Source organism: Pseudarthrobacter sp. LT1, from assembly GCF_035621795.1.
Classification (GTDB): Bacteria; Actinomycetota; Actinomycetes; order Actinomycetales; family Micrococcaceae; genus Arthrobacter.
Window position 1 is genome coordinate 1,642,482 of sequence record NZ_CP141830.1, and the last position, 456,195, is coordinate 2,098,676.

The 456,195-nt window shown below is 65.1% G+C and carries 409 protein-coding genes, 8 tRNA genes, 3 rRNA genes, 7 pseudogenes and 1 riboswitch (1 of these 428 cut by a window edge); of the genes and pseudogenes, 272 read left to right on the forward strand and 155 right to left on the reverse strand.

Annotation, left to right across the window (positions count from 1 at the left end; genetic code table 11):
- The 3 genes from VIK36_RS07720 to moaA form a co-directional block, all read right to left on the reverse strand.
- A protein-coding gene (locus VIK36_RS07720; protein WP_324644689.1) for a DUF222 domain-containing protein crosses the window boundary here: on the reverse strand, nt 1-680 show its beginning. The gene continues 895 nt to the left of window position 1, outside the view; 680 of the gene's 1,575 nt are visible here — the first part of the coding sequence; the start codon lies at nt 678-680; the stop codon falls past the left edge of the window.
- A gap of 91 nt (nt 681-771) precedes the next feature.
- Nucleotides 772-1,038 carry a MoaD/ThiS family protein gene (locus VIK36_RS07725; protein ID WP_255175038.1) on the reverse strand — a complete coding sequence of 89 codons (267 nt, stop codon included), beginning with the start codon at nt 1,036-1,038 and terminating at the stop codon, nt 772-774.
- A 5-nt stretch (nt 1,039-1,043) separates the two neighbouring features.
- Complete coding sequence (gene moaA, locus VIK36_RS07730) at nt 1,044-2,183, reverse strand: GTP 3',8-cyclase MoaA (RefSeq protein WP_324644690.1); 1,140 nt, start codon at nt 2,181-2,183, stop codon at nt 1,044-1,046.
- A 132-nt stretch (nt 2,184-2,315) separates the two neighbouring features.
- Here moaA and VIK36_RS07735 point away from each other — a divergent pair, with 132 nt between their 5' ends.
- The 8 genes from VIK36_RS07735 (at nt 2,316) to VIK36_RS07770 (ending at nt 9,397) form a co-directional block, all read left to right on the forward strand.
- Nucleotides 2,316-3,968: a molybdopterin-dependent oxidoreductase gene (locus VIK36_RS07735; protein WP_324644691.1), complete on the forward strand. Its 1,653-nt coding sequence runs from the start codon at nt 2,316-2,318 to the stop codon at nt 3,966-3,968.
- A gap of 23 nt (nt 3,969-3,991) precedes the next feature.
- Complete coding sequence (gene glp / locus VIK36_RS07740; RefSeq protein WP_324644692.1) at nt 3,992-5,245, forward strand: gephyrin-like molybdotransferase Glp; 1,254 nt, start codon at nt 3,992-3,994, stop codon at nt 5,243-5,245.
- A complete protein-coding gene (moaC, locus tag VIK36_RS07745; RefSeq protein ID WP_324644693.1) occupies nt 5,233-5,724 on the forward strand; it encodes a cyclic pyranopterin monophosphate synthase MoaC in 492 nt (163 codons plus the stop codon). The genes glp and moaC overlap by 13 nt, the downstream gene beginning before the upstream one ends.
- On the forward strand, nt 5,721-6,251 hold the full coding sequence (locus tag VIK36_RS07750; protein WP_255175042.1) for a MogA/MoaB family molybdenum cofactor biosynthesis protein: 531 nt from the start codon (nt 5,721-5,723) through the stop codon (nt 6,249-6,251). The genes moaC and VIK36_RS07750 overlap by 4 nt, the downstream gene beginning before the upstream one ends.
- Nucleotides 6,241-6,705, forward strand: a complete 465-nt coding sequence (locus VIK36_RS07755; protein WP_255175043.1) for a molybdenum cofactor biosynthesis protein MoaE — start codon at nt 6,241-6,243, stop codon at nt 6,703-6,705. The genes VIK36_RS07750 and VIK36_RS07755 overlap by 11 nt, the downstream gene beginning before the upstream one ends.
- Nucleotides 6,706-6,793: 88 nt before the next feature.
- The gene (gene dapB / locus VIK36_RS07760; protein WP_255175044.1) at nt 6,794-7,564 is read left to right on the forward strand and encodes a 4-hydroxy-tetrahydrodipicolinate reductase; all 771 of its coding nucleotides are present in this window, start codon (nt 6,794-6,796) and stop codon (nt 7,562-7,564) included.
- Between the two features lie 3 nt (nt 7,565-7,567).
- On the forward strand, nt 7,568-8,041 hold the full coding sequence (locus VIK36_RS07765) for a hypothetical protein (RefSeq protein ID WP_255175045.1): 474 nt from the start codon (nt 7,568-7,570) through the stop codon (nt 8,039-8,041).
- 366 nt (nt 8,042-8,407) lie between these two features.
- Nucleotides 8,408-9,397: a TM2 domain-containing protein gene (locus VIK36_RS07770; RefSeq protein WP_255175046.1), complete on the forward strand. Its 990-nt coding sequence runs from the start codon at nt 8,408-8,410 to the stop codon at nt 9,395-9,397.
- Between the two features lie 83 nt (nt 9,398-9,480).
- On the opposite strand, the gene VIK36_RS07775 is transcribed toward VIK36_RS07770, so the two are convergent.
- On the reverse strand, nt 9,481-10,716 hold the full coding sequence (locus tag VIK36_RS07775) for a heparan-alpha-glucosaminide N-acetyltransferase domain-containing protein (protein ID WP_324644694.1): 1,236 nt from the start codon (nt 10,714-10,716) through the stop codon (nt 9,481-9,483).
- Between the two features lie 185 nt (nt 10,717-10,901).
- Here VIK36_RS07775 and VIK36_RS07780 point away from each other — a divergent pair, with 185 nt between their 5' ends.
- From VIK36_RS07780 to VIK36_RS07810, 7 genes are all read left to right on the forward strand, one after another.
- A complete protein-coding gene (locus tag VIK36_RS07780) occupies nt 10,902-11,453 on the forward strand; it encodes a hypothetical protein (protein WP_324644695.1) in 552 nt (183 codons plus the stop codon).
- Nucleotides 11,454-11,511: 58 nt separating this feature from the next.
- Nucleotides 11,512-12,420, forward strand: coding sequence for a 4-hydroxy-tetrahydrodipicolinate synthase (gene dapA / locus VIK36_RS07785; protein WP_141940780.1), 909 nt, complete (start codon nt 11,512-11,514; stop codon nt 12,418-12,420).
- A gap of 40 nt (nt 12,421-12,460) precedes the next feature.
- A complete protein-coding gene (locus tag VIK36_RS07790) occupies nt 12,461-14,152 on the forward strand; it encodes a ribonuclease J (protein ID WP_324644696.1) in 1,692 nt (563 codons plus the stop codon).
- A gap of 160 nt (nt 14,153-14,312) precedes the next feature.
- A complete protein-coding gene (locus VIK36_RS07795; protein WP_324644697.1) occupies nt 14,313-17,201 on the forward strand; it encodes an FtsK/SpoIIIE family DNA translocase in 2,889 nt (962 codons plus the stop codon).
- Nucleotides 17,202-17,218: 17 nt separating this feature from the next.
- Nucleotides 17,219-17,863 (forward strand): CDP-diacylglycerol--glycerol-3-phosphate 3-phosphatidyltransferase, encoded by a 645-nt coding sequence (gene pgsA / locus VIK36_RS07800; RefSeq protein ID WP_255175051.1) that lies wholly within the window; start codon nt 17,219-17,221, stop codon nt 17,861-17,863.
- Nucleotides 17,860-18,339, forward strand: a complete 480-nt coding sequence (locus VIK36_RS07805; RefSeq protein ID WP_324644698.1) for a CinA family protein — start codon at nt 17,860-17,862, stop codon at nt 18,337-18,339. Before pgsA ends, VIK36_RS07805 begins: the two co-directional genes overlap by 4 nt.
- A gap of 168 nt (nt 18,340-18,507) precedes the next feature.
- On the forward strand, nt 18,508-18,960 hold the full coding sequence (locus tag VIK36_RS07810) for a helix-turn-helix domain-containing protein (protein ID WP_018771597.1): 453 nt from the start codon (nt 18,508-18,510) through the stop codon (nt 18,958-18,960).
- 75 nt (nt 18,961-19,035) lie between these two features.
- On the opposite strand, the gene VIK36_RS07815 is transcribed toward VIK36_RS07810, so the two are convergent.
- Nucleotides 19,036-19,578, reverse strand: a complete 543-nt coding sequence (locus tag VIK36_RS07815) for a MarR family winged helix-turn-helix transcriptional regulator (protein WP_255175052.1) — start codon at nt 19,576-19,578, stop codon at nt 19,036-19,038.
- A gap of 41 nt (nt 19,579-19,619) precedes the next feature.
- Between VIK36_RS07815 and VIK36_RS07820 the strand changes: the two genes are divergently transcribed.
- The 6 genes from VIK36_RS07820 (at nt 19,620) to dapF (ending at nt 25,196) form a co-directional block, all read left to right on the forward strand.
- Nucleotides 19,620-19,844 (forward strand): DUF3046 domain-containing protein, encoded by a 225-nt coding sequence (locus VIK36_RS07820; protein ID WP_255175053.1) that lies wholly within the window; start codon nt 19,620-19,622, stop codon nt 19,842-19,844.
- 226 nt (nt 19,845-20,070) lie between these two features.
- Entirely contained in the window at nt 20,071-21,126 is a 1,056-nt protein-coding gene (recA, locus tag VIK36_RS07825) for a recombinase RecA (protein WP_043455230.1), read from the forward strand.
- Nucleotides 21,127-21,129: 3 nt separating this feature from the next.
- A complete protein-coding gene (locus VIK36_RS07830) occupies nt 21,130-21,747 on the forward strand; it encodes a regulatory protein RecX (RefSeq protein ID WP_324644699.1) in 618 nt (205 codons plus the stop codon).
- Between the two features lie 3 nt (nt 21,748-21,750).
- Nucleotides 21,751-23,307 carry a tRNA (N6-isopentenyl adenosine(37)-C2)-methylthiotransferase MiaB gene (miaB, locus tag VIK36_RS07835; protein ID WP_420716259.1) on the forward strand — a complete coding sequence of 519 codons (1,557 nt, stop codon included), beginning with the start codon at nt 21,751-21,753 and terminating at the stop codon, nt 23,305-23,307.
- Nucleotides 23,308-23,310: 3 nt separating this feature from the next.
- A complete protein-coding gene (gene miaA, locus VIK36_RS07840; RefSeq protein WP_324644701.1) occupies nt 23,311-24,207 on the forward strand; it encodes a tRNA (adenosine(37)-N6)-dimethylallyltransferase MiaA in 897 nt (298 codons plus the stop codon).
- A 44-nt stretch (nt 24,208-24,251) separates the two neighbouring features.
- Entirely contained in the window at nt 24,252-25,196 is a 945-nt protein-coding gene (gene dapF, locus VIK36_RS07845; RefSeq protein WP_324644702.1) for a diaminopimelate epimerase, read from the forward strand.
- Here dapF and VIK36_RS07850 read toward each other — a convergent pair.
- Nucleotides 25,168-25,791, reverse strand: coding sequence for a class I SAM-dependent methyltransferase (locus tag VIK36_RS07850; RefSeq protein WP_324644703.1), 624 nt, complete (start codon nt 25,789-25,791; stop codon nt 25,168-25,170). The genes dapF and VIK36_RS07850 overlap by 29 nt on opposite strands.
- A gap of 437 nt (nt 25,792-26,228) precedes the next feature.
- Here VIK36_RS07850 and hflX point away from each other — a divergent pair, with 437 nt between their 5' ends.
- On the forward strand, nt 26,229-27,806 hold the full coding sequence (gene hflX, locus VIK36_RS07855) for a GTPase HflX (protein WP_324644704.1): 1,578 nt from the start codon (nt 26,229-26,231) through the stop codon (nt 27,804-27,806).
- Nucleotides 27,799-29,856, forward strand: a complete 2,058-nt coding sequence (locus VIK36_RS07860; protein WP_324644705.1) for an ATP-dependent DNA helicase — start codon at nt 27,799-27,801, stop codon at nt 29,854-29,856. The genes hflX and VIK36_RS07860 overlap by 8 nt, the downstream gene beginning before the upstream one ends.
- Nucleotides 29,857-29,904: 48 nt before the next feature.
- Here VIK36_RS07860 and lexA read toward each other — a convergent pair whose 3' ends face one another.
- Nucleotides 29,905-30,639, reverse strand: a complete 735-nt coding sequence (lexA, locus tag VIK36_RS07865) for a transcriptional repressor LexA (RefSeq protein ID WP_255175060.1) — start codon at nt 30,637-30,639, stop codon at nt 29,905-29,907.
- A 354-nt stretch (nt 30,640-30,993) separates the two neighbouring features.
- Between lexA and VIK36_RS07870 the strand changes: the two genes are divergently transcribed.
- The 8 genes from VIK36_RS07870 (at nt 30,994) to VIK36_RS07905 (ending at nt 37,316) form a co-directional block, all read left to right on the forward strand.
- Nucleotides 30,994-31,344 (forward strand): LysM peptidoglycan-binding domain-containing protein, encoded by a 351-nt coding sequence (locus VIK36_RS07870; RefSeq protein ID WP_159632320.1) that lies wholly within the window; start codon nt 30,994-30,996, stop codon nt 31,342-31,344.
- Nucleotides 31,345-31,499: 155 nt separating this feature from the next.
- Complete coding sequence (locus VIK36_RS07875) at nt 31,500-32,618, forward strand: histidinol-phosphate transaminase (protein WP_324644706.1); 1,119 nt, start codon at nt 31,500-31,502, stop codon at nt 32,616-32,618.
- Nucleotides 32,619-32,679: 61 nt separating this feature from the next.
- Nucleotides 32,680-33,306, forward strand: coding sequence for an imidazoleglycerol-phosphate dehydratase HisB (gene hisB / locus VIK36_RS07880; RefSeq protein ID WP_224025616.1), 627 nt, complete (start codon nt 32,680-32,682; stop codon nt 33,304-33,306).
- Complete coding sequence (gene hisH, locus VIK36_RS07885) at nt 33,303-34,064, forward strand: imidazole glycerol phosphate synthase subunit HisH (RefSeq protein ID WP_255175063.1); 762 nt, start codon at nt 33,303-33,305, stop codon at nt 34,062-34,064. The genes hisB and hisH overlap by 4 nt, the downstream gene beginning before the upstream one ends.
- Nucleotides 34,065-34,223 (forward strand): hypothetical protein, encoded by a 159-nt coding sequence (locus VIK36_RS07890; RefSeq protein ID WP_224025617.1) that lies wholly within the window; start codon nt 34,065-34,067, stop codon nt 34,221-34,223.
- Nucleotides 34,224-34,307: 84 nt separating this feature from the next.
- Nucleotides 34,308-35,054: a bifunctional 1-(5-phosphoribosyl)-5-((5-phosphoribosylamino)methylideneamino)imidazole-4-carboxamide isomerase/phosphoribosylanthranilate isomerase PriA gene (priA, locus tag VIK36_RS07895; protein WP_159632316.1), complete on the forward strand. Its 747-nt coding sequence runs from the start codon at nt 34,308-34,310 to the stop codon at nt 35,052-35,054.
- 21 nt (nt 35,055-35,075) lie between these two features.
- Nucleotides 35,076-35,960: an SseB family protein gene (locus tag VIK36_RS07900; protein WP_255175065.1), complete on the forward strand. Its 885-nt coding sequence runs from the start codon at nt 35,076-35,078 to the stop codon at nt 35,958-35,960.
- A 57-nt stretch (nt 35,961-36,017) separates the two neighbouring features.
- Nucleotides 36,018-37,316, forward strand: a complete 1,299-nt coding sequence (locus VIK36_RS07905; RefSeq protein ID WP_324644707.1) for an MFS transporter — start codon at nt 36,018-36,020, stop codon at nt 37,314-37,316.
- A 92-nt stretch (nt 37,317-37,408) separates the two neighbouring features.
- Here the strand turns inward: VIK36_RS07905 and VIK36_RS07910 are convergent, their stop codons facing one another.
- Nucleotides 37,409-37,795 (reverse strand): DUF1844 domain-containing protein, encoded by a 387-nt coding sequence (locus VIK36_RS07910; protein ID WP_159632313.1) that lies wholly within the window; start codon nt 37,793-37,795, stop codon nt 37,409-37,411.
- A gap of 399 nt (nt 37,796-38,194) precedes the next feature.
- On the opposite strand from VIK36_RS07910, the gene infC reads away from it, so the two are divergent.
- From infC to VIK36_RS07930, 4 genes are all read left to right on the forward strand, one after another.
- The gene (infC, locus tag VIK36_RS07915) at nt 38,195-39,217 is read left to right on the forward strand and encodes a translation initiation factor IF-3 (protein ID WP_255175068.1); all 1,023 of its coding nucleotides are present in this window, start codon (nt 38,195-38,197) and stop codon (nt 39,215-39,217) included.
- A gap of 118 nt (nt 39,218-39,335) precedes the next feature.
- Nucleotides 39,336-39,530 carry a 50S ribosomal protein L35 gene (gene rpmI, locus VIK36_RS07920; RefSeq protein WP_009358635.1) on the forward strand — a complete coding sequence of 65 codons (195 nt, stop codon included), beginning with the start codon at nt 39,336-39,338 and terminating at the stop codon, nt 39,528-39,530.
- Between the two features lie 118 nt (nt 39,531-39,648).
- Nucleotides 39,649-40,038 carry a 50S ribosomal protein L20 gene (gene rplT / locus VIK36_RS07925; RefSeq protein WP_018763610.1) on the forward strand — a complete coding sequence of 130 codons (390 nt, stop codon included), beginning with the start codon at nt 39,649-39,651 and terminating at the stop codon, nt 40,036-40,038.
- Between the two features lie 69 nt (nt 40,039-40,107).
- Nucleotides 40,108-41,034 (forward strand): RNA methyltransferase, encoded by a 927-nt coding sequence (locus VIK36_RS07930; protein ID WP_324644708.1) that lies wholly within the window; start codon nt 40,108-40,110, stop codon nt 41,032-41,034.
- Between the two features lie 139 nt (nt 41,035-41,173).
- On the opposite strand, the gene VIK36_RS07935 is transcribed toward VIK36_RS07930, so the two are convergent.
- Both VIK36_RS07935 and VIK36_RS07940 read right to left on the reverse strand, forming a co-directional pair.
- On the reverse strand, nt 41,174-41,449 hold the full coding sequence (locus tag VIK36_RS07935; protein WP_159632311.1) for a GlsB/YeaQ/YmgE family stress response membrane protein: 276 nt from the start codon (nt 41,447-41,449) through the stop codon (nt 41,174-41,176).
- Between the two features lie 167 nt (nt 41,450-41,616).
- Nucleotides 41,617-42,825, reverse strand: a complete 1,209-nt coding sequence (locus VIK36_RS07940; RefSeq protein WP_324644709.1) for an MFS transporter — start codon at nt 42,823-42,825, stop codon at nt 41,617-41,619.
- Between the two features lie 178 nt (nt 42,826-43,003).
- On the opposite strand from VIK36_RS07940, the gene VIK36_RS07945 reads away from it, so the two are divergent.
- Entirely contained in the window at nt 43,004-43,459 is a 456-nt protein-coding gene (locus tag VIK36_RS07945; RefSeq protein ID WP_324644710.1) for a (deoxy)nucleoside triphosphate pyrophosphohydrolase, read from the forward strand.
- 43 nt (nt 43,460-43,502) lie between these two features.
- Here the strand turns inward: VIK36_RS07945 and VIK36_RS07950 are convergent, their stop codons facing one another.
- The 3 genes from VIK36_RS07950 to VIK36_RS07960 all read right to left on the reverse strand — a co-directional run bounded on the left by VIK36_RS07950 (nt 43,503) and on the right by VIK36_RS07960 (nt 45,866).
- The gene (locus VIK36_RS07950; RefSeq protein WP_324644711.1) at nt 43,503-44,651 is read right to left on the reverse strand and encodes an Rv2578c family radical SAM protein; all 1,149 of its coding nucleotides are present in this window, start codon (nt 44,649-44,651) and stop codon (nt 43,503-43,505) included.
- Between the two features lie 106 nt (nt 44,652-44,757).
- The gene (locus tag VIK36_RS07955) at nt 44,758-45,414 is read right to left on the reverse strand and encodes an SIMPL domain-containing protein (protein WP_324644712.1); all 657 of its coding nucleotides are present in this window, start codon (nt 45,412-45,414) and stop codon (nt 44,758-44,760) included.
- The gene (locus VIK36_RS07960) at nt 45,414-45,866 is read right to left on the reverse strand and encodes a hypothetical protein (RefSeq protein WP_324644713.1); all 453 of its coding nucleotides are present in this window, start codon (nt 45,864-45,866) and stop codon (nt 45,414-45,416) included. Before VIK36_RS07960 ends, VIK36_RS07955 begins: the two co-directional genes overlap by 1 nt.
- A 201-nt stretch (nt 45,867-46,067) precedes the next feature.
- Here VIK36_RS07960 and pheS point away from each other — a divergent pair, with 201 nt between their 5' ends.
- Together pheS and pheT are read left to right on the forward strand one after the other, a co-directional pair.
- Nucleotides 46,068-47,129 (forward strand): phenylalanine--tRNA ligase subunit alpha, encoded by a 1,062-nt coding sequence (gene pheS, locus VIK36_RS07965; protein WP_324644714.1) that lies wholly within the window; start codon nt 46,068-46,070, stop codon nt 47,127-47,129.
- Between the two features lie 2 nt (nt 47,130-47,131).
- Nucleotides 47,132-49,675: a phenylalanine--tRNA ligase subunit beta gene (gene pheT / locus VIK36_RS07970; RefSeq protein WP_324644715.1), complete on the forward strand. Its 2,544-nt coding sequence runs from the start codon at nt 47,132-47,134 to the stop codon at nt 49,673-49,675.
- Nucleotides 49,676-49,754: 79 nt separating this feature from the next.
- Here pheT and VIK36_RS07975 read toward each other — a convergent pair whose 3' ends face one another.
- The gene (locus VIK36_RS07975) at nt 49,755-50,720 is read right to left on the reverse strand and encodes a quinone oxidoreductase (protein WP_324644716.1); all 966 of its coding nucleotides are present in this window, start codon (nt 50,718-50,720) and stop codon (nt 49,755-49,757) included.
- Nucleotides 50,721-50,875: 155 nt separating this feature from the next.
- Here VIK36_RS07975 and argC point away from each other — a divergent pair, with 155 nt between their 5' ends.
- The 10 genes from argC to VIK36_RS08025 all read left to right on the forward strand — a co-directional run bounded on the left by argC (nt 50,876) and on the right by VIK36_RS08025 (nt 60,925).
- Nucleotides 50,876-51,907, forward strand: coding sequence for an N-acetyl-gamma-glutamyl-phosphate reductase (argC, locus tag VIK36_RS07980; protein WP_324644717.1), 1,032 nt, complete (start codon nt 50,876-50,878; stop codon nt 51,905-51,907).
- On the forward strand, nt 51,904-53,070 hold the full coding sequence (gene argJ / locus VIK36_RS07985; protein WP_255175078.1) for a bifunctional glutamate N-acetyltransferase/amino-acid acetyltransferase ArgJ: 1,167 nt from the start codon (nt 51,904-51,906) through the stop codon (nt 53,068-53,070). Before argC ends, argJ begins: the two co-directional genes overlap by 4 nt.
- A gap of 54 nt (nt 53,071-53,124) precedes the next feature.
- Entirely contained in the window at nt 53,125-54,084 is a 960-nt protein-coding gene (gene argB / locus VIK36_RS07990; protein ID WP_324644718.1) for an acetylglutamate kinase, read from the forward strand.
- Nucleotides 54,081-55,334 (forward strand): acetylornithine transaminase, encoded by a 1,254-nt coding sequence (locus tag VIK36_RS07995; RefSeq protein ID WP_255175080.1) that lies wholly within the window; start codon nt 54,081-54,083, stop codon nt 55,332-55,334. Before argB ends, VIK36_RS07995 begins: the two co-directional genes overlap by 4 nt.
- Nucleotides 55,331-56,332, forward strand: coding sequence for an ornithine carbamoyltransferase (argF, locus tag VIK36_RS08000; protein ID WP_255175081.1), 1,002 nt, complete (start codon nt 55,331-55,333; stop codon nt 56,330-56,332). The genes VIK36_RS07995 and argF overlap by 4 nt, the downstream gene beginning before the upstream one ends.
- On the forward strand, nt 56,332-56,862 hold the full coding sequence (locus VIK36_RS08005; protein ID WP_159632296.1) for an arginine repressor: 531 nt from the start codon (nt 56,332-56,334) through the stop codon (nt 56,860-56,862). The genes argF and VIK36_RS08005 overlap by 1 nt, the downstream gene beginning before the upstream one ends.
- A gap of 46 nt (nt 56,863-56,908) precedes the next feature.
- Nucleotides 56,909-58,114, forward strand: a complete 1,206-nt coding sequence (locus VIK36_RS08010; protein ID WP_056338239.1) for an argininosuccinate synthase — start codon at nt 56,909-56,911, stop codon at nt 58,112-58,114.
- 5 nt (nt 58,115-58,119) lie between these two features.
- On the forward strand, nt 58,120-59,547 hold the full coding sequence (gene argH / locus VIK36_RS08015) for an argininosuccinate lyase (RefSeq protein WP_324644719.1): 1,428 nt from the start codon (nt 58,120-58,122) through the stop codon (nt 59,545-59,547).
- Between the two features lie 70 nt (nt 59,548-59,617).
- Nucleotides 59,618-60,166 carry a pyridoxine/pyridoxamine 5'-phosphate oxidase gene (locus VIK36_RS08020; RefSeq protein ID WP_324644720.1) on the forward strand — a complete coding sequence of 183 codons (549 nt, stop codon included), beginning with the start codon at nt 59,618-59,620 and terminating at the stop codon, nt 60,164-60,166.
- Between the two features lie 21 nt (nt 60,167-60,187).
- Nucleotides 60,188-60,925, forward strand: coding sequence for a maleylpyruvate isomerase family mycothiol-dependent enzyme (locus tag VIK36_RS08025; RefSeq protein WP_324644721.1), 738 nt, complete (start codon nt 60,188-60,190; stop codon nt 60,923-60,925).
- A gap of 88 nt (nt 60,926-61,013) precedes the next feature.
- Here VIK36_RS08025 and VIK36_RS08030 read toward each other — a convergent pair whose 3' ends face one another.
- The gene (locus VIK36_RS08030) at nt 61,014-61,508 is read right to left on the reverse strand and encodes a methylated-DNA--[protein]-cysteine S-methyltransferase (protein ID WP_324644722.1); all 495 of its coding nucleotides are present in this window, start codon (nt 61,506-61,508) and stop codon (nt 61,014-61,016) included.
- Nucleotides 61,505-62,983 (reverse strand): AlkA N-terminal domain-containing protein, encoded by a 1,479-nt coding sequence (locus tag VIK36_RS08035; RefSeq protein ID WP_324644723.1) that lies wholly within the window; start codon nt 62,981-62,983, stop codon nt 61,505-61,507. The genes VIK36_RS08030 and VIK36_RS08035 overlap by 4 nt, the downstream gene beginning before the upstream one ends.
- 129 nt (nt 62,984-63,112) lie before the next feature.
- Here VIK36_RS08035 and VIK36_RS08040 point away from each other — a divergent pair, with 129 nt between their 5' ends.
- From VIK36_RS08040 to VIK36_RS08125, 18 genes are all read left to right on the forward strand, one after another.
- On the forward strand, nt 63,113-63,802 hold the full coding sequence (locus tag VIK36_RS08040; protein WP_324644724.1) for a DNA-3-methyladenine glycosylase: 690 nt from the start codon (nt 63,113-63,115) through the stop codon (nt 63,800-63,802).
- Nucleotides 63,803-63,853: 51 nt separating this feature from the next.
- Nucleotides 63,854-66,082: a HelD family protein gene (locus tag VIK36_RS08045; RefSeq protein WP_324644725.1), complete on the forward strand. Its 2,229-nt coding sequence runs from the start codon at nt 63,854-63,856 to the stop codon at nt 66,080-66,082.
- Nucleotides 66,083-66,116: 34 nt separating this feature from the next.
- The gene (gene tyrS / locus VIK36_RS08050; RefSeq protein WP_255175087.1) at nt 66,117-67,430 is read left to right on the forward strand and encodes a tyrosine--tRNA ligase; all 1,314 of its coding nucleotides are present in this window, start codon (nt 66,117-66,119) and stop codon (nt 67,428-67,430) included.
- Nucleotides 67,431-67,933: 503 nt separating this feature from the next.
- Nucleotides 67,934-69,455 (forward strand): 16S ribosomal RNA (locus VIK36_RS08055).
- Nucleotides 69,456-69,969: 514 nt separating this feature from the next.
- Nucleotides 69,970-73,098: ribosomal RNA gene (locus tag VIK36_RS08060) — 23S ribosomal RNA — on the forward strand.
- Nucleotides 73,099-73,281: 183 nt separating this feature from the next.
- A 5S ribosomal RNA gene (gene rrf, locus VIK36_RS08065) occupies nt 73,282-73,398 on the forward strand.
- The 16S, 23S and 5S rRNA genes sit together here, the layout of an rRNA operon.
- A gap of 328 nt (nt 73,399-73,726) precedes the next feature.
- Complete coding sequence (locus tag VIK36_RS08070) at nt 73,727-75,661, forward strand: hypothetical protein (protein ID WP_324644726.1); 1,935 nt, start codon at nt 73,727-73,729, stop codon at nt 75,659-75,661.
- Between the two features lie 6 nt (nt 75,662-75,667).
- Nucleotides 75,668-76,657 carry an HAD-IIA family hydrolase gene (locus tag VIK36_RS08075; RefSeq protein ID WP_324644727.1) on the forward strand — a complete coding sequence of 330 codons (990 nt, stop codon included), beginning with the start codon at nt 75,668-75,670 and terminating at the stop codon, nt 76,655-76,657.
- 9 nt (nt 76,658-76,666) lie between these two features.
- Nucleotides 76,667-76,918 carry a hypothetical protein gene (locus VIK36_RS08080; RefSeq protein WP_324644728.1) on the forward strand — a complete coding sequence of 84 codons (252 nt, stop codon included), beginning with the start codon at nt 76,667-76,669 and terminating at the stop codon, nt 76,916-76,918.
- On the forward strand, nt 76,918-77,733 hold the full coding sequence (locus VIK36_RS08085; protein ID WP_324644729.1) for a TlyA family RNA methyltransferase: 816 nt from the start codon (nt 76,918-76,920) through the stop codon (nt 77,731-77,733). The genes VIK36_RS08080 and VIK36_RS08085 overlap by 1 nt, the downstream gene beginning before the upstream one ends.
- Nucleotides 77,734-77,746: 13 nt before the next feature.
- On the forward strand, nt 77,747-78,772 hold the full coding sequence (locus VIK36_RS08090; protein WP_159632284.1) for an NAD kinase: 1,026 nt from the start codon (nt 77,747-77,749) through the stop codon (nt 78,770-78,772).
- Between the two features lie 4 nt (nt 78,773-78,776).
- Complete coding sequence (gene recN, locus VIK36_RS08095) at nt 78,777-80,516, forward strand: DNA repair protein RecN (protein WP_324644730.1); 1,740 nt, start codon at nt 78,777-78,779, stop codon at nt 80,514-80,516.
- 134 nt (nt 80,517-80,650) lie between these two features.
- Nucleotides 80,651-82,441, forward strand: coding sequence for a CTP synthase (locus VIK36_RS08100; RefSeq protein ID WP_324644731.1), 1,791 nt, complete (start codon nt 80,651-80,653; stop codon nt 82,439-82,441).
- A gap of 25 nt (nt 82,442-82,466) precedes the next feature.
- Nucleotides 82,467-83,126 carry an NUDIX domain-containing protein gene (locus VIK36_RS08105; protein ID WP_159632281.1) on the forward strand — a complete coding sequence of 220 codons (660 nt, stop codon included), beginning with the start codon at nt 82,467-82,469 and terminating at the stop codon, nt 83,124-83,126.
- Nucleotides 83,126-84,178, forward strand: coding sequence for a site-specific tyrosine recombinase XerD (xerD, locus tag VIK36_RS08110; protein ID WP_324644732.1), 1,053 nt, complete (start codon nt 83,126-83,128; stop codon nt 84,176-84,178). Before VIK36_RS08105 ends, xerD begins: the two co-directional genes overlap by 1 nt.
- A 123-nt stretch (nt 84,179-84,301) precedes the next feature.
- A complete protein-coding gene (locus tag VIK36_RS08115) occupies nt 84,302-84,805 on the forward strand; it encodes a sigma-70 family RNA polymerase sigma factor (protein WP_324644733.1) in 504 nt (167 codons plus the stop codon).
- Nucleotides 84,806-84,807: 2 nt separating this feature from the next.
- Complete coding sequence (locus VIK36_RS08120) at nt 84,808-85,599, forward strand: hypothetical protein (RefSeq protein WP_324644734.1); 792 nt, start codon at nt 84,808-84,810, stop codon at nt 85,597-85,599.
- Nucleotides 85,600-85,634: 35 nt separating this feature from the next.
- Entirely contained in the window at nt 85,635-86,117 is a 483-nt protein-coding gene (locus tag VIK36_RS08125; protein WP_324644735.1) for an 8-oxo-dGTP diphosphatase, read from the forward strand.
- Between the two features lie 82 nt (nt 86,118-86,199).
- Here the strand turns inward: VIK36_RS08125 and VIK36_RS08130 are convergent, their stop codons facing one another.
- The 4 genes from VIK36_RS08130 to VIK36_RS08145 all read right to left on the reverse strand — a co-directional run bounded on the left by VIK36_RS08130 (nt 86,200) and on the right by VIK36_RS08145 (nt 90,526).
- Nucleotides 86,200-87,339, reverse strand: a complete 1,140-nt coding sequence (locus VIK36_RS08130; RefSeq protein ID WP_324644736.1) for a bifunctional 2-methylcitrate synthase/citrate synthase — start codon at nt 87,337-87,339, stop codon at nt 86,200-86,202.
- 115 nt (nt 87,340-87,454) lie between these two features.
- Nucleotides 87,455-88,357 (reverse strand): methylisocitrate lyase, encoded by a 903-nt coding sequence (gene prpB / locus VIK36_RS08135; RefSeq protein WP_255175099.1) that lies wholly within the window; start codon nt 88,355-88,357, stop codon nt 87,455-87,457.
- The gene (locus VIK36_RS08140) at nt 88,357-89,877 is read right to left on the reverse strand and encodes an MmgE/PrpD family protein (RefSeq protein WP_255175100.1); all 1,521 of its coding nucleotides are present in this window, start codon (nt 89,875-89,877) and stop codon (nt 88,357-88,359) included. Before VIK36_RS08140 ends, prpB begins: the two co-directional genes overlap by 1 nt.
- Nucleotides 89,870-90,526, reverse strand: a complete 657-nt coding sequence (locus VIK36_RS08145; protein WP_255175101.1) for a GntR family transcriptional regulator — start codon at nt 90,524-90,526, stop codon at nt 89,870-89,872. Before VIK36_RS08145 ends, VIK36_RS08140 begins: the two co-directional genes overlap by 8 nt.
- 173 nt (nt 90,527-90,699) lie before the next feature.
- Between VIK36_RS08145 and VIK36_RS08150 the strand changes: the two genes are divergently transcribed.
- Nucleotides 90,700-92,604 (forward strand): propionyl-CoA synthetase, encoded by a 1,905-nt coding sequence (locus VIK36_RS08150; RefSeq protein WP_324645252.1) that lies wholly within the window; start codon nt 90,700-90,702, stop codon nt 92,602-92,604.
- A 61-nt stretch (nt 92,605-92,665) separates the two neighbouring features.
- On the opposite strand, the gene VIK36_RS08155 is transcribed toward VIK36_RS08150, so the two are convergent.
- Both VIK36_RS08155 and VIK36_RS08160 read right to left on the reverse strand, forming a co-directional pair.
- Complete coding sequence (locus VIK36_RS08155; RefSeq protein WP_255175102.1) at nt 92,666-93,379, reverse strand: response regulator; 714 nt, start codon at nt 93,377-93,379, stop codon at nt 92,666-92,668.
- Complete coding sequence (locus VIK36_RS08160) at nt 93,376-95,010, reverse strand: sensor histidine kinase (protein ID WP_324644737.1); 1,635 nt, start codon at nt 95,008-95,010, stop codon at nt 93,376-93,378. The genes VIK36_RS08155 and VIK36_RS08160 overlap by 4 nt, the downstream gene beginning before the upstream one ends.
- 159 nt (nt 95,011-95,169) lie before the next feature.
- Between VIK36_RS08160 and VIK36_RS08165 the strand changes: the two genes are divergently transcribed.
- From VIK36_RS08165 to VIK36_RS08210, 10 genes and pseudogenes are all read left to right on the forward strand, one after another.
- Nucleotides 95,170-96,513 carry a cation:dicarboxylate symporter family transporter gene (locus VIK36_RS08165; RefSeq protein ID WP_255175104.1) on the forward strand — a complete coding sequence of 448 codons (1,344 nt, stop codon included), beginning with the start codon at nt 95,170-95,172 and terminating at the stop codon, nt 96,511-96,513.
- 231 nt (nt 96,514-96,744) lie between these two features.
- Nucleotides 96,745-97,644, forward strand: coding sequence for a ParA family protein (locus VIK36_RS08170; protein ID WP_079597205.1), 900 nt, complete (start codon nt 96,745-96,747; stop codon nt 97,642-97,644).
- A gap of 7 nt (nt 97,645-97,651) precedes the next feature.
- Nucleotides 97,652-98,467, forward strand: a complete 816-nt coding sequence (locus VIK36_RS08175; protein ID WP_255175106.1) for a segregation and condensation protein A — start codon at nt 97,652-97,654, stop codon at nt 98,465-98,467.
- Complete coding sequence (gene scpB, locus VIK36_RS08180; protein ID WP_255175107.1) at nt 98,464-99,150, forward strand: SMC-Scp complex subunit ScpB; 687 nt, start codon at nt 98,464-98,466, stop codon at nt 99,148-99,150. The genes VIK36_RS08175 and scpB overlap by 4 nt, the downstream gene beginning before the upstream one ends.
- Nucleotides 99,151-99,277: 127 nt before the next feature.
- On the forward strand, nt 99,278-100,486 hold the full coding sequence (locus tag VIK36_RS08185) for a pseudouridine synthase (protein ID WP_324644738.1): 1,209 nt from the start codon (nt 99,278-99,280) through the stop codon (nt 100,484-100,486).
- Between the two features lie 3 nt (nt 100,487-100,489).
- Nucleotides 100,490-101,599, forward strand: a complete 1,110-nt coding sequence (locus tag VIK36_RS08190; RefSeq protein ID WP_324644739.1) for a prephenate dehydrogenase — start codon at nt 100,490-100,492, stop codon at nt 101,597-101,599.
- Nucleotides 101,599-102,312, forward strand: coding sequence for a (d)CMP kinase (gene cmk / locus VIK36_RS08195; protein ID WP_324644740.1), 714 nt, complete (start codon nt 101,599-101,601; stop codon nt 102,310-102,312). The genes VIK36_RS08190 and cmk overlap by 1 nt, the downstream gene beginning before the upstream one ends.
- Nucleotides 102,305-103,022 (forward strand): annotated as a pseudogene (locus VIK36_RS08200) (lysophospholipid acyltransferase family protein). The gene cmk and the pseudogene VIK36_RS08200 overlap by 8 nt, the downstream one beginning before the upstream one ends.
- A 10-nt stretch (nt 103,023-103,032) precedes the next feature.
- The gene (der, locus tag VIK36_RS08205; RefSeq protein WP_255175112.1) at nt 103,033-104,580 is read left to right on the forward strand and encodes a ribosome biogenesis GTPase Der; all 1,548 of its coding nucleotides are present in this window, start codon (nt 103,033-103,035) and stop codon (nt 104,578-104,580) included.
- Nucleotides 104,581-104,716: 136 nt separating this feature from the next.
- Nucleotides 104,717-104,793 (forward strand) — tRNA-Pro (locus VIK36_RS08210).
- 159 nt (nt 104,794-104,952) lie between these two features.
- Here VIK36_RS08210 and VIK36_RS08215 read toward each other — a convergent pair.
- Together VIK36_RS08215 and VIK36_RS08220 are read right to left on the reverse strand one after the other, a co-directional pair.
- Nucleotides 104,953-106,722 carry a polysaccharide deacetylase family protein gene (locus VIK36_RS08215; RefSeq protein WP_324644742.1) on the reverse strand — a complete coding sequence of 590 codons (1,770 nt, stop codon included), beginning with the start codon at nt 106,720-106,722 and terminating at the stop codon, nt 104,953-104,955.
- Nucleotides 106,723-106,855: 133 nt separating this feature from the next.
- Nucleotides 106,856-107,725 carry an Fpg/Nei family DNA glycosylase gene (locus VIK36_RS08220; RefSeq protein WP_324644743.1) on the reverse strand — a complete coding sequence of 290 codons (870 nt, stop codon included), beginning with the start codon at nt 107,723-107,725 and terminating at the stop codon, nt 106,856-106,858.
- Between the two features lie 167 nt (nt 107,726-107,892).
- Here VIK36_RS08220 and gcvH point away from each other — a divergent pair, with 167 nt between their 5' ends.
- The 5 genes from gcvH (at nt 107,893) to VIK36_RS08245 (ending at nt 110,983) form a co-directional block, all read left to right on the forward strand.
- The gene (gene gcvH, locus VIK36_RS08225; RefSeq protein WP_255175126.1) at nt 107,893-108,279 is read left to right on the forward strand and encodes a glycine cleavage system protein GcvH; all 387 of its coding nucleotides are present in this window, start codon (nt 107,893-107,895) and stop codon (nt 108,277-108,279) included.
- Between the two features lie 157 nt (nt 108,280-108,436).
- Complete coding sequence (locus tag VIK36_RS08230; RefSeq protein ID WP_159632263.1) at nt 108,437-108,913, forward strand: FHA domain-containing protein; 477 nt, start codon at nt 108,437-108,439, stop codon at nt 108,911-108,913.
- A 23-nt stretch (nt 108,914-108,936) separates the two neighbouring features.
- On the forward strand, nt 108,937-109,653 hold the full coding sequence (locus tag VIK36_RS08235; RefSeq protein ID WP_018763526.1) for a MerR family transcriptional regulator: 717 nt from the start codon (nt 108,937-108,939) through the stop codon (nt 109,651-109,653).
- On the forward strand, nt 109,653-110,156 hold the full coding sequence (locus tag VIK36_RS08240; RefSeq protein ID WP_056331728.1) for a bifunctional nuclease family protein: 504 nt from the start codon (nt 109,653-109,655) through the stop codon (nt 110,154-110,156). Before VIK36_RS08235 ends, VIK36_RS08240 begins: the two co-directional genes overlap by 1 nt.
- Before the next feature lie 233 nt (nt 110,157-110,389).
- Complete coding sequence (locus VIK36_RS08245) at nt 110,390-110,983, forward strand: MerR family transcriptional regulator (RefSeq protein WP_018763528.1); 594 nt, start codon at nt 110,390-110,392, stop codon at nt 110,981-110,983.
- Nucleotides 110,984-111,083: 100 nt separating this feature from the next.
- On the opposite strand, the gene VIK36_RS08250 is transcribed toward VIK36_RS08245, so the two are convergent.
- The gene (locus VIK36_RS08250; protein WP_324644744.1) at nt 111,084-111,902 is read right to left on the reverse strand and encodes a ParA family protein; all 819 of its coding nucleotides are present in this window, start codon (nt 111,900-111,902) and stop codon (nt 111,084-111,086) included.
- Nucleotides 111,903-112,203: 301 nt separating this feature from the next.
- Between VIK36_RS08250 and VIK36_RS08255 the strand changes: the two genes are divergently transcribed.
- On the forward strand, nt 112,204-115,602 hold the full coding sequence (locus VIK36_RS08255) for a pyruvate carboxylase (RefSeq protein WP_324644745.1): 3,399 nt from the start codon (nt 112,204-112,206) through the stop codon (nt 115,600-115,602).
- Nucleotides 115,603-115,755: 153 nt separating this feature from the next.
- Here VIK36_RS08255 and VIK36_RS08260 read toward each other — a convergent pair whose 3' ends face one another.
- Both VIK36_RS08260 and VIK36_RS08265 read right to left on the reverse strand, forming a co-directional pair.
- Nucleotides 115,756-116,793, reverse strand: a complete 1,038-nt coding sequence (locus VIK36_RS08260; RefSeq protein WP_324644746.1) for an AAA family ATPase — start codon at nt 116,791-116,793, stop codon at nt 115,756-115,758.
- A 93-nt stretch (nt 116,794-116,886) separates the two neighbouring features.
- Nucleotides 116,887-118,695 carry an AMP-dependent synthetase/ligase gene (locus tag VIK36_RS08265; protein ID WP_324644747.1) on the reverse strand — a complete coding sequence of 603 codons (1,809 nt, stop codon included), beginning with the start codon at nt 118,693-118,695 and terminating at the stop codon, nt 116,887-116,889.
- Between the two features lie 169 nt (nt 118,696-118,864).
- On the opposite strand from VIK36_RS08265, the gene VIK36_RS08270 reads away from it, so the two are divergent.
- On the forward strand, nt 118,865-119,953 hold the full coding sequence (locus VIK36_RS08270) for an ROK family glucokinase (RefSeq protein ID WP_324644748.1): 1,089 nt from the start codon (nt 118,865-118,867) through the stop codon (nt 119,951-119,953).
- Between the two features lie 28 nt (nt 119,954-119,981).
- Here the strand turns inward: VIK36_RS08270 and VIK36_RS08275 are convergent, their stop codons facing one another.
- Genes VIK36_RS08275 through VIK36_RS08285 form a run of 3 tightly spaced genes read right to left on the reverse strand, consistent with a single transcriptional unit; the run spans nt 119,982 to nt 122,117 of the window.
- Entirely contained in the window at nt 119,982-120,539 is a 558-nt protein-coding gene (locus VIK36_RS08275; RefSeq protein WP_324644749.1) for a hypothetical protein, read from the reverse strand.
- Nucleotides 120,526-121,332: an alpha/beta hydrolase gene (locus tag VIK36_RS08280; RefSeq protein ID WP_255175132.1), complete on the reverse strand. Its 807-nt coding sequence runs from the start codon at nt 121,330-121,332 to the stop codon at nt 120,526-120,528. The genes VIK36_RS08275 and VIK36_RS08280 overlap by 14 nt, the downstream gene beginning before the upstream one ends.
- Entirely contained in the window at nt 121,329-122,117 is a 789-nt protein-coding gene (locus tag VIK36_RS08285) for an alpha/beta hydrolase (RefSeq protein WP_324644750.1), read from the reverse strand. The genes VIK36_RS08280 and VIK36_RS08285 overlap by 4 nt, the downstream gene beginning before the upstream one ends.
- 110 nt (nt 122,118-122,227) lie before the next feature.
- Here VIK36_RS08285 and VIK36_RS08290 point away from each other — a divergent pair, with 110 nt between their 5' ends.
- Nucleotides 122,228-123,082, forward strand: a complete 855-nt coding sequence (locus VIK36_RS08290) for a lysophospholipid acyltransferase family protein (protein WP_324644751.1) — start codon at nt 122,228-122,230, stop codon at nt 123,080-123,082.
- Between the two features lie 65 nt (nt 123,083-123,147).
- Nucleotides 123,148-124,539, forward strand: a complete 1,392-nt coding sequence (locus tag VIK36_RS08295; RefSeq protein ID WP_159632253.1) for a class II 3-deoxy-7-phosphoheptulonate synthase — start codon at nt 123,148-123,150, stop codon at nt 124,537-124,539.
- A gap of 51 nt (nt 124,540-124,590) precedes the next feature.
- On the opposite strand, the gene pknB is transcribed toward VIK36_RS08295, so the two are convergent.
- Together pknB and VIK36_RS08305 are read right to left on the reverse strand one after the other, a co-directional pair.
- The gene (gene pknB / locus VIK36_RS08300) at nt 124,591-126,699 is read right to left on the reverse strand and encodes a Stk1 family PASTA domain-containing Ser/Thr kinase (protein ID WP_324644752.1); all 2,109 of its coding nucleotides are present in this window, start codon (nt 126,697-126,699) and stop codon (nt 124,591-124,593) included.
- A gap of 102 nt (nt 126,700-126,801) precedes the next feature.
- On the reverse strand, nt 126,802-128,202 hold the full coding sequence (locus VIK36_RS08305) for a LysM peptidoglycan-binding domain-containing protein (protein WP_324644753.1): 1,401 nt from the start codon (nt 128,200-128,202) through the stop codon (nt 126,802-126,804).
- A gap of 249 nt (nt 128,203-128,451) precedes the next feature.
- Here VIK36_RS08305 and VIK36_RS08310 point away from each other — a divergent pair, with 249 nt between their 5' ends.
- Nucleotides 128,452-128,805, forward strand: coding sequence for an Rv2175c family DNA-binding protein (locus VIK36_RS08310; RefSeq protein ID WP_324644755.1), 354 nt, complete (start codon nt 128,452-128,454; stop codon nt 128,803-128,805).
- A gap of 9 nt (nt 128,806-128,814) precedes the next feature.
- On the opposite strand, the gene VIK36_RS08315 is transcribed toward VIK36_RS08310, so the two are convergent.
- Nucleotides 128,815-129,909, reverse strand: a complete 1,095-nt coding sequence (locus tag VIK36_RS08315; RefSeq protein WP_224025668.1) for a polyprenyl synthetase family protein — start codon at nt 129,907-129,909, stop codon at nt 128,815-128,817.
- Nucleotides 129,906-130,430 carry a hypothetical protein gene (locus VIK36_RS08320; protein WP_255175138.1) on the reverse strand — a complete coding sequence of 175 codons (525 nt, stop codon included), beginning with the start codon at nt 130,428-130,430 and terminating at the stop codon, nt 129,906-129,908. Before VIK36_RS08320 ends, VIK36_RS08315 begins: the two co-directional genes overlap by 4 nt.
- Before the next feature lie 100 nt (nt 130,431-130,530).
- Between VIK36_RS08320 and dinB the strand changes: the two genes are divergently transcribed.
- From dinB to dnaE, 23 genes are all read left to right on the forward strand, one after another.
- On the forward strand, nt 130,531-131,787 hold the full coding sequence (gene dinB, locus VIK36_RS08325) for a DNA polymerase IV (RefSeq protein WP_420716260.1): 1,257 nt from the start codon (nt 130,531-130,533) through the stop codon (nt 131,785-131,787).
- Nucleotides 131,788-132,039: 252 nt separating this feature from the next.
- The gene (locus VIK36_RS08330) at nt 132,040-132,411 is read left to right on the forward strand and encodes a DUF3040 domain-containing protein (protein WP_159632249.1); all 372 of its coding nucleotides are present in this window, start codon (nt 132,040-132,042) and stop codon (nt 132,409-132,411) included.
- Nucleotides 132,412-132,775: 364 nt separating this feature from the next.
- Nucleotides 132,776-133,204, forward strand: coding sequence for a division/cell wall cluster transcriptional repressor MraZ (gene mraZ, locus VIK36_RS08335; RefSeq protein WP_018763545.1), 429 nt, complete (start codon nt 132,776-132,778; stop codon nt 133,202-133,204).
- A gap of 167 nt (nt 133,205-133,371) precedes the next feature.
- Complete coding sequence (gene rsmH / locus VIK36_RS08340; protein ID WP_324644756.1) at nt 133,372-134,364, forward strand: 16S rRNA (cytosine(1402)-N(4))-methyltransferase RsmH; 993 nt, start codon at nt 133,372-133,374, stop codon at nt 134,362-134,364.
- Nucleotides 134,361-135,059: a hypothetical protein gene (locus tag VIK36_RS08345; protein ID WP_324644757.1), complete on the forward strand. Its 699-nt coding sequence runs from the start codon at nt 134,361-134,363 to the stop codon at nt 135,057-135,059. The genes rsmH and VIK36_RS08345 overlap by 4 nt, the downstream gene beginning before the upstream one ends.
- 48 nt (nt 135,060-135,107) lie before the next feature.
- A complete protein-coding gene (locus VIK36_RS08350; RefSeq protein ID WP_324644758.1) occupies nt 135,108-136,910 on the forward strand; it encodes a penicillin-binding protein 2 in 1,803 nt (600 codons plus the stop codon).
- Between the two features lie 96 nt (nt 136,911-137,006).
- Nucleotides 137,007-138,638 carry a UDP-N-acetylmuramoyl-L-alanyl-D-glutamate--2,6-diaminopimelate ligase gene (locus VIK36_RS08355; protein WP_324644759.1) on the forward strand — a complete coding sequence of 544 codons (1,632 nt, stop codon included), beginning with the start codon at nt 137,007-137,009 and terminating at the stop codon, nt 138,636-138,638.
- Between the two features lie 6 nt (nt 138,639-138,644).
- Nucleotides 138,645-140,108: a UDP-N-acetylmuramoyl-tripeptide--D-alanyl-D-alanine ligase gene (locus tag VIK36_RS08360; RefSeq protein WP_324644760.1), complete on the forward strand. Its 1,464-nt coding sequence runs from the start codon at nt 138,645-138,647 to the stop codon at nt 140,106-140,108.
- Nucleotides 140,105-141,214: a phospho-N-acetylmuramoyl-pentapeptide-transferase gene (mraY, locus tag VIK36_RS08365; protein ID WP_324644761.1), complete on the forward strand. Its 1,110-nt coding sequence runs from the start codon at nt 140,105-140,107 to the stop codon at nt 141,212-141,214. The genes VIK36_RS08360 and mraY overlap by 4 nt, the downstream gene beginning before the upstream one ends.
- Nucleotides 141,196-142,773 (forward strand): UDP-N-acetylmuramoyl-L-alanine--D-glutamate ligase, encoded by a 1,578-nt coding sequence (gene murD / locus VIK36_RS08370; RefSeq protein WP_324644762.1) that lies wholly within the window; start codon nt 141,196-141,198, stop codon nt 142,771-142,773. Before mraY ends, murD begins: the two co-directional genes overlap by 19 nt.
- A gap of 2 nt (nt 142,774-142,775) precedes the next feature.
- On the forward strand, nt 142,776-144,110 hold the full coding sequence (gene ftsW / locus VIK36_RS08375) for a putative lipid II flippase FtsW (protein WP_324644763.1): 1,335 nt from the start codon (nt 142,776-142,778) through the stop codon (nt 144,108-144,110).
- A 6-nt stretch (nt 144,111-144,116) separates the two neighbouring features.
- On the forward strand, nt 144,117-145,217 hold the full coding sequence (murG, locus tag VIK36_RS08380) for an undecaprenyldiphospho-muramoylpentapeptide beta-N-acetylglucosaminyltransferase (RefSeq protein WP_324644764.1): 1,101 nt from the start codon (nt 144,117-144,119) through the stop codon (nt 145,215-145,217).
- Nucleotides 145,214-146,590, forward strand: coding sequence for a UDP-N-acetylmuramate--L-alanine ligase (murC, locus tag VIK36_RS08385; RefSeq protein ID WP_324644765.1), 1,377 nt, complete (start codon nt 145,214-145,216; stop codon nt 146,588-146,590). The genes murG and murC overlap by 4 nt, the downstream gene beginning before the upstream one ends.
- A complete protein-coding gene (locus tag VIK36_RS08390) occupies nt 146,583-147,509 on the forward strand; it encodes a cell division protein FtsQ/DivIB (RefSeq protein ID WP_255175147.1) in 927 nt (308 codons plus the stop codon). Before murC ends, VIK36_RS08390 begins: the two co-directional genes overlap by 8 nt.
- A gap of 185 nt (nt 147,510-147,694) precedes the next feature.
- The gene (gene ftsZ, locus VIK36_RS08395) at nt 147,695-148,948 is read left to right on the forward strand and encodes a cell division protein FtsZ (protein WP_324644766.1); all 1,254 of its coding nucleotides are present in this window, start codon (nt 147,695-147,697) and stop codon (nt 148,946-148,948) included.
- Nucleotides 148,949-148,956: 8 nt separating this feature from the next.
- A complete protein-coding gene (locus tag VIK36_RS08400) occupies nt 148,957-149,646 on the forward strand; it encodes a polyphenol oxidase family protein (protein WP_324644767.1) in 690 nt (229 codons plus the stop codon).
- A complete protein-coding gene (locus VIK36_RS08405; protein WP_324644768.1) occupies nt 149,639-150,400 on the forward strand; it encodes a YggS family pyridoxal phosphate-dependent enzyme in 762 nt (253 codons plus the stop codon). The genes VIK36_RS08400 and VIK36_RS08405 overlap by 8 nt, the downstream gene beginning before the upstream one ends.
- 90 nt (nt 150,401-150,490) lie before the next feature.
- A complete protein-coding gene (locus tag VIK36_RS08410; protein WP_175318304.1) occupies nt 150,491-151,021 on the forward strand; it encodes a cell division protein SepF in 531 nt (176 codons plus the stop codon).
- Nucleotides 151,022-151,156: 135 nt separating this feature from the next.
- Nucleotides 151,157-151,444 (forward strand): YggT family protein, encoded by a 288-nt coding sequence (locus VIK36_RS08415; RefSeq protein WP_043453045.1) that lies wholly within the window; start codon nt 151,157-151,159, stop codon nt 151,442-151,444.
- 177 nt (nt 151,445-151,621) lie between these two features.
- Nucleotides 151,622-152,308, forward strand: a complete 687-nt coding sequence (locus VIK36_RS08420) for a DivIVA domain-containing protein (protein WP_255175152.1) — start codon at nt 151,622-151,624, stop codon at nt 152,306-152,308.
- A 93-nt stretch (nt 152,309-152,401) separates the two neighbouring features.
- Complete coding sequence (lspA, locus tag VIK36_RS08425) at nt 152,402-152,974, forward strand: signal peptidase II (protein WP_324644769.1); 573 nt, start codon at nt 152,402-152,404, stop codon at nt 152,972-152,974.
- A complete protein-coding gene (locus VIK36_RS08430) occupies nt 152,967-153,893 on the forward strand; it encodes an RluA family pseudouridine synthase (RefSeq protein WP_324644770.1) in 927 nt (308 codons plus the stop codon). The genes lspA and VIK36_RS08430 overlap by 8 nt, the downstream gene beginning before the upstream one ends.
- Nucleotides 153,894-153,942: 49 nt before the next feature.
- On the forward strand, nt 153,943-157,503 hold the full coding sequence (gene dnaE / locus VIK36_RS08435) for a DNA polymerase III subunit alpha (RefSeq protein ID WP_324644771.1): 3,561 nt from the start codon (nt 153,943-153,945) through the stop codon (nt 157,501-157,503).
- 74 nt (nt 157,504-157,577) lie between these two features.
- Here the strand turns inward: dnaE and VIK36_RS08440 are convergent, their stop codons facing one another.
- Nucleotides 157,578-158,078, reverse strand: a complete 501-nt coding sequence (locus VIK36_RS08440) for a flavin reductase family protein (protein WP_255175155.1) — start codon at nt 158,076-158,078, stop codon at nt 157,578-157,580.
- A gap of 127 nt (nt 158,079-158,205) precedes the next feature.
- Here VIK36_RS08440 and VIK36_RS08445 point away from each other — a divergent pair, with 127 nt between their 5' ends.
- From VIK36_RS08445 to nrdR, 3 genes are all read left to right on the forward strand, one after another.
- Complete coding sequence (locus VIK36_RS08445; RefSeq protein WP_324644772.1) at nt 158,206-158,739, forward strand: hypothetical protein; 534 nt, start codon at nt 158,206-158,208, stop codon at nt 158,737-158,739.
- Nucleotides 158,740-158,743: 4 nt separating this feature from the next.
- Nucleotides 158,744-160,117, forward strand: a complete 1,374-nt coding sequence (gene hisD / locus VIK36_RS08450; RefSeq protein ID WP_324644773.1) for a histidinol dehydrogenase — start codon at nt 158,744-158,746, stop codon at nt 160,115-160,117.
- A gap of 137 nt (nt 160,118-160,254) precedes the next feature.
- The gene (gene nrdR, locus VIK36_RS08455; protein WP_224025681.1) at nt 160,255-160,749 is read left to right on the forward strand and encodes a transcriptional regulator NrdR; all 495 of its coding nucleotides are present in this window, start codon (nt 160,255-160,257) and stop codon (nt 160,747-160,749) included.
- Between the two features lie 53 nt (nt 160,750-160,802).
- Here nrdR and ppgK read toward each other — a convergent pair whose 3' ends face one another.
- A complete protein-coding gene (gene ppgK, locus VIK36_RS08460) occupies nt 160,803-161,606 on the reverse strand; it encodes a polyphosphate--glucose phosphotransferase (protein WP_255175158.1) in 804 nt (267 codons plus the stop codon).
- Nucleotides 161,607-161,715: 109 nt separating this feature from the next.
- Complete coding sequence (gene map, locus VIK36_RS08465) at nt 161,716-162,594, reverse strand: type I methionyl aminopeptidase (RefSeq protein WP_324644774.1); 879 nt, start codon at nt 162,592-162,594, stop codon at nt 161,716-161,718.
- 120 nt (nt 162,595-162,714) lie between these two features.
- Here map and VIK36_RS08470 point away from each other — a divergent pair, with 120 nt between their 5' ends.
- Nucleotides 162,715-162,879 (forward strand): SPOR domain-containing protein, encoded by a 165-nt coding sequence (locus VIK36_RS08470; RefSeq protein WP_255175160.1) that lies wholly within the window; start codon nt 162,715-162,717, stop codon nt 162,877-162,879.
- A 15-nt stretch (nt 162,880-162,894) separates the two neighbouring features.
- Here VIK36_RS08470 and panB read toward each other — a convergent pair whose 3' ends face one another.
- On the reverse strand, nt 162,895-163,782 hold the full coding sequence (gene panB / locus VIK36_RS08475; RefSeq protein WP_324644775.1) for a 3-methyl-2-oxobutanoate hydroxymethyltransferase: 888 nt from the start codon (nt 163,780-163,782) through the stop codon (nt 162,895-162,897).
- Between the two features lie 277 nt (nt 163,783-164,059).
- Between panB and glnA (VIK36_RS08480) the strand changes: the two genes are divergently transcribed.
- From glnA (VIK36_RS08480) to VIK36_RS08490, 3 genes are read left to right on the forward strand one after another with little or no spacing between them, the layout of a single operon-like run.
- Nucleotides 164,060-165,400: a type I glutamate--ammonia ligase gene (gene glnA / locus VIK36_RS08480; RefSeq protein ID WP_141160830.1), complete on the forward strand. Its 1,341-nt coding sequence runs from the start codon at nt 164,060-164,062 to the stop codon at nt 165,398-165,400.
- Nucleotides 165,401-165,409: 9 nt separating this feature from the next.
- Nucleotides 165,410-168,421, forward strand: coding sequence for a bifunctional [glutamine synthetase] adenylyltransferase/[glutamine synthetase]-adenylyl-L-tyrosine phosphorylase (locus tag VIK36_RS08485; RefSeq protein WP_324644776.1), 3,012 nt, complete (start codon nt 165,410-165,412; stop codon nt 168,419-168,421).
- Nucleotides 168,411-168,947, forward strand: coding sequence for a GNAT family N-acetyltransferase (locus VIK36_RS08490; RefSeq protein ID WP_324644777.1), 537 nt, complete (start codon nt 168,411-168,413; stop codon nt 168,945-168,947). Before VIK36_RS08485 ends, VIK36_RS08490 begins: the two co-directional genes overlap by 11 nt.
- A 275-nt stretch (nt 168,948-169,222) precedes the next feature.
- Here VIK36_RS08490 and glnA (VIK36_RS08495) read toward each other — a convergent pair whose 3' ends face one another.
- A complete protein-coding gene (gene glnA / locus VIK36_RS08495; RefSeq protein ID WP_159632210.1) occupies nt 169,223-170,647 on the reverse strand; it encodes a type I glutamate--ammonia ligase in 1,425 nt (474 codons plus the stop codon).
- Between the two features lie 284 nt (nt 170,648-170,931).
- Here glnA (VIK36_RS08495) and VIK36_RS08500 point away from each other — a divergent pair, with 284 nt between their 5' ends.
- A complete protein-coding gene (locus tag VIK36_RS08500; RefSeq protein WP_141160826.1) occupies nt 170,932-171,369 on the forward strand; it encodes an RDD family protein in 438 nt (145 codons plus the stop codon).
- Nucleotides 171,370-171,462: 93 nt separating this feature from the next.
- Here VIK36_RS08500 and VIK36_RS08505 read toward each other — a convergent pair whose 3' ends face one another.
- The 5 genes from VIK36_RS08505 to lipB all read right to left on the reverse strand — a co-directional run bounded on the left by VIK36_RS08505 (nt 171,463) and on the right by lipB (nt 175,462).
- On the reverse strand, nt 171,463-172,434 hold the full coding sequence (locus VIK36_RS08505) for a DMT family transporter (protein WP_324644778.1): 972 nt from the start codon (nt 172,432-172,434) through the stop codon (nt 171,463-171,465).
- A gap of 18 nt (nt 172,435-172,452) precedes the next feature.
- Nucleotides 172,453-172,803, reverse strand: coding sequence for a DUF3817 domain-containing protein (locus tag VIK36_RS08510; protein WP_324644779.1), 351 nt, complete (start codon nt 172,801-172,803; stop codon nt 172,453-172,455).
- Nucleotides 172,804-172,927: 124 nt separating this feature from the next.
- Nucleotides 172,928-173,680 (reverse strand): DUF4191 domain-containing protein, encoded by a 753-nt coding sequence (locus VIK36_RS08515; protein ID WP_255175166.1) that lies wholly within the window; start codon nt 173,678-173,680, stop codon nt 172,928-172,930.
- A gap of 88 nt (nt 173,681-173,768) precedes the next feature.
- Nucleotides 173,769-174,788, reverse strand: coding sequence for a lipoyl synthase (gene lipA / locus VIK36_RS08520; protein ID WP_324644780.1), 1,020 nt, complete (start codon nt 174,786-174,788; stop codon nt 173,769-173,771).
- A complete protein-coding gene (lipB, locus tag VIK36_RS08525) occupies nt 174,785-175,462 on the reverse strand; it encodes a lipoyl(octanoyl) transferase LipB (RefSeq protein ID WP_263422201.1) in 678 nt (225 codons plus the stop codon). Before lipB ends, lipA begins: the two co-directional genes overlap by 4 nt.
- Before the next feature lie 127 nt (nt 175,463-175,589).
- Between lipB and VIK36_RS08530 the strand changes: the two genes are divergently transcribed.
- Complete coding sequence (locus VIK36_RS08530; protein ID WP_324644781.1) at nt 175,590-177,338, forward strand: serine/threonine-protein kinase; 1,749 nt, start codon at nt 175,590-175,592, stop codon at nt 177,336-177,338.
- A 32-nt stretch (nt 177,339-177,370) separates the two neighbouring features.
- On the opposite strand, the gene VIK36_RS08535 is transcribed toward VIK36_RS08530, so the two are convergent.
- Nucleotides 177,371-178,273 carry a TIGR01777 family oxidoreductase gene (locus tag VIK36_RS08535; RefSeq protein ID WP_324645254.1) on the reverse strand — a complete coding sequence of 301 codons (903 nt, stop codon included), beginning with the start codon at nt 178,271-178,273 and terminating at the stop codon, nt 177,371-177,373.
- Nucleotides 178,274-178,345: 72 nt separating this feature from the next.
- Here VIK36_RS08535 and VIK36_RS08540 point away from each other — a divergent pair, with 72 nt between their 5' ends.
- On the forward strand, nt 178,346-181,867 hold the full coding sequence (locus VIK36_RS08540) for a S41 family peptidase (protein WP_324644782.1): 3,522 nt from the start codon (nt 178,346-178,348) through the stop codon (nt 181,865-181,867).
- Between the two features lie 81 nt (nt 181,868-181,948).
- On the opposite strand, the gene VIK36_RS08545 is transcribed toward VIK36_RS08540, so the two are convergent.
- The 5 genes from VIK36_RS08545 to VIK36_RS08565 all read right to left on the reverse strand — a co-directional run bounded on the left by VIK36_RS08545 (nt 181,949) and on the right by VIK36_RS08565 (nt 188,040).
- Nucleotides 181,949-182,377 (reverse strand): OsmC family protein, encoded by a 429-nt coding sequence (locus VIK36_RS08545; protein ID WP_175319382.1) that lies wholly within the window; start codon nt 182,375-182,377, stop codon nt 181,949-181,951.
- 139 nt (nt 182,378-182,516) lie between these two features.
- Nucleotides 182,517-182,870 (reverse strand): hypothetical protein, encoded by a 354-nt coding sequence (locus tag VIK36_RS08550; protein ID WP_255175169.1) that lies wholly within the window; start codon nt 182,868-182,870, stop codon nt 182,517-182,519.
- A gap of 147 nt (nt 182,871-183,017) precedes the next feature.
- Nucleotides 183,018-184,766, reverse strand: a complete 1,749-nt coding sequence (gene sucB / locus VIK36_RS08555; RefSeq protein WP_324644783.1) for a 2-oxoglutarate dehydrogenase, E2 component, dihydrolipoamide succinyltransferase — start codon at nt 184,764-184,766, stop codon at nt 183,018-183,020.
- 114 nt (nt 184,767-184,880) lie between these two features.
- Nucleotides 184,881-186,263 carry a dihydrolipoyl dehydrogenase gene (gene lpdA, locus VIK36_RS08560; protein ID WP_324644784.1) on the reverse strand — a complete coding sequence of 461 codons (1,383 nt, stop codon included), beginning with the start codon at nt 186,261-186,263 and terminating at the stop codon, nt 184,881-184,883.
- A gap of 253 nt (nt 186,264-186,516) precedes the next feature.
- Nucleotides 186,517-188,040, reverse strand: coding sequence for a leucyl aminopeptidase (locus tag VIK36_RS08565; protein WP_324644785.1), 1,524 nt, complete (start codon nt 188,038-188,040; stop codon nt 186,517-186,519).
- Nucleotides 188,041-188,296: 256 nt separating this feature from the next.
- On the opposite strand from VIK36_RS08565, the gene VIK36_RS08570 reads away from it, so the two are divergent.
- From VIK36_RS08570 to VIK36_RS08585, 4 genes are all read left to right on the forward strand, one after another.
- Nucleotides 188,297-189,235 (forward strand): proteasome assembly chaperone family protein, encoded by a 939-nt coding sequence (locus VIK36_RS08570; protein WP_224025697.1) that lies wholly within the window; start codon nt 188,297-188,299, stop codon nt 189,233-189,235.
- Between the two features lie 51 nt (nt 189,236-189,286).
- Nucleotides 189,287-190,633: an MFS transporter gene (locus VIK36_RS08575; protein WP_324644786.1), complete on the forward strand. Its 1,347-nt coding sequence runs from the start codon at nt 189,287-189,289 to the stop codon at nt 190,631-190,633.
- A gap of 103 nt (nt 190,634-190,736) precedes the next feature.
- The gene (locus VIK36_RS08580) at nt 190,737-192,080 is read left to right on the forward strand and encodes a DUF4192 family protein (RefSeq protein WP_324644787.1); all 1,344 of its coding nucleotides are present in this window, start codon (nt 190,737-190,739) and stop codon (nt 192,078-192,080) included.
- A gap of 244 nt (nt 192,081-192,324) precedes the next feature.
- Nucleotides 192,325-193,638 carry an RNA polymerase sigma factor gene (locus VIK36_RS08585; protein WP_255175175.1) on the forward strand — a complete coding sequence of 438 codons (1,314 nt, stop codon included), beginning with the start codon at nt 192,325-192,327 and terminating at the stop codon, nt 193,636-193,638.
- 210 nt (nt 193,639-193,848) lie between these two features.
- Here the strand turns inward: VIK36_RS08585 and VIK36_RS08590 are convergent, their stop codons facing one another.
- Nucleotides 193,849-194,070 (reverse strand): DUF7455 domain-containing protein, encoded by a 222-nt coding sequence (locus VIK36_RS08590; protein WP_013600696.1) that lies wholly within the window; start codon nt 194,068-194,070, stop codon nt 193,849-193,851.
- Nucleotides 194,071-194,326: 256 nt separating this feature from the next.
- Between VIK36_RS08590 and VIK36_RS08595 the strand changes: the two genes are divergently transcribed.
- On the forward strand, nt 194,327-196,435 hold the full coding sequence (locus VIK36_RS08595) for a DNA gyrase/topoisomerase IV subunit B (protein WP_255175176.1): 2,109 nt from the start codon (nt 194,327-194,329) through the stop codon (nt 196,433-196,435).
- A 50-nt stretch (nt 196,436-196,485) separates the two neighbouring features.
- Here VIK36_RS08595 and VIK36_RS08600 read toward each other — a convergent pair whose 3' ends face one another.
- Both VIK36_RS08600 and VIK36_RS08605 read right to left on the reverse strand, forming a co-directional pair.
- Complete coding sequence (locus tag VIK36_RS08600) at nt 196,486-197,478, reverse strand: M56 family metallopeptidase (protein WP_324644788.1); 993 nt, start codon at nt 197,476-197,478, stop codon at nt 196,486-196,488.
- Between the two features lie 6 nt (nt 197,479-197,484).
- Nucleotides 197,485-197,868: a BlaI/MecI/CopY family transcriptional regulator gene (locus VIK36_RS08605; RefSeq protein ID WP_018769682.1), complete on the reverse strand. Its 384-nt coding sequence runs from the start codon at nt 197,866-197,868 to the stop codon at nt 197,485-197,487.
- Between the two features lie 261 nt (nt 197,869-198,129).
- Here VIK36_RS08605 and VIK36_RS08610 point away from each other — a divergent pair, with 261 nt between their 5' ends.
- Genes VIK36_RS08610 through cydD form a run of 3 tightly spaced genes read left to right on the forward strand, consistent with a single transcriptional unit; the run spans nt 198,130 to nt 204,307 of the window.
- A complete protein-coding gene (locus tag VIK36_RS08610) occupies nt 198,130-199,734 on the forward strand; it encodes a cytochrome ubiquinol oxidase subunit I (RefSeq protein ID WP_324644789.1) in 1,605 nt (534 codons plus the stop codon).
- 39 nt (nt 199,735-199,773) lie between these two features.
- Nucleotides 199,774-200,823 (forward strand): cytochrome d ubiquinol oxidase subunit II, encoded by a 1,050-nt coding sequence (gene cydB / locus VIK36_RS08615; protein ID WP_255175178.1) that lies wholly within the window; start codon nt 199,774-199,776, stop codon nt 200,821-200,823.
- 1 nt (nt 200,824) lies between these two features.
- Entirely contained in the window at nt 200,825-204,307 is a 3,483-nt protein-coding gene (gene cydD / locus VIK36_RS08620; protein ID WP_324644790.1) for a thiol reductant ABC exporter subunit CydD, read from the forward strand.
- A gap of 60 nt (nt 204,308-204,367) precedes the next feature.
- On the opposite strand, the gene VIK36_RS08625 is transcribed toward cydD, so the two are convergent.
- On the reverse strand, nt 204,368-204,886 hold the full coding sequence (locus VIK36_RS08625; RefSeq protein ID WP_255175179.1) for a DinB family protein: 519 nt from the start codon (nt 204,884-204,886) through the stop codon (nt 204,368-204,370).
- A 69-nt stretch (nt 204,887-204,955) separates the two neighbouring features.
- Between VIK36_RS08625 and VIK36_RS08630 the strand changes: the two genes are divergently transcribed.
- On the forward strand, nt 204,956-205,936 hold the full coding sequence (locus VIK36_RS08630) for an ABC transporter ATP-binding protein (RefSeq protein WP_255175180.1): 981 nt from the start codon (nt 204,956-204,958) through the stop codon (nt 205,934-205,936).
- Nucleotides 205,926-206,726, forward strand: coding sequence for an ABC transporter permease subunit (locus VIK36_RS08635; RefSeq protein WP_255175181.1), 801 nt, complete (start codon nt 205,926-205,928; stop codon nt 206,724-206,726). Before VIK36_RS08630 ends, VIK36_RS08635 begins: the two co-directional genes overlap by 11 nt.
- Nucleotides 206,727-206,745: 19 nt before the next feature.
- Here VIK36_RS08635 and VIK36_RS08640 read toward each other — a convergent pair whose 3' ends face one another.
- Nucleotides 206,746-209,268 carry a DNA topoisomerase IV subunit A gene (locus VIK36_RS08640; protein ID WP_324644791.1) on the reverse strand — a complete coding sequence of 841 codons (2,523 nt, stop codon included), beginning with the start codon at nt 209,266-209,268 and terminating at the stop codon, nt 206,746-206,748.
- Nucleotides 209,269-209,344: 76 nt separating this feature from the next.
- Between VIK36_RS08640 and VIK36_RS08645 the strand changes: the two genes are divergently transcribed.
- The 5 genes from VIK36_RS08645 (at nt 209,345) to VIK36_RS08665 (ending at nt 216,388) form a co-directional block, all read left to right on the forward strand.
- Complete coding sequence (locus VIK36_RS08645) at nt 209,345-212,029, forward strand: GNAT family N-acetyltransferase (RefSeq protein WP_255175183.1); 2,685 nt, start codon at nt 209,345-209,347, stop codon at nt 212,027-212,029.
- Nucleotides 212,030-212,070: 41 nt separating this feature from the next.
- The gene (locus VIK36_RS08650) at nt 212,071-212,814 is read left to right on the forward strand and encodes a DUF5998 family protein (protein ID WP_142134246.1); all 744 of its coding nucleotides are present in this window, start codon (nt 212,071-212,073) and stop codon (nt 212,812-212,814) included.
- Nucleotides 212,814-214,040 carry an alkaline phosphatase family protein gene (locus VIK36_RS08655; RefSeq protein ID WP_255175184.1) on the forward strand — a complete coding sequence of 409 codons (1,227 nt, stop codon included), beginning with the start codon at nt 212,814-212,816 and terminating at the stop codon, nt 214,038-214,040. Before VIK36_RS08650 ends, VIK36_RS08655 begins: the two co-directional genes overlap by 1 nt.
- Nucleotides 214,033-214,773 carry a thymidine kinase gene (locus tag VIK36_RS08660; protein WP_324644792.1) on the forward strand — a complete coding sequence of 247 codons (741 nt, stop codon included), beginning with the start codon at nt 214,033-214,035 and terminating at the stop codon, nt 214,771-214,773. The genes VIK36_RS08655 and VIK36_RS08660 overlap by 8 nt, the downstream gene beginning before the upstream one ends.
- Nucleotides 214,774-214,885: 112 nt before the next feature.
- Nucleotides 214,886-216,388, forward strand: coding sequence for an HNH endonuclease signature motif containing protein (locus tag VIK36_RS08665; RefSeq protein WP_324644793.1), 1,503 nt, complete (start codon nt 214,886-214,888; stop codon nt 216,386-216,388).
- A gap of 44 nt (nt 216,389-216,432) precedes the next feature.
- On the opposite strand, the gene VIK36_RS08670 is transcribed toward VIK36_RS08665, so the two are convergent.
- The 3 genes from VIK36_RS08670 to VIK36_RS08680 form a co-directional block, all read right to left on the reverse strand.
- Nucleotides 216,433-217,020 carry a dihydrofolate reductase family protein gene (locus VIK36_RS08670; protein ID WP_255175187.1) on the reverse strand — a complete coding sequence of 196 codons (588 nt, stop codon included), beginning with the start codon at nt 217,018-217,020 and terminating at the stop codon, nt 216,433-216,435.
- A gap of 124 nt (nt 217,021-217,144) precedes the next feature.
- Complete coding sequence (gene sepH / locus VIK36_RS08675) at nt 217,145-218,476, reverse strand: septation protein SepH (RefSeq protein ID WP_255175188.1); 1,332 nt, start codon at nt 218,474-218,476, stop codon at nt 217,145-217,147.
- 129 nt (nt 218,477-218,605) lie between these two features.
- Nucleotides 218,606-219,094 carry a DUF3093 domain-containing protein gene (locus VIK36_RS08680; protein ID WP_224025711.1) on the reverse strand — a complete coding sequence of 163 codons (489 nt, stop codon included), beginning with the start codon at nt 219,092-219,094 and terminating at the stop codon, nt 218,606-218,608.
- Nucleotides 219,095-219,210: 116 nt separating this feature from the next.
- On the opposite strand from VIK36_RS08680, the gene dut reads away from it, so the two are divergent.
- The 4 genes from dut to VIK36_RS08700 all read left to right on the forward strand — a co-directional run bounded on the left by dut (nt 219,211) and on the right by VIK36_RS08700 (nt 221,672).
- Nucleotides 219,211-219,729 (forward strand): dUTP diphosphatase, encoded by a 519-nt coding sequence (gene dut / locus VIK36_RS08685; protein ID WP_324644794.1) that lies wholly within the window; start codon nt 219,211-219,213, stop codon nt 219,727-219,729.
- 107 nt (nt 219,730-219,836) lie between these two features.
- Nucleotides 219,837-220,550, forward strand: a complete 714-nt coding sequence (locus tag VIK36_RS08690; protein WP_224025713.1) for a DUF3710 domain-containing protein — start codon at nt 219,837-219,839, stop codon at nt 220,548-220,550.
- A gap of 100 nt (nt 220,551-220,650) precedes the next feature.
- Nucleotides 220,651-220,902 (forward strand): hypothetical protein, encoded by a 252-nt coding sequence (locus VIK36_RS08695; RefSeq protein ID WP_324644795.1) that lies wholly within the window; start codon nt 220,651-220,653, stop codon nt 220,900-220,902.
- A complete protein-coding gene (locus VIK36_RS08700; protein ID WP_324644796.1) occupies nt 220,899-221,672 on the forward strand; it encodes a DUF3159 domain-containing protein in 774 nt (257 codons plus the stop codon). Before VIK36_RS08695 ends, VIK36_RS08700 begins: the two co-directional genes overlap by 4 nt.
- A 24-nt stretch (nt 221,673-221,696) precedes the next feature.
- Here the strand turns inward: VIK36_RS08700 and VIK36_RS08705 are convergent, their stop codons facing one another.
- Together VIK36_RS08705 and VIK36_RS08710 are read right to left on the reverse strand one after the other, a co-directional pair.
- The gene (locus VIK36_RS08705) at nt 221,697-222,455 is read right to left on the reverse strand and encodes a potassium channel family protein (protein WP_324644797.1); all 759 of its coding nucleotides are present in this window, start codon (nt 222,453-222,455) and stop codon (nt 221,697-221,699) included.
- Entirely contained in the window at nt 222,452-223,126 is a 675-nt protein-coding gene (locus tag VIK36_RS08710) for a potassium channel family protein (protein ID WP_141160783.1), read from the reverse strand. The genes VIK36_RS08705 and VIK36_RS08710 overlap by 4 nt, the downstream gene beginning before the upstream one ends.
- A gap of 118 nt (nt 223,127-223,244) precedes the next feature.
- Between VIK36_RS08710 and VIK36_RS08715 the strand changes: the two genes are divergently transcribed.
- From VIK36_RS08715 to VIK36_RS08765, 11 genes are all read left to right on the forward strand, one after another.
- On the forward strand, nt 223,245-225,221 hold the full coding sequence (locus tag VIK36_RS08715) for an APC family permease (protein ID WP_324644798.1): 1,977 nt from the start codon (nt 223,245-223,247) through the stop codon (nt 225,219-225,221).
- Nucleotides 225,222-225,262: 41 nt separating this feature from the next.
- A complete protein-coding gene (locus VIK36_RS08720) occupies nt 225,263-226,624 on the forward strand; it encodes a class I SAM-dependent RNA methyltransferase (protein ID WP_324645255.1) in 1,362 nt (453 codons plus the stop codon).
- A 166-nt stretch (nt 226,625-226,790) separates the two neighbouring features.
- Nucleotides 226,791-229,616 carry an aconitate hydratase gene (locus tag VIK36_RS08725; RefSeq protein WP_324644799.1) on the forward strand — a complete coding sequence of 942 codons (2,826 nt, stop codon included), beginning with the start codon at nt 226,791-226,793 and terminating at the stop codon, nt 229,614-229,616.
- A gap of 143 nt (nt 229,617-229,759) precedes the next feature.
- Nucleotides 229,760-231,733 carry a 1-deoxy-D-xylulose-5-phosphate synthase gene (gene dxs / locus VIK36_RS08730; RefSeq protein ID WP_255175196.1) on the forward strand — a complete coding sequence of 658 codons (1,974 nt, stop codon included), beginning with the start codon at nt 229,760-229,762 and terminating at the stop codon, nt 231,731-231,733.
- Complete coding sequence (locus VIK36_RS08735) at nt 231,730-232,350, forward strand: DUF402 domain-containing protein (RefSeq protein WP_324644800.1); 621 nt, start codon at nt 231,730-231,732, stop codon at nt 232,348-232,350. The genes dxs and VIK36_RS08735 overlap by 4 nt, the downstream gene beginning before the upstream one ends.
- On the forward strand, nt 232,347-232,907 hold the full coding sequence (locus VIK36_RS08740) for a hypothetical protein (protein ID WP_324644801.1): 561 nt from the start codon (nt 232,347-232,349) through the stop codon (nt 232,905-232,907). Before VIK36_RS08735 ends, VIK36_RS08740 begins: the two co-directional genes overlap by 4 nt.
- A gap of 10 nt (nt 232,908-232,917) precedes the next feature.
- The gene (locus VIK36_RS08745) at nt 232,918-233,895 is read left to right on the forward strand and encodes an aldo/keto reductase (protein WP_324644802.1); all 978 of its coding nucleotides are present in this window, start codon (nt 232,918-232,920) and stop codon (nt 233,893-233,895) included.
- A 6-nt stretch (nt 233,896-233,901) separates the two neighbouring features.
- Entirely contained in the window at nt 233,902-234,927 is a 1,026-nt protein-coding gene (locus tag VIK36_RS08750) for a nucleoside hydrolase (RefSeq protein ID WP_324644803.1), read from the forward strand.
- Between the two features lie 186 nt (nt 234,928-235,113).
- On the forward strand, nt 235,114-236,010 hold the full coding sequence (locus tag VIK36_RS08755) for an ECF transporter S component (protein WP_324644804.1): 897 nt from the start codon (nt 235,114-235,116) through the stop codon (nt 236,008-236,010).
- Between the two features lie 10 nt (nt 236,011-236,020).
- Nucleotides 236,021-236,803, forward strand: coding sequence for an energy-coupling factor transporter transmembrane component T (locus VIK36_RS08760; protein ID WP_324644805.1), 783 nt, complete (start codon nt 236,021-236,023; stop codon nt 236,801-236,803).
- A gap of 4 nt (nt 236,804-236,807) precedes the next feature.
- A complete protein-coding gene (locus tag VIK36_RS08765) occupies nt 236,808-238,376 on the forward strand; it encodes an ABC transporter ATP-binding protein (protein ID WP_324645256.1) in 1,569 nt (522 codons plus the stop codon).
- Between the two features lie 12 nt (nt 238,377-238,388).
- Here VIK36_RS08765 and VIK36_RS08770 read toward each other — a convergent pair whose 3' ends face one another.
- The 9 genes from VIK36_RS08770 to VIK36_RS08810 all read right to left on the reverse strand — a co-directional run bounded on the left by VIK36_RS08770 (nt 238,389) and on the right by VIK36_RS08810 (nt 248,532).
- Nucleotides 238,389-240,554, reverse strand: a complete 2,166-nt coding sequence (locus VIK36_RS08770; RefSeq protein ID WP_324644806.1) for a 3-hydroxyacyl-CoA dehydrogenase NAD-binding domain-containing protein — start codon at nt 240,552-240,554, stop codon at nt 238,389-238,391.
- Nucleotides 240,551-241,828, reverse strand: a complete 1,278-nt coding sequence (locus VIK36_RS08775) for an acetyl-CoA C-acyltransferase (RefSeq protein WP_324644807.1) — start codon at nt 241,826-241,828, stop codon at nt 240,551-240,553. Before VIK36_RS08775 ends, VIK36_RS08770 begins: the two co-directional genes overlap by 4 nt.
- Nucleotides 241,829-241,950: 122 nt before the next feature.
- Entirely contained in the window at nt 241,951-243,285 is a 1,335-nt protein-coding gene (locus tag VIK36_RS08780; RefSeq protein WP_324644808.1) for an HRDC domain-containing protein, read from the reverse strand.
- 12 nt (nt 243,286-243,297) lie between these two features.
- Nucleotides 243,298-243,990 (reverse strand): DUF3000 domain-containing protein, encoded by a 693-nt coding sequence (locus VIK36_RS08785; RefSeq protein WP_324644809.1) that lies wholly within the window; start codon nt 243,988-243,990, stop codon nt 243,298-243,300.
- 58 nt (nt 243,991-244,048) lie between these two features.
- Nucleotides 244,049-245,146: a low specificity L-threonine aldolase gene (locus VIK36_RS08790; RefSeq protein ID WP_324645257.1), complete on the reverse strand. Its 1,098-nt coding sequence runs from the start codon at nt 245,144-245,146 to the stop codon at nt 244,049-244,051.
- A gap of 43 nt (nt 245,147-245,189) precedes the next feature.
- The gene (locus tag VIK36_RS08795; protein WP_324644810.1) at nt 245,190-245,939 is read right to left on the reverse strand and encodes an SDR family NAD(P)-dependent oxidoreductase; all 750 of its coding nucleotides are present in this window, start codon (nt 245,937-245,939) and stop codon (nt 245,190-245,192) included.
- A complete protein-coding gene (locus VIK36_RS08800) occupies nt 245,936-247,303 on the reverse strand; it encodes a DUF6421 family protein (protein WP_420716261.1) in 1,368 nt (455 codons plus the stop codon). Before VIK36_RS08800 ends, VIK36_RS08795 begins: the two co-directional genes overlap by 4 nt.
- A gap of 204 nt (nt 247,304-247,507) precedes the next feature.
- Nucleotides 247,508-248,026, reverse strand: coding sequence for a peptide-methionine (R)-S-oxide reductase MsrB (gene msrB / locus VIK36_RS08805; RefSeq protein WP_324644811.1), 519 nt, complete (start codon nt 248,024-248,026; stop codon nt 247,508-247,510).
- Between the two features lie 14 nt (nt 248,027-248,040).
- Nucleotides 248,041-248,532, reverse strand: coding sequence for a hypothetical protein (locus VIK36_RS08810; protein WP_255175207.1), 492 nt, complete (start codon nt 248,530-248,532; stop codon nt 248,041-248,043).
- Between the two features lie 237 nt (nt 248,533-248,769).
- Between VIK36_RS08810 and VIK36_RS08815 the strand changes: the two genes are divergently transcribed.
- Genes VIK36_RS08815 through VIK36_RS08830 form a run of 4 tightly spaced genes read left to right on the forward strand, consistent with a single transcriptional unit; the run spans nt 248,770 to nt 254,404 of the window.
- Nucleotides 248,770-250,059 carry an alpha/beta hydrolase family protein gene (locus VIK36_RS08815; protein WP_324644812.1) on the forward strand — a complete coding sequence of 430 codons (1,290 nt, stop codon included), beginning with the start codon at nt 248,770-248,772 and terminating at the stop codon, nt 250,057-250,059.
- A gap of 1 nt (nt 250,060) precedes the next feature.
- Complete coding sequence (locus VIK36_RS08820; protein ID WP_324644813.1) at nt 250,061-251,635, forward strand: succinic semialdehyde dehydrogenase; 1,575 nt, start codon at nt 250,061-250,063, stop codon at nt 251,633-251,635.
- A gap of 36 nt (nt 251,636-251,671) precedes the next feature.
- Complete coding sequence (locus VIK36_RS08825; RefSeq protein WP_324644814.1) at nt 251,672-252,556, forward strand: SDR family oxidoreductase; 885 nt, start codon at nt 251,672-251,674, stop codon at nt 252,554-252,556.
- A gap of 60 nt (nt 252,557-252,616) precedes the next feature.
- Entirely contained in the window at nt 252,617-254,404 is a 1,788-nt protein-coding gene (locus VIK36_RS08830) for a multicopper oxidase family protein (RefSeq protein WP_324644815.1), read from the forward strand.
- Nucleotides 254,405-254,428: 24 nt separating this feature from the next.
- Here VIK36_RS08830 and ybaK read toward each other — a convergent pair whose 3' ends face one another.
- From ybaK to VIK36_RS08845, 3 genes are read right to left on the reverse strand one after another with little or no spacing between them, the layout of a single operon-like run.
- Nucleotides 254,429-254,941 carry a Cys-tRNA(Pro) deacylase gene (gene ybaK, locus VIK36_RS08835; RefSeq protein WP_324644816.1) on the reverse strand — a complete coding sequence of 171 codons (513 nt, stop codon included), beginning with the start codon at nt 254,939-254,941 and terminating at the stop codon, nt 254,429-254,431.
- A 10-nt stretch (nt 254,942-254,951) separates the two neighbouring features.
- Entirely contained in the window at nt 254,952-255,404 is a 453-nt protein-coding gene (locus VIK36_RS08840) for a SufE family protein (RefSeq protein ID WP_324644818.1), read from the reverse strand.
- A gap of 28 nt (nt 255,405-255,432) precedes the next feature.
- On the reverse strand, nt 255,433-256,359 hold the full coding sequence (locus tag VIK36_RS08845; protein ID WP_324644819.1) for a sulfurtransferase: 927 nt from the start codon (nt 256,357-256,359) through the stop codon (nt 255,433-255,435).
- 215 nt (nt 256,360-256,574) lie between these two features.
- Between VIK36_RS08845 and zapE the strand changes: the two genes are divergently transcribed.
- Nucleotides 256,575-257,612 (forward strand): cell division protein ZapE, encoded by a 1,038-nt coding sequence (zapE, locus tag VIK36_RS08850; protein WP_224025730.1) that lies wholly within the window; start codon nt 256,575-256,577, stop codon nt 257,610-257,612.
- Here the strand turns inward: zapE and VIK36_RS08855 are convergent.
- The 7 genes from VIK36_RS08855 to VIK36_RS08885 form a co-directional block, all read right to left on the reverse strand.
- Nucleotides 257,609-258,835 carry a benzoate/H(+) symporter BenE family transporter gene (locus VIK36_RS08855; protein WP_324644820.1) on the reverse strand — a complete coding sequence of 409 codons (1,227 nt, stop codon included), beginning with the start codon at nt 258,833-258,835 and terminating at the stop codon, nt 257,609-257,611. The genes zapE and VIK36_RS08855 overlap by 4 nt on opposite strands.
- Nucleotides 258,836-258,975: 140 nt before the next feature.
- Nucleotides 258,976-259,239, reverse strand: a complete 264-nt coding sequence (locus VIK36_RS08860) for an antitoxin (protein ID WP_255175213.1) — start codon at nt 259,237-259,239, stop codon at nt 258,976-258,978.
- A 148-nt stretch (nt 259,240-259,387) separates the two neighbouring features.
- Nucleotides 259,388-259,459, reverse strand: a tRNA-Val gene (locus tag VIK36_RS08865).
- 33 nt (nt 259,460-259,492) lie between these two features.
- Nucleotides 259,493-259,565: transfer RNA gene (locus VIK36_RS08870), tRNA-Gly, on the reverse strand.
- 57 nt (nt 259,566-259,622) lie between these two features.
- Nucleotides 259,623-259,694, reverse strand: a tRNA-Val gene (locus VIK36_RS08875).
- Between the two features lie 37 nt (nt 259,695-259,731).
- Nucleotides 259,732-259,802: transfer RNA gene (locus VIK36_RS08880), tRNA-Cys, on the reverse strand.
- A 47-nt stretch (nt 259,803-259,849) separates the two neighbouring features.
- Nucleotides 259,850-259,922 (reverse strand) — tRNA-Gly (locus VIK36_RS08885).
- Between the two features lie 338 nt (nt 259,923-260,260).
- On the opposite strand from VIK36_RS08885, the gene VIK36_RS08890 reads away from it, so the two are divergent.
- The 14 genes from VIK36_RS08890 (at nt 260,261) to hisF (ending at nt 271,566) form a co-directional block, all read left to right on the forward strand.
- A tRNA-Val gene (locus VIK36_RS08890) sits at nt 260,261-260,332 on the forward strand.
- 104 nt (nt 260,333-260,436) lie between these two features.
- Nucleotides 260,437-261,291, forward strand: coding sequence for a cytochrome (locus VIK36_RS08895; protein WP_224025732.1), 855 nt, complete (start codon nt 260,437-260,439; stop codon nt 261,289-261,291).
- A gap of 77 nt (nt 261,292-261,368) precedes the next feature.
- Nucleotides 261,369-261,971: a peptide deformylase gene (gene def, locus VIK36_RS08900; RefSeq protein WP_324644821.1), complete on the forward strand. Its 603-nt coding sequence runs from the start codon at nt 261,369-261,371 to the stop codon at nt 261,969-261,971.
- Nucleotides 261,968-262,888 (forward strand): methionyl-tRNA formyltransferase, encoded by a 921-nt coding sequence (fmt, locus tag VIK36_RS08905; RefSeq protein ID WP_324644822.1) that lies wholly within the window; start codon nt 261,968-261,970, stop codon nt 262,886-262,888. Before def ends, fmt begins: the two co-directional genes overlap by 4 nt.
- Complete coding sequence (locus tag VIK36_RS08910; protein WP_324644823.1) at nt 262,885-264,516, forward strand: RsmB/NOP family class I SAM-dependent RNA methyltransferase; 1,632 nt, start codon at nt 262,885-262,887, stop codon at nt 264,514-264,516. The genes fmt and VIK36_RS08910 overlap by 4 nt, the downstream gene beginning before the upstream one ends.
- A gap of 49 nt (nt 264,517-264,565) precedes the next feature.
- Nucleotides 264,566-265,243, forward strand: a complete 678-nt coding sequence (rpe, locus tag VIK36_RS08915; RefSeq protein WP_255175218.1) for a ribulose-phosphate 3-epimerase — start codon at nt 264,566-264,568, stop codon at nt 265,241-265,243.
- Between the two features lie 39 nt (nt 265,244-265,282).
- Nucleotides 265,283-265,431, forward strand: a riboswitch (FMN riboswitch).
- A gap of 171 nt (nt 265,432-265,602) precedes the next feature.
- Entirely contained in the window at nt 265,603-266,742 is a 1,140-nt protein-coding gene (ribD, locus tag VIK36_RS08920; RefSeq protein WP_324645258.1) for a bifunctional diaminohydroxyphosphoribosylaminopyrimidine deaminase/5-amino-6-(5-phosphoribosylamino)uracil reductase RibD, read from the forward strand.
- Complete coding sequence (locus tag VIK36_RS08925; RefSeq protein WP_324644824.1) at nt 266,742-267,404, forward strand: riboflavin synthase; 663 nt, start codon at nt 266,742-266,744, stop codon at nt 267,402-267,404. Before ribD ends, VIK36_RS08925 begins: the two co-directional genes overlap by 1 nt.
- A gap of 83 nt (nt 267,405-267,487) precedes the next feature.
- Nucleotides 267,488-268,186 carry a 3,4-dihydroxy-2-butanone-4-phosphate synthase gene (ribB, locus tag VIK36_RS08930; RefSeq protein ID WP_324645259.1) on the forward strand — a complete coding sequence of 233 codons (699 nt, stop codon included), beginning with the start codon at nt 267,488-267,490 and terminating at the stop codon, nt 268,184-268,186.
- Nucleotides 268,183-268,917, forward strand: a complete 735-nt coding sequence (ribA, locus tag VIK36_RS08935) for a GTP cyclohydrolase II (RefSeq protein ID WP_324644825.1) — start codon at nt 268,183-268,185, stop codon at nt 268,915-268,917. Before ribB ends, ribA begins: the two co-directional genes overlap by 4 nt.
- Before the next feature lie 33 nt (nt 268,918-268,950).
- Complete coding sequence (ribH, locus tag VIK36_RS08940; protein ID WP_224025738.1) at nt 268,951-269,439, forward strand: 6,7-dimethyl-8-ribityllumazine synthase; 489 nt, start codon at nt 268,951-268,953, stop codon at nt 269,437-269,439.
- 104 nt (nt 269,440-269,543) lie between these two features.
- Nucleotides 269,544-269,807 carry a phosphoribosyl-ATP diphosphatase gene (locus tag VIK36_RS08945; RefSeq protein ID WP_009358176.1) on the forward strand — a complete coding sequence of 88 codons (264 nt, stop codon included), beginning with the start codon at nt 269,544-269,546 and terminating at the stop codon, nt 269,805-269,807.
- An 81-nt stretch (nt 269,808-269,888) separates the two neighbouring features.
- The gene (gene hisG, locus VIK36_RS08950; protein WP_159632138.1) at nt 269,889-270,749 is read left to right on the forward strand and encodes an ATP phosphoribosyltransferase; all 861 of its coding nucleotides are present in this window, start codon (nt 269,889-269,891) and stop codon (nt 270,747-270,749) included.
- Between the two features lie 40 nt (nt 270,750-270,789).
- On the forward strand, nt 270,790-271,566 hold the full coding sequence (gene hisF, locus VIK36_RS08955) for an imidazole glycerol phosphate synthase subunit HisF (RefSeq protein WP_255175221.1): 777 nt from the start codon (nt 270,790-270,792) through the stop codon (nt 271,564-271,566).
- Nucleotides 271,567-271,712: 146 nt separating this feature from the next.
- Here hisF and VIK36_RS08960 read toward each other — a convergent pair whose 3' ends face one another.
- Nucleotides 271,713-272,357, reverse strand: a complete 645-nt coding sequence (locus VIK36_RS08960) for a TIGR03085 family metal-binding protein (protein ID WP_110544633.1) — start codon at nt 272,355-272,357, stop codon at nt 271,713-271,715.
- Between the two features lie 112 nt (nt 272,358-272,469).
- On the opposite strand from VIK36_RS08960, the gene hisI reads away from it, so the two are divergent.
- From hisI to pyk, 11 genes are all read left to right on the forward strand, one after another.
- Nucleotides 272,470-272,925: a phosphoribosyl-AMP cyclohydrolase gene (gene hisI, locus VIK36_RS08965; protein WP_324644826.1), complete on the forward strand. Its 456-nt coding sequence runs from the start codon at nt 272,470-272,472 to the stop codon at nt 272,923-272,925.
- A 114-nt stretch (nt 272,926-273,039) separates the two neighbouring features.
- Nucleotides 273,040-274,602, forward strand: coding sequence for an anthranilate synthase component I (locus tag VIK36_RS08970; protein WP_324644827.1), 1,563 nt, complete (start codon nt 273,040-273,042; stop codon nt 274,600-274,602).
- Entirely contained in the window at nt 274,602-275,255 is a 654-nt protein-coding gene (locus VIK36_RS08975; RefSeq protein ID WP_324644828.1) for a Trp biosynthesis-associated membrane protein, read from the forward strand. The genes VIK36_RS08970 and VIK36_RS08975 overlap by 1 nt, the downstream gene beginning before the upstream one ends.
- 105 nt (nt 275,256-275,360) lie before the next feature.
- A complete protein-coding gene (locus VIK36_RS08980; protein WP_141160741.1) occupies nt 275,361-275,648 on the forward strand; it encodes an HGxxPAAW family protein in 288 nt (95 codons plus the stop codon).
- Entirely contained in the window at nt 275,648-276,469 is an 822-nt protein-coding gene (trpC, locus tag VIK36_RS08985; RefSeq protein WP_324644829.1) for an indole-3-glycerol phosphate synthase TrpC, read from the forward strand. Before VIK36_RS08980 ends, trpC begins: the two co-directional genes overlap by 1 nt.
- 121 nt (nt 276,470-276,590) lie before the next feature.
- Nucleotides 276,591-277,910 (forward strand): tryptophan synthase subunit beta, encoded by a 1,320-nt coding sequence (trpB, locus tag VIK36_RS08990; protein WP_324644830.1) that lies wholly within the window; start codon nt 276,591-276,593, stop codon nt 277,908-277,910.
- The gene (gene trpA, locus VIK36_RS08995; RefSeq protein ID WP_324644831.1) at nt 277,907-278,755 is read left to right on the forward strand and encodes a tryptophan synthase subunit alpha; all 849 of its coding nucleotides are present in this window, start codon (nt 277,907-277,909) and stop codon (nt 278,753-278,755) included. Before trpB ends, trpA begins: the two co-directional genes overlap by 4 nt.
- A gap of 2 nt (nt 278,756-278,757) precedes the next feature.
- Nucleotides 278,758-279,924, forward strand: a complete 1,167-nt coding sequence (gene lgt / locus VIK36_RS09000) for a prolipoprotein diacylglyceryl transferase (protein ID WP_324644832.1) — start codon at nt 278,758-278,760, stop codon at nt 279,922-279,924.
- Between the two features lie 261 nt (nt 279,925-280,185).
- A complete protein-coding gene (gltB, locus tag VIK36_RS09005) occupies nt 280,186-284,799 on the forward strand; it encodes a glutamate synthase large subunit (RefSeq protein ID WP_324644833.1) in 4,614 nt (1,537 codons plus the stop codon).
- Complete coding sequence (locus VIK36_RS09010; protein WP_159632128.1) at nt 284,792-286,249, forward strand: glutamate synthase subunit beta; 1,458 nt, start codon at nt 284,792-284,794, stop codon at nt 286,247-286,249. The genes gltB and VIK36_RS09010 overlap by 8 nt, the downstream gene beginning before the upstream one ends.
- Before the next feature lie 77 nt (nt 286,250-286,326).
- Nucleotides 286,327-287,835: a pyruvate kinase gene (gene pyk / locus VIK36_RS09015; protein ID WP_255175230.1), complete on the forward strand. Its 1,509-nt coding sequence runs from the start codon at nt 286,327-286,329 to the stop codon at nt 287,833-287,835.
- 122 nt (nt 287,836-287,957) lie between these two features.
- On the opposite strand, the gene VIK36_RS09020 is transcribed toward pyk, so the two are convergent.
- Entirely contained in the window at nt 287,958-288,563 is a 606-nt protein-coding gene (locus VIK36_RS09020; protein ID WP_009358190.1) for an ANTAR domain-containing response regulator, read from the reverse strand.
- 201 nt (nt 288,564-288,764) lie between these two features.
- Here VIK36_RS09020 and VIK36_RS09025 point away from each other — a divergent pair.
- The 6 genes from VIK36_RS09025 (at nt 288,765) to VIK36_RS09050 (ending at nt 292,158) form a co-directional block, all read left to right on the forward strand.
- Nucleotides 288,765-288,846 (forward strand) — tRNA-Leu (locus tag VIK36_RS09025).
- 87 nt (nt 288,847-288,933) lie between these two features.
- Nucleotides 288,934-290,067, forward strand: coding sequence for a tyrosine-type recombinase/integrase (locus VIK36_RS09030; RefSeq protein ID WP_324644834.1), 1,134 nt, complete (start codon nt 288,934-288,936; stop codon nt 290,065-290,067).
- 115 nt (nt 290,068-290,182) lie between these two features.
- Nucleotides 290,183-290,455: a hypothetical protein gene (locus tag VIK36_RS09035; RefSeq protein WP_324644835.1), complete on the forward strand. Its 273-nt coding sequence runs from the start codon at nt 290,183-290,185 to the stop codon at nt 290,453-290,455.
- A gap of 325 nt (nt 290,456-290,780) precedes the next feature.
- Complete coding sequence (locus tag VIK36_RS09040) at nt 290,781-291,308, forward strand: HNH endonuclease family protein (RefSeq protein ID WP_324645260.1); 528 nt, start codon at nt 290,781-290,783, stop codon at nt 291,306-291,308.
- A gap of 251 nt (nt 291,309-291,559) precedes the next feature.
- Complete coding sequence (locus VIK36_RS09045) at nt 291,560-291,799, forward strand: hypothetical protein (protein WP_324644836.1); 240 nt, start codon at nt 291,560-291,562, stop codon at nt 291,797-291,799.
- Nucleotides 291,800-291,837: 38 nt separating this feature from the next.
- A complete protein-coding gene (locus tag VIK36_RS09050) occupies nt 291,838-292,158 on the forward strand; it encodes a hypothetical protein (RefSeq protein ID WP_324644837.1) in 321 nt (106 codons plus the stop codon).
- Between the two features lie 54 nt (nt 292,159-292,212).
- Here VIK36_RS09050 and VIK36_RS22065 read toward each other — a convergent pair whose 3' ends face one another.
- Nucleotides 292,213-292,479: a hypothetical protein gene (locus VIK36_RS22065; RefSeq protein ID WP_420716269.1), complete on the reverse strand. Its 267-nt coding sequence runs from the start codon at nt 292,477-292,479 to the stop codon at nt 292,213-292,215.
- A gap of 35 nt (nt 292,480-292,514) precedes the next feature.
- Nucleotides 292,515-293,387: pseudogene (locus VIK36_RS09055) on the reverse strand (IS3 family transposase); the annotation flags it as partial.
- Between the two features lie 254 nt (nt 293,388-293,641).
- Here VIK36_RS09055 and VIK36_RS09060 point away from each other — a divergent pair.
- Nucleotides 293,642-294,691 carry an IS110 family transposase gene (locus VIK36_RS09060; RefSeq protein ID WP_324644838.1) on the forward strand — a complete coding sequence of 350 codons (1,050 nt, stop codon included), beginning with the start codon at nt 293,642-293,644 and terminating at the stop codon, nt 294,689-294,691.
- Nucleotides 294,692-294,711: 20 nt separating this feature from the next.
- Here VIK36_RS09060 and VIK36_RS09065 read toward each other — a convergent pair.
- A pseudogene (locus VIK36_RS09065) lies at nt 294,712-294,990 on the reverse strand (transposase); the annotation flags it as partial.
- Between the two features lie 83 nt (nt 294,991-295,073).
- Between VIK36_RS09065 and VIK36_RS09070 the strand changes: the two are divergent.
- From VIK36_RS09070 to VIK36_RS09080, 3 genes are read left to right on the forward strand one after another with little or no spacing between them, the layout of a single operon-like run.
- Nucleotides 295,074-295,289 (forward strand): helix-turn-helix domain-containing protein, encoded by a 216-nt coding sequence (locus tag VIK36_RS09070; RefSeq protein ID WP_324644839.1) that lies wholly within the window; start codon nt 295,074-295,076, stop codon nt 295,287-295,289.
- Complete coding sequence (locus tag VIK36_RS09075) at nt 295,270-295,803, forward strand: hypothetical protein (RefSeq protein WP_324644840.1); 534 nt, start codon at nt 295,270-295,272, stop codon at nt 295,801-295,803. Before VIK36_RS09070 ends, VIK36_RS09075 begins: the two co-directional genes overlap by 20 nt.
- A 58-nt stretch (nt 295,804-295,861) precedes the next feature.
- Nucleotides 295,862-296,107, forward strand: a complete 246-nt coding sequence (locus VIK36_RS09080; protein WP_324644841.1) for a hypothetical protein — start codon at nt 295,862-295,864, stop codon at nt 296,105-296,107.
- A gap of 572 nt (nt 296,108-296,679) precedes the next feature.
- Here the strand turns inward: VIK36_RS09080 and VIK36_RS09085 are convergent.
- Complete coding sequence (locus VIK36_RS09085; RefSeq protein WP_324644842.1) at nt 296,680-297,291, reverse strand: hypothetical protein; 612 nt, start codon at nt 297,289-297,291, stop codon at nt 296,680-296,682.
- Nucleotides 297,292-297,572: 281 nt separating this feature from the next.
- Here VIK36_RS09085 and VIK36_RS09090 point away from each other — a divergent pair, with 281 nt between their 5' ends.
- The 7 genes and pseudogenes from VIK36_RS09090 (at nt 297,573) to VIK36_RS09120 (ending at nt 301,669) form a co-directional block, all read left to right on the forward strand.
- Nucleotides 297,573-297,788 carry a hypothetical protein gene (locus VIK36_RS09090; RefSeq protein WP_324644843.1) on the forward strand — a complete coding sequence of 72 codons (216 nt, stop codon included), beginning with the start codon at nt 297,573-297,575 and terminating at the stop codon, nt 297,786-297,788.
- A gap of 115 nt (nt 297,789-297,903) precedes the next feature.
- A pseudogene (locus VIK36_RS09095) lies at nt 297,904-298,439 on the forward strand (type II secretion system F family protein); the annotation flags it as partial.
- Nucleotides 298,439-299,303: pseudogene (locus VIK36_RS09100) on the forward strand (type II secretion system F family protein); the annotation flags it as partial. The pseudogenes VIK36_RS09095 and VIK36_RS09100, both read left to right, overlap by 1 nt.
- A 20-nt stretch (nt 299,304-299,323) precedes the next feature.
- Nucleotides 299,324-300,061 carry a hypothetical protein gene (locus VIK36_RS09105; protein WP_324645354.1) on the forward strand — a complete coding sequence of 246 codons (738 nt, stop codon included), beginning with the start codon at nt 299,324-299,326 and terminating at the stop codon, nt 300,059-300,061.
- 255 nt (nt 300,062-300,316) lie between these two features.
- Nucleotides 300,317-300,757 carry a hypothetical protein gene (locus VIK36_RS09110; RefSeq protein ID WP_324644844.1) on the forward strand — a complete coding sequence of 147 codons (441 nt, stop codon included), beginning with the start codon at nt 300,317-300,319 and terminating at the stop codon, nt 300,755-300,757.
- Nucleotides 300,754-301,170 (forward strand): hypothetical protein, encoded by a 417-nt coding sequence (locus VIK36_RS09115; protein WP_324644845.1) that lies wholly within the window; start codon nt 300,754-300,756, stop codon nt 301,168-301,170. Before VIK36_RS09110 ends, VIK36_RS09115 begins: the two co-directional genes overlap by 4 nt.
- Entirely contained in the window at nt 301,160-301,669 is a 510-nt protein-coding gene (locus tag VIK36_RS09120) for a hypothetical protein (protein ID WP_324644846.1), read from the forward strand. The genes VIK36_RS09115 and VIK36_RS09120 overlap by 11 nt, the downstream gene beginning before the upstream one ends.
- An 86-nt stretch (nt 301,670-301,755) precedes the next feature.
- Here the strand turns inward: VIK36_RS09120 and VIK36_RS09125 are convergent, their stop codons facing one another.
- Both VIK36_RS09125 and VIK36_RS09130 read right to left on the reverse strand, forming a co-directional pair.
- On the reverse strand, nt 301,756-302,511 hold the full coding sequence (locus VIK36_RS09125; RefSeq protein ID WP_324644847.1) for an HIRAN domain-containing protein: 756 nt from the start codon (nt 302,509-302,511) through the stop codon (nt 301,756-301,758).
- A gap of 116 nt (nt 302,512-302,627) precedes the next feature.
- Nucleotides 302,628-303,542 carry a phage major capsid protein gene (locus VIK36_RS09130; RefSeq protein ID WP_324644848.1) on the reverse strand — a complete coding sequence of 305 codons (915 nt, stop codon included), beginning with the start codon at nt 303,540-303,542 and terminating at the stop codon, nt 302,628-302,630.
- A 173-nt stretch (nt 303,543-303,715) separates the two neighbouring features.
- Between VIK36_RS09130 and VIK36_RS09135 the strand changes: the two genes are divergently transcribed.
- The 3 genes from VIK36_RS09135 (at nt 303,716) to VIK36_RS09145 (ending at nt 304,933) form a co-directional block, all read left to right on the forward strand.
- A complete protein-coding gene (locus VIK36_RS09135; protein WP_324644849.1) occupies nt 303,716-303,970 on the forward strand; it encodes a helix-turn-helix domain-containing protein in 255 nt (84 codons plus the stop codon).
- A 32-nt stretch (nt 303,971-304,002) separates the two neighbouring features.
- Nucleotides 304,003-304,551 carry a hypothetical protein gene (locus VIK36_RS09140; protein WP_324644850.1) on the forward strand — a complete coding sequence of 183 codons (549 nt, stop codon included), beginning with the start codon at nt 304,003-304,005 and terminating at the stop codon, nt 304,549-304,551.
- A gap of 64 nt (nt 304,552-304,615) precedes the next feature.
- Entirely contained in the window at nt 304,616-304,933 is a 318-nt protein-coding gene (locus VIK36_RS09145; RefSeq protein WP_324644851.1) for a hypothetical protein, read from the forward strand.
- A gap of 429 nt (nt 304,934-305,362) precedes the next feature.
- Here the strand turns inward: VIK36_RS09145 and VIK36_RS09150 are convergent, their stop codons facing one another.
- From VIK36_RS09150 to VIK36_RS22075, 5 genes and pseudogenes are all read right to left on the reverse strand, one after another.
- Nucleotides 305,363-305,497 (reverse strand): hypothetical protein, encoded by a 135-nt coding sequence (locus tag VIK36_RS09150; protein ID WP_324644852.1) that lies wholly within the window; start codon nt 305,495-305,497, stop codon nt 305,363-305,365.
- 204 nt (nt 305,498-305,701) lie between these two features.
- Nucleotides 305,702-305,959 carry a hypothetical protein gene (locus VIK36_RS09155; RefSeq protein WP_324644853.1) on the reverse strand — a complete coding sequence of 86 codons (258 nt, stop codon included), beginning with the start codon at nt 305,957-305,959 and terminating at the stop codon, nt 305,702-305,704.
- 83 nt (nt 305,960-306,042) lie between these two features.
- Nucleotides 306,043-307,518, reverse strand: a complete 1,476-nt coding sequence (locus tag VIK36_RS09160; protein WP_324644854.1) for a zinc-ribbon domain-containing protein — start codon at nt 307,516-307,518, stop codon at nt 306,043-306,045.
- Nucleotides 307,519-307,551: 33 nt separating this feature from the next.
- Nucleotides 307,552-308,877, reverse strand: a pseudogene (locus VIK36_RS22070) (zinc-ribbon domain-containing protein); the annotation flags it as partial.
- A 604-nt stretch (nt 308,878-309,481) separates the two neighbouring features.
- The gene (locus VIK36_RS22075) at nt 309,482-309,805 is read right to left on the reverse strand and encodes an ArsR/SmtB family transcription factor (protein WP_420716270.1); all 324 of its coding nucleotides are present in this window, start codon (nt 309,803-309,805) and stop codon (nt 309,482-309,484) included.
- 203 nt (nt 309,806-310,008) lie between these two features.
- Between VIK36_RS22075 and VIK36_RS09165 the strand changes: the two genes are divergently transcribed.
- Entirely contained in the window at nt 310,009-310,503 is a 495-nt protein-coding gene (locus tag VIK36_RS09165) for a hypothetical protein (RefSeq protein WP_324644855.1), read from the forward strand.
- A 35-nt stretch (nt 310,504-310,538) separates the two neighbouring features.
- Here the strand turns inward: VIK36_RS09165 and VIK36_RS09170 are convergent, their stop codons facing one another.
- The gene (locus tag VIK36_RS09170) at nt 310,539-310,862 is read right to left on the reverse strand and encodes a helix-turn-helix transcriptional regulator (RefSeq protein WP_324644856.1); all 324 of its coding nucleotides are present in this window, start codon (nt 310,860-310,862) and stop codon (nt 310,539-310,541) included.
- 99 nt (nt 310,863-310,961) lie between these two features.
- On the opposite strand from VIK36_RS09170, the gene VIK36_RS09175 reads away from it, so the two are divergent.
- The 4 genes from VIK36_RS09175 (at nt 310,962) to VIK36_RS09190 (ending at nt 314,567) form a co-directional block, all read left to right on the forward strand.
- Nucleotides 310,962-311,945 carry a hypothetical protein gene (locus VIK36_RS09175; RefSeq protein WP_324644857.1) on the forward strand — a complete coding sequence of 328 codons (984 nt, stop codon included), beginning with the start codon at nt 310,962-310,964 and terminating at the stop codon, nt 311,943-311,945.
- Between the two features lie 600 nt (nt 311,946-312,545).
- Nucleotides 312,546-312,695 (forward strand): hypothetical protein, encoded by a 150-nt coding sequence (locus tag VIK36_RS09180; RefSeq protein ID WP_324644859.1) that lies wholly within the window; start codon nt 312,546-312,548, stop codon nt 312,693-312,695.
- Between the two features lie 68 nt (nt 312,696-312,763).
- A complete protein-coding gene (locus tag VIK36_RS09185) occupies nt 312,764-313,816 on the forward strand; it encodes a C40 family peptidase (protein ID WP_324644860.1) in 1,053 nt (350 codons plus the stop codon).
- Nucleotides 313,817-313,934: 118 nt separating this feature from the next.
- Nucleotides 313,935-314,567: a hypothetical protein gene (locus tag VIK36_RS09190; protein WP_324644863.1), complete on the forward strand. Its 633-nt coding sequence runs from the start codon at nt 313,935-313,937 to the stop codon at nt 314,565-314,567.
- 18 nt (nt 314,568-314,585) lie between these two features.
- On the opposite strand, the gene VIK36_RS09195 is transcribed toward VIK36_RS09190, so the two are convergent.
- Together VIK36_RS09195 and VIK36_RS09200 are read right to left on the reverse strand one after the other, a co-directional pair.
- The gene (locus VIK36_RS09195; RefSeq protein ID WP_324644865.1) at nt 314,586-314,981 is read right to left on the reverse strand and encodes a hypothetical protein; all 396 of its coding nucleotides are present in this window, start codon (nt 314,979-314,981) and stop codon (nt 314,586-314,588) included.
- Between the two features lie 67 nt (nt 314,982-315,048).
- The gene (locus VIK36_RS09200; protein WP_324644866.1) at nt 315,049-315,375 is read right to left on the reverse strand and encodes a DUF6572 domain-containing protein; all 327 of its coding nucleotides are present in this window, start codon (nt 315,373-315,375) and stop codon (nt 315,049-315,051) included.
- A 345-nt stretch (nt 315,376-315,720) separates the two neighbouring features.
- Here VIK36_RS09200 and VIK36_RS09205 point away from each other — a divergent pair, with 345 nt between their 5' ends.
- The 5 genes from VIK36_RS09205 to VIK36_RS09225 all read left to right on the forward strand — a co-directional run bounded on the left by VIK36_RS09205 (nt 315,721) and on the right by VIK36_RS09225 (nt 319,357).
- Nucleotides 315,721-315,909: a hypothetical protein gene (locus VIK36_RS09205; protein WP_324644867.1), complete on the forward strand. Its 189-nt coding sequence runs from the start codon at nt 315,721-315,723 to the stop codon at nt 315,907-315,909.
- The gene (locus tag VIK36_RS09210) at nt 315,878-316,438 is read left to right on the forward strand and encodes a hypothetical protein (RefSeq protein ID WP_324644868.1); all 561 of its coding nucleotides are present in this window, start codon (nt 315,878-315,880) and stop codon (nt 316,436-316,438) included. The genes VIK36_RS09205 and VIK36_RS09210 overlap by 32 nt, the downstream gene beginning before the upstream one ends.
- Before the next feature lie 107 nt (nt 316,439-316,545).
- Entirely contained in the window at nt 316,546-316,845 is a 300-nt protein-coding gene (locus VIK36_RS09215) for a DUF4193 domain-containing protein (RefSeq protein ID WP_324644869.1), read from the forward strand.
- 76 nt (nt 316,846-316,921) lie between these two features.
- On the forward strand, nt 316,922-317,224 hold the full coding sequence (locus VIK36_RS09220) for a hypothetical protein (RefSeq protein WP_324644871.1): 303 nt from the start codon (nt 316,922-316,924) through the stop codon (nt 317,222-317,224).
- A gap of 783 nt (nt 317,225-318,007) precedes the next feature.
- Nucleotides 318,008-319,357: a hypothetical protein gene (locus VIK36_RS09225; RefSeq protein ID WP_324644873.1), complete on the forward strand. Its 1,350-nt coding sequence runs from the start codon at nt 318,008-318,010 to the stop codon at nt 319,355-319,357.
- Between the two features lie 16 nt (nt 319,358-319,373).
- On the opposite strand, the gene VIK36_RS09230 is transcribed toward VIK36_RS09225, so the two are convergent.
- The gene (locus tag VIK36_RS09230) at nt 319,374-319,772 is read right to left on the reverse strand and encodes a hypothetical protein (protein ID WP_324644875.1); all 399 of its coding nucleotides are present in this window, start codon (nt 319,770-319,772) and stop codon (nt 319,374-319,376) included.
- A 520-nt stretch (nt 319,773-320,292) separates the two neighbouring features.
- Between VIK36_RS09230 and VIK36_RS09235 the strand changes: the two genes are divergently transcribed.
- On the forward strand, nt 320,293-321,150 hold the full coding sequence (locus VIK36_RS09235) for a hypothetical protein (RefSeq protein ID WP_324644877.1): 858 nt from the start codon (nt 320,293-320,295) through the stop codon (nt 321,148-321,150).
- Between the two features lie 346 nt (nt 321,151-321,496).
- Here VIK36_RS09235 and VIK36_RS09240 read toward each other — a convergent pair whose 3' ends face one another.
- Nucleotides 321,497-322,114, reverse strand: coding sequence for a DUF7255 family protein (locus VIK36_RS09240; protein WP_324644879.1), 618 nt, complete (start codon nt 322,112-322,114; stop codon nt 321,497-321,499).
- A 191-nt stretch (nt 322,115-322,305) separates the two neighbouring features.
- Between VIK36_RS09240 and VIK36_RS09245 the strand changes: the two genes are divergently transcribed.
- Nucleotides 322,306-322,914, forward strand: coding sequence for a hypothetical protein (locus tag VIK36_RS09245; RefSeq protein WP_324644880.1), 609 nt, complete (start codon nt 322,306-322,308; stop codon nt 322,912-322,914).
- A 150-nt stretch (nt 322,915-323,064) separates the two neighbouring features.
- Nucleotides 323,065-324,438 (forward strand): hypothetical protein, encoded by a 1,374-nt coding sequence (locus VIK36_RS09250; RefSeq protein ID WP_324644882.1) that lies wholly within the window; start codon nt 323,065-323,067, stop codon nt 324,436-324,438.
- A gap of 27 nt (nt 324,439-324,465) precedes the next feature.
- Here VIK36_RS09250 and VIK36_RS09255 read toward each other — a convergent pair whose 3' ends face one another.
- Together VIK36_RS09255 and VIK36_RS09260 are read right to left on the reverse strand one after the other, a co-directional pair.
- The gene (locus VIK36_RS09255) at nt 324,466-324,828 is read right to left on the reverse strand and encodes a helix-turn-helix domain-containing protein (protein WP_324644884.1); all 363 of its coding nucleotides are present in this window, start codon (nt 324,826-324,828) and stop codon (nt 324,466-324,468) included.
- Between the two features lie 50 nt (nt 324,829-324,878).
- Complete coding sequence (locus VIK36_RS09260; RefSeq protein ID WP_324644886.1) at nt 324,879-325,571, reverse strand: hypothetical protein; 693 nt, start codon at nt 325,569-325,571, stop codon at nt 324,879-324,881.
- Between the two features lie 484 nt (nt 325,572-326,055).
- Between VIK36_RS09260 and VIK36_RS09265 the strand changes: the two genes are divergently transcribed.
- The 8 genes from VIK36_RS09265 to VIK36_RS09300 all read left to right on the forward strand — a co-directional run bounded on the left by VIK36_RS09265 (nt 326,056) and on the right by VIK36_RS09300 (nt 334,735).
- Nucleotides 326,056-326,343 (forward strand): hypothetical protein, encoded by a 288-nt coding sequence (locus tag VIK36_RS09265; protein WP_109864358.1) that lies wholly within the window; start codon nt 326,056-326,058, stop codon nt 326,341-326,343.
- Nucleotides 326,344-326,406: 63 nt separating this feature from the next.
- Nucleotides 326,407-327,702 (forward strand): type IV secretion system protein, encoded by a 1,296-nt coding sequence (locus VIK36_RS09270; protein ID WP_324644890.1) that lies wholly within the window; start codon nt 326,407-326,409, stop codon nt 327,700-327,702.
- Nucleotides 327,695-329,194: an SCO6880 family protein gene (locus VIK36_RS09275; RefSeq protein WP_324644893.1), complete on the forward strand. Its 1,500-nt coding sequence runs from the start codon at nt 327,695-327,697 to the stop codon at nt 329,192-329,194. Before VIK36_RS09270 ends, VIK36_RS09275 begins: the two co-directional genes overlap by 8 nt.
- Nucleotides 329,195-329,418: 224 nt before the next feature.
- A complete protein-coding gene (locus VIK36_RS09280; protein WP_324644895.1) occupies nt 329,419-330,633 on the forward strand; it encodes an ATP-binding protein in 1,215 nt (404 codons plus the stop codon).
- An 8-nt stretch (nt 330,634-330,641) separates the two neighbouring features.
- Nucleotides 330,642-332,447, forward strand: coding sequence for a type IV secretory system conjugative DNA transfer family protein (locus VIK36_RS09285; protein ID WP_324644897.1), 1,806 nt, complete (start codon nt 330,642-330,644; stop codon nt 332,445-332,447).
- Nucleotides 332,440-332,952, forward strand: coding sequence for a hypothetical protein (locus VIK36_RS09290; RefSeq protein WP_324644899.1), 513 nt, complete (start codon nt 332,440-332,442; stop codon nt 332,950-332,952). Before VIK36_RS09285 ends, VIK36_RS09290 begins: the two co-directional genes overlap by 8 nt.
- A 153-nt stretch (nt 332,953-333,105) precedes the next feature.
- Nucleotides 333,106-334,185: an ArdC-like ssDNA-binding domain-containing protein gene (locus tag VIK36_RS09295; protein ID WP_324644900.1), complete on the forward strand. Its 1,080-nt coding sequence runs from the start codon at nt 333,106-333,108 to the stop codon at nt 334,183-334,185.
- Nucleotides 334,186-334,243: 58 nt separating this feature from the next.
- Nucleotides 334,244-334,735, forward strand: a complete 492-nt coding sequence (locus VIK36_RS09300) for a single-stranded DNA-binding protein (protein WP_188571302.1) — start codon at nt 334,244-334,246, stop codon at nt 334,733-334,735.
- 120 nt (nt 334,736-334,855) lie between these two features.
- Here the strand turns inward: VIK36_RS09300 and VIK36_RS09305 are convergent, their stop codons facing one another.
- The 10 genes from VIK36_RS09305 to VIK36_RS09350 all read right to left on the reverse strand — a co-directional run bounded on the left by VIK36_RS09305 (nt 334,856) and on the right by VIK36_RS09350 (nt 346,672).
- Nucleotides 334,856-335,140, reverse strand: a complete 285-nt coding sequence (locus tag VIK36_RS09305; protein ID WP_324644901.1) for a hypothetical protein — start codon at nt 335,138-335,140, stop codon at nt 334,856-334,858.
- Nucleotides 335,141-335,798: 658 nt separating this feature from the next.
- Entirely contained in the window at nt 335,799-339,347 is a 3,549-nt protein-coding gene (gene mobF, locus VIK36_RS09310) for a MobF family relaxase (protein WP_324644902.1), read from the reverse strand.
- A 607-nt stretch (nt 339,348-339,954) separates the two neighbouring features.
- On the reverse strand, nt 339,955-340,959 hold the full coding sequence (locus tag VIK36_RS09315) for a hypothetical protein (RefSeq protein WP_324644903.1): 1,005 nt from the start codon (nt 340,957-340,959) through the stop codon (nt 339,955-339,957).
- Nucleotides 340,959-341,441 (reverse strand): hypothetical protein, encoded by a 483-nt coding sequence (locus tag VIK36_RS09320; RefSeq protein WP_324644905.1) that lies wholly within the window; start codon nt 341,439-341,441, stop codon nt 340,959-340,961. Before VIK36_RS09320 ends, VIK36_RS09315 begins: the two co-directional genes overlap by 1 nt.
- Nucleotides 341,428-342,354 carry an oxygenase MpaB family protein gene (locus tag VIK36_RS09325; protein ID WP_324644907.1) on the reverse strand — a complete coding sequence of 309 codons (927 nt, stop codon included), beginning with the start codon at nt 342,352-342,354 and terminating at the stop codon, nt 341,428-341,430. Before VIK36_RS09325 ends, VIK36_RS09320 begins: the two co-directional genes overlap by 14 nt.
- A gap of 95 nt (nt 342,355-342,449) precedes the next feature.
- Complete coding sequence (locus tag VIK36_RS09330; RefSeq protein ID WP_255175260.1) at nt 342,450-342,962, reverse strand: SRPBCC family protein; 513 nt, start codon at nt 342,960-342,962, stop codon at nt 342,450-342,452.
- A 273-nt stretch (nt 342,963-343,235) separates the two neighbouring features.
- Nucleotides 343,236-343,904, reverse strand: a complete 669-nt coding sequence (locus VIK36_RS09335) for a 3-oxoacid CoA-transferase subunit B (RefSeq protein ID WP_255175261.1) — start codon at nt 343,902-343,904, stop codon at nt 343,236-343,238.
- A 1-nt stretch (nt 343,905) separates the two neighbouring features.
- Nucleotides 343,906-344,595 carry a 3-oxoacid CoA-transferase subunit A gene (locus VIK36_RS09340; RefSeq protein WP_018762905.1) on the reverse strand — a complete coding sequence of 230 codons (690 nt, stop codon included), beginning with the start codon at nt 344,593-344,595 and terminating at the stop codon, nt 343,906-343,908.
- Nucleotides 344,595-345,794, reverse strand: coding sequence for a thiolase family protein (locus tag VIK36_RS09345; protein ID WP_324644912.1), 1,200 nt, complete (start codon nt 345,792-345,794; stop codon nt 344,595-344,597). The genes VIK36_RS09340 and VIK36_RS09345 overlap by 1 nt, the downstream gene beginning before the upstream one ends.
- 167 nt (nt 345,795-345,961) lie before the next feature.
- Complete coding sequence (locus VIK36_RS09350) at nt 345,962-346,672, reverse strand: SDR family oxidoreductase (protein WP_255175264.1); 711 nt, start codon at nt 346,670-346,672, stop codon at nt 345,962-345,964.
- A gap of 148 nt (nt 346,673-346,820) precedes the next feature.
- On the opposite strand from VIK36_RS09350, the gene VIK36_RS09355 reads away from it, so the two are divergent.
- The 8 genes from VIK36_RS09355 to VIK36_RS09390 all read left to right on the forward strand — a co-directional run bounded on the left by VIK36_RS09355 (nt 346,821) and on the right by VIK36_RS09390 (nt 355,268).
- The gene (locus VIK36_RS09355) at nt 346,821-347,765 is read left to right on the forward strand and encodes a LysR substrate-binding domain-containing protein (RefSeq protein WP_255175265.1); all 945 of its coding nucleotides are present in this window, start codon (nt 346,821-346,823) and stop codon (nt 347,763-347,765) included.
- A 252-nt stretch (nt 347,766-348,017) separates the two neighbouring features.
- A complete protein-coding gene (locus VIK36_RS09360; protein ID WP_324644914.1) occupies nt 348,018-349,073 on the forward strand; it encodes a zinc-dependent alcohol dehydrogenase in 1,056 nt (351 codons plus the stop codon).
- Nucleotides 349,074-349,454: 381 nt separating this feature from the next.
- Nucleotides 349,455-350,816: an MFS transporter gene (locus VIK36_RS09365; protein WP_255175267.1), complete on the forward strand. Its 1,362-nt coding sequence runs from the start codon at nt 349,455-349,457 to the stop codon at nt 350,814-350,816.
- A 24-nt stretch (nt 350,817-350,840) separates the two neighbouring features.
- A complete protein-coding gene (locus VIK36_RS09370) occupies nt 350,841-352,010 on the forward strand; it encodes a mandelate racemase/muconate lactonizing enzyme family protein (RefSeq protein WP_255175268.1) in 1,170 nt (389 codons plus the stop codon).
- A 53-nt stretch (nt 352,011-352,063) separates the two neighbouring features.
- Nucleotides 352,064-352,522 (forward strand): VOC family protein, encoded by a 459-nt coding sequence (locus VIK36_RS09375; RefSeq protein ID WP_255175269.1) that lies wholly within the window; start codon nt 352,064-352,066, stop codon nt 352,520-352,522.
- Nucleotides 352,523-352,529: 7 nt separating this feature from the next.
- Nucleotides 352,530-353,546: a cyclase family protein gene (locus tag VIK36_RS09380; protein ID WP_324644915.1), complete on the forward strand. Its 1,017-nt coding sequence runs from the start codon at nt 352,530-352,532 to the stop codon at nt 353,544-353,546.
- A 25-nt stretch (nt 353,547-353,571) separates the two neighbouring features.
- Entirely contained in the window at nt 353,572-354,327 is a 756-nt protein-coding gene (locus VIK36_RS09385; protein ID WP_324644916.1) for an SDR family NAD(P)-dependent oxidoreductase, read from the forward strand.
- A gap of 131 nt (nt 354,328-354,458) precedes the next feature.
- Nucleotides 354,459-355,268, forward strand: coding sequence for an alpha/beta hydrolase (locus VIK36_RS09390; RefSeq protein ID WP_324644918.1), 810 nt, complete (start codon nt 354,459-354,461; stop codon nt 355,266-355,268).
- Between the two features lie 43 nt (nt 355,269-355,311).
- Here VIK36_RS09390 and VIK36_RS09395 read toward each other — a convergent pair whose 3' ends face one another.
- Nucleotides 355,312-355,950, reverse strand: a complete 639-nt coding sequence (locus VIK36_RS09395) for a TetR/AcrR family transcriptional regulator (RefSeq protein WP_324644919.1) — start codon at nt 355,948-355,950, stop codon at nt 355,312-355,314.
- Between the two features lie 201 nt (nt 355,951-356,151).
- On the opposite strand from VIK36_RS09395, the gene VIK36_RS09400 reads away from it, so the two are divergent.
- The 7 genes from VIK36_RS09400 (at nt 356,152) to VIK36_RS09430 (ending at nt 366,095) form a co-directional block, all read left to right on the forward strand.
- Nucleotides 356,152-357,651, forward strand: a complete 1,500-nt coding sequence (locus VIK36_RS09400) for an ABC transporter substrate-binding protein (RefSeq protein WP_255175275.1) — start codon at nt 356,152-356,154, stop codon at nt 357,649-357,651.
- Nucleotides 357,652-357,720: 69 nt separating this feature from the next.
- Complete coding sequence (locus VIK36_RS09405) at nt 357,721-358,662, forward strand: ABC transporter permease (RefSeq protein WP_324644920.1); 942 nt, start codon at nt 357,721-357,723, stop codon at nt 358,660-358,662.
- Nucleotides 358,659-360,506, forward strand: a complete 1,848-nt coding sequence (locus VIK36_RS09410) for a dipeptide/oligopeptide/nickel ABC transporter permease/ATP-binding protein (protein ID WP_324644922.1) — start codon at nt 358,659-358,661, stop codon at nt 360,504-360,506. The genes VIK36_RS09405 and VIK36_RS09410 overlap by 4 nt, the downstream gene beginning before the upstream one ends.
- Nucleotides 360,503-361,363, forward strand: a complete 861-nt coding sequence (locus VIK36_RS09415; RefSeq protein ID WP_255175279.1) for an ATP-binding cassette domain-containing protein — start codon at nt 360,503-360,505, stop codon at nt 361,361-361,363. The genes VIK36_RS09410 and VIK36_RS09415 overlap by 4 nt, the downstream gene beginning before the upstream one ends.
- Before the next feature lie 44 nt (nt 361,364-361,407).
- Nucleotides 361,408-363,888 (forward strand): beta-glucosidase family protein, encoded by a 2,481-nt coding sequence (locus VIK36_RS09420; RefSeq protein WP_324644925.1) that lies wholly within the window; start codon nt 361,408-361,410, stop codon nt 363,886-363,888.
- Between the two features lie 65 nt (nt 363,889-363,953).
- Nucleotides 363,954-364,904 (forward strand): alpha/beta hydrolase, encoded by a 951-nt coding sequence (locus VIK36_RS09425; RefSeq protein WP_324644926.1) that lies wholly within the window; start codon nt 363,954-363,956, stop codon nt 364,902-364,904.
- A gap of 24 nt (nt 364,905-364,928) precedes the next feature.
- The gene (locus VIK36_RS09430) at nt 364,929-366,095 is read left to right on the forward strand and encodes a serine hydrolase domain-containing protein (RefSeq protein WP_324644927.1); all 1,167 of its coding nucleotides are present in this window, start codon (nt 364,929-364,931) and stop codon (nt 366,093-366,095) included.
- Between the two features lie 45 nt (nt 366,096-366,140).
- Here VIK36_RS09430 and VIK36_RS09435 read toward each other — a convergent pair whose 3' ends face one another.
- The 3 genes from VIK36_RS09435 to VIK36_RS09445 all read right to left on the reverse strand — a co-directional run bounded on the left by VIK36_RS09435 (nt 366,141) and on the right by VIK36_RS09445 (nt 368,513).
- Nucleotides 366,141-367,304, reverse strand: a complete 1,164-nt coding sequence (locus tag VIK36_RS09435; RefSeq protein WP_324644929.1) for a luciferase family protein — start codon at nt 367,302-367,304, stop codon at nt 366,141-366,143.
- Nucleotides 367,301-367,825 (reverse strand): VOC family protein, encoded by a 525-nt coding sequence (locus VIK36_RS09440; RefSeq protein WP_255175285.1) that lies wholly within the window; start codon nt 367,823-367,825, stop codon nt 367,301-367,303. The genes VIK36_RS09435 and VIK36_RS09440 overlap by 4 nt, the downstream gene beginning before the upstream one ends.
- Before the next feature lie 112 nt (nt 367,826-367,937).
- Complete coding sequence (locus VIK36_RS09445) at nt 367,938-368,513, reverse strand: NADPH-dependent F420 reductase (RefSeq protein ID WP_255175286.1); 576 nt, start codon at nt 368,511-368,513, stop codon at nt 367,938-367,940.
- A gap of 102 nt (nt 368,514-368,615) precedes the next feature.
- On the opposite strand from VIK36_RS09445, the gene VIK36_RS09450 reads away from it, so the two are divergent.
- Both VIK36_RS09450 and VIK36_RS09455 read left to right on the forward strand, forming a co-directional pair.
- Nucleotides 368,616-369,113 carry a MarR family winged helix-turn-helix transcriptional regulator gene (locus VIK36_RS09450; RefSeq protein ID WP_255175287.1) on the forward strand — a complete coding sequence of 166 codons (498 nt, stop codon included), beginning with the start codon at nt 368,616-368,618 and terminating at the stop codon, nt 369,111-369,113.
- Nucleotides 369,114-369,264: 151 nt separating this feature from the next.
- Complete coding sequence (locus VIK36_RS09455) at nt 369,265-369,717, forward strand: DoxX family protein (RefSeq protein WP_324644932.1); 453 nt, start codon at nt 369,265-369,267, stop codon at nt 369,715-369,717.
- A 75-nt stretch (nt 369,718-369,792) separates the two neighbouring features.
- Here the strand turns inward: VIK36_RS09455 and VIK36_RS09460 are convergent, their stop codons facing one another.
- The 8 genes from VIK36_RS09460 to VIK36_RS09495 all read right to left on the reverse strand — a co-directional run bounded on the left by VIK36_RS09460 (nt 369,793) and on the right by VIK36_RS09495 (nt 379,306).
- Nucleotides 369,793-370,362, reverse strand: coding sequence for an adenylate kinase (locus tag VIK36_RS09460; protein ID WP_255175571.1), 570 nt, complete (start codon nt 370,360-370,362; stop codon nt 369,793-369,795).
- Nucleotides 370,363-370,388: 26 nt separating this feature from the next.
- Complete coding sequence (locus VIK36_RS09465; protein WP_255175289.1) at nt 370,389-371,138, reverse strand: maleylpyruvate isomerase family mycothiol-dependent enzyme; 750 nt, start codon at nt 371,136-371,138, stop codon at nt 370,389-370,391.
- Nucleotides 371,138-371,962 (reverse strand): fumarylacetoacetate hydrolase family protein, encoded by an 825-nt coding sequence (locus tag VIK36_RS09470; protein ID WP_324644933.1) that lies wholly within the window; start codon nt 371,960-371,962, stop codon nt 371,138-371,140. Before VIK36_RS09470 ends, VIK36_RS09465 begins: the two co-directional genes overlap by 1 nt.
- Nucleotides 371,962-373,083, reverse strand: coding sequence for a cupin domain-containing protein (locus VIK36_RS09475; protein WP_324644934.1), 1,122 nt, complete (start codon nt 373,081-373,083; stop codon nt 371,962-371,964). Before VIK36_RS09475 ends, VIK36_RS09470 begins: the two co-directional genes overlap by 1 nt.
- A 9-nt stretch (nt 373,084-373,092) precedes the next feature.
- Nucleotides 373,093-374,766 carry a (2,3-dihydroxybenzoyl)adenylate synthase gene (locus tag VIK36_RS09480; protein ID WP_255175292.1) on the reverse strand — a complete coding sequence of 558 codons (1,674 nt, stop codon included), beginning with the start codon at nt 374,764-374,766 and terminating at the stop codon, nt 373,093-373,095.
- Nucleotides 374,763-376,799: an acetate--CoA ligase family protein gene (locus VIK36_RS09485; RefSeq protein ID WP_324644936.1), complete on the reverse strand. Its 2,037-nt coding sequence runs from the start codon at nt 376,797-376,799 to the stop codon at nt 374,763-374,765. Before VIK36_RS09485 ends, VIK36_RS09480 begins: the two co-directional genes overlap by 4 nt.
- Complete coding sequence (locus tag VIK36_RS09490; protein WP_324644938.1) at nt 376,792-378,366, reverse strand: FAD-dependent monooxygenase; 1,575 nt, start codon at nt 378,364-378,366, stop codon at nt 376,792-376,794. Before VIK36_RS09490 ends, VIK36_RS09485 begins: the two co-directional genes overlap by 8 nt.
- 88 nt (nt 378,367-378,454) lie before the next feature.
- Complete coding sequence (locus VIK36_RS09495; protein WP_255175295.1) at nt 378,455-379,306, reverse strand: PaaX family transcriptional regulator C-terminal domain-containing protein; 852 nt, start codon at nt 379,304-379,306, stop codon at nt 378,455-378,457.
- Between the two features lie 250 nt (nt 379,307-379,556).
- Between VIK36_RS09495 and VIK36_RS09500 the strand changes: the two genes are divergently transcribed.
- The 3 genes from VIK36_RS09500 to VIK36_RS09510 are packed head-to-tail and all read left to right on the forward strand — an operon-like array spanning nt 379,557 to nt 383,556.
- Nucleotides 379,557-380,906, forward strand: coding sequence for an aromatic acid/H+ symport family MFS transporter (locus VIK36_RS09500; RefSeq protein ID WP_324644940.1), 1,350 nt, complete (start codon nt 379,557-379,559; stop codon nt 380,904-380,906).
- A 59-nt stretch (nt 380,907-380,965) separates the two neighbouring features.
- Nucleotides 380,966-382,417, forward strand: coding sequence for an aldehyde dehydrogenase (locus VIK36_RS09505; RefSeq protein WP_324644942.1), 1,452 nt, complete (start codon nt 380,966-380,968; stop codon nt 382,415-382,417).
- A gap of 32 nt (nt 382,418-382,449) precedes the next feature.
- Nucleotides 382,450-383,556, forward strand: a complete 1,107-nt coding sequence (locus VIK36_RS09510) for an NAD(P)-dependent alcohol dehydrogenase (RefSeq protein WP_324644944.1) — start codon at nt 382,450-382,452, stop codon at nt 383,554-383,556.
- A 117-nt stretch (nt 383,557-383,673) separates the two neighbouring features.
- Here the strand turns inward: VIK36_RS09510 and VIK36_RS09515 are convergent, their stop codons facing one another.
- Nucleotides 383,674-384,252 (reverse strand): TetR/AcrR family transcriptional regulator, encoded by a 579-nt coding sequence (locus VIK36_RS09515; protein WP_324644945.1) that lies wholly within the window; start codon nt 384,250-384,252, stop codon nt 383,674-383,676.
- Nucleotides 384,253-384,335: 83 nt separating this feature from the next.
- Here VIK36_RS09515 and VIK36_RS09520 point away from each other — a divergent pair, with 83 nt between their 5' ends.
- Nucleotides 384,336-384,644, forward strand: coding sequence for a hypothetical protein (locus VIK36_RS09520; RefSeq protein WP_324644946.1), 309 nt, complete (start codon nt 384,336-384,338; stop codon nt 384,642-384,644).
- A 55-nt stretch (nt 384,645-384,699) separates the two neighbouring features.
- Complete coding sequence (locus VIK36_RS09525) at nt 384,700-385,800, forward strand: NAD(P)-dependent alcohol dehydrogenase (RefSeq protein ID WP_324644947.1); 1,101 nt, start codon at nt 384,700-384,702, stop codon at nt 385,798-385,800.
- A gap of 69 nt (nt 385,801-385,869) precedes the next feature.
- On the opposite strand, the gene VIK36_RS09530 is transcribed toward VIK36_RS09525, so the two are convergent.
- The 6 genes from VIK36_RS09530 to VIK36_RS09555 all read right to left on the reverse strand — a co-directional run bounded on the left by VIK36_RS09530 (nt 385,870) and on the right by VIK36_RS09555 (nt 393,221).
- Complete coding sequence (locus VIK36_RS09530; protein WP_324644949.1) at nt 385,870-386,529, reverse strand: TetR/AcrR family transcriptional regulator; 660 nt, start codon at nt 386,527-386,529, stop codon at nt 385,870-385,872.
- A gap of 180 nt (nt 386,530-386,709) precedes the next feature.
- Nucleotides 386,710-388,020, reverse strand: coding sequence for an MFS transporter (locus VIK36_RS09535; protein ID WP_324644950.1), 1,311 nt, complete (start codon nt 388,018-388,020; stop codon nt 386,710-386,712).
- A 279-nt stretch (nt 388,021-388,299) separates the two neighbouring features.
- The gene (locus VIK36_RS09540) at nt 388,300-388,908 is read right to left on the reverse strand and encodes a cysteine hydrolase family protein (RefSeq protein WP_255175303.1); all 609 of its coding nucleotides are present in this window, start codon (nt 388,906-388,908) and stop codon (nt 388,300-388,302) included.
- Between the two features lie 155 nt (nt 388,909-389,063).
- The gene (locus tag VIK36_RS09545; RefSeq protein WP_324644951.1) at nt 389,064-390,113 is read right to left on the reverse strand and encodes a 2,3-butanediol dehydrogenase; all 1,050 of its coding nucleotides are present in this window, start codon (nt 390,111-390,113) and stop codon (nt 389,064-389,066) included.
- A 28-nt stretch (nt 390,114-390,141) separates the two neighbouring features.
- Nucleotides 390,142-391,512, reverse strand: a complete 1,371-nt coding sequence (locus VIK36_RS09550; RefSeq protein ID WP_324644953.1) for an NAD-dependent succinate-semialdehyde dehydrogenase — start codon at nt 391,510-391,512, stop codon at nt 390,142-390,144.
- Between the two features lie 77 nt (nt 391,513-391,589).
- On the reverse strand, nt 391,590-393,221 hold the full coding sequence (locus VIK36_RS09555) for a flavin-containing monooxygenase (protein ID WP_255175306.1): 1,632 nt from the start codon (nt 393,219-393,221) through the stop codon (nt 391,590-391,592).
- Between the two features lie 197 nt (nt 393,222-393,418).
- Between VIK36_RS09555 and VIK36_RS09560 the strand changes: the two genes are divergently transcribed.
- Nucleotides 393,419-395,158, forward strand: coding sequence for a helix-turn-helix domain-containing protein (locus VIK36_RS09560; protein ID WP_255175307.1), 1,740 nt, complete (start codon nt 393,419-393,421; stop codon nt 395,156-395,158).
- On the opposite strand, the gene VIK36_RS09565 is transcribed toward VIK36_RS09560, so the two are convergent.
- The 8 genes from VIK36_RS09565 to VIK36_RS09600 form a co-directional block, all read right to left on the reverse strand.
- Nucleotides 395,138-396,082: a LysR family transcriptional regulator gene (locus tag VIK36_RS09565; RefSeq protein ID WP_324644955.1), complete on the reverse strand. Its 945-nt coding sequence runs from the start codon at nt 396,080-396,082 to the stop codon at nt 395,138-395,140. The genes VIK36_RS09560 and VIK36_RS09565 overlap by 21 nt on opposite strands.
- An 89-nt stretch (nt 396,083-396,171) precedes the next feature.
- A complete protein-coding gene (locus tag VIK36_RS09570) occupies nt 396,172-397,038 on the reverse strand; it encodes a 3-hydroxyacyl-CoA dehydrogenase family protein (protein WP_324644957.1) in 867 nt (288 codons plus the stop codon).
- 2 nt (nt 397,039-397,040) lie between these two features.
- Nucleotides 397,041-397,847: an enoyl-CoA hydratase/isomerase family protein gene (locus VIK36_RS09575; protein WP_324644958.1), complete on the reverse strand. Its 807-nt coding sequence runs from the start codon at nt 397,845-397,847 to the stop codon at nt 397,041-397,043.
- Nucleotides 397,847-399,070, reverse strand: coding sequence for an acetyl-CoA C-acyltransferase (locus VIK36_RS09580; protein WP_324644960.1), 1,224 nt, complete (start codon nt 399,068-399,070; stop codon nt 397,847-397,849). The genes VIK36_RS09575 and VIK36_RS09580 overlap by 1 nt, the downstream gene beginning before the upstream one ends.
- Before the next feature lie 49 nt (nt 399,071-399,119).
- Entirely contained in the window at nt 399,120-400,322 is a 1,203-nt protein-coding gene (locus VIK36_RS09585) for an acyl-CoA dehydrogenase family protein (RefSeq protein ID WP_255175312.1), read from the reverse strand.
- A complete protein-coding gene (locus VIK36_RS09590; RefSeq protein WP_255175313.1) occupies nt 400,319-401,614 on the reverse strand; it encodes a CaiB/BaiF CoA transferase family protein in 1,296 nt (431 codons plus the stop codon). The genes VIK36_RS09585 and VIK36_RS09590 overlap by 4 nt, the downstream gene beginning before the upstream one ends.
- A gap of 188 nt (nt 401,615-401,802) precedes the next feature.
- On the reverse strand, nt 401,803-402,591 hold the full coding sequence (locus VIK36_RS09595) for an SDR family oxidoreductase (RefSeq protein ID WP_324644961.1): 789 nt from the start codon (nt 402,589-402,591) through the stop codon (nt 401,803-401,805).
- A 289-nt stretch (nt 402,592-402,880) separates the two neighbouring features.
- On the reverse strand, nt 402,881-403,402 hold the full coding sequence (locus VIK36_RS09600) for a PadR family transcriptional regulator (RefSeq protein ID WP_255175315.1): 522 nt from the start codon (nt 403,400-403,402) through the stop codon (nt 402,881-402,883).
- A 105-nt stretch (nt 403,403-403,507) separates the two neighbouring features.
- On the opposite strand from VIK36_RS09600, the gene VIK36_RS09605 reads away from it, so the two are divergent.
- The 11 genes from VIK36_RS09605 to VIK36_RS09655 all read left to right on the forward strand — a co-directional run bounded on the left by VIK36_RS09605 (nt 403,508) and on the right by VIK36_RS09655 (nt 415,321).
- Nucleotides 403,508-404,863: an MFS transporter gene (locus VIK36_RS09605; RefSeq protein ID WP_324644962.1), complete on the forward strand. Its 1,356-nt coding sequence runs from the start codon at nt 403,508-403,510 to the stop codon at nt 404,861-404,863.
- A complete protein-coding gene (locus VIK36_RS09610; RefSeq protein WP_324644963.1) occupies nt 404,856-405,854 on the forward strand; it encodes a zinc-binding alcohol dehydrogenase family protein in 999 nt (332 codons plus the stop codon). The genes VIK36_RS09605 and VIK36_RS09610 overlap by 8 nt, the downstream gene beginning before the upstream one ends.
- Nucleotides 405,847-406,509 (forward strand): family 16 glycoside hydrolase, encoded by a 663-nt coding sequence (locus VIK36_RS09615; RefSeq protein WP_255175319.1) that lies wholly within the window; start codon nt 405,847-405,849, stop codon nt 406,507-406,509. The genes VIK36_RS09610 and VIK36_RS09615 overlap by 8 nt, the downstream gene beginning before the upstream one ends.
- A 237-nt stretch (nt 406,510-406,746) precedes the next feature.
- On the forward strand, nt 406,747-407,595 hold the full coding sequence (gene catA / locus VIK36_RS09620) for a catechol 1,2-dioxygenase (RefSeq protein ID WP_324644965.1): 849 nt from the start codon (nt 406,747-406,749) through the stop codon (nt 407,593-407,595).
- 118 nt (nt 407,596-407,713) lie between these two features.
- On the forward strand, nt 407,714-408,730 hold the full coding sequence (locus tag VIK36_RS09625; protein ID WP_324644967.1) for a helix-turn-helix domain-containing protein: 1,017 nt from the start codon (nt 407,714-407,716) through the stop codon (nt 408,728-408,730).
- A 14-nt stretch (nt 408,731-408,744) separates the two neighbouring features.
- Nucleotides 408,745-410,625 carry an FAD-dependent oxidoreductase gene (locus tag VIK36_RS09630; RefSeq protein ID WP_324644968.1) on the forward strand — a complete coding sequence of 627 codons (1,881 nt, stop codon included), beginning with the start codon at nt 408,745-408,747 and terminating at the stop codon, nt 410,623-410,625.
- Between the two features lie 11 nt (nt 410,626-410,636).
- A complete protein-coding gene (locus tag VIK36_RS09635; protein ID WP_324644970.1) occupies nt 410,637-411,170 on the forward strand; it encodes a VOC family protein in 534 nt (177 codons plus the stop codon).
- A 342-nt stretch (nt 411,171-411,512) separates the two neighbouring features.
- Complete coding sequence (locus VIK36_RS09640; RefSeq protein ID WP_324645261.1) at nt 411,513-412,199, forward strand: DUF5058 family protein; 687 nt, start codon at nt 411,513-411,515, stop codon at nt 412,197-412,199.
- Between the two features lie 25 nt (nt 412,200-412,224).
- Nucleotides 412,225-412,977 carry a hypothetical protein gene (locus VIK36_RS09645; protein ID WP_324644972.1) on the forward strand — a complete coding sequence of 251 codons (753 nt, stop codon included), beginning with the start codon at nt 412,225-412,227 and terminating at the stop codon, nt 412,975-412,977.
- 13 nt (nt 412,978-412,990) lie between these two features.
- Nucleotides 412,991-414,238, forward strand: coding sequence for an amidohydrolase (locus tag VIK36_RS09650; protein WP_324644973.1), 1,248 nt, complete (start codon nt 412,991-412,993; stop codon nt 414,236-414,238).
- Between the two features lie 96 nt (nt 414,239-414,334).
- The gene (locus VIK36_RS09655) at nt 414,335-415,321 is read left to right on the forward strand and encodes an Lrp/AsnC family transcriptional regulator (protein ID WP_324644974.1); all 987 of its coding nucleotides are present in this window, start codon (nt 414,335-414,337) and stop codon (nt 415,319-415,321) included.
- Between the two features lie 44 nt (nt 415,322-415,365).
- Here VIK36_RS09655 and VIK36_RS09660 read toward each other — a convergent pair whose 3' ends face one another.
- From VIK36_RS09660 to VIK36_RS09690, 7 genes are all read right to left on the reverse strand, one after another.
- Nucleotides 415,366-415,614, reverse strand: coding sequence for a hypothetical protein (locus VIK36_RS09660; RefSeq protein ID WP_324644975.1), 249 nt, complete (start codon nt 415,612-415,614; stop codon nt 415,366-415,368).
- Between the two features lie 14 nt (nt 415,615-415,628).
- Complete coding sequence (locus VIK36_RS09665) at nt 415,629-417,869, reverse strand: beta-glucosidase family protein (protein ID WP_324644976.1); 2,241 nt, start codon at nt 417,867-417,869, stop codon at nt 415,629-415,631.
- Nucleotides 417,870-418,018: 149 nt separating this feature from the next.
- A complete protein-coding gene (locus VIK36_RS09670; protein WP_324644977.1) occupies nt 418,019-419,512 on the reverse strand; it encodes a carboxylesterase/lipase family protein in 1,494 nt (497 codons plus the stop codon).
- Nucleotides 419,509-420,366 carry an ATP-binding cassette domain-containing protein gene (locus VIK36_RS09675; protein ID WP_324644978.1) on the reverse strand — a complete coding sequence of 286 codons (858 nt, stop codon included), beginning with the start codon at nt 420,364-420,366 and terminating at the stop codon, nt 419,509-419,511. The genes VIK36_RS09670 and VIK36_RS09675 overlap by 4 nt, the downstream gene beginning before the upstream one ends.
- Nucleotides 420,363-422,186, reverse strand: coding sequence for a dipeptide/oligopeptide/nickel ABC transporter permease/ATP-binding protein (locus VIK36_RS09680; RefSeq protein ID WP_324644979.1), 1,824 nt, complete (start codon nt 422,184-422,186; stop codon nt 420,363-420,365). The genes VIK36_RS09675 and VIK36_RS09680 overlap by 4 nt, the downstream gene beginning before the upstream one ends.
- On the reverse strand, nt 422,183-423,124 hold the full coding sequence (locus tag VIK36_RS09685; RefSeq protein ID WP_324644980.1) for an ABC transporter permease: 942 nt from the start codon (nt 423,122-423,124) through the stop codon (nt 422,183-422,185). Before VIK36_RS09685 ends, VIK36_RS09680 begins: the two co-directional genes overlap by 4 nt.
- A 58-nt stretch (nt 423,125-423,182) precedes the next feature.
- Nucleotides 423,183-424,709, reverse strand: a complete 1,527-nt coding sequence (locus VIK36_RS09690) for an ABC transporter substrate-binding protein (RefSeq protein WP_324644981.1) — start codon at nt 424,707-424,709, stop codon at nt 423,183-423,185.
- A gap of 223 nt (nt 424,710-424,932) precedes the next feature.
- Here VIK36_RS09690 and VIK36_RS09695 point away from each other — a divergent pair, with 223 nt between their 5' ends.
- The gene (locus VIK36_RS09695) at nt 424,933-425,565 is read left to right on the forward strand and encodes a TetR/AcrR family transcriptional regulator (protein WP_324644982.1); all 633 of its coding nucleotides are present in this window, start codon (nt 424,933-424,935) and stop codon (nt 425,563-425,565) included.
- A gap of 111 nt (nt 425,566-425,676) precedes the next feature.
- Here VIK36_RS09695 and VIK36_RS09700 read toward each other — a convergent pair whose 3' ends face one another.
- Nucleotides 425,677-426,705 (reverse strand): DUF4192 domain-containing protein, encoded by a 1,029-nt coding sequence (locus tag VIK36_RS09700; protein ID WP_324644983.1) that lies wholly within the window; start codon nt 426,703-426,705, stop codon nt 425,677-425,679.
- A gap of 392 nt (nt 426,706-427,097) precedes the next feature.
- Here VIK36_RS09700 and VIK36_RS22080 point away from each other — a divergent pair.
- A pseudogene (locus VIK36_RS22080) lies at nt 427,098-427,316 on the forward strand (DUF4236 domain-containing protein); the annotation flags it as partial.
- A 174-nt stretch (nt 427,317-427,490) separates the two neighbouring features.
- Nucleotides 427,491-428,789 (forward strand): HIRAN domain-containing protein, encoded by a 1,299-nt coding sequence (locus VIK36_RS09705; protein WP_324644984.1) that lies wholly within the window; start codon nt 427,491-427,493, stop codon nt 428,787-428,789.
- An 881-nt stretch (nt 428,790-429,670) separates the two neighbouring features.
- Here the strand turns inward: VIK36_RS09705 and VIK36_RS09710 are convergent.
- The 4 genes from VIK36_RS09710 to VIK36_RS09725 form a co-directional block, all read right to left on the reverse strand.
- The gene (locus VIK36_RS09710; RefSeq protein WP_255175324.1) at nt 429,671-430,294 is read right to left on the reverse strand and encodes a YoaK family protein; all 624 of its coding nucleotides are present in this window, start codon (nt 430,292-430,294) and stop codon (nt 429,671-429,673) included.
- A gap of 265 nt (nt 430,295-430,559) precedes the next feature.
- The gene (locus VIK36_RS09715) at nt 430,560-431,132 is read right to left on the reverse strand and encodes a flavin reductase family protein (protein ID WP_255175325.1); all 573 of its coding nucleotides are present in this window, start codon (nt 431,130-431,132) and stop codon (nt 430,560-430,562) included.
- Between the two features lie 2 nt (nt 431,133-431,134).
- A complete protein-coding gene (locus VIK36_RS09720; RefSeq protein ID WP_255175326.1) occupies nt 431,135-432,181 on the reverse strand; it encodes a methionine synthase in 1,047 nt (348 codons plus the stop codon).
- A gap of 20 nt (nt 432,182-432,201) precedes the next feature.
- A complete protein-coding gene (locus VIK36_RS09725; RefSeq protein WP_255175327.1) occupies nt 432,202-433,194 on the reverse strand; it encodes a DUF1852 domain-containing protein in 993 nt (330 codons plus the stop codon).
- A 123-nt stretch (nt 433,195-433,317) separates the two neighbouring features.
- Here VIK36_RS09725 and VIK36_RS09730 point away from each other — a divergent pair, with 123 nt between their 5' ends.
- The 6 genes from VIK36_RS09730 to VIK36_RS09755 all read left to right on the forward strand — a co-directional run bounded on the left by VIK36_RS09730 (nt 433,318) and on the right by VIK36_RS09755 (nt 440,559).
- Complete coding sequence (locus VIK36_RS09730) at nt 433,318-434,259, forward strand: LysR family transcriptional regulator (RefSeq protein WP_255175328.1); 942 nt, start codon at nt 433,318-433,320, stop codon at nt 434,257-434,259.
- Nucleotides 434,260-435,331: 1,072 nt separating this feature from the next.
- Nucleotides 435,332-436,372: an ABC transporter substrate-binding protein gene (locus tag VIK36_RS09735; protein WP_324644987.1), complete on the forward strand. Its 1,041-nt coding sequence runs from the start codon at nt 435,332-435,334 to the stop codon at nt 436,370-436,372.
- Nucleotides 436,369-437,271, forward strand: a complete 903-nt coding sequence (locus tag VIK36_RS09740) for an ABC transporter ATP-binding protein (RefSeq protein WP_324644989.1) — start codon at nt 436,369-436,371, stop codon at nt 437,269-437,271. The genes VIK36_RS09735 and VIK36_RS09740 overlap by 4 nt, the downstream gene beginning before the upstream one ends.
- The gene (locus VIK36_RS09745; protein WP_255175331.1) at nt 437,271-438,179 is read left to right on the forward strand and encodes an ABC transporter permease; all 909 of its coding nucleotides are present in this window, start codon (nt 437,271-437,273) and stop codon (nt 438,177-438,179) included. The genes VIK36_RS09740 and VIK36_RS09745 overlap by 1 nt, the downstream gene beginning before the upstream one ends.
- Nucleotides 438,180-438,268: 89 nt before the next feature.
- On the forward strand, nt 438,269-439,219 hold the full coding sequence (locus tag VIK36_RS09750) for a TauD/TfdA family dioxygenase (protein WP_324644991.1): 951 nt from the start codon (nt 438,269-438,271) through the stop codon (nt 439,217-439,219).
- Complete coding sequence (locus VIK36_RS09755) at nt 439,216-440,559, forward strand: LLM class flavin-dependent oxidoreductase (protein WP_324644992.1); 1,344 nt, start codon at nt 439,216-439,218, stop codon at nt 440,557-440,559. Before VIK36_RS09750 ends, VIK36_RS09755 begins: the two co-directional genes overlap by 4 nt.
- A gap of 1,744 nt (nt 440,560-442,303) precedes the next feature.
- Here VIK36_RS09755 and VIK36_RS09760 read toward each other — a convergent pair.
- The 3 genes from VIK36_RS09760 to VIK36_RS09770 form a co-directional block, all read right to left on the reverse strand.
- Complete coding sequence (locus VIK36_RS09760) at nt 442,304-442,882, reverse strand: GNAT family N-acetyltransferase (RefSeq protein ID WP_324644993.1); 579 nt, start codon at nt 442,880-442,882, stop codon at nt 442,304-442,306.
- A gap of 26 nt (nt 442,883-442,908) precedes the next feature.
- A complete protein-coding gene (locus tag VIK36_RS09765) occupies nt 442,909-444,270 on the reverse strand; it encodes an LLM class flavin-dependent oxidoreductase (protein ID WP_324644995.1) in 1,362 nt (453 codons plus the stop codon).
- 73 nt (nt 444,271-444,343) lie between these two features.
- Complete coding sequence (locus VIK36_RS09770) at nt 444,344-445,228, reverse strand: MetQ/NlpA family ABC transporter substrate-binding protein (protein ID WP_324644997.1); 885 nt, start codon at nt 445,226-445,228, stop codon at nt 444,344-444,346.
- Between the two features lie 248 nt (nt 445,229-445,476).
- Here VIK36_RS09770 and VIK36_RS09775 point away from each other — a divergent pair, with 248 nt between their 5' ends.
- The 6 genes from VIK36_RS09775 to VIK36_RS09800 all read left to right on the forward strand — a co-directional run bounded on the left by VIK36_RS09775 (nt 445,477) and on the right by VIK36_RS09800 (nt 449,804).
- The gene (locus VIK36_RS09775) at nt 445,477-446,568 is read left to right on the forward strand and encodes a methionine ABC transporter ATP-binding protein (RefSeq protein WP_324644999.1); all 1,092 of its coding nucleotides are present in this window, start codon (nt 445,477-445,479) and stop codon (nt 446,566-446,568) included.
- Nucleotides 446,565-447,227 carry a methionine ABC transporter permease gene (locus tag VIK36_RS09780; protein ID WP_324645000.1) on the forward strand — a complete coding sequence of 221 codons (663 nt, stop codon included), beginning with the start codon at nt 446,565-446,567 and terminating at the stop codon, nt 447,225-447,227. The genes VIK36_RS09775 and VIK36_RS09780 overlap by 4 nt, the downstream gene beginning before the upstream one ends.
- Nucleotides 447,228-447,255: 28 nt before the next feature.
- Nucleotides 447,256-448,428: an LLM class flavin-dependent oxidoreductase gene (locus VIK36_RS09785; protein WP_255175338.1), complete on the forward strand. Its 1,173-nt coding sequence runs from the start codon at nt 447,256-447,258 to the stop codon at nt 448,426-448,428.
- A gap of 130 nt (nt 448,429-448,558) precedes the next feature.
- Entirely contained in the window at nt 448,559-449,077 is a 519-nt protein-coding gene (locus VIK36_RS09790) for a flavin reductase family protein (RefSeq protein WP_255175339.1), read from the forward strand.
- The gene (locus tag VIK36_RS09795; RefSeq protein WP_255175340.1) at nt 449,074-449,361 is read left to right on the forward strand and encodes a hypothetical protein; all 288 of its coding nucleotides are present in this window, start codon (nt 449,074-449,076) and stop codon (nt 449,359-449,361) included. Before VIK36_RS09790 ends, VIK36_RS09795 begins: the two co-directional genes overlap by 4 nt.
- 5 nt (nt 449,362-449,366) lie before the next feature.
- Nucleotides 449,367-449,804 carry a hypothetical protein gene (locus tag VIK36_RS09800; protein ID WP_324645003.1) on the forward strand — a complete coding sequence of 146 codons (438 nt, stop codon included), beginning with the start codon at nt 449,367-449,369 and terminating at the stop codon, nt 449,802-449,804.
- Here VIK36_RS09800 and VIK36_RS09805 read toward each other — a convergent pair.
- Both VIK36_RS09805 and VIK36_RS09810 read right to left on the reverse strand, forming a co-directional pair.
- Nucleotides 449,771-450,451 carry a pyridoxal-phosphate dependent enzyme gene (locus VIK36_RS09805; RefSeq protein WP_324645004.1) on the reverse strand — a complete coding sequence of 227 codons (681 nt, stop codon included), beginning with the start codon at nt 450,449-450,451 and terminating at the stop codon, nt 449,771-449,773. The two genes, VIK36_RS09800 and VIK36_RS09805, sit on opposite strands and share 34 nt — an antisense overlap.
- The gene (locus VIK36_RS09810) at nt 450,373-451,191 is read right to left on the reverse strand and encodes a cysteine synthase family protein (RefSeq protein WP_324645005.1); all 819 of its coding nucleotides are present in this window, start codon (nt 451,189-451,191) and stop codon (nt 450,373-450,375) included. Before VIK36_RS09810 ends, VIK36_RS09805 begins: the two co-directional genes overlap by 79 nt.
- A gap of 212 nt (nt 451,192-451,403) precedes the next feature.
- On the opposite strand from VIK36_RS09810, the gene VIK36_RS09815 reads away from it, so the two are divergent.
- Nucleotides 451,404-452,993 (forward strand): MFS transporter, encoded by a 1,590-nt coding sequence (locus tag VIK36_RS09815; protein WP_324645006.1) that lies wholly within the window; start codon nt 451,404-451,406, stop codon nt 452,991-452,993.
- Nucleotides 452,990-454,006: an LLM class flavin-dependent oxidoreductase gene (locus VIK36_RS09820; protein WP_255175344.1), complete on the forward strand. Its 1,017-nt coding sequence runs from the start codon at nt 452,990-452,992 to the stop codon at nt 454,004-454,006. Before VIK36_RS09815 ends, VIK36_RS09820 begins: the two co-directional genes overlap by 4 nt.
- Before the next feature lie 257 nt (nt 454,007-454,263).
- Here VIK36_RS09820 and VIK36_RS09825 read toward each other — a convergent pair whose 3' ends face one another.
- Nucleotides 454,264-455,658, reverse strand: coding sequence for an IS1380 family transposase (locus VIK36_RS09825; protein WP_324645007.1), 1,395 nt, complete (start codon nt 455,656-455,658; stop codon nt 454,264-454,266).
- Nucleotides 455,659-455,780: 122 nt separating this feature from the next.
- A complete protein-coding gene (locus tag VIK36_RS09830; RefSeq protein ID WP_255175345.1) occupies nt 455,781-456,164 on the reverse strand; it encodes a rhodanese-like domain-containing protein in 384 nt (127 codons plus the stop codon).
- Between the last annotated feature and the right edge of the window lie 31 nt (nt 456,165-456,195).

Consider the following 456,195-nt stretch of genomic DNA (forward strand, 5'->3'; position numbering starts at 1 on the left):
TCCCGGTCTGGGGTGTATTCCATCCGCCGGTCAGCCACTCCCTTTGCGTGGCGCTTCTCGATCGACTCGGGGTGGTGGCGTTCCCGCCACCCACGGACCTTCGCCCGAAACCGTGACGGGACAATTTCACCGGGGGCGGCACCGCGGGCGGGGTGGGGTGTGTCGGGGTCGAAGAAGTGCGCCACCAGCGACGCCGCGCCCTCGGCGGTGAGGCCTTCGGTTTCGTCGGCAACGATTCGGGCGTGCTGCCAGGACATCGCGCCCGCGGCCAAGGCGTTCATAACGGGCGGCAGGGAGCAGACCCGCCGTGACTGCTCCACGAACGCCCCAGCTGCGGCAGAGCTGAGGGTCAGGACCCCGGCGATCTCCTCCACGACCGACATCTGCGCGTAGGTCCGGTCCTGAACCGAGGCGTCCGGCGGCGTCATCGCCTGCTGGAACTCAACGGCCCGGGCAACCTGCCGCGACTTTACCGCCGCGAGCTGTGCTTCCAGCCGGGCCGTAAGCTCCAACCCTTCCAGGCACAGCTCGTACCGGTGCTGCAGCACGTCAATATCTCCAGCCGCAGCAGTCAGCGCAGAATGTTCGAGGTTCCGGTCTTCAAGAGCGAGAGCATCAAGGGCTGCAACAGAGGTATGAACACCCTCCAACACCGCCCCAAAACCACCGCTGATTCCCATACCCACATCATCCAGCGTGGGTCTGACAATCAAGCCCCTACCGCGAAACCCCGACAGTCAAAACCGCCATGGCTCCAGCTGCCCTAAGCGATTAGCCCCCGGCGAACGGCGGCAGAACATCCACGACGTCGTCGGGGCCAAGAATGGTTGCGTGGTCCCGCACGGCCACCTCATTGAGCAGGAAGCTGCTCCGCGAAAGAAGCCGGGGAAGCGGAGGAGTGCCCGCCGGAGGCTCGGCGCGCTCCACGGCGGCGATGGCTGCCAGCAGGTCCGCCACCGTGGCGTCCTCGGGCAGCTGGAACTTTTCTTCCTCGAAACCTGCTGCAGCGCGCGCGGCAGCAAAATAGCGTACAAGCATCTGTGTCAGCCCCCGATGGCGCTCATGCTGCGGTCCGGCTGGACGAAGTCCGGAGCGTCCAGTCCCACATGGTCCATGCCGTGGGCCTTTGGTTTGATCCACATGGCGTCCTGCCACCGCTGCGCCAGTTCCGCATCGCCGGCGCCCGCCCGCAGCAGGCCCAGCAGGTCGAACTCCTCGCGTGAGAACAGGCAGCTCATGATCTTGCCCTCGGCAGTAATCCTGGTGCGCCGGCAGTCAGCGCAGAACGGCTCGGTGACGGAGGCGATGATTCCCACCGTCCCAAGGACGGGACCGTCAGCGGAGCCGGCGCCGTCCCCCGGGTCTGCCACCCGCCGTCGTACTTCAAACCGCTCCGCGGGAGCGCCATCGCGTGCCCGGGGATCGGGGGTGAGCACGTAGTCACGGGACAGCAGTGCGCGGATTTCGGCGGCGGTGATCATGTTGCGGCGGGTCCAGCCATGGTCGGCGTCGAGCGGCATCTGTTCGATGAACCGCAGTTCGTACCCGCGCTCCAGCGCCCATGCCAGCAGCTGTGGCGACTCGGCGTCGTTGATGCCCCGCATCAGGACCGCGTTCAGTTTGACCGGGCCCAAGCCGGCAGCCCAAGCAGCGTCGACCCCGGCCAGGACCTGGTTGAGGAACGGGCGCCGGGTCAGCTTGGTGAACGTCTCTTCATGCAGTGAATCCAGCGACACGTTGATGCGGGTCAGCCCGGCGTCCTTGAGAGCCGCCGCCTTCTTTGCCAGGCCGACGCCGTTGGTGGTCATGGAGATCGGCAGGTCCGGGTGGTTGGCCCGCAGGGCCGCGATGATGTCCACCAGGTCATGACGGACCAGCGGCTCACCGCCGGTCAGCCGCAACTCCCGGACCCCCAGCTGCTCCACGCCGACCTTGACGATCCGCACGATTTCCCCGGCCGACATCACTGCCTGCTTGGCGAGCCATTCCAGGCCTTCCGCCGGCATGCAGTAGGTGCAGCGGAGGTTGCACTTGTCCGTCAGGGACAGCCTCATGTCCGTGGCGCGGCGGCCATACCTGTCCGCCAGCCCCGCCGGTGCATCCGCGGGCCGGCGTGCGGGGACGCCGGGCAGCGCCGATGCTGCTTCCTCCCGCGGCTGCGGCATGCCTAGCTGGACACTCATGAATTCAGGCTACGCCACGTTGCGCCGCACATCACACCTGTGACCGGGTGGCGGAAGCACCCGTCCATCCGGGGACGTCATCCACACGGGGACTGCCGCACGGGGACTGCCGCCGAACCTATGCTGGAAGTTATGAGGAGTTCCCGGCAAGAGCACGGGGCGGTCGACGACGCCGCCGGCCTTGGGGAGCGTGCGGAGAGTCCCGTCCGGCACCAGGCAGTCCTGCGCACCGGGCCCCGGTGGGCTGCGGCTGCCGGAATAAGTGCAGCCGCCGGCGGCGTCGCAGCGGGGGAGCTGTTGGCGGGTTTTGCCAGCCCCTCCCTTTCGCCGCTGACCGCTGTGGGCGGGGCTGTCATCGATGCCGTCCCGCCCGGTGTCAAGGACTGGGCCATCGCCCTCTTCGGCACGGCGGACAAGGCTGCGCTCCTGGCGGGCATGGCGCTGGCCATTGCCGCGCTGGCCGCAGTTGCCGGCGTCCTTGAGCGCCGCCAGCGGTTCGCCGGTGCCGCCGTGATGGGCATCTTCGGGCTGGCCGGCGTGGCAGCGGTCCTGACACGGTCCCAGGCGACCCCGGCGGCCCTGATGCTTCCGCTCCTGGCCGCGGCCGTCGCCGTCGTGCTGTTGCGGTTCCTGGCCCGGAGGCTGCAGGCGTGGGAGGACCTGGAACCGGGAGACGCAGGCCCCGGAGGGGGAGGGCCTGCCGGAACCGCAGCCGCTGCCCGCCGCGGTTTCCTTCGATCCCTTGCCGCCACTGCCGCGGCGACCGCCCTGATCGGAGTGGTTGCCGGTGTCTGGCGCGGCGCCGCCGCCGCGGTCAGTGAAGCCAGGGCACGCATTTCCCTTCCCGTGCCGGCGTCACCGGCACCTCCCATTCCGGCCGCCGCAGAGCCGGGCGTGGCCGGCATGACGCCGCTGGTGACCCCTAACCCGGATTTTTACCGGATCGACACAGCCTTGGCCGTCCCCGCCGTCAACCCGGAGACATGGGGCCTCAAAGTCACCGGAATGGTGGCCCGGGAAGTCCAGCTCTCCTTCGCCGACCTCCTGGCAAAGCCCCTGGTTGAACGCCATGTCACCATTGCCTGCGTTTCCAATGAGGTGGGCGGGGACCTGATCGGCAACGCCCGCTGGCTCGGCTGGCCGGTGCGCGAACTGCTGGCCCTGGCCGGTCCCCAGCCGGGGGCGGACATGGTCCTCTCCCGAAGTGCCGATGGCTGGACTGCCGGAACGCCGCTGGACGTCCTCACCGACGGCAGGGACGCGCTGCTTGCCGTTGGCATGAACGGTGAACCGCTGCCGCTGGAGCACGGCTTCCCGGTCCGCCTGGTGGTCCCCGGCCTCTACGGCTATGTTTCGGCCACGAAGTGGGTTACGGAACTCAAAGTCACCAGGTTCGCCGACGACGCCGGGTACTGGACACCGCGGGGCTGGTCCGCCCGCGGGCCCATCAAGACGTCGTCCCGCATCGACGTTCCCCGCAGCGGGCGTCGGGTCAGCGCAGGAACAGTGGTGCTGGCGGGAGTTGCCTGGGCCCAGCACACCGGCATCCGGAAAGTGGAACTGCGGATCAACCGGGGACCGTGGCGGGAAGCCGAGCTTGCCCCGGGCATCTCGGTGGACACGTGGTACCAGTGGAAGCTGGCCGTCGACCTCACCCCGGGGCAGTACGAGGTCCAGGTCCGCGCCACGAACCTGTTGGGTGAACCCCAGGACGAAACGGCGCGGCCGCCGGCGCCGGACGGAGCAACGGGATTCCACACGGTTAGAGTGGACGTGAAATCCTGACGGCCGCGACCAAAGGCGTACCCATGACCAGCCACCCCCACGGCAAGGCCGAACATGCGCGGAGCGTCGCTGGTCATGCCGCCGCCGTCGCGGAACTCCTCCAGCCGCTCCGCTCGCTTGAGCGCACGGAAACCCTGCCGCTCACCCAGGCACTGGGCCGCGGCCTGGTGGACCATGTCACCGCGCCGATCAGCCTTCCCCCGTTCGCCAACTCGCAGATGGACGGGTACGCCGTCCGCTCCGGCGACCTGTCCGGCGCCGGCGCTGACCTGAGCATCGTGCCCCCGGTTCCCGCCGGGTCCAGCCCGCAGCCGCTCGCGCCCGGTACGGCCGCCCCCATCATGACCGGTGCCATGATCCCGGAGGGGGCTGACGCCGTCGTACCCATTGAAAAAGCGGAGCCGGACCGCTTCCCGGAGCCCGGCCCGGACGGCGCAGTGAACTGGAACGGCGCAGTGAAACTGCCTGCCACCGCCCCGGGAACCTACGTCCGCGCCGCCGGCAGCGACATCGCTGCGGGGGAGCGGGCACTGGCTGCCGGTACCTGCCTGGGACCGGCCCAGTTGGGGCTGCTCGCCGCGCTGGGCATCCCGGAAGTGACGGTGTACAAGGCCGCCACCGTCCTGCTCGTCACTACCGGTGACGAGGTGGTGGATCCCGGCCGGGACCTTCCGCCGGGCAAGATCTACGACTCCAACGGAACCCTCCTGGAAGCCGCCATGAAGCAGGCCGGGCTGACTGTCCGGCGCACCGCCATTTCCACCGACAACCCCGCGGAACTGCTGGCTCTGCTGCGCGCCGGGAGCCGGCGTGCAGACCTGATCGTGACCACGGGCGGGGTGAGCAAGGGCGCCTACGAGGTGGTGCGCCAGGCGATGGCCGACCAGCCTGTGGAGTTCCTGCATGTGGCCATGCAGCCCGGTGGCCCCCAGGGAATCGGCACGTTCGACGGCGTTCCCTTCCTTGGGTTCCCGGGCAATCCGGTCAGCTGCCTGGTGTCATTTGAAATGTTCCTCCGTCCCGCCCTGTCAGCATTCCTGGGGGCGCCGGCACCCAGGCTGCCCCTGCGTGCCCGCCTGGACCAGCCCCTGGCGTCCCCCGCCCACAAGCACCAGATCCGGCGTGGAAGCCTGCAACCGGACGGGACCGTGAAGCTGGAGGGCGGCGAGGGCTCGCACCTGATGCACGCGCTCGCCGGTTCCAACGTCCTGGTCCACGTCCCCGCCGGCGTAACGGAGCTCGCCGCCGGCGACGAGGTGGAAGTATGGATGCTGTGAACGCAGAACAAACCCCCGCACTGACGCACCTGCGCCAGGACGGCAGCGCCCAGATGGTGGATGTTTCCGCCAAGGCAGAAACAACCCGCGAGGCCACGGCCACCGCCACGGTCCGGACCACCCCGGAGGTGATGCGGCTCCTGGGCACCGGCGGGCTTCCCAAGGGGGACGCGCTGGCCGTCGCCCGTGTGGCCGGCATCATGGCGGCCAAGAAGACTCCGGAGCTGATTCCGCTCTGCCATCCGCTGCCCCTCGCCAAAGTCACGGTCGATTTCGACCTCGGCGAGGATGCCGTCGCCATCAGCTCCACTGTCAAGACCCGGGGCGTCACCGGAGTGGAAATGGAGGCCCTGACCGCCGCGTCGGTGGCAGCCCTCAGCGTCTACGACATGATCAAGGCCGTGGACAAACATGCCGTCCTGACAGACATCAAGGTGCTGGCCAAAAGTGGCGGCAAGAGCGGAGACTGGGCCCTGTGACCACCCCCAACATCCTGGACGTCCCCGAACCGCACCGGCACGGCGACGTGCAGGGGCGGAAGGCCGGCGTCGTCATCGCCTCCACCCGGGCCGCCGCGGGCATCTACGACGACGAGACCGGACCGGTCATCACCGACTGGCTCACTGAGCATGGCTTTGACGTCTTCCCGGCCATGGTGGTCCCGGACGGCGATCCCGCGGGCGCCGCCATCCGCGCGCTCCTCACCCAGCACCCCGCCATCATCATCACCAGCGGCGGCACCGGCCTCAGCCCGGACGACCGGACACCGGACGTCACCCTGCCGCTGCTGGACCGGGAAATCCCCGGCATCATGGAGGCGATTCGCCGCGCCGGCGCTGCCAAGACCCCGCTGGCGGCCCTCAGCCGGGGCTATGCCGGCGCCGCGGGGCGCACCTTCATCGTGAACCTGCCCGGGTCGCCCAAGGGCGTCATGGACGGGTTGACCGTCCTGGACCCGGTGATCGGGCATCTTTGTGACCAGCTGGAAGGCGGACATGGGCACTGAAGCATTCGAAGTAGTGAGCGCGGTCCTGAGCGCGGAGCCCATCTCCGTGGACCAGGCAATTGCGGCAGTGGAAAGTGACACGGCGGGCGCCGTGGTCAGCTTCAGCGGTGTGGTGCGCAACCACGACGGCGGCAAGGCCGTTGAGCGCCTCAGCTACAGTGCGCACCCCACGGCGCACCAGGTGATGGCCGACGTCGTCGCGGGCCTGGTTGCCGAACAGAACGCCGAAGCAGGTGCCGGCCCCGGACAGCCCGTCCGGATCTGGGCGGCTCACCGGATCGGGATGCTGGAGATCGGGGAGCCCGCCCTGGTGTGCGCGGTGTCCGCCGCGCACCGAGGGCAGGCATTCGCGGTCTGCTCCGATCTGGTGGACCGCATCAAGGAACAGGTTCCCATCTGGAAGGAACAGTTCTTCTCGGACGGCACCGTGGAATGGGTCGGCGCAGGCAGCTGACGCTGCTGCCCGCACGGCGCCCCGAGTGCGAGGTAACGCACGCCGTCCGGTTCCTGCCCGCACCCGTCCCGCCGGTAGGGTTAATGCCATGACCGAACAACACTCCGTTCCCAAGCTGGTGGCCGTCCTTGGTGCCAATGGACGCATGGGCGCCGAGGCCGTCAAGGCCATTGACGCCGCGCCCGACATGAAGCTCGTTGCAGCCCTGGGACGGGGTGACTCGCTGGAGCAGCTGGCAGCCTCAGGTGCCCGCTACGTGGTGGACCTGACGGTTCCCGAAAGCACCGAAGCGAACGTCCGCTTCGCCGTCGAGCACGGCATCCACGCCGTGGTGGGCACCACCGGCTGGGACGCGGGGCGGCTGTCCGCCCTGGAATCCCTGCTGGCAGCGCACCCGGAGACCGGCGTTCTCATCGCCCCCAACTTCGCCCTGGGCTCGGTGCTGGCCTCTGCCTTCGCCGCGAAGGCGTCCAAATACTTCGAATCGGTGGAGATCATCGAGCTGCACCATCCGGACAAGGTGGACGCCCCTTCCGGCACCGCAGTCCGCACCGCTGAGCTGATCGCCGCCGAACGCCGGGCAGCGCAGGTGCCGCCCAGCCCGGATGCCACCACCAGTGAACGTGCCGGCGCCCGAGGCTGCGACGTGGACGGCGTCCGGGTCCACAGTGTCCGGCTTCGCGGCCTCGTGGCACACCAGGAAGTCCTGCTGGGCGGCCCGGGCGAACAGCTGACCCTCCGCCACGATTCCTTCGACCGCGCCTCGTTCATGCCCGGCGTGCTCCTGGGCCTGCGCAACGTTGCCGCACACCCGGGGCTGACCTTCGGCCTGGACGGCTACCTGGACCTGGGGCTCTAAGCCGTGAACGGGCTCCTTGCCGGCTTCCGGAAGAACCGCACCAAGATCTGGGTGGGCGCGGTGACGCTGCTGCTGGTCTTCTACCTGGTGGTGTCGCTCCAACGCTCAGTCCTGCTCCTGACGGACAGCAACCTCACGGCCAAGGCCATCGGCGCCGCCTACCTGGTACTGCCTGTGGTTGGTGCCTGGGCCCTGATCCGCGAGCTGATGTTCGGTGCCCGCACCGAGCAGATGGCCAAGGTCTTGGAAGCCGAAGGCGGGCTGCCCGTCGATGAGCTTCCGCGCACGCCGGGCGGCCGGATCGTCCGGGCCGCGGCGGACGCTGAATTCGAAAAGTACCGGGCCGAAGCCGAGGCCGCTCCCGATGACTGGCGTTCCTGGTTCCGGCTGAGCTGCGCCTATGACGCTGCCGGCGACCGCAAACGGGCGCGGGCATCCATGCGTGACGCCGTGCGGCTCTTTTCCGCCGCGTCCTGATACCGGCCGGCGCCGGCCCTGCTCCAGCAGGCCCCGCGCTCCGCGGCCTCCTGCACCGTTTACTGCGATGGGCATTTCTGCCCATCGCAGTACGCTGCCGTCCGCGGTAGGTTTATTTAGTAAAGACGCTTTAGCTTTGGGGGAAAGCATGAGGTTGGCCATGTCCATGCCACGGGCGTGGTCCAGCTGCACCCCAGGCCCCTCCCCGGGCAACCGCACCCATCCCTGCCACGCACCAGCGCTCCCTTGCCGCGTGCCGGGAAGCCGGAGGCTGCCTGACGCTGCACGCAACCCAACCCTTGAACCCGCCCGCACACCTGCACCCGTGCACCCAAGAACCCGCACCTTTGGACAGAAGGACCATCCATGAGCCACCCGAATTTCCCCAACCCATCCCAGAGCGGACCGTCCGCTCCGCCCATTCCGCCGGCCCCGTCCACCTTCGGGGGACATTCCACGTTTGAGGGGCAGTACCCTGGAGCTCCGCAGGGGGAATACCAGCCGGGGCCGCTGGGCAGCGGTCCCTACGCGGACGGTCCGCGGAAGTCGTTCATGACAACCTGGATCCTTTCGCTGCTGCTGGGTACCTTCGGCGCGGACCGCTTCTACCTTGGCAAGACCGGCTCGGGTATCGCCAAGCTGCTGACGGCCGGTGGCCTCGGCATCTGGGCCATCGTGGACCTGATCATCACCTTGACCGGAAACACCAGGGACAAGGATGGCCGCCCGCTTGAGGGCTACCCGGAGAACAAGAAGAAGGCCTGGATCATCACCGGCGTCGTCTGGCTTATCAGCATCATCACCGGCATCCTGCTGGCCATCATGTCCGTCGCCATGATCGGGGCTGCCCTGGACAACCGGAAGCTCCCCGTATCTCCCGAGCTTCCGTCGGCCTCGCAGGCTGCGCCCAACCCGTCACGTGGAACAACTCCGTCGAACGGAGCCGCCCCGACCAGTGGCGCCGCCGCCGGCGCAAACTCCTTCGTGGCCACCGTGTCCGAAGGCAACACCGTAAAGATCAGCGTCCTCGATTCCATCTACACGGCCGAAATCCCGGGCATGACCTACATGCAGCCGAAGAACGGCGGTTTCCTGGCGGTCAAGGTTTCCTGGGAGACGCTGACCGGAAGCAGCTTCTCCAGCCCCTCGAATTTCAAGGTCTATGACGCCGAGGGCAACGAGGGCGAACTGGTCTACCTCGACGATGGAATGGGTGCCCTGCCGACCGACGAGGTCGGTGCCGGCGATGTCCGCCAGGGCGTCATTGCGTTTGATGTGAAGAAGGGCCCCACCCAGGTTGTCGTCAACGATGACTTCGGCGACAAGACGGCCACCTTCACCCTGACCCCGCAGTAGCAGCCGACGCACCCGCGCCCGGTTTTAGAACGGGACCCGCGGCCCCACCCTTCGGTGGGGCCGCGGGTTCTTTTCATTTCAGCTCAGGAGAGGGCCTTGAAGCCGCCCCGGCCCACCACGGCCGCCGCATGGCCCGCCCATTCCAGCGGGCCGCGCCAGGACAGGCGCGCAAAGACAATGCCCACAGTGATGGCAGTGGCCGCCTGGGCAAAGTACATCCCGTCCTCGGTCCAGCCGGCGGGCAGGGGTTTCAGGTAGAAGCTGGAAACCACCCAAACGTGGACTGTGTACAGGGTCAGGGTCATGGCGCCGGCCCCGCGCAGCGGCAGCAGCAGGTCCAGGTCCACCCACTCTGCGAGGCGCCCCAGCAGCAGGCAGGCCCCAATCACTGCCGCCGCCACTGCCGAGGTGTGCAGCAGATCAAGCGGAGTTCCCGAATGCGGTGCGGCCGATGCCAGCCACCACCATGAGCCCTCCTGGGAAATGCCCGTCAGGTTGACCTGCAGCACGCTGTCCAGCGGGTACCCCGGGGAATTGACGACCTTTTCCAGCGCTTCCAGGCCGCCCCAGTCCTCCATGGCCGCTGCCCCCACGGCCTTGGCTGCCACGGCCACTATGGTTCCGGCCGTCAGCAACAGTATGGGGACCAGTGCCTTGGTGAGAACCAGGCGGCCGATCACCAGTCCCACCAGCAGGTAGGACAGCCACTGGAACACAGGGTAGTAGCCGGTGAAGAACACATCCGCGAGCAGCCTGGAAGGTGTTCCGAGGTCTTCCCAGCCAGGGTTGTGGCCCAGCTTCAGGGGTGGTTCGGGGGCAAGGAGCCAGGGCCGCATAAGGTATGCCAGCACCGGCGAGGCAAGGATCCAGCCGCCGGCCCAGGCGCAAAGCGGCTTCACGCCAAGCCCCAGGAAGGGGAGGATGCACAGGAACAGCACGGCGTAGTGGACCAGGATGATGGCCACGTTCACGTCCAGGCCGCCCAGGGTAAGTCCGACGGCGGCAATCACCAGGGCGCGCAGCGCCACGCCGCGCCGGGCGGCGGAGAGTCCGGGGCCCTCCAGCGGCTTGTCCTTCCCGGTGGACAGGGCAAGTCCAACGCCGGCCAGCACAGCGAAGAGGGCGGCGGCGCGTCCCGAGAAGGTGAGGCCAATCCAGGTTGGCGTGAGGTTTGCATTCGATTCGAACGTCGGCAGCAGGTGGGTGGCCATCATGCCCAGCAACGCCACGCCGCGGGCGGCGTCGATGCCCCGGAGGCGCCCCGGTTGTTGCCTGCCTGGGGCCTTGCGGGACCGGGTGGCCGGGCTTCGGGACGTCATGACCAGATCGTCTCACATGCTGCTCCCGGGTCGCTTGTCACAGCCGGGGGCGGTCATCAGGGCTCCGGGGCGCCTGTGCCTCCGTCCATCCTGTGCCTCCATCCTTGCCTCCGTCCCACCGGTACCGGTGCCGGGAGTACCGGGATGCCTTGTATTCGAATATATGTTCGAATAGCATGTCGGGTATGGAAATGACGTCGTCCGGAGCATCCGGATCCAGGGGAGGAGCGGCCGGGGGAGGCACCCCTGAAACCAGGGGGCAGGGGCGCCGGCAGCCCGGGCCCGCCTCGGGCAGTCTGCAGGCGGGGCCCGTGCGGGAGGGCCATGTTCAGGCAGGCCCCGCGCCGGAGGGCCATGTGCAGTCCGGGAGCCTGCCGCGCCGGTACACCCCGGACGCCCTTGCGCCCGGGGATCCTGGCGCCGCGGACGGGCCGCTGAAGGCAATGAGTCCCGGAGTGGTGGACTACTTGTTCCGCCAGCTTGTCTCGGGGCGGCCCGCCGAGGACGTCGCGTGGGAAAAGGAAGGTGTCAGCCTTGCGGCCCAGCCGGAGGGGGCCGAGCTGGCCCGCAGGCTTGCTGAAACGGATCTTGATGCCCTGACGCCCATGGAGTTGTTCCATTACGTGCGGGCGGCACAGCGGCTCGCCTCCTGGGCAGAGGGCCTCCGGCAGTCGGCCGTTGGCCGTTATTGCCACGCGGGGACGGACGCGCCACGGCCGGGGCGGCACCGTATTTGACGTTCGTCACGCCCGTGGCATTGTCCTAACCAGCCGGGGACAGGGTAACGTTTTTTCCATGGCTGACTCTTCCGCGCACATCCCTGCCCTCGGTACCCTCCTGACCGCCATGGTCACGCCGTTCACCAAGGACGGCGCAGTGGATTACGACCAGGCGGCAGCGCTGGCCAGCAAGCTGGTCGACGACGGCTGTGACGGCCTGGTGGTCACCGGTACCACCGGTGAGACCTCCACGCTGACAGACGAAGAGAACCTCGGCATGTTCCGCGCCGTGAAGGACGCCGTGGGCGGCCGGGCGGCCATCATTGCCGGGACCGGCACCAATGACACCGCGCACTCGGTCCACCTCTCCCAGCAGGCTGCTGCCCTCGGCGTCGACGGCCTCCTCCTGGTGACCCCTTACTACAACAAGCCCAGCCAGGCCGGTGTCCGCGCCCACTTCGAGACCATCGCCTCCGCCGTCGACGTTCCGGTCATGCTGTACGACATTCCCGGCCGGTCCTCGATCCCGATCGAACCCGACACCATGATCCGATTGGCGCAGCACCCCAACATCGTCGCCGTCAAGGACGCCAAGGCAGACCTCACCGCAGCCACCCGCGTCATGGCGGAAACCGACCTCCTGTTTTACTCGGGCGACGACGGGCTGACCCTTCCCTGGATGGCGCTGGGCGCCGTCGGCCTGGTGGGTGTCACTACCCACGTCGCCACCCGCCGCTTCCGCGAACTCATCGACGCCGTCAACGCCAATGACCTTGGGACTGCCCGCAAGATCAACTTCGAGCTGCAGCCCGTGGTCCGCGCAACCATGACCCGTGTCCAGGGGGCCGTGGCGGCCAAACAGATTCTTAAATGGCAGGGAGTCCTGCCCAACTCGATTGTCCGTTTGCCCCTCGTGGAGCCGGACGAAACCGAGATCGAAACCATCCGCGGGGATTTGGCGGAAGCGGGGCTGGTCTTCTCCTGAGGCTAAGACCGGCACCCTTCCGCCTGGAAAGAAGTGCACTATGACCCAAACTGCCCTTACCGGCCTCGTTACCCCACCGCGCCTGCCCCAAGGCACGCTGCGGATCGTCCCGCTTGGCGGGCTCGGGGAGATCGGCCGGAACATGGCCGTGTTCGAAATCGACGGCAAACTGCTGATCGTAGACTGCGGCGTCCTCTTTCCTGAGGAAACCCAGCCCGGCGTTGACCTGATCCTGCCGGACTTCTCGTACATCGAGGACCGGCTGGACGACGTCGTGGCCGTGATCCTCACGCATGGCCACGAGGACCACATCGGCGCCGTGCCGTACCTGCTGCGCCTGCGCAACGACATCCCGCTGGTGGGCTCCCAGCTGACGCTGGCCCTGATCGAAGCGAAGCTGCAGGAGCACCGCATCCGGCCCTACACGCTGACCGTTGAGGAAGGCCAGGTGGAGAAATTCGGGCCGTTCGAATGCGAGTTCGTCGCCGTCAACCACTCCATCCCGGATGCCCTTGCCGTGTTCATCCGCACTGCCGGCGGAACGGTCCTGCACACCGGTGACTTCAAGATGGACCAGCTGCCGCTGGACGGACGCATCACCGACCTGCGCCACTTCGCCAAGCTGGGCGAGGAGGGCGTTGACCTCTTCATGTCCGACTCCACCAACGCCGACGTGCCCGGATTCACCACGGCCGAGAAGGAAATCGGCCCCACGCTGGAGCGGCTTTTCGGCCAGGCCACCAAGCGCATCATCGTGGCGTCCTTCTCCTCCCACGTCCACCGCGTGCAGCAGGTCCTTGACGCCGCTGCCAAGCACAACCGCAAGGTGGCCTTTGTGGGCCGCTCCATGGTCCGCAACATGGCCATCGCGGAGAAGCTGGGCTACCTGGACGTCCCTTCCGGGCTGATCGTCGACATCAAGAACATCGACAACCTGCCGGACAACCGCGTGGTCCTCATGTCCACCGGCTCCCAGGGCGAGCCCATGGCGGCCCTGTCCCGGATGGCAAACGGCGACCACCGCGTGGTGGTGGGCGACGGCGATACCGTCATCCTGGCCTCCAGCCTCATCCCGGGCAATGAAAATGCGGTGTTCCGGATTATCAACGGCCTCCTCAAACTCGGCGCCGACGTGATCCACAAGGGCAACGTCAAGGTCCACGTGTCCGGCCACGCAGCAGCCGGCGAACTGCTCTACTGCTACAACATCCTCGAGCCGCTCAACGCGATGCCTGTGCACGGCGAAACCCGGCACCTGATCGCCAACGGCAAGATCGCCATCGAATCCGGTGTACCGGATGCCAGCGTCATCCTTGCCGACAATGGCACCGTCATCGACCTGCGCGACCACCAGGCGGACATCGTGGGCCAGGTGGAGGTTGGATTTGTCTACGTTGACGGCTCCAGCGTGGGCGAAATCACCGACGCGGACCTCAAGGACCGCCGCATCCTGGGCGACGAAGGCTTTATCTCGATCATCACGGTCATCCACCGGGCCACCGGCAAGGTAGTGTCCGGGCCCGAGATCCACGCCCGGGGCGTTGCCGAGGACGATTCAGTCTTCGACGACATCATCCCCAAGATCAACGCGGCACTGGAAGAAGCAGTCCAGAACCACGCAGACCACACCAGCCACCAGCTCCAGCAGGTGGTGCGCCGCGTTGTGGGCACGTGGGTCAACCGCAAGCTGCGCCGCAAGCCCATGATCATCCCGGTGGTGCTCGAGGCCTGAGATTACCTCCGCTGCCGTAGGGCAGGTTCGGAAGGCCCCGGTTCACCGTGAACCGGGGCCTTCCGCGTGTCCGGGCGGTGCGGCCGGTGCCCCCAACCGATGCGCTCCCCGGGCCCCGATATCCCCGGAATCACAGCATGCTTCCGGTACCGTGGCTACTATGGCCACACGTACTACTTCCGCGCCCAAAGGTACCGGCAGGGGCAGCTCCGGCAGCAAATCCGGGAGCTCCACAGCCCGCGGAACCGGCTCCACTGCCAGCAAGGCAGGGCGCGGCGGCTCATCCAGCACCGCACGCACCCGCCAGCTTCCCGCCGTCGAACACCACCAGCCGTGGCTGCTGCGCGTCGTAGGCGGAGCATGGCTGGGCATGGGCCATCTGGTGGGCGGGGGAGTGCGCCGCATCGGCCATGACGTCAGTGACCTTCCCGCCGAGGACCGCCGCGACGGCGCCGCGCTGTTCAACCTGGCGCTGGGCGTCTTCATCGCAACCTTCGCCTGGTGGGGCCTGACGGGCTGGTTCCCGGACGCCGTCTACGCCGTGGTCAACGGCACCTTCGGCTGGATTTCGCTGCTGCTCCCGCTCATGCTTTTTGTCTGCGCCTTCCGGTTGTTCCGGCAGCCCTCCGACGGCCGGGGCAACAACAGGGTGGGCATCGGCTTCCTGATCATGACGTTCGCCGGCTGCGGCCTGGCGCACATCCTGGGCGGCCAGCCCACCGTGGCCGACGGCTTCGACGGCCTCCGCAAAGCCGGTGGCATGCTCGGCTTCCTGGCCGCCACGCCGCTGGCCGCCATCCACCCCGCCGTGCCTGTGGCCCTCTACGGCCTGCTCGCTTTCGTGTCCCTGCTGATTATCACGGCCACCCCGTTCACGGCCATTCCGCGCCGCATCCGCGGGGCCTACGAGCACCTCATGGGCGTGGACCTGATGGACCAGGAACGCCCCGACGTCCACGACCGCAGCTACCTGGAACGGACGGCCCCCGCCGCACCCCGGAAGAAGAAGCGCAAGCTCTTTGGGAAGGACCAGGAGACCGAGGCAGGCCTTGAGGGCTACGTGGGCGACGAAGCCTTTGAACACGCCGTCATTGACGACGACGAGCAGGAACCTGCCCGGCCTGCGCCGGGTGTGCGCCGGCCCACCCAGGCGGAGATCGCCGTCGAAAAGATCAAGGCAGCCCAGGGCCTGGGTGCCGCCTCCCAGGCGTCACCGCCGGAAAATGCCACCGAGGCCATTCCACTGGTCATCCCGGGGGCTGCTGCTCCCAGCAAGCCCGCTGCGGCGCCAACCGTGCCCTCCAACCCCGTGGCCCCGGCCCCGCCGCCCGTCCCCATCCCGCAGCGGACCGAGCAACTTTCACTCGCCGGCGACGTCACGTACACCCTCCCGGCCTCGGACTTCCTCACACCCGGATCCATCCCCAAGGAGCGCACCGAAGCCAACGACGCCGTCGTCGCCGCCCTCACGGATACGCTGACCCAGTTCAACGTTGATGCCACGGTCACCGGGTTCAGCCGCGGTCCCACCGTCACCCGGTACGAGATCGAACTCTCGCCCGGCACCAAGGTGGAGCGCGTCACCGCCCTGTCCAAGAACATCTCCTACGCTGTTGCCTCCAGCGATGTCCGCATCCTCAGCCCCATCCCGGGCAAGTCCGCCATCGGCATCGAGATCCCCAACACGGACCGCGAAACCGTCTCCCTGGGCGATGTCCTCCGCAGCCAGAACGCACGCCGTACGGACCACCCGATGGTCATGGGCGTGGGCAAAGACGTGGAAGGTGGCTACGTGGTGGCCAACCTGGCCAAGATGCCGCACCTCCTGGTGGCCGGTGCCACCGGTGCCGGTAAGTCGTCCTTCGTGAACTCGATGATCACGTCCATCCTGATGCGCGCCACCCCGGACGAGGTCCGCATGGTCATGGTGGACCCCAAACGTGTGGAACTGACCGCCTACGAGGGCGTCCCGCACCTGATCACGCCCATCATCACCAATCCCAAGAAGGCCGCCGAAGCGCTGCAGTGGGTGGTGCGGGAAATGGACGCCCGCTACGACGACCTCGCCAACTACGGCTTCAAGCACATCGACGACTTCAACAAGGCCGTGCGCGCCGGCAAGGTCCAGCCGCCGGTCGACTCCAAGCGCGTCATCCGGCCCTACCCGTACCTGCTGGTGATCGTGGACGAACTTGCCGACCTGATGATGGTCGCTCCGCGCGACGTCGAAGACTCGATCGTGCGCATCACCCAGCTTGCCCGTGCCGCCGGCATCCACCTGGTGCTGGCCACCCAGCGGCCCTCGGTCGACGTGGTCACGGGCCTCATCAAAGCCAACGTGCCCTCGCGCATGGCCTTCGCCACCTCCTCCGTCACGGACTCCAGGGTGGTCCTGGACCAGCCGGGCGCCGAAAAGCTCATCGGCCAGGGCGACGCGCTCTTCCTGCCCATGGGCGCCTCCAAGGCAATGCGCGTCCAGGGCGCCTGGGTCACGGAGTCGGAAATCCACAAGGTGGTGGAGCACGTCAAGGGGCAGCTGCAGGCTGTCTACCGTGACGACGTCGCCCCTGAAGCGGAAAAGAAGCAGATCGACGACGACATCGGGGACGACCTCGAGGTGCTGCTGCAGGCCACCGAACTGGTGGTCACCACCCAGTTCGGCTCCACCTCCATGCTGCAGCGCAAGCTCCGGGTCGGGTTCGCCAAGGCCGGCCGGCTGATGGACCTCCTCGAATCCAGGGGAGTGGTGGGCCCCTCGGAGGGTTCCAAGGCGCGTGACGTCCTGGTGAAGCCGGACGACCTCGCCGCCGTCCTCGCCGCCATGAAGGGCCAGGAAGCCCCTGCGGCGCCTGACTCGCAGACCGCCGCACTCAGCGACAATGCCAACGCCAACATCGCCCAGGGCGGCTACGCCGAAGACCTGGTCGCTGCAGACCTGGACCAGAGGAAGCAGAACGTCGAATACTACGACGGCTCGGACTCCGCTCCGGGAGGCTATGGCGATGACGACGACGGCTCCGAAGACGCCTGGTCCCTCACCGGGCGCTAGGCCGGTAGCCTAGAACCGTGACTAGCACTGATGCAACCGCCGCCGGCCAGGGCCGTGCCGGGGTCTGGAACCTTCCCAATGTCCTGACCATGATCCGCATCGCGCTGGTCCCGTTCTTTGTGTGGTTCCTCGTGGCCGATGCGCCCGGGCTGCACAGCACCTCCAGTCCGTGGCGCTGGGCGGCAGTGGCCGCGTTTGCTGTGGCCATCTACACGGACAAGCTCGACGGCGACATCGCCAGGAGCCGGAACCTCGTCACCGACTTCGGCAAGATTGCCGACCCCATCGCCGACAAGCTCCTCATCGGCTCCGCGCTGGTGATGCTGTCCCTGCTGGGCGAACTGCCCTGGTGGGCAACCCTGGTGATCCTGGTCCGGGAATGGGGCGTCACTGCGCTGCGCTTCTTCGTGATCCGCTACGGCGTCATCCCCGCTTCCCGCGGCGGCAAGCTCAAAACCGTCGTGCAGACCGCGGCAATCTTCCTGTACCTGCTGCCGTTCGGGGCGTTCGCGCCGTGGATGTCCTGGGTGGCGTTCGCCGTCATGATGGCCGCCGTGGCGATCACGCTGTGGACCGGCGTTGAATACGTGATTGAAGCCCTGCGCCTCCGTGCGAAGGGCAAGCGGCAGGCAGGGACCGTGGAAGGGCAGGAACAGGCATGAGCAACCTTCACCAGCTGGCCGCGCAGGCCGTCAGGCAGGCGCTCGAGTCAGGACGGACCGTTGCCACCGCGGAATCTTTGACGGCCGGGATGGTGTCTGCGGTCCTGGCCGATACGCCCGGAGCCTCCGGCATGCTCCAGGGCGGGGTGGTGGCCTACCAGAACTCCGTGAAGGACGCGGTGCTGCACGTGCCCGCCGACCTGCTGGCCCGAGCCGGCTCTGTCGACCCCGACGTCGCCCGTGCCATGGCCGCCGGGGCGCGCACTGTCCTGGGCGCCGACGTCGGGCTTTCCACCACCGGCGTCGCCGGTCCCGAGGCCCACGACGGCAAGCCCGTAGGCCGGGTTTACATTGGCATTGCCACGGCTGCCGGCACCGCCGGTTTCGAATACACCTTTACCGGCAGCAGGCCGGACATTCGCGCCGCTGCGTGCGGCGCCGCCCTGGAAAGACTGCTTGAGGCCCTGGCCGGCTGACCCTCGCAGGCTGTGAAGTTACCGGGCGTAAAGTTGCCGGGAACAAAAGCCGGTACCGATTAGTTATTACATTGTGTCGCTTCCGGAGAGCGGAGGCGCCTAGGATGAAATGACCAAGACGGGTTCGCCGGCGGCGGACCTGACCAATGAGGGAGCAAGGCGATACAGATGGTAAAGCAGCCCGTATCCGTAAACGGCGTTGTCCGCTGGAAGGATGTGGGCCTCGCCGAACAGGCTAAGAGCGAACAGAAGGAGCGCAAGATGGTAGTACTTCGTCACGAAATCGGTGATGTCCTGCGCGATGTCCGCCAGCGTCAGGGGCGCACGCTCCGTGAAGTTTCGCACAGTGCCCGTGTCTCCCTGGGATACCTCAGCGAAGTGGAGCGCGGCCAGAAGGAAGCATCATCAGAGCTTCTGTCCTCGATCTGCTCGGCACTGGATGTTCCGTTGTCAAGCATGCTCCGCGAGGTCAGTGACCGCGTGGCAGTAGCCGAAGGCGTCGCAGTTCCGGACACCGTTCCGCAGGAATTTTCCCAGCGTTACGGCCGTGACCTCGAACGCGACCTCAACACTGAACTGAACGACGAACTCTCCACGGGCCTCCTCTCCGGCGCCCGGTAAAAGCAGCCCCACCCCAGGGTGGGACCAGGAAACATAAGGAAGCCCCCGGCCGTGCCGGGGGCTTTCTGCTGTCGCTTAGTTGTCGGGGGCGTCTTCCTGTGCGGTTGATGCGTCCGCTGTTTCTCTGGCGAACCCGTCACGCTCATAGGTGGAGTTCAGCTTGGCCATGCACCGGGCCAGTTCCTGCAGGTCCTCCACCGGCCACTCGCGCAACCGTTCCTGGAAGACCTGGCGCCGCGCGTCCTGGACCTGGTGCATCTTCTCTTCGCCCTTCGGCGTCAGCCGGATGGACTGCGCCCGGCGGTCCAGGGGGTCCGCCTCCTTGGACACCAGGCCCAGGCTTTCCAGGAAGGCAATCTGCCGGCTGACAGACGGCTTGCCCACCCCGATGTTCATGGCAAGATCGGTGAGCCGGATGGGTCCTTCCCTGCGGATAACCGTCAGGAGCCCATACGCGGCAGGCTCCATGTCCGGATGGACCTCGCGCGAGAGCTGGTTGGAGATGGCCCGGGCCCGCCGCCAAAAGAGGCTGATCTGGTGTTCGACATTCTGCAGCGCGGCGTCGGCGGCGTCGTTGCCTTTGTCCTGCCGCGGCGGGAGATCCGGGGAGTTGCTCATGGCAACAATTCTAGGGTCCGCAATCATGAGAGGATTTACCGATGCGAATCAGCGAGTACTGGCGTCTCATGGATGACGAGTTCGGTGCGGGGTACTCCCGCATGCTGAGCAGTACCCTGGTCCTTGCCGGCGTAGGCGGGCGCACCGCTGACCAGGCCCTGGCCGCGGGCATTGAACCGCGGAGGGTATGGCTTGCTGTCTGCGACGTCCAGGACGTCCCGGCGGAACGGCGGCTCGGGCGCGACATCGCCCCGCGCCGCGATTGATGGCGGGGCCGGCCTTGACGAGGGCGGCCGGGATCCTTCCTCCTGACACGCCGCAGGAACTCCACTCTTCGAATACCTGTTCGGATAAGGCTATGCTTTTTCCATCGGGTTTATCCACATAACCGTCGTCCTCCGGCCGGAATGTCAGTGGGTCCCCCTAGCGTCAGAGATGACCAATAAAACGGCCGCGTAGGCCACCATCGAGAAAGCATTAGAGGTGTCAACCATGGCGGCAGCCCCGGATCGTGCAAAAGCGCTGGAAGCAGCGCTGGCCCAGATTGACAAGCAGTTCGGCAAGGGCTCGGTCATGCGCCTGGGCGACGAAGTCCGTGCCCCGATCGAAACCATCCCCACGGGCTCCATCGCCCTGGACGTGGCCCTCGGCATTGGCGGGCTCCCGCGCGGCCGCGTCATCGAAATCTACGGTCCGGAATCCTCGGGTAAAACCACCGTTGCCCTGCACGCCGTGGCGAACGCCCAGCGCGCCGGCGGGATCGCAGCCTTCATCGACGCCGAGCACGCCCTGGACCCCGACTACGCCGCCAAGCTGGGCGTGGACACGGATGCCCTCCTGGTCTCGCAGCCGGATACCGGTGAGCAGGCCTTGGAGATCATGGACATGCTGGTCGGCTCCGGCTCGCTGGACGTCATCGTCATCGACTCCGTGGCCGCCTTGGTGCCGCGCGCTGAAATCGAAGGCGACATGGGTGACAGCCACGTCGGCCTCCAAGCACGGCTCATGAGCCAGGCACTGCGTAAGATCACCGGCCGCCTGAGCCAGACCAAGACCACCGCCATCTTCATCAACCAGCTCCGCGAAAAGATCGGCGTGTTCTTCGGTTCCCCGGAAACCACCACCGGTGGTAAGGCGCTGAAGTTCTACGCGTCGGTCCGCATCGACGTCCGGCGGATCCAGACCCTCAAGGAAGGCGCCGATTCCGTCGGCAACCGGACCAAGGCGAAGATCGTCAAGAACAAGATGGCTCCGCCTTTCAAGGTCGCTGAGTTCGACATCATCTACGGCCAGGGCATCTCCCGTGAAGGTGGCATCATCGACATGGGCGTGGAGCACGGCATCATCAAGAAGTCCGGCTCCTGGTTCACCTACGACGGTGACCAGCTGGGCCAGGGCATGGAGAACTCGCGCCGGTTCCTCCGCGACAACCCCGAGCTGGCTGCCGAGCTGGAGCGCCTCATCAAGGAGAAGCTCGGTGTCGGGGTCAAGCCGGCGGAGGATGAGTCCAAGGACGCTCCGAAGCTGAAAGCTGTCGACGGGTTCTAGCCCTTGACCGGACCACGAACACGGCGCCCCCGTTCCGGCACCTCCTCAACAGGGGTGCCGGACGGGTATGCAGTCCCTGAAGACCCGCAGGCCGCGGACGCCGAACCGGACCCGTTCACGGCTGCGCAGGCCATCGTGTACCGGCAGCTGACGGCGGCGCCCAAGAGCAGGCTGCAGCTTGCCCGGAAACTGGCCGAACGGAACATCCCGGAGCACGTCGCGGAGGCGGTGCTGGACAAATTCCAGGAAGTCCGGCTGATCAACGACGCAGAATTCGCTGACATGTGGGTCAGGAGCCGCGCCCAGTCCCGCAAGCTGGCCAAAGGCGCCCTGAGGCGTGAGCTCGCTGAAAAGGGCATCGACCAGGAGACAGCGGCGTCAGCGCTGGAACAACTGACTGACGCCGATGAGGAGGCCGCCGCGCGCGCCCTGGTTGAGCGCAAGCTCCGGCCCGGAACAGACCTGTCCGGTCCCGTCGAACGGGACAAGGCGGTGCGGCGCCTGGCGTCCATGCTGGCAAGAAAGGGTTACCAGCCCTCGCAGGCGTTCCGGATCGTCAACGATGTCCTCGATACCCAGCAGAACCCCGACAGCAGGGGCCTCCAAAGCCGGTACCCTTAACGGGTGAGTTTGACCATTCCTTCCCCCCGACCCGGCGCCACCCCTTCCGTCGAAGCAGGGGCCGTGCCGCAAACCGGAGCCCTGCCCCGCACCTACCAGGTGCGCACCTTCGGCTGCCAGATGAACGTCCACGACTCGGAACGGATGTCCGGCCTGCTCGAGGCCGCGGGCTACGTCCCGGCCGAGGGCGAGCATGCCGACGTCGTGGTCTTCAACACGTGCGCGGTCCGGGAAAACGCGGACAACAAGCTCTACGGCAACCTGGGCATTCTGGCCCCCGTGAAGGCGGCCAACCCCGGCATGCAGATCGCCGTGGGCGGCTGCCTGGCGCAAAAGGACCGCGAGACGATCCTGAAGAAGGCGCCATGGGTGGACGCAGTCTTCGGTACCCACAACGTCGGTGCCCTCCCCGCCCTCCTGGACCGGGCACGACACAATAATGAAGCGCAGCTGGAGATCCTGGAATCCCTGGACGTCTTCCCGTCAACGCTGCCAACCAAACGTGACTCCGTTTACTCGGGCTGGGTGTCCATCTCCGTGGGTTGCAACAACACCTGCACCTTCTGCATCGTGCCCGCCCTCCGCGGCAAGGAAAAGGACCGCCGGCCCGGAGAGATCCTCGCCGAGATCCAGGCACTCGTGGACGACGGCGCCATCGAAGTCACCCTGCTCGGCCAGAACGTCAACTCCTACGGGGTGGAATTCGGGGACCGGCAGGCATTCTCCAAGCTCCTGCGTGCCTGCGGAGAGATCGAGGGGCTCGAACGCGTCCGGTTCACCAGCCCGCACCCTGCCGCCTTCACGGATGACGTCATCGACGCCATGGCAGAGACGCCGAACGTGATGCCGCAGCTGCACATGCCGCTGCAGTCCGGATCGGACAGCATCCTCCGGGCCATGAAGCGTTCCTACCGGTCCACCAAGTTCCTGGGCATCCTGGACAAGGTCCGCGAAAGGATCCCGCACGCCGCCATTTCCACCGACATCATCGTCGGCTTCCCGGGCGAAACGGAAGAGGACTTCCAGGCCACCCTGGACGTGGTGGAAAAGTCCCGCTTCGCCACCGCCTTCACCTTCCAATATTCAAAGCGTCCCGGCACGCCCGCGGCCGACCTGCCCGACCAGCTCCCCAAGGCCGTGGTCCAGAAACGCTTCGAACGCCTCACCGCCCTGCAGGACCGCATCGCCGCGGAGGAAAACCGGAAGCAGCTAGGCCGCCGGCTCGAAATCATGGTGACCGCACAGTCCGGGCGGAAGTCGGAGGAAACCCACCGGCTGTCCGGCCGGTCGCAGGACCAGCGCCTGGTTCATTTCTCGGTCCCGGAGGGCGCACCTGCCCCCAGGCCCGGGGACCTCGTCACTGTCACCATTACCGAGGCCGCGGCTTTCCACCTGGTCTCCGACCCGACGCCTGAGGACTACAGCCTTCGCCGTTCACGGGCAGGGGACGCGTGGGACAGGTCCCAGGCCGACTCCTGCGGAGCGCCGGTCCCCGGTTCCGGAGAGGCACGAAAGGGCGTCTCCCTCGGCATGCCCTCACTGCCGCTGCGCACCCGCTGACAGGTGGCTGCCCCGCCCGTCATCGCCGTCGTCGGTCCCACCGGCTCCGGAAAGTCCGACCTCGCCGTCAACCTTGCCCTCGAACTGGACGGCGAGGTCATCAATGCCGATGCCATGCAGTTCTACCGCGGCATGGACATCGGCACCGCCAAGATCACGGTGGCCGAGCGCAGGGGAGTGCCGCACCACCTCCTGGACATCCTGGACGTGACCCAGGAAGCCAGTGTTTCCGACTTCCAGGCCCAGGCGCGCGAAACCATCGACGACATCCATGGGCGCGGCAAGCGCGCCATTCTGGCAGGGGGCTCCGGGCTGTACGTCCGGGCCGCCCTGGACGTCCTGGAATTCCCGGGGACCGACCCTGCGCTGCGTGCCCGGCTTGAGGCGGAGCACGCGGAACTCGGCACAGGCGAACTCCTGGGCAGGCTCCGGAGGGTGGATCCCACCTCCGCCTCCCGGGTCTCCGATGCCCGGCGCATCATCCGCGCGCTGGAGGTCCACGAACTCACCGGGCGCCCCTTCAGCTCCTACATGCCGCGGAGGGAGTACCACCAGCCCGCCGTCCAGGTGGGCCTCGGCGTGGACCGCGGGGTTTTGCGGGACCGGCTGGCAGCGCGCGTGCACCGGATGGTGGACGCCGGCCTGCTGGAGGAGGTCCGGATGCTCGATGCCAAAGGCCTGCGCCGCGGCAAAACCGCATCCCGCGCCCTGGGCTATGCACAGTTCCTGCGGGTCCTCGACGGCGCATCCACCGTTGAGGCTGCCGCGGAAGAAACCATCGTGGCCACCCGGCAGTTTGCCCGGCGGCAGTTGACCTGGTTCCGCGCCGATCCCCGCATCACGTGGCTGGACTGGCAGGATCCGGAGCTCGTGGGCAAGGCAGCGGAGTTGTGCCGGTAGCTGCGGTTTCAGGACCGGCAGCACCCGCCGCTACGCTTGGGATCATGAATGCTACCCCCGCAGAAACCACCGGCCCCGCCCTGCGCACACTGAGCGGGCTCCGCTTTTCCAAGGGGCACGGCACCGGCAACGACTTCGTCCTGGTGGCGGACCCCGAGGGGGCGCACGTAATCGGCGCCGACCAGGCCGCCGCCCTGTGTGACCGCCACCGTGGGATCGGGGCCGACGGCCTGATCAGGGCCATCCCGTCCCGCTTCCTGCCGGAGGGCCGGGAACTGCTCGCCGGCACTCCGGACGCGGAATGGTTCATGGATTACCGCAACGCCGACGGCTCCCTGTCCGAGATGTGCGGCAACGGGGTCAGGGTCTTCGTCCACTTCCTGCGGACGCAGGGCCTGATCGACCTGCCCGACGGCGGATCGCTCACCATCGGCACCCGGGGCGGCGTCAAGACCGTGGTCCGGACCGGAGACGGCTACGCGGTGGACATGGGACCCTGGGAGTTCATTTTCCCCGGTGAAGCCGGCGCCAAGGCCATGGACTCCCTTGTCACCGCCGACGGGCTGGAGGTCCCCCGGCCGGCACTCTCCGTGAGCATGGGCAACCCGCACACCGTGGTGGCCCTCGCTGAACTTGCGGAGCTCACGGGCACACGGCTGTTCACCGCCCCGAAGGTCGACCCGGTACCCGCGAACGGGACCAACGTGGAATTCGTGGTGCCGGCAGAACCGCTGGTCCATGACGGCGTCGGATCCGTAACCATGCGCGTGCACGAGCGTGGCGTGGGGGAGACCCAGTCCTGCGGGACGGGCGCCTGTGCTGCCGCCGTCGCCATCAGGCACTGGGCCGGGGCGGAAGCCCCCGACGCCTGGCAGGTCCACGTACCGGGAGGAACGGTGGGCGTGAAGTTCTTCGCCGGCCCCGGCGGCCACGAGCATGTGGAGCTCAGCGGCCCCGCAGTCATTGTGGCGAGTGGGACGCTTTCTTGACCTTCAGGATCCGGAAGGACTTGGACGTCGATTCGCGGGTCACGGTGAAGGAACTGTCCAGTTCGGCGGCCAGCCAGCGCTGAAGGGAATCAGAGCCAAGGTTCTTCTGCACCACCAGCCATGCGGTGCCGCCCTCTGCCAGGCGCGGCAGCCACAGTTTGAGCAGGGCATGCAGTTCATCCTTGCCGATCCTGATCGGCGGGTTGGACCAGATCGTGTCGAAGCGGATGCCTGGATCCACGGCCTGGGGCGTGCTGGCGACGACGTTGGACAGTCCCAGCACGGCGGCGTTCTCGTTGGTCAGGGTGATGCAGCGTTCGTTGACATCCACGGCGTAGACGTTTGATTCGGGGGCCAGCAGCGCCATAGTGAGCGCCACCGGACCCCAGCCGCACCCGATATCCAGGAGATTGCCCTTTGGATGCGGGGCCGGAACTTCGGCGAGGAGCACCGCGGTGCCCTTGTCGATTCCGTCGGGGCTGAAGATGCCCGTGGAGGTCTGGAGCCGTCGTGTCTGACCGGCCAATTCCACCGTCAAAGGCTTCCGGGTAAAGGGGCCGGCAGGGGACGTGCTGAAATAGTGTGCGGACTCCATAACTGGCCAGAGTAGTTCCCCCTGCAGCGTAATGGGAAACCGGCCTGAAGGCCCTCTGCTACGCTGGAAGGCATGTTCCTGATCTTCGAGTAGCCGGTACGGGCCATGCCCGTCCCGCAGCCTGTCCTCCAGCGACAGTCCGTCCCGCAGCGACGCAGGTTTCCATGCCTTCCGCTGGGGTGCACTGGCCAGACCCTTCCGTCTGAGCCGGCCGCCGGACAATACTCGAAAGTCAGCCTGCTGCTGCACTTCCTGCCATTCTCCGGCCTTTCCAGCCCTGCCGCCGTCCTGACGCGGCATTCGAGCCCCGGCATCGCAGCCGGCGGCGAAACAACTAGGAGAACTGCATGACCGCAGGCCGTCAGCCCAGCGCGAATACTTTCCAACTTCCACCCAATCAGCACTATTCTGGAACTGCCGAATCTTCAAAGGAGACCATGACCAGCCAGCCCAATACCGGTTCCGAACCAGCCTCCCAGGACATGAGTCCGCAGGAGATCCAGGCTGTCATCGACCGGATCCTCGCCAAGGACGGACCGGCCAGAAACGTCAGCACGCCCGGTGGTGAAGGCGGCAGTGGAAAAGCGGTGCTTGGCAAGGCGCAGGCCATTTCCCGCCTTGACGAAGAACACTCAACCTACGATGGCGACCAGCAGGACCTCGAGGAACGGCGCGCGCTGCGCCGGCGGGCAGGCCTGTCCACCGAACTCGAAGACGTCACCGAGGTCGAATACCGGCAGCTGCGCCTGGAACGCGTCGTCCTCGCCGGGCTCTGGTCCGAAGGAACGCTTGCCGACGCCGAAAACTCGCTGCGTGAGCTCGCGGCCCTCGCCGAGACCGCCGGTTCGGAGGTCCTCGACGGGTTGGTGCAGCGCCGCGACAAACCAGACCCCGGGACTTTCCTGGGGTCCGGCAAGGCCCAGGAGCTGAAGGACATCGTCATGTCCACCGGCGCGGACACCGTGGTGGTGGACGCCGAACTGGCACCTTCCCAGCGCCGCGGCCTTGAAGACATCGTCAAGGTCAAGGTCATCGACCGCACGGCCCTGATCCTGGACATCTTCGCCCAGCATGCCAAGAGCCGCGAGGGCAAAGCCCAAGTGGAACTGGCACAGCTGGAATACCTGCTTCCCCGCCTGCGCGGCTGGGGCGAGTCGATGTCCCGCCAGGCTGGTGGCCAGGTGGGCGGCGCTGCTGCCGGCATGGGCTCCCGTGGCCCCGGTGAGACCAAGATCGAACTGGACCGGCGCCGGATCCGTACCCGCATGGCAAAGCTGCGGCGCGAAATTGCCGCCATGAAGCCCGCTCGGGAGACCAAACGGGCCAACCGCCGTCGTAACGAAGTGCCCTCGGTGGCAATCGCCGGGTACACCAACGCCGGCAAATCCTCGCTGCTCAACCGGCTCACGGACGCAGGTGTCCTCGTGGAAAACGCGCTGTTCGCCACGCTGGATCCCACTGTCCGCAAGGCCGAAACCGCCGACGGCCTGGGGTACACCCTGGCCGACACCGTCGGATTCGTCCGGTCGCTGCCCACACAGTTGGTGGAAGCCTTCCGTTCCACCCTCGAAGAGGTCGCCGACTCGGACCTGATCCTGCACGTGGTGGACGTTTCGCATCCCGACCCCGAAGGGCAGATCGCAGCGGTCCGGAAAGTCTTCAGCGAAGTCGATGCCCGCAAGGTGCCCGAAATCATCGTCCTGAACAAGGCCGATGCAGCCGACCCCTTCGTGGTGGAGCGGCTGAAGCAGCGCGAGCCGCGGCACGTGGTGGTCTCCGCCCGGACGGGGGAGGGCATTCCGGAGCTGCTGAAGGCCATCAGTGAGTCCATTCCCCGGCCATCCGTCAAGATGGAGCTGCTCATTCCGTACGACCGCGGGGACCTGCTCAGCAAGCTCCACGAGTCCGACGCCGAAATCCTCAGCCTGGACCACGTTGAGGCAGGCACCAGGGCTGCCGTGATGGTCCGTGAGGGCCTCGCGTCTGAACTGGAACCATTCGTCGTCAATGACTGACCCTGCTGCCGGCGAAGCTGCGCAGACGGCGGGCGAGCAGTTCGTTATTGAACTGCTCGACCGCGCCGTCGCCGGCATGGGCGGACAAAGCCGCACCGGACAACACGAAATGGCCCGCCAGGTGGCCCGGGCCATCGAAACCGGCAACCACCTGTTGGTCCAGGCAGGCACCGGCACCGGCAAATCGCTCGCCTACCTGGTACCGCTTATCGCCCATGCCCTGGAAAGCAACAAGCCGGCCCTGGTGTCCACGGCCACGCTGGCACTCCAGACCCAGATTGTGGGCAGGGACCTGCCCAGGCTCCTGAAGAACATCACGCCGGCACTGGACCGGCCGGTCAAGGTTGCCTTGGTCAAGGGGCGGTCCAACTACGTTTGCCGCCACAAGCTTGAAGGCGGTTTCCCGTCAGAGGAACCATCGGAAGGGCAGCTCTTCTCCCTGGGAGAGGACACCAGCGTTCCACATTTCGCTGCTTCGGTGGGCGGACCATCGTCGCAGCTCGGCAAGGAAGTGGTACGGCTCCGCGAATGGGCCGAAAAGACAACCACCGGCGACAGGGACGAGCTCCTGCCCGGCGTGACCGACCGCGCCTGGCGCCAGGTTTCCGTGACGTCGATGGAATGCCTGGGGGCACAGAAATGCCCGATGGCCGCCGAATGCTTCAGCGAACTCGCCCGGCAAGACGCAGCCGAGGCCGATGTGGTGGTCACCAACCACGCCATGCTGGCCGTCAGCGCGTTCGAGGGACTTGCCGTCCTGCCCGAATACGACGTCGTGGTGGTGGACGAAGCGCACGAACTGCAGGACCGGGTCACTGGCGCCGTGTCCGGACAGTTGTCCGTGGCTATGGTCCACGCTGCCGCTTCGGGTGCCCGGAAACATACCGCCATCACCGTTGACGCCCTGAACGCCGCAGCTGCCAACCTGGAACTGGCCCTTGCCGGCGCACCGAACGGTCTGCTTCCCAACGGGCTGAACGATGACCAGCTCGACTGCGTGGACCAGTTGCGTGAAGCGTGCCGGGCCGCGTTGTCCGATTCCAAAGGGGACAGCAACACCACAGCCGACGGCGGGCGGCAGCTGGCGCGTTCCCGGCTGATGCTCATCCTGGAACTCTGCGAAAGGCTCATTGCTGCACGCGAGAACCGCGAAGTGGTGTGGTTCTCCCGCGCCAGCACCTTCGATCCCGGCCAGGGATACTCACAGCCCGATGACAGTGCGCCGGTGCTGATCAACATAGCCCCACTGTCCGTCGCCGGCAGGCTGCGGGAGGGACTCTTCGCACACCACACCGTCGTGCTGACCTCTGCCACCCTGGCCATCGGCTCCGCCTTTGAACCGGCGGCCGGGGGACTGGGCCTGGTAGGCGACGGGGCCCCCAGCTGGACGGGCGTGGATGTTGGCTCGCCCTTCGACTATCCCAAGCAGGGCATCCTCTACGTCGCCGGCCACCTGCCCAAGCCCGGCCGCGGCGTGTCACAGGAAGCGCTGTCAGAACTCGAAGCACTCATCAAGGCATCAGGCGGGGGCGCCCTGTGCCTGTTCTCCTCGCGGCGGGCCGCAGAAGAGGCCGCCGACGCCCTCCGGCCAAAGCTCAATATGACTGTTCTCTGCCAGGGCGAGTCGACCATGACCGCCTTGGTCAAGCAATTCGCCGACGAACCGGACACCTGCCTCTTCGGCACTATGTCCCTGTGGCAGGGCGTCGACGTTCCCGGAGGATCCTGCCGGCTGGTGGTAATAGACCGCATACCCTTCCCACGGCCGGACGATCCCCTGGTGACGGCGCGTTCGCGTGCCGTGGCGCAGGCAGGGGGAAACGGCTTCATGTCCGTTTCCGCCACCCACGCAGCCATCCGGCTCGCCCAGGGTGCCGGGCGCCTGATCAGGTCTACCGGGGACAAAGGCGTGGTGGCCGTCCTGGACTCACGGCTGGCCACCGAACGCTATGCAGGATTCCTGCGCGGTGCGCTGCCCCCGTTCTGGGCCACCACCGACCGCGCCAAGGCGCTGGCCGCGCTCAACCGGCTTGGTGCCGACGCTTCCTGACGGACTGCCGGACAACGCCTGCGCGGATGCCGCGCAGGCGTGCGCAGGCTAGAGGGAACGCAGGACCGAGACGACCTTGCCCATGATGGTGGCGTGGTCGCCCAGGATAGGTTCGTACTGCGTGTTCTGGGGGAGCAGCCACGTGTGGCCGTCGCGCTGGCGGAACGTCTTCACGGTCGCCTCGTCGTCCAGCAGGGCAGCAACAATGTCCCCATTGGCCGCGTCAGCCTGGCGCCTCACCACCACCCAGTCACCATCGCAAATGGCGGCGTCCACCATGGAGTCGCCAGCCACTTTGAGCATGAAAAGTTCGCCCTGGCCCACCAGCTGGCGGGGCAGCGGCATGACATCCTCCACGAGCTGTTCGGCGAGGATGGGCCCGCCGGCGGCAATCCGGCCCACCAAAGGAACCATGGCCGTATCCAGTGCGGTAGGCAGTTCGGTGACCGTGGCGCCCCCGCCCGCAGCCTGCGGCGCAGGAGACGCACCGGCGCCTTTGCCCCCGCCGTCCAGCGTGAGCGGCATCAGCACTTCCATGGCGCGCGGCCGCTTGGGGTCGCGGCGCAGGTAACCCAGCTTCTCCAACTGGGAAAGCTGGTGGGTCACGCTGGACAGGCTCGCAAGGCCGACGGTATCGCCGATCTCGCGCATGGAGGGCGGATACCCGTTCTCATTGACCGAGCGCTGGATGGTCTCGAGGATCTTTTTCTGCCGAGGGGTCAGGCCCTTGGCTGTCCTCTTGGATTGCGGGGCGGTCCTGCCCCCGGCGGCTGCTGCTGCCATATTCGCCAATGCCTTTCGCTTGCCGCCGGATCTTCCGTGTGCCGCTGTTCCACAGTGCCGCCGGAAGGACTCCCACTGTCATTGTCAGACCCTGCTGTTCAACTTCAGTGGTGGTTGTTCTGTGGTTTCAAAACTAGGCCAGCCACATTGCTTTTTCAAACATTTGTTCTAGCGAGTCTCGACATTGTTCGTTGATAGGTGCTAAAACTTAACAAGCAAAGTTCGAACATGTGTTCTAACCAGCAGGTGCGCCATTCGAATACGCGGCCGGGAGAAGTCCCGGCGCGATATGAACGGCAAGGCAGCAGCGGGCGGACACCCGGGCAGCACGGCAAGTCCAGGAGGGCTTAGTTCATGTCAGCTTTATCTCTTCACCAGGTTTCACCTTCGTCCGCGCCCCTGCGGCTGACCCGCCGGGGGAGGATTGTCCTGATCGGAGTTCCGCTCGTGCTCCTGGCTGTACTCCTGCTGTCGCTTTCGGGCCTCTTCCACTCCCCGGCCAAGGCGTCGGACTCGGCCGCCGACCTTGCGGTGACGCCCACCGTCACGGTGACCGTGCAGTCCGGCCAGTCGCTGTGGGCCATTGCGGGCGCCGTCGCTCCGGACCGGGACGCCCGGGACGTCGTGGCGGACATCGTCCAGCTCAACAACCTTGCCGCGGGCACCGTTCTTCCGGGCCAGCAGCTCTTCGTCCCCACCCACTGATTGTCCGCAGCCGCCGGATCTGCCGCCTCCGCCGGCTGCCAGGGCCCGCTGCCTGCGCTGGCGCCTCACGTGAAGCGGGCGGCCGCGGGACATGCCGAGGGCGAACAGGAACCGTCACATTTTCCGGTCGTTGCCGCGGCAACTAAACTGTTCAGGTGAACGACCAGCTAGAACGTCTGAACCGGCTTCCCCTCCGCAGCAACCTCCGCGGCCTGACCCCATACGGGGCGCCCCAACTGGACGTCCCCATCCTGCTGAACGTCAATGAAAACACCCATGGTGTTCCCGCGGACGTGCGCGCCGCCATCAGTGCCGCTGTGACGGAGGCCGCTGCGGGCCTGAACCGTTATCCGGACCGTGAGTTCACCGCGCTCCGGAAGGCCCTGGCCGAATACCTCGGGCATGGGCTCGATGAAACCAACCTGTGGGCCGCCAATGGTTCCAATGAAGTCCTCCAGCAGATCCTCCAGGCCTTTGGCGGTCCGGGCCGCACCGCACTCGGTTTCCCGCCCACGTACTCCATGTACCCCCTGCTGGCCAGCGGAACAGACACGCAGTACATCACCGGGGAACGCGCGGAGGGCTATGACCTCAGCGCGGAGTCGGCCGCCCGCCAGGTCAAGGAACTGCAGCCGAACATCGTGTTCCTCTGCTCGCCCAACAACCCCACCGGGACAGGACTTGGGCTGGACGTCGTGGAGGCCGTCTATGACGCCGGTGCAGACAGCCAGGCCATCGTCATCGTCGATGAGGCGTACCACGAGTTCGCGCATGACGGAACTCCCAGTGCCCTGACGCTCCTGCCCGGCCGTGAGCGGCTCATCGTGTCCCGCACCATGAGCAAGGCGTTCGCCCTGGCGGGTGCCCGGCTCGGCTACATGGCCGCTGCACCCGAGGTCACCGATGCCCTGCGGCTGGTCCGCCTGCCGTACCACCTGTCCGCCATCACCCAGGCCACCGCCCTGGCAGCGCTCGAACACCGGGAAGCGCTCATGGCCGACGTCGAAGACATCAAGAAGCAGCGGGACCGCATCGTGGCCGAACTGACCAGGATGGGCCTCAAGCCCGCCGCGTCGGACTCCAACTACGTGTTCTTTGGCGGCCTGGAAAATCCGCACCAGGTCTGGCAGGAACTGCTGGACGCGGGCGTGCTCATCAGGGACGTGGGCATCCCCGGCCACCTCCGGGTCACCGCAGGCACTGAGGCGGAAACCACAGCCTTCCTCACGTCCCTGGAACGCATCCTTGCCGGCCACGCCGCGCTTCACGCCTAGACTTGATACTGCGGCGCTGGTCGCCTTGAACCACTCCTTCTCGCACTAAGGATCCTTCACCATGAGTCCAACCGGATCGAATACGGCTGCTGCCCGGACCGCCCGCATGGAGCGTGCCACCAGCGAGTCCTCCGTACTCGTGGAGATCAACCTCGATGGAACGGGCGTATCGGACATCGATACCTCGGTGCCGTTCTACGACCACATGCTGACCGCCCTGTGCAAGCACTCGCTGATCGACATGACGGTCAAGGCCACCGGAGATACCCACATCGACGTCCACCACACCGTGGAGGACGTCGCCATCACCTTCGGCGAGGTCCTGCGGACTGCCCTGGGCAACAAGGCAGGAATCCGACGGTTCGGTGAGGCCACCGTGCCGCTGGATGAGGCCCTTGCCAATGCTGTGGTGGACGTGTCCGGCCGCCCGTACCTGGTGCACGGGGGTGAGCCGGCGGGCCAGGAATACCACCTGATCGGCGGCCACTTCACAGGGTCCCTGACCCGTCACGTTTTCGAGGCCATCACCCTGCACGCCGGCATCTGCCTGCACATGAACGTGATCGCCGGCCGGGACCCGCACCACATCGTCGAGGCACAGTTCAAGGCCTTTGCCCGTGCCCTGCGCGCCGCCGTTGAACCGGATCCGCGGGTTGAAGGCATCCCGTCCACCAAGGGTGCGCTGTGAGCGGGCAGGTCCTGAAGGACGGGGCAGTCATCGACCCGTCGGTGTCGCGCAGGCTGCCGTCGCCGGAAGGTAAGCCCACGGTCACGGTGCTGGACTACGGGTCCGGGAACGTCCGGTCGGCCGTGCGCGCCCTGGAACGTGCCGGCGCGGAAGTGATCCTGAGCTCGAAGCCGGAAGATGTGCTGAACGCGGACGGCCTGGTGGTGCCAGGCGTCGGCGCGTTCGAGACCGTGATGCGCGAACTCAAGGCCGTGGACGGCATCCGGCTCATCGGCCGGCGCGTGGCGGGCGGCCGCCCGGTCCTTGGTATCTGCGTGGGCCTGCAGGTCCTGTTCGAGGCCGGGGTTGAACACGGTACCGAAGCCCAGGGCATCGGCGAATGGCCCGGCAAGGTGGAGGCCCTCCCCGCCGAAGTTGTTCCGCACATGGGCTGGAACACCGTCAAGGTCCCCGAAGGCTCGAAACTCTTTGCCGGCGTCGAAAACGAACGGTTCTACTTCGTGCACTCCTACGGCGTGCAGGAATGGAACTTCGACGTCATCCAGCCCCGGATGGCGCCGCCCCTGGTTACCTGGTCCGAGCACGGCGGACCGTTCATCGCCGCCGTTGAAAACGGCCCGCTCTGCGCCACCCAGTTCCACCCCGAAAAGTCCGGCGATGCCGGCGCGCGGCTCCTGCGCAACTGGGTCGAAGGCCTGCGCAAGCCGGCCGCCGCTGACTCTGGCGCCCCGGCGGCCGACGCCGGCAGTGACGCCTAGATGTGGCCCGTACTCCTGACGGGCCTCGCCGGCCTGCTGATTGGCGGCGGCATCTCGTTCCGGCAGCAGCGCAAGCCCCTCTGGACCCAGGTGGCCTTTTATGTCCTGGCCGCCATGTCGCTGGTCGCCGCCTACCTGCTCACGCTGCCGGCCGGCTGATCCAGGGGCTCTGCGGCCCTGCCTGAACGCGCCGAATTCCAACCGCCTTTGCCCGAAACCGAAGAACCAACACCGAGGATGAGTATGACCACCGCACATGACCTGCCGGTACTTGAACTGCTGCCTGCCGTCGACGTCGTCAACGGCCAGGCCGTCCGGCTGGTCCAGGGCGAGGCGGGCAGCGAAACCAGCTACGGAACCCCCCTCGAAGCGGCACTGAACTGGCAGCAGCAGGGTGCCGAGTGGGTTCACCTGGTGGACCTTGACGCAGCGTTTGGGCGCGGCTCCAACGCCGACCTGCTCCGCGAGGTGGTGGGCCGGCTGGACATCAAGGTGGAGCTCTCGGGCGGACTCCGCGATGACGAGACGCTGGAAGCAGCCCTCGATTTGGGCGTCGCACGCGTCAACCTCGGGACCGCAGCACTCGAAAACCCGGAGTGGACTGCCCGGGCCATCGAGCGCTTCGGCGACAAGATCGCCGTCGGCCTCGACGTCCGGGGGACCACCCTGGCCGGCCGTGGCTGGACGAAGGAGGGTGGAGACCTGTGGGACGTGCTGGGCCGCCTCGAAGAGGCCGGCTGCGCCCGCTACGTGGTGACCGATGTGACCAAGGACGGCACCCTGCAGGGCCCGAACGTTGAACTCCTGCGCCAGATGGTGGAGAAGACCGGCAAGCCCGTGGTGGCCTCCGGCGGCATCTCCAGCCTGGACGACCTCAAGGTCCTCCGCTCGTTGGTTCCCCTGGGCGTCGAAGGCGCCATTGTGGGCAAGGCCCTCTACGCCGGAGCCTTCACGCTGCCCGAGGCCCTCGACGTCGCCGGCCGCCGCTAGGCGCGGGGAAGCAGCCCCGCCATGCCCAGCTCCGAAGAACCGGTAAGCCCTCCCGCCCGCCACCTGCCCGGACACATCGCGGCGGCGCTTGCCGGCGCCGGTGGTGCCACGGATTCCGCGGGACAACCATGGGCCGGCCGCAGCCTCGCCGGTGAGGACGCGAAGATCCATAACTTCGAGGACGACGACGGAACGGCCGACGCCGGCTACCTCGCCGCCATTGCCGCGCTCCGCGAGGGGCGGGGCGATGAGGCGGATGTCGTCGCGTCACTGGCCACGGTCCGGGTCTTCATTCCCATCGTGGCGCAGCTGGCTGAAGAGGCAGAAACAGAGCACGGGCTGCACGCCGACAAACAGGCGGACATGGCGCTGGTGACGCTGAAGGCTGCGGACGGACGGACTGCGCTGCCGGCCTTCACGTCGGCAGCCGCATTGTCCGCATGGCATCCCGAGGCCCGGCCGGTGGCCGTCTATGCCGCGCGGGCGGCGCTCTCGGCCGTCGCCGAAGGGGCAGAACTCCTGGTCCTGGATCCGGGTGCCGACGTGACGTTCGTGGTGCGCAGGCCCGGTGTCTGGGCCCTCGCCAAGCAGCATGGCTGGACCCCTTCCTACAGTGACCAGGAGCTGGCCGCCGAGATGGGCAACGTTGCCACCGGCTTCGCGGCTGTCCGCGGCATGGAGCTGCTGCCTGGCAGGGGAGTGGCCGCCAGGGCCGCCGACGGCTCTGTGGTTCCAGGCGGCGGTGCCGGGCCGGAGCTGCAAGTGGTGCTGTACCTTGAAGACGGCCTCGACGCTGCCGGTGTGCAGGGGCTCGTGGCCGGCCTGCAGTCGGAGTGGTCGCGGAATGTATTGTTTGGGGAGCGCGTCGACTCGCTGGAAATCAAACTGAGGCGCGCTCCCGATTAACCGCTGCAGGATGGGTGATCCCCGCCGGTACAGCGGAATACCCTGAAGGACCGCTTCGTGAATTTCGCTCTCTACCGGGAGTTGCTCGCCATCCGGCCGATTCGGCGGCTGCTGCTGGTGGGCATGGTTGCCCGCATCCCGCATTCAGCCGCAGGGGTCCTGCTGACCCTGCACATCGTCCTCACCCTGGGCCAGGGCTACGCCGCAGCCGGCGCTGCAGCGGCCGTCATGACCATCGGGATTGCCCTGGGGGCGCCGTGGCGGGGGAGGCGCGTGGATACCGTGGGGTTGCGGACCGCCCTCATCCCGTCGGTCATCTCAGAGACCGTGATCTGGTCCATCGTGCCCCATGTGTCGTACCAGTGGCTCCTGCCGCTGGTCTTCGTGGGCGGCCTGCTCACACTGCCCATCTTCAGCGTGGTGCGGCAATCCCTGGGTGTCCTGGCCGAGGGTGACCAGCGGCGCACGGCGTTCGCCCTGGATGCCATCACCACGGAATTCGTGTTCATGATCGGCCCGGCCGCCGGCGCCGTCGTAGCCATCAGCGGCCACACTATTGCAGGCCTGACAGTGGTGGGCGTGGCTACATCCCTCGCCGGGCTGTTCCTCATGTGGTTCAACCCGCCCACCCGCAGCCCGGACCAAACAGTCGAGTGCATGGAAGATGAACAGCACGCTGCGGAAGTCGCCGTCGTCTCCACGGCCCCGGCGCATGTCCAGGAAGCAGCCGCGGAGCTGGCCCCTGCCGGCGCGGCCACCAGCGCGGCACAAAGCGGCCTGCGGGGAAGACTGGCCGGCGGCTTCGCCTGGTTCACCGCCACGGTCGCGGCACTCTTCGCCGTTGCCGCCGGCGCGGGCATGGTCCTCAGCGGCACCGACGTCGGCATTGTCGCGGCCCTGGAAACCGGCGGCCACCAGAGCGAAATCGGGATCGTCTTTGTCTTCTGGTGCGCTGCCTCCGTGCTGGGCGGCCTGATATACGGCGCCATGCACCGGCCCATTCCATCTGTCATCCTGCTGCTGGGCATGGCCGCGCTGACCCTGCCCATGGCCTTCGCCCACGACACCTGGACGCTTGCCTTGGTCTCCGTCCTCCCCGGCCTGCTCTGCGCCCCCGTCCTGTCCGCGGCCTCCGAGAAGGTCGCGGACCTGGTATCGGAGGAACGGCGCGGGGAGGCCATGGGCTGGTACGGCTCAGCGCTGACCGCCGGCGTTGCGCTCGGTTCGCCCCTCGCCGGGGTCTTCATCGACATCATGGGTCCCTCCGGCGGCTTCGTGTCCGTCGGCGCCGCCGGCGTGCTGCTCTGCCTGGTGGGCCTGGCGCTCCAGCAGCGCCGCCGCCGCGCCGCCGCCTGAGCGGGCCCGTCCAGTGGGGAGTTAAAGCACGACGGCGGGACGACCTGTGAAGGCCGTCCCGCCGTCGGAGGCTGCTTGGGGGAAGCTGCTCCCTAGTTCACGGCTCCGGTGTACTTTTCACCCGGGCCCTTGCCCGGTGCGTCCGGAATCAGCGACTCTTCCCGGAAAGCCAGCTGCAGGGACCGCAGGCCGTCGCGCAAGGGCCCTGCGTGCTGGGAACCGATCTCCGGGGCCGCCGCGGTCACCAGGCCGGCCAGTGCGGTGATCAGCTTCCGGGCCTCGTCGAGGTCCTTGAGTTCGGCTGCGTTGTCCTCTGCGGCCAGGCCAAGCTTTACCGCGGCCGCGCTCATCAGGTGCACGGCGGCCGTGGTGATGACCTCGATGGCGGGAACTTCGGAGATGTCGCGGATCTGTTGTGAAACGTCTGCGCCTGCTTCGCCGGGCTCGAAGACGTACGAATTACTGTCTGAGGTGCTCATACTGGTAAGCTTGACACAGACCGACTGGATGTCGTTATTTCAGGGATCGTCCCAAACGATCAGGTTCCCAACAGTGCTTCGCGGCGTTGACGGGAATTTTTTCTGTAGTATGGCTTCCAGTTTGCAAGCGGAGTTCTCTCCCACCCGCGTCAGCCGTTGTCCCGCCCGTTCCTTTGGAACCTGCAGGGGCGCAAGGTTGCCGGGTACCTGGTTGGGCATGGGCCGGCATTTGCCGTCATCGTGCGCGTGCAGTCCTTTACGGGTTGCCGGTCCAACCTCTTTGAGGCCTTCGATTGCTCCGGCAATTGGGGGCCTTCTTCATTTGCCGGACTCAACAACAAACACAGGAGCTTTAACATTAGCGAGCCAAGAATCAATGAGCGTATCCGCGTCCCCGAGGTGCGGCTGGTCGGACCTGCAGGTGAACAGGTAGGAATCGTCCGTATTGAGGATGCCCTGCGCCTGGCTGCCGAGTCCGACCTTGATCTCGTTGAAGTTGCACCTCAGGCAAAGCCTCCGGTGTGCAAGCTGATGGACTTCGGCAAGTACAAGTACGAGGCCGCGGTCAAGGCACGTGAGGCCCGGAAGAACCAGACGAACACGGTTCTGAAGGAAATCCGCTTCCGCCTGAAGATCGACACCCACGACTACGAGACCAAGCGCGGCCACGCCCTGCGCTTCCTCGGCGCCGGGGACAAGGTCAAGGCGATGATCCAGTTCCGTGGCCGTGAGCAGCAGCGTCCGGAGATGGGCATCCGCCTGCTCCAGCGCTTCGCCGACGACGTCGCCGAAGTCGGCGTGGTGGAGTCCAGCCCCCGCATCGACGGCCGCAACATGGTCATGGTGGTTGGCCCGCTGAAGAACAAGGCTGAGGCCAAGGCGGAAGCACGCCGGGCAACCCAGCGCGCCGAAGCGAAGGCACAGAACGAAGCCAAAGCCGAAGGACGCGTTGACACCTCCGGCAAGGACCAGACCCCCATGACCCAGTCACTGGCGGACCTCCTGCCGGAAGGCTTCACCGTTTCCACCGAACCGGAGGCAACGGCCGCGGACAGCACCCCGGCTGAAGCGCCTGCTGCCGCTCCTGAGCAGGAAGCCCCCAAGGCCCCCGCATCGAAGCAGGAAGCTCCGAAGCAGGAAGCCCCGAAGGCTGAAGCCGCCAAAGCTCCCGCTCCGAAGCAGGAAGCTCCGAAGCAGGAGGCCCCGAAGGCTGCCGCTCCCAAGGCTGCTGCGCCGAAGGCGGCCGCTCCGGCGCCTAAGCCTGCAGCTGCCGCCAAGCCGGAAGCCGCCGCACCGGCGGCGCCGAAGCCGGCTGGTGTGCCTGCGCCGCCGAAGCCGGTGGCCAGGCCTGCTGCACCGAAGCCTGCTGCCCGCCCTGCCCCCAAGGCAGTGCCGAAGCCGGCCGGTAAGAAGACCAACTAGTTCACAGCTGCCGGGGCGTGTCCCCGGCAGTCAGCAACCAGCATGCTGCCCGCAGGGGTGGCTGCGCGATAGAACTGCCGGCCCCCGGGTCCGCAGAAACGTAAGGAGATCGGTTCCCATGCCGAAGATGAAGACCCACAGTGGTGCTAAGAAGCGCTTCAAGCTGACCGGCAGCGGCAAGCTGCGCCGCCAGCAGGCCAACCGCCGCCACTACCTGGAGCACAAGTCCAGCCGCCTGACCCGCCGCCTTGCCGGCGACAAGATCGTCTTCAAGGGCGACGCCAAGGTCATCCGGAAGATGCTCGGCATCTAGTTTCCAAGTTTATTGATGGACCGCTTACCGGTGGTCCGTCACCTGCCAAACAGCCTTCTCAGGCCGCCGGAACACCGGCAACAGATGCTTGGGATCAGATTTTCGAAGGAGTACGCACGTGGCACGTGTGAAGAGGGCGGTCAACGCCCACAAGAAGCGCCGGGTTGTTCTTGAACGGGCGAAGGGTTACCGCGGACAGCGTTCGCGCCTGTACCGCAAGGCCAAGGAACAGCTGCTGCACTCGTTTGTGTACAGCTACGGTGACCGCAAGAAGAAGAAGGGCGACTTCCGCCGCCTGTGGATCCAGCGCATCAACGCTGCGTCCCGCGCCAACGGCCTCACCTACAACCGCCTCATCCAGGGCCTGAAGGCCGCTGAGGTCGAGGTTGACCGCCGCATGCTGGCCGAGCTTGCCGTTTCTGACGCCAACGCCTTCGCCGCACTGGTCCAGGTGGCCAAGGACTCCCTGCCGGCAGACACCTCCGCCAAGAAGGTTGCCGCAGCCTAGCAGTCGCTGCCGCCCCTCGCCTGAGGGGCCAGTTCAGGAACTGGAAGCGTCAGCTACTACAGTTCTTGTATGAACGAAACCGGGCGCCCGCAAGATCTTCCACTGTCCAACCCCCGAGCCGATCGGGTCAGGGACGTGGCAAAGCTTGCAGGGCGCCCGGCCCGTTTAAAGCGCGGCCAGTTCCTTGCCGAGGGGCCGCAGGCGGTCCGGGAAGCCCTCAAGCTCCACCAGCAGCGCCTCTCGGCGGGAGCGCCCGGAGTGGTTACCGAGGTATTCGCCAGCGAAAGCTGCCTGGACCGCTTCCCCGAATTCGAAGAGCTCGCCGAAGGCACCAACGCCCGGCTGGCCACCGACGAGGTCCTGGCGGCCATGGCGGACACCGTCAACCCGCAGGGAATCGTGGCCGTCTGCAGGTTCGTGGACGTCGCCTTGGCGGACGTGCTCGACGCCGGCCCGCGCCTGCTTGCCGTGCTGTGCCAGGTCCGGGACCCGGGGAATGCAGGCACCGTGTTGCGTGCGGCCGATTCGGCCGGCGCCGACGCCGTCATTTTCACGGCGTCCAGCGTAGATATCTACAACCCCAAGGCGGTCCGCTCCACCGCGGGGTCGCTGTTCCATCTTCCGGTCGTCCTGGCCGCGGATCCCGCGGAACTGGCTGCCGCCTGCAAGGCCCGGGGCATCGGCGTCCTCGCTGCCGACGGTTACGGGCAGCTGGACCTGGATGTCCTGCAGGACGAGAACGCGCGCCGCAGGCTCACCGGTGAAGGCCCTGCATCCGCCTTTGACCTCGCTGCACCGACCGCCTGGTTCTTTGGGAATGAGGCCCAGGGGCTCTCGGCTGAGGAGCTTGAACTTGCGGACCACCGGGTTGCGGTTCCGGTCTACGGTGCGGCCGAAAGCCTCAATCTTGGAACGGCGGCCACTGTGTGCCTCTACGCCAGCGCCCGTTCCCAGCGCCGCCCCGATACTGCCGCCGGGCAGGTCCGCGCCGGGTAGGGGCGCACAACGGCGGTTGGCGGCCTGCGCCCCGCGGGATTCCCGGGCGCCCATGTTCACCTGCGGGGCAGCATTATTGCGGGCCACAAAGAAAGGCCCCGGAAATCCGGGGCCCGATGGTTGTTGCTGGACAGAGTTATCAGGGAGCGCGGCTGGCTTTTCCGCGTCCGGTGACGGCTCCGTAGATGCCGGCGACAACCAGGCCGCCGACGATAGCGAGAATCCAGGTGCCGAGGTCGAAGAAGGCAAGATCGCCCTTGTTGAACAGGAGGCTGCCAATCCAGCCGCCAACGATGGCTCCAACGACACCCAGGATGAGGCTGGTAACCCAGCCGCCGCCGACCCGTCCGGGCATAACGGCTTTAACGATGGCCCCGACAATCAGGCCCAGAATAATCCAAGCAAGAAAACCCATGTCTCCTCCTCATTGTGACCGGGATTAATAGTCCCGATGAGCCTCAAGCTAACATAAGCACCCCGCAAAGTCAGTAGCCCCAAAAAGGGCGTTGCCGCATCGTTAGGAGCCTCACGCGGTCGGGAGTTGGAGGGGCCGTGACGGCGGGGCACGCGGCGGTCGGCAGCCTAGCCCGCCAGCGGCCTCTTGCGTTCCAGCAAGCCGCTGAGGAGGGCGACGCCGGAACCGAGGACGGCCAGGACGGCGCCGACGAGTGCCGGCGCAACAAAGCCCCAGCCGAGGGCGATGACCACTCCACCGAGGAACGCGCCGAGTGCGTTGGCGACGTTGAGGGCGGCATGGTTGAGGGAAGATGCCAGCGACGGTGCATCCGGCGAGGCGTCGAGGAGGCGGGTCTGCAGGGCGGGGATCAGCATGGAACCGGAAGCTCCCACCACGAACACCATCACCATGGCGCTCCACTGCCAGTGGGCTGCCACCGCGTAAACCACCAGGGCAACGGCAATAGTCGGGAGGACGCGGTAGAGGGTGCCCATCACCGATTTATCGGCCAGCCTGCCCCCGACAATGTTTCCGGCCACCATGCCCAGCCCGTAGAGCGCCACCACTAGGGGGAGCAGCCCCGACGGGATGCCGGCCACAGCCGTCATGGTGTGCGCGATGTAGGTGTAGGTGGCGAAGAAGCCGCCGAAGCCCACGATGCCCACCAGGAGGGCCAGCCAGACCTGGAGCCGCTTGAGGGCGCCAAGTTCGCGACGGATGCTGGCATCGGGGTGGGCGTGCTGGAACGGGACGAATTTCCACACCATGGCCAGGGCCAGCAGGCCGATGGCGCCCACCAGCACAAACAGCAGGCGCCACCCGAAGGTTTGGCCCAGCCACGTGGCGAACGGGACGCCCACCACGTTGGAGACACTGAGCCCGGCCATGACCATGGAGATGGCCCAGCCCCGCCGGGTGGGGGGAACCAGGGATGCAGCGATGACGGCTGCAACTCCGAAGAACGCACCGTGGGGCAGCCCGGCGGCAAAGCGGGAAACGAGCATCGACCCGTAGTCAGGGGCCATGAACGAGGTCAGGTTGGCCACGGTGAAGAACAGCAGGAGGCCCAGTGCCAGTTTCTTGCGGGGCAGCCTGGCGCCAACGGCGGCAAGGAGCGGAGCACCTACCACTACTCCCAGCGCGTAGGCGGAGATCAGGTGCCCGGCCTCTGGAGTACTGATCCCCAGGCCCTGTTCCACTTCCTTGAGCAGGCCCATTATGGTGAACTCGGTGACGCCGATGCCCACCCCGCCCATGGCCAGGGCAAAGATGGCCATGCCGACGTTGGGGGTCTTGGTGCGGGCTGCCGTGGACGGGGAAATAACGCTGCTCATATGCCTGCTTCTCGTCAAGTGTGGATCTGGAACGGGGACGGATGCCACGGCAGTGGGGCGGGACGGTCCGGACAGTCTGGCAAACCCCTGGCAGGCAGGAGCTATTCCCGGCGCTTCGGCCGGACGAAGGCAAACTGACGTTCCTGGACCTTCCCATTGTGGCCCATAGAATGGGCCGGTGACTGGACTGATTCAGGTAGTGGGCGGAGCCGTGGTGGACTCGCTGGCCAATCCAACGGCACTGCTGGTGGCGAGGCGGAGCGCTCCGGAGCACCTCGCCGGGCTGTGGGAGTTCCCCGGAGGCAAGGTGGAACACGGCGAGGCTGCCGAAGCGGCGCTGGTACGGGAGCTGGCCGAGGAGCTGGGAATCGGAGTGCGGTTGGGAGCAGAACTGCCGGCGGAAACACCGGCCGGCTGGCCCCTCAACGACCGGGCCAGCATGAGGGTGTGGTTCGCCGAGGTGACCCGTGGCGAACCTGCACCCCTGGAAGACCATGACGAACTGCGCTGGATCCGGCTGCAGGACAGCGAAGCAGTCCTTGGGCTGCCGTGGATTCCGGCCGATTACCCGATTGTCCGTGCCCTCCTGGAGTCAGTGGCGGCACTGGTGCCCGGGTCCCCGGCGCAGGGTTAGACCCGGAGAGAACCACCCAGCGGACGCTTAGACCTGCGAACGGTTAAAAGAGCGATTCCTGCACCGCGGGGCGGGATGCCGAAGAGGACGCTGCCGGGGAGCCGGCTGGGGATGTTCCGGTAACCGCGGTGGGAATGATCCCCGCCGGGTACTCCGCTTCCTCGGCGCGTGGATCATCCACGTCCCGGTTGTCGAGGTCCCTGTTGTTGAGGTCCCGGTGGCTGAAACCGGAGGAATGCGAAAAGCCGTGGCGTGCTTTGAAATAGCGGACCTTGCCCGCAAGCCACGACCGGTATTCCTTGGACGCGTAGGAGCCGGTCCCGTAGAGCCGCCGGTAGCGGCCGGCCAGTTCGGGATGGTTGGCGGCGATCCACTTCATGAACCATTCCCTGGTGCCCGGCTTCAGGTACAGCGCGCCCGCGCTGACTCCGGTCGCGCCGGCGGCGGCCAGGGAACCGAACAGCGCATCCAGGGCTTCATCGCTGTCGGAGAGCCACGGCAGGATGGGCATCGCCATGACGCCGCAGGGCAGCCCGGCCTCACGCAGCCGGGACACCAGTTTGAGCCGGGCCCTGGGACCCGGGGTGCCGGGCTCGATGGCCTCGGAGAGGGCTTCGTCGGTCATGGCCAGGGAAATCCCAAGCCCTACCGGCACCTGTGCGGCAGCACTCTTGAGCAGCGGGATGTCCCGTGCCAGCAGGGTCCCTTTGGTGAGGATGGACAGGGGAGTGCCGGACTCCGCCAGGGCATTGATGATGCCAGGCATAAGCCGGTACCTGCCCTCGGCCCGCTGGTAGGGGTCGGTGTTGGTGCCCAGCGCCACCTGCTGGCGCGTCCATGAGGCCTTGTTCAGTTCCTTCCGGAGGACCTCCGCGGCGTTGACCTTCACCACCACCTGGCTATCGAAGTCCATGCCGGCGTCGAAGTCCAGGTAGGTGTGGCTCTTGCGGGCAAAGCAGTAAACGCAGGCGTGGCTGCAGCCGCGGTAGGGATTCACTGTCCACTCGAAAGGCATCTTCGATCCCGCCGGGACCCTGTTGAGCACCGATTTTGCGGTGACCTCGTGGAACGTGATCCCGGCGAACTCGGGGGTGGTGACGGAGCGGACCAGCCCGGCCAGCGGAAGCAACGCGGGGCCGGGTCCTCCTGCGTTGGCCGGCGTGGGCACCAGTGCTTGCGCTTCCCATCTCATGGGACCATTCGAAAACATGTTCGAATTTAAGTCAAGGCGCCACGCAGTCCAATGCAGTGGAAACAACGCCTCGACGATGCGGACACGGCTGCAGGTGCCAAGGGGGCTAGGGCCGCAGTTCCCATGTGACGGTGACGGCTGCCTCCACCCGGTTCAGGCCCGGTTCAACCTGTGGACCTTCCGTGGCGGATGCACGCTGCAGCCCGGCAAGCGGCACTGGTCCCGGCGCCGGGCGCTGGTCGGTGACGGACAGGACACTGCCCAGGCCGGCCGAGGCCAATGCGGCATACTGCGCAGCGGAACTGAGCGCGTCCTGCCACGCCGCGTCACGGGCCTGTGCCCGGACCACTGAGTCGTCCGAAAGGACCAGCTGCAGGCTGTTGAGGCGGATATTGTCCCCGGCAGTGTGGACGGCTGCGGAAACAGTGCCGGCCGCGCTGCCGAGGTCCCGCAGCCTGACCGCGAGGCTGCTGGAGGCGATGTAGCCCACAAGCCGCTGGCCCTCACCGTCCCGCCAGGCGAGGTCGGCGCGGACGGCCAGCCCGGCCGAGCGGATATCGTCCGGGGCAACGCCCCGGCCGCGGAGGGCCGAGGCAACTGCCGCCAGGTCCTTGCCCGCGGCCGCGTAGGCTTCCCCCACCGACTCGGCGCGGCACTCCACGCCTATGGAGACAAGCATCAGGTCCGGCACGGCTTCTGCCCATCCAGTCCCGGTGGCGGTGATGGTCCCAGGATCCCGGCGGACCTGCGGGTCCTGGCCCATCACGGCTGCCTCGCCGCCCGGAGCGGGTAGCCGCCGGCGGCCAGGCCTGCCCGCCGCTCGAAGATGTTCGCTGTCCCTGGATTGCCGGTGCGCAGCACGGACCAGCCGGCCGCTGCCAGGTACAAGGGGATGAAGGGCAGCCCCAGGCACCACGCGTACTGGCTGCAATGCCGTTCCTCGTGCCCCAGGAGCGCAGGCCGGGACAGCAGGTCCGCAGCCGTGCTGCGGCACAGCACCACGTTGCCCAGGGTGTAGGCGCCGGCGAAAGGCAGCCGCCAGCGGTAGCCGGCGCCAATGATCAGCCCGCGCGGCCCCCGGCTGATCCGGGTCCGGGCGGCCAGGGCGACGGCGAGCCCGGCCAGGGTGCTCCCGTTGAGGAGGTTTGCTGCCCGCCTGAGCCGCTGGGCCGTCGTCGGGCCATTCACCGAACCCGCGCGCTGCCGCAAAGTCATGAGGCCATGGTAACCGGAGGGTTCTACTAGACTGGAGGGCAGTGGCCGCCGGTCCTGCCGGCGAGCCCTGACCTGGTCATTGAATGACACTGACGTTCAGCGCATTCATCCATGACCTGCCAGCGACGGAGGCACCGGGCGGGAAACCGCGCAGGGCTGCCCCGGCCGCAGGCAGCCACGACTCGTAGCTAAGAACAGTAGATGACTGAAACTTTGCCGGGCGCCGCCATCCCGAACCCCACGGATGAGGCCGCCATCAACGCCGCTGTAGACCAGGCCATCACCGCCATCGCCGGTGCGGCCACCCTTGACGAGCTGAAGGCGGTGCGGCTCGCCCACAGCGGCGAGAAATCCCCGCTCAGCCTGGCGAACCGGGAAATCGGCCGCCTGCCCAAGGACCAGAAGGCGCTCGCCGGAAAGCTGATGGGTGCTTCCCGCGGCCGGGTCAACAAGGCGCTCGCCGAGCGGACCGCGGTGCTCGAAGCCGAGAATGACGCCCGGATCCTGGTGGAGGAGACCGTGGACGTCACCGCTGCCCCCCGCCGCCGCCGCGCCGGTGCGCGGCACCCGCTGTCCACCCTGCAGGACCGCGTGGCGGACATCTTCGTGGGGATGGGCTGGGAGATCGCGGAGGGCCCCGAGGTGGAATCCGAGTGGTTCAACTTCGATGCCCTGAACTTCAAGCCGGACCACCCTGCCCGCGAAATGCAGGACACGTTCTTCGTGGAGCCGCCCGAAGCCCATCTGCTGATGCGCACCCACACCTCCCCGGTACAGGTCCGTTCCATGCTGGAGCGCGAGGTGCCCATTTACGTGCTGTGCCCCGGCAAGGTGTTCCGCACCGATGAGCTGGATGCCACCCACACTCCGGTGTTCCACCAGTTCGAAGGCCTGGCCATCGACAAGGGTCTGTCCATGGCGGACCTGCTGGGCACCCTGGAGCACTTCACCCGCCAGATGTTCGGCGAGGAGGCGAAGGTCCGCCTGCGCCCCAACTACTTCCCGTTCACCGAGCCGTCCGCCGAACTGGACATCTTCCACCCCGGCGCCAAGGGCGGTCCGCGCTGGATCGAGTGGGGCGGCTGCGGCATGGTCAACCCCAACGTCCTGCGCGCTGCGGGCATCGACCCTGACGTCTATTCAGGTTTTGCCTTCGGCATGGGCATCGAGCGTGCCCTCATGTTCCGCAACGAGGTTGCCGACATGCACGACATGATCGAAGGCGATGTACGGTTCAGCGAGCACTTCGGGATGGAGATCTAACAGTGCGTATCCCACTTTCCTGGCTGCGGGAATTCGCAGCAGTACCGGCCGGAGCAACGGCCGAAGACGTCATGGAAGAACTGGTCAAGGTCGGCTTTGAAGAAGAGGCCGTCCACCGTCCCACGGACACCCTCCAGGGCCCCGTGGTGGTGGGCCAGGTCCTGAGCCTGGTCAAGGAACCGCAGACCAACGGCAAGACCATCAACTGGTGCCAGGTCCGCGTTGTCCCCGAAGGCAAGGAACAGACCCTCACCGGGGACGGCATCGACCCGTCCGGCGTCCAGGGCATCATCTGCGGCGCGCACAACTTCTTTGAGGGCGACAAAGTGGTGGTCACGCTTCCGGGCGCCGTGCTGCCCGGCGACTTCCGCATCTCCGCCCGCAAGACGTACGGCCACCTGTCCGCCGGCATGATTGCCTCGGTCCGCGAACTGGGCATTGGCGAGGACCATGACGGCATCCTGGTGCTGTCCCGCATCGGGCTGGACCCCGAGGTGGGCACCGACGCCATGGAGCTCCTGGGCCTGTACGACCAGGCAGCCGAAATCAACGTCACCCCGGACCGCGGCTACGCCTTCTCCATCCGCGGCGTGGCCCGCGAATACGCGCACGCCACCGGGACCGCCTTCACGGATCCGGCATCCAGGGTCCAGGCACCGGCCGAACTTTCCGGCGGCTACGGCGTCAAGCTCAACGACGACGCCCCCATCTACGGCAAGGCCGGCTGCGACCGGTTCGTGGCCCGCACCGTCAGGGGCGTGGACGCCACCCGGCCCACTCCGCCATGGATGGTCTCCCGGCTCCGGCTCGCCGGCATCCGCTCCATCTCGCTGCCGGTGGACATCTCCAACTACGTCATGCTCGAACTGGGCCAGCCCACGCACTGCTATGACCTGGACAAGCTCTCCGGCGACATCGTGGTGCGCCGCGCCTCCGTAGGGGAGAAGATCACCACCCTGGACGGCAAGGAACGCACCCTTGACGCCGAGGACCTGCTCATCACCGACAACTCCGGTGCCATCGGCATCGCAGGTGTCATGGGCGGTGCGGCCACCGAGGTGAGCGACTCGACGTCGAACATCCTGGTTGAGGCGGCGCACTTTGACGACGTGTCCATCGGCCGCTCCCGGCGCAGGCACAAGCTGCCGTCCGAGGCGTCCAAGCGCTTCGAACGGGGCGTGGACTGGCAGGTGGCAGGCGTCGCCGCCCAACGCGTGGTTGACCTCCTGGTGGAACTGGCCGGCGGCACCGCTGACGAAGCGGGAACCGACGTCGGGACCGCCCCGGACACCGTCACCATCGACTTGCCGGCGGGCTTCGCCGCCGCACGGATCGGCATCGACTTCACCGAGCCGCAGATCGTCACCTCCCTTGAGGACCTGGGCGCCGTGGTGGTAAAGCACGACGCCGGGTGGACGGTTACGCCGCCGAGCTGGCGGAGCGACCTGGAGACCAAGGAAGACCTGACCGAGGAAATCGCCCGGCTGGTGGGCTACGACAAGATCCCCGCCACCCTGCCGGTCGCCCCTCCGGGCCGTGGACTGACGCGCGTCCAGCAGCAGCGCCGCCGCCTGATCCAGGCCCTGGCGGACGCCGGACTCACCGAGGTCCTCTCCTACCCCTTCGTGTCCAAGGCGGCCAACGACACGTTCGGCGTGGCTGATGAAGGAGGGGCGCGGACCGCCCTCAAGCTGGCCAACCCGATCAGCGAGGAGCACGGCTACCTGCGCACGTCCATCCTGCCCGGCCTGATCGAGGTGGCCAAGCGCAACCACTCCCGTGGCTTCCGGGACCTGGCCCTGTTCGAATCCGGCCTGGTGTTCCTGCCCGAGGGGACAGTGGGCACGGCCTCCATCCCGCCGCTGGGCGCCAAGCCTGCCGATGAGGTTCTTGACGCACTGTACGACGGCGTCCCGAACCAGCCATTCCACATTGCGGCAGTCTTCACCGGCCACGATTCCCCGGCAGCCGCGTCCCATACGCCCCGTGCGTGGGACTGGGCCGACGCACTGGACGTGGCCCGGCTTGCCGGCTACGTGCTGGGCGTTGACCTGGTGGTCAGCCAGGGCAGCCACCAGGCGTTCCACCCCGGCCGCACCGCCCGGCTGGCGCTGCGCACGGGGGAGACCGTTGGCTACGCCGGCGAACTGCACCCCAAGCTGCTGGCCGCCTCGGACATGCCCGCCCGTTCGGTGGCACTGGAACTTGACGCCGATGCCCTGTTCGAAGCCGCACCGGACGTGATTGTGGCGCGCCACATTTCCACGTTCCCGGTGGCCACCCAGGACGTGGCGCTCGTGGTCCCCGCCGACGTGCCGGCAGACGAGGTCCTTGCCGCCCTGCGTGAAGGCGCCGGAGAACTGCTGGAAGACGTGGCCCTGTTCGACGTTTACGCCGGCAAAGGCATCGAAGAAGGCAAGAAGTCGCTGGCCTTCGGGCTCCGCTTCCGGGCCGCCGACCGCACCCTGACCGCTGACGAGGCCTCGGCGGCGCGTGAAAGCGCAGTTGCCCTGGCCGCCGAACGCTTCGGAGCTGTCCAGCGGTAGCTGGGCGCTTCCGGAAGCCAAAAGTCCCCGCAACCTGGAATGGTTGCGGGGACTTTCTTTGTTGGCTGGCGACCCTGCGTCAGGGAACCAGGAGAACCTTCCCCGTGGTCTTGCGGCCCTCGAGGTCGCGGTGCGCCTGCCCGGCCTGGCTGAGCGGGTAGCGCGCACCGATGCGGACCTTGAGGTTGCCATCGGCCGCGGCGGCGAACACCTCGTCCGAGCGCCAGCGCCGCTCCGCCGCGTCCCGCAGGTAGTGGCCCATGGTGGGGCGCGTCAGGAACAGCGAGCCCGCGGCGTTGAGGCGCTGCGGGTCAAACGGCGGGACGGGCCCGGAGGCCGCCCCGAACAGCACCAGCATCCCCCGGACACGCAAAGCGGACAACGAGCCGTCGAACGTATCCTTCCCCACGCCGTCGTAGACAACGTCGACGCCGGTTCCGCTGGTGATGTCCCTGACCCGCTCCGCGAAGCCGTCGTAGCGCAGCACGTGGTCCGCGCCGGCGTCGAGCGCAAGCTGTTCCTTTTCGTCGGTGGAGACGGTGGTGATGACTTCCGCGCCCCGTGCCTTGAGCAGCTGGATCAGCAGCAGCCCCACGCCGCCGGCGCCCGCGTGCAGCAGGACCTTGTGGCCGGGCTCCACCTTGAAGGTGGAATTCATCAGGTAGTGGGCGGTGACGCCCTGCAGGGGGAGCGCTGCCGCAGTGAAAACATCCAGGCCTTTCGGTACCGGCAGTGCGGCATCCTCATCCACCAGCGCGTAGTCCGCGTAGCAGCTGATGCCTTCAGCGGTAGCTACCCGGCTGCCCACGGCGAAGCCGGTCACGCCCTCGCCCACTGCCTCCACCGTGCCCGCGGCCTCCGAACCGGGAGTGAAGGGGTAGGAGACTTTGTACGTGCCGCTGCGCTTGTACGTGTCAATGAAGTTGACGCCGGCCGCCCCGACCTTGACCAGCAGCTGCCCCGGGCCCGGAACGGGGGGTTCCGCCTCCGTGTACTCAAGGACTTCCGGTCCGCCTGCCTGCCGTGCGACGATTGCGTGCGTCATGGCTCTCCTTTCGCGGGTCCCGGCGTCTCCGGCCCCGGCTGCCGAAACCATCCTAGGGACTCTCCCGGGCGGCACGACAAGTGCCGCGTTGCCTGGACGCGCTCGAATGCATAAATATCAGTACCAATGCATAACTATTGCTGTATAGTCGGAGCATGACTATTTCTGTTGCGGTTTCGGGAGCCAGCGGCTACGCCGGGGGAGAAGTCCTCCGCCTCCTTGCCGGGCACCCCGGTGTGACCATCGGCGCCATCACAGCCCACAGTAACGCCGGTTCCCGCCTCGGTGAACTCCAGCCCCACCTGCACGGGCTGGCCAGCCGCATCCTCGAGGACACCACGGTGGAAAACCTCTCCGGACACGACGTCGTGTTCCTCGCGCTGCCCCATGGTGCCTCCGCCGGGATCGCCGCCCAACTGCCGGAAGGGACCGTGGTCATCGACGCCGGAGCCGACCACCGGCTCGAAGATCCCGCCGCCTGGGAAAGGTTCTACGGCTCCGCCCACGCCGGCACCTGGCCCTACGGACTTCCCGAGCTCCCCGGCCAGCGCGAGGCCCTCAAGGGAGCCAAGCGCATCGCCGTTCCCGGCTGCTACCCAACGTCCGCCCTGCTGGCCCTGACCCCCGGATTCGCCGCGCACCTGCTGGAGCCCGACGACGTCGTGATCGTTTCCGCGTCGGGGACCTCAGGCGCGGGCAAGGCCGCCAAAGTCAACCTGATCGGTTCGGAGGTCATGGGCTCCATGAGCCCCTACGGCGTAGGCGGCGGCCACCGGCACACCCCTGAAATCGAGCAGGGCCTGTCCAACGCGGCGGGGGAGCAGGTCACCGTATCCTTCACGCCCACCCTTGCGCCGATGAGCCGCGGCATCCTCACCACCGCCACGGCCAAGGTCAAGGCCGGCACCACGGCCGCGGAGCTGCGCCTGGCCTGGGCCGAGGCGTACGAAGACGAGCCGTTCGTCCACCTGCTTCCGGAAGGCCAATGGCCCACGACCAAATCGGTCCAGAGCTCCAACCATGCCGCCATGCAGCTGGTTTTCGACGCCCACGCCGGCCGGGTCATCGTCACCTGCGTCATCGACAACCTCACCAAGGGCACTGCCGGCGGCGCCGTGCAGTCCATGAACATCGCACTCGGCCTGCCGGAAACCGCCGGCCTCAACCTGCAGGGAGTAGCCCCGTGACCATCACCGCACCCCAGGGATTCCGGGCCGCCGGCGTCACTGCCGGACTCAAGGCGTCCGGCAATCCAGACCTCGCCCTGGTCGTCAATGACGGCCCCTCCAAGGCCGCAGCCGCCGTGTTCACCAGCAACCGGGTGGCAGCCGCCCCCGTGCACTGGTCCCGCCAGGTGGTCTCCGACGGCCGGGTGGACGCCGTCATCCTCAACTCCGGCGGCGCCAACGCCTGCACCGGCCCCACCGGGTTCCAGAACACCCACAGCACAGCGGAAAAAGTGGCGAAGGTTCTGGGGATCTCGGCCACCGACGTCTTCGTTTGCTCCACAGGCCTGATCGGCGAGCAGCTGCCCATGGACAAGATCCTGCCGGGGGTGGAGGCTGCCGCGGCGGCGCTGAGCACGGACGGCGGCCCGGCCGCCGGCACCGCCATCATGACCACGGACAGCGTGCCTAAGTCGGCGCTCTTCATCGGCACCGACGCCGACGGCCAGGAGTTCAGCATTGGCGGCATAGCCAAGGGAGCCGGCATGCTGGCCCCGGGCCTGGCCACCATGCTTGTGGTGCTCACCACGGACGCCGACGTGCAGCCCGAAATGCTCGACGTCGTCCTCCGCGATGCCACCCGCGTCACCTTTGACCGCGCCGACTCGGACGGCTGCATGTCCACCAACGACACCGTGGTCCTGCTCGCCTCGGGAGCCTCCGGTGCGGTGCCCACAGCGGAAGCGTTTGGTGCCGGGCTGACGCAGGTCTGCGCCGAGCTGGCACGCAAACTGATCGCTGATGCCGAGGGCGCCAGCCACGACATCGCCATCCGGACCTTCAACGCGGCCAGTGAAGCCGACGCCGAGACGGTCAGCCGCTCCGTGGCCCGCTCCAACCTCTTCAAGGCCGCCATCTTCGGCAAGGACCCGAACTGGGGCCGGGTGCTCTCCGCCGTGGGCACCACCGACGCCGCTTTCGAGCCGGACAAACTCAACGTGGCCATGAACGGCATCCAGATCTGCCGGAACGGCAGCATCGGCGATGACCGCTCCCTGGTGGACCTTGAACCCCGCGAAGTGCTGGTGGAGATCGACCTGCAGGCAGGCGACGCCGAAGCCACCATTTGGACCAACGACCTCACCCACGACTACGTGCACGAAAACAGCGCCTACTCCAGCTAGGAGCCCCGGCCACGGCAAAACCGCCGGGCACAAGCCGCTGTGGAAAGTGACAACATGAACACCCAGACGCGTGAAACCACCAGCATGTCCGCTGCCCAGGACAAGGCAGAAACCCTGATCGAGGCACTGCCCTGGATCCAGCGGTTCGCCGGCACCACCATGGTGATCAAATACGGCGGCAACGCCATGGTCAATGACGAACTCCGGCGTGCCTTCGCCGAGGACATCGTCTTCCTCCACCACGTGGGCATCCACCCCGTGGTGGTGCACGGCGGCGGCCCGCAGATCAACTCCATGCTGGGCCGGCTGGGCATCGAATCCGAATTCAAGGGCGGCCTGCGGGTCACCACCCCTGAGGCGATGGACGTGGTCCGCATGGTCCTCACCGGCCAGGTGGGACGCGAACTGGTGGGCCTGATCAACTCCCACGGCCCCTACGCCGTCGGCATGTCCGGCGAAGACGGCGGCCTCCTCCGCGCCGTCCGCACCGGGACCGTGGTGGACGGCGAAGAAGTGGACCTCGGGCTGGTGGGCGAGGTGGTAGGCGTTGACCCCGCCGGCATCATGGACATCCTCGCCGCGGGCCGCATACCCGTGATTTCCACGGTGGCCCCGGAAATCGTCGACGGCGGTGAGGGCGTGCCGGGGACCGCACGGTTCCAGCCCACCGGCCAGGTCCTGAACGTCAATGCCGACACCGCGGCGGCCGCGGTCGCCTCGGCGCTTGGCGCTTCCAAGCTGGTGATCCTGACCGACGTTGAAGGCCTCTACGCCAACTGGCCGGACAAGTCCTCGCTGATTTCCTCGCTCACAGCGTCGGAGCTGCGGGCCATGCTGCCCCGCCTCGAGTCAGGGATGATCCCCAAGATGGCCGCGTGCCTCAAGGCCGTCGACGAAGGCGTGGAACAGGCACACATCGTGGACGGGCGCCTGCCCCACTCCATGCTTCTTGAAACATTTACGACGGCGGGCATCGGCACCCAGGTAGTCCCGGACGAGGAGATCAACGGATGAACACCGTGGAAAAATCATCAGTGAATGAGTTGGTGGAAACCACCGGCCACGCCGGCTCCGAGTGGCTGTCCCGCTACTCCAGCTCGCTGATGAACGTGTTCGGCACGCCCCAGCGGGTCCTGGTCCGCGGCGCCGGCTGCCTGGTCTGGGACGCCGACGGCAAGGAATACCTGGACCTCCTCGGCGGTATCGCCGTGAACGCCCTGGGCCACGCCCACCCGTTCGTGACGTCGGTCATTGCCAGCCAGCTGGCCACCCTGGGGCACGTCTCCAACTTCTTCACCAGCCCCACCCAGGTGGCGCTGGCTGAGAAACTCCTGGAACTGGCCCACGCGCCGGCCGGTTCCAAGGTGTTCTTCAGCAACTCCGGCACCGAAGCCAACGAGGCAGCGTTCAAGCTGGCGCGCCGCAACACCGGCGACGGACCGGTCAAGCGGACCCGGATCATTGCCCTCGAAGGTGCCTTCCACGGGCGGACCATGGGGGCCCTGGCGCTGACTGCCAAGGAAGCCTACCGTGCACCCTTCGAGCCGCTGCCCGGCGGCGTGGTGCACATCCCGTTCGGTGACATCGCCGCGCTGGAGGCAGCAGTGGACGACACCGTCGCCGCCGTGTTCCTGGAGCCCATCCAGGGCGAGGCAGGCGTCCGTCCGCTGCCGCCCGGATACCTGAAGGCGGCGCGGGAGGCCACCAGCAAAGTGGGCGCCCTCCTCATCCTGGACGAGGTCCAGACCGGCATCGGCCGGACCGGCAAATGGTTCGCCAGCGAGGACGCGGGCATCGTCCCCGATGCCATCACCCTGGCCAAGGGGCTGGGCGGGGGCTTCCCCATCGGCGCCCTGCTCACCTTTGGTGAGCAGACGTCGTCGTTGCTCTCCGCAGGCCAGCACGGCACCACCTTTGGCGGAAATCCCGTGGCTACTGCGGCGGCCCTGGCCACCCTCCACGCCCTGGAAAGCCAGAACGTGCTGGCCAACGCGGCGGCGGTGGGGGAGCACCTGCGCTCCGCGCTGGCGGCCATCCCCGGCGTCACCGAAGTCCGCGGCGAAGGACTGCTGATCGGCTTCGACCTGGACGCCGACGTCGCGCCGGCCGTGGTGCAGGCGGCCCTCGACGCCGGCTTCATCGTCAACAGCCCGGGTCCGCGCACCATCCGCCTGGCCCCGCCGCTGATCCTCACCACGGCACAGGCCGATGCCTTCCTCTCCGCTTTCCCGGCAATCCTCCAAGCAGCTAAGGACGCCCAGTGACAACCGCAACCCGGCACTTCCTCAAGGACACCGACCTCAGCCCCGCCGAGCAGGCGGAGGTGCTGGAACTTGCCGCCCGCATGAAGGCGGCCCCCTACAGCGTGCAGCCCTACGCCGCGGAAGGCAGCGGCCGCAAGACCGTGGCCGTGATTTTCGACAAGACCTCCACCCGGACCCGCGTGTCCTTCGCCACCGGCGTTGCCGACATGGGTGGCAACGCCTTGGTCATCAACCCGGGTGAAGCCCAGATCGGGCACAAGGAATCCGTGGAGGACACCGCCAAGGTCCTCGAACGCATGGTATCCACCATCGTGTGGCGCACCGGCGCGCACGCAGGCCTGGTGGCCATGGCGGAGAACTCCAGGGTCCCGGTCATCAACGCCCTGTGCGACGACTACCACCCGTGCCAGCTCCTTGCGGACCTGCTCGCCGTCAAGGAACACAAGGGCGAACTCAGTGGTCTCACCATGAGCTACTTGGGCGACGCCGCGAACAACATGGCCAACTCCTACCTGCTGGCCGGAGTCACGGCCGGAATGCACGTCCGGATCGCCGGGCCGGAGGGCTACCTGCCCGCGGAGGGCATCGTCGCGGCAGCCCAGGAGCGCGCGGCAGAAACCGGCGGCTCCGTGCTCATCACCACCGACGCCAAGGAAGCGCTGCAGGGCGCAGACGTCGTAGCCACCGACACCTGGGTGTCCATGGGCCAGGAGGCCGAAAAGGAAGCCCGGATGCAGCTGTTCCGGGACTACTCCGTGGACGCGGACGCCATGGCACTCGCCGCGGATGACGCCGTCGTGCTTCACTGCCTGCCCGCCTACCGCGGCTACGAAATTTCCGCCGACGTCATCGACGGCCCGCAGTCCATCGTCTGGGACGAAGCCGAAAACCGGCTGCACGCCCAGAAGGCGCTGATGGCCTGGCTGATGCACCGCTCAGGCCTTGCCTTCGTGGACGGACTTTCCCCCGTCGAGGGCACTGGGGAGAGCACGTTCTAGTGTCAGCCCAGCCGTCCTCCCCGGGCACCAGCCCCGCCACCAAGACCGCCCGGCAGGCGCGCATCACCGCCATCCTCACTGGGCAGTCCGTGCGTTCCCAGGCGGAGCTTGCGGCGCTGCTGGCGGACGACGGCGTCCAGGTCACCCAGGCCACGCTGTCCCGCGACCTCGTGGAACTGGGGGCCGTCCGGGTCCGCGGGAAGGAGGGCGTCCTGGTGTACGCCGTCCCCGGCGAGGGCGGCGAACGGGGCGCCAAGAGCGGTGTCACCCAGGAGATCCTGGATGCCCGGCTCGCCCGGCTGTGCAGCGAACTGCTGGTCACCGCCGAAGCGTCCGCCAACATCGCAGTGCTCCGGACGCCGCCCGGAGCTGCGAACTTCCTGGCCCTGGCCATCGACCACTCGGTGATGCCGTCCATCCTGGGCACCATCGCCGGTGACGATACCGTCCTGCTGGTCTCCCGCGACCCGCTGGGTGGCCCGGACCTCGCCGCCCGCTTCCTGCAACTGGCTGAGGAAGCCGGGCAATAAGCTTGAAGACAACGAATCAACCAACCCCCAACAAGGAGCATTTAAAGTGACTGAACGCATTGTGCTGGCCTACTCCGGCGGCCTGGACACGTCCGTCGCCATCGGCTGGATCGGTGAAGCCACCGGTGCCGAGGTCATCGCCGTGGCGGTCGACGTCGGACAGGGCGGCGAATCGCTGGAAACCATCCGCCAGCGCGCCCTGGGCTGCGGCGCCGTGGAGGCCTACGTGGCCGACGCGTCGGACGAGTTCGCCAACGAATACTGCGTCCCCACGCTGAAGGCCAACGCCCTGTACCAGGGCCACTACCCGTTGGTGTCCGCCATCTCCCGCCCGGTCATCGTCAAGCACCTGGTCAAGGCTGCCCGCGAATTCGGTGCCACCACCGTGGCGCACGGCTGCACCGGCAAGGGCAACGACCAGGTCCGCTTCGAAGTAGGCATCCAGACCCTCGGCCCGGACCTGAAGTGCATCGCACCGGTCCGCGACCTCGCCCTGACCCGCGACAAGGCCATCGCCTTCGCCGAGGAAAAGGGACTGCCGATCGAGACCACCAAGAAGAACCCGTACTCCATCGACCAGAACGTCTGGGGACGCGCCGTCGAAACCGGCTACCTCGAGGACATCTGGAACGCCCCCACCAAGGACATCTACGACTACACCGCCACCCCGGAGTTCCCGCCGGCACCGGATGAAGTCACCATCTCCTTTGAAGCCGGCGTGCCCGTTGCGATCGACGGCGTCAAGGTCACCCCGCTGCAGGCCATCAAGGAACTGAACCGCCGCGCCGGTGCACAGGGCGTCGGCCGCATCGACGTCGTCGAGGACCGCCTGGTGGGCATCAAGTCCCGCGAAATCTACGAAGCCCCCGGCGCCATGGCGCTGATCACCGCCCACAAGCACCTCGAGGACATCACCGTCGAGCGCGAGCAGGCCCGCTTCAAGGCCACCGTTGGCCAGCGCTGGGCCGAGCTGGTTTACGACGGCCAGTGGTTCTCCCCGCTGAAGCGCTCACTGGACGCCTTCATCGAGGACACCCAGAAGTACGTCTCCGGCGACATCCGCATGACCCTGCACGGCGGCCAGGCCATCGTCAACGGCCGCCGCTCCGACACCTCGCTGTACGACTTCTCGCTGGCCACCTACGACACCGGTGACACCTTCGACCAGTCCCAGGCCAAGGGCTTCATCGAGCTGTGGGGCATGTCCGCCAAGGTTGCTTCCGGCCGCGACATCCGCGTCGCAGGGAAGTAGCCCGCGTGGCTGAGCAAAAAACGGAGGCAACCAACGCAGGTGCACTGTGGGGCGGCCGGTTCGCCGGCGGCCCCGCGGACGCCCTCGCGGCGTTGAGCAAGTCCACGCACTTCGACTGGCGGCTGGCCCGCTACGACATCGCCGGTTCCAAGGCGCATGCCCGCGTGCTGCACAAAGCCGGCCTGTTGGACGACGCGGAGCTGGAAGGCATGCTCGTGGCCCTGTCGCAGCTGGACGAGGACGTGGCGTCCGGCGCCTACCTGCCGGCAGAGTCCGATGAGGACGTGCACGGTTCGCTGGAACGCGGGCTGATCGAGCGCGCCGGTGCCCAGCTGGGCGGCAAGCTCCGTGCAGGCCGGTCCCGCAACGACCAGGTGGCAACCCTGGGCCGGATGTTCCTGCGCGACCACGCCCGGATCATCGCCCGCGGTGTCCTGGCCACCGTGGACGCGCTGGTGGCGCAGGCCAAGGCGCATCATGGCGTTGCTATGCCGGGCCGCACCCACCTGCAGCACGCCCAGCCGGTCCTGCTCAGCCACCACCTCCTGGCCCACGCCTGGGCCCTGCTGCGCGACGTGCAGCGGCTCCAGGACTGGGACAAGCGGGCCGGTGTTTCGCCCTACGGTTCCGGCGCGCTGGCCGGTTCCTCGCTGGGCCTGGACCCGGAAGCAGTGGCTGCGGACCTCGGGTTCTTCTCCGCCGTGCACAACTCGATCGACGGCACCGCCTCCCGCGATGTCTTCGCCGAGTTCGCGTGGGTCTGCTCGATGATCGGCGTGGACCTGTCCCGGATCTCCGAGGAAGTCATCTTCTGGGCCACCAAGGAGTTCTCCTTCGTCACGCTGGATGATTCGTACTCCACGGGGTCCTCGATCATGCCGCAGAAGAAGAACCCGGATGTGGCCGAGCTTGCCCGCGGCAAGGCAGGGCGTTTGATCGGCAACCTCACCGGGCTGCTGGCCACGCTCAAGGGCCTGCCGCTGGCGTACAACCGCGACCTGCAGGAGGACAAGGAGCCGGTGTTCGACGCCGCCGACACCCTGGAGCTGCTGCTCCCGGCCGTGTCCGGCATGATCGCCACCCTGACGTTCAACACGGAACGGATGAAATCGCTCGCTCCGCAGGGATTCGCGCTGGCCACGGACATCGCCGAATGGCTGGTCCGCCAGGGCGTGCCGTTCCGCGAGGCCCACGAGCTGTCCGGTGCCGCCGTGAAGCAGGCCGAGTCCCGCGGCGTTGAGCTGTGGGACCTGACGGACGAAGAGTACGCCGCGATCTCGGAGCACCTTACCCCCGAGGTCCGGACCGTGCTGTCCACCGAGGGTTCGCTCAACAGCCGGAACTCCCAGGGCGGAACGGCGCCGGCCGCCGTCGAACGCCAGCTGGCCGCGCTGGAAAGCGAGCTTGCCGGCGTGCGGGAGTACGTCGGGTAGGAAACATTGTTGGCAGGGCCCCGGGGCATGTTCCCCCGGGGCCCTTGGCGTCTGTGGCTAGGCTGGGGCCATGAGCGAAACCTTCCGCAAGTTCCTTCGCACCCTGCCCGACTTCCCGTCCGACCTGCCCGGCTTCGACCCGGCCAACGCGCCGCAGGACCCGGCGTTGCTCTTCAAACAGTGGCTTGACGAGGCACTGGATGCGGGGGAGCAGCAGCCGCACGCCTTCAGCCTGGCCACGGTAGCTGCGGGGGACGGGGACGCCCCGCAGCCTTCTTCGCGGATGCTCATCCTGAAGAACATTGACGACGACGGCTGGCACTTCGCCACGTCCCGCACCTCCCGCAAGGGCCGCGAGCTGTCGGAGTCACCGCGCGCGGCGATGAATTTCTATTGGCCGGGCCTGGGCCGTCAGGTCCGCGTGGTGGGCACCGTGGTTGAGCTTTCCGCCGAAGCCTCCGCCGTCGACTGGCACGAGCGGCCCCGGGCCGACGGCAGCGACAACCCGGACTGGCAGCTCTACGCCCTCCAGCCGGCCGAAATCGAGTTCTGGCAGGCCGGCAACGACCGCCGGCACGTCCGCCACCGTGTCGGGCGGGACGGAAGCCCGCTGGACTGACTGCTCCGCTAGGCTGGCCGCATGACCTCACCTTCCCCTGCCGCCCTCCTCGCTGAACTGCACAAGGCCGCGGACGCGATGACCGCTGCGGTGGACCGGATTCCGGCCGGCGGCGAAAGGGATCCGTCCACTCTTCCCGGCTGGAGCCGCGGCCATCTCCTGGCCCACATCGCCGGCATCTGCGGCGCGCTGGCCCGACAGGTGGAATACGGGCGGTCCGGCAGGACGGTGGAGCTGTACGACGGCGGCGTGGACGGCCGCAACCGGGCCATCGAGCTTGCCGCCGGCCACAGCCTGGAGGAGCACCGGGAAGACGTGGCGGCCGCGGTGCAGCGGGCACTGGCGGCCTTCGATGGGCTGGGGGAGGACGAATGGCAGACGCGCATCGCCTTCCGCGACGGCGTGATCTTCGACGCCGGTTTGGCGCTCTGGCGCGAGCTGGTCATCCACACCGCGGACCTGGACACCGGCGCGGGACCCGAGACCTGGAACAGGGCATTCTGCTCCCACCTCTTCGACTTCCTCGCCGCCCGCGTGCCGGCGGAAACCCGGCTGGTCCTGCAGCCCGTGGCACTTCCGCCGCTGACCCTCGGAACCGGCGGCAGCACCGTCGTCGTCAGCGGGATGGTGACGGACATCGCCGCGTGGCTTGCAGGCCGGGAGCCGTCGCTGGACAGCCTGCGGGCCACTGCCGCCGGGGACGGCACCGACCTGCCCGGCCTGCTGCCCTGGCCGTCGGCCATGCCCGACCCGAAGTAGCCATTCGTGCTCCATCACCTTTGGTCCCTAAACCGGGGTTTTAGGGACCAAAGGTGATGGAGCAACCCGGGGGCAGGGGAGGGAGTGGTCAGGCGGCCTCGCGGGCCAGGAGGCTCTCCTTGACTCGCAGGCCCCAGCGGAAACCGCCCAATGAGCCGTCGGTCCGGATGACGCGGTGGCAGGGCACGAACAGGGCAGCCGCGTTGAACGCGCAGGCACTGGCGGCGGCCCGCACGGCGCGCGGGTTGCCGGCCAGGGCGGCGTACTCCGAGTAGGTGACGGGTGAGCCCGGCTTGACCTGCCGCAGCACATCCCAGGCGTGGGCACGGAACGGTCCGGACTGCTGGCGGACCGGCACCGCCATGGCCGGGGCCGGGTCACCGGCATAGAAGGCCTCCACGGCGGAGGAGATCCCGGCAAGATCCGTTACCTCTTCCACGGCGTCGGGCCGCAGCGCTGGATGGACCTGGCCGGTCAGTTCGGCCAGGCCGGCCGTCCAGCCGGACGCAAGGACCACGCCATCCTGGGCAAGGACAGTAAACGGACCGTCCGGCGTGGACAGCTGCAGCAGTTGGGCTTTCATGGCGTCCCTTTCGCGGGAATGGTGGTTCTTGCGGCGGGCCGGGCGGCAGCGCGCCAGAGATGCATGGTGGCGTAGGAGCGCCACGGGCTGGTCTCCCGGAAGTCCGGGCTCAGGTGGTTGGTTCCATTATCGAGGGCACGGATCCCGTTCCGCACGGCGGCGTCGTTGGCAAGGAAAATGTCCGGGGCGCCCAGGACCCGCATGGCGACGTACCCCACCGTCCAGGGCCCGACGCCGGGGAGCGGCAAAAGTGCCGCGGTGAGGCTTGGGAGGTCGTCGCCGTAGCCGAAGTCCAGGCGGCCGCCGGCCATGGCCTCCGCAGCATGCAGCAGCGACTCGGTCCGGCGCTTTGGTCCGCGAAGCAGGTGTCCTGCAGCTGCGACTTCCGCCGGAGTGGGAAACAGGCGGTCCAGGCCGTCGCCGGGTGCACTGGCGTGACTGCCCGCCGCGGACAGCTGGGTCAAGGCTGTCCTGGCGGCCGCCACCGTGATCTGCTGGCCCACCATGGCCCGGATCAGCAGTTCCTGCGGGTCCACCGCGCCCGGCAGGCGCATCCCCGGTGCGGCGTCAACGGAGCCGGCAAGCCTGGGATCGGCGGCGAGCGTGCCGTCGATCGCTTCCGGGTCCGCATCCAGGTCGAACAGCCTGCGGACACGGCTGAGCAGCGCCGGAAGGTCGCGAAGGTCCACCGCGCCGATGGTGAGGGTCAACGGCCGTTCCCGGGCCCCGTCGTCGTACTCCACCCTGAAGCGCGCGTCGCCGTGGGGGAGCCGCAGCGTCCGGGCATAGGAAGTGGGCGTGCCGTCCTCGACTCCGGGGATGGCGCGGACCGCCAGGAAGGAGAAGATGCCCGGATCGAAAGGCGGCCGGTAGGGCAGGCCCAGGGTCAGGGCTGTGGCGCCGGTGACGGGCGCAGACTGGCGGACGGTCCTCCTGAGCGCCGTGGGCGTCATATCGAACACCTCGGCGATGGTCTCGTTGAACTGCCTGACGCTGCTGAAGCCTGCCGCAAAGGCGACGTCGGCGAGTTTCATCGATGTTGAAACCAGCAGGGTGCGGGCCGTCTGGGCCCTGGCGGCGCGGGCCAATGACAGGGGACCGGCGCCAAGCTCCTGGCCGAGGATCCGGTTCAGCTGGCGCGGCGAATATCCCAGCCGGGCGGCCAGGCCCGCCACGCCGTCGCGGTTGATCACGCCATCGTTGATCAGGCGCATCGCGCGCCCCGCGATGTCCTGCCGCACGTTCCAGGCCGGGGTGCCTGGGACCGCCTCCGGCAGGCAGCGCTTGCAGGCGCGGTAGCCTGCCTCGTGCGCTGCGGCGGACGTCTCGTAGAACGTGACGTTGGATGCCTTGGGGGTCCGGGCGGGGCAGGAGGGCCGGCAGTAGATCCCGGTGGTGCGGACGGCCGTGAAGAACTGGCCGTCGAACCGGGTATCACGGGCATCGATTGCCCGGTAGCGCTGCCAGAAGTCCATGCCTCCATCCTGCCAGCCGCCGGCCACTGCTTCTAGCGGAAATCGGACATGGCCGTGGTCGCACAGAACCACCCCGGACCCCTTTTCCGGTGGCGGATGAAACCTGCGGGATCTGGGTAAGGTCACGTCATGAACCAAAGCGCTGGGGCAATGGCACTGCTGCGGGAATTCCTGTCCGCGGACGCCCGGGAACTCGCACCAAAGCTGCTCGGTGCCGTGCTGACCCATGAGTCCCGCGACGGTGCCGTCTCCGTCCGGCTCACCGAGTTGGAGGCCTATATGGGCCCCGAGGACTCCCTGCACCCCGACCCCGGCTCCCACACCTACCGCGGCCCCACGCCCCGCAACGCCCCCATGTTCGGCCCCGCCGGCCACCTCTACGTCTACTTCACCTATGGAATGCACCACTGCACCAACATCGTGTGCGGTCCGGCCGGCGTCGCGTCCGCCCTGCTGCTCCGGGCAGGGGAAGTGGTGGACGGGCTGGAGCTGGCCCGGCTGCGCCGTCCGACGTCCAAAACTCCTGCGGACCTTGCCAGCGGGCCGGCACGCCTTGCCAAAGCGCTGGGATTGACGACGGCGGACAGCGGCCGGGATGCGCTGGCTCCGCCGTTCCGGCTGGAACTTCCGTCCGCTCCCGCCGGCGCGGTCAGTTCCGGTCCCCGGGTGGGGGTGGCCGGCGCCGGAGGCACGGACGAATACGCCTGGCGGTACTGGCTCACCGGCGACCCCACCGTGTCCAGATACAAGGCAGCGAAGCCGCGGACCCGGAAGCAGGCAGCGGAACACCGGCCGGATGCAACGTTTCACCTGCGTTAACGGAAATGGTTGTAGAATGGACGGTCTGTCTTTTGCGATAGGGGAACGTTAATGCTTGACGCCGAATTGGCCCACGAACGGGAGTACGTAGCCGGCCTGTACGCCCGGCTGGAGGAACTCCGGGAGGAAAAGCGCCGCCAGCTGGCGCAGGTCCGTCGTGCCGGAGCCGTGGGCACCATGCAGAACGTTTCGGAGCGGGACGCTTTCGCCGCACTGTATGAGGACCGCCTGGCGCAGCTGGACGCCGTGGATGACCGGCTGGTTTTTGGCCGCCTGGACCTGGACTCCGGCGAAGCGCAGTACATCGGCCGCATTGGCCTCACCACCGAGGACCTGCAGCGTCTCATGGTGGACTGGCGCGCCCCCGAGGCCGGGCACTTCTACCAGGCCACGGCCTTTGACCGGCAGGGCGTCCGCCGCCGCCGGCACCTGATCCTGCAGGGACGCGAGGTCAAGGCCATCGAGGACGATGTCCTGGACGCCGGGATGCTCACGGACGACGAGTCGCTCCAGGGCGAAGGTGCCCTGCTGGCTGCCCTGAACTCCAAGCGGACCGGCCGCATGTCGGACATCGTCAGCACCATCCAGTCGGAGCAGGACCGGATCATCCGCTCCTCCATCTCCGGCGCCGTCGTGGTCCAGGGCGGCCCCGGCACGGGCAAGACCGCCGTGGCCCTGCACCGCGCCGCCTACCTGCTCTATACCCACCGTGACCGCCTCAAAAGTGCCGGCGTGCTGCTGGTGGGGCCGTCGTCGTCGTTCATGAAATACATCGAACGCGTGCTGCCCTCGCTGGGCGAGACCGGCGTGGTCATGGCCAGCCTTGGCCGCCTGATGCCCGGCATCCACGCCGTCCCGGAAACAGATGCTGACGTCGCCGCCATCAAGGGGCGCCTGGACATGGCCGCCATAGTGGCCAACGCCGTTTCCAACCGCATGCGCGTCCCCGCCCAGAACCGGATCCTCGAAGTGGACGGCCGCAAGCTCACCCTCACGCCCCGGCAGGTGCGCCGCGCGCGCGAACGTGCCCGCGCCACCGGCAAGCCGTACAACGAGGCCCGCGTGACGTTTGTGAAGATCCTGCTGCGCGAACTGACGGAACAGATGACCGAACTCGTCGAAGCCGGAAACATCGGCAACAACGCGGACCGCTCGTACCTTGCCGAGGACGTCCGGACCGCCCGCGACGTCCGGATCGCCCTGAACCTGTGCTGGATGCCCATGACGCCGGAGAAGCTGATTTCCGACCTCTTCAGCAGGCCGGAGGTGCTGGAATTCTGCACCCCGAACCTGACCCCGGCCGAGCGGGCGCTGCTGCAGCGCCCGGCCGATGCGCCGTGGACCGAGTCCGACGTCCCGCTCCTGGATGAGGCCGCCGAGCTGCTCGGTGAGCTGGACCCGGCGGCAGGCCGCGGATTGGCCCAGCAGGAGCACGACCGTGCCCGGGACCTCGCCAACGCAAAGCAGACCCTGGTCAACATGGAGGCCGCCGGCGTCGATCCATTGATGTCCGCTGAAGAACTGGCGGAGCAGAACCGGGAGCAGGAGGCCCGGCAGACGGCGGCCGAACGCGCAACGAGCGACCGCACGTGGGCCTTCGGGCACATCGTGGTGGATGAGGCCCAGGAACTTTCGCCCATGCAGTGGCGTCTGCTGGTGCGCCGCTGCCCGCTGAAGTCCTTCACCATCGTGGGCGATATTGCCCAGACCAGTTCCGTTGCCGGGGCCAATTCCTGGCAGGGGGCGCTGGCCCCGATGTTCGGCGACCGCTGGCAGCTGGAGGAGCTGACCGTCAACTACCGCACCCCGACCCAGATCGCCGAGGCTGCCGTCAGGATGGCCAACGCCGCGGGCCTGGTGGTCTCCGCACCCAAGGCTGTCCGGGAGGGCCGCTGGGCCCCCATCATCGACGAAGTGTCCGCCGGCGGCATCGTGGACCGGCTGGTGGAGGTCCTTCCGGAGGAGCTTGCGGCGCTCGACGGCGGCCTGCTCGCCGTGATTGCCGACGGTGACCTCCTGCCCCAGGCAACGGCGGCCCTCCGCGCCGTATACGGCCGCAGGATCGGCTCCGGGGCCGGCAGCTATGAGCAGGACATCGTGGTCATCAGCCCGCGTGAGGCAAAGGGCCTGGAGTTCGACGGCGTCGTGGTCCTGGAACCGTCCGTGATGCTCAACCACGAGCACGGCAAAGTGGGGGACCTCTACGTGGCCATGACCCGCGCCACGCAACGGCTGCGGCTGATTGCGGCGCAACCCGTGCCCGCCGGTATTGCCGGCTGACGGGGCCGTCGGCGTTACTGCTAACTTAGGAAGCGTGCCAGAACTGAACAACCTCGAACCGCAGCGCAACGACCCCACTTTCGCCAACATTTGGCAGGAACTGAAGTGGCGTGGGCTGGTCCATGTCTCCACCGATGAAGCGGAGCTCGAAAAGCTCCTCGCCAACGGGCCGGTCACGTACTATTGCGGCTTCGACCCCACCGCGCCGAGCCTGCACCTGGGCAACCTGGTCCAGCTCCTGGTCATGCGGCGGCTTCAGCTTGCAGGGCACAGGCCGCTCGGCCTGGTGGGTGGGTCCACCGGCATGATCGGGGACCCGCGTCCGACGGCGGAACGCACCTTGAACACCAAGGACACGGTGGCGGAGTGGGTTGGCTACCTCCAGGCTCAGGTGCAGCGCTTCCTCAGCTTCGAGGGGGACAACGCTGCCAGGATGGTGAACAACCTGGACTGGACGGCGCCGCTGAGCGCCATCGACTTCCTGCGCGAAGTGGGCAAGCACTTCCGCGTGGGCACCATGCTGCGCAAGGACGCCGTGGCATCCCGGCTGAACTCGGATGAAGGCATCAGCTACACCGAGTTCAGCTACCAGATCCTGCAGGGCATGGACTACCTGCAGCTTTACCGCGACTACGGCTGCGTCCTGCAGACCGGCGGCTCGGACCAGTGGGGCAACCTCACCAGCGGCACGGAACTGATCCGGAAGGTGGAGGGCAAGAGCGTCCACGCGCTGGGGACCCCGCTCATCACCAACTCTGACGGAACCAAGTTCGGCAAGAGCGAGGGCAACGCCATCTGGCTCGATGCCGGCATGTGCAGCCCGTATGCGTTCTACCAGTTCTGGCTCAACACTGCGGACGCGGACGTGGTGGACCGGCTCAAGGTGTTCACGTTCCTGACCCGCGCCGAGATCGAAGAGATTGCCGTTTCAGTGGCGGAACGTCCGTTCGCGCGGGAGGGGCAGCGGAAGCTTGCCTTTGAAGTGACCTCATTGGTGCACGGCGTTGACGCCACCGAAAAGGTCATCGCAGCTTCGGCGGCGCTCTTTGGCAACGGTGATTTGGCTGCCCTGGATAAGGCAACCCTGCAGGCTGCAACCTCCGAACTTCCTTCCACCACGGTGCAGGTGGATGAGATGGGGATTGTGGACCTGCTGGTGGCGTCCGGTCTTTCCGAAAGCAAGTCCGCCGCGCGCCGGACCGTGGGTGAAGGCGGAGCCTACGTGAACAACGAGAAAGTCTCGGATCCTGAAGCTGTGATCTCCGAGTCGGAGCTCCTGCATGGCCAGTACCTGCTCCTGCGCAGGGGCAAGAAGAACCTTGCCACCGTGGAGGTACTCGTCCCGTAACCCCGGGAGCGCAACCTACCACCTGCACGCCCCTCAGCGGCCGATTTGCGCGGCCGCGGAGGGGCGTGTATTGTTTTCTGAGTCGCCGCCGCTGAGTGGTGACAAACCCCCAACTGATATTGAGAAGCGATTCTCGGCCATGCGGTGCATGGAACGAAGAATGCTTCTCATTCTGCTGGGCGGATTCATTCCCCTGAGTGAATTCCGGGAAAACAACCGGATTTGCAAAAGCGAATATGAATGAAATAAGATAAAAACATCGCAGCGAAGAAATACGGAAAAGAAATTCTCTTTTGAATTTGTTCCGGGAATATTCGAATGTGTCTGTTGTTTGAGAACTCAATAGTGTGCCAAGTTTGTTGATACCGATTATGTATGTAATTGGTTGAATTTGCCGAATCGTGCCGCCCCTGTGGTGTGGTTTGGTGTTTTTAGCTGGTTTCAAATTTTGTGCAGCCTTTGTCGCCGTTATTTCCGGTGGTTTTGGTTGTGTCTGTTTGTTTTCAACGGAGAGTTTGATCCTGGCTCAGGATGAACGCTGGCGGCGTGCTTAACACATGCAAGTCGAACGATGATGCCAGCTTGCTGGTGGATTAGTGGCGAACGGGTGAGTAACACGTGAGTAACCTGCCCTTGACTCTGGGATAAGCCTGGGAAACTGGGTCTAATACCGGATATGACTGATCATCGCATGGTGGTTGGTGGAAAGCTTTTGTGGTTTTGGATGGACTCGCGGCCTATCAGCTTGTTGGTGGGGTAATGGCCTACCAAGGCGACGACGGGTAGCCGGCCTGAGAGGGTGACCGGCCACACTGGGACTGAGACACGGCCCAGACTCCTACGGGAGGCAGCAGTGGGGAATATTGCACAATGGGCGCAAGCCTGATGCAGCGACGCCGCGTGAGGGATGACGGCCTTCGGGTTGTAAACCTCTTTCAGTAGGGAAGAAGCGAAAGTGACGGTACCTGCAGAAGAAGCGCCGGCTAACTACGTGCCAGCAGCCGCGGTAATACGTAGGGCGCAAGCGTTATCCGGAATTATTGGGCGTAAAGAGCTCGTAGGCGGTTTGTCGCGTCTGCCGTGAAAGTCCGGGGCTCAACTCCGGATCTGCGGTGGGTACGGGCAGACTAGAGTGATGTAGGGGAGACTGGAATTCCTGGTGTAGCGGTGAAATGCGCAGATATCAGGAGGAACACCGATGGCGAAGGCAGGTCTCTGGGCATTAACTGACGCTGAGGAGCGAAAGCATGGGGAGCGAACAGGATTAGATACCCTGGTAGTCCATGCCGTAAACGTTGGGCACTAGGTGTGGGGGACATTCCACGTTTTCCGCGCCGTAGCTAACGCATTAAGTGCCCCGCCTGGGGAGTACGGCCGCAAGGCTAAAACTCAAAGGAATTGACGGGGGCCCGCACAAGCGGCGGAGCATGCGGATTAATTCGATGCAACGCGAAGAACCTTACCAAGGCTTGACATGAACCGGAAAGACCTGGAAACAGGTCCCCCACTTGTGGTCGGTTTACAGGTGGTGCATGGTTGTCGTCAGCTCGTGTCGTGAGATGTTGGGTTAAGTCCCGCAACGAGCGCAACCCTCGTTCTATGTTGCCAGCACGTGATGGTGGGGACTCATAGGAGACTGCCGGGGTCAACTCGGAGGAAGGTGGGGACGACGTCAAATCATCATGCCCCTTATGTCTTGGGCTTCACGCATGCTACAATGGCCGGTACAAAGGGTTGCGATACTGTGAGGTGGAGCTAATCCCAAAAAGCCGGTCTCAGTTCGGATTGGGGTCTGCAACTCGACCCCATGAAGTCGGAGTCGCTAGTAATCGCAGATCAGCAACGCTGCGGTGAATACGTTCCCGGGCCTTGTACACACCGCCCGTCAAGTCACGAAAGTTGGTAACACCCGAAGCCGGTGGCCTAACCCCTTGTGGGAGGGAGCTGTCGAAGGTGGGACTGGCGATTGGGACTAAGTCGTAACAAGGTAGCCGTACCGGAAGGTGCGGCTGGATCACCTCCTTTCTAAGGAGCGCCTACAACACCTGTCCTGGATGTATGTCCGGGTGTGGGGGTTGTCAGGAAGCAAGCCCGTTGCGCAGGCGATTGTCCTGCGGCGGGTGCTCATGGGTGGAATATCAACAAATAGCGGCCGTTGTGTTGTCGTGTCCTTCTCTAGTACGAATCCCACCTGGTGGTGGTTCTGGAACGGTGGGCGTGGTGATGTGGTGGTTTTCGTGTTTGGCACACTGTTGGGTCCTGAGGCAACAGGACCACGGGTTCGCTGTCTTCGCCTTTCGGGGTGTGGGTGGTGTTCTGGTGGGAGTGTTTGTTTCTGGTTTCCCTGCCATGACGGTCCATGCACGTGTGTGTGGGGTGTGTGGTGTGGGGTTGTTGTTTGAGAACTACATAGTGGACGCGAGCATCTTGTATAAGAAGCAATTTCCAAGATAAATGAACCTGGATCTGGTTCGTGTGCCTTTGGGTGCGCGGGACAGTTTTCATGGTTCTCTCGAGTGAGCTTGTTTTTGATCTTTGTGGTCAAGTTTTTAAGAGCACACGGTGGATGCCTTGGCATTAGGAGCCGAAGAAGGACGTAGGAATCTGCGATAAGCCTGGGGGAGTCGATAACCGGACTGTGATCCCAGGGTGTCCGAATGGGGAAACCCCGCCAAGCGCGCGAGTGACTTGGTGACCCGTACCTGAACACATAGGGTGCGTGGGGGGAACGCGGGGAAGTGAAACATCTCAGTACCCGCAGGAAGAGAAAACAATAGTGATTCCGTTAGTAGTGGCGAGCGAACGCGGATCAGGCTAAACCGTTCCATGTGTGATAGCCGGCGGGCGTTGCATGGTCGGGGTTGTGGGACTTTCCATACCAGTTCTGCCGGGCTGGTGGGGTGTGATGTGCGCGCATAGGTGAACGGTTTTGAAAGGCCGGCCAGAGAGGGTGTTAGTCCCGTAACCGTAATGTGTTTGTACCGCCTGTGAGAGTATCCCAAGTAGTACGGGGCCCGAGAAATCCCGTGCGAATCTGTCAGGACCACCTGATAAGCCTAAATACTCCCTAATGACCGATAGCGGACCAGTACCGTGAGGGAAAGGTGAAAAGTACCCCGGGAGGGAGTGAAACAGTACCTGAAACCGTGTGCTTACAATCCGTCGGAGCCAGTCTGATTCTGGTGACGGCGTGCCTTTTGAAGAATGAGCCTGCGAGTTAGTGTTACGTCGCGAGGTTAACCCGTGTGGGGCAGCCGTAGCGAAAGCGAGTCTGAATAGGGCGTGTGAGTGGCGTGATCTAGACCCGAAGCGAAGTGATCTACCCATGGCCAGGTTGAAGCGACGGTAAGACGTCGTGGAGGACCGAACCCACTTCAGTTGAAAATGGAGGGGATGAGCTGTGGGTAGGGGTGAAAGGCCAATCAAACTTCGTGATAGCTGGTTCTCCCCGAAATGCATTTAGGTGCAGCGTTGCGTGTTTCTTGCTGGAGGTAGAGCTACTGGATGGCTAATGGGCCCTACAAGGTTACTGACGTCAGCCAAACTCCGAATGCCGGTAAGTGAGAGCGCAGCAGTGAGACTGTGGGGGATAAGCTTCATAGTCGAGAGGGAAACAGCCCAGACCACCAACTAAGGCCCCTAAGCGTGTGCTAAGTGGGAAAGGATGTGGAGTTGCCCAGACAACCAGGAGGTTGGCTTAGAAGCAGCCACCCTTAAAAGAGTGCGTAATAGCTCACTGGTCAAGTGATTCCGCGCCGACAATGTAGCGGGGCTCAAGTACACCGCCGAAGTTGTGGCATTCAGATATTTAGCTAAGCCCTTGTGGTTCAGGCGTCTGGATGGGTAGGGGAGCGTCGTGTGGGCGGTGAAGTCGCGGTGTAAACCAGCGGTGGAGCCTACACGAGTGAGAATGCAGGCATGAGTAGCGAAAGACGGGTGAGAAACCCGTCCGCCGAATGATCAAGGGTTCCAGGGTCAAGCTAATCTGCCCTGGGTAAGTCGGGACCTAAGGCGAGGCCGACAGGCGTAGTCGATGGACAACGGGTTGATATTCCCGTACCGGCGAAAAACCGTCCATGTTGAACAGGGGATACTAACCGCCCGAGACCTGCCCGACACCCCTTGTGGGTGAAGGGTTTTGGTGGAGCGCGGGACCTGATCCTGGGAGGCAAGCGTATTAACAGGTGTGACGCAGGAAGGTAGCCGAGCCGGGCGATGGTTGTCCCGGTCTAAGGATGTAGGGCGAGTGGTAGGCAAATCCGCCACTCATATGGCCTGAGATCTGATGGGACCCCCGTTTGGGGGGATTTGGTGATCCTATGCTGCCGAGAAAAGCATCGACGCGAGGTTTTAGCCGCCCGTACCCCAAACCGACACAGGTGATCAGGTAGAGAATACTAAGGCGATCGAGAGAATTATGGTTAAGGAACTCGGCAAAATGCCCCCGTAACTTCGGGAGAAGGGGGGCCCCAACCTTGATCGGACTTCGCGTCCGGGAGGGGATCGGGGCCGCAGAGACCAGGGGGAAGCGACTGTTTACTAAAAACACAGGTCCGTGCGAAGTCGCAAGACGATGTATACGGACTGACTCCTGCCCGGTGCTGGAAGGTTAAGAGGACCGGTTAGCCTCACGGCGAAGCTGAGAATTTAAGCCCCAGTAAACGGCGGTGGTAACTATAACCATCCTAAGGTAGCGAAATTCCTTGTCGGGTAAGTTCCGACCTGCACGAATGGAGTAACGACTTCCCCGCTGTCTCAACCATAAACTCGGCGAAATTGCAGTACGAGTAAAGATGCTCGTTACGCGCAGCAGGACGGAAAGACCCCGAGACCTTTACTATAGTTTGGTATTGGTGTTCGGAGTGGCTTGTGTAGGATAGGTGGGAGACGTTGAAGCCCGGACGCCAGTTCGGGTGGAGTCATCGTTGAAATACCACTCTGGTCACTTTGGACATCTAACTTCGGCCCGTAATCCGGGTCAGGGACAGTGCCTGATGGGTAGTTTAACTGGGGCGGTTGCCTCCTAAAAAGTAACGGAGGCGCCCAAAGGTTCCCTCAGCCTGGTTGGCAATCAGGTGTCGAGTGTAAGTGCACAAGGGAGCTTGACTGTGAGAGAGACATCTCGAGCAGGGACGAAAGTCGGGACTAGTGATCCGGCGGTACATTGTGGAATGGCCGTCGCTCAACGGATAAAAGGTACCTCGGGGATAACAGGCTGATCTTGCCCAAGAGTCCATATCGACGGCATGGTTTGGCACCTCGATGTCGGCTCGTCGCATCCTGGGGCTGGAGTAGGTCCCAAGGGTTGGGCTGTTCGCCCATTAAAGCGGTACGCGAGCTGGGTTTAGAACGTCGTGAGACAGTTCGGTCCCTATCCGCTGCGCGCGCAGGAAATTTGAGAAGGGCTGTCCTTAGTACGAGAGGACCGGGACGGACGAACCTCTGGTGTGTCAGTTGTACTGCCAAGTGCACCGCTGATTAGCTACGTTCGGATGGGATAACCGCTGAAAGCATCTAAGCGGGAAGCTCGCTTCAAGATGAGATTTCCATACACATTATTGTGTGAGAGGCCCCCAGCCAGACCACTGGGTTGATAGGCCGGATGTGGAAGCGAGGACTAACGACTCGTGAAGCTGACCGGTACTAATAGGCCAATAACTTACACCACACAGATACATACAAAATTCTGCTTGCGTCCACTATGTGGTTCCCAACCAACAACCCCCCAACACGGGCACGGTAGGAACCAACACAACTACATACAACACCACAACGCTGTCCCTGGACAGCGAGTTGTAACCACAGATTTCCCACACCACCCCCCACACGGGTTGGTGACGGGTAGAAGGGTTACGGCGGTCATAGCGTGGGGGAAACGCCCGGTCCCATTCCGAACCCGGAAGCTAAGACCCACAGCGCCGATGGTACTGCACCCGGGAGGGTGTGGGAGAGTAGGTCACCGCCGGAACATCATTCATGGTCGAGGCCCCAACCACACACGGTTGGGGCCTCCCACATTTAACCCGAAAAACCAGCAGGAGTTGCCAGCGACGTCCGGCGGCGAAGCTCATGCCTGCGGCTCGGTTGCAGCGCGCAGCGGCTGCCGCATGCTGTCCCCGTTGTGAAGATGGCCACGATACCGGTCCCAGGGCCCGCACTGTCCGGGGGGATTTGGTGGCTCCACTAGAATTGATGAAGATGTACGGACTTCGAAGCGCTTGATTTCGGGTTGCGTAGGAAACGAAACGAGCGGCTGCAGTTGTGCCAGTGGTCGGCTCACAACAGGAGGAATCCACATGGCCGAGCATAACGGTGGCAACCGAGGCAACGACCGGGGCGCGTTCCGCGGCAACAACAACTCCGGCGGTGAGCCCCGCGGATTCCGGTCCCGGTCCGACCGCGATGGCAACAACTTCTCCCGCGGCGGCTCTGCCGGCGGTGGCGAGCGTAAACCTTTTGGTGATCGTGACCGCAAGCCGTTTGGTGACCGTCCCCGCCGCGATGGCGAGGGCGACCGCCGCGGTTTTAGCGGCGGTGCCGGCGGTGGCGAGCGGAAGCCGTTCGGTGACCGTGACCGTAAGCCGTTTGGTGACCGTCCGCGCCGCGACGGTGAAGGCGACCGTCGCCAGTTTGGTGATCGTGACCGTAAGCCTTTCGGTGACCGTCCCCGTCGCGAAGGCGAGGGTGACCGCCGTGGTTTTGCGGGCGGTGACCGTGACCGCAAGCCCTTTGGTGACCGTCCCCGTCGCGATGGTGAAGGCGACCGTCGCGGTTTTGGCGGTGCCGGCGGTGGCGAGCGGAAGCCTTTTGGCGATCGTGACCGCAAGCCTTTCGGTGACCGCGACCGCAAGCCGTTTAATGACCGTCCGCGCCGCGACGGCGAAGGCGACCGCCGTGGTTTTGCAGGCGGTGACCGTGACCGCAAGCCGTTTAATGACCGTCCGCGCCGCGACGGTGAAGGCGACCGTCGCCAGTTCGGTGACCGTGACCGTAAGCCGTTTGGCGACCGTCCGCGCCGCGACGGTGAAGGCGACCGCCGTGGTTTTGGTGGCGGCGATAACCGCAAGCCGTTCGGGGACCGGCAGGACCGGGCACCCCGCAGCTTCGACCGCGGTGACTCCCGCGCCGAGTCCGGCCGTGGCGCCGGCCCCCGCAGCTTTGGCCGCGACCGCCAGGAAGACCGTCCTGTCCGCGTGCCCAACGCCGCTGACCTCCGCAGCGCCAACCGCCCGGACCGGGAACGCTCACCCGAAATCGATGAAGACGTTACGGGTAAAGAACTGGACCGCGCCACCCAGCACCAAATCAAGACCCTCGAAGCCAAGAGCTCGGAATGGGTGGCCCGCCACCTGGTGATGGCCGGCCGCCTCATCGATGACGAGCCGGAGCTTGCCTTCCAGCACGCCCTGGCAGCCAGTCGCCGCGGCGGCCGGCTCGCCGCTGTCCGTGAAGCCGTTGGCCTGACTGCCTACGCCGCCGGGCACTACGGTGAGGCGCTGCGCGAGTTCCGCACCTTCCGCCGTATCAGTGGTTCCAACGTCCACCTCCCCATCATGGCGGACTGCGAGCGTGGCCTGGGACGCCCCGACCGCGCCCTGGATGTGGCCCGCTCGGAGGAAGCCCAGGACCTGGATGCCCCCGGCAAGGTGGAACTGGCAATCGTCGCGGCCGGTGCACGCACCGACCTGGGCCAGCTGGATGCGGCAGTAGCCGAACTTGAAATCCCGCAGCTGGACATGAACCGCGCGTTCTCATACAGCCCGCGCCTCTTCCGCGCCTACGCCGACGCGCTGGCTGCGGTGGGACGCGAAGACGAGTCGCAGAAGTGGAGCCGGCAGGCCGTCGTGGCAGAAAATGCCCTGGGCCTGGGCGCCGACGAGGAACCCGAAATCATCGACCTCGGCTGGGACGAGGAAGAGGAAGCCCGGGAAGAGGCAGAACGCCGCCGGATGCTGGACCGCGCCTCCACGGGCGCTGGGGCCGAAACGCCCGCAGCAGGTCCCACGGAGGCAACTGCCGGGAGCGCCCGCGCAGCCGAGGCGAAGTCCTCGCAGGACAGCAGCATCGACGACCAGGATGCCGACTACTTCGTTTCTGACGACGCAGAATCGGACCAGGACTCGGTGGAACACGACGAGCTCGACTCCGTGGCCGCCGACGACGCCGATGCTGCCGATGCCTACGCGGACAACGCAGGCATCGAGCACGACGAAGACCGCCGGGAAGACTGAACACAGATGAGCGATGTTTCCCTGGTTTCCCGCTTCGACGCACTCCTCGCCGACCTGGACGGGGTGGTCTACGCCGGGCCCCACGCCATTCCCGGAGCTGTTGAGTCGCTGAAGCAGCTTTCCGGGCTGGGCATTGGCCTGGGCTATGTCACCAACAACGCCTCCCGATCACCGGCGGAAGTGGCAGCGCATCTCCGTGAGCTTGGAGCGCCGGCGGAGGACAACCAGGTGGTCAGTTCGTCCCAGGCGGCGGCCGAGCTGCTCGCCTCGATGCTGGCGCCGGGGTCAAGGATCCTCATCACCGGCAGCCCGGCCCTCGCCCGCGAAATTGAGCTGGCAGGCCTGGTGCCGGTGGCCGGCCAGGACGAGGATCCGGTCGCCGTGGTCCAGGGGTTCAGCCCGGCCATTGGCTGGAAGGACCTGGCGGAAGCCACCTACGTGGTGAACGCCGGTGCTCTCTGGGTGGCCACAAACACAGACATGTCCATTCCCCAGGCGCGCGGCATCGCCCCCGGAAACGGCACCCTGGTGGCTGCAGTCGCTGCGGCCACCGGGCAGCAGCCGAAAGTCGCGGGTAAGCCGGAAGCGCCGCTTTTCCATTCGGCTGCCAAGCGGCTTGGCGCCGGGCGCCCCCTGGTGGTGGGCGACCGGCTGGACACGGACATCCTGGGCGGCAATAATGCCGGGTTCGCCACCGTGGCTGTCCTGACCGGCGTCGACACGCGCGAGACCATCCTGGCGGCCCGCGCCCCGGAACGTCCCGCTTACATCATCGAAAACCTTACGGACCTGCACCGGCCGTACCCGGAGATAACGCACGACGACGGCACCTACACGTGCGGGCAGTCGACAGCGCGCGTGGCGAACGGAGCAGTGGGCATCATCGGCAGCCAGGACGACCTCAACTCCTGGCGCGCGGCATGCGCGGCATGGTGGGCCATGACGCCTGACGCCGCAGCCCCGCAGGCGCCCAAGCTGGTGTGGCTGGATCACTAGACTGGTTCAATGACCGAGCTGACCGAACCGGACCATCCGACAGCCCAGCCGGCCCCGGAGTGGCCGCAGGCCCGCGGGCAGGACATCAGGGATCCGCAGGTGGCACAGGCCACCGCCAGGCTTTTCGACCTGCCCGGGATGCCGGCAGCGGAGCACGAAGCCGTGTACAACGTGCTGCACGATGAACTGCTGGCCGCCCTCAACAGCGAACCGACAGACAGCGAACCCACAGGCAGCGAAAAAGCCGGCGGGGCCGCCTGATGCCGGTCCGCCTCGACCAGGCATTGGTGGCCCGCGGACTGGCCAGGTCGCGGACGCACGCAGCCTCGCTGATCGCCGAGGGCAAGGTCAGTTCCGGCGGCCAGGTCCTTTCCAAGGCCTCCCTGCAGGTTGATGACAGCCGGGACCTGGCCGTCGAACATGATGACCGGGACACCTACGCCAGCCGTGCGGGGCACAAGCTGGCCGGCGCTCTGGACGCGTTCCCGGACGTATCGGCCCAAGGCAAAAGGTGCCTCGACGCCGGTGCCTCCACCGGCGGCTTCACGGACGTCCTGCTGAGGCGGGGGGCCGCACACGTGGTGGCGGTCGACGTCGGGCACGGCCAACTGGTGCCGCACCTCCGGGACGACCCCCGCGTGGAGGTCCACGAGGGCATGAACGTCCGGTTCATGGCGCCCGCGGACATCGGCGGCCCGGCCGCCCTGACGGTCGCCGACCTCTCCTTCATCTCCCTCACCCTCGTGGTGCAGCCGCTGGCTGACTGCACCGAGCCCGGTGGCGACCTGGTGCTGATGGTCAAGCCACAGTTCGAGATCGGCAAGGACCGCCTGGGCCGCACCGGCGTCGTCACGTCGGAGCGCGAGCGGCGGATGGCGGTGGAGAAGGTGGCCAGGGCAGCGCTCGACGCCGGCCTGGACCTGTGCGGCCTGGCGGCCAGTCCGCTGCCCGGACAGGACGGAAACGTCGAATACTTCCTGTGGATAAAACGCAGGATCACCCAAGACTTGCCTAAGATCGAAGAGCGTGAGGCAGCAGCTGCTGCTTTGCTCGGACAAATCTGGCCGAACCACTAGAGAGCGGAACCTGATGAGCAGGCGTGTACTGGTCCTTGCCCACACCGGCCGCGAGGAGTCACTGAAGGCCGCATGGGAAGCCTGCGCCCTGCTGCATGCTTCGGGCATGGTCCCCGTGATGCAGGAGTCCGAACTGGGCGACATGGAACGCTTCTTCGGGCACCTGGCCCAGCCGGTGGAGGTGCTCCACGACCATGTCCAGCTGCCCGATGTGGAACTGGTCATGGTCCTTGGCGGCGACGGAACCATCCTCCGGGCCGCTGAGCTGGTCCGCGAGGTGGACGTGCCGCTGCTGGGCGTGAACCTGGGCCATGTGGGCTTCCTGGCAGAAAGCGAGCGGGCGGACCTTGCCCAGACGGTGGAGTGGATCGCCAGCCGCGAGTACACCGTTGAAGAGCGGATGACCATCGATGTCCAGGTCTGGGTCCGCGGCCAAAAGATTTGGCACACCTGGGCTTTAAACGAGGCCGCCATCGAGAAAGCCAACCGCGAACGGATGCTGGAAGTCGTGACCGAGGTGGACGAGCGCCCGCTGACGTCCTTCGGCTCCGACGGCATCGTGCTGGCCACCCCCACGGGCTCCACGGCCTACGCATTCTCCGCCGGTGGCCCCGTGGTGTGGCCGGAGGTGGAGGCGCTGGTGATCGTGCCCATCAGCGCGCATGCGCTCTTCGCCAAGCCCCTGGTCGTATCGCCCCGGTCCAGGCTCGCTGTTGAGGTGCTGGGGCGGACCGACGCCCAGGGGGTCCTGTGGTGCGATGGCCGGCGCTCGGTGGACCTGCCGCCCGGCGCCCGCGTGGAAGTCACCAAATCGGCCACCCCGGTCCGCCTGGCCCGTACCCACCAGACGCCCTTCTCGGCCCGCCTGGTCCGCAAGTTCGAGCTGCCCATCCACGGCTGGCGCGGCCCGGTGCCCAAGTCCGATGCCGTGCACACCGGTCCCATCCCCATCGTGCGGACGCCACGGCCCATGCCGCCGCTGCCGGTACCGCATGCGGAGAACCCTGGCAGCGATCCCGATCCGTCGACTGCGAAGTGAAGCCATGCTTGAAGAACTGAGAATCCGCGATCTGGGCGTCATCACCGACGCAACGCTGCCGCTCGGCCCTGGACTGAGCGTGGTAACCGGTGAAACCGGTGCGGGCAAGACCATGGTGGTCACCGCCGTCGGACTGCTGCTGGGAGCGCGTTCGGATGCCGGTGCAGTCCGTAGCGGGGCGAAAAGTGCCACCGCGGAAGCGGTGCTCAAGCTTGACGCCGGACATCCGGCCATCGCCCGTGCGCTTGATGCCGGTGCCGAAGCCGAGGAGTTCGACGGCGGCGCTGAGCTCATCCTGGCCCGCCGACTGGGTGCGGACGGCCGAAGCCGTGCGTTCCTCGGTGGGCGGGCTGCGCCGGTGGGCGTCCTGGCCGAGATCGGCGAGTCGCTGGTGGTGGTGCACGGTCAGTCGGACCAGATCAGGCTCAAAAGCGCCACGGCCCAGCGGGAAGCCCTGGACAAGTTCGCCGGGGACAGCCTGGCCGGACCGCTGTCCGCGTACCAGGAGCTGTACAGCAGGTGGAAGGCCAGCCAGGCAGAACTGGACAGCCTGCAGAGCGCCGCACGGGACCGGCTCCGCGAAGCCGAATCCCTGGAGGCGGCCCTGGCCGAAATCGACGAGGTGGATCCGCAGCCGGGGGAGGACGAGCTTTTGAAGGCCGAGGCCGTCAAGCTCGCCAACGTGGAGGAACTGCGGATTGCCGCCAGCACGGCACACCAGGCCCTCATCGCCGAGGACTTCGGCGAGACCGGTGACGCCACCACCCTGGTGGATTCCGCCAAACGCACCCTGGAGCATGTGGCCGAGCACGACGCCGAACTCGGTTCCGCCGCCGCGCGGCTGGCGGAAGTGGGCTTCCTGCTCAATGACATCGCCACCGAACTGGCCAGTTACCAGGCCGGCCTGGACTCGGAGGGCCCGGAACGGCTCGCCGAGATCGAGGACCGGCGGGCAGCCCTGGCCAAGCTGGTCCGCAAATACGCCCCAACCATCGACGAAGTGCTGGAGTGGGCCGAAAAGGCCCGCGCCCGGTACGACGAGCTGCAGGACGACTCCTCCCGCATCGAAGCCCTCGACGCGGAGGTGGTCCGCGCCGAAGCAGAACTGACCAAGCAGTCGGCGGCCATCAGCAAGATCCGGGCCAAGGCCGCCAAGGACCTCTCTGCCCGGGTAAGCGCCGAACTGAAGGCCCTGGCCATGGCCGACGCCACCTTGGTGATCAACCTCGAGCCCTCCGGGCAACTGGGCCTCCACGGCCCGGACGAAATCACCTTCCTGCTGCAGCCGCACTCCGGTGCCCCGGCCCGGCCCCTGGGCAAGGGCGCGTCCGGTGGTGAATTGTCCCGGGTGATGCTTGCCATCGAGGTGGTGCTCGCCGCCGTCGACCCCGTTCCCACGTTTGTGTTCGACGAGGTCGACGCCGGTGTGGGCGGACGTGCCGCCGTCGAGATCGGCCGCCGGCTGGCCATGCTGGCACGCCACGTCCAGGTGCTCGTAGTCACGCACCTTCCCCAGGTGGCCGCCTTTGCCGACCAGCACATCACCGTGACCAAAACGTCCGTCAGGGGAGCCGACGGCGGCACGGCCACCGGCTTCACCTCCAGTGACGTCCGCCTCCTTGACGGGCCGGAACGCGTGCGTGAGCTCGCCCGCATGCTGGCCGGCCAGGAGGACTCCGAGTCCGCCCAGGCCCACGCCCAGGAACTGCTGGACGACGCCAAACTCCTGCCACAGCGGGCCTGACGCGGCACAAAGCGGGGGAGCGGGCGGGCTGGCTTTGGACTATCCGGATGGACGCCTCTTGATTCAGTGGCCCCATCCCAGCAGACTGGAACGCTTGGGTGCAGGTTCGGCCCGATCCGTGGAAGGCTCAATTGATGATAGGCTCGAATTCCGTGGTGCAGCTATCAAATTCCCGTGTAAATTCCCGGTTCCCGGGCTCCTCCAAGATGACCAAGCACATCTTCGTCACCGGCGGTGTGGCGTCCTCACTCGGTAAGGGACTGACGGCCTCCAGCCTCGGTCACCTGCTCCGGGCACGCGGCCTGTCCGTCACGATGCAGAAGCTCGATCCTTACCTGAACGTGGATCCGGGCACGATGAACCCCTTCCAGCACGGTGAGGTATTCGTCACCGACGACGGCGCCGAAACAGACCTGGACATCGGGCACTACGAGCGCTTCCTCGACGAGAACCTTGAAGGTTCCGCGAACGTGACCACCGGCCAGGTGTACTCCACCGTGATCGCCAAGGAACGGCGTGGCGAATACCTGGGTGACACCGTCCAGGTCATCCCGCACATCACGGACGAGATCAAGCGCCGCATGCGGCTGCCTGCTGAAGGCAAGAACGCCCCCGACGTCATCATCACCGAAATCGGCGGCACGGTTGGCGACATCGAATCCCAGCCGTTCCTCGAATCGGCCCGCCAGGTCCGCCAGGACGTGGGCCGCGGCAACGTCTTTTTCGTCCACGTGTCACTGGTCCCGTACATCGGACCCTCTCAGGAACTGAAGACCAAGCCCACCCAGCACTCGGTAGCGGCCCTGCGCTCCATCGGTATCCAGCCCGAAGCCATCGTCATCCGCTCCGACCGCGAGATCCCCGAAGCCATGCGCGCCAAGATCGGCCGCATGTGCGACGTCGACCTCGAAGCCGTCATCGGCTGCCCGGACGCCCCCAGCATTTACGACATCCCCAAGACCCTGCACGCCCAGGGCCTGGACTCCTACATCGTCCGTGCCCTGGACCTGCCGTTCAAGGACGTGGACTGGACCAGCTGGGACCGTCTCCTGGAAGCCGTCCACAACCCCAAGCACCAGGTCGAAATCGCCCTGGTGGGCAAGTACATCGACCTTCCGGACGCCTACCTCTCGGTGACCGAAGCCCTGCGTGCCGGCGGCTTCGCCAACGAGACCAAGGTCAAGATCCGTTGGGTCCCCTCGGATGAGTGCGAGACCCGTGAGGGTGCCATCAAGGCGCTCGACGGCGTGGACGCCATCTGCGTGCCGGGCGGTTTCGGTATCCGTGGCCTTGAAGGCAAGCTGGGCGCCCTCAAGTTCGCCCGCGAGACCAAGCTTCCCGTGCTGGGCCTGTGCCTTGGCCTGCAGTGCATGGTCATCGAATACGCCCGCAACGTGGTGGGCCTGGAAGGTGCCTCCTCCAGCGAGTTCGAGCCGGATTCCAAGTACCCGGTCATCGCCACCATGGAGGAGCAGCTGGAGTTCGTTGAAGGCCGCGGCGACCTGGGCGGCACCATGCGCCTTGGCCTCTACGAAGCCAAGCTGGACGAGGGCTCGGTCATCGCCGGTACCTACGGCAAGACCACGGTCAGCGAACGCCACCGGCACCGCTACGAGGTCAACAACAAGTACCGCCAGCAGATTGCCGAGAAGGGCCTGGTCTTCTCCGGCACCTCCCCGGACGGCAAGCTCGTCGAATTCGTTGAGCTGCCCGCCGACGTCCACCCGTACTATGTGGCGACTCAGGCGCACCCCGAACTGAGCTCGCGACCCACCCGCCCGCACCCGCTGTTCGCCGGACTGGTCAAGGCTGCCCTTGACCACCAGGGTGCAGGCCACCAGGGTGCCGGCCATGAGGGCGCTGCCGACACGGCTGCGCCCGCGGCGGGGGAGCCTGCAGCATCAGGTACCGTTACCGCTAAGTAGTCAATAGAACAAAGAGGACGGCGCGATGCCTGGTACACCTGAAGCCACCCCTGCCAAACAGGTTTCGGATGCACCAAGCCCGCGCCGTCTTTTGTCTACGGAGAAGGTCTACCAGGGCCGGATCTGGGACGTTGTCAGTGACACCTTCCAGCTCTCCGAGTCCGGGGACGCCCTCACCCGTGACTACATCGACCACCCGGGCGCTGTCGCCGTCCTGCCCATGAACGGCGAAGGCCAGATCCTGCTGCTGAAGCAGTACCGGCACCCCGTGGGCATGGACCTTTGGGAAGTCCCCGCGGGCCTGCTGGACGTCGAAGGCGAAGACTTCGTGGTGGGGGCGGCGCGGGAACTCGCTGAGGAAGCGGACTTGGCAGCCGGGACATGGAACGTCCTGGCCGATGTCTTCAATTCCCCCGGATCTTCCAGCGAGGCCATCCGGATCTACCTGGCCCGTGACCTCACCGAGGTGCCTCACCACGAGCGCCACGAGCGGACGGACGAGGAAGCGGAGATCGAGTTCCACTGGATCAGCCTGGACGATGCCGTGGCCTCTGTCCTGGCAGGCCGCCTGCACAACCCGTCCGCCGTCGTCGGGATCCTTGCCGCCGCCGCGGCCCGGGCCGGCAACTATGAAGGACTCCGTCCCGCCGACGCCCCCTGGCCTGCACACCCCAGCCAGCGCTGATGGTTCCGGGTCCCTCGGCTGAAGCGGCTCCGGAGGTCGAACCGGCTCCGAACCCCGGCACTGCGAACGGTGGAGCGGCCGGAGCTGCCTTGGCCGGTGCTGTCCCGGCCGGAATACCGGCCGCGATCGACCGCGGAATCACCGACTATCTCCAGCACGTGGGCGTGGAACGGGGCCTGGCCGTGAACACGCTGGCAGCCTACCGGCGGGACCTCGCCCGCTACGCCCGGTACCTCGCCGCCGCCGGCTGTACCCGTCCCGGCGATATCACCCGGCACCACGTGACGGGATACGTCCGTGCCCTCTCGGACGGATCCGACGGCGGCTCCACCCTGGGCGTGCGCTCCGCGGCGCGGACGGTGGTGGCTGTCCGGGGCCTGCACAAGTTCTGGGCCCTGGAGGGGTACACGCCCACGGATCCGGCCAGCGAAGTTCACCCGCCGATGGCCGGGAAGAGGCTGCCCAAAGCCATCAGCGTTGACGAGGTGACCCGCATCCTCGAAGCCGCGGGAACTGACACCGCAACGGGACTTCGGGACCGCGCCCTGCTGGAATTCCTCTATTCCACCGGCGCCAGGATCAGCGAAGCGGTGGGCCTGGACGTTGACGATATCTCCCTGGCCGCGCCGGAATCAGGGCCCGCCATTGTCCGCCTGTTCGGCAAGGGGTCGAAGGAACGGCTGGTGCCGCTGGGCTCGTACGGGGCCCGGGCTTTGGATGCCTACCTGGTCCGCGGGCGCCCGTTGCTGGCCGCCAAGGGAAAGGGAACGCCCGCGCTGTTCCTCAATGCCCGGGGCGGCAGGATCAGCAGGCAGAGTGCCTGGACCATCCTGAAGGCGGCAGCGGAGAAGGCCAACATCACCCGCGATGTTTCGCCGCACACTCTGCGGCATTCATTCGCCACCCACCTGCTCGAAGGCGGCGCCGACGTCCGCGTGGTGCAGGAGCTGCTGGGCCATGCGTCGGTGACCACCACCCAGGTGTACACGCTGGTCACTGCCGACACACTCCGCGAGATCTACGCCGCGGCACATCCACGGGCGCTGGGCTAGCCGGGTCCTGCCCTGACGGTCGCATCGATCCGCACAACGAATTTTCCCGCTGCTGTAAGAACCAGCCCCGCCCGGGACACTTAGTCTTCAAGAAGAAGTCACCAGTGTCCGGGGGGAAATACTATGTTGGCAGCGGAAGAGCAGGCATTCATCGATCTGCATTCCCAGCATTCGGGGCGGGTCTACCGGTATATCGCGTGCCGCATCAGCGACACGGGCCGGGCCGAGGAGTTGGCGGCCGATGTGTTCCGTATTGCCTGGCAGAAACAACTTCCGGAGCCGCCCGGCATCGGCTGGCTGCTCGCCACGGCCCGGCATGTGCTCGGTAATGAATACAGGGGCCGTCGCCGCCGCCAGGAACTTCTTGACCGGCTGCAGGACGAGGCACGCGGCAACGTCCTGCAGGAGGAAACCGGGGAACAGGCCGCAGTAGCAGAGGTACTTGGCCGCCTTCGGGAACGGGACCGCGAGATCCTGATGCTCAGCTACTGGGATGACCTGACTCTCCCCGAACTCGGCCAGGCCCTTGAATGTTCTCCCTCAACTGCTGCCGTACGGCTGCACCGTGCACGCCGGGCTTTCGCCAAGGCGGCACCGGCACATCTTATGACCGAACGGAAGGACTAGCCATGGACCGCATTGAGCAGTTGATGAAGGCCGCCAAACCCCGGCCGGCGGCACCGAACAAGCTGCCCGCAGGTGATACGGCCCAGGCCTTGGCCGCTTTTGGGGAAACCGAAGTCATCCGTCCGGCGGCGCGGGTACCGGAACGCGGCAACCAGCGGGGACGGACAGCCGTCCGGACAACTGCTGCGACCGTGCTGGCAGCCGCAGCGGTGGCTGGTGCGGTGTACGTGGGCGGGGCCATGACACAGCGGCCCATGCCCGGGCCCGGCGTGGCGCCCCCGGAGGCAACCGGAAACCCTGCACCGGCCGGCCCGTCCGCCACACCGTCTGCCAGTGAACAACCCACTGCCACCGCGTCATCTTCGGCGGCTCCATCCGGGAGCACTGCGGCCGGTGGCTTGAGCACCGGCGGTGTGCCCTGCACCATGGACAACGTGGACCTGCAGCGAAGCGACCAGCAGCGCATCATCTTTCCGATTCCCGCAGACCAACAGCATCTCTACACCGTCCTGGGTTGTGCCGGCGGTTGGCTGGCCTTCTCCATCTCGGATGAGGGAGCCAAAGCCCTCCAGCTCGATGGCGGCAACGCCTGGTACCAGATCGCGAAGCTGCAGGACGGCCGGTTCCTGTGCGATTTCCGCCAGCAGACCGCCAGCGTCCTGAACTGGGAGTTCCAGGCACTGAACAATCAAGGCCTCACGCCCCAGGAAGCGATGGACCGCGACTTTGCCTCCAAAGGGCTTCCGGTGGAACTCCGGCAGCAACTGGTTGGCGACGGCCCGGCCGCCGGATAGCTTCAGGGGCCGCCGGCAGCTATAGGGTTGTGCACATGGAATCCTCCCAGGTCACCCTCTGTTTCCTGCTCCGTGACGGGGACAACGGGGACGAAGTCCTCCTGGGACTCAAGCAAACCGGGTTCGGCAAAGGCAAAATCGTTGGCATCGGCGGCCATGTGGAACCGGGAGAGACCGACGCGGAGGCCGTGATCAGGGAAGTCCTTGAAGAGACCGGGGTGGTGCTGCAGGTGGAGGACCTGGCAGATGCCGGATCGGTCCACTTCGTTTTTCCCGCCCGCCCGGAATGGAACATGAAGACCACGCTGTTCACCGCCCGTACCTGGGAGGGCGAACCGGAACCCAGCGACGAAATCCTGCCCGAGTGGTTCCGGGTGGACACCCTGCCGGTGGACCGCATGTGGCAGGACGCGGACCACTGGCTGCCCGTGGTGCTGGAGGGCCGCAGGGTGAACGTGGTGGTCACCATGCACACCGACAACGAGACCGTCGCGTCATCCCATAGCCTCCTGGGCTGATGAGGCAGACTCCTGGTTGTTAAAAACCGACGGCGGGTCAGGCACCGCAGTGCCCCCCGCCGTCGCACGTTCCTGCCAAACGCTAGGGCAGGTGCCGTTCCTCCACCCCGTTGTATTCGCTCAGGGGCCGGATCAGCGAGTTGGCGTCCAGCTGCTCCATGATGTGCGCAGTCCAGCCAGTGATCCGGCTGGCCACGAACAGGGGCGTGAACGTGGGCGTATCGAAGCCCATCAGGTGGTACGTGGGCCCGGCAGGGTAGTCCAGGTTCGGCTTGATGGCCTTCGCCTCGTCCATCGCCGTTTCCAGGCCGTTGTAGAGTCCCAGCAGCTCGGGACGGCCGTAGTGGGCGATCATCTTGTCCAGGGCCGCCTTCATGGTGGGAACCCGGGAATCGCCGTGCTTGTAGACGCGGTGGCCGAACCCCATGACCTTCTTCTTCTGCGCCAGGGCGTCCTCCATCCAGGCCTTCGCCCGTGCCGCTGCTTCCTCGAGGGACTCTTCCTGCCGGATGCCGATCTCGTCGAAGGTGTGCATCACGGCTTCGTTCGCGCCGCCATGCAATGGACCCTTGAGTGCGCCAATCGCTCCGGTCACTGCCGAATGCAGGTCCGACAGCGTCGAGGTGATCACCCGGGCCGTGAAGGTGGACGCGTTGAAGGAGTGCTCGGCATAGAGGATCATCGAGACGTTGAAGGCCTCCACCACCTCGGGCACCTGTTCCTCCCCGAAGGCCATCCACAGGAAGTTCGCCGAATAGCCCAGGTCCTCACGAGGCTCAATGACGTCCTGGCCGTGGCGGCGGCGCTGGTCATAGGCCACGACGGCCGGCATGGCGGCGAACAGGTCCACGGCCTTGGCCATGTTGGCCTGCCGCGAGGAGTCCTCGGCCAACGGGTGCCTGGCACCCATCACGGAGGCCGCCGTCCGGCAGACATCCATCGGGTGCGAGGTCACCGGCAAGGCGTCAATGACCTGCTTGACCACCGGGTCAAGGGCACGTCCGGCGCGTTCCCGCGCGGTGAACTCCGCCAGCTGCTCTTTGGTGGGCAGTTCGCCGTTCCAGAGCAGGTAGGCCACTTCCTCAAAGCTGCACCGGGCGGCCAGTTCCTGGACGGGGTAGCCGCGGTAGAGCAGGGAGTTGGTGTCAGGGTTGACCTTGGAGACGGCGGTGTAGTCCACCACGACGCCGGCGAGGCCCTTTTTGATCTCATTTTCAGCCATGCTGAAACTCCTTTGTTCCTAAAGCCTGTGTTCCTGAAGCCGGTGTTCCCAAGGCCTTGCTCCAAAGGCACTGTCCGGCAGATGCCGGCGTCCGGCGTGGTGTGCGGGCGGGATGTCAGCTTCCGGGGATCCGGAAATTGAACACCCCGGTGTCAAAGTGGTTGTAGGCCTCATAGTCAACGAGGTCGTAGAGCCGGGCACGGGTCAGCATGCTTGGAACCTGTGCCTCCTGGGTGCCGTCGGATTTGATCGATTCCAGAGTACGCTCAGCAGCGCCCATGGCACTACGGAGCAGCGTCACCGGGTAGATGACCATGTTGACGCCCACGCCCGCCAGTTCATCCACGGTGAAGAGTGCGCTCTTGCCGAACTCGGTCATGTTGGCCAGGATCGGCACGTCCACCGCGTCCCGGATGGCCTTGAACTCGCCCAGGTCCTTCATGGCCTCGGGGAAGATTGCATCCGCGCCGGCTTCAACCAGGGCTTTGGCTCGCTGCTGCGCCGCCTCCAGCCCATCGGTGGCCCGGATGTCGGTGCGGGCCATGATGAGGAAGTTTGGGTCGCGGCGGGCGTCGGCGGCGGCCCTGATCCGCTTGGTGGCGGTGTCCAGGTCGACCACGTTCTTGCCGTCCAGATGGCCGCAGCGCTTGGGGTTGAACTGGTCTTCGATGTGGCATCCGGCCAGGCCGGCGTTCTCCAGCTCCTGCACGGTGCGGGCCACGTTCATCGGTTCACCGAAGCCGGTGTCGGCGTCGACGATCGAGGGCAGGTCCGTCATGCGGGCGATCTGCCCCGCCCGGGTGGCCACCTCGGTCAGCGTGGTCAGGCCGATGTCCGGCAGGCCCAGGTCGTTCGCCAGGACGGCGCCGGAGATGTAGACGCCGGCGAAACCCTTCTCCTCGATCAGCCGGGCGGACAGCGGGTTGAATGCGCCCGGGAACTGCTGGATGGTCCCGGAAGACAGCAGCTCCCGGAACCGGATCCGCTTCTGCTCCGGGGTGGTCTTCGAATACAGCATCAGAAGAGTCCCTTCGGTGCCGCCGCCAGGTCGATGACGCCGGGGGCGGCGGTGATGTTGAGCTGGTCCAGCTCACCGGCGGCGAGCTCGGGGAGGCGTTCGACGGCGGCCAGGAACCTTTCGATCTCGGCTTCCTCCACCAGCCCCGCGGCGAGGGTGCGGAACTTGTTGACGTACTGCTCGCGGGCGAACGGCCGGGCGCCGAGGGGGTGGGCGTCGGCGACGGCGATCTGGTCGGTGATGACGGTACCGTCCTTGAGCGTGATCTCCACCGAGCCGCCGAAAGCCTTCTCGGCAATGTCGAGGGAGTGGTAGCGGCGGGTCCATTCCGGATCCTCCACCGTGGTGACCTTGTGCCACAGCTCCACGGTGTCCGGGCGTGCGGCGCGGGCCGGGGCGTAGGAGTCCACGTGGTGCCAGGCGCCGTCCTGCAGGGCGACCGTGAAGATGTAGGGGATGGAGTGGTCCAGGGTTTCCCGGCTGGCGGTGGGGCTGTACTTTTGGGGGTCGTTGGCGCCGGAGCCGATCACGTAGTGGGTGTGGTGGCTGGTCTTGATCAGCACGGATTCGACGTTGGCCGGGTCGGTCACCTCGGGGTGTTCCCGGTGGAGCTTGCGGGCCAGGTCGATCCAGGCCTGCGCCTGGTATTCGGCGGAGTGTTCCTTGGTGTATGTGTCCAGGATGGCACGCTTGGCTTCGCCCGGAGTGGGGAGCGGGACCATGTAGGACGCATCCGGACCGTCAAGCATCCAGGCGATGACGCCGTCTTCGCCTTCGTAGATCGGCACGGGTGAGGTCTGGCCGCGCATGGCCCGGTCCGCGGACTCGATGGCCATCTTGCCGGCAAACGCCGGGGCATGGGCCTTCCAGGTGGAGATCTCGCCCTTGCGGGACTGCCGGGTTGCGGTGGTGGTGTGCAGTGCCTGCCCGACCGACTGGAAAATGGTCTCGACGTCGAGGCCCAGCAGGGTGCCGATGCCGGCGGCGGCCGAGGGACCCAAGTGGGCTACGTGGTCGATCTTGTGCTTGTGCAGGCAGATGGCCTTGACCAGGTTGACCTGGATCTCATAGCCGGTGGCGATGCCGCGGATGAGGGCGTGCCCGCTGGCCCCAACGTGCTGGGCCACGGCGAGGATCGGGGGAATGTTGTCACCGGGGTGGGAGTAGTCGGCGGCGAGGAACGTGTCGTGGTAGTCGAGTTCCCGTACAGCCACGCCGTTGGCCCAGGCAGCCCATTCCGGTGCAACCCGTTCCTCGATGCCGAAGACCTTGGAGCCCTTGCCGCCGGTGCTGGGGCCATGGGTGAGCGCCTGGGCCCGGGCTGCGACGATCGGGGCGCGGTTAAGGGAAGCAATGGCCACCGAGGCGTTGTCGATGACGCGGTTGATGACCATGTCAGTGACTTCGTCGGAGACGGCCACGGGATCGGCGGCGACCTGGGCGATCTTGTAGGCGAGCTGGTCCTCGCGGGGCAGGTTCTCTTCGCTCTTGTAGACGCGGACGTGGTGTTCCTTAACCATGGTGCTCCTTCGGATGGGATGCGTGGATTGCTTTGACGTGGGAGAGGCTTCGGTGCAGGTGGACGATCGTCGCCGCCTCGGCGAGCTTCGGGTTGCCTGCCGCGATGGCCTCGGCGATGGCGGCGTGTTCGGCTGCTGCGGCGGTGAGGCGGCGGGCGTCGTCCGCTGCGAGCCGGCGGATCCGGACCAGGTGCACGCGCAGGCTTCGCATGGCCTGGGCCAGGTAGGAGTTGGAGATGGCGGCGTCGATGGCTGTGTCCAGCCTGCCCACCAGTTCGTAATAGTCATGCAGGGCGGGGTCCCCGCCGCTGATCAGCGCGGGGGCATTGAGCAGTTCGCGCTGCAGGTGCTCGAACGTGGCAGCGTCACCGCGCCGGGCGGCCAGGGCGGCGGCCTTGCCCTCAAGGGTTTCGCGCAGTTCGAACAGTTCGTCGATGTCCTCGAGGGAGATGTCGGTGACCACGACGCCGCGGCCGCCCGCCGTCGTCAGCCCTTCCGCCGTCAGGCGGCCAAGTGCTTCGCGGAGGGGCGTGCGCGACACACCAAGGCGTTCGGACTGTTCCACCTCGGCCAGGACGGTACCGGGAGCGAGGCGCCATTCGATGATGTCGTCCCGCAGGGCCGCGTAGGCCTTGTCGCTGGCGCGCATGCTGCTCTCCTTCCTCGGTGACAGCATCAGTGTATACACAAGCGGCAGCAGATAACAGCAAAACGGGCAAATCTTTGGACTCGAGCAAAAGTTTGTATACACAGCCCTTGTGGCTGGCACACTCTGCCCGCTACCATGAGCTGCATCACAACGTCGTGGACGGGATACCCCTCATGGTCACCAAAAGCTACCGGGACAGCTACCAGCGCAGCCTCGAACAGCCCGAAGATTTTTGGCTGGAGGCAGCGCAAAAGATTTCCTGGACCTCTCCGCCAGGCCGGGCCCTGGACTCCAGCCGGGCACCGCTTTACAGCTGGTTCCCCGACGGCGCCCTGAATACCTGCTACAACGCGCTGGACCGGCACGTCGCCGAGGGCCGCGGAGGGCAGGATGCCCTCATCCATGACTCCGCCATGCTGGGTACACAGCAGCGCTACACCTACGCGGAACTGACGGACCTCGTGGCCCGCTTTGCCGGCGTGCTGCGGCGCCACGGCGTTGGCAAGGGCGACCGCGTGGTGATCTACATGCCCATGATCCCGGAAGCCGCCATCGCCATGCTGGCCACTGCCCGGCTGGGCGCGGTCCACTCGGTGGTCTTTGGCGGCTTCGCGCCCAAGGAGCTCGCCGCGCGCATCCGCGATGCCGCCCCCGCCGCCGTGGTCACAGCCTCCGGCGGGATCGAGCCGGCCCGGCGCATCGAATACCTGCCGGCGGTCGCGGAGGCCCTCGGGCTGGCCGGCGCGCCCGGCATTCCCGTGGTGGTCAAGGCGCGCGACGGCTTCGCGTCGGCGGCCGGGGACCATGCTGGGTGGCTGGACTGGGATTCGGCCATGGCTTCGGCCGACCCCGTGGCCCCTGTCGCCGTGCAGGCCACGGACCCGCTGTATATCCTCTACACCTCCGGAACAACGGGCGCGCCCAAGGGCGTGGTGCGGGACAACGGAGGGCACGCCGTCGCCCTGCGCTGGACGCTGGAAAACATTTACGGCATCGGCCCCGGCGACGTGATGTGGACGGCGTCCGACGTTGGCTGGGTGGTGGGGCACTCATACATCGTTTATGGTCCGTTGCTGGCCGGAGCCACCACCGTGATGTACGAGGGCAAACCGGTGGGCACTCCCGACGCCGGGGCGTTCTGGCGCGTGGTCCAGGACCATAAGGTCAACGTGCTGTTCACCGCTCCCACGGCACTGCGGGCCATCCGCAAGGCCGATCCGGAGGCATCGTTGCTGCAAAACTACGACGTCTCCAGCCTGCGGACGCTGTTCGCCGCCGGCGAGCGGCTGGACACGGACACGTTCCATTGGGCATCCCGGGTTTTGGGCGTGCCCGTGGTGGACCACTGGTGGCAGACCGAGACAGGTTGGGCCATTTGCGCCAATCCGCGTGGACTGGAGCCATTGCCCATCAAAGCCGGCTCCCCGAGCGTTCCGATGCCCGGGTTCCGGCTGCGGATCCTCGACGGCGCGGGCGGGGAAGTGGAGCCCGGCACCGAAGGCAACATCGTCCTGGAGCTGCCGTTGCCGCCGGGCACCCTCACCACCCTGTGGGGAAACGATGAACGCTTCATCTCGTCCTACCTGCAAGCCTTCGAGGGGTGCTACGCAACGGGCGATTCGGGCTACCGCGACGAGGACGGGTACCTGTTCGTCATGGGCCGCACCGACGACATCATCAATGTTGCCGGACACCGGCTGTCCACCGGCGCCATGGAGCAGGTGATCGGCCAGCACCCGGCGGTTGCCGAGTGCGCCGTGATCGGCCTCGCCGACCCCCTCAAGGGCCAGCGCCCCAGCGGCTACGTGGTGCTCAAATCCGGCGTCGACATCCCCGAAGACGTCCTGGCCAAGGATCTTGTGGCACTGGTCCGGCGGGACATTGGTGCGGTTGCGGACTTCAAGCATGTGACGGTGGTGGACGCGCTGCCCAAGACCCGGTCGGGGAAGATCCTCCGCAAGACCATGCGCCAGATCGCAGACGGCGAGGAGTACACGGTGCCCTCCACCATTGAGGATCCCGGGGTCATTGACCAGCTGATCGGCGCCCTTCGGGTGGGCGGGGCAGAAGCGCGCTGACGGTCAGGGCGGGGCGTCCAGCCTTCGCACGTACAACCCCCGCACGTTCGACCCCGGCGCGTCAGCGCGCGTTCCAGCGGTACTCGTTCTCCGGCCTCCCCGGGGTGCCGTAGCGGGCGGTCCGGGAAACGGTGCCGGCGTCGGCAAGGTATTCCAGATAGCGCCGCGCAGTTACCCGGGACATGCCCAGGGCATCCATGACCTCGGTGGCGGACACTGCCTCGGGCTGCCGGCGCAGGAACTCCTGGACCGAGCCGAGCGTCGAGGTGGACAGGCCCTTGGGAAGCGGAAGTTCGGACGGTGCACGGAGGCTAGCAAAAGCCTGGTCCACCTCGCTTTGTGAGGCACCCCCCTTGCCCGGACCGCCGTGGGAACCCGCCAGCTGCTGCCGGAACTGGCGGTAGTTTTCCAGCTTGTCCGAGAACGTAGCGAACGTGAAGGGCTTGATCAGGTACTGGACCACGCCGATGGCGACGGCGCTGCGGACGATTGCCAGCTCGCGCACGGCGGTGATCGCGATGATGTCCGCGAGGATCCCGGCGGAGCGCATCCGCCGGGCGATGTCCAGGCCGTGCAGGTCGGGCAGGTTCATATCCAGCAGGACCAGTTCCACCGGCTCTCCCGCAGCCACGAATTCATTGAGGAGCCGCAGGGCGGACTGGCCATCGGGTGCAGTCCCCGCGAGCTCAAACCCTTCCAGCCGCCCCACGTACGCGGCATGGGCTGCGGAAGCGATGGCCTCGTCTTCGACGACGAGGACCCGGATGTTGCTCACTGTCTGTGCTCCTTATCCGCGGACAACGCCGCAGGCAGGAATACTTCGAACTTGGCGCCGCGCCGGCCGTTAATGGCCAGCGTACCGCCCAAACGCTGCACAGCCTGCCGGACCAGCGCCAGTCCAATGCCCCGGCCCCCCATCCCCGCGGGCTTGGTGCTGAATCCATGCCGGAAGATCTTTTCCGAGTCCGCAGGGTCGATGGCCGCCCCGGAATCGTTGACGGCCATGTCCAGTCCTTCCTCGTCCGCCTCCAGCGTCAGCACCACCCGCCGCGGAGGCGGTGCGTCGGCAGCAGCATCAATCGCGTTGTCCAGCAGGTTGCCCAGGATAGTCACCAGGTCCTGGACGGCCACCCCGGGTGCGGCGCCGGATCCGAGGGTGGAAACATCCAGTTGGACGCCGCGCTCGTGGGCCTCGGCCACCTTGCCCATGACCAGCGCGCCCACCACTGGTTCATCAATCGAGCTCACCATGTCGTCCGTCAGTTGCTGGCTCAGGGCCAGGTCCTGGGTGGCGAAATCGAGGGCTTCGCCTGTCCGGCCAAGCTCCAGGAGCGAGACCATGGTGTGGAGCCGGTTGGCGTGTTCGTGGGTCTGGGCCCGCAGCGCGTCCGAAAGGGTCCGCATGGTCTGCAGTTCGTTGCCCAGTGCCTCGATTTCCGTCCGGTCCCTGAGCGTGGCCACTGTTCCGTACACGGGGACCTTCCCTCGCGACCCGGGGGACTCGGGGCCCCGGGCCGGCCCCTGGTTGACCACCAGCACGCGGGAGCCGGTCAGCACCATCTCGTCCTTGGTGGTGCGCCCCGAATCGAACAGGCTGCGCAGCTCGCTGTCCAAGGGGAGGTCTGCCAGGGATGGGGGCCGCGTGGGATCGTTGCTGCCTGTTTCGGCCAGGCCCAGCAGCTCGGCAGCCTGGTCGTTGTACATCACCACGCGCTTTTTGGCATCGATAAGGATCAGCCCTTCGCGCACCGAGTGCAGGACTGATTCGTAGTAGGTAAACAATTGCGCCAGTTGTTCGGGCCCCCAGCCGCGCGTCACCCGTCGCAGATACCTGCCAAGCAGCCACGACGCAAGGGATCCGCCCACCAGCAGGGCGATGCCGACGGCGAGCAGGACCGGCAGGCGGCCGGTGAAGGCCACGTCCACGCTGCGGACGGTTACACCCGCCGCCACCAGCGCCTTCACGGTCCCTTGGGCGTCCTTGACAGGAACGATGGTCCGGACCGAGGGGCCCAGGGTGCCGGCGGTGACTTCGGTGAAGGCCCGGCCCTGCAATGCAGCGTCGATGGAGCCGATGTACGGGCGGCCCAGTTCCTCGTCCCGCGGATGCGTCCAACGGGTCCGGTCAGGAGCCATGATGGTGATGAAATCGATGTGGGCAGCGCTGGTGACGTCCTTGGCGTAAGGCTGCAGAAGGGCGGACGGGTCCGGCGTGGCAGCGGCCTGGAGCACCAGGGGATTGGCGGCGATGGAGGCAGCCACTCCTTCCATGCGGCGCCCCGCTTCGTCATACGTACGGTCCCGGGCGTCCACGTAGGCCGCAGTCCCCACAATGGCGATGAAGGATACGACGATCAGCAGGTTCGCCAGGAAGAGCCGGCGGGCGATACTCCAGCGGTGGATCATGCCTGCCTCCTTCAGAACCCCGGGGGTGCCGCGACCAATATGAACGCAACGGTGAGCTGGATCACGGGGTGCCCAATGATGGATATCACATTGCACGGACGTGTTGAGCCCAGAGACTGCGCCGCAGCGTCTATCAGAATATCCACAAGGAGACACATCATGGCTTCTCAACGAGGAGAGTCGCTCGAGACCGCGACGCCGCGGCGCAAGGGACTGGACAAGTCCCACTACCTTTACATTGCCGTTATCGCCGCCGTCGTCCTCGGCGCGGTGGTTGGCCTGCTCTTCCCGGAGGTGGGCAAGTCCCTCAAGCCCCTGGGAGACGGGTTCGTCAAGCTCATCAAGATGATGATCGCACCGGTCATCTTCTGCACCATCGTCCTGGGCATCGGATCCATCGCCAAGGCAGCCACCGTCGGCAAGGTGGGCGGCCTCGCGCTGGGCTACTTCATCATCATGTCCACCTTCGCGCTGGCCATCGGCCTGGTGGTGGGCAACATCATCCACCCCGGCGAAGGCCTGAAGCTGACGCCCTACGACCCCAACAAGAAGGCCGCCACTGACAGCACCGTGGACTTCCTGATGGGCATCATCCCGGGTGACATCCCTGTCCTGCCCACCCTGCTGGCCGCCATCCTGGTGGGCTTCGCCCTGCAGAAGATGGGCACGCAGGGGACCCCCATCCTCAAGGCCATCGGACACGCCCAGGGCCTCGTCTTCCGCATCCTCATCATGATCATGTGGCTCGCTCCGATTGGTGCCTTCGGCGCCATCGCCGCCGTCGTCGGTGCAACCGGCGTCCAGGCCATCGTGAGCATGTTCACCCTGATGATCGCCTTCTACATCACCTGCGCACTGTTCATCGTGGTCATCCTGGGCGGCCTCCTCCAGGTCGTTGCCGGCGTGAACATCTTCAAGCTGATGAAGTACCTGGCCCGCGAGTACCTCATCATCTTCTCCACCTCCTCCTCGGAAGCGGCACTGCCCCGCCTGATCGCCAAGATGGAACACCTCGGCGTTTCCAAGCCGGTTGTGGGCGTCACCGTTCCCACGGGCTACTCCTTCAACCTGGACGGAACGGCCATCTACCTGACCATGGCGTCCCTCTTCGTGGCCAACGCCATGGGGACCCCGCTGGACCTCGGCGCCCAGATCTCCCTGCTGGTCTTCATGATCATCGCCTCCAAGGGTGCCGCCGGCGTGACCGGCGCCGGCCTGGCAACCCTCGCAGCAGGCCTGCAGGCACACCGTCCCGAGCTGCTGGGCGGCGTGGGCATGATTGTGGGAATCGACCGGTTCATGTCCGAGGCCCGCGCCCTGACCAACTTCACCGGCAACGCCGTGGCCACGGTCCTGGTGGGCACCTGGGTCAAGGAGATCGACGGCGGCCAGGTTGCCCGCGTCCTCTCCGGCGAAGTCCCCTTCGACGAGCAGACCATGATCGCCGGCCACGGCGAGATGGCACCCAAGGAAGAAGGCGCACGCGAGGCCGCCAAGGCCTAGCTTCTGTCCCAAAGGATACGTAAAACCGCCCCTGCAGCCCTGCTGCGGGGGCGGTTTTGCGTTGCCCTGCAGCTCAACCTTCGACCTCAGCTAGAGGGTCAAGGCTCAACATTCGCGGAAAGTCAAGTTCCGTCGAATACCGTGTCGGGCGCTGTAACCTAGGGAGCAGAACGAACGGCGCTGGTCAGCCAGCGGCAGGAAATCACCGTCATCGAAAGTGTGGACAGATACGTGAGCAGCGAACAGGGTTCAGCAACTCTGGAGGGCACGGAATTCGACCTGGAAAACGCGGTGATGGGCCCCACGGGTCGCCCATACCGCGAGTTCCCGGAACCCGCGCCGCTGTCCTCCCACGGTCCGGCCCGCGTCATCGCCATGGTCAACCAGAAGGGCGGCGTCGGGAAGACCACCTCCACCATTAACCTGGCTGCGGCACTCGCCGAATACGGCCGGCGTGTCCTGCTGGTGGACTTCGACCCCCAGGGTGCGCTGTCGGCGGGCCTGGGCGTGAACCCGCACGAACTCGACCTCACCGTGTACAACGTCCTGATGGACCGCAAGGTGGACATCCGCGACGCCATCCACCAGACCGGCGTCGAGAACGTCGACCTGCTGCCGGCCAACATCGACCTCTCCGCGGCGGAAGTGCAGCTGGTGAACGAGGTGGCGCGCGAACAGGTCCTGGACCGTGCGCTGAAGAAGGTCGAAGACGACTACGACGTCGTCCTCATCGACTGCCAGCCGTCCCTGGGCCTCCTGACCGTCAACGCCCTCACCGCGGCCCATGGCGTCATCATCCCGCTCATCTGCGAGTTCTTCGCGCTCCGCGCCGTGGCCCTCCTCGTTGAAACCATCGACAAGGTCCAGGACAGGCTGAACCCGCGGCTGCAGGTGGACGGCGTGCTGGCCACCATGTACGACGCACGCACGCTGCACAGCCGCGAAGTGATCACCCGGCTGGTGGAGGCGTTCGGGGACAAGGTCTTTGAAACCGTGATCAAGCGCTCCATCAAGTTCGCGGATGCCACCGTGGCTGCGGAGCCCATCACCAGCTACGCCGGAAACCATGTGGGTGCTGACGCCTACCGCCGGCTCGCCAAGGAGCTGATCTCCCGCGGCGGCGCACCCTAACCACGCCGTGGCCGAATCCAAACCCGGCTTCGAGGTGCGGCTGGCCAACTTCACGGGTCCGTTCGACCTCCTCCTGGGACTGATCGCCAAGCACCAGCTGGACATCACCGAAGTTGCCATCGCCACGGTCACTGATGAGTTCATCAAGTACATCCGCAGGCTGCAGGAGCTCGGTGAAGAATGGGCCCTGGACGAGGCCAGCGAGTTCCTGGTGATTGCCGCCACCCTGCTTGACCTCAAGGCAGCGCGGCTCCTCCCGGCCGGTGAAGTCGAGGACGACGAGGACATCGCCCTGCTGGAGGCGCGGGACCTCCTGTTTGCCCGGCTGCTACAGTACAAGGCCTTCAAGCAGGTGGCAGGCATCATGGGTGAAACCCTCCACCAGGAGGGCCGCCGCTTTCCACGGCAGGTGGCGCTCGAGGAACATTTCGCAGCCATGCTTCCCGAGCTCGTCTGGAAACATACGCCCCGGCAGTTCGCTGCACTGGCAGAAGCCGCGCTTCGGCCGAAGGTGCCGGCGCAGCCACCGCAGGTTGCCCTCGGCCACCTGCACGGCGGCAATGTCAGCGTCAAGGAGCAGGCCGAAGTGCTGGGCCTCAGGCTCCAGCAGGAGTCACCGCTGACCTTCCGTTCACTGATTGCCGACGCGGAGTCCACGCTGGTGGTGGTGGCCCGGTTCCTGGCCCTGCTGGAGTTGTTCCGGGACCGCGCTGTCTCGTTCGACCAGCTCTCCCCGCTGGCGGACCTTGCCGTCCACTGGACGGCCGACCGCCGGGACTGGTCGGCGGAAAACCTAAGCGAAGAATTCGAGGAGCAACTGTGAACCCGTCGCAGGAAACGCATCAACAGCAGGCCCAACGGGAGGACGTCGCCGAGCACGGTTCCGAATTCGCAGACCTTCCCGGTGGCGCCAAGGCTGCCCTGGAAGCCGTCCTCATGGTCTTGGACGAGCCGGCAACGGAAGAAGAGCTGGCGGCAGGGGTGGGGCTGACGGTGGACTCGGTCCGCGCCCTGCTGGCAGAACTGCAGCGCGATTATAACGGCTATACTGTTAAAGCCCCGGAGGTGGAGAGTGCCAGCAGCGCTGGCATCGGTTCCAGTCCCCGGGGTTTTGAATTGCGGAACATCGCCGGTGGCTGGCGCATCTACTCCCGCACGGAATTTGCCGACATTGTGGGCAAATACGTGCTTGAGGGGCAGACTGCCAGGCTTACCCAGGCGGCGTTGGAAACACTGGCGGTCATCGCGTACCGCCAGCCCGTTTCCCGGGCGCGCGTGTCTGCAATTCGCGGGGTCAATGTTGACTCTGTCGTACGGACGCTGGCCCAGCGCGGGCTGATCGAGGACGCGGGAACAGATCCCGAGTCCGGCGCAATCCTTTACCGGACTACCTCGTATTTCCTCGAACGGATGGGAATCAGTTCAGTGGAGGACCTGCCCCAACTGTCGCCGCACCTTCCGGGGCTCGACGGGATCGCAGAGTTCTACGACGCCGGGACGATGTAGGCAGGACACCCCTGCCCGCAACAGTCCATCCAGCACGGTTATTAATCAGGGCAGACGAAGTCTGCGCGGCTGGCTAAGGTTGTCCTTGGACATCTCAGCCGGCCAAAACACATTTGAAGGACGGGTCATGACACAGGCGGGACGCCAGGGTTCACCACGTAACGGTTCGGGACGCGGCGGGAACGAACGCAACAGTTCACAGCGCAACCCGGCACAGGGCGGCAGCTTCAGCGGGGGCTCCCGCGGGGGAGCAGGCAAGCGTGCCTCGGGATTCGGCGGGGACCGCCCGCACCGTGCCCCCAAGCCGCGCGAAGAGCGCTTCATTGACCCCGATCTCGCAGGGGACCAGCAGGGACGCGGAGCCGAGGCCGCCAGGGGTGCCAAGCCGTCGTCGCGCAAGCCCGCGGCCCGCAAGCCCGGTGCCGGGAAAGCTCCCGGAACTCCCGGTGCGCTCAAGCCAAAGCCGCGTACGGGCGCTCCCGGAGCAGCCGCTTCCCGTGCTTTTGGCAGCGAACGCTTTGGCCAGAACCTGGGGCCGGTCCGCAAGCCCGCACGGAAGAAGGGTCCCCGGGGCAACGTTCCCCAGTCCGAACTCCACGATGCCGACGGCGTGCGCCTCCAGAAGGTGATGGCCTCCGCAGGAGTCGCCTCCCGGCGCGTTTGCGAAGAGATGATCGCCGAGGGCCGCGTCGAAGTTGACGGCCAGGTAGTCACCGAACTGGGTGTCCGCGTAGACCCCAAGACTGCCGTGATCCACGTTGACGGGCTGCGGATCCAGCTGGACGAAAACCTGGTCTACATGGTGTTCAACAAGCCCAAGGGCGTGGTGTCCACCATGGAGGACCCCGAGGGCCGGCCCTGCATCAGCGACTTCCTGAAGAACAACAAGAACACCGGGGAACGCCTCTTCCACGTTGGCCGGCTCGACGTCGCCACCGAAGGCCTGCTGCTGCTGACCAACGACGGCGAACTCGCCAACCGGCTCACCCACCCGTCCTACGAGGTTCCCAAGACCTACTTGGTGCAGGTGCGCGGACCGTTCCCGCAGGGCGTCGGCGCCCAGTTGAAGGCCGGCGTCGAGCTGGAGGACGGCTTCGCTTCCGTTGACTCCTTCCGCCTGGTGGACTCCACCCCGGGCCACGTGCTGATTGAGGTTGTGCTCCACTCCGGCAAGAACCGGATTGTCCGGCGCCTCTTCGACGCTGTTGGCTTCCCGGTCCAGCGGCTGGTCCGCGTCAAGGTGGGCCCCATCGGGCTCGGCGACCAGCGCCAGGGCAGTATCCGCAACCTGGGCAAGCAGGAAGTCGGCCACCTGCTGGCATCCGTAGGGCTCTGAGGCATGTCCGCGTTCAAAAGCCAGGGCCGCGGCCACCTGGATGGCCCGGTGGTGGTCATCGGCACCGGGTTGCTGGGCACCAGCATTGGGCTGGGCCTGCGGGGGCGCGGCGTACCCGTGTTCCTTTCGGACCCGTCGCCCACCAACCAGGCGGTGGCCGTGGACATCGGTGCCGGCCGCCCGCTGCCGGAACTGGGCGATACAGCGCCGCAGCTGGTGGTGGTGGCCGCTCCGCCGGACGTCACGGCCGACGTCGTCCTTGCCGCGCTGTCCAGCTACCCTGACGCTGTGGTCATCGATATCGCCAGCGTGAAGGCGGACATCCTGGCCCGGCTGCGGGAATCGGGCGTCGACCTGTCCCGCTACGTGGGGACCCACCCCATGGCGGGCCGCGAAAAGTCCGGCCCGGTGGCGGCGCGCGGTGAGCTTTTCACCTCCATGCCCTGGGTGCTCTGCCCCTCGGAGGAGACGTCCGGCGCCGCCCTGCAGGTGGCCCGCTCGCTCGCCTCGGACCTGGGGGCCGTTGTCTCGCAGTTCACGGCGGACGAACACGATGAAGCGGTGGCACTGGTCTCGCACCTGCCCCAGGTGATGTCCTCGCTGCTGGCCAGCCGGCTGCAGGGAACTCCGCTGCATGCGCTGTCCCTGGCAGGCAACGGACTGCGCGACGTCACCAGGATCGCGGCCAGCGACCCCACCCTGTGGGTCCAGATCCTCGGGGGCAACGCGGACAAGGTGGTGGAGATCCTCTACGGTGTCCGGGAAGACCTGAACCGGCTGATTGGAACCCTGGAGAACCCCACCGCACCCGGGGCCCGGCTGGACCTCGCGCAGCTGATCAGCGAGGGCAACGCCGGCCAGGCGCGGATCCCCGGGAAACACGGCGGTCCGCCGCAGGCTTACGCGTGGCTTACCGTCCTGGTGGATGACAAGCCTGGCCAGATCGCCCGGCTGCTCACCGAGATCGGGGAGATTGGTGTCAACCTGGAGGACATGCGGCTTGACCACTCGTCGGGCCAAAACGTGGGTATGGTGGAAATCTCCGTGTTGCCGAACAAGCACGACCACTTGATCGAAGCTCTCAACGACCGCGGATGGCGGGTACTTCAGTAATGACACAGGAACTCCTCGAATCCATGCGCGCCCTGCGCATCGGCCGGCCGCTGGTGGTTGCCATCGACGGGCCTTCAGGCTCCGGAAAGTCGAGCGTGAGCAAGGAAGTTGCCCGCAGGCTCCGGCTGGCCTACCTGGACACCGGCGCCATGTACCGTGCCCTGACCTGGTACTGCGTGACCGAGGGCATCGATCTTGAGGACGGCGCGGCGGTGGAGCAGGCATCCAGGGACTTCGTCCTGGAACTGAGCACCAGCCCCCTGGAGGAATATGTCCGGGTGGGCGGCGTGGACGTCACGGACGCCATCCGTGAGCCGGCCATCTCTTCCGCCGTCAGTGCCGTCGCCACCACCCTGGGCGCCCGGACCGAACTGATCCGGCGGCAGCGGGACCTCATCGAAAAGCACCACCGCCGGATGGTGGTGGAAGGCAGGGACATCACCACCGTCGTCGCGCCCGGAGCCGAGGTGCGCATGCTCCTCACTGCCAGCGAGGAAGCCCGCCTGCGCCGGCGCGGCATCCAGCTGGGCGGAACGCAGAACGCCGAGCAACTGGCAACCCAGGTCACGCACCGCGATGCCAAGGACTCCACCGTGGTGAACTTCACCCAGGCCGCTTCCGGGGTGGTGACGCTGGACTCCTCGGACCTCGACTTCGAACAGACCGTGGATGCCGCCCTCGTGATCGTTACCAAGGTCCTGAACCGTGACTGACGCCGGGGCCGGCCTGCCGTCCGGGCTGACCACGGCATGGAGCAGGCCGGTGGGCTGGATCCTTGACCACCTGGTCTACCGGACCACCGTGACCGGCAGGACGAATGTCCCCACCGGCGGACCGGTGATCTTCGCAGGGAACCACATCAGCTTCCTTGACGGGCCGGTGATGTTTGGCGCCGCGCCGCGGCCGATGCACATCCTGGTGAAGCAGGAGATGTTCAAGGGTTTCCTTGGCCGCGTGCTCACCGCGTCCGGGCAGCTGCCCGTGGACCGCCGCGGTGACCGCGCAGCGCTCCAGCGCTGCAAGGACGTGCTCGACGCCGGGCGCTGCGTTGGGATTCTTCCGGAAGGGACGCGGGGGAGCGGCGCAGCAGCGGATATCAACGGTGGGGTGGCCTGGCTGGCGCTGAATTCCGGAGCCCCCGTGGTGCCGGTAGCCATCCTGGGCACCCGCCGGGGCGATGAGCACCTGGACTTCGTTCCACGGCCCGGGCGGCGCTTCCATGTCAGCTTCGGATCAGCCCTGACCCTGGCCCGCCGGGCCGGTGAAACCGGCCGTGCTTCAATGGACAGGGCCGCGCAGGACATACGTGCAGCGCTGGCAGGGCACGTCCAGGACACCATCCAACTCAGCGGGCAGCCCCTGCCCTTCGCTGACCATAAAGACTTGACAGCAGTAGCCGGGGACGCCGGCAGATGACCACTAAGGACAGTGCAATGAGCGACACCACCCAGGCTTCCGGGCACCCCGGCGCCGACGACGAATACACCCCCACCGGCACCGACCAGGTTGCAGAGCGCCTGGCGGCGATCGGCGACGACGAAGCCGAGCTCCGCGCCGCCTCCCTCCGGGCCGGCCTGGAGGACTACGAGCTGGACGAGGACGACGCCGCCCTGCTGAGCGGCGAATACGGCGACGAGGACCTCGAAGGTCCCCTCAAGCTGGACCCCGTCCTGGCCATTATCGGACGTCCGAACGTGGGCAAGTCCACCCTGGTGAACCGTATCCTGGGCCGCCGCGAAGCGGTGGTGGAGGATACTCCGGGCGTGACCCGCGACCGCGTGATGTACTCCGCGAACTGGAACGGACGCAACTTCACCCTGGTGGACACCGGGGGATGGGAGCACGACGCCCGCGGTATCCACGCCAGGGTCGCTGAGCAGGCCGAGATGGCCGTGGAACTCGCCGACGCCGTCCTCTTCGTGGTGGACTCCGCCGTCGGTGCCACCGCCACGGACGAAGGCGTCATGAAGATGCTGCGCCGCAGCAAGAAGCCGGTCATCATGGTGGCCAACAAAGTGGACGACTTTGCCCAGGAAGCCGACAGCGCAGCACTGTGGGGCCTTGGCTTCGGTGAGCCCTACCCGGTGTCCGCCCTGCACGGACGCGGCGTGGCCGACCTCCTGGACCACGTCATGGATGTCCTGCCCGAGTTCTCCACCGTTGAAGGCGTGGAACGCTCCGGCGGTCCGCGGCGTATCGCCCTGATCGGCCGCCCGAACGTGGGCAAGTCCTCGCTGCTGAACAAGCTCGCCGGATCCGAGCGCGTGGTGGTGGACAACACCGCCGGCACCACCCGTGATCCCGTGGACGAATTCATCGAACTCGGCGGCCGCACCTGGCGCTTCGTGGACACCGCCGGCATCCGTCGCCGCCAGCACATGGCACAGGGCGCGGACTACTACGCCTCACTCCGGACGCAGGCCGCGCTCGAAAAGGCGGAGGTCGCCGTCGTGCTCCTCGCCGTGGACGAGGTCCTCAGCGAACAGGACGTCCGCATCCTCCAGCTGGCCATCGAGTCCGGCCGCGCCCTTGTCCTGGCCTTCAACAAGTGGGACCTGCTCGACGACGAACGCCGCCGCTACCTCGAGCGCGAAATCGAACAGGACCTGGCACACGTTGACTGGGCGCCGCGGGTCAACATCTCGGCAAAGACCGGCTGGCACAAGGACCGCCTGGTCCCGGCCCTGGACCTGGCACTGGAGAACTGGGACCGGCGCATCCCGACCGGGCGCCTCAACGCCTTCCTGGGCGAGCTGGTCGCCGCACACCCGCACCCGGTCCGCGGCGGCAAGCAGCCCCGTATCCTCTTCGGCACCCAGGCCTCCAGCCGGCCGCCGAAGTTCGTGCTGTTCACCACCGGGTTCCTGGATCCCGGGTACCGCCGGTTCATTACGCGGCGCCTGCGCGAGACCTTCGGATTCGAGGGCACGCCCATCGAGGTGAGCATGCGCGTCCGCGAGAAGCGTGGCCGGAAGCGTTAATTGCGACACACCTTGGGCCGATCACCGGAAAGTGTCACTGGCACCCCTCCGGATCGTGTAAGCTCTTCTAGGTGGTTCGGCCGGACTGCTGATGAAAATCTTCGGGTTTGAGTTCAGCGGAGAACGGCGGAACCAGCGGGCTGTAGCGCAGCTTGGTAGCGCACTTGACTGGGGGTCAAGGGGTCGCAGGTTCAAATCCTGTCAGCCCGACCAAAAAGCGGAAAGCGCCGGAGAATTTCTCCGGCGCTTTCCGCTTTTTTGGGTTCGTGGTGTTTCCTGGCCGCGCACCAACATTCGGACAACCCACCCCGGGAGCCGGAGGTGATTTGTCCGGTTGGGGATGTCCTGGGCGGCGCCGGGCACAGCGGCCAGTCAGCCGAGGGCGGCGTCGAGGGTGACGAAGCCGTAGCCTGCAGCCCGGAGCTGGGAGATCACTTGGGGGAGGGCCGCGGCGTCGAGCGTTGAGCCGTCGTCCGGGTTCGAGCCGAGGTGCATCAGGACGATCTCACCGGGCTGCGCGGAAGCCATGACGCGCTGGACGATAAAGTCCGGGCCTCGCGTTCCGTTCATAGTGCCTTGCCAGCCAAGGGTGTCGACGGTCCACCGGACCGCCGCGTAGCCGGCGCCGTTGACGTCGGCGGTCGTGCGCGAATCGCGGGCGCCGAACGGGAAGCGGAAGAACGGGAGCGGGTCGCCTCCTGCGGCCTCGATGGCCCTCTGCGCGCCGCCGATCTCGGCCGCGATCTGGGCGTCGGTCAGGGTGGTGAAGTCCGGGTGGGTCATGGAGTGGTTGCCGATTCGATTCCCCGCGTTGTAGATCAGGGCCGGGTCGGAGGGGAACTGGTTGACCCAGTTTCCGGTGAGGAAAAATGTGCCTGGGACCCCGTTGGCCGTGAGGGTGCTGAGGATCGATCGCAGGCCGGCGTCGTTGGCGCCGGCGTCGAACGTGAGTGCGACAACCTTCTGCGTAGTCGGAATGCGCTCGAGGTCCACGCCCAGAAGTGCCGCCGGGATAGTGGCATGGATGACCTCAATCCTGCTGCTGGCCTCATGCCACAGGATCGAACCGTGCTGGAAGTCGCTGCGTCGTCCGCCCGTGATGCCATACTCGTCGCTGGTCGGGTAGCCGAGCCTGCTGTGCTCCCAACCGAGGGCCGCCCACTGGGCCCGGATGGCTCCATGCACCTCGTGGGCTCCGGTGGCGGGGCTCCAGTAGATCGAGCCCCCGGCGAAGTGATTGAACCTGCCAACGCCGTCGGGGGTTCCGGTCTCGTCGGTGAGGGGGAAGCCGAGGAATCCGGCGGGGCCGCCTAGCTCCAGGTAGTGTCCGCGGATTGAGCCGTGTACTTCGTGGGCTCCGGTGGCGGGGCTCCAGTAGATGGACCCTCCGGCGAAGTTGTTGTAGCGGCCGGCGGCGCCCGGGGTGCCGGTTTCGTCGGTGAGGGGGAAGCCGAGGAATCCGGCTGGGCCGCCGAGCTCCAGGTAGTGTCCGCGGATCGAGCCGTGTACTTCGTGGGCTCCGGTGGCGGGGCTCCAGTAGATGGACCCTCCGGCGAAGTTGTTGTAGCGGCCGGCGGCGCCCGGGGTGCCGGTCTCGTCCGTGAGGGGGAAGCCGAGGAATCCGGCGGGGCCACCGAGCTCGGCATAGTGCCCGCCGATTGAGCCGTGTACTTCGTGGGCACCGGTGGCGGGGCTCCAGTACATCGTCCCTCCGGCGAAGTTGTTGTAACGGCCGGCGGCGCCCGGGGTGCCGGTCTCGTCCGTGAGGGGGAAACCGAGGAATCCTGAGGGGCCGCCGAGCTCCAGGTAGTGTCCGCGGATTGAGCCGTGTACTTCGTGGGCTCCGGTGGCGGGGCTCCAGTAGATCGTTCCGCCGGTGTAGTCCTGGGCGCGGCCCCCGGCGATGTCGTAGGGGCTGCCGACGGGCGTGCCGAGGAACGATGCGGCGCCGCCCAGCTGCGCATAGTGCTGGATGATCGCGTCGTCGCCAACCTGTTCGACCACCATCGACGCCGGAACGCTCCGCGGCGCGGCTACCGCTGACGCCGTGGCCGCGGGCGGCCCCAGAGCTGTACCCCAGAGGCCACCGCCGAGGGCGAGGGCCAAAGCCATTCCGAGGACGGCGGGTCGGGACCGGCGCATTGTGACCCCTTCGGACTGATCGAGACATGCGAGCCTTGACCAAGACGCTACGCTCCGGGGACGTGCCCCGGCAGGACCGGAAGTCCCGAATCTTGCCGGGCAGGCAGCGCGACGCCCCGGGTGCCGGATGTTCCTACTTCAGGAACTTCGAGGTCCGCCGGTCAGCCAGGATCTTGCCCTTGGTCTGGCATGTGGGGCAGTACTGCAGGGCGGTGTCCGCAAACGACACTTCGCGGACGGTGTCACCGCAGACCGGGCAGGGCTGGCCGGCCCGGGCGTGGACCCGCATATGGCTGCGTTTGACGTCCTTGAGATCCTTTGGCGGCTTGCCGGCCGCCTCCGCGAGGGCTTCGCCCAGCACGCTGTGGATGGCGTCGTACAGAACCTGCACAGTCTCCCGGTCCAGGGATTTCGCGATGGCGAACGGCGAGATGCGGGCCGCGTGCAGGATCTCGTCGCTGTAAGCGTTGCCGATCCCCGCGATAACGCTCTGGCTGCGCAGGAGGCCCTTGATCTGTTGCGAACTGCCGGCGAGGATCTCAGCCAACATGCCGGCGTCGAACGCCTGCGTGAAAGGGTCCGGGCCCAGCGCGGCGATGCCTGGCACCTGCTGCGGATCACGCACTACGTAGACAGCCAGGCTCTTTTTGGTGCCCGCTTCCGTCAGGTCCAGTCCGCGCGGGCCATCCGGCCCGGAGAATGCGCTCCGGACCGCGATGAGGCCCTTGCCCATCCGGAGCTGGCTGTCGGCGGGAGAATCGGTGAAACGCACCCACCCGGCCCGTGCCAGGTGGAAAACCAGGGAAATGCCGTCGGTGTCGATGCTGATGAACTTCCCGAACCGCCGGACGCCGGACACGGTGCGGCCCTCGATGGCGTTATAGGGAGGATCGGCCGTCTTGAGCACGGCGAAGGAGACAACCTGCAGCTTGGTGACCACACAGCCGCGCAGCTGTTCATCAAGGAACGCGGCCAGGCCTGCGACTTCCGGCAGTTCCGGCATGACCTACCCGACCTTCCCCAAGGATGCTGCACCGGTGCTTGCACTCATGGGTTCCATCTTGTCAGAAAGGCCCGCGCCGGCCCCGGCAGTTATGCCTATACTTTCAGCGGCGGCCCGATTTTCGGGCCCCTTGTGACATTGGCGCGTACCCCGATGAAAGGCCCCCCATGAGCAACATTCCCGAAGACCTGTCCTACACCGCCGAACACGAGTGGGTCACCGCCCCGAATACCGACGGCGTGGTCCGCGTGGGAATCACGGATTTTGCCCAGGACGCGCTCGGAGACGTCGTCTACGCCCAGATGCCCGAGGTCGGCACGAAGATTACGGCAAACGAAGTGGTGGGTGAGGTCGAGTCCACCAAGAGCGTGAGCGACATTTACGCACCGGTTTCCGGCGAAGTGGTGGCCCGCAACGACTCCCTGGACAGCGATTCGGCCCTGATCAACACCGATCCCTACGGCGACGGCTGGCTCATCGAGATCAAACTGGCCGAACCTGACGCCGTTGAGTCTTTGCTCAGTGCATCGGAGTACGAACAACAGGTAGGCTAAAGCTAACCGGTATTTCCGGTCCGGCCCCGGGTCGCGGGCATGGCGTCTGCGCACGTCAGAGCCCGGATCGGGAGCCGGCGCCGGACCTGCCGGACAGGACCGGCGAGTAACCGTTGGTTGCGGGTTGAATGCCCGCAACGTCTAAGAGGAGGAATCCATGGCTGGCCACAGACACAACCCTGCCGATGGGGAATACGGCACGGGTGCGGCTAGGTCGTCGGAGACCACCTCGATCCATCTCACCCCCGTCACTGACGAACCCATAATCGCCCCCAAGCTGTCCTCGGAAGAGCGCAACTCGGTGGAGGCCTTGCCTGCCGGCTCGGCGCTGCTCGTTGCCCACAGCGGCCCGAACGCCGGTGCCCGGTTCCTGCTGGATTCGGATGTGACCACCGCGGGGCGCCACCCGGACGCCGACATCTTCCTGGACGACGTCACGGTATCGCGGCGCCACGTGGAGTTCCGGCGCACCGCCCGCAGCTTCGAAGTGGTGGACAAGAACAGCCTCAATGGCACGTACGTCAACCATGACCGCGTGGACAGCGTGGAGCTGAAGTCCGGCAGCGAAGTCCAGATCGGCAAGTTCCGCCTCACCTTCTACCTGAGCCCTGCCACGGCTGCAGGCCGCAGCTGAACCGGGGACCGCTGCCTGTGGCAATGGCACAACCGGAACGCCGGGGCCCCCAGGTCCTGAACATTGGTGAAGTCCTCGCCCAGCTGAGCGCCGACTTCCCGGGCATGACCGCGTCGAAGATCCGCTTCCTGGAGGAAAAGGGACTGATCAACCCGCGGCGCACCCCTGCCGGCTACCGGCAGTATTCCGACGGCGACGTGGAGCGGCTGCGGTTCGTGCTGGCCCTGCAGCGGGACCAGTACTTGCCCCTGAAAGTGATCAAGGACTACCTTGACGCCATCGACAGGGGAGAGCGGCCGGAAAACCTGCCGCCCGGCGTCGTGGTTTCCCCCCGCATCGTCTCCGATGAACTGGCTGCCGAGCTGCAGAACCGTGGCCGCAAGCTGAGCGAGGAGCAGCTCCGTACCGAGTCCGGCGCCAGCGTACCCCTGCTGCAGTCCCTGCTGAGCTTCGGCCTCATCAGCCACAGCAACGGCCAGTTCGACGAGCACGCCCTCCAGGTGGCCCGCGCCTGCGTCCAGCTGGAAAGCCACGGCCTGGAACCACGCCACCTGAGGCCCTTCCAGGCAGCAGCCGAACGGGAATTCGGCCTGGTGGAACGCGCTGTCGCGCCCCTTGCCTCACGCAAGGACTCGGCATCCCAGGCACGCGCGGCAGAGGCGGCCCGCGAGATCAGCGATCTTTGCCTCACCCTGCACCGGGCCCTGGTGCAGGACCACATCTCACGCATGGACATCTGATGATCGAAGTCGAGATTGTAGGCGTTCGCATCGAACTGCCTTCCAACCAGCCGCTGGTCCTGCTCAAAGAGATGCACGGCGAACGCCACGTCCCCATCTGGATCGGCACCCCGGAAGCCAGCGCCATCGCCCTGGCCCAGCAGGGCGTGGTCCCGCCCCGGCCCATGACCCACGATCTCCTGGTGGACGTGGTGGAGTCGCTGGGCCACTCCGTGGTCAGCGTCAACATTGTTGCCGTGGAGGACAACATCTTCTACGGGCAGCTGCAGTTCGAGAACGGCACCACCGTGAGCTCCCGCGCCTCGGACGCGCTTGCGGTCGCGCTGCGCGCCAAGTGCCGGATCTGGTGTGCCGATTCCGTGATGGACGAGGCAGGCGTCCGCATCACGGAGCACGACGAGGGAGAAGACGCCGAGCCGGGACCCACCGTGGACGAGGAGCGCGAACTGCGGCGCTTCCGTGAATTCCTGGATGACGTGGAACCAGAGGACTTCGACGGCTAAGGTCACGTTAAGGTTAAAGTTAAGGCTGAAAGTTTCGACACGCCTCTTTGAAGCCCCCTAGGTCTTTGACCTCGGGACCCGCCGGGCCTAACGTCGAAGTATCAAGTTCCCTTGCTTACGGCAGCCGCGCAAGTCACACTGGAAAGTGCGCCCCGCGGAGAAATTACACCCATGGTCTTCATGCCAAGGCTGCTGTATCAGTTCCGGGGGAGCGTAAGACAAGGAGGATCCAGGTGAGTCCCAAAGGCGAAGCAGGCGGGCTTAAACAGCCCACGGCTGGTGTTGCTGTGCCCGTGAGCGGTGCCCAAGGCCTCCTGTTCACCGAAGACCTGCCGGTACTGGACGAAGACGCCGGCTACCGGGGCCCCACTGCCTGCAAGGCCGCAGGCATCACCTACCGCCAGCTCGATTACTGGGCCCGCACCGGCCTTGTTGAACCGGCCGTCCGCGGCGCGGCCGGCTCAGGCTCGCAGCGGCTCTACGGATTCCGCGACATCCTGGTCCTCAAGGTGGTCAAACGGCTCCTGGACACCGGAGTTTCCCTCCAGCAGATCCGCACCGCCGTGGAACACCTGCGGGAGCGCGGCGTTGAGGACCTGGCACAGATTACGCTCATGAGCGACGGCGCCAGCGTCTACGAGTGCACGTCCGCCGATGAGGTCATTGACCTGGTGCAGGGCGGCCAGGGCGTGTTCGGCATCGCAGTGGGACGCGTATGGCGCGAGGTCGAGGGCAGCCTCGCATCGCTGCCCAGCGAGCACGCCGCCGAACAGTCCTTTCCGGACGACGAACTGAGCAAGCGCCGGGCAGCGCGGAAGATCAGCTGACCCGCCCGCATCCATACGAATCAGGGGCCGCCCTCCAGCTGGAGGGCGGCCCCTGATTCGTTTAAGCGCAGTGGTTCCCGCGCCCTGCAGAGCGTCCCGGTCAGCGGGCGCGGCTGCGGAGCCCGCTGCCGGCCGCCATCAGGCTGGACAGCAGGTCGTCAAACAAGCCTGCCGCGGACTTCGCCGAATCACCCGGCCAATGGTGGACGGGGTGGGCTGCGCCCTGGATCTGCTGCCAGTTGGCCTGCTCGGGAATACGCGGGCTCAGCAGGAGTTCGCCGAACATGGACTCCATCTCCGCAAGCCGGTAGGTGTGCTCGGAGGAGCCGCTCCGGACCCGGTTGGCCACGATTCCCGCCGGTGAAAGATTGGGCGCAAACTCCTGCTTGAACAGCTGGATGGCCCGCATGGTGCGTTCGGTGCCGGCAACCGAGAACAGGCCCGGCTCGGCAACCAGGGCCACCTTGTTACTCGCCGCCCAGGCCATGCGCGTCAGGCCATTGAGGGAGGGCGGGCAGTCGACCAGGACCAGCTGGTAGTCCGCAGCTCCGGCAAGCACGGCGGAAAGCCGCCGGAGATCGCGCCGGCCAAGGTCCGGCCGGTCGTAGATACCGGTGTAGGCAGAGCCGACGGCGACATCCAGGACCGCGGGCCCGGAACCGTTGGAAGGGGCCCGGTCAGCCCAACTGCTCCGCACCACGTTCTCAGCCAGTTTCGCCCTGCGCGGGCTCTTCAGCATCCTGCCGATATCCAGCTGGTCACCCGGCTGTACGCCAAGGGCCGTGGTGGCGTCGGCGTGCGGATCCAGGTCCACCACCAGCGTGCGCACTCCTGCGGCCAGCGCCGCAGACGCCAATCCTGTGGTGACGGAAGTCTTGCCGACTCCACCCTTGAGGCTGCTGATGCTGACTACTTGCACTTGAGAGACCAAAACCTAACGCCGGATGCCGTGTTGGGGGTAATGTTTGCCTCGGCAGAGCCGAAGCCGGACGGTCCTGCCGCCCTACTCATCATATGTTGATGCGTCGGCGAATCCTGCTTTATCGGGCGTCGGCATGGCACCGACTGTGCTGCCGGGGCGGTTTCTGCCAGCCTGGCTGAAAGCGTTCGGGACATGACGGGAAAATCTGTGACCGTGGCCACAAAGATTTGTGTTTGTCCTTGCAGGTCCTAGACACTGTGACCACTCATCGATCCACCCGCAATGATGCAGGAGAAGTATGTTTTCCAAAGTTCTGGTGGCCAACCGCGGCGAAATCGCGATCAGGGCCTTCCGCGCCGGCTACGAGCTGGGCGCTAAGACCGTTGCTGTTTTTCCCCAAGAGGACCGTAACTCGATCCACCGCCAGAAAGCGGACGAGGCCTACCTGATTGGCGAGGAAGGACACCCCGTCCGGGCATACCTGGACGTAGCGGAGGTGGTGCGCGTCGCGAAGGAGTCCGGCGCTGACGCCATCTACCCGGGCTACGGTTTCCTCTCCGAGAACCCGGAACTGGCACGTGCAGCGAAGGAAGCCGGCATCACTTTCGTGGGTCCGCCCGCCGAAGTCCTGGAGCTTGCCGGCAACAAGGTGGCGGCCCTGAAGGCCGCCCGCGAGGCCGGTGTGCCGGTCCTGAAGTCCAGCGAGCCGTCCAAAGACCTGGACGAGCTCCTGGCTGCGGCCGATGAGATCGGGTTCCCCATTTTCGCCAAGGCCGTGGCCGGTGGCGGCGGGCGCGGCATGCGGCGGGTGGACACCCGCGAGGCCCTCCCGGAAGCCCTGAAGTCTGCCATGCGCGAAGCCGACGCTGCGTTCGGTGATCCCACCATGTTCCTGGAGCAGGCGGTCCTTCGCCCGCGGCACATCGAAGTGCAGATCCTCGCGGACGCCGAGGGCAACGTCATGCACCTCTTCGAGCGTGACTGCTCCATCCAGCGGCGGCACCAGAAAGTCATCGAGATCGCTCCTGCCCCCAACCTGGACGACACCATCCGCCAGGCCCTGTACCGGGATGCCGTGAAGTTCGCGCAGGCACTGAAGTATGTCAACGCCGGTACTGTCGAGTTCCTCGTTGACACCGAGGGCGAGCGGGCTGGCCAGCACGTCTTCATCGAAATGAACCCGCGCATCCAGGTGGAGCACACGGTCACCGAGGAAGTCACGGACGTGGACCTGGTCCAGGCCCAGATGCGGATTGCCTCCGGAGAGACGCTGGCCGATCTTGGCCTCTCCCAGGACACCGTCAGGCTTCGCGGCGCCGCCCTCCAGAGCCGCATCACCACCGAAGACCCCGCCAACGGGTTCCGCCCCGACGTCGGAAAGATCACCGGGTACCGTTCGGCAGGCGGCGCCGGTGTCCGCCTGGACGGCGGCACGGTCTACTCCGGTGCCGAAATCAGCCCCCACTTCGACTCCATGCTGGTCAAGCTCACGTGCCGCGGCAGGGATTACCCCGCCGCGGTTGCCCGCGCCCGCCGCGCACTTGCGGAGTTCCGCATCCGCGGCGTCTCCACAAACATCCCCTTCCTCCAGGCTGTGCTGGATGACCCGGACTTCATCGCCGGGGATGTGGCCACGAACTTCATCGACCAGCGCCCGGAGCTGCTCAAGGCCCGCGTCTCGGCCGACCGCGGCACCAAACTCTTGACCTGGCTGGCCGACGTTACCGTCAACAAGCCCAACGGCGACCTGACCGTGCATTCGGACCCGGCCCACAAGCTGCCCGACGTCAAGGACGTGCAGGCAGGACCCGGTTCACGCCAGAAGCTTCTTGAGCTGGGCCCGGAAGGCTTCGCGAAGGCACTGCGCGAGCAGAATGCCGTTGCCGTTACCGACACCACCTTCCGTGACGCGCACCAGTCCCTGCTGGCCACGCGTGTCCGCACCCGCGACCTCGTCGCGGCCGGCCCCGCCGTTACGGCCCTCATGCCGCAGCTGCTGTCCGTCGAGGCCTGGGGCGGCGCCACCTATGACGTGGCACTGCGCTTCCTCGGCGAGGACCCCTGGGACCGGCTCGCCGCCCTGCGCAAGGCCATGCCCAATGTCTGCATCCAGATGCTGCTGCGCGGCCGCAACACCGTGGGCTACACCCCTTACCCCGAGGAAGTCACGGAAGCTTTCGTCAACGAGGCTGCCGCCACGGGCATTGACATCTTCCGCATCTTCGACGCCCTGAACGACGTCAACCAGATGGCTCCTGCCATCCGCGCAGTCCGGGCCACCGGAACCGCCGTCGCAGAGGTTGCGCTCTGCTACACCGGCGACATGCTGGACCCGGAAGAGACGCTCTACACCCTGGACTACTACCTGGGGCTGGCGCAGAAGATTGTCGACGCCGGAGCCCACATCCTGGCGATCAAGGACATGGCCGGGCTGCTTCGTCCCGCTGCCGCCGCCAAGCTCGTCGCGGCGCTGCGTGAACGCTTTGACCTGCCCGTCCACCTGCACACCCACGACACCGCCGGTGGCCAGCTGGCTACGCTCCTGGCGGCTGTTGACGCCGGCGTGGATGCCGTGGACGTGGCCTCCGCATCCCTGGCCGGCACCACAAGCCAGCCCTCGGCGTCGGCCCTTGTTGCCGCCCTGGCCCACACTCCGCGGGACACGGGCCTCAGCCTGGACGCGGTCAGCTCGCTTGAGCCGTACTGGGAGGCCGTCCGCCGCGTCTACGCGCCGTTCGAGTCCGGCCTGCCCGGCCCCACAGGCCGCGTGTACAAGCACGAGATCCCCGGCGGACAGCTCTCCAACCTGCGCCAGCAGGCCATGGCCCTGGGCCTGGGGGAGCGCTTCGAAGCCATCGAGGACATGTACACGGCAGCGGACCGGATCCTTGGCCACCTGGTCAAGGTGACGCCGTCCTCCAAGGTGGTGGGCGACCTCGCCCTGCACCTCGTGGGACTCAACGCGGACCCCGCTGACTTTGAGGCGAACCCGCAGAACTATGACATCCCCGACTCCGTGATCGGGTTCCTGTCCGGCGAGCTGGGTGATCCTCCCGGAGGCTGGCCGGAGCCCTTCCGCACCAAGGCCCTGCAGGGCAGGAGCGTCAAGGTCCGCGACGTCGAGCTCAGCGCCGAGGACAGCGCAGCGCTCAAGTCCGACTCCAAGACCCGGCAGCACACGCTGAACCGGCTGCTTTTCGACGGGCCTACCAAGGACTACCTGAAGAGCGTGGAGACGTACGGCAACATCTCGGTGCTGGATACCCGTGATTACCTCTACGGCCTTCAGCGCGGCACCGAGCACGAAATCCAGCTGGAACGCGGCGTGAGGTTGATTGCCTCCCTGGAAGCCGTGTCGGAGCCGGACGAGAAAGGTATGCGTACCGTCATGTGCACCCTGAACGGCCAATCCCGTCCCGTGGTGGTGCGCGACCGTTCCGTGGTGAGCAACGTCAAGGCCGCTGAGAAGGCCGATCCCGCCCAGCCCGGGCAGGTGGCCGCCCCCTTCGCCGGTGCCGTCACGGTGACGGTCAAGCCAGGGGAGACGGTCAAGGCCGGAGACACCGTGGCCACCATCGAGGCAATGAAGATGGAAGCGTCCATTACGACGCCGGTAGCCGGCAAGGTGTCCCGCCTCGCCATCTCCGCCGTGGAACAGGTCCAGGGCGGGGACCTGCTGCTGGTCATCGACCAGTAGCCTTCACCGGAGACGGCGAAAGGGTCCTCCCGTTCGTGAACTGCTCCCCGGAAGTTGGACTGAAGAATTCAGGTCCGGCCTTCGGGGAGCAGTTTTTGCGTGGATACGGAAAGTCCGCCATCCTTGGAACAGTGCGAAGCGGCAGTGGTCCGGTCAGGCCAGCCAGCGCCACCAGCGTGGCTGCTCCGGTTCCGGCGCCGGTTCAGGCTCCGGCTCCTCGCCGAGGGCCAGGGCGGCCTCGACGACATCGTCCGCGGTGAGGGTCATGACGGCTTCGCGATCGAGCGCGTCGAGGCTTTGTTCCTCATCGAGCGAGAGCCGCAGCGCCTGGCGGTTGAGTGCCTGCTCGAACAGCGTACGGGCGAACCGCGCGTTGCCGGAGTCCTCGCCCGCGTGGAGCCCGGTGAAGATGCGGCGCAGCATCTGGTCCGCACCCGGCTCCAACATGTACTCGTGCTGGGCCAGCATCTGGTGGAAGATCGTCTGGAGCGCGTCCACCGAGTAATCGGGGAAGGTGATCTCACGGGCGAACCGGGAGCGCAGCCCGGGGTTGGAGAGCAGGAAGGACTCCATCAGCGCCGGATACCCTGCCACAATCACCACCAGGCGGTGGCGGTGGTCCTCCATCCGCTTGAGCAGGACCTCGATTGCCTCCGGGCCGAAGTCCATCCGGCCGTCCTCCGGGGCCAGCGCGTAGGCCTCATCGATGAACAGGACACCATCCAGCGCGCGCCGGATCACCCGGTCCGTCTTGATGGCGGTCTGCCCGACGTACTGGCCCACCAGGCCCGAACGGTCCACCTCGACCAGGTGGCCTTTCTGCAGCAGGCCGACCGCGCGGTACATCTCGGCCAGGAGCCGCGCCACGGTGGTTTTGCCCGTGCCCGGGTTTCCCAGGAACACCAGGTGCTGTGATGTGGCCACCTCAGGCAGGCCGTGCGCCTTGCGGCGTGCCTGGACCTGGAGCAGTGCGACGAGGGCCCGCACCTGTTCCTTCACGGTCTCCAGTCCGACCAGCGCGTCGAGTTCGGCCTGCACCTCGGACAGCGGCCGGGCCGGCCCGGGCCTCGCGCCCATGAGATCGCCCACGAGGTCGTCGACGCGCTCCGAACCGCCGGGCAGCTTGAGCTGATCGGCGAGGTGGCCGATGGTTTCGCGCAGGTCATCGAGCGGTTTCCGGCTGGCAGCCATGCAACCACTGTAGTACCCGATGCCCGGCCAGGGGTGGTCATTCGAACAGGAAAGGGTCCTCCCGCCATGGGAGGACCCTTCCAGTTACCGGCTTCAGGAGCGCGGGGCGGAGTACATTTCCTCGATAACGCTTTCGAAGTCCTTCATGACCTGTGACCTTTTGACCTTCATTGACGGCGTGAGGTGCCCGGAGGCTTCCGTGAAGTCGGCCGGGACAATGCGGAAGGACTTGATGGCCTCGGCCTGGGAGACGGACGAGTTTGCCGCGGTAATGAGGTCCTGCACTGCTGCCTTCACCACTGGATTGGCCGCTGCCTGCTCCAGGGTGGTGTCGGCCGGAAGGCCGTGGCGCTGGAGCCAGCCCGGCAGGGCTTCCTGGTCCAGGGTTACCAGGGCCCCGATGAAGGGCCTGTTGTCGCCCACCACGAGAACCTGCGACACCAGGGCGTCGGCACGGATCTGGTCCTCCAGCAGGGCCGGGATGACGTTCTTGCCGCCGGCAGTGACGATGATTTCCTTCTTGCGGCCGGTGATCCAGACGAAACCGTCGTCATCCAGCTTGCCGATGTCCCCGGTATGGAACCAGCCATCCGTGAACGCTTCCGCCGTGAGGTCGTCCCGCCCGTAGTAGCCGCGCATGACGCAGACTCCCTTGGCCAGGATCTCGCCGTCGTCGGCAATCTTGACGGAGTTCCCCGGGAGGGGCTTGCCCACGGAGCCGATCTTGATCCGGGACGGGGTGTTGACCGTAATGGGGGCCGTGGTCTCGGTGAGCCCGTAACCCTCCAGCACCTGCAGGCCGATGCCCTGGAAGAAGTGGCCCAGCCGCTCGCCCAGGGGGCCGCCGCCGGACACGGCATGGGCAACGTGTCCACCCATGGCAGCCCGGAGCTTGCCGTAGACCAGCTTGTCGAACAACGCGTGCCGCAGCTTCAGGCCCAGTCCCACCCGCCCGTCCTGCCGCGCCTTCGAGAAGGCGATGGCAGTTTCGGCGGCCCGGTGGAAGATGGCGCCCTTGCCGCCGTCCTCGGCCTTGGTCAGCGCGGAATTGTAGACCTTCTCGAAGACCCTGGGCACCGCCAGGATGAACGTCGGTTCGTAGCTCTGCAGGTCCGCCAGGAGGTTCTTGATGTCCGGGGTGTGGGCCACCGTGGTTCCGGCTGCCATCGCCAGCACCGAGATGTACCGGGCAAACACGTGGGCCAGCGGCAGGAACATGATGGTCTTGGCATGCTCGTGGACAATTTCGCCGATGATGCCCAGGGCATTGTCCGAGAGTTCCACGAAGTTGCCGTGCGTCAGCTCACAGCCCTTGGGGCGTCCCGTGGTTCCGGAGGTGTAGATGATGGTGGCAATGTCCTGCAGTCCCGCTGCGCTGCGGCGGGACTCGAGTTCCTCGTCGCTGACGCCGCGGCCTACTTCCCGGAGGCTGTCCAGGCCCTGGCCCTCAAGCTGCCACACGTGCTGCACTTCCGTCAGGCCTTCGGCGGTGACGGCCTGGCGGATAACGTTCTCGTGCTGGGCGGACTCGCCGAACGCGGCCACCGCGCCGGAGTCACCCAGGTTCCAGGCCACCTGGGAAGGGGAGGAGGTTTCATAAATGGGGACCGAGACCGCTCCTGCGAACCAGATGGAAAAGTCCACGAGAGACCACTCGTAGCGGGTGCGGGACATGATGCCGACGCGGTCACCGGCGCCGACTCCACTCGCGATGAGCCCCTTGGCCAAAGCCTTGACGTCGGCCAGGAATTCGGTGGCGGACACGTTGCGCCACGCACCCGAGGCGTCCAGGCGGGAAAACAGTGCCGGGTTGCTGGGCTTGGCCGCCTGCCGCAGCACCAGGTCGGTGATGTTGGTTTCGGGCGGGACAACAACCAGGGGCGGAACACTGAATTCGCGCACTTTAGCTCCTTTGATAACTGAAGTCCCGCGCAGGGGATTTGCCTAAAGACTAATACCCCGGACGGAACCGTGCAGTACACAAACCTACTGGCGAGTAACTTAGTCGTCAATGTGTGGCGTGCAGGGCTATGTCAAGACAAATTTATCCGCCCGCCTAGAATGGTGGACTATGTACGGACCGTTGCCCGGCGATCAGGCCGGCCCCCTGAAAAGACCAGCTCCGTGGCGCCGCCGTCCCGCCACCCACCGTGCCGGACAGCTTCATGGCGGCACGGGCGGGCACCTCCGCCTGGGCCGCAAGGGACTGGCCATTGGAATCGACATTGGGGGAACCAAGGTCGCCGCCGGCGTGGTGGACGCCGAAGGGCGGATCCTCAGCGAGGCCCGCCGCTCCACCCCCGGAACGGATCCGCGGGCAGTGGAGCAGGTCATCGTCGAACTGGTGGAGGAACTCGGCCGGGGGCACCGCATCTGGTCAGTGGGCATCGGCGCGGCCGGCTGGATGGACCTGGCCGGTGGGACCGTCCTTTTCAGCCCGCACCTGGCCTGGCGCAATGAGCCGCTGCGTGAAAACCTCCAGCGGCTCCTCCGCCGGCCGGTGCTCCTGACCAACGACGCGGATGCCGCAGCATGGGCTGAGTGGCGCTTCGGCGCCGGCCAGGGGGAAGACAGGCTGGTCTGCATCACGCTGGGCACCGGCATCGGCGGCGCCATGGTGATGGACGGCAGGGTGGAACGCGGCCGCTTTGGCGTGGCAGGGGAGTTTGGCCACCAGATCATCATGCCGGGCGGCCACCGCTGCGAATGCGGCAACCGCGGCTGCTGGGAACAGTACGCTTCGGGCAACGCCCTGGGACGGGAAGCCAGGCTCCTGGCCCGGTCCAACTCACCGATGGCCCAGGACCTGCTGGCAGCCGTGGGGGGACACCCTGAAGCAATCACCGGAGCCATCGTGACCGAACTGGCGCTGGCCGGCGACCCCGCTTCGCGGGAGCTGATCGAGGAGGTCGGCGAATGGCTGGGCCTCGGGCTGGCCAATCTGGCAGCGGCCCTGGACCCGGGGCTGTTCGTCATTGGCGGCGGCCTGTGCTCAGCGGGTGACCTGCTGGTGGAACCGGCCCGCAAGGCCTTCGCGCGGAACCTGACGGGGCGCGGATTCCGCCCGGCCGCAGGGATCGAGTTGGCGGCCCTGGGCCCCAACGCGGGGCTCATTGGAGCGGCCGACCTTTCCCGCGTCAGCAGCCGCGTCCGCAGTTGACGACGACGGCGGGCCGGCTGGCGGGGAGCTAGACCCTGGCGCCGTCGTCGTCGCCGTTCTTTTCCTGGGGCAGCTTCATGATCAGGAACACCGTGGCCAGCACGAACACCGCAACTATGCCCACGATGGCCAGCAGGGGTGCTGACCGCCAGAACATGGCTGACAGCAGCAGTGCGACGGGTCCGCCGACGGCTCCGAGCCAGGCGAGCATGGTCAGGGGGTCGGTGCCGGCCAGGCTGGGTGGTTCCTCCGGCACGAACTCTTCGCCGTCGTCGTCCACGTCATAGTCCCTGGGACCCTCGCCGGACCCGTCCGCGCCATTCCCGGGCCGCGCCTGGCGTTCGGCCGCGGACATTTCGGCGGGCGGACTTCCCGCCAGTCCCAGGGGATCGAAGTCGCGGAACGTGGGTTGCGCGGGGGGTTCCGGCGCAGCAGCCACCGGACCGGTGGGCAAGTGTTCCCCGGGGGCGGGGGAATCGGGGCGAACCGCGACGGTGTCCGATTCCAGCCTTGCCACCAGGTCCAGCCAGACGGCGTCGTCCTGGTTGGCGCCCTGGTCCGGCTGGTCGGAGTCAGGCCTGTTCACTGCGGACCTCCTGTCCCGGCCGCGCCGGGCCGGCCTGCTCATCCTGCAGGACTCGCCGGATGAAATCTACAGACCCCTCGAAGATGCGGTCGGCGTCGTTGTCCAGGGTTGCGACGTGGTAGCTGTTCTCCAGCCGCACCACTTCCAGCGGAGCGTGTGTCAGTCCGCGCCGGAGGGCGTTCATGCTGGCATCCGACACCACGTGGTCCACGGTGGAGCGGTAGACCTGCACGGGTGCGGTGACCCGTGGCAGGAGCCGGACGGTGTCCCTGAACATCTTGTTCAGTTCGTGGGCGGCGGCCACGGGCGTGCGCGCATAAGCACCCTCATCCATCCCTGCCTTCAGGATGTCATTGCCGATGGACGGGGTGCTTTTGAGCACCAGCTTCAGGATTCCCGCCAAGGGCGCGCGGGGATCGTCAATCACCAGGCCGGGGTTCACCAGGATCACCCCCGCGACGGGCCGGGTGGCCGCAATGCGCAGGGCCAGCGCCCCGCCCATGCTCAGGCCGGCTGCGAATACCTGGTCGCACTCGGCGTCCAGCTCCAGGAAGGCGTCATCCAGGGCACCGTGCCACTGCTGCCAGCGGGTACGGGCCAGATCCTGCCACGTGGTCCCGTGGCCGGGCAGCAGCGGCATGCGGACGGCGAAACCGGCTGCGGCAAACGCTGTGGCCCAGGCGCGCAGGCCATGGGGGCTTCCCGTGAAGCCGTGGGACAGGACCACCCCCGTGCGGGATCCTTCGCCGCTGAAGGGGCTGGTGAACGGGCTGTGGTCCGGACCGGAGGTCATGGCGTCTCCAAGGGACTGGTACGGCGGGCGTGGGCGGCGACGAATTCTCCGGACCTGGCGAAGATCGCGGGCGCGTCAACGTCCAGAGTAGCCACATGGCCGCTGCCGGCAAGGTCCACCACGTCGGTGAGGTTCGGGCCCAACCCCTTCCGCAGCAGGGCCAGCGACGTGGGTGGGACCACGGCGTCGGTACGCGACTTGAAGACCTGGACCGGGGCGTCGACACCGGGCAGCGCCCGCACGGTTGCACCGAACAGTTTCTTGAGCTCATGCACTGCCGCGAGCGGCGTCAGGGAGTAATCGCCATCGTTCGTCGCCGGCGCCCCGGTCTGCTCCTCCTGGATGGGGACCGTGGTCCGCTGGAAGTATTTGAGGAGGCCGATGATCCGTACCCGGCGGTCATAGAAGCTGAGGCCCGGGTTAACCACGCTCACCCCTGCCACCTGGTGGCGCGATGCTGCGAGGAGGGCAATCGCACCTCCCATCGACAGGCCCGCCGTAAAACAGGAATCCGTCCGGGCCGCCAGATCGAGGAGGGTCTTTTCGTAGCTGCGGTACCAGTCCTGCCAGCCGGTCAGCGCGAGCTGGCGCCAGTCTGTTCCGTGCCCCGGCAGAAGTGGGACGGAGACGGCGTATCCCAGGTCCGCGAGGTGCTGTGCCCACGGCATGACGCTCAGGGGACTGCCCGTGAAACCGTGGCAAATGGCCACCCCGGTGCGGGCGTTGGCGCCGTGGCCCGGATAACTGAAAGCGGCCGGACGGGACGGGGGGCTGCTTTCAGTCATGACTCCATCGTGTCACTGTTCCAGCCAAATCTCACTAGAGTAGGGTTGCATTGAATCGCTGGCCAGGCCCGACGCAGGGCCTGGGGCTGCCTTCCGGAGAGGTTCACCACGTGTTCTATTGGGTCATGAAAAGGATCTTCCTCGGTCCGGTGATCAAGCTGCTCTTCAGGCCATGGGTCAAGGGCCTGGACAACATTCCGGCGCAGGGGGCCGCCATCATCGCCTCCAACCATCTGTCGTTCTCCGACTCCATTTTCATGCCGCTCATGGTGCGGCGCCCCGTGGTCTTCCTCGCCAAGTCGGAGTACTTCACGGGAACCGGCATCAAGGGCAGGCTCACGGCCGCGTTCTTCCGCCTCACCAACCAACTGCCCATGGACCGCTCCGGGGGCGCTGCCTCTGCCGCGTCCCTGAACGCAGGGATGGAAGTACTCAACGCCGGCGGACTGCTGGGCATCTACCCGGAGGGCACACGAAGCCCCGACGGACGGTTGTACCGCGGCAAGGTAGGCGTGGCACGACTGGCGCTCCAGGCCGGGGTCCCCGTGATCCCCGTTGCCATGATCGGCACCGACAAGGTCCAGCCCATCGGCAAGCGGCTGCCCAACATCCGCAGGATCGGCATGATCTTCGGCGAACCGCTGGACTTCAGCGAGTACCGGGACCAGGCAGACGACAGGATTGTCCAGCGCAAGGTCACCGACGACATCATGGCCCGGCTGATGCGCCTCTCCGGACAGGAATACGTGGACGAATACGCGGCGGTGGTGAAGCTTCGGCTTGCCGGGAAGCCGGACGAACCGCAGGCCGCCGCGGAACCCCTTGCCGCCCCGGCACCCTCCGGAGACGGATTCGTCCCGGACTCCGGGTCCGGCCCGGCGCCGGCCCACCCCGGTGTGGAGGACGACGCCGGCACAAAGGCCACGGGACAGCAGAACCTTCCGGGGGTCCCACGGCAGTTGTGACGGGGGCAGCGGGCAGCGTGACGGTCCGGTGCCCGGCGCTGCCGCCCTGCCGCTAGTCTTAGAGGGTGACTGAGCTATCTGCAAAACCAGCCTTTTCTCTGTCCAGCACCGCCCAGAGCGGAGCGGCCAACTATCCCGGACTGGACCACTGGCGGGACCTTCCCATCTCCCAGCAGCCCAGCTGGCAGGACCGGGATGTCTTCGAGGCCTCAGTGAAGGAACTGTCGGTCCTGCCGCCGCTGGTGTTTGCAGGCGAAGTGGACGTCCTTCGCGAGCGGCTGGCTGCCGCTGCCCAGGGCAAGGCGTTCCTGCTGCAGGGTGGCGACTGCGCCGAGACCTTCGAGGCTGCCACGGCGGACAAGATCAGTGCCCGTGTCAAAACCATCCTCCAGATGGCCGTGGTGCTCACCTACGGGGCCGCAATGCCGGTCATCAAGATGGGCCGCATGGCTGGCCAGTTCGCCAAGCCGCGCTCCTCCAATGACGAAACACGTGACGGTGTGACCCTGCCCGCCTACCGCGGCGACATCGTCAACGGGTACGACTTCACCCCCGAGTCGCGCGGCCACGACGCCGCGCGCATGCTGCGGGCCTACCACACGTCGGCCTCCACCCTTAACCTCATCCGCGCCTTCACGCAGGGCGGTTTCGCGGACCTGCGCTCCGTGCACCAGTGGAACAAGGGGTTCACCGAGAACCCGGCCCACGCCCGTTACGAATCACTGGCCCGCGACATTGACCGTGCCATCAAGTTCATGGACTCCTGCGGCGCCGACTTCGAAGCCCTTAAGCGGGTGGAGTTCTTCGCAAGCCATGAAGCACTGCTGCTGGATTACGAACGTGCGCTGACCCGTATCGACTCCCGCACCGGCTTCCCGTACGACACCTCGGCCCACTTCCTGTGGATCGGCGAGCGTACCCGGGAACTGGACCATGCCCACGTCGACTTCCTCTCGCGGGTACGCAACCCCATTGGCGTGAAGCTGGGCCCGTCCACTACCGGTGACGATGCCCTGCGCCTGATTGACAAGCTCGACCCGGACCGCGAGCCCGGCCGCCTCACCTTCATCACGCGCATGGGCGCCGGCAACATCCGCGAAAAGCTGCCGGCCGTCGTAGAGAAGGTCACCGCCTCCGGGGCGCAGGTCCTGTGGGTCACCGACCCCATGCACGGCAACACCGTCACCTCGCCCAACGGGTACAAGACGCGGAACTTCGACGACGTCATCGACGAAGTGCGCGGGTTCTTCGAGGTGCACCACGGACTGGGGACGGTACCGGGCGGCCTGCACGTGGAGATGACGGGCGACGACGTCGCCGAATGCCTGGGCGGCGCCGACCCGATCGACCAGGATGCGTTCCTGGACCGCTACGAGTCTGTCTGCGATCCCCGCCTGAACCACATGCAGTCACTCGAAATGGCCTTCCTGGTGGCCGGCGCGCTCGCCAAGCACTAGGAACGAAGCCACACGGTTCCGGGTGGGCAGGCTCATGCCTGCCCACCTGGACTACACCACCGTGATGGTGACGACGGAGCCTTCCGGGACCTCCCGGTCTACAGGCGACTGGTCCCGCACGGTGCCGAAGAAGCCGCCCAGGATGTTGTTCACCCGGACCTGGAAGCCCAGGGCCTCGAGCGCCTTGCGCGCCTCCGATGCCTGCTTGCCGATGAAGCTGGGGACAGACACCATCTTCGGGCCCTTGGAAATGGTCAGGGTCACCGTGCCGCCCCTGGTCAGCGTCCCGTTGGCCGGGGACTGGCTGGCGACCGCGCCCTCTGGAACGTTCCGGTCGAACACCTCGTCGGGGGCTACCTCGGCAGTGAGGCCTGCTGCCTCAACCGCAGCGACGGCGTCGTCCTCGGGCTTTCCCACGACCGACGGAACGGCAATGGGCTGCGGTCCCTTGGACACCGTCAGTCCTACGGGAGTACCGTGCCGGGCAGGGGTACCGGCAGCGGGATCCTGGGACAGGACGGTACCGGCGGCTGCTTCCTCATCGAATTTCTCGGTGACCGTCCCCAGCGCCATCTCCGCCGCGTTCAGGTCGCTCTTTGCTGCATCCAGACTCCTGCCGGTGAGTGGTGGCAACGGGAAAAGCTGCGGCCCCTTTGACACCAGCAATGAGACGGGCTGGAACTTCCGGATTTCTGTCCCCGCGGCGGGCTCGCTGCCCACTACGAGTCCGGTGGGCACGTCGTCGTCGAAGACGTCGCTCGTAGTGGAGCGGAAGCCCACCCCGTTGAGCAGTTGCTGGGCCTGTGCCACTGTCTTGTTGGCCACTGCAGGCACGGCAGCGGCGGCACCGGGACCCATGCCGAAGAACCAGCCCGCGCCCGTCGCCAGCAGGGCCGCGAGGATGAGGACCACCACCCAGATGAAGCCGCGTCGGCGCGGATTTCCCTCCCGCAGGGTACGCACCGGAGTGGCGGCGGCCAGCGCGCGGAGCTTCTCGCTTTCCCGGTCCGCTTTCCGCTGCGCCCGCTTGCCCAGCCGCGGCGGCGGGGGAGACCAACCGCTGTCCGCATCGTCGTCGTCGGGCAGCGTAAGTCCGGGCCGCTGATGGTAGGCCACGTGCTCCGTTGGGGCTCCGCCTGCCGGGTTGTCCTGCGGCACCGGGTAGTGGGCTTTCGGGTATTGCCCCGGCGGGTAGGCCGGTGCCGTTGGCCGGGAAGGAGGCATCAGCGTAGTCGGATTGCTGGCGCGGCCCAGGACCTCGGTCTGGTGCTGGGCCGCAGCGGCCGCTGCTGCCGGCGGCTGCAGGTCCAGCTCCGCATCGGTGAGGTTGGTCCGGATGTGGCGCAGCTCCTGGAGCAGCGCGTTGCCGTCCACCGGCCGGTTCTCGGGATCGTTGGCGGTACACCACTGCACCAGTTCATCCACTTCGCCGGCCAGCCGGGGGACCAGGTCCGACGGCGGCCCGACCATCCCGTTGACGTGCTGGTAGGCCACCTGGATGGGTACTTCGCCCTCGAACGGCTGCCGCCCGGTCAGCATTTCATACAGCATGATGCCCACCGAGTAGACGTCGCTGCGCGCGTCCGCCGGCTTGCCGAGGACCAGCTCCGGCGAGATGTAGGCCACGGTCCCGATCAGGGCGCCGGTGCTGGTTGAGCTGGTCACGGCACGGGCGAGGCCAAAGTCGCCGATCTTGATCCGGCCGTCGTCGGCGATCAGGACGTTTTCCGGCTTCACGTCGCGGTGGATAAAACCGGCTGCGTGTGCCGCCCCCAGCCCCTCCACCACCGGATCAATCAGTGCCAGCGCCAGCCTGGGTGGCAGGGCACCACGGTCCCGGAGGACGTCCCTGAGCGTGTGGCCCTTGATGTATTCCATGACCAGGTAGGCGGTGTTGCCGTCGTTGCCCTGGTCCAAAACACCCACCACGTGCGGATGGGACAGGCGGGCGGCGGCCTTGGCTTCACGGCCCAGCCTGCCCAGGAAGTTTTCATCGGCTGCGAGGTGGGGATGCAGCACCTTGAGGGCCACCTCACGGTCCAGTCTCTGGTCCACGGCCAGGTAGACGGTGGACATCCCGCCACGGGCGATCCTGGAAGTGACGGCATAGCGGTTGTCCACCAGCGTCCCTACAACTGGGTCTGACACGTGTTCCTGCACCTTACGATCCTAATCCCGCAGCAAAACGCGTCTGAAATGAAAACGGGTCCGAACCGGTAACGGTTCGGACCCGCAAACAAGAAATTGGTCAGCGGCCGGAGCTCAGCTGAAGTTCTTCTGGTGCGCCTTGATGGCCGCCAGGTACGCCTTGGTGTCGTCGTACATACCGTACTTGCTCACCGAGTACTGGCCCTGGTAGTAACCGGCGATGGCGGTGTCCTGGTCCTTGCTGGTGGCCAGCAGCTGCCGGATGATGGCCACCCCGGCCGTGGCGTTGTCGTACGGGTCAAGCAGGTTCAGCTTCCGTCCAACCAGGTCCGAGGCCCACTGCCCGGAGCTCGGAATGACCTGCATGGTGCCGATCGCGTTGGCGGGCGACACGGCTCGCTGGTTGAAGCCGGATTCCTGGAAAGCGAAAGCCAAAGCCAGGGAGGGGTCCACCCCCATGCGGCGTGCCGTGTCCGCAACGATGTTCTTCATTTCGTCCCGCGAGGGAACGGGTGAGGCATTCAGCAGGGCCTTGTTTTCATTGGCGGAGCTGACAACAGCGGCCGGGTAGCTGAACCCCAGGAAGGAACTGGGCACCAGGGGAGCGGCTGCAGGCTGGGGTGCTGCTGCGGGCTGTGCTGCCTGGCCGGAGGCGCCGGGAATCACCAGCTTGCTGCCCGGGTAGATGACCGTGGTCATACCCAGCTTGTTCGCGGCGAGCAGGTCCGACAGCTTGACGCCGTGGCGGGACGCGATGGCGGAGAGCGTGTCGCCGGCCTTGATGGTGTACGAGCCCGTTGCCGGTGCCGCGGTGTTTGCCAGGGGTGCAGGTGCAGGTGCAGGTGCGGCGGGAGCAGGGGCTGCGGGGGCGGGTGCGGAATCGCCGCCGCCCACCTTGACCTTCTGTCCCGGGTAGATGATGGAGCGCATGGAGAGGTTGTTCCAGGCGAAGACGTCCGAGAGGGACACGTTGTGCCTGGCAGCGATGGCACCAAGGGTGTCGCCGGGCTTTACCGTGTAGGTCGCGCCGCCCGCGGGCGCCGGGGCTGCGGGAGCCGGAGCTGCGGGAGCAGCGGCGGGTGCAGGAGCCGCAGGCTCCGCGGAGCCGGACAGCTTGAGCTTCTGGCCCGGGTAGATGATCGTGTTGGCCTGCAGGTTGTTCAGCTTCAGGATGTCCCCGGTGTTCAGGCCGAACCGGCCGGCGATCCCGCTGACGGTATCACCACGGACGATCGTGTACTCCGCGGGTGCTGCCGGCTGTGCGGGCTGGAAGGCTGCGGGAATGGTGGTGGAGACGACCGCAGCGGGGATTACGGTGCCTGCCGCTTTCGCTGCAGCCTGGGCCTTCATTGCTGCTGCAAGGCTGCTGGGAATGTTCCGGACGGGCTGCTGGGCGGCCGCCGGCTGGGCGAGGGCCAAAGATGACAATACGACCGCTGGCAGCGCCGCAGTGGTGGCGGCAATCATCGGCAGACTCGGCTTGGGGGGCTGCTTGGGCGAGCGGGACATCGTCATCGGAAAGAATCCTCTTCTCAACTGCGGGTGCGGACGCGGGCGGGGATGCCGCTGTCAATCTTGATACTACTGTGACTCAAGTTATTAGTGTTACAACTGTGATGTGAGTGAATCTCTCATGAATTTGCGGATAGCACAAGAATTTCGGGAATTCGGGTAATGGCTTCTTTTTGGGAGTGTCCGCAGGCCAGGGGTGGAATGAAATGCGCCGACTAGGCGCCGGGGTGGGCGGCGTGGCAACCTTGATCCGTGAGTAATGTAGAAAACTTGGTGGGCCAGTGGTTGCCGCTGCCCGACGTCGCCCGTTTGCTGGATGTTTCAATCACCAAGGTGCACAGCCTTATTGACGAGCGTTCCCTGGCGGCTTTGCGCGTGGGGGACCGGAAAATCCGCTCGGTACCCGCGGAGTTCATTCAGGACGGCCAGGTAGTGGACAGCCTTAAGGGAACCATCGTGGTGCTGGCGGACGCCGGCTATTCAGACGAGGACCTTATTGTGTGGCTGTTTACCGAAGACGAGTCACTGCGTGGCCGCCCCATCGACGCCCTGCGTGAGGGCCGCAAGACGGAAATCAGGCGCAGGGCCCAGACCCTGGCCTGGTAACAGCCCGCTTCAGGAGGCTCGGCTGACCGTCGCTTCGGCCAGCCTCCGGAGGGCGGTTTTGGGCAACTCTTCCAGTTCAAGCCCGTCAAGGGCATCGAAGGCTGCCGAGCCGAATTCATTGATGAGGACTTCGGTGGCCTGGAGCGCTCCTGAGTCCTCGATGATCCGCCGGATCTCCAGGATGTCAGCGTCTGAAAGATCCGGGCTGCCCAGGCTGGCATCGATGAATGCCGACTCTTCCGGCGACGCCTGGTCCAGGGCGAGTGCCACCAAAACTGTCCGCTTTCCTTCGCGCAGGTCGTCGCCGGCCGGCTTCCCGGTGGTCAGCGGATCACCAAAGACGCCCAGGACGTCATCGCGGAGCTGGAACGCTTCGCCCAGCGGAAGGGCAAATGCCGAGTAACCCCGGAGCAATTCATTGGTGGCTCCGGCCAAGGCCCCGCCCAGGGCCAGGGGGTGTTCGGTGGAGTACTTGGCACTCTTGAACCGGATGATCGACTGAGCCCTGCCGACGGCACCGGCCCGGTCCCGGACGGGGCCCGCTACTTCTTCCAGGATGTCCAGGTACTGGCCAGCCATGACCTCTGCCCGCATGAGGTTGAAGATGAGCCTGGCCCGGCTGCCCGACGCAGCCCGTTCGCCGATGTCAGTGAACGCCTCTTCGCTGAAGGAGAGGCAAAGGTCGCCGGCAAGGATGGCAGCGGCCTGGCCAAACCGTTCGCTGTCCAGTGCCCAGCCCTGCGCGGTGTGGAGCTGGCTGAAGCGGCGGTGCACGCTGGGACCGCCCCGCCGCGTATCCGAACGGTCGATGATGTCATCGTGGATCAGGGCGGCCGCCTGGAACAGTTCAAGTGCGGCACCGGCCGTGACGACCTGGCTGGCCCCTGCCTCGCCGCCTGCGCCCCGCCAGCCCCAGTAGCACATCAGCGCACGGAGGCGCTTGCCGCCGGTGACCAAATTGGAGATCGACCCCATGATGGGTTCGATGTCAGGGGAGATGCCGGACATGACGGACTGGCGCGCCGTCAGGAAGCCTGTGAGCTCACCGGCCACCCCTGCTACAAAGTCGGCCTGTTCATTCCTCAACTGCTCCGCGGCGGTCACTTTACCGACTCAGCAGCCACGTTGGCACCGATGGTGAAAGTGGAGACGCCGGCAGCCTCAACGACGGAGAGATTAACAGTCTCGTTGTCACCGCGGACGAAATCTTTAGAGGCCACCCCGCCTACGTTGTCGCCGGGAACGGCCTTGAAACCCTGGCCCTCCAGGGCCTTGCTGTAGAAGTCGATGACGGAGGCGGTGGGGGCTTTGACGGTTCCCACGAGTGCCGCTGTGGAAGGCGAAGACGCCTTGTCGAAGCTGCTTGACACCACCGTGGCACCGGTCATCAGCGGGAGGAGCTGCTGCGGAAAGCCTTCCACTACGGCGCCAACGGTTGCCGAGGTATTGGGTGACGCCGAGGGGCTCGGCGAGGCTGTCAGGGAGGACTGAGTGGCGGCAACGGAAGCGGACTGGGATGGCTCGGCTTGTCCGGACGGTGTCTGGCTGCAGGCAGCCAGGACCAGCGCTCCAGCGGCGGCAAGCGCGGCCAGGCCAGCCGGCTTAAAGTATCCAATAGCCGTCACGAAGACTTTCCTCCTGGTGTTGTGGGCGGAACCAGCCTCCAGTTTAGCCAGCCTGCGGTGCTCTCCCGACAAACCAGGACAGCCCGCACAAACCGATAGGATGACAGCCGTGGGGCCCGCAGGTATGAACCAGGCATCCGCCGCGCGCCTTCCGGGCCGGCGGCGCACGTGCATCATGCACGTAGACATGGACGCCTTCTTTGTCTCCGTGGAGCTGCGCACGCGCCCCGAACTTCGCGGCAAGCCCGTCATTGTCGGCTTCCCGGGGGAGCGTTCCGTGGTTCTCTCGGGGTCCTACGAGGCCCGGGCGTTTGGCGTCAAATCCGCAATGCCCATGGCCGTGGCCATGCGGATGTGTCCGCAGGCAGTAGTGATCGAACCCCGGCACAAGCTCTACTACGAGGTGTCCGGGCAGCTGATGGCCATCTTTGAATCCATCACGGGACTCGTGGAGCCGCTCAGTGTGGATGAAGCCTTCCTGGACGTTACAGGAGCCCTGCGGCGGCTGGGGCCGCCGAGGGGAATTGGCGAGCTGATCCGGCGCCGGGTCGCAGCGGAACTTGGCATCACCGCATCGGTAGGGATTGCCGAGACCAAGTTCGTTGCCAAGATCGCGTCCACCCGGTGCAAGCCAGACGGCCTGCTGCTCATCGGACCGGACCAGACCGTGCCTTATCTGCACAGTTTGCCCGTGGGTGCGCTCTGGGGTGTGGGCGCCAAGACCAAAGAGGTCCTGGCAAAGATGGGAATCAGCACCGTGGCGGACGTCGCCGCAACCCCGGTGTCGTCGCTGAAGAAGGTCCTGGGCGCGACGGGGGAGCACGTTCACCAGCTCGCCTGGGGCATCGATCCCCGTCCGGTCACGCCGATGCGGCTGGAAAAGAGCATCGGAGCGGAAGAGACCTTTGCCACGGATACCGACGACGACGCCCTCCTCCGGCGGGAACTGCTGCGGCTTTCGCACCGGACCGCGGGCCGTCTGCGGAGTTCCGGGATGGTGGCCCGGACCGTGGCACTGAAGCTGCGGTTCGCCGACTTTTCCACGATTACCCGCAGCAGAACCGTCCAGACACCGGTGGACAGCGCCCAATTGATCTATGCGGTGGCACTCCAGCTCCTGGAGTCGGTCGGCACCAGGGCCATGGCCGTCCGGCTGGTGGGGGTCAGGGCCGAGCAGCTTGAGGAAGCGGCCCGGACCTCGCTCCAGCTGAGCATTGACCGCAGGGATGACAACTGGCGCGCGGCCGAGCAGGCACTGGACGAGGTAGCGCGCAAATTCGGCAACAAATCGGTCCTTCCTGCCCGCCTGATGGAGCCGGAAAACCGGCCGGGGGACAGCACGCAACGGCCCGCCTGACGGGGTCCGCCGAAGTCATTGCCGTCTTTCAGATCAGCCCTCAACAATCTATCCTTAGAGGTACATAGTTTCGAGTGAATGGACTTACTGCCGGACCCTCTTGGACATGCTTCCGCTCCCGCGACTGCATGCTGGGTTCCCGTTTTGGCAATGGCTGGCCAAGCGGGAACTTTCCAGCAGCAGCACGCGTTCATCCGAGTAGAAGTTATGGCTGGGATCAGCCCGGACGTTGGCCTACAAAAGGAGGTCGTGATGCCGCTGTCGGAGCACGAACAGAAGCTGCTTGAGCAGCTTGAAAAGCAGCTTCACGAGGACGACCCGAAATTTGCGAACTCTATGGGTTCGGACCCGGGGCGTTCATGGTCAACCAGGCATGTGGTCATTGGGGTTCTCGGCGCGCTGGCCGGCGTCTTCCTGCTTCTGGTCGGGGTCACCCTCCAGAACATCTTTGTGGGAGTGCTGGGCTTCGTGGTCATGGGCGGCGGCGTTTACTTCGCCACCATGCGCAGCTCCCGTGGCAAAGCCGGGTCCAAGGCCGGCGGGGGAAAGCCCGGCAAGCAAAGGAGTTCGTTTATGAGCAGCCTTGAAGAGCGGTGGGACGAGCGCCGCAGGGGTGAACCCTAGGCACCAAGGAAGCCCGGCCGCCATCCGGCTCCAGGCTCCTCCATTTCGCTCCCCCCGCAACAGGGGGCCGCAGGAAAAGACCCGCTCCGGCGGGTCTTTTCCTATTTAATCGGCAATTTGCCGCAAATTCCGGGGCTCCCTCCGGCCGACGGAATTCAGGCGACGGGCGCGGGTGGGAAATTTCCTCCACTTCCCACCACGGCATCCAATCCGCGGCATTTCAAGGGACTATTCCCATATTTGGGCCCCGCGCCGGGCCGTTTTGCGTTGACTGTGGTGGAAAGTGGAGTAATGTGGAGGACATAAGAGGGTGGTTGCAACATAGGGGATGTGCAGTTCCTGACGGCGGACAGGCGGTGGGCCAGTGTTTCTGGGCACTCACTCGCCGCGTCTGGACGAAAAGGGACGGATCATTCTCCCCGCTAAGTTCCGCGAGGAGCTTGCCAGCGGCCTGGTGCTCACAAGGGGCCAGGAGCGTTGCATCTACGTCTTCAGCGAGAAGGAATTTGCGCGGGTCCACGAGCAGATGCGGGAGGCTCCAATCTCCTCCAAGCAGGCACGTGACTACATCCGCGTCTTTCTCTCTGGAGCCTCTGACGAGGTACCTGACAAGCAGGGGCGCGTGACCATTCCACCGGCGCTCCGGGAGTATGCAGGACTCGGAAGGGAACTTGCCGTCATCGGCGCCGGAACCCGCGCCGAGATCTGGGACGCCCAGGCTTGGAATGAATACCTCGCGGAGAAGGAAACGGCCTTTTCCGAAACTGACGATCCCATTCCGGGCATTCTCTGAATTCCGGAACGGGGTGGCAGGGGTTTCTTGGATGAGATCTCCAGCCGGCCCATCGGCTGCCAACCTGGCTCACCTTCCCCGGAGCCAGGCGGGCGGAACGGTAGGCGCGGATGGGGATCTGATCCCAGAAGCATCAAGGGGACAACGACGGCGGGAAAGGACCAGGCATGACCGATCAACCCAAGCCCACGTCCGAACGCCATGTGCCGGTCCTTCGCGACCGGTGCATCAATTTGTTGGCACCGGGATTCGAAGCGGCAAGGCTGCGTGGCGAGACCCCCGTTGCCGTCGACACCACCCTGGGCATGGGCGGACACTCCGAGGCCATGCTGCAGAGGTTTCCCGACCTCCACCTCATCGGCATCGACCGGGACGAGGAAGCGCTGGTTCTCGCGGGGGAACGGCTTGCTCCGTTCGCCGCCCGGACTGACCTGGTACACGCCGTGTACGACGAGATCCAGGACGTCCTGGCAGACCTCGGTGTGGCCGAAGCCCACGGAATCCTCATGGACCTGGGCGTCTCGTCGCTGCAGCTGGACGAGCGTGAACGCGGATTCGCCTACTCTTTCGACGCGCCGCTGGACATGCGCATGGATACCAGCCGGGGCCAAACCGCCGCGGACGTAGTCAATACGTACAGCGAAGAGGACCTTGTCCGGATCATCCGCAAGTGGGGAGAGGAAAAGTTCGCCGGGCGGATCGCCAACAGGATCGTCTCAGCGCGGGCGGCCAAGCCCTTCACCACCACAGGCGAACTGGTGGAGCAGATCCGTTCCGTGGTTCCGGCGTCCGCTGCGAAGTCCGGTGGACATCCCGCCAAACGGACCTTCCAGGCTTTGCGGATCGAGGTCAACGAAGAGCTCGACGTCCTGGAACGGGCAGTTCCCGCCGCCGTCGATTCACTGGCCCTCGGCGGCCGCATCGTGGTCATGTCCTACCACTCACTGGAGGACAAGATCGTCAAAGGTGTTTTCCAGTCCCGCTCCAAGTCTTCGGCTCCCCTTGGTTTCCCGGTGGAGCTGGAAGAACACAAGCCCGAACTCAAGACCCTGACCAAAGGCACTGAGGTGCCCACCGCCGTCGAAATCGCTGAAAACCCGCGCGCCGCCTCCGCCAGGCTCCGCGCGGCAGAACGAATCAGAGCCAGGAGAGCTGCATGAGCACCGCCGCCGTCAAGAACTTTCCCGTTGTTTCCGGCAGCTCGGCGCCCGATACCAGGCCTGCAGCTAAACCTGGCGGGGGACAAAAAGCGCGCACACCGCTCTCCGTGGTCCGCTCCGCCCCGCGGAAGCGGCGTGCCCCTTTCGTTGTGCTGTGCTTTGCGATGCTCGCAGTGGCGCTGGTTGCGGTGCTGGTCCTGAACATCTCGGTGTCCACCGCGCAGTACCAGCTGGTGGAGCTGCGTGCCAAGCAGAGCTCGCTGACCAAGGCAAACCAGGACCTCACCCAGCAGGTGCAGAGCTACGAGGCCCCGCAGAACCTCGCGGCCAAGGCCACCGAGCTGGGCATGGTGGCATCGACCGTAAAGGGCCAGATCGACCTGTCAACTCTGTCAGTAACAGGAAAGGCCACCCCCGCGGTCAAGGGCGCGGCAACAGGAGCAGTCATTCCGTCGCCTGCCGTGGCAGGGCAGCTGATCGTGCCGCCGGCGAAGAGCGCGGATGCCAAGGGGGCAACCGGTGACAAGGCCGCCGCGCCGGCCGCTGGCAACGCTGCTGCCGCGGCTCCCTCCGCCGATGCCGCCGCAGCCCAGGCGGCTGCAGCAGCGCAGGCCGCAGCAGCTGCGGCGAAGCCGGCCCCCGAACTTCACGGCGGCTCCGTCCCGGCGCCGCAGCAGAAGGTCCCCGGACAGTAGGCCGGCACGCAGGTAAGGCAGCAGCGTCGAGCAGCAAGGAAATACACGGTGGCGAAGACGACCGGCACGGCAGGAAAAAGCAAGGTACCCAACGCCACGAAGCGCTTGCGGCTGGGGCTGGGCATCATGCTCACACTCCTGCTCGTGGTGGGTGGGAAGCTGTTCCTGGTCCAGGGGCTGGACGTCGGCGGCATGGCGGAAGCGGCACTGAACAGCCGGATGACGTCGGCCATCCTGCCGGCGGAGCGGGGCAGCATTCTGGACTCGCGCGGCACTGTCCTGGCCAACAGTGTGATCCGCTACAACATCGTGGTTGACCAGCGCGTCAACACTAAAACCGACTCCTACAAGCGGCTGGAGCAAACCGACGGCCACGAAAAGCTGGTGGACGTCAGCCGCGACCAGGCAATCTCCGAACTCGCCTCGGCCCTCGGCATGGACACCAACGCCGTCAGGGACGCTGTCACCGGGCAGCAGCCGTATTACATCGTGGCCAAGGACGTGAAGCCCGATGTTGAGGACCGCATCTCCAAGCTCCAGGTTCCGGGCATCGTGGCCGAAGGCGTCAGCAAGCGCGTCTACCCGAACGGTGCGGTCGCAGGGGGAGTGGTGGGATTCCTCCAGGACGGGACCACCGGGCAGGCCGGCATTGAGCAGACACAGGACGACAAGCTGAAGGGAACGGACGGCAAGCGCCTGTTCGAGATCGGCGCGGACGGGCTCCGCATTCCCGTGGGCCTTGACGAGCTGACCCCGCCCCAGAACGGCAAGGACGTCAAACTCACCCTCAACTCTGACCTGCAGTACTTTGCCCAGCAGGCCATCCAGAGCCAGGCGGACAAACTGAGCGCCGAATGGGGCGTCATCATCGTCATGGACGCCAAGACCGGCAACCTGCTTGCCCTGGCCGACACCAACTCCCCGGATCCCAACAACCCCGGGCTGGTGGCAGCGAAGGACCGCGGCGTCCGCTCCGTGACCGCAGCGTATGAGCCCGGCTCGGTGGAGAAGATGATGACGGCCGCGGCTGTGATCGATGAAGGCCTTGCCAAGCCACTGGATACCTTCACCATTCCGCCCACCTACACCGTGGACGGCCAGACGTTCAGCGACGCGTTTACGCACGGCACCGAGGAACGGACGCTGGCGGGAATCATCGGTTACTCCATGAACACCGGAACCGTGATGGCCGGCCAGCGGCTGAGCAAGGAACAGCGTTACGACTGGTTGAAGAAGTTCGGCATTGGCGAGGCACCGGACATCGGACTTCCAGCAACGGCATCCGGCATCCTCTCGCCCCCGGACCAGTGGGACGGGCGCCAGCAGTACACCGTCCTGTTCGGGCAGGGCGTTTCGCAGTCCACGCTCCAGACGGTCCGGGCATACCAAAGCATCGCGAACAACGGCGTCATGCTGCAGCCACGGCTGATCGACTCGTACATTTCGCCCGACGGGACTGAGGAAAAGGTCCCGGCGCAGCCGTCCCGGCAGGTCGTCTCGGACAGCACGGCCCAGCAGGTCCAGGACATCCTGGAAAGCGCCGTCACCGAGGGCGAAATCAAGGATGCGGGCATCGACGGCTACCGGGTGGGAGCCAAGACGGGTACGTCCGAATCGCCCTGCGACGACGGCAAGTCCGGCTACTGCGGCTACACCGCCTCCATCGTGGGAATGGCGCCGATGGATGATCCGCGGTTTATTGTGGAGGTGGTGCTCCAGCGGCCGAAGGGCAGCATCTACGGCATCACCAACGGACCGGTGTTCCGCTCCGTTATGAGCCAGACGCTGCGGACCTACAACGTCCAGCCTTCAACCGGCGAGCCGGCCAGGATGCCCCAGTACGCCAATTAGCGGCTGTTCCAGGCCGGAAGTACCAGCAGCATCCAGCGCATCACAGTGCCCGGGCCGAACCATGCCGGGCACGCACTAGCACCATCGGAGATTCCCTTGTCAGAGTTCACCACGCCCGGCAGCGATACTGCCCGGGATGAAAGCGCAGGCCGCTTCCGGCCTGAAGCCGTTGCGCCCGTCCCGCTGGCCGCCGTCGGGCAGGCCCTTGGCGTAGCGGTGCCCGCTCCTGCTGCTGACGTGGAAATCACAGGCATATCCCTCAACTCCCGCACCGTGGAGGCCGGCGACCTGTATGTGGCTTTGCCGGGCGCCAGCAGGCACGGCGCTGACTTTGCCAGCGACGCCATCGGCGCCGGGGCGGCGGCCGTTCTGACGGACGACGCCGGTGCACGCCTGCTTGCCCTGTCCGCGGACACGCCGGTGCCCGTGCTCGTCGTCGCGAAGCCGCGCAACGAGGTGGGACCCCTCTCTTCCATGATCTACCGCAGCCAGTCAGCGGACGGCCGCCCGCTGCAGCTTTTCGGTGTCACGGGTACCAACGGGAAGACCACCACCACCTACTTCATCACCTCACTGCTGCGTGCCCTGGGCCGGCAGACCGGGCTGATCGGGACCATCGAGATCCTGGCCGGCGGGAAGGCGATTCCCAGCCTCCTCACCACTCCGGAATCACCCGAGGTCCACGGCCTCATCGCCCTCATGCACGAACGAGGGCTCGACGCCGCGGCCATGGAAGTGTCCTCGCATGCCATCTCCTACCAGCGGGTGGACGGACTTGTCTTCGACGTGGCCGGGTTCACCAACCTGACCCAGGACCACCTGGACCTGCACAACACCATGGAGGAGTACTTCGCCACCAAGGCAGAGCTTTTCACTCCAGGGCGTGCCCGGCAGGCAGTAGTAACGGTCGACGACGAGTGGGGCCGGCGGCTGGCCGGCAGCGCCCAGGTGCCGGTCACCACGCTCAGCACCAGTGGCTCGGGCCCGGCGGACTGGACCGTTACCTCGGCCTCGCCGCGTGGCCTCGGGACCAGCTTCACCCTTACGGGTCCGGACGGCGCCGTCCTGGACGTCCACACCGGACTGCCCGGCAGCTTCAACGTCGCGAACGCTGCCCTGGCCGTGCTCATGGTGCTGGCGTCCGGCGTCGGACTCTCTGACCTGCAGGCGGCCCTGGACAATGCCGACCCGTTCACTGTCGCCGTGCCCGGGCGCATGCAGCTGATCTCCGACCGGCCTGCTGCCGTGGTGGACTTTGCGCACAACACCGACGCCCTGGCCAGGGCCTTGGAAGCTGTCAGGTCCCCGGAACCGGACTCGCGCCTGATCGTCGTTTTCGGCGCCACAGGGCAGCGGGACCAGGGCAAACGCCCCGCAATGGGTGCCATCGCGGCCCGGCTCGCAGACACCGTGATCATTACCGACGACGACCCGCACGACGAGGACGCGGCAGCGATCCGCGCCGATGTGCTGGCCGGGGCACGTGTTGCCCTGGAGACGGAGTCCCTGGGCGCCGACGTGCTGGAGGTCTTCCCGCGGGAGGAGGCCATCCGGCATGCCGTGGCCCTTGCACGCCCCCAGGACAGCATTCTCGTCGCGGGCCGCGGCCACGAGGTATGGCAGGAAGTGAAGGGCGTTAACCTCGCCCTGGACGACAGGGTTGAACTGCGCACCGCCTTGACAGCCAGGGGATTCAACGTTCTCCAAGACGACCGGATAGAGTCCTAGACCGAGATGATTGCATTTACTGCGGCGGAAATCGCCGAAATCACCAGCGGGCGCCTGGACGCCGATCCCGGAATTACGCCCCTCTCGGTGGTGACGGATTCACGCGAAGCCATCCAGGGTTCGCTTTACGTCGCGAAGCCGGGCGAGCACGCCGACGGCCACGACTTCATTGACGCAGCTTTCGCTGCCGGTGCGGTCCTGGCACTTGTCGAGCGCCCCGTACCCGGCCCCGACGGCACCGCCTACCCCTCCATCGTGGTTCCCGACGCCGTCCTGGCGATGGGATCACTCGCCGCCGAAGCCGTCCGCCGCATCCGTGCCGCCCGTGCAGAAGCCGGCAGCCAGCTGACGGTGGTGGGCATCACCGGTTCCGCCGGCAAGACCACCACCAAGGACCTGCTGGCCGGAATCCTGGCAACGCAGGGCAACACCGTGGCGCCCCAGGGCTCCTACAACGGCGAGGTGGGCGTCCCGCTCACGGTCTTCCGGGCGGGCACCGATACCCGCTACCTGGTCATTGAAATGGGAGCCACCGGCATTGGCCACATCCGCTACCTCGCGGAGATGGTCAAGCCGGACATCGGAGTTGTCCTGGCAGTGGGCACCGCACACGCCGGCGAGTTCGGGGGAGTCGGGAACATTGCGCTGGCCAAGGGCGAAATGGTTGAAGGCCTTACCGCCCAGGGAACGGCCATCATCAACCTCGACGACGAACGCGTCGCGGCCATGCGCAGCCGCACCCAGGCCACGGTCCTCGGTTTTTCCGCGGAAGGCCGCCAGGACGCCCAGGTGCAGGCCCTGAATGCCGATACCAACGCCGGGGGCAGCCCCGAATTCGATCTCCAACTTCCCGACGGCGCCGCTCCCCGCCACGTGAGCAGCAGGCTCATCGGAGCCCATCACATGGGAAACCTCCTGGCAGCCGCCGCGGCAGCCTGGGCTGCAGGCGTGCCCGGAGACCACATCGCGGAGTCACTGAGCATCCAGGCAGCCGCCAGCCGCTGGCGCATGGAGCGTACCGAGCGGCACGACGGCGTCACCATCATCAACGATGCCTACAACGCCAACCCCGAATCAATGCGGGCCGCCCTTCGCACCCTGGCCGACCTTGGCCGGGGACGTCGCACCTGGGCGGTGCTGGGGGCCATGCTGGAACTCGGCGAGGACTCCATCCGCGAGCACACTGCCGTCGGCACCCAGGTTGTCCGCCTCAACATCTCACGGCTGCTGGTCGTGGGCCGGGAAGCGAGGGCCCTCTACGTCTCCGCCGTGCAGGAGGGATCCTGGGGCGATGAATGCCTCTTCGCGGAGACGCTTGATGAGGCCTACGACGTCCTGGACGCAGAACTCGAGCCGGGCGACCTGGTGCTGTTCAAGTCCTCCAACAGCGTAGGACTTCGCCATTTGGGCGATCGGATAGCATTACCCCCAGCCCCCACCCCTGCCGACGAAAGGAGCACTCTGCTGTGATTGCTCTATTGTTCGGCGCAGGCCTGGCCCTGCTCTTTGCCCTGGTGGGCACCCCGCTGTTCATCCGCCTGCTGGTGCACCGCGGCTACGGCCAGTTCATCCGTGACGACGGCCCCACATCCCACCACACCAAGCGCGGGACGCCCACCATGGGCGGCACCGTAGTGGTGGCCGCAGTATTGCTGAGTTACGGACTCACCCACCTCATCATGCTGATGATGAACCCGGACTCACCCGGCCCCTCGGCCTCAGCCCTCATCCTGCTGTTCCTCATGGTGGGCATGGGCCTGGTGGGATTCCTGGACGACTTCATCAAGATCTCCCGGCAGCGGAGCCTGGGCCTGAACGCCAAAGCCAAGCTCATCCTCCAGGCGGCCGTCGGCATCGTCTTCGCCATCCTGGCATTGAACTTCCCCAACAGCGCCGGGCTGACGCCTGCGTCAACAAAGATTTCCCTGGTCCGCGACCTGCCCTGGCTGGACCTCGCCTTTGGCGGCACCGTCCTCGGCGCGGTCCTGTTCGTCATCTGGTCCAACCTGATCGTCACCGCCGCCACCAACGGCGTGAACCTGACCGACGGACTGGACGGCCTTGCCGCCGGAGCCGCCATCATGGTCTTCGGGGCCTACACCCTCATGGGCATCTGGCAGAGCAACCAGGCCTGCGGTTCCCCCCGGCAAGCGGGCAGCGGCTGCTACTCCGTCCGGGATCCGCTGGACCTGGCACTCCTGGCGGCCATCCTCAGCGCCGCCCTGGTGGGCTTCCTTTGGTGGAACACCTCTCCGGCGAAGATCTTCATGGGCGACACCGGGTCGCTGGCCATTGGCGGAGCCGTGGCCGGATTCGCCATCCTGTCCCGCACTGAACTGCTGCTGGGCATCGTGGGCGGCCTCTTCGTGCTCATCACGCTGTCCGTCATCATCCAGGTGGGCTACTTCAAGGCAACCGGCGGCAAACGTGTGTTCAAAATGGCGCCGCTGCAGCACCACTTTGAATTGAAGGGCTGGGCCGAGGTGACCGTCGTTGTCCGGTTCTGGATCCTTGGCGGACTCTTCGTCGCCGTTGGACTGGGCATCTTCTACGCTGAATGGGTTGTACTGCTGTGACCGTTTCCCCCTGCCTGGCAAACCTTGTCTCCTGGGACTCCGACTGGGCCGGCCTGCGCGTAGCCGTGACTGGCATCGGCGTCTCCGGGTTCGCAGCCGCGGACACCCTGATTGAGCTCGGTGCCCGCGTGGTGGTGGTGGATGCTGCCACCAGCGACACCGCGCGCGCACACGCCGATACCCTGAAAATCGTCGGCGCCGCCGATGTGCTGCTGGGCCCCGACGCGGTGACCCACCTTCCGCGGATCGACGGCGAACTGCCGGATCTGATCGTGACCTCGCCGGGCTGGCGTCCGGACCAGGCACTGCTGGCCGCAGCGGCAAGGGCACACATCCCGGTGTGGGGCGACGTCGAACTCGCCTGGCGCGTGCGGATCAGGGAAGGCCGTAAGACTGCCGACTGGCTGGCGATCACCGGGACCAACGGGAAGACCACGACGGTGGGACTCACGGAATCGATGCTGCGGGCCGCAGGACTCAAAGCCATTGCTGTGGGCAACGTGGGCACCCCTATCCTTGATGCCCTTCGGGATCCCGTGGAGTACGACGTCTTTGCGGTGGAACTTTCCAGCTTCCAGCTGCACTGGGCGGAATCGGTGTCGCCTGTTGCCAGCGTTTGCCTCAACGTGGCCGAAGACCATGTCGACTGGCACGGCTCCTATGATTCCTACCTGGCCGACAAGGCGAAGGTCTACGAGCGCACCCAAAAAGCCTGCATCTACAACGCCGAGCAGGTGGAAACCGAACGCATGGTGGAGAACGCCGACGTGGTGGAGGGCTGCCGCGCCGTTGGCTTCACCACACTGACGCCGGCCGTCAGCATGCTCGGAGTGGTGGAGGGGCTGCTGGTGGACCGGGCGTTCATCGAAGAACGCAGGAACAGCGCAGCCGAACTCGCCTCCATGGCCGACCTTGGACCGCTGGCCCCACGCCACATGGTGGCCAACGCCCTTGCCGCCGCCGGCCTGGTGCGCGCCTACGGCGTGGAGCCCAAGGCTGTGCGCCAGGGCATCCTGGACTACGTGCCCGGCGACCACCGGATCCAGCCTGTGGCCCGCATGAACGGGGTCCTATGGGTCAACGACTCCAAAGCCACCAATCCCCACGCCGCGGCGGCATCCCTGTCGGCCTTCAGCAACGTGGTCTGGATTGCCGGCGGGCTCTCAAAAGGCGTGAGCTATGACGACCTGGTGCGGGACCACGCAGCGCGGCTCAAGGCCGTGGTCCTGATCGGAACAGACACGTCCCACCTCCGGGAAGCCCTCCAGCGACACGCGCCCGATGTCCCGGTGATCGAACCGGGGGCAGGTGACACTGAAGGAGTGGAGACTGCTTCGGCGCCCGGCGGCACCACTGCCGGTACCCCCGGCAATGGAGAACAGGTGATGGCCTGGGCCGTTGCGTCTGCGGCCCGGCTCGCCAAATCCGGCGATACCGTGCTCATGGCTCCGGCAGCTGCTTCCATGGATCAGTTCTCTTCCTACGCTCACCGTGGTGGTACTTTCATCGACGCTGTCCGCGAGCTGGTGGAAGGGCAGGCCCAGACCGGCGAGGAGTAACAATGGTCAGCACGCGCACCCGGCAGCAGGGTGTTAAGCCGACGGGTGGCAAACCCCGTCCCGGCTCAACCGCCATCCGGCGGCCCGCCGCAGCCGGGGCAAAACTGCGCACCGTGTACCGCCGGTTCTGGTCCGCGCTGGAGGGCACGGGCAAGTCCCGGAACGGCTCCACCTACTACCTCATCCTTGGTGCCACCCTGGCCCTGACCGCCATCGGCATCATGATGGTCCTCTCGGCCTCAAGCGTTGAATCAATCGCCGCCGGCAAGTCCCCTTACGGCGACGCGCTCAAGCAGGGGGTCTTCGCCGCGATCGGCATCTTCACCATGTTCGTGCTCTCACGCATCAACGTTGTCTGGCTGAAGCGCCTCGCATGGCCCGCCGTGGGGGTGGCCGTCCTGCTCCTGGGCCTGGTCCAAGTGGTGGGCACCGAGATCAACGGCAACCGGAACTGGATCGACCTTGGCGGCATCACGTTCCAGCCTTCCGAGGCAGCCAAACTGGCCCTTGCCCTCTGGCTGGCCACCGTGCTGGCCCGGAAGGGCAAGCTGCTGGGCAAGTGGCAGCACGTGCTGGTACCCGCCATACCCATGGCAGCCATCGTCATCGTCCTGATCCTGGTGGGCAACGACCTGGGGACCGCCATGATCATCATGATGATCATGGCGGCGGCCCTGTTCTTCGCCGGCGTTCCGCTCTACCTGTTCGGCATCGCGGGCATCATCGCCGCCGCCGGCACCGCAGTCATGGCCGTCACCAGTTCAAACCGCATGTGCCGCATCACCTCCTGGTGGACCGGCCAGTCCTGCGCGGACGGGATTGACGCCAACTACCAGGCCACCAACGGCATGTATGGCCTGGCATCCGGAGGCTGGCTGGGCGTGGGCCTGGGGCAGAGCCGGCAAAAGTACAGCTGGATTCCCGAAGCCCACAACGACTTCATCTTCGCCATCATCGGGGAGGAACTCGGCCTGGTGGGCACCGTCGTCGTCCTGGTCCTCTTCGCCATCCTCGGCGCGGCCATTTACCGCGTGGTGGTGGCACAGGAGGACATGTTCCACCGGGTCCTCGCCGGCACGATCATGGTCTGGCTGCTGGGCCAGGCCACCGTGAACATGTCCGTGGTCACCGGCCTCATGCCCGTCATCGGTGTTCCGCTGCCGTTCATCTCCTACGGCGGTTCGGCCCTGCTGATGTCGCTGTGTGCGGTGGGGGTGGTCCTCTCCCTGGCCCGGGAGCAGATGGCTCCTGCCATTCGCCCCAAGCGGATGCTGAAGTTCAAGCTCCGGCCGGGGCGGGACAAGAACCAACCAAAGAATTCCAGAAAGCGTGCCTAACCCCAGATGACTCCGACACAACCTTCCATCGTCCTGGCCGGTGGCGGAACAGCCGGCCATATCAGCCCGTTGCTCGCCATCGCGGCGGCCCTGCGCAGCGAAGCCCCCGATGCTTCAATCCTGGCGGTCGGAACGCCGTCGGGAATGGAAACCCGGCTGGTTCCCGCCGCCGGCGTCCAGCTGGCGACGATCGACCGGGTGCCGTTTCCCCGCAGGCCATCCGCGGACCTGCTTCGCCTGCCGGCCCGGCTCGCCGGTGCCGTCCGGCAGGCCGGCGCCATCCTGGACCGGGCGCAGGCCGACGTGCTGGTGGGCGTAGGCGGATACGTCTGCACGCCCATGTACCTGGCGGCGCGGAAGCGCGGCATACCCCTGGTGATCCATGAGGCGAACGCCCGGCCGGGACTGGCCAACCGGGTGGGGGCCTTCCTCAAAGGCCGGGTTGCCGTGGCTTTCGAGGGCACCCCGCTGCGCAATGCGGTGCACGTCGGCATGCCCATGCGCAAGGAGATTTCCGGCCTGGACCGGAAGACTGCCCGCACCGCCGCCCGCGAGGCCCTTGGACTGGATCCCCACCGGCCCACCCTGATCGTCACCGGCGGGTCCTCCGGCGCACAGAGCATCAACCGGACCATCGCAGCCTCCGTGGCCCTTCTTGCGGAGGCCGGTATCCAGACCCTCCACGTCACCGGCCGCGGAAAAACCGTCCTGGACCAGACCGGACAGCCCCTTGCCGCGAAGGGTTACCGGCAGGTGGAGTACGTCGACGGCATGGAACGTGCCTACGCCGCGGCCGACCTCCTGGTGGCCCGGTCCGGGGCTGCCACGGTCTGTGAAGTCGCTGCCGTCGGAGTTCCGGCGGTCCTGGTGCCCCTGCCCATCGGCAACGGGGAGCAGGCACTGAACGCAGCGGGGCTGGTTGCCGCAGGTGGCGCAGTACTGGTGGCCGACCGCGACTTCACCCCGGAATGGGTTGCGCACGAACTGGTTCCGCTGATCACCGATAAAGCACGGCTTGCCGCCATGGAAGCGAAGTCCTACCGGCTCGGCATCCGAAACGCCGACCAGCGCATGGCTGGTCTTGTCCTGGAAGCGGTATCTGCATGAACGCCCACAACACCCCCAGCCTGGAATCCCTTGGCAAGGTGCACTTCATCGGCATTGGGGGAGTAGGAATGTCCGCCGTGGCCCGCATCATGGTGGCGCGCGGCGTCCCGGTCAGCGGCTCCGACGCCAAGGACCTGCCCGTGATGGCGGACCTCGCCGCGGCCGGTGCGCGCATCGCCGTCGGTTACGCCGCCGGCAACCTGGCGGACGCGCAGACCGTGGTGGCCGGCTCGGCAATCCGTGAAGACAATCCCGAACTGGCGGCAGCCCGCAAGGCGGGCCTGCCCGTCCTGCACCGGTCCCAGGCGCTGGCAGCCACCATGGGTGGTGACACCGTGGTCACGGTGGCCGGAACGCACGGCAAGTCGACCACCACGTCCATGGTCACCGTGCTGCTGCAGGCAGCGGGCCTGGACCCGTCGTTTGCGGTCGGCGCCAACATCCCCGCGCTTGGCGTCAACGCCGCGCACGGCACGTCCGGCATTTTCGTGGCCGAGGCCGACGAATCTGACGGGTCCTTCCTGAACTACCGGCCCCGCATCGCCGTCGTCACCAACGTGGAGCCCGACCACCTTGACTACTACGGCACGCCCGAAGCCGTGTACGAGTCCTTCGACCGCTTCACGGCGCTGCTGCCGGTGGACGGCCTCCTGGTGGCCTGCGCGGACGACGCCGGGGCGCTGGCGCTGGCGGACCGCACCAGGGCCAGGGGCAACACCCGGGTGGTCCTGTACGGCACCAGCGAGGTTGCGGACGTCCGGCTGCACGACGACGGCCCGGGCCACGTCGCGGTGTCGGCACACGGCGCCAGGTACGGGCTGTCACTGCAGGTCCCCGGACGCCACAACGCACTGAACGCGGCCGCCGCCTTCGCTGTCGCCCTTGAACTCGGAGTGGACCCGGCGGCTGCCGCCGCCGGCCTGGCCCACTTCGCCGGCGCCTCGCGACGTTTCGAACTGAAAGGGTCGGTACGGGGCGTCCGGGTCTTTGATGACTACGCCCACCACCCCACGGAGGTCCGTGCCGCCCTCACCGCCGCGCGTTCGGTGGCAGGCGGCCACATGGTCCACGTCCTGTTCCAGCCGCACCTGTTTTCCCGCACCCGGGAGTTTGCGGCCCAGTTCGCAGACGCCCTCAACCTTGCCGATACCGCCCTGGTCCTGGACATCTATCCCGCCAGGGAGGATCCCATTCCGGGCGTCACCAGCCAGCTCATTGCCGACCACCTCACAGCGGGCGGAAGGCTGGCAGGCGGGGCGGACGCCGTCGAAACCCTGGCAAAGGCCGCCGCGGACGGGGACGTCGTCCTCACCGTCGGCGCCGGTGATGTCACGGCCTACGGCCCGCGGATTGTGGAGGCGCTGCGTGCCTAGCTCCCGCCGTCCCACCTACGCCCCGCCCCGGCGGAATGGCCGCCCCGGCGCAGCGCCCGCGGACAGCGCGGAGAAAGAGCCCCGATCATCCGGGACGCCGGGCGCCTCCACGGGTGGCGATGTAATCACAGCATCCCGCAGCATCCCGGACCAGGCGCCGGCGCTCAAGGCGGCGAAGGCGGAGAAACCTTCCGGGGCAACGGTGCTGGCGTTCCCCGAGCCCAAAGGCCGGCGCCGCAGGAAGAAAGTCCTGGCAGCTGCCGGAACAGTGCTTGCGCTGGTGGTGGGGCTGCTGGCAGCCGCCATCTATTCGCCGGTCCTGGCCCTGCAGACCATCTCGGTTACGGGCACCCACTTCGTCACGCCCGCCCAGGTGCAGACGGTGCTGGAGCCACTCCGCGGCAAGCCGCTGCCCCAGATCAGCGACGACGACGTACGCGGGCTCCTCGGCTCCCTGGTCCAGGTCAAATCCGTGTCCGTCGAGGCACGGCCGCCGTCCACCCTCGCCGTTGCCGTGCATGAGCGGGTGCCTGTGGCGCTCGTCAAGCAGGGGGAGCAGTACCAGCTGGTGGACGTCGACGGCGTGCAGCTGGCCACCACCGACGATCCGGCGACGGCATCACTGCCGGTCATCGACGGCGGTGCCGGTGCGATCGGGCAGGACCTGTTCCGCGCCACTGCCGCAGTGCTGGGTGCCCTGCCGGCCGACGTCCTGGCGAAGCTCTCCAACGCGTCCGCACAGTCCGTGGATGCCGTGGAACTCAAGCTCGTCGACGGCCAGACCATCGTGTGGGGCAACGCCTCGGAGAAGGAACTCAAGGCCAAGGTCCTGGCCGCCCTCCTCAAGGCTCCGGCCGACCCCAAGAACCCGGTCAGGGTCTACGATGTCAGTGTGCCCCGGCACCCCGTGACGCGCTGAGCGCTTTCTTTCCCCGGTATTAATCCGACACGCGGACCCGGTTATTGAATGTCGGAACCAGAGGAAATACCGTCACAGACAAGAGTTACTTGACATAACTCTAACCTTCAACCGGAGGGTTAGGGTTGAGGGTTTCAAGCTCACCATCAGTTTTCGCAATAAGACACGAACAAGGGACACGTAACGTGGCAGCTCCGCAGAATTACTTGGCCGTCATCAAAGTCGTCGGCATCGGCGGCGGTGGCGTGAACGCAGTCAACCGCATGATCGAGGTCGGCCTCAGGGGTGTTGAATTCATCGCCATCAACACCGACGCCCAGGCCCTGCTCATGAGCGACGCCGACGTGAAGCTCGACGTCGGGCGCGAGCTGACCCGTGGCCTCGGTGCAGGCGCCAACCCCGAGGTAGGCAAGCAGGCCGCCGAGGACCACGCGGACGAGATCGAGGAAGTCCTCCGTGGCGCCGACATGGTCTTCGTCACCGCCGGTGAGGGCGGCGGCACGGGCACCGGCGGCGCACCCGTCGTCGCCCGGATCGCACGTTCGCTCGGCGCCCTGACCATTGGCGTGGTCACCCGTCCCTTCACCTTCGAAGGCCGCCGCCGCGCCGGTTCGGCCGAGGCAGGCATCGACGCCCTGCGCGACGAGGTGGATACCCTCATCGTGATCCCCAACGACCGCCTGCTGTCCATCAGCGACCGCAACGTGTCCGTCCTTGACGCGTTCCGCTCCGCCGACCAGGTCCTGCTGTCCGGTGTTCAGGGCATCACCGACCTCATCACCACCCCCGGCCTGATCAACCTCGACTTCGCGGACGTCAAGTCAGTTATGCAGGGTGCCGGCTCGGCCCTCATGGGCATTGGCTCGGCCCGCGGTGAAGACCGCGCCGTCAAGGCGGCCGAACTGGCCATCGCCTCGCCGCTGCTGGAAGCATCAATCGACGGCGCCCACGGCGTGCTGCTGTCCATCCAGGGTGGCTCCGACCTGGGCCTGTTTGAAATCAACGAGGCCGCCCGCCTGGTCCAGGAAGTGGCCCACCCCGAGGCGAACATCATTTTCGGTGCCGTCATCGACGACGCCCTTGGTGATGAAGCACGCGTCACCGTGATTGCCGCAGGCTTTGACGACGTCAAGGCCACCTCGCCCTCCATGGACCAGTCCCAGCCGCAGGCCGCGCCCCAGCGGCCGGCCGCCCCTGCTGCTGCTCCGGCTTCGGCGCACCCGCAAAGCGGAAGCCACCAGGGGAACGGGAATCACCAGCAGAACGTCCAGCCGATCCACGCAGGCGTCGGCGCTGCGGGACTCAGCAACTGGGGTCAGCAGCGCCCGCAGGCCGTTCCGGCGGACTCCGGCTTCGACGTCGACCTGCCGTCCGTGGTGGAGCCGGACATGACCGGCACCCACCCGGATGACCTGGATGTTCCCGACTTCCTGAAGTAGGCAGCGGCTTGTTCCATTGGCGCGCCGACATCCTCCCCGGGGTGTCGGCCGCATTCACCGATGCGGGGGCGGGAAACCTCGCCCTGCACGTGGGGGACGATCCCGCCGCGGTCCAGGAGCGCCGGTCGCGCCTGGAAGAGTCCATCGCCGCGGCGCCCGGCTCGCTGCGCTTCATGAACCAGGTCCACGGCAACACCGTGGCGATCATGGAGGCCGGGTCACCTGCCCCTGAGGCCGATGCCATGGTGTCCCGTGGTCTGCCCCTGGCGGTCATGGTGGCGGACTGCATTCCGGTGCTGCTGGCGGGGGAGTCCGCACACGGGCCCGTCCTTGCCGCCGTGCATGCCGGGCGCCCCGGCATCGCAAGCGGTGTCCTCCCGTCCGCCGTGGACAGCATGAAGTCCCTTGGCGCGTCCGGGATCCGTGCCTGGCTGGGCCCATCGATCTGCGGGGCCTGCTACGAGGTCCCCGCAGCCCTGCGCGACGAGGTGTCGGCCCTGGTTCCGGAAACGCGGAGCACCACCACCTGGGGAACGCCGGCGCTGGACCTGCCCGCCGGCGCACGCGCCCAGCTTGCGGCTTCCGGCGTCGGGGTGGAGTACGCCGGCGCGTGCACTCTGGAGACGGAAACGCTCTATTCGTACCGCCGTGACCGGAACACGGGCCGCTTCGCCGGCCTGGTCTGGTGCCATGGCTGAGCGGCCGGCCAACGGGCAGGGGAATGATCCCCGCAGCGCGGAACTCGCCGAAAGGCTCGCCGTGGTGCGAAAGCGGATCGCCGCTGCGGCCGGCGCCGCCGGCCGCAGTGACCGTCCGCCCTCGCTGATCGTGGTCACCAAGTTCCACCCGGCAGAGGACATCCGGCGCCTGGCCGCCCTCGGGATCACTGACGTCGGCGAGAACCGGGACCAGGAGGCTGCCGCCAAGGCGCTGGAACTCGCCGATCTGGACCTGAACTGGCACTTTGTTGGCCAGCTGCAGACAAAGAAGGCCAAATCCGTGGCGCGCTACGCGGCCGCCGTCCACTCGGTGGACCGGCCGCAGCTTGTGGATGCGCTGGCAAAGGCTGTGCGGAACGAGATGGACTCCAACGGCCGGTCCCCGCTGGACTGCTTCATCCAGGTCAGCCTTGAGGAAAGAGAACACGACGGCGACGACGGCACGCACCGCGGCGGGGCAGCCCCCGCCGACGTGCCCCTCCTGGCAGAGCGGATCTCCGCGGCTGACAGCCTGAACCTGGCCGGTGTCATGGCAGTTGCGCCGCTGGGAGCACCGCCTGAACCGGCGTTCGAAAAGCTCGCCGGGGTTTCCGCCCGGCTGGTGGCAGCGTACCCAGCTGCCTCCGGTATCTCCGCAGGCATGAGCCAGGACCTGGAGGCCGCCATCAGGTTCGGGGCGACACACCTGCGAATCGGTTCCGATATTCTCGGTTCCCGTCCTGCCGTGGGGTAGCGTCGGACCTATTGGAAGTGATGGGCGGGGGACTCCAGTGCTGTCAAATCATTGGGCGGCCCGCTTACGGGACACGATTAGGAGTCGACCATGGCCGGCGCTCTGCGCAAGACAATGATCTATCTTGGGCTCGCCGACGGCGATGAGCATTACGAGTCCGAGCAACAGACCACACATAAGGATGAGGACGAACCGATGGAAGTTGACCGCGAGGAACGCCGTGCTCCGGCGCCGGTCCGCGAAGTCAGCCGCGAGGCGTCCTACGCCCCTGAAGAGGAATACCGCGCCCCTGTGACCCCCATTAAGCGTGCGGCCTCGAGCCGCGAAGAGAACACCGGTCTGCGCCAGATCACCACCATCCACCCCCGCTCCTACAACGATGCCAAGCTCATCGGCGAGAGCTTCCGGGACGGCATCCCGGTGATCATGAACGTCACGGACATGGGCGAGGCCGATGCCAAGCGCCTGGTGGACTTCTCGGCAGGGCTCGTCTTTGGCCTGCGGGGAAGCATTGAACGGGTCACCAACAAGGTGTTCCTGCTCTCACCGTCCTACGTCGAAGTGATCGGTGACGACAAGAAGGCCAGCGACACGCAGGCCAGCTTCTTCAACCAGAGCTAAGCGCCATCGGCTGCGCGGAGATGCCAGGCAGGGACACCTGCCTGGCATCTGTGCTGAAATAGACAAGACAACAGCAGTACGGCAGCGGCCGCCACAATGGACGGGCCGCACGAATATGGAGATATGAAATAAGTCATGGGAATTGTTTTCGGACTTCTCTATCTCGCCCTGCTGCTGTTCTTTGTGGCCCTCATCATCCGCCTGGTCTTCGACTGGGTACAGATGTTTGCGCGGGAATGGCGGCCGCGGGGTGCGGCCCTGGTGGTGGCACACGCCGTCTACTCCATCACGGACCCCCCATTAAAGGGGCTGCGGCGGCTGATTCCGCCACTCCGCCTCGGCGGCGTCTCCCTGGACCTGGGCTTCCTGATCCTGTTCATCGGCGTCAGTATCGCGATGAGCGTCACCAGGGGACTGGCCTGATTTTTCCCCGCCGGACCCCGCAATGCAGTGTGTTCCTTCCCGGAACGGCTACTGTAAAGCGAAGAAACCTCCCGTTTGACACCGCAGTGTTGAATTAGAGTAAGCAGACCAAATTTAGGTACCTTAGTTTTGACGGCCGGAAGGCCTACTGACTAACCAGACCAGTGAGGTGACCAGATGGCTTTGACGCCAGAAGACGTTGTCAACAAGCGCTTTCAGCCCACCAAGTTCCGCGAGGGCTATGACCAGGACGAGGTTGACGACTTCCTGGACGAAATCGTCGTTGAACTCCGCCGCCTGAACCAGGAAAACGACGAGCTCCGCAAGAAGCTCGCCGAAGCAGGTTCCAGCGTTCCGGCAAGCTCCGCTGCCGCCCCCGTGGTGGAAAAGGTCCCCGCGCCGGTCAAGGCCGACAAGGACGAAGCCCGCGAGAAGGCAGAAGCCGACGCGAAGGCTGCCGAAGCCAGCAAGAAGAAGGACGTCCAGCCGGCCGCTCCGGCCGCCGCCGCTCCCGTTGCACAGGCTCCCGCCGCTACTGCTTCCGCCGAGTCCGCTGCTGGCCTGCTGGCCATGGCACAGCAGATGCACGACCGCCACGTCGCCGACGGCCAGGCCCAGAAGGACAAGATCATCGCCGAGGCGCAGATCGAAGCCAGCAGCCTCGTCAACGATGCCCAGGAAAAGTCCCGCAAGATCCTCGGCGCCCTGGAGCAGCAGCGCTCCGTCCTGGAACGCAAGGTAGAGCAGCTCCGCGGCTTCGAACGCGACTACCGCTCACGCCTGAAGGCCTACATCGAGGGCCAGCTCCGCGACCTGGATGCCCGCGGCTCCGTCGCGACGCCGGAAGTCAGCGAAGCCAACTAAGCCTGGCAGCACGTATTCTGAAAGCCGGTGGCTGAGGATTCCTCGGCCACCGGCTTTTGGCATTGACACCCAGTTCCACGAATTGAAAGCACCATGACTGACGAACTTGCCGCCGACGCGGCACGCCCTGTCCCATCCTCGCCGCGCCCCCGCCGGGCGGTGCTGCTGTCCCTTTTCGCGGGGTTCGCGGTCTTCGCCTACGTCCTGGACCAGCTGACCAAGCTGTGGGTCACCTCCACCATGGTGGAAGGCGAACGGATCCCGGTGCTGCCGCCCCTGCTCCACTGGTACTTCATCCGGAACTCCGGCGCCGCGTTCTCCATCGGCGAGAACGTCACTTGGGTGTTTTCCATCATCATGGCCGGCGTGGCCGTCGCCATCCTTTTCCAAATCCGCCGGCTGGGCTCCGCCTGGTGGTCCCTTGCCCTGGGCCTGCTGCTCGGCGGGGCGCTGGGGAACCTCACGGACCGGCTCTTCCGTGAACCGTCCTTCGGCATGGGACACGTGGTGGACTTCATCCAGTTTCCCAATTTCGCCATTTTCAACATCGCGGACTCCGCGGTGGTGTCCGCCGTCGCCATCATCTGCATCCTGACCATCCGCGGGATCGCCCTGGACGGTACACGGCTGGGGAGCGCACACAAGGACAAGCCGGGCCATGACTGACCGCATTGTCGTCGCCGAAGAATACGCCGGGGCGCGGGCGGACGCCGGCCTGGCTGGCCTCCTGGGGGTGTCCCGTTCCGTCGCCGCATCCCTTCTCGCGGACGGCCACGTCCTCAACCGGGGCAAGGCCCTGGGCAAGTCGGCAAAACTTGTGGCCGGGGACACCCTCGAGGTCACCGTCCCGGAACGGCGGGACCCGCTTGAAGTCGTGGAGGAAGTTGTGGAAGGCCTGAACATCCTGCTCGACGACGATGATTTCGTCGTCGTCGACAAACCCGTCGGCGTGGCCGCCCATCCCTCACCGGGCTGGGTGGGGCCCACTGTGGTGGGCGGCCTTGCCGCTGCCGGCTACCGGATCTCCACTTCAGGCGCCCCCGAACGGGCAGGCATCGTCCATCGGCTCGACGTCGGTACCTCCGGCGTGATGGTGGTGGCCAAATCCGAGCGCGCCTACACCGCCCTTAAGCGCGCCTTCAAGGAGCGCACGGTGGACAAGGTCTACCACGCGGTGGTGCAGGGCCTTCCGGACCCCCTGACGGGAACCATCGATGCCCCCATCGGCCGCCACCCCGGGCACGACTGGCGTTTCGCCGTCATCGAGGACGGGCGGCCCTCCGTAACCCACTACGAGGTGTTGGAGGCGTTCGGCAAGGCCAGCCTGGTGGAAGTCCACCTTGAGACCGGCCGCACGCACCAGATCCGGGTGCATTTCTCCGCGCTCCGCCACCCCTGCGCAGGTGACCTCACCTACGGCGCCGATCCCCGCCTGGCCGCCACCCTGGGGCTCACGCGGCAGTGGCTGCACGCCCGCCAACTGGCCTTTGACCACCCTGTGACGGGGGAGCGCGTGACGGTCACCAGCGAGTACCCGCAGGACCTTTCCTACGCCCTGGAAGTGCTGGAGTCGGGCCAGGCCTGACACGGCCGGCCTGGCAGGACTGTCCGGGGGCAGCGCTTAGAATAGTGCGGTGAGTTCCAGCAATGATTCGTTTGTCCACCTGCACACCCACACCGAATATTCCATGCTGGATGGAGCTGCCCGCCTGGGGGAGCTGTTCGATGAGACCGAGCGCCTGGGCATGCCGGCCCTCGCCACCACGGACCACGGCTACTTGTTCGGAGCGTTCGACTTCTGGCGCAAAGCCACGGACAAGGGCATCAAGCCGATCATCGGTGTCGAAGCGTATGTGACGCCCGGTACTGCCCGGACGGACAAGGAACGCGTGCGCTGGGGCGATGAATCCCAGCGCAAGGACGACGTCTCCGGCGGTGGGTCCTACACCCACATGACCCTCCTGAGCTACAACAACGTGGGCATGCGGAACCTCTTCCGGGCCTCCTCCATCGCCTCCCTTGACTCTGTCTTCGGCAAGTGGCCCCGGCTGGACCGGGAACTGCTCAACACGTACTCAGAGGGACTCATCGCCACCACGGGCTGCCCCTCCGGCGAGGTCCAGACCCGGCTCCGGCTCGGCCAGTACCGCGAAGCACTCGAGGCCGCAGCCGAGTTCCGGGACATCTTCGGTGCGGAGAACTATTTCTGCGAACTGATGGACCACGGGCTGGACATCGAGCGGCGGGTCACCGGCGACCTGCTGAGGCTGGCCAAGGACCTGAACCTGCCGCTGGTGGCCACCAACGACCTCCACTACACGCACGAGCACGACGCCAAGGCGCACGAGGCCCTGCTGGCCATCCAGTCCGGCTCCACGCTGCTGGAACCCACCTATGACAACGGCGGCTCCCGGTTCGCGTTCTCCGGCAGCGGTTACTACCTGAAGTCCCCGCAGGAAATGCGGGAGCTCTTCCGCGACCACCCGGAGGCGTGCGACAACACCCTGCTCATCGCCGAACGCTGTGAAGTGTCCTTCAACACCGACGCCAACTTCATGCCGCGGTTCCCCTGCCCGCCCGGCGAGGACGAGACCTCCTGGCTGGTCAAGGAAGTGGACAAGGGCCTGCAGTACCGCTATCCCGGCGGCATCCCGGACGAGGTCCGCAAGCAGGCCGACTACGAGCTCGGCGTCATCACCTCCATGGGTTTCCCCGGCTACTTCCTGGTGGTTGCCGACTTCATCAACTGGGCCAAGAACAACGGCATCCGGGTGGGCCCCGGGCGTGGTTCGGGTGCAGGCTCCATGGTGGCCTACGCCATGCGCATCACCGACCTCGACCCCCTGCGTCACGGGCTGATCTTCGAACGGTTCCTCAACCCGGACCGCGTCTCCATGCCCGACTTCGACGTCGACTTCGATGACCGGCGCCGCTCCGAGGTCATCGACTACGTCACCCGCAAGTACGGTGACGAGCGCGTCGCGATGATCGTCACCTACGGCACCATCAAGACCAAGCAGGCACTCAAGGACTCCTCCCGCGTCCTGGGCTACCCGTTCAGCATGGGCGAGACGCTGACCAAGGCCCTGCCGCCGGCCGTGATGGCCAAGGACATTCCCCTGGCGGACATCCAGAATCCGGAGTCCAAGCGCTACAGCGAGGCAGGGGACTTCCGGCAGCTGATCGCCACCGATCCCGAAGCCGCCAAGGTCTTCGAAACGGCCCTGGGCATCGAAGGCCTGAAGCGCCAGTGGGGCGTGCACGCCGCCGGCGTCATCATGTCCTCGGACCCCATCATCGACGTCATCCCCATCATGCGCCGCTTCCAGGACGGCCAGGTGATCACCCAGTTCGACTACCCGACGTCCGAGGGCCTTGGCCTGATCAAGATGGACTTCCTGGGCCTGCGGAACCTGACGATCATTTCCGATGCCCTCGAGAACATCAAGATGAACCGCGGCATCGACCTGGACCTGGAAAACCTTGAGCTGGACGATGCCCCGTCCTACGAGCTCCTGGCCCGCGGCGACACCCTGGGCGTGTTCCAGCTCGACGGCGGTCCCATGCGGTCGCTGCTCAAGCTCATGAAGCCTGACAACTTCGAAGACATCTCCGCCGTTCTGGCGCTCTACCGTCCGGGCCCCATGGGCGCCAACGCCCACACCGACTATGCCCTGCGCAAAAACGGGATCCAGGAGGTCATCCCCATCCACCCGGAGCTGGAGGAGCCCCTCAAGGAGATCCTCGGCGGGACCTATGGCCTGATCGTGTACCAGGAGCAGGTCATGGCCGTGGCGCAGAAGCTCGCCGGCTACTCGCTGGGACAGGCCGACATCCTCCGCCGCGCGATGGGCAAGAAGAAGAAATCCGAGCTGGACAAGCAGTTTGCCGGCTTCTCCCAGGGCATGCAGGACAACGGCTACTCCATGGAGGCCGTCAAGACCCTCTGGGACATCCTGCTGCCCTTCTCCGACTACGCCTTCAACAAAGCCCACTCGGCCGCCTATGGCGTGATCTCCTACTGGACCGCGTACCTCAAGGCCCATTATGCGCCGGAGTACATGGCGGCGCTGCTGACATCGGTGGGCGATGACAAGGACAAGTCGGCCATCTACCTCAACGAGTGCCGGCGCATGGGCATCACCGTGCTTCCGCCGGACGTCAATGAGTCCGCCCTGAACTTCACCCCGGTGGGCAACGACATCCGCTTCGGCATGGGCGCCATCCGCAACGTGGGCGTCAACGCCGTGGAAGCCATGGTGGCAGCCCGCGAAAGCGAGGGCGCGTTCACCTCCTTCAAGGACTACCTGATGAAGGTCCCGGCCGTGGTCTGCAACAAGCGGACCATCGAGTCCCTGATCAAATCCGGCGCCTTCGACTCGCTGGGCCACCACCGCCGCGCCCTGGCGATGATCCATGAAGAGGCCATCGACTCCGTCATCACCCTCAAGCGCAACGAGGCCATCGGCCAGTTCGACCTCTTCGCCGGCTTCGAAGACGCCGGGGCGGAATCGTCCTCCCTGAGCATCGAGATCCCGGACCTGCCCGAGTGGGAAAAGAAGGACAAGCTCTCCTTCGAACGGGACATGCTGGGCCTGTACGTCTCGGACCATCCGCTGCAGGGCCTGGAGGGCCTCCTGGCCCAGCATGCAGAGATGAGCATTACCTCCATCATCGGCGAGGACGGGCCACAGGACGGAGCGATCATCACCATCGCCGGCATGATCACGTCACTGAGCCGCCGCATCGCGAAAGCCAGCGGCAATGCCTATGCCCGGGCCGAGGTGGAGGACCTGGGCGGCTCGATCGAGGTCATGTTCTTCGGGCAGGTATATGGGCCGATCGCCTCCGTGCTGGCCGAGGACCTGATCGTGGTGGTCAAGGGCCGGCTGCAGAAGCGCGACGACGGCGCCATCACGCTGAACTGCATGGAGCTGTCCGTTCCGGACCTGAGCGAAGGGCTGAACGGGCCCCTGGTCATCACCATGCCCACCCACAAGGCCACCGAGGCCGTGGTCACGGAACTCGGCGACGTCCTGCGCACCCACCGGGGCAACTCGGAGGTGCGGCTGCACCTGCAGGGCGACACCCGGACCGAAATCATGGGCCTGCCCGTCCACCTGCGGGTGAACCCCAGCCCGTCGCTGTTCGGCGACCTGAAGGTCCTGCTGGGCCCGGCCTGCCTCGACGCTTGACAAACAGGCGGCCGACGGCGGGAATCACCTCCCGCCGTCGGCCGCCTGTTTTGTGCCGCGCCGGTCCGTGGGCGTCAGATCTCGTAATCCAGCGGCACCGGCTGCCCGTAGGCGCCGCCGTGGTACAGCAACGGCGATCCTTCGCCGCCCACCTGGCCGTCCACCACCTGGACAACCACCACGGCGTTGTTCTCGAAGGAGAGCCGCATCTGGATCTCGCCGATCAGCCAGCCGGCAACATCCTTGAGGATGGGCACCCCGTGCGGACCGATTTCCCAGTGGTTGCCTTCGAAGCGGTTGCCGGGGCGGGCAAAGCGGGCCGCCAGCTCCTGGTTCTCCAGGCCCAGCATGTGCACCCCCAGGTACTGGGTGTTGGCCACCGCGGGCCAGGACCTGGAGCTGCGCGCCATGTTGAACGTGAAGCGCGGCGGTTTCGCTGACAGGGACGCCACGGAGGTTGCCGTGAAGCCGTAGGGCTCATCCTGGTAGTTCACGGTGATGATGGCGACGCCCGCGGCATGGCGGCGGAACATCTCCTTGAACGTCTGCTCGAACGGCTCGCTGTTGTCGGTCACCGGAACTCCTGAACTAAGTGGCGTAACTCTTTCCCCAAGCGTATTGGCCCACGGTCACGGCGGGAAAACAGGCGCGGGCAGCACCGCCGCGGATGGCCTTGCAGGAACCTTTGTTAAGGTGTGTTGCATGACGAACTTCGCCCGCCCCGCCAGGCGGCTGCTGCCATGGTCCCTGCTGCTGGTCCCGGCGGCCGCGGGCATTCCGGCGGGAATCCTCTGGTGGGTACTTGCACCGGGCGGATTAAACCTGATCACCCGCGACCCAGCCCTGGGGGCCGGCAACGTGCCCCTGGTCTGGCTGCCGCGCGATCTCACGCTCGCAGGCATCCTGGTGCTCGCCGGCTGCCTGCTGGCCGTATTCCTGGCGGACGGCAAGCGCCCGGACCCGCAGGCGGCACTGCTCACCGGCCTGGCCGGGGCGTTCGCAGGCAGCGCCGTGGCATGGGGGACAGGTGTCCTCGCGGGACGGCTGTGGGGTCCGGCCGTCGACACGTCGGCAAACGCCAGCATCGCCTTCTCCCTGCGGGCGTGGCCGGTCCTGCTGCTCTGGCCCGCCGCCACGGCCGTGTCGGTCTTCATCCTGGAACTGGTGGGCGCCACGGGCAGAAAGACTGATCCCGCCGGCGCGGAAACAGCGGGCATGCACAGCCCCGTAAAATAGAGCGGTGACCACATCCCCGGAGTTTCCCGCCCCCGTGACAGCCGCCGTCGACTTCCGCACCATTGACCTTCGGGGCCGCCACCTCAGTCTCCCGGCACTGCGCGCCGCGGTGCCCCGCGCCAAGGGACAGACCGTGGCGGACGCCGAGGAAAAGGTCCTGCAGATCATTTCCGCCGTCCGGGAGCGCGGCTTCGCGGCGCTGGCCGAGCTGGCCGAACGGTTCGACGGCGTGGCGCAGGAGCACCCGCTGGTCCCCGGGGAGGCAATCGCCGCAGCGCTGGACCAGCTGGATCCCGCCGTCCGGGCTGCCCTGGAGGAATCCATCAGCCGGGCACGGAAGTTCGCGGACGGCCAGCGCCCCCGCAATGTCGACGTCGAACTGGGCGACGGCGCAGTGGTCAGCCAGAACTGGGTTCCGGTGGCCCGCGTGGGGCTGTACGTTCCCGGCGGCCTTGCCGTGTACCCGTCATCGGTAATCATGAACGTCGTACCCGCACTGGCGGCGGGCGTGGAGTCCATCGCCCTGGCCTCGCCGCCCCAGAAGGAGTTCGGCGGCCTGCCGCACCCCACCATCCTGGCGGCAGCGGCGCTGCTGGGCATCACTGAGGTCTACGCCATCGGCGGGGCCCAGGCCATTGCCGCCTTCGCCTACGGCGTCGAAGCAACGGAGGCAGGCCCGGCCCTGGAGCCCGTGGACGTGGTCACCGGCCCCGGCAACATCTTCGTGGCCACGGCCAAACGCCTGGTCAAGGGCGTCGTCGGCATTGATTCCGAGGCCGGAACCACCGAGATCGCTATCCTGGCGGACGACTCCGCCCAGCCCGCGCTGGTTGCCGCCGACCTGCTCAGCCAGGCGGAGCACGATCCGAAAGCAGCCTCGGTCCTCATTACCGATTCCGAGGACCTGGCCGCCGCCGTGCGCGCTGAACTGGCACTGCAGGCCGCCGCCACCAAGCACTCGGCCAGGGTGCAGGAGGCGCTGTCCGGTCCCCAGTCCGGCGTCGTGCTGGTGGACGGCCTCGAGCAGGGAATCGCTGCCTGTGACGCCTACGCAGCGGAGCACCTGGAAATCATGACCCGGGACGCTGCCGCCGTGGCCGCACGCATCCGGAACGCGGGCGCGATCTTCGTGGGCGACTACAGCCCCGTCAGCCTTGGCGACTACTGCGCCGGCTCCAACCACGTGCTGCCCACCAGCGGTACGGCAGCTTTTTCCTCCGGGCTGAACGTGACCACTTTCCTGCGCGCCATCCAGGTGGTCAACTACAGCCGGGAAGCCCTGGCCGAGGTCAGCGGGCACATCGTGAGCCTGTCCCGGGCCGAGGATCTTCCGGCCCACGGGGACGCGGTGACGGCCCGGTTCCCGGGCGATCGGTGATACCACTACATGTAGTAATTACAGGATTGTTATTACCCCACATCTGCCCGTAAACTGGGTACGCCACGGCATCGCCCCCCGGCGGTGCCGGTGGCGTCCAACGCCGTTGCACACCACAAGCGAAAAGGGGGAACGCCATGTACTGCCCGTTCTGCCGCAACCCTGATTCCCGCGTGGTGGACAGCCGGATGGCTGACGACGGCTCGGCCATCCGAAGGCGCCGGCAATGCCCTGAATGCGGCCGCCGGTTCACCACGGTGGAAACCACCAGCCTGTCCGTGATCAAGCGGTCCGGCGTGGGCGAGCCCTTCAGCCGCAGCAAGGTGATCAACGGCGTGCGCAAGGCGTGCCAGGGGCGCCCCGTGAGCGAGGATGACCTCGCCATGCTGGCCCAGGAAGTCGAAGAGCAAATCCGTGCATCGGGCGCCGCTGAAATCGATGCGCACGAGGTTGGCCTGGTGATCCTCGGGCCGCTGCAGAAACTCGACGAGGTAGCGTACCTTCGCTTCGCCAGCGTGTACCAGGCCTTTGAGTCCCTCGAGGACTTCGAGACTGCCATTGCCCTGCTCCGCCACGAGGCCGGGGAAGGCGCCAAGGGCGCAGCCAAGAGCTCCGAGAAGAGCCCCCTCTAAAACTCCGGTGGCGGCAGCGGAGGGGAAGCCGCAGCCGCCACCGGCACCACTCCCTACTTGGCCAGGTTGTGCTGGAGCGCGATTTCCAGCGCCGCACCCACAATGCCTGCCTCGTTGCGGAGCACCGCCGGGACAATCGGGGTGCGGAGCCTGAGGTTGGGAAGGTACTCGTCGGCGCGCTTTGAAATCCCGCCCCCCACGATGAACAGTTCCGGCGAGAACAGGAACTCCACGTGCGAGAAGTAGCGCTGCAGGAGAACGCTGTACTCGTCCCAGGACAGCCCGTCCCGTTCGCGGGCAACAGCGGACGCCTTGGATTCGGCGTCGTGGCCGTCAATTTCAAGGTGCCCCAGCTCTGCGTTGGGGACCAGCTTTCCGTCGAAGATGAAGGCCGACCCGATGCCGGTGCCCAGGGTGATCACCAGGACCGTGCCGGAGACACCCGCGCCGGCACCGAAACGTGCTTCTGCCAGGCCTGCGGCGTCCGCATCATTGATGACTTCCACCGGCCGGCCGAGCCGGGCCGTGAGGAGGGCGTCGATGTCCGTGTCCAGCCAGCTCTTGTCCACATTGGCTGCGGAGTGGACCACGCCGTGCTGGATGATGCCGGGAAAGGTCACGCCCACGGGGGAGCCGGCTTCCGGAGCCTCGGGGCGTGCCGAGAGTTCGGCCACCACCAGGGCCACGGCCTCGGCTACGGCCTCAGGGGTGGCGGGCTGCGGGGTGGGCACCCGGAAGCGTTCTCCGAGGAGCTTGCCCTTTTTCAGGTCGACAATGCCGCCCTTGATGCCCGTACCACCGATGTCGATGCCGATCAGCGGTGCGTTCTTGTGCGACTTCTCGTCCTTCTTGGCCAATGGGATTCCGTTCTTGACAGGGGCGGGCAGGAAAAGGGGCAGCTTTGGGGGCGGCCCGTAACAGGTGTCCGGTCTGCACCGGCAGCATGCCCAGGGGGCATGGGCCGGGCTACGGCAGGGTAAGGATTTCGGCGCCGGTCTCGGTGACCAGCAGGGTGTGCTCGAATTGGGCGGTGCGCTTCCGGTCCCGTGTGACCACGGTCCAGTCATCGCTCCACATGTCCCACTCCACGGTGCCCAGCGTGAGCATCGGTTCGATGGTGAACACCATTCCCGTTTCGATCACGGTGTTGTAGGCAGGGGCGGCATCGTAGTGCGGGATGATGAGCCCGGTGTGGAAGGCCTCTCCGACGCCATGGCCGGTGAAGTCGCGGACCACGCCGTAGCCAAAGCGCTTGGCATAGGACTGGATGGCCCTGCCGATGACGTTGATTTCACGCCCCGGCGCCACAGCCTTGATGGCCCGGTTCAGCGACTCCTGCGTACGCTCCACCAGGAGCCGGGATTCCTCGTCCACGTCCCCCACCAGGAACGTGTAGTTGGTGTCTCCGTGGACGCCGTTGAGGTAGGCCGTGATGTCGATGTTCAGGATGTCGCCGTCCTGGACCACGGTGCTGTCCGGGATGCCGTGGCAGATGACCTCGTTCAAGGAGGAGCACAGCGACTTGGGGAATCCGCGGTAACCGAGCGTGGACGGGTAGGCGTTGTGGTCCAGCAGGAATTCGTGGCCCACTTTGTCCAGTTCGTCGGTGGTGACACCCGGCTGGATGTGCTTGCCCACTTCCACGATGGCCTGCGCCGCGATTTTCCCGGCAATCCGGATCTTCTCAATGGTCTCCGCAGACTTGACTTCGGAGCCGGTGAATTTTGCGGGTGCCGGCTTGCCGACGTATTCCGGACGGGGGATGGACGCCGGGACGGGACGCTGCGGACTCAGGGTACCCGGGGTGAGGGTGCCAATGGGTGCAGTCGAGGCAAGGGAAGGCATAGATTGATCATATAAGGCACCACAGAACGCCTAACAACCGACAAGCTGGGGAGGGCGCGCGTAAGTGTTTGTGTTACGTGGATCACCCTGGTTTTCCTGTCGCCGGAACGAGGAGCAACGATGACTGAGTACTGGTTCAACATCAACACCCACGAAGTGGAAGAGGACCGACTGTCGGACTGGAGCCAGCTCATTGGGCCCTACAAGACCCGCGAAGAAGCGGAGCATGCCATCGAGAAGGTCCGGGCGCGCAACGAGGCCTGGGAAAAAGGCGACGACGACTGACGGGCTGCTTCCTGCCTAGAACGAGTGTTCCGGGCCGGGGAACGTGCCGGACCGGACGTCGTCCCCGTAGGCGGTGGCGGCGTCGTGCAGTGTGCTGCGCAAGTCCGCGTACTGCTTGACGAATTTTGCCATCCGGCCACCGCGAAGCCCGGCCATGTCCTGCCAGACAAGGACCTGGCCCGTGGTGGCGTTCCCCGCCCCGATGCCCACCGTGGGGACGGCCACGGCGGCGTCAACCGCCGCAGCAGTCTCCGCCGGCACCATTTCCATCAGCACGCAAAACGCCCCGGCCTCTTCAAGGGCTCGGGCGTCCTCGATCAGCCGTTGGGCGTCGTCGCCGCGGCCCTGCACGCGGTAGCCGCCCAGGGCGTGTTCGCTCTGGGGCGTGAAGCCGATGTGGGCCATCACCGGGATGCCTGCCTGCACCATCGCGCGGACCGTGGGGGCGTAGTACTTCCCGCCCTCGATCTTTACCGCGTGGGCCAGCCCTTCCTTCAGGAACCTGACTCCGGCGGCGACGGCCTGCTCCGCACTGACCTCGTAGCTGCCGAACGGAAGGTCAGCCACCACCAGGGCACGCTTGGCGGACCTGGCCACCGCCCGGCAGAGGGGGAGCAGTTCGTCAACGGTCACCGGGAGGCTGGTCTCATTGCCAAAGACGTTGTTGGACGCCGAGTCGCCGACCAGGAGCACCTCGATGCCGGCAGCATCGAAAATCTCGGCCGTGTACTGCTCGTACGCCGTGAGCATGGCGAATTTGCTGCCGTCACGCTTGGCCTGCTGCAGGTGGTGGATGCGGACCTTGGCGGGCTTCCGTTCGGCAGGAACCGGCACGCCGGGGCCGTTGCCGTACGGGGCGGGTGCTTCTGCGGACGCGCTGGAGTCGGAGCTGTTGGAGGCCATGGGATGAGCGTAGTGCGGTACCGGCCGTCCTAGCTACCGCGGGTATCCCGGCAAAAAGGTGATAAGCGCCATAGCTTCGGGCCGGAGCGGGCTGCCAGGTATCGCTGGAAACCGCGCCTGGGGGCATGTTTTGGGGACCGCCAGGTTAATGCTGTGTTACGCACGGCGCAGGCTCAAGCATCGGCGCCGAATGATTAGTACAGTGATGATGAACTGCTGCCGGCTTTCCCCTTTGCGCGGACCCCGGAGCAAGACGTTGACCGGAGAAGAGGCCATCATGGACCGCCAGCAAGAGTTTGTCCTGCGCACAATCGAAGAGCGCGACGTACGTTTCGTGCGCCTGTGGTTCACCGACGTCGTGGGTTCGCTGAAGTCCGTGGCGCTGGCACCGGCGGAGGTTGAGGGCGCATTTGAGGAAGGCCTGGGGTTCGACGGTTCCTCCATCGAAGGCCTGGCCCGCGTTTTCGAATCCGACATGCTGGCCCAGCCGGATCCCGCCACCTTCCAGATCCTGCCGTGGCGCGGCGAGACGGAGCAGACGTCCAGGATGTTCTGCGACATCCTGACCCCCGACGGCGAGCCCTCCGCTGCCGATCCGCGCAACGTGCTCAAGCGGACCCTTGCCAAGGCCGCGGACATGGGCTTCACCTGCTACACCCACCCCGAGATCGAGTTCTACCTGCTTAAGTCGCACGAGCCGGGTCCGAACGGTGCTCCTGTTCCGGTGGACGAGGGCGGCTACTTTGACCATGTCCCCGGCGGCGTGGCCCAGGATTTCCGGCGCACCGCCGTGACCATGCTGGAATCGGTCGGCATTTCCGTGGAATTCAGCCACCACGAGGCAGGCCCGGGCCAGAACGAGATCGATCTCCGCTACGCGGACGCCCTGCAGACGGCGGACAACATCATGACGTTCCGCACCGTTATCAAGGAAGTGGCGCTGCAGCAGGGCACCTACGCCACGTTCATGCCCAAGCCGTTCACCGACCACCCCGGGTCCGGCATGCACACGCACTTCTCCCTGTTCGAGGGCGACAGCAACGCGTTCTTCGAAGCAGGGGCAGAGTTCCAGCTGTCCAAGACCGCCCGGCAGTTCATCGCCGGCATCCTCAAGCACGCCCCGGAATTCACGGCCGTCACCAACCAGTTCGTCAACTCCTACAAGCGCCTGTGGGGCGGCGGCGAGGCACCCAGCTACCTCAGCTGGGGCCACAACAACCGCTCAGCGCTGGTCCGCGTGCCCCTGTACAAGCCCGGCAAGGGCCAGTCCGCCCGGATCGAGTACCGCGGCATCGACTCCGCCGCGAACCCGTACCTTGCCTACGCCGTGCTGCTCGGCGCGGGCCTGAAGGGCATCGAAGAGGGCTACGACCTTCCGGCCGCGGCAGAGGACGATGTCTGGTCACTGAGCTCCGCGGAACGCCGCGCCATGGGCCATGACCCGCTCCCGGCCAGCCTGCACGATGCCATCCGTTCCATGGAGGACTCGGAGCTGATGCCGCAGATCCTGGGCGAACAGGTCTACGAGCACTTCCTGCGCAACAAGCGGGCCGAATGGCAGGACTACCGGCTTCAGGTGACGCCCTACGAGCTGCAGCGCAACCTCGGCATCCTCTAGGTGCCCGGCGTGAGCCTGGCACGCCGCCTGATCGCGGCCGGATTCAGCGACCTGGAGAAGGGCGAACGGTTCCTTGCCGCGCGCGAACTTGAGGGGCTGGACCAGGACAGGCTCTTTGCCGGGCTGCAGCTGGCGGCGAGCCCGGACACTGCCCTGCAGTCCCTGGTCCGGCTGATTGAAAAGCACCCGCAGCTGCGGGACCTGGCGGCCGCTGACGCGGAGGACAGCGAGCCCATGTACCGGGTCCTGGGCGCTTCCGAGGCCCTGGGGGAGTTCCTCATCAGGCACCCGGAGCATTTGGAGGCCTTCCGGGTCCGGGCCAGTCCCGAGCCGCTGCCCGCCGACCCGGGCAGGCTGCGCACCACCCTCCTGCAGGCCGTGGGTGCCGACCCCCGCGCCGCACGTCCCGTGGCCGCCTCCACCGGCGCGGACGCCTACGCTGCCCTGCGCACGGCCTACCGGCGCGGACTGGTGGACCTCGCCGTCAAGGACCTCTGCGCCGCGGACCCGCTGGACTTCCTGCCATCGGTGGGCGGTGAACTTGCGGACCTGGCCGCAGCCGCCATTGAGGCTGCCCTCGCCGTCTCCCGCGCTGAAGCGGCGGAGCAGCACAGCGCAGCCGACGTCGCCGACGTCGGCCTGGCAGTCATCGGCATGGGCAAATGCGGAGCCCGGGAACTGAACTACATCTCCGACGTCGACGTCATCTACGTCGTGGACGCCGGCAGCCTGGAGGATGCCCAGGCCAACACCATCGGCACGGCGCTGGCAAGCGGCATCTCCCGGGCGATCTCCTCGGTTGCGAGGGAGCCCGGACTGTGGGAGGTGGATGCGAACCTGAGGCCCGAGGGCAAGTCGGGGCCGCTGGTCCGCACCCTCGCCTCCCACGAGACGTACTACGCCAGGTGGGCCGAAAGCTGGGAATTCCAGGCGCTGCTCAAGGCCCGTGCCATTGCGGGCGACGCCGCGCTTGGCCGGGCGTACGAGGAAGCCGTGGCGCCGCTGATCTGGAGCTCGGCCGGGCGGGAGGGCTTCGTGGAGTCCGTCCAGGCGATGCGGCGCCGGGTCACGGAGAACATTCCGGCGGCCGAGGAGCAGCGCCAGATCAAGCTGGGCCGCGGCGGACTGCGCGACGTTGAATTCACCGTCCAGCTGCTCCAGCTGGTGCATGGCAAGGCGGATGAGACATTACGACGGCGGGACACCACCTCTGCGATCGCTGCCCTTTCAGCGGGCGGTTACATTGGCCGTTCCGACGCGGCGGCCTTTGACAATGCCTACCGCTACCTGCGGCTCCTGGAGCACCGGATCCAGCTGTTCCAGCTGCGCCGGACCCACCTTATGCCGGTGGCGGAGCCGGCACTGCGCTCTTTGGCCAAAGCCGTCCTGGGGCCGTTCTCCAACGAACGGCCCAGCCCGGACTCCCTGCTGTCCGCGTGGCAACGGACCAAGCGCTCGGTCCGTGAACTGCACGAGCGTATCTTCTACCGGCCGCTGCTGAACACGGCAGCCAAACTCAGCAGCGAGGACGCCAGGCTGACCCCGGAAGCGGCGCAGGGACGGCTTGCGGCGCTCGGATACCGGGACCCGCAGGGGGCGATGCGCCACATTGAGGCGCTGACGGCCGGAGTGAGCCGCCGGGCCGCCCTGCAGCGCCAGCTCCTGCCCATCCTGCTCGACTGGCTCGCCGAGGGCGTGGACCCGGACGCCGGCCTTCTGGCCTTCCGCCGCGTCAGCGAGGCACTGGGCACCACACACTGGTACCTTGGCCTGCTCCGCGACTCCAACGCCGCCGCCGAACGCCTGTGCCACATGCTGTCCAACTCACGGCTGATCGCGGACCTGCTGGAGGTCTCGCCGGAGTCGGTGGCATGGCTGGGACAGGACAAGGACCTGGTTCCCGTGGGCTTTGAAGCCCAGTGGCAGGAGATCACGGCAAAGATGTCCCGGCACGAGGACCCGGAGAGTGCCATGCGCCTGATCCGGCTGATCCGGCGGCGGGAAATCCTGCGCATCGCCATCGCAGATTCCGCCGGCGTCCTGGACCAGGAACAGGTGGGCAGGGCCCTGGCAGACACGGACCGCGCCGCCGTCCTGGGCGCGCTGCGGGTGGCGGAAGGAATAGTCTCAGCCGGCGGCCCGCTCAAAACCACGGTGCTGGTGGTGGCCATGGGCCGGCAGGGCGGCCGGGAGATCGGCTACGGCTCCGACGCCGACGTCATGTACGTCCACCGGGCGCTGCCCGGCTTTACCGAGGCGGAGGCGCAGGAACAGGCCGCCCGCATCGTGGCCAAGGTGTCCAGCCTCCTCACCCAGCCGCTGAAGCCGGCCATCATGGCCGAACGGGTCCTCCAGATGGACGCCGATCTCCGTCCCGAGGGCAAGAACGGGGCCATGGTGCGCTCCCTGGACTCCTTCGCGGAGTATTACCGCCGCTGGTCCCTGATCTGGGAAGCACAGGCACTGTTGCGGGCACGGCCCATGGCCGGCGATGATGCCCTGGCCGCTGATTTCCTCAAGCTGATCGATCCCATCCGCTACCCGGAAACCGTGGCGGAGCAGGACGTACGGGAGATCAGGCGCATCAAGGCCAGGGTGGAATCGGAGCGGCTGCCGCGCGGCGCCGACCCTGCACGGCACCTCAAACTCGGCCGCGGCGGCCTCAGTGACGTCGAGTGGCTGGTGCAGCTGCTGCAGCTCCAGCACGCCGGGAAACACCCGGAACTCCGGACCACGTCCACCCTGGAAGCCCTCACCGCAGCAGCCGAACTTGGACTGCTGGATGCTGCTGACGCCGGTTTGCTGGCTGAGGCCTGGCGGTTGGCCAGCCGCATCCGGTCCGCCAATGTCATCTGGAACGGCAAGGCCTCCGATCTCCTGCCGTCCTCCCGCCGCGACCTCGAGGCCGTGGCGCGCTGGTGCGGCTACGAGCCGGGACACGCCGCCGCGCTGGAGGAAGACTATCTGCGGGTGAGCCGCCGCGCCCGCGCCGTCTTTGAACGTGTCTTCTATGGACACTGACTGGGTCTGGCTTATCCCGCTACGGGACCTGGACGCGGATGCCCGCGCCATCCAGTTGGGCGCCATCGCGGACATGTCGCTCCTGGCAGGCCAGGAACGGTTTGTGGGTGACCCCCTCCGCATGGCGCTGGCAGGCCTGGCCGAAGAATCACGGCACCCCTACGTCGTGGAGGCAGGCGGGAACGCAGCCGGTGTCCTGACCCTCCAGGCGGGGGCCGCCGGTCTTGCCGGGTGGCCCGACGACAGCTCAGCCTGGCTGCTGCGGGGCTTCCTCATCGACAGCCGGCACCAGGGCAGGGGGCTGGGCACGCTGGCGACCGCTGCCGCTGTGGAGGCTGCCCGCAAGCTCACCGCCCGGCACCAAAGCGGCGAGTCCGGCGTCGTACTTTCCGTCAATGAGGACAACCATGCGGGCCTCTCCGCGTACCGCCGCGCCGGATTTGTCGACGCAGGGCCGTACCTGGGCGGTTCCGCGGGGCCGCAGCGGACCATGTTCCACAGCTTCGCTGCCGCCGCACCGGCGTAACGCGCCGGACCGGCATTGCGCTTAGCAAGCGTTTGCCCGATTATGTGGTTGGCGGTGTTCTCCAACCTTGTTGGGGGGAAGGCTGGACAGTCTTCGTCTCGGGGGGCATTCGTCAGGGGGTCCGGCTCCCGGTCTCAGCACGTCTGGAGACGGGCCCCCACCTTACGGCGGTCTCCGTCCGCGGCCTTGACGGCCGGGACAACGCAAAAGGCGGCCACCGGATGAACCGGTGGCCGCCTTTGCTGTTTCAGCGCTCCTGCAGGGCAGGCCGCAGACTAGACGCCGTAGTAGAGCTCGAACTCGTAGGGGTTCGGGCGCAGGGACAGCGGACGGATCTCGTTCTCGTACTTGTACTCGATCCAGGTGTCGATCAGGTCCTGGGTGAAGACACCGCCGGCCTGCAGGAACTCGTTGTCCTCGCGCAGGGCCTCCAGGGCTTCCTCGAGGGTGCCCGGAGCCTTGGGGATGTCCTTGGCTTCCTCGGCCGGGAGCTCGTAGAGGTCCTTGTCGATGGGAGCCGGGGGCTCGATGCGGTTGCGGATGCCGTCAATGCCGGCCATCAGCTGGGCAGCGAAGGCCAGGTAAGGGTTGGAGGAGGGGTCCGGAGCGCGGAATTCGATGCGCTTGGCCTTCGGGTTGGAGCCCGTGATGGGGATGCGGATACCGGCGGAGCGGTTGCCCTGCGAGTAGACCATGTTAACCGGAGCCTCGAAGCCCTTGACCAGGCGACGGTAGGAGTTCACCGTCGGGTTGGTGAAGGCCAGGACGGCGGAGGAGTGCTGGAGCAGGCCGCCGATGTACCAGCGGGCGGTGTCGGACAGGCCGGCGTAGCCCTTCTCGTCGTAGAACAGCGGCTCGCCACCGTTCCACAGCGACTGGTGGCAGTGCATGCCCGAGCCGTTGTCGCCGAAGACAGGCTTCGGCATGAAGGTAACGGACTTGCCCCAGGCGTCAGCGGTGTTCTTGATGACGTACTTGAACTTCTGCAGGTCATCGGCAGCGTGGGTCAGCGTGGTGAACTTGTAGTTGATCTCGGCCTGGCCGGCGGACCCAACTTCGTGGTGGCTGCGCTCGACCTCGAGTCCGGCTTCGTCCAGGGCAACGCACATGGCGTCGCGCAGGTCAGCCTGCTTGTCGGTCGGGGAGACCGGGAAGTAGCCGCCCTTGACGGGGGTCTTGTAGCCCAGGTTGCCGCCTTCTTCCTCGCGGCCGCTGTTCCAGTGGGCTTCTTCGGAGTCGATCTTGTAGAAGCTGCCCTCGGGGGAGGACTGGTACTGGACGTTGTCGAACACGAAGAACTCGGCTTCGGGAGCGAAGAATGCGGTGTCGGCGATGCCGGTGGAGGCCAGGTAGGCCTCGGCCTTCTCGGCCACGCCGCGGGGGTCGCGGTGGTACGGGTCACCGGTGCGCGGGTTGACGATCGAGAAGTTCAGCGCGAGGGTCTTCTCCATGCGGAAGGTGTCCAGGAACGCGGTGGTGACGTCCGGGATCAGCTGCATGTCAGATTCGGCGATGCCCTGGAATCCGCGGATGGAGGAACCGTCGAAGAGCTGTCCGTTGACGAAGAAATCAGCGTCAACACTCTTCGCGGGGACGTTGAAGTGCTGCTGGACACCCGGAAGGTCGGTGAAGCGGATATCGACGAACTTTACATCTTCGTCCTTGATGAACTTGAGGACTTCGTCCGCAGTCTTGAACATCTATGCTCCTAACGCATATGTAAATATCTGGCATGCACGCCATGTGATCCAGCGCAATCCAAAATCAGGGAGAACGCATGTTGTCCCTGTCGCGTGTACCTGCCGGGGGATTGCTTGAAACTTCTAACAGACTATGGATCCGGCATTTCCCGTCCATGTCCGAATTGTTTCGGGCAGGTTACAGAATGCCCTGCTATGACCACGGTATCGTCCGTCCACACTGTGGTCGAGTCCCATCCACACTGTGGGCGCGCTGCTGGCCCCGGGGTCGGTAAACTTGGACGGTGGTAGATCGCAAAGACATTGGCTCCTGGCTCACCGGACCTGACACTTCCGGCATCTCAAAGTATCCGGGGGAGCGCCTGGGACTGCCGGAGTCCGGTCCCGGCTCCATTGCCCGGGCAGGACGCAGGATCGTTGCGATCATGATCGACTGGGGCATCGCACTGCTTATCAGCAACTTTGCCTTTGGCGGCGATTCCTGGGCCACGCTGGCGGTCTTCGCCATCGAACAGACCCTGCTGGTGGGCACCCTCGGGTACAGCATCGGGCACCGCATCATGGGCATCGCGGTGATCAAGCCGGGAGGCGGCACTCCGGGGCCGCTGGCTGGCCTGGTCAGGGCAGTGCTCCTCTGCCTGGTCATCCCCGCAGTTATTTTCGACCCGGACCAGCGCGGCCTGCACGACAAGGCCATGAATACGCTCCTCATCCGGCGATAAGGCACGGGCCTCCCGCGGGCAGCCGCGCTCCAAGGGCAGCCGCACCAAGGTACCCGCCGCTCTAAGCACCCGCCGCTCTAAGCACCCGCCGCTCTAAGCACCCGCCGGGTTCTTCCGCCGGAAGGCCCGCGCATTCGTGACGATGACGCCGCCGACCACGATGGCGCCGCCCACAAACTGCGCGGCTGTGTGGACCTGTCCGGCGAGAATGGTCAGGACTGCGGTGAAGACGGTGATCAGGTTGAGGAACACGCCGGCACCGGCCGCCGGCAGGACCGTCAGGGCGCGGTTCCACAGCACGTAGGACAGTACCGACGGAAAAATGGCGATGAAGAGCAATGACGCCAACGCACTGCCCGTCCCGGGAAAAGCCAGGCCGCCCGGCGCGAAACGCACCGGGGCCAGCAGGGCCACCGCCACGGCTGCCTGCACTGCGGTGGCTGTGATCGGCGGGATCTTAGGTGCCAGGCGGCCAACGACCGTGTAGGCCGTCCAGACAACCACTGCCCCCACCATCAGCACCTCGCCGGTGCCGAAGCCGGCAGTGGCCAGCCGGCCCACATTCCCTCCACTGATGACGATGAGGACGCCGGCCAGTGCCATCACGACGCCGGCCACCGCCATCGGCGTGAGCCGTTCGCGCAGGAACACTGCGGCCGCCAGCGTGATCAGCGCCGGATTGAAGGCGTTGATCAGCGAGGCATTGAACGCATCGGTGTGTTCCAGGGCGAAGTACAGGAGGAGGTTGTATCCGAGCAGCCCGCACACGCTGAGCGCCAGCAGCCACGGCCACGCAGCCGCAACGGACCGCCAGCAGGGCTTCTCCACAAGCTGGGCTATCAGCAGCAGCGGCACCAGTGCGATCGCCCACCGCAGGAAGACCAGGCTCAGGGGGTCGATGCTGTGGACGGCGCCGGCGCCCACCACGTAGTTGCCGGCCCAGAACAGGGTCGCCCCCAGCAGGGAGAGGAGGGCGATTACCCGCCTGCGCCCCTGCGCCCGCGCGTCCGGAACCCCCGCCTCCTGCGGTGGCTGGGCCTTCGGTCCCTGCTCAACGGAGTCCACGGTGGCAGGCCAGTTCCGCTAGGCGCGGCTGGACTCGAGGGCAGGGGCGTCCGCTGCGCCGGCAGCGCTGAGGTACCCGCGGCGTCCGGCCCAGCGTTCGAAAAGGAGGGTGGCGAACGGGAAGATTGCCGAGACACCTGCCAGCACGGCCACCAGGAACGGCCAGCGCTGTACCCGCCACAGCATGAGCGCGGCAACCCCGTAGCCGATGAACAGGGCACCGTGGACAGGGCCTGCCACCTGGACGCCGAGCTCCGTGGTGGCGGCAATCCATTTGAAATACATGCCGGCGAGGAGGGCAACCCAACTGCAGGCCTCGGCCACGGCGAGGATGCGGAAGGCGCGGATCACTGTTGTCCTGAGGGGCATGGTCATGTCCTGTCGTCGGGCGGTGCGTTGGCCGCAGATGTGATGGAGGGCTGCGCGCGGCTCTTCGGGCACAAAGAAAAACGCCCCGGCTGCCGGCAGTGCCGGTACCGGGGCGTTGAACCAGCTAGCGTCCGCGGTTGGGACGGGCCTTGTAGGGGTCGATGCCCTTGGGAATGGGAAGCCTGGTACCCATGGACGCGATGCGCTTGGATACCGTGCTGACTTCAAGTTTGGTGAGTTCGTTCTTCATCTTGCCCATCTGCTTGGCCACCTGGCTCAGCGGCACCTGGCCTTCGCCGCGGCCGGTCTGGATGGTGTGGACAGGAACGTTGGGCAGGATGCGCGCCAGGCGCTTGCGCTCGGCGTCGAGCAGTGGCTTCACCCGGTGGGTGGGGCCTTCGCTGACAAGGACGACGCCGGGACGGCCTACAGCGCGGAACACGGCATCCTGCGTGCGCGGGTTGACGGCCACGGGCTGCTCTTCGGTGATCCAGCCGCGGCGGAGCGTGCCCAGGGCAGCGCCCGAAGCTCCGGGCTGGTTTTCGATCTGCGCGAACGCTGCACGCTCAGCGCGGCGGGACAGAATGAAGGTGGCCGCCAGCAGGCCGAGCGGAATGCCGATGATCAGGCCGGTAATCCAGTTATCCAGCCAGAAACCCACCAGGAAGCTCACGGCCACAACACCGAGGAACACCAGCAGCATGAGCCACGGAACCATGGGGTCGTGGCGGCGGGTCATGGTGAAGACCTCACCGATCTGCTTGAGCCTGCTGGGCTTCTTGGCCTTAGCTTCCTTGGGCTTGCGCGTGAACAGGCCGCGCTTCACCGCGCTGGAGCCCGCCGGGGTGGAGTTGCTGGAGTCAGGGGATTTCGCCATAGTGCCTCAATTCTACGTGACTTAAACCAAAGGGCCGGACGCTGGATTCTTCCAGCGCCCGGCCCTCTGCCACTTCACAAAGGTGAGGTCACGAGTGTGCAGCGAGGAGGGTGCTGGCTTCCTGGCGGGTGGTGCCGGAGTCCTGGATGCCTTCTGCGATGTGGGCGAGTTCGGCGGGGATGTCGCGGCCTTTTTTGCGCATGGCGGTGGCCCAGAGGCGGCCGGCGCGGTAGGAGGAGCGGACCAGGGGTCCGGACATGACGCCGAGGAAGCCGATGTCTTCGGCTTCGTGCTGGAGGTCCACGAATTCCTGGGGTTTGACCCAGCGGTCCACGGGCAGGTGCCGTTCGGACGGGCGCAGGTACTGGGTGATGGTGATCAGGTCGCAGCCGGCCTGGTGCAGGTCGCGGAGGGCTTCGCTGATTTCCTCGCGGGTTTCGCCCATGCCCAGGATGAGGTTGGACTTGGTGACCATGCCCAGGTTCCGGCCCTGGGTGATGACGTCCAGGGACCGCTCGTAGCGGAAGGCGGGGCGGATCCGCTTGAAGATCCGCGGCACGGTTTCGACGTTGTGCGCGAAGACCTCGGGGGCGGAGTCGCAGATCGCCTTGATGTGGTCGGGGTTGCCGGAGAAGTCCGGGATGAGCAGTTCCACGCCGGTGCCGGGGTTCAGTTCGTGAATTTTGCGGACGGTTTCGGCGTAGAGCCAGACGCCTTCGTCTTCCAGGTCGTCGCGGGCCACGCCGGTGACGGTGGCGTAGCGCAGCTGCATGGACTGGACGGAGCGGGCCACCTTGGTGGGTTCGAACATGTCCACGGGGGAGGGTTTACCGGTATCGATCTGGCAGAAGTCGCAGCGCCGGGTGCATTCGGAGCCGCCGATCAGGAAGGTGGCTTCCTTGTCTTCCCAGCATTCGAAGATGTTGGGGCAGCCGGCCTCTTCGCAGACGGTGTGGAGGCCTTCCTTTTTCACCAGGTTCTTCAGCCCGACGAACTCCGGGCCCATCTGGACCTTGGCCTTGATCCACTCCGGCTTGCGCTCCACCGGGACCGCAGCGTTGCGCTGCTCGATCCGCAGCATCTTCCGGCCTTCAGGTGCCAATGTCACAGTAGAGCTCCTTCAGGGCTCGAAACCAATGCTTCTTCGTGCTTGCGGAATTCCTCCACGAACCGCTCCGCGATGTCCGCGGGATGGATCTCCCTGCCCGTTTCAAGGGACATGGTGGTGACTCCGGCGTCGGTGATGCCGCAGGCAATGATCTGGCCGTAGGGCGCCAGGTCGTTGCTGCAGTTGATGGCGACGCCGTGCATGGTGACGCCGTTCAGGACGCGGATGCCGATAGCCGCGATCTTGCGGTCGGGGCCTTTGGAATCGGCCTTGATCCATACGCCGGCGCGGCCTTTGATGCGTTCAGCCTTGATGCCGTAGTCCGCCATGACGGTGATCATGATTTCTTCCAGCCGCTCCACATAGTCCCTGATCCCGGAGCGGTTCTTCAGCTTCAGGATGGGGTAGGCCACCAGCTGGCCGGGGCCGTGCCAGGTCAGTTTGCCGCCGCGGTCCACTGCGACGACCGGCGTACCGTCAAAGGGCCGCTCGTGGTCCTCGGTAAGCTTGCCTGCCGTATAAACAGCGGCGTGCTCCAAAAGAAGGACTGTGCTGGGCGCACTTCCGGCGACAACTTTGTCATGGAGTTCGCGCTGGGCATCCCAGCCTTCCATGTAATCAACGAAGTCGGGGGCAAGACCCAGCTGTGAAAACTCAAGAGTCATGGCATCCAGCTTAGACCCCGCAGCCGCACCGGCCCGGTTTAGTGTCCAAGCTCACCGGCCCTGCTCTTTGTGACTGCAACTTCGAGGGCTGTGGATAACTTCTGCACGCCGGACGGAACTCGGCTAGACATGGACCATGGACGATGCACAGGCACCCGACGTACCCGGGTACGAGGTCGGCAGGCTGCTGGGCCGCGGCGGCAGCGCGGACGTGTGGCTGGCCAGGGAGCAACGGACGGGACAGGAATATGCCCTGAAGAGCTTCCGCGCCGCCGGGACCGGGACGCGCAGCAGCCCGGGCATCACCGAGGAGGAGGTGCAGCGGGAGATCCGCATCCTGTCAGTCCTGGACCACCAGCACCTGATCCGGGTCCACGACGCGGTACAGGGGGCGGAACCGGGCCGTGGTACGGCACTGGCCATGGATTATGCTGCCGGCGGTTCCCTGGCCCAGTTGGTGTCCGCCCGCGGCAGGCTCAGCGTGGGGGAGACGGTCACGGTATTGACGCCGATCGCCCAGGCCTTGGCGTACCTGCACGGCAAAGGCTTCACGCATTCCGACGTCTCGCCCGGAAACGTCCTCTTCACCGGGCAGGGAAAACCGATGCTGTCGGATCTCGGCGTCGCCCGGATGCTCGGGGACCCGGGCGGCGCCGGGACCGCGGGAACGGGCGGCTTCCTTGATCCCGCCCCGGTTGACGCGGTCCGTGCCGGCCTGCAGCCCGAACGCGATGTGTACTCGGTGGCTGCCCTGGGGTGGTTTTGCCTGACCGGTGAAGCGCCGGGACGCACGGCCGACCGTCCGCCGTTGTCCGTGCTGGTTCCCGAGGTTCCCAGAGACCTCGCGGCCGCGCTGGAAGCAGGCCTGAACGATGAGCGGCGGCTGCGCCCTGACGCGCTGGCGCTGGCCACTGCTGTATACCGCAGCGCCGAACCTCAGCCCGTGGATCTTTCCGACGCAGTCCACCCCACTGTCCTGCCCGAGCTGTTGACGCGGCGCCAGGTTCCCGCGGAGTCAAAGCGCAGCGCACTCCGAACGAAAGTCCAGGGCCTGCGCCGCCGGGCGTCGACTTCCCGCTGGTCCGCACGGCAGCCACAGGCACGGCGGTCACGGGAGCAACCGACACCGGCACGGCAGCCGCAGGTACAACCGTCACCAGCATCAAACGGAACGCCGTCACCGGCACGGGACAGAACCAGGCCTGGGGTGAAAGCCGCGGTGGAGTCCCGTGGAAGACACGCGGACGGGCCCGTTGGTGGGCAGGCGCGGCGGGTGCTGCTGCGCTCCGTCCTGCCGCTGATTGCCGCGGTGGCGGCAGTGGCGTGGTGGCTGTCGACGTCCGCAGGGGACGGCATGTGGCTTAGAGGTGCCGCGCAGGGGCTGCCACCAACATCGGCGCCGTCAGCAGGTGCAGGTGCAGGTGTCGGCGCGGATGCCGATTCAGACGGCGGTAGAGGGCTTCCTCTGCCCGTGGACACGGTACGCCGGCGGGCCGGAGCAGCTGATCCGGTGGAAGCTGTCCAGGGGCTGGCGGCACTTCGCGACTACGCCTTCAGCAGCGGGGGCGTGGAACTGCTGGCGGACGTGAACGCCCCCGGGTCCGCCGCCGCCGCGGCTGACCAGCGCGTCGCCGGCCGGGTTGCCGGGTCCGGCCAGCGCCTCACCGGGTTCACCACCACGCTTTCAGAGATAGCCGCCGAAGATGGGGGCACCGAAGCCCGTGCCGTGGTGCGGGCCGTGTCCGCTACCTCCGGGTACCGGCTGGTGGACGCCGGGGACACAGTAGTCGCCACGGGGGCACCAACCCGGCCGCAGCTGCTTCGGCTGGTGCTGGTCTCCGTGGAGGGCCGGTGGCTGGTGGCCGACATCCTTCCGGGCCCATGAACCGGCATACCGGGCCGGTGTCCCGGGCAGGGCTAGGCGGCGCCGGTCTTTCCAGTCACCCAGCGGGCAGCATCTGCCAGGTGCCCGTGCTGCCACGTGAACCCTGCGGCGGTAAGGACCGCCGGCTCCATCCGCTGGCTGGACAGCAGCAGCTCGTCGGCCAGGCCTGGCATGACGGTGCGCAGCACGGGGGCAGGTACCCGCAGGAGGGCGGGGCGGTGCAGGGCGTGGGCCAGTGCCGCCACGATGGTATTGACATCCGCTTGCCCCGGGGCGGCCAGGTTGACCGGGCCGGAGACCGGGGAGCCCAGGAGGAACAGGAAAGCGGCCGAGACATCGGGCAGTGTCACCCACGGCCAGAACTGCCGGCCGTTTCCGAAGGGGCCGCCCAGTCCCAGGCGCAGGAGCGGGAGCAGCTTGCCCAACGCGCCGCCTGAGCGGCTGAACACCACCCCGGTCCGTGGTGTCACCACACGTACGCCTGCCGGCGCCGCAAGGGCGGCCTGCTCCCACTCCATGCAGATCTGTGCCAAGGTGCCGGAGCCGGCCGGTGCGTCCTCCCGAAGTACTGTGTTGCCCGCATCGCCGTAGTAGTTCGAGCCTGACTGGCTGATGAAGGTGGCTGGTGGCGTATCGGTCCGTGCCATGGCCTGCACCAGGGTCCTGGTTGGTCCCAGACGGGAACTGAAAAGTTCCTCCACCCGCCTGCGCGTCCATGGCCTGTCTCCGATTCCGGCGCCGGAAAGGTTGACGACGGCGTCAGCACCCGCGAGTGCGCCGGGATCCAGGACGCCGGCCGCAGGGTCCCAGCGGACTTCGGTGGCGCTGGCAGGGGGCCGGCGGACCAGCGTCACCACCGAATGGCCGGCATTGCGGAATGCCGCGGACATGGAAGTGCCGATTAGCCCCGAGGCGCCGGCCATGACGATGTGCATGGTCCATCTCACCACGGCGGCGCAGGTTGTGTATCTCCCGCGGGGTGCGTGGGGGTTGACTATGATCGAACGATGACCTCTTCGAGCTACTTCCGTTTCCCGCATTTGCACGGCGATCTGGTCACTTTCGTGGCCGAGGATGACGTGTGGATTGCGCCCCTGGACGGCGGCCGTGCCTGGCGTGTTTCCTCGCTCCAGCTTCCTGCCCGCAACCCGCGTTTCACCCCGGACGGCAAGCGCCTGGTGTGGACCGTAGTCCAGGGAACGGCGCCGGAGGTTGTGTCCGCGCAGGTGGACGGGGGCGGGTACCGGCAGCTCACCTACTTTGGCCACAGCACCACCAAGGTCAAGGGATTCACCACCGGTGGTTCCGTGGTGGTTACCAGTGCCTTCCGCCAGGCTGAGAGCCGGCACACCCACGCCTACAGCGTTCCGCTTGAGGGCGGCTGGGCCCAGGAGCTCCCGTACGGGCCGGTGGAGTCCGTTGCCTTCGGGCCCGAGGTAGGCGACGAACGCCCTGTGGTGCTGGCCAGCGTGCTCTCCCGTGAGCCGGCATGGTGGAAGCGCTACCGCGGCGGAACTGCCGGAAAGCTGTGGATCGACCGCGACGGCAACGGCGAGTTCGAACGCCTGCTGCCGGACCTCGACGGCAACCTCACTGATCCGCTCTGGGTGGAGGGCCGGATCGCCTTCCTGTCCGACCACGAAGGCTACGGCAACCTGTATTCGGTGCTTCCCAGCGGCAAGGACCTGCGCCGGCACACCGACCACCAGGACTTCTACGTTCGGCATGCAGCCACGGACGGCAAGCGGGTCATCTTTGAATCCGCAGGCGAACTCTGGGTCCTCCACGACCTTGCTTCAGACGCGGTCAAGCTCGACATCACCCTCGGCTCCGCCTCACAGACCCGCCGCCCCGCATTGCTCGACGCCGTCAAGCACCTGGGCGCGGTGGCACCGGATATGGCAGGCGCCGCCAGTGCCGTGGAGTCCCATGGCACCATCCACTGGCTGCGCCACAAAGACGGTCCGTCCCGCATCATCGAGGCCACCCCGGGCGTCCGCGGCCGGCTGCCCAGGCCGCTCGGGGACGGCCGCATTGCCTACATCGCCGACCACGACGGCGTGGAAGCGCTGCACATCAAGGACATTGCCGCACCCCTCCCGCACACCGCTGGGAAGGTGGACGGGCAGGCCAACACCCGGACTGCTGCGGCCAACGCTTCCGCGGAGGCGGCAGCAACCGGCGGGGAGGACGCGGAAGCGGTCAGCCTTCCCCAACCCGTTCCGGCGTCCGGCGCCAAGGCGCCGGCGGCCGCCACGGTCCACGTTCCCTCTGACGATGAGCAGCAGGCGGACGTGGCGCCACAGGCCGCAGCACCCCTGGCTGACGCCCAGGCAACCACGGCGGAGCCAGCCATCACCGTCCCGACACCGTCCCGGGCCAGTTCGCTGGAGGCAAGCCCCAACGGCCACTGGGTTGCCCTCGGGACCTCCTTCGGTGACGTGTTCGTCGTGGACACCCGCAGCGGTGACCTCTCACAGGTAGCCAGCATCGGCGAAGGCAGCATTTCCGAACTGGCCTGGTCCGCGGACTCCCGCTGGCTGGCATGGTCGGAGCCTGTCACTTCCTTCGGTTCGCGCAGCCGGCTGCGCCTGGCCACCGTGGACCGGCTCGACGCCGAACCGGTGGACGTCACCGACGGCCGCTTCCGCGACGCCTCCCCGGCCTTCACGCCGGACGGGAAATTCCTTGCCTTCCTGTCCAACCGCAGCTTCGACCCCGTGTATGACGGGCACTCGTTCGACCTCTCCTTCCCCAGCCCGATCAAGCCGTACCTGGTGGCACTGACGGCTGAGACGCCGTCGCCCTTTGGCCCTTCGGTTGACCCCGCGGGCGGGGAACCGGACGCCGGCGTGGACGCAAAACCCACGGACGCAGACGAGACCGGGGACAGTGCCGTGCCTGCCGTTACGGTGGATGCGGGGGGCCTGGCCCACCGCGTGATCGGCGTTCCCGTGCCGCAGGGCAACTACAGCTCGCTGAAAGCCGTTGACGGTGCACTCCTCTGGCTCGACTCCGTCCTGGCAGGCGTCACCGGCGACGGGAAGGCCAGCCAGGAGGACAAGGACGCCCGTCCCAGCCTGGTCCGGTACGACATCGCGCGGCGCAAGCAGGCAATCCTCGTGGACGCCGTGGACAGCTACCGCCTCTCCGGCGACCGCAGCAAAGTGGTGCTCGTTGCCGACAAGCAGGTGACCGTGGTTCCGTCGGACGCCAAGGCAGATGAGGAATCCGGCAAGGTGGTCAAAGTGGACCTGGGCCGGATCCGTGTCCTGATGGATCCGCTGAGCGTCTGGGGACAGGCGTTCGACGAGGCCTGGCGCCTGCAGCGCGACTTCTTCTGGACCGAGGACATGGCCGGCCAGGACTGGGAGTCCATCCACACCCGCTACCGCCCCCTGGTGGAACGGCTGGGGTCCCACGACGACCTGGTGGACCTGCTGTGGGAACTGCACGGCGAACTGGGAACCTCCCACGCGTACGTGCGCCCGGCCGCCGTCACCGAACGCGGCAGCCGCGGACAAGGCAGGCTCGGCGCCGACCTCACGCACACCGCCCGCGGCTGGGAGATCACCCGCATCCTGGCGGGCGAGTCCTCAGACCCGCTGGCCACCTCCCCGCTCACCAGGCCGGGCGTCGGCGCCAAGGCGGGGGACATCCTGCTGGCCGTCGACGGCGTCCCGCTGTCCGGAAACGTCACTCCTGCCATGCAGCTGGTCGGGGCGGCCGGCCGCGCCGTGGAGCTCACCCTCCTCAACGGCCCCGGACATGGCACTGCTGAAGGCACCCAGCGCAGGGTCGCCGTCGTGCCTGTCAAGGATGAGGAGCGCCTGCGGTACCAGGAGTGGGTGGCGGGCAACCGGCGGACCGTCCGGGAGGCGTCGAACGGAACCTTCGGCTATCTGCACATTCCGGACATGATGGCCAACGGTTGGGCCCAGCTGCACCGGGACCTGGACACGGAAACCGCGTTCGATGGCCTGATCGTCGACGTGCGCCGCAACCGTGGGGGACACACCTCGCAGCTTGTCGCTGAGCTCATTGGCCGCAAGGTCACGGGTTGGAGCATGCCGCGCGGGGAGAAGCCGCGCACCTACCCGCACCACGCGCCGAGGGGGCCGGTGATCATCCTTGCAGACGAATTCGCCGGCTCCGACGGCGACATCATCACCCAGGTCTCGAAGCTGCGCGGCATCGGCCCTGTGATCGGAACCCGCACCTGGGGCGGTGTTGTTGGCATCGACAACCGCTTCACGCTGGCGGACGGCACCGGCGTCACGCAGCCCCGCTACGCGAACTGGTTCAGCGGCGGCGTGGGCTGGAGCGTGGAAAACTACGGCGTCGATCCGGACATCGAGGTGACTTACCCGCCGCACGCCTATGCTGCCGGACGGGATCCCCAGCTGGAGTACGGCATCGGTGCACTGAAGGAAATGATCCAGGAACTGCCCACTGACCGGCCTCCCGCCCGCTCGGGCTACCGGAAACTGTTGCCTGCTCCGCTGCCGGCGCGCCGGCACGACGGCTGACCTCACCGGCAACAACAAAGGCCCTGCCCTTCCGGAATTCCGGAGGGGCAGGGCCTTTGGCGTTGTGCGGGGCCTTGCGGCCTAGGACTGCAGCGTGGCGTCGAGGGTGATCTCTATTCCGGCCAGGGCCTGGGACACAGGGCAGCCCTTCTTGGCGGCCTCGGCAATGCGCTGGAAGTCTTCTTCAGAGATGCCCGGAATGCGGGCATTGAGGGTCAGGTGGCTGCCGGTGATGCCGGTGCCCGGCTGGAAACCGACCTCTGACTTCGTGTTGACCTCTTCGGGAGTGAAGCCTGCCTGGCTGAGCTCGTGGCTGAAGGCCATGGAGAAGCATGCCGAGTGGGCAGCGGCGATCAGCTCTTCCGGGCTGGTCTTTCCGCCGGCAGCCTCGGTGCGCGCCTTCCAGGTGACATCGAAGGTGCCCAGGCCGGAGCTGTCCAGGGTGGTGTTCCCCGAGCCCTCGGTCAGGCTTCCGGTCCATACGGTGTGGGCGTTGCGTGTTGTAGCCATGTCTCTCCTCAACGTCGATTCGGTCCGGGTCCGGCAGCATGGCCGGGCCCACCGTTTCCCATCCTAGGGACCCGGCCCCTCTGGTGCACGGATTGTCCGCTCTCAGAGGATTATGACCGGGTGCCCGGATGTGGGCGGGTTACTGCCAGATGGTGGCGATGGCGATATTAACCAGTGCCAGGCCGCCGACGCCGTGGGCGAGCCCGGTGGAGACGGGCTGCCCGTTCTTGACCTTGCGGGTTCCGATCACGGCCAGGACCGCAACCACGACAGCGATGACGAACTTGATGCCCAGCTTGGCGTAGTTGGGATCCTTGTCCGGCAGGAACGGAAGGATGCCCATCATGGCGATGCCGGTGAGCAGCTGCAGGAAGGCGCCATCACGCTGGCGCGGGTGCACGGTGGGGGTCCGCATCGTGGCGATCCAGTAGCCCACGATCATGGCGGCTCCCACCACATGCAGGAAAACCAGGATGTTAAAGAGGATAGTCATGGCTCCAGCTTAGCCAGTCAGTTCTACAGCCTGTAGCAAAGCCACGCTGCCAACCTGTGCCGGGTGCGCGTTAAACAACGACGGCGGCGCGCGCCGCCGGTGGTTATCCCACCGTTGGCACCCGCCGCCGTCGTTCGTGGCTGGCTGCTACAGTCCCAGATCCGCTTCGAATGCGCCTTCTTCAAGGCGTGCCTTCAGGGTCTGGAGGAACCGGCCTGCGTCAGCACCGTCCACCAGGCGGTGGTCGTAGGTCAGCGACAGGTACATCATGGAGCGGATGGCGATGGAATCGTCACCGTTTTCGTCAGCAACCACAACGGGGCGCTTGACGATGGCGCCGGTGCCCAGGATGCCCACCTGAGGCTGGTTGATGATCGGGGTGTCGAACAGGGCGCCCACCGAACCGATGTTGGTGATGCTGAAGGTGCCACCGGACAGTTCGTCCGGACCGATCTTGCCATCGCGGGTACGCGAAGCAACGTCGGCGATCTTGCCGGCCAGTCCGGCGAGGTTCAGGTTGCCGGCGTCGGAGATGACCGGAACCAGCAGGCCCTTGTCGGTGTCGACGGCGATCGCCAGGTGCTCGGCGTTGTGGTAGGTGATTTCCTGCTTGTCTTCGTCGTATGCAGCGTTGAGCTTGGGGTGCTGCTTCAGGGCCTCGGCCACTGCCTTGGCGATGAAGGGCAGGAAGGTCAGCTTGGTGCCGTTCTGTGCCTGGAAGGAGTTCTTGGCACGGGCGCGCAGCTTGGCGACCTTGGTCATGTCCACTTCGTGCACCTGCGTGAGCTGCGTGGAGACCTCGAGGGACTCGCGCATGCGGCGTGCGATGACCTGGCGGATGCGGGGAGCCTTCTGGGTGGTTCCGCGCAGCGACGAGGCAGCTGCACCCGACGCGGCCGGGGCAGAAGCGGCAGGGGCTGCAGCCGGAGCCGCTGCCGGGGCAGCCTTGGCTTCGGCGGCGGCAATGACATCCTGCTTGCGGATGCGGCCGCCAACACCGGTGCCGGACAGCGAGGAAATGTCCACGCCGTGCTGGTTTGCCAGCTTCCGGACCAGGGGAGTGACGTAGCCGGATTCAGAACCCGCGGCCGGCGCGGCTTCCTGGGCTGCCGAGGCAGCCTGCGGGGCGGGCGCCGGAGCTGCGGCGGGGGCCGGTGCTGCCGCCGGAGCGGGAGCCTCCTGCTTGGGGGCCTCCTGCTTGGGAGCTTCCTGCTGGGGGGCTGCCTGCTGGGGAGCTGCGGGCGCAGCCTGCGGAGCCGCGGCAGCGGGGGCGCCGGAGCCGATAACGGCGAGCACGGAACCAACCTCGGCGGTCTCGTCCTCGTTGACCCGGATTTCCTGCAGCGTGCCGGCAACCGGGGAGGGGATCTCGGTGTCAACCTTGTCGGTGGAAACCTCGAGCAGGGGCTCGTCGACCTCGACGGAGTCGCCCACGGCCTTGAGCCAGCGGGTGACGGTGCCTTCGGTGACGCTCTCGCCCAGTGCGGGGAGGGTTACTTCGTGGCTTTCGCCGCCGGCAGCCGGAGCTTCCTGGGCAGGGGCTTGCTGGGCAGGTGCTTCCTGTGCGGGCGCTGCTTCAGCGGGGGCTTCCTGTGCGGGAGCCTCCTGTGCCGGAGCGGCCGCGGGAGCTTCTTCGGCCGGGGCGGAACCGCCGCCGGAGCCGTCACCGATGCGCACCAGCGGTGCGCCTACCTCGGCGGTCTCGTCTTCAGCGACCAGGATTTCTTCAATCACGCCAGCTACAGGAGAGGGGATTTCAGTGTCTACTTTGTCGGTGGAGACTTCGAGCAGCGGCTCGTCCACCTCTACCCGGTCACCTACCTGCTTAAGCCAGCGGGTGACGGTTCCTTCGGTGACACTCTCACCGAGGGCGGGCAAGTTAACGGATTCAGACATGTCGTCCCCGTTCTCCTTATTGATCTTTAGTGCGAATGATTGCTGCCTTGTTGGAAGCCTAGTGCACCCGGTCTGCGCGACCGGGTGCACCAGGCCTGGTAATGCTGGTGGGAACTAGCCGTGCAGCGGCTTGCCGGCCAGCGCCAGGTGCGCTTCGCCGAGGGCTTCGTTCTGGGTGGGGTGGGCGTGCAGCAACTGCGCCACATCCTCGGGGTATGCTTCCCAGTTCACGATCAGCTGGGCCTCGCCCACCTGCTCGCCCATGCGGGCGCCGATCATGTGGACGCCCACCACGGGGCCGTCCTTCTGGCGGACCAGCTTGACCAGGCCGGAGGTGCCCAGGATGGAGCTCTTGCCGTTGCCGGCCAGGTTGTATTCCTGGGTCTGGACCTGGTCGTCGCCGAACTTTTCCTTGGCAGCCTTCTCGGTGTAGCCAACGGTGGCGATTTCGGGTTCGGAGTAGGTGACCTTGGGGATGTTGATGTCCTCGACCACTACAGGCTTCAGGCCGGCGATTTCCTCGGCCACGAAGATGCCCTGCTGGTAGCCGCGGTGGGCCAGCTGCACGCCGGGGACGATGTCGCCGACGGCGTAGATGTTGCCGACGCCGGTGTGGAGGCGCTCGTTGGTGATGACGAAGCCGCGGTCGATGGTGACGCCGGCTTCCTCGTAGCCCAGGTTGGCGGTGACGGGGCCGCGGCCGACGGCGACGAGCAGCAGGTCTGCTTCGAACGTCTTGCCGTCCACCAGGGTGACCTTGACGCCGTCGTCGTTCTGCTCCACGCCCTGGAAGAAGATGCCGGTGGAGAACTTGATGCCGCGCTTCTTGAAGGCGCGCTCGAAGTTCTTGACGATGGTGGCGTCCTCGTTGGGAACGAGGGAGGGCAGGCCTTCGACGATGGTGACGTCCACGCCGAACGACTTCCAGACCGAGGCGAACTCGACGCCGATGACGCCGCCGCCCAGGATGATGGCGCTCTTGGGGATGTAGTCCATGGTCAGGGCCTGGTCGGAGGTGATGACCTTGCCGCCGATTTCCAGGCCCGGAAGGGTGCGCGAGTAGGAGCCGGTGGCCAGGACGATGTTCTTGCCCTTGTAGGCGGTGCCGTTCACCACGACGGTGTCGGTGCCCTGGAGCTTGCCTTCACCCTCGATGACGGTGATGCCCTTGGACTTGATGAGACCCTGCAGGCCCTTGTACTTGCCGGCGATGATGCCGTCCTTGTACGCGTTGACGGCGTTGATGTCGATGCCGTCGAGGGTGACGTTCACGCCGTACTTGGCGGAGTCACGGGCGTGGTCGGCCAGCTCTGCGGAGTGCAGCAGGGCCTTGGTGGGGATGCAGCCGTTGTGGAGGCAGGTGCCGCCCAGCTTGCCCTTCTCCACGAGGCCGACGGTGAGGCCGAGCTGTACCGCACGCAGCGCCGCAGCGTATCCGCCGCTGCCGCCACCGAGTACCAGGATGTCGAATTCTTGCGCAGTTGCCTGATCGGCCACTAAAACGCTCCCTCGCGTGAACGATGACGCGATCAGCGCGCATCATCTGGTCTTGGAACTTGCACTGCCGTGATTATGTCAGCAGGGCAACTCTCTTGCATTTGTGACTACCGTGGTTCACCTTAGCGAACCACCTATCCATGCTCCACCTTGGCAATGCGTTTGTGGAGCGCTTGTGTCCAGTGTCACGCGGCTCTGTGGCACAGGAATCACCTGGCCACAGAGCTGCGTGCCACCGGGGCTGCAGCCGTTGTCAGGCGGCAGCCAGGATGTCCTCCACGTAGGCCACGAGGGTACGGACGGTGCATCCGGTGCCCTGCTTGTGCGTGTAGCCGTACGGGCTGCCGTTGTTAAAGGACGGTCCTGCGATGTCGATGTGCGCCCAGGGGATCTGTTCGCCTGCCTTGTCCTTACCCACAAATTCGCGCAGGAACACGGCTGCGGTCATCATGCCCCCGTGCCGTTCGCCGATGTTGGCCAGGTCTGCCACCTGGGAATCGAGGGTGGGGCGCAGTTCTTCCGGCAGCGGCATGGGCCACACCAGTTCACCGGCACGGTCAGCCGCTGCCTTGAGCGCACCCGTAACGCTGTCCGAGCCCATAACCCCCGCGGTGCGGTTCCCCAGTGCGATCAGCTGCGCGCCGGTGAGGGTGGCGACGTCGATGATGGCGTCCGGGTATTCGCGGCTGGCAGCGACGATGCCGTCCGCCATGACCAGCCGGCCTTCCGCATCGGTGTTGAGGACCTCAACCGTCTTGCCGCCGAACATGGTCAGCACGTCCGCGGGGCGTGAGGCGCCACCGCCGGGCATGTTTTCCGCGATGCAGAGCCAGGCCGTCGCCTTCACCGGCAGCCCCAGTCCGGCGAGGGCCAGGACAGTGTTGAGGACGACGGCGGCGCCCGCCATGTCGCTCTTCATGTCACCCATGTTCAGGGCAGGCTTGAGGGAGATCCCGCCAGTGTCGAACGTGATGCCCTTGCCGACGAGGGCGATCTTGGCGGTGGCCTTCGCAGGGGCGTACTCGACCTTGACCAAGCGGGGCTGGCGGGTGGAGCCCTTGCCCACGCCCATGATGCCGCCAAAGCCTTCCTTTTCAAGGCGCTTCTCATCCCAGACCGTCACCTTGACGGGCAGGCCCTTGGCGAGTTCCTTGGCGGCCTCTGCGAAAGATTCGGGGTAGAGGTGGCTGGGCGGCATGTTGACGAGTGAACGGGTGTGGTTAACGGCCTTGGCCACCAGCCCGGCACGCTTAAGGGCCGCGTCGAGGTCCGCGCTGGCCGCCAGTTCGGTGAAGACCACGGCATTGCGGACAGGATCCTTCAGCCCGTCATTCGAGGAACGGAACTCCGTGAAGGAATAGGCGCCCAGTGCGGCACCCTCCGCAACCGCCGCGACGTCCTGCAGGCTGGCGGTGGGGAATGCCAGGGTAACCGTGGCCAGTCCGGCCAGCTGCCGGACTGCGGACCCCGCTGCCCGGCGAAGCGACTCACCCGTGAGCGTCCCCGCGGCGGGAACCTTGCCGACGCCGGCGAGGACCAGGATGCCTGCCCCGGTTTCGGGAGGGCCCGGCAGGCGGACCAGCTGGTCGGCAGCACCGGTCACCCCAAGTGCCTTGAGCGAGTCCGCGAGTGCCTCCGCGGACTTCGCCGTCAACGGGTTGTCCAGCAGGACCGGGCCGTCAGCTCCCTGCCCCACCCCGATGACCACTGCGTCGCTGGGGCTCTTCTTAAGGTCCCGCGAGACGGTACTAAGGTTGACTTCAGTATTCTTGACCACAGGGATGAGTCCTCAATTCTCGAAATGTTCGGGCAGGGATGCATGTTGGGCGCTCTGCCATGTTGGCCCGGATCCGGCCGTTCCGGACCGTCCCGGGGTGGGTGCAAGCCCGCCTGGCAGGCCAGTTCCGATCGTAGCCCTTCCCCGGTGCCGCAGGAGAATTTCCTGAGAGGTGCGCCACACCTGCCGGCGGAATGCCCGGTACGCCTCCCGCGTTATGAATGATGTCCACCCGCACCCCTGAAAGGAACATGCCGTGCTTGAACGGATTTCCGGCTCCCTGCTGGACCCCGACGCGCTCTATGCCAGCAACATTGAGCTGTTCCACAGCCCTGAACTCCAGGGACTGAACATGGTCATGGGTTTCACCGGGTTTGCCGACGCCGGCCACGTGGTGAAGCAGATCAACGCCGAACTGCTGGACTCCCTCGACGCGCAGCCCGTTGCGGTCTTCGACGCTGACCAGCTGATCGACTACCGGTCCCGGCGGCCGCACCTGAGCTTCGTCGAAGACCACATCCAGGACTACCAGGAGCCACGGCTGGCCCTCTACCGGCTGGTGGACGGACTGGGGAAACCCTTCCTCCTCCTGGCCGGCTTCGAACCCGACCTGCAGTGGGAACGGTTCGCCCGCGCCGTCGTGAACATTGTGGAGAAGCTCGACGTCAACCTGGTCACCTGGATCCACTCCATTCCCATGCCCGTGCCGCACACCCGCCCGGTCGGCGTAACGGTTCACGGAAACCGGCCCGAGCTCATCGAAGGCATCTCCGTCTGGAAGCCCACCGTTGAAGTTCCTGCCGCTGTGGGCCACATCCTGGAACTCCGCCTTGTCGAGGCGGGACGCAACGTTGCCGGGTACGTCATCCACGTCCCGCACTACCTGGCCGAAGCCGAGTACCCCACCGCCGCCGTCGCCGGCCTGGAATACCTGGGTGCCGCGACGTCCCTCATGCTGCCCACCGACCGGCTCCGCGAATCGGGCCGCGAGGTCAGCCGCCAGATCGCCGAACAGATCGAGGCGTCCGAGGAAGTCCAGCAGGTGGTTTCCCGCCTCGAAACCCGGTACGACGAGAAGGCGGACGGCATGGTGCGCCGGTCGCTGCTGGCCAACGAGAACGACGAGCTTCCCGACGCCGACGACCTCGGTGCCGCCGTGGAAGCCTACCTGGCCAGGGAGAACCCGGGGCAGTAGCGCGGCGTCACAGCTTCCGGGGTGCGCGCACGCGCCGGGCATAATGAAGTGGTGACTGCACCCCGCGCCTGGCTTATCTGGACCATTGGAATTTTCGGGTACCTGGTGGCCGTGGCGCAGCGGACCTCATTCGGCGTGGTGGGACTCGAGGCAACGGAGCGGTTCCACGCGAGCGCTTCCGCCATTTCCTTCTTTACCGTCCTGCAGCTGCTGGTCTACGCAGGTCTCCAGATCCCCGTGGGCCTGCTGGTGGACAGGTTCGGATCGCGGGCCATGATCGCCGGCGGCGCGGTCCTGATGGGACTCGGGCAGCTGCAGCTGGCCTTTGCCGAAAGCATCCCCGGGGGCGTCCTGGGCCGCGTCCTGGTGGGGGCCGGCGATGCCATGACCTTCATTTCGGTGATCCGGCTCATTCCGCTGTGGTTCGCTCCCTCCCGGGTTCCCCTGGTCACCCAGCTGACCGGCATGTCCGGGCAGTTGGGCCAACTGTTCAGTGTCCTGCCCTTCGCGCTGGTCCTGCATCTCTCCGGCTGGACCCCCGCGTTCCTGATGCTGGCGGGGATGTCCGCCCTCGCCGTCGTACTGGTCGTCCTGCTGCTGCAGGACGCTCCGCCGGGCACCGAACGGCCGCACGCGCGCCAGGGCCTCCGGGCCACCGGGGCGTCGCTGGCCCGGGCGTGGCGCCAGCCCGGCACCCGCCTTGGCATGTGGAGCCACTTCACCATCCAGTTTTCCGGCACCGTGTTTGCCATGACCTGGGGCTATCCGTTCCTGATCTCCGGCCAGGGCCTGGACACCGGAACCGTCGCCGCCCTGATGGCGCTCTACGTCGCTGCCGCCATGGCGGTGGGCCCCTTCATTGGGCGTTTTGTTTCGCGGCACCCGCTGCGGCGTTCCACCATGGTCCTGCTGATCGCCGGCGGTACCGCCGCAGCCTGGGCCGCGGTGCTGCTGCTGCCCGGCCGCGCTCCGCTGTGGCTGCTGGCCGGCCTGGTGGTGGTGCTGGCAATCGGCGGCCCGGGATCGATGATCGGCTTCGACTTCGCCCGGACCTTCAACCCGGCGCACCGGATCGGCACAGCCACCGGGATCGTCAACGTTGGCGGCTTCATCGCGGCCCTGGTGTCCATCTTCCTGATCGGCCTGGTGCTCGACGTCCTCTACGCCTCGGGCTTCTCGCAGGGGGTGCTGTATGGGCTGGATCCCTTCCGGCTGGCCCTGAGCGTCCAGTTCCTGCTCCTGGCCTTCGGGGCGGCCGCCATTCTGGCCTCCCGGCGGAAGGTACGGCGGCAGATGGCCGACCAGGGGATCGTGGTGCCGCCACTGCGCAGCGCCCTGGCGCGGCAGCGACGGGAAAGCCTGGAGCGCCGCCGCCAGACAACACCTACGGACGACTGACTGCTCCTGCACAGGCCGGGTTTTGATCACCCGGGGGCAGACTTGTCCACTTACGCCGGGGATCCCCTTTCAGGAGGCCGGAGTCCGGGCGAAAGCTGGAGCCATGACAGCTTCAGAACGATTAACAGTCCGCGGTCCCGAAGACATCCTTGGCTTCATCCCGCACTCCCTGGGGTACTGGCCCGTCTCCAGCCTGGTGGCCATGACGCTGCACGGCACCAGGCTCGGCGCCACGTTGCGGCTCGACCTTCCCGGACGGGAAATCCAGGCATCCCCGGCCGGTTTCGCCCGGGCCGTCCGCCGCTACCTCGAGGCAGACCGGGACGCTGACGGCTCGTTGCTGGCCGTTTTCACCAGCGACGCCGGGATGGTTCCGCCGTCCTCCTACGACCACCTGATCTCGGCGGTGCAGTCAGCCCTTGCCCAAGGTGGAATGCCCGTGCGCGAGGCCTGGTTTGTGGGAGACCGATACTGGCGCGACGCGTCATGCGCTGATCCTTCGTGCTGCCCGCTTCCGGGACGGCCCGTACAGCAGATCAGGGACAGCATGCTGAACGCTGAGATGGTGTACCGGGGCAGCAGCGTTGGCCCGGCTCCCCGGACAGGCCGCGGCCCGGCGACGGCGGTCCCCGCCATGCATCTGGCCGCCGTCCTTGAGGCCCAGGCCGGCTGGGAGGAGGAGCTTGGCGGCAGGTCCGGATGCAGGGCGCAGTTCAATGCCGTGCTCGACTTCTGGGAACTGCTGCTGGACCGGTCCCAGGCAGGGCCGTGGGTGCCCGACGTTGAGCGCGACGCTTTCCTCCGTGCCACGCTGCTCTGTCCTACCTGGCGCGATGCTGTGCTGGTGATGGCAGCGGCCGGCCGCAGCGTTGCGGAAGCCGGTGCCGAACAGTTTGGAGTCCTTGAGGATGTGAGTGCGGACGGCGGCCCAGCCTCTGTGGTGCCGCTGCCGCTGTTGCCTCCGGTGAACTTCCCGGGCCTCCGGCCACGGGGGAAAGAGATGCGGGAGGAATCCGGCGGCACGCCGGACCCGGCTGCCGGGCCCCGGCGGTTGCGCCTGGTGCGTGGCACCCGGGGCTTTTCCGGCTCCACTCCTGCCGGTTATGGCGAGGTCCTGATGGGCCTGGCGCCGGACGTTCCCGACTGGGAGGGCCTGGATGCGCTGGACCGGGTCCTTGGGCAATTGGCTGTGCTGGGCGGCCGCCCGGCAGTTGCCGCGCTGACCCTTCAGGGCTGGGTTTCATGGTGCCGGGGCCGCGGATCCTATTCGGCTGCCTATCTGGGCCAGGCCCTTGACCTTGAACCGGGCTATCGGCTCGCTGAACTGTTGCTGGACCTCGTGGGCAGGGGAGCACTGTGCGGCTGGGCTGCGCGGAAGGATGCCGCCTGGCAGAAGTTCCGGGAGGAAAGCCCGGGGGAGAAGGCGGGCGGTAAGGAACCTTTGTGAGCTGATGGCGGCGGGGGAGGCCCGATTCGGGCAAATCATGAGACAATGGATGCCGAGACCCGGTTGGGTCCGTGTATCGAGTGCTTGTAACCGTCCCCGCGAGGGAACATTACAGCCGCTTCGGGAGTTGTCTTAAGTGACTCTGCCGGCCGTGGTGGCGCTTGGTTTTCATCACGGACTTGACAGGGTCATAGTGGTGTTGCCCGTATGGTGATTCCACAGACCACCGCTAGAAAGGTTTTCTGTGACCCCGTCTTCCACGAAGAAGGATTCCGCCGCCCAGGACGTCTTGTCCCCTGAGGAGAAGCAGGCCGCGACCAACGCCAAGCGGGCAGCCACGCGGGCTGCCAACAAGGCTTCGGCCGGCGAGGCTGGAGCGGACGGCAAGCGCGAGCCCAAGAAGCGTGGGCCCAAGCCCGGCGCCAAGGCTGCAGCAGCGGCCGCTGGAAAGTCCGCCGGTGACGTTGACCCGGACGAGGTCGAAGAAGTCGAGGAAGACCTCGACGACATCGTCCTCGAAGGTGCGGAGGCAGTTGAGGACGCCGACGCTGAACCCGTCAAGGGTGCCGCCGGCAGCGGCAAGGGCTTCGTTTACTCCGATGCCGACGACGATGACGCCCCGGTGCAGCAGGTCATGTCCGCCGGCGCCACCGCTGACCCCGTCAAGGACTACCTGAAGCAGATCGGCAAGGTGGCACTGCTCAACGCGGAGCAGGAAGTGGACCTTGCGCTGCGGATCGAAGCCGGGCTGTTTGCCGAGGAGAAGATCGCCGCTGACGACGGATCCATGGATCCCAAGTACAAGCGGGAACTCGAGTTCATCATCCACGACGGCAAGCGCGCCAAGAACCACCTGCTGGAGGCCAACCTGCGCCTGGTGGTCTCGCTGGCCAAGCGCTACACCGGCCGCGGCATGCTCTTCCTGGACCTGATCCAGGAAGGCAACCTTGGCCTGATCCGCGCCGTGGAGAAGTTCGACTACACCAAGGGCTTCAAGTTCTCCACGTACGCCACATGGTGGATCCGCCAGGCCATTACCCGCGCCATGGCCGACCAGGCCCGCACCATCCGTATCCCGGTGCACATGGTTGAGGTCATCAACAAGCTGGCACGCGTCCAGCGCCAGATGCTGCAGGACCTGGGCCGCGAACCCACGCCCGAGGAGCTGGCACTGGAACTGGACATGACCCCTGAAAAGGTTGTCGAAGTCCAGAAGTACGGCCGCGAACCGATTTCGCTGCACACCCCCCTCGGTGAGGACGGCGATTCCGAGTTCGGTGACCTGATCGAGGACTCTGAGGCCGTTGTCCCGGCTGACGCCGTGAGCTTCACCCTCCTGCAGGAGCAGCTGCACTCGGTGCTGGATACCCTTTCCGAGCGCGAGGCCGGCGTCGTCGCCATGCGGTTCGGCCTGACGGACGGACAGCCGAAGACTTTAGACGAAATCGGAAAGGTCTACGGCGTCACCCGCGAGCGGATCCGCCAGATCGAATCAAAGACCATGTCCAAGCTCCGCCACCCGTCCAGGTCGCAGGTGCTGCGGGACTACCTGGACTAAACCGTTCGCAGGGCCAAACAGGGGCCGTCCCGGATCCACTGAAAAGTGGGTCCGGGACGGCCCCTGTTTATTTCCCGCTCTGTTGTCTCCGGGTCGGCAGGCGCCCTGCTCCGTATGCGGCCGTGCCCAGTCCGGCTGCGCGTCCTTAAACGCCTGCGGGACCCTTCCGTGTGGAAGAGTCCCGCAGGGTTCGTGTTACCGATGCCTCATCTAGTCGATTTCAACGGCAGCTTTCTCGTGAAGCTTTCCCGTCTCGTCGTGCCAGTCGGAGCTCAACGGCTTGAGCGTCGCCTCGACTGCACGGGCGTGGTGGCCGCAGAACAACAGCTCACCGCCGGAGGACTCGAGTACAACCCGGACATATGCCTGAGCTCCGCAACGGTCGCACCGGTCCAGTGCATTTAGCGTGCGGTCTGCCACTGCTGTTGTCATATCGGCCTCCTTAGTAGATCAGTACATCTATATAACCAGCATTCGTATCCAAACCATCGCAAGGATGGGGCAAGTTCGCTGTGCGCGTATCCGCAAGGTTCGGTCAAGAACTGCCCAGTTCCGCCCGTCACCGGGGCCCGTGGCGCGCCGCACATCGGCCCGCGGGTGTGGCAGACGTCTGTGGCCGCTGCCGCCGACTACTCTGGAAGGTGCGGTCCCAACGCCGCGTCGACGTCCCTGAAGGAGTTCATCACCAGTGGCACCCAGCTCTGAGTACACCGCCCGGCACCTCTCCGTCCTGGAAGGCCTTGAAGCCGTCCGCAAGCGCCCGGGCATGTACATCGGTTCGACCGACTCGCGCGGCCTCATGCACTGCCTCTGGGAAATCATCGACAACTCCGTGGACGAGGCCCTGGCCGGATTCGGCCACGACATCCGCATCATCCTCCATGCGGACAACTCCGTGGAAATCCACGACGACGGCCGCGGCATCCCCATCGACAAGGAGCCCAAGACGGGCCTCACCGGCGTCGAAGTGGTGTTCACGAAGCTCCATGCGGGCGGCAAGTTCGGCGGCGGCTCCTACACCGCGTCCGGCGGCCTGCACGGCGTGGGCGCATCCGTGGTCAACGCACTGTCCTCGCGTCTGGACGTCGAGGTGGACCGCGGCGGCAAGACGTACCGCATGTCGTTCCGCCGCGGTGAACCCGGCCGCTTCAAGGACACAGGTTCCCGCCTGGACCCGGCAGCACCGTTCACGCCGTTCGTCAACGACTCCGTCCTGGACGTGGTGGGCAAGGCCAAGCGCGGCGTCACCGGGACCAGGATCCGCTACTGGGCGGACCGGCAGATCTTCACCCCGGACGCCAAGTTCTCGTATGAGGACCTCGCTGCCCGTGCACGCCAGACCTCCTTCCTGGTGCCTGGCCTCAAGCTCACCGTGCGGGACGAGCGCAAGGTCCCCGGAACCCCTGGCGAGGCCGGCCCCCACGAAGAGGTCTTCCACCACGACGGCGGCATTTCCGAATTCGTCGAGTTCCTCGCAGCGGACCCGGCCGTCACTGACGTCTGGCGGCTGCACGGCGCAGGAAAGTTCAAGGAAACGGTCCCGGTCCTTGACGAGCGGGGCCACAGCCAGCTGGCCGAGGTCGAGCGCGACTGCGAGGTGGACGTTGCGCTCCGCTGGGGGATCGGCTACGACAGCACCGTGCGGAGCTTCGTGAACATCATCGCCACCCCGAAGGGCGGCACGCACCAGTCAGGGTTCGAACAGGCCCTGATCAAGACTTTCCGCAAAGCCGTGGAGGCCAATGCCCGCAAGCTCAAGGCCGGCAACGACAAGATCGAAAAGGACGACATCTTCGCCGGCCTGACCGCAGTGCTGACCGTCCGGCTCGCTGAACCGCAGTTCGAGGGCCAGACCAAGGAAATCCTGGGCACCAGCGCCGTACGCGCCATCGTGGCCAAGGTGGTGGAGCGCGAAATCTCCGCCAAGCTGTCCTCCAGCAACCGGAACGACAAGGCCCAGTCGGCGCTGCTCCTGGAAAAGATCGTCAACGAGATGAAGTCCCGCATCTCGGCCCGCGTGCACAAGGAGACCCAACGGCGCAAGAACGCGCTGGAAACCTCCTCGATGCCCACCAAGCTTGCCGACTGCCGGACGGACGACGTCGAACGTTCCGAACTGTTCATCGTGGAAGGCGACTCCGCGCTGGGCACGGCCAAGCTGGCCCGCTCCTCCGACTTCCAGGCCCTGCTGCCCATCCGCGGCAAGATCCTCAACGTCCAAAAGGCATCGGTGGGGGACATGCTCTCCAACGCTGAGTGCGCAGCCCTGATCCAGGTGGTCGGGGCAGGCTCCGGCCGCAGCTTCGACATCAGCGCCGCGCGCTACGGCAAGGTCATCCTCATGACCGACGCCGACGTGGACGGTGCCCACATCCGGACGCTGCTGCTGACCCTTTTCTTCCGGTACATGCGGCCCATGATCCTTGAAGGCAGGGTGTTCGCCGCGGTTCCGCCGCTGCACCGGGTGGAAGTCATCAACGCCGGTCAGAAGGCCAACGAGATGATCTACACCTACTCCGAGGCCGAGCTTCACGTGCTCCTGGCCCGCCTGGCCAAGGAGGGCAAGCGGTACAAGGAACCGATCCAGCGCTACAAGGGCCTGGGGGAGATGGACGCCGAGCAGCTGGCCGAGACCACCATGGATCCGCGGCACCGCACCCTGCGCAAGGTGGGAATCGAAAACGCGCAGCAGGCGGAAGAGATCTTCGACCTGCTGATGGGCTCGGACGTTTCCCCGCGCAAGGATTTCATCATTGCCGGCGCATCCAGCCTGGACCGGGAGCGCATCGACGCCTGATTGCGGGCGGCGGCGTCAGCCTGTGGCCGGGCAGGTGTCTTCGGCCGGCTTCAGCCGAGCAGCCCGGGGACAACAAGCAGTGCGGTGGGCAGTGCCAGGAGCAGGGCGCAGCCGGCCATGACCGCACTGCGGACGGCGGCCGGAAGCTGGGGCTGCGGTGTCAGGAGGCGGCTGACCCTGGACGCTGCGGTCCGGACGGCGTCAGCGCCCGGCCCGCCCGATGCCGCCTCGAGGCCGGACAGGGCCAGCGTGGGAGAGGACGGACGGATGTCCGTGGTGCCCGCATTGCCAGCGGAGCCGCTGGCCACAATGGCGATGGCCTTGATCAGGGTCGCTTTGCTCTCGGTCCGGAGCGCGACGTCGTCGGCCAGCATTTCGATCAGCGAATTCACCGATTCCTGCGCCAGCCGGGTGGTGGGCAGCCAGGGAAGGGCCTGCCGCCAGGCTGCGAAGGCCCAGAGCAGCAGGTGGTGCCGCTGGCTCAGGTGGGCGTTTTCGTGGATCAGGACGGCACGCAGTTCGGCCGGTTCAAGGGCCGCCATGAGGCCGTCCGACAGGACGGTCACCGAGCGGGCGCCGCCCGGGAGGCAGTAGGCGACAGGGGAATCGTGGTTGATGACGAGCGTTCCCGCTCCCTGGGCCGAGGGCGAGGCCAGCAGGTCCAGCAGTTCCCGGTGCCGGCGTCGCTGCCGCTGGATTTTGTAATACGTCAGCAGCAGTGTGAAGACCAGATGGGCCGTGAGCAGGGCGGCAGCGGACAGGGCAAAGATATGCCAGAACCCCAGTGCCGTGGTGGGGGCATTGAAAAGCACCATGCCGGCAAGGGCGCGCAGCCCCGCGATGAGGTTGTCACCAACAGGTTCCAGGCCGTAGACCAGCATGGCGCCGATCATGGAAAGTCCACCTGCGAGCGCGATCGCCTGCCACAGCAGCATGGCCGTGAAGGGCGACCTGGCCGGCCACTGGGCCCGTGACAGGAGGATTGGCACCGGCCAAGCCAGGATTATCGCAAGGACCGCCAGCAGGTATGAGGCCCAGAACATGGTGTGTTAGAGGTGACCCAGCAGTTTGCGCAGTGTCTCGGCTTCACCTTCGGAGACTGACCCGATGAAGCGGGCCAGGACGGCCTCGCGGTCCGGGGCTGACCCAAGGACCTCATGCATGAGTTCGGCGGTGTGGTCTGCACGGCTGGACACTGCCTGGTACCGGTGCGGGCGGGTTCCGCGTTCGCGCTCAACCAACCCTTTCTTCTCCAGGCGGGAAAGTACGGTAAGCACCGTTGTAACGGCCAGTTCCTTGCCTTCGTGGCCCGGACCGCCCTGTGCAGCCGACGTGCGCGCCAGCTGGTCCCGCAGGGTATTGGCCGTAGCCGCTTCCTGGCCCGCCCAGAGCAGGTCCATCACTGCCCGTTCCAGTTCACCAAGACTAGCCATTTCACTTTTCCTTTATTTCCCCGCACCGAACGCTGTAAGGCGGCCGGTGACGTCACGCGGTTGTTCAACTACACAACTAAATTTACCCCGAAACCGCCGAACCTTCTACATCGGGTAGAACATCTGGCGCGCCGCGTCCCGGTGGGCGATCCTAGGGGAGGGTGATTGGTTTTCGCCCGCCCTCGACCATGTTCTACACTTTGTAGAAGTTACAGTTCTACGAAGCGTAGAAAACTGCATTGGCTAACAGTAGGGACTGCCATGGACGCCTTGGAAATCGCACGCTGGCAATTTGGTATCACCACGGTCTACCACTTCATGATGGTGCCGCTGACCATTGGCCTGGGTTTGGTGGTCGCCGTAATCCAGACCGCCTGGTACCGCACCGGAAAGCCCGAGTACCTGCGCATGACCAAGTTCTGGGGAAAGCTTTTCCTCATCAACTTCATCATGGGCGTTGCCACGGGCATCGTGCAGGAGTTCCAGTTCGGCATGGCCTGGAGCGAGTACAGCCGCTTCGTCGGTGACGTCTTCGGCGCACCGCTGGCCCTCGAGGCACTCCTCGCCTTCTTTGTCGAGTCCACCTTCCTGGGTCTGTGGATTTTCGGCTGGAAGCAGCTCAAGCCCGCCATCCACCTGGCCTGCCTCTGGGTGGCCGTCATAGGATCGGCACTTTCCGCCTACTTCATCATCGTCGCCAACAGCTGGATGCAGCACCCGGTGGGCGTGGAAATGATCAACGGCCGGCCCGTCATGACCGACGCCTGGGCAGTGTTCACCAACAACACCGCCCTCGTCGCCGTCCCGCACACCCTGTTCGGCGCCCTCGCCGTGGCAGGCGGCTTCCTCCTGGGCATCGCCTGGTACCACCTGTGGCGGAGACGGCACGACGGCGTTGACACAGTGGGTGCCGACGGCCGCGTCATCCCCGGTGAAGACGCCCGCATCCCCGGCCGCGACCGCACCGACCACAGTGTGTGGATCCGGTCCCTGCGGATCGGCGCAGTGGTGGCCATGATCTCCTTCGCCGGCACCGCGGTAACCGGCGACCTGCAGGGCAAGCTCATGTTCCAGCAGCAGCCCATGAAGATGGCCGCAGCGGAGGCCGCCTGCCACGACGGCACCGGCTTCTCCGTCCTGAGCATCGGCAACGTGGGATCCAAGAACTGCGACGACGTCGTGGCCGTGATCGAGGTCCCGGGGATCCTGTCCTTCCTGGCCAAGGGTGACTTCAGCACCGAGGTCCAGGGCGTCAACAGCCTGCTGCCCGAGTACAAGGCCAACTACGGAACCCACCTGCCGGACAATCCCATCTACGGCGAACGAGCCGGCCAGGAAATCCAGTACGTCCCCGTCATGGAAGTCACCTACTGGGGGTTCCGGATGATGATCGGCTTCGGCGGACTCGCCGCCCTGGCGGCGCTGGTGGCACTCTGGCTCACCCGCAAGGGGACGGTACCCGAGGCGCGGTGGCTCATGCGGCTGGCCGTGTTCGGCATCCTGGCACCCTTCGGCGCCAACGCTGCCGGCTGGATCTTCACCGAGATGGGCCGCCAGCCGTTCGTGGTTGCCCCCAACCCCGATCCCAGCGGCATTGATCAGGTATTCATGTTCACTGCAGCCGCCGTCTCACCGGGTGTCTCCGCAGGGGAGCTGATCGCCTCCCTGGTGGCCCTGACCGCTGTGTACGCCGTCCTGCTGGTGGTGGAAGTGAAGCTGCTGGTCAAGTACATCCGCGGCGGTGTGGTCTCCGCGATGCCGGAACTGGGCCACGCACCGGCGGACGAAAACGAGGACCAGACGCCTGGGCCCGGCGGCAACGGGGACACCAAGCCCGCCGACGACGTCCTGGCCTTCGCCTACTAACCGCATCCGGCTCCAAAGACCGACCAGAGGAAACACACAATGGAACTGCTTCCCACCATTTGGTTCATCGCCATCGCGGTGCTGTGGACCGGCTACCTCTTCCTGGAGGGCTTCGACCTGGGCGTCGGCATGCTGATGAAGCTCTTCGCCCGCAACAACACCGAACGCCGCGTGCTGCTGAACACCATCGGACCCGTCTGGGACGGCAACGAGGTGTGGCTGCTGACCGCCGGGGGCGCCACCTTCGCCGCCTTCCCGCTCTGGTACGCGTCCTTGTTCTCCGCGCTCTACCTGCCGCTGCTGGTGGTCCTGCTGGCCCTGATCTTCCGCGCCGTGGCGTTTGAATACCGCGGCAAGGTGGACACCGACAGCTGGCGGAACCGGTGGGACTGGGCCATCGCGCTGGGCTCCTTCTTCGCAGCCTTCGGCGTGGGTGCCGCCCTGGCCCTCACCACCACCGGCCTTCCGCTGAACGCCAACGGCGACCGCGAGGGCGGCCCCATGGCCTGGTTCAGCGGCTACGCACTCCTTGGCGGCGTGGCAGTGGTGGGTTTCTCGCTCCTGCACGCCCTGGCCTTCCTGGCCCTCAAGACTGACGGGGAGGTCCGGCACCGGGCCCGCCAGTGGTTCGTGCGGCTGCTGCCGGTCCTGCTCCTGCCCATCGCGGCATGGGCCCTCGCCATCCAGTTCATGGACGGCAAGCCCTGGACCTGGGCCGCCGTCGTCCTGGCCGTTGGCGCCGCCATCACTGCCTGGCTGCTGGCCCGGAGGGGTTCTGAAGGCAGGGCCTTCCTGGCACTGGGTGCCTTCCTGGTGCTGGGCACCACCGCCATCTTCGGGGCCGTGTTCCCCGTGGTGCTGCCCTCCACGCTGGACAGCGCCTTCGACCTCACCATCTCCAACGCATCCTCCTCGGACTACACCCTGGGACTGATGAGCATCGTCGCAGCCTTTGGGCTTCCCCTGGTCATCGCCTACCAGGCCTGGACCTACTGGGTCTTCCGCCGCCGCGTCAGCGCTGCCCACATCCCGGAAGCCCACAGCTTCCTCCCGGCGGTCGCCGCCAGGGCCTTCACCACCAAGGGCTGACGTGCGCCCAACTTTCCCCGCCGGTCCGTCCACCCGTTCAGCCATCTACTGGCTGGGACTCCTGGCCGCGCTCAAGGCCCTGTCCTTGGTCCTGATCGGGCAGGCAGTGGCCTCCGTCCTGGCGGGACTGGTTGCCGGGAACCCGGCGTGGGGGAGCCAACTGACCGCTGGACTTGCCGGCGTCGTCCTCCGCTCCCTGACCGTGTGGGGCCAGGCCGTCGCTGCACGCCGCGCGGCACTGGGCGTGAAGGAGGAGCTCCGCGCCGAGCTGCTGGAGCGCGCCCTGCGCACCGGCGTCCGCGGCTCCGGCCCCGGCGATGGCGGCCTGGCGGTCCTTGCCACCCGCGGCCTGGACGCCCTGGACAGCTACTACACCCAGTTCCTTCCCGCGCTGGTCAACTGCGCCGCCGTTCCGCTGCTGCTGGGGGCGAGGATCCTCTTCGCGGACTGGGTCAGCGCGCTGGTCATCGTGCTGACGGTGCCGCTGATCCCGGTGTTCATGGTGCTGATCGGCAGGTACACGGAGGACAGCGTGCGGCAGGCCCAGGCCTCGCTGGCACGGCTGTCGGCGCACATGCTGGAGCTTGCCAAGGGCCTGCCGGTCCTGGTGGGGCTGGGCCGTGCCACCGCCCAACGCAAGGCCCTTGAAGAGATATCGGAGGACTACCGCTCGCGCACCATGGGCACTTTGCGCACAGCGTTCCTGTCCGCGCTGGCCCTGGAACTCATTGCCACCATCTCGGTGGCAGTGGTGGCCGTCTTCATCGGCGTCCGGCTGGTCCAGGGCGACATGCCGCTGGAGGCCGGCCTGCTGTCGCTCCTCCTGGCGCCGGACTGCTACCTTCCGCTGCGGGAACTTGGCACCGCCCACCACGCCAGCGACGACGGCAGGGTGGCACTCGCAGCAACAGAATCCGTGACCGGGGCCCCCGAGGCTGCACCGCTGCCCGCTGCGAAGGCCGGCAGGCCGGGCGCTCCCTTGGAGATCAACGGGCTCACCGTCACCTATGCCGGCCGGTCCGGAGCCGCCGTCGGGCCGCTCACGTTCACCGCGCCGCAGGACAGGATTACGGCCCTGGACGGCACCAGCGGCGCCGGCAAGAGCACCGTCCTGGGCGTTCTGGCGGGAACGATCGGCGACGGCGACGGGACCGCTATTACTGGGTCCATCAGCGGACTGGACCGCCGCGCGGTGGCCTGGGTGCCACAGCACCCCGTCATGGTGGCCGGAACCGTCCTGGACGAGGTCCTGCTCTACCTCTCACCGGACCCCGCGCACGGCCCGGACAGGTTCGCCGCGGAAGAGGCTGCGCGCCGCTGCCTGGAACGCGCCGGGGCCGGGCACCTGGCCGCAAAGCACCAGGCCGAATTGAGCCCGGGCGAGCTGCGCCGGGTGGCACTTGCCCGCGGCCTTGCCCGGATCGACGCCGGCGCCACCCTCCTGCTGCTCGACGAACCCACCGCACACCTCGATGACGCGTCCGCCGTGATCGTCGAGGACGCCATCCGCCGGCTCCGCGGCCAGGCCACCGTGATCCTGGTGGCCCACAACCAGCGCACCCGGCAACTGGCGGACGTGCTGGTACCGGTGGCCCCGGCGGGCGGGGGCGCCGCTGCAGCCCACCAAGAGAATGCTGCTGCCGCGTTGCTGCCCGCCACCGTACCCACCACCCTCCCAGCCGGCCCGGCAGGAGCCGCCGCGGCAGACGAGGGGGCCCCGGACGGCGCCTCCACGGACAACCCCGCCACACGAAACCCGGCCGCCGGCGCCCCTGCACAGGCTCTCCCCGGCGCTGCCCGCCTCCTGGCCGCCCTCCTGGCACCGGTCCGGGGCAAGTTCGCGGCCGCGGCCCTCGTCGGCACCCTGGCGGCCGTCTTCGCCGTCGCGCTTTCCGGCCTTTCCGGCTGGCTCATCATCAGGGCCAGCGAACAACCACCCATCCTGTGCCTCCTGACCGCCATCGTGGGCGTCCGGTTCTTCGGCATTGGCCGGGCTGTCTTCCGCTACTGGGAACGGCTGCTGCTGCACGATGCCGTGTTCGCCGCACTCACGCGCCTCCGCGGCCGCCTATGGGAGTCGCTGAGCCGCAAGGCCCTGTCGCTGCGGCGGCTCCTGCAGGGCGGCAACGCGCTGGGAACGGTGATCGACGACGTCGACACCGTCCGTGACCTCCTGCCGCGCGTGGTCCTGCCGCCCGTCACGGCGCTCGCGGTGTCCGTCCTGGCCGTTGCAGCCACCGGCATCCTGGTGCCGGACGCCCTTCCAGCCGTGGTGGCCGCAGCCATCAGCGGCCTGCTGCTGGCGCCCGCCGCCGCCCTGTGGGGCGACCGCAAATCCGCCGCCGCCGAGCAATCCCTGCGGTCGGGCGTCCTGCGCCGCGTCACCGCTGCCCTCGATGCCCGGGCCGAACTGCACGCAAACGGCGTGGCGCCCCGCGTGCTTGACGCGCTGCTGGCCGAGGACCGGGAAGCCACCCGGGCATCGCAGCGTTCCGCCTGGGCCGACGGCCTGGGGCATGGGATCGCCACCGCGGCCTGCGGGACGGCGGCACTGGCGGCCGCGTGGCTGGCCGGCCCCGGCGTTATCTCGGCCCAGGTGGCCCCGGCGACGGCGGCCGTGGTGGTCCTGCTGCTGCTCGCGCTGGTGGAACCCTACGCAGCGATGACGACGGCGGTGCGCCAGTACCCCGCGCTGCGTTCCGTCCTGCGCCGGGTGGGGGAGTCCGGGGCCCTTGACGGCGGAGAGACTCTTGACGGGGGCGAGACCCTCGACGGAGGGGAAACCCCTGACGGCCTGCAGCGTGTTCCCCCCAGGGCCGGGAAAGCACCCGGCGTTGAGCTGGTGGATCTGGCCGCGGCATGGCCGGGCGGCTCTCCGGTCTTCTCCGGCGTGGATGCGGTGGCAGTCCCGGGACGTTGGCTGGCGGTCACCGGGCCGTCCGGTTCCGGCAAATCCACGCTGCTCTCGGTGCTGCTGGGCTTCCTGCCACCGGCATCCGGTCAGGTCATGGTCACCGGCCGGGCTGCCTGGTGCCCCCAGGAGGCCCACCTGTTCGATTCCACCATCCGGGGAAACCTCCTGCTGGGACGGCCGGCCACGAACGGCGCGCCCCCGGCAGCGGACCACGACCTGGAGGCCGTCCTGGCCGCCGTCGGACTTTCCGCGCTGGTGGGCCGGCTGCCGGCGGGGTTGGACACCCGGATCGGTCCCGGCGGTGCCTTCCTCAGCGGCGGCGAGCGCCAGCGGCTGGCCGTGGCGCGGACCCTGTTGACCGGCGCTGAAGTCATCCTGCTGGATGAGCCCACCGCCCACCTGGATGCCGGGTCCGCGGCCGCCATGCTGGCCGACCTGCGCGCTGGACTGCGGGACCGGACCGTGGTGCTGGTGACCCACAACCCCGCTGACATCCACGCCGGCGACGCCCGGCTGGAGCTTTCAGCCTCCGCCGGGCAGCCCCGGGGATCCCTGGCACCCTCGCGCTGAGCACGCCTTGCCTTACCCCACCGCCTGCCCCAGCGCCGCGCCGGCAACCTGACCCCGCCGTCAGCCGTCGACGTCGTGGAGGTGATGGACTACGTCGTGCAGGAAGTACTGGGAGAGCGTCAAGACGGTGAACTCCGAGCCGTTGCTGCGCAGGCCCTTGCGGGCCCAGTCCTCTTCGGGGACGCCGGCGAAGGACTCGGCGGCCTCGTGGCCTTCCGCAGCCAGTTCCGGACCCACCTCGGACGGGTCGGCGTTGGCGTAGTCCTTTTCAACGGCTGTCTGGTCCTGGTCCCAGTCCGCGAAGCGGGCGCCATCCTCCGCGAGCATCAGGTTCAGGCGCTGGTTGAAAAGGGTGAAAACGTCCCGCACATGGCACGCGTACTCCAGCGCGGACCAGGTCTGCCCGTCGGGACGCTCCGCCGCGTCCGGCCGGCGGAGGACGGCCAGCCACCGGGGAATCATGCTTTCGATGCTTCCGGGAACCGTGGCGGGGGTGGCCGTGGAGGCATGGAAATTGCATTCCGGGCAGGGCCGTGACAGGACCCAGGTCCAGTCCTTTTCATCAGGAACGATAGGCATGGGAGCAGTCTAAGCCGTGCGGGCCAAAAGACTCTGGGGCGGGTGCAGCGGCCCGGCTAGCGTGGCCGCATGAGCCCGGAAGCGCGCCTGGGCGCGGAGAGTATGGTGCAGCTGGCCGGCCTGACGAAGCGGTTCGGCCGGAACACAGCGCTCGACGACGTGACCCTCACCATTGAACCGGGCGAGGTGTTCGGATACCTGGGCCCGAACGGGGCAGGCAAGACCACCACCATCCGGCTCCTGATGGGGATGCTGCGGCCCACGTCCGGCACGGCGTCAATCCTGGGACTGGATGCCTGGCGCCAGTCCCGGGACGTCCACCGGGTGGTGGGCTACGTGCCCGGCGAGCCCGCGCTGTACGACCGCCTCACTGGGCACCAACACGTGGCCTATTGTTCCCACTTGCGGCACCGGGACGACCGTCAGCGGGCGGCAGAGGTGGCAGCCCGGCTGGAACTCGATCTGGACCGACCTGCCCGCACGCTGTCACGCGGAAACCGCCAGAAGCTCGCCGTCGTCCTGGCGGTCATGTCCAGGCCGCGGCTGCTGGTGCTGGACGAACCAACCAGCGGGATCGACCCGCTGGTGCAGCAGGTGTTCCACGCCATCCTGCGTGAACACACAGCCGACGGCGGCTCGGCCCTGTTCTCTTCCCACGTCCTGGGCGAGGTGGAGCGCGTCGCGGACCGGATCGGGGTGGTGCGCGCGGGCAGGCTGGTTGCCGTGGAGCGGCTGCAGGACCTGGCAGCCCGCTCCCTGCACCGGGTGCGTGCCCGCTTTGCCGGGGAGGTGCCGGCGGCTGGTTTTGCCGCCGTCCCCGGCGTGCGGGACCTGCTGGTGGACGGCCGGACGCTGAGCTGCAACGCCCCGCAGTCTGCCCTGGACGCTCTGTTGAAACTTGTCAGCGCCGGGGAAGTGGAGGATTTCGAGTGCTCCGAGGCGCCGCTGGAAGAGATGTTCCTGAGCTACTACGGGATGGACCATGCCGGCAGCGCCGCGCCCAGTCCAGCCGAAAGTGTGGCCGGATCGGCGGCGCACCATGCTGGCTAGCGTCCTGCTGAAGACCCTCCGGGACCAGGGCAGGCTGCTGGTGGCCTGGGCCGTATCCCTTGCCCTTATCGTGGCCATGTACGCAGCCGTCTGGCCCTCAGTGAAGTCCCAGCCCTCCATCAGCAGCTTCATCGAGCAGATGCCGGAGGCGTTCCGTTCGCTTTTCGCCACCTCCAGCGCCGACATGTCCACTCCCACCGGATACATCCAGGTGGAGCTGCTGTCCTTCATGGGGCCGATTGCGGTGCTGGTTTACGCCGTCAGCACGGGTGCGGGAGCAATCGGCGGCGAAGAAGACCGGCACACCATGGACCTGCTGCTCTCCAACCCCGTGGGGCGGGGCCGGGTGGTGGTGGACAAGTTCCTGGCCATGGTGCTGGGCACCTTCCTGCTGGCCGCCGTGCTGGGAATATCGCTGGTGCTGGAGGGCAGCATGGTGGACCTGGTCCTTCCGGCCGACAAGGTGGCTGCCGCCATGCTGCATTTAGCGCTGCTGGGCGTCGTTTTCGGTGCCCTGGCCCTTGCCCTTTCAGCAGGGACCGGACGGACCGGGCTCAGCCGCGGTGTTCCGGCCGTGCTGGCCGTCCTCGCCTACATCGTCAACGCCCTGGCGCCCCTGGTGGACGTCTTCGACCGGATCCAGAAGGTGTCGCCCTTCTTCCAGTACATCGCCCACGACCCGTTGCGGAACGGCACCGCCTGGGACAGTGTGCTGGTGTCCGCGGCCACCATTGCGGTGCTGGTGGCGCTCGCCGTCGCCGGGTTCCGGCGCAGGGACGTAGCCGGCTGAGCAGGCGGTGGCCGCAGCCCTACTCCGCAGCGTCCCCTGCTGCTGCCCCGTCCATCCACGCCATGGCCGGCCCCACCACGTCCACGGCCTGGGAGAGCGGGACGCCCGAGCCGTCGCGGCGGCCATGCTCCTGAGGCAGTGACCGCGCCACTCCGCCGGCGGACGACGCCTTGGCCGGGCCGTGGCCTGCCCAGGCCAGCAGGAGCATGTCCTCGCCCTTGAGGAACCGGTGCGACCGGACCCCGGCAGTGGCGCGCCCCTTGGCCGGATATTCGGAGAATGCCGTCACCTTGGCCGTGCCCGGCGCGGTGCCCGGGAGGGCTCCGTTGGTCCCGGCGATGGTGACCACGACGGCGGCCTCATCCTTGGGCTGCACGGCACCAAAGAAGATCACCTGGTCACCCGCGGCGAGTTTGATCCCGGCCATGCCGCCGGCAGTGCGCCCCTGGGGGCGGACCACGGCTGCGGGGAACTTCAGCAACTGGCCTTCCCGGGTGAGGAACACGAGTTCGGCGTCATCGGCACCGGCGGGAGCCACGCCCACCACCACGTCCTTGTCCTTGAGGGTGATGACCTCCCAGTCCTCCCGGTTCAGCGGGTAGTCCGGTTGGACGCGTTTCACCACGCCCTGCGCCGTGCCGATGGCCAGGACTTCATCCAGCCGCACGAACGCCACCAGCGCTTCACCCTTCACCAGGGTCAGGAACTCCTTGGCCGGAACGCCCCCGGCCAGGTTGGGCAGGCCGGCCACGGGCGGCAGGACCGGCATGTCCATGACCTGCAGCCGGAGCATGCGGCCCAGCGACGTGACCGCCGCGATTTCGCCGCGGGCCGATGTCTTGACCACCGAGGTGTACACGTCGTGCCTGCTCCGGGGGCCTGCCTCGGCCAGCGGTTCCTGGTTGCTGGTGCGTGCCACCTGCCCGGAGGCGGTGAGGATGGCCCAGCAGGGGTCGTCCGCGATCTCCAGGGACAGCGGCGCAGCCTTGCCCTTCTTCGCCCCGGCCAGTTCGGCAGCGGCGACGGTGGGGGACACGGCCTCGGACTCCAGGAGGACCGTCCGGCGCGGGGTGCCGTGTTCCTCGGCAATCGCGCCGAGTTCGTCGGAGACCACGGTGCGGAGCAGTTCCTCGGAGTCCAGGATGGCCTGCAGTTCCGCGATCTCGCGGCGGAGCTCGTCCTGCTCCTTCTCCAGCTCGATCCGGGAGTACTTGGTGAGCTGCCGCAGGCGCAGTTCAAGGATGTAGTTGGCCTGGACCTCGGTGAGGTCGTAGATGGACATCAGCCGCTCGCGCGCCGCCGCGGCCTCGTCCGAGGACCGGATGATCTGGATGACCTCGTCGATGTCCACGATGGCGATGAGGAGGCCTTCCACCAGGTGGAGGCGGTCCTTCTTCTTGCCCAGGCGGAAGACGGTCCGGCGGCGGACCACGTTGATCCGGTGGTTGACGTAGACGCTCAATAGGTCCACCAGGCCCAGCGTCTGCGGCTGGCCGTCCACCAGGGTGACGTTGTTGATGCCGAAGGAGTCCTCCATCGGCGTGTACCGGTAGAGCTGCTGCAGGACCGCGTTCGGGTTGAAGCCGTTCTTCAGTTCGATGACCAGCCGCAGCCCGTGCTTGCGGTCCGTCAGGTCCACGATGTCGCTGATGCCGGTCAGCTTCTTGGCGTTGACGGCATCTTTGATCTTCTCGATCACCTTTTCCGGGCCCACCATGTACGGCAGTTCAGTGACCACCAGGCCGGTGCGGCGTGCGGAGAGCTGTTCGATCTCCACCTTGGCGCGGGTCTTGAAGGATCCGCGTCCGGTGGCGTAGGCGTCGCGGATGCCGTCCAGGCCCACGATCCGGCCGCCGCTGGGCAGGTCCGGGCCGGGGACGAACCGCATGAGGTCGTCCAGGGTGGCGTCGGGGTTGGCGATCAGGTGCCGGGCGGCGGAGATGACCTCCACCAGGTTGTGCGGGGCCATGTTGGTGGCCATGCCGACGGCGATGCCGGTGGCGCCGTTGACCAGCAGGTTGGGGAACGCGGCGGGCAGCACGTCCGGCTGGGTCAGCTGGTTGTCGTAGTTGGGGACGAAGTCCACCACGTCTTCGTCCAGGTGGTTGGTGAGCGTGAGGGCGGCCGCCGCCAGCCTGGCCTCGGTGTACCGCGGTGCTGCCGGGCCGTCGTCGAGCGAGCCGAAGTTGCCGTGCCCGTCGATCAGCGGCAGGCGCAGCGAAAAGTCCTGCGCCATGCGGACCATGGCGTCGTAGATGGCGGCGTCACCGTGCGGGTGCAGCTTACCCATGACCTCGCCCACCACGCGGGCGCTCTTGACGTGGCCGCGGTCAGGGCGCAGGCCCATGTCGCTCATCATGTACAGGATGCGGCGCTGTACCGGCTTGAGCCCGTCGCGCGCATCCGGCAGGGCCCGGGAGTAAATCACCGAGTACGCGTACTCCAGGAAGGAGCCCTGCATTTCGGACGTCACGTCGATATCGACGATGTTTTCCGTGTAGCTGTCGTCCACGATGGGTTTTGAACTTTGCCGGCGGGCCATGGGGTTTGGTGAATCCTTCTGCGGTTACTGCGCAGCCATAGGGTGTGCTGCGATAGTTTTTGGCTAGGCTAAGCCTATGGTGGATCAGCCCGGGGACGGCGAATATCCGGAACATTGGGAAGCCGATGTCGTCCTGCGTGACGGCGGGACAGCGCATCTGCGGCCCATCCACCCGTCGGACGCGGACGCCGTCCAGGCCTTCCATACCGGGCAGTCGCAGAATTCAATCTACATGCGCTTCTTTGCGTTCAAAGCCAGGTTGTCCGCGAAGGAGCTCAAGCGGTTCACCGAGGTGGACTACAAGGACCGGGTGGCGTTCGTCATCACCATTGGCGGCGAAATCATCGGAATCGGCCGGTATGACCGGCTGACCGATCCCACCGAGGCGGAGGTCGCCTTCAACATTGCCGACGCCCACCAGGGGAGGGGCATCGGGTCCATCCTGCTGGAGCACCTTGCCGCCGCGGCGCACGAAAACGGCATCCGGAAGTTCACCGCCGAGGTCCTGCCCGAGAACCGCAAGATGCTGATGGTCTTCTCCGACGCCGGCTACGACGTCAAGCGCCACTTCGACGACGGCGTCGTCAGCCTGGAGTTCAACGTCGACCCCACCGAAAAATCCCGTGCCGTGATGGAATCCCGCGAGCACCGCGCGGAGGCGAGGAGCGTCCGGGAGCTGCTGGCGCCGTCGTCCGTTGCCGTCATCGGGGCCAGCCGCCGTTGGGGGACCGTGGGGTACCAGCTGCTCGAGCACATCATCGAGGGCGGTTTCCACGGCCCGGTGTACGCCATCAACCCGGAGGCGCTGGAACTGGCGGGCATGATGTCCTACGGCAAGCTCTCCGAAGTTCCCCAGCCCGTCCAGCTGGCCATCATCGCCGTGCCCTACGAGGAAGTTGCAGGCGTGGTGGAAGAGTGCGCGGCGGCCGGCGTCAAGGGCGTGGTGATCGCCTCCGCAGGCTTCGCGGACGACGGCGAACGCGGGCTCCAGCGGCAGCGCGCCCTGGTGCGCCAGGCCAGGGCGAACGGGATGCGGGTGATAGGGCCGGCGTCGCTGGGCATCGCCAACACCCACCCCGACGTCTCACTGAACGCCTCCATGGCGCCAACCATGCCGCTGCGCGGCAGCCTGGGCCTGTTCAGCCAGTCGGCGGCCATCGGCGTCTCGCTGTACGCCGCCTCCAGCCGGCGCCGGCTGGGGCTGTCCAGCCTGCTCTCGGCGGGCAACCGGGCGGACGTTTCCGGCAACGACATGATGCAGTACTGGGAGGACGACGCCGACACCTCCGCCGTGGGCCTGTATCTCGAATCGATCGGCAACCCGCGTAAGTTCTCCCGGATCGCACGCCGGCTGGCACGCACCAAGCCGGTCATCGTGGCCAAATCCGACACCATGGGGCTCCGCCTGCCACCAGGTCATGCCGTCCGCACCACGCAGGCGCCGGCGGGAGCGCTGGATGCCATGCTGCGCCAGTCCGGCGTGATCCGGGTGGAAACCGTGGAACAACTGGTGGATGTGGCACAGGTGGTGTCGGGAAGGCTGCTCCCGGCCGGACCCGACGTCGCCATCTTCAGCAACTCCCAGGCGCTGGGCAACGTGGTGGCGGACAGCGCTGCGGCACACGGCCTGGGAGTGGCGCAGGTGGTTTCCGGGCTCGACCTGGACGCCGGACAATCGGTGGCCCTGCCTCTGCTCCGGAAGGCCCTCCTTGACGCCCTTGCCTCGGACGCCGTCCACGCCGCCGTCGCCGCACTCCTGCCTGCCCGCGGGCTGACGGTCGACGCGGTGGCCCAGGTCCTCGCAGAATGCTCCGCAAGCGCAGGGAAGCCGGTGGTGGCAGCCTTCACCGGAATCCTGGACCCCGCCATCAACGTGGAGGGCCTGCTGGGAACCGAGGGCTGCACCGTCCCCTGCTTCTCAAACCCCGGCGCGGCGGTGGCCGCTCTCGCCGCGGTGGTCCGGTACGCGGAATGGGCCGCCCGCGACCAGGGGCACTTCGTGGAGCCCGCCGGTTGCGACCCGCGGCAGGCGGCGGCTGAGATCGACGAACTGCTGCGGGACGTCACGGGTGAACAGCTCAAGCAGCTGGACCCGGCGGCAACCGCCTCCCTCCTGGGGCATTACGGCATTTCCGTCCTGCCCTCGGCGCCGTTTACCACCCCTGATGAGGCGGTCGCCGCCGCCGACTCACTGGGCTGGCCGGTGGTGCTGAAGACCACCGAACCTGCCCTCCGCCACCGGCTGGACCTCGGCGGCGTGCGGCTTGGCATCGAGGACGCCGAATCGCTGCGCCTGAATGTGCTGCAGATGCGGCGCGCGCTCGCTGCCTATGGAGATCCGGCCCTCGAAGTCCAGGCCATGGCCCCGGTGGGGCAGACGTGCACGTTCCGGGCCATCGAGGACCCCCTGCTGGGCCCGGTCATCTCCTTCGGCCTTGCCGGTGACGCCGTCAACCTCCTCGACGACTGGTCCCACCGGGTTCCGCCGCTCTCCGCGGCCGACGTTCACGACTTCATCCGGGCGCCCAGGGCGTCCCGGAAGCTCTTCGGCTACCAGGGCCTGCCGGCCGTGGACGTGCAGGCGCTGGAGGACCTCGCGGGCAGGCTGGCATGGATGAAGGACAACCATCCGGAGATCGCGCTGGTGGAATTCAACCCTGTCCTGTGCGGCACCTCCGGGGCCACCATCCTCGCCGCGGACGTGCGGATCGGCAACGCCGCGCAGCGCACCGACAGCGCCCGCCGGGCCATGCTGGGCTGAGGCGGTTAGCAAGTGACCGGCCGATCTGTGAAAATGGGGGCATGAGCTTCCAGCCTCCCGCGTCGGCGCCCGAAACGCCCGGAAACGAAAACCAGGCAGTCCGCCAGCACAGCTCACACAACCACGGAGTCCAGGGCCAGAGCCTGGAGGACGCGCTGCAGAAGGCCGGGTTCTACCCGCGCCTGGTGTCTGATGTTGTTGACGACGCCCTGGACGGCCGGGACTGCGTGGCGCACCTGGTGCACCTGGAAACGCACTTCGACCGGGCAGAAGTGCGCCGCCACATCACGGTCCTGGTCCTCACCGCGGACATGCTGGTCATCACCCATGTGGACGACCAGCAGCTGGATGAGGCGGGGGAGCAGATCGTCGCCCAGATCTCCACCGAGTCCGTTCCCGTGGCCCAGATCAGGTCGGTGGTGCTGAGCTACATGTACGCGCAGCCGCAAAACTACAAACCGTCAGACCCGGTACGGGAACTGACACTGTCCATCGCGTGGTCCGGCGGCCAGCGGCTGGACATGGGTCCGGCCAGCTGCGGCGATCCGCAGTGCGAAGCGGACCACGGCTACACCGGAACCATCGCGCAGGAGGACATCGTGCTCCGGATCAGCGCCGAAGCGGACGGGCTGCAGGCCGTGCAGGACGCCAAACTGTTTGCCCGGGCCCTGCGCGCGGTCAACACCGGTTCCGCCGCCCCCGTATCCCACGCCCAGTCCATGGCGCCGCGGCCGCGCTCCGGAGTGTTCGGCAACCGGCTCAGCCGCGGGCACCAGCAGCGCTGATGCCGGAAGACCGCCACCACGCCGTACAAGCCTCCGGACGCACCCCCGACCTTCCGCCTGCTCCCGCCTACGGGCATCGTTCCATCGCTGAAGTACTGACCAGTGCCACGGCAAGCCTTGGGGTGGAGGGTTTTGCCAATGCCCTCGGATTCCCTGCCGCCTCACGGGTCTGCGTGGTACTCGCGGACGGACTGGGCCGGAACCTCCTCAAGCAGAAATCCGCCCACACCCCGTTCCTCCGCTCTGTGCTTCAGGCCGGGCAGGGCGACGTCCCGGTGTGGCTGGACTCCGCCTTCCCTTCCACCACGGCAGCGGCCCTGTCCAGCTTTGGGACCGGGCTTCCTGCCGGCCAGCATGGCATGGTGGGCTACGACGTCCTGGACCCCGACCAGGACAAGGTGGTCAACCTGCTGGGGAACTGGGATCCGGGCGTAGACCCGTCCGCCTGGCAGCCGTTCCCTACCGTGTTCGAACGGATCGCCGGACAGGTGGATGTCAGCACCGTCAGCCTCTCCCAGTTCGACGGCTCGCCCATGACCCGGGCCGCACTCAGGGGCGGCAGGTTCATTCCGGGGACAACCGCCCATGCCCGGACCGCCGCCGCCGCCGAAGCCATGGCAGCATCCGGCCCGTCCCTCATGTATTTCTACGTCAACGACCTGGACAAGGCCGGGCACCGCTACGGCTGCCGCTCCGAGCAGTGGGAACACCAGCTGGAAGAGCTTGATGCCACTGTCAAGCGGCTCAACTCCACCCTTCCCGCCGGCACCACCATCCTGCTCACGGCAGACCACGGGATGCTGGACGTGGCCGAACCGCAGCGGATCGATTTCTCCACGGACCCTGCCCTGGTGGAGGGCGTCCGCCACACGGCAGGTGAACCACGGATGGTCCACCTGTACCTGGCGGACTCCGATGCCGCCTCTGACGGCGCTGAGCGGCTTATCGCTGCCTGGAAGGCGCGGTTCGGAGACCGGATCTGGGCCTTCACCCGCGGTGAAGCCGTTGCCGGAGGACTCTTTGGCGAGGATGTCCGGCCCGCTGTCGAAGGCAGGATCGGTGACGTCATGATCGCGGCGCGGGACGCCGTCGCGCTTTACGATGGCCGGCGCATGCGGCCGACTGCCATGGAGGTGGTGGGCCAGCACGGCTCGCTGACCAAGGCCGAGCGGGAGGTTCCGCTGCTCTGCTTTACGGCCGAAGGAAGGAACCGCCGGCGTGGCTGAGCTCATCTTCTTCTCCGGCACCATGGACTGCGGAAAGTCCACCCTGGCCCTGCAGATGGACTACAACCACCGGGCCCGCGGCCGCGGCGGGGTCCGGTTCAGCCGCAATGACCGCGCCGGGGAGTCCCGGATCTCCAGCCGCCTGGGCCTGGAGACGGACGCCGTGGAGGTGCTGGACACCACCGACTTCTGGGAGGAAGTCATGATCCGCCGCACCCAGGGGCAGCGTGTTGACTACCTAATCTGCGACGAAGCCCAGTTCTACACGGCCGAACAGGTGGAGCAGCTGGCCAAGGTGGTGGACGAGATCGACGTGGACGTCTTCGCGTTCGGCATCACCGCTGATTTCCGCACCAGGCTGTTCCCTGGTTCGCAACGCCTGATCGAGCTCGCCGACCGGGTGCAGGTGCTCCAGGTGGAGGCGCTGTGCTGGTGCGGCCGCCGCGCCACCCACAATGCCAGGACGGTCGACGGCGTCATGGTCACCGAGGGCGCCCAGGTTGTGGTGGGCGACGTGGACATGGTGGTTGACGCTGCTGTCCCCGAGGCCGGGCACGTGCCTGTTGTGGGGTACGAAACCCTGTGCCGGCGACACTTCATGCGGCGGGTGACGGCGCACGGCGCATCTCTGATGGCACAACAGGACCAACTGCTGCCGTTCGACGTCGATGCCTGCCTCTGGCACGGCTCCGGCGGACCCGGCGAGGGCCGGGGGACAGGCCCGAAGGGCTGACCCTTCCCCGCACGCACCGGCACTTCCGCACCGGCACCTCCATTCCGGGAAGCAGAAGCGCTCCCTTTCGCCTCCGACTCAAAATGTCGTACCCCCTTGTCATGATGGGTTTATGGGGAAGGCAGCGGTGGTGAAGGCGTTCGGGGAGATCCGTGCTGCCCTTGCTGTGTTGAATGCTGAGGTTGATGCTGAGGTTGATGCGGCCGGTGTGGTGCCTTTTTCTGTTGCGGACCCGTTGGCTGGTTTGGCGGATGGTTGCCTGGAGATTTTGGCCGGGTCCCGTGAGGTTGAGGCCGGGATCGCTGCGCTGAAGGCCAGGGCCGCTGTGAAGTACGCGGAGAGCGCCGCTGCCGTTGCGGGCCCGGATGTTCCGGTGCAGGCGCAGGAGATGGCGGTCGCGGCGGAGATCGGATGTGTGCTGGCTCTTGGTCCGCGGGCGGCGGGTTCGTTCCTGGCCACCTCGCACGCTGTCACGGCGACGTTGCCGCGGACGTTGGAGGCTTTGCAGGCCGGGGTGCTCTCCTGGAGCCACGCGGTGGTGATGGCCGATGAGACAGCGTGTCTGGACGCTGTTGGGGCGGCGGCGTTGGAAGCCCATTTCCTGGACCCGGACGCACCGGACCCGGCGCGGGGGTGCCCGGTGGGGCAGCTTCCGGCGCACCGGTTCAAGGCTAAGGCGCGCACTTGGCGGGAACGCCACCAGGCCGGGTCCATCGAACAACGCCACGCCAAAGGAGTCGCGGACCGGCGGGTGGAGTTCCGGCCGGACCAGGACGGGATGGCCTGGCTCTCCGCCTACCTGCCCGCGGACCAGGCCCAGGCCGGGTGGAACCGGCTCACGGCGGCCGCCCGTGGCATGCAGGGACCGGATGAAGGCCGCACAATGACCCAGCTCCGGGCCGACACCTTCGCCAACGCGATCCTCACCAACGGCACACCAAACGACAGCGACACCCCCGGCAGTGACAGCACCAGCGGCAGCTTTACCGAGGGTGTGAGTGCCGTGGGGGACCGGGTGCAGGCGCCGATCCGGGCGCAGGTGCTGGTCACGGTCCCGGTGTTCTCCCTGATGGGCCAGACCGACGAGCCGGCGATGCTGGACGGGTACGGCCCCATCCCGCCGTCAATGGCCCGGGAACTGGTGGCCGGTGGTGCGGGGTCGTTCTACCGGGTGCTGGTGGACCCGCGGGACGGGGCACCATTGGAAATCGGCCGAACAAGCTACCGGGTCACCAAAGCCATGCGGTCCTGGCTGCGAATGCGGGACGGGAAGTGCCCGTTCCCGGGCTGCTGCAACAACTCCCTGGACAACGACGCCGACCACATCCTCGCCTGGGCCAAGGGCGGCACCACCGGAATCAGCAACCTGGGACAGCCCTGCCCCAAACACCACAAACTCCGCCACACCACCGGATGGAAACCCACACCCGCCACCAAGAACGAACCACCCGGCTGGACCTCACCCACCGGCCGCCACTACCAAAGCGAACACCAGGACTGGGAACCTACTCAATGGCCTCCGGGGTGGCCGTCGGGGTTCTTGCCCGAGGACCGCAACAAGCCTGGAGAATCGAGCCTTCTGGAAGATGCCCTCCTCCAGCACCTTGCCGTGTGACGCGCCCATTTGCGGCGCACTGCCGGGTTGAGCAGCGCTGATAGCTAGTGGGGCGTCCGCCGGTAGCGGATGTGGGTGGCCAGTGGCGAGTGGAGCACCTCGACCGGTTCGAAGCCGAAGGTTTCCATTCCGTCAAAAATCCGTTCTCCCGAACCGAGTAAAACCGGAGCGATGTCCAGGGTGAGCTCGTCAATCACGCCGGCGGCCAGCGCCTGTCGGACGGTGGATGCTCCGCCGGCGATATCCACTCCCTTGCCCCCGGCCGCCTCGACCGCCGCTGCGTACGCCGCATCGAAGCCGTCGCTGACAAAGTGGAAGGTTGTCCCGCCCTCCATCTGGATCGGATCATGCGGGTAATGGGTGAGGACGAACACCGGTGCATGGTAGGGCGGCTCGGGGCCCCACCATCCGCTCCAATCCTCGTCCCAGTCTCCGCGGACGGGACCAAACATGTTCCGGCCCATCACGTAGGCGCCCCGCGGGCGCATCAGCCAATCAGCCGCGACCCCGTTGGCCTCGTTGGCGCGGGGATCCCCGATGTGCCAGCCGTGGAGTTCCAGCCCCCGCTTGCCCAGCGGGTTCTCGCGGCTTTGGTCAGGCCCGGCGACGAACCCGTCCAGGGACATTGACATGTGGCAGGTGGTGTCCGGCACAGCGAACCTCCAGGGGTAAGTGCAGCTTCTGACCGATGGTGTGCGGGGAGCCTAGCATGCAGCAGTTGGAGGAACTACCCCTGAAGGTGCCGGGAGAGAGCCTTTAGTCGCTCCGTGTGCCGAAGACGATCTCGTCCCAGGACGGGACGCTGGAACGCTTGGGCCGTGCAGGCCGTTCCGGCGCCTCGGCCTCGGGCAACTGCCCGGTAGAGGGGGACGCGTCGTTCTGCTTGGGTGCCGGGCGGCGGGAATTGCTGCCCAGCAGCTCATCCAGCCCGGCGCCGCCGGAGTTGCCGGACCCGGCAGCAGGCGCGGAACCCGACGGCTTCTGCGGGGACGCCGCGATGGTGATTTCCCGGGTGTCGGTGCTGACGCCGTCGTGGAGCCGCAGCGCGTCATCATGGCCGTCCCGGTGCGGCGGAAGCAGGCTCAGCCTCGAGAGCATGGACGGCCTCGCGTCACGGCGCCGGATGAACGAGTCCCCCTGGGCGGCCGGTGCGTCCTGCTGGCCGTCCTGGGATTCGGGGTCCTCCGATTCCGGCTCAGGAGCCGCCTCGGCGGCTACCTCGGAAGGCCGTGGGTGGGCAGCCGGTACGCCGTGGGCCAGGAGCAGCGCCAGGGCGTCGTCCGAATCCTCGTCCACGCCCAGCCGCTGGCCGCGCCGTGACCGGAGCATGTCCAGAAGGCCGTCGGATTCTTTCCCGGCGTCCTGCGCCGCACCCTGGGCCCCAGGGGATGCCTTGGAGGAGTCCGCGTCAGTCTCAAAATCGAAGGGGCGGTCGGAAACCGCCGTGAGGCGGCGGGCGGGAACAGGACCGTCCAAAGGTTCGAGTTCGCTCAGCTGCTGCGCCCAGCGGTTGGTGTTCTGCAGCGATTTGCGTCCGGGGCTGAAGGTCCACAGCGCGGGCGGTTCCTCCCCGATTCCCGAGGTCCCGCCAGGTTTGGCCTCAAAGTTTGCCGAGACAGTCCATGTGCCGTCCTGGCGCCGCCACGAGTCCCATTCCACGGTGGCTGGGTCGATGCCGTGGGCCGAAAGACGGTGGACCACCATGTCGTCCAGCGTCGCCGGGTTGTCGCCGAACGCAGAACGGTAGACGTCGTGGCCGGGGGAGGGTGCCGCGACTTCAACCTTCCGTGCCTGCTGCGCAACGTACTCGCGCTCCGCCAGGACCGGGCCCTCGTAGCGCTCCACCTTGGCCAGCGGCATCCCGGACAACTCCGCGACGTCGGCAGCGGTGGCACCGGCACGGATCCGGGCCTGGATATCCCTGGGGGACATGGGAACGGCAGGCCGCTCCGTCCGCGGTTTCGCCGTGGACCGGCTGGCCGTCCTGAGGGCCTCATCGATCGGCAGCTGGAACATCTCGCCGCCGGCCCCGCTCAACAGGAGATGCGTCCCGTCGTCGTGCACGCCTACAAGCCGTAGATCCTGCATACAAATCCTCCACCCTGGCATTACTATCAACCGAAACTCTGCCACTCGGCGGTGCTGATTTGGCTCAAGAGGCAGGGCGCGCCGTGATTTTCCGCCGGATCAGGGCCCGGGCGGGGAGTAACGGCAGTGTCAGCGGCGGGCCAGGGCTGCCGTCAGCTGGTCCGGGTGGCGGGTCGAGGCCAACCAGTAGGGGGTCCGGTCGGCCGGGTCGGTGATTTCGATTTTCACCACCGGATCGATCCAGCCGCGGATGCAAAGGTAGGCCAGCCCGTTCAGCCGGGTGCCGCGCTCCGCCGTCGCTTCGCCGGACGTGAACTGCTGCACACCGCCCACAAAGCGGCGTTCGATGGTGGCCCGTCCAACAGTGAGGGCGTCCGGCGTCACCGTGATGGCAGGGGTGGAAAGGACCAGGAGGACCGTGATGATGGCCAGGAGTACCAGTGCCGCGGTGTAGCCCGCTGCCATGCTGATGGGGGCGAAGACCAGGATGCCGGCCGCGGAGACACCCGCTGCGATAACCCAGATCCAGGCGTTGGGCCACAGCTTCTCCCGGTAAATAACCGGTCCGCCAGTGGAGGGTGTGCTGGGAACGGACGCGGGCGAGCTTGATTCGGGCATAGCCCAAGCTTTCCACCTTTGGCCCGCTATTTCACCTTGGGGCAAGCCTCCCGGCGGACGCCGTGGCCGCGGGCTCCTTAGGACTGATTCGGGGGCGCGGGTTAGAGTGAGTGACTGTGACTGATCATCCCGCCACGGTAGGCCTTGTCCCGGACGCAGCATCTCCCGCCCCTGCTGCCCCCACCCTGCAGGTCCAGTTGAAAATGCTGGATCCGGAACTGGAAGCGCCGTCCTACGCACATCCGGGCGACGCGGGCGCAGACCTCCGTGCCCGCGAGGACGTCGTCCTGCTGCCGGGGGAGCGAAAGCTGGTCCCCACCGGCGTCGCCATCGCACTTCCGGACGGGTTCGTGGCGCTGATCCACCCCCGCTCAGGCCTGGCCACCAAGCACGGCCTCACGATTGTCAACGCGCCCGGCACCGTCGATGCGGGCTACCGGGGCGAGATCTCGGTGACCCTGCTGAACACCGACTCATCCCAGCCGATAGAGCTGCGCCGCGGCGATAGAATTGCCCAAATGGTCATCCAGCGGGTGGAGTACGCCCAGTTCATTCCTGTCAGCGAGTTGAGCGGTTCCGTGCGCGGCACGGGCGGCTTTGGGTCCACCGGCGGTTTCAACGTTCCCGGAGCCTGACACCAGGACGCACCCGCTGCCACGCCAGCACGCACGACGGCGGGACCTCCGCGGTTCCCGCCGGCACCATTCAGAACTGGCACATTTTCAGGATTAAGGAGTCACCCATGGTCTTTGGGCTCGGCAGGAAAGCAAAGAATGAAGAGCCGGCGCAGCCGGCCGACGAGCTGACGATCGCGGAGGCCGGAGAAGGCGAACCGGGCACTGCCGCCCGCCGCCAGGACGGCCCCTTCGACGAGTCCGAGATCAGCAGCCGCGACGGCTTTGTTGACCTCGGCGCCCTGCTCATCACACCGAGCGAGGGCCTTCAGCTCCGCCTCGAGGTGGAAGAGGCAACGCAGCGGGTAGTCGCAGTCACCCTGGACCTTAACGGCTCCAGCCTCCAGCTGCAGGCCTTCGCCGCCCCCAAGACAGAAACGCTCTGGGATGAGATCCGCGAACAGATCGGCCAGTCAGTCGGCGCGCAGGGCGGCCAGGTTGAAGAGGTTGAAGGCGCTTTCGGCACCGAACTGGTGGCCAAGCTGCCCGCCGGACTTCCGGACGGCAGCCAGGGCTACCGGGTGGCCCGCTTCATCGGCGTCGACGGTCCCCGCTGGTTCCTGCGCGGCGTCCTGGGTGGACCCGCGGCGCTGGAACGCCCCGCCGCGGAACCGCTCGAGGCCCTGTTCCGGCAGGTCGTGGTGGTCCGCGGCGACAGCCCCATGCCGCCGCGCGATCTTCTGCAGCTGAGGCTGCCCAAGGACGCTTCAGCCACTCCTCCGCCCGCCGCACCCACCCTGGAGGAGCCCGAACGTGGTCCCGAAATTACCCAGATCGGCTGAGTCTCCGCAGGGCGGGGCCACGCAGTCACCGCGTGGGATTACGCCGCTGGGCCAACTGCCCGACCGGGGCCGCGTCACCTGCCAGGGACACATTGACTCCGTGACATTTGTACCTGCCGACCGGACTGCCGAATTCAGCGCCATCGTTTCGGAGGATGACGCCGCACGTCCCGCCGCTCCCGGACAGGCCCGGCCACCGCGGCTCCGCGTCGTCTGGCTGGGCCGCCGCCGGGTGCCGGGCATCGAAGCAGGTGCGGAAATCCGGGTTGAGGGGATGCTGGCGCGCGGCAAGGACATGCCCACCATATTCAATCCCCGCTACGAGATACTGTCCCACCAGGAGAACGAATGACCGCGCACCAGCCCGAACAGCCCACCGGACCTGAAAACCCCGGCGGGAACGGGCAGCAGCAGGGCGGCCCCCAGGCTCCAGGTCCGTCCCCGGTCGCCGGGCTCGCCGCTGAGTATGCTGCCAAAGCCGGACTCCACCGCACCCACGACGGACGCGTGGACGTCCTGCGGAGCGCCGGGGGAGTGCAGGGCATTGCGGAGAGCATCGTTCCCGGCCTTGTCTTCCTGGTGGCGTTCACCATCACCCGCGAGCTCACCCTGTCCCTGGTGGCAGCCCTGGCGTCGGCGGCTGTGTTCACCGTGGTCCGGCTGGTACAGCGGCGCCCCTTGACCCAAGCGCTGGCGGGGGTGGCCGGCGTCGGCATTTCCGCTTGGCTGGCCAACACCACCGGAAAGGCGGAGGACTTCTACCTTCCCGGCTTCTTCACCAACGGCGCCTACATCCTGGCGATGGTGCTTTCCATCGCCGTCAAGTGGCCCGTTGCAGGCCTCCTCTTCGGCTTCATCCGGAACGAGGGCGTGGAGTGGCGCAAGGAACCGGCCCGGGTCAGGGCATACCGGCTGGGCACGTGGATCATCGTCGCCGTCCTCGCGCTCCGGCTCATCGTGCAGGTGCCCCTCTACCTCATGGGCACCGACGGCCTGGCCGCTCTCGCCACTACCCGCCTCATCATGGGCGCGCCCCTGTACATCCTCGGGATCTGGGTTGCGTGGCTGGTAACCCGGCCTGCTCCGGCCGACGCTGAAGCCGGCGCAGACCGTACGGCCTGACGCCCAGGCTGCGGGGCGCCCGGCCTAGCCGTCGAAGCCGTCGTCGTCCAAAGCATGGCCGTGGCCGCCCGCGGTGGCCGGCTGACCGTTGCCCGCAGGCTGTTCCCCGGCGTCGATGCTGCCCGGAGCGGAGGAGAGCAGCTCCCGCAGTCCGTCCTCGGCAGCAATGGTGGTGACGAAGAAGAGTTCGTCGCCGCCGTCGATGACGTCGTCCCGGGTGGGCGTGATCGGTGCCTGGTCGCGCAGGATGGCCACCAGGGTGGCGTCCTCGGGCCAGTGGATGTCTCCTACGGTCATGCCGATGACGTGGGAGTCGTGGGGCACGGTGAATTCCACCAGGGACGCCACTCCGGTCTGCAGCGTCAGCAGGCGGACCAGGTCACCGATCTCCACTGCCTCCTCCACGAGGGCGGTCATCAGCTGCGGGGTGTTGACGGCCACGTCGACACCCCAGGAGTCATTGAACATCCAGTCATTCTTCGGGTTGTTCACCCGGCCCACGGTGCGGCCAACACCGAACTCGGTCTTCGCCAGCAGGGACACCACCAGGTTCACTTTGTCATCGCCCGTTGCGGAGACCACGACGTCGGCGTCCTCCACTTTGGCGCCCTGCAGCGTGGAGAGCTCGCAGGCGTCGCCTACCAGCCAGTGCGCGCCCCGCAGGCCGCTGCGGCCGATCACCTCGGGTTTGAGGTCGATGAGGAGAATCTCGTGCTTATGCGCCAGCAGTTCCCTGGCGATGGATGATCCGACGCTGCCGGCGCCGACAATAACGACTTTCACTGATACTCCTTGGCGGGGGCTTTGGCGAGGATCTGGGCGATCTGGGCGCTGCGGTCCACCTGCAGCATGGCGTGCACGGTGTCACCGTCCTGGTACGCCGTTCCAGCGTCAGGCAGCAGGCCCTCGCCAAAACGGGTGACGTAGGCCACCCGGACATCGGCGGCCTTCTCAATGCTGCTGATCCGGTGCCCGATCCATCCGGCGTCCAGGTCCAGTTCAGCCAGGACCAGCCGGCCCGAGGGCTCGCGGAAATCACCGGCGAGATGTTGTTCGGGAAGGATGCGGCGCAGCACCTGGTCCGCGCTCCAGCGGACGGCGGCCACCGTGGGGATGCCCAGGCGCTGGTAGATCTCGGCGCGTCCCGGATCGTAGATCCTGGCGACGACATGCGGAACGTGGAAGGTCTCGCGGGCAACCCGGGTGGCCAGGATGTTCGAGTTGTCACCGCTGGAAACGGCAGCGAAGGCATAGGCTTCGCCAACTCCTGCCTGCTTGAGGGTCTCGCGGTCAAAGCCCACACCGGTCACCTTCCGGCCGGTGAAGCCCTGGCGGAGCCGGCGGAACGCGCGGTCATCCTGGTCGATGATGGCCACGGAATGACCGGCATCCTCCAGCGTGTGCGCCAGCGTTGCCCCCACCCGGCCACATCCCATGATCACGAAATGCGCCACCGTATCTCCTTTGTATCTAAGTCAGGATCGTGCAGCTAGAACTCTACCGGCATGGCCCTTGTTAGGCCTGGCAGCGGCCCGTCATGACATCGTCCGCGAATCAGACTAGCTTTGTGGGGTGTTGACAATACTGAACGCCGTCAAACGCGTGCTGGTGGGCAGGCCCTTCCGGAATGACCGACTGGCCCACACCCTGCTTCCCAAGAAGATCGCATTGCCGATCTTTGCGTCCGATGCCCTCTCGTCCGTGGCCTACGCACCGGACGAAATCCTGCTCACCCTGGCACTGGCCGGTGTCAGCGCCGTGGCGGTCTCGCCCTGGGTCGGCCTGGCGGTGATGGTGGTGCTGCTGACCGTGGTGGCCTCCTACCGGCAGAACGTGCACGCGTACCCGTCAGGCGGCGGCGACTACGAGATCGCCAACGAGAACCTGGGCAAGTATGCCGGCCTGACGGTTGCGTCGGCCCTCCTGGTGGACTACGTCCTGACGGTTGCGGTGTCCATGTCCTCGGCAGCGGCGTACCTCACCACGGCTGTACCCTCGCTGCACGGCGAGCAGGCCGTCATCGCCACGATCGGCGTCGTCATCCTTGCCCTGGTGAACCTGCGCGGCATCAAGGAAGCGGGCAGCGTCTTCGCCGTCCCCACCTACATCTTCATGGCGGCCATCCTGGGGATGACGGCGGTAGGCATGTTCCAGGCCGCCACCGGGCAGCTGGGGCAGGCGCCGTCGGCTGCCTTCACCATCGTCCCCGCCGAGGGCTTCGACCAGGGCCTGGTGGGCCTGGCCGGCGCCTTCCTGCTGCTGCGGGCCTTCTCCTCAGGCGCCGCGGCGCTGACCGGCGTCGAAGCCATCAGCAACGGCGTTCCCAACTTCCGGCACCCCAAGAGCAAGAACGCTGCCACTACGCTGCTGCTCCTGGGCGTGATCGGCGCCGCCATGCTGGCGGGCATCATCTACCTGGCAAACGCCACCAAGGTCCACATTGTGCTGGACCCCGCCAAGGAATTCCTGCTGAACGGCAGCCCGCTGCCCGAGGGCTACATCCAGAACCCGGCCATCAGCCAGATCGCGCAGACCATCTTCGGCGAAGGGTCCATCCCCTTTTATATCGTGGTGGCCGCCACCGGCGTCATCCTGGTGTTCGCCTCCAACACCGCCTTCAACGGCTTCCCGGTCCTGGGTTCCATCCTCGCCCAGGACGGCTACCTGCCCCGCCAGCTCCGGACCCGCGGCGACCGGCTCGCTTTCAGCAACGGCGTGCTGGCCCTCGCGGCCGGCGCCCTGGTGCTCATCATTTCGTTCGACGCGGACGTCACCAAGCTCATCCAGCTCTACATCGTCGGCGTCTTCATTTCCTTCACCCTCAGCCAGCTCGGCATGATCCGGCACTGGGGGCGCGAGCTGAAACTCGCCAAGGACAAGGCCGTCCGGCGGAAGATGATCAAGTCCCGGACCATCAACAGCATCGGATTCGGCATGACCGGATTGGTGCTGGTCATCGTCCTCATCACCAAGTTCCAGCAGGGCGCCTGGATTGCCCTGCTGGCCATGTTCATCCTCTTCCTGATCATGTGGAGCATCCGGGCCCACTACGACAACGTCGCCAAGGAACTCGCCGTGGACGAGGACTCCTCACCGCGCGCCCTGCCCACCAGGGTCCACGCCGTCCTGCTGGTCTCCCACGTCCGCAAGCCCGTGCTGCGGGCCCTGGCCTACGCGCGGGCATCCCGCCCCTCCCGGTTGGACGCCATCACCGTGGACATCGACCCGGACGAGACGGCGCACACCATCGCCGACTGGGAAAAGCTCGAGATCCCGGTACCGCTGACCGTCCTCGCCAGCCCGTACCGCGAGACGGTCACGCCCATCATGGACTACGTCAAGCAGATGCGCCTGGATTCCCCGCGGGACCTGGTGGTGGTCTACATCCCCGAGTACGTGGTGGGCAAGTGGTGGGAGCAGTTGGTGCACAACCAGACCGCCCTCCGCATCAAGACCCGGCTGCACTTCGAACCGGGAGTCATGGTGGCCAGCGTTCCCTGGCAGCTCAAATCCTCCGAAGAAGCCAAGAACCTCCAGGACGTCCAGTGACCGCAAACCCTTCCGCCGCTCTGCCGGCATCAGATACTTCCCTGCCTGCAGGGGATGAAACCGGCCACACCGGTGAGGAGGCCGTCCTCGACGTCGGTCCGGTGGCCCACGGCGGCCACTGCGTGGCGCGCCATGAGGGCCGCGTGGTCTTTGTCCGGCACGCCATTCCGGGGGAGAAGGTCCGCGTCAGGCTCACCGACGCCGCGGACGGCGCCAAGTTCTGGCGGGCAGATGTCATCGAGGTGCTGGAAGCATCGCCGGACCGGGTGGAACACTTCTGGCACGTTGCGGATTCCCTGCGCGCCTGGGGCCACGGCCACCCGCCGGTGGGCGGTGCCGAGTTCGGGCACATGACCCTGGCCCGGCAGCGCAGCCTGAAAGCCGACGTCGTGGCAGAACAGCTCACCCGGCTGGCCGGCTTCGACCAGGTGCCGTCCGTATGGACCGGCGGGGTGGAACCCGTAGGGGGAGCGGACGACGGCGGCACCGGCCTGGGGTGGCGCACGCGGGCAAGTTTTTCGGTCACCCCCGGCGGCAGGCTCGGGATGCACGCCCACCGCTCCAACCACATCGTTGCGGTGCGGGAGATGCCCCTGGCAAGCGAAGCCATCAATGCCCTGCGCCTGTGGGACCTGGACCTGCAGGGCATCGAACGGGTTGAGGTGGCCGCGCCGGCCAACGGTTCCCGGCCCCTGGTGCTCCTGGCCCCCGCGCCGGGCACCAAGGACAAGCGGCTGCGGGCGATCGCCGCGGCCCTGCCGGCGGACGCATCGGTGGCAGCCTTCGATCCGCTGGCCGGCACCGTCACGCAGCTCCGGGGACGCACCTGGGTGCAGGAAACCGCCGCCGGACATGACTACCGGGTGACCGGCGAGGGCTTCTGGCAGATCCACCGCGACGCGCCCGGGACCCTTGTGGGGGCTGTCACAGAATTCCTTCGGCAGGGTGACTTCCTGAACCCCGGAGCCGTGGTCGCCGACCTCTACGCGGGCGCCGGGCTCTTCACCGCCGTGCTGGCTGATGCCGTAGGGGAGACGGGGTCCGTCCTCTCGGTCGAAGGGGCGCCGGGGGCAAGCCGGGATGCCCGGAAGAACCTTCACTCCGCTCCGCAGGTGGAGGTGGTCCAGGGGCGCGTGGAGCGGGTCCTGCGCCAGAAACCGCGGAACTTCGACGCCCTGGTCCTCGACCCTCCCCGCGCCGGAGCCGGGAAAGCCGTCGTCGGCCAACTCGTCGCGTCGCAGCCCCGGGCCATTGCCTATGTGTCCTGCGATCCGGCGTCGTTCGCGCGTGACCTCGGTTACTTCCGACGCTCCGGGTGGGAGCTCGCCGGGCTGCGGGCCTTCGACCTGTACCCCCACACCCACCACCTCGAGACAGTGGCACTGCTGACTCCGGCTCCATGATGCCGCCACGGTTTTCGACTACGATGGCCGTAGTAGTCCCACGTCGCGCCCGAATTCTCGGCCGGCCGTGTGCAAATTTTCGGGCCCTGGAACTACTTAGGGCTTCCTAACTAGCAGGCGGTCAACCGCGCGACAAAGATGAAACTGTTGCGAGAGGAGTCCTGCGATGAGCACTGTGGACAGCTTCGGTTCAAAAGGCAAACTTAATGTAGCCGGAACCGAGTACGAAATTTTCCGGTTGAACTCCGTTGAAGGTGCAGAAAACCTTCCGTTCAGCCTCAAGGTATTGCTTGAAAACCTGCTGAGGACCGAGGACGGCGCGAACATCACTGCCGATCACGTCCGCGCTTTGGCAGGCTGGGATCCGAATGCGGAACCCGATACAGAAATCCAGTTCACGCCGGCGCGCGTGATCATGCAGGACTTCACCGGTGTTCCCTGCGTGGTCGACCTGGCCACCATGCGTGAAGCCGTCAAGGACCTGGGTGGCGACCCCAAGAGGGTCAACCCGCTGGCACCGGCCGAAATGGTCATCGACCACTCCGTCCAGATCGACGCCTTCGGCAACTCCGGCGCACTGGAGCGCAACATGGAGATCGAATACCAGCGCAACGGTGAGCGCTACCAGTTCCTGCGCTGGGGCCAGACCGCGTTTGACGACTTCAAGGTGGTCCCCCCGGGAACTGGCATCGTGCACCAGGTCAACATTGAATACCTGGCCCGCACCGTCATGACCCGCGAAGTGGATGGTGCACTGCGCGCCTACCCCGACACCTGCGTTGGCACCGACTCGCACACCACCATGGTCAACGGCCTGGGCGTGCTGGGCTGGGGCGTGGGCGGCATCGAAGCCGAGGCAGCAATGCTCGGCCAGCCCGTCTCCATGCTCATCCCGCGCGTCGTGGGCTTCAAGCTCAGCGGCAGCATCCCCGCCGGCGCCACCGCAACCGACGTGGTGCTGACCATCACCGAAATGCTGCGCAAGCACGGCGTGGTGGGCAAGTTCGTGGAGTTCTACGGCGAGGGCGTCGCGGCCGTGCCGCTGGCCAACCGCGCCACCATCGGCAACATGAGCCCCGAGTTCGGCTCCACCGCCGCCATGTTCCCCATCGACGACGTCACCCTGGACTACCTGCGCCTCACCGGCCGGTCCGAGCAGAACGTGGCCCTCGTGGAGTCCTACGCCAAGGAACAGGGCCTGTGGCACGATCCTTCCCGCGACATCAAGTTCTCCGAGTACCTGGAACTGGACCTGTCCACGGTTGTTCCGTCCATCGCCGGCCCCAAGCGCCCGCAGGACCGCATTGAACTGACCGAGGCCAAGGACGAGTTCCGCCACGACCTCAAGAACTACGTCTCCCACGACGCCAACGCCGGCACCCTGGACGAGTCCCTGGAAGAGACCTTCCCGGCCTCCGACGCCCCGTCCTTCACGGGCGGAGCAACCCACATCTCGGACACCGACCGCGAACCGCCGAAGTATTCGGCTGCCCACGGCGGCGCCGGACGGACCTCCAATCCGGTTCCCGTGAAGATGGCTGACGGCCGCGAGTTCGAGCTGGACCACGGCGCGGTGACCATCGCGTCCATCACGTCCTGCACCAACACGTCCAACCCGTCGGTCATGCTGGCCGCCGCCGTGCTGGCGCGCAACGCCGTCGAAAAGGGCCTCACCGCCAAGCCGTGGGTGAAGACCTCCGTCGCCCCCGGCTCGAAGGTAGTTACCGACTACTACGAGAAGTCCGGCCTGACCCCGTACCTGGAGAAGCTCGGCTTCTACATCGTGGGCTACGGCTGCGCCACCTGCATCGGTAACTCGGGCCCGCTGGAAGCAGAGATCTCCGAGGCCATCCAGGCCAACGACCTCGCCGTCAGCGCCGTCCTGTCCGGCAACCGCAACTTCGAAGGCCGCATCAACCCGGACGTGAAGATGAATTACCTGGCGTCCCCGCCGCTGGTCATCGCGTACGCCCTGGCCGGTTCCATGGACTTCGACTTCGAGACCGATCCGCTCGGCAAGGATGAGGCCGGCAACGACGTCTTCCTGAAGGACATCTGGCCCAACCCGGTTGAGGTCCAGCAGGTCATCGATTCCTCGATCGACAAGGAGATGTTCGCCAAGGGCTACGAGGGCGTCTTCGACGGCGACGACCGCTGGAAGGCACTGGACACCCCGGCCGGCGACACCTTCGCCTGGGATCCGAACTCCACCTACGTCCGGAAGCCCCCGTACTTCGAGGGAATGCAGGCACAGCCGGAGCCGGTCAAGGACATCTCGGGCGCCCGAGTGCTCCTGAAGCTCGGCGACTCGGTCACCACCGACCACATCTCTCCGGCCGGTTCCTTCAAGTCCGACACTCCGGCCGGCCAGTACCTGCTGGCCAACGGTGTGGAGCGCAAGGACTTCAACTCCTACGGCTCGCGCCGTGGCAACCACGAAGTGATGATCCGCGGCACGTTCGCGAACATCCGCATCAAGAACCAGCTCCTGGACGGCGTTGAGGGTGGCTTCACCCGCGACTTCACCCAGGCTGACGGCCCGCAGGCATACGTCTACGACGCCGCGCAGAACTACCAGGCAGCCGGCACCCCGCTGGTGGTCCTGGCGGGCAAGGAATACGGTTCCGGATCATCGCGCGACTGGGCTGCCAAGGGCACCGCACTGCTGGGCGTCAAGGCCGTCATCGCCGAGAGCTACGAGCGCATCCACCGCTCCAACCTCATCGGCATGGGCGTCCTGCCGCTGCAGTACCCGGCCGGCGAGAACGCTGCCAGCCTGGGCCTGACCGGCACGGAAACCTTCTCGGTGGAGGGCGTCACCGCCCTCAACGAGGGCACCACGCCCAAGACCCTGAAGGTCACCGCCACCGCAGAGGACGGCTCCTCGAAGTCCTTCGACGCCGTGCTCCGCATCGATACCCCGGGTGAAGCGGACTACTACCGCAACGGCGGCATCCTGCAGTACGTGCTGCGCCAGATCTCCGCCAACTAGCGGGAACTGCTGCCCAGGCACCAACCTCCCGAAGCCCCGGCCGGTCACCGACCAGCCGGGGCTTCGGCTTTTCAGCCACGTCCGGCCCTGCGAACCGAGGCGTTAGAGTTAAACGGCACGTCTACCACCCGAAGGAGGGGTCATTGGGAATCTTGGACACCATCCGGAATCCGCAGGACCTGAACGAGTTGACCGAGGAACAGCTGGAACAGCTGGCTTCGGAGATCAGGGATTTCCTGATCACGAACGTCTCCCAGACGGGCGGCCACCTCGGGCCCAACCTCGGCGTCGTGGAACTGACGCTGGCCGTGCACCGCATCTTCGAATCCCCCCGCGACAGCATCGTCTTTGACACAGGCCACCAGTCCTACGTCCACAAGCTGCTCACCGGACGCCAGGACTTCAGCACGCTCCGCCAGGAAGGCGGCCTTTCCGGCTACCCGGACAGGGCCGAATCGGAACACGACATTGTGGAAAGCTCCCACGCGTCGTCGTCCCTGTCCTGGGCCGACGGCATTTCCCGGGCCCGCCAGCTCACCGGCGAAGGCGACCGGCACGTGGTGGCCATCATCGGCGATGGTGCCCTCACCGGCGGCATGGCCTGGGAAGCCATCAACAACATTGCGGCGGACAAGAAACGCCGCGTGGTCATCGTGGTCAACGACAACGGCCGGTCCTACGCCCCCACGGTGGGCGGCTTCGCGGACTACCTTGCCTCCCTGCGCCCCACCATCGACTCCTTCCGCGCCGCCCCCGCGTACGAGGGCGCGCTTGACTGGTGGAAGAAGAAGTTGCAGGACGGCGGCCCCGTGGGGCAGTTCACCTACAAGAGCCTGCACGCCATGAAGAAGGGCATCAAGGACTGGTGGGCGCCGCAGGGCATGTTCGAGGACCTCGGCATGAAGTACATCGGCCCGGTGGATGGGCATAACCTCCAGGCCATGGAGCATGCACTGTCCACCGCCCGGAACTACGGCGGCCCCGTGATCGTCCACGCCATGACGGAAAAGGGCCATGGCTACGCTCCGGCCCGTGCCCATGAAGCGGACCAGTTCCACGCGGTGGGCATCATCGACCCCGAAACGGGCGAGCCCACCGGCGCCGGCGGCGCCCAGTCCTGGACCTCCGTGTTCGCGGACGAGATCGCTGCCATCGCCGACGAACGCGACGACATCGTGGGCATCACCGGGGCCATGCTGATCCCGGTGGGGCTGCACAAATTCGCGGCCAAGCATCCCAAGCGCGTCATCGACGTCGGCATCGCGGAGCAGCATGCGCTGACCGCCGCTGCGGGCATGGCCTTCGGCGGACTGCACCCTGTCGTGGCCGTCTACGCCACCTTCCTGAACCGGGCCTTCGACCAGCTGCTCATGGACGTCGCCCTCCACAAGGCCGGCGTCACGATCGTCCTTGACCGCGCCGGCGTCACCGGCCCGGACGGCGCAAGCCACCACGGCATGTGGGACATGGCCATGGTCCAGATTGTCCCCGGACTGCACCTTGCCGCGCCCCGCGACGCCACCCGGCTCCGGGAGGAGCTGCGCGAAGCCGTTGCCATCAGCGATGCCCCCAGCGTCGTCCGCTTCTCCAAGGGCTCCGTTGGCCCCGCCGTCGAAGCACTGGAACGGCTCAGCGACGGAGTCGACGTCCTGGCCCGCAGGCCGTCAGGCTCCACCGAAAACGACGTGCTGATCGTCAGCGTCGGCGCGATGGCCGAACTGGCGCTGGACGTTTCCAACCGGCTCGGCGCGCAGGGCATCAGCACCACTGTGGTGGATCCCCGCTGGGTCCTCCCCGTCCGCCGTTCCATCATTGCGCTGGCTTCGCACCACCGCCTGGTGATTTGCATCGAAGACGGCGTCCGCGCAGGCGGCGTCGGCTCGCGTATCCGGCAGGAGATGCGCGCCGCAGGCGTCGACACCGCCCTGAACGAGGTGGGCCTGCCGGTGGAGTTCCTTGACCACGGCACCCGCAACCAGGTGCTGGAGCGTGTTGGGCTGACGGCCCAGCAGATCACGCACGACGTCGTCGCACAGGTCCTGGGAACGAAGGTTCCCTTTGCGCGGCCCCTCCCCGGGCAGCAGCACCCCACCACCGGCAGCCTTCCGATCCTGTGAGGGACGAGGACGAACTGAAGTACCCCGGGCCGGCGGGGGAGTCCGGACCGGTCCTGCACACCACCACCACACGCGTTCCCAACGGACTGGAGCCAGGCCAGCTGGTGGTTTCCAGGAACCGCAAATGGAACGGCAAGGCCCACTGGGTTGTGCCGGGGCGGTACCTGGGCGAGGACCAGCACGGGTGGTGGATCTTCCAGGGCACCAACGAGTTCTGTTCACGCCCCGGCGCCGCGTTCTATACCCGTTCTGATGCTGTCCTGCTGGTGCCGCGCCAGGGCGACTGGGTGGCCACGTTCTACGACTCTGCCCACCCCGGCGGAGTGCGGGTCTACATCGACCTCGCCGTGGGCCACGAGTGGACACACATCCGGCCTGCGGTAACCGAGTTCCATGTCATCGACATGGACCTCGACGTCATCCGCACCGCGGACCGCGGCGTCTTCATCGACGACCAGGATGAGTTTGCGGAGCACAGCGTTTCCATGCACTACCCCCACCGTCTGATCGAGGACATCCAGACGGCCGCGGACGGGCTTTACCACGCCGTGAAGGCACAGCACGCGCCTTTCGACGGCACCGACGTTGAATGGTTTACCAAAGGACGCACCACATGAGCGGCATTGTCAGGGTCTACAAGCGCGACGACGAGGGCGCCCTCCAGTTCCGGGAGGCCTGGTTCGACGAGGAGTACTCCCAGTTCGTGATGAACTTCGGTGCCGTGGGGCACCAGAGCAAGACCGAGGAAACCGACGTCCCCGACGCAGGCGCTGCGGATGGCCTCCTGGACGCCTTTGCCGCACAATGCGCGGAGGACGGCTACGCGGAGATCCCCAACGAGGAGCAGTTTTGGGTGGTGGCACAGTTCGCCCTCAAGACCAGGGAAGGCACTGACCGGGACCGCCGCCTGGAGCAAAAGGCCAAGGACGCCCTCATCAGCCACCTGGCGTGGCGCGGCCTGGGAACAGTGGAGCGGTCCGAATTCACCGACTACAAGCTGAACATCTTCTGCCTGTGCCCGGACGTCAACAAGGCAGTCAACGCCATCAAGGTGTGCGCCCGCGGCGAGGACCTCGACTTCACCAAGCTCAGCATCGGGGCCGCTCCGTTCAGCGACCCCGACCAGTACAAACTCAAGCACTCCGCCAAGCCCGGCGGCAGCTTCAGCCTCTAGGAGAGCTCCCGTGACCACTTACCGCCGCGTTGGAAAATCAGGCCTCACCGTCTCCACCGTCGGCCTGGGCTGCAACAACCTGGGCCGCGCCAACACCGCCACGGAGTCGCAGGACGCCACGGACGGGGTGGTCAACGCCGCCATTGACTCCGGGATCACGCTGTTCGATGTGGCAGACAACTACGGCAGGGAACCGGGACTCAGCGAAACCATGCTGGGCAAGGCCCTCGGCAGCCGGCGCGGGGACGTGGTGGTTGCCACCAAGTTCGGGATGGATGCCAAGGGCGCCAACGGTCCGGACTTCGGCGCCCGTGGTTCCCGGCGGTACATCATCCAGTCGGTGGAGGCCTCGCTGCGGCGGCTCGGTACCGACTGGATCGATCTTTACCAGTTCCACACCCCGGATCCGCTCACGCCCATCGACGAAACCCTGGCAGCGCTGGATACCCTGGTCCGCAGCGGCAAAGTCCGTTACATCGGCCACTCCAACCGCTCCGGCTGGCAGATCGCCCAGGCGGAATACGTGGCCCGGGAACTGGGCACCGCACGGTTCATCTCCTCGCAAAACCACTACAACCTCCTGGACCGGCGCGCCGAACTGGAGGTGACCCCGGCCGCCGGGGAATTCGGCCTGGGTGTCCTGCCGTATTTCCCGCTGGCCAACGGCCTTCTGACCGGTAAGTATTCGCCGGGCCACGCTCCGGAAGGATCCCGGCTCAGCCACACCCGCACCAACATGGTGGACGACGCCGACTGGGATCAGCTGGGAAGGTACAGCGCCTTCGCGAAGGAGCGCGGCCTGACGGAGATTGAGGTGGCCTTCTCCTGGCTCGCCGCCCAGCCCTCGGTGGCCAGCGTCATCGCCGGCGCCACCAGGCCGGAACAGGTCCGGCAGAACGCGGAAGCGGCAGACTGGGTCCCCACCCCGGAGGACCTGGCCGCCCTGGACGGGATTTTCCCCGCCGTGCCCAAGGTCGCGCTCTTCTAGGCGACCGTGCCCGCCTACCTCCTGGACGTCGATACCGGCATCGACGATGCCCTGGCCCTCGCCTATCTTGCCGCCCTCCCGGACACGGAGTTCGTGGCGGTCACGGCCACCCCGGGCAACGTTGATGCCGACCAGGTGGCGCGCAACACCCTTGCCCTGCTGGAGCTGTGCGGCCGGCCTGGAGTGCAGGTGGCGGTGGGTGCCCGGAAGCCCCTGTCCATCCCCCTGATCACCACCCCGGAAACGCATGGGCCGCAGGGGATCGGCTACGCGGTGTTGCCTGAACCATCAGTCCGGCCCAGTCGGCAGAATGCAGTGGACGTGTGGATCGAACATGCCAGGGCCAGGCCGGGGGAGTTGACCGCGCTCATTACCGCCCCGCTCACCAACTTCGCCCTTGCCCTGCGGCAGGAACCGGCACTTCCCGACCTCCTGGCCAAGGTGGTGATCATGGGCGGCGCCTTCTACCACCAGGGCAACACCACGCCCACCGCCGAGTGGAACACCCACGTGGATCCGCACGCGGCCAAGGAAGTCTATGCCGCCTACCGCGGCCGGCCGCTGGAGAAACTGCCCATCGTCTGTTCGCTGGACACCACTGAACGCATGGAAATGCACCCGGCCCACGTCGAGGCACTGGCCCGGGCTGCAGGCGCCGCAGTTCCGGAACTGGTACTCCCGGAAGACCCTGAGGGCCGCCGCAGCACTTCCGACAACACGCTGATCAGGCACCTTTCGGACGCCCTGCGCTTCTACTTCGAGTTCCATCGGCTCTACGACCAGGGCTACCTGGCCCACGTCCATGACTTCTTTGCCGCGGGGGTGGCAGCCGGCACCCTTGAGTACGCCGCGCGCCCCGCCACGGTGGACGTCGAAACGGAATCGGTGCTCCTCATGGGAACGACCGTGGCAGACTTTCGCGGGCTCTGGGGCGCCCCACCGAACGCCCGGATCGTGTCCGCCAACAACCCGGAGCAGGCGTTCGGTGAGCTGGTGTCCGCTGTGGGGCGCCTGGCCCGGAAGACGGGGTGAGGCAGGGGATCCACGGCCGGCGCGGCAGGAACATCCTGCCCGGGACGCTGCCGGAGGATGGCCGGTAGAATGGGCTCCGGACCGGCCCGGCGCAGTTGCCGCCGGCTGCTGCCGAGGTGACATAGGCAGCCACATCCCTGCCCGGTACTGCCGGGCCACTGCCTGCACCCCAAAGGAACAGTCCCCATGTCATCGCCCTCTTTGACGCTTCCGTCCCAGGAACGCCCCGCGGCCCGCCGCCGGCTGCTGGAGATCCTCGGCGCCCTGGCCATTGCCGCCACCTACGTCTACCTGGTCCTTAACCAGCCCGCAGACATCACCGGGGGTCCGGGCAGCGCATCGGCCCTGATCGCCCTCACCGGTTTCCTGGCCGGGGCGGTCCTGCTGATCGTCGCCGTGCTGCCCACCCTTCCGGCCTCCACCCTGGTGCTGATCCCGGTGGCGCTGGTCCTGAACATCGTGCTGGGCCAGTTTGTCGGCAGCACCCTTGTTCCCTTCTACCTCGACGCCATCGGCACGGTGCTGATCGCCGTCCTGGCCGGCCCGGCCGCAGGCGCCGCCACTGGCGCGCTCAGCAGCATTGTCTGGTCCTTCTTTAACCCCACCGTGCTGCCGTTCGCGGCAGGCGCCGCGCTCATCGGCTGCCTGGCCGGGCTCGCGGCACGTTACGGCCTCTTCCGCCGCTTCTACCTTGCGCCGGTTGCCGGTTTCGTCACCGGGATCATCGCAGGCGTCGTGTCCGCCCCCGTGGCTGCCTTCGTCTTCGGCGGAACGTCGGGCGTGGCAACCGGCGCAATCGTCAGTGCCTTCCGGGCCATGGGGGACACCCTCCTGGCCGCCATCACCAAGCAGGCACTCCTGTCCGACCCCATGGACAAGGCCATCGTGTTCACCATCGTGGCCGTCCTGGTCTACGCGCTGCCGCGCCGGACGCGCCAGCAGTTCCCCTTCATCCGCCGCCACCGCGTGCTCGCCGGAAGCACCCCGGCCCCGGCGCCGCAGACGGATGCGCGCGCCGACGCTTCGAAGCAGGCACCGGGTACTGCGTCGGGACCGGCCAGCGATTCAGCGCTGAACGGCTGAGCCGGGCACCGTGACAGCATCCCCGGCGGGCAGGACCGCGGCCCCGGCCAGGCGGAAGCGGATTAATCCGCTGACCTTACTTGCCGCTGCCGCCAGCACGGCGGTCATGACGACGGCGGCAGCAAGCTGGGTGCTCTCAGGCACCGTGGTTGCCGCCTGCCTTGGCCTGTCACTGGCCACGGGCGCGGCCCGCCGGGTGGTGCCGGCTGCCGCGGCAGTCCTGGTCCCGCTCGGTTTGTCACTGCTGGTGCTGCACGGCCTCTTCTTCCCGGAAGGAAGGACCGTGCTGGCGGAGTGGGGACCTGCCCGCATCACGGCAGAGGGCCTGCAATTTGCCGTCCAGCGCATCCTGCAGCTGGCCGCCGTGGTCCTGGCCCTGCTGCTGTTTTCCTTCAGTGTCAGCGTGCCGGACCTGGTGGCGGCGTTGTCTGCCCGCGGCGTGCAGGGCCGGTTCGCTTTCGTGCTGGCATCCACCCTGACTCTGCTGCCGGCCATTGCCGGCCGGGCGCGCCGGATCCGGCAGGCCCAGGAATCGCGCGGCCTGGTCATCTCCCGCGGGCTGCTGTCCAGGGTGGCCGCATTCCGGCTGCAGGCCGTTCCCCTGGTCTTGTCCCTGATCGAGGATGCCGGGACCCGGGCTGCTGCCCTGGAAGCGCGTGGACTGGGCAACCCCGGGCCGCGGACCACCTACCGGGAAGTGCCCGATTCCGCCGCCCAGCGGGCAGTGCGGGCCGTCCTGGTGGTGGCGGCACTGGCCGCAGTGGCTCTCCGGGTGGTGCAGGCCGGTGCCTGAACGCATGGCGGCTGCCGGCCGTGCCGTCCCCCTGAACAGCCCCGTGCTGGCTGCCGGCGTCCGGAGATTTACCTTCCACGACGGGCATGCTCCCGCCCTGCATGAGCTGGCTGTGTCCGTTGCGCCGGGCTCCTTCACGGCCATCCTGGGCGCATCCGGGAGCGGCAAGTCCACCCTGGGCCGGTTGCTGGCAGGCTGGCTGGCACCGGGCGGCCAGGGCACGCTGGCGGGGTTCCTTGAGCTGGCCGGCACGCGGCTGGAATTCGATGGCGGCAGCGGGGACCCCCGGATCGACCCCGCCCAGTGGGGCCGGCAGGTGGGTTTCGTGCCGCAGGATCCTGCCGGCGTCCTGTCCACCGTCCGGGCCACGGTGGCCGAGGAACTCGCGTTCGGTCTGGAAAACACCGGCATGGACCGGGCCGGGATGAAAGCCGCCGTGGAGCGCACCGCCGGGCTCCTGGGACTTGCCGGCCAGCTGGACCAGGACCCTGCCAGCCTGTCCGGCGGCCAGATGCGGCGGCTGGCCATCGGCTGCGCGATCGTCCCCGGACCTCCGGTGCTGGTCATGGACGAGCCCTTCGCCTCCCTGGACGCGGCAGGGGCCAACGAACTGGCCGTGTTGGTCCGGGACCTCCTCAACCAGGGCACCGCCGTCGTGATCCTCAGCCAGACGGTTGACCCGCTGCTGCTGGAAGCCGGCACGTGGCTGGTGCTGGCGGACGGCACGCTCACCGCCAGCGGGCCTCCTGCTGGGCCCGGGTTCGGCTCCGGGCTCCTGCCGCCGGCGATCCGGCGCCTCGACCTGGAATCCGCTGCGACCCCCGTGCCCCGGCCCTCCAGCCGCCGGGTGGTGGAGCTGCCGGCGGGGCGCCCAGCGCTGGAGCTGCGGGGGGTGTCCTTTGGATACGCGGAAGCGCCTGTACGCCGCCGCAGGCGTCGACGGCAGGATCCGGGGCCGGACCGCCGCGCAATGGTGCTCCAGGACATCAACCTGGCAGTCCATCCGGGGGAAATCGTAGCTGTCACCGGCCCCAACGGTGCAGGGAAATCAACGCTCCTGCGGCACTTCAACGGCCTGCTCCGTCCCACCGCAGGCACTGTCCTGGTCCGCGGCGGCCACATCGCGGGAGCTCCGGTGGGAAAGACAGCGGCGTCCGTCGGCCTGCTCTTCCAGCAGCCCCGTGACCAGCTGTTCGAACGCACGGTGCTGCGGGAAGTCGGGTTCGGGCTGGACCGCCTGTTCGGCCCGGCGATGGCGGCCGATTACGCCGCCGCGGCACTGGAAGCTGTGGGACTCGCAGGTGCGGCCCGGGAACATCCTGCCGAGCTGCCGGCGTCCGCCCAGCGACTGTTGGCCCTGGCCACCGTCCTGGCGCGCAGGCCTGCCGTCCTGGCGCTGGACGAACCGACGGTGGCGCTGGACGGCGACGGACTCGCCCTGCTCGACGCAGCCGTACGGTCGGCAGCGGAGGCGGGTGCCGCCGTCGTGCTGGTCACCCATGAACTGGGCTATGCACGCGCGGCGGCGCACCGCATCCTGGCGCTCGACGGCGGCCGGCTGGTTCCGGCCTGACCGCCGGTACGCCTAGTCCAGGGACTTGCTCGACGCGACGCCGGGCTGCAGGAAACGCTTGCCATTGACCCGCTCCGATGCACCCACCCGGTCCAGGTACGGCGTAATGCCGCCCAGGAACATCGGCCAGCCCGCCCCCAGGATCATGCACAGGTCGATGTCCTCGGCGCCGGCGACGACGCCTTCCTCCAGCATCAGGCCGATTTCCTCTGCCAGGGCGTCCTGGACGCGGTGCAGCACCTGCTCCGCCGAGGACGGGCTGGTGCCAAAGGACATCAGCTCAAGTGTGGACTGGGGGATAGCCCGGGAACCGTCCGGGGCGGTCCCCCACAGTGCCTTGACGTTGTTGTCGATGAGCTTCTTGAGGTTGTCGGAAACCGGGAAGCGGTCGCCGAAAGCGGCGTTCAGGGACTCCTGGACATGCTGCGCCACGGGCAGGCCCACCATGGCCAGCAGCGTGAACGGTGTCATGGGCAGCCCCATGGGCCGCAGTGCAGCGTCCGCCACCTCCGCGGGGGTTCCCTCGTCGAAGGCAGCCGTCACTTCGCCCATAAGCCGCAGCAGGATGCGGTTGACCACGAACGCGGCCGCATCCTTGACCAGCACGCCGGTCTTCTTCAGGGCCTTGGCCAGTTCAAAGGCGGTGGCCAGCACGGCATCATCCGTCCGTGGGGCGCGGACGATCTCCAGCAGCGGCATGACGGCCACCGGATTGAAGAAGTGGAAGCCCACCAGCCGCTCCGGGTGCTGCAGGTCCGCGGCCATCTCCGTCACCGAGAGGGAGGAGGTGTTGGTCGCCAGGATGCACTCCGGCGACACGATGCCTTCCAGCTCGGCGAAGACCTGCTTCTTGATGTGGAGTTCCTCGAAGACAGCCTCGATCACGAAGTCGGCATCCGCAAATGCTTCCTTTGACACCGATCCGGTCACCAGCGCCTTGGTGCGGTTGGCAGCGTCCTGGCTGACGCGCTTCTTCGCCAGCAGCTTGTCCACCTCGCCATGGACGTAGGCCACGCCCTTGTCCACCCGGGCCTGGTCGATGTCGGTCAGGACCACCGGCACCTTCAGCTGCCGCGCGAAGACGAGTGCCAACTGGCCGGCCATCAGGCCGGCGCCCACCACGCCCACCTTGGTGACGGGGCGGGCCAGCTTGCGGTCAGGGGCGCCGGCGGGGCGCTTGCCGCGCTTCTGCACCAGGTCGAGGAAAGCGTAGACGGTGGAGCGGAACTCGTCCGTCTGCATCAGCCCGGCGAGGGTTTCGCACTCCAGGGCGGCGGACTCCGCCGCGGTCATGGTGCGGTTCGCCTCGAGGATGTCCAGGACTTTGGCGGGGGCAGGGGAGGCGTTGGACGTCTTGCCTTCCACGAACTTCCGGCCGGCATCCACGGCCGCGGTCCAGCGGGCCGCAGCGTCAGGGGAGGAGGGGTCGACGGCGTTGGGCCGCTCCGGGACCACGTCGCCGGAGATGACGCCCGCGGCCCAGGCCAGCGACTGCTCCAGGAAGTCGGCAGGCTCGAAGAGCGCGTCCGCAATTCCGAGACCGAACGCCTGGGCGCCGGAAAGGGTCCGGTTGTTGCTCAGCGGGTTCTCGATCATCACCTTGACGGCGTTTTCGGGCCCCACGAGGCGGGGAAGGATGTACACGCCGCCCCAGCCGGGCACCAGGCCCAGGAAGGCTTCCGGCAGCGCCAGGGCGCCGGCACCTGTTGACACCGTCCGGTAGGTGGACTGCAGGGCGATCTCCAGGCCGCCGCCCAGGGCGGCGCCGTTGATGAAGGCGAAGCTGGGGACGCCCAGGTTGGCCAGGGTGGCGTAGACGTCGTGGCCCAGCTGTGCCATCCAGAGTCCGTGCTCGCGCTTTTCCAGGGACTTCACCGCGGAAAGGTCGGCGCCGGCCACCAGGTAGTGCGGCTTGCCGGTGACGCCCACGCCCACGATTTCCCCGCGGGCGGCACGGTCACGCAGGCCTTCCAGCACCGTGCCGAGCTCCACGAGGGTGTTGGGGCCAAGGGTGGTGGGCTTGGTGTGGTCAAAATCGTTGTCCAGGGTGACCAGGGCAAAGGTGCCCGGGCTGGGCTTCCCTGCAGTTCCCGGCAGGGCGATGTCCTGGACATAGGAGTGGGTTACGGTTTCGTTGGGGAAGAGGTCCGCCAACATGCGGAAATCTGCGGCGCTCATGCCATGGCTCCTTCGGAAGCGGTAGCAGCGGTCTCCCCGTCGGGAGCTCCACTGTAGTCGGGGTGGTGCGGGTTCTCCCAGATCACGGTGCCGCCCATGCCCAGGCCCACGCACATCGTGGTCATCCCGTAGCGGACGGACGGATCTTCCTCGAACTGGCGGGCCAGCTGGATCATCAGCCGGACGCCGGAGGACGCGAGGGGGTGGCCCACGGCGATGGCGCCGCCGTAGCGGTTCACCCGGGGGTCGTCGTCGGAAATGCCGTAGTGGTCCAGGAAGCTCAGGACCTGGACGGCGAACGCCTCGTTGATTTCGAACAGGCCAATGTCCTCGATGCCCAGGCCGGCATTCTTCAGTGCCTTTTCGGTGGCCGGGACAGGGCCGATGCCCATGACTTCCGGCTCCACCCCGGCATAGGCGTAGCTGACCAGCCGCATCTTGACCGGCAGGCCCAGTTCGGCGGCGGCTTCCGAGGACGCCAGGACGGCGGCGGTTGCGCCGTCGTTCAGCCCGGCGGCGTTACCGGCTGTCACCCGGCCATGGGCGCGGAACGGCGTACGCAGGCCGGCGAGGTCTTCCAGGGTGGTGCCGGGGCGCGGCGGCTCATCCTTGCTGTGGACCGTCCAGCCCTCGCCGGGCTTCCGGGCGGCAACGGGAACCAGGTCGGGCTGGATCATGCCGTCCCGGTAGGCGGCTGCCAGCTTGTCCTGGGAAGCCACCGCATAGGCGTCGGTGCGCTCCTTGGTGATGGCGGGGAAGCGGTCATGCAGGTTCTCGGCGGTGTTTCCCATGTTCAGGGCTGCCGGGTCCACCAGCCGTTCGGACATGAAACGGGGGTTGGGGTCGGCGCCCGAGCCCATGGGGTGGTGGCCCATGTGCTCCACCCCGCCGGCGATGACCACGTCGTAGGCGCCGAAGCCGATGCTGCCGGCCGTGGTGGTGACAGCGGTCATGGCGCCGGCGCACATGCGGTCGATGGCGAAGCCGGGAACCGTGCGCGGCAGGCCGGCCAGCAGCGCGGCGGTCCTGCCGAGGGTGAGGCCCTGGTCGCCGGTCTGGGTGGTCGCGGCAATGGCAACCTCGTCGATCCGCTCCGCCGGCAGGGACGGGTTGCGGCGCAGCAGGCCGCGGATGCATTTCACGATCAGGTCGTCGGCCCGGGTTCCGGCGTAGATTCCCTTCTCGCCGGCCCTGCCGAAGGGTGTGCGGATGCCGTCCACAAAGACGACGTCGCGGACAGTGCGCGTGGATGCGCCGCTTCCGTGCTGGCTCACGTGTAACTCCTCATCGAGATGTGGCGCGCCGGGTGCATGCCGGAGGGCAGCAGCAGCCTGGCGTCGGTCACACCGATGTTACTCGTGAGTAACTTAGCCTGCAAGGGGTGTCCGCGGGACAGTTACTGGCCGCCGGCCGCGGCGACAGGTTTGGCTTCCTTGGGCGGCAACGGCTGCGGGTTCAGGAACGCGCCGGCGATCAGCGGTGCACTGAGTTCCACCTGCCACCTGCGGGCCCCGAGCGCCCGCAGCTCAGCGGCAACGGAGTCCTCGGTAATGTCTGCGGGCGGCCGCCATGCAACCCGCCGCAGGTAGTCGGGCGTCAACAAATTCTCCAGCGGCAGGTTCAGTTCCTCTGCCTTGGCCTGGAGGAGGGGCCGGGCAGTGGCCAGCCTGGCGGCGGCTTCGGGATCACGGTCCGCCCAGACCCTCGGCGGTGGCGGGGCGTTGGTGGGCAGGTGCAGGGGCGGCAGTTCCTCCAGGTCCCGCGCTGCGGCGATGCAGCGCAACCAGCGTGGAGCCTCGCGCTGGGCCGCGCGGCCGTGGAACCCCTTGGTGCTGAGCAGTTGCGGGACGGTGGCGGGCATGGCCTTCGCCGCCGCTACCAGGGCGGAGTCCGGAATGAGCCTGCCCGGTGCCACGTCGCGTTTTTGCGCCAGGGAGTCGCGCTCCAGCCACAGCTCGCGGACGGCGGCCAGTTGGCGGCGGTCCCGGATCTGGTGCAGGCCGGACGTCTTCCGCCAGGGGTCCACCCGGGGCGGAGCGATGCCGGCTTCGAGGATGGCGGCAAATTCCTGCTCGGCGTACTCCAGCTTCCCGTCCGCCTGGAGCAGCTCAATGAGTTCCTCGCGCAGTTCGGTGAGGACCTCGACGTCCAGGGCGGCGTAGCGCAGCCACGGCTCCGGCAGGGGGCGGGTGGACCAATCAGCGGCGGAGTGTTCCTTGGCGAGCCCGAATCCCAGGAGCTGTTCGATGACGGCTGCCAGGCCCACGCGGGGAAGCCCGGCCAGGCGGGCGGCGAGTTCGGTGTCGAAGAGCTTGTCCGGCCACATCCCGAGTTCGGACAGGCAGGGCAGGTCCTGGCTGGCGGCGTGCAGGATCCATTCGACGCCCCGCAGGGCGTCATTGATGATCTCCAGGTTCCCGAAGGGTTCGGGATCGATCAGCCAGGTCCCGGCGCCTTCGCGGCGGATCTGGACCAGGAAGGCGCGCTGGCCGTAGCGGAACCCGGAGGCGCGTTCGGCGTCAACGCCTGCGGGGCCGGTGCCGGCGGCAATGGCGGCGGCGCAGCGCTCCAGGCCGGACTGGGTTTCGATGACCAGGGGAACGCCGTCCCGGGGTGCGTCAAGATCGATGATTTCGGGGATGGGGCTGTCAAAGCCCTCCACCGTGATGTGGGGTGCGGCAGCAGCAGCCGGGACGCCGGCTGTGGTGTTTTCCGGAATGTTTGGGGTCATGATGCCCCCAGTTTACCGGGCTGCCCCATAGCCGTTCTGCTGGCCCCGCCGCCGGGGCGGAAGGGCGGTCACGCCGTCGGGCAGCGGCGGCAGCCCCGCAAACGTGCACACCATGTCGGACCAGGCTTCCAGGTGCGCCTGGATATCGGAGGAATCGGGCGTCCAGGAGGCCCGGAGTTCGATGTCGATTGAACCCGGCCGCCCGGCCAGAGTTCCGAAGCTTTCGGAAAGGACGCGGGTGGCTGTGCCACCGGCTGCCCTGTAAGCGGCCTTGTGGTTCTCCAGCGCTTCCACCAACCATGTCCATGCCACAGTTCCCAGCATCTGGTCGTTGCCCATTTCCGGTTCCAGTTCGGCCCGGATGTAGGTGACGATGCGGAACTCGCCGTCCCAGACCGCTGAACCGTCCGGATCGTGCAGCAGGATGAACCGTCCGGTTGCGAGTTCCGTCTCATCGTCGTCCGCCGTTCCTGCGGCGGCGGTACCGGATGCTGCTGCGAAAGCCAGCGCCGCCGGTCCGTGGACGGGCGTGGAAAGGCTGCCTGTCCCGGGGGCCATGACTTCAGCACCAAGTGCGACGGCAAACGGAGCCAGCCGTGCGGGGGCAGGGATTTCGGCCAGGTGCAGTTCCTTGCGGCACCGGGCTTTCCTGAGGGTTCCCAAGGCGTGGAGAAAATCCGGGGGAACCTGGTCAAGTGCGTTCACCTTGGCAGATTACGGGGCGGGGCGGGGCGGGGCAGGAAGGCTCGCCGTCAGCGGACGGTCACCCCGCCTGCCCGTCCCGGTAATCCCGGAGTTCGTGGCGGATCGCGGCGGCAAAGGCGTCAACATCTTCCTCGGTGGTGTCGAAGGAGCACATCCAGCGGACTTCCCCCGCTGCCTCGTCCCAATCGTAGAAGCGGAAGGAACTGCGCAGCCGGTCCGCCACGCCGGGTGGAAGGATGGCGAAGACGCCGTTGGATTCCGTCTTCTGGGTGGGGCGGACGCCCTCAATGGTGTCGACGGCGGCCCGCAGCCGGGTGGCCATGGCGTTGGCATGCGATGCGGAGCGCAGCCAAAGGCCGTCTTCGAGCAGGGCGATGAACTGGGCGGACATGAACCTCATCTTGGATGCCAGCTGCATGTTCATCTTGCGCAGGTATACCAGGCCGTGGGCGGCCTCAGGGTTCAGCGCCACCACTACCTCGCCGAAGAGCAGCCCGTTCTTGGTCCCGCCGAAGGACAGGATGTCCACGCCGGCGTCCCGGGTGAAGGCCCGCAGGGGGAGGTTCAGGTGGGCGGCCGCGTTGGCCAGCCGTGCCCCGTCCATGTGCAGCTTCATGCCCTTTGCGTGGACATGGTCGGCGATGGCCCGCACTTCCTCCGGGGTGTAGCAGGTGCCCAGTTCAGTGGTCTGGGTGATGGAGACGGCCAGCGGCTGCGCACGGTGCTCATCGCCCCAGCCCCAGGCCTCCCTGTCGATCAGCTCCGGGGTCAGCTTGCCGTCCGGGGCCGGGACCTGCAGCAGCTTCATGCCGCCGATGCGCTCGGGTGCCCCGTTTTCATCCATGTTGATATGGGCGGTGGAAGCGCACACCACGGCACCCCAGCGGGGGAGCAGGGACTGCAGGGACAGGACATTGGCGCCCGTGCCGTTGAAGACCGGGAAGCATTCGATGCCAGGTCCGAAGTGTTCAACCATCAGTTCCTGCAGCCGCGCGGTGTAGTCGTCCTCGCCGTAGGAAACCTGGTGCCCCTCGTTGGCTGCAGCCAGGGCTGCCAGCACCTCGGGGTGGACGCCGGAGTAGTTGTCGGAGGCAAAGCCGCGCACGCTCGGATCGTGCAGCCGCAGCGCCGTGCCTGTTTCTGCTGTTGTCGTCATAGGGTTGCTCACGCTTTCAGTTTAGGTACAGTCACGGCGGGGATCAGCCCGCCAGCCGGAGGCGGACACCGTTGAGTTCGGCGGACGGCGTGCCGAAAAGCCGTACGACGGCGGCGGCCAGGTCAGCCACGTCCGTGGCCCCCGGGAATTTCCGCTCGGGGTGGGCGCGGCGCAGTTCGTCGTCAACCAGTGCCTTGACCACCAGGATGCTGGCAGCAGCCAGGTTTCCGCCGTCCCCGGCGGCACGGCGGAAGCCATCCGCCATGGCCATGGTCCAGGTTTCCGCGGCGGCCTTCGCTGCAACGTAGCTGGCCACCGCGGCGGTTGGTTTGTCCAGGGCCGTGGAGGACACCATGGCAAACCTGCCGGCCGGAGATGCGGCAATGTCGTCGAAGAAGGCGCGTGACACGTTGCGCAGCGTGGTGATGGCCCCGCGCTCCAGGAAGTCCCAGTCGTCGTCGGACTGGTCGGCGATGCCCTTGGCCCCTCGCCAGCCACCCACCAGGTGGATTACGGCGTCAACCGTCCCGACGGCGGCGCTGACCTCCGCCCGAAGCTGCCGGACGCCGTCGAAATCGGCGAGGTCGCACGTGAAGGGGGTGACGCCGTCGCCCGCCTTTTCCGCGGCCGCCCCGATCCTGGCCTGGTCCGAGCCCACGGTGGCCACGCGGTGCCCTGCCGCAGCAAGTGCACGCGCAACGGCGACGCCGGACGCGCCGCTGCCACCTGCCACCAGGACCGTAAGGGGCCCGGTGGTGTTGTGGGCAGCAGCGGCAGGGCCGGAACCGGTCACAGGGCGGAGCGGCCGGTGATGCCGGCGGTTGATTCAATGACGGGGCGCATCTTCTTCTCCAATGCCTCGTAGAACATGGACAGCGGGAATTCGTCGTCCAGGACCTGGTCCGTGAGGCCGCGGGGTGTTCCCGCCAGTGGCAGCGCGTCCGGCCCCTTGGCCCACACGGAGGCCGGGTTGGGGGTGACGGTTGCGGACACCAGCTGGTAGGCCGCCAGCCAGTGGGCGGTCTTGGGCCGGTCGATGGAGCGCCAGTACAGGTCATCGATGCTGGCTCCCAGGGCGATCACAGCGTCCGCCACCTCATCCCAGTCGATGGTAAGCCGTGTGTCCGTCCAGTGCAGTACGTGCTGCTGGTGCAGCCAGGCGAAAAGGAGCTGGCCGCCCAGGCCGTCGTAGTTGCGGACCCGGCTGCCGGTGATGGCGAAGCGGAAAATGCGGTCGAAGATGATGGCGTACTGCACGAGCTTGGCGTGCCGCCGGGCCTCGGGGTCGGCGTCGTCGTCCTTTTCGATCCGGACGGATTCGCGGAACGCGGTGAGGTCGCAGCGCAGCTCCTCGAGCGAGTACAGGAAGTAGGGCATCCGCTGCTTGATCATGAAGGGATCGAAGGGCAGGTCGCCGCGCATGTGCGTCCGGTCGTGGATCAGGTCCCACATGACGAAGGTGGCCTCGGTGAGGTCCTGGTCGACGAGCAGTTCGGCTGCGCCTTCCGGGAGCTCCAGGGAGGTGGTCTCCGCGGCCGCCTTGAGCACGCGGCGGAACCGGGCAGCTTCGCGGTCGGCGAAGATGGCGCCCCAGGTGAAGGTGGGGGTTTGGCTGACCGCTACCGTCTCGGGGAAGAGGACGGCGGAGTTGGTGTCATAGCCCGGCGTGAAATCGACGAAGCGGATGGGGACGAAGAGCTTGTTGGAGTACTCCCCGGCTTCCAGTCCCGCGATGAACTCGGGCCAGATGACCTCCACCAGCACGGCTTCCACCAGTCGGTTGCTGCTGCCGTTCTGGGTGTACATGGGGAAGACCACCAGGTGCTGCAGGCCGTCAATGCGCTGCTGCTGCGGCTGGAACGCCAGCAGGGACGACAGGAAGTCCGGGACGGCGAACCCGCCCGCGGCCCATGCCCGGAAATCAGCACAGGCGGCCTCAAGGTAGTCCGCGTCGTGCGGGAAGGCAGGGGCCAGTGCCGTGAGGGCATCCACGATGGTTTCCACGTACCGGGCTGCCGCCGGGTGGTCCGCGGTCCCGGGGACGGAACCGTCCTGGACCTGGAGGGCCTGCAGGGCGGTGGCCGCGCCCTTGAGCCGCAGCCAATCCTTGTTCTGCGCGGAAATACCGGTGACGGCGGTGGTCAGGGTCTCGGTCATCGTCGGCTGCCTTTCTGGTTGCTTTGCTTCTCTGGTGAGCGTAACAAGCAACCAGCAGGACTTATGCCCAATGGGTGTTTGAATAAGAAGTTCTTAGTCTCGGGCCCCGCTGGGGAGGAACGAGACCGGCCCCCGGCTGTGGGAACAGCTGGGGGCCGGTTCTGCCTGGACGGGTTGCGGGGGATCTCCCGCGATGCCTATCGCTTAGCCCTGGGGTCCGTCGCCGGACGCCTCTTTGCCCACGAGCCGGAGGGAGACCGAGTTGATGCAGTAGCGCTGGTCGGTGGGCGTTCCGTAGCCCTCACCCTCGAACACATGGCCCAGGTGCGAGTCGCAGGAGGCGCACCGCACTTCGATCCTGTCCATGCCCAGGGTGCGGTCATGGATGTAGCGCACTTTGCCCTCAGTCAAAGGGGCCCAGAAGGAGGGCCAGCCGCAGTGGGAATCGAACTTCTCATTGCTGGTGAACAGTTCAGCGCCGCACGCGCGGCACTGGTACACGCCCTCCGTATGGGTGTCCCAGTATTCGCCGGTGTATGGCCGTTCCGTCCCTGCCTGGCGCAGGACGTGGTATTCCTCCGGAGTCAGTTCCTCCCGCCACTGGGCATCACTTTTCTGGACAGAGGCCTCGCTGTCCGCAGCCCCCTGTGCGCTGCCATGCTGCGTTCCGGCACCAACGCCTGGTGCCCTGTTGCCGTAGATGCTGTTTCCAAAGATGCTCATAGCTTTCCCAACGCTTAGGAGTCGCCGATAAATCCCGAGCCCGCGTACAGGTGGAGCACGGGGACGCCGAGTTGGTCCTGGGCCTTGTTGGCCCAGTCAGTGTGGAACGTATCGGCCACGGCATGCGGCCGCGTGATCACGACGGCCTGGGAAGCGCCGGTTTCGCGGACCTTTGCCACCAGGCTGTCAACGGCCTTGCCGTCCACCACCTGGCCGGTCACACCGGAGCCCAGTCCCTCGAGCGCCGCGAGGGAGGCCGCCAGCGTGTCGTCGGCGTGCGCCCGTTCGGTGGCGGCATCAGGGTTGCGGGCGGCGAGCTCGCGGAAAGCCTTGGCAACGTCCAGCATGGACAGGTTCTCAAGGAAGTCCACCAGCAGGTGCCGCTCGGTATTCGCCGGGACCAGGACCAGCAGGCGGCTGTCCGCGCCATCCACAAGCCGTTCGATGTTAACGCGGTCGTCCGCGCCCAGGGGTTCTTCAGTCAGGATGACGATGGGATCACTCATGGCCTTAGCCTAGTCCCGCCCGCTGGCCCCCGCACTGCACCTGCCGTTGAACTGCGCCGGCCCTTGAACTGCACCGGTCTCGACACTTGCCGGCCTCTGCGCCGGCCGGCACCCGGCACGGGGCCCCTCCCGTGCCGGTCTGGCGGCGCCGTGCCGCCCGGGTGCTGGAATGCGGGTATCTGCGGCAGGGCCGGTAAGAATAGTCCCATGGCACCTTTCCGGCGAGCGCGCCCTGCAATGACTGCATCCACCAGGGAATCCGTTGGGGTGTCGCCGGGGGCCAAGTGGGCCGTTGGCGGCGCCATCGCCGGCGGCACGGTGGCAGGCCTGCTGGGAGCGGGTTCCTCGGCGCTCGCCGTGTATTTCGCGCGCCGGGTCATCACTCCGGCACGGCAGCGGGCGGCCGACAAGGAAGTCCTGGCGGTGATCCGGGACGGGCAGAAGCTGCAAGTGATCCTGGCCGCCGATGATGACACCACGGTGGACGGCGTCTACGGGTTCTTCTTCGACGGCGGCAAAGGGCACGCGCGGATCGGCCGTATCGTGTCCTACTCGCCCGCCGAGCGGACTGTCCTGCGCGAGGTCGAAGCCGTGTACAGCGGGGATCTCTCCACGGCCCGCTGGGGATGGTGGAGCGGTGCCACCTACCCGGACCCGGCCGCCGTCGGAATCCCTGCCGAGGACGTCCTGATTCCCGTTGAGCGCGGCGAAGCTCCCGCCTGGCTGGTCCGGGCAAAGGGGGCTGCCCGGACCTGGGCCATCATGGTGCACGGGCGGGGCGCCACCCGGCAGGAAGCGCTGCGGGCGGTGGGACCGGCGCTGGAACTCGGCCTTACCAGCCTGCTGGTGTCCTACCGGAATGACGGGCTGGCACCGTCGGCCGATGACGGCCGCTACGGCCTGGGCTCGACGGAGTGGCAGGATATCGAGGCTGCCATCGGGTACGCGCTGGCCAACGGTGCCGAGGAAGTTGTCCTGTTCGGCTGGTCCATGGGAGGGGCCATTTGCCTGCAGACCGCGGATCTCTCCCGCCACCGCCACCTGATCAGGGCGATGGTGCTGGACGCGCCGGTCATCGACTGGGTAACAGTGCTGGCGCACCACGCGCAGCTGAACCGGATTCCGTCGCTGGTGGGCAGGTACGGCCAGCTGATGCTGGGCCACCCGCTGGGACGCAGGCTCACGGGCCTCTCGGCGCCCGTGGACCTGAAAGTCATGGACTGGGTGTCCCGGGCCGTCGAGCTGCGGACGCCAACACTGATCATCCACAGCGTCGACGACGAGTATGTACCGTACGGACCGTCGGCCCTGCTGGCCGAGCGGAACCCGGAGATGGTGACGTTCGAGACGTTCAACCACGCACGGCATACGAAGGAATGGAATGTGGACCCCGAACGCTGGGAGCGGCTGGTGAAGGCCTGGCTGCGCCAGCAGCTCGCTCCGCGCCTAAATCCCGGCGCCGGCCCCGGCCTGACCGCTGGACGCATGGCGGAATCTCCGGCCGGGCCCACGCAGGCGGGTGCCTGACATGGTGAAAGCACGCCCTGCAGGAACTGTGACCGGCCGTGGCCGGGAGCTGGCGGCGGAGCTTGCCGGACTGGTGGCGTCGGCGGGCCCCGGCCGGCCGGCGCAGGCCTCGCACGCGCCCTTCGACGGTTCAGTGGTGGGTGAAGTGCCCGTATGCACCCCGGACGACGTCCATGCCGCCGTCGAGACCGCACGCATGGCGCAGCGGCAGTGGGCAGCCCAGCCAATCGCCGAACGCCGAGCGGTGATCCGGCGGTTCGTGGCGCTGCTCCTGGACCGCGAGCAGGATGTCCTTGACCTGGTCCAGGCAGAGAGCGGCAAGTCCAGGTTGAGCGCCTTCGAGGAGTTCGCGGACGTCGTCCTGACGGCCGGTTATTACGAGCGGACCGCTGACCGGTATCTCCGCCCGCGCCGCCGGAAGGGCGCGGCCCCGCTCCTCACCCGCACCACGGAATACCGGGTGCCCAAGGGGGTTGTGGGTGTCATCAGCCCTTGGAACTATCCATTGACCCTTGCGGTTTCGGACGCCATCCCGGCCCTGCTGGCGGGCAACGGCATCGTCCTGAAGCCTGACTCGCAGACGCCCTTCACGGCCCTGCTCATGCTCAGGTTCCTGCGGGAGGCGGGCCTTCCGGCGGACCTGTTCCGGATCGTCACCGGGCCGGGCACGGAGATAGGGCCTGCCTTGATCGGGCGGGTGGACTTCCTGATGTTCACGGGATCGTCCAAGACCGGCAAGACCGTCGCCAGGCAGTGCGCTGAGCGGCTGATCGGCTTCTCCGCCGAACTGGGCGGCAAGAACCCCATGCTGGTGCTCGCGGATGCGGACGCAGGCAAGGCGGCTGCCGGCGCAGTGCACGCCTGCTTCTCCAACTCCGGGCAGCTGTGCGTCAGCATTGAGCGGATCTACGTTCATGCTGACCTTTATGACCGTTTCCTGGCGGCGTTCACAGCCAAGGTGAAGGACATCCGGATGGGGTCCGGTCCGGACTGGGACATTGGCATGGGGTCGCTTATCAGTACGGCACAGGTGGAGCGGGTGGACCGCCACGTCCAGGATGCGCTCGCCAAAGGCGCCCACCTCCTGGCCGGAGGACGGCGCCGGCCGGACCTGGGGCCGTTGTTCTACGAACCCACCGTCCTGGCCGGGGTAACGGAGGACATGCTCCTTGCCCGGGAAGAGACGTTCGGGCCGGTGGTTGCCGTCTACCGGGCGGCCGACGACGACGCCGCCGTCGCCCTGGCCAACGACTCGGACTTTGGGCTCAACGCCAGCGTCTGGTCCGCCCGCCGCGGGGAAGCAGTGGCCCGCAGACTCCAGACGGGGACCGTCAACGTCAATGAGGGCTACGCAGCCACCTGGGCCTCCCACGATGCACCGATCGGCGGCATGAAGGATTCCGGCGCGGGTCGCCGCCACGGCCGGGAAGGCATCCTCAAATACACGGAACCGCAGACCATCGCCGTGCAGCGGCTGCTCCAGGTTGCTCCCGCTCCCGGGATGTCCAACCATGCCTACGCACGGATCATGAAAACGGCCATCACCTTGATGGGCCGCCTTTCCCGAAACCGCTGAGGACAAAGCCTGTGCCAAGATCCGAGGAGAACTGAGATGGCCAAAGGAACCAGACTTTCCGGTGCAACACTGTTGGTCACGGGAGGGGGAAGCGGACTGGGCCGCCGCATGGCGCTCGGCGCCGCCCGGCGCGGGAGCCGGGTGGTGATCTGGGATGTGGACGCGGCAGCGGGAGCAGCGGTCAGCGACGAAATCCGGGCTGCCGGCGCGCAGGCTGAAGCCCATGCCGTGGATGTCACGGACCGGGAGGCGGTCAAGGCCGCCGCGGCCAGGACGGGGCCGGTGGATGTGCTGGTGAACAACGCCGGGGTGGTCAGCGGGCACCGGCTCCTTGATGCGACGGATGAGGCCATCGAACGGACCATGCACGTCAACGTCATGGCCCTGTACTGGGTCACCCGCGCCTTCCTCGGCGGGATGGCAGAGCGGGGGCACGGCACCGTGGTCACCATTGCCAGTGCTGCGGGGATGGTGGGCGTCGCCCGGCAGACGGACTACTCCGCCAGCAAATTCGCCGCGTTCGGTTTCACCGAGTCACTGCGGGCCGAGCTCCGGACGGACCAGACCGGGGTCAACACGCTGGTGGTCTGCCCCTACTACATCAACACAGGAATGTTCGACGGCGTCCAGACCCGTTGGCCCCGGCTCCTCCCCATCCTTGAGGAGGAGGACGTGGCAGCTGAAGTCCTTGACGCGATCGAGGCCGGCCGCCGGAAACTGGTCCTGCCACCCCTGGTGAACCTGCTTCCGGTCCTGCGGATCCTGCCGGTCGGCGTCTTTGACCGGCTCATGGACGTGCTCGGCGTCAACCGCACCATGGACCACTTCACGGGCCGTTCCGGCAGCCGCGCGGGGGAGCCGGTCCGGGAAGGCCCAGGGCAGGTCTCGGCCCTTTCACCGGAAGGGGACACTCGGCCCTAGCGCTGACAAAGAGAGCTGCCTACCGTCGGCTGCAAGGGGGGAACCATCAAGGCAATTGAAATGGGGCTCACAATGTATCTGACAAGGCGGCAACTCCTGCAAGCCGGCGCCGCAGCCGGTGCGGCCGTTGCGACGCAGCCGTATGGACCGGGAAGCGGGCGGGCAATTGCCACGCCAGGACAGGCCGGCCAATTCACCGAGCAGCTTCCAACGCTGGCCGAACTGGGCGTCCTGGACATGAGTGCCGGCGGCACTGCGTCTCTCTGGATGCGAAACGCCCAGCACCGCTTCCAGGCCGGCATGGGTGTGGCCGACACCCTGGCGTACCAGGACGGGACCTCCTCCCGTACATATTTGGGCCCGGTCATCGTCGCCCGGAAAGGAACCCCCTTCAGCCTCACCGTCCATAACGGGATCGAACGGAATCCCCTTGGCTACGCCGTCGACGCGGAGCTCGTTCCTCCCGGCAGCAACGATGCTGCAGCGCCCAGGACGTCCGTGCACCTCCACGGAGGCAACACCAGGCCAGAGTACGACGGCGGCCCCGAGCAGGCATTCAGGCCCGGCGCTTCCTACACGTACAGGTATGGCAACGACCAGGACGCAGCCGGTCTCTGGTACCACGACCACGCGCTCGGCATTACGCGGTTGAATGTCTATGCGGGGCTGGCCGGCGGCTACCTGTTGCGGGACTCAGGTGGATCAGGAATAGATACCGGCGATGGAACCCACCTGCCCCCGCCGCCCTATGAAGTTCCGCTGATCATCCAGGACAAGATGTTCAACCCCGACGGCACGCTTGCGTACCCGCCGAACCCGGACCTTTCCACTGCCGGCGGAACACCGCGTCCCTGGGCGCCGGAGTTCTTCGGCGACGCGGCAACAGTCAACGGCAAGTGCCGGCCGAATCTCGACGTGGCCCGGGGGAAGTACCGGCTCCGCATGTTCAACGGCTCCAATGCCCGGTTCTACGACCTCAAGTTCACAGTGGATGGCGCGGCGCTCGCCTTCTTCCAAATAGGAACGGACGGCGGCCTGCTCAACGCACCGGTCCGGCTGAACAGGCTGCTCCTGGGGCCGGGCGAGCGGGCGGATATCGTGATCGATTTCGCCGGACACAAGCCCGGCACACGGGTTGTTCTGGCCAACAGTGCCCGCGTCCCCTACCCGGACGGCCCCGCCACCATCCAGCTCGGGGGACTCCCGCTGCCGCAAATCATGCAGTTCACTGTGACATCCCAGGCCGGCTACACAGCGCCGCTGCCTGGCAGCCTCCGGGACTGTTCCATCACCGATCTGGCGGCCAGGGCCCCGGAGGCCATCAGGCCCATGGCACTGGTGGAAGTGGCCAACGCCGCCGGGGTTCCCCTCATGGCGCTCCTGAACAACCGAAAATTCGAGAGCGAAGACATTCTCCGGGTCCGGAGCGACAGCCTCGAAGAATGGGAACTGATCAATACCACGGGGGACGCCCACCCGATCCATGTGCACTTCACCCAGTTCCAGGTCCGCGACCGGCAAAAATTCGACGTCGACGGGTACCTGGCAGCCACCGGCTATGTAGACCCGGGGACCGGCCTGGTGACGCCGGGCCGCGGCAGCGCCGTTCCGGTCCGGCCCTTCCTGATCGGACGCCCGAAAGGGGCGCCGGCACATGAGCAGGGCTGGAAGGACACGGTCATTGCCATGCCCGGGGAAGTCACCAGGATCCGTGTTCCGTTCGGGGCAGGGGCGGCGGACGGAGCCCCGCTGGCCATCGGCTCATCCTTCAGTGGCGAGTACGTCTGGCACTGCCACATCCTGGAGCACGAGGACAACGAGATGATGCAGCGGTACATCATCGAGTAGCGGGATGAACCACCCCTGCTGCGGCTATGGCCGGAGGTTGCCTGCGGCCAGTGAGCTGATGGGAGCCGTGACGGCGTCTGTCAGCCGGACCAGGTCAGCCGGCGCCAGCTCAATGTCAAGGCCCCGCCGGCCGCCCGAGACCAGCAGGGTGCCCAGGGCCAGGGCGCTGGAATCCAGCACCGTGGGGGAGGGCTGGCGCTGGCCGAGCGGGGAGATGCCGCCGAGGACATAGCCGGTCCGGCGCTGTGCTGCAGCGGGATCGGCCATGGCGGCTTTCTTGGCCCCCAGCGCAGTGGCTATCGCCTTCAGGTCCAGGGTTCCGCTGACCGGAACAATGCCCACCGCGAGCCTGCCCTCAACTTCCACCATCAGGGTCTTGAAGACGCGGGACGGATCGATCCCCAAGGCCTCGGCTGCCTCCGCTCCGTAGCTCGCCGCCGAGGGGTTATGGGGGTACGGATGCAGCACAAAGGGAACCCCGGCCGCGGTCAGGGCCGCTGTGGCCGGGGTTCCCTGGGAGTTGTTCCTGCGTGCCATAAAGGCGTGGTCAGGCCTGGCTGCGGGATGCTGCGGCAACCTTGCGCTTGATCCTGCCCAGCATGGCTGTCATGCCCCGCATGCGCAGGGGGGTGATGGCGCGGGTGAGTCCCAGCAGCTCCGGCATGTCGTCCGGCACCGACAGGATCTCTTCCGCTGTCAAACCGTCCAGGCCCTCGTGCAGCACCCCGGCGAAACCGCGCGTGGTGGGCGCCTCGGGCGGCGCCTTGAAGAAAAGGCGGACGGCGCCGTCGTCGTTGGTTCCCGTCTCAATGGTGAGGAACAGCGGCGACTGGCACTCCACGACCTGCTCAAGGAGTTCGGGGTGGTCCTTGAGCCGGTCCGGGAGTTCCGGCAGTCCTTCCGAGAACTCCAGCAGCAGCTGCAGCCTCTCGGGTTCGGACAGGGCCTGGAAATCGTCCACGATCGCCGCCAGGGCGGAAGGCAAAGCTTGAGTAGTCATCGTTCCAAGTCTACGCGGGGGAGCAGGGTCAGGCTCCGACGGCGACGGGAACAGAGCCGCGCTCCGCGCCCTTGACGATCGGCACGCGCACGGCGTTGCCCCACTCAGTCCAGGACCCGTCGTAGTTGCGGACTGTCTCAAAGCCCAGGAGGTACTTGAGGGCGAACCAGGTGTGGCTGGACCGCTCGCCGATGCGGCAGTACGCCACGACGTCGTCGCCTTCCGCCAGGCCGGCCTCGCCGAGATAGATGGCCTCCAGTTCCTCCCTGCTGCGGAAGGTGCCGTCGGCGGCAGCGGCGCGTGCCCACGGGATGGAGGCTGCAGTGGGGATGTGGCCGCCGCGCAGGGCACCCTCTTCCGGGTAGGCCGGCATGTGGGTGCGCTGACCGGTGTATTCCTCGGGGGAGCGGACATCGATCAGGGGGCCGGCGCCCAGGTGGGCCAGGACGTCATCCTTGAAGGCGCGGATCGGGGCGTCGTCACGCTCAACCACCGGGTAGTTACCGGGAACGGGAGCAGGGCGGTCCCTGGTCAGTTCGCGGCCTTCGGCAACCCACTTGTCCCGGCCCCCGTCCAGCAGCCGGACGTCCTGGTGGCCGAACAGCGTGAAGACCCAGAGGGCGTAGGCGGCCCACCAGTTGGACTTGTCGCCGTAGATCACCACGGTGCTGTCGCGGGAAATGCCCTTCGACGCCGCGAGTTCAGCAAAGGCGGCACCGTCAACGTAGTCGCGGGCCACGTCGTCGTTCAGGTCCGTGTGCCAGTCGATCTTGACCGCGCCGGGGATATGGCCGGTTTCGTACAGCAGCACGTCCTCGTCGGACTCCACCACGATAAGTTCGCCGCGGGCCACGGCACCGCTTTTAACGGCGGCAGCAAGCCACTCAGTGGAGACCAGCCGCTCCGGGTGGGCGTAGGCTGCGAACTTCTCATTCTGTTCAACCGGGTAGGGCATGGCTTGGCCTTTCACTAAGAGCACGGGAAACCGCGGAACATCCATTGGAACCTGTTCCCACACTAACCAGCGCCCGTGGGGTTGTCCGTATTCCGTTAATAGGGCGAAATGTTGCCTTCATCACGCCCCGGGGCGGCAGGACGGCGTCCCGCCCGGGTTGGGCGTGCATTGCCGGTATCCTTTCTGGGGACCAACCACCAGCAGAACGGACCACCTTGGTACAGATCGAACAGCTTGCCGCCCGCACTCCGGCAGTATCGGTGGACGAACTCCTTAAGGGCTTCTACCCCTCGCCCCGGTTTGGGGAGGTTTCCTTTTCGAGCTACCGCCCGGACCCGAAGCAGCCCAGCCAGGCCGCCGCCGTGCGTGCCCTGGAGGGATTTGCCGACGGCGTGGGGTCGGGCAACGGAGGCGGGCTTTTCAAGAAGCTGTTCGGCAAGAAGGACGAATCCAGGGCGGGTATCTACCTGGACGGCGGTTTCGGCGTGGGCAAGACCCACCTGCTCGCCTCCCTGTGGCACGCGTCGCCCGGCCCCAAGGCCTTCGGTACGTTCGTGGAGTACACCAACCTCGTGGGCGCCCTTTCCTTCCGCAAAACGGTGGACGCGCTGAGCAGCTACCAGCTCGTGTGCATCGACGAATTCGAACTGGACGATCCGGGCGACACCGTCCTGATGTCCCGGCTCATGCGCGAGCTGGCTGACGCCGGGGTCAAACTTGCCGCCACGTCCAACACTCTGCCGGGCTCCCTGGGCGATGGCCGGTTTGCCGCTGTGGACTTCCAGCGCGAAATCCAGGTCCTGGCGGACCAGTTCGACGTGATCCGCATCGACGGCGAGGACTTCCGGCACCGTGGCCTCCCGGCCGCACCGGCGCCGCTGAAGAACAGCGAGCTCAACGCGCACATGAAGGCGGAATTCGACGGGAAGACGGTGGCCCAGGATGAGTTCTCCACCCTCATCCACCACCTGGCCGGAGTGCACCCCAGCCGCTACCGCCAGCTGATCCACGGCATTGACGGCGTGGTGTGGCGCAACGTGGAAACCATCACGGAACAGGCTGTAGCGCTGCGGTTCGTGGTCCTTGCAGACCGGCTCTACGACAAGGATGTCCCGATCCTGGCCAGCGGCGTCCCCTTCGACAAGCTGTTCACCGAAGAGATGATGGCCGGCGGGTACATGAAGAAGTACTTCCGCGCCGTCTCCCGCCTCACTGCGCTGGCCCGCGAAGGCCAGAACCACGAGCCCTCCTAGGCGGACTTCTTCCCGGGCCGGGCGCGGGGCCGCAGCGCCAGCCGGACCACCAGCCCGGCCAGCAGCGCCCAGAAAGCGGACCCGATCCCGGCGAACGCCAGGCCGGACGCGGCCATCAGGAACGTAACGGCCGGGGCGATCCGGTCGTCCGGGTCCGCCAGGGCTGACGAGACCGCCGAGGCGAGGGTGCCCAGCAGTGCCAGCCCGGCAACGGTTTCCAGCATCCCGGCCGGTGCCTTGCTGACCACCGACACCAGGGCGGCCGAGAAAGCAGCCAGCACCAGGTAGGCCAGGCCGGACGTGAAGCCCGCGATCCACCTCCTGCTCCGGTCCCCGCCGGCTTCCTCGCCGGCGGCCAGGGCAGCACTGAGTGCCGCGAGATTGATGGCGTGGCCGCCGAACGGGGCTCCCGCAACAGTTCCCGCTCCCGTGACGAGCATCGCCGGGCGCCACGGTGCCTCGTATCCGAAAGACCTCAGCACGGCCACCCCGGGAATGTTTTGCGAGGCCATCGTCACCACGAACAACGGCAGAGCAATGCCCGCCATGGCCTGGAGGCTGAACGTGGGTGTGGTCCAGGCCAGTGCCGGGACCATGGCTGCCGGTTCAACAGGGGTTCCAGCCGATGCCAGGGTTATTCCGATCACGCCCAGGGCCGCGAGCAGGGCTGACGGCACCGCCCAGCGCGGAGCGAACTTCATCATCAGCAGCCAGCACAGGATCACCGGCGCTGCAAACGCCGGGACGGAACCGAGGGCCTTGAAGGGTGCCAGGCAGAGCTGGAGCAGGACGCCCGCCAGCATGGCCTGGGCCAGGGAGGGCGGGATACGCGCCATCAGCCTGCCAAGCGCCGGCACCAGGCCGGTCATGGCCAGCAGCAGGCCCGCACCAAGGAAGGCTCCGACGGCGGCCGGCCACCCGCCGTCGGGAACTCCCGATGCCGCAAGCAGCGCCGCGCCCGGCGTTGACCAGGCCAGTGTCACCGGGACCCGGGAACGCCAAGCGAGCACCAGCACGCCGAGCCCGACGGTGAGCGTTACGGCCAGGAGGCCGGACGCAGCCTGGGCCGGATCAGCGCCGACTGCCTTGAGGCTGGCCAGAACCACGGCAAAGGATGAGGTGAAGCCCACCAGCGCGGTGACGATCCCTGCGACCACCGGCCGGGAATCGGTCCGGGTCAGTCCCGGCTTGGCTGCCGTGGTGGGTGCGGGGGACTTGGGCATACCGGCAGGTTACCGGCCCAGGTTTGCCAGACGGCAATACGGGGGGCAAACGTTGCCCTTAAACGCCAAAGGTGCGGGCGCCGCCTCCCGGCGGGACCCGCACCTCCTTGACGTGCCGGGCAAAGCCCTGGCCAAATCCTTTACGGAGCCCTGTCAACCGGCGGAACCGGATTTCCAGGAGCTGCCGGGGGAACCTGCTCGGCGGCAGGTGCCTGCCCCGGGGTGCCGTTCTTGTCAACGAGCTTGGAAGCGCCATCCTGGATCTTGTCGACGTGGCCTGCGTACTTGCCGCCGGTCCTGGTGTCGACGAAATCGCCGGCCTTGGTGATGCCGTCCTTGATAGCTTGCTCGTTGCCGCGGATGAGACCCTGAGCCTTGCCCTTTAGATCGTCAATCAAACCCACGGGCACCTCCCTTCTATCGCGGAGCCAGGTCGCTCCTTGCGCATTCGATCCTATCCGGGCGCGGAAGGCGTGCCAAGGAAATCACGTTCGCCAGCAGCGGATGCGGCTTAAACGAAAAAAGCAGCTCCGGAGAGCTGCTGTTCGTGTGTGGGCGATACTGGGATCGAACCAGTGACCTCTTCCGTGTCAGGGAAGCGCGCTACCGCTGCGCCAATCGCCCGGAACCGGAAGACCGGCTTATGGGATATAAGAGAGCGGACGACGAGATTCGAACTCGCGACATCCACCTTGGCAAGGTGGTGCTCTACCAGCTGAGCTACGTCCGCATTGTGCAGATTGTTCCGGAAAATCCGGCGGTACTGCCGGCAAGTTGCCTTGCCGAGTGGGCGATACTGGGATCGAACCAGTGACCTCTTCCGTGTCAGGGAAGCGCGCTACCGCTGCGCCAATCGCCCATTGCATCCGGAGACCCGGAAACCATGGTTTTCACCGAGGTGGGTACGGGATTCGAACCCGTGTATACGGCTTTGCAGGCCGCTGCCTCGCCTCTCGGCCAACCCACCGTGTTAGCGTCAATTCCGAAGAATGTTTGCTGTGACAGTGTCCTGCGAGCGGACGACGAGATTCGAACTCGCGACATCCACCTTGGCAAGGTGGTGCTCTACCAGCTGAGCTACGTCCGCATTTTGGAGGCTTGATTCCTTGCCGTTTCCGGCATTTCCTCGCGTTCCAACGAGTAAAAACAATATAGGAGGTTCGGGGAAACTCCAAATCGCCCCGGCGCGGCTGGCCCGCATGGCCCCTGCAACCGCGGAATTCCGCGGAATATGCGAGTTACAGTCGTGTAATTCCGGTCGGGGTGGGTGCGGCGGCCCACGTTGTGCTGCCTGCTGCGCTGCTGTCCTTCAGGTGCGGGGCGGGGGCCAACGTTGCTGCGGACCCCCCTTTTAGCGTGCCTTTGCAAGTGGCGCCGCCCGATTTTTCAATTGGGGCAGACGTGGGCTAGCATTCAAATGCATCGGGGCGATTGGCGCAGTGGTAGCGCGCTTCGTTCACACCGAAGAGGTCACTGGTTCGAACCCAGTATCGCCCACCGCAGAGGTCCGTTTCCGCTCATCAGCAGCGGAAACGGACCTTTTTTGCGTGCGGCTCCTGCCGCCGGAGATTTTGTCGGCCCCCTGTGAAAGAGTCTTTTGTATGACTGATCCGCTTCTCGCCCACGCCACCGAATACGGCCGGATGTACGCACGGTCAACGTCTGAGCAGTTCTCGGTACCGTCCATCACCACGGTGATCAGCCAGCAACCGCACGGCCTCGATGGCTGGTTCGGCTATATGGGTGCCAGCAGCCTGGCCAACGATCCGCTGCTCTCCGACTGCCTGGGGAGCCCGGCCAAAATCAAGCAGGCCATCAACCGTGCCGCGAAAGCGGCCGAAACGTACCGGGACGACGCCGCCAGGCGCGGGGACCGGGTCCACAACTACTGCGAGCAAGTGGCTCTGCGGGCGCTGGGACGCCCGCATTCCATGAAGGAAGCCCGCGACGCCCTGGCCGCCAACGGTGAGGAAGCCTTCGCCGTTCGGTTCGACGAGTGGTGGGAACTCTTCCGCGTGGAGCCCATCGCCCCGGAAATCACGGTCTGGAACAACTCGGTGGGATACGCCGGCACCCTTGACCTCGTGGCCAGGATCAACGGACGCATTTGCCTGATCGACTACAAGACCAAGGGCACAACGCGGGACGGCCAGGTCAAGCCGCTGGATGACAAGGTGGTGATGCAGCTGGTTGCCGGCATGAAGGCGGAAGAAAGCCTCGTGGATCCGGAGGCGGGGACCTGGGAGCCCTGGAAGTACGGCGAGGACCCGGTCCTGCTGGCGGTGGCCATCGGCGAAACGGAGGTCCGCCCCGTCCGGGCCAACCCTGAGGTCCTCAAGCACCACTGGTGGAAGTTCTGCGCCCTCCGCCGGGTCTGGGAACTTTCCGCGGACACCATCAGCGCGGGCACTGCGCTGCTGCCCATCGCACCCCCGCCCCTGGCCCGTACTGCCTAAGGCGACGGTGCACGTGAAGAGACTGCACCTAAACTGGACAGGTTCACTTTCCCGCCAACCGTGAGGACACCCAGCGCATGGCTATTCTGAATATCCGCATCATCGGCGATCCTGTGCTGCGCACAGTTGCCGATCCCGTGACGGAATTCGGACCCGACCTTGCCAAACTGATCGCCGACATGACCGAGACCATGGAGGACGTGGACGGAGCCGGCCTCGCCGCTCCCCAGATCGGCGTCAGCAAGCGCATCTTCACCTACCGTATCGACGGGGTGGAAGGCCACATCATCAACCCTGTCCTCGAGAACAGCGAGGACTACCAGCCGGACCATGTGGAAGGCTGCCTGTCCATCCCGGGCCTCGGCTTCCCGGTCCGCCGTTTCCGCGCCACCCGCGTCACCGGCGTTGACATGCACGGCAACCCGGTCACCATTGACGGCGAAGGGATGCTGGCACGCTGCTTCCAGCACGAAAATGACCACCTGGACGGGATCCTTTACACCGACCGCCTCGAGGGCGAGGACCGGAAGGCGGCGCTGAGGTCCATCCGCAACGCCAACTACGACGCCGTCGCCGGACGTACCACAGCCAAACGCGCCAAGAGCGTGGGGTCAAGCTTCGGCGGGGCAAGCTTTGGCGGAACCGGCACCCCCGGCTCCAGCTTCGGAGCAGCCGGGTGAGGGTCCTCTTCGCGGGGACACCCGCCGTCGCAGTTCCCTCCCTGGACGCGCTCGTAAATGCCGGCTTCAACGTCGTTGCCGTCCTGACCCGGCCCGACGCTCCGGTGGGCCGGAAACGCGTGCTGACGCCGTCGCCCGTTGCCCAGCGGGCCGCGGAACTGGGCATCGAGGTCATCCGTGCCGCGCGCGTCGATGCCGCGGCCATAGCCGGCATCAGCGCGGTGCAGCCGGACGTCGCGGCCATCGTCGCCTATGGCGGACTGGTTCCCCCTGATGCCCTGGGCATTCCGCGGCACGGCTGGGTCAACCTGCACTTTTCCCTGCTGCCTGCCTGGCGCGGGGCGGCCCCGGTCCAGCGGTCCATCATGGCCGGAGACGACGTCACCGGCGCCGTGACGTTCCAGCTTGAGGAAGGCCTGGACACCGGGCCCGTCTTCGGCACCCTGACGGAGGCCGTCAAGCCCCAGGACACCGCGGGTGACCTGCTGGAACGGCTGTCCCACAGCGGCGCGGTCCTGCTGGCCCAGACGCTTTCTGCCATCGATGCCGGAAAAGCAGCGCCGCAGCCACAGGCCGGCGATGTCACGCTGGCGCCGAAGCTGACCCTTGAGGATGGCCACCTGAACTGGGCGCATCCGGCCCTTGCCATCAGCAGGCAGGCCCGCGGCGTCACCCCCGAGCCCGGTGCCTGGACCCTGCTCGACGGGCAGCGGGTCAAACTCGAGCCCGTGCGGCTGCGGCCGGATGTTTCCGGGCTGGCCCCGGGAACCGTGGCACTGAACGGCAAAGCCGTGCTGGTGGGGACAGGGTCGCACGCGGTGGAACTTACCCGGATCCAGCCCGCCGGGAAAAAGATGATGGCCGCCCCCGACTGGGCGCGCGGTTTGGCTTCACTGGAGAGCGTGGTGTTCGAATGACCGGGTCCGGAGGCAATACAGGCGGACGGGGAAGTGCCGGGGGACGCAGCAGCGCCGGGAAAGGCGGGCAGGGCGGCAGCGGCGGACCTGCCGGCGGCGGCCGCGGCAACGGCGGTCCCCGTGACGCCAGCCGGCGGAACGCCAAGGGGCGGGAACGCAACCGCGGGCCGCAACAGAGCTTCACCGAGCAGGCGCCGTCCCAGCGCACCAGGCGCGCAGATCCAGCCCGCCTGGTGGCCTTCGAAGTGCTCCGCGCCGTGGGGGCGGAGGACGCCTACGCCAACCTGGTGCTGCCCGCACGGATCCGGCACCACCACCTGGACAAGCGGGACGCTGGATTCGCCACCGAACTGAGCTACGGGGCCCTCCGCGGCCAGGGCACCTATGACGCCATCCTGGCGCGGTGCGTGGACCGCCCCCTGGCCCAGCTTGACCCGGCCATCCTCGATGCCCTCCGCATCGGTGCCCATCAACTGCTTGCCATGCGGGTCCCCGCCCACGCTGCACTGGACCAGACAGTAGGGCTGGCCCGCGCGGTGATCGGCGCCGGACCGTCCACGTTGATCAACGCCGTCCTGCGCAAGGTCGCCGCCCGCAGCCTGGAGGAATGGCTGGACCTGCTGGTGGAAGGCGAAACCGATGCTACGAAGGTAGCCGCGGTGAGGTACGCCCACCCTGAGTGGATCGTCCGGGCCATGCGCCAGTCCCTCGTAGCCCACGGCCGTTCCGCAGCAGAGATCGACGAACTGCTGGAAGCGGACAACGACGCACCTGTGGTTAACCTCGTAGCCCTGCCCGGCCTGGGCAGCCTGGACGAAGCGCTGGAAAACGGTGCCACCCCCGGGGAACTGGTTGAAGGCTCGGCGCTCTCCAGCGGCGGGGACCTGGGCCGTCTGGCCTCCGTCCGCGCCGGTACCACCAGGGTGCAGGACGTCGGTTCCCAACTGGTGGCCAGGGCTCTGGCCGCGGTGGACCTTGGTGCGCCCGGTGGAGTGGGCGGCGCTGGAAGTGCACCCACGGCCGGTGACGCTGAAACGTGGCTTGATCTCTGTGCCGGTCCCGGCGGGAAGGCCGCGCTCCTTGGTGCGCTGGCACACCAGCGGGGCGCCACGCTGCTCGCGAACGAGCCCGCGCCGCACCGGGCCAAGCTGGTCAGCCAGGCACTGTCCGCCGTTCCGCACGGCAGCTGGCAGGTCCGCACCGGTGACGGCCGTGAAGTGGGCGGTGAGCAGCCCGGGCGGTATGACCGTGTCCTGGTGGACGTTCCCTGCACCGGCCTGGGGGCTCTGCGCCGCAGGCCCGAGTCCCGGTGGCGGCGCTCGCCCAAGGACATTGCAGATCTCGGGCCGCTGCAGCGCGAACTGCTGGCCTCGGCCCTGGCTGCCGTCCGGCCAGGGGGAGTGGTGGCCTACGTGACCTGTTCACCGCATCCCGCCGAGACAACCGCCGTAGTGGACGACATTCTGCGCAAACGCCCCGACCTGGAACTCCTCGACGCCGGTGCGGCCCTGGACGCGGTAAGCCTGACCGGCAGCCTGGGCGCAGGCCACGAGTCAACGGCGCAGCTCTGGCCCCATATCCATCACACCGACGCGATGTTCCTTGCCCTGATAAAGAAGAAGGCCTGACCGGGCAGAACGCCCGAGTTTCCCACCACGCACCTTGAAAGGCACCCCCGTGACGCAATGCTGCATCAACCCGAGCATCCTCTCCGCCGACTTCGTGAACCTTGAGGCCGAACTGCAGCGGATCAGCAATGCCGACGCCGTGCACGTTGACGTCATGGACAACCACTTCGTCCCCAACCTGACCCTCGGGTTGCCCGTCGTGCAGCGGATCCAGGCCGTCAGCCCCGTGCCGCTGGACGCCCACCTGATGATCGCCGACGCGGACCGCTGGGCGCCTGGTTTCGCTGACGCCGGCCTGGCCTCCGTGACGTTCCACGCCGAAGCTTCCATTGCGCCCATCAAGCTGGCACGGGAACTGCGCAGCAGGGGATCCAAAGCGGGGATGGCCCTGCGCCCGGCAACCCCGGTGGAGCCGTACCTTGACATGCTGCCCGAACTCGACATGCTGCTCATCATGACTGTGGAGCCGGGCTTCGGCGGCCAGGCGTTCCTGGACATCACGCTGCCCAAGATCCGCAGGGCCCGCGCGGCCGTGGAGGGCTCCGGACTGGGGGTGGCCATCCAGGTTGACGGTGGCATCACGGAAGAGACCATTGCCCGGGCCGCCGAGGCCGGGGCGAACGTCTTTGTGGCCGGTTCCGCCGTCTACGGCGCCGACGATCCGTCCGCTGCCATCGACCTGCTGCGCGCCAAGGGCAGCCGGACGTTACGCGCGGCGACGGAATAACCGGGAGCCCCTCCCGGTTATGGCACAATAACAACACACATACGTGCTCCGGGGTCGGTGTAAGTCCGAACCGGCGGTGACAGTCCGCGACCCGCGCGCCGTTGTTCTCCCAGGGGGGCTCCGGCAGACGGTTGAACCGGTGGAATTCCGGTACCGACAGTTAAAGTCTGGATGAGAGAAGCACGTACAGCTGTATCTGCGCAGCCTTTTGGCTCCGCAGCGTTCTGCTGTCGTATCCCCGGAGCCATCGCGGTTCGACAGGGAAGGAACGACACACGAATGAACCCCCAGCGATGGCTCTTAAACGCCGCAAGCCCTGCCGCTTCAAAGGCAGGCCACACCTCCGCAACGGCAGCCTCATGACGGGCGCCGTAAAGCTTCAGCCGGCCGCCGGGGTGGTCACTGCCTTCAGCGCCGCCGAAACGGCCGCCATGGAGCAGGCCCTCCAGGCAGCGCTGAAAGGCCCGCGAGGCGCGAATCCCCTGGTGGGCGCCGTCGTCGTAGGCGCTGACGGCAAGCAGCTCGTTGCCGGCTACCACCGCGGCGCCGGCACCGCACACGCTGAAGCCGACGCGATTGCCCAGGCCGCCGCCGTCGGCCTGGACCTGTCCGGCTGCACCATGGTGGTCACGCTGGAACCCTGCAACCATGTGGGCCGCACCGGACCGTGCACGGAAGCGATCATCGCGGCCGGGATCACTGATGTGGTCTACGCCGTGGACGACCCCCACGACCCCGCTGCCGGGGGCGCGGCGACACTGCGCGCAGCCGGTGTCAGGGTCCGCAGCGGCCTGGGTGCCGACGAGGCGCTGGACCTGAACCGGCAGTGGTTCGAGGCGGTGGCTGCCAAGCGGCCGTTCGTCACCCTGCACATTGCGCAGACCCTGGACGCCCGCATCGCTGCCGAAGACGGCACCAGCCAGTGGATCTCCAGCCCGGAGTCGCTGGCTGACAACCACGGGATCCGCAGCCGCATCGACGCCATCCTGGTGGGCACCCAGACCGTGATGGTGGACAACCCCCGGCTGACCGCGCGGGACGCCGCCGGCAATCCCGCGCCCAAGCAGCCGGTCCGTGCCGTCATGGGTCTCCGTGATATTCCGGAGGGCGCCGCAATCCACGGTGACGATGGCCTGGCCGTCCACCTTCCCACCCGCGACCCGCACGAAGCGTTGTCCATGCTGTACTCGTCCAGCATCCGGCACGTCATGGTGGAGGGCGGGTCCAGCATCCTCAGCTCCTTCCTGGCGGCAGGCCTGGTTGACGAACTGATCGTGTACCTGGCGCCCACCCTGCTGGGATCCGGCACCCCCGCTCTGAACGGGCTGGGCATCACCAGCCTTCCCGACGCCCAGCAGTGGGAATGGGACGCGTCCGACGGCGGCGCGGTCCGGACGCTGGGCCGGGACCTCAGACTCCACCTCAGACCGCAACGGCACGTTGCACTTGACCACCCACCAACCCGCACAGCCGCGGAGCCAGCCCAGGGAGGCTACTGATGTTTACCGGAATTATTGCCGAGCAGGGGCAGGTGCTGTCCGTCGAGCGCGACGGCAACACCAGCGCCACCGTCCGGCTGCACGCGCCCGCCTCCACCGAGGGCCTGGCCCTTGGGGGCTCCATCGCCGTCAACGGGGTCTGCCTCACGGCAACAGCGATTGACGGCAAGGACTTCAGCGTCGACGTCATGGGGGAGACCCTGGTCCGGAGCACCATCGGCGAGCTCACTGCAGGCGACTCAGTCAACCTGGAGCGCTGCGTTCCCGCAGGCGGGCGCCTGGACGGCCACGTGGTGCAAGGCCACGTGGACGGTGTGGGCGTCCTGCTCGAACGGGAACCCCAGGGCAACTGGGAGCGGCTGCGCTTCGGCGTCCCCGCCAACCTGGCCCGCTACATCGCCGAGAAAGGCTCCATCGCCATCGACGGCGTCTCCCTCACCGTGACGGCAGTCAGCCCGGCCGCAGAGCAGGAACCTTGGTTCGAAGTGGGCCTGATCCCCACCACCCTCGCCGAAACCGGCCTGGGCACCAAGACCACCGGCAGCCGGGTGAATCTTGAAGTCGACGTCCTGGCCAAATACACCGAACGGCTGCTTGCCTTCCGCGGTACCGCCGCACCGGCCGGCAGCGGCGAAGCTGCCATTGCGGGAGGTGCACGGTGAACGCAGCAGTACGCCTGGAGCCCGCCGTGGCCCATGACCCCGAGACCAACGCCGTGACCGGCACCCCGGCATCCGGTGACCCGGTGACCGGCCGGGCATCTTCGGGGCCCGCCCGGGGACTGGACCCCATCGCGGACGCCGTGCGCGCCATGGCCGCCGGGCGTCCGGTGCTGGTGGTCGACAACGAGGACCGCGAAAACGAAGGCGACATCATCTTCGCCGCCCAGCACGCCACGCCGGCGCTGATGGGCTGGACCATCCGGTACAGCTCCGGCGTGGTCTGCGTGCCGTTGACCGGGGACCGCGCGGACGCACTGGCACTGCCTCCCATGACGGCTGTCAACGAGGACGCGAAGGGCACTGCCTACACCGTCTCCTGCGACGCGGCCGTCGGCGTCAGTACGGGAATCTCCGCAACGGACCGGGCCCTGACCGCGCGCATCCTGGCGGACCCGCAGGCCGGTCCGGCATCCGTGACCCGGCCGGGGCATATTTTCCCGCTCCGTGCAGTTGACGGAGGTGTGCGGGAACGCCAAGGCCACACCGAGGCCGCTGTGGACCTGTGCCGCCTGGCAGGCCTTGCACCCGTCGGGGTGATCGCGGAAGTGGTGTACGACGACGGCGAAATGATGCGCCTGGACGGGCTCCGTTCGTTCGCAGCTGAACATGGGTGCCCCCTGATCTCCATCGAGGACCTGGTGGCGTATCTTGAAGCCGGGACCGGGGGAGCACCGGACGAGGATGCCCGGGCGGTCCCGGGTGAAGAAAAGGAGAAACGATGACGGCAGCGGCAGCCAGCGACGACAGCCAGCGCAATGGTCACCGGAAGCCCCACGCGGTGTCCGGTGAAGCGCCCCATCCCGTCAGCGGAGGGCCCGTGGTGCAACTGCCCACCGCCTTTGGCGACTTCGTGGCGCAGGCGTGGACAGACCTCGTAACAGGCGTGGAGCATCTGGCCGTCAGTTCCCCCAATGCTCCCACCGACGGAAAAGCTCCCCTTGTCCGGCTGCATTCCGAGTGCCTCACCGGGGATGTCTTTGGCTCCTACCGGTGCGACTGCGGGGAACAGCTCGCCTTCGCGCTGGAGCTGATCCGGGACAACGGCGGAACCCTGCTCTACCTCCGCGGCCAGGAAGGCCGCGGGATTGGCCTGGCCAACAAGATCAAGGCCTACGCGCTGCAGGAAGCGGGCTTTGACACCGTCGAAGCCAACGAGCAGCTGGGCCTTCCCGTTGATGCCCGCTGCTACAAGGCCGCGGCCCAGATCCTCGCGGAAATGGGCCTGCATGAAGTCCGGCTGCTGAGCAACAACCCGGACAAGCAGAACAGGCTGGCCAAGGCCGGGGTGACGGTCGTGGAAATGGTTCCCACAGAGGTCCCCTCCCGCGAACAGAACATCCGGTACCTGCGCACCAAGAAGGACCGCATGGAACACCGGCTGGTGCTGGACACCCAGGTGGCTCCCGTGCCTGTGACGGCCCCCGAAACCCCTTACGACCACGAACAAGACTGACGTCTTCACGAACGAACGGAACACAAGAAACCCATGAGCGGACACGGCGCCCCCGACATTGACCTCAGCACCCTCAACCCGGCTGAAACCTCGCAGCTGAAGCTGGCCATCATTGCAGCCAGCTGGCACACGCAGATCATGGATGGCCTCCTGGACGGTGCACTCCGCGCCGCCAAGGATGCCGGGATCGCCGAGCCCACGGTGCTCCGGGTTCCCGGCAGCTTCGAACTTCCCGTGGCCGCCGCGCGGCTGGCACCGCACTTTGACGCCGTGGTGGCCCTCGGCGTCGTGATCCGCGGCGGCACGCCGCACTTCGACTACGTCTGCCAGGCTGCGACGTCGGGCCTCACCGACGTCAGCGTCTCCACCGGCGTGCCGGTGGGCTTCGGCGTGCTCACCTGCGACACCGAACAGCAGGGCCTGGACCGCGCCGGCCTGCCCGGCTCCAAGGAAGACAAGGGCCACGAGGCCGTCACCGCGGCACTGGCCACCGCCGTCGTCCTCAAGCAGTACCGCAGCTAGGCGGCACCCCCCTGCACGGGCGCGGTGTGTATTCCCTCACATCGCGCCCGTCATGGAACCGCCCGGGAAGCGCCCCCACGGCCGCAGCAAGTAGGCTGGAGGGCGTGAAGAATTTCGAGACGCTGTTCGCTGAGCTCAGCGAGAAGGCAGCCACCCGCCCGGAAGGCTCCCGCACCGTCGCTGAATTGGAGTCCGGTGTTCACGGCATCGGCAAAAAAGTCGTTGAGGAAGCAGCCGAAGTATGGATGGCTGCCGAATATGAATCCGATGAAGCTGCGGCCGAGGAAATCTCCCAGCTGTTGTACCACCTGCAGGTTCTGATGCTCGCAAAAGGCCTGACCCTGGAAGACGTCTACAAGCATCTGTAGCCACCGGCCGGCGCTCTGCCGCCGGCCTCCTGTGGCCTGCATTGCCTGATACCCAGACCTTCCACCCAGAAAGAATTTCCCATGCTGCGAGTAGCCGTTCCCAACAAGGGCTCCCTGTCCGAAGCCGCCTCCGCCATGCTCTCCGAAGCCGGATACCGCCAGCGGCGCGACAGCCGCGAGCTGGTCATGGTTGACCCCGACAACGACATTGAGTTCTTCTTCCTCCGCCCCCGCGACATCGCGGTATACGTGGGCCGGGGAACGCTTGACGTCGGCATCACCGGCCGCGACCTGCTGCTGGACGCCGAGGTGGAAGCCGAAGAACTGCTTCCACTGGGCTTCGCCGCCTCCACGTTCCGCTTTGCCGGCCCGGTGGGCGATTTCAGTTCCGCCGCCGAGCTCGAAGGCAAGCGCCTTGCCACCAGTTACGACGGATTGCTGCGCAACTACCTGGCAGAACGCGGCATCAATGCCAAGGTGGTCCGGCTCGACGGCGCCGTTGAATCCTCCGTGCGCCTCGGCGTCGCGGACGCCATCGCCGACGTCGTGGAAACCGGCAACACCCTCAAGGCCGCCGGCATGGAAATCTTCGGCGAACCCATCCTCAAATCCGAAGCCGTCCTGATCCGGCGCACCGGCGCCGGCGGAGCCGCCAACGGCACGGCCAAGGAGATCGAGGTCCTCATCCGCCGCCTCCAGGGCGTCCTGGTGGCGCGCCAGTACGTCCTGATGGACTACGACATCCGCAAGGAACTCGTGGAGAAGGCCGCCAGCCTGACTCCCGGCCTCGAATCGCCCACCGTCTCCCCGCTGCGGGACTCCGACTGGGTAGCCGTCCGGTCCATGGTGCCCAAGAAGGAAACCAACCGGATCATGGATGAACTGTACGACCTGGGCGCCCGCGCCATTTTGGTCAGCAGCATCCACGCCTGCCGCATCTGATCAACGGCTTCCCCAGCACCACCGAATACCAGGAGTTCCCATGGCAGTAGCAGTACGGGTCATTCCCTGCCTTGATGTCGACGCCGGGCGCGTCGTCAAGGGCGTCAACTTCGAGGGCCTCCGCGATGCCGGCGACCCCGTGGAACTCGCCCACCGCTACGACAACGCCGGCGCCGACGAACTGACCTTCCTCGACGTCACCGCGTCGTCCGGTAACCGGGAGACCACGTTCGACGTCGTCCGGCGCACCGCCGAGGAAGTCTTCATCCCGCTCACCGTTGGCGGCGGCGTCCGTGGGGTGGCCGAGGTGGACAAGCTCCTGCGCTACGGCGCGGACAAAGCCTCCATCAACACCGCGGCCGTGGCGCGCCCGGACGTCATCGACGAGATCACCCGGCACTTCGGTTCCCAGGTGCTGGTCCTGTCCGTCGACGCCCGCCGGACGCGCCCGGGATCCCGGCCCACGCCGTCGGGCTTCGAAGTGACTACCCACGGCGGCCGCACCGGCACCGGGATCGACGCCATCGAATGGGCCAGGGAAGCAGCCGACCGCGGCGTCGGGGAGATCCTGCTGAACTCCATCGATGCCGACGGCACCAAGGACGGGTTCGACCTCGAACTCATCAAGCTGGTCCGGGCCGCCGTCAGGGTCCCCATCATCGCCTCCGGCGGCGCGGGGGAGCCGGCGCACTTCCCGCCCGCCGTCGAGGCCGGCGCGGACGCCGTCCTGGCTGCGTCAATTTTCCACTGGGGCCCGGACAACATGATGTCCCAGGTCAAGGACGCCATCCGCGAGGCAGGCTTCGAAGTCAGGTAGTCCCCACCGCCCCTTAACCTCGCAAGTCCGCACCGCCTCCCTGCCCTCGCAAGCTCGGGCTGGGGCCCTCGCCGGAGCGGCTCCTCGGCCAGGGAACCCCGCGGGCGTGGGCCCACCTTCGCCCACCCTGGTCAGCGACCTTGTTTCTACAGTCCTACTTCGGCTGACTGGAGGAGGGCTACGGCGTCCGGCTGGCCTTCGAACGTGACCAGGGCGTGGCGGGTGCGGCCATGGGCGTGCATCAGCAGTTCGCCCGGCTCGCCGACGATGGCCACCGAAACGGGCGCGCGCTTGGCCACGTGCCTCGGCCCGGACGGGCGGACCAGGACAATGCCAAGGTCCACGCCGCGGTAGAGAATGGCGGCGCGTTTAACCAGTTCGTCCCAGAGCGCATCCGAGTAGGCCTCGTCCAGTGCCCGGGGGGCCCACCGGTCCACGGCGCGCCGGACGTCCTCCGTGTGCACGAAGTACTCGATCAGGTTGGCGCTTTCGTCCAGCGCCCGGATGCTCATCGGGGAGAGGGCCGGCGGCCCGGCGCGGAAGGTGTTCACCAGCCGGGCGTAGTCCTCGTTGCTGGTGAGCTTGGCGGCCAGCTTTGCGGTGGCCTGGTCCGAGGCCTTGGCCAGGCGCTTGATGATCAAACCGAGCCCGACGGCGGCCTTCCGCTCGCGCAGGTACAGGTGCGCGGCAAGGTCCCTGGTACGCCAGCCCTTGCACAGCGTGGGCGCATCAGGGCCGGCCGCAAGCAGGGTTTCGGCCAGGACTTCTCGGGACGGTTCGACGAAATGCATCACTTGTGAAACTAGCACGAGTGGTGTGGAGTTGGGCAGCACTGCGGCGGCCGGTGGCGTGCCGTTGTTCACAACAGGAGACCGGCCCGGCCGAGGCACTAGACTTGACCCGATGTCTGAGCAGCCAACCCCCGTCCAAACCGCAGGATCCGCCGTGTCCGCGCCCGTGCGGTCCGTGCCGGCGCCGTCCGTTGAATCCGCCCCGCCGGCAAGCCCGCTTCCCGAGGAGGTGGCCGCCGCGCTCAAGCGCGACGGCGCAGGCCTGGTGGCCGCTGTGGTGCAGCAGTACGACACGAACGAAGTGCTCATGCTTGGCTGGATGGACGACGAAGCCCTCCACCGCACCATGACCACCGGCCGCGTGACGTTCTACTCCCGCTCCCGCCAGGAGTACTGGCGCAAGGGGGACACCTCGGGGCACGTCCAGTGGGTCAAATCCGTGGCCATGGACTGCGACGGCGACGCACTGCTGGTGCGCGTCGACCAGGTGGGCGCCGCCTGCCACACCGGAACCCGGACCTGCTTCGACGGCAGGGACCTCGACGTGGTGGCCGGCCAGGCAGGCTAGGCGGCAGCGACAGCCCTGCCGGCGTTTCACCCGGCGGCGGCCATCCCAGCAAAGCACAACCAAGGTGCCGGCAACGCCGGCCCCTTTTTGAAGAACAGGCGGACAAGCACAGCCATGCAGGACCTCGGAACCATCAGCCCAAGCCTTGAGGAGTTCCGGGAACTCGCCGGCCACAGCCGCGTCATTCCCGTCCGGCTCAAGGTCCTCGCCGACGCCGAAACCCCCATCGGCCTGTACCGGAAGCTGGCCCAGGGGCAGCCCGGCACCTTCCTCATGGAATCGGCCGCCGTAGGCGGAGCCTGGTCACGCTACTCCTTCATCGGTGCCAAATCCCGCGCCACGCTGACCACCAAGGACGGCCAGGCGCACTGGCTGGGCGAGCCGCCCGCCGGGGTGCCGGTCAGCGGCAGTCCGGTGGAAGCCATCCGCGACACCATCGATGCCCTGCGCACTGACCGGTTCGAGGGGCTGCCGCCGTTCACCTCCGGCCTGGTGGGCTTCCTCGGCTGGGAAACCGTCCGGCACTGGGAGCGGCTGGTCAGTCCGCCGGAGGACGATCTGCACCTGCCCGAGATGGCCCTGAACCTGGTCACGGACATGGCGGTGCACGACAACGTTGACGGTACGGTCCTGCTGATCGCCAATGCCATCAACTTCGACAACAGCTCCGAGCGCGTCGATGAGGCCTGGCACGACGCCGTGGCCCGGGTCAAGGAACTCCTGGCCAGGATCAGCGCCCCCGTGGTGCAGCCCGTGTCCGTGCTGGCACCTGCTGCCCTGGACTTCGCCTCGAGCGTCCAGGAACGCTGGGACGAAGCCGAATACCTGGCAGCCCTTGACCGCGGCAAGGAAGCCATCGTCGACGGCGAAGTCTTCCAGGTGGTGATCTCGCGCCGCTTCGAGATGGAGTGCAAGGCGTCCGCCCTTGACGTCTACCGCGTGCTCCGCAACACCAACCCCAGCCCCTACATGTACATTTTCAGCCTCGAAGACGCCGAGGGCCGCGAATACTCCATCGTCGGGTCCTCCCCGGAAGCGTTGGTGACGGTCACGGGCGAGGAAGTCATCACCCACCCCATCGCCGGCTCCCGCCCCCGCGGCAAGACGGTCGAAGCGGACAAGGCCCTGGCCGAGGAACTGCTGGCGGACCAGAAGGAACGCGCCGAGCACCTGATGCTGGTGGACCTGTCCCGCAACGACCTCTCCAAGGTCTGCGTTGCCGGCACGGTGGATGTCACCCAGTTCATGGAGGTGGAGCGCTTCAGCCACATCATGCACCTGGTATCCACCGTGGTGGGGCAGCTCGCTCCGCAGGCCAAGGCTTACGACGTCCTGAAGGCCACGTTCCCGGCCGGCACGCTCTCCGGAGCCCCCAAGCCCAGGGCGCTGCGCCTGCTCGATGAGCTGGAACCGCACCGCCGCGGCATCTACGGCGGCGTGGTGGGCTACCTCGACTTCGCCGGGGACATGGACATGGCCATCGCCATCAGGTCGGCGCTGATCCGGGAAGGGCGCGCCTACGTCCAGGCCGGCGGCGGCATCGTGGCGGACTCGGTGAACCCCACCGAGGCCATGGAAACCGTCAACAAGGCCGCCGCCCCGCTGCGCGCAGTCCACACCGCCGGATCGCTGCACAACATTTCCGCGGAATCCCTGCCCGGCGGGACGGACTCCTGATGCCGGATTCCGGAGTAACTGCGGGCAAGGCCGGCAAAGCAGGCAAGGCGCGGAAGAACCGCGGCACGCCGGTGTGGGCACGCAAGTCGACGCTGGTGATGCTGATCGCCCTCCTCGCGCTGGCCGCCTTCGGCACCACCACCCAGACCTGGATGACTGCCACCCTGGACCCCAACCAGGTCGGCCAGGCTGCCGCCACCCAAAGTGCCATCCAGGTGCAGGGCAGCAAGGCCGCCACCACCGTCACGGCCCTGGCCCTGGTGGCCCTTGCCGGGGGACTGGCAGCTGCCATCGCCGGCAGGATCGCACGGTGGGTCATCACCGCCATCATCGTCCTGGCCTCAGCCGGTGTGGTCACCGCCGCGGCAACGGTCCTGGCCGACCCGCTCTCGGCCGCGCAGGGAACCATTGCAGGCGCCACCGGGATCTCAGGCAGCCAGGCGCACGTGGAGCTCACTCCCTTTCCGGTACTTGCCGTCGTCGCCGGCTCCCTGTTGGCGCTGGCAGCCCTCCTGATCCTGCCGGCGTCCCGTTACTGGAAGACGCGCACCAAATATGACGCGCCCGGCGCCGCGGGAACCGCTGCAGCGGCGGGACCGGTGGACGAGATTGACAGCTGGGACCGGCTTTCCCGCGGCGAGGACCCAACGTAAGGCCTGTGGCCGCCACCGCCGGCACGGGCGTCGGGCCCGGCGGTACGCGGTCGGCGGCCAAAAAATGGCAGAATGTAAGCAGTATCCACCCTGAGGAGATTTTCCATGAGCAAAGCACCTGCGTCCGTTTCCAAGTCCGGCACCCGCCAGGTCGCCCCGGGCGCCATTGACCACAGCCAGGAACTGGGCCACGGCAACAGCCCGGCAGCATGGACCTGCGTCATCGTCATGCTCGTCGGCGCGCTCATCGCAGCCATCGCCTTCGTTATCGCCAGCACCCCCATCTTCATTGGCGGCGCCGTTGTCATGGTCATCGGCCTCATCCTCGGTTACGTCATGCGCAAGGCAGGCTACGGCGTCGAAGGCAGCAAGCTGAAGAACTCCGGCCACTGATGGCGACTGTTCTCGACGACATCAACGCCGGTGTCAGGGAGGATATGGAGGCCAGGAAGCGGCTCGTTTCCCTGGCTGAGCTGAAGGACCTGGCCCAGGCAGCGGCACCCGCCCGCGACGCCTGGGCGGCCCTCGGCGGAACCTCCCCAACCCGGGAACAGCTGAAAGTCATCGCCGAAATCAAGCGCCGCAGCCCCTCCAAGGGCGATCTCGCCAGCATCGGGGATCCGGCGTCGCTCGCCCGGCAGTACGCCGACGGCGGTGCCTCCGTCATCAGCGTCCTCACCGAACAGCGCCGCTTCAACGGGTCGCTGGCCGACCTCGACGCCGTGCGCGCCGCCGTCGACATCCCGCTGCTGCGCAAGGACTTCACGCTCGACGAGTACCAGATCTGGGAGGCCCGTGCCCACGGTGCCGACCTCATCCTGCTCATCGTGGCCGCGCTTTCGGACGCGCAGCTCACCGAGTTCAGCGCCCTCAGCCGCGAGCTCGGCATGAACGTGCTGGTGGAGACGCACACGGAGGAAGAAATCGAGCGGGCCATCGCGGCCAACGCCCGGATCATCGGCGTCAACGTGCGCAACCTGAAGACGCTCGACGTCGACCGTTCCGTTTTTGCCTCACTGGCAGGAATGATCCCCGCCGAGGCTGTCGTGGTTGCCGAATCAGGCGTCCGCGACGCGGACGACGTCACGCACTACGCCGCCAGCGGCGCCAACGCCATACTGGTGGGCGAGGCCCTGGTAAGCCACGCCACGCCGCGGGAACGCATCGCCGAGTTCACTGCCGCCGGCGCCGCCGCCATCGCTGCCCGCAGCTAAGGCACGCCCCATCCAGCCTCCTGCTGGGCAGCAGTACGTTGCCCCGCAGGACAGGCACCCGTTCCGGCCCGGTACCGGAAATCCACACTTTTGACCACCAACTTCGAACAGGACAGGACTGATGGCTGAAGCACCCTCAGGAAACGCTGACAACACCACCGCGGAAGCATTCCTGCAGGGGGGATCCCTCCGCCACGCCCCGGGGCCGTACTTCGGCAACTACGGCGGCCGATGGATGCCCGAGTCCCTCATCGCCGCCCTGGACGAACTTGAAGAGACCTTCAACAAGGCCAAGGACGACCCCGACTTCCGGGCCCAGATCGCGGACCTGAACAAGAACTACTCCGGCCGCCCGTCCCTGCTCACGGAAGCCAAGCGGTTCTCCGAACACGCCGGGGGAGTGCGGGTGTTCCTCAAGCGCGAGGACCTCAACCACACGGGCTCGCACAAGATCAACAACGTCCTGGGCCAGGCCCTGCTCGCCAAGCGCATGGGCAAGACCCGCATCATCGCCGAGACCGGCGCCGGCCAGCACGGCGTGGCCAGTGCCACCGCTGCCGCCCTCATGGGCCTGGAGTGCGTGGTGTACATGGGTGCCGAGGACTGCCGCCGCCAGGCGCTGAACGTTGCCCGCATGGAGCTGCTGGGGGCCAAGGTCATTCCCGTGACCAGCGGCTCCCAGACCCTCAAGGACGCCATCAACGATGCCCTCCGGGACTGGGTAGCCAACGTTTCCACCACCCACTACCTGCTGGGCACCGCCGCCGGAGCCCATCCGTTCCCCGCCATGGTCCGTTACTTCCATGAGGTCATCGGCGAGGAAGCCCGCGCCCAGATCCTCGAGCAGGAGGGCCGGCTCCCGGACGCTGTCTGCGCCTGCATTGGCGGCGGCTCCAACGCCATCGGCATCTTCCACGGGTTCCTGGATGATCCCACCGTGAAGATCTACGGGTTCGAGGCCGGCGGCGAAGGCGTGGAGACAGGCCGGCACGCCGCGACCATTACCCTGGGCAAGCCCGGGGTCCTCCATGGCGCACGGTCCTACCTGATGCAGGACGACGACGGGCAGACCATCGAGTCGCACTCGATCTCCGCCGGACTGGACTACCCCGGGGTCGGCCCGGAGCACTCCTACCTGGCCGACATCGGGCGGGTCAGCTACGAGCCCATCACCGACGGCGAAGCGATGGACGCCTTCCGGCTCCTGTGCCGCACCGAAGGCATCATCCCCGCCATCGAGTCCTCGCATGCGCTGGCCGGAGCCATCAAGGTGGGCCAGCGGCTTGCCGCCGAGGACGCCGCTTCCGCCGCCGAAAAGATCATCATCGTCAACCTTTCCGGACGCGGTGACAAGGACGTAGCCACCGCCGCCGAATGGTTTGACCTGTTGGACAAAAATTCCGCCGAATCGGAAATCGGCAAAGAGGGGGAGCAGCTGTGAGCAGCGCAGACATCGCCAACCAGGCAGAGACGGCCAGCAAGTCGGCAGCAGCGATCGACAGGGCCCGTTCCCAGGGGCGCTCGGCGCTCATCGGCTACCTTCCCGCCGGCTACCCCAGCGTGGAGGAAACCATCGCCGCAGGCATCGCCCTGGCGGAGAACGGAGCCGACCTGATCGAAATCGGCATCCCCTACTCCGATCCGGTCATGGACGGCCAGGTCATCCAGGCCGCCACCACCGAGGCCCTGGCCAAGGGCTTCCACGTCAGCCAGGTCTTCGACGTCGTCGCCGGCATCACCAGCAGGACCGACGCCGCCGTCCTGGTCATGACCTACTGGAACCCCGTGGTCCGCATGGGCGTGGATGAGTTCTCGCGCCGGCTCGCCGAAGCCGGTGGCGCCGGGCTCATCACCCCGGACCTCATTCCGGACGAGGCCGCCGAGTGGATGGCAGCCTCTGACAAGTATGGCCTGGACCGGGTGTTCCTGGTGGCACCGTCCTCCACGCCGGAGCGCATGCAGCGCACCGTGGACGCGAGCCGCGGCTTCGTCTACGCCGTGTCCATCATGGGCGTCACGGGCGCACGGACATCCGTCAGCACGGCCGCCAAGGATGTTGTGGCAGCCGCGCACGGTGCAGGCGCCGAACGCGTCTGCGTTGGCCTTGGCGTCTCCACCGCGGACCAGGTCCGCGAAATCGCAGCCTACGCCGAAGGCGTCATCGTGGGCACGGCATTGGTGGCCGCCCTCCGCGACGGGGGAGTGGACGCCGTCGGCGCCCTCACCAAGGACCTCGCCACCGGGCTGGCCCGGGAATCGGGCCTCACGCAGGAAACCGGGGCGTAGCCGTGCAGCCGCTCCTTCAGGCAACCGCCCTGGCACCCACGTTGGTGTCCGCCAGCATCCCCAGCCCGGACTGGTCCGGCTTCGACATCCCCCTCCCGTGGGGCAGCCTGCGGATCCACGCCTACGCGTTGTGCATCCTGGCCGGCATCGTCGCAGGCCTTTGGCTGACGTCCGTCCGCTGGGCCAAGCGTGGTGCGCCTGAAGGCAGCGTCTGGGACATCGTCATCTGGGCCATCCCTTTTGGCATCATCGGGGGCCGGCTGTACCACGTGGTCTCATCACCGGACGCCTACTTCGGCCCCGGCTTCGACGGCACCGGAGACCTCTCCCTGATCCCGCAGATCCAACGGGGCGGGCTGGGAATCTGGGGCGCCGTCGTGCTCGGTGCGGTGGGTGCCTGGATCGGGTGCCGCCGCAGCGGCATCAAGCTGAGCGCCTTCGTCGATGTCGCAGCGCCGGGCCTGCTCCTGGCACAGGCCATTGGCCGGTGGGGCAACTACTTCAACCAGGAACTCTTCGGCGGCCCCACCACCCTGCCGTGGGGCCTGCAAATCGACGCGAACAACCCCAACTTTCCGGCCGGCATGCCCGCCGACACCCTCTTCCACCCCACGTTCCTCTACGAGTCGCTGTGGAACCTGGCCGGCGTCCTGATCCTGCTCGCCCTGGACCGGCGCTTCAACTTCCGCCGGAGCAGGCTCTTCTGGCTGTACGCCATGTACTACACGCTGGGCCGCGTCTGGATTGAAGCAATGCGCATCGACGATGCTGAGCAGATCAGCATCTTCGGCATCACCACCAGGCTCAATGTGTGGACCAGCATCTTCGTGTTCCTGGCAGCCCTGGCCGCCTTCATCCTGCTCGGCCTCAAGGGCCGGCCGGACCCGGACACCGTGTACCTCGCCGGCCGTGAACCGGACAAGGCCGTGACAACGGGACCACATGCCGGGACAGTCACAGAGGTCCGTGATCCGGACACTGTTGTCTCAGATAGTGATTCGCGTGGTAATCTCCCTGATAACCACAGCGGTTCCAGGCATGCTTCCGACCCCACGGAAGAAGCCGCGGCGGCACCGGCCGGCCCAAAGCCCGGAGCGGATGCGACGGCTGCCGGACACTCCGGCAGCACAGCCACGGAACCCGCACCGGAGGCCGGCACCGGCAAGTAGGGCGCCGGCCAGGCAGGGCAGTAGAGCCACCGCTCGAAGAGCCCGAAACCACAACGTCGTGGCATGGGGCACCGTCCGTACAGCGTGAAGCTGCTGTCCGGTGTTGCCCCGGGCAGGGGCCTGCGTAACCGTTAGTTCAGCAGGCTGCGCTGACCTACAATTTCCAGTAATCAACACTTTGTTGTGCCCTTGCAACGGCGCCGACGAGTGGGGCCAACGGTGTCCCTTCCATACGCACGATCAGGAGGAAGGACGTCTCCCATGACCCAAACTCTTAACACTCCCAGCTGGTCCGAACCGGATCAGCCCGGGGCTGCCCTGTCGCCGTTCAAGCGCTTCGCCGCCATGCCGGAGGCCGCCGGGCTGTACAACCCGGAACAGGAAAAGGACGCGTGCGGCCTCGCCATCATCGCCACCCTTCGCGGCGAACCCGGGTACGACATCGTCGATGCCGCCCTCACCGCGCTGCGCAACCTTGAGCACCGCGGCGCCGTGGGCGCCGACGAGGGAACCGGTGACGGCGCGGGCCTGCTCATGCAGATCCCCGACGAGTTCTTCCGGGCCGTCACCGAGTTCGAGCTGCCGGCCCCAGGCCAGTACGTTGCCGGCACCGCGTTCCTTCCTGCCGAGCAGCGGGAGGCCGACGCCGCCAAGGCAGGCATCGAGGGACTGGCCGCCGACGAGGGCCTGAAGGTCCTCGGATGGCGCGAAGTGCCGGTAGTCGCCGACCTCGTGGGCGCCATGGCCCGGGCCTGCATGCCTTACTTCTCCCAGCCCTTCCTCGCATCCGCCAACGGTGAGGAACTCGACCGCAACGAACTGGACTCCCGCGCCTGGCGGATCCGCAAGCGCGCCCAGAACAAGTTCGGCGTGTACTTCCCGTCGCTGTCCTCGCGCACCATCGTCTACAAGGGCATGCTGACCACCGCCCAGCTGGAGCCGTTCTACCCGGACCTGTCAGACAAGCGCTTCAAGACCAAGCTCGCGATCGTCCACTCGCGCTTCTCCACCAACACCTTCCCGTCCTGGCCACTCGCGCAGCCGTTCCGGACCATCGCCCACAACGGTGAAATCAACACCGTCAAGGGCAACCGGAACTGGATGCGCGCACGCCAGTCCCAGCTTGCCAACCCGCTGCTGGGTGACTCGCCGGAAGAGCTGTACCCCATCTGCACCCCCGGCGCCTCCGACTCGGCCTCCTTTGACGAGGTAGCGGAGCTCCTGTGGCTGTCCGGCCGCCCCATCACGCACTCGATCATGATGATGATCCCTGAGGCCTGGGAAAACCACGCCACCATGGATCCGGCCCGCCGCGCCTTCTACGAGTACCACTCGCTGCTGATGGAACCCTGGGACGGCCCCGCCGCCGTCTCCTTCACCGACGGCAACCTGGTGGGCGCCACCCTGGACCGCAACGGACTGCGTCCCGGCCGCTTCTGGATCACCGAGGACGGGCTGATCGTCTTCGCCTCCGAGGTGGGCGTGATCGACGTCGAACCCTCCAAGGTGGTCAAGAAGGGCCGTGTGTCCCCGGGCAAGATGTTCCTGGTGGACACCGAGGCCGGCCGCATCATTGACGACGAAGAGGTCAAGGCCGAGGTAGCCGCGGCCAACCCGTGGGCCGAGTGGGTCAAGGACAACCTGATCGACCTCAACGACCTGCCCGAGCGCGAGCACGTGGTGCACACCGCCGCGTCCGTCAACATCCGCCAGCGCACCTTCGGCTACACCACCGAGGAACTGAAGATTCTGCTGGGCCCCATGGCCCGCACCGGCGCCGAGCCTCTGGGTGCCATGGGTTCCGATACCCCGGTGGCCGTGCTGTCCAAGCGCCCGCGACTGCTCTTCGACTACTTCGTGCAGTCCTTCGCGCAGGTCACCAACCCGCCGCTGGACGCCATTCGTGAAGAGCTGGTCACCTCGCTGACCTGCGCCATCGGACCCAACGGCAACCTCCTGGACACCAAGCAGGTCCGCCAGCCGCAGGTCCAGCTGCCCTTCCCGGTGATCAACAACGACCAGCTCGCCAAGATCGCCAACATCGAGGACGCCGACGGCAACCGCGTGGCCATGAAGGTCCGCGGCCTGTACCGCCCTGAGGGCGGCGAGAACGCGCTCCGGGCCCGCCTCACCGAAATCTGCGAGCAGGTCTCCGGTGCGATCAACCGCGGTGTCCAGTACATCGTGCTGTCCGACCGTGACTCCAACGCCCAGTGGGCGCCCATCCCGTCGCTGCTGCTGGTCAGCGCCGTGCACCACCACCTGCTGCGCAGCGCCAACCGCACCAAGACCGCCCTGGTGGTCGAGGCCGGCGACGTCCGCGAAACCCACCACGTTGCAGTCCTGATCGGCTATGGCGCCTCCGCCGTCAACCCGTACCTGGCCATGGAATCCGTGGAGCAGCTCATTGCGGCCGGCGACGTCACCGGGGTGACCCCGCAGGACGGCGTCTACAACCTCATCAAGGGCCTGGGCAAGGGCGTCCTGAAGATCATGTCCAAGATGGGCATCTCCACGGTGGCCTCGTACACCGGCGCCCAGACCTTCGAGGCGCTGGGCCTGGGCCAGGAACTGGTGGACGAGTTCTTCGCCGGCACGCACTCCCAGCTGGGCGGCGTGGGCCTGGACGTCATCGCTGCCGAGGTCTCCGCCCGCCACCAGATGGCCTACCCGGAGGGCGGCATCGAACAGCCGCACCGTCCGCTTTTGGGCGGCGGCGAGTACCAGTGGCGCCGCGACGGCGAGCCGCACCTGTTCAACCCGGAGACCGTCTTCCGGCTGCAGCACGCCACGCGTGAGCGCCGCTACGACATCTTCAAGGCGTACACCAGGGGAGTGGACGACCAGTCCACCAACCTCATGACCCTCCGCGGCCTGCTCAAGTTCAAGAATGAGCGCCCGTCCGTTCCCCTTGAGGAAGTGGAGCCCGTCTCCAGCATCGTCAAGCGGTTCTCCACCGGGGCGATGAGCTACGGCTCCATCTCCCAGGAGGCCCACGAGACGCTGGCCATCGCCATGAACCAGCTGGGCGGCAAGTCCAATACCGGCGAAGGCGGCGAGGATGTGGACCGCCTGCTCGACCCGAAGCGCCGCTCCGCGGTCAAGCAGATCGCGTCCGGCCGCTTCGGCGTGACCAGCCTCTACCTGACCAACGCCGACGACATCCAGATCAAGATGGCGCAGGGTGCCAAGCCCGGTGAAGGCGGCCAGCTGATGGCGCAGAAGGTCTACCCGTGGGTTGCCCGCACGCGGCACTCGACCCCCGGCGTCGGGCTGATCTCCCCGCCCCCGCACCACGACATCTACTCGATCGAGGACTTGGCGCAGCTCATCTACGATGCCAAGCGTGCCAACCCCTCGGCCCGTGTCCACGTGAAGCTTGTCTCCGAAGTGGGGATCGGCACCGTGGCGTCCGGCGTGACCAAGGCGAAGGCCGACGTCGTCCTTGTCTCCGGACATGACGGCGGCACCGGCGCCTCGCCGCTGAACTCGCTCAAGCATGCCGGTGTTCCCTGGGAGCTTGGCCTGGCCGAGACCCAGCAGACGCTCATGCTCAACGGCCTGCGCGACCGCGTGGTGGTGCAGGTGGACGGCCAGCTCAAGACCGGCCGCGACGTTGTCATCGCTGCCCTGCTGGGCGGCGAGGAGTTCGGTTTCGCCACTGCCCCGCTGGTGGTGGAAGGCTGCATCATGATGCGCGTCTGCCACCTGGACACCTGCCCGGTGGGCGTCGCCACGCAGAACCCCGAGCTGCGGGCCCGCTTCAGCGGCAAGCCGGAGTTCGTGGTCAACTTCTTCGAGTTCCTTGCCGAGGAAGTCCGCGAAATCCTGGCCGAGCTTGGGTTCCGGAGCCTCGAGGAGGCGATCGGCCACGCCGAGGTCCTGGACACCCGCGACGCGGTGGACCACTGGAAGGCCGACGGCCTGGACCTGGACCCGATCCTGCACGGCCTGGAGTTCGACGACGACGCGCCGCTGCGGAACATGACCGGCCAGAACCACGAACTGGACAAGCACTTCGACCAGCGCCTGATCACCATGGCCACCGAGGCGCTGACGGACCGCAGCCCGGTGAAGATCACCGTGGACGTCATCAACACCGACCGTTCGGTGGGCACCATGCTGGGCCACGTGGTCACCAAGACCTTTGGTACCGATGTCCTGGCCACGGACACCATCGACGTCACGCTGAACGGCACCGCGGGCCAGTCCCTGGGCGCCTTCCTGCCCGCGGGCATCACGCTGCGGCTGTACGGCGACTCGAACGACTACGTGGGCAAGGGCCTGTCCGGCGGCCGGATCATCGTCCGCCCGGACCGGACCAACGTGTTCAAGGCGGAGACCAACGTCATCGCCGGCAACGTGATCGGCTACGGCGCCACCAGTGGTGAGATGTTCCTGCGCGGCCAGGTGGGCGAACGCTTCCTGGTCCGCAACTCCGGTGCCACCGCCGTCGTCGAAGGCATCGGTGACCACGGCTGTGAGTACATGACCGGCGGCCAGACGCTGATCATCGGGCGCACGGGCCGCAACTTCGGCGCAGGCATGTCCGGCGGTACCGCCTACGTCCTGGACCTGCGGACCACCCGCGTCAACAAGCAGGCGCTGGAGTCCGGCGAACTGCAGTTGCGCGAGCTGGACTCCGAGGACCGCGACATCGTCCACGGCCTGCTGGTCAAGCACGTGGAAGAAACTGACTCCCAGCTGGCGGCACGCCTCCTCGAGAACTTCGATGACACCGCCGCCCGCATCACCAAGGTGCTGCCGCGCGACTACGCGGCCGTGCTGCAAACCCGTCTCGACGCCATCGAAGAGGGCCTTGACCCCGACGGCGAAGAAGTATGGTCTCGAATCCTGGAGGTTACCGGTGGCTGATCCACGCGGATTTCTGAAAGTACGCCAGCGTGAAACCCAGCCACGCCGCCCCGTTCCCGTCCGCATCATGGACTGGAAAGAGGTCTACGAGGCGCAGGAAAAGGGCACGCTGAAAGCCCAGGCCGGACGCTGCATGGACTGTGGTGTCCCGTTCTGCCACCAGGGCTGCCCGCTGGGCAACCTCATCCCCGAGTGGAACGACCTCATGTGGCGGGACAAGGGCGATGAAGCAATCGAGCGTCTGCACGCCACGAACAACTTCCCTGAGTTCACCGGCCGGCTCTGCCCGGCGCCCTGCGAGGCGTCCTGCGTGCTGGGGATCAACCAGCCCGCCGTCACCATCAAGCAGGTGGAAGTTTCGATCATCGATGAGGCCTGGGACAACGGCTGGGTCAATCCGCTGCCGCCAGCGCGCCTCACCGGCAAGACTGTTGCGGTGGTCGGCTCCGGCCCCGCCGGCCTGGCCGTCGCCCAGCAGCTCACCCGCGTGGGCCACACCGTTGCCGTCTATGAGCGGGACGACAAGATCGGCGGCCTGCTGCGGTACGGCATCCCCGACTTCAAGATGGAAAAAGAGCAGGTGGACCGCCGCGTCGAGCAGATGAAGGCGGAAGGCACCCGCTTCCGGACCGGCGTGTCCGTGGGCACCGACGTTACCTGGGAGCAGCTGCGCAGGCGCTATGACGCCGTCGTGGTGTGCACGGGTGCCACCGTTCCGCGTGACCTGCCCATCCCGGGCCGCGACCTGGACGGCGTCCACTTCGCGATGGACTACCTGGTGCCGGCGAACCGCGCGGTGGCCGGGGAAACCATTGAGAACCAGATCAACGCCCACGGCAAGCATGTGGTGATCCTGGGCGGCGGCGATACCGGTGCCGACTGCCTGGGCACCGCGCACCGGCACGGCGCCGCGTCCGTCACTACCCTGGCGATCGGCAAGCAGCCGCCGGCTGAGCGTGCCAGCCACCAGCCGTGGCCGACGTTCCCCACCCTCTTCGAGATGGCCAGCGCACATGAGGAAGGCGGCGAACGCACCTACCTCGCCTCCACCGTCGAGTTCGTTGGCGAGAACGGCAAGCTCACCGGGGTGAAGGTGGCCGAGACGGAGTTCGTCGATGGCAAGCGGCTCCCGAAGGCCGGCACCGAGCGGATTATTCCCGCGGACCTGGTGTTCCTGTCCCTCGGCTTCACGGGCGCCGAACCTGCCGGCATCACCGAGCAGGTTCACGCTGAATTCGACGGCCGCGGCAACGTGGCGCGCGATGGCTACTACATGACCAACACCGAGGGCGTCTTCGTTGCCGGTGACGCCGGGCGCGGGCAGTCCCTGATTGTGTGGGCCATTGCCGAGGGCCGCGCCGCCGCAGCCGCTGTGGACAAGTACCTGATGGGAAGCACCATCCTTCCTGCACCCGTCGCGCCGACGGACCGCGCCATCGCCGTCCTCTGACCGCTGTCCCGGGGGATGCATCGAGGGTTCACCTCGCAGACAACTTAACCAATGCAAGAGACCAATAGGGTAGGTATATGAGACGCGCAAAAATTGTGGCTACGTTTGGCCCGGCAATTGCCAGCTACGAAAACACCCTCGCGGTGCTGGAGGCCGGCGTTGACGTCGCCCGCATGAACATGAGCCACGGTGACTACACCGTGCATGACAACACCTACGAGAACGTCCGCAAGGCCGCGTCCGACCTGAGCAAGGCAGTGGCCATCATGGCCGACCTGCAGGGTCCCAAGATCCGCCTGGGCCGTTTCGTTGACGGCCCGCACGCCCTCGCTGTTGGCGACATCTTCACCATCACCACCGAGGATGTTCCCGGCACCAAGGACATCTGCTCCACCACGCTGAAGAGCCTCACCGAGGACGTCAACGTGGGCGACGCCCTGCTGATCGACGACGGCAAGGTGGCACTTCGCGCCATCGAGGTCGACGACGTCAAGGTGGTCGCCGAGGTAACCGTCGGTGGCATGGTGTCCAACAACAAGGGCATCAACCTCCCCGGCGTGGCCGTCAACGTCCCCGCGCTGAGTGAAAAAGACGAGGATGACCTCCGCTGGGCCATCCGCCGCGGCGTGGACCTGGTGGCGCTCTCGTTCGTCCGCGACGCCTCGGACATTACCCGCGTGCACGAGATCATGGACGAGGAAGGCCGCCGCGTGCCGGTCATCGCCAAGATCGAGAAGCCGCAGGCCGTGGAGCAGCTGCCCGAGATCATCGACGCGTTCGATGCCATCATGGTTGCCCGTGGCGACCTCGGCGTGGAACTGCCGCTGGAGGAAGTGCCGATCGTCCAGAAGCGCGCCGTCGAACTGGCACGCCGCTGGGCCAAGCCGGTCATCGTGGCTACGCAGGTCCTGGAATCCATGATCGACAACCCGCGCCCCACCCGTGCAGAGGCGTCCGACTGCGCCAACGCTGTCCTCGACGGTGCCGACGCTGTCATGCTGTCCGGCGAGACCAGCGTGGGCAAGTACCCGATCGAGACGGTCAAGACCATGGCCCGAATCATCGAGTCCACCGAAGTGCACGGCCTGGAGCGCGTTCCCCCGCTGGGGACCAAGCCCAAGACCCGTGGTGGCGCCATCACGCGTGCCGCCGTCGAAATCGCCGACCAGCTGGATGCGAAGTACATCTGTACCTTCACCCAGTCCGGCGACTCCGCCCGGCGCCTCTCCCGCCTGCGGCCCATCAAGGCCGTGTTCGCCTTCACCCCGGTGGAGCACGTGTGGAACCAGCTGGCACTGACCTGGGGCATCCAGCCGGTGCTGGTCCCCATGGTGGGGCACACCGATGAGATGACGTCTCAGGTTGACCGCAGCCTGCTGGAAATGGACCTGGTGGACGACGGCGACCTGGTGGTCATTGCCGCCGGTTCCCCTCCCGGAAAAGCCGGCTCCACGAACATGCTGAAGGTCCACAAGGTGGGCGACCTCGCCGATGCCGGCAGCCAGGGCGGCGAGCCCGGCAGCAACCGCGAGAAGCTCGGCCCCTGGCCGGAGAAGAAGAAGAAGAACCAGGCCGCACAGGGCTAGGCTTCAACGAAAAGGACCCCTGCCGGCTGGCAGGGGTCCTTTTCGTTGTGTTGGCTTTTTGGTGACCGTTTGCGGCTTGTGGCCGGGCCGTCGTCGTAATCCCGCCGGGCCCGGCCGGGGCGTCAGTTGACCTGGTTGATGATGGTTTCGGCGACCTCGCGCATGCTGAGGCGGCGGTCCATGGAGGTCTTCTGGATCCAGCGGAAGGCTTCCGGTTCCGTCAGGCCCATCTTGGTGGTCAGCAGGCTCTTGGCGCGTTCGACGAGCTTGCGGGTGGCGAACTGCTCCTGGAGGTCGGACACTTCGCTTTCGAGGGCCTTGATTTCCTCGTGGCGGGAGAGTGCGATCTCCAGGGCCGGGATCAGGTCAGCAGGCGTGAACGGCTTGACCACGTAGGCCATGGCGCCGGCGTCGCGGGCACGCTCCACCAGTTCCTTCTGGCTGAAGGCGGTCAGCAGCACCACGGGGGCGATGCGGGCCTTGACGATCTTCTCAGCCGCCGAGATGCCATCCATCACGGGCATCTTCACGTCCATCAGGACCAGGTCCGGCTTCAGTTCCTCGGCGAGCTGGACGGCCTTCTCGCCGTTGTCCGCCTCGCCAACGACGTCGTAGCCTTCGCCGCGCAGGATCTCGATGATGTCGAGGCGGATGAGGGTTTCATCCTCTGCCACAATGACGCGGCGCGCCGGCTGGGACGTGGGCTTGGACTCCGTCTGTTCAGTCACGGGATCTCCTTGAAAAGGTACGGCGGGACATCACTATCTTAGGTGCCACCGCGGCTGTACTTGGCTTGCAGGGGTTCGTTTGCGGCGACGGCGGCGCGATTCTGGAATTCAGCCTATCTGCATGTAGAGTAATTCCGCGTACGTGAAGCGATCGCGTTGCTCACAGTCAGCTGTGGGCGTACTTCGTTCCATGTAATCCGCGCCCGAGTGGCGGAATTGGCAGACGCGCCGCACTCAAAATGCGGTATCGAAAGGTGTGTGGGTTCGAGTCCCACCTCGGGCACAGTGTTTCCGCAGGTCAGGTACCTGTTCGGGGATTGTGCGTGTACAAAATCCGCCAAAGTGTGTACACGAGCGTACCGTTTTGTGTGTGGCCAGCATCAGTACTCGCACCAAAAAGGACGGTTCGAAGTCCTACATGGTTCGCTGGCGGGATAAGCAGACCAAGACCGCCCAAGGCCTTACAGTAGCCACTCTTACCGAGGCGGAGACCCTTAAGCGGCTTTTGGACGCCAACGGGCAGTCCTTCGAGATCGCCCAGCACGCCATCCTGACGAATGAGAAACGTCCGCCCACTGTGGCGGAAGTCATCCAGGAGCACATCGATCTCCTGGTACGTCCATCGAGCGGAACGATCAAGACGTATCAGACGATGCTGGATCTCCATATCCGGCCATTCATCGGTCACGTTCCAGTAGACAAACTCGATTATCGCGTCATGGCGCACTGGGTGAAGTCGATGTTGGCGAAGGGCAAGGCGCCCAAAACGATCCACAACATCCATGGACTGATTTCGGCTTCGATGAACACTGCCGAGATGCTCGGTTACATTAGCCGCAATCCCTGCCGGGGCGTGCAGCTGCCGAACATCGAGAAGGCTGAGGATGAGGCGATGTTCCTGACGCATGCCGAGTACAGGCTCATCAGGGAGGGGATGGGAGAGTGGTTCAAAGCCTTCACGGACTTCCTGGTCATGACCGGCACCCGCTTTGGAGAAGCGACCGCATTGACGGTTGCGGACGTGGACCTGCTTTCCAAACCCCCTACCGCGCGGATTAACAAGGCTTGGAAGCGGGATGGGCAGAACAAGTTCTATGTCGGCGCGACCAAGACCGGTGCCGGTAAGCGGACACTCGGGCTGAATCCGGCGCTTGTGGAGTTGTTGATTCCGCTGGTGGCGAGCAGGCCAGGAACGGATCTGGTGTTCACGACGCCGAAGGGCGGCCGGATCTTCCACAAGCTCTACTGGGCTGACTACTGGGTGCCTGCTGTTCGCACGGCCCAGGCAATCGGCCTGACCAAAAGCCCACGAATCCATGACCTCCGCCACACCCACGCGTCTTGGCTAATCCAGGACGGCGTTCCACTGTTCACCATCTCGCGCCGGCTGGGGCACGCCTCTACCAAGACTACTGAGCAGGTATACGGGCACCTGATGCCCGAGGCATTGCAAGTTGGGGCTGACGCCACGGAGCGTTCGGTGACAGCTTTCCAGCGGCTATAGCCCATCTGGGGTAGATGCTCTAGAGGATCCTGCTGGCAGCTAGGACATCAGTCATGTCGGTCAGTCCTGCCCAGTGCATGAACTGAGAAAGCTGCACTTATCCCTGGGAGACGTTGTGGACATCGAATTCTTTGAGCCTGCCGAAGCAGCAGCGCTAATGCGCTGCACGGAGTCCTGGCTGCGCGACGGCGCAACCAGCGGACGCTTTCCCCATGCATGCTGGGGCAAGGGAAAAATCATCTTCACTTCTGAACACATCCGGGAAATTGCAAGGCTCAGTGAGATTCTTCCCGGCTGCAAGACGTCTCCGCAGTCACCAGAAGAACCACTGACCAAGCAACGTCTTATCGGCACGCGTTCCAAGGTCCGACTGGCCACGGTGAACTGAGACGAGCTGGCGCCTTGCAGTTTGGTTCTTACAGTTGCTCCAAAGTGTGTCCGGCACTACATGTCCTCTTGCCGCTTGCATGAGGTAGCCGAAGTCAGCGTGGAATAGCTCCCCGCCGTACAGAAGGGCCGTTCAAATCATTCGCTCCATCGCCCCTGCCCTGACCGCCGTCGCCGCGCTGTTGCTGGTTGGCCCGCTTGCTGGCTGTGACGCAGCCGCCCATGCCATAGAAGGCATGGGCACTGCTCTAAGCAACTCTGCCGGGAAGCCAGCGGGCGCTGGCTCTGCCGGTGAAGCAGCACAGGCTCTCGTCCAGCTCGAGAGCATGCCGGTAAAGGGCCGAGCTCCGAAGACTGGCTATACCCGCGATGAGTTTGGACCCGCTTGGGCTGACACAGATCACAACGGCTGCGATACCCGGAACGACATACTCGCCCGCGACTTGACCGGCGAAACACTCAAGCCTGGTACCAAAAATTGTGTCGTCGCGTCAGGCACTCTGGCGGACAAGTACACCGGCACCACTATCAACTTCGTCCGGGGGCAGGACACCAGCTCGGACATCCAGATCGACCATATCGTCCCGCTCAGCGACGCATGGCAGAAAGGTGCCCAGCAGCTGAGCGCGGACCAGCGCAAAGAACTCGCGAACGACCCACTAAACCTCATGGCTGCCGACGGCCCCACAATCAGCGCCAAAGGCGACAAGGATGCCGCCACATGGCTTCCCCCGAACAAAGCGTTCCGGTGCGAATACGTGGAGCGGCAGACAGCGGTCAAAACGAAATACAATCTCTGGGTCACCCAAGCCGAGCATGATGCCATCGCTGGCATCCTGAACAATTGCCAGTAGCTATGTGAGTCACTATGCGACCGCCAGTGTGGGTGTTCTTCTGCCTGGGTCGTTCAAGATCCTGACGTACACGCTTTTGCGACGGCTGACGCCGTAACAAAGATTTGCACCCTCCCGCTGCTGGCCGGGGATAACATCTCCAGCGCATTTAATGTGATGACACAGCAAGCATTCGAGCTAGCTGTTTAGAAGCAACGGGATTCGATTGGTCTCTACCTGTTGCACAAACAATCCCTTGGGGGGAACACATAATGAGCGCTACTTTCACCATCTCCGATGTCGCACGCCACTTCGGTATCAGCCGCAGCCAGGCATTCCGTGAATTGCCGTCCTGGCCGCACAAACGCGTGAACGGGGAAACCATCTTCACCAGCGCGGACTTCGAGGCGATCAAGCGGATGATGAACGCCGGCGCTAATGAGCAACTGGCCCGCTTGCAGGTCATCGAACAGAGGCTTGCAGACGTGCGGGCACTAGATGCCGCTAGGTAACAAACAAGAAAAATAGAAGCTAGGTCTAGGAGGACATAATGCCGGAATCGATTACTTGCCGATCGTGGTGTCAAGGTCACGAACCAGGCGAGGATGACTGCCAGTTGCGACGCACGGTCCTCGACGAGGACCCGTCATACATGCCGGACACCATGGAAGGTATGCCCCGGGAAGTGAACAATATCCGCCTCAACGCTTGGCAGGACCAAGAGAGCGAAGAGCCCTTCCTGCAACTCGACTTCTGGCGCACTGACGATCCCAGAGATGAGCCCATCTGCGTGCTCACAACTGGTCTCACTGAGCTGGAGCATCTGCATCGTCGTATAGGTGAAGCCATTCAAGCGCTTCGCCAGGGCTAGCAAAAGAAGAGAAACCCCCCCCGGCGTGAAAGAAGCCGCGGGGGTTTCCTTGTCCTACTGGTTTGGCGGAATCGGGCCTGTGTACCTCTGCTCCACTAGCCCGTTCCTGACGTTGTAAGCGTGCGCACGTCGCCTAGCTAGCTCTGTGCCGATATGTGTTGGGCGGGCCTTTAGACCCACGTCTACGCGGTGCATGGCCCGTATGTTCTCAACGTCGGACGGTTCAAACCGGATCCTGGTGCCGTACTTTGAATGCGGCCACCGCTCCTTCTTCATCAGCGTGTAAACGGCTTGCGTGTTGATCTGGAGTATTTCCGCCAGTTCGGGACTGCCCCGGCTTTTGTTGACTTGGGGTCTTAGGCCGCTGTGAGCGCGGTCCGGTTGATTGTTTCATATTCGATGGGCGTGAGTTTGCCCAGCCGTCTTTGCCTTCGCCGGCGGTGGTAGGTCCTTTCGATCCAGGTCGTGATGGCGAGCCGGAGTTCCTGCCTGGTGAGCCACCGTTGACGGTCCAGGACGTTCTTCTGCAGCAGCGAGAAGAACGATTCCATTGCGGCGTTGTCCGCGCACGCACCGACCCTGCCCATCGATCCGGTGAGCCCGTGGTGCAGGAGTGATTCGACGAACCGGCGTGACCGGAACTGGGACCCGCGGTCCGAGTGGACCACTGTCCCTGCCGGGCGGCGTGAGCGCACCGCGTTCTCCAGTGCGGCGACGGCCAGCGAGGACTTCATTCGTGAGTCCATGGAGTAGCCGACGATCCTGCCGGAATAGACGTCCTTCACCGCGCAGAGGTAGAGCTTGCCGTCTGCGGTGGGGTGTTCGGTGATGTCCGTCAGCCACAGTTCGTTCGGCGCTGCGGCGGTGAAATCCCGATCGACCAGGTCGTCGTGGACCGGTGGCCCGGGTCTGCGGTTCAGGCCCCGCTTCTTCGAGAACACCGACCAGATACGGTGGTCCCTGCACAGCCGCTGGACCCTGTTCTCACCCGCCACGATGCCCTTCTCCGGGAGCTCGTCGGCGATGAACCGGTACCCGAATGCGGGGTCGTCGGTGTGGATGTCCAGGGCGGCGTTGACCAGGTGCGCATCGACCCAATCGCGTTCCGTCACCGGACTGGCCCTCCACCGGTAGTAGCCTTGCTTGCTGAATCCCAATACCCTGCAGGTCACCGCCACGGGAACACCGTCGGCGGCAAGATCCGTGACCAGCGGGTACATCTGTAATGGTCAGGTGCCGGCCCGAGGTTGGCTGGCAGGCTGGTCCCGGAGGACGGCGTGTGACTCAGGGTATATCCGACCCGCTCAGGCGGTGTCTTGAAAATGACTTGTCCGCCCCATTCTCCGGGCACGGCCTGCCCGCGCGGATGACCTGATCAGAAGACTGTCCACCAGTTGGGTGTGACCCGTTACAGATGCGTCTCCAAGCGACCCAGGCAGGCTCCTGTCACCTAACCGGGTTAATGAGAAGAGGAGAGCACACTATGGCGATCATCGCAGAGGAATTCGAGTTCGTCGTCGGAGTCGACACCCACGCCCGCACCCACACATTCACAGCCGTTCACTGCGCAACCGGTGCCGTGGTCGACACCACGGTGTTCCCAACCACCCCCGCGGGAATGGACCGTGCTATCACCTGGATCCGGCGCCGCACCGGCGGGGAAAGAGTACTCGCAGCGGTCGAAGGCACATCCTCCTATGGCGCCCAACTCACCCAAGCACTGCTGGCGGTCGGCATCGACGTCGGCGAAGTCAGGCCACCGGCACGCTCGTCACGGGCACTCACCGGCAAGTCCGATCCCATCGACGCCGAAGCCGCTGCCCGCTCCGTCCTTGGACGTCCCCGCGAGCAAGTCATGGAACCACGCGCGGCCGGAACCCGGGCAGCGATCAGGATCCTGTTGGCCTCCCGGTCCCTGCTGGATCACCAACGCACCGCGAACCGCAACGCCCTCACAGCCCTACTCCGCGGCACCGACCTCGGAATCGACGCCCGGTCATCCCTGCGGGATGCTCAGATCAGCACCATCGCAGCCTGGCGCAGCTCCAACGTCGTGGACCCCATGCTTCGAATTGCACGTGCCGAAGCCAAACGCCTGGCATCGGCCGTCAAAGACCTCACGATCCAGCTCGCCGAAAACCACAAGGAACTGGCGCAGCTCACCGAAGAACTGGCACCCGGACTCCAGTCCGTCGCCGGGGTCGGTCCCGTGACAGGAGCGATCATCATTTGCGCCTACTCCCATCACGGCCGCATTCGTTCAGAGGCGGCCTTTGCCGCCCTCGGTGGCGTCGCGCCGCGCCCTGCGTCCTCCGGCAACACCACCCGACACCGGCTCAACCGCTCCGGCGACCGCCAACTCAACCGCGCCTTCGACGTCATCGTCCGCACCCGAATGAGCTTCGACACCGCAACCAAGGACTACGTGACCCGCAGCCGGGCAACAGGAAAATCAAACCGCGAGATCCGCCGGAACCTCAAACGCTACGTCTGCCGCTCCATCTTCCGCCAACTCCAAACCACCATGGCTTGACAGGACCCATAGAAGAGTCATTTTGGGTTGATGTCCCTGGCCAGATAGGCAGCCGCCCGGCGCAGGATCTCATTCTCCTGTTCCAGCAGGCGGTTGCGCTTCTTCAGCTCCCGCATCTCGGCCGACTCCGCCGCCGCCGGGCCGGCACCGGTTTCTTTACGTCCGGCGATGGCGATCCAGCGCTTGAGTGTCGTGACAGACAGTCCGAAGTCCTTCGCAATCTGCGTCAGCGGCGCCTCGCCCTTCCGGGCCACATCAATAACATCCTGGCGGAACTCCGCCCCATAAGCCGTGGGCATGCTCAACATCCTTCCACGAGCACAAGCTCGCTAGGTCAAGGAGTCAACAAAACCGGGGGCAGTCCCAAAAGCGTCCGAGGTTCTTGACTATTAGCCAGGCTGCTGAGGAGTTAGCTGTTGGTGCTCCGACTATTCGCCAGTTGATTAAGACTGGTGAGTTGCGGGCGTTGCAGATTGGTGGCCGAGGCATATGGCGAATCGGTAGCCAGGACCTTGAGGACTACATAGAGAAGACCTACCGGGAGACTGCTGATCGCATCGCTGCGGGGGAAGTCGCTGATGATGATGCCGCCCAGTAATGACCCTCAGTTTCTGTGGATCTCTGTTAGTGGCGAACTTCCCAAATGGACCGACGTCGTATCAGCTCTTGCTACGGGTTTTGCTGCTGTGGTTGCTTTATTTGTGGGCGCTTATTCTCTTCAGGTTGCCTTGAAGGAACGTCAGGACAGGATCAAGCGTGAGAGTGCTGCTGCCGTTCGGGAGCAGGAAAGGCTTACGGCTGAGAAGCTCAGTCAGGCGGAGCGCATAACGTGTTGGATGGTGGCCGACAATACTGCGGTTCCAGCCAACTGGATTAACGTGGACAATGCTTCTGCCCAGCCGATATGGGACGTCGAAGTTCGCCACGAACTCCTCCTGCCACATGGCTCCCATGCAATTCCTGTCGTTCCCGCTAGTAGTCGTCACAGGTTAAACGTGAACCCTGGTTTAGCAATGCGTCCCGCCCAAGTTGTTGAAGTGAGCTTCAGGGACAACCTGGGCAGGCGGTGGCGCAGGTCTTCATCACCATCCGGCTCTCTCGAGGAGAAGTAATTGTGCTTGCTGAGATACTCTTTCGAGCAACACCAATTAAGCAGCAGAGGAAAATGACATGTCGAAAATTCGAATTTCACTTGTGCTAGAGATTGAGGCGGAAGATGCCGTGCTTCAGTCTGCAGCTCTTGCCCAGCCCTTTCAGACCCAGGGCGAACCGGACTTGGATAGTCCGATGGCAATCACCGCTGATCCTGTCCGTGCCGGACATGTGCTCGTAATCAAGATTCAGAACGACTTGGTCGATCAGTTGCCCGGCGCTTCAGTAACTATCGCTGGACAACAAGTCGAAAGGCTTGCTTGATCAGACTCGTTGTGCCCGTAGCCGTGGTTATGTAGCTACGGGCACAACTGGCGCCCTGCATGCTGCAAATCAAGCAGGGTGCTGCCCGGATTTGGAAGCTATGGATACTGGCAAGTAACCTGCTTCAGGCCGCTTCACACGATCCCCCCATCGATGTGAAGCGGCCCCTTTCTTTCCCTTGTCGTATTGCTGCCGATGGGGAAGAAAACCGATCGACAGTTACTTATAGGTATCGAAGAACGCCACTAGGTCTGCGGCGTTGAACTGGGACGGGTCCAAGTGCGGGCGCTGTAACGACGTGACGGTGTTCCATGCTTTCCACCGTCTGCCCTGCGAGCTTCTTTGTGCGGGAGGGCTGGAGCGACTTCACCATAGTCACAGGCCCGAATCCGTGACCAGCTGTGCCGCGGGCGTCGGTCAGGAAGAGGCTGATGTTATTGACCGCTTTGCCCGCTGCGGCGATGGCCGTGCGGCTCAGGTAAGTAGTGGATGACTCAGTAGAGGAACCAATTGGGTGCATGGTCATTGAGACAAAGTTGGCGTCAATGTCGGTAGACCAAACATAGGTTGTGTCAACTGTGGGGTTGTTGCCGATGAGCGTTGCCGCGGGCTGGGATACACCTAGACTTGCGCCCGTGAAGACGCCGCGCCCCGCCTGCCGAGTTGAAACCCAGGTACGCGCCTTCAGGGGAGCTTGCGAGGGGCGCGTGCCCTGCCGTGCCGAGGTCCACCCCAAAGTAGATAGGCGCGGTAGTCGAGCCAGCCTTCCAGTAAAGAAGCCCGGTGATGTGTGCATTTTCGTTGGCGGCAACCGGGAAGGACACGAGGGCGCCGCCAGGGTTGTTGCCATTGATGGCGTACAGCCGGTTCCCTGAAACTTGGGCGTTTGCCGATGGCGCCCAGCCGGTGAGGTCTGCCCAGTCCTTGGTTACCTCAGGCGCGTCGCTGTAGGCGATGCTGGCCGTTCCGCCGCCGAGTCGCGCCTTCTGGATACCCTGGCGGTCGAGCCGTTGGATTGTCAGCGAGTCCGCCGCATCGGCCTTGCCGGCCACAGCTGTCTCCAGCCCTTTGGGGGCATAGGTGGCAGATAGTGCCGTTGCGGTGGCGGATCCCGGGGTGTTGATCTTCCCCGCCATGAGGGGGTCGAGGTTGCCGGGCATGACTTTAGGATCGAGGAATCCCATAGGTGTTTTCTCCTGATTTTGGGTATGAAAAAACCCGCCAAAAGCGGGCGCGTGTTTTGCGCATCGGGGAGCGGGTCCTTATCCGCTACGCTTCAGAGGTTGTGTAATACAGATTCGAGGGATAAATGCTGGGTTTTCTCTTCGCTGTGGGCGCTGGCTTTTGCGCACTGTTAGCTTCGTATTTCGTCCTCATCTCCCGCGCTGCGGGGATGAGGAAGTCCAGGGCTGGCCTTTCCCCTGGGCAGAAGCACGGGGAAAGGCTTCAAGACTCAGCGGCTTGCTTGGCTTTTATAGCATCGGCTGCCGCCATTTACGCGCTGGGCGTACTGCCCAATCAAGAAGTAGACGAGAACTCGCGCAGTCTCGTGCTCTGGATCCTCGGAGGCTCATGGGTGCTCAGCATGGCCCACATCCTGTTCCTGATCTGCTTCGTTAGTGACGGCCCAGACGGCGGTAACCAGGAGGACAAGGAAAGCCCGGAGTTGGTTTCTAAATAGTGAAGTTGGCAATGCCCACTTTTTATGCAGCCCCTGACGCGTATTGCAACAACTAGTCAGGGGCTCCACGCTCACACCTGACTAGGCGTCTGAGGCGGCTATCTGTTCGATAACGCTCTGGCCGGATGTCGTCGATCACCTCCGGTCGGCAATCCGGGCCGGCCTGCCTCTGCCCGAGGCCCTCATTCAACTCGGAGATAAGGGCCCGAAGAACTGCGGCCCATTTTTCGCGACTTCGGTGCTGACTACCGCGCCGGCGGCCGCTTCGATGGTTCCCTGAACAAGCTCAAACAGCGCCTGTCCGACCCCGTCGCTGACCGCATTATCGAAGCACTGCGCCTCACCCGGGAAGTGGGTGGGTCCGACCTGGGGAAGCTCCTGGGGACGCTTGCGGAATTCCTGCGGGAGAATTCCCGGACCCGCAGCGAGCTCGAAGCGCGCCAGTCCTGGACGATCAACGCAGCCCGGCTTGCAGTCGCGGCGCCCTGGATCGTGATGATTCTGCTCGCCACCAGGCCGGAGGCCATCCAGGCCTACAACACGCCGATGGGAGCCGCAGTCCTCCTCGGCGGCCTGGTGGTGTCGCTGATTTGCTACACGGCCATGTTGAAGATCGGTGCCCTGCCTCAGGACGAAAGGGTGCTCCGGTGATGATTGTTTCCCCGGCAGCAGTGATTTCAGGAATCGGACTTGACCTGGGGTTATGGCTGGTGATCTTCAGGGTCCCTCCAATGCGCCCCATAACGCTGTCGCAACGCATCGAGCCACAGCTGAGATCACAGAACCTGGAATCGAGGCTCCTTCGCGCTGGTGAGTACAACCTGACCCCCTTCGGCCCACTCGAACGGATCCTCCGGCCTGTCCTGCGGGACTGGCTCTCCGCCTTGGGAAAGCTCAGTCCGTCGCCGGGGGCCACCGGGCGGCGGCTCGCGCAGGAGGGGCTCACCAAGTCGCCCATCGACTTCCGCGCGGAGCAACTGCTGTGGGCAGCGGCCGGATTCGTCTTCTCTCTGGCCACCGTCCTGAGGGTGCAGCATCCGGAAGGTTCAGCCCGGTCCTGGCAGTGGCGGTGATCATTGGCAGCGCTGCAGCCGGCTTTGTCCTGCGTGACTACTGGCTTGGCGTCCAGGTCCGCCGGCGGGAAGTGCGGATGATGGCCGAGTTTCCCAGCTTCGCAGAGTTGATGGCTCTTGCCGTCGGCGCAGGGGAGAGCGCCACGGGAGCATTGGACCGGGTGTGCAGGGGCGCAAACGGGGAGCTCTCCAAGGAATTTTCGAAGATCCTCGCCGAGACCAGGGCCGGCCAACCCCTGGTCCTGGCCTTGCAGGAGTTTTCCGCGCGAACCGATCTCGCCCCGCTGGTCAGGTTCGTTGATGGCATCATCGTCGCGGTGGAACGAGGAACACCACTTGCGGACGTCCTCCGCGCCCAGGCGCAGGACGTTCGCGATGCAGCAAACGGGACCTCATGGAAGCTGCAGGAAAGAAGGAGATTGCCATGATGGTCGCAATGGTTGACTGCTACTATTTCCGATCGTGGAAGAGATTCTCGCAGGGGCAGAAGATAAAACGAAGGACATGCGGAGGATCAATTGGCCTTTGGCTATTGCCGCTGCAGGTGCGTTGTACTTTGGCCTCAAACTACTGACGGCCGCCGGCGGTGATATTTCAACCGCCCTGGAGATGGCGAACCTGCTGGAATTCCTTCCGACCGTTGCGGCGATGGTGATTAGCGTTTCCCCCGTGGTCGTACTTCCTGTGTTTGCCGCGTTTGTCCCGTATCTATTGCGGGCCCGTGGTGAACCAGGCACCCTGAGCTTCACTTTACATGTGTCGGTAATGTCATTCCTTGGCCTGGCCGCACTGCTATTTTCAGCCCCCATCATGGTTCTTGTTGCTGCCTTGATAATTGGTACTTGGGTAGCGGGGCAGTTGGGGTCAAAACGGGGTTGGAAGCATGCAAATAAGTTTCGGATGACGTTTGATCGAGCGGAGCAATGGTCGTCGGGAGTCTTGGTCATCGCCCTGTTCTTCGGTCCGTCCTGGCTGGCCCCTCAGGCTGTCCAGGTGAACGGCCAGGATACGAAAACGGTGTTTGTAGTTTCTCAGGACGAACATCGACTCATCTACTTGGACGAAAGCTCGAAACGCTTGAAGCGGGTAGCCGGGACTGAGATAACTGCGCAGTACTACTGCTCTGGTGACCGCCCCTTGGGTGCACCCATTTACGCCCTCTTTCAGTCTGGGGAAACGAACCCAAAGTGCCCTGACTGAAAGGCCGGTGTCTTTGCTCTAGCGCAGCCGTACCTTGTGTATGATTCCGAAAAGGCAATCCTGAGGGGTGCCTTCGGGGGCGGGCCACTCATCAGAGGGTGCCTTTTTGAAGCTCTGGCGCGAAGCCGAGGCGACGTATGTATGGGGGAGCGGTTGTTTTCAGCAGCACAGCCAATCGGGTGTCGGTGCACCTGCAATAAGGGGACGAACGCTGCCCCGGCGAAGGTCAACGATTGGGACCTCAGCCTAAGCCAGTTGACCCAAGAGATGCAGGTGTTTTACACAAACGCGCTTGACCCGCAGCTGTCAGAAGCTGAGCACCAAGACGCATTCGCCAGGCTGAGACGCCTGATGCAAAAGGCGCAACAAGGCATTCTGGATTTTTCTGGTAAGTCCCCGGACGCGAAGGTCATGTCGCGGGCGGATTTTGTGATCGAGCTTCGACCGCAGCCCGAACGCATCTACAGATTTGGGCGTGCGAACCTTCCTGCGAGGCTGGTACGGCTGTACTGTGCCGAGCCCACTTTGCGCGATCGGGTCATCCTCGGGCTACACTTGGGGACGAAGCCCAATGATGACGACGTGCATGATGAGCAAAATGCGTCCATTGATATCGCAGCCCAAAGAGCCCATGATTGGGACATATTGCAGCACACCACAAATCTCAATAACGGAGTTGGGGGAGGTAAATCATGAATAACGTAAACGAATCCGCCGATATCTGGGGATTGGAAAACCCTACCCCGGAACAGGCGTTGGCGGACGATAACCTCCGCGCGCAGGAGCACCTCTGGGAGTCCCTCGCCGTCGCACTCCGAGACTCAGAGCGCAGCATCGAAGAAGTTGCTGCACGTTTGGGTATCCCCGCCGACCTTGCAGAGGACATTAGCAAGGGCAGGATTGACATATCCCTGAGTGACCTCCGGGAGTACGCGTACGCCATCGACGCGTTTGTAACGTACCGCGTCAGCTCCCGCTACACGAGTAACCTGGAGAATTATCGTAGTTCTCTGGCAAATGTTCCTCAGCATTGGCATCGGTCGCATGAAAGCTCTCCGGCCGAGACGGTTTTCAACACCATGGTGGAGAAGCTGGCCAGTGGGCGATAAGAGCCCCTCACCGCTGACGGAATTTCGCTTTAAAAGCCCGATCTCCTTCGATGTCCTCGTTGATCGTATAGAGGTTAATCGTCACTTTGGCGCTGAAAACGAAGAAGATGATGAACTGCGGTGGGATGTTTACCTTTACTCCTTTCCTGATAGGGACAGGAACGGGGTACGTGCCCCCAACTACCTTCTAGTTGGACACCTATTCCGGAGCACGGAAGCTGCACACGCCCAAGTCCGGGCTAATGGACTTATCCGCGCGTATGAAGCAAACGGCCAAGCGATGGACACTGATTTTGTTCGGGAACGTATGGCCTACGGCTTCGTAGAACCGGTGTACGATGCGTGCCGCAGGGCGATTGAGGTGCAGGGGTCCATAATGGATTTGGATCTTGAGTTGCCGAAAATGTCACCAGCCACCAAAATTCACTTTGGCGCGATTCCAACGCCTGAGGAGACCGAGACTGAGGCCCCCCACGATGGGGCTGTGCAGAACCTCTAGGAAATGAAATAGCGCCGGCTCCAGCGGCTTTCGGGGCCGAACAACTGGAGCCGATGCTGTGGGTGCAGGATCCAGCAATCGTTTCTTTAGTAAACGCTGGCTCTGGCCCAAATTTTCTCGTCGTAGTGCCGGATGAGGACCATGCACTTTGTCACGCCGGATTCTGCGGCTTCAAAAAATTCCTGGTGGCTTTCCCGGTATTGCGCAGGTAGCACGCCGATCTCTTCGCCCTGGTACATGAAGGAAACCAGGTTCTTGCCCTTGTACTTCCCGGAAGGCGTTTCTCGTAGCACGATGCTGGCCTTTACCTCGCGCTGGGGCATGCCGGCCAACACCCCCTTTAGCTGATCCTGGTACTTGGCCAGCTGTTTAAAGGTCGCTTCGACCGGTGGCTTGTTCGCGGCGGCTACGTGGTCTGCTGCAGGGCCGAGCTGGACGGCCAATTCGTAAACGGACGGCATCTGAACGTTCGTGATCTTGTCGCCGTGGGCCGTTTTCTGGGCACCGGCCGTCGCCTGGATGGTTTGTCCCTGGCGTGCGGCGATGTCCAGGAGTTGGGCGTAACGCTCGGCCTTGAAGGCGCTGAAGTATCCGATCTGTCGCCCCATGTGCAGAACCATAATGGCGTTCCCATCATGTGCGTTCTTAGGTTCCCGCCGCAGTTCCACCGTGAATTGCTGGCCGATCGGTACACGCTGCGAGTCCTTGGAGTAATACTCCCCGGCGACAACAACGACGTCGTTGTGGCCTTTGATGTGCAGCGTGCGATCTGAAGTCGTGACAGCCGAAGACACCGCTTCGATACCGGCCTTCAGCTGCTTGAACTTATCCCACATCCCCATGTCTATGTCCTCCCCAGATGGCCCCCACCAGCAGTGGCCCAGATGGCAAGAGCTTATAAGAGCTGCAGGCCAGAGGACGGAAAGACTCCGCTCCCCGGCCTGCAGCTCTGCAGCAACTAGGCCGTGAGATCCGCGATCCGGAGTGTTTTGGTGGAGAGGATTTCCAGACCGACGCGGATTTCGGCGCGGAAGACCACTTCGTTGCGGCGGAAAAGGTCCCGGATGGCCGGGGTGCCGTCGGTGGCGGTGTCACCCATGTAGGGGTTCCATTCGATTCGCTGCGAGTTCCGGTACAGCAAGGACACAGTGGAGGGGTCGCCGACGATAGCTTCCCCGGCGGGCATCCCGGCGGCGAGGGTGACCTGGGTGTTCCAAAGGCGCCGTTCCACGGAGTTCTGCGGTGCGAGAGGCAGCAGGAACTCCCCGGTAGTGGTTGTCAGCGTCTCGATGACCTCCCAATCGGACGGGTTCAAGATGATGCCTGTGGCGGTGACCCCTTGCACGTCCAGTTCGCGAATTGCACGCCGGAGCGTGAGAAGCCTGTTCGTGGTGAAAGGCGTCTGCACGACGCCAGTGGTGTTCAGAATGCCCGACACGGTGCTGCCATCCTCGGCGGTGCCGCCGTTGAGGATAAAGTCCGCGATGGCCTCGTCCACCCCGTAAGCGAGTTCCTGGCTGAGAAACTGCTCCAGCGCCGGGTAGTCCTCCAGCCACTGCAGCTTGATAGGCTCCGACAGGTGCGCGATCGTAGCGATCTGCCACGTCGCCGGCTCCAGCCCGTACTGCGAAATAGGCTTAAGCTCCCCAGGAGCGACCGGGGCGGCATTGTTCACCCTCTGCGTCTGCCGCAAATAGGTCCCCGCGGCGGAGTCCACCTCGCGGCTGTTCACCGCCGCGAGGATGCTGAACGCCGCGGCCGGGTCATGGACGATGCGGCCGTCGAAATCCGCCGTGATGTTCCCCGAAGGCACGAGCGCCTTCGAGACTGCCGGGCCGCCGATGGTCGGTGCCGCGGCGGCGAAGGCCTTCATGATCTGTTCGGTGTACGCCTGGGTCTTTTCGCCTTGCGCCAGGGGCACCCCGCCGCGTCCCTTAAATGTTGGTCAGGATCCAGCCAGCACCGCTGCAGAGGAAGAACTTGATTATCCGCGCCGGCCCGAGTGAGTTGGCCGTGGGGTGAAACTGCCACCCATAGGATGGCCGGGTGACTGACGAACCAAGAGCCCCCCGCTTCCTGACGCCCACTCAGGTGGCCGACGAGCTGAACGTGAAACCGAACCAGGTTCATGCGCTGATCAAGGCCGGCGAGCTGCGGGCTTTTCAGGTTGGTGGCCGCGGCATGTGGCGCATCGGCCGACAGGACGTCGAGGACTACATCGCCGAGGCGTACCGGCGCACCGCCGAACGAATCGCCGCCGGCGAGCTCGAGGACGCGGGGTCGGACGCCGAGGAGGCGTAGCGGAAGCCCGGGGGCGCTCCTAGACTCTCGCCATGAGGAAGTGGGGGCGTGATCTGCCTCCAGGACTGCGGGTGGCAGTCATCGCTGTCGTCGCCTTTGCCTTCTATACAGGTGGCGGCTTGATCTTCGGAGAGAAGTTCATCAGCGCCCTGTTCAGTGGACTGTTCTACGCGCTTATTTTGGCCGGAGGGACCTACTTCGCCCAGAAGCGCTTCCGTAGGACCGCGGCAAGGCTCGAAGAGCATGGCCAGTCGCTGATGTTCCTGCGATACCCCAATGTCCTGCCGGGTTCCTTGAGCGGCGTCTGGCAGATGGGTGTGGCCACGCCCTGGCCAGGCCGGATCGACTTCCAGCCGGCCGTCTACGACGAACTCATTCCCAGCGGCCGCAGCAGGGCTCTCACCGGCCTCCGGACCACCGGACTGCCGCCACGGACAGCCGGCCGCGACGACAAGAAGCAGGCCGTGCCGTTCGACTTCGAGGTCATCACCTTGGACTCCGACGGGGGAGTCATCGAGATCGCCGCGAGCCCTGCGACGGTCAAGAAGATCCTGGAAGCCGTCGGGCCGGCACCCTCGTAGTCTCCGGCCACAAGATCCGCTCAAGCACGTTCCCAGGGCTGCGAGTCCGTGGTTCAGTGCACTCATGCAAGCATCGCCGAGGGATCCTCAGGCCAGGAAGCCGGCGGCCTCCACAGAGGAAGCCCGACGAAGGCTCACACGCATCGCCTACTGGTCGCTGCCGTTCATGATCATCTTCGGGGTGTGGAATTTTATCCCAAACATCTCCTTGCCTTGGCTGATCGCAAAAGTCGCCGTCCAGACCATATTCGTCATCGTTCTCGGCGCGGCTGCGATCCGGTTCTCGCTCTGGCAGCGCGACGAATACTGGAGGGAACGCGGCAGGGATCCGAAACACCCGGAGCGATTCCCGAAAGACAGGCGGGGCGATGACCTGAAGTAGTCGCCACTCCCATCCCTGCTGGTCAACCATCCCCGACTTCCAGGCCTACCGCGCACTCGTCGAACACATACGTGCCGGCGAACTCAAAAAGAGAGGGCGGACCTGAGCCCGAGCAATCCCTGCTTAGCACCCGCAATGTGGCATGATCAGTCCAGCAAGACCGCTATGAAGATGGCGACTGTACGCGGGTGTGAACCGTTCGGTCAACCGAACGAAGGACCCCGCGATGGCCTGTCAGAAAAACCCGTACCCCACCCAGTTCCTGGCCCTGAGTGCCTCGAGAGCCATCCTTGCTGCCGGGAAGCCCGGTAAACAGCCGCTCCGCGCCTACCCGTGTCAGCACTGCCACCGGTGGCACCTGACGTCGAAGAAGCTGACCGGCAAGGTGCCGCAATGGGGGCGCCGGATTTCGTTGCGGGGCCGAGGAGATTAGTCGGTGCCGACGACCTGGCGGTCCCCAATATTGTCGAACTGCACGTAGCCGATCATCCCGGTGCGGGGAAGCATCTCGGCTGTCGCCTTGTCCTCGGCGAACCGGGACCACGAGGAAGGCAGTAGCAGCAAGAAGCGGGATCACGGCGTAGACCCACCAGATTCTGTGTCTCACTGGATCCCCCAATCCGTCGTGTTCCGGCCAGCCTAACCCGTGCTTGCCCTACGGGACACGCGCGCCGTCGTCCGCAAGACTGTCAGCCCCCGGAGCATGATGGAGCTATGACGGCTCCAACGGTAGAGGCCGCGATCCATGAACTGATGATCCGGCCGCCGTCAGTCCTGCTCCACGAACTCCACCTTGTCGATCGCATAGGTAGCGCACAACCCGTCTGCTTCGAAGTACACCTCGTAGCAGCGGAGCATGCCGGTGTTGCCGTAGTTGATGGTGCCCACCACCTCACCGAGGTCCTCGCGGCCAATCACGCGGACGCCGCTCCATGCAGGCGCTGAATTTCCCCACGACCACGAGCGCCGTGATGCGTCGACCAGTTCACCGAGGCCGTTCACGCAGACGCTTTCGGACATCGGCATCGTGGAGCTTTTCGTCAACGGGAGCAGCGCCACCAACTAGGAAGCTCCGGTTACGGACCCGTGCAGGGCCGGAGCTTCCGCGTTTACCAGAGAGCCAGCTGGCCCTCGCCGGCGGTTCTCCGGCCAGGCTCGGAAACATTCAGCACCCCGATTTTTCTCGGGCTGGATCTGCGCAGTTTGTAGCAGTCCGGACAGCCTGTGGGGTGGTCTTTTCTGGTCCGATTGCCGACCCCAGTCTGCCACTCGTGCCCCTCGTGGCAGCGCCACCACACCGACGTGTTCGAATGATGCTTCACGCCTTCCGGCAGCAAGTCACCGTTCTTCGTCGGGTGCCACTGCGCAGCCACCTCAGGGAATAGATCGGCAAGGGACTGCCCCGGTGTGGGCACGGACTGTTTCGCGCTGCGACGGGACCATCCGCAGGTGGGACAGCCGACGTTCTTATGTTTCATCCGGGTATGGATGGCGGTTTCCCATTCGCTCCCGCACAGCGAGCATTGCCACCAAACGCGCTGCTTGGATCCGGGATTCACGTCAGCCGGGAGTTGTGGGTGGTTCTTGGATGGGTGCCACTCGCCTGCGATTTCCGGATGCAGGTCGGCCAGCGACCGGCCTGGCCTGGGTAGCGAGCTGCGGCTGCGTGCGCAGTCAGGACAGCCCACAGAATGCACCCGGGTGCGCCCGTTGATGTTCGCTTCCCAATCCTTCCCACACAGCGAGCAGCGCCACCATGCTTTGGAGTTGCGGCCGTTGGCCACGTTCCAGGCAGTGAGGCCATTGTTCAGTTCCGGGTGCCATTCGGCAGCGGTCTCGGGGCTTTTTTCTGCAAGCGACTGACCCGGCATAAGCGGCCGCGGAAGGCCGGAAGAAGTCGGGCGAGGACGGTTGACGCGGCCATCGGTAAGAGCTATCTGGGCTTCATTGGAGGCCTGCGCGACACCTTCAGCTCGGTAAGTACGGACCCGCTCACGGAGGTCTTCAAGGTGTTCGTGAGCGGGATGGCTCGCCGACGCAGCTTCGGCGGCTGCAAGGATCCGGTCTAGCACCTGAACAGTCATATTGAACGTGTCAGGGTCTTTCGCTTCACCGGCGACGTCCCAGGGACCCACCATCGCCAGTGGGGCCTGGCGGACGCGTACGACAAGCCAACCCTTCGAAATCAGGTCCTGTGTTTTCCTGGCGTCTCGCTCCAGCCCCTTGGCGTGCCAGAAGCTGCCGTCGTATTCGACAATGATCCGCAGCCCGGTGCAAAGCACGTCGACGTGCCAGGCACCGGTCGACGTGCGCACTTCAGTGTCACCCACGACAGGTGAGGGCAGTACGTGGTCCAGTTCGTACTGCAGGGCGATCTCGGGAAGTGAACGGCGCCATCCTGACCAGCACTGCGGGCACCCTGTACCCAGCCCGCGCCGGGAGTGGACGGTGGTTTGCCAAGAGTGCCCTTGCTCGCATAACCACCAGAACTTGGTCGCACGACCAGTGGTGACCTCCGAAGGCTTGGTCGGGTAGTTTTTCTCGTAGTCCCATTCGGTTGCCAAATCAGGGGAGATCGAGGCCAAATCGTTGCCGTACCCAACCCTGTGACCTGAGCAGAACGGGCACCCGGTACCATTCCCAGTCCGGTTTGAAGGCATGCTGTCGTAGTCGTGCCCGGCCGGGCACCGCCACCACACCTTCATTGAAGACCGCGGCATGACACGCTCTGGAGTCAGTTCGCCATTCAGCGTGGGGTGCCACTCGCCGGCGATTTCCGGAAAACGTACGGCCAGCGTGCTGCAGTGCGGGCATCCAGGGTCATCCCCCCGTGCTCGAGTGAAGGGAGCGCTTTCCCACTCATGGCCCTCTTCACACTGCCACCAGCGCCGGATATTGGACATGGCTGCGACGTCCTCCGGGCGCAGGCCGCCATTCTTCGAAGGATGCCACGTTCCAGCCACCGACGGAGCGACCTCGGAAAGTGACCGTCCCGGCCGCGGTCGGGAGGACGCCGCCCCTCTCGCCCTCCGGTCGCACTGAGGGCATCCCGTTCCGGAGACGGTGCGGCGGTTGACTGTAGTCTCCCAGGAGTGGTCGCAGGCCGCACACCGCCACCACGCCCTCTCGCCAGATGTAGCGACGACGGCCGGAGGGCGCTCGTTGAGCTCGAGATCCCATTCCGCGGCAACTTGCGGGTAGAGGTTTTCCAAACTGTTGGTGATCGAAAGCTCGCGTCCTGCACAGAACGGGCATCCCCCATTGTCGGATTTGAAGACGGTGTCTGGGCGGGTTTCGTAAGCGTGGTCGGGACCGGCCGGGCACCGCCACCGGCGGGGCTTGATGGAACGGGCCGCCACCTCCTCGGCAGGCAGATCGTTGTCCGGATCGTAGCGCGCTGCCATGTGCGGTACGTCTGCGACTGCTACCTGAGGCTTCCGGCCCCATGATGTCCCAGGCAGACCCTCGGCGTTCTTCGAACTGGCGCACCGCGGACACCCGGATCCTTCTTGGACGCGGCGTCCGATCCGGGACGTCCACTGGTGGCTGCATTCGGCGCAGCTCCACCACACCGTCTTCGAAGACGTCGCAACTACGGCCGGAGGTCCGCCGTTGAGGTCCGTAGCCCATTCGGCGGCGATATGGGGGTGGAGCACATCCAGGCGGTTCGTAACCGACAGTTCACGACCAGCGCAGAAGGGGCAGCCGCTATGAGGGGAGCTGAACACTACCGTGGCCTTCGCCTCGTAGACGTGATCAGCGCCGGCGGGACACCGCCAGTGGCAGACTCTGGCTGACCGTGTCCCCACCACTCCTGCTGGCACCTCGTTGGAGTCCTCGTAGCGCTCCAGCATTCGAGGAACGTCAGCGACGGAGACCTCCGGTGGTCGGCCGACCCGCTGCATTTTCGTAGCCGCCGGCCGAGGAGTAGCTGCTGCCGTCATGTGGGGTCCTCACATCTACGTGAATGTTCTCAGCCTCAATCTGACGCCAGAATATGCCGGGGCTGAAGGAAATACTCGCAAGCCACGCCCTGTAAGCTTCGTCCGGTGCTCAGGCAGCGCCGTGAGTCCCTTCGGGAACGAGGTGGGTGGGGGAGCAGGTAGCGATGGTTACTGAGGACCAGAGGCCGGCCATCAAGGACATTGCCGACAGCTTGGCTGGGAATCAGGTGTGGCAATACGAGGATTCAGGAACCGTACCAGTCTTTGTCGTGAAGGCCGGGTCGGACAGTCTCTCGGTGGCATCTGGAACGCTTGATTGAGCGAATCCAGCGTGTTCTCGGGTTTGAGCAGGAGTTCGTTATCGAAGGTACCGAAGACACAACTCGCGATACCTGGGTGAGAATGGTTCCGCTCTAACGTCACGTCCGCGCCGAAGACTCTTGCCAAGTACACGTCATAGTTGCACCACCCCCGATGTGGTCACCAATAGTTGTACCTGTCTTCGTACTCCAGCCAGTTGGTAGCTACCGCCGTTCACTTCGCTATGGCTATCGGCGCTGACAGAAGGTCCTTTCTGCCTGGTAAAAAGCCGACCCGACCTTGTTCAGCTGGTCTCCTCTGCCGTTCCCGGGCATTCGCAGGAGTGGAACGACGATTCCGACAAGAGCGCGCCCTCTTGATCTGAGTTCCTCAGGTCGGTAACAGGACATCGCAACCCGGCTGATAGCTCCTGCATTCTCATTTCAATCTGCTCCACCTGTGCGCTGAACGACCCTGCGAGCGGGCTGACCAAGCCGGCGTCGCACAGGAGCATGATTTGTCGACGAACGGTCGACTGCGACAGTCCCAGGGCAAGAGAGGCATCCCCGCAAGACGCTGGGCCATGTGCGATCAGGAAGCGAAGTAGTCGGCTTCGCGTCCGGTTCATCAAGATGTCCTCAACCAAGGAGACCACCACCGAATGACGTTGGGGGAGGGCTGAACCGTTTGTAGACGGGTCTACAGGAGAACGATACGCTCATCCATAACGGGATGGAAGCGTCCCGCAAGGGTTATTGCAGGCGCCGTTTAGCAGCGGAATACTGGGCACCAGGGTTGGCGTGAACCATTGCACCAGAAGGGAGGCGAGTCTTGTCTTCTGATGAAGCGGCATTCAGTGGTGTGTCTCCGCAGGCTGAGTTGGCGCGACGCCTGAACCTTTTGCTTGATGTTGTGGTTGCCGAGCGAGGTCGGCCCGTTACGTTTCGTGAGGTCCAGCAGAACCTGCAGAGCAGGGGGATCAAGCTTTCCAGAGCCCGCTGGTTCTACATGAAGGACGGCACCGGAAGACTTGTCAGTGACCCGGCATTGCTTGGCGCTCTTTGTGAAATCTTCAATGTGGACCCGGGGTATCTGCAGGGTGGCGAGGCCGCTGACCTGCCCGAGCGCATTGATTCACAGCTTGAGTTTGTTAAGTCTCTGCGCGCTGCCCGCGTGAAGACCTTTGCTGCCAGAACTCTTGGTGACGTGTCCCCGGAGACGCTTCGTGCCATCACAGAGTATTTGAACAGGGACATCAACCGGCGGCCGGAAGGTGAGCAAGCAGCGGCGAGTTCGTCGTCGGATGCGGGTGAAGCAGGGGAGTAGGTCGAATAGGCGCTACCGCCGTAGCAATGTTGCCACTACTTCTCGAGCAGGTAGCTCAGGTGCGCGTCGAGCAGTTCCTTTATTCGGCCTGCATTGGCAGAGTACCGGGGCGAACGTCCGTGCCGGCGCCCAGGTTCGACGTCGACTATCACCACGCCCGCGTCCTCCAGGGCCGTGAGGTGCTTAGCTACGCTCGGTTCGCCGGCGCTTACGGCGGCAACGATGTCGCCGCGCGTAGCCGGTCCATTCGCCGTAAGGAATCGGAGAATCTCGTTCCGCGACCGGTTGCCAAAGGTAGCGACGGCAGCCTCAACGTCGGCCGACCAGGCGGCGTCGTGTGGCTGGGTAATCCGCGGCATATCGACATTCTTCCCGAAGGTTGACCAAAAAGTAAGAACGGCACCCTTGACGATACTTTAAGTATCTTCGACAATAACTTCTATAACTTCTACTGGTCGTTGCTGGATCTGCGCATCCACATCCGCGAGTTGCTCTACCCGCGACTCTGCTTACTACTCGATCTGAACAAAAGCGGTGAAGTCGTGGAACTCGACGCCAAACCAAATAAACCCGCCAAGGCACCAGCTAAGACCATCACTGTCGACGTCTCATTGCTAAACCCTCCTGCGGCAGGGGAGTGCAATATCCCGATCGACCGCATCATGAGCGCGGCCAACAGTGTTCAGGGTTACGTGGTTTCCCGTCTGACGCGGATTGGGCGTACCTGCGATGTGGACGACCTCATGCAGGACATTCGGGTCGCGGTATGGGACGGCGTGACGAAGGGGCGCTACCGGGAGTTGCCGGGCATTCCGTTCGAAGCCTGGGTCCAAGGTGTCTGCAACAAAATCTGCGCGGCACACGTCCGGCGCGAACTCAGTCATCAGACTTTGCCGCTGCTCATGGATTTCACGACGGCAGAAGCATCGACTGAAGTTCTTGCTGTCGTCAGCGCAGGGTTGGGTTGGGACAGCACCGAGAAATATGTCGATCACGCGTGGGCGCAGGCCATGCTCGGCCTGGTGCAGAGAAACGTCAAGGAGGACACATGGCAACTCGCTGTCTCAAGCCTGGTTGGGCCAAGACACTGCGGGCCCCCATCGCCAAGGGACAGGCGACGCTGGCATGCCGTTACTGTCGTGAGGCAGACCGCAATGACGATCAATGCAGCACTCAATTGCCACCCCGAGCCGGGGCTAACCATGGAAGGTCTTTGCCGGTGCGCTGCCAACTGCCTTCCCACAGACGTTTTGAGAAAAGTGGCCGAGACAATAGTCCGCCCTGGGCTGCGCGGCCTACCCAGGTCCCTGCAGATGGCCGCCCTGGCGACCGAGCTTGGTGTCACTGAGCGATATATCGCCGTGAACATCGGCTTCGCCCGGCAGCTGTACCGGACAGCTTGGCGCGTGCTCCAGCACGAAGCCAACAGGCAGCCGGGGTAAGTCATGGTGGGCTGGGGGACGGCAAGCAGGGGACTGCGCGCACTCCATGCGGTGAGCCGTCAGCGCTCGATCGTTGCCGGACTGTTCGTTGTCTTGATAATAAGCGGGTTCGTTTTCCTGTTCTGGCCGATTGATAGGCCGGGCGCGGCATCGGTCCCAAGCCCGGCACCAAGCTCGCCTTTAGCGCCGGCACCTTCCGGGACACCCCCGGCAATGGGTGTGCCTTCTGCTGTTCCTGGCGAAACCGATATGGCCGCACTGAGCTCACCTGTTGATCTTTCGCCAACGCGCGACTTCCGTACGCTCGCTGTAGAGGCAGCAAGGGGAATCTACACGTGGGACAGCCGCTCGTCGTCATACTCGGATGTATATGCACGGGTGCGCTCGTGGTGGGAGTTGCTTCCCGATGGATCCAACCCCTTGTCGGTATTGGTCAAAGAGTTCGAGGCCACTGGTGTGACTCCCACTTCCTTTGCGAGCCTTGGACAACAGTCGGCGCGCCGGAGCGCCAAAGCCCAATCTGTTCGCTGCGATCTCGAGCTAGCCAAAGTTCAGGAATTCCCACCGCCCTGGGCAGGCCTTCACGTGTGCACTGTGATCGTGCAAGTGCTCGATGAGACCAGCAGGGACCGAAACACTTATTCCGCACCTATAACGGTGATGCTGAACTGCCCGCCCGCGGCTACAGCTCCGGCTGACCGCTGCGCCATGGTTGCCTTCTATGCGACCGCGGACCGGATCGTCTACTGATGGTCGGTCCTATGGCCGTGGCCGGTCTGGTTAGAAGGCGGGCACTGCTGAAAGGTGTCGCTGCCGCTGTGACTGTCCTCGTGCTTCCCGGCCTGATGGCGTTCGTCGCGGGTGTGGCTCTACTTGCCGGTCTGAGAGGCGAGCCAACTGTGGCTTGTGCTCCGGCTGATGCTGCATCTATCAGCACAGGTACCGGGACTGGCGATGGCCTGGAGGTCCGCGATGGTAGCCAGGTGCTATACGAGCTGAACTCGCGACAGGAAAGCGTGGCTCGCGCGTACATTGGGGTCGGAAAACAGCTTGGTGTACCCCGTTCGGGACAGATCATTGCCATCATGATGGCGATGCAGGAGTCGAGTTTGCGCGTTCTCGCAAATCCCAGGGTTCCGGCTTCCATGGGTTTTCCAAATGATGGCGTTGGGAGCGACCAAGACTCGATAGGCTCGGCTCAACAACGTCCCACGGCGGGGTGGGGGAGCGTTGAGCAGCTTATGGACGTTTTCTACAACGCCCGCGCCTTCTACGGCGGCCCTTTGGGTCCCAACCGAGGAAGTCCTCGAGGGCTGCTCGACGTACCGGGGTGGCAGGCGATGGACAAAGACTTGGCTGCTCAGGCAGTCCAGGTATCTGCTTTTCCCGAGCTTTACGCGCATTGGGAGCGTGCAGCGACAGCAGTAGTTGCTGCGTTGGAACCGGACACGTCGCCAGCTCCTTGCTCATCTTCGCCGCCCAAAGTGGGGCCTGCGGCCTCTTGGAAAAACCTGAGTCAGCTCCGCCAGGACATTCTGCGGTTCACGCAGCAAGGTCTAGGTGGACGGTATGTGTGGGGTGGCACTGCATTCAAAGCCTGGGACTGTTCCGGCTACGTGCAATGGATCTATCGGCAGGCTGGAATCGAACTGCCGCGGGTGGAGCAGTGGCGTGTTGGGGTTCGGACCGACGACCCGCAGCCGGGGGACCTGGTGGTTCAGAATCCCCAAGGACCGGATAACTGGGGGCACGTTGGCATCTACGCGGGCAACGGCATGATGTGGAGCGCTTTGAACCCGGCCGTGGGTACATTACTGCATCCAATTAGCTGGAATTCCGGCACCGTCTACTTTGATCTGCTTCCGCGCTGAGGGCTCTGTCGCGCGCTGTGGGCATCTCGGCCATGGCGCGTCAGCGCATAAGCGACGTCCTGTTGGGAGACCCACCTCCCCGCGGTGAGTGGGGACAACTATATATAAAATATGGTGGGTGGATGGACCCAAAGAATCTCCTCGTTCCAGCGACACCCGCACCAATTTCATGGCGAAAGCATGGACAGGCGCAGACCACAAATACATGATCGAGGCGTACCTCAGCGATGCGGATGGTCTTGCAAGCCGGCTCGAACATGATCTGCGATTCCGGTTGGATGACCGTGGGTTCCTGGTTGCCGCAGAGTTGATGGCACGCCAGAGCAGACTTCGTGCGGGGCCCTTTGGTGATATGAAGACAACGGTCGTCAGTGACTACGAAGTACGGGATGCCACTACTGAATCTGAGGTGGAAACCTTCAACCGGATGTTCTTCGCTCTTGCCCTGATGAACTGCCGCAATGTCGGTTTGCGGGAACGCCGGGCGGCTGGTGCTGGCCCGACAGGGGACGTCTTCCACGAGGTCGTGAGTGACGGCAGTGGAAGAGGGGCGCGTGGAGCAAGCGGGGAGACCGCGGGCAAGTTCGTCCGGCCGACGACACCTGGCACGGGGTCACTTCAAAACTTTTACCGAAGACGCACCGTTGCTCGGAAAGCATGTGGGCACGTATTGGTGGGGTTGGCAGGTACGTGGCCGGGAAGGCCGGGCACTATTGAGAAAACCTACACCTTGAAGACAGGTCGCCGCTGAGGGGGAGGCGCCAGCGACCTAGCCCGCCGATGAGCGGCTGCCTTGGATGTACGTGCTGGACCCGGGCAGCCACATCAGCACAGCACCGGCGACAGTGAGGATCAGACCCACGATGATCAGGACATCGTTCAGGGCAGCGAGACCTGCAAGGGACAGGACCGCCACAACAGTCAGGATGTACCGGGCCCAGCGTCCGCCCCGCAGAAGCCTCAGCGCAGCCCAGCATTCCAGGGCGGTCAATATGTGGAGTAGTCCGATGCTGAAGGCGTCCAAAGAGAAGTTCGACGGCTGCACGAAAGACATGATGGCCGGAAGGACGCCTGATACCACCGCACTTGCCAGCCAGTAGTAGGCCGATGCACGAAGGACCGGAGGCGTGCTGCCTGTTTTCCTGTCGTCGACGCGGTAATCCATAGTGAAGTCCCCAATCTTCAGTACGCGCGCCAAGATTGGTCACGCGGACTTCAAAAAATACAGGCGCTCAATCGAGCAGATTGACTGTGAACCGCATGCCGTAGCCGAGGAGACGCTCCGAGGCCAGGTCGATAAGTTTCTGAGCCTCGGCAGAGGGAGGGGCCGCGCAATCCAGTTGGATGCACACTGGATGTCCGGCGATCTCCGGGTACGCGCGCAGCAGGCCCTCGTCGAGGACGAACATGGCGTAGTTGTTGATCTTCTCACTCAGCTGTGCGAGTTGCTCGGGGGCCTCCGACCACTGACGCTCTTCAACCATGATGAGCTTGTACTCGTTGCTTGAGGAGTCATATGTCACGAGATCGATCACATTCGGTTCATGGACTCCGGCCACGTCAGAGCTCCTGTCGGGTGTAAGCGGGAATAGTGATAACGCAATCGCTCTAAACCCCAAGGGCATCGACCGGCCACTCGAATCCTGCTGCCGAGACTGCAGAGCCCACTGGATCACGCCCGAGGTATGACAGGGCCCGGAACAACCTGCTGAAGTCAGCCGGCTACGACGTCCCGCGGGCGCTGGCGTAGGGGTTAGTTTTTACGCCTATATAGGTGTAAAAAACACGGGAGCCGACAGCGGAACGTATAGCCTGTCCCTGCACGAATAATTCCTTGGGGGACTCTTGAAACGTATTCCGGCCGCACCCCTGCCTGCACTCCTTGCTGCACTTGTATTGAGCGGATGCGGGGGCTCACCGGACGCCGCGCCCAGCGCGGCGGGTCCTTCAACAACTGCATCATCATCTTCAAGCAGCACAGCCACCCCGACTCCAACCCGGACGCCCACACCGACACCGACGCCCACGCCTGTCGGCTTGAAGTATTCATTGTCGTGCTCGGTGAATTCCACTTCCCGGACCACGATTACTGACTACAAGGCAGCCTGGGCCAGCCCATTTGATCTCTGCACCGTTAACTCCGCCACGGGAACCCAGAGCGCTGCGGAGAAAGCAGCCGGCGCCGCTTCAGGGGGAACGTCGCCAGATACCGCCAAGTATCTTTACGCCTTATGCGCCACCACTGCCGGACACTACTTCGAGGGCGAGGTCAGTGCGCCGCAAGCCAAGGAAATTGCGGCAGCTTTGACCCTCTGCCCGGACCATCCCAAGCGGTCTCTCCTGGAGGCGAGCGCGGCCGCCGGCGGTGCACTGGATGCAGATCGTGCCAACGGCAAGCTCGTCTACACCGGCAAGTACCTGGTCGGCAAAGATGTCGTCCCGGGTACGTGGCAGTCCCAGGGTGAAAAGGTGGAGAACTGCTACTGGGAAATCTCAGACACCCAAGGCAACATCATGGCCAACAACTTCATCAGTGTTGCTCCGCAATTCACGATCACCATTCCCGCCAGCGCCGCAGGCTTCACGGTTGAGGGCTGCGGTTTCCGCTGGATTAGTGGCTGACTATTCGGGGGTCGAGGGGGGGACCACAGCGGCATTAGGGAATTCTGTATGGGTCCGGTACGTTGCAGTCGCCGACAAACCCATCAACAGAGAAGAGATGCACCTTCGTGGCAACCGATTACGACGAACTGCGCACCGACGTCAAGGAGTCCCAGGAGAAATCGCTGGAGGCTTTGAAGACAGCCAAAGCGCCTGATGCCAAGTCAGTAGTTCAGGAGCTCGACGAGGCTGACACTTCGGACGGACTGACCCCGGGCGGGGAGTTCATCGCCGAAGAACTCATCGTGGAGGTCGTTCCCCAGGCCGACGATGAGTTCACCTGTTACTCCTGCTTCCTGGTCCGGCACCGTTCGCAGAAGGCCCGCGAGAAGGACGGCCATGCCTACTGCGTCGAATGTGAGGGCTGAGAAGTTCTAGCCGGCTGTCCCGGAGCATATCTGGGACAGCATCCGCGACGGATTCACCCTGCCAATTGCTGCAGACTTGGAGGCACACTTCCAGACGCTGGGTGAACCCGCGGCCATGCAGCGGGCCGTCGGTGTGTTCATCGGTGAGAGGGCCTTTTGCCCAAGCTTCCAGCTCAAGGACGGGATCTTTCACGAGCCCGTGTTGGATCTCTTCCAGCACGCCATGACTTTGAAGGTCCCCCACAATGTCTTCGGCGCATGGATGGTCAGTGCATTGCCGGGCCAGCCTGGTTCCCGGCCGGTGGATCAGCTGGGCAACGTGCCGCAGCTCCGGGACGCCCTGGGCGCGCTCGCTGACAGGTACCGTCCAGTCGAATAGCGCCGCTCGTGCTGCTCCAGGTTGCCACCGCAGCACAAAAGAGGAGGGGCACAAGCTGTGCCCCTCCCGGTGTAGCGTCCTACTGCGGCTCAATTCTCTCGAGAGCGTCAGTTCAGTAGATTCGCTTGATGCACTTCCATCCCATCGCGTTGTTGGCGACAAGGCCTGCGTATGATCCCGGATAGGTCGCCTTGCACCAACCGTTGATGTCGAGTCCCCCTGCCCATGTGATCCCAAGCGGGAAGGAGAGGTCGTAGCAGTACCAGCTGTAGGGGTTCCAGTAATTGGTGAAGGAAGCGCCCCAGTGCCCCTGACGCCGACACACCTGATACTGGTACACGGGATAGTAATACGTCAGCGATCCCGCGGTGGGAACAGCGGCGGGCGCAGCCGCACTGGTAGGCGCAATCACGGATGAGGACGCTGCGGACACCGCAGCGGGGGAGCTGCTGGCAGATGCTGGTGCAACGGCCAATCCCGCAGCTGACAGTACAAGGACTGCCACAAGGGCGAAACGGCGCAGTATCGTCATGCCCTTCAAAAATGGTTTTACGTTTTGCAGATTCCTCATGCTCATTGTGGCCTCCGGGTCACTGTTTTTGCCTGCAAAGGATGAGCTGGATACGCACTTCTTGTATCCGGGAAAGATGGGAAATCTATCGTTTCGGACCAGCTTTCCTAGAAACAACCGTAATGAGCAGACTCCTGCAACTACAGATCGGGAAGTGCCATTTTTTCTGGCAATTTATTGCCAGAACCTTGCTCTAGTGGGCACCATGGATCATGAAAGACGTGGCGTGGACCGCATTCCAGCAGGCTTTAGCCAGGGAAATGAGCGCAAAGCCGAAGCTGACTTCCGATGCGCTGGCCCGGCGACTGGGGTCGAACTGCTCCGAGGAGCTTGTCAACCGCTGGCGTCGCGGACGGAGCACGCCAGACTTGGCTGAACTCGGCGAGATAGTGAAGCAGGTTAACGCCGACAGGCCCGCAGAGCACCGGACCACTTGGACGCTCTTTTCATTACTGCGGGAGATGGGAGTACTTCCGCCTGAGCCTACGGACGAGGAACTGTTCACCAAAGCCGTCAGACTTCAAAGTCTCCAACAAAAGCTCGACCGTGCTGTTGATGAAAGCACTGAACTGGGCCGGCAAGCGGGCCCATCATCCATCGTGAGGGCGGCAGTTGCCGGCGGCCGCTGGGCCGTCGGGGTGTGGCCCGCATACGAGGGGCCTGATGAAGACACCCTCATCCATGTTGCGGACCGGATAGATTTCCGGCTCCTCGATAACCGTCGCCCTCCTGGGCGACCTTGGGATGACCCGGACATACGTGCTGCACTCAGAGCGACCCATGCTGTGAGATCTGATGGCATTCCCCGGTGGGACGAGGATCTGGAATCCGAAAATCGCTGGTCGATAGTTCATGTGGGGTCACCCCGCCCCTCTACCGTGGAATCCCCGTGGCCGGGACTGGGCGGCCTGTGTTTTCTGGCCCCCTCCATAGAGGGATGGGTCAACGATGTAGCTGCCCTCACATCCTTTGCTATCGGATATGGGCTCACCACGACCAGAGATCTTGCCCTCGACTATCAGGCCAGTCCCGACAAAAGCAGGAGTCAGCCACAAGATCGTTGGTTCTTCCACCGACAGCTGCTCGCGGATCCACCGAAACGTCGAGCCTGGAGCCACTTCGGGCATTTGCTGGATGCCCCTGCCCATCACCTTTGGGTCAATGAGGCTGTGGCGCGCGGCGTCGTCTTCGTCATCATTACTGAAACGGACCGGTGCCTTGAGAAGGCCAAGGACCCTGCGCGTTGGCCCGCGGGTCTCGATGACTTCAGTCAGCTTGAAAAGACTCGGCAGGAACTTGAACTGCTGGCAGATGAGCTAGCCCGCACCGCTCCAGATTCCATCATCCATCTAACAGCAGAGGCCTTCGATACACGCCCCGGGCGATGGCACCAGGCGCTGGAACATTCCCTACTTACGTTGAAGGGCCTGGAGGAGCGCAGGGTCTATTTTCCGCCAGCGGAGCTGAAATGGATTATAGAGCGCACCACCGCACGGAGCCCGGCGATTGGACTGCCGTTGTACAGGTGGCTTAGTGAACGAGGCTGGCCTGGAAGAAGCTAAAATCCGTTGCCGCGTCTCAAGTCCAGAATTTGCCGGATCTCCTCGAAGGCCTCAAACCGTCGCCTGGCCCGGGCTTCCCGGACTGCCGGGTCAGCATCCCTGAGCGCCGTCCTGCCAGGGTATAGGTCTCCACCGCCGCATGCCTCGCAGCGATATTGGGGTGTTTGCGGGCGAACCGCTTCCACGGGGTCTGCGCTTCCCCGCCCTGAAGCAGCACCACTTCAAGCTTCGGCATCACGTTGATCAGCCGGGTTAAGGGGTCCAGGCCCTCTGTAATCTGAGGGCTCCTCAGCCCGCTGGACTGATCGTGGCGGTACCACGGGTAGGCGTTCCAGGGAGTTAGATCAGCAGGGGTCAGCTTTACCGAGGCGAGCAGTTCGCACTGCAATGCAGCAGAGTGGTCGTCATTCTCCACACACAGCATTCCGGAGCCCTTGGTCTCGTGGTCATGGGCCCGGGGTCGCGCAGGATGCTGAGGATCCGGGCTTCCGACCCGCCACGGAGAGGTGCGACGTACGGCACCCATCCTCGGCCGGCCGATGGCTCGGGCTCCCGGAGTGCCTCGACCAGCTGGTTCACGGCGGTGACATGGGGAAGGTGTACGCCGGCGAACTGCGCTGCTTTGAATGCCGGGTCCCTCATCTGTTTGACCGATAGCGTCGTCCAGTTCTGCTTTAGGGACGACTTCCGCGGCTTCCACGAGGTGCAGGTATATTCCCGTGCACCTTTCCGCCACTGGCACTGGAGGATAAGACCATTCAATGTGCGACTCCTTCAGGGCCACGTCCACGCCGGCTGGAAGTTGCAGGGTCAGGCGGACGGTTAGCATCCCCTCATCCGTGCTGTTCGGCCGAAAGCCTAGGCCGGGAAACAACCTAACAGGACGATTACCGCTGTTAGTCCGTACTCAGGCAAACAATTTGCTACATTGCCGTATGGCCAAGGGGAACTCCGCTCTCGACGATCGCGAACTTCGTGCTGCCCAAGCAGTGCGGGCCGTCTATGGCGCCGCAACGTGGCAAATCGTTCCAAAGGATATCGTCAGCGCCCCTCCCGGAACGCACGATTTTGACCTGTACGACGGAACAATGACAGTTGCCGTGGAGGTTTCGACGATTGCTCGGACTGACACGGTCCGCGACAGCGCGGAATGGGACCGCCACTTTCCGGATCTTGCCATCAGGCTTGAAGGCATCACTAAGGGTTGGGTGGTTATGGTCGCCAGTGGAGGAAGCGTTCGCACGACCCGTCAGCAGTTGGGAGTTTGGCTCGCGGATCTTGAGCGGATGCAGATGTTCTCGGCCAGGACGGAGCGTTGGCAAGAGCATGCATTCGATCCTGAACCGTATCGTCCTCCATGGGTCGACACCCTACGGGCGATGCGAGCGGCCGGGGTGATACACGCGGTTGTAGAACCTACTCTCCCTGCGGGTGAGTGCGCGCTTTCTAAAGTTGATGACGGATACGCTTGGGACCCCTCGGACTACGAGTACGTTTCAACGTTTGTGTCCGAGCAGTTAGCGGGCGATCATAAGTCGGATGTGCGAAAACTCGAGCGGGCGATTGCGGATCGCCGTGTGCTATTCCTTTGGCTAGATGCGCAGAGCCACTTCGACATCACGCGGCGATTGGATAATCACGTCCTTGGTGGAAGTGTCCGGAACGCGGGATCTGTCGATGAAGTTTGGATCGGCCGACACTTCAAAGACGGAGCCGTCACTGCGTACCGCTGGTGCCCAGCTAAAGGGTGGTCGACCATAGACCTAGCGAAGTCGGACCTCGTGGATACTTAGCCGGCCGGAGCCAAGCGCTCGCCGTTGGCGGTCTTGGTGTTATTGCTGCGGTCGCGCTTTTGACATTGAGGTCACACGAAGGGATCAAGCATGTCAGCCGGGGTCTTGGAGGACGTCCTTGGCCGACATGCTGCTTATAGCAGTGGTCCTGTAGGCCTGGACCTTAGCGCAAAGTTTGTGCGAAACCTCCGCTACTTGGATAGGGGTCCGGTCGTCGAGAAACGCGGCAACCTGCTTGTCTACCGCAAATCAGCGGGTCCACGGGGGGTTTCCAGGTGTGCAGGGATGACGGAGACGACGAGGCCCAAGGCTCACCCCGGCACGGTCCTGGCCGTAACGAAGGCCCTCAGTGCTTCCGGCTCCGAAGAATGTCTTTCTTCGTCGCCTGGTTTACGTTCATGCCACCGATTCGGTCATGGATTGAAACCCGGGCCAGAGATACCTCCGGCGAGTACAGCGCATACGCGTCTTTGATTGCGTCGTAAAGGGCACGCTGTTTCCAACGGGAAGGGCCCAAGGGTTCGAGAACCCCTTTTTCGTCCGAGCCGCCGAACGTGCGGTCTGAGGAGGGGCTGGCCCACTTTCCGCCGTGTTTGCCGGCACTCAGGCACATCCCCTCCATCCCCGTGGAGTAGTCGCCGTACACGGTGGACCAGGGCAGGTCGGGAGCCCACGGTGTGGCGAGTGAAAGGGCCCGGTACCTGTTGAAATGCAGGCCCTCGTCAAACTCGATGAGGACCTGGTCAGCCTGCATGTCCCATCCACCGGGTGCCAGGGCTGCGTGGTGGGCCGGCACGCCGCCCAGTTCCCGGAAAATGACCAACAGCGTGTCCGCGGCGATGGCGGGAAGCGCCTCGATAGTCGCCCAGGGAACCACGGCCTTCTTTGGCTTCCACACCACGCTGTATCCGGCGGCCTCCAAGGACTTCTTGAAGGACGCGGCTCGGCTTTCACTGTTCCCCATGCTGCATACTGTTCACGGCCGGAAAGTCTTCAATTTCGCATCAGTCCCGGACCCGATCTAAGGGAGAAACCCGGACGGCATATGCGAGAGTAAGTGGACGATCACCTGGGGGAGATATGACGATGCCGGCTGTGCCCGACGACCTGCAAAGAAGATTCAAGAACTGGAATGCAGCGGGGCGGCCGTCCCAGATGCCCTTTGTATGGACAAAGAACAGCTGGACAAAGTACCTCGGCGGCGACTGCGTTCTCGAATCACTGCCGAATCCTATAGGCCGCGAAGGCGTCCTGGACCCGTTCAAGCTCATACGGGACCCTAACTCTGCTCTGGATGCTTACATCGCCAGCTACGTCTGGGGCTATGCCGGAACGGGTTTCGGTCCATACCGGGCTGAACGGGTCATCCGGCTGAACACGGACCTGGCGAACAGAAAGGACTTCGCGGCCGAGTTGTTCACATTGGCCCGGATCGCTATGACCAGCGGCGGGAACGCCGCGTTCGAGCACGTCGTTGACCGGCGGCGGAGTGACAGGAAGTTCTTCGCCTGGTGGGGGCCGGCGTTCGTCACTAAATACATCAGCTTCTCCACCAAGGCCTCCGAGCAAGTAGCCACCACCCCAATCCTGGACAGCATTGTGGCGCGCTGGTTCAGGAAGAACTGCAACGAAATCGGCCCGCTCTGGCTCAACTGGAACAGCGCCGACAGCTACCGTCGGTACACCGGCTGTATGGCCGAATGGGCGGAAGAGCTTGGCATCGAACCCGAACAGGTAGAGCAGCTGATCTTCAAGCTGGGCTGAGCACGGCCCACCGATGAACAGATCCTTGGCCCTTTCCCGTCCGTCCCTGCGACATATTCGGGACGCTATGACGGGGAAGGCGGTGGCCCACTACGCTTGGCGCAAGCGGATCACGCCGCGTTGTTTAGAAGGACGTAAAAAGTGGGGGATTTGGGCAATGTTGCCGAGCTGGAGCGAGCCGCGCGGCGTTTTGCGGTCTGGGCATGGATCCACGTCGGCATTGCCGTCGTGGGTGGCCTCGTGACCCTAGCCTCTTACAACGCGGCCTCGGCTGGTGGTTCATACGTGGCCTTCAAAGGTGCGATTGTCCTTGGCCCGATCTTCGCCATCATCAACGCAGTCAGGTACTTCCGGACGCGTTCCAAGATCGATGCGTTCAAGAGGGCAGCCCGGTCATCCAGTACCGCTGCTCACGACGTGTCAACACAGGCAACGGCACGTCCTGCTGCTGCGGGCTCGCAGCAGCGTCTCCAAGTCTTCAATCCTCCGCCCGGCTGGCCGCGGCCGGCAGAGGGGTGGAGGCCCGGCCCGGACTGGAGACCGGACCCCTCCTGGCCGGCGCGTCCGCAGGGTTGGAATTTACTGGTGGACCCGGAGCTGATCATGACGCCTGTGGACCTCAGCGGGGAGCTGCATCTGGGACCACCTGCCGGAGTATCCAAAAAGCGGCTCAACGAAGTCTGTGAAGGTGCTGCCGACGCCATCGCTTGGCACGTCTGCACAATCGCAGCCGCGAGGAACGAGAACCCGCTGACCACGTTGGGGCATGCCCGGGAGCACGTGCGGACAGCCGTTGAAAAGGCCAAGGAACGAATCTTCGCGAAGCTCCTGGCTGACGCCAACTCCTGGGTCCAGGAATCGCAGGGGAGCCTCCACCAGTGGGAGGCAGCCCTTCAGCACACACGGATGATTATGGAGAAGCGCGAGGTCTTTGATGTGCGCGCCCACAAGAGGATCAACGCCGTCATCTCCGCAGCAGTTGCCCCGCCACTACGGCCGCCGGCACCGTCTCCTACAAGACAGCCAACGCAGCCCGCTACGGCGTACAACCCTCCACGCAAAAAAGAAGGATACGGCGGTCTCATTGCCGTCATCGCCGCATTGGTGGTCATTGGTGTCGGCATATTCGCCATCGGAGTATCACAGCCCGGGTCGTCAACCTCAGCCTCCGACGCTGCAGCGACAGTGGCACCCGGCGCCGACCCGGCTGTCGTCAAGGAGCTGGAACGGCAAGGAGACTGGGCTCAGAACGGTTCCTTTTACCTAAAGTGGGTCGCGCACGACCAGTACACCTGCACTACAGGGGCAGCGTGCACCGAAGTATGGCTATGGACGCCACTTTATGCTGGCTGCAAGTCGGCTGAAGCCATGGTGGATCTGCTCCAGAAAGGAAAGACCATAGGCACCGCCAGCGGCACGGTGAGCAATCTGACGAAAGACAGTCCTAAGCGGGTGCACATTGAAGCCCGCTCTGGACTCAATCCCGACCAAGTGCAGATCAACCATGTGAGCTGTAAGAACTAGCACAGGCATCAAGGAAGCAGCCAACCGTCATTTCGCGTCGTCTGGATCCCAGTCATCCCGAGGGTCGCGCTTCTCCAGGGTCGAGATCAGCGGGTTGAACCCTTCATCTCCTGTGGCTTCAACTATGGCACGCAGCTGGCCAGCCACCTCCCGCCACATGCCCGCATACCAAGCTGTGGGGTCAGTTCCGTTTTCGAGGAGGAAGGCGTCCAGGGTGGACTTCCTGTAGATCAGACGGCGCCCTCGCTTTTCAACAACCGGGCCGCGGCTTAGTGACCGAAGACCGTAGAGGAATTTCACGCTGATCTCGGACCCGACCGGGCCGCTCAGGTAGGCCGCAGCCTCTTTCGTGGTCATTTCCATGTCCCCGGCGTCGAATCCGGATTCCATCACTGCCCCCGTTTAGTTGATGAGCATTCGCCAGGACACGGGCCGACCGCCTAGTAGTCGGCATAGCCGCCAAATTCTGACCCGTACTCCGCCCGCATCTCGGCTTCGAAATCGGCCCGCATCTCGGCTTCAAACTCACGTCTCTCGGCGAGAAAATCCTGCTGCGCCTCGCTATAGGCCCACAGCACGTCGATGCCGGCAGAAACCATGTTGTATGTGTCCTCAAGGCACTTGTTGAGTGCGGGAAAGTCGATGAAGTCCTGGGTGTCCGGGAGCCCGCCGGCGTAACGGAAGGTCTGGCCGTTCGGATCCGCATCGATAAGCCAGGAGAGTGTCCTGTTCGTTTCCTGCGGCATCTTAGGCAGGTCGAGTTCAGCGAAATGCGCGGCCAACGACGTGGCCAGCTCCCTCATGCTGTGCGTTCGATTCAGCCAGCCTCGCAGCTTATCGGGATCGAGCGACTCGTCCTCCTCACCGTTCGCCCGCCGGAGCCTGGCTGCCAGCTTGATCTGCTGTTTCAGTGAAAGTTCGACCGCATGCCGCCACAGATACATGAACGGCAGGAGAATCGTGTCATCGATCGGTTGGCCCTGGAATGAAGCGGCGAGTCTCTTCGCTGCCTCGGCGTACCCGTACTCAAGGTCTGAGTCATCCTGATAGGGATACCTGACGATAAGGCTCTGGCGATCGGTGCTTTTGAAAACTCTGAACAGATGTGGGCTTCTCGCCGGTTTCTTCGCCATGGAGGAAGCATAGGGTCGCGCAGCAGACGACCGCCATGTGACGTTGTAAGAATGCAGCGGCTATAGGCCGCGGCCTATAGCCGGCCACAAACGGACCCCCTGCTGCCACCCATGGGCGAGGTGACATTGCCAAGCCCACTTTTGGCCCATATATGGGTTGTTTGCGGCGCCAGAGCGGGGTGGTTTTGGCCGTGTCACGGCACTCCGGCCACTTGTGGGTTGAAAGTGGGCGAGAGCCGGGCTGTCTCCGACCGAAACATAGCCAGCCACCACAGCCGAGTCTTACAGCAACGCGAGCCCACCAGATCCACTGCTTTGCTGCATCATTCTGTGCACAGGGCTGGCCGTCGGGTCAATGCAAGTCTGGTCGTCGTCGTGTCCGATAGGCGTGTTCGATGTTCAGGTCATGTCGTTCCATGCTTCACCTCCCATGAACGTGTGAGCTCATCTGCTCACTCCATGGAATACGACGGACGGAGCACCCATGTTTCTGGCAGCGGTGGACCCGGGAATCACGCCGAACGCGAGTTTCCCCTTCCTTGAATCGCTCAAACAAATTGGCGGCGGCATCCTGGTCGGCGCTTTCATCATCATCGCCATCGTGGCGATCATCGGCGCAGCCCTGCTGCTGGCCGGGAAGCTGAGCCAATCGTCGCGCCTGGCTTCCAGCGGAGGCGTGATCCTCCTCTGGACAGGCCCCGTGGCTGCCATCCTTGGCGGCATCAACGGCTACATCCTCTGGTCGCAGACAGCCTTTCCGCTCGGGTTCTAGGCGTTGCCCGTGAAATGCGACCTCAATGGATGGTGGCCGCCGGGCTGTGGAGTTGTGTCCCAAATGAACGACAACGCCATTGGCGCCGTCACCTCGCTCTTCGCGAATATCCTCGAAAATATGGCGTCCTGGCTTTGGGCATTCATCACCGGCGCCTTCCAAGTGTCAAACGTCGACGACTCCCAATGGGTATCGATTCAAGGGCTCACAAGCTGGTGGGTAATTGTCATGATGACACCGCTCGTGGTGGTGATGATCCTGCAGATCCTGTCCGGCTTGATAAGCCAGCAGCCGAGGAGAATCGGGCGCGCGATGGTCGGTGGGGCTGCTGCCGTTCCAATGATCGGTGCCGCCGTCTATCTCGTCCGGCAGGTCACCAGGGTAAGCGACTCAGCCTCCGCCGCTCTGCTCCAATCCATAGGTTCTGATCCCTACTTGGTTTTCATGAGGCTCTTCGGATTCGAACGGGCACCGAAAGGATCGGGCCGGGAATGGAACTTGGTATCGCTGGCACCTGGGACGACGGGCGGCCCGGTCGGAGCCGTTGTCGTCACAGCGATGGCGGTAATTGTCGTGTGGATTCTTGCCTTCATCCTGATGTGCTCGATGATCTTCCGCTCCTTTGCACTTGTCGTCCTGGCCGCAGTTGCGCCGGTTGCTCTCATGCTGATGCCCTGGGACAAGACACAGGCATGGGCGCGACGCTGGTGCGAGGTTGTCGTTGCCCTAGTTCTTGCCAAGCCATTGGCGGGAACAGTCTTGGCCGTTGCGGTTAAGCTCTTTGCCGACTCCAAGTCCTTTGCGGGATTGGCTGCTGGAACGGTGGGCATGGCCCTCGCCTGCGGTGCACCACTCATGGCCTTGCGCTTGGTGAGCTTCGCCGGAGGGGAACTCGCTGCAGCTGCCCAAACGGCGGGCGGTGGCCACGTCCTGTCGCGAAGCACCAGTGTTGCGGCCAGACAGATTAGCCGGCAGGCAGGCGGCCGCCTGACGCTCGCGAACATGGTGAGTCGTTCCGCTATGACGCGGCCGATCAGTTCAAGCCGAAACGTCTTCCCGACTCAGGTGTCAGCTCCTCCTGTGCCTGCCGGACTGACTGCACAGGGTACTGACAGCGGGCAGCGAGCCTTGAACACGGGACCACCAAACGTCCCGCCAAATCCGACGTCGCTCGGATCATTGCGTGAAAGTCCCCACAGCCAGGGTAGCCCAGCTCAAGCAGCCGCTCGGCACAGCACACCTACAGAACTAGGACCGCGAGCCCGTAGCACCAACACCCCCGGCCCACCCAAGGTGCAACCTCCGAAAGCCCAGCCACCAAGAATTGATCCTCCGAAGGGAGGCACCCCTCATGTCTGAAGACGGGCGCGCGCTGGAAGCCGTGAAATTTCCAAGGTACGAGCGCCGCGGGGTTTTCCTTGGGCTCAAGTGGTACCAGTTGCTCATTGTGGCAGGGGGCGTTGTCGTCGCCATCGTTGCCTCCGCGAGCCACGGTCCAGTCGGATTATTCACCACTGGGCCTATGTGGCTCACGCTCGTTCTGCTCGGTATCCTGCAGTACTCCCGTGTCCCATATCCAGTCTGGGCACAACAGATCGTGCTGTTCTTCTACCGCGCAGCTGCTGGCCAGACGCGATTCCTCGCGAAGCCCGAAGCTCCACGCCTTGCAGGCCGACTTGCCCTTCCCGGTGGGTTGGGCAATCTGGAGATTCGAACTACCGCCCGTGGCGAATGCTTCCTGGTCGATGGACACGGCAAGGAGGCAATCGCGGTGCTGCGGTGCAGTACGCGTTCGTTCGCTCTCCTGGATGCTGACGATAAAGCGTGGGCAGTCCAGGCTTGGTCACGTGTTCAGGCCGGCATGGCCCAACGGCACAGCGTTGCCCGCATCGCCATCCAGGACTACACCGTGCCTTACCCGTCATCGTCCCTCTGGGACTTCTACAGGGAGAATGCCCTGCCGGTGCGAGACTGCAAGGAAGATGCTGCTTGGGGACGCCGCGCGTACGAGGACTTACTGGGCGCCGCGGGCTCAGCTATGAGCCATGAGCTGCTTGTCTCGGTTGTCCTGGACACGAGCAAGGCGCGACGGCGGATCAGGGAGTCGGGCGGGGGCGTCACCGGCCTTGAACACGTCCTGCGGCTCGAAGTCGAGGCGATACGAACGTCGCTGGGCACCCACAACGTAAAGGTCGAGGAATGGTTCGGCGAGCCGGGGCTGCTTGCCATCATTCGCGGCGCTTTCGATCCTGCCCTTCTGCCCTCCGGCAAAGCGACGGCCGCGACAGCTCCGCCTTCCAACGCACCAGCAGCAGAGTCTACGGATGACCTCCCCAGGCAGGGCCCGATGGGCGTGGAGGAGCACTGGACGTACTTGCGGACGGATTCCGGCTTCCATCAGACCTTCTGGATTGCTGAATGGCCGCGGCAAAAAGTCTTTCCGGGCTTCCTTCACCCCCTGATCTATGTGGGCGAATTCCGCCACACCTTTACCGAGGTTATTCGGGCGGTACCTACTTTTGAAGCGCTTCGTGACATCCGCTCAGCCCAGGAAGCCCACGAGACCCGTCGCCGCATCAATGCACGCTTCGACAGACCGCTCACCCGTGAGCAAAGGGCCGAGGAGGAAGAAGTGACACAACGGGAGGAAGAGATTGTCGCCGGCCACGGTGACGTCCGCCCGGCCGCCTATATGACGGTCACAGCGACTTCATTGGAGGACTTGGCACGGCACCGCCAGGAGCTTGAGTCCGCAGCGGCGGGCGCTTTCGTTGAGCTGCGGCTTCTCTACGGACAGCAATGGGCGGCCTTTGTTGCCAGCGGCCTGCCACTGGGAAGGGGACTGCGATGAAGACGAATGGCAGCTTCGAGTACCTTCCGTCGGGGGTAAGTCGGGGGGATCAGAAAGCACGACGGCGGTCCGCACCTTGGGCGTCAAAGCGGGCGAGTGCTCCGTCGGAGGATGAACAGCCGGGACTTCAGAAGCTTCGCTTCACGGGAGATTGGGGGAGCAAGGAGCCGAACTCGCTCCGGGGCCCACACCGGTTGCGTCCGGCGCCGCACCGCGCCTCGACCATGACCTTCGCGGCCGCCTACCCATTTCTAACAGAGTCCGGGCTGGGGCACGAAGGCACCTACATCGGAACCGACGTCTTCGGGTCGGGAGCCTTTTCCTACGATCCCTGGATCCTTTACGACAAAGGCATCATAAGCGGGCCGTCCATCGTGGTTATCGGAACAGTCGGCACGGGCAAATCGATGTGCGGCAAGTCGCTTGTTGCGCGGTCCATAACGTTGGGACGGAAAGCCGCAGTGGCTTCGGATCCCAAGGGTGAGTGGGTCGCCGTCGCCAAAGCTGTCGGTGGCAAAGTCATCTCCGTTGGACCAGGCCGTCCCGCAAGAGTGAATCCGCTGGACGCCGGGCCACGGTCGAGCGCGCTTACCGAGGCGCAGTGGCAGGCTGTTGTTCGGCAGCGGCGCCGGTACCTCTTGGTCGCCTTGGTTAGCCTCATGCGTCAAGGTATGCCGCTCCGCCCCGTCGAGCACACTGCCTTGGATATCGCCCTCATGGAAACCATGGCGGAAAATTCCAACCCCACGCTGCCGATGGTGCTTGACCATCTACTGCGACCGTCGAAGGAGATGGTGGCTCTCGTCGGCGCGGAGGGAGGAACGGCCGTCAGCCATTCCCTTCGGCGCACGGTGTCCGGTGATCTGGAGGGCATGTTCGATGCTCCGTCTACCGTAGCCTTCGACGCGGATGCCCCAATGATGGTGATGGATACCTCCGCCCTCATCGGAGCGTCAGAGCAGGCCCTTTCGCTAGCCGCCGCTTGCGGCGCCACCTGGCTCGAGGCGGCAATCACCAATCCCGACGGCGGCAAGCGCCTTGTCGTGTACGACGAAGGTTGGCGGATGCTCGCCGATCCCTACATGTTGGCGAAAATGAGCGAGCAATGGCGCCTTGCCAGAACATACGGCATTGCCAACCTGCTGATAATGCACAAGGTCGCTGACCTCAACGAGATCGGCGACAGTACCAGCGGACATCGGCAGAAAGCCCTGGGCCTCCTCACCGAAGCAGATACCAGGATCATTTACCGCCAGAAGCATGATGCCATGCGACTTACAAAGGAAGCCTTGGGCCTCACGGAAGCTGAGTGCGAGCACGTTGAGAACCTGCCGAAGGGCGTAGGTCTCTGGAAAGTCGGGAACCGGTCCTTCATCGTTGCCAACCGTGTGACAACGGACGAGCTGGCCGTTTTCGGGACAGACGACAGGATGCTGTGAGACGGCCAGTGAGTTCCCGCGCTGCAAGTGACAATCCGCTGGTCACCGCTGCCCTCGTCGGAGCGGCGGCCTACATAGGCCTCTGCGCCGTGGTGCAGGCCGCAGCGCAGGTGGCGACCTCTTGGCGCTGTGGTTCTGTGCCGGTGTCGCCCTTTAACCCGACGGCCGTCGTCGGACTTCTGGCCAACAGGATGGACTGGATAGTCATCCGCCGCAGGGACTGCGCAATCGGCACGGACAGCGTCTGGTGGATCCTGGGTCCGGCTCTGCTGCTGGTCGGAGTGCTCGCCGTGGCTGCGCTGGTTGCGTGGAGACGGTGGCAGCAATCCGGGGCGTGGCTCCGGCAGGACATCCTGAGCCGCGACGGAGTTGCCCGTCGTGCCGAAATCGTCCACGACTTTGGGGCGAGGGCGGTGCAGAAGCGGGGGAAGTTCACGCGCCCGGGACTGGTGAAGCCTTCCGTGCAGGATCTGTCCTGGACCCTTGGCCGATCCCGCGGCGTCACGGTCCACGTTTCCACTGAAGAATCGATGGTGATCCAAGGTGCTCCCCGATCCGGCAAGGGCCTCTACGTGGTCATCAATGCGATCCTCGACGCGCCCGGTGCCGTCGTAACGACGTCTACTCGGGCCGACAACCTTGTAGTGACCATGAAGGCAAGGGCTTCTGACGGGCGCCCGGTGACGGTGTTCGATCCCCAGGGCATGTCAGGCTTGCCGTCGTCCCTCCGCTGGTCACCGGTGCGGGGATGTGAGGACCCGGACGTTGCCACCCGGCGAGCGCTCGTCATTACCGCGGACACGGAGATGAAGGGCGAAAACGCTGCGTGGCAGAAGCGCTCGCTGATCGTCCTCCAATGCCTGCTCCATGCTGCTGCCCTGTCCGGCGAGGGAGTGGCTGCATTCCGACGCTGGTCCTCAAGCCCTGTGCTTGCCCGGGAAGCGCTGGAAGTGCTGGGCAGGCCTGGCGCGGCGCTTGGTTGGCAGTCAGACCTGATGGGAATCCTGGAGGACGACCCGCGGAATACCTCGAACTCCTGGATCGGTGTCTCGGCAGCGGTTGCCCCGCTGTCTTCACCGAAGGTCTTGGCTGCACTGAACCCGCAGGATGAGTCCGAGGAGTTTGATCCGAAGGCGTTCATTCGGGAACGGGGCACGCTCTATTTGATCGGCACGCGCGCAGGCGCGGCTGCTGCCGGTCCATATCTTTCCGCCCTGATCGACGACATTGACAGCGCGGCACGCGAAATGGCGTTCGTTTCGCCAGGCGGCAGGCTTGAGCCGCCGCTGTCCCTAATACTCGATGAGATCGCCAACCTGGCTCCCTGGCCGGGCCTACCCGTGGCGCTGGCTGATGGCGGCGGCATCGGCATCTCCACCCTGGTCGTCCTGCAATCCCTCTCCCAGGCCCGTTCCGGCTGGTCCATCGATGAAGCGTCAACAATATGGGACTCCGCCATCATCAAGGTGATTTTCGGCGGCGGATCTGACGAACACGACCTCCGATCGCTCGCCGGTCTGCTCGGCGAGCGCAGCTTGACGCTCACCACGCGTTCCTGGTCGTCACAGGGCCGGCAGGACGGCGAACAGCTTCGCGACCGTCCGGTGATCGCCTTGGACGAGATTCGACGCCTCCCTGCTGGCACCGCACTCATGCTGGGTCGGCGCACGCGGCCCATTTTGTTGGATCTCCTGGAATGGAACAAGCGCAAGGACGCCGGGGAACTGCGCCGACTGAAGGCTGAGATGGAGCGCCTGTTGGCCGACGGGCACAAGCAGCGTCAACAGAAGACCGAAGGGGCTCCTGATGAATAGCCGTGACAACGTCGATGAGTTTGATGTTCCCTCCTCAGGTTCCTTTGGGGACGACGAGATTACTGCACAACTTTTCAGGTCGGCATTTGCCGGACAGGCTGGGCCCAAGTCTGTGACCCGCCGCTGGCGGGAGATGACGACCGAGCAATCACAGGAGGCATGGCGATCGCTATTTGCGTGGGTGCGATGGCTCGTGGCCACCTACCAACTGACGACGTCGGTCGTCCCGGACTGCTGGTGGCGTCACCCTGAGATCGTGGCCGAGTTGTACGCGCTACACCGCGCGGAGTTGGCCTCCTACACGACGGACGATCCCGGCTTCGGGCCGCTCGCCTTTCACGAAAGGCTCCCACACGCCGTCGAACGCCTGAGGGCCCACACCAGGGCGGCCGGATGCGTCGGACTGCAGGCGCACAAGGAGCCCGCACCGCGCATGCTTGCGAACGACGATCCGGCCTTCCTCGACTGGTGCAAGGCGTCCCACCAATTGGTACCCGAATTCTGAGTCATGTCGCTCGGATGATTCGGTGACCATGAACCGGTGTCTGCGCAGCTTAGCTGCGGTCCAAGAAGCAGAAGGGTGGCTGTCGTGGCCGCTGCACCCGAAGTTCCGTCAAGCCCCCCCACTGGCCTGAACTCCGCGTTGGGGCCTCGGCGAATGGCGCCTGAGGAACGCGTCGCTGCATTGATGGACGGGCTCCACTCGATTCTTGAAAAGGCTGTCGAGTCGCCGTCCCATTGGCAGGTTCTCCTTGACGCTTCCGCCAGTCTGTGGCGCTATTCCGGCGGAAATGTTGCCCTGCTGATGATGCAGATGGCACAGCGCGGTACCGACGAGCCCACGCTCGTGGCTGGCTACAAGGAATGGGAGCGGCACGGGCGGACTGTTCTTCGTGGTGAGCATGCTTTGTGGGTGATTGCGCCAAGGACGGCCCGCGTTCAACAGGTGCTCTTGCCTGACGGCACGCGTCACCGCATCCCTTTTGGCGACAAGGCTCCCACGGGAGCCATTGACGAGGGGAAGAAGACGCTCATCACAGGCTGGCGGGGCCAGGCGGTCTTCGACGTCTCCCAGACCGAGGGTACCCCGCTGCTGGTTCCTCGAGCAGCTGCACTCACCTCGGTCGAGGTGCCGCGGCTGTGGGAGTCACTGGCTGCAGTTGCCCGCGCACATGGCTTCTCAGTGCATGTCGCGGATTCACAGTTTGGGCTTACAAGCGGCTTCACGGACTTTGCCCAGCACCGGGTGCAGGTGGGTGGCTGGCTGAACTCGGAGGAACGGGCAGCGGTGCTTGCGCACGAGCTCGGGCACGTTCTGCTGCACGGCCCGAACGACAATGTGGGCAAGTTGTATGGAAGCAGCGTGGACCACCGAGGGCTGGCCGAAGTCGAGGCGGAGTCAGTGGCCTACACGGTGCTTAAGGCGCATGGAATTGATAGAGGGCCTCAATCAGCAAGCTATCTGTCCGGCTGGGCTGATGCAGTTATCGAAGCGGAGCAGTCAGCCGCCGGAGATACCCCCCGAAAGCAGCCGGCCTCACGCGTGGATATTGCCAAATCAGTGCTTGGCCGGGTGACGGCCGCAAGCAAGGAAATTCTCGAAGTGACCGATCCGCCAGGACTGGGCGGGAAGGTTCCGGCTGCAGAAGCCTCCCTGCAAGTTGAAGGCCAGGAAACTTATGCCGGCGTTACGCCTGCAACGGGGCCTTCGCGTGGCTTGGAGATTTCTGGCCCGTAAGGCCGGCCATTGAAGCGTGGGATGGGAAAGTCCCGTCCGCGAAGAAAGGACGCAAGATATGAGCACCAAGATACCGATTAACATCGCCGGCAACCTCGTGGCAGATCCGGATCTGACCTATGGTGAGTCGGGGGTGGCTCACGCCAAGCTCCGCGTTGCGGTGAACCAGCGGGTACAGGGGCCAGATGGATCCTGGCATGACGGTGAGCCTGTTTTTCATAACGTCTCCGCGTTCCGGGCGCTCGCCGAGAATGCCTCCAATTCACTGAAGAAGGGCGACCCCGTCACCGTTTCGGGTGAGCTGGAATTCCGTTCCTTTGAAAAGGATGGGGAGCGGCGTGAGGCTCGTCGGATCGTAGCCGAGACCATTGGCCCGGACCTTCGCTTCGGTACCGCTGCATACCAACGTTCTGCGCGTGCCGCTGGGCCTGGCGCTTCAACAGAGGCAGGCCTGCAAGCGGCGCCGGAGCCGACGTACAACATCGCAACCAAGGGGCCGGTGTCGGTATCCCCTTTCGGCGAGCCGGCGCGGAATGAGGTTAGTCTCTGACCCTGGCCCGTTGGCAGGGCCTACTGAGCTTGCCCCCTAGCGAGACATGGCAATGGCCTGGTCTTTCCGCCGAGGACCAGGCCATTGTCATGCTGTCTCGCTGATGGGCCGCGGTGCCTGCTATAGCCGCGAACTGCCCTTCCATTCGTCCGGTTCCACCCGCATAATGCTCGAAGAGCGGGCCCATCCCATGTGGTACTTGCCGGAGGAATCCAGCCATTCGACGAGACCGTACTTGTGAGTCCAGCCAACGGCCTTGCCATAGATTCCGCCGACATACACTAACGGCCGGGCGTACTTCGGGAAGTCCCGAATAGGCGCCGGATCATCTATCGGACGGGTGGACTCAGCGTCCATCCGGGCCATCATGCGCTCGAGGTCTTCTGGCGAGCCGGACTTGATCACGCAAACAACTATAGAACGTATATTCGAATAAGGGTTTCGGGACCAAACCAGCGGCAGGAGCTTCAGGTATTCCGTGCCCTCACAACGGATGGCGTTACAGGAGCCGCCCCGCGCCCTTCGGCAGGAGCCCAGGCCAAACAATCGACCGCCTGAATGAAGTACGTGTCCGGCCATGGCGCGCCAGGCATAACCTGGGATGGGTCCGGGGAGATGAGCAGAACCGATCCGGGCCAGATCGGTTCCGGAAGCGACTCCAGCCAGGCCCGCTGAGTGTGGTTGAAGCGATTCCACCGGATTGTGACCCAGGAGCCTGTGGGTTGTACTGCATCAACGCTGACCAGCGTTACCTCCGCTGTTGTGCCGCCGAGCGCTTTGGCGTTGCTGAAGGATCTCCACTGTTCCGTCGCCTGTTCCAGCCAGGCGCGCCGTTGTGTAGTCCGTCGCCACCATTGCCATCCAGTAAGTAGTGCAGCAGCGAACAGCGTGGCGCCGCCTACTAACTTTGCGGAGAAGGGAACGCCGGCGGAGGGAAGGAGAACCAGAGAGAGGGCAGCCGCGGATAGAACAACCGCGCTGGCCAGTACCAACCCGGCTGTCGCAACTCTCGGTTTCACCGCTGGGTTCACGACCAATGTTTTGCCTCTACATCAGCTTAGATCTACCAGCCCGAACTCGTAAGGACGACCTGCCCCGATCGACGCATATCAAATGTGCTGATCTCGGGCTGAGGGGCGGGCTGACAGCTGCCGGCGCTCTCAATTGCTTCCTGAAGTCTTTCCCGCTGGCCCAGCTGTTCCCATTCGTAGTTCGCCGGGGGAGCTCCCAATGGCAGGTGAGAATCGTAGATTCCCCATCTGTCCCTGAACAGGGCAACATCGCGAATCAGCCCGCCCAAGAATTCTGTCGCACCCACGGCGGCAGTCAGCTCGTCCTTCCACGGAGCACCCTGCGTCAGGGCAGCCCAGGTGACGGATTCCATCCTTTGCCGGATGCGTTCGCGGACCTGGACGATCATGTCTGCCAACCCGGGTCCAAGTACCGGGAACGATTCGCGCAAAGGGTCTGTCGCCGTCGTCGGTGTTCCTTTTGTGTAGCGACGAAGCCACGCGCTAAGGAGGGCCATCGGGTCGTGCACTGAATGGCTGCCCTGCACGGTCCGCTCCATGACGCGCTCTGCGCCGTGACGGCCGACCGCTGTAGCTTTTCGCCAGGCGGCAACTGCAGCGCCCCACGACGGTGACGCGCTTAGTTCTTGCACTGCGAGCGGGGCACGCTTTCCCAGACAACGTCTGAGGTCCTCACCGGCGGCAATCTGCGCGAGGTATTCGTACTCGGCATACAGCCGTTCAAGGTTGTCCGCCTTCCTGCTCTCTGCTTCGCGGACCTCGTGGGCAGTCCGCTCGGCACCCTCTGCGGCCAATATCTCACCGAGAATGCTGCGCCACGACAGCTGCAGCGAGGGGTCGACGGCTTGGTGTTCTGAGTCGTCGCCCTCGCTGACATATGCTGCGTTCCCGGACCGGCCGCGCGTCATGCTCACGTAGAGCAGCTCGCGGGTCAACCGTCCTGGGGTGACCACTGTGTGCCCGGTATCGACCGTAAGGCCTTGGGATCGGTGAGCGGTAGTCGCGTAGCCGAGCTCAACGGACGTCTCAAGATAGGCCCGGGGGAGTACGACGCTCGCCCCAGTCTCCCGCCGTACTGCGAGAACTGACCCGTCGTGCCTGTTGACCGCTCTGACGTCGAACAGCGTCCCGTTTCGGACAAATTCGCCTTCGCTGTCGATGTGCCGGCGATTGTTGCCGCGGGCGATGATGGTGTCACCGGAACCGGCCTGCAAGCCGTCGGCGAGTTGAGCTGCCAGCTCTGCATCCACAACGCCCTGGGCCACCAGGTCTGCTCGGGCCCGCTCGTTGAGCATGCTGACCGTCTCGTTGTCTGCGGCAATCAGGATGGACGACTTACCAGCGCGCCTGTCGGCCCGCCACGCAAGATACGCCTCGTCCAGCATGCTTAGGTAAGAGCCGTGGCGGATCCGCCGATGCTGCTCGTAGTCCTCGATCGCCGAGTAGTCTCCTGACCGCAGCTTGAGGGACGAGGCGCGCTCCCACTCGTCGTGGAATCGCCAAATAGTGCTGAGGCGGGTGGTGAGTCCCTGGCGGTCCAGCCAGCCGAGGACGCCGCCGGCGTCGATTGCGTCCAACTGGCCTGGGTCTCCTACCAGGAGAATTTTCGCGCCGGCTTCCATTGCTTGTTGCACAAGTGCAGCAAGCTGAAAGGTGGACACCATAGACGCTTCGTCAACGATGACGAGCTGAGTCGGGTGGAAGCACCAGCGCTGTTGGGTTGCGGCTAGTCGGGCAGCTTCCTGGGCGAATACGGTGCTCCGGCGGTCGCTGTACTTGGACGAACTCAGGAGTTCCTCAATGTGGAAGAAGCGGTCAGCCCGTGTGGCCGCCCCGTGTCCCAGCGACTCGTGCAGCCACTTGGTAACGTTCTCGGTGACCATGCGAAGTTCCGTGCCCAGCACCTCCGCGCTCGCGGCAGCCGGGGCCAGCCCGACGACACTGCCCGCTCCGTGCTCTGCCTCCCAAACTGCCTTCACCGCAATCAACGTGGTGGTTTTTCCCGTTCCCGCCGGGCCGACGATGGCGTCCAGCCGGTTTCTGCTAAGGACGACGTCCGCAACTGCCGCGCGCTGATCGGCATGTAGCCTCGGCACTTGCACACGGCGGCCGCTGTCCAGCGAGTCCATGACGACTGATGGGCGGACAGCCGGTCCGCCGTGGTCCTTCCTTGCTGTCATGATGGCGTCCTCGCAAGCGAGTGTTGAAGCGTCGGTGTAGAGGCGTGACCCATGGAAGTCGAAAACGCTCCGCTGGTTGAGCTGCAGGTCCGGGCCAGCGTTCGGTGGAAGGGAGTAGCGGTACTCGTTCAGGGGAACTGATTGTTGTTCGGCAGCGGTGGCGACTGCATCTATCAAAGCGGCCCGGTCTGATGAGGTGCTGCAGCGGATTTGGGCGCAGACTCTCTCCGCTTCTGCAAGTAGGTTCCAGCGGTTCCAGGTTGAGCGTTTTCCGGCAACCCGTTCCCTGGCGATGGTCGCGACAGCGGAGGTCCAGTCGGGAGTGAAGTCCAGGAAGGTAAAAGGGGCGACGCGGGAGCGGTTGATGGTGTGGGCGAGGACGTCAGATGGCTGAAAACCTTTGGCAATTGCTCGAGCCTGCCATTGCTCAGAGAGCTGGTGCAGTGGTGTGGGACTCTCGGGCTTCGGGGCGCGAGTGGAAAGGGTTGCCTGCTGGCGGAGTTTGATGGTAGTCGTAGCCGAGGGAGTCTGGCAGTGATCCTTGGTCCACGCTGCCACAAGACGATCAGTTTCCAAGTCGATGAGGCGGGAGCGATTGGAGAATTCGCGGATGAGTTCTTCATCGATCCCGGTGAGCTGTTGGCTGGGGTTGTGCGTTGTGGTGAGGGGAGCGCGGATCTCGGGGTCGCACCCAAGGTCCCGTTGGAGGGCGTCGAACAGCAGGCCGTTGTAGTGTTCGCTCGCCGCAACGGCTGCTTTGTACAGAGCTCGCGAGTCGAGGGTAACCCAGGCTCCGTCGGTGACCCGTTGTGTGCGGTTGGCGATAACAAGGTGGGTGTGGAGCTGCGGATCCCCGGTTCGTGACTCCCAATGGTCGAACGCGGCGGCAACAGCTCCTTGGGTCCCGATATGGGCGACGCCGTTACGGCCGGCCCTTGTGTGGATGACGTTCTGTTCCAGCCACGCAAGGGTCGCCTCGACCGCTTCGTGGTGGGTTCGCAGGATCTGCTGCTGCTTGCTGTGTGGGCTCAGCGCCCAGAGTACGGACACCGACTTTGGCACGCTGAACGTCAGGTCGAAGCCAATGACCGCATGCCGTTGAGCTGATTGGCCGGCCTTGTTCTCGACAGCGGCAGATTGGGCGTGCGGCCTGCCCAGGGGAGTGCCGGTCAGCGGATGCACCGCCATGTCAAATACCGCTCTTGCGTCGGTTTCCGTGACGGCGTCACCCAGCGTCTTACTGATGCCGTTTAGTCCGCCGCCAATCCAACGCCCCTGGGGTGTGCCCGCCTTCATGTAGTACGTGGTGGGGTCCGGGGGAGAACCGGAAAAGTCATCCATCATCGTTGTCTTGAACAGGTAGCGCAGACCCGACCGGGCAGACAGACGTGCGATAGACATGGTCACAGTCGGGGCGCCCCTGCCTGCTGTTTGCTTGGATCCCAACCCCGCCGGCGGAGGATGTCCAAGGTTCGGACGTCAAGAGCCACTCCCTTGGCACGGGAGATTGAGACAAGCAAGGCCGCGGTGTGCGCCAGGTCCTGCACATTAGTCCGTTGAGCTCGTTTAAGGCGTGCGACCTCCGACTGGAGGAGGTTGATGCTCAGCCGCTGTTCCGAACTCTCGGCTTCGAACCGGTCGATCTCTGCGGCTTGAGAGCGGAGCTTGGACTGAACCACTTGGCGTTGGCGCTCGCAGGATATCCTCTCGGACTCCAGGCGACGCTTCGTAGCCTGCAACTGCGCTTTGAGGTGCGGCGAGCTCAAAGTTGTTGCCGGCACTGTAGAAGGTCGAATTGTGGCTCGGTGGCGACGACTCCGGTGCCTGTTCGCGCAACGTTGGGAGCAGAACCGGTGGCTCCTCCGCGTCGCTTCGAAAGTGGTACGGCACTCTTCGCAATTCTTCTGGTTCACGTTGATTCATCAGCGAAGCGCAGCGGGGCAACATGACTGGCCGTGACAGCATCTAACGCTGGCGCCTTGGATGCCAGAGGTGTGAGGGCTGGATTCTAACGAGGAAGGTGGGGCGTGGAGCGGCTCTCGAGTAAGAGCTCGGCGCGTTCGACTACCGACAAGTGGTGTTCGTTGAGGCGCTCGCGGGCTAGGGGACTCGCCAATTCACAGTCTAGGATTTCGACTAGATGCCGGTGAAGGTGGGCTTCCGCGTGGCGGGAGAAGAACACGAGCAAAGCGGGGCGGTGGTCCTGCAGGACCAGCTCACGCTGGCAACTTGTAACGTCATTCCAAATTGGCTTGATCTGCATGAGAAGTAGCCTTGCCCGCAGCGCGAAGATGCCCTGCCGGAGGCGTCCCGCCATGCGGGGGAGAAGTAGTCCAAGACTGACCAGGAGCACAGCAGCCGTCTCTCCGATCCAGTAGAAGCCTGTCAGTGCGGCAGCTGTTTGACTGTCGGCGCCTTCAGCTGCAATCACAGCGCCGTAGATCAGCCGGTCCAGCAGGACAAGTGCGAAGAGGACGCATCCCCCTGCGATGAGGGAAAAAGCCGACCGGAAGGCCGGTGCGTGCATGTGCGGGACGTTGCTGCGGCAGACCCGGGCTATGTCAAGGCAGACCCACATGATGAAAGCGGAGCCTGTCCAGAGGAAGACTGCCATCCCGGGCTGGTCAGCGTAGGTCAGCGGCAAGTTGGGATCGGTGCCATCCACGCGGCTGGCGAGAAACCCGGCCGTCACTGTGGTGCACACGGCGGCAGCAGCGAATCTGCCCAAGACGAGCTGCCGCCGTCGTACTTCTGTATCTGTAACCGCTGCCAGCAGAATCGCCGTGCGAAACTGCCAGAACCCCAGGAGCAAGGACAAGAGGGTAACCAGCCCGACGCGGTTGTGTCCGCCAAGTAATGGATCGACGGTGTAGTAGATCGCTGGGACATAAAGGGTACAGGCGATCGCAGCGAGGATAGTGGCGCGGAAGACGCTGCCACGGTGAGCATCGAGCGCTGTTGGAAGCCTGAGAACGGTCAGGACCCAGAGTGCGGCGGCAGGGACCGCTTCCATCAGCCGAATACTTGTCGAAATGCCAAGGGCTCGGGCATGGCATCGAGGTCGCTGTTGATGATCCGAGTAGCGAGTTGGTCGGCCAAGACTTCAGCCATGAGTTCTGCGCCGTCTGTGTAGCTGCTGCGTCCGAGCACGCGGAGTACGTCCTGGCTTAGGTCAGGCAGGAAGGTCGCGGCAAGGTCTGCGCTAGTTTCTTCGAGGTCATGACAGAGAATCATGTGGCTGAACTCATGAAGGACGATCTGCTGCCGGTGCCAGGCCGACTTCACGGGGGCATGCAACACGATGTCCCGGTCCGCGCAGATTAGCCACACGCCGCAGAGTTCTGATCCGGATAGGCCAGGCAGTTCATCGACAATGATGGGGCGGCTTCTTTGCCGTTCCAGTTTGTCCTGAATGAGCTGGAGCGTTGGCGCCTTGGGCAACCCAAAGCCTTTCTCGGCCTTGCGGGCTACTTTTCGAGCTTCACGATAGTTCATTGCTTTGGAAGGTTGACGGGTCAGGGACCTTGACGGGGCCGATTTGATCCAGAGAGTAGCCGCCCGGGTACAAAGACGAGCCGGCCTTGCCTGGCGTGAAATGGGGCTTCCGGTTCATATGCCGACGCCTGCGGAGGCCGTTGCGGACTGTCAGAATAATTCCCAGGGTGGCTCGGGAGCCTCGGCCGCTGCGGGGGAGCCCGAGGGCGCCAACGAGTCGGTCATCAGCGAGCATTACACTGATCATTCTTGCAGCGAAGGGTCGTAGAGGAAGCGGCAGACGGCTCTGAAAGACCTGAACTGTCGCGTCCATCAGCTTTTGGCCTTCAATCGATGCAGAGACATGGGTTGCCTCGTATTGGTCGAAGAAGCGCTCCGCTTCGGCATAGGTGTCAGGCATTCCATTTATGTTCATCCGGGCCCCCAGCTCAGCGAAGAAGCGCGATGCAGCGGCCAGCTCTGCTCCTGTGGGCTGGCGCCACGCATGGTGCTGGACCCACCGGATCGGGACAACCAGCAGGGTGAGGAGGACGTAGAGGTAATCGTCAGGGCTACCGGGGACGTTGCGGTGAGCGCGATTGAGTAGGGCGACCATGCTCTGTCCACGGTCGCTGTCGAGGCCGCTTGCGATGAGCTCGTAGATGACGATTGCAGTGTCGTAGGAGCGCTTCATGGGACGCTCTTGGATTTCGCCGTTCCGGTAGAGAGTGGCTGCGATGCTTGGGATGGCAAAATTCCGGTAGTACGAGAGGAAGAAGCCGAGCTCCATATCTGCTGCCAGGTCGTAAAGGACCATCGTGCGGAAGGTGGCTTCCCAGTCGTTCGGGGAAGGGCTCTCCTGGCGACGGAGGCTGGCCGCGAGGGTGGGATGAAGGTTCACCGTAGCCCCCGCTCTTAGTACCTGCTTTTGCACGCTCGAACTGTGGGCTGCGAAGGCTCCCCAGCTCGGCTAACTTGCTTACATCCTAGAACTGTTGTCCTCAGCTGGCTAGGTGAATGTAGACGGGTCTACGCAGGTTTCTTTGCGCGGTTGTTGGCCAGTTCTCGCTGCAAGCCCTTTTCCCCCTGGCGCATCATCAGGGCATGTGCTGCGACGAAGGCCGGAGCGGCAATTGGTGTCAGTACGTTCATCCAGCGCCGGGTAGGCCGCACGCGCCACTCTATGTCCATACGGGTCGTCTTGCCCTGTTCTTGGGGGACAAGGGTTACTCGGCCCGTGCCCTGCAAGTGACCGCCGGCGTCGAACTCTATCTCACGAGGCGCGGAGACCTTTGTAGGGTGGATGGTGATGGTGAGCGTGTAACCCAGGAACGCCTTGAAGTTCAGGTGGGCCGTGGTGGCCTTCAGGATTTCCTCCGGGGCTCCGCTGGCGGCTTCGGTTCGCTCCAATGGCGCAGCGAAGGTGCAATGCGGCCACCACTGGGGCCAACTCATATCGACGTCTGCAATCACCGCCCACACCTTCTCGGGCGAGGCGGGAAGCTGCCATGTAGAACGGAGATCGAAGAGGCGCGGCTTCATACAGTTATCTTGGCATTCCTGTGATGATTTGAGGTTCTATCTTGCTCATCTTGCTCATCCGCAGGGACAGTTGGGAGTCGGAGGCAACCTGTTGGAGCATCAGGGATGCTTCAAGGGCATGCTCCATAGCGCTACCTGGAGGCAAACTTATCTCCTCCGGTCATGCCGGATCAGATAGGTTGCGAAAGCCGGAGAGGCAGTAGGCCAAGTACGTGGTGACGGCTTGGTAGAGCGCCGGGTGGGCTCGGGTCCTTGGCCGACGTGGGGACGGTATCAAGCGGCCTTGAGGGGGACGGGGACGAGTTCCTGGAGTTCTTCGAGGGTGCAGCCGAAGGTCTCCCGGACGGTGACACCGTGGGGACCGGTGAGAAAGACGGCTTTGTCGGTGTAGACGCGGGTGACGCAGCCGACGCCGGTGACCGGGTAGGTGCAGGCCTCGACGATTTTGGAGGCGCCATCGCGGGTGAGGAGGGTCATCATGACGAAGACGTCCTTCGCGCCGGTGGCCAGGTCCATGGCGCCGCCGACGGCGGGGATTGCCCCGGGCGCCCCGGTGTGCCAGTTGGCGAGGTCACCGGTGGCCGAGACCTGGAAGGCGCCCAGGACGCAGATGTCCAGGTGCCCGCCGCGCATGATCGCGAAGGAATCGGCGTGGTGGAAGTACGATGCGCCGGGCAGTTCGGTGACCGGGATCTTGCCCGCGTTGATGAGGTCCTCATCAATCTCCCCGCCCGTGGCTTCGGGTCCCATGCCGAGCATTCCGTTCTCGGTGTGGAGGGTGATGTTCTGTTCCTCGGTGAGGTAGTTGGACACCAGGGTGGGCTGGCCGATCCCGAGGTTCACGAACGAGCCCGGGGCGATGTCGCGGGCCACGAGCCGGGCCAGGTCATCACGGCCCAGGGGCGTCTCGGAGGTCTTGATGCTGGTTTCGGTGAGGCTCATCTCAGGCCACCTTTTCTGCTGCGCTGCCGCTGCGGGCAACTCTTACCACGGTGTTGACGTAAATGCCGGGGGTGACCACGTTTTCCGGGTCCAGCCCGCCGGTGGGGACAATCTCGGAGACCTGGACGATGGTGTGCTTGGCCGCCGCGGCCATGATGGGACCGAAGTTCCGGGCCGTCTTCCGGTACACCAGGTTGCCCTTCCCGTCCGCCTTCAGGGCCTTGATCAGGGCCACGTCGGCGTGGATAGGGGTCTCGAAGACCTGCCCACGGCCGTCGATGATGCGGGTTTCCTTACCCTCGGCCAGCATGGTTCCGTATCCGGTGGGCGTGAAGAACCCGCCGATCCCGGCCCCGGCGGCACGGATGCGTTCGGCCAGGTTGCCCTGCGGCACCAACTCCAGCTCAATCTCCCCGGCCTTGTACTTGGCATCGAAGTGCCACGAATCAGACTGCCGCGGGAAGGAGCAGATCATCTTCCGCACCCGGCCTTCCTTGATGAGCAGGGCCAGGCCCTGGTCGCCCTGGCCGGCGTTGTTGTTCACCACGGTCAGGTCCGTGGCCCCGCACTCCAGCAGCGCATCGATCAGTTCGAACGGCTGCCCGGCGTTGCCGAACCCGCCGATCATCACGGTGGAACCGTCCTTGATCCCGGCCACGGCCTCCTGGACCGAATCAACAAAAGTCAGCATTACTGGTCCTTTCCAGCGGTGACGTTCTCGAGTACCACGGCCAGGCCCTGGCCCACGCCAATGCAGATCGCGGCGACGCCCCAGCGCTGCCCGGAGGCCTGCAGGGACCGGGCCAAGGTGCCCAGGATCCGGGTCCCGGAAGCACCCAGCGGGTGCCCCATGGCGATCGCCCCACCGTGCTGGTTCACGATCGAGTGGTCAATCCCCCAGGCGTTGATGCACGCCAGGGACTGCGCGGCGAAGGCTTCGTTAAGTTCGACGGCGCCCACCTGCTCCCAGCCGATGCCCGCCTTCTCGAGGGCCTTGTTCGCAGCCTCGACGGGGGCGTAGCCGAAGTACTGCGGATCATTCGCGTGCGCCCCGCGCCCGGCGATTCGGGCCAGCGGATCCAGGCCCAGCAGCCCGGCGGCCGCCTCGGACCCAATCCACGCCGCGGAGGCGCCGTCGGACAACGGCGACGCGTTGCCCGCGGTGACCGTGCCGTCCTCGGTCCGGAACACAGTTTTGAGCCCGGCGAGCTTCTCAGCGGACGAACCCGCCCGGATGCCCTCATCCCGGACCAGGTCCGTCCCGGGCACCGGGGCGACCAGGTTGTCGTAGAACCCTTCATCCCAGGCCGCGGCAGACAAGTTGTGCGAGGCCGCGGCGAACTCGTCCTGCGCCTCCCGGGTCACCCCGTACTTCTCGCGCAGCCGCTCGGTGGCCTCACCCAGGGAGATGGTCCACTCCTTCGGCATCGCCTTGTTCACCAGCCGCCACCCCAGGGTGGTGGAGGCCAGGGTCATGTCCCCGGCCGGGTACGGCTTCTCCGTCTTCGGCAGCACCCACGGGGCACGGGACATCGACTCCGCCCCGCCCACGAGCATGAGATCGGCGTCGCCGGCGTTGACCTGCCGGGACGCGATGATCGCCGCGTCCAGCGACGACCCACACAGCCGGTTCACCGTAGTCCCCGGGATCGAGACCGGCAGCCCGGCCAGCAGGGTCCCCATCCGGGCGATGTTGCGGTTCTCCTCACCGGCACCGTTGGCGTTCCCGAACACCACCTCATCAATCCGCTCAACATCAAGCCCGGGAGCCCGCTGCACAGACTCCCTGATCACATGCGCGGCAAGGTCATCCGGCCGCACCCCGGCAAGACCGGAACCGAACTTGCCAAACGGGGTACGCACAGCGTCGTACACAAAAGCCTGGTTCATAGGGTTTTATCCATTTCAATCTGTTTCTGTCATTCGGGGCTGCGCGGTTTAAGGCAACAGTCGGCACCGCGGTGCCTGCTACAAAATTGGCCGTGTCCAATGCAGTCAACGCATGCACCATTTAGCGGGACTGCCCCGGCATGTGGCTGGGTTGCGCGAGGCGCGTGTTAGACAGGATTTGTTCCGACCGTGAGTCCACCGCATACGTAGAGGGTTTGCCCCGTGATGAATCCGGACCGCTCGTCCAGGAAGAACCCTGCAGCGTTGGCAATGTCTTCCGGCTGGCCGAGCCTTCCCACAGGAACGGAGGAAATGATGGCTTTTGTCCGCGGTGAGTCTTCCGGGTTTGCTTTCATGAAGAGTTCCGTGGCGATGGGCCCGGGTCCGATGGCATTAACTGTGATTCCCTCCCGACCCAGTTCCAAGGCCCAGGTGCGGGTCAGTCCGATAAGGCCCGCTTTGGCGGCCGCATAAGCAGTGCGCAGTTCCTTACCAAGTGCTGCTCGCGATGACATATTGACGATCCGGCCGAACCCGGCCTGCGTCATGCCGTCAAGAACAGCCTGGGTGCACTGGACGGCGCAACGGAGGTTAAGCGCATGTGACTGATCGAGCTGGGTCAGGGACTGTTCGCGGAGCGGGGCGGGGAAAACTGCACCAACGTTGTTGACCAACCGTGTGATTGGACCCTCGGACAGGGCGGCTTCGAGGGCTTCCGCCGTGCTGTCGACGTCCGACAAATCGGCTGTGATTGAACGGCCGAGGTCCGCGGGTTGCTTGTCGATGACCACGACCTCCCACCCCTGCTCCAGCCCGCGCGAGGCGATGGCACGACCGATTCCAGAGGCACCCCCGGTAACGAGGAGACGTTCTACCATGACAATTTTCCTTCCTCCACGCACGTCGGCATGCACGGAACTCCGTTGCGGCGGTGCAACACGTTCTTTTCAGTATGCCCGGAAAGAAGGACAGATAACGTGTCCATCCGATACCAATACCGAGTAAACTGATCTGAAATTCAGAACAATGGAGCGGCTGCGTGAGGATGACGAAGTGGAAGTAAAGGATCTTGAGGCCTTTGCCGTCGTGGCCGAGGAACTGCATTTCGGCCGGGCGGCCGCGAGGCTGCATATGTCGCAACCGCCGCTAAGTGCACGCATCAAGCAACTTGAACAAAGTTTGGGCGTTCAGCTCTTCGAACGAAGCACCCGTACGGTTGCACTGACGGATGCAGGATCGAGGCTCCTGGTACCGGCGCGAAAGGTACTCAGTCAAGTGTCTGCGGTCCAGAACCTGGCCGAGTCAATTGCTGCGGGGGAACAGGGACGCGTCAGAATCGCTTTCGCCGGCGCCTCGAGTCAGCGCGCCCTACCGATTCTGACCCGAGCTGTGCGCGAGTCCCACCCGGGGATCGAGTTGCAGCTGGAGTCCCAGACCTACGTCTACACGGCATTGGACAAGCTTCTTGAGGGATCACTGGATCTCGCTTTCGCGCGACTTCCCACCCCCCAGAAGGAACTGGAGTCCCGCGTTGTCGAAGTCGAAAGAATTTTGTGCGCCCTGCCGGAAGGCCACCCTCGCGCGGCCCAGCCCAGTCTTTCCTTGGCGGACCTTCACGACGAAGAGTTTGTCAGCCTGCCCGCTGATACAGGTTCGATTCTCCAGGCCACCATGTATGCGTTATGCATTACTGCCGGATTCAGGCCGAAGATCGTCCAAGTGGCTCCTGACTCCTCTACTGCTCTTGCCCTCGTTGCCGCCGGCGCGGGCATCACCATCACACTCAGTTCGGTAACTCCGTCGCAATCCGTCGGAATCGTCTACCGGGAATTGGACGACATTCACCCCAGCCACATGTTTGCCACTTTGACGTGGCGAAAGGATGACACATCTCCTGCACTTGCTGCGGTGCTCCAAGTCTCGGAAGTCGCATTGCCCACCCCCGACCTTTCCGGCTTCGCTATCAGATGAGCGTGAATCGGTATTTCTGCCGGGCTGACTCTCAAACTATCTTTGGAGGCGCACCAGTTGCCCTCCAATCCTGCCCAAGCCAATTCAACGCAAGCCGGTCCAGCCTCTCCGCCCTTGGTCCAACGTAGCGGAGTTGCGGGCGGCAGTCGCACGGGCATCGACGAGATGCTGATTCTCTTGGGCGCAACAGATAGGTTCACAATGACGTCCCTTAGTGCTTCTGAACGAGAATCCGCTACTGCCCTCCGCACCATGCGTGCGATAGTCAAGGCCTGTCCTGAGCGGGGAGTCAAGTTCCACGCTTCGTATGCTGAGCCGCATGTTTCCGCGGACAAAGTGAAGATTCAGGTCGCCGCAGCCTCGGTTTGTGGAACTGACCGGGCCCTCTACGAGTACTCACCCATGGCGCAGGCGTTCAATCTCAAAATGCCGGTTGTTCTGGGCCATGAGTGCGCCGGCACCGTCATCGAAGTTGGTTCAGCTGTCGAGTCGCTCAAGGTGGGGGACCGGGTTGCCCTGGAATCCCATGTTGCCTGCTGGGATTGCTATCCCTGTCGAAACGGTGACGCCCACAATTGCCTGAACATGGAACTACTCGGGCTTCATCTCGATGGTGGTTTTGCCGAGCGGCTTGTTGCGCCGGCCACGGCATGTTTTAAATTGCCGGCGGACTTTCCGTTGGAACAGGGCGCCCTTCTCGAGCCGGCGGGGGTCGCCATGCACGCCATTCAACGGTCCAGGGTTGAGCTTTCCGGGGCTGACGTTGTGATAAGCGGTGGTGGTCCAGTCGGCCTGTTTATTGCTGCAATTGCCCGGGCCTTGGGTGCCAGCCGAGTGGTCGTCGTGGAACCCAATGCCTACCGGCAGGGTGTTATCGAAGCACTGGGAGCAATAGCGTTATCTCCCGACGATGATGTCATCAGTGTTTGCCGGGGGCTCTCGGGGGAGAAGTCCGGTTTTGATGTGGCCTTCGAAGCTTCTGGCGTGCCGGCCGCACTGCCGCCGCTGCTGGAAGCGGTCCGCCGGGAGGCGACGGTTGTGACCGTCGGAATCCCCGGTAAGCCAATCGAGATCGACGTCGCGGCGTACCTAATCAAGAAGGGTCTGACTCTCACGGGCAGCTTCGGGCGGTCCCTTTGGCAAACCTGGGATCGAATTGCTGCGCTCGTGGCGAATGACGAACTAGACCTCTCCAAATTCATTACCCACCGTCTTCCCCTGTCGGCTTTCGAGGAAGCCATCGAGCTTCTCTCCCAAGACGCCTGCAAGGTGCTGCTGGTTCCTGGCCTTCCCGACCGCCGCCAATAACGACGGGCTGACGGGCGCCGACGAGAGGTTCGCGAGGGCCGGCGTGGCATGGCCGCGCCCTTTGCATCCGATGTCCGTTTTGATTGTTGGCCGCCTGGAGGGCGCCGTCGCGATCCGTCACGCAGGTCTTTATAGAACCGACGACGGCGCCACCCGAGGTCCCGACGTTCGTCGAGTGATCTTCGAGCGTGCCTGCTATTTAGCCCGAGCTGACCTTGGGGTCGGCTGCGCATGGTGAGCCCACGGGCCTAAGTAGCAGGCGAGGATCTTTCTGCTTTGCCTATCAAAGGAAAGAGAATTGGTATTTCTCTTCGGAACAATCTCTCACTAACCTTTTTCAAGGCGGCACCAAACCCAGAGCCCCCTCAACGAAGAGAGGTCATGATGAAAACAAACACCACCCCGATAGATCTGAGCGTTGAAGCTCGGGTCTTCCGCAAAGTGACCCTGAAGGTCCTTCCAATCCTCATGCTTGGCATGTTCATTGCCTACATCGATCGAGCCAACCTTGGGGTGATCGCAGGGCCCCTGTCCAAAGATTTGGGCCTTACAGCAGCGACATTCGGCCTTGCCGCGGGTTTCTTCTACATCGGTTACTTGCTGTTCGAGATCCCCTCGAACATGTTCCTTGCGAAGGTAGGGGCGCGCATTTGGCTGGCCCGCATCATGATCACCTGGGGCCTGGTGACGATGGGTATGGCGTTCATGCAGGACGAAGTCAGCCTTCACATCATGCGGTTCCTTCTCGGACTTGCGGAAGCCGGCTACTCGCCGGGGACCGCGCTCTTCCTGGCGCTTTGGTGCCCAGCCCGGCTGCTGCCCAAGGCGATGTCCTGGCTGAACCTCGCTGTTCCGGTCGCCTTGGCGGTGGGCTCCGTCGTGACCTCGTCGATCATGCTCATGAACGGCGTAGCTGGCCTTGCCGGATGGCGTTGGGTATTCCTGATTGAAGGTGTTCCGGCAATTATCCTTGCAGTTGTCATCTTCTTTGCTCTGCCCTCCACCCCGGCGAAGGCGGCCTGGCTCGATGACGAGGAAAAGGCGTACCTGGCGGAGAATGTCACCCAGCGCTCGGGCTCCGGAGCACACGAACTGAAGCAGCTTCCCGCCGCGCTCCGCCGGCCGTCGCTGTGGGCTTTCGCCATCACCTACTTCTTTATCCTGATCGGCTTCTGGTCGATCACGTACTTCCTTCCGACGATCGTCAAAGAGCAGTTCCACTTGGACGTCGTCGGGTCCGGCTACGTCTCGGCGATCCCGTGGGCATTCTCCGCCATCGTCATGTTTGTCATCGTCCGCAGCATCTCCCGAACCGGCGAACGGCGCTGGCACCTCACCCTGCCCATGGTTGCCGCAGCACTCGGACTCCTCATTGGCGTGCTCTCCGGAAACCCGTTCCTGTCACTTATCGGTATCAGCATCGCCGCTGCGGGCTTCTTCGCGACTCTGTCCACCTTCCAGGCGACCGTTGCCCAGGTGTATGCCGGGGCCCTCGCCGCAGTGTCCATCGCGCTCGTCAACTCTGTCGGAAACGTCAGCGGCCTCGTAGGCCCTTACATTCAGGGTTGGCTCACTGACCTCACCGGCTCAAGCTCCGCCGGCCTTCTGGTGATGTCGGGCTTCTTCGGCCTCGCTGCAGTGTTCGTCTACATCCTCATCGGGTGGGCTGACCGGAAGACTGGCGGGCTCCGTGGGACTACCAGTCTCGAAACAGATGTTGCCGGGGCACACGCCCGGGGATGACCTCCACCAAAGCCACACCAAAGGATGAGCAAAATTTTGTTACTTCAACCAGCCACTCAAACAACACCCGCGGGTGAGCGTGCAGTTGCACCACGAATCGTCGAAGTACGGACCGTCCCGTACGCGATTCCTTACCGCAAGCCCCTGCGTTTTGCCAGCGGATCGATTGATGTAGCGGACAATGTGCTTGTGGAAGTGGTCACCAGCGATGGTGTGGTCGGGTTTGCCGAAGCCCCTCCGCGGCCTTACACCTATGGTGAGACGCAGGCATCGATTGTCGCCGTTATCGAGAAGATTTTCGCCCCTGCCATCATCGGGCTCTCCATCCTCGACCGCGAGGCGGTGCGGTCGCGCCTGGCTCGAACGGTAGGAAATCCCACTGCCAAAGCCGCCATCGACATGGCAATGTGGGACGCCTGGGGCAAGACGATCGGCACGTCGGTACATCGCCTTCTTGGAGGCTTCGCTGATGGCTTGCAGGTCAGCCACATGCTGGGGTTCGATGATCCGGACACAGTTGCCGCCGAGGCTGTCGAGCTAAGGGAGACGTTGGGCATTTCGAGTTTCAAGATCAAGGTCGGACGGCGCCCCGTCCACCTGGACGTGGAAGTGTGCAAGGCAGTCCGGGAAGCCCTTGGCCCTGACGCGGAACTGTACATCGATGGGAATCGGGGTTGGACGGCGGCGGAATCGGCCGGGGCACTTCGGGATCTCGAAGCTGTGGGACTAAGTCGCGTGGAAGAGCTCTGCCCCGCCGACGATGTGTTGAGCAGGCGCTGGCTTGTTTCCCAATGTCCTGTGCCGTTCGTCGCGGACGAAAGTGCGCCCACGCCGGCTGACGTTACCCGCGAAATCCTTGCAGGAGCAGCGACCGCTGTGAGCATCAAGACCGCCCGAACAGGGTTCTCAGGTTCGCTGCGCGTTTCCCACCTTGCCGAAGGGCTGGGCCTCGAAGCGGTCATCGGCAACCAGATCGATGCGCAAGTCGGAACCGTTTGTTCCCTCGTCTTCGGTGCGTCCCAGGAAATTACCTCGCGTTCGGCAGCTGAACTGTCCAACTACCTGGACATGGCCGATGATCTGCTGGATCAGCCGCTCATTGTTGAGAATGGATACATGCGCGTTCCTGAGGGCCCCGGCCTCGGCATCCAGCTCGACCCGGAGAAAGTGGCCCGCTATCGGGTCGACCTCTGACTCCGGTCACTCTTGTCCGCAATAACCAACCCATCACATCAAAGGAAAAGTCAATGGCATACCTCCGCCTCCACCACGTGAATGTCACTTCAGACAACATGTCGATCCTGACGGACTTTTACGGAAAGGCGCTGGGGCTGAACCAGCTCCCCTCGCCCAAGATGATCGCCACGTCCAAAAATGCAGACAACGACATCGACGGCGATGCCGAGTGGGATACAGCCGCCAAGTTCTACGAAGCCGGCGACCCCAACGAACTGCAGATCCACGCCACCCAGCGCCAGCCGTACCTCGCAGCCCAGGAGGGACACTCGGTCAACCCGCTCATCGGAGGACACTTTGCGTTCCGGACCGATGACATCGAGGCCATCAAGGCACGCCTCACCGAGAACAACATCCCGTTCGACGACTGGGGCGTCTGGTCCGTCGAAGGCTGGCACCAGATCTTCCTCACTGACCCCGCCGGCAACATGATCGAGATCCACCAGGTCATGACGGACGGCGAAGCCTAATCACCCGATGACCACTCATCAAGCTTCACGCCGTTCCCCGGCCGGGGAATTTCCCCGGTATTACCAGCTGTTTGATCGCCCCGACCGGCTGCGGGGAACGGCCTGGGGCCTGTGGGGCCCGGCCGACCAGCTGGGCACCCTGAACCACCTCACACCGGCCCGTGTCCTTGAAGCCCGTGAGAGTATTTTGACGGGCGAAGTCATACCGCTCAACCTGCCGTTGACGGAATTCGAGCCGCCCATCATTGCCCACCGCGGTTCGATTCAACACACTGTGTTCGGCCTCAACGATTTCCACCGCGACGACCGGATCGACAATCTGTTCCTTCAGGCGTCGACGCAAATTGACGGGTTGCGACACTTCGGGCATCCGGACCACGGCTTCTACAATGACGCGGATCCCAACGGGCTGGTGGCGGGAAAACCCGGCCTCGGAATACAGGCCGTGGCCGAACGGGGGATCGCCGGCCGTGGCCTGCTCATCGACGTCGGTGCCTACCGGGACGCGGTCGGCCGCCCGATCGACCAGGCCACCAACGAACAAATTCCGGTGGCTGATCTGGATTCAACGCTTGAATGGCAGGGGAGCACCATCCGGCCGGGCGACATCATCATGATCCGCACAGGATGGCTCAAACACATCCGGGCGGACGCCAACCGCTCGGACGGCGCCCTCCGCTCGCCGGGCCTAAGCCAAACCGAAGAATCGGCCGCGTGGCTTTGGGACCATCAAGTAGCGGTGGCGGCGTCCGACAACATCGCGCTCGAAGCCTGGCCGGCAACGGATTCCAAACTCACCGTCCAGGCGGAACTATCAGGTGCGATGCCTGCCTCCAGCCACACGGGGATGCTGCACCGTATCCTGATCCCGTTGCTTGGGCTGAGCATTGGCGAGCTTTGGGCGCTCGATGAGCTGGCAGCTGCCTGCGCCGCCCGACGCCGATATGACGTCTTCCTCACGGCCCAGCCGCTGAACCTGCTGGGCGGAGTTGGCAGCCCGGCCAACGCAATGGCGATCCTCTAAACATGAATCTTCAGGAGTAATTGACGTGAATGACCACGAATCCGGGACAGCTGAAGCTGTCCTCATAACCGGCGGTGCGTCCGGCATCGGCCTCACCTGTGCCCGCCAGGCTGCGGCCCGGGGCGCACGCGTAGCTATTGTCGACGTGAACCCGTCAGCCGCGGCAGATGCAGTGGCGACGTTGGACGGAGAAGGTCATGTCGCCGTGGCCGCTGATGTCACGGACGCTGGGGCCATGCGCCGCGCAGCCGACGAATTCGCGGCAGGTGGCGGACTGACCGGGGTTGTGGCCGCTGCCGGGATAGTCAGCCGGTCGGCGCTGCTGGACATCGATGCTGCCGAATTCCGGCGGGTACTCGACATCAATGTCATCGGAGTCCAGAACACGATCTCGGCCGCAGGGCCCCACCTTCTACGCGCAGGCCGGCTCGGGTCGGTGGTCGTCCTTGGCAGCGCCGCAGCTTTCACAGGAGGCGGGCTCATGGGTAACGGTGCGTACGCCACCTCAAAGGCCGCGCTCATCGGCTTGGTACGCGGATACGCCCGTGAGCTCGCGCCCCATCAGGTGCGCGTGAACATGGTTGCTCCCGGGGCGACTGAAACACCGATGACTGATGTTTTGAACGATGCAGATCGCGAGCGAATCGCCGGGATGTCCCTCCTCGGAAGGCTTTCCAAGCCTGAGGAGATTGCCTCAGCCATCGCGTTTCTCCTGGCGCCGGGCAACGGCACAATTACCGGACAAGTGCTCCACGTCAACGGCGGCGTGGTCTTCGGCTGAAACGCCACTTCCGGGCTGAAAGCGCCGGATGTTCCTGAGGCCGGGCTGCCCGCGAATCAGCCCGGCCTTTGGAGTCTCCTTTTTAGAGCTACAACCTCATCACTTTCGACCGATTGCCCAAGGAGGCAGCAATGACTGGTCAAACAAGGTCCTTTCGAACCTCAGACGGCGCACAACTGGTTTACGATGACTTCGGCTCCGGTCCGGCGGTGTTACTTGTTCACGGATTCACCTGCCAGGCGGCACACTGGGCCTTCCAGCGCCAGGCTTTGGTCGCCGCAGGTTACAGGACAATTGCGCTCGACCTTAGGTTCCACGGCCGCTCAGACTTCCCGGGCAGCGGTCAACGTGTCTCCCGCCTGGGCAAGGACGTCGGGGAATTGCTCGAGCATCTGGAGCTTGGCGAGGTAGCCCTCGTTGGGCATTCCTTGGGCGTCTCCGTCTGTCTCGCATATTTCGACCTGTACGGAACGGACCGCGTTCGCGCGTTCGTAGCAATCGATCAGTCGCCAAAAATCGTTAACGACGAATCGTGGGCCTGGGGTGTCCGGTCCGTCGAATGGGCCAATGTGTGGGATTCCGTTAACGGGCGCTTTCAATGGGGCAATCCGGCACTTGAGCCTCCAGCGCCGCCCCACGTAGCGCAACTCTTTTCCGAGGTGGGCGGCCTCACGCAATTTCCCGATGGCGCTGTACTTCCGCTCCTGGTGGATCACTTCACAGCAGACTGGCGGGACGTTGCACCGACCCTGAATGTTCCGTCCTGGGTAGCCACGGGCCGCTTCTCGCCGTCTTTCCCGCTTGAAGGCATGCAGTGGCTGGCAGATACCATGCCCAAATCTTCCCTTTCCGTTTTCGAAAACAGCGGGCACTGCCCCCATTGGAACGAGCCGGAAGAGTTCAACCGCGAGCTGCTCACCTTCTTGAGGGCAGCCCTGTAAAACGGTGTGGTTCCCCGGCAGGAATACGTTCCTGCCGGGGGCACTAAAACTTTTCGGTAGTGATGGAACCCAGGAAGTTCTTTAAGTCATCGGCCATGTCCACGGACTCGTTGTCCAGCAACCACTGCACCTGCAGCCCGTCCATGAGTGCCACCAGTTGCCGTGCGGCTGCCCCGGGCGTTACCCCGTGCCGCAACTTACCCTGCCGTTCCAAATCTGAGAAGGCCTGCCCACCAACTTCCCGCACCCAGTCGTAACGTCGCTGGAAGTACTCGTGGGCGGGGTGTGTGGGGTCTGTTGATTCGGCCGACAACACACAATGCAAGGCAACAAGTCCCGGCACAGTGGTGTTGTTGTGCACGAGCCGAACAATGCCATTCAGCGTTTCCATGCCGTTGTCGGTGACGATTCCGGCAGCCGCCCACGAGTCTTCATCACGAAGGGTCAGGACGGCCTCGAGAAGGGCCTCTTTGCTGGGGAAATGGTGGAGGAGGCCCGTCTTCGTCAGACCGATCTTGTCAGCGATGTCCTGGATCGATCCTGCCCGATAGCCGGCCGTGGAAAAAACCTCGAAGGCAGCCGTCAGGATTTCCTGCCGGCGTGCTTCTGTCTTGGCGTAGGTTCCGCGCGGCCGGCCGCGCCGCGGTTCCCGTGCGGCGGCAGTGGTCGCTGTTTCAGTCATCTTGAAACTCTAACAACCTTGGACAAGGCACGCCGGGGCGGGCGTCAACAGCTGTGCGGCGCGTCACATTTGGCGAAAAATCGATAGCGGCAGCGAAAACATACCGCATGGTCTGTTTTCATGTTACGGTCTCTTTCAATGGCTGTCCATGGTGGACGCCACTGACCGTGAAAGGGACCAATGATGTTCCGACCTACACGCATGGCCGCACTTGCTGCCGCCGTTGCCCTGAGCCTCACCGGCTGCGGTGGAGGGGGGGAAAGCTCTGCGGAGCACTCCTCGCAAACGCTCACGCTGGGCACCCTCATGGCGCCGAAATCTTTTGCTGCTGCCGACTCCGACTTTGCGAACGTTTCGCCCTTCTACCAGGCCGTGTATGACACCCTGCTCCGCATGGAACCTGGCGGAAAGCTGGTACCCATGCTGGCAACCGAGTGGAAGTACAATGACGACAAAACCGTCCTGACCCTGAAGCTCCGCGACGACGTCAAATTCACCGACGGCACCCCCTTCAACGCGGACGCAGCCAAACAGAACCTGGAGCGATTCAAGGCCGGAACGTCGGCAGACGCCCAGTTCCTGGCAGCACTCAAGACAGCCACTGCTGTGGACAGCACGACCCTGGAACTGGCCCTCTCGGCCCCAGACCCCGCATTCCTCGGCTACCTGTCCAAGGATGCATCGTTCATGCAGAGCCCGGCATCCTTCGGGAACGCGGACATCGCCACCAAACCTGTCGGATCCGGCCCCTACATCCTGGATACCGCAGCCACAGTCACCGGGACCTCATACTCGTACAAGAGCAATCCTGACTACTGGAACAAAGGCCTGGTCCATTACGACAACATGGTGCTGAACGTCTACCCGGAACAGACGTCACTCCTCAATGCCGTCAAGGCCGGAACGCTCAACGGTTCCCTCATTGACATTTCGATGATCCAGGAGGCCGAAGCGGCGGGCTACAAGAACAACACCTTCGAGGGCAACTGGACTGGACTGATCTTGTTCGACCGCGCCGGCAAGACCAACGCCGCCCTCAAGGACGTCCGGGTCCGGCAGGCGTTGAACTACGCCTTCGACACAAAGGCGCTGCTGGATGCTGTCAACCAAGGCCGCGGAACAACCACGACCCAGGTCTTCCCGCCGTCCTCGGACGCTTACGACGCTTCCCTGGACTCCCGCTATGCCTATGACCCTGCCAAGGCCAAAAAGCTTCTGGCCGACGCGGGCTACGCGAACGGCTTCACGCTGCAAATGCCGTCCACACCGCTCGTCAACAGCTCAATCTTCACCTTGATCACCCAGCAGCTCAAGGAAGTGGGAGTCACAGTGGAGACGGTCGACGCCGGCAACAACTTCATTGCCGATCTCCTGGCAGCAAAGTACGCCGCGAGCTACATGATCCTGGAGCAACAGTCGGACTGGCAGCTCATCAACATGAAGATTGCCCCGAATTCAGCGTGGAATCCCTACAAGTATGAGGACCCGACGGTTGACGGCTTGATCAACAAGATCCACCTGGGTTCCGGGGACGAGCAGAAGTCGGCAGCAAAGGAACTGAACAAGTACATCGTGGAGCAGGCTTGGTTTGCCCCCTGGTACCGTCCGCAGAACAGTTTCGTAACTGACGCGAAGACCAAGGTCGAACTCCAGACCGGCAACGTTTACCCCTACATCTGGTCGTTCACACCCGCTTCGTAGCGGAGGGTTGCCGGTCCGGCGACATTGCCCGGGCCGGCAACCTCAGCAACGTTTTCAAAGGATTTTCGAATGTACCGATTCGTGCTGAAGCGCCTGGTTTCCGGCGTCCTCCTGCTGTTCGTCATCACCACGGTCGCCTACCTGCTGCTGTACTCAGGCAGCGGCGACATCGCCCGCCGCATCGTGGGCCCCACCGCCACGGACGCCCAAGTTGCCATGAAGGCAAGCCAGCTGGGTCTCGACCGTCCCCTCGTTGTCCAGTACTGGGACTGGATTACCGGAGCCGTCACCGGCGACCTCGGCCGCTCCTGGTTCAATGGCCAGCTCGTCAGCACCGGTGTCAGCAGCAGGGTTTGGGTCACGCTTTCCCTCGTCCTCGGCGCCACCATCGTCGCTGCGTTTATCTCGGTAGTCGTGGCTGTTTGGGCAGCAGTCCGCCGCGGCTGGATCGACCGCGTAGTCCAGTTCGTGGGTGTCCTCGGCTTCGCTATCCCCGGGTTCCTGATCGCGCTGGGTCTGGTCTCCCTGTTCGCGCTCAACCTCAAGTGGTTCAAGGCCACAGGGTATGTGCCCATTACGACGTCGTTCGGCGGCTGGGCGACGACGGTCACCTTGCCGATCATCGCCCTCTCCATCGGATGCGTCGCCGCCGTGGTGCAGCAGATCCGCGGTTCACTGATTGATGCGCTCCGCAAGGACTACGTTCGCACGCTGCGCGCCCGCGGATTGTCCTTCAACCGCGTTGTCTATAAGCACGTGCTGCGCAACGCGGGCGGACCGGCCTTGGCTGTACTTGCCGTTCAGTTCATTGGACTGCTGGGGGGCGCCGTCATCGTGGAACAGATCTTTGCCCTGCCCGGCCTCGGGCAGATCACGGTCGCCGCCACCGGCCAGGGTGACATCCCGGTCGTGATGGGAGTCGTGCTTGCAACCGCTGCCATCGTGGTGACCGTCAACCTCATCATCGACCTGGCCCAGGGCTGGCTCAATCCGAAAGTTCGGCTGTCATGATCGACGCTCCTCCCGCACTGCCCGTCACGGCAGCCAAGATTTCCCTCTTCCGCAAGCTCGTAACACACCCGACAGGTGCGGCATCGCTGCTTGTCCTGTTCCTGGTGGCACTGGCCTCCCTCCTGGCCCCAGTGCTGGCAACGCACGATCCCAACGAGGCCACCCTCAAGGATGTGCTGGCCAAGGCCGGATCCGGGCATCTACTGGGGGCCGACAGCGCCGGACGCGATGTCTTCAGCCGCCTGCTCTTCGCCGGCCAGTTCAGCCTCGCCGGCGCCGTGGTGGCTCTCGCCGTGGCGCTGGTCATCGGCGTCACGGCTGGGCTCATCGCCGGGTACTACGGCGGCTGGTTCGATGCGGTCTCCTCATGGCTCACCGGACTGTTGATGGCCCTGCCGGGAATGGTGGTCCTGCTGGCGGCCCGCGCAGTAGTTGGCCCCTCCATGTGGTTGTCCATGATGATCTTCGGTGTGCTGCTGTCGCCGGCTTTCTTCCGGCTTGTCTATGCGTCCGTTACCGCAGTCCGCAACGAACTTTATGTGGACGCGGCACGGGTTTCCGGCTTAAGCGACTTCAGGATCATCGGCCGCCACATCCTCACCGTGGTCCGGGCACCGGTCATCATCCAGTCAGCCATGGTCTTGGGCATCGCCATCGCCATCCAGGCCGGACTGGAATTCCTGGGGCTGGGCGATCGGAGCATCCCCACTTGGGGCAGCATGCTCAACGACGGCTTCATCAACATCTTCAAAGCACCCGCGCTGGTGCTGTGGCCGGCCCTGGTCATCGGTCTTGTCTGCATCGCCCTGACGTTGCTGGCCAACGCCATGCGCGACGAGCTGGAGCGCAGCAGCGGTCCGGTGAAGAAGGGCCGCAAGGCCGCGGCAGCGACTGCAGCAGCCGACGCCGAAGGTGCCGCCGGGAAGCGCGGGGACGCCGCCGTCGTCCATCCCGAAGAGCCGGGCACAGACACGGGCGAATTGCTGCTGGAAGTCACGGACCTCGGAGTCGGCTACGACCAGCCCGACGGGTCCACCACCCACGTGGTGAACCACGTGGGCCTGACAGTCCGGCGCGGTGAGGTGCACGGCCTGGTCGGCGAATCTGGTTCCGGCAAGACACAGACTGCGTTCTCCATCCTCCGGCTCCTGCCCCAGGACGGGCGCATCACAGGTGGTTCCATTTTCTTTGAGGGCAAGGATCTGGCGCACCTCTCCGAGAAGGAGATGACCAAGGTACGCGGGAAGCGCATCGCGTACATCCCGCAGGAACCCATGTCCAACCTGGACGGCGCGTTCACCATCGGCAGCCAGTTAATGGAACCCATGCGGGTGTGCCTGGGCATCTCCAAGGCTGAAGCCCGCAAACGTGCCCTGGTGCTGCTGGCGAAGGTGGGCATCCCCAACCCGGAACGGACCTTCAACTCCTACCCGCACCAGATCTCCGGCGGCATGGCCCAGCGCGTCCTGATCGCCGGCGCCGTGTCCTGCAATCCGGACCTGCTGATCGCCGACGAACCCACCACCGCCCTGGACGTCACGGTGCAGGCCGAAGTGCTGAACCTGCTTCGCGAGCTCCAGGATGAACTGAACATGGGCGTCATCCTGGTGACCCACAACTTCGGGGTGGTTGCCGACCTCTGCGATCGCGTCTCCGTGATGCAGACCGGCCGCGTCGTGGAAACCGGTCCTGTCCGGGCAATCTTCAACGATGCCCAGCACCCGTACACCCGCCAGCTGCTAGACGCGATCCTCGAAGACACCGCCCCCCGCGGGCAGTACATCCCGGCCACCGGCACAGCGCAGTTAGCCAAGCCCCAGGAATTGAAAGGAGTGACGTCATGACCGACACCCTGCTCGACGTCAAGGACGTCGTCGTCGAATATCCGCTCAAGGGCTTCCGGAAGGAACCGTTCAAGGCGCTCAAGGGCGTCTCCCTTGACATCCGGCCGGGTGAGACTGTGGGCCTCGTAGGGGAGTCCGGCTCGGGCAAGACCACCTTGGGCCGCGCCGTGTTGGGGCTGGCGCCCGTTACCGGCGGCAGCATCAAATACCGCGGCGAGGAGATCTCCAAGGCCCCCCGCGCCCAGCGCAAGGAACTCAGCAACGAGATCCAGGTGGTTTTCCAGGACCCGTACACATCGCTGAACCCCTCCATGACCATCGAGCAGATCCTCACCGAACCGCTCACCGTCCGCAAAGTGGACCGCAAGGCGGCCAACCAGCGCGTGGCCGAACTGCTGGACCAGGTCCGGCTGCCGCACGGCGCCGCGCACCGGCTGCCGCGGGAATTCTCCGGCGGACAGCGCCAGCGCGTCGCCATCGCCAGGGCCCTCGCCCTGGATCCAAAGCTCATCGTCTGCGACGAGCCCGTGTCCGCCCTGGACCTCTCCACGCAGGCCCGCGTCATGGAACTCTTCATCGAGATCCAGGAACTCACCGGTGTCGCCTACCTCTTCGTCTCCCACGACCTCGCCGTGGTGCGGCACCTCAGCCACCGCGTTGCCGTGATGTACCACGGCGAGATCGTCGAATGGGGCGACGGCGATCAGGTCACCGGAGCACCTGAACACCCCTACACGCAGCGGCTGTTCATGGCCGCTCCGATTCCCGATCCCGACCGGCAGGCCAAACACCGGGCCGACAGAGTACGCCTCCTGGAACTCCAGCACCAGCAGGACCTCCAGGCCGGCGTAGCCTGAAAAACAGCAAGAACATCAACGCAAGAACAGCCAAGAAAGCCACCATGGAATTCCTCACCGACGCAGCAAAAACCGACCACAGCACCGACGCACGACTGAAGTCCCTGATGGCTGAACTGACACTTGCGGAAAAGATCCAACTGCTGACGGGACGTGATTTCTGGACTACCTGGCCACTCGAAAAGATCGGGCTGCGGCGCATGCTCTTCTCAGACGGTCCGACGGGCGTCCGCGGTGAAGTCTGGGACGAGCGTGAGCCGTCCATGAACTTTCCATCAGCTGCCGCCATCAGCTCCTCGTGGGATCGGGCCATCGCCGACCGGCTTGGGGCGGCGTCGGCTGTTGAAGCCCGGCGCAAGGGAGTGGACGTGGTCCTGGGGCCGACGATCAACCTGCACCGTTCCCCGCTGGGGGGAAGGCACTTCGAAGCATTCAGTGAAGACCCGGTGCTGACAGCCGAGCTGGCGGCCGCCTACGTGTCAGGTGTGCAGCGCAATGGTGTGGGCGCCACCCCCAAGCACTACGTGGCCAACGATTCTGAAACTGACAGGTTCACCGTCGATGTCAAGGTGGGGGACCGGCCACTGCGGGAGCTTTATCTTCTCGCATTCGAAAAGGCCATCGTTGAATCGAAAGCGTGGCTGGTGATGAGTGCGTACAACTCCATTAACGGCATCACCGCGACCGAAAACGACCTTCTGGAAACCCCCTTGAACAGCGAATGGGGTTTCGACGGCGTGGTCATCAGCGACTGGACTGCAGTCCGCAGCATCGACAGTGCCGCCGCTTCCCAGGACCTCGTTATGCCGGGGCCGGATGGCCCCTGGGGTGAAGCCCTCGTCGCGGCGGTGAAAGCCGGCCGGATTCCGGAATCCGCGATCGAGCGGAAGGTGTTGCGGATTCTGCAGCTCGCCGCCCGGGTGGGTGCCCTGGAAGGCTTCGAGGCCGTCCGGCCCGAACCCGCGGACCGGGAGGACCTTGTCGCGTTCGCCCGGGAAGCCTCTATTGCGGGTACCGTGATGGTGAAAAACGACGGCCTGCTTCCACTGGATCCAACCGCGGTCCGAAAGGTTTCGGTCATCGGACACAACGCACGCTACGCCCGCACACAGGGCGGCGGCTCCGCCACGGTGGTTCCCGAAAGAATAGTCACGCCCCTGGACGGGATCCGCGCTGCTTTCGGTCCAGACAACGTCAGTTACACAGTGGGAGCGGTAGTGCAGGAAGGGATCGCGGAATTCCCCCTGGAACAAATCACCAATCCGGTCACCGGAGCCCCCGGCATCAGAGTTCGCTTTTTGGACGCCAACGGTCACGAGCTCTTCACCGAGGACCGACGCTCTACAGCGCTGGTCTGGTTCGGAGGAGACGCACCCATCTCGACAGCATCGACGGTTCAGTTCCACACCATCTACACACCGCACGAGACCGGCACCATTCGGCTCGGCTTCTCCAGCGTGGGGCATGGCCGTATTTTCGTGAATGGCGTACTTGTCCATGACGCCACGGTTGAAGCTGTTGGAACGGACCTGGGGGCCGCATTGCTCGCGCCGCCAGCAGCCTCGGTTCCGGTGGACGTGGTCGAGGGCACCCCACTCAACGTACGGGTAGAACTCACCAGCAAGACGGCAGGGGCACTATCGAACACGCTCGGAATCACGATTGGTACCGAAGCCGACAATGCGGACCCCGACGGCCTCATTACCGCAGCGGTGGAAGCTGCGCGCGCTGCCGACGTTGCGGTCGTCGTAGTGGGCACCAATTCCCGCGTTGAGTCCGAGGGATACGACCGTTCCTCCCTCGAACTCCCCGGCACGCAGGACCGTTTGGTCCACGCCGTGGCGGCTGCCAACCCCCGCACTGTCGTCATCGTGAACTCCGGTTCGCCTGTCCTGATGCCTTGGCGCGACGAAGTAGCGGCGACCTTGATCGGCTACTTCGGCGGTCAAGAGTTCGGCCATGCACTTGCCGACATCCTGACGGGGGAAGCCGAGCCCGGGGGCCGACTGCCCACCACATGGCCCGCACGCCGGGAGGACGTGCCCGTCATCAATGTCACGCCCGAGGCCGACGGGACCCTCACCTACGACGAAGGGATCCATATCGGCTACCGTGCCTGGCTCAAGGCCGAAAGGACGCCGGCATACGAATTTGGGTACGGGCTTGGCTACACGCACTGGAACCTGGATTCCGTGGATGCCCCGGCCACAGCCACGGCGGATACAGCTCTTCCAGTCACCATCGCACTTACGAATAGCGGCGCCCGCGCCGGCAAGAACGTCGTGCAGGTATACGCGGAAAGGCCAGACTCCGCCGTCGACCGCCCTATCCGATGGCTTGTCGCCTCCGTTCCTGTATGGGCAGAAGCCGGCGAAACCGTTACAGCCAGTGTGGACGTCCCCACCCGGCTCCTTGCGTACTGGGACAACGGCTGGACCTACGAGCCGGGCATGTACACCCTCCGCATCGGCACCTCCGTCAACGAACTCCCGCTGCAGGCAACGCTGGAACTTGTCCAGGACTAGGGCCCCTCAAGAGAAGGAACGACAAAGACATGGCCGATACAGGCACGCAAGTCCCGAGTACATCAATGGCCGGCCAGCTGATCCGCGGCCTGGAGCTGAACGGGCCCTTCCCGGACCCCAGAACTGACACAGACCACCAGTCACTTGTGTCCATCTATCCGGAGTTGGCCGCTGTATCTGCAGTCGACATTGATGTCCCGACCCCCGAGGGCCGGGTCCCCGGACGCCTGTACCGTTGTCCCGGCGAAGCCCTGGCTGGACTCGTCTGGGTCCACGGTGGGGCCTTCATTGCCGGCGACCTGGACATGCCCGAGGCGCACTGGGTCAGCCTCTACCTCGCCTCGCACGGAATTTCAGTGCTGTCACTGGACTATCGCAAGGCCCTTCACGGCGTGAAGTATCCGGCCCCGTCAAACGACGTACTCGCCGGTTGGCGCTGGGCAAGTGAGAATCTTGAATCTCTGGGGTTGCAGACTGTGGGAGACCTTCATCTTGGCGGGGCAAGCGCCGGCGCCGCGCTGACTGCCGCGCTGACGGGACGGCTGAGGGACGAATCCGGGCAGATGCCTGCTTCCTTGCTGCTCGCATACCCTCTCGTCCACGCCGAGCTTCCCCCGCTCAACGAGGATCTGCGCGGGAAGATGGCCGGCGTTCCCGCTGACCTTGCCTTCGGGCCGGACTTCATCCGGGACATCAACCTGAATTTCGCCGGCAGTGAGGACACGTTCAAGGACGCGCATGCGTTCGCCGGGGAGGGCGACGTCAAGGGTTTTCCCCCCGTCTACATCATCAATTCCGAATCTGACACCCTGCGCGCCTCAGGGGAACTCTTCGCAGCCCAACTGGAAGCCGCAGGAGTGCCAGTCCGCATGGAGATGGAACCGGACAGCATGCACGGACACCTGGACCATCCCCACACAGGACCAGCCAAACACTCCGTTGAGCAAATGCTCGCCTGGCTCCGCGGTGCCGCCGGGACGGCAGCACCGGGCAGCCAGTCGCCGGCCCACCACTAGTTTCCAAGGAAAGGTCCGAAGCATATGTCAGCCGTCACGGCTCCTGCCAAAAGCCAGTCCACAGGCACCGTCGCACCCGGGTTCGAGGACGTACAGGCCCAGTTTGATGCCTATCTCGCCGAGGACCTCAATTACAGCGCCCAGCTGGCCGTGTACTGGAAGGACCACCTCGTGGTTGATCTGGTCGGTGGAGACGGCCTGGAACGCGACACGTTGACGGGAACGTTCTCGGCGACAAAAGGCGTCGCCGCAATAGCCCTGGCGACGCTGGTCAGCTCAGGACAGCTGGACCTTGATCAAACGGTGGTTCACTATTGGCCGGAATTTGGCGCCAACGGAAAAGAACGGGTGCTTGTCCGCGAGCTCTTGTCGCACCAGGCTGGACTGATCAACGTGGACGCGGGGCTGGAAACCGCGGACATACTGGACTCCCGCCGCGCGGCACCCAAACTCGCGACGCAACGGCCGTACTGGCGCCCGGGATCAAGCTTCGGTTATCACGGCCTGACCATCGGATCCGTCATCGAGGAACTGGTGCGGCGGATTACGGGCCTGACCTTGCAGGAACTCTACGAGAACACCGTCCGCGCACCCCGGGACATTGACTTTTGGCTCGGCCTGCCGGAATCAGAAGAGGATCGGTTCGAAGCAGTACGTCCCGCGCAACCTACGACCGAACAGCTTGAAATCATGTCCGCAAGCCAGATGTCGCCGGATGGTCTTGGCGCCCTGATGTTCAACGGTGTCAACAGCCTTGTACCGCCAAACCTGGGTCCCTACTCACCCAATCGCCGCGAAGTGCGGGCGGCTGGCCCTGCCGCAGTTGGCGGTATCGGATCGGCAAGGGGGCTGGCGCAGGTTTACGCAGCAGCCATTGGCCTGACGGGGGATACCCTCGTAGACTCCGATACTGTTGCGGCAATGGGGCAGCAGCAGGTGTGGGGAGTGGACAGGGTCCTGAATTTCCCGGCGTCGTTCGGTGTCGTTTTCATGAAGCCCCACCCAGGCTCTGATTTTGGCAGCTACCAGGCGTTTGGCCATGATGGTGCCGGTGGGGCGCTCGGGTACGCTGACCCGCTGTACGGCATCAGCTTTGGCTATATCCCGCTCCAGATGCAACTGCCGGGCGGCGCGGATGCCAGGGCGATCCACCTCTCGCAAACCGTGAGGGCTGCTGTCCGCCAGAGCTAGGCGCAAGGGAGCCATGGCCGTCTCTGGCCATGGCTCCGCGGAATGTCAGGCGTTCCCGCTGCCTGCGGGGAGCGTGGCGTAGGCGTGGCTTGTCTGCAGGATTCCGGTGACGACATCAAGCTCAGCGTCGTTCCGTGGTCCATAGATCATGACCATTCCCCGGGCAAGCCGGATCCCGGCCAGGGGATGAGCCACGCCCCAACCTTTGGCTATGGCCTCGCGGGCAAGGGCCGGAGGCAGGGCCGTATGCAGTGATCCATCGTACTCGGGGTGGAGGTGCGCAAACTCTCCGGCCTGTGGAACGAGGAATGCGTCAAGCGGCGCCCGTGCGTCGCGTTCGACCATGAACCCGGATGCACCGGGCACGGAGATGGCTGACTGGCGTGCAGTTACCCCGGGCAAGGCGAGGACACGGTCCAGGAGCCGCTCCCGGACGTGGCGCGGGCTATTGTCGGAGCGCTGCTCCTGCGGTATCGACCAGGAAACATCGGGGCGAGCGCCGGAACGAACCGGGAGCGCGCCGTCGGGAAAGGCGTTCCAGGTGCCATCGTCGGACGGCAGAGTGCCGCGGGAGGCGAGGAAGTGCAAACGCTCCGCGATCCAGCCGCCAAGCTCCGCAACAGTGTCATTGGTGAGGCCGTGGCCGCCGGGATCGCGGCGGGCGTAGCTGGGTGCGCCGGAATCACCGAGCAGGTAGGTCCACGTTCGGTCCAGGAGCTCGCGGGGGATGACAGTGTCGGTCTCGCCTTGGGCAACGAAAACCGGCACCCCGGCCAAGCGGGCAGGTGAAGTTGGGACGCCGGCGTCGAACGGTAATGTTCCGTAGAGGATGGCAGCGCCTGCGAAACGCTGTGGATCGGACAGGAGCAGACCTCCTGCAAAGGCTGCGCCGCCGCTGAAGCCGACGAGTATCACCTGGCGACCCGGAGGTGCCACGTTGTCGAGCCACTTGCGGAACCAAGCCATCGTCTGATTGAGGGACTCCGCCACCGGACGGCCGATTCCACGGTTGGCAAACCAGGCGTAGCCCCCTCCGGCCGGAATCGGTGCGCGGACAGCGGCATACGACGGGCCCGCTGGCAAGTGTCCGGCCAAACCGATGATGCCGGTCTCGTCCGCGCCGCGTCCATGCAGCAGCACCACCAGGGGACGGTCGGTGGTGTCAGGGGTGTGCCAGACAACCGTGGGTTCGTCGAAGGCGTTATTCATTGGTTGTCCTCATCAGGATTAGTTTCGGTGATTCGGCCAGCGGTGGGTACACCGGACCATCTGCGCAGTTCGTCGTCGAGCTCCAGCGGCTCAACGGGCGCGGTGTTCGCGTACTCGCCCCAATGCTGGCGGGGAAGCATCCACATAAGTTCGAACTCGTTGCCGTCCGGATCCGCCCCGTAGACGCTTTTCGTGGCCCCGTGGCTGGATTGACCTGTGTACGCGCCGGCTTCTTCCAAGGTCCTTCGGGCTTCCGCTAGCTCTTCGATGGTGTCCAGCTGCCAGGCAAGGTGGTAGAGCCCGACGGCGCCACGCACCTTGGGCGGCGCGGTATCGCCTACCCCGAAGAGGCCGAGGTCGTGGTGGTTACCGGAGCGCGGAAGCCTCAGGAAGGACGCGTTGGCGCGCGGTTCGCGGGCGACGACTTCCATTCCGAAGAGCTGGGTATAAAAGCGTTCGGCCCTGGCAAGGTCGGTGACGAAGAGTACGGCATGGTTCAGCCGGACGGGTGAGACTGGCATCGGAAGGTGGTTCTTTCTCGGTACGGAAGCCGCGCCCGTGGTCCGGGAGCCGGCCTATTAGCCGGCCGGTTCCCGGAAAGTACGGTGGTGCGGAGTCGGGTTGACTGCCTGTTTAGGCCTTGACGGCGAAGCCGCCGGTCCAGGCGATCTTTTCACCGGCGGCAAGGGCGATCTGCAGGAAGCCCGTTGCCTCCAGCTCCCGTGCCCGGCGCAGCGATCCGGCGTCGATGGCGCGCAGCCCGGCGGCGGAGATGAGCCCGGCGAGCCGGGTCTTCGCGTCCGCGTCGTCCCCGGCGATCAGCACTGTAGTGGGCTGCCCGGCGATTTCGCCCGAGGCCAGGGTGGCTGCGAAGGTGGTGTTGAACGCCTTCACTACGCTGGAGTTGGGAAGCGCGGCCTGGATCTGGGCGGTGGCTGAGGAATCGGCCGGCACGGTCAGGGAGTCGAAGGTTTCGAAGTTCAGCGGATTCGTGATGTCAACAATGATCTTGCCGGCGAGCTGCTCGCCACGCTGGGCCAGGATCTCCTGCACGGCCGGGTAGGGAACGGCCAGAACGACAATCTCTCCGGTAATGGTCTTGTCGGTGTCCCCGCTGCCGAGGACCTGGACGGTATTGCCGCCCTTCTCTGCGATGCCGGCGATAGCCGAGCCCATGTTGCCTTGTCCGAGGATGCTTACTGCAGTCATAACGGTCTCCTTTGTGTGCAGGCCCCATTGGTTGAGGCTTCAACTAAATAGTAGCGCCCGAAGTTAGTTGTTGCAACAACCAATTTGGGGAAGAATGAAGGCATGGAGACACGATGGCTTACAAGGGATGAATTGGCCGCCTGGGTGCGGCTGTATACGGTGGTCGAGCTGCTGCCGAATGCGCTTGACTCCCAGCTCCGCCGCGACGCGGATCTGACGAACTTCGAGTACTACGTGCTCGCCATGCTTTCGGAAGCTCCGCGGCAGACGCTGAGGATGACAGATCTGGCAGCGCAGACGAGCGCCACGCTGGCGCGCCTGTCCCACGTAGTAAAGCGTCTTGAAGCACGCGGCCTGGTGGAGCGCTTTCCGTGCCCCGAGGATCGGCGTGCAACCAACGCCCGCCTCACCGCCGGGGGGCAGCGCAAAATTGTCGAGACCGCGCCCGGGCATGTGGAAAACGTGCGGCGGAACGTTATCGATGCACTAACTCCGGAGCAGCTCGGTCAGTTGCGGGGGATTGCCGATGCCTTGTTGGAGAAGCTCGACCCTGACGCAGCGATGGCCCCTCTGTACCGCCGGCATGACGGGCCTGAGTGAGTTTGGCTATAGGGGGCGGCGCCAAAGCGGGCCCCGTGAAAATAGTTGACGCGACAAGTAATCTGCCATAGGCTATTACTTGAAACATCAACTTATTCCTTTTGAAGACCGCTACTGCAGGCTTCAGAAGGCGAGAAAAGAGGACCGCACCATGACTTCTCCGATTCAGCCCGCTGCCACCCAGTCCAACATCGCCCGCACAGTCCTGCGCCTCGTTGTGGGCGTTATCTTCTTCGCCCATGGCTGGCAGAAGATCTTCGACTACACCATCCCCGGCACCCAGGCAGCGTTCGCACAGATGGGGGTACCGGCCGCGCAGCTGGTTGCTCCGGCGATCGGCTTCCTGGAACTCCTTGGGGGCGCCGCCATCATTGTCGGCGTGCTGGTTCGTCCCGTGGCCATCCTCCTGGCACTGGACATGCTTGGCGCCCTCTTCCTGGTGCACGCCCCGGCCGGAATCTTCGCTGACAAAGGTGGTTACGAACTCGTACTCGTCCTGGCGGCCGGCGCCGCAGCCCTCGCCATCGTCGGGGCAGGCCGATTCTCCGTCGACGCTTTGCTCTTTGGTCGTAACGGTAACCGTACCCTGGCAGCCCTGGCCTAAGCGGCAGCCAAACTCATAAACGACGAATGGCGCCGGCACCCGCATAAGCGGATGCCGGCGCCATTTCGCTGAAGGCTAGATGGCCTGTACTGCCTTGATGGCCTGCATCACGCGGTTGGTGACCTCGTCGATGCCGCCGACGCCGTCGACCTGGGTGAGTATGCCGCGCTCGGCGTACTTCGCCACCACGGGTTCGGTCTGCTCGTTGTACAGGTCCAGGCGGTGGCGGATGACGGCTTCGTTGTCGTCGCTCCGGCCCGTTTCCTTGGCACGGCCCAGGAGGCGGTGCACCAGCTCTTTGTCGTCGGCGGTGAGCTGCAGGACTACGTCGAGCTTCTCGTCAGCGTCAGCGAGGATCTCGTCCAGGTAGTCCACCTGCGCGGTGGTGCGCGGGTAGCCGTCCAGCAGGAAGCCGTTCTCGACATCGGACTCGTTCAGGCGGTCACGGACCATCATGTTGGTTACGCTGTCCGGGACGAAGTCGCCGTTGTCCATGTACTTCTTTGCCTTGACGCCCAGCGGGGTGCCACTCTTCACGTTGGCACGGAAGATGTCGCCGGTGGAGATGGCCACAACGCCGAGGCGCTCTGAAATCCGTTCCGCCTGCGTTCCTTTTCCTGAACCGGGAGGTCCAATAATCAGCATTCTCGTCATCGCAAAAGCCCCTCGCCCTAGATCCATTTCGGTGCTGCGGGGGTGCCTTCGGTGGTGCCCGGGCCGGTGGCGGTGACGCCGCTGTTGCCGCGGCCGGCGGCCCATTCGGCGACGGCGGGGAGCGGCCCGGTGATGATCGTTGGGTCAGCGGTGCCCGCATCGCCAAACGCCAGGTCCGTACCGTCCACCGTGACGAGGAGTCCGGTGTCGGTGCCGCGCGTGTGCCAGGCGCCGGTGATGTCCTTGATCAGGCGTTCCAGGACCGGTGCGGGGATGTCGCTGAAGCTGGCTCCGTTGTCCAGGTCCACGGCGTGCATCCAGACTTCGCGGGTGCGCATCCAGACGGTTTCTTCGGCGGGGACGGTTCGGCCCTGGGCGGTCTTGACCTTGTGGTGCCAGTTGTCGGCGGGCAGGTCGCGCCATTCGACGTTGAGGTGCACGGCGGAGTGGTCGAAGAGGTGCCGCAGTGCGATGGGGGAGAGGGTGGCGCCGAAGTCGATTTCATGGTTTCGGGCCTCGGGGGAGGGGTACATGGGTGTTTCCACGCCGGTGGCCGCCCATTCCACCAGCCGCGCGATGGCCCGGGCGTTGTAGCCCACGTGCGCTACGACGTGCCGGCGCGTCCACCCCGGAAGGCGGGTGCCGCCGTCGAGCTCTGCATCGGAAAGCTCGTTGAGCTTGCGGGCGAAGAACGCGGTGCCACGCCGCGCCTGCAGGAGGTCTTCCTGCAGGCGCGGGTCTGTGGTTTGGTCGTGGCGGGCGACCATCAGGCTTCCTTGACCACGCGGTTGGTCAACTGGCCCAGGCCCTCGATGGTGGTGACCAGGACCTGGCCTTCCTGCAGGTAGCGCTTGGGGTCCTGGGCGTGGCCCACGCCGCCAGGGGTACCGGTGGCGATCACGTCGCCCGGGTTCAGGGTGATGATGGTGGAGATGTAGGAGACCAGGTATTCCGGGGTAAACACCAGGTCCGAGGTGGGGGTGCTTTGCTGGACTTCGCCGTCCACGGCGGAGGTCATCAGCGGGCCGGCGGTGAACTCGTCCTTGGTGACCAGGGCCGGCCCGAACGGGGTGGACTTCTCCCAGGTCTTGCCCTGCAGCCACTGGATGGTGCGGAACTGGTAGTCGCGCATGCTGATGTCGTTGAGCACGGAGTACCCGGCGATGTGCCCAGCGGCTTCGGCTTCGGGGATGCGGCGGCCGGCCTTGCCGATGACGACGGCGAGTTCGGCTTCCCAGTCCACGGTGTCCGATTCCTGGGGCAGGGCCAGGTCATCGTTGGGCCCGATCAGGGATTCGGCGTACTTGGCGAACAGGGTGGGGTGCTCCGGGACCTCGCGGCCCATCTCCTTGATGTGGTTGCGGTAGTTGTGGCCCACGCAGATGATCTTGCCGGGGGAGGGCACGACGGCGGCGAGGTCGGCGCCCTTGAAGGGGTGGGTTGCGCCGTGGGCTTCTTTGGCGGTGGTTTCCCAGTTGGGGTCCTGCAGCAGGGCCCCGACGTCGGAGAAGCCCGGGATCTCGGTCAGGGTGTCGCCGTCCTGGCGGACCGCCTTGTTGCCGGCAGGAGTGCGGAGGGTGAGGAGTTTCATTATTTGGTGCGTCCTTCGATGTAGGTGCGGTTGAAGTTCAGGCGCTCAAAGATGGGGGCGTCGCTGAACCGGAAAAGATCAAACTCTGATTCGGCCTGCAGGGACCAGGCGGCCCAGGACGGGACGACGAACAGGTCGCCCTTGGCCAGCACCCTGGTTTCGCCGTTCAGGGTCACGGTGCCGGTGCCCTCGAAGACCTGCCAGACGCTGGAGCCCACCTCGCGGACCGTCTCGGTCCCGGCGCCGGTGCGGAGCCGGTGGAACTCGGCCCGGATGGTGGGCATGACGTCCCCGCCGGTGGTGGGGTTGGTGTACCGGATGGCGGCGTGGCCCTGGGACACTGTGGCGGGGTGGCCCTCGTCCTCGAGGAGGAGCTGTTCGCGCAGGGCGGCGTCGGTGTACTTCCACCGGTAGGCGGCGATGGGGGAGTTGGTGGTGTTTTCCAGGCCGGAGAGCGGGCGAAGGCCGGGGTGGGCCCAGAGCCGTTCGGAACGGGAGATGTCCGGGGTGGCCTCGTCCGTGACGCGCTCGGTGCCGAACTCGAAGAATCCGGCGTCGGCGTAGTGCACGAACGGGATGTCCAGTCCGTCGATCCAGGCCATGGGCTCGTCGGTGTCGTTGTGGTGGCCGTGGAAGTTCCAGCCCGGGGTGAGCAGGAAGTCGCCGCGGGACATCCGGACCGGGTCACCGTTCACCACCGTCCACACGCCCTCACCCTCGACGACGAAACGGAACGCGTTCTGCGAGTGCCGGTGCTCCGGGGCTGTTTCGCGGCCGCCCAGGTACTGGATGGCAGCCCACAGCGTGGGGGTGGCATACGGGGTGCCGCCCAGGCCCGGGTTGGCCAGCGCGATGGCACGGCGTTCCCCGCCGCGACCCACCGGCACCAGGTCACCGGCACGGGCGGCCAGCGGGTACAGGTCATCCCACCGCCATACATGCGGAACCGCCTTCGGTGACGGGACCATCGGCATCAAATCACCGATCTCCGTCCACAACGGAATCAGGTTCTCTTTATCAAAGTCCCGGTACAACTGCTCAAGCTGGGCAGCCTCCTCCGGCGTGGGCTCAGGCACGGAGTGGCTGGCAGCAACGGATTCATGCGTCAGGTTCTCAGTCATGGCAATCCTCTACTTTGAGTTGGCGCTGGCAGTCGCCAGCCGCTCGGCGATATCGGCTCGGAGTTCCTTTTTGTTGATCTTGCCGACCTTGGTGGCAGGCAGCTCGTCGACTACAACGAGGTGCTCAGGGATCTTGAAGGCAGCCACTCCTGTATTTCGGAGGAGCTCCTGGATTTGTTCAAGAGTCACTTCCGTTCCCGGCTTGACGGTGATGTAGAGGCACAGTTTTTCGCCCAGCACCGCATCCGGCATAGCGACAGCGGCAGCCATGGTGACGTCCTCGAGCCGGTAGACGAGGCTTTCAATTTCCTCTGCAGAGATTTTCTCGCCACCGCGGTTGATCATGTCCTTGTCGCGGCCCTGGACAATGAGGTTCCCGTCCGGGCGGCGCTCCACGATGTCGCCGCTTGCGTACCAGCCGTCAGGGGTGAACGCCCTGGCATTGGCTTCGGGCGCACGGTAGTAGCCTCTCGGGGTGTAGGGCCCCCGGGTCAGGATTGAGCCCGGGACTCCATCCGGGAGGTCATTGCCCGCCTCATCCACAATACGAATCTCGTCTGCTTCGGAGACTGGACGCCCTTGGGTAGTACAGATCACCTCTTCAGGATCGTCCAGACGGGTCATGTTGATGAGCCCTTCGGCCATGCCGAAAACCTGCTGCAGCGTAGCCCCAAGTACGGGTTTGACCTTGTGGGCGATCTCATCGGGCAGACGGGAACCTCCGACCTGAATCACCTGCAGGGTGGTGAGCTGGTCCCCACCCGTCTCCTCCTGGTGCTCGATCCAGCGCTGCGCTACGGCGGGGACTGCCGTGGAAAGCGTGACGCCCTCCCGCTCAATGGCGGCAAACGCCTTGCGCGGTTCGGGGCTCGGCAACATGACCACCCGGCCGCCGGCAAAAAGGATGCCCAGGATCCCGGGGCAGGCGAGGGGAAAGTTATGGCTCGCCGGCAGAGTGCCCAGGTACACAGTGTCTTCGGCCACAGCCGTAGGTACGGATGTGGCCTTGATGTTGTACGCGTAATCGTTGTGGGTGCGCGTGATGAGCTTGGGCAGTCCCGTGGTGCCCCCTGATAACAGGAACAGGGCAGGTGAGTCTGGGGATGGGGCAGCCGCATCCAGGCGGGCCCTGGCGCCGGCGGGGTCTGTTCCCGGGGCCAGGATCTCTTCGAGACGTACGTTGAGGGGGTTGGCGGCGCCGGATACGAGGATCAGTTCCAGCGAGGGTATCGCTTCAGCCAGCTCCTCGGCCAGCGACTGGTGGTCGAAATCCTTGATAACGTCGGGCACGGCGATAGCCCGGGATTCGGACAGCTCAGTGAGGAACGACAGCTCGTACTTTCGGTGCGCGGGCAAGGCCATGACCGGCATGATGCCTGCACGGAAACAAGCCAGGGTGAGTATGGTGAACTGCCACCCGTTCGGCAACTGGATCATGATGCGGTCGTCCGCTTTAAGCCCGAGCTGCAGCAGCCGCTCGGCGGCCGCGTCCATCCGATTGACGAGCTCAGAGTAGGTGATACGAACATCGCCGTCTACGAGCGCAACTTTGTCGGGTAGGCGGTCGGCAGTCTCGATGACGTAACTGCCGAGAGCACGGTCTTCCCAGTAGCCCTTGGCACGGAATGCGGCTGCAAGGTCTGCGGGCCAGGGGGTGGTTCCCTCACTGGTATGGCTTGTCATTTCATGTCCTCCTCGACATTGATCACTACTGCGTCCAGCGCCAACAGCCCTTGGTGGGTCAGGCGCAGGGGATTAATTTCGATTTCCGCGATGGCCTCATTGGAGACGAGCGCGTCTCCCAGCCGGACCAGGAGGCCCGCCAGTTCTGCTGTATCCAGCATTGGACCGGAACGGAAGCCGTACAAGAGGTCCCGTGCCTGCAATTCGGCCGGCATTCCCTCGGCTGCCCTCGGTGCCAGTGGCGCAGTCCGGATGGAGATGTCCGCAAATACTTCCGCAGCGGTGCCGCCGAGGCCCAAAACCACGATCGGTCCAAAGACGGGGTCGCGCCGGACGCCGACAACAAGGTCGACGCCGGAGGGCGCCATCGCCTCAACGAGGAATTCACGCGCGCCGGCGGCCTCAAGTGCTGCCAAGGCGTGGTCCATCTCCTCTAGGGACTTAACGCCGAGGTGCACGCCGCCGATCTCCGTTTTGTGCAGAATTGCCGCGTCCAAGAGCTTCACAGCCACCGGACCGCCAAGTTCCGCCAGCGCCTCCTGCGCTGCGGTGCGGCTGCTGCACACGCGGCGTTCCGGCGTCGGAATGCCAAGCGCTCCCAGGAGTTCTTTGGAACGGTTCTCATCCCACGGGCCATCAATGTTCGGCCATGTGACGGTGCCGGCAGGTTGTTCGGCCTTCTCGAACTGACCCCTGGCATCGTGCACGAGGGCGGAAATGCCTTGGGCCAGCGACGTCGGCCCGGAGATCAGTGGAAGATCGTGCTGGCGCGCGGATTTGCGGGCCCGCTCCTGGTCCCCCTCAGGGCCGTCCACCCCTACAAGAAACGGCATCGTGTCGGCTACACCGGAGTTGGCCACGGCGAGCGGCAGGTCGGTCACGGGTTCGGTCAGGCCATAAAGAGCGACGACGTCGATCGACGGGTCTTGTGCCACGGCGGCAACTATCTGCTCGTACCCTGGTCCGGGGCGGCCAGTGTCAACAGGGTTTGCCTGGAACGTCAGTGGCGGGAGCAGGGTGCTGATGGTGTCCTGGCTGCTTTGTGCAAGCCGGGGGAGCGCCACGCCGGCGCTGTGCAAAGCATCCGCGATCAGCAAGCCGGGTCCCGCTTGCCCGGTGATGAGGCCTACTCCAGGGTCCGCAGAAGGCTTCAACCGGCGCCCGGCCAATGCGGTGACGGCGGCAACCAGTTGAATCTCGTCGTCGACGATTACCGCGCCTGCCTGCTTGAGGACCGAACGCGTGGTGCGCCAGGATGTAGCCAGCGCACCGGTGTGGGACTGGGCGAATTCCGAAACATCGTTGCGGCCCACCACCAATGCGACAACAGGCTTCACGGCGCTGAGGCGGGAGACGGCGTCGATCAGGGCAGGACCATCTGAAACGGTTTCCAAGTGCAGCGCAACTGCCTTGGTCTGGTCATCAGCTATCAGGTAATCCAGCACATCGGGAGCGGTGATGTCGGTACCTGCACCGATTCCGGCCGCAAGGCTGACTCCGGCGCCGGAGTGCTCGAGGTGGAACGCAAGGACGTGGTTGACGCCTCCGCTGGCCGCGACGACAGCAACCGATCCGGGCTCCAGCTCGGCTACTCCAGGAACAAAGCTGGCTCGGAGATTGCGGTGGGGGACGAAGAATCCGGAGGTGTTGGGACCCAGCAAGCGGATACCTGTTTCCCGCACCGCGGCCTCGACCTGGGCCGCGTACTCGAGACCCGGGCCGCCGGCTTCAGCAAAACCCCCAGCGCACACTAGCGCTGCTTTGGCACCGCTTGCTGCACTGTCCCGCAGCGACTGGGCGGTAGCTGCGGCCGGCACACAAAGCACTGCGAGGTCAGGGCCGCCGGGTATCGCAGCAGCGGCAGAGGCGATACTGGTGTGCATGCCGTTCTCGCCCCTGCTGTTCACCAGCTCAACGGGGGCGCTGTAGCTTGAGAGTGACTGCGCCATCACAGCGCCGAGCTTCTCGGGGCTGCCCGACGCCCCGACAACGATGATGCCCTGGGGAGCGAAAAGGGCAGACAGGCTATGCATCGGTCGCCCCCACGTTTGCCTCAGCAACGGCGTCAGTACGGCCTGAGAGCACCAAAGTCAGGTTGGATGCCGTTCCTCGATCATCAACGATGATACTGGTCAGGCCGCGTCCGAGGCGTGCCTCTTCCGACAGGAGGATCCGGGTGAATGCATTGCCGCCCTGGATCACAACAGCCGCAGCTTCTGCAGGCAATTTCGTGAAGGCGGCCGCGAGGCCAGCTTCCGTTTCCGGCGCCGTGAGCAGCAGGGCAGTGTTGATGTTGGCCTGAGCCGGATCCGTAACCACTGCGATGCTTCCGCCCGGTCCGGACAACGCAATGTCCGTGCCCTCGGTGGAGAGTGTCAGCAAGCGCCCGCCAAGCTCTGTCGTTCCCGCGCGAAGCGGAGTTTCAAGGGGCGCATGCCCGTGCCTGTCCAGCCAGTCCTGTTCAGCGGAGGCAACGAGCTCCGGATCCCGCAGGCGGATCTTATCGATGTCGATGCTGCGCGAGAAGAAATGGAAGGTGAACTGGGTGGGCTCGAAGGAGTTGTAGTACCTTGCGAAGTGCTCCCACCAGCTCAGGCCGCCACGGGCCTGGTTTTGGATCTTGGCCACCTGCGGTTGGCGTTCTGCCTCGTAATTGGTGAAGGCCTGCTCAAGGTCATCCTGGTGGGCAGCCACTTCACGGACCAGGGTGATGGCGTCCTCCATGGCCATCTTCGTGCCCGAGCCCACGGAAAAGTGTGCCGTGTGGACAGCATCCCCCAGCAGGACGACGTTGTCTTTGTGCCAGGTCCGCGTCCGCCGGGTCCGGAAGTTGGCCCACCGGGAGTTGTTAGCTACCAGCGGCTCCCCGGCGATGTCTTCGGCGAACAGCTTTTCAAGGAACCGCTGCGTCTTCAGGTCCGAGGGGCCTGGAGGCTGGCTCGCATCGAACTCGTCCAGGCCTGCCTTCCGCCACGTGTCTTCGTCCGTTTCAACAATGAAAGTGCTGAGGTCCTCGCTGATCGGATAACCGTGTACAGCGAAGTTGCCAAATTCGCTTTGCCGATGAACGAAGGTAAGTCCTTTGAACATGTACGTTGTACCGAACCAGATGAACTTGGCGGTTGCTGTCTCGGTGGTGTGACCCAACGACTCGCCCAATTGTTCGCGAGTGGACGAATTGGCGCCGTCTGCACCGACGATGAGGTCGAAGTCCGCCAGTTGCTGCAGGTCGGGGACGTACTGGCCAAAGCGCATGTCCACACCAACTTCGGCGGCGCGTTCCTGCATTAGCTTCAGCAACGTCTTGCGGTAGATGGCGGCCATGCCGTTGCCGCTGAAGGACTTCTGTTCACCTTTGAGCCAGACTTCGATGTCCTCCCAGTGGGTGCCGTAGTCGCGGAGGCCGTCCCGAACCACGGGGTCCGCATCGTTTATGCGGTTGAGCGTGGCGTCGGAAAACACCACGCCAAAACCGAAGGCGTCGGTGGCCTGGTTGCGTTCAAAGAGTACGACCTCGGCGTCCGGGACGGTCTGCTTGAACAGGGTTGAGAAGAACAGTCCGCCGGGACCGCCGCCAATGCAGGCTACGCGAAGTGCCATCGATGCCACCTTCTAAGGATTGGGAATTCGGTGAGAGAGGTCTCGGCAACAAGTATGTAACCAATCGATGCGCACCGTCAAGTATTTGTTACATGTCAGCAGCCGCCATCTCCTGAACCTCCTGGCCCGGGCCAACTGAGTGCCCCAGGATTCGCGAAACGTACTCGGTGGCCTTGGGACCCAATTGCCTGTGGGCGGCTCCGAAGAGCCGGTACGCATCACTGCTTGGCCAGTTTTCGGGCTGGAGTTCTGCCGGCAGGTATGGGTCCCGGAAGAGGAAGCGGCGAAAGTCTCCGATGATGCGCGTCCGGTCGATAAGGGCCTCGCGCCCATCTTTTGCAGCATTGCCGGCCTCGTCGTTGAGGGGTGCATAGGTCGCCATGAACCGCTCGTAGTCGCTTCCGAGTTGACCCAAGTCCCAGCATCTCGCGGCCAGCTCGCGGTCTTTTGCAGGATCTCCGGTCCCGCACCAGAGCGCGTCGACTTTCGCGGATGGGTTTTCGTCGGCAATCTCCCGGACTTCGGTCATCAGGTCATGGGGGCTGAGCCATGTGGAGGGTGAAAGCTGGCCGAAGCCATGCCAGGCGAGCTGCTTCCGCAGTTGCTCCCGGACTGAACGTTCTGATTCTGGAACCTGGTAGATAGCCATCGTCCACCGGCCATTCCAGCTGTCATCCCGGCGACGGAAGATCCGCTCACGCCCCTCGTCGAGGATGTCGAGCATATGCGGCGTGAGTGCATAGACCGTCTCCCGGCCTACGCGCCGGGTGGTGAACCAGCCTTCCTTCCGCAGGCGGGAAAGGTTGACCCGTACGGTCGCAGGCTCAATGTCGAAAACTGCCAGCAGTGCCGTGATATCAGCGAGCTTGACCTCGCTGCCTGCGTATCGAAGGTAATCCCCAAAAAGGTCGAGGATCAGTGCTCTGGGTTTCCACTGCATGGAACCCTCCATATCTTTGCGCCGCGCTCAACGGGCGGCTCGAGCCAATGTGAAACAAGTATAGGAAGGTGCGGCCGCGCATCAGCCCCGCGGGATCGTCACGTTTCCGGGCGGTGGGCGTGTCAAAATTTATGCAACTTCATCTTGACGCCCAACGGTTTAATGTTACATTTATTTGTGGGTCAGGTCACAACTGGCCCCCACGTTCTCTGGAACCACCACAACGTCGTGTATTTCACCTGGAGTCCTCATGGCTTTTCAATCGCCAGCCCCGTCCTCGGTTCGCCCCCGCAAGTCTGCGGGTATTGTCATTTTTCTTTGCTTCCTGGCCATTGTTTTCGACGGCTACGACTTGGTCGTCTATGGCGCCATCGTTCCCAAGCTTCTGGCATACAAGCCCTGGGGGCTCTCGCCAGTAGAGACGGGAGCGATCGGCAGTTACGCTCTTGCCGGAATGTTCATCGGCGCGATCCTTATCGGTTACCTCACTGATATCGTTGGCCGCCGCAAGGTCATGATGGCTTCCATCGCAGCCTTCTCACTCCTGATGTTGCTGACCGCTTGGGCCCCCACCCCGGAACTGTTCGGCCTTTTCCGCTTCCTGGCCGGCCTGGGCCTGGGCGGTGTCATCCCGACGGCCATTGCGTTGACGGTCGAGTTCTCCCAGTCCCACCGCCGGAATTTCAACAACGCCCTGATGTTCTCCGGGTACGCCGTGGGCGGCATCCTGGCTGCTCTGCTGTCGCTTGCTTTCCTGTCGTCATTGGGGTTCCAGGGCATGCTCGCCCTCGGCGGCATTCCCTTGGTTGTGGTTGTTCCGCTGCTCTTCAAATTCCTCCCGGAGTCGCCGGCCTACCTTGCAGCGAAAGGCGACAGGGCGCAGGCCGAGCGAATCGTTGCCGACTACGGCCTTGACCAACTGCCGCCCGTCCGGATTGGGGGAGACACGCCTGAGAAGGGCAGGTTCCGCACCCTGTTGACGGGTAAGCTCCTCGCCGCAACAGTCCTTTTTTCATTGGCTGGCATCTGCGGGCAGACCCTCGTGTACGGCTTGAACACCTGGCTTCCGCAGCTCATGGTCATTGCTAAGTACTCGCTGGCTTCGTCGCTGACCTTCCTGCTCACGGTCAACATCGGCGCCGTCGTGGGCGTGCTCGTATCGTCCCGGATGGCCGACAAATTCGGGCCCCGCAATGTAACCGCCATTTCGTTTGCATGCTCCGGCGTCGCACTGGTTCTCATGGGCACTGGAATCATGCCGTTGGTCGCGATGTACTTCCTCGTCGCGGTGGTGGGCTTTGGTTCAGTTGGCGCCCAGATCCTCGTGAACGGCTTTGTAGCCACGTATTTCTCTGGCGCCACACGGGCGACTGCCTTGGGCATCACACTGGGAATCGGGCGCATTGGGGCCGTCTTGGCCATCTCCGGCGGTGGCGTCCTGGTGGCTGCCTCCCTGGGCAACTTCATCAATTTTTCCATCTGGGCGGTAGCGGCAGCGATCGGCGTCGTCGCCGTCCTGGCGGTTCCGCGCCGGGGCGCCACCCAAGCAGAAAATGCAAGCGCCCCGGCTGCAACGTCCGCGAATACCATTCATCACTAACCGCCGTCATTCAGGCGGCCCCGCCGCTCGTGCCGAAATACATCTACTAAGGAGTCATTTTGCAGACGCAACTCATCATCGACAACCAGCCCCGGGATGGCCGTGAGGGCAAGACATTCGAACGCCGGCACCCTGTAACCGGTGCTCTCGTGACCGAGAGCGCAGCAGCGGACGTGAACGATGCACTGGATGCCGTGGAGTCGGCGTCGAAGGCCTTCAGTACCTGGTCCACCTCGGGACCGAGCGAGCGCCGCGCAGTGATGTTGAAGGCTGCTGAGATAATGGAGCGCCGCGGACCGGAATTTATCGAGACCATGATGTCCGAGGTTGGCGCCGCAGGGCTTTGGGCAGGTTTTAACGTATTTCTGACCGCGCAGCTGTTCCGCGAAGCCGCAGGACTTGCAACCCAGATCCAGGGCGAGACCTTGCCGACGGACAAGCCGGGAACCCTGTCGATGACTATTCGGCAGCCGGCTGGAGTTGTCCTCAGCATGGCGCCGTGGAACGGTGCCGGAGTGTTGGCAGCGCGTGCCATCGCGTATCCCATTGTCTGCGGTAACACGGTTGTTTTCCGCGCCTCGGAGACCAGCCCCAAAACCCATGCGATCATTGCCGAGGTCCTGCATGAAGCCGGTCTTCCCGCGGGCGTCCTGAACTTCTTGACCAGCACCGCTGAAGACTCCGATCGGGTAGTTGAGGCAATCATTGCCCACCCTGCGGTTCGTCGAATCAATTTCACGGGGTCAACGGCCGTGGGCCGCATCATTGCCGAGAAGGCCGCCCGGTATCTGAAGCCTGTCCTGCTCGAGCTCGGGGGTAAGGCCCCGTTCGTGGTGCTCGATGATGCCGACATCGATGGTGCCGTCAACGCAGCAGTCTTTGGTTCATTCCTGTACCAAGGCCAGATCTGCATGTCCACTGAGCGTTTTGTGGTTGACGAGAGCGTTGCCGACCAATTCGTTGAAAAGTTCGCTGCCCGCGCTGCCCAGGTTACAGCCGGTGACCCACTTACGGATGAGGCATGCATTGTTGGCCCCATGATCCGCGAAGAATCCGGCACCAGGATCAACGGTCTCATCGACGACGCCCTCGCGAAGGGTGCTGAACTGGTGGTTGGTGACCGCGCCAACGGCGCCTCAATGCCTGCCACGATTGTCGATAAGGTACGGCCCGAGATGGACATTTATGACCAGGAGACGTTCGGTCCCATTACCACTGTGGTTCGCGTTTCCGGGGTCGAAGAGGCAGTCCAGGTTGCCAACGATACCGAGTACGGCCTGGCAGCTGCGGTCTTTGGGAAGGACAGCACGCGCGCTCTGCAGGTAGCTATGCGGATCCAGGCAGGCCATGTCCACGTGAACGGCGCCACGGTGCAGAACGAGGCACAAGCACCGTACGGCGGCATGAAGAACAGCGGATACGGGCGGTTCGACGGCCGGGCAGTCATCAACGAATTCACCGAGCTCAAGTGGATCACCGTTGAGCAGTCCGACCAGCAGTACCCGTTCTAGGAATCCCCAATCGAAGGAGAAGAAGCGAAACAATGCAGGTAACCGCAGCGGTGGCCAGAGAGCCACATCAGCCACTGAGCATCGAGAATCTCGAACTGGATGAACTTCGTCCAAACGAAGTTCGGGTCAAGATGGCAGCGTCAGGTGTTTGCCACACCGATGCCATCGTCCGGGACCAGGTATATCCGACTCCGCTCCCGGCCGTGTTGGGACACGAAGGTGCAGGCATTGTGGAGCAGGTGGGCAGTTCCGTCACGACGGTAAAGCCGGGTGACCACGTTCTGCTCGCCGCGGCATACTGCGGAAAATGTGACCGGTGCCGTTCCGGTCAGATGGCCTACTGCGAAAATCTCTTCGCCGCCGACTTTGGAGGCCGGCGGACGGACGGAACTACCGCGTTGAGCAAGGACGGGGAAGTCATTTCCTCCCATTTCTTCGGTCAGTCGTCCTTCGCTACCTACGCGAATGTCGTCGAGGAAAGCGTCGTCCGGATTGGCGCGGACGTCCCGCTGGACATCGTGGCACCACTCGGTTGCGGTATCCAAACTGGAGCAGGGGCAGTCCTCAACGAGTTGAAGCCAGCTTTGAACAGCACGCTCGTTGTGATTGGTACTGGTGCGGTCGGGTCCGGCGCCATTATGGCCGGGAGGGTGGCGGGCTGCGCCCGCATTATCGCCGTGGACATCCACGCCTCCCGTCTTGATCTCGCAAAGGAGCTCGGTGCGACAGACGCGATCAACACCAAGCAACTCGACCTTACGGACGAGATCCTTCGCCTGACGGACGGTCGCGGCGCCGATTATGTGGTTGACACCACGGCGCGGCCGGAGTTGCTTCGCAAGGCGGCAGACGCCTTGGCCCTGCGGGGCACGCTTGCCCTGGTGGGCGCAGCGAAACCGGGAACCGAGGTTACTTTCGAGATCGGGCTGTCACTCGTCAAGGGCTGGACATTCAAAACCATAATCCAAGGCAGTTCCGTGCCCCAGGTGTTCATTCCCAAGCTCATCGAACTGTGGAAGGAAGGCCGCTTCCCAATGGACAAGCTTATGCGTAACTACGCCCTGGAAGAGATTAATCAGGGCTTCGAGGACTCCGCCCAGGGCTCGGTGATCAAGCCCGTCATTGTGTTCCAGCACTGATGAGCGGTTCTGCTGCCTGAGCTTCGTCACCTCGTACAGGAGAGGTCGACGGCGGGTGCCCACCCGGCGTCGACCTCTTCTGTGTTCAAGCAGGTCCCGGCAAAACTTAGGCCATCCCTAGCTCACGCCCGAAGTGTCGCGTGCGAGGAGTTCAGTGGTCCGCATGATCGCGGAGCGGCGCCGGGCCTGATCGGGCGTGCCCGTGATAACGACATGAACGTTCTGGCTCGTCATCCAGGCGTGGCACAAGGTGATGATGGTGAGCAGGAGATCTTCCGCGAGAGCCTCGCTTATGCCGGAAAGTGCGGTGCGGATCTCCATTACCTTGCCGGCCGCATGTATGGCCCGTTTCTCTGCACCGACCGGATTGTCCCGCTCCAGGCCCTCCCAGGCGGCAAGGCGCGCCAGGCATGGATGGCTCGTAACAAAGTCGAAGTACCGTCCTGCGAACTCGGCAACGGCCGCTGGTCCAGACTCACGTATGGGTAGATCGCCCAGTGCTGAACCGAGCTCCCGTGTAAGTGCGGCCTCAAAGAGTTTTGCCTTGTTCCCAAAGTAGAAATAGATCCGCTCTTTGTTGCATCCCGCCCTTTTGGCTATGTCGTCCACACGTGCACCCGAAAAGCCGCGTTCGGAAAACTCGGATACAGCTGCGTCGAGGAGCTTCGCCTTTGTTGCGTCCGTGTCCCATGCCATACGTCAATCGTAACTCCAACTGACCGTTTGCAATTTCACGGGGGTAGGCCTACGGTTAGTCCAACCGAACGTTTGGAGACTGGATGGAACACGAGGGCAGGGCTCTTGCCGCCGATGAAACGGACATGCATCACCGTCACGCAACCGGCATTGCATCCGTGCATGTCCGTGCGGTCGTAACGTGGCTGGCCATATTTCCGATGGCCGCAGCAGGCATGTGCGCCCTGGGGGCGCTGGCTCCGCAACTGCACCCTGTGCTGCGCGCGTTCGTTCTAACCCTGGTGGTGGTCCCCATCGCGGTGTACTTCGCGGTGCCCCGGCTCCTCCTGCTTCAAACACAACTCGGAAGGGCGAGGCGCACCAGAGTGCAGCGCCGTGCGAAACGCATATAGCGGTTCCGCAACCGGGGATGCTTGCCATCCCCGTGACCATGACAAGGAGATTGCAGTGCAGATAACTGCTGCTGTAGCACGTGAGAACGGCGCTCCATTCACGATTGAACAGCTCGAGCTGGACGATCTGCGCCACAATGAAGTCCGGGTCCGCATGGTGGCGACCGGAATATGCCATACCGATACCCTTGTCCGAGACGGCGTCTACCCCACCCCGCTGCCAGCCGTCCTGGGCCACGAAGGTGCGGGGATCGTCGAGGCAGTCGGTGACTCGGTCATTTCTGTCGCGCCTGGCGACCATGTGGTTCTGGCGGCTGCGTACTGCGGCCACTGTAAGCGGTGCCGCAACGGCCAGATGGCCTACTGCGAGAATTTGATGGCTGCGGACTTCGGTGGGCGCCGTGCCGACGGTGCGACGTCCCTGAGCAAGGACGACGAGGTTATTTCATCCCACTTCTTTGGCCAGTCGTCCTTTGCCACGTATGCAAACGTCGTCGAAGAGTCTGTCGTCCGCGTGGACAAGGACATCCCCCTGGAGCATCTCGGCCCGCTGGGATGTGGAATCAACACCGGTGCAGGCACCGTCCTCAATGAACTCAAGCCGGAAATCGGATCCTCGCTCGTTGTCTTCGGCACAGGCGCAGTAGGTTGCGCTGCAGTGATGGCAGCGCAGGTGGCGGACTGCGGTGTCATTGTCGCCGTCGACATCCACGACTCTCGTTTGGAACTCGCCCGGGAACTTGGTGCAACACACGTCATCAACTCGAAGACCGAGGACGTGGCAGAACGGTTGCGTGAAATCACTGCAGGAGCCGGCGTGGACTACGTTGTGGATACCACTGGAATTCCGGCACTGCTCCGGCAGGCAGCCGACGCCCTGGGGGTCCGCGGAACGGTCGCGCTCGTCGGCGCGGCGAAGCCTGGTACTGAAGTCGCCTTCGAAGTAGGCGCTTCGCTGGTGAAAGGCTGGACCTTCAAGACCGTGGTTCAGGGTAGTTCCGTGCCCCAGGTGTTCATTCCGCGGCTTATCCAGTTGTGGAGGGCAGGACGCTTTCCATTCGAGAAGCTCGTTGGCGACTACAGCCTCGAGGACATCAACCAGGGCTTCGAGGACTCCAAGAGCGGCAAGACGATCAAGCCGGTCATTATCTTCTGACCCGGATTGTGCCAAGTGGGTGGCGACGCCAACGACTTCGTCGTCACCCACTTCCGTTTGGTGCCAAAGCTAGTCCTCCTGGGCGTGCCCCAATCCCCATTGGTGGCGAATTGTGGACACCAACATCTCAAAGTCTTCGGCCATGTCCGGGTAGTCCGGGTCAGACAACCACTGAATCTGGAGCCCATCCATTGCAGCTATGAGGCTGCGGGCAATCGAATCGACGGGGGCGTCCCCGCCCAGGGTCCCGTCCTCCATGGCTTCGACAAGCGCCTGCCGGATTCGCTGGGCCGAGCTTTGATGGTGGCTGCGCAGCCAGGCATTCGCTGGGTGATTGGGGTCCACGGCCTCGGCCGCGACGGTGGTAAACAGCCGGACAATTCCTTCCTGCTGCTGATTGAGCCGTACGAGTTCGACGAGGGACTCCAGATAGGCCCATCCCCGCGGGCGGGCTTTCCCAGGTTGTGCAATTCGGGCCTGGTCCACATCATCGCGACGTTCCATGGTGGCCTGCAAAAGGAGATCCTTGGTAGGGAAGTAGTGCACCAAGCCGGAGAGACTCATTCCGCAGCCCCGGGCAATGGCGCTCATTGTTAGCCCCCTGTAGCCCTCTACGGAGAACAGCTGGGTGGCCGCCGTGAGAATCTCCTCACGTCGAATGGTGCCATCAGCTCCCTTCGGACGGCCGCTCGGGCGGCGTGACGGACGAGCAGCGGTGGCAGACTGCATGATCTCTCCTGGATGTGCCGCAACGGCGACGGTCCGCTACTGCAGCGGACCGTCACCGTCTTTGGAATGGACTGGGGTTGCCGCGCGCGAGGCGCCGGAAAAGCTTTCAAAGAACATCCCGTACGCGTGCGACCCATATCAGCCTACGGCCGGGAGGATGCCAAGGCGTACAGGGCGGTGCTACCTAACTCCCTTGATGGGCAGGATGACGAGTGCTCCAGCGAGCGCCGCAGCTGCAGCAGCACCCAGCAGTAGGCCGTAGTTGGGCGTTGCCGCTGCCCCGACGGTCAGGAGCCAGGCGCCTGCAAAGGGCGCCAGGGACTGCGGCGCTGCATTGGCCATGTTGAAGACGCCCAAATCCTTGGCGGTGCTGTTGGCGTTAGGGAGGACTTCCAGCACCAATGCCATATCCACGCTTGCGTAAATGCCGAAGGCCACACCCAGCAATGCCTCGACCAGGTAGAACTGTTCAACACTTTCTACGTGGACGAGAACATATGTGCCGACGGCGAAAAGAGCGGTAGCCAGGGCGACCGGGAGCTTCCGGTGGCCCGTGCGGTCGGACAACCATCCGGCCAGGTAGCTCGCCGGCACGAGTGCCACCGTGTACACGAGCACTCCCATGAACACCGCGCCGGCTGCCTGTGCCGTCTCAAGGTGCAGCCGGTCCACGATGAAGGGAAGGCGGAACGAGGTAAACATGAAGCTGGACAGGAAGATCAGGAACCTTGACCACCAGGCAAACCCGTAGTCGCGGTGCTTTATGGGGTTGACCCAAAAGGACTGGACAAGCTCCTTCACGGTGAACTTGGCCGGCCGTGTCTCTAGCACGGGATCTGGCAGGACGAGTGCATAGATCACCATGCCGACGACGCCGACGGCAGCAGGGGCCATGAAAAGCAGCAGCATGTCAGTTGCAAACAAGGATGCAAACCACGTGGCCGCCAGGATGCCGACGTTCTGCATCACGCCGATGGTGGCCGAAACACTGGCGTACTGCTTTTCGGGCAGCTGATCTGCCAGGGTGGCGACAAAGGGGCTGATGGCTGCGTTGGCTCCGAGTTGTGCCACGAACCAGCCAATCATGAGGACTTCGGGGCTGGTGGCCTGGCTGATGACGAGCAGTGCTGCGGCCATGACCAGGGTGCCGCCGATCAACCATGGCCGGCGGCGCCCGAATCGGGAGGTAGTTCTGTCAGAAAGCCGCCCGAAAACCGCGTTGCCGATTACGGCCGCCAGGGCACCAATACCCAGGACGGAACCGACGATGCTTGTCCGCGACGTGGGATCTTCAGTAAGTGTTGAAACTTTAAGAGCCATCGAGACCATGACGGGTCCCAGGAGGGCAATGAACAGGGTCAGTTGGGCAAGGGCTAGGGCTGCAATGAACAGTGGACCTTTGGGTTCTGTAGGCCTTTCTCCGCATGCGAGGCCGGTGGGACGTTGCCCGCGCGTGCGCGGGGCAAGAACGTTGTGGTTTCCGATGGACATCTATGTCTCCGAGATTTGGGCGCCAAAGGGGCGAAGTGCGGGGTTCGTCAGCTAAATAGCTAATAGTGACTATTCATTATTACTGGACTGTGCGCCCCGCCACAAGCCCCTGTCCCCGGGGGAATATTTGTGACGCGTCTAGGGGTACAAAGAAGCGTGGCCAGCCCCTGCTGGCCACGCTTTTCGTTCCGTCGATTTGGGATTACTGCCGTCAGTAGCTCTTGCTTCGGGCGGGCGTTCGGAAATCCCGCGGCGGCCGTTGAAAGCTCATATGCGGAGTCAGGCAGTCGACCCGGTGATTTCCGCGGTTGTTTGGAGCTCGGCGATGTTCGTCAAGGCATACGATAGAGCCGCCTCGTGCCAGTCCCCGTTGATGCTCGACGTCGCATCTGTCACGAGTACCGCTCGATAGCCGTGGTCCGCCGCGTCACGCACCGTATGTTCCACGGCCATATTGGTCCAAACGCCTGCCACAATAACCGTGCTAACCCCCGAATTCCGCAGCAGCACGTCCAGGCCGGTGCCGTTGAAGCTGCTCATGCGGTTGCGGATCAGGACGGGCTCGTCCGGAAGCGCCTCCAAGCCTTCCAGGGCATCGGCGCCCCAGGAGCCGAGTTTCAGCGACTCCGGGCCGATCATTCGGAAGATAGGGGCGTTGGTGCCGCCATAGTTGCCACCGGGGTAAAACACGATCCGGTTGTGGATGACCGGCATTGAATTGCTTCGTGCCCACTCGAGCAATTGCCGCACGTGGGAAACCAGGCCCTGCTCACGCGCGTGGTCGGCTGCCCCGAATGAGGCGAAAGCGCCCTCTGGGTGGGCGTTGTCATTCTGAAGATCTACCAGCAGTAGTGCTGTATCGCCGGCAGCAAGGGGAGTGTTGGCCATGGAGTCTCCTGTTTCATATGGCTAAGGGAATCGAGCGGAAATGCCCTAAGCTGTAACCCTCGGTTCGAGGTATTCTATTCCCGCACCAAGAAAGGCTGGGCCCGCCACTGCGGGCCCAGCCTTTGTTCATGCTGCAGCAACGGGTCGCCCTGGGGTCAGTTGGCGGGGTCGATGAGCAGTTTCATCTTCTTGCCTGCGCGGAGTTGTTCGAAGCCGTCTTCGATGAGTCCGGTGAGGGGGATGTCCTCGACCCATCCTGTGGTGTTGTAGTGGTCTTTGGCCATGAGGTCGATGACTGCGCTGTAGTCGGCGCTGGTGTAGCAGATGGTGCCTTGGATGCGGCGTTCCCTGAGGACGAGGTTGATCAGGGGCGTTGGCAGTGGCTTTTCGTAGATGGCCACGCTGATAAGGGGCCGGCGTTCCCCGAGGCATTCGGGGGCTGACTGTACTGCGGGGGCGACTCCTGCAGCGTCGAAGGCGGCGTCTACACCGTCGCCATTGGTCCGGTCGGCTATGAGGGACGTGACGTCCTCCTTTGTTGGGTCCAGGGTGCGGGCGCCGAGGGCCTCGATGGACTTGCGGCGGGTCTCGGTGGGTTCGACGACGTCGATTTCTGTGAGTCCCATTCCGCGCAGGGCAAACCAAAGACCGATGCCGATAGGGCCGGCTCCGTAGATCAGTGCCCTGCTTTGATCGTTGACTTCGCCCAGGGTGGCTGCATGATAGGCCACGGACATCGGCTCGACGAGTGCGCCCATCTCCAGCGAAACATTGTCGGGAAGCTTGTGGACTTGGTTGACCGGGACGACGGTGTATTCGGCCATGCCACCATCTGCCATCAGCCCGTGGAAACCGATCACATTGCAAAGGTTGTAAAGGCCCGTCCTGCATGGGCGACACTCGCCGCACCGATAGATGGGCTCCACGACAACCCGGTCGCCTTCCCGGATAGTGGTGACACCCCGCCCGATGTCCGTGACTACTCCGGAGAATTCGTGGCCCAGTGTCAGGGGAAGGCATTTCCCTGTGAGCGGGTGCGGCTCGCTGGGCGGGATGAAGATCGGGCCGTCGTAATATTCGTGGAGGTCGGTGCCGCAGATGCCGTTGCGGCTGACTTTGATCTTTACTTGGCCCTCTCCCGGTGTGGGTTCCGGGACGTCTTCGATTTCGACTTTGTTTTTGCCGTAGTACACCGCTGCGCGCATGGCGCCTCCTCGGATGTGTGTTCAGTATTTAGATAGTGCGGACGAGCTTTTTGTTGGCGAACTCGTTCAGGCCGTACTTGCCCAGTTCCCGGCCGATTCCCGAGCTCTTGACGCCGCCGAAGGGCAGGTCTGGGGCACTCTTGATGGTGGTGTTGATTCCCACCATGCCCACTTCCAGGCGGTCCGTGACGTAGGCGGCCTGCTTCTCGTCGTCCGTGAACACGGCGCTGCCGAGGCCATAGGGCGAGTCGTTGGCGAGTGTGATTGCTTCGTCGACGGAGTCGACCCGGTGGAGTACGGCTACTGGTCCGAAAAGTTCTTCCCTGTACGCGCGCATGTCCGGTGTGACGCCGGACAGTACTGTTGCGGGGTAGTAGGAACCGCGGCCCTCGGGGATAAACCCGCCAAGGTGGACGGTGGCCCCCTTGGCTACCGCATCGTCGACCTGTTCGGCCAGTTCCGCCCGTGCTTGGAGCGAGGACATCGGACCGAGGCGGGTGTCCTCGCTCATGGGGTCACCGATTTGCCATTCCGCTGCCTTTGCCAGGAACGCGTCAAGGAATGAATCCCAATTGCAGGAGTCTACGATCAGCCTCTTCGAGGATGTGCACGCCTGGCCGGCGTTCCCGAACCGGCCCGCGGCCGCCGCGCCGGCAGCCTTTTCCACGTCGGCTGCGGGAAGCACCAGGAACGGGTCCGACCCGCCGAGCTCGAGGACGCATTTCTTCAGGTGCTGTCCAGCCAGTGCGCCGATGGCGCTGCCTGCCTTTTCGGACCCGGTGAGGGATACGCCTTGCAGTTCCGGGCTGGCAATGAGTTCCGCCACCTGTCCCGACGTGGCGAAAAGGTTCTGGTAGACCCCTTCAGGTACCCCGGCGGCACGGATGATGTCCTCGATGCGCAATGCCTGCTGCGGGCAGTTGCTCGCATGCTTGAGCAGAATCGTGTTGCCCAGCAGCAAATTGGGGGCGATGAACCGTGCGGCCTGGTAGTAAGGGAAGTTCCACGGCATGACGCCAAGGAGCGGTCCAATGGGTGCTGTTCGGACCAGGGCCCGGCCGGCCCCCGCGATATCGAGTTCCTCGTCTGCGAGGAGCTGTTCTCCAGAGGTGGCGTAGTACTCAAAAATCGCTGCAGACAGTTCGACTTCGGTTCTTGCCTGCGAGATAGGTTTGCCCATCTCCAGCGTCATGAGCTTGGCAAGCTCAACGGAATGCTGCCGGTGAAGATCTGCTATCCGCTGCAGGACGGCGCAGCGTTCGGCAAGGTCCTTCCTGTGCCAGGACCGATATGCCTCGTAGGAGCGCCCCAGGGAAGCCGCCACCTCCGAGTCGGTCATGGTGTCGAATTCCTGGACTACGTTGCCACTTGTGGGATCAACAGTTGCATATTTCTTCATTGAAAGACTTTCATCATGTCGGGGCAGTCCGGGAAGGGCGGCTGGCCTTGCCCTTCCCGGACTGCCGAGCGGCCATTTCAGGCTGGAGTCAGGATGTCCGCATTGGTTGCAAAGTTCGGGTACTTGTTCGAAGCTTCCTCCGAGAGGATGGACCGGTACTGTTTGATGCCGCCGAGGTAGAACATAACGGTCCGCTTTTTGCCCGGGATGTTTGCGCCGAAGATCCACGATGCTGCCTGGGGGAAGAGGGTCTGGTGGGCAATATCGGAGCAGGTTTCAGTCCAGTCAGACTCCGTCTGGGCCTTGGCCTCGATCCATCCCGTTCCCGAGGTCGAGACGTGGTTGATGGTTTCGCTGATCCACTCGACCTGCGCCTCGATTGACGGCGGCAGGTTGGTGAAGGGGCCGTTCGGTCCCAGGATCATGAACATGTTGGGGAAGCCGTTGGTTGCCATGCCGAGGTAGCTGGTTGGTCCGTCAGCCCAATGTTCCTTGAGTGTTTCGCCCGCACGTCCCCGGATATTGACGCGCACGTAGTTGCCGTCCACGGCGTCAAAGCCCGTCGCGCAGATGAGTACGTCCAGCTCGTGAAGGACGCCATCAGCTGTGACGATGCCCTCTTCAGTTACCCGCTCGATAGGGTTTTCCTTGACGTTGACAAGAGATACGTTCGCTCGGTTGAACGTTTCGTAGTAGCCGGAATCGCACAATGGCCTGCGGGCGTAGAGGTCGGTCGGCGTCAGCTTACGGCGTGTTTCCGGATCCTTGACGATCTCGGCAATCTTGCGACGAATGAATTTCGCGGCTTCTTCGTTGGCCTCAGGGTCCGTGGCAATATCCGAGAAGGTCTCGAACATGAAGCGGAAACCGCCTCCTTCCTCCCAGACCCGCTGGTAAATCCGCTCCCGTTCTTCGGGGGAAACGCTGAAGGTCGGGACCGTGCTTTCTTCGAAGCCCATGGCAACGGAAGAGTTCCGGACCTGATCCCAGTTGGCCTCGAAGTTCTCCCGGTGGGCCCTCTGCTCCTGTTCCGTGAGCTTGCGGTTGCCTGCGGGAACGCTGTACTGCGGCGTGCGCTGGAATGACGTCAGATGAGCTGCGATCGGAGCCGTGGCCGTGATGACCTGGTTGCCTGTGGAGCCGTTGCCGATGACACCTACCCGCTTGCCGGTGAGATCCAGGTCCTCGGGCCAAGCGCCCGTGTGTACCAAGCGGCCTTTGAAGGTTTCCATGCCCGGAAACTTCGGCAGGTTGGTGGCAGAGAGCAGGCCCAGCCCCGTGACAAGGAATCGCGATCGGAAGGTAACCCCGCGGTCCGTGCGAACCGTCCAGATTCCTGCAGCCTCGTCGAACTCGGCCTCCGTCATTCCGGTTTCAAGCTGGATATGGCGGCGGAGGTCGTACCGGTCGACGACCCCGTTCAGGTATTTGAGGATTTGGGCCTGGGGCACGTACTTGGTGTCCCACGGAGTCTGCTGGTACAGCTCACGGTCGAAAGAGTATTGGTAGACGAAGCTTTCAGAGTCGGAAAGGGCTCCCGGGTACTTGTTCCAGTACCAGGTGCCGCCAACCCCTCCAGCCCGATCAATGGCTACAGCATTCAAGCCGAGCTCATTACGAAGCTTGTGCAGCATGTAGATGCCGCCAAAACCTGCTCCCACGACGAGTGCGTCGAGCTGCTGGGTCTCGTTGGGGACGACTTTGTCCATGATGGTGCTCCTCCGGCTAATAGGACGGTGTGAGATAATTCACTTCGTGTAAACCAGTCTGCGGCTGCGGAAGAGCGGCTGAGTGTTTCAACTTGAAACACTGGGACGGGGCCCGAAATACCGGCTTTGATACCCGGAAAGCAAGAATTGTCACTGCTTTCGCTTGCCCGGGAGGGATGAAACTGCAAAGGTGCAACATGACTGATCCAGTGCGGGAGGCACGTGAAAAACTAATTCGTGCCGGACTAACGGGGGTCTACCAGGCAGACGAATCGGTTCCGGACCTTATCGTCCGCAGTTGGCGCCGATCGATCGGCAGCGCAGTTGAAGCCTCAGGGCCTGCACAACGGTACCGCGACGTAGATACCGACACACTCCTGGGCAGGGCTGCTGTGCCGGTACTTGACCGGTGGCAGCATCAACTGGAAGACACCGGAACTACCCTGTTCCTGAGCGATCGCGGCGGCAGCATCGTCGACAGGCGGACGAGCGACAGCAGTGAGCGCCGGCGCTTGGATAACATGCATGCCGCAGAGGGGTTCGACTACTCCGAGGACGCCATCGGTACAAATGCACTGGGCACGTCGATGGTGGAAAAGCGGCCAGTGTTCGTCAAGGGAAGCCAGCACTACAGCGACGCGTTGGCAACGAACGCCTGCGCGGCCGCGCCCATCTATACGCCGGCTGGTCTTGTGGTGGGTTCGATCGCCTTAGGTGGGCCAATACAATCGGCAAATCCGATCATGCTTTCGCTGGCGCGGGAGATCAGCCAGCAGATCGAGGAGAGGCTTCGAACGTCTGCGCGGCCCCAGGACCTTGCGCTGGCTATGTCGTTCATGCGCTTTACCAGTTCCCAGCGGCCCACGGTCGTGCTGGACCACGAATCGATCCTCGCCAATACCCCGGGCCTGCCGTATGTGAATGTTGCTTCCCACGTCATGCTTTGGGAAGTGCTCAACGCCCATAACTGGTCTTCCTCGCCGACGCTCAGGCGTGAACTCGAGGGAACGATGCTCGAAATTACGGCACGCAGGGTCAGTGACGGGCCGCGGGTTCATTTTGTTGTTCACTTCTCTGAGATGGAGCCATTACTGCGCGGCGGACCAGCTGCGCCCGGCCTGTTGAATATCGGTGCGCATTCCGTGTCCGGTCCCCTCGTGGCCGCCCCAGGGCAAGCGATCGCTGTCGTCGAGGGGCCAGTCGGCACCGGACGGGCGACGGCAGCCCTGGACCTTCGAGCCACATGGGGCAAATCGGGCCCAGTCGAAGTATTCGTCATGTCAGCCGGATTGCCGACACCCTGGGATCGGGTCGAGTCACTTTTGAAGCAAGGCAAAGATGTCCTCCTACGCAGGCTTGAACACGCCGGCAGCGACGACTTCAGTGTGTTCTCCAGGATCGTGGACGCGGTGCAGAGGAGATGGACAGCTGGTGATCGTTCCGGAAGCCTTTTGGTCACGGTGTTCAGCGAAGACGCGTCCCAAGGAGTCCAGGCCTTCATAGACGCCTTGGGGATTAGTGTGCGGACGGCGCCACTGGCTCAAACTCCGGAACGCATTCCGGGGATGGTGACAAGGATTCTCAATGAAGTCGACGCTGGGTCGCGGCACACGATGTCCCCGGCTGCGCTGCAGTCCTTGGTTCAGTGGAACTGGCCCGGCAATGTGGCCGAGTTGGCAAGGACGGTCACCGATCTGGTTCGGTCGGTCAATGCTTCGGTCATCGAAAGACGGCATCTGCCAAAGCATCTTCAGCAGGCGCCTCCCCGGCGCCCCCTGTCGCTGATGAAGACTGCTGAGCGCGATGCCATTATCAAGGCCCTTGATGCCACCGGTGGTAACAAGTCGGAGGCAGCGGATTTGCTGGGAATGGGCAGGACGACGCTTTACCGCCGTCTCCGTCAGCTCGGTCTCGATTCAGGCGAGGCGACCATGTGAGTAGTCCGCATCACCTGCGGTGACCTGGTTCCTGGAAACCTTACTCAGGTTCATGACTTCGTGCAGAACAGCCTTGACTGCAGGATTCGTATCGTTCGGGCGCCAGGCGGCTCTGAGGTCGACGTCTGCGGTGGCGTCCGCCAGGGGAACGAAGACTACGTGTGGATCGGTCGCACTGTCTGCCACCGATGCCAACGTCAGGTGGCACCCTACTTCCGCGCTGACAAGAGCCAGCGCTGTCTGGGTGTCGGGTGCCACCTGGATGACATTGGGAACAAAGCCGTTGTCTCGTGCGAGCCGACGAAGCCGGTCGGGCAACACCGCGCCTTCGTAGGACGGCAAGGAGATGAACGCTTCCGCGGCCAACTTTGCGATCGCTAACCGGCGCGCTCCCGCCAGCGGATGCGTGTCGGGGAGTGCGATCACCAGGGAGTCCCGCAGCACAACTTCCGATGCGATTTCGGCCGGAATCACATCCCACCGTCCGAAAGCGACATCGGTCTCGCCCTGCACCAGCTTTGTCATGGCGGGTTGGGCGAAGTTTTGGCTGGAAAGGTCCAGCTGTATGCCTGGCCGTTGTGCCCTCACCAAACGTGCCAAGCGCGCAACCAATTGATGCGTGGAGGCGCCCGCGAAGGCTATGCGAACGAGCCCGGATTCCCCGCCATCCGCCGATCGGACCGCGTCTTCGGCGCGGCGCAGGGCATCGAGGACTTCCGTAGCCGGACCCACAAGCGCCCGACCGCTGGACGTCAGTTTTACAGATCGGGTTGTCCGGTCCAACAGCCTCGTATTCAGCTCATTTTCGAGTTGCTTTATGGTCCGGCTCAGGGGCGGCTGCGCGACGTGGAGCCTCTCCGCGGCCCGGCCGAAATGCAGTTCTTCCGCCACGGCAAGAAAGGCGACTAGCTGGTTGATTTCCACAGCATCCCTTCCCTCATTATTGAGTTTAGAGTATCACTCGAGCTTACCCAGTTAGACGGGAAGTAAGAATCGAGCGGTGAAACGGTTCTCTAGCTCCAGTTGAAGAACCCCGTTCCGGTCTTGCGGCCGAGCTCGCCGCGGGCCACCTTCTCGCGCAGGATCTGCGGGGGTGCGAACCGTTCTCCGAGGGTCTCATGCAGGTATTCGGCGATGCCGAGCCGGACGTCCAGGCCCACGATGTCCGTGGTCCTCAGCGGCCCGGTGGGGTGCTTGTAGCCCAGCACCATAGCGTTGTCGATGTCCTCGGCGGAGGCCACGCCTTCTTCGACCATCCGCATCGCTTCCAGGGCGATGGCCACGCCCAGGCGGGATGAGGCGAACCCTGGGGCATCATTGACGACGACGGCGGTCTTGCCGAGTGCCTCCACCCAGTCACGCGCCGCGGCCGCCAGCGGCTCGGAGGTCTTGTTCCCCACGACCACCTCGATGAGCGTGGAGGCCGGGACCGGGTTGAAGAAGTGCAGCCCGAGGAAGTCCTGCGGACGGTCGAGTTCGTCAGCCAGGCCGTTCACGGACAGGGATGACGTGTTGGAGGCCAGCACGGCACCGTTGCCGAGTTCGGCCTCGACGGCGCGCAGGGATGAGACTTTGAGGTCCCACAATTCGGGCACGGCCTCTACCACCAGTTCCCGGTCGCCGAAGGAGGCGTAGTCCGTGGTCACCGACAAGCGGGAGGTGTAGTCGGCCGCCCTGCCTGCTAGGCCGCGGGCCAGGGACTTGCCGACGGCGTCCTCGACGCGCCCGCGGGCCGCGTCCGCAGCTTCCTGGTCACGCTCAACGACAATGACGTCGGAACCCTTGACTAGGAAGGCGTGGGCGATTCCGGCGCCCATCCGGCCGCCGCCGAGGACACCAACCTTTGGGGGGAGTCCGGCGGGAATTGCAGGGATGCTCATGTCTACTTCTTCTTCCGGTCGAGGAATGCCTGCATGCGGTCAAACTTGGCCTGGGATTCGAAGAGCATGCCCTGGGCCAGGGTGTCGATGACGGGGTGGACTTCCCGCGGGGTGTGGAACACGGATTTGGTGATGCGGACTGCCAGCGGGTCCTGGGCGGCGATGGAGTCTGCCAACGCGTGCGCGGCGTCCATCAGGGTGTCCGGATCAACGAGCTCGGTGACCAGTCCAACGGCAAGGCATTCCTGGCCGGTGAGGACCTTGCCGGCGAGCAGGATGTGCTTGGCGAGCGGCTCGCCGACGAGTTCCTTCAGGCGCCAGGTGGCGCCCGCGGCTGCAAGGATGCCCAGGTTCGTCTCGGGATTGCCCATCCTCAAATCTGGCGTGCCGATGCGGAAGTCGGCCGCGTAGGCAAGTTCGGCGCCGCCGCCAAGGGCGTACCCGTCCAAGGCGGCGATGACGGGCATGGGCAGTCTTGCGATCCGGTCGAAGATGCCGGAGTTGATTCCGGCCAGTGCGTTGTCCCGGCGGCGTTCACGCAGCTGCGCGATGTCGGCGCCGGAGGCGAAGATGCCTTTGGCTCCGGTGTCCGGGTTCCCGGGCGTGCCTGAAAGGATCAGGATTTTCGGGGTTCGCTCCAGGTACGCGCACACCAGGTGCAGCTCATCCACCATGGCCTGGTCGATGGCATTGCGGACGTCCGGCCGGTGGAGCCGCACCGCTAATCGGTCTTCCCGCTCCTCAATCTGCAGCGTTGAGAAACCCGCGGCACCCAACTCCGTGCCGACGTGGTACGTCAATTCCGTCATCACAGCCCCTCCAGCAGCAGCGCCGTGCCCTGCCCGACACCCACGCACATGGTGGCGAGGCCCAGCTTCCGGCCCTCGGTGACTTCGCGTTCGAGGCGCCCCAGGAGGGTGATGACCAGCCGCGACCCGGACGAGCCGAGGGGATGTCCCAGGGCGATGGCGCCCCCGTCGTTGTTCACGATGCCGGGCTCAAGCTTCAATTCGCGCATGCAGGCAAGCGCCTGCGAAGCGAACGCTTCATTGAGTTCGACGGCGGCCAGGTCGCCCACAGCGAGACCGGTCCGGTCCAGGACCTTGCGGGTTGCCGGGACCGGGCCGATGCCCATGATTTCCTGACCCACGCCTGCTGATGCGCAGTCGAGGATGCGCGCCCGGGGCATGAGGCCGTACTTCTGGACGGCGGCCTCGGACGCGACGATGATCGCGGAGGCGCCGTCGTTGAGCGTGGAGGCGTTGCCGGCGGTGACCACGCTGCCGCCCTTCACCACGGGCCGCAGCCCGGCGAGGACTTCGCGGGTGGTTCCGGGGCGGGGGCCTTCGTCCGTGTCCACGATGGTTTCGGCGCCCTTGCGGCCCTTGACCGTCACGGGGACGATCTCGTCGGCGAAGTGCCCGGCGGTGATGGCGTCCAGGGCGCGCTCGTGGGAGCGGACGGCGAACTCGTCGCAATCGTCGCGGGAGATGCCGTAAACCCGGGCCACTTCTTCGGCGGTTTCCGGCATGGAGTAGGTGGCCTTGCCGTCGCGTGAGAGTTCGCCGGAGACGAAGGCGGGGTTGGGGAAGCGCCAGCCGATGGAGGTATCGACGACGGCGCCTGGCTTGGCGAACGCCTTGTGTGGCTTTTCCATCACCCACGGTGCGCGGGACATGGATTCGACGCCGCCGGCCACCACGATGTCCGCCGCTCCTGCCTTGACCATGTGGGACGCCATGATGATGGCGCTCAGCCCGGAGGCACAGAGGCGGTTGACGGTGATGCCGGGGACGGTGTCCGGGAACCCCGCGAGGAGCCATGCCATGCGGGCCACGTTGCGGTTCTCCTCGCCGGCGCCGTTGGCGTTGCCGAGAATCACCTCGTCCACGGCGCCCGGGTCAATGCCGGCGCGTTCGACGGCGGCGCGCAGGGTGAGTGCGGCGAGGTCGTCCGGGCGGATGGAGGACAGGGTGCCGCCGTAGCGGCCGACGGGGGTGCGTGCCCCGCCGATCAAGAAGGCCTCAGACATGGGTGTTCCAATCATGTGTGTGATGTGCTGTCTTGTGCCGGATGACGGTCTAGTTAAACGCGGAAATTCCGGTGATATCGCGGCCTACGATGAGGGCCTGCATCGAGTCGGTGCCTTCATAGGTTGAGACGACTTCCATGTCGGTCATATGGCGGACAACATGGTTTTCCAGCAGCAGTCCATTACCGCCCAGCAAGTCCCGTGCTTCGTTGCAGATCCACTTGCCCTTTTGGGCGGTGGCCATCTTCACCATCGAGGCCATGGCGTTGGTGAGCTTGTCCTGGTCGGCGAGTTCGGCCATGCGGGTACAGAGCAGTTGCATGGTGGTGAGTTCACTGAGCATGTTGGCCAGGCGGTGCTGGACCAGTTGGTAGGAAGCGATCGGTTTTCCGAACTGGTGGCGGCTGAGCGCGTAATCCGCTGCAATCTCGAACGCTGCCATGGCGTGGCCCACCGCCTCCCATGCCGCGCCGCCCCGTGTTGCCTGGAGCACCCGGGAGACATCGCGGAAGGAATGGCACAATTCCAGCCTGTTGGCGTCGGGGATCCGCATTTCCGTGATTTCGATGTCGGCCTGAAGGATGGCACGCTTGCCAACCTTGCCAGAGATGACTGTGGGGGAGTAGCCCTCGGGGTACCGGCCTGCAGCGTCCTTTTCGATAACGAATGCGTTGACGTTTCCATCTGCCGTGTTTCGAGCGAACAGGACGATGACGTCAGCGGCGTGGCCGTTGCCGATCCAGCGTTTGCGGCCCGTGAGCACCCAGGAGTCTCCGTCGCGCCGGGCCGCGGTCTCCAGAGCCACGGAGTCCGAGCCGTGTTCCGGTTCGGTTAGTGCGAAGGCGCCGGTCTTTTCAATCCTGGCCAGGGGCGGGAGCCAGCGTTCCCGCTGCTCGGCGCTGCCCAGGAGGTTAAGGGCGCCCATGCAGAGGTTTGAATGGATGCCGAGGAACGTGTTGAGGCTCCCATCGGCGCGGGCCATTTCGCGTGCCACCATTCCGGCGGCTTTGCGGCTCATACCGGGGCAACCGTAGCCCTTGATTGTGGTTCCTATGACACCCAGCCTAGCCAATGGTTCGAGCAGTTCCTCGGGAAATTCGGCTTTTTCCCAGTAGGCGTTGATAACCGGAAGTACACGGTTCTCGGCGAACGCGCGGACCTTGTCGCGGATAGCGATCTCGTCAGCAGTGAGATCGTCGTCCAAACGGAAGTAATCAGAGGTTGCCGTCTGCCGGTCGGCTGTGGTGGTCATCGTTGAACCTTTCGTTGTGATGCGGATGCAGGCCGCCGCTGTGCCTTGGTTTGGTTTCCCGTCTCAAGCCAGGCAAGAACCTGGTCACGGTTTCCGTCATGGGACGGGGGAACGAGGTCGTAGCTGACGGGTGTCTTCGAGAAAGTGATGGGATTCCGGACGGTGGGGATGGCATCCCTGCCTTCACCGATGGTGACGACGGGCTCCAGTCCAATGCGTTCAGCGAAATCGAGCCCCTGGCGAACGTCGTTGATCGGAGCGCAGGGAATTCCAGCCCCGGTGAGAACGTCAAACCACTCGGTAGAAGATGCTTTGCCAAGGGCCGCCTGCAGCACCGGCCGGAGTTCTTCGCGGTTCAGGCTGCGGGCCGGAGCCGTTGCGAACCGGGGATCGAGGCTCAACTGCGGGAGGTCAAGGGTTTGGCACAGCTTGCGGAACTGGGGATCGTTACCGATGGCAATGACAATGTCGCCTTCGCCCGTGGGCAGCGGCTCGTAGGGGTAGATGCTTGGATGTTCATTTCCCAGCCTTGCCGGGACGGTGCCGCTCAACAGATAACCGGCGGTCTGGTTGACCATGCCGGACAGCGCGGATGACATGAGGTTGACTTCGATGTGCTGCCCCCGGCCCGTTTGCGTCCGCTCATGAAGGGCCGCGAGTATTCCTATCGCAGCGTGAAGGCCTGTGATGACGTCGAAAACGGCAACGCCCGAGCGGTATGCCGGTGTATCGGGTGCACCCGTAAGGCTCATCAGGCCGGACAGCGCCTGGACAAGCAGGTCATATCCCGGAAGTGAAGCCCCTCCCGCCGTACCGAAGCCGGTGATGGATGCGTACACCACTTCTGGATTCGCTTTTGCCACGGAATCGTAGTCCAGGCCGTACCGTTCCAGGCAGTTTGGTTTGAAGTTTTCGACCATGACATCGGCCCGCTGCGCGATTTCCTGGGCAATCCTTCGGTCATCCTCGTCCCGGAGGTCCAGGGCGATGGATCCCTTGTTGCGGTTGATCGACAGGTAATACGTGGATTCGCCGTCCCGGACGGGAGGCTTCCACGCCCGGGTTTCGTCGCCGTCAGGGCTTTCGATCTTGACGACCGTCGCGCCCATGTCCGCCAGCAGCATGGTGCAGTAGGGGCCGGCAAGCACACGGCCGAAATCAGCAACCAGTACACCGGAAAGGGGGCCGCTTCCCTTACGGCCGAAGACGTCGGAAGCCGGAACCTCGTCAAGGGACGTATGGCTACCGGCCATCTCGGGCCAGTCGAGGTTAGGGCTGGTTTGAATCGTCACGGCTCTCCTTTGAATGCTCGTCGATGCATCAACCATCCCACTACGCATTACCTCTGGTCCAATACTTATTCCGGGCTATATTGATGTCTTGTTAGGAATAATTGATTGCCGCTTTTAACGACAGAGGCATCACCGAACCGTGGCTCGGTGATGCCTCTGTCTTTAGTGCGTTGGCTTGCTCCCGGAAACTACACGAGGACCATGCCGCCGTCGATCATGACGACCTGGCCTGTCATGTAATCGGAATCTTCCGATGCCAGGTAGAGCGCCGTTCCAGTGACGTCCTCGGGCGTACCGGCGCGGCCGGCAAGTATCGACCCTGAGAACTCGTTGAAAGCCTGCCCTGGCGCGGAAGTGTCTCCGAGTTCCATGATGTCGAGGTCGAGCTTGCGCCACAGGGGCGTGTCCACCACGCCCGGCGCAAAGGCGTTGCACGTGATGTGGTGTTCGGCCAGTCCGCGGGCTGCTGCCTGTACCAGCGCGTTGACCGCAAACTTACTGGCGCAGTAAGCGGCGAAGTTTGGGTACCCCTGGCGGCCTGCGATCGATGACGTGAGGACGAGCTTGCCCCCAGTCCCCTGCGAGATCATTTGTTTAGCCGCTTCCTGCTGGCAGATCAGTGAGCCGAGGCCGTTGACGTCGAGGGTAGTCCGCCAGTTTTCCTCCGTCACATCCAGGAAATGGAGGGGTTTGATGATCCCTGCGATAGCGAACATGACATCCAGACCGCCGTAAGCCTCCACGCCCGCTGCTACTGCGGCTGCAACGTCCGTCCGGTGGACTACGTTGCCGGAGGTCGAAATTGCTGTACCGCCTTTGGAAACGATTTCGTCCCTTGCGTCATTGGCCGCCTCAGCGTTGAGGTCAAAGATCGTCAGCTTGGCACCCTCTTCCGCCAGGCGCCTGGCAATCGACCGGCCCATTCCGCTGCCTGCGCCGGTGATCAATATCCGTTTGCCGTCAACTCGTCCAGTCATTGCTCAAAACTCCTTTGTTTGGGTGTCCGTGACTTGCGGGAGTCCTTCCCCGGCTTGTCCGTAGTAGCTGCAACAGTCGTGCCGCTGGCCTCGGAACCAGGAGGGAGGCCCACCGGAATCCCCACCTCGATGTCGGTCGCCGTGGGTGAATCCGATTGCGTATCCCGCGAGTCTTCACGGTATTGCGCCAGGTTACCCAAGGGGAAATACCAAAATTGGCCCTATTGATGCATGTGAGGCAATAAACATGACAGTCAGTGAGCAGTAGAAACGCCCATCGTGAGGGATCCTACTTCGCGGAGGCGCCAAGGGTGTGGCGGAGCCAGGCTATTTCTGCCCGGCTCGCCGCTTTGCCAATTGTCAGCATTCCTTGGCGGTAGATGTCCTGGATATCCGCGCTTCGCAAAGGTCTGCCGTTTTCGTAGAAGAAGCTGGCGGGTGCCTCGAGGAATTTCAGCCGCCGCTCGAGTACCTCGTGCTGGTCTTCGACGTCGGGAAGTCGGGACAGGAAGGCAAGGATCACCATAAACCGCCCCAGGTCGCTGACATCTCCGCCTGAAGCGCTGCGAAGCCGTTGCTCAAGGTCTTCCCGGCCCTTAGGCGTGAGTTCTAGTGTGTGGCGCTGGGCCGCGCGCCCGTTCTCGATGCGCTGCACAATGGCACCCGCTTTGATGAGCCTTTGAATGGCGGGATACAGGCTCCCGTCACTGATCTCCTTTGCGAAACCGTAGAGTTCATTCATCTTGCGCCGGAGTTGGTAACCATGGAGGGGGCCTTCGGCGAGGAAGCCCAGGATCATCAGTTCGAGCACGACAACAATGCTAGCGGATGGGAATACATCGAAACGAGGTAACGTTCCCTAATGCATACCTCGTTTAGAGGTATCGCTCCGTTTTCGCCGTCGAAGGATCCTCCCATGCTGTCTTCGCCCATGCCCCTTGCGGCTCAAGCCACCGTTCCCCGGGGCCGGCTCGCTATCGCCGTTGTCTCCACCGTGGTGGAATGGTACGACTTCACGTTGTTCCTTTACCTCAGCGCCGTCCTTTCACGGGTGTTCTTCGGTGACAGCCCCACGGGGGTCCTTATGACACTTGCAACGTTTGCCGTTTCCTACCTCCTCCGGCCGATAGGCGGCCTCGTCTTTGGATACGTGGGGGACCGTTGGGGCCGCCGGCCCGTTCTGCTGGCATCCATGGCGTTGATGCTGCTGGCCACACTGGGCAGTGCTGTCCTGCCGACCTACGCGCAGATTGGTGAATCCGCCGCGGCCTGGCTTCTCGCACTGAGATGCCTGATGTCATTTTCGGTGGGTGGTGAATACACGGGCGTCATGACCTATCTCCTGGAAAGCAGCAGCCCGGGAAAGCGTGGGCTCGTCACCTCACTGGCCGCCGCGGCGAGCGAAATCGGAGCGCTGCTCGCTGCCGGTGTCGCAGCGGCCACCATCGCTGCCCTTCCTGCGGCACAGATGGATGCGTGGGGTTGGCGAATACCATTCATTGTCGGCGGTCTACTCGCTGCCTTGATCCTCTTGCTGCGCACCGGCCTCCACGAAACCCCGCTCTTTGCGCAGAGCCGCGCAGAGGAAACCCGGGAATCGATTCCACTGGTTGTGGGGCGGCAATGGCGGGCCATTATCCGCACATTCGTCATCTCCGGGCTTGTTTCCGCAACGTACTACGTAGGCATTGTCTACCTGCCCACATACCTGGTTTCCGTTCAGGGCTGGGCCGAATCTTCCGCGCTTGCCCTGGCAACGCTTTCCGCCGCCGTCGTGGTTGTTGCCTCGCCGGCCGCCGGCTGGTTGTCCGACCGATACGGGCGTCGCCGGACCCTGCTCGTCCTGGCGGTGGCGGCCGTTCTTCTGCCCGTTCCCATGTTCGCTGCCGCCGGTTACTCCACCGCACCCTTGGCCATTGCCGCCGTCGTGGTTCTTTCGTGCCTGGCCGGCAGCCTGAGCGCAGTGGGCGCATCAGCAATTCCGGAGCAGTTTGTCGTCAGGGGCCGCCTCACCGCGCTGGCAATCGGCGGGACGATTGCCACCACCATATTCGGCGGCATCGCGCCCTATGTGGTTCAGTCGCTGACTGAAACCACCGCGTGGCCACTGGTACCCGGAGTACTGATTGCAGCCGTCGGCGTTGCCGCGATACCCGCAATTCGCCGCGGGCCTGAAACCGCGGGAGGGCATTCCGACATTTCGGCGGCGGACAGTTCACCTGAGCTGGGTGACCTGCAAACCGAATCAAAGGGAGCACACAACCATGCCTGAGCACATGCACGCAATCGTCCTTGACGGCCCGGGAGCGCCCGAAGCTCTCAAGATCCGGGTAGTGCCCCGGCCTGTTGCCAGGCCTGGTTGGGTGCTGATCAAAGTCCACGCTTTTGGCCTTAACCGCTCGGAGCTTCATTTCCGCAGGGGACTGGGCTCATTCGGATCCTTCCCGCGCATCCCCGGGATTGAAGCAACCGGTGTTGTAGTAGAGGCTCCGGGCGGTGAGGTGGCCGAAGGCACTCAGGTCGCCGCGCTGATGGGCGGCATGGGCAGAACTTTCGACGGCGGCTATGCCGAGTACGTGAGCGTGCCGGCCTCCAGCGTGGTCCCGTTTAGAAGCAGCCTCGCTTGGTCTACTTTGGGTGCCGTGCCGGAAATGCTGCAAACCGCAAACGGCTCCCTGACAATCGGAGTAAACGCCGCGCCTGGCAGCACCCTGTTGATCCGGGGCGGCACTTCATCCATTGGGATGGCCCTGGCTGTCCTCGCAAAACGCCAGGGCATCACGGTGGTCTCCACCACCAGGAATCCAGCCAAAAGGCAGGCACTCCTGGACGCTGGCGTGGATCATGTGGTGATTGATTCCGGTTCCATTGCCGAACAGGTACGCGGAATTTTCCCGGAGGGGGTCGGCGGCGCAGTGGAGCTGGTCGGCACGCCGACACTTCAAGACACACTGCGGGCCACGGCTGTCCATGGGACGGTCTGCTTCACCGGAATGCTCTCCGACGAGTGGACCGTCAAGGACTTCTATCCGATCGACTTTATTCCCAACGGTGTCCGGCTGACTGCCTACTCCGGCGGGGCGAGTGACCTTCCAGCGCCTGTTCTGCAGGAATTCGTCGACGCTGTTGAAGCTGGGCGGGTGAGCGTCCCGATCGGCAAAGTGTACCCGTTCGACGAGATTGTCCAGGCCCACCAGGACATGGAGGACGGATCCATTTCCGGGAAGCTCGTGGTAACTGTGGAAGGAAGCATTGATGCCTGACCTTAACACTGCGGGGAGAGTTCTCCTGCGGTTGAACGAACTGCCGGTTGGTGCGTCCTTGAGATCCGTCACGGCACAGCCCAGCGAAGTTGCTGGCCGGAAGGCCCTTAGGGTGGCTTTGACCGGCGAGGCCGCAGCTGGGGTTCCAGGAGTCGATTACATCGACCAGCCCACCTTTGTCCTACTTCCCGTTGAGTTCCAGAACGGCGTCATCGAGGTTGACATACTGAGCCGCCTGACTGCGGACGCGCCGGACTACGCGCGTGCATTCGCTGGCATTGCCTACCGAATTTCCGAAGACACTGACCGCTTTGAGTCTGTTTATGTTCGGCCGCTCAACGGGGTGAAACTCAATCCACCAGGGCCGCGGGTGAATCGGGGGCTGCAGTATTTCGCCTATCCCGAGTGGGACTTTGAACGTCTTCGCGTTGAATATCCCGACGGCCGCTTCGAGGCCCGGGCCGACATCGGCCCGGACGAGTGGATCCATATGATCATCGAAGTGCTTGGCCGGCGGCTACGCGTCATTATTAATGGTGGAGAGGTCCTGACTGTGTCCGAATCCAAGGGCGTGCCGTTTCCCGGCATGGTTGGCTTGTGGGTTGACATCGGAACTGAGGCGTTCTTTTCCAACCTGAGCATCACGCGCGGCTGAGATTCGGGACGCATCCTGGGGCCGGGATCCGATCGGCGCGCTGCAAGGGATGCCGTGTTGACCTGAAGGAAACTGATATGCAGGACCTTTCAATCGTGCTGGAAAAGGTATTTCAGTTCGCCAAATAGGAGGCCTAGCCTTGAATGAAGCGCACACTGTGTGATGCCAACCACCCGTAGCTGCCCGGAAGGGCAACGCGGAAATCCTTGACCAGATGTCCACGACAAAGGAGTCACTGTGACCACGGAAACCCAGGCAACCGCCGCCGCCTCAGGCGCAGGAGCAACTGCCCGCTTCAGGGAAAACAAGCACGCCGCTGCAGCAACCAGCAAGGAGCGCGTGAGCGCTCTCGCCGGCAGGATCATCAAAGCAATCAACGAAACCGTGATTGAGGAAAAAGTCAGTTATGACGAGTACAACGCCCTCAAAGCCTGGCTGATCCAGGTCGGTGAGGACGGCGAATGGCCCCTCTTTCTCGACGTCTGGGTGGAACACTCGGTCGAAGAAGTTGCCAACGCCAACCGGCACGGCTCCAAAGGAACCATCGAAGGCCCCTACTACATCCCGAACGCACCCGTTCAAAACTCACCAGCCACGCTGCCCATGCGGGATGACGAACCGGGCACGCCGTTGCTGTTCCAAGGCCAGGTCACGAGCGTTGCCGGGCAGCCCCTGGCCGGCGCGTTGATTGAGCTGTGGCACGCCGATGACCTCGGGTTCTACTCCCAGTTCGCGCCGGGCCTGCCTGAATGGAACCTTCGCGGGTCCGTCATTGCCGACGCCGACGGCAAATTCCAGATCAACACCATTCAGCCGGCCCCGTACCAGATTCCAACGGACGGCGCCTGCGGTGCCCTCATTTCCGCTGCGGGCTGGCACGCCTGGCGTCCGGCCCACCTGCACCTGAAGGTCTCGGCTCCTGGTCACCAACTCATCACCACCCAGTTGTACTTCCAAGGCGATGAGCACGTCGCAGACGACATCGCTTCAGCCGTCAAGCCGGAACTGATCCTCGCGCCGACCGACCGCACGGACGGCAACGGACGGGAAGTCACCTACGACTTCGTCCTCGATCCGGAGAACTGACGCAACTCTAAGTGTCAGAAGGTGGGGCCTCCGCAGGCATCAGTCGTCGGGAGGTGGGATCATTGCCACCCGGCGACTTTGCTGCGGTTGCTCCGATGCAGGGAGACGGAGTGACCGCATGATGTCCGTGACAACGATGCCTGTAGTCAGCAACGACATGGTTGATGAATTCTCAACGAGCCATTTGCCGTGGCAATTGGATGTGGTTCGGGACGCGACATTGAAACACCGGGCGGCAGAATTTGGTGGACTGTGGGCTGTGGACTGCCGGCTCGGCGGCATGACAGGGCGGCGCGGCCAGCGGGAAATCAGCCATACTGACGGGGATTACGCAGCCGTCCTACTGGTGAGGCGTGGCCGGGAAGTGTTTTCGCAAGGGGGCAGGCAGGCGGTTGTGGGGTCAGGCAGTGCGGTCATGTGGGACGGAGTATTGCCTGGAGAGTGCTTCAGCGAAGGACCTCTCCTAAAGACAACGCTCTTCATGCCCCGGCAACTCTGCCTGGAGGCGTTGCCGCGCCTTGAAACGCTTGTCGGGCGCCCCTTGAACAGTACGCCCAGCCTTCGTCTGTTGTTTGATTGGTTGCACACGTCGACAAGAGCGGTGGATCTGGACGCGGATTCAGCGGCGATGGCGGGACGGATTGCCGTCGATCTTTTGGCTTCCGCCATTGGCGCATCTTCGAACATCGTCCTCGACACGAAGGCCATCCGCCTCATGGAGATTAAAGCCTTTGTCGAGTCCCGGCTGGGCGACTCCAGCCTCACCGTAGACGGCATTGCCCAGGGAAATGCCGTGTCCATCCGCTACCTGCACGCACTGTTCGAGGGCACAGGGGAAACCTGCCGGGAATTCTTGATGCGCCGCCGCCGGGAAGCGGCGTACCAACTCCTGCTGTCGCCCGCCCCTGTCTCGGTCACCGAGGTGGCGCACCGGTGCGGTTTCGACAACCCGTCGTCGTTTAGCCGCGCCTTCCGCGCCGCGTACGGGGTTTCCCCCGCGAGGCACGGAACGCTCACCGCTCAATGTGATCTGAATTACTTTGTGCATCTCCGGAACACTTCTGTGCACACGGCGGCAGGTTTTGCTTCCTTGAGTTTTCGATACTTGTGGAGGCGAGGAAATGCCTCCCGGTGACGAAGGAGTCCCAATTGACCAGTACCCTTAGCGACCGTGCCGTGAAACACGCCGCACTATTCCAGCCCGGACGAATCGGATCGATGTCCCTAAAAAACCGCTTCGTCCAGTCACCCATATTCACGCAGTATGCCGAGGTCGACGGGTATGCAGGCCCCCGCCTCATTGAGTATTTCCGGCAACGGGCCCGCGGTGGAGCAGGCCTGCTCATCACCGAGAACACCTCTGTCGACTGGCAGGTTGGCCGTACAGTCGGGCACCCGATCCGGATTGACCATGACCGTTACCGGTCGGGCCTGGCCGATCTGGTGGAGGCAGTACACAATGAGGGCGCGAAAATTGCGGTCCAGTTGCACCACACGGGCCGGCAGAACTCACAGGGCAATACCGAAGGCAATGTGCCCCCGATTGCGCCGACCGCCGGCATCACCAGCGCCTTTGGAACGGCGCCGCGCGCCATCGAGCTCGAAGAAATTCCCGGCCTGATCAACATGTACGCCCAAGGCGCCCGCCGCGCCAAGGAAGTTGGCTTCGACGCAGTGGAACTCCACGGCGCCCATGGATATCTGCTGGGGCAGTTCTTGTCGCCCAAGACCAACAAACGCACGGACGGGTACGGAGGCCCGCTGGAAAACCGCGCCCGGTTTGCCCTTGAAGTGGTGCGGGCAGTCCGCGAACAGGTCGGTCCAGACTTTCCGGTGATGTACCGGCTCAGTGTCGAGGAGCCCTACGAGGGCGGGCTCTCTTTGGATGACGGCCTGGCGTTCTGCCAAATGCTTGAAAAGTATGTAGACGCTTTGGACGTGTCGGCCGGCAACTACGACACGGCGGACGTCCTCCTGCCCATGGTCCCGCCGGGCAACCTCCTGCACTACGCCAAAGAGGTGAAGAAGCGGGTCTCCGTGCCGGTCATCGGCGTCGGGCGTCTTGTCTGGTTGCTGGATGAACTCAACGACGACGTCGCTGCCGGTGAACTGGACTTCGTCGCCATGGGACGGGCAGGCCTGGCCGATCCCACGATCGTTGAGAAGACCCGGCGTGGGGCAACGTCCAACATCCGTCGCTGCCTGGCGGTTAACGAGTGCATCTCGCGCTGGATGTTCAATGGCCAGCACACGCAGTGTGTTATCAACCCGGCGCTCTCCCAGGAGAAGCGGGCAGCCGAAGCCCGTCGGCTGGCAGTTCCCGCCAAGCGGGTCCTGATCGTCGGCGCTGGCCCGGCCGGATGCGAGGCAGCCATTCTGGCCGCGGACCGTGGCCATGAAGTAACGCTGGTGGAACGCGAGAAGGAGATCGGCGGTCAGTTGCGGGCCTGGGCCGCAGCTGAGGTCCTGAACAAGGAGATCACGACGTTTGTTGAGTTCTACCGCGCCGAGCTGGAGCGCACGGGGGTCGACGTGCGGCTCGGAACCGAGGTCACGGAAGCGGAAATGGGCGGGTACGACACAGTCTTTCTCGCTACCGGCACCGAGAGTGCCGGTGCGCCCCAGGGGGCAATCGATGCCGTGCAAATGCTGGCAGGCCGGAGTGCGCCGGAGGCGAAGGAGGTAACCGTGCACGGAAACACTGAAACAGCGATGTTCGCGGCCCTGTGGCTGTCCGAGCAGGGACGCAAGGTTACGCTCAGCTCTCCCAGCGAGGACGTTGGGCTCGACACGAATGACATGCAGCGCAATCACCTGAGGGGACTGCTCGCTTCGCGGAACGTCAACATTCTTTCGGACCAGCCGGCCCCTGCGGGAGGGACAGTGGTGTGGGCTCAGGGCCGTACACCTAACGATTTCCTGGCAGCGGCAGTCGACGGCGAACGCATACGCACCATCGGCACACGCTTCAGGGGCGGCCGAATGTACGAGGCAACCCAGTCCGGTTTCTGGGCCGCAGCCGAGGTTTAGGAGGAGTACCAATGGTCATCCGCGCAATTGAACACATCGGCATCACAGTGCCTGACCTCGAACAGGCCACGGACTTCTTCGTGGACGCATTCGGAGCCGAAAAGATCTCCGACATGCTCGACGAACCGTTGGCGGGGCCAGCTGTCGAGGCTGGTCTGGGCATCCCGCAAGGGGCGAGGATCGAGGCCATCCGCATGCTTCGCCTCGGAGACGGACCGAACCTGGAGTTGTTCACGTACTCCGGCGCTGCCCAGCGGGAGCCCGTGGTGCCAAGCGACTACGGACTTCAGCACTTCTGCGTCTACGTGGACGACATCGAGGAGGCTTCGACGCGGTTGGAAAAGGCCGGTGGGCAACTGCTCAGCGCGCCCGGCGATCTTCCCGGGGGTGACGCAGGGGAGGGCAATCGGTACCTCTACGCCCGCACCCCGTGGGGGAGCACGGTCGAACTCGTGACCTATCCCTCTCCGCAGGCCTACGAGTCGCGCACCCCGCTTCGCAGGTGGCGCCCGGCCAAAAATGCCGACAGCAAGCACCAGGAGTAACTTTCCGTCCGATAAGTCCTGAAGAGCTTCTGCAACACGCGAACGGCCGAGCCTACTGGCTCGGCCGTTTGTGCCATGTGAAGGGCATGTCCACCGGTCCTGAGGTTCGGACGCGGCCGCGGCACCGGAATTTACGCCCATGCGTCACCACGGACATACGTAAGAAACAAAGAAATTATGTACTTGTGGTCATTGAGTGCGGTACAAATGAGAAATAGCGACGCCGTATCCAGTATTTAGTTAATCTTTGGACACATCCAAGGGATTCCCCACTCACCTCGCAAGGGAGATACCGTGCCTGTTGCAGCTATCGATCCACGTTCCACAGACATCACCCCCCTCATGTACCATCCAGCCCTTTGGACTGCGGCAGCAGGGGTCTTTGTCGTCATCATCCTTCAATCAGTCATCTATTTCCGGGCCATCCGGAAGGCGGCACCGGCCGTCGGGCTTACGCCTGCCCAAGTCGGCAGCTCTGTCCGTTCCGGTGCTGTGGCCGCGATCGGGCCTTCGCTTGCCGTCGCGCTGATTGCTGTTTCGCTTCTCCCGCTTTTCGGGACACCCGCAGTGCTCGCCCGAATCGGCCTGGTTGGTTCGGCGGCGTTCGACGTCGCCGCCGCAGGCATTTCCGCCGGCACTCAGGGGGCGCAGTTGGGCGGCCCCACCTATACCCAGAAGATCTTTGCCCTGGCCTTCGCCGCCATGACCATCGGTGGCCTCGCTTGGATGCTTTCGGCCCTGATTCTCACTCCGATTTTGAGCAAGGGCGACGCGAAGCTTCGCAAGGTGAATCCGGCAGTCATGGCTGTGGTGCCGACTGCGGCGCTCCTTGGCGCCTTCTTCACGCTGGCCTTCACCGAAGTGGTCAAGTCTCCAACGCATCTGGTCACCATGATCGTGTCGGCGGCTTCGATGGGGGCATGTCTGCTGCTGGCCCATAAGCTGCACCGCCCTTGGCTGCGCGAGTGGGGTCTGGGCCTCGCCATACTCTCAGCGCTGGCGGTCGCCTACTTCATGACAGCAGCCTGAGAACTACACGAAAGGAGCCACTCCGATGTCAAAGACAACTTCCGCTGAACTTGCAGCTTTTGACCGCACCACCTCCATCTGGGGACCGGTCACACTCGGCCTGGGTCTGCTCATTTCGCTGGGAGCCGCGCTGTATGCAGCTTTCGGCTCTGGCGCGGGCATCACCGGGATGGAGTTGGTCACCGCGGTGGTCGCCGTGTTGGCCACCTTCGGCGTCATAGCCATCATTGAACCCATTTCCTATTTCCCGATACTGGGCCGCTCGGCGATGTACCAAGCTTTCCTGATCGGAAACATCGCCAACAAGCTCCTCCCGGCAGCCATCGTGGCACAGGCCAACCTGGGCGAGAAACCGGGCACACGTCGGGCCGAACTCATTGCCGGAAGCGCCATTGTCGGTGCCGTCCTTATCCACATCACCACCCTGGTTCTCCTTGTGGGCGTGCTGGGAACCTGGCTGGTCGGCATGCTCCCCGCACCACTGATTGCCACCGCGCGTGGCTATATCCTCCCCGCGGTCTTCGGCGCCGTTGTCCTGCAAAGCGTGCTTGCCATGAAGAGCCGCCGTACCACCATCGTGGCCGTGGTGGTCGCTGCTGTCATGGTCTTCGTGGTGGTGCCCTTGGCCCCGGCCCTTACGTTCTACGCCACCGCGCTGGCCGTCATCATCACCATCGTCGTCTCGTGGTACGCACGGTCCAACAACCCGACACCCGGAAGCGATAACGCCCGGGAACCGGCCAACCCCGCCGCTCCCGTCTCCGAACCCACCCACTGAAAGTGAACTCTGAATGACTATCACCACGACCGTGCGGCTAACCGCAGCTATAGACGTACCCGAATCATTTGTGGACGAGTACGTAGACGTCTACAAGCACCTGCATGCTCACCCGGAACTCTCTGGCCAGGAATTTGAAACTGCCGCCTACATCGAAACCCGCTTGTCCGCCCTCGGGATTGACTCATTTCGCTGCGGGGTCACCGGTGTGGTGGCTGTCCTGAAGAATGGCGACGGTCCCGTCGTCGGCTTCAGGGCCGACACGGACGGCCTCCCTATTGCCGAGGAGACGGGCCTTGACTACTCCAGCGTGGCCACGGGTACGCAACGAGACGGTACCACCGTACCGCTGATGCACGGCTGCGGGCATGACACCCATGTTGCTGCAGCGCTCGCGCTTGCCGCCCTCCTGGTGGAGCGTAGGGAACTTTGGAGGGGGACGCTGGTTTTGATTTTCCAGCCCGGCGAAGAAACCGCCTATGGCGCCCGGGCTATGGTCAGCGATGGCCTTTGGGACCGGGCGCCAAAACCCGAGGTGGTGCTGGCCCAACACGTACTGCCCGCGGTCAAAGGCAAGCTCCTCATTCGGAGCGGGCACATGGCTACCCTGGCAGATTCCTGGATGGTCACGGTCCAAGGCCGACAGGCACACGGTTCGCAGCCGGAGAAGTCCATAGATCCGATCGTTGCCGCCGCAGCCATGGTGCTTCGGCTGCAGACCATCGTCTCGCGCGAACTGGCACCATCCACGTCGGCTGTCATCACGGTGGGGACTTTCCACGCTGGGCTCAAGGAAAACATCATCCCGGCTACAGCGGAGTTTTCGATTAACGTCCGAACCCCAAACGAAGACGCGCGCGCAGCCGTGCTGGCAGCAATCCGCCGGATTATTTCAGCCGAGGCGGCCGCCTCGGCTGCCCCCGAGCCCACGATCACCGAAATAAACACTTTTCCCCGCTGCTACAACGATCCTGAGGCCACCCGCCGCGTCATCGAAAGATTCACGACGGATTTCGGTGCTGAAGCATTGACCGACGCCCCGCTCGGCATGGCATCCGAAGACGCGGGCTTGCTCAGCGACGCGATCGGCGTTCCGGGCGTCTACTGGGCTTTTGGCACCTTCGACCCGCAATTCTTCGATGGCGGCGCTTTGCCGGCAGGCAACCACTCGCCGTTCTTTGCTCCTGAGGCGCGCTCCGCCGTCGTGGTGGGAACAGGAGCGGCACTTTCCGGAGTGTTAGCCTTTCTGGGCCGGGACTGAAAATCTGCGGGGCGACAGGAATCCCTGGCGCCTCGCAGCCGAGGTGCCGCGCCCGGGCCACATCGAGGGGCCGAACAATCAACGAAGGAACGGGACGTGGAGCAGTTGGACAGCCTGGATCGGCAGATCATGGCCGCACTGGTGCGCAACGGCCGCGCCCCTTGGCGGCTGATTGCCGAAGTCCTCGGTCAACAGGAACGGACCGTGGCCCGCCGTGGCAACAAGCTACTTGAATCCGGTGCGGTACGCATCAATGCGTTCGTTAACCCTGTAGCCGTAAGTTCCCGCACAGCCTTCTTGCTCCGCGTCCAAGCAACTCCCAGGGAACTACGTAACGTATGTTCATGGCTCGCCGACCAGGACGAGTCTTCGTGGGTTAGCGCCCTATCGGGGGCGAATGAGGCAGTGGCGGGCATGTTCCTGGCCCCCGATGGATTAGGAGAACTGCTCTACCAACGGCTCGCGGCGGTGGACGGCATCCAGTCTTTTAACCTCATGCCGCTGTTCGATTACTTCCGCACCCCGTCCGGCTGGATGCCGGATGTTCTTACCAAACAACAGTATGCGGCGCTCCACTCGGATGAGGATGGCCGCCTCGCCGGCAAGGCGAGCGGCCGGCCGCCGCTTGACGAGACCAGCCGGATGCTGGCCATGCTCCTGCACGGTAATGGTCGCGCAACATTGGACGAACTGGCTTCTGAACTCTCTGTATCCAAGGCGACGGTCAGCCGGCGCCTGGATTTCATGACCAGTACCGGAATTGTGTTCATCAGGGCCGTCGTGGACCTCGTAGCCTTCGGCTTCCCGGTAGAATCCCTGCTCACCGTTACGTGTTCAGGCTCATCGAGCACGACGATGGGGGAGTACATCGCCGGCCTCCCTGTCACGCGGTGGGCCGCCGCCTCCGGTGACCAACTGGTGGCACAAGTAGCCGTAACCGCCCTGGAAGACCTTGGGCCGCTCCTGGCCGACCTGCAGAACCGCGACGGCGTGGCAGCCGCTCGGTCATCCGTTTACGCGGAGGTGTTCAAACGCAGCACCCTGCGCTACTACGACGGCATGTTTCAGGAGCCGTCGCAGTAGCCTGAGTGCGGCCAACTAAACCATCCACGTTCCTTTGTCCGCGTTCACTGGCGTCGGACAAACCCCTCCGGAACATGAGGATGGGCCCGGACAACATACCGGCCCACCCCAATCCGGGTGATCAGGATGCCCATACCGTAGTGGACCGCCGCAGGCGAGACGGATTGGATGGCGTCCTCCAATGTCGGTTCGACCTCTGCAAGTGTTGCCACATTGACTTCGAGCATTCCCGGCGCAGGTCGGGGTCCCTGCGAAGCGCTGACGCTGGTGTGGCCCGCTTCAGATTTCTTCATGCGCTGTGGATGTTTCAATTCGACGACGCGACAAGTTTCTCGATGTCCTCGAGATCGACCGGAAACCCGGGAAACTCGACCAAGGCCCTGAGCGGAAACGCGAGCACGCTCGCCCTGCCCGTCTCGTCCTTGAGTAGATCTCCCATTCGCCCACGGATACCGCCGCGTCCTTCAATGAGCCTGGCAAGGCGCGGGCCGGCGTCGGTATCGCTGTCCCATTCTCCGAACGTGGACCAGACAGTCAGGGGACGGGGTACCGGGTTGGCCGGGATATCCAATGAGGCAGAAAGACGGATATCACGGGAAGATGATCCGATCTCGACAGTGCAGGGACCGCCGTCGTAAACCCAGTGCTGCAGTTCGGTGCTAAAGTGTCCCAGCTGCTCGCGGGTCAGATCGAAGCTTAGGTGGACGGACTCTCCGGGTCGCAGGTTTACCTTTTGGAAGGCCCTGAGTTCCCGCACTGGGGTGGAGAGGGTTGCTTGGGAATCGCCCACGTACACCTGGACGACTTCGGCGCCGGGGTACGTCCCGGTGTTTCTCAGTGTCAGTGAAACAGTGCAGGCGAGCGGGGAATCGGCATCGAAAGCGGCCGTGTGCAGGTCGGAGTACTCGAAGGTTGTGTAGGAGTGACCGTGCCCAAAAGGAAAGTCGACGCTGATGTTGCGGGCGTCGTAGTACCGGTATCCCACGTAGATACCTTCGCCGTAGGAGACGTGTCCCTCTTCTCCTGGAAAGTCAAGGAACGCCGGCGTATCCTCGAGGCGGACAGGAACCGTTTCCGCCAGCTTTCCGGACGGGTTGACATCACCAAAAAGGACGTCGACGACGGTTTCACCATGAGCCTGGCCGGTGAGCCAGAACTCGATGATTGACGACGTCTTGTCCCGCCATGCGGCCGTCGTTACCGCTGAACCGTTGCTGAGAACGACAACAATGCGGCCATTGACCGCGGCAAGACGGTTCAGGAGGGCGAGTTGGTTTACGGGCAGCGAGATGTCGGCCCGGTCCCGGCCCTCGGATTCGAAGGCGGGCGGAAGGCCGAGGAACAGGACGACAGTTTCCGCTGTTGCCGCGGCGGCCACAGCCTCCTCGACCAAACCGTCGTCGTCGACACCGTCCAACCTGTACCCGGCGGAAAACAAGGGCTCCCGCCCGAACCGTTCCACCATGGCGTCGATCGTCGAGACGACCCGAACTGGGTTGACTGCCGAGCTTCCCGCCCCTTGATAGCGGGGTGTTCGGGCGAGCTCACCGATGAGTACGACACGGTCCATCGATGCTGCGTCCAGCGGCAAGGCGGCTTGATCATTCTTAAGCAGCACCGCGGACTCAGCCGCAGCACGGCGGGTGAGCCGGTGATGTGCTTCCAGATCCGGCTGTTCGCGCTGCGCCGTCCTTTGTGTGCGGTCCGCCAGCAGTTTCAGCCGTGTGAGCGTCCGGTCAAGTTCATTATCGATCTTCCCGGACTTGGCGGCCTCAACAATGCGGGAGTCATCGGGCCTGCCCGGCATGCGGAGATCAAGCCCGGCCGTCAGGGCCGCCACGGGGTCGTGCACCGCACCCCAGTCGGACACGACGACGCCATCGTAGTGCCATTCTTCCCTTAGGACATCCGTCAGCAACCAGGAGTTCTCTGATGCGAAGACGCCGTTGATGCGGTTGTAGGAGGCCATGACACCCCAGGGGTTGGCGTCACGCAGTGCCAGCTCGAAACCACGCAGGTAGATCTCCCTGAGTGCGCGCGGTGTCACGTCCGCGCTCACCCGCAGACGGTCCGTTTCCTGATTGTTGACCGCAAAGTGCTTCGCGCAGGCACCGACCCCTTGGCTTTGGATGCCCTTGATCATCGCCGCCGCCATAGTGCCCGTAAACATCGGGTCTTCTGAAAAGTACTCGAAGTTTCGCCCGCACAACGGGCTTCGTTTGATGTTCATGCCCGGCCCAAGGACCACGTCTACGCCCTTGGAGCGGGCCTCCCGGCCCAGGGCCGCGCCCACCGACTCAACAAGATCAGGATCCCAGGAAGATGCGAGCGTCACTGCGGGCGGGAAGCACGTCGATTTCTCGCTTCGACCGATTCCGAGATGGTCTGGATTTTCGTCGTCCTGAACCCGGAGCCCATGCGGCCCATCGGCCATTCGGAGCTGGCGCAGGTCGGCTTCGGGCAGTCCGTTGGTCGTCCAGTAGTCGGCTCCGGTCGTTATGGCTGCGACCTGGACGGGTGCAGGGGGCGTATCTGATGTGTGGGTCACTGAGATCTCCGGGCAGGTTGGGGGAGGCCCGCTCGGTGCAGGCCCGTATTGGTTTATTGCGTGCCGGCTGCCGCGAGCCGGCTGGGCGGCGCTAAACGCCAGTGATGCGCCCAGGAAGGGTTGTGTGCAACTGGCGACAGATTCCGTCCTTACGTTTGAATGGGGACATCGCTGCTATGAGCGATTCGGTGCGCTTCGCTCACGATCCGTGCACTTGCATATCCGTCGCTTCGTGCCGGGTCGGTATCGAAATAATGGACGTGCGCGGCGTCACCGGTGGCGTTCGCCCAACCGGGATCGCCCGTCCAGGCGAAACGCACGAAAGCACCATGCATGGCATCCGCGATTTCCTGCGGCGGGTTGGGGCCAGCCACCCGGCTGACATCAGGATCGCTCAGGACGTCAAAAACAAAGGGCACATCGAGGCAATGTTCCGATACGCCGCTCACCGCAGACTTCCAGGTAAAGTCGTAAGCCCACGTAAGGGAGCCGCCCCGAAGGGAGATCCACCGGGGGATGTGGCGACGGAACATCATGTCGCTGACGTATCTGCCCACGACAGCCGCCGTAGTGTTCCCGGCAGCGCAAGCGGAGTAGGCGCTGGCGACGGCGTCGTCCGCACCCAAAATTCTCAAGGCTTCCCGGGCAGACATTGCGCCGAATGTATCCGAATGTGCGGCAAGCAGACGACTGAATTCCTCTTGGGTGGCGCCGACCAGAAGGGGAACATCTTTCCCCCGGCCGGCGGCCAGGCCTTCCGCTACCGTCCCCTGCACCAACTGAGCATCGATCACGGGCCCGAGGCGAAGCATCCCTTCGACTTCCCCGAGTTGCCGCAGCCAGGCCACGGCATCCTGCGTGGGTACTGGTGCCCGCGACCAGTTTTGCGCTTGGATCAATTCCTCTTCGGGCACGGAAGCGAAGGCCCGGCTTTCGGCCTCAAGCCCCAGCCGTTCCGCGACACCGAACGTGTAATCTTTGGCGCCGTTAAGTGAAATGTCGACCGGAGCGCCCGATAAGGACGCCGCTTTGTGAAAGAGGCCTTGAGCGCGCGGGACGGTCAGCAGCGTCATTACAGCGCCACCCCCGGCTGATTGACCGCAGAGAGTGACGTTTCCCGGATCGCCCCCAAAGGCGGCGATATTATCACGGACCCATTCAAGGGCCAGTATCCAGTCCAGTACTCCGCGGTTATTCGGGGCGTCGGGAAGCCAGCCGAAGCCATCGAAGCCCAGACGGTAGGAAATCGTGACTGATACGACCCCGTCACGGGCGAAAGCTGCGCCGTCGTACCAAGGGCTTGCCGGCGATCCCGCGACGTAGCCGCCGCCGTGGATCCAGACCAACACCGGGTACGGGCCCTCCCCAAGATCACGGGCAGGCTTGAACACGTTGACGTTGAGGGTTGAATTTCCAGGAATGGACGGTTCCGGAATGGTCGTAACCTCCGCCAGAGCCTTGCGCTGGGGCGTTGCGCCGAAGCGCGTCGCATCCAGTATGCCTTTCCATGGGGCTTTGGGGACAGGAGCCCGAAAGCGGTTCTTTCCATACGGGGGCTCTGCATAAGGGATCCCCAGGAACGCGATGGTGCCGTCCTGCCGCGGTGTTCCGCGCACCAGGCCAGCGGTTGTAGTGACGATCATGCCGTCTTTCCCTCGACCAGGTCCGCCTGCTCGGCGAGCAGTTTCCTGCGTGCTGTGCGCCGTTCCGCCTGTTTGTCCGGGTCGGGAACGGGCGCCGCAAGGAACAGGCGCTGCGTATAGGGGTGCTTGGGCCGGGCGGTGACTTGGTCTCCCTCACCGGTCTCAACTATTTCGCCCCGGTACATGACAGCCACGCGGTGACTGATGTGCCTGACTACCGCGAGGTCGTGGGAAATAAAGAGGTAGGCAACGCCGGTGAGCTCCTGGATCTCGATGAACAGGTCCAGCACACGGGCCTGGGTGGAGAGGTCAAGCGCTGATACCGGTTCGTCGCAAACAATCAGTTTGGGATCCAAAGCCAGAGCGCGTGCAATGGCTATCCGCTGGCGCTGGCCGCCGGAGAACTCGCGCGGCAGTCTTGACTGCGCATCGGCAGGTAGCCCAACTCTGCCCAGCAGTTCCCGGACCCGGCCTTTTGCGGCAGCGGCCTGGACCCCGGCCGCCGTTAAAGGCTCGGCCAGAATCTGCTCGATCGTCAAAGAGGGGTTGAGCGAGGAGTAGGGGTCCTGGAAGACGACTTGTATTTCGCTGCTCAGCTTGCGCCGGTCCCGTTTATGCAGGTTGCTGATATCGCGGCCGCTGTAACGTATGGAACCTTCCGTGACGGGGGCCAAGCCGAGTACGGCCCGGCCGAGGGTGGTCTTTCCGGATCCAGATTCTCCAACCAGGCCTACCGTCTCGCCTGGCTTGATGTCGATCGAGACGCCGTTGAGGGCGCGGAAGGGCGCCGCCCTCAGTCGTTTGGTCGGGTAGGCGACGACGAGGTCTTCAACCTCAAGGAGCGTATTGTTCATGATCGTCCTCCGATGGGAGAGGCCCCCAGGGACGGCCGTGCCGGACCTTCATCCAGGATGGCACTGAGCAGCGACTGGGTGTACGGATGGCTGGGATGGTTGAGGATGGTACGCACCGGTCCCTGTTCGACGAAGACCCCGTTTTGCATAACCGTGACGCGATCGCAGAGATCCGCCACGACTCCGAAGTTGTGCGTTACAAGAAGCATGGCCATGCCGCGCTCTTGCTGGAGGTCGCGCAAGAGGTCCAGAACCTCGGCCTGCACGGTGACGTCCAAGGCGGTGGTCGGCTCGTCCGCAATGATGAGGTCGGGGTCAGTAGATACGGCTCCTGCAATGAGTACCCGCTGGGCCATTCCGCCAGATACTTCAAAGGGGTACGCGTCAAAGGTGCGCTTGGGGTTCGGAATGCCCACCCGTTCCAGGAGTTCCAGCGCCCTCTCTGTGGCTTCCTTCTTGCTCAGCCCCAGGTTGAGCCGGAGGGGTTGGACCAGCTGAAAACCGATCTTGAAGGATGGGTCGAGGTTTGACATCGGTTCCTGCGGGATATAGCCGATCCGGCGTCCGCGAATGTCCTTGTAGACCCGCTCCGATGCGCCCTGGAGGGAAGTACCCAGATGGTCGATGGTGCCGCCTGTAACGCGGCCGCCGGCGGGAAGCAGGCCCAGGACGGAAAAGGCTGTCTGCGTCTTGCCTGATCCCGATTCGCCGATGAGGCCGTGGATTTCGCCCTTGCGCACTTCAAGGCTGACGCCGCGAACTACTTCGAGAGTCGAGCCGTCCGGCTGGTCGTAGCCAACGCGCAGGTTCTGGACGGTCAGCAGGGGAGAATAGGGCTTCGTTTCGGTGAACGGATCGTCGGGATGGACGATCGTCTCGTGGTCTGAGTCGGATGGTTCCGGTGCTGCAGTCCTGGAACGTCGCGCTGAGGATTTGCTTGAGCGGCGCCGGGTAATGACGGTCCGTTCCAGTTCATCCCGCATGGCGTTGGCCAACAGAGTCAGGGCGATACAGGTAAGGGAAATTGCGAGCGACGGCCAAAGCATGAGCGTGGGGGCTTTGTAGATGTTGGTAAATGCATCATTGAGCATCTGGCCCCACGTCGGCACTGAGGCGTCACCCAGCCCGAGGAATTCTAGACCGGACTGAATCGCGATAGCTATGCCTGCGATGATGGCGGACTGGATGATGATGGGGGCCCGGATGACAGACGGAATATGCCGGCTGATAATGCGGAAGTCGCTGAGCCCGGACACCCGGGCAGCATCGATGTAGAGCTCGTGCCGGATAGCTGTGACAGCTGCATAGACGAGGCGGAAGTAGGCAGGTGACAGCAGGATGCCGAAGACGACCATCGCCAGCCAAACCGAGGGCCCCAGCACTGCCCTGGCAGCCAGCAGAACCACCATGGCGGGCAACGCCATGACGAGCGAGGTGAGCCACGATGAGACGGCGTCGAACCATCCGCTGTAATAGCCTGCCAAAAGCCCGGCGATGACCCCAACCAGCAGTGCAGTAACCAGGGCGACGAGGGCTGATGCAATGCTTACCTGGGTTGCGGCCAGCAGCCGGGACAGAACATCGCGCCCGGCGCTGTCCGCGCCAAGCAGGTGGGCTGGGCTGGCAGGAGACAGTACCAGGTCAAGTGCTGCCCTGTTTGGGTCTTGTGGAGCAACCCATGGCCCGATCACGGCGATGAGCCCCACAAAGGCCAAGAAGATAAGGGCTGCAAGTCCGACGGGACGGCGCCGCAGCCTCCGCAGCAACGAAGCGCGGATCTGCGGTGTCGGTAGTGCCTGGGGGAGGTTGATGATGGTCATGACAAACGGACCTTCGGGTTGAGTGCGGCCTGGGCCAGATCGATAACAAGGTTGACGATGACGACGATGATGGCCGCTGTGATGACCACTCCCATGACTACGGGAATGTCGCCGAGAGTCGTTGCCTGAACTGTCAGTTGGCCGATGCCCGGCAGAGCGAATACCTGCTCAATAACAACGGACCCACCAAGAAGCCCAACAAACTGCAGTGCGAGGACGGCGAGCGCGGGGCCGCCTGCGTTGCGGAGGACATGCTGGTAGATGACCCGGTTGATACCGATGCCCCGGGCGCGCAGGGTCCGGACGTAATCCCGGGACATTGTGTCGACCACTGCGCTTCGGATCTGCTGGGACACGCTGGCAATTGCCGCCAATGAGAGCGCGACTATCGGCAGAGTCACCGAGGCGAGCCAGCCGTTGGCCGACTTGGTCAAGGGAACAAATCCGGTCGCTTTGAACCAGTGCAGATTAATGGCGAATACCACGACCAGGAAGAGCGCAATGAGGAAGTTGGGAATGGCAAATCCAATGACTGAAACCAACTGCACGAGGCCGTCGATCCAGCCACCGCGCCGTGCGGCCAGAACTCCCAGGAGAATGGAGACGATTGCGGACAGCACGATCGCCCCGATGACGAGTGAGACCGTAACAGACAACCGGTTGGAGACGCTTGCCGAAACCATCTCCCCGTTGAACCAGGACCGGCCAAGATTGCCTCCGATCGCTGAACTCAACCAGTCCCAGTACTGGACAACCAGTGGGCGGTCGATGCCGAGTTCCTGGACCTTCCTGGCCACGGTCTCCGCGGGTGCGTTTTCACCCAGAATGCGTCGGGCAATGTCCCCACCGCCGAGATACAGCAGTGTGAACGCGATAATTGAAATCGTAAAAACCAGAATCACGCCGGAAATCACGCGGCGAATAATGAATCCAAGCATGTTATTTGTTCCTGAGAGTAGGAGTGCGTCCCCCTGCTGGCAGGGGGACGCAGTACCACTATTTCTTCGGTTCGAAGTCGTAGATGGCCGGGAAAACGTTGGACGGCAGCATTTTCACGGAAGTGGCTGAATCCGTGGCGAAGCTGTTGTTTGGGCGGTACCAGGGAGCAAACCAAGCCTGCTCCACGATGTACTTGTTCAGATCCTTGGCTGCCGTTTGCCGGGCACTTTCGTCGCCCACCTGGACCTGCTTTATCAACTCGTCCGCCTTGGGGTCGGCATATTTGAATGGGTTCCAGACGGCCGTGGGGGAGACCATGAATTGGATCAGCTGCCAGTCTGACTGCTGTTCCAGCCCGATCCATGCTGCAGGGTACTTCGGGGCGAGGATGTCAGAGACAAAGTTGCTGGCGGCATCGGTGAACGCGACCTTGATCCCGACATCTGCGAGCTGCTGGCCAAGCAAAGTCCAGGTTGTTGCGCCGACGCTGGCTGTGGTGGGCATGTTCAGGGTGAACCCGTCCGGGTATCCGGCCTCGGCCAGTAGCTGCTTCGCCTTCTGAGGGTCAAAGGCGTAGCGGTTGTCCAGGTCAGCGTCGAAGGCTGCGGAGCGCTTCGGGAATACTTGCTCGGTGACTGTCCCATTATCGAACTGCAGGGCCTTGAGGAGTGCCTTGCGGTCGAACGCATAGTTGATGGCCTGCCTGACCCGCACGTCGCCAAGGGCTTTGTTCGAAGTGCCTGCCCGGTCAAGAAGCAGCATGCCGAACACATTCATCTCGTTCTGGTTTACAGTCCAACCTGCGCCCTTGACCTCTTCGAGGTTGTTGTTGTTGAGGAGGCGAACGCCATTTACCTCTCCGGACTTGATGGCGTTAAGGGCAGCTGTTGCGTCTGCCATCACCTTGATGACCAGCTTGTCGTAGTGCTGGACGGCGGCATTCCAGTACTTCGGATTCTTCGTGTAGACGTAGCTGGTGCCAATGACTGTTTCCTTGGTATCCAAGATGTACGGCCCGGAACCGATGGGGTTCGTCGCCAGACTCTTGGGGTCCTTTGAAATGGCGTCGCCGCTGGCGATGAGGCCCGGGTCGCGGGCAAGGTAGTTCAGCATGGCGGGGTCGGGTGCCGACAGGTGAAGCACAGCAGTCGAGTCATCGGGGGTTTCGATGCTCTGGACGGCCTTGAGGAAGGAGGCGTCCGGCGACGTTCCCTTCTGGAAACGTTCAAGGTTTGTTTTGACGACGGCGGAGGTCAGCTTGCTTCCGTCGCTGAACGTGACGTCTTTCCGCAGGTTCAGGGTCAGCGCCGTATTATCCGCGTTGTACGACCATTTCTCGGCAAGGAACGGCTCAATTTTGCCGTCTGTCGTAGCGCGCAAGAGGGTGTCGTAAGCCGCCTGGTAATAAGGCGAGATGACGGCCCAACCCGAGCCCGCGGCGTCGAGGGTCGTAGGGGCCAACGTGTTGGCCAGTGTCAGCGTGCCTCCGGAGTTGCTGCTTGATTCCGAGCCCGGGCTGGAGCACCCGGTCAGCGCAAGGGCGGCAATGGCCAGGGCCGCCGAGGCGGTCTTCCATCGGAACATCAATGGTCCTTCATTAGTGGGTGAAACCCCTGTGGATCACCGCGTGGATTGATGATACACACGAAAACTTACAGCTGTATATATTTTCAAGTAAGATTTCTGGAAACGCTTCGTTGCTTGGGAGTCGTACGCTTGATGCTCGCGGCGCCGGATGGAACGGCAACTGTGGCTGTGGCAACGGCCTCAAGTTGTGGGGCCGTCCGAATGATGGGATGTTGGTGCAATGTTGGAGACAGCTGCCAAGAAGGGCGGAGCCCGTGGGCCCTACGCGAAAAGTGAATGGCGGCGTGCCCAGATCCTGCAGGCCGCTTTCGATGCCTTCGCGACCGTGGGCTACCGAAATGCAAGCATGCTGCAGATGGCTGCTGATTGCGGAGTGAGTCGCACAGCTCTCCTGCACTACTTCCCCACGAAGGAGGCCTTGCTGGAGGCCGTACTCGAGGAACGAGACCGCAAGGATAACGAACTCTTCTTCGCAGGCGCGCCGGAGGAGAGCTCTGATGGAATCGAATACTTCAGCCGACTCATCAGAGTCATAGAGCACAACGCAAGAAACCCTGGCATCGTGAGTCTGTTCGCCGTCTTGTCCACTGAGGCTTCCGATGCAGGGCACCCTGCTCATGACTATTTCGTGGCGCGATATGAGAGAGCTCTAAGACGCACCAAAGCTGCCCTCGGAAACCTGGCAAGCCGCTCGCTTATAAGGCCGCACATTGAATTGGAAGGCTTGGAAACGGACATCATCGCGCTAGTCGATGGCCTGCAGGTCCAGTGGCTGTTGATGCCGGTCCATCTGGACATGGCCGGCCGTCTCAGGGCGAGACTCCGAGAGCTGACTACAGCGGATATACCGTAAAAAGTCGAACTGCCGCTCCGATTTCAGGAGGGCGCTCCAGGGGGAAGTCTTGCTCGTTGGCCAGAACCTGCGTGCGCGTGGGAGCGGGTGCTCCTGCGCTTTGGAGAACTGTTAGTCGAAGGGCAGGCTTTTGTAGGCGGTGTCTTTGTTCATGTTCCAGCCTGCGACCACGCCGGCGCCGATCATTTGGTCGCTGAGGCGGGCGAGGCGGTAGGCCGGGTCTGTATCGAGGGCGAGTTGGAGGAACTGGTGTGCTTTGCTGCCTCTGCCTTCCCACCAGTTGATGTAGCCGATGGCGGTGAGGACAGGTGCCGCGTGTTCGGGGGAGGTGCGGGTATAGGCGTGGAGGAGGAGTTGTTGTGCCCACTCGATTCGTGACCATTTTGGGGGCTGTGTGGTTTGGGCGAACAGGATGTGCTGCATGGGTTCGTCGACCCCGGGGATGTCTGCGATGAGCCGGTCGCGGATGGCGGGGAATTGCAGGTTTGCGACGAGGGCGTGACAGTCGTCGTCGCTCGGGAAGTCTGTGGCGCCGAGCATGTTGCCCCAGAGTTCCCGCCCGTGCAGGAGGGCCGTCTCGGAGGTTTGAGACCCGATGGAGTGTATGTGGTCTTTGACGGCGGCCGCTTTCGCTGCATCGTGGCCGCTAGGTGGAAGGGTGATGTGGTCTGTGGGTTCGACGAAGCTGCCGCGGTAGATGAATTCGGCGTTGATCGCGCTGGTTTCGGTGGAGCTGACGGGCATGGCGAGGTTGGTGCCTGGTTCGCCGTCGTATGGGGAGAAGGTTTCGTTCCCGACGAAGAGACCGTCGCGAATGGTGATGCCCTGCTCGGCGAGGACCCCGGTGAGTGCGGCGATGGCCCCGGCTTGGGGTTTGGGCTGTCCGGGTTGGGTGGTTTCGCTGGTGTAGACGGCGAAGAGGATGGACGTGGCGGTGGTGTCGCTGGTGAGGTAGTGGGCGACGGTGCGGGCGTAGGGGAGTTCCTGGCCTGGTTGGTGAGGAAGGTCGATACGTAGGGTGGCGCCGATGCTGTTGTCGTTCATCGTGATGCAGACCAGGCTTTCCTGGGGCCAGAAGCCGAGGGTGTGTCCGATGAAGCTGAGGACATCTGATGGTGTTTTGATGGTGAGCTTTTCCATGATCCCGTGATTCCCCTGACCGGTTGTGGTGCCGTGTTTCTGCGGTTGTTGGTGGTGGGCGTCGTTCTGATAGGGGACCATCTGCTGGGTTGAGGGGCCGGAGTGCAACTTGGGGGACCGGCGCCGGGGCCGAAAACTTCGTCGAGAACCAAACGACTCTGGCTTGGGAAGTTTTCGGTTCCGGGGTCGGCGCGTAGCGCCCTGGTTGCGCGGAGGGTCCGCCCAGCGATCATGGGACATATCAGAATGACGAGCAGCGATGAGTTTTTGCTTTTCCATGGGTTTTGAAGAATGGGACGGCATGACTTCGGCGGTTATTGAGGGCGCTTGGGCTGCTTTGCGGCGGCGTGGATATTTCACTTGGTGGCCGTTTGTTCCTGCACCGATTACTGATGCATACAATTTCTCTTACGAGGGGAACTGGCTTCTCGTATGCCAAATTTATTGGGGGTACGGGTTTGGGGTTTCGTTACCGCAAGTCAAAGAGTTTTGGGCCGGTGCGGATCACCGCATCGAAGCGCGGATTGAGCGCAAGTGTTGGAGCAGGCCCCTTGCGGGTCACGAAGTCGGCAACGGGTCGCACAACAACTACGGTGAGGGTCCCCAAGACGGGGGTCTCCTATTCGACCAGCAGCTCCACCCGCCGTGCCACCCGGAAGGCTGCCGTTCGGCGATCTAATCCTTCGCGCGGCCGCATCGATCGTCGAATCGTCAGCGACGAAACGTGGCGGCAGCTCTTGGCGCCGGATGGAACGCCGGCAGCATCGAAGTTCCAACGGAACTTCGTGCGTGCAGTCGTCGCCCGCGCAACTGGAACGCGCCCCAGCCTCATGCACCTGACCCAGGGACAGGCAGCGAACGTCCTTACCTTCGTCGGTGAAAGCCCGGCGAGGCTGAACGCGGGCGGCCGCGGCGTGCCACAGCTTGAGAAGGCCGGGACAGTTGCCCAGTGGACGATGCTCGGCTTGCTGCTGCTTATTGTCACAGTCTCTTCGCCTGCAGGGTTTGTGCTGGCAGCGGGCATTGTCGGGCTAACTTTAGTGCTGCGAAAGCGCCGTCGTGACCGCCAGGCCTGGGAGGACGCCACCTGGTCAGCCAGCCTCAGAGAACCTGTCAGGTCCTCTACCGACGGTATCGAAAATTCGGCTGTTGACGCTCCGCCTCATCAGGATCCGTCATACGCGGTGCCAGTGGAACCAAGTGCAGCGGTAAATCTGGCTGCCTCCTCCCCTAGGCGCTCGTATCCTGTTTCCCTTGGTCGTGCGGAATGGCCGAACGTGGAAGTCGTTGGTGAGCACGCCTATGGCAAGGCAATCAAGGCGGCGCTCCGCGCCAATGGGTCCTTCTCCGGTCGAAGGACTGAAGGCGAAGCTGAAGGCGTTCAGGTGGAGTTGGTTGCCGAGCCGGACAACCCGTACGACTCCAATGCCATCAGTGTTCGGTGGAGAGGCCGGGTGCTTGGTTATCTCAGTCGTGAGGACGCTCCTCGCTATAAACAACCAATCAGGAGAATCATCGCCAGCGGACTCGTCGCTGCAACCACCGCTCGCATGTGGGGCTACGACGACGGCGCCCAGTTTCGGGCACGCGTCACCGTTGCGCTGCCAGAACCGGAACTGATCACTCCGCTCAACGAGGCCCCCACGGGCGTGACCACTCTCTTACCGTGGGGATCAGGAATTCAGGTCCTGAAGGAAGAGAACCACTTCGACATACTGTCCAGCCACGTCCCAACTGACGGTCAAGGCCTCCTGCTGGTCAGCCTGCACAAAGAGATCAAAACGTTGAAGAACGGCACGCCGCGCCCGTTTGTCGAGGTACGTCTCGACGGCAAACGGGTCGGGGAACTCAGCAACGTCACCTCAGCACACCTGCTCCCGCTCCTCGAACACACCGAGGCAGTCGGTGAGACCGCCGTAGCCTACGCCAAGATCACGGGTTCTGCCCTCGCTGCACAGCTCGTCCTCCACGCCGCTAAAACCACCGAGATCAGCAACGATTGGGTTTCCAAGGGACCGCACCCTGCCCCGAAGCTCCTCCCGCTGGCCGCGAACTACGAGGTCCCGGCCGCCTACGCGAAGTAGGGAAACTAAGCAAAGAAATCCCCAGGGAGGAGTGTGGACATTGTCCACACTCCTTTCCTCGGACTAGGTCTTACTGTCTTCGAACTGACTCGGATTCCGCATGTTTTCGCGGGTTCCCAGTGTTTGCAGGGTCTGGAATGTAGTTCGAGTCCCACCTCGGGCACAACAGGTCGCCTCGTCAGGGGCGATTTTGCTTTAACGTGTTGACAACCTTGCGGTCGCGTCGCCTGACGGGTTGGGTCGCGGGCTGTAGCCTGGCCGCCGCGGGGGGTATGCAGGTGTGTGGGGTGGCGGGGTCAGTGCCGTGGCTGGTGGGCGCTCCGCGTGCTGTTTGCTGGGGTTATACGGTTCCTCGCTTCCGGTCTTGTCGGGTAGGCCCCGTGGTGGCCTACACCTATTCATGGGCCGGGGGAGAGACGACGACATGACCGCAGCGCGGTTGATTCGCGGCCTCCGATGCGAGGTTTCGACGACCCAAAAGCACCTTGCGTTCATCGCAGCCAGAGTAGGTGTGGACACTGTCTACACTTACGTCTAATTTGATGCTCTGCCCGGCGCCGGCCGGGAGTTCGAGTCCTCGCATTCCCGCTTGCCGTGACTCAGCACAGGGCCGCCAGATGAAAGACTGTTGGACTCGGCGGTGTGCCCCTTTTCCCCGAGGCAGGTGGGAGGGTCAGCTTGAGATATATCGCTGCTGGGAGTCGGTGTCCAAGGGCCGTAACCCGGCTCTAACCTGACGCCGTCGGACGGTCAGACTGACGTCAGGTTGGGGTGAAGTGCACTCGGATTCGCGCCCTTATCGGATTTGCTTCTGGTTGAGCCGAGGTTGGCCTCCCGGATGCTTGTCCGCTGCGCAGGCACGGCCGGTGGAATGTACCGCATCAATGCCAGCGTCTCCCCAGGAACGTCACAGCGGCGGTGATCGCGATGCCGAGGGCGATCGGGACGCTGAGATGGATCTGGAGCAGGAGTACTCCGATGGCGGCCCCGGCGAACATAGCGAGGACAGCGCCCAGCCGTCGGTTGAGTAACCGGGGCCGTTGCTTGCCCACAAGTGACTCTCCGGCGAGGGAGGTCATGGTGGAAGTAATGACCACTGTGGTCATGTCCCGTACGCCCAAATGCCGCGCAATCAGGGCCTGGGAGCCCATGTGCATGGCGATAAGGGCGGCAACAATGACACGAATGGACTGGTGGCCGACGTCTTCCACGATGAGCGAGATGGCGGCGGTTCCCGTCAACGCGATACAACCCGCTGTGAGAAGGAGCGTGACCCTGCGGTTCCAGCCTTTCGGGCTTGACTGGAGCGTAAATCCGGCAACCGCCGCGCCGAGGAGAAAAGCGCCGAGTGCTACCAGTGGGCCCAACGTTGGCAGGTTCGCGGCCCCGGCCAGCGCCATCGCAAGAATCACCACGTTGCCGGTCATGTTTCCGGTGAAGACGTGATCGAGTCCAAGGTAGCCGACCGCGTCAACCACACCTGTAACGAGCGTGAGGGCCATCATGAGCATCAGTCGGAACTTTTCCGGAGACGACGCATTTTCTTGTGGGGTAGAGGCGGTTTTGATACCTGAGCCGGCTACAGCTGATGTCATGGTTTAAGGGATCCTTCATCATGAGGGGTGGTCTCTATGACCACCCCTCGGACATGCTTGTTGGTGGTTTTGATGGACTGGCAGGCAACTAAGGCGCTGCCAGTCCTCCGGGGATCTGCGCCGGCGACTAGGGCGCCATCGTAGCGGCGACGCGCAATCATTGTTGGCGCGGCGCTCAGGCTTCAAGCTTGGAATGCTCGCCCAGGCGGTGCCATGAACGGTTGTGGTAGACCAGGGCGTCGCCGGGTTCGCCCGCTTGGACGTCACGCATCACGTGTGACTCCAGGGCGTGAACGGCGACGATGGTGGAGGTTCCCACCTCCATCCGGTTGATGACGGCGCAGCGCACCCAGGCGCGCACATCCTCATAGACCGCTTCGCCGGTCGCCAGGGCCGACCAGCGGTGCGTCTGGTCAAAGCGGTCGGCGCCGGGGGTCGCGCCAAACTTGGCCAGGTCGACGTCGTGCGCGTCCAGGAGGTGCACGACGACGGTTTCGGCGCGCGACAGCACCGCGGACGCAGAGGACAGTGCCGAGACCGAGAAAATGAGCAGCGGAGGTTCTGCGCTCACTGACACGACCGACGAGACCGTCAGCGCCACCGGTCCGTCGCCTGCATCCGCCGTCACGACGGCGACACCTCCCGGGTGGCCACGGAACAGTGCTTTGAAGTCGTCGGCCGACAGGGAGGACGGGAAGCTTTGCTCCGGGCCCCCAAGCCACGTGTCCGTAGGGTAGGCGTGAAACATCCCTATGACGCCGTGGGGGCGGAGCGGCGGAGTTCCCGGCGGACGATGTCCGTCCCTGCACTGAGGGCACTCAGCTTGGCGAGGGCGACATCCCGGGGGAACGGGGCCATGCCGCAGTTGGAGCTGGGGATGAGCTTGTCCGCATCAACGAACTGCAGTGCCTTGCGGAGGGTGTCGGCGACCTCCTCCGGCGTCTCGATGGCCTCGCTGGCGACGTCGATCGCGCCCAGCATGACTTTCTTGCCGCGGAGGAGCTCGATGAGGTCCATGGGCACGTGGGAGTTCTGGGATTCCAGCGAGATGATATCGATGCTGGAGCTCTGCAGCAGCGGGAACGTTTCCTCGTACTGACGCCACTGTGAGCCGAGCGTCGCCTTCCAGTCATTATTCGCCTTGATCCCGTAGCCGTAGCAGATATGCACGGCGGTCTCCGCACGCAGTCCTTCCGCCGCCCTCTCAAGTGCAGCCACGCCCCAGTCCTTGACCTCATCAAGGAAGACATTGAACGCGGGCTCATCGAACTGGATGATGTCCACGCCCGCGGCCTCCAGTTCCTTCGCCTCCTGGTTCAGGATCGTGGCGAACTCCCAGGCCAGCTTCTCGCGGCTCTTGTAGTGGTCATCGTAGAGTGTGTCCACCATCGTCATCGGGCCGGGAAGAGTCCATTTGATCGGCTTGTCGGTGGTAGCGCGGAGGAATTTTGCGTCGTCGACGAATACCGGCTTTTCGCGGTGCACCGGTCCGACGACGGTCGGCACGCTCGCGTCGTACCGGTCACGGATGCGCACGGTCTTGCGCTGTTCAAAGTCGACGCCGCTGAGATGCTCGATGAAGGTCGTGACGAAGTGCTGGCGGGTTTGCTCGCCGTCGCTGACGATGTCGATGCCGCGCCGGCTCTGCTCGTGGATGGCGATGCGCAGCGCATCCTGCTTGCCCTCGAGCAGCGCATCTCCCTCCAGCTTCCATGGGGACCAGAGAGTTTCCGGCTGTGCGAGCCACGATGGTTTCGGCAGGCTTCCGACAAGGGTGGTGGGCAAGAGTGTGTTCATGATTGGGAATTCTCCGTTGGTCAGTTGACGAGAGCGGGGTAGTTGGCGGTCCACTGGTCCAACAGGTCCTTGTGGGGCGTGATGAAGTGCTCCTCCGTGTACTTCGCCTGCGTGACCGCGAGCTGGCTGCGCTCGACGCGGTCGTACGCGATCTGGGTCCGCGAGTAATCCTGCTCTCCCAGGCTCGGCTGGTAGACGGCGGCGGCGGCCGAGTTCGCGTTGTAGACCTCCGGGCGGTAGATCTTCTGGAAGGTCTCCATGGTGCTGATCGTGCCGATGAGCTGCAGGTTGGTGTAGTCGTTGAGCAGGTCGCCGCGGAAATAGAAGGCGAGCGGAGCCACGCTGCCGCGCGGCATGAAGTAGCGGACCCGCAGCCCCATTTTCGCGAAGTACGCGTCCGTCAGGGAGTAATCGTCCTGCTGGTACTCGACGCCCAGGACCGGGTGACGGTTCCCGGTTTGCCGGTATGTCTTGCTCGTGGAGACGCTGATGCAGACCACTGGCGGCTGCGGGAAGCGTTCCTGGCATTCCGGGGAATCGAGGAAGTGCTGGAACAGCTTGCCGTGAAGGTCGCCGAAGTCCTCGGGGACGGTGGGCTTGCCTGAGTCCCCTGCTGCCGCCGGCAGTACGACGCTGAAGTCGAAGTCGCGGACGTAGGACGAGAAGTTGTTCCCGACGATTCCTTGGTGGCGGACCCCGTTCAGCAGGTCGACGATCTGGATGTCGAGAACCTCGAACAGGGGGAACTGCTGATCCGTGCCGTCCGAGGTGAGCTGTATCTGCACGGAGACGATATTAAGCTCGAGCGTGTAGCGGTCCCGGTCCGGGTTGTCCCAGTCTGCGAGATCGTTGAAACGGCGCCGGATCATGGTCAAGGCGTTGCGGAGGTTCTCCTGGCGGTGCTCGCCCCGTGCGAGGTTGGCGAAGTTCGTCGTGATCCGGGAGCCTTCGGACGGGGAGTAGTCCTCGTCGAAGCGGGTCGTGGTGATACTGAACGTAAAGTCGTCTGCCATGTGCTGCCAATCCGTTGTCGATGGGCCGGAGACGGCCTTCCAGAAGGGGTTGAGTCCATGGTGCAACCTTTCCGCTGGTATCGGGTAACTAGGCGCTGCTATGCATTCATATAGACTCTTCCTATGGCCCAAATTTCGAGCGGACTGACCCTGCAGCAGCTCCGCTACTTCATAGAAGTTGCAGCCGAGGGATCGATCTCCGCGGCTGCCGATCTTCTCTACGTAGCGCAGCCAACGATGTCCGCAGCGATGAAGGACCTTGAGGCCCGGGTGGGCCGTGCGCTCCTGGTTCGCTCCGCCCGCGGGGTCACCCTCACCGCAGACGGGGCAGAGTTCCTCGGCTATGCGAGGCAGGTCGTCGAGCAGTTCGCTCTCCTCGAGCAGCGCTACCTCGGCAGGCCACCGATGCGACGTCTGCTCGGGGTGTCAACGCAGCACTACTCGTTCGCGGTGGACGCCTTCGTCCGGATGGTCAAGGCCACTGAGGTGGCCGAATACGAGTTCTCGCTCCGTGAGTCCCGCACCTGGGACATCATCGAGGATGTCCGGACGCTCCGCAGCGAGATAGGCATCCTCTACCGGAACGATTTCAACCGGAAGGTCATCGACAAGCTGCTCCGGGAATCCGGGCTCGCGTTCACTCCGCTTTTCCTCGCCGATCCGCACATTTTCATTGCACGGAATAACCCGCTCGCCTCAAAAGAGCGTGCGACTCTCGCCGATCTCGCCGGCTTGCCGCGCCTAACTTTCGATCAAGGTGCGAACAACTCTTTCTACTTCGCCGAGGAGATTCTCTCCACCTTGTCCAGCAAGCAGGAGATCCGGGTCTCTGACCGGGCGACGATCTTCAACCTCATGATCGGGCTCCACGGCTACACGATCTCGACGGGCATCATCAGCGGGCAGCTCGACCCGGAGATCGTGGCCATCCCGCTCGACGTTGACGAACGCATCGAGATCGGCTGGATCGGTCACGCCGCGATTCCGCTTACCGACCAAGCGCAGGGCTACCTCAGGGAATTGCGGGCCGTCGTCGCCGAGTTCGGCGTAGCGCTACTCGACTGACCGCAGATCACACCCTGACATCCCCACGGCGGAAACCGGGGTGGAGGCACCCGTCAACTGAGGGAAAGATCGCCCAAGAAACCGCACCTTGCGGTGCTTCGTTGGGGCAGGGGGACGTCGAAGTCCCCCTGGGTCAGTCTAGGCGTGTGGCGGCTGTCCAAAACTGCATCCATGGGCCGTATTCTCCGTTGTCAGACCGCCGGACGTCAGGTTGGGGTGTAGGTCAATCTGCAGTAAGAATCCCCAGCGCTGTTCCTTCACGACAAGCTGCCGACACAGGAATTCTTAGTAGCTGTCACGAGTCGAAGCACGCGATTCTACGTAGCTGGCTACTCGTGGGGAACTTTTGGACGATGCAAAGGTTGAGGCCCCAGCAGGCCCTCGGCAGTGAGAGCAGCTACTCAGCGTTACCCAGTGACGTGCCGCCAATGACTGCGAAGTTGATGCGGGCAAGGGGACGAGCATCGCCTTCATCCAGTCGGGGCCGAGTTCGGAGGCGGGGAATGCTTCGAGCCACCGTTTGGCTCATCGTGGTCCGGATCCTGACAGGTTTCACATTCGAGTCGTGGATGCGGTTGGATGACCGCGGATGGGGGACCACACGCGCCCGCCCAGCGCCCGCTGATGATGATGATTCCGTGCGAGATGTTTGTAACAACGTCTCGACTTTTAAAGAAACTTTCTTCCTGCCATTGGTGTTGGCAGTCCCGCCCAAAGCATCATCAAATTCGCCTTCCCCGGTGTCCTCTTCATAATTCACTTGAAAATGTGGGTCGTCGGCTTGTACCCGGGCTTATCGAGGGACCAATGATGACGCCGCGCAACGGTGTACCGGTGGGTAGATGTCGCGCGGTTTCGCTGGCTTGCCTTGAATTTCGCTACTTTCCGCAGCATGTCCTTGTGCGTCGGGTTTGCTCCGCGCGACGCCGTGTGATCTGCCGGTTACTCCCGGTTTCCCCGGATGAACGTCGCTCTTCTGCGGCGGTTTCTTCTCTGCTCTCATGGTGGACACAAGCCAGCCGGGCTAAGCGCCAGGCCCCCAACCCATCCCCGAAGCTCAGAAAGTCCGTCTATGAGAAACCCGCAGATATCCCGAAGAACCTTCTCCGTCCTTGGCCTGGCCGCGGCCATGTCCGTCTCCTTGGTGGTGTCCGGCTGTGGGGGTCCGGCGACCGCGCAGGGCGGTTCCGGAGCGCCCGAGGTCACGGAATTGCGTTATGAGGGCTCGGCCAACAGCGTCAGCCTTCCCGAGCTCGCCGAGGACCTCGGCTACCTGGGGAACGTGAAGCTGAACTGGGTGGGAAACACCATCAGCGGGCCGGCCAGCATTCAATCGGCTGCCACGGGTGCCACCGACTTTGGCGGTGCGTTCTCTGGTGCGGTGGTCAAGCTCATTGAGGCAGGTGCCCCGGTCACGGCGGTTATTAACTACTACGGGGAGGACGAGAAGACGTTCAATGGCTTCTACGGCAAGGACGACAGCCCGATCCGGTCCCCGCGCGATCTGATCGGCAAAAAGGTGGGCGTCAACACCCTGGGCGCGCACTCCGATGCAGTCTTGAACAGCTACCTGAAAAGGAACGGCCTCAGCCAGGAAGAGATCAAACAGGTCCAGCTCGTGGTCGTTCCGCCAAACGACACCGAGGAAGCAATCCGCCGCGGCCAGGTCGACGTCGGAGTCCTGGGAGGCGTGCTCCAGGACAACGCCGTCGCCAAGGGCGGCCTCCGTTCCCTCTTCAGCGACTTCGAACTGTTTGGAACGTTCGCCGGCGGCCAGTACGTCCTGCGGAAAGACTTCATCCAGCAGAACCCCGAGACCGCGAAGATCTTCACCACCGGCGTGGCCAAGGCCATCGAATGGGAACGCACCACACCCCGCGAGGATGTCATCGCCCGCTTTACCAGCATCATCGAAAAGCGCCAGCGTAATGAAAGCACCGCGACGTTGAAGTACTGGAAGAGCGTCGGAGTGCCGGCCAAGGGAGCTATCACCGATCAGGACTTCAGCCGCTGGTCAGACTGGCTGAAGGACACCGGCATCGTCACCGGGGACATCACACCGTCCAAGTACTACACCAACGAATACAACGGATTGCTGAAGGCCTCATCATGACACAGACCGCCGCACCCAAGATCAGCCTGCAGAACGTCGGAAAGTCCTTCACCGTCAGGCCCACCAAGGACGCCCCGCTCGGTTCCACACTGACGGCCCTGGACGGGATCACCCTCGACGTCGCCGCCGGTGAGTTCCTCACCTTGGTGGGTCCCAGCGGGTCCGGGAAGACCACTCTCCTGGACCTCCTGGCCGGGCTTACCCGGCCGGATACTGGAAAGGTCCTGCTGGATGGCAAAGAGGTCACGGGGCCGGGCAAGGACCGGGCTGTCGTCTTCCAGCAATACGCACTGTTTCCCTGGCGCACGGCAGCAGCCAACGTCTCCTTCGGGCTGGAAGGCCCGGGACAGGACGGCAAACGCCTCAGCCGCAGGGAACGCGCAAAGAAAGCCCGAACCTACCTCGACCTTGTGGGCCTCGCCGGCTTCGAAGACCGCTACCCCCACGAACTATCCGGAGGAATGAAGCAGCGCGTGGCAATCGCCAGAAGCCTCGCCTATGAGCCGGATGTCCTGCTGATGGACGAGCCTTTCGCTGCCCTGGACGCCCAGACCCGCGAACAGTTGCAGGAAGAGCTGCTGCGGATCTGGCGGACCACCGGCAAGACCATCATCTTCATCACCCACGGCATCGATGAGGCGGTCTACCTGGGCCAGCGCGTCGCCGTGCTCAGCTCACGCCCGGGCCGGCTCAAGGAAATCGTCCCCATCAACCTCGGCGACCGGACCGGCGACCGAGACGTCCGATCCGACGCGGTCTTCGTCGAGCACCGGCACAAAGTCTGGGCGCTCCTTCACGACGAAGTCCTCAAGGCCCAGCAGGCCGGCCACGCCAAGATTCTCCCCGATGGCACCGCACCCGATGAAGCCCCGCAACCTATCAGTGGAAAGGCAGCCTGATGAGCGCACCAACTCTGACCTCAGACGCACACTCCACCACCCAGGCCTCAACAACTCCCCAGGCCGGTGACGCGGCACCGCGCAGACACGCTGTCCCTGCAACGGGTCTTTCCCTGGTCAAACGCGGTGCAGTGAACGGCGGCCGTGCCCTCTGGAGGGCCGGCGCGGTCCTGCTGTTCCTGCTTTTATGGGAACTCGGGCCCCTCTATCTCGCCCCCGACTCCACCCGGGTGTTCCTGCCGCCCTTGCACGAAGTCCTCTCCGCCCTTGGCGCACTGATCGCCAAAGGCCAACTGCAAAACCACCTCGGCGCCAGCCTCACCCGCTCCGCGTCCGGATTCGGCATCGCCGTGGTTTCCGCCGTCGTACTGGGACTGCTCGTTGCCTGGTACGGAGCTCTTGACCGGTTTCTGAACCCCCTGCTGGAGGTCTTCCGGAATACCGCCGCGCTGGCCCTGCTTCCCGTGTTTACGCTGCTGCTCGGGATCGGTGAAACCTCGAAGATCAGCATCGTGGCGTACGCCGCTTTCTTTCCGGTGCTCCTGAACACGATCGCCGGGGTCCGGACCGTGGACCCCTTGTTGATCAGGGCGGCCCGCTCTCTGGGGCTGTCGAACTTCACGCTGTTTCAGAAAGTCATCCTTCCGTCAGCGGTACCGACCATTTTCACCGGCATCCGCATGGCAGGGACCTCATCCATCCTTGTCCTCATCGCCGCCGAAATGGTCGGGGCCAAGGCCGGCCTGGGCTACCTCATCGTCAACTCTCAAAGCAGCTTCCTCATCCCGGACATGTACGCCGGCATCCTGACCGTGTCGCTGCTGGGTCTGGCCGTGAACTACCTGTTGGTCGGCGTCGAACGCCACTTTTCCCGCTGGCGCACCGCCGTCGGCTCAGGGAACGGCTAGCAAAACCGCAAGCACCATCGCCCTCCACCGCAAAAGAACTGCACCGTAACGCACTGAGCTGCACAAATCGAACTGCAAAGGAAACCATCATGTCCGTCATCACTGAAACCAAGCTCGAATTCACCAAGCTAGGCTCCCGCATCGGCGCCGAAATCCGCGGGCTGGACCTCAGCGCGGAACTCAGCGAGGGCACCACCGCCCAGATCCGCGAAGCGTTGAACGAACACAAAGCCCTCGTCTTCCGGGAAGCAAACGTGCTCGACGACGAGGCCCAGGTCCGTTTCGCCAGCCGTTTCGGCCCACTCACCAACGCCCACCCCACCGTCGCGTCCGTCGACGGCAAACCGTCGGTACTGCCGGTAGACAGCGAAAACGGCAGCGCCAACAACTGGCACACCGACGTCACGTTCGTGGTCAACCCGCCCCAGGCCTCCACCCTGCGCAGCATCACCCTGCCGGCCTACGGCGGGGAAACCCTCATCGCGTCCTCCGCCGGCGCCTATCAGGACCTTCCGGAAGAGCTGCGCAACTTCGCGGACACGCTCTGGGCCATTCACACCAACGACTACGACTACTCCGTACCCAAGAACCTCGAACACGCCAACGCCGAGGAACGACGCAAGGAATTCACCCGCATCCACTTCGAAACCGCCCACCCCGTGGTCCGGGTCCACCCGCTGACGGGGGAGCGGGGCCTGTTCATCGGCGGGTTCGCCCAGCGGCTGCGGATCGTCGGGCTGTCCAACACTGAATCCAAGGACATTCTCCGGCTCCTCCAGGCATACATCACCCGCCCTGAAAATGTGGTCCGGGTGAACTGGGAACCGAACCAGCTGGTCCTCTTCGACAACCGCATCACCCAGCACTACGCCCCCGACAACTACGACGGACAGCCTCGCAAACTGAACCGGGTCACCGTCGCCGGTGACATCCCGGTCGGAGTGGACGGCCGCCACAGCACCGCGATCAAGGGTGACTCGTCCTCCTACTCCGAAACCGTCGTCCTCGACGAGTCCGCGTTCGCCGGGGCGCGGCGATGACGACCGGGCAGAGGCAGTTGCACCTCAACGCCTTCCTGATGAGCACCGGCCACCATGAGGCATCATGGCGGCTACCGGAAAGCGACACCCGGGCAGGGACTGACGTGGCCCATTTCCAGAAGCTGGCGCAGACAGCCGAACGCGGGAAACTGGACTCCATCTTCTTCGCGGATTCCCCGGTCCTGCACGGTGACGTCACCCAGCGGCCCTACGGAAGTCTCGAACCCACCGTCCTGCTGGCGGCGATTGCAGCCGTCACAGAACGGATCGGGCTGATTGCCACCGCATCAACCACCTACAACGAGCCCTACAACCTCGCCCGCCGCTTCGCCTCGGTAGACCAGATCAGCGGCGGCAGGGCGGGATGGAACGTCGTCACCACCGCCGGGGACGCAGCGGCGAAGAACTTCTCCCTGGCCGGTCAGCCAGCCCATGCGGAACGCTACGAACGGGCGGCGGAGTTCCTCGACGTCGCCAAAAAGCTCTGGAACAGCTGGGAGGATGACGCCATCGTGGCCGACAAGGCTGCAGGCGTCTGGGCGGACAACACCCGCGTGCACCAGGCCAACCACGACGGGCCGCACTTCCAGGTCGAGGGCGCCCTGGATGTTCCAAGGTCCGCCCAGGGACACCCTGTGATCGTGCAGGCAGGCTCTTCGGAGAACGGCAAAGACTTCGCCGCCCGCTACGCCGAAGCGGTCTTCACCGCCCACCAGACCCTGGGCGACGCGCAGGCCTTCTATTCAGATCTGAAGCAGCGCACAGCAGCCGTCGGCCGGGATCCGGAAGGGATCAAGATCCTGCCAGGTATAGTCCCCGTCATCGCGTCAACGGAACAGGAAGCGCGGCGGCTCGAGCAGGAACTTGACGACCTCATCCTGCCCGAATACGCCCGTGGCCAGCTCGCCGGGGTACTGCGCGTTCCGGCAGAATCCCTGAAGCTCGACGAACAATTGCCGGCCGAGCTGCCCTCCGAAGACCAGATCGAAGGCGCCAAAAGCCGGTATACCCTGATCGTGAACCTCGCCCGTCGCGAACACCTCACGGTACGGCAGCTCATTGGACGGCTCGGCGGCGGCCGGGGGCACAGGACCTTCGCCGGCACCCCAGAGCAGGTGGCTGACGCGATCCAGGAATGGTTCGAGGCCGACGCCGCGGACGGGTTCAACATCATGCCGCCCGTGCTGCCCTCCGGACTGGACATCTTCGTGGACCAAGTTGTACCCATCCTGCAGGATCGCGGGCTCTTCCGGCGCGAGTACACGGGACGAACCCTCCGGGAGCACTTTGGACTAGCCAAACCCGCCAGTACGTCCACCAAACTGCCGCTACTGGTTTAGAAGCAGGAAGAGAACAACCCTTCGCTTCCCAAACAGCACCCCTCTCGCTAGATCCTTCCTGACAGCCCGAGAGGCCGAAGAAATGGAAGGGGAGACACTGACGACCTGCACCTCCGGACGCTGGACTCGACAATGCGAGTTAAGTTTCCGGAGGCGCGGTCCGCTGTGGAGTTTCATGTCAGAAGCAAGGCAGCGGCCTTACAGCAGAAGCGGTCACAGCTGTGAAAGGAGATGCCCTCCAAGATGCCCTCCACGCCGTGCGGAACTCGTCCATGGTTGCAATTCCAGGGTGCACAGTAAACCACGCAGGTGCACCAGCCACGGAGAACTCTAGCAATCCACCGCAGCCGAGCGCCTGCTGGGGAGGCTACCCAACCCCTAGCATGGTGACGCGAGGGGCTCTAGCAGAGGGGTCCCGGAACAGGGGAAACGGCATGAACGATATTGCAGGCTTTTTGGCGCGTGCGTCACTGCAGGAACCAATCGACACCGCAAACGGCCGGGAGAACCCCCCGCTGTGGGGCAGCCGTTTAAGGGAGCGCGTTGAACCAAGCCTCGCCGAACTTGTCTGCACCGCGGTGGCATTACTCCGGACCTCTGGATTCCCCGCGGCGCCGGTGAGATCCCCAAGGAAGGCAATGGCCAAGTGCGTGTATCTTGGGCGCCCTTCGTCCGCAGGTGAGCCTTGGTTCTCCCGCGTCCGGAATTGCCATCGCCGAAGTGGTCCTAGACACGTGCGGGCGCCTTGTCCGAAACCATCCCGTCCACGTAATGCGTGGCGAGCAAAGTCTCGTGCCCGCCAGTTGCACAAGCCTTGCCTACCGTTACGAGCAGTTCATTCTTGCAACAAGGGTTTCAGAAGAACCATACGATCAGGCCATGGCCATGGCCAATGGCACGACAGGGCAAGCTATTGATTTGCGACGGCAGTTCGCGGATTGTCACTTTGGCTGACTACCTCAACAATCTTTGCCGGAGCGCCGTCGGCCGCACTCCAGGGCTTTAGCGACCTCAGCCCTGGGGTATGAAAGCCCGCCATGACCCGCAACCTTCTCAAAGCAGCTGGAAGAGAGGAACCGGCAGCGCTGGACGGATGGTTGGTTGACCGGAGCGGCAACAGGGCGAACCGGCAGGATCCGCGCACACTGATCTCCCTGTTTCCTTGTGAACGTCACGGGACGTCATCCATAGTTGCAGCTACTGCACGGACACGCTATCCATAGTTGCAGATTACGTCAGCGAGTTCACGCGGCGAGCCCGCCAGGAGTATCCATGCATAAGTTCACGCAGCATGTGATTGTGGCCGCGAGACAGCAGCGCGGAGAGCTGTCCCAGATTCAACAGTCTGCGGCATGGACGTTGATCCAATACTTTTCCTTGGCACGGGGATGGCCCCCTGACTCCCCGGCTTGGACCGATGCGTCGGTGAGGGAGTGGTGGGATCTTGCCAGCTCGTCAATGTACAGAAAGGTCCAGGAGGCTTGGGACCATCCCGGAATGCGTGCTCACATTAGTCAGCTGGCCGAACTGTACGAACTGAGCTGGAAACTTTATCCTTCAGCTGACCGTGACCAGGAGCGGAGAGAGTTCCTGGTCTCCATCTGTAACGATCTCGGCGTTTGGAAGGCGTGGCCCGGGCTCCATGACGTGCGGGTCCTCTTACCTCTCCCGACAGCGTTTGCCCGAAACCTCAGGAAGATGGGGCCTGCTGGTCCTGGCAGCGACTAAAAAGTCTCAGTGGCGCCTATCGGTTGGCGGATGGGTTGGTGTTGGTTGCTTCGAGGTGGTCCCCGGTCAGGTCAAGTGTGTAAACCACGAGTTGGACCTTCGGTGCGGGGCGTGGTTTCTCACGCTCAGGCCGCCTGATGTAGCCGAGCCGTCGGTACAGGCTCTGGGACGGTTCATTGTCCACGGCGGTGTCCAGGACCAGGCGCTTGGCACCCTGGGTAGTGGCGAGTCGAGCAGCCTCGTCCATAAGTCGCTGCCCGAGCCCGGTCCGGCGGGTTTCGGGCAGCACGGCGAGCAACCTGAGCTCGGCTTCGCCTTCCTCCGCCTGCCGGCTTAGATGCGATCCAAACGGCAACAGGCTTGCAGTACCCACCAGTCGACCTGTCTCCGTGTCTTCGGCAACCAGCAGGACACCTTCACGCGCACGGGCTGCCGCGTCAAGCAGCAACTGCAGTCGCTCGCCGTCAGGCTGATGGGCGCCGGGCAGGTGATGGCCGAAGCCTTCGTACGTGAGCCGCCCCACGGCGTCGTGCTCTTCGTTGCGGGCCTCACGGATCACATAGGTCCCGGTTGCGGCGGTTGCTTGGGTGGTCATCTTTGTCCTTTCGACGACGACGGCGGTCAGCTGGCGCGGTCCGCGGCGGGTTCCGGCCGGGTAGCCAGGCCAAGGTGCGATTTCAGGGTGGTGCCGGTGTATTCGGTACGGGCCAGGCCGCGTTCCTGGAGGATCGGGATGACCCTGCTGGCGAAGCCTTCCAGGTCTTGGGGGAGGAGGGAAAACATCAGGTTGAAGCCGTCGGCGGCTCCTTCGGCATGCCAACGCTCCAGGGAATCAGCGACGTGTTCCGGGCTGCCGATGAAGTCGTAGTTCCTCTTGTCTCCGGTGAGGATGGAGTAAAGATCCTTGAGGCTCACCTCGTGTTCCCGTCCCCGGATCTGTTCGCCGGCGGAACGGAAGTCCGTGCGCGGGTTGGCGATGCCGGGAATGCCGGACTGTTCAACGGTGGTGTCCGGGCCCAAGCCCGTGAAGTCGATGTGCCCCGCGAAGTACTCCTGCAGGAAGTCCAGCACTTGCCGGTCTGTGATGAGGTTGTCCAGTTCGCGGATGCGTTCCAGCGCTTCCTTGCGGCTGTCCGCGACGACTGGTGAGATGGCCTCGTAGACGTATAGCTCGTCGGGGTTCCGGCCGAATGCCGCTGCCTGGGCCCGGACCGACTCCCGATAACGGCGTGCCTGCGGGATATCCGGGTGGCTGGCGAACAAGGCGTTGGCGAAACGGGCCCCCAGGCGCTGGCCGGGGCCGGACGTACCGGCCTGCGCCAAGAGCGGGGAGTGCTGCGGGGACGGGCCGATATTGAGTGGGCCGGCCACTTTGAAAAATTCGCCCTCGTGGTGGAGGCGGTTGAGCTTGCGGCGGTCGAAGAATTGCCCGCTTGCCTGGTCATGGACGAACGCGTCCTCGTCCCAGGAGCTCCACAGGCCCTGCGTGACTTCCACGAATTCCTCGGCGCGCTGGTAGCGCAGACTGTGTTCGAAGTGTTGGTCCGCGCCGAAGTTTCCCGCCGTGCTGTTGGTCAGGTCCCTCGTGGTGACAATGTTCCAGCCAACCCTGCCGCCGCTGATGTGGTCTGCGGTGAGGGCCGCGCGGGCAAAGTTATAGGGCTGGTCGTAGGACGTTGAGGAGGTAGCGATCAGGCCAATCCTGTCCGTCACCGCACCGAGGGCCGTGACCAGGCCGACAGGATCGAAGCGGTTGAGGATGCCCGGGTTGGAAGTCTCGTCGATGGCCAGGGAGTCACCCAGAAAGATTGCATCGAACTTCGCATCCTCGGCTGTTTTGGCCAGTTGTACCTGATGGGCAAAATCGATGCTGGCCTGCGGCCACGCCGTTTCGTGACGCCACGAAGCCAGGTGGATGCCCGTCCCTACGAGGTAGGCGAAGAAGTGGATCTGCTGGCGTTCATTTGCGAGGTGCTGGTTCATGCTGCTTTCCCGGGTCCTGACAATGGCTGAGGGGCGGTCCACTGTGTGGCGCAGCGGGCCGCCCCTCAGACGATTACTTGGTCTTCTTGATGGCTGCTTCTTCGGCGGCCAGGACTTCCTGCAGCTTTGCAGCGGTCCAGTCGGCCTTGAACTGCAGGTTTCCGTCGTTGAGCTTGGTGACGGAGGCTTCAACTTCGGGGGTGTGGTAGGCGTCGACAATTTTCTTCCACAGGGGATCATCCTTGCGGTCCGCCTTCACCACGAACCCGTTGATGTAGGGGGCCAGGGCTTCGGAGTTCAGGTCTTCCTTGAAGATAATCCGGTCATCGCCCAGCCCGCCTTTCTGGGCCTGCGTGTTATTGACGACGGCGGCCTGCGTGGTGCCCTTGAGTGCGTTGACGGTTTGATTACTGTCCACGGGAACCACTTTGATCTTGCTCGAGGTGATTTCCGCAGGCGTGGACAGTGAATTGCCGCCGTCTTTGAGCTGCAGCAGTCCTGCCGTCTGGAGGTTCAGCAGCGCACGCGCCTGGTTTGTCGGGTTGTTCGGGATGGCAATCTGGGCGTCGGCGGGGAGTTCGCTGACCGACTTGTACTTTTCTGAGTACAGCGCCAGCGGATAGACCGCAGTGGCACCCACTGGGACCAAGGTGCCGTTGCTGTTCACGTTGAACTGCGACAAGTACTTGAGGTGCTGGAACAGATTAATATCCACCTGGCCTTGCTGGGTGGCGGTGTTGATCTGTGCACCGTCGGTGAAGTTCTTGACCTCCAGGTCAATACCCTGGTCCTTCAGTTTGTTCTTCAGGATGGTCCAGTGCTCCTCCGCGCCGTCGTCCACGCCGATAACCACCTTGGTGTTTCCGGGGGCGGAAGTCCCTCCTGCTGCACCTCCGCATGCCGAGAGGGACAGGGCGGCTACAAGGCCGACAGCGGCAACTAACAGGCGGTTCTTCATGATGCGACTCCGTGCAAATGGTTGATGCGAATTGAAGGTGCGGGCTATTCCCGGGGCTCACGCTAGGCATTGTCATGGGCGGCAAACCAACGCGAACGAAACACGCCGTCTTGGATCTTCTTCAAAGGAAACCGCAGGTCACAGGCCTTAACCGGGCTGGAGAGAGCCGGCCTGCACTGTTGGAATAAGCACTCAAACCAAACCCAAAGCGACCCCTGCAGGTCGCTCCCAAGGAAAAGGAGGCGCCGGTGGATGCGATCGTTTCACTGCGCGGCGTCAGCAAGGTGTTCCCCGTCCCGGGGAACAAGCGGGCCGAGCCCGTCAGTGCAGTCGACAACGTCACGCTGGAGATAGAGAAGGGAACGGTAGTGGGCGTCGTCGGCTACTCCGGTGCCGGCAAGTCAACCCTGGTACGGCTCCTGAACGGTCTGGAACGTCCGAGCAAAGGCCACGTCCATGTCAAAGGCCAGGACATCAGTTCCCTCTCCGAAAATGACCTACGGAAGGTCCGCGGCGGCGTCGGCATGATCTTCCAGCAGTTCAACCTGCTGAAATCACGCACTGTTTTTGGAAACGTCGCCTACCCGCTCAAAGTGGCTGGCTGGCCCAAAGCGAGAATCGGTCCCCGCGTGGAGGAACTGCTCGAGTTTGTGGGCATTGCTGACAAGGCGGGAACCTACCCACGGCGCCTGTCCGGCGGCCAGCAGCAACGGGTGGGCATCGCGCGTGCCCTGGCCACTGCACCTGACATCCTGTTGGCTGATGAAGCCACGAGTGCCCTTGACCCGGAAACAACCCGCGATGTCCTTCGCCTGCTCCGCAGGATCAATAAGGAACTGGGTACCACGGTTGTCGTCATCACCCATGAAATGCACGTGGTACGGGAGATCTGCGACACAGTAGTGATGATGGAGTCCGGCCGTGTTGTCGAGTCCGGTCCCACCTATTCCGTTTTCGCCAACCCGCAAAGCAGTTCCACCCAGCGGTTCGTCTCCACCGCAGTGCACGGAACCCCGGAACCCGAGACGGTCCAGCGCCTCTCCGCCGCCCATCCGGGACGATTAGTCTCGATTGGCATCTCCGAAGCTGCACCCACTCCGTTGGTGGCTGCAACGTTCGAGCGCCACGGCGTCGGCTCCAGTGTCGTCTACGGTGGCGTCACCGAAATCCAGAACCGCATCCTGGGCACGCTCACCTATGAGCTCACTGGCAGCGACGCTTCGGTTAACGCGGCGCTTGCCGAACTGGGCGACGTCACCGCCGTCGAACGTCAAATGCCGACGGCGCAACCCGCCGAAGGTGCCGTCCCGCACCTGGCCACCGTTGGAGAAAAACCATGACCACCAACTGGACCACGCTTTTGCCCGTTCTGGGCGAATCTTTTCAGCAGACCATTTATATGGTTGCGGTGACGGTTGTCCTCAGCGGTGCAGCCGGGCTGGCCCTCGGCGTGACGCTGTACGCCACCCGGCCGGGTAACCTGTTCGCCAACAAGGCTGTCTTCACTGTCCTGAACTTCATCGTCAACATCGTCCGGCCCATCCCGTTCATCATCTTCATCACGGCTATTGCCCCAGTGACGCTGATCATCATGGGTACCACCATTGGCACCACTGCCGCGATCCTGCCCATGGCGCTGATGGCAGGAGTAGTCATCGGACGTGTTGTGGAGCAGAATCTGGTCGCCTCAGACCCCGGCGTCGTCGAAGCGGCCCGGGCAATGGGAGACAGCCGGTTGCACATTCTCTGGTCGGTGGTAATTCCCGAGTCCCTGGCACCGCTGATCCTTGGCTATACCTTCATGATCATTGCGATCGTGGACATGTCGGCCATGGCCGGCTACATCGGCGGCGGCGGGTTGGGCAACTTCGCCATCATGTACGGCTACCAGCAGTTCAACTGGGAAGTCACACTCGTCACCGTGGTGATCATCATCGCCATGGTCCAGGCCGCCCAGCTGGCCGGCAACTGGCTGGCCCAGCGCATCCTGCGCCGCTGATCCCGGACCACCACCACAGGAGCAGACAGTGCCTATTGAATTCCTCGGCATGGGCGCCGGAAACGACGCCACTGAAACCACGCCGCCATCCACCGCCCAATTCGATCCCGCCTACGCGGTCCACATCGCAAAAGTCCATGAAGAGAACAATTGGGACCACGTCCTCTTCGCCTATAACTCCGCCACCCAGGACCCTGTTGTCCATGCTTCCTGGGTAGCGGCCAACACCGAACACATCAAGTTACGCCTTGCCCATCGGCCGAACGTATCCCACCCCACCCTTGCCGCACGCTCGTTCCTGACGCTGGACCACGTTGCGGCCGGACGCCTGACAGTCCACTTCATAACCGGGGGCAGCCAGGCAGACCAAGCCAGGGAAGGTGATTACCTGGCCAAGGACGACCGCTACCGCCGTACCCAGGAATACATCCGGATCGTTCGCCGGGCGTGGGAAAGCCCCGAACCGTTCGACTGGGAGGGAGAGTTTTACCGCTTCGAGGGATTCACCAGCGACGTGCGACCCTACGAGGGCCGGCGGCCCGGCATTTCCTTCGGCGGGTCCTCTCCGGCCGCATGGTGCGTGGGCGCTGAAGAGGCGGACATTTACGCCCTCTTCGGTGAACCCCTTGCAGATGCTGCCGGGCAGCAGGAACAAGTCCTGCAACGGGCCGCCGCTGCCGGACGTACGCAACCCCTCCGCTGGCAGATCGCCTTCCGCCCCATCGTTGCCTCCACCGATGAGTTGGCGTGGGAAAAGGCCCGCTCCATATTGGCGAAACTGGAAGCCCGCCGGGTGAACGGGGAAGTAATTGACCGGGTGCGGCATTATGCGGGCAAGCCGGAAGCCGCCGGGACCCAGCGCCTGCTGGCCGCAGCGGAAAGGGCAGACCACCACGACCGGGCGCTCTGGACAGCACTGGCAAAGGCGGGGGCCGGCGGCGGGGGAAGCGCCACTGCGCTGGTGGGAAGCTACGACACCGTCACCGCGGCCCTGCTCGACTACCACGCCCTCGGCTTCGAAATCTTCGGTCTTCGCGGATACGACTTCGTCCCGGACGCCATTGAGTTCGGACGAAACGTCATCCCGCAGCTCAAAGCAGAGGTCGCCCATCGGGAAGCCCATACGACGAAGGCTGCGCAGTTGCAGCGCCAAAGTGCAGCACGGGCGCAAGTGACCACTTCTGCCAGGGCAACCGGTTAGTACTGGGTTCATTACCCCGCGCTTCGGGATATGAACGCTTGTTGCCCAGGGCGTCAGCGCATTTCACCGCTGATTGAACAGCACGCTTACGGGTGGTTGGTTGGAGACACCGACCACGAAAGGAACGAACATGACGGAACATTTTGACATCAGTCCGCAGCGCCTGCGCCACGTCCTGGGCCACTTCGCCTCCGGCCTGACGATCATCACCGCCGCCACGGAGAACGGTCCTGCCGGATTTACCTGCCAGTCCTTCTCTTCCCTCTCCCTTGACCCGGCCCTGGTAACGTTCAGTCCGGCCCGCAGCTCCAGCACGTGGCCCCAGTTGCGCGAGGCCGGCCGTTTCACCGTCAACATCCTCCCCGCCGGCCACCAGCACCTGGCAGCCCAATTCGCCCGGTCCGGGACCGACAAGTTCGCAGGAGTTACATACTCCGCTTCACCGCTGGGCAATCCGGTGCTGGACAAGTCACTCGCGTGGGTGGACTGCGAACTGCATGAGGAATACGACGGCGGTGACCACACCATTGTGGTGGGCGCTGTCCGCGCCCTGGAGGCCCGGCAAGACACGGAACCACTGCTCTTCTTCAAGGGCAACTATCACCAAGGAGTTGAACGGCGCATCAGGGACCTGGAGGGCGTCGCATGACACCGGTCAAGTCCGGCTCGCGCCGGCGCGTCCGACGCCCGGCCCGGGACGGCGCCCCTGGCGATTCCACCGGCGACTTCCAGCCCTATTCTGCACAGGACTGGACCCTCATCGACGTCGGGTCAGCTGTCGAGGTTATCCCTGCCGCGGGACCGGCTTACCGGGGCCGGGTTGATGCCAAGACTCCTGACTCCACCATCGTATGGGTTGTCAGCCTGGACGGTACGGGCCGGCAGATGCACGGCAACCGTGAGGGCGTACATCTGAGCGCAGCCGAAGCGTGAGGAGCATGATCGACATGCTTACCCGCAGAATCCAGGTCACCTGTCGTGAAGAGCTTTCCTTGTTCCGCCGGCAGATGTACTCGCTCGCATGGCAGGAGATCCGTGAAGGCTGCTTGGAGGGCGCTGCCACGGCCATGGCCCGCAAGCCGTCCTGCCTGACCAATGGCGTCAGCATCGACGTCGTCTGCTTCGCACACGAGGCCGCATTCGAGCACGCTTCGTTCGTGATTTCAGTTGCCATGCACGTGCACCCCGACAGCCGGGCCGGGCAGGTGTTCTGGGAGGAAGCAGATGCCTGGGCCCACGCTGTGGCCGGGGACGACGGGTTCATCGTTGAACCCCGCGGCGCCCTGGAGACCCCCAACGGCCGGGTTTTCCACTATGCCCTGAGCGAGAAGGTCCGGGAAGGTCAGATAATTCCCCCGGAGGCAGCAGGCTCCTGAGACCGGTCAGGGCCAGCAAACGGCTGCCGGGCGGTCGCGGCAATCCTGCCATCCACGAGGACAGCAAGCAGCTGACCTGGGTGCTGTGCGAGGTCCGCCACGGCGGTTCCGATGCCCACGGATGCGAAGGGCTCACCCTGCTGTGCGGCCGGAGAAAATGCCGCCCGGGGATTGCTTTCCACGGCAGCAGCCAGGGAACGCAAGGTCACTGCAGCCGACACTTCACGTGGATGAACGGTACCGAACGAGGTGCCCCGATCCAGCGCCAGGAATGCAGGCAAGCTGCAATCTGCACCGCGCCGGACCAGCTCCTGGATTGCTTCGCCCACGGTCAGGCCCGCCGGCAAAATGGGAACCCCCGCCGCCGGTCCGGGCAGCAGCGAGCCCACAGACAGGGCTGGTTCAGCCGGATCGCTGAACCCGGCGGAAGTGAGCCATTCGTCGTCGAAGTAGGTTGAAAGGTAGTTGCGGCCCGAATCCGGAATAATCACCACCACGGTGTGGCTCTCATCAAGCTCCTCTGCCAGGCGCAGCGCGGCGGCCAGGGCCGTGCCGGAGGTCCCGCCGATCAGCAGGCCTTCCTCACGGGCAGCGCGGCGCGCGGTGAGGATGGAGTCCCGGTCGGTAATCCGGATGTATCGGTCCACCAGTGCGGTGTCGAACGCCTCGGGCCAAACGTCCTCCAATGACTCCGGATGCAGGCGTGGCCCGCGCCTTCGACATACTTGGCGCCGCCGTCTCCGCCGCCGTAAACGGAGTGGTCCGGGTCAGCTGCAACGACCTGTACTGCGCCGCTGCTGGCCTTCTTGAGGAATTTCGCTGTCCCGGAGATGGTCCCTCCGGTGCCGACGCTGGCCACGAAGTGCGTGATGCCGCCAGCGGTGTCACGCCAGATTTCAGGGCCCGTAGATGCCTCGTGCGCAGCCGGATTGGCAGGGTTGTCGTACTGCCGTGCGAGCCACGCGCCCGGTGTTCCAGCCGCAAAAGCCGCCGCACGGTTGGCCAGGTGGCCCGGATGGCTGCGGGGCACATAATCGCCCACCAGGTGAACCTCGGCACCGTACGCGCGCAGCAGTCGGATTTTCTCCGTGGCGGTGGCGGCAGGGGCGAACACCACCGACCGGTATCCGAGGTGCGCGGCCACCAGGGCCAACCCGATTCCAGTGTTCCCGCTGGTACCTTCCACCACCGTGCCGCCAGGGGACAGCAGGCCCTCCTGTTCCGCGGCGCGGATCATGGAGAGTGCAGCCCGGTCCTTGACGCTGCCGCCGATGTTCTGGAACTCAAGCTTGGCGTAAATCGTCGGCCGCAGCCCTTCACCGAGGCGGCGCAGCCGCACGAGGGGGGTATACCCGATTGCGTCCAGCACGGACTCACGAACTGTCATGGGCATACGGTAGGGCCGGGAAACTTCCGGCCACAAAGCCGTGTCATTGGCATGTCGCGCGGTGTCGGTTTGTGTCCGGGGGTGTCCCAGTTTCACGCGGTATAGGACACATTCGGCCGGGGCTGAATTGGCCGTCGTCACGGACAGTAATGGCGGTTAACCGGCGGTCGCACAATATGCTTCAAATCGGAAAGCCGCTTTAGAGTCCCGATATGGGGACGGCAACACGGACGAGCATGGCGGCGACAACATCCGGAGGAAGGCCGCCGGAGTCCGAAGACGCCGGCCTGGGTGCCTCGGCTACAGCCCCCGCAGACAGGGAACTTCGGGGCGATGTCGATACCGGCAAGGCCCGCGCTGTGCTGTGGCTCTGCCTGTCCGCGGGATTCATCACACTCCTGGACCAGTCAGTATTCATCCTGGCCGTACCCGCCATGGCGTCAGACCTGGAGGCCGGCGCTGCGGAGGTGCAATGGATCCTGGCCAGTTACTCTTTGGCCTTCGGCATCGCACTGGTCCCGTCAGGCCGGTTGGGGGACCTCCTGGGGCGCCGGGCGCTGTTCGTCACAGGGATTCTTGTATTCGGCGTCTTCAGCCTGGTGGGCGGCCTGACATCCGCCCCCTGGCTGGTCATCGTCGCCCGGCTCCTGCAGGGCCTGGGTGCCGGCTGCCTCAACCCCCAGGTGCTCGGACTCCTGCAGGACCGCTTCACGGGGGCGGAGCGGGCAAAGGCCCTGGGCTACTACGCGGCCGCCGGCGGATCCGCGGCCGTCTGCGGTCCTCTGATTGGCGGGGTCATCCTGTCCGCTGCCGGACCAAACACCGGATGGCGCCTCCTCTTCCTCGCCAATGTGCCGCTGGTTCTCGTCCTGGTCCCGCTCGCCATCAAACTCCTGCCGAAAGGCAAAGCCGCCGAATCCCAACCAGTGGAGACTACCCGCCGTCGTACTTCCGTTGACGCCCTGGGGGCGCTTCTGCTCGGCGCCGTCGTCACAACCTTCCTCGTCCCCACCGTTTACGGGACCCAGGGGGCATCGGCCCTCTGGCTGGCGGCAGGGCCGGCCAGCATTCTTTGCTTCGCCGCTTGGGAATTCCTGTACCACCGCCGCGGGCGCACGCCCCTGCTCAGCCCTGAACTGGTGCGGTCAAAAGGCTATCTGCTGGGCACGGTGGTGGCACTGTGCCAGTTCGGCGTCGGCGCCGCCATGGCAGCATTGACCGCCTTCTACTTCCTGTCCGGGACAGGACTGGCTCCGTTGGCCGCCGCCGCAATCCTCGCTCCGCAGGCCGCGGGCATGCTGCTGGCGTCCAGCCTTAGCTGGCGTTTTCTGGGCCGGTTCGGCCGGGCAGGCGTGGTGCTCGCGCTGGCGGCGTCACTGGCCACGCTTATCGCCAAAGACCTCGCAGTGCAGGGGCTGGACGACGCCGCGGCCGCCGTGGTGGTTGCCGCAGTTGGACTGGTACAGGGAGTGACCACCGGACTGGTGGTAGCACCGAACCAGGCGCTCACCTTGGGTCACGCCCCCACCGGTGCTGCCGGGGTGGCCGCGGGCTTTTACCAGCTCAGCCAGCGTTTCTCCGCGGCGCTGTGCTCTGCAGCGATCGCGGGGTTGTTCCTCAACGCCCTGCCGGACACTGGTTTCAGGGCTGCCTTTCGTGACGGCATCATCCTGTGTATGGCACTCACCGCCGCCGCCATCCTGGCCGGAGCCGTCGACTGGCTGCGGGTGGCCGCCGCTAAAAGGAGCGCCCCAATAGTTTCCAACTTGCCATCCAGTAACCGCACCAAGGAGATCCAATGAAATCGATCAGCTTCCTGACCCCCGGCAATTACCTTGACCACGCACCCGGCAGAGGCCTTGAGGAAACGCTGCAGCTGTTCGAACTCGCCGAAGAGCTTGGCTACGACGGGGCCTGGGTACGCCAGCGCCACCTCGAGCACGGCATCTCCTCCGCCACCGTCTTCCTCGCGGCAGCATCGCAGCGGACGTCCAGGATCGAACTGGGCACGGGAGTCATCCCCATCGGCTACGAAAGCCCGTTCCGCCTGGCAGAGGATATATCGACGGCCGACGTGCTTTCCGGAGGCCGGCTCCAAATAGGGCTGAGCGCGGGAGTCCCTCCACATGCAGAACTCCTGGCGGCCAAGGTGTTCGACGGCGACTGGCGCACCTTCGATTTCTCGCACCGAAGGATCGAGCGTTTCCTGGAGAACCTGGAGGGCCGGTTCCTCGGTGACGAGAACACGGTGATCCACTCGCCGGGCAATACCCAGCGGCCGCGGCTGCAGCCCTACAGCGAGGGCCTGCGCGACCGTATCTGGTACGGGGCCGGATCCGCCCGGTCAACGGACTGGGCGGCCGCCAGCGGAGTCAACCTCGTGGTGGGGAACATTGTTTCCGGTGAAGCCAGCAGTGTCTTCGCGGACGCGCAGGCCGCCAACCTGGCGCGTTATTTGCGCGATTTCCGCGGCACTCACGAGCCGCGGGTGGTGGTGGGCAGGGTGATCCTTCCGGTCGACGGCGCTGACGCCGAGACGCGGGACAGGTACGGGGCCTACGCCGCCAGCCGGCACCAGCGGACGCTCGCACCGCAGGGGGAACGGCAAACGCTGTTCGCCCCCGACCTGGTGGGCAGTTCGGAGAACATCGCAGAGGCCCTGCTGGCCGATCCGGTCACGGCCTCCGCGTCCGAGCTTCAGATCAACCTGCCGTACGAGTTTTCCATCGGGGACTACCGGCAAATCATTAGCGACTTCGCCACCCTCGTGGCTCCCGCCCTGGGTTGGCAGCCGCGGCACCTCGCAGCGGTCTAACGACAAAGCCCCGCCCGCCGCCGTCGGAATCCCTGCAACGATGGAATCACGACGGCGGCCGCCGGGGCTTTTGCTCTGGTCCGGACCTTCGGGCCCGGGGCCGCTAAGCCTTGATCCACCGATCCGCGGTTGGTCCTGATGGATTTCGGGGTCGGTCGCGGATTCTGGTTTCGGGCATGGCAGATCGCCGGCCTCGCTGCCGGTGGTGTTCCACTGGATGTCCTGATCGGGCCGTTTCCGGCTGGCGGGTGGGGTTCTTATGCCGCGGTGGGCGGTGCGTGGACGGTGTTGAAGAGCTCTTCCCACGGGGTTTTCCAGGGCCAGGCTTCGGGCAGGTGAAGGCGGATGCGTCGGGCGCTGCTGGCGATGCGGGCCGGGACGTGGATGAGTTTGCGGCGGATCGTGCCGGTGCGGGCCTTGCTGAAGGGCCCTGCGGCGAGGAGTCCGGCGGCCCGGGTGAGGTTGTAGGCCATGACCGCGGCAACCAGCCAGGCCGAGTTCGCGGCGAAAACACCTGAGGGCATATGGGCCAGGGCGCTGTCCTTCAGATCTGCATTCACCTGCTCAATCTGGGCGTGTTTGCGGTGGATCTTGTCCGCTGCGACGGTGTCCAGGACCGTGGCGTCCACGGTGGTGAAGAACGCGTGGTGCCGGTGTGTTTCGAACAGGGTGGGTTGTCCGTCGCCGGCCTTCCGGTTCAGTTCCGGGATCCGGCGCACCACCAGCCGGCCGCTGATCTGCTCGGCCTTCGTGCGGGAGCTGAACGCGGTGAACACGGTCTCGGCGACCTCGGCCTTCGAAACCCAGGTATTGGTGGTCTCATCGAAGACCGCGTCGGTGTATTCGATCGTTTCCCACGCCGACTCCGGAATACCGGCGATGGCGCGCTTGACGGCCGGGTCCATGCGCACGGTCACCGACACCTCCGCGCCGCCGGCAAGCGCCGCGGAAACCGCCGCCTGCCCGTAGAAGGCCGAATCGAAACGGCAGAGCACCCGCCCGCCGCTCTGCAGACGTTTGAGCGTGGACAGGGCATCGGTGACCAGGCGTTTGGCTCCTCGGGCCGAGTTCGCCGCGCCCTTGCGCAACCGCTGGGCAGCGATCACCGGGGCGGTGTCTTTGGTGGAGACCGTGGCCAGCAGGGCGTTCAGCCCGCGGACCCCGGAGTACCCGTAGCCGGAACCCTGCTTTTGGTAGCCGTGGACCTCGATGATCGTGTCGTCCACATCGACGAACACGAAGTCCGCCGCCCCGGGACGACCGAGCAGCGGGGCCCGGGTCCCCAAGCTGGCCAGGAAACGGGAGGCGACAGCGTCCAGTTGCCGCACGTGCCCGAACGTGAAGGAGCGCAGGAACGAACCCAGCGTGGACGGCGCGTAGCAGGCGGTAAATAGCCGCTTCATTCCGCCGTGGCGCAGCACGGCCATGTCATCGATGCTGTCCGCGCCGGCGACCATCCCGGCGACCAGGGACGCGACCTTCAGCCCGGCGTTCGCACCCTTGTCCGTCGGGACCGATAGCCATTCATCGGCCAACTCATGCAGCCCGGCGTCCCGGGCCAACGTCATGACCGGCAGCAGCCCGGCCGCCGACACGAGGTTCGGCTCATCGAACGAAACTGACAACACGGCAGGCCTGTGGGAAACTTGCACCTACGAGATGCCTCTCTTTTCGGTGAAAAATGAGTTCTAGACAAGCTTCATTTTCCTTGAAAAGACAGGCATTCTCGGTTTAAACCGCCGTCAGGATCCCGATCCACATCGGTGGATCAAGGCTAAGCAGTGACCGGTAACTCCGCCGGGCCGGTCGTGGCCACGCCGGCATCGCGCAGTGCAGTGAAGCCGCCGTCAACGTGCACGGCCTGGGAGTAGCCCAGCAGCTTGAGCTTGTGCGCCACGGGACCGGACCCGTTCACTGAGCCGCAGAAGACTACGATCTTCTGGTCCGGCCCGGTGATCTGGGGAAGCCGGGAGGCCGATTCCGGGCCGAAGTCCTTTGCCACGTTCGCGCGGTCCACCACGACAGCGCCGGGCACGCTTCCGGTGCTGGCTCGGCCGGCGTTACTGCGGACATCGATCAGCAGAACGCCTTCCTCAATCAGGCGGGCGGCCTGCTGCGCGCTGACCAACTGGTTGTCGGGGATGTTTTGCTCGCTCATCGTGTGCTCCTTCTATCGGGTGTGTTGTGGT

What these genes read in the sequence shown, in the direction of transcription:
- murD (WP_324644762.1), top strand. Translation starts at nt 141,196, where the DNA reads ATGGGTTGTACTGCTGTGACCGTTTCCCCCTGCCTGGCAAACCTTGTC.
- VIK36_RS09765 (WP_324644995.1), bottom strand. Translation starts at nt 444,270, where the DNA reads ATGAACCAGCACCTCGCAAATGAACGCCAGCAGATCCACTTCTTCGCC.
- VIK36_RS09795 (WP_255175340.1), top strand. Translation starts at nt 449,074, where the DNA reads ATGACACCGGTCAAGTCCGGCTCGCGCCGGCGCGTCCGACGCCCGGCC.
- VIK36_RS08755 (WP_324644804.1), top strand. Translation starts at nt 235,114, where the DNA reads ATGTCATCGCCCTCTTTGACGCTTCCGTCCCAGGAACGCCCCGCGGCC.
- VIK36_RS08650 (WP_142134246.1), top strand. Translation starts at nt 212,071, where the DNA reads ATGAGCTTCCAGCCTCCCGCGTCGGCGCCCGAAACGCCCGGAAACGAA.
- hflX (WP_324644704.1), top strand. Translation starts at nt 26,229, where the DNA reads ATGACCAGCCAGCCCAATACCGGTTCCGAACCAGCCTCCCAGGACATG.
- VIK36_RS09530 (WP_324644949.1), bottom strand. Translation starts at nt 386,529, where the DNA reads ATGCAGTCTGCCACCGCTGCTCGTCCGTCACGCCGCCCGAGCGGCCGT.
- VIK36_RS08740 (WP_324644801.1), top strand. Translation starts at nt 232,347, where the DNA reads ATGAGCGGCATTGTCAGGGTCTACAAGCGCGACGACGAGGGCGCCCTC.
- VIK36_RS07810 (WP_018771597.1), top strand. Translation starts at nt 18,508, where the DNA reads ATGGTAAAGCAGCCCGTATCCGTAAACGGCGTTGTCCGCTGGAAGGAT.
- VIK36_RS08830 (WP_324644815.1), top strand. Translation starts at nt 252,617, where the DNA reads ATGGGGCTCACAATGTATCTGACAAGGCGGCAACTCCTGCAAGCCGGC.
- VIK36_RS09545 (WP_324644951.1), bottom strand. Translation starts at nt 390,113, where the DNA reads ATGCGCGCAGCGGTGTACTACGGCAAAAACAAAGTCGAAATCGAAGAC.
- VIK36_RS08670 (WP_255175187.1), bottom strand. Translation starts at nt 217,020, where the DNA reads ATGTCAATGTCCCTGGACGGGTTCGTCGCCGGGCCTGACCAAAGCCGC.
- VIK36_RS09720 (WP_255175326.1), bottom strand. Translation starts at nt 432,181, where the DNA reads ATGAACACACTCTTGCCCACCACCCTTGTCGGAAGCCTGCCGAAACCA.
- VIK36_RS09265 (WP_109864358.1), top strand. Translation starts at nt 326,056, where the DNA reads ATGTTTCTGGCAGCGGTGGACCCGGGAATCACGCCGAACGCGAGTTTC.
- VIK36_RS09500 (WP_324644940.1), top strand. Translation starts at nt 379,557, where the DNA reads ATGGCTTTTCAATCGCCAGCCCCGTCCTCGGTTCGCCCCCGCAAGTCT.
- VIK36_RS07820 (WP_255175053.1), top strand. Translation starts at nt 19,620, where the DNA reads ATGCGAATCAGCGAGTACTGGCGTCTCATGGATGACGAGTTCGGTGCG.
- VIK36_RS08970 (WP_324644827.1), top strand. Translation starts at nt 273,040, where the DNA reads ATGCAGGACCTCGGAACCATCAGCCCAAGCCTTGAGGAGTTCCGGGAA.
- VIK36_RS09360 (WP_324644914.1), top strand. Translation starts at nt 348,018, where the DNA reads ATGCGTGCGATAGTCAAGGCCTGTCCTGAGCGGGGAGTCAAGTTCCAC.
- VIK36_RS07780 (WP_324644695.1), top strand. Translation starts at nt 10,902, where the DNA reads ATGGAAATGACGTCGTCCGGAGCATCCGGATCCAGGGGAGGAGCGGCC.
- VIK36_RS09130 (WP_324644848.1), bottom strand. Translation starts at nt 303,542, where the DNA reads ATGAAGGCCTTCGCCGCCGCGGCACCGACCATCGGCGGCCCGGCAGTC.
- VIK36_RS09650 (WP_324644973.1), top strand. Translation starts at nt 412,991, where the DNA reads ATGACTATCACCACGACCGTGCGGCTAACCGCAGCTATAGACGTACCC.
- VIK36_RS08630 (WP_255175180.1), top strand. Translation starts at nt 204,956, where the DNA reads ATGAGCCCGGAAGCGCGCCTGGGCGCGGAGAGTATGGTGCAGCTGGCC.
- VIK36_RS09145 (WP_324644851.1), top strand. Translation starts at nt 304,616, where the DNA reads ATGCAAGCATCGCCGAGGGATCCTCAGGCCAGGAAGCCGGCGGCCTCC.
- VIK36_RS09080 (WP_324644841.1), top strand. Translation starts at nt 295,862, where the DNA reads ATGTCGAAAATTCGAATTTCACTTGTGCTAGAGATTGAGGCGGAAGAT.
- VIK36_RS09255 (WP_324644884.1), bottom strand. Translation starts at nt 324,828, where the DNA reads ATGGAATCCGGATTCGACGCCGGGGACATGGAAATGACCACGAAAGAG.
- VIK36_RS08410 (WP_175318304.1), top strand. Translation starts at nt 150,491, where the DNA reads ATGGCCGGCGCTCTGCGCAAGACAATGATCTATCTTGGGCTCGCCGAC.
- hisI (WP_324644826.1), top strand. Translation starts at nt 272,470, where the DNA reads ATGTCTGAGCAGCCAACCCCCGTCCAAACCGCAGGATCCGCCGTGTCC.
- VIK36_RS08610 (WP_324644789.1), top strand. Translation starts at nt 198,130, where the DNA reads ATGGACGCCTTGGAAATCGCACGCTGGCAATTTGGTATCACCACGGTC.
- VIK36_RS08640 (WP_324644791.1), bottom strand. Translation starts at nt 209,268, where the DNA reads ATGGCCCGCCGGCAAAGTTCAAAACCCATCGTGGACGACAGCTACACG.
- moaC (WP_324644693.1), top strand. Translation starts at nt 5,233, where the DNA reads ATGGATGCTGTGAACGCAGAACAAACCCCCGCACTGACGCACCTGCGC.
- VIK36_RS08105 (WP_159632281.1), top strand. Translation starts at nt 82,467, where the DNA reads ATGCCTGGTACACCTGAAGCCACCCCTGCCAAACAGGTTTCGGATGCA.
- VIK36_RS09750 (WP_324644991.1), top strand. Translation starts at nt 438,269, where the DNA reads ATGTCCGTCATCACTGAAACCAAGCTCGAATTCACCAAGCTAGGCTCC.
- VIK36_RS09290 (WP_324644899.1), top strand. Translation starts at nt 332,440, where the DNA reads ATGAATAGCCGTGACAACGTCGATGAGTTTGATGTTCCCTCCTCAGGT.
- VIK36_RS07950 (WP_324644711.1), bottom strand. Translation starts at nt 44,651, where the DNA reads ATGAGATGGGAAGCGCAAGCACTGGTGCCCACGCCGGCCAACGCAGGA.
- VIK36_RS08360 (WP_324644760.1), top strand. Translation starts at nt 138,645, where the DNA reads ATGATTGCATTTACTGCGGCGGAAATCGCCGAAATCACCAGCGGGCGC.
- VIK36_RS09560 (WP_255175307.1), top strand. Translation starts at nt 393,419, where the DNA reads ATGACTGATCCAGTGCGGGAGGCACGTGAAAAACTAATTCGTGCCGGA.
- dapB (WP_255175044.1), top strand. Translation starts at nt 6,794, where the DNA reads ATGACCGAACAACACTCCGTTCCCAAGCTGGTGGCCGTCCTTGGTGCC.
- VIK36_RS09615 (WP_255175319.1), top strand. Translation starts at nt 405,847, where the DNA reads ATGCCTGACCTTAACACTGCGGGGAGAGTTCTCCTGCGGTTGAACGAA.
- priA (WP_159632316.1), top strand. Translation starts at nt 34,308, where the DNA reads ATGACCACCGCACATGACCTGCCGGTACTTGAACTGCTGCCTGCCGTC.
- VIK36_RS08535 (WP_324645254.1), bottom strand. Translation starts at nt 178,273, where the DNA reads ATGCACATCGTCATGGCCGGCGCCTCGGGGCTAATCGGCACTTCCATG.
- VIK36_RS09315 (WP_324644903.1), bottom strand. Translation starts at nt 340,959, where the DNA reads ATGGAAGCGGTCCCTGCCGCCGCACTCTGGGTCCTGACCGTTCTCAGG.
- recA (WP_043455230.1), top strand. Translation starts at nt 20,071, where the DNA reads ATGGCGGCAGCCCCGGATCGTGCAAAAGCGCTGGAAGCAGCGCTGGCC.
- VIK36_RS09430 (WP_324644927.1), top strand. Translation starts at nt 364,929, where the DNA reads ATGTCAGCCGTCACGGCTCCTGCCAAAAGCCAGTCCACAGGCACCGTC.
- VIK36_RS08845 (WP_324644819.1), bottom strand. Translation starts at nt 256,359, where the DNA reads ATGCCCTACCCGGTTGAACAGAATGAGAAGTTCGCAGCCTACGCCCAC.
- ribD (WP_324645258.1), top strand. Translation starts at nt 265,603, where the DNA reads ATGACGGGCGCCGTAAAGCTTCAGCCGGCCGCCGGGGTGGTCACTGCC.
- VIK36_RS08530 (WP_324644781.1), top strand. Translation starts at nt 175,590, where the DNA reads ATGGACGATGCACAGGCACCCGACGTACCCGGGTACGAGGTCGGCAGG.
- VIK36_RS09085 (WP_324644842.1), bottom strand. Translation starts at nt 297,291, where the DNA reads ATGGGATTCCTCGATCCTAAAGTCATGCCCGGCAACCTCGACCCCCTC.
- VIK36_RS07930 (WP_324644708.1), top strand. Translation starts at nt 40,108, where the DNA reads ATGAACGAAACCGGGCGCCCGCAAGATCTTCCACTGTCCAACCCCCGA.
- VIK36_RS09710 (WP_255175324.1), bottom strand. Translation starts at nt 430,294, where the DNA reads ATGATGGCCCTCACGCTCGTTACAGGTGTGGTTGACGCGGTCGGCTAC.
- VIK36_RS09270 (WP_324644890.1), top strand. Translation starts at nt 326,407, where the DNA reads ATGAACGACAACGCCATTGGCGCCGTCACCTCGCTCTTCGCGAATATC.
- VIK36_RS09760 (WP_324644993.1), bottom strand. Translation starts at nt 442,882, where the DNA reads ATGACCACCCAAGCAACCGCCGCAACCGGGACCTATGTGATCCGTGAG.
- VIK36_RS08150 (WP_324645252.1), top strand. Translation starts at nt 90,700, where the DNA reads ATGGTCACCAAAAGCTACCGGGACAGCTACCAGCGCAGCCTCGAACAG.
- gltB (WP_324644833.1), top strand. Translation starts at nt 280,186, where the DNA reads ATGACCCAAACTCTTAACACTCCCAGCTGGTCCGAACCGGATCAGCCC.
- murG (WP_324644764.1), top strand. Translation starts at nt 144,117, where the DNA reads ATGACTCCGACACAACCTTCCATCGTCCTGGCCGGTGGCGGAACAGCC.
- sucB (WP_324644783.1), bottom strand. Translation starts at nt 184,766, where the DNA reads ATGTCTGAATCCGTTAACTTGCCCGCCCTCGGTGAGAGTGTCACCGAA.
- msrB (WP_324644811.1), bottom strand. Translation starts at nt 248,026, where the DNA reads ATGAGCATCTTTGGAAACAGCATCTACGGCAACAGGGCACCAGGCGTT.
- VIK36_RS09400 (WP_255175275.1), top strand. Translation starts at nt 356,152, where the DNA reads ATGGCCGCACTTGCTGCCGCCGTTGCCCTGAGCCTCACCGGCTGCGGT.
- VIK36_RS08895 (WP_224025732.1), top strand. Translation starts at nt 260,437, where the DNA reads ATGACTGATCCGCTTCTCGCCCACGCCACCGAATACGGCCGGATGTAC.
- VIK36_RS09820 (WP_255175344.1), top strand. Translation starts at nt 452,990, where the DNA reads ATGAAATCGATCAGCTTCCTGACCCCCGGCAATTACCTTGACCACGCA.
- def (WP_324644821.1), top strand. Translation starts at nt 261,369, where the DNA reads ATGGCTATTCTGAATATCCGCATCATCGGCGATCCTGTGCTGCGCACA.
- VIK36_RS09690 (WP_324644981.1), bottom strand. Translation starts at nt 424,709, where the DNA reads ATGTTCCGATGGAAGACCGCCTCGGCGGCCCTGGCCATTGCCGCCCTT.
- VIK36_RS08215 (WP_324644742.1), bottom strand. Translation starts at nt 106,722, where the DNA reads ATGCGCCGGTCCCGACCCGCCGTCCTCGGAATGGCTTTGGCCCTCGCC.
- moaA (WP_324644690.1), bottom strand. Translation starts at nt 2,183, where the DNA reads ATGAGTGTCCAGCTAGGCATGCCGCAGCCGCGGGAGGAAGCAGCATCG.
- VIK36_RS09540 (WP_255175303.1), bottom strand. Translation starts at nt 388,908, where the DNA reads ATGGCCAACACTCCCCTTGCTGCCGGCGATACAGCACTACTGCTGGTA.
- VIK36_RS09330 (WP_255175260.1), bottom strand. Translation starts at nt 342,962, where the DNA reads ATGAAGCCGCGCCTCTTCGATCTCCGTTCTACATGGCAGCTTCCCGCC.
- cydB (WP_255175178.1), top strand. Translation starts at nt 199,774, where the DNA reads ATGGAACTGCTTCCCACCATTTGGTTCATCGCCATCGCGGTGCTGTGG.
- VIK36_RS09410 (WP_324644922.1), top strand. Translation starts at nt 358,659, where the DNA reads ATGATCGACGCTCCTCCCGCACTGCCCGTCACGGCAGCCAAGATTTCC.
- VIK36_RS08020 (WP_324644720.1), top strand. Translation starts at nt 59,618, where the DNA reads ATGAGCGAAACCTTCCGCAAGTTCCTTCGCACCCTGCCCGACTTCCCG.
- murC (WP_324644765.1), top strand. Translation starts at nt 145,214, where the DNA reads ATGAACGCCCACAACACCCCCAGCCTGGAATCCCTTGGCAAGGTGCAC.
- VIK36_RS09280 (WP_324644895.1), top strand. Translation starts at nt 329,419, where the DNA reads ATGACCTTCGCGGCCGCCTACCCATTTCTAACAGAGTCCGGGCTGGGG.
- glp (WP_324644692.1), top strand. Translation starts at nt 3,992, where the DNA reads ATGACCAGCCACCCCCACGGCAAGGCCGAACATGCGCGGAGCGTCGCT.
- VIK36_RS08635 (WP_255175181.1), top strand. Translation starts at nt 205,926, where the DNA reads ATGCTGGCTAGCGTCCTGCTGAAGACCCTCCGGGACCAGGGCAGGCTG.
- glnA (WP_159632210.1), bottom strand. Translation starts at nt 170,647, where the DNA reads ATGTTCAAGACTGCGGACGAAGTCCTCAAGTTCATCAAGGACGAAGAT.
- VIK36_RS09205 (WP_324644867.1), top strand. Translation starts at nt 315,721, where the DNA reads ATGCGGGGGCTCACCGGACGCCGCGCCCAGCGCGGCGGGTCCTTCAAC.
- VIK36_RS08700 (WP_324644796.1), top strand. Translation starts at nt 220,899, where the DNA reads ATGACCGCGCACCAGCCCGAACAGCCCACCGGACCTGAAAACCCCGGC.
- VIK36_RS09470 (WP_324644933.1), bottom strand. Translation starts at nt 371,962, where the DNA reads ATGAAACTCCTCACCCTCCGCACTCCTGCCGGCAACAAGGCGGTCCGC.
- VIK36_RS08085 (WP_324644729.1), top strand. Translation starts at nt 76,918, where the DNA reads ATGCCGGTCCGCCTCGACCAGGCATTGGTGGCCCGCGGACTGGCCAGG.
- VIK36_RS09610 (WP_324644963.1), top strand. Translation starts at nt 404,856, where the DNA reads ATGCCTGAGCACATGCACGCAATCGTCCTTGACGGCCCGGGAGCGCCC.
- VIK36_RS08470 (WP_255175160.1), top strand. Translation starts at nt 162,715, where the DNA reads ATGACTGAGTACTGGTTCAACATCAACACCCACGAAGTGGAAGAGGAC.
- VIK36_RS09735 (WP_324644987.1), top strand. Translation starts at nt 435,332, where the DNA reads ATGAGAAACCCGCAGATATCCCGAAGAACCTTCTCCGTCCTTGGCCTG.
- VIK36_RS09420 (WP_324644925.1), top strand. Translation starts at nt 361,408, where the DNA reads ATGGAATTCCTCACCGACGCAGCAAAAACCGACCACAGCACCGACGCA.
- lexA (WP_255175060.1), bottom strand. Translation starts at nt 30,639, where the DNA reads ATGGCAGCAGCAGCCGCCGGGGGCAGGACCGCCCCGCAATCCAAGAGG.
- ftsW (WP_324644763.1), top strand. Translation starts at nt 142,776, where the DNA reads ATGGTCAGCACGCGCACCCGGCAGCAGGGTGTTAAGCCGACGGGTGGC.
- VIK36_RS08255 (WP_324644745.1), top strand. Translation starts at nt 112,204, where the DNA reads ATGTTTTCCAAAGTTCTGGTGGCCAACCGCGGCGAAATCGCGATCAGG.
- VIK36_RS09435 (WP_324644929.1), bottom strand. Translation starts at nt 367,304, where the DNA reads ATGAATAACGCCTTCGACGAACCCACGGTTGTCTGGCACACCCCTGAC.
- VIK36_RS09425 (WP_324644926.1), top strand. Translation starts at nt 363,954, where the DNA reads ATGGCCGGCCAGCTGATCCGCGGCCTGGAGCTGAACGGGCCCTTCCCG.
- VIK36_RS08070 (WP_324644726.1), top strand. Translation starts at nt 73,727, where the DNA reads ATGGCCGAGCATAACGGTGGCAACCGAGGCAACGACCGGGGCGCGTTC.
- VIK36_RS09260 (WP_324644886.1), bottom strand. Translation starts at nt 325,571, where the DNA reads ATGGCGAAGAAACCGGCGAGAAGCCCACATCTGTTCAGAGTTTTCAAA.
- ybaK (WP_324644816.1), bottom strand. Translation starts at nt 254,941, where the DNA reads ATGGCACGCAGGAACAACTCCCAGGGAACCCCGGCCACAGCGGCCCTG.
- VIK36_RS08145 (WP_255175101.1), bottom strand. Translation starts at nt 90,526, where the DNA reads ATGCGCGCCAGCGACAAGGCCTACGCGGCCCTGCGGGACGACATCATC.
- VIK36_RS09800 (WP_324645003.1), top strand. Translation starts at nt 449,367, where the DNA reads ATGATCGACATGCTTACCCGCAGAATCCAGGTCACCTGTCGTGAAGAG.
- VIK36_RS09570 (WP_324644957.1), bottom strand. Translation starts at nt 397,038, where the DNA reads ATGAGCATCCCTGCAATTCCCGCCGGACTCCCCCCAAAGGTTGGTGTC.
- VIK36_RS22075 (WP_420716270.1), bottom strand. Translation starts at nt 309,805, where the DNA reads ATGAACCGGACGCGAAGCCGACTACTTCGCTTCCTGATCGCACATGGC.
- VIK36_RS09295 (WP_324644900.1), top strand. Translation starts at nt 333,106, where the DNA reads ATGGCGCCTGAGGAACGCGTCGCTGCATTGATGGACGGGCTCCACTCG.
- VIK36_RS08130 (WP_324644736.1), bottom strand. Translation starts at nt 87,339, where the DNA reads ATGGCTGAAAATGAGATCAAAAAGGGCCTCGCCGGCGTCGTGGTGGAC.
- VIK36_RS09625 (WP_324644967.1), top strand. Translation starts at nt 407,714, where the DNA reads ATGATGTCCGTGACAACGATGCCTGTAGTCAGCAACGACATGGTTGAT.
- map (WP_324644774.1), bottom strand. Translation starts at nt 162,594, where the DNA reads ATGCCTTCCCTTGCCTCGACTGCACCCATTGGCACCCTCACCCCGGGT.
- VIK36_RS08975 (WP_324644828.1), top strand. Translation starts at nt 274,602, where the DNA reads ATGCCGGATTCCGGAGTAACTGCGGGCAAGGCCGGCAAAGCAGGCAAG.
- panB (WP_324644775.1), bottom strand. Translation starts at nt 163,782, where the DNA reads ATGGCCTCCAACAGCTCCGACTCCAGCGCGTCCGCAGAAGCACCCGCC.
- VIK36_RS07755 (WP_255175043.1), top strand. Translation starts at nt 6,241, where the DNA reads ATGGGCACTGAAGCATTCGAAGTAGTGAGCGCGGTCCTGAGCGCGGAG.
- VIK36_RS08405 (WP_324644768.1), top strand. Translation starts at nt 149,639, where the DNA reads ATGGCTGAGCGGCCGGCCAACGGGCAGGGGAATGATCCCCGCAGCGCG.
- VIK36_RS08825 (WP_324644814.1), top strand. Translation starts at nt 251,672, where the DNA reads ATGGCCAAAGGAACCAGACTTTCCGGTGCAACACTGTTGGTCACGGGA.
- VIK36_RS08540 (WP_324644782.1), top strand. Translation starts at nt 178,346, where the DNA reads ATGACCTCTTCGAGCTACTTCCGTTTCCCGCATTTGCACGGCGATCTG.
- VIK36_RS07790 (WP_324644696.1), top strand. Translation starts at nt 12,461, where the DNA reads ATGACCCAAACTGCCCTTACCGGCCTCGTTACCCCACCGCGCCTGCCC.
- VIK36_RS08035 (WP_324644723.1), bottom strand. Translation starts at nt 62,983, where the DNA reads ATGGACTTCTGGCAGCGCTACCGGGCAATCGATGCCCGTGATACCCGG.
- VIK36_RS09355 (WP_255175265.1), top strand. Translation starts at nt 346,821, where the DNA reads ATGGAGCGGCTGCGTGAGGATGACGAAGTGGAAGTAAAGGATCTTGAG.
- VIK36_RS09365 (WP_255175267.1), top strand. Translation starts at nt 349,455, where the DNA reads ATGATGAAAACAAACACCACCCCGATAGATCTGAGCGTTGAAGCTCGG.
- VIK36_RS08810 (WP_255175207.1), bottom strand. Translation starts at nt 248,532, where the DNA reads ATGAGTGATCCCATCGTCATCCTGACTGAAGAACCCCTGGGCGCGGAC.
- VIK36_RS08790 (WP_324645257.1), bottom strand. Translation starts at nt 245,146, where the DNA reads ATGACGACAACAGCAGAAACAGGCACGGCGCTGCGGCTGCACGATCCG.
- VIK36_RS07960 (WP_324644713.1), bottom strand. Translation starts at nt 45,866, where the DNA reads ATGACTTTGCGGCAGCGCGCGGGTTCGGTGAATGGCCCGACGACGGCC.
- VIK36_RS08100 (WP_324644731.1), top strand. Translation starts at nt 80,651, where the DNA reads ATGATAGGCTCGAATTCCGTGGTGCAGCTATCAAATTCCCGTGTAAAT.
- VIK36_RS09550 (WP_324644953.1), bottom strand. Translation starts at nt 391,512, where the DNA reads ATGAAGAAATATGCAACTGTTGATCCCACAAGTGGCAACGTAGTCCAG.
- trpB (WP_324644830.1), top strand. Translation starts at nt 276,591, where the DNA reads ATGGCTGAAGCACCCTCAGGAAACGCTGACAACACCACCGCGGAAGCA.
- VIK36_RS09350 (WP_255175264.1), bottom strand. Translation starts at nt 346,672, where the DNA reads ATGGTAGAACGTCTCCTCGTTACCGGGGGTGCCTCTGGAATCGGTCGT.
- VIK36_RS08075 (WP_324644727.1), top strand. Translation starts at nt 75,668, where the DNA reads ATGAGCGATGTTTCCCTGGTTTCCCGCTTCGACGCACTCCTCGCCGAC.
- VIK36_RS08115 (WP_324644733.1), top strand. Translation starts at nt 84,302, where the DNA reads ATGTTGGCAGCGGAAGAGCAGGCATTCATCGATCTGCATTCCCAGCAT.
- VIK36_RS08665 (WP_324644793.1), top strand. Translation starts at nt 214,886, where the DNA reads ATGGGGAAGGCAGCGGTGGTGAAGGCGTTCGGGGAGATCCGTGCTGCC.
- VIK36_RS07900 (WP_255175065.1), top strand. Translation starts at nt 35,076, where the DNA reads ATGCCCAGCTCCGAAGAACCGGTAAGCCCTCCCGCCCGCCACCTGCCC.
- gcvH (WP_255175126.1), top strand. Translation starts at nt 107,893, where the DNA reads ATGAGCAACATTCCCGAAGACCTGTCCTACACCGCCGAACACGAGTGG.
- VIK36_RS07940 (WP_324644709.1), bottom strand. Translation starts at nt 42,825, where the DNA reads ATGAGCAGCGTTATTTCCCCGTCCACGGCAGCCCGCACCAAGACCCCC.
- VIK36_RS09125 (WP_324644847.1), bottom strand. Translation starts at nt 302,511, where the DNA reads ATGGGGATGTGGGATAAGTTCAAGCAGCTGAAGGCCGGTATCGAAGCG.
- VIK36_RS07860 (WP_324644705.1), top strand. Translation starts at nt 27,799, where the DNA reads ATGACTGACCCTGCTGCCGGCGAAGCTGCGCAGACGGCGGGCGAGCAG.
- VIK36_RS09555 (WP_255175306.1), bottom strand. Translation starts at nt 393,221, where the DNA reads ATGGACAAAGTCGTCCCCAACGAGACCCAGCAGCTCGACGCACTCGTC.
- VIK36_RS09395 (WP_324644919.1), bottom strand. Translation starts at nt 355,950, where the DNA reads ATGACTGAAACAGCGACCACTGCCGCCGCACGGGAACCGCGGCGCGGC.
- VIK36_RS09225 (WP_324644873.1), top strand. Translation starts at nt 318,008, where the DNA reads ATGAAAGACGTGGCGTGGACCGCATTCCAGCAGGCTTTAGCCAGGGAA.
- VIK36_RS09790 (WP_255175339.1), top strand. Translation starts at nt 448,559, where the DNA reads ATGACGGAACATTTTGACATCAGTCCGCAGCGCCTGCGCCACGTCCTG.
- xerD (WP_324644732.1), top strand. Translation starts at nt 83,126, where the DNA reads ATGGTTCCGGGTCCCTCGGCTGAAGCGGCTCCGGAGGTCGAACCGGCT.
- VIK36_RS08925 (WP_324644824.1), top strand. Translation starts at nt 266,742, where the DNA reads ATGTTTACCGGAATTATTGCCGAGCAGGGGCAGGTGCTGTCCGTCGAG.
- VIK36_RS09240 (WP_324644879.1), bottom strand. Translation starts at nt 322,114, where the DNA reads ATGGGGAACAGTGAAAGCCGAGCCGCGTCCTTCAAGAAGTCCTTGGAG.
- mobF (WP_324644902.1), bottom strand. Translation starts at nt 339,347, where the DNA reads ATGTCTATCGCACGTCTGTCTGCCCGGTCGGGTCTGCGCTACCTGTTC.
- VIK36_RS08655 (WP_255175184.1), top strand. Translation starts at nt 212,814, where the DNA reads ATGCCGGAAGACCGCCACCACGCCGTACAAGCCTCCGGACGCACCCCC.
- VIK36_RS09115 (WP_324644845.1), top strand. Translation starts at nt 300,754, where the DNA reads ATGAATAACGTAAACGAATCCGCCGATATCTGGGGATTGGAAAACCCT.
- trpC (WP_324644829.1), top strand. Translation starts at nt 275,648, where the DNA reads ATGGCGACTGTTCTCGACGACATCAACGCCGGTGTCAGGGAGGATATG.
- VIK36_RS09405 (WP_324644920.1), top strand. Translation starts at nt 357,721, where the DNA reads ATGTACCGATTCGTGCTGAAGCGCCTGGTTTCCGGCGTCCTCCTGCTG.
- pheS (WP_324644714.1), top strand. Translation starts at nt 46,068, where the DNA reads ATGACTGAAACTTTGCCGGGCGCCGCCATCCCGAACCCCACGGATGAG.
- VIK36_RS07935 (WP_159632311.1), bottom strand. Translation starts at nt 41,449, where the DNA reads ATGGGTTTTCTTGCTTGGATTATTCTGGGCCTGATTGTCGGGGCCATC.
- VIK36_RS08330 (WP_159632249.1), top strand. Translation starts at nt 132,040, where the DNA reads ATGCCGCTGTCGGAGCACGAACAGAAGCTGCTTGAGCAGCTTGAAAAG.
- VIK36_RS07775 (WP_324644694.1), bottom strand. Translation starts at nt 10,716, where the DNA reads ATGACGTCCCGAAGCCCGGCCACCCGGTCCCGCAAGGCCCCAGGCAGG.
- VIK36_RS09445 (WP_255175286.1), bottom strand. Translation starts at nt 368,513, where the DNA reads ATGACTGCAGTAAGCATCCTCGGACAAGGCAACATGGGCTCGGCTATC.
- VIK36_RS08515 (WP_255175166.1), bottom strand. Translation starts at nt 173,680, where the DNA reads ATGGCGAAATCCCCTGACTCCAGCAACTCCACCCCGGCGGGCTCCAGC.
- dapF (WP_324644702.1), top strand. Translation starts at nt 24,252, where the DNA reads ATGAATGCTACCCCCGCAGAAACCACCGGCCCCGCCCTGCGCACACTG.
- VIK36_RS08420 (WP_255175152.1), top strand. Translation starts at nt 151,622, where the DNA reads ATGGCTTTGACGCCAGAAGACGTTGTCAACAAGCGCTTTCAGCCCACC.
- VIK36_RS09715 (WP_255175325.1), bottom strand. Translation starts at nt 431,132, where the DNA reads ATGTTTCACGCCTACCCTACGGACACGTGGCTTGGGGGCCCGGAGCAA.
- pyk (WP_255175230.1), top strand. Translation starts at nt 286,327, where the DNA reads ATGAGACGCGCAAAAATTGTGGCTACGTTTGGCCCGGCAATTGCCAGC.
- VIK36_RS08910 (WP_324644823.1), top strand. Translation starts at nt 262,885, where the DNA reads ATGACCGGGTCCGGAGGCAATACAGGCGGACGGGGAAGTGCCGGGGGA.
- VIK36_RS09725 (WP_255175327.1), bottom strand. Translation starts at nt 433,194, where the DNA reads ATGGCAGACGACTTTACGTTCAGTATCACCACGACCCGCTTCGACGAG.
- VIK36_RS09700 (WP_324644983.1), bottom strand. Translation starts at nt 426,705, where the DNA reads ATGGAAAAGCTCACCATCAAAACACCATCAGATGTCCTCAGCTTCATC.
- VIK36_RS09475 (WP_324644934.1), bottom strand. Translation starts at nt 373,083, where the DNA reads ATGACTGAGAACCTGACGCATGAATCCGTTGCTGCCAGCCACTCCGTG.
- VIK36_RS09480 (WP_255175292.1), bottom strand. Translation starts at nt 374,766, where the DNA reads ATGACAAGCCATACCAGTGAGGGAACCACCCCCTGGCCCGCAGACCTT.
- VIK36_RS09520 (WP_324644946.1), top strand. Translation starts at nt 384,336, where the DNA reads ATGGAACACGAGGGCAGGGCTCTTGCCGCCGATGAAACGGACATGCAT.
- VIK36_RS09660 (WP_324644975.1), bottom strand. Translation starts at nt 415,614, where the DNA reads ATGAAGAAATCTGAAGCGGGCCACACCAGCGTCAGCGCTTCGCAGGGA.
- nrdR (WP_224025681.1), top strand. Translation starts at nt 160,255, where the DNA reads ATGTACTGCCCGTTCTGCCGCAACCCTGATTCCCGCGTGGTGGACAGC.
- VIK36_RS08605 (WP_018769682.1), bottom strand. Translation starts at nt 197,868, where the DNA reads ATGGCTAGTCTTGGTGAACTGGAACGGGCAGTGATGGACCTGCTCTGG.
- VIK36_RS09235 (WP_324644877.1), top strand. Translation starts at nt 320,293, where the DNA reads ATGGCCAAGGGGAACTCCGCTCTCGACGATCGCGAACTTCGTGCTGCC.
- VIK36_RS09730 (WP_255175328.1), top strand. Translation starts at nt 433,318, where the DNA reads ATGGCCCAAATTTCGAGCGGACTGACCCTGCAGCAGCTCCGCTACTTC.
- VIK36_RS07770 (WP_255175046.1), top strand. Translation starts at nt 8,408, where the DNA reads ATGAGCCACCCGAATTTCCCCAACCCATCCCAGAGCGGACCGTCCGCT.
- VIK36_RS09275 (WP_324644893.1), top strand. Translation starts at nt 327,695, where the DNA reads ATGTCTGAAGACGGGCGCGCGCTGGAAGCCGTGAAATTTCCAAGGTAC.
- VIK36_RS08190 (WP_324644739.1), top strand. Translation starts at nt 100,490, where the DNA reads ATGTCCGCGTTCAAAAGCCAGGGCCGCGGCCACCTGGATGGCCCGGTG.
- VIK36_RS09300 (WP_188571302.1), top strand. Translation starts at nt 334,244, where the DNA reads ATGAGCACCAAGATACCGATTAACATCGCCGGCAACCTCGTGGCAGAT.
- VIK36_RS08030 (WP_324644722.1), bottom strand. Translation starts at nt 61,508, where the DNA reads ATGAAAGCCCAACTGCTGCAGCTGTCCACGCCGGACGGTCCGTTTACT.
- VIK36_RS09695 (WP_324644982.1), top strand. Translation starts at nt 424,933, where the DNA reads ATGTTGGAGACAGCTGCCAAGAAGGGCGGAGCCCGTGGGCCCTACGCG.
- VIK36_RS08445 (WP_324644772.1), top strand. Translation starts at nt 158,206, where the DNA reads ATGACGAACTTCGCCCGCCCCGCCAGGCGGCTGCTGCCATGGTCCCTG.
- VIK36_RS08580 (WP_324644787.1), top strand. Translation starts at nt 190,737, where the DNA reads ATGACAGCTTCAGAACGATTAACAGTCCGCGGTCCCGAAGACATCCTT.
- VIK36_RS08240 (WP_056331728.1), top strand. Translation starts at nt 109,653, where the DNA reads ATGATCGAAGTCGAGATTGTAGGCGTTCGCATCGAACTGCCTTCCAAC.
- rpmI (WP_009358635.1), top strand. Translation starts at nt 39,336, where the DNA reads ATGCCGAAGATGAAGACCCACAGTGGTGCTAAGAAGCGCTTCAAGCTG.
- VIK36_RS08765 (WP_324645256.1), top strand. Translation starts at nt 236,808, where the DNA reads ATGGCGGCTGCCGGCCGTGCCGTCCCCCTGAACAGCCCCGTGCTGGCT.
- VIK36_RS08185 (WP_324644738.1), top strand. Translation starts at nt 99,278, where the DNA reads ATGACACAGGCGGGACGCCAGGGTTCACCACGTAACGGTTCGGGACGC.
- VIK36_RS09745 (WP_255175331.1), top strand. Translation starts at nt 437,271, where the DNA reads ATGAGCGCACCAACTCTGACCTCAGACGCACACTCCACCACCCAGGCC.
- VIK36_RS09375 (WP_255175269.1), top strand. Translation starts at nt 352,064, where the DNA reads ATGGCATACCTCCGCCTCCACCACGTGAATGTCACTTCAGACAACATG.
- VIK36_RS08545 (WP_175319382.1), bottom strand. Translation starts at nt 182,377, where the DNA reads ATGGCTACAACACGCAACGCCCACACCGTATGGACCGGAAGCCTGACC.
- VIK36_RS09815 (WP_324645006.1), top strand. Translation starts at nt 451,404, where the DNA reads ATGGGGACGGCAACACGGACGAGCATGGCGGCGACAACATCCGGAGGA.
- dapA (WP_141940780.1), top strand. Translation starts at nt 11,512, where the DNA reads ATGGCTGACTCTTCCGCGCACATCCCTGCCCTCGGTACCCTCCTGACC.
- VIK36_RS07725 (WP_255175038.1), bottom strand. Translation starts at nt 1,038, where the DNA reads ATGCTTGTACGCTATTTTGCTGCCGCGCGCGCTGCAGCAGGTTTCGAG.
- VIK36_RS08220 (WP_324644743.1), bottom strand. Translation starts at nt 107,725, where the DNA reads ATGCCGGAACTGCCGGAAGTCGCAGGCCTGGCCGCGTTCCTTGATGAA.
- VIK36_RS09670 (WP_324644977.1), bottom strand. Translation starts at nt 419,512, where the DNA reads ATGATCGTCACTACAACCGCTGGCCTGGTGCGCGGAACACCGCGGCAG.
- VIK36_RS08725 (WP_324644799.1), top strand. Translation starts at nt 226,791, where the DNA reads ATGAGCACTGTGGACAGCTTCGGTTCAAAAGGCAAACTTAATGTAGCC.
- VIK36_RS08025 (WP_324644721.1), top strand. Translation starts at nt 60,188, where the DNA reads ATGACCTCACCTTCCCCTGCCGCCCTCCTCGCTGAACTGCACAAGGCC.
- VIK36_RS09415 (WP_255175279.1), top strand. Translation starts at nt 360,503, where the DNA reads ATGACCGACACCCTGCTCGACGTCAAGGACGTCGTCGTCGAATATCCG.
- VIK36_RS08815 (WP_324644812.1), top strand. Translation starts at nt 248,770, where the DNA reads ATGACTGCATCCACCAGGGAATCCGTTGGGGTGTCGCCGGGGGCCAAG.
- VIK36_RS08080 (WP_324644728.1), top strand. Translation starts at nt 76,667, where the DNA reads ATGACCGAGCTGACCGAACCGGACCATCCGACAGCCCAGCCGGCCCCG.
- VIK36_RS09155 (WP_324644853.1), bottom strand. Translation starts at nt 305,959, where the DNA reads ATGCCGATGTCCGAAAGCGTCTGCGTGAACGGCCTCGGTGAACTGGTC.
- VIK36_RS08690 (WP_224025713.1), top strand. Translation starts at nt 219,837, where the DNA reads ATGGTCTTTGGGCTCGGCAGGAAAGCAAAGAATGAAGAGCCGGCGCAG.
- VIK36_RS09195 (WP_324644865.1), bottom strand. Translation starts at nt 314,981, where the DNA reads ATGGATTACCGCGTCGACGACAGGAAAACAGGCAGCACGCCTCCGGTC.
- VIK36_RS09810 (WP_324645005.1), bottom strand. Translation starts at nt 451,191, where the DNA reads ATGACAGTTCGTGAGTCCGTGCTGGACGCAATCGGGTATACCCCCCTC.
- VIK36_RS09635 (WP_324644970.1), top strand. Translation starts at nt 410,637, where the DNA reads ATGGTCATCCGCGCAATTGAACACATCGGCATCACAGTGCCTGACCTC.
- VIK36_RS09340 (WP_018762905.1), bottom strand. Translation starts at nt 344,595, where the DNA reads ATGCTGACTTTTGTTGATTCGGTCCAGGAGGCCGTGGCCGGGATCAAG.
- VIK36_RS07955 (WP_324644712.1), bottom strand. Translation starts at nt 45,414, where the DNA reads ATGGGCCAGGACCCGCAGGTCCGCCGGGATCCTGGGACCATCACCGCC.
- VIK36_RS08980 (WP_141160741.1), top strand. Translation starts at nt 275,361, where the DNA reads ATGAGCAAAGCACCTGCGTCCGTTTCCAAGTCCGGCACCCGCCAGGTC.
- rsmH (WP_324644756.1), top strand. Translation starts at nt 133,372, where the DNA reads ATGACCGATCAACCCAAGCCCACGTCCGAACGCCATGTGCCGGTCCTT.
- VIK36_RS09390 (WP_324644918.1), top strand. Translation starts at nt 354,459, where the DNA reads ATGACTGGTCAAACAAGGTCCTTTCGAACCTCAGACGGCGCACAACTG.
- VIK36_RS08285 (WP_324644750.1), bottom strand. Translation starts at nt 122,117, where the DNA reads ATGACTGAAAGCAGCCCCCCGTCCCGTCCGGCCGCTTTCAGTTATCCG.
- VIK36_RS08230 (WP_159632263.1), top strand. Translation starts at nt 108,437, where the DNA reads ATGGCTGGCCACAGACACAACCCTGCCGATGGGGAATACGGCACGGGT.
- VIK36_RS09510 (WP_324644944.1), top strand. Translation starts at nt 382,450, where the DNA reads ATGCAGGTAACCGCAGCGGTGGCCAGAGAGCCACATCAGCCACTGAGC.
- VIK36_RS09075 (WP_324644840.1), top strand. Translation starts at nt 295,270, where the DNA reads ATGATGATGCCGCCCAGTAATGACCCTCAGTTTCTGTGGATCTCTGTT.
- VIK36_RS08120 (WP_324644734.1), top strand. Translation starts at nt 84,808, where the DNA reads ATGGACCGCATTGAGCAGTTGATGAAGGCCGCCAAACCCCGGCCGGCG.
- VIK36_RS09770 (WP_324644997.1), bottom strand. Translation starts at nt 445,228, where the DNA reads ATGAAGAACCGCCTGTTAGTTGCCGCTGTCGGCCTTGTAGCCGCCCTG.
- VIK36_RS09380 (WP_324644915.1), top strand. Translation starts at nt 352,530, where the DNA reads ATGACCACTCATCAAGCTTCACGCCGTTCCCCGGCCGGGGAATTTCCC.
- VIK36_RS09440 (WP_255175285.1), bottom strand. Translation starts at nt 367,825, where the DNA reads ATGCCAGTCTCACCCGTCCGGCTGAACCATGCCGTACTCTTCGTCACC.
- VIK36_RS09535 (WP_324644950.1), bottom strand. Translation starts at nt 388,020, where the DNA reads ATGTCCATCGGAAACCACAACGTTCTTGCCCCGCGCACGCGCGGGCAA.
- VIK36_RS09345 (WP_324644912.1), bottom strand. Translation starts at nt 345,794, where the DNA reads ATGAACCAGGCTTTTGTGTACGACGCTGTGCGTACCCCGTTTGGCAAG.
- VIK36_RS08140 (WP_255175100.1), bottom strand. Translation starts at nt 89,877, where the DNA reads ATGGTTAAGGAACACCACGTCCGCGTCTACAAGAGCGAAGAGAACCTG.
- VIK36_RS08280 (WP_255175132.1), bottom strand. Translation starts at nt 121,332, where the DNA reads ATGACCTCCGGTCCGGACCACAGCCCGTTCACCAGCCCCTTCAGCGGC.
- VIK36_RS09465 (WP_255175289.1), bottom strand. Translation starts at nt 371,138, where the DNA reads ATGGTCGCCCGCCACGACCAAACCACAGACCCGCGCCTGCAGGAAGAC.
- VIK36_RS09595 (WP_324644961.1), bottom strand. Translation starts at nt 402,591, where the DNA reads ATGACTGGACGAGTTGACGGCAAACGGATATTGATCACCGGCGCAGGC.
- VIK36_RS09640 (WP_324645261.1), top strand. Translation starts at nt 411,513, where the DNA reads ATGTACCATCCAGCCCTTTGGACTGCGGCAGCAGGGGTCTTTGTCGTC.
- hisB (WP_224025616.1), top strand. Translation starts at nt 32,680, where the DNA reads ATGAGTCCAACCGGATCGAATACGGCTGCTGCCCGGACCGCCCGCATG.
- VIK36_RS08840 (WP_324644818.1), bottom strand. Translation starts at nt 255,404, where the DNA reads ATGACTACTCAAGCTTTGCCTTCCGCCCTGGCGGCGATCGTGGACGAT.
- ribA (WP_324644825.1), top strand. Translation starts at nt 268,183, where the DNA reads ATGACGGCAGCGGCAGCCAGCGACGACAGCCAGCGCAATGGTCACCGG.
- VIK36_RS09585 (WP_255175312.1), bottom strand. Translation starts at nt 400,322, where the DNA reads ATGACCACCACAGCCGACCGGCAGACGGCAACCTCTGATTACTTCCGT.
- VIK36_RS09450 (WP_255175287.1), top strand. Translation starts at nt 368,616, where the DNA reads ATGGAGACACGATGGCTTACAAGGGATGAATTGGCCGCCTGGGTGCGG.
- VIK36_RS09740 (WP_324644989.1), top strand. Translation starts at nt 436,369, where the DNA reads ATGACACAGACCGCCGCACCCAAGATCAGCCTGCAGAACGTCGGAAAG.
- dinB (WP_420716260.1), top strand. Translation starts at nt 130,531, where the DNA reads ATGACAGCCGTGGGGCCCGCAGGTATGAACCAGGCATCCGCCGCGCGC.
- VIK36_RS08040 (WP_324644724.1), top strand. Translation starts at nt 63,113, where the DNA reads ATGAACCAAAGCGCTGGGGCAATGGCACTGCTGCGGGAATTCCTGTCC.
- VIK36_RS09040 (WP_324645260.1), top strand. Translation starts at nt 290,781, where the DNA reads ATGCCGGTAAAGGGCCGAGCTCCGAAGACTGGCTATACCCGCGATGAG.
- prpB (WP_255175099.1), bottom strand. Translation starts at nt 88,357, where the DNA reads ATGCTGTATTCGAAGACCACCCCGGAGCAGAAGCGGATCCGGTTCCGG.
- argC (WP_324644717.1), top strand. Translation starts at nt 50,876, where the DNA reads ATGACTATTTCTGTTGCGGTTTCGGGAGCCAGCGGCTACGCCGGGGGA.
- VIK36_RS08090 (WP_159632284.1), top strand. Translation starts at nt 77,747, where the DNA reads ATGAGCAGGCGTGTACTGGTCCTTGCCCACACCGGCCGCGAGGAGTCA.
- VIK36_RS07890 (WP_224025617.1), top strand. Translation starts at nt 34,065, where the DNA reads ATGTGGCCCGTACTCCTGACGGGCCTCGCCGGCCTGCTGATTGGCGGC.
- VIK36_RS09140 (WP_324644850.1), top strand. Translation starts at nt 304,003, where the DNA reads ATGAGGAAGTGGGGGCGTGATCTGCCTCCAGGACTGCGGGTGGCAGTC.
- glnA (WP_141160830.1), top strand. Translation starts at nt 164,060, where the DNA reads ATGGACCGCCAGCAAGAGTTTGTCCTGCGCACAATCGAAGAGCGCGAC.
- VIK36_RS08625 (WP_255175179.1), bottom strand. Translation starts at nt 204,886, where the DNA reads ATGCCTATCGTTCCTGATGAAAAGGACTGGACCTGGGTCCTGTCACGG.
- VIK36_RS09490 (WP_324644938.1), bottom strand. Translation starts at nt 378,366, where the DNA reads ATGGCACTTCGCGTAGCCTGCATTGGCGGCGGTCCCGGCGGACTGTTC.
- VIK36_RS08960 (WP_110544633.1), bottom strand. Translation starts at nt 272,357, where the DNA reads ATGCATTTCGTCGAACCGTCCCGAGAAGTCCTGGCCGAAACCCTGCTT.
- VIK36_RS07805 (WP_324644698.1), top strand. Translation starts at nt 17,860, where the DNA reads ATGAGCAACCTTCACCAGCTGGCCGCGCAGGCCGTCAGGCAGGCGCTC.
- VIK36_RS09580 (WP_324644960.1), bottom strand. Translation starts at nt 399,070, where the DNA reads ATGTCTGAGGCCTTCTTGATCGGCGGGGCACGCACCCCCGTCGGCCGC.
- VIK36_RS08510 (WP_324644779.1), bottom strand. Translation starts at nt 172,803, where the DNA reads ATGCCCCTCAGGACAACAGTGATCCGCGCCTTCCGCATCCTCGCCGTG.
- VIK36_RS09060 (WP_324644838.1), top strand. Translation starts at nt 293,642, where the DNA reads ATGGCGATCATCGCAGAGGAATTCGAGTTCGTCGTCGGAGTCGACACC.
- argB (WP_324644718.1), top strand. Translation starts at nt 53,125, where the DNA reads ATGAACACCCAGACGCGTGAAACCACCAGCATGTCCGCTGCCCAGGAC.
- VIK36_RS09245 (WP_324644880.1), top strand. Translation starts at nt 322,306, where the DNA reads ATGCCCTTTGTATGGACAAAGAACAGCTGGACAAAGTACCTCGGCGGC.
- VIK36_RS09830 (WP_255175345.1), bottom strand. Translation starts at nt 456,164, where the DNA reads ATGAGCGAGCAAAACATCCCCGACAACCAGTTGGTCAGCGCGCAGCAG.
- der (WP_255175112.1), top strand. Translation starts at nt 103,033, where the DNA reads ATGAGCGACACCACCCAGGCTTCCGGGCACCCCGGCGCCGACGACGAA.
- VIK36_RS08270 (WP_324644748.1), top strand. Translation starts at nt 118,865, where the DNA reads ATGTACGGACCGTTGCCCGGCGATCAGGCCGGCCCCCTGAAAAGACCA.
- ribH (WP_224025738.1), top strand. Translation starts at nt 268,951, where the DNA reads ATGAGCGGACACGGCGCCCCCGACATTGACCTCAGCACCCTCAACCCG.
- VIK36_RS09515 (WP_324644945.1), bottom strand. Translation starts at nt 384,252, where the DNA reads ATGGCATGGGACACGGACGCAACAAAGGCGAAGCTCCTCGACGCAGCT.
- VIK36_RS08430 (WP_324644770.1), top strand. Translation starts at nt 152,967, where the DNA reads ATGACTGACCGCATTGTCGTCGCCGAAGAATACGCCGGGGCGCGGGCG.
- VIK36_RS09050 (WP_324644837.1), top strand. Translation starts at nt 291,838, where the DNA reads ATGCCGGAATCGATTACTTGCCGATCGTGGTGTCAAGGTCACGAACCA.
- VIK36_RS09575 (WP_324644958.1), bottom strand. Translation starts at nt 397,847, where the DNA reads ATGACGGAATTGACGTACCACGTCGGCACGGAGTTGGGTGCCGCGGGT.
- VIK36_RS09460 (WP_255175571.1), bottom strand. Translation starts at nt 370,362, where the DNA reads ATGCTGATTATTGGACCTCCCGGTTCAGGAAAAGGAACGCAGGCGGAA.
- VIK36_RS08780 (WP_324644808.1), bottom strand. Translation starts at nt 243,285, where the DNA reads ATGACCCCAAACATTCCGGAAAACACCACAGCCGGCGTCCCGGCTGCT.
- VIK36_RS09780 (WP_324645000.1), top strand. Translation starts at nt 446,565, where the DNA reads ATGACCACCAACTGGACCACGCTTTTGCCCGTTCTGGGCGAATCTTTT.
- hisF (WP_255175221.1), top strand. Translation starts at nt 270,790, where the DNA reads ATGGCAGTAGCAGTACGGGTCATTCCCTGCCTTGATGTCGACGCCGGG.
- VIK36_RS09370 (WP_255175268.1), top strand. Translation starts at nt 350,841, where the DNA reads ATGAGCAAAATTTTGTTACTTCAACCAGCCACTCAAACAACACCCGCG.
- VIK36_RS08305 (WP_324644753.1), bottom strand. Translation starts at nt 128,202, where the DNA reads ATGACGATGTCCCGCTCGCCCAAGCAGCCCCCCAAGCCGAGTCTGCCG.
- VIK36_RS08490 (WP_324644777.1), top strand. Translation starts at nt 168,411, where the DNA reads ATGGACACTGACTGGGTCTGGCTTATCCCGCTACGGGACCTGGACGCG.
- VIK36_RS08550 (WP_255175169.1), bottom strand. Translation starts at nt 182,870, where the DNA reads ATGACTATCCTCTTTAACATCCTGGTTTTCCTGCATGTGGTGGGAGCC.
- VIK36_RS09680 (WP_324644979.1), bottom strand. Translation starts at nt 422,186, where the DNA reads ATGACCATCATCAACCTCCCCCAGGCACTACCGACACCGCAGATCCGC.
- VIK36_RS09675 (WP_324644978.1), bottom strand. Translation starts at nt 420,366, where the DNA reads ATGAACAATACGCTCCTTGAGGTTGAAGACCTCGTCGTCGCCTACCCG.
- VIK36_RS08160 (WP_324644737.1), bottom strand. Translation starts at nt 95,010, where the DNA reads ATGATCCACCGCTGGAGTATCGCCCGCCGGCTCTTCCTGGCGAACCTG.
- VIK36_RS09495 (WP_255175295.1), bottom strand. Translation starts at nt 379,306, where the DNA reads ATGCAGTGGAAACCCAGAGCACTGATCCTCGACCTTTTTGGGGATTAC.
- VIK36_RS07815 (WP_255175052.1), bottom strand. Translation starts at nt 19,578, where the DNA reads ATGAGCAACTCCCCGGATCTCCCGCCGCGGCAGGACAAAGGCAACGAC.
- VIK36_RS08855 (WP_324644820.1), bottom strand. Translation starts at nt 258,835, where the DNA reads ATGCCCAAGTCCCCCGCACCCACCACGGCAGCCAAGCCGGGACTGACC.
- VIK36_RS07735 (WP_324644691.1), top strand. Translation starts at nt 2,316, where the DNA reads ATGAGGAGTTCCCGGCAAGAGCACGGGGCGGTCGACGACGCCGCCGGC.
- VIK36_RS08800 (WP_420716261.1), bottom strand. Translation starts at nt 247,303, where the DNA reads ATGACCGAGACCCTGACCACCGCCGTCACCGGTATTTCCGCGCAGAAC.
- VIK36_RS09335 (WP_255175261.1), bottom strand. Translation starts at nt 343,904, where the DNA reads ATGAGCCTCACCGAAACCAGCATCAAGACCTCCGAGACGCCCCTGGGC.
- recN (WP_324644730.1), top strand. Translation starts at nt 78,777, where the DNA reads ATGCTTGAAGAACTGAGAATCCGCGATCTGGGCGTCATCACCGACGCA.
- VIK36_RS08260 (WP_324644746.1), bottom strand. Translation starts at nt 116,793, where the DNA reads ATGGCTGCCAGCCGGAAACCGCTCGATGACCTGCGCGAAACCATCGGC.
- VIK36_RS07795 (WP_324644697.1), top strand. Translation starts at nt 14,313, where the DNA reads ATGGCCACACGTACTACTTCCGCGCCCAAAGGTACCGGCAGGGGCAGC.
- VIK36_RS08770 (WP_324644806.1), bottom strand. Translation starts at nt 240,554, where the DNA reads ATGAGCGCCGCAGATTTCCGCATGTTGGCGGACCTCTTCCCCAACGAA.
- VIK36_RS09755 (WP_324644992.1), top strand. Translation starts at nt 439,216, where the DNA reads ATGACGACCGGGCAGAGGCAGTTGCACCTCAACGCCTTCCTGATGAGC.
- lspA (WP_324644769.1), top strand. Translation starts at nt 152,402, where the DNA reads ATGACTGACGAACTTGCCGCCGACGCGGCACGCCCTGTCCCATCCTCG.
- VIK36_RS08345 (WP_324644757.1), top strand. Translation starts at nt 134,361, where the DNA reads ATGAGCACCGCCGCCGTCAAGAACTTTCCCGTTGTTTCCGGCAGCTCG.
- cmk (WP_324644740.1), top strand. Translation starts at nt 101,599, where the DNA reads ATGACACAGGAACTCCTCGAATCCATGCGCGCCCTGCGCATCGGCCGG.
- VIK36_RS08125 (WP_324644735.1), top strand. Translation starts at nt 85,635, where the DNA reads ATGGAATCCTCCCAGGTCACCCTCTGTTTCCTGCTCCGTGACGGGGAC.
- VIK36_RS08645 (WP_255175183.1), top strand. Translation starts at nt 209,345, where the DNA reads ATGGTGGATCAGCCCGGGGACGGCGAATATCCGGAACATTGGGAAGCC.
- sepH (WP_255175188.1), bottom strand. Translation starts at nt 218,476, where the DNA reads ATGCAGGATCTACGGCTTGTAGGCGTGCACGACGACGGGACGCATCTC.
- VIK36_RS09045 (WP_324644836.1), top strand. Translation starts at nt 291,560, where the DNA reads ATGAGCGCTACTTTCACCATCTCCGATGTCGCACGCCACTTCGGTATC.
- VIK36_RS07975 (WP_324644716.1), bottom strand. Translation starts at nt 50,720, where the DNA reads ATGACGCACGCAATCGTCGCACGGCAGGCAGGCGGACCGGAAGTCCTT.
- VIK36_RS09685 (WP_324644980.1), bottom strand. Translation starts at nt 423,124, where the DNA reads ATGCTTGGATTCATTATTCGCCGCGTGATTTCCGGCGTGATTCTGGTT.
- VIK36_RS08235 (WP_018763526.1), top strand. Translation starts at nt 108,937, where the DNA reads ATGGCACAACCGGAACGCCGGGGCCCCCAGGTCCTGAACATTGGTGAA.
- VIK36_RS07995 (WP_255175080.1), top strand. Translation starts at nt 54,081, where the DNA reads ATGAACACCGTGGAAAAATCATCAGTGAATGAGTTGGTGGAAACCACC.
- VIK36_RS09170 (WP_324644856.1), bottom strand. Translation starts at nt 310,862, where the DNA reads ATGCCGCGGATTACCCAGCCACACGACGCCGCCTGGTCGGCCGACGTT.
- VIK36_RS08165 (WP_255175104.1), top strand. Translation starts at nt 95,170, where the DNA reads ATGGCTTCTCAACGAGGAGAGTCGCTCGAGACCGCGACGCCGCGGCGC.
- VIK36_RS09485 (WP_324644936.1), bottom strand. Translation starts at nt 376,799, where the DNA reads ATGCATAGCCTGTCTGCCCTTTTCGCTCCCCAGGGCATCATCGTTGTC.
- hisG (WP_159632138.1), top strand. Translation starts at nt 269,889, where the DNA reads ATGCTGCGAGTAGCCGTTCCCAACAAGGGCTCCCTGTCCGAAGCCGCC.
- VIK36_RS07870 (WP_159632320.1), top strand. Translation starts at nt 30,994, where the DNA reads ATGTCAGCTTTATCTCTTCACCAGGTTTCACCTTCGTCCGCGCCCCTG.
- VIK36_RS08045 (WP_324644725.1), top strand. Translation starts at nt 63,854, where the DNA reads ATGCTTGACGCCGAATTGGCCCACGAACGGGAGTACGTAGCCGGCCTG.
- VIK36_RS09320 (WP_324644905.1), bottom strand. Translation starts at nt 341,441, where the DNA reads ATGAACTATCGTGAAGCTCGAAAAGTAGCCCGCAAGGCCGAGAAAGGC.
- VIK36_RS09455 (WP_324644932.1), top strand. Translation starts at nt 369,265, where the DNA reads ATGACTTCTCCGATTCAGCCCGCTGCCACCCAGTCCAACATCGCCCGC.
- VIK36_RS08820 (WP_324644813.1), top strand. Translation starts at nt 250,061, where the DNA reads ATGGTGAAAGCACGCCCTGCAGGAACTGTGACCGGCCGTGGCCGGGAG.
- VIK36_RS08680 (WP_224025711.1), bottom strand. Translation starts at nt 219,094, where the DNA reads ATGCCCGAATCAAGCTCGCCCGCGTCCGTTCCCAGCACACCCTCCACT.
- VIK36_RS08600 (WP_324644788.1), bottom strand. Translation starts at nt 197,478, where the DNA reads ATGTTCTGGGCCTCATACCTGCTGGCGGTCCTTGCGATAATCCTGGCT.
- VIK36_RS08415 (WP_043453045.1), top strand. Translation starts at nt 151,157, where the DNA reads ATGGGAATTGTTTTCGGACTTCTCTATCTCGCCCTGCTGCTGTTCTTT.
- VIK36_RS09645 (WP_324644972.1), top strand. Translation starts at nt 412,225, where the DNA reads ATGTCAAAGACAACTTCCGCTGAACTTGCAGCTTTTGACCGCACCACC.
- VIK36_RS08590 (WP_013600696.1), bottom strand. Translation starts at nt 194,070, where the DNA reads ATGACAACAGCAGTGGCAGACCGCACGCTAAATGCACTGGACCGGTGC.
- VIK36_RS07850 (WP_324644703.1), bottom strand. Translation starts at nt 25,791, where the DNA reads ATGGAGTCCGCACACTATTTCAGCACGTCCCCTGCCGGCCCCTTTACC.
- VIK36_RS07910 (WP_159632313.1), bottom strand. Translation starts at nt 37,795, where the DNA reads ATGAGCACCTCAGACAGTAATTCGTACGTCTTCGAGCCCGGCGAAGCA.
- VIK36_RS09605 (WP_324644962.1), top strand. Translation starts at nt 403,508, where the DNA reads ATGCTGTCTTCGCCCATGCCCCTTGCGGCTCAAGCCACCGTTCCCCGG.